Here is a 451,899-nt window from a genome sequence, read left to right on the forward strand (position 1 = left end):
CAGTGCTAGAACGGTTCCAGGGATGCCCCGGGTTCCCGGGAAGCGGCCGGCGTGACCTGAGGAGTGGGTGGTATGGATTTCCTCCGCCAGCAGCTGTTCAACATCATCGCGTTCGTTTTCCTGGGCCTCTTCGTGGCCGTGTGGGGCTCCGTGCTGCTGCGTGTGGGGTTCTGGGTGCCTGACGGCAGGACACTGGCGCCGCCCCTCAATGGAGCCTTGGTCACGGCGGCCGGCGTCCTGGCCACCTCATTGAGTTCCCTGACGGCATCGGCCCTGGGATTTACCATCGCAGAGGTCCGCCGTGACGAGTCGGAGCAGGACGCCCGCCGGCCATCAGGTCCCTCTGGGCAGGGAAGCCCCACGGTCATCAACCCGTCCGATGTCACCGCCAGGCTGTCGGGGCGGATCATCGCCGCCATCATTGTCTACCTCGCAGTGGGCCTGGCCGTGCTGCTGCTCTGGCTCGCCAAGGGAACCGCGTCCACGGACCTGATCGGGGCCTTCGCCCTGTCGCTGCTGGGTTGGCTGATCGGCGCAGCGGGAGTGGTCTTCCAGACGGAGAAGCGGAGTACCTGACAGGCACGGCGTCAGTCGAACCAGGGGTCCAGTCCGTGCAGCGGGAAGACGGACTTTCGGGTTGCCATCACCGTACGGTCCACGGCGTCGTTGGGGTCGAAACCGACCTCCCACGACCGCCACCACAGTTCCACGTCGTCACTCATCAGCGCCGGCGCCGAGGAGCCGAACTTCTCCTCGACGTAGTCGCGCCAGTCCTGCGGGACCGGCGTACGCAGCGGTACGGGCCGTCCGGCTGCAATGGCAATAAGGTGGCTCCAGGACCGCGGCACCACCTGGAGGACGTTGTAGCCGCCGCCTCCCGTGGCTATCCAGCGGTTGTCGCAGTGGCGGGCTGCAAGGTTCCCGACGGCGGAAGCGGCCTCCCGCTGCCCGTCAACGCTGAGGTTGAGGTGGGTGAGGGGATCCAGACGGTGGGAGTCGCACCCGTGCTGGCTGACAATCACTTCCGGCTGGAAGGCGGCCACTAATTGCGGGACCACCGCGTAGAAGGCGCGCAGCCAGCCGGCGTCCCCTGTTCCCGAGGGCAGCGCAACGTTCACCGCGGTCCCTTCGGCCTGCGGGCCGCCGATCTCGTTCGCGAATCCGGTGCCCGGGAACAGCGTCAGGCCGCTCTCGTGCAGCGAGACCGTGAGCACGCGGGGGTCGTCCCAGAAAATGCTTTCCGTTCCGTCACCGTGGTGCGCATCGACGTCGATATACGCCACCCTGCGGATGCCGCCGTCGAGCAGCTTCTGCACGGCAAGTGCAGCGTCGTTATAAATGCAGAATCCGCTGGCCCGCTCGCGGGAGGCGTGGTGCATGCCGCCGCCGAAGTTGATGGCGCGCAGGGCTGAACCGTCCAGAATCCGGGAAGCGGACAGCAGCGAGGCTCCGGCCAGGCGGGCCGCCGCCTCATGCATGCCTGCAAAAGCGGGGTCGTCCTCGGTACCCAGCCCCCGGGACTCATCAGGCTGGCCGGGATCGGCGCTGACCTTTTTGACTGCGGCAACAAACTCGGGCGAATGCACGGACTCAAGGGCGGCGTCGTCCGCGACGTCCGGGGCTTCCACCGCAACATGGTCCAGGCCGAACAGTCCCAGGCTGGATGCCAACCGGGCTGTGAGGTCCATCCGCTCCGGTGCCATGGGATGGCCTGGACCGAAGTTGTAGGCGGTCATGTCAGAACTCCACGCCACCACCGTTGGGGGCGCGGGCAAGCTGAGGCCCGGCAGGTATGTCATCAATCACAGGCTACCTGAGCGCGGCGCCCCTCCTGCCCGGTCATGACGCATCCATTAGTGGTTTACTACTGAGGGAAACAGTTTCTACCGAGGAAAAGCCACACATGACGCAAAGCCAGTCGAGGCCCCGTACCCCGGCCAACTGGCATCCCGCAGCGCAGGAGCGGGAAGGCCTCTGGATCCTTACGCGGCTGCGGGACTTCGTCGACGACATTGCGAACACTTCGCCGGCCCGGCTTGCCCTGACAGTGTTCGCCGCGGTGTGCCTGCTGTTTGCCCTCCTGCTGTCCCTTCCCGTTTCCTCCGCCGCCGGCACCGTCACCCCGGTCCACCAGGCGCTGTTCACCGCGGTCTCCGCCGTGTGCGTCACCGGACTTACGGTGGTGTCCACGGCAGTCCACTGGTCCTTCTTCGGGCAGCTGGTGATCCTGATAGGTATCTTCATCGGCGGACTCGGCACCCTGACCCTGGCCTCGCTGCTGGCGCTGATGGTGGGCAAGAGGCTGGGAGTGCGCGGCAAGATCATTGCCGCCGAGTCCATGAACAACGCAGGGCGCCTGGGTGAGGTCGGTACCCTGCTGCGGATCGTTATTACCACGTCAGTAGTAATTGAAAGCATCCTTGCACTGGCCCTGATCCCCCGGTTCCTGACCTTGGGTGAGCCGTTCTGGCAGGCTGTCTGGCACGGTATTTTCTACGCCATCTCCTCCTTCAACAATGCAGGCTTCACCCCGCACTCGGACGGCATCGTGCCCTACGAAACAGACCTCTGGATCCTGGTTCCCCTGATGCTCGGCGTCTTCCTGGGCAGCCTGGGATTTCCCGTGGTGATGGTCCTCCAGCAAAACGGGTTGAACTGGAAAAAGTGGAACCTGCACACCAAACTCACCATCCAGGTCTCCTTCATCCTCCTGGTGGCGGGCACCCTCCTGTGGGCTTTGATGGAGTGGGACAACCTGCGGACCATAGGAAGCATGGACCTGGGCGACAAGGTCACCCATTCCCTGTTCGCGTCCGTCATGATGCGGTCCGGCGGGTTCAACCTGGTGGACCAAAACCAGATGGAATCCACCACCATGCTGCTGACGGATGCATTGATGTTCGCCGGCGGCGGTTCCGCCTCCACCGCAGGCGGCATCAAGGTCACCACCATCGCCGTCATGTTCCTGGCTATCGTGGCCGAGGGCCGCGGCGACTCCGACGTCAAGGTATACGGCAGGACCATCCCCGAAGGCACCATGCGGGTGGCTATCTCGGTGATTGTTGCCGGAGCCACCCTCGTTTCCGTATCCGCGTTCCTCCTGCTCCACATCAGCGGCGCCTCGCTTGACCGGGTGCTGTTCGAAACGATCTCCGCGTTTGCCACCTGCGGCCTCAGCACCAACCTCAGCGCTGAAGTGCCGCCGTCGGGCGTTTACGTTCTCACGGGCCTGATGTTCGCCGGCCGCGTGGGCACCGTAACCCTCGCCGCTGCGCTGGCGCTCCGCCAGCGCAGCCAGCTGTACCACTACCCTGAAGAGAGGCCCATCATTGGCTAGTTCACCCGACGCCCCGCGGCGGCCCGCCCACAACGCGCCAGTCCTGGTGATCGGCCTGGGACGCTTTGGCTCCTCCACGGCAGAGCAGCTGGTCAAGCAGGGCCGCGAAGTCCTTGCCATCGAGCGGGACCGTACCCTGGTGCAGAAGTGGGCGCCGCTGCTGACGCACGTGGTGGAGGCCGACGCCACCAATATCGACGCCCTTCGCCAATTGGGAGCGCAGGAGTTCAGCTCCGCCGTTGTGGGCGTGGGCACGTCGATTGAGTCCTCGGTGCTGATCACCGTCAACCTGGTAGACCTTGGCATCGAGCACCTCTGGGTCAAGGCGATCACGCCCTCCCACGGCAAAATCCTCACCCGGATCGGCGCCAACCACGTGATATATCCTGAGGCCGACGCCGGAGTCCGCGCAGCGCACCTGGTCTCCGGGCGCATGCTGGACTTCATCGAGTTCGACGACGACTTCGCCATCGTGAAAATGTATCCCCCGCGTGAAACGGTGGGATTCACGCTGGACGAGTCCAAAGTCCGCTCCAAGTACGGCGTCACGATCGTCGGGGTTAAGTCCCCCGGTGAGGACTTCACCTACGCCCGGCCGGAAACCAAAGTGTCCTCCCGGGACATGCTGATCGTCTCCGGCCACGTGGACCTGCTGGAACGCTTCGCCGCCAGGCCGTAGTTCCCGAGTTTTTGTCCAGATATGCAGGCTTGAAGGGTGGTCAAGCCCCCATATCTGGACAAAACTCCCACGCTATCCGAGCTGCTTGGTGATTTCGGCTGCCCGCTCCGCAGCCGCGCGGGCTCCGGCAGCGATGATGGCGGGCATCCCGCGCTCGTCGAACGTGGCGATGGCCCTCTCGGTGGTGCCGTTCGGGCTGGTCACGGCCTTGCGCAGGGCGGTGGGATCGGCGCCGGGCTCGGCCAGCATGAAGCCGGCTCCCGCCACTGTTTCCCGGGCCAGGAGCAGGGACAGTTCTGCGTCCAGGCCCAGTTCCCGGCCTGCTGCGGCCATCGCTTCGGCCAGGTAGAACGCGTAGGCCGGTCCGGAACCGCTGATCGCCGAGAGCGCGTCCACCTGTTCCTCGGGGACCTCCACCACCGTTCCTGCGCCGTGCAGGACGTCCTTGACCCTCTGGAGCTGCTCCGGGGTGCAGTTGGTGCCCGGCGAAACGGACACCACGCCGCGGCCCAGCTTGGCAGGAGTATTGGGCATGGACCGGATGACCGGCTGGCCTGCCGGCAGTGCTGCCTCAAGCTGGGCAATGGACACCGCCGCGGCCACGCTCACCACCACCGTGGTGGGCGAGAGGGAGCTGCTGATTTCCCGCGCAAGTTCGGTAATACCAACGGGCTTGACGCCCAGGATCACGACGCCGGACCCCTTGGTTGCCTGCTTGTTGTTGTCCGGTTCCTCTTCCCCGGCGATTGCGGTAACGCCGTGGTGCCGCTCGGCCAGTTCGGCGGCGCGTTCGGCCCGCCGGACGGTTGCGACGACGTCCGCCGGATCCGTTCCGGCTTCCAGCAGCCCACTCAGAATTGCTTCGTTCATGGATCCACAGCCAAGGAATGCGATTCGGTTGCTCATGGCTCCATCATTACAGTTCGGGCTGGCCGGCGCCGAAATACATGACTTGGGGCGGAAAAGAAAAGGCGGGAACTCCCTGAAACCCATTCACAGCTGGCTCACATGTTGGGTGCAGGTCCCTCACAAGTTGCAGCCCTAACGTAGTTAGTACCTCATTGAGGGTGCGAGTGATGCGGCAGGGATGGGGATCCCTGCCAGGGTACCGGCGTCCGGCAACAGGTTTTCCCCCATTTTCCTGTTGCCGGCGCCGGTATCTCCCTTTAAGGCGGTCTAAGCGGCTTTAAGGCGTTCTAGACGGCGGCTTCGACAGCCTGCGGCGGTGCCAGGTGGGGTGCCAGCTCCAGTGGCCCGGAAAACACCAGCTGGTCCAGCCTCCGGAGGATCAGGCCTTCGCGCAGAGCCCAGGGGCAGATCCTCAGCTTCTTGAATTTGAAGAGTTCCAGCGCGGCCTCCGCCACGAGCGCCCCGGCCAGCAGCTGGTGGGCGCGGGCTTCGGAGACGCCCGGCAGGTGCAGCCGGTCCTCGGCTTTCATGGCCGAGATGCGCTGTGCCCACACCCCCAGGTCCGAAGCGTGCAGCTCGCGTTTGACGTAGGGGCCTGCCGCACTGGGAGCGGCCCCGGCGATCCGTGCCAGGGAACGGAAGGTCTTGGACGTTCCTGCCACCACGTTGGCCCGGCCCAGCCCGTCGAACTCCCGGACCGCCGGCTTGAGGGTGGCCCGGATGTATCGGCGGAGCTCCTTGACGCTTTTGGCAGATGGCGGGTCTTCTGACAGCCAGTCACGCGTCAGCCGGCTGGCACCCAGCGGTACGGAGGTGGCCACTTCAGGAAGCTCATCCTGGCCGAAGGCCATCTCGAAGGATCCGCCGCCGATGTCCAGGTTCAGGATGGGTCCGGCGCCCCAGCCATGCCAGCGCCTGACGGCGAAGAAGGTCATGGATGCTTCTTCGCTGCCCGTGAGTTCCTGGAGCGTGACGGTTGTTTCGTGCTTGACGCGGGCCAGGACCTCGGGGCCGTTGGTGGCCTCCCGGATCGCCGACGTACAGAAGGCCAGGAGGTCCTCGGCCTTGTGCCTGGCCGCAAATTCCCAGGCCTCAAGGACGAACTCGGTGAGCTCGTGCTGGCCGGCGTCGTTGATGCTGCCGTCCGGCTCCAGGTACTGGACCAGGGACAACGGCCGCTTGTGCGAGGCGAAGGGCACCGGGCGCGCGCCAGGGTGGGCATCCACCAAGAGGAGATGGACAGTATTGGACCCGATATCGAGGACGCCTAGACGCATGGTGCCATTATTCCTCGTCAGCCCGCTTGAAGTCGCGCTTGATGTTGGCCACGCCTTCCGGGTTGATCTCGAAACCGTAGGCTGCGCCCGGGTTGATGACCATTCCCAGCTCTTCGCCGATGTTGGCGATGATGGCCGCACCCTGGGTTCCCAGCACGTTGGGCGCAGCTTCAAGGTACTGCTGGTCCACCCGGCTGGGGTGCGAGAAGACGGCCAGGACGGGGTCGCCGTCGGCATTGCCGAGGACCAGGGGCTCCACCTGGGAGTCCTCGCCCTCGATGCCGTCCGAACTGATGATGTAGACCTCGCTGTTCAGGAAGGACAGGATGACGTCTACCGGGCTGGCATCGGGCTGGCCGCCCTTGGCGAGCTTCTCCTCGAGGTCGTTAAGCGGAGTGGTGTCGTCAATTCCGGGCTGTTCAGTCATCCCCCTACCCGATCACGATCCAGTGCCCCATGCAAACCCCGCAGGCACCGCTACTTCTTGGCGGTCGCCTTCTTCTTGGCCGGAGCCTTGCGGGTGGCGGTGCGCTTGACGGGACCCTTGGCGCGCTTCTCGGCCAGGAGCTCAACGGCCTGTTCGCGGGTCAGCTCCTCCAGGGAGGTTGCTCGCGGAACGGTGATGTTGGTGATCCCGTCCGTGATGTAGGGGCCGAACCGGCCTTCCTTCACCACGATGTTCTTCTCCGACACCGGGTCCGGACCGAACTCCGCCAGCGGCGGGACGGCGGCCCGGGCACCGCGCTGCTTCGGCTGGGAATAGATCTCCAGCGCCTGCTCCAGCGTGATGGTGAAGATCTCCTCTTCCGAGCCGATGGACCGGGAGTCCGTCCCCTTCTTCAGGTACGGGCCGAACCGGCCGTTCTGCACGGTGATGAGGTTGCCCTCGGCGTCCTCACCCAGTGCGCGAGGCAGGCTCATGAGCTGCAGTGCCTCGTCCAGGGTGACCGACTCAACGGTCATGGACTTGAACAGCGATCCGGTGCGGGGCTTGGCCTTAACCGGTTTTTTCGGCGGCTTTGGCTTGCCGTTCTTGTAGTACTCCACAGGCTGGGCAGCGATCTGTTCCTCGGTCATCTCGGGGATGACCTCGGTAACGTACGCGCCATAGCGGCCGTTCTTGGCAACCACCGTGTGCCCGGTGTGCGGGTCGGTGCCCAGCACCCGCTCCTCCGGAGCAGCCGTTTCCATCAGCTCAATGGCCTTGGCGGCGGTCAGCTCGTCAGGTGCCAGGTCCTCGGGCACGTTGGCGCGCGCTGACTCCACGATCTCCCCGGTCTTCGGGTCAACAGTGGCGGCCGAGCTTTCCAGGTACGGGCCGAACTTGCCCACCCGAAGCGTGATCTCATCGGTGATGGGGATGGAGTTGATCTCGCGGGCGTCGATCTCGCCCAGGTTGTTCACGATGCTCAGCAGGCCGGGATCGGACTCTTCGCCGAAGTAAAAGTGCCGCAGCCAGGAAGCGCCCACGGCCTGGCCGTTGGCAATCTTGTCCAGGTCGCCTTCCATATCGGCCGTGAACTCGTAGTCCACGTAGTCGCTGAAGTGCTGCTCCAGCAGGCGGATCACCGAGAAGGCAATCCAGCTCGGAACCAGGGCTGAACCCTGTTTACGGACATACCCGCGGTCCTGGATGGTGGAAATGGTGGAGGCGTACGTTGACGGACGACCGATGCCCCTCTTCTCCAGCTCGGCCGTCAGGGACGCTTCGGTGTAGCGCGGCGGCGGCGAGGTCTCGTGGCCCACTGCGAGGATCTCGGACGCCTTGAGCGCGTCCCCCTTGGCCACGTTCGGCAGCCGGCGGGCTTCGTCGGATTCGTCGTCCCCGCGGGTCTCGTCCTTGCCTTCCTCGTACGCGGCGAGGAAGCCAGGGAAAGTGATGACCGTGCCGGAGGCCGAGAACTCGGCATCCCGGCCGCCCGCAGCGACGGCACCCAGCCGGATGGTCGCCGTCGAGCCTTTAGCATCGGCCATCTGGGAGGCGACGGTGCGCTTCCAGATCAGCTCGTACAGGCGGAACTCGTCGCCGGAAAGCTGTTTGGCCACCTGGGCCGGGGTGCGGAACGAGTCACCGGCGGGGCGGATGGCCTCGTGCGCTTCCTGCGCGTTGGCTGCCTTGCCGGTGTACACGCGCGGTGACTGGGGAATGTACTCGGGGCCGTACAGCTCGGACGCCTGGCGCCGCGCGGCGGTGAGGGCTTCGTCGCTCAGCGCCGAGGAGTCCGTACGCATATAGGTGATGTAGCCGTTTTCGTACAGCCGCTGGGCCACCTGCATGGTGCTCTTGGAAGAGAAGCGCAGCTTGCGGCCCGCCTCCTGCTGCAGCGTGGAGGTGGTGAACGGCGCAGCCGGACGGCGCGTGTACGGCTTGGTGTCCACGGACCGGACGGTGAACGAAGCGTCCTGCAGCCCGGCCGCCAGGGACGTGGCCAGCTCTTCGTTCAGGTGGGCGACGTTCTTCGAGGTGAGGACGCCGTCGTCGTTAAAGTCACGGCCGCTGGCCACCTTGGCGCCGTCCACGGCGGCGAGCTTGGCTTTGAAGGAGCCGGCGTCGGCGCCGAACTGGCCGGTGAGGTCCCAGTACGAGGCGGCCTTGAACGCCATCCGTTCGCGTTCGCGGTCCACCACCATGCGGGTCACCACGGACTGCACGCGGCCGGCGGACAGGCCGCGGGCCACCTTGCGCCACAGCACCGGGGAGATCTCGTAGCCGTACAGGCGGTCCAGGACGCGGCGGGTCTCCTGGGCGTCCACCAAGGCTGTGTCCACATCGCGCAGGTTTCCCATGGCGCGCTGGATGGCTTCCTTGGTGATTTCGCCGAACGTCATCCGGTACACGGGGACCTTGGGCTTGAGCACTTCCAGCAGGTGCCACGCGATGGCCTCGCCCTCGCGGTCCCCATCGGTTGCGAGATAGAGTTCGTCGGCGTCCTTGAGCGCTGCCTTGAGCTCAGTCACCTTTTTCTTCTTGTCCGCGGACACCACGTAGTACGGCTTGAAGTCGTGATCGATGTCCACGGCGAACTTGCCCACCGACGTTTTCTTCAGCTCGGCAGGCAGTTCGGACGGCTGCGGCAGGTCGCGGATGTGACCAATGGAGGCCTCTACGATGAAGCCCTCGCCGAGGTACTTGGCGATGGTCTTGCTCTTGGCCGGAGACTCCACAATCACGAGTTTCTTGCCGGTTTTGGCCTTGCTTGGCACGGTGCTCCTACAGAAAAAGGTTGCTCGGGCAGATGCGCCCATACTGGCCTAGTTCACCATATTTTGCAGAAATGTGCGCATCCATGTGGAAAAGAAGGGGGTTCTGGAGGCGCCGTCCCCTCCTCAGTCCCGGCCTGGTTCCACGGCGGGGATCAGGAAGCCGTCCCGCACCAGGTTGGCCACCTCGGTGAGCAGGCCGCCCCGGAAAGAACCGGCGTCGAACCCGTCATCCTGCCCGCTTCCAGCAGAGGCCAAACCGCCGCCAAGCAGCGCCTCCAGCGCACCGGCAATTTGCCCTGCCGTCAAGTCACCGTCGCAGGCCGACACGAAGCCTGCCAGTTCGGTGCTCAGCAGGTTGGTACGGCGCAGGCCCGCCCCCTGCCGGAGCAGGATCACGCCGGGGTGCTCCGCACCCGGCCGCTGGTGGCGCTCCTCCGTGACGTCCTCCGCCACCAGCAGGTGCGCGTCCTCCACGCTGTGCGTGGCCAGCCAACCGATGCGTTCGACGGCGGAGCCCAGATGGGGGCCGATGGGCTGCTCGATGGGATAGGTGATTTCCTCGAACCGGGTGAACGCTGGCTGCCCGGGTGCCGCCGGCCGCCGGAGCCAGACCATGCCGAAGCCGATTCCCTCCACGTTCCTCGATTCGAAGTCCGCCAGGTAGGCGGCATAGGCGCCCCGGTAGTGCTGCCGGTCCCGGCCTTCGGAGGCGTCCTGCAGCCATGTTTCCGCGTACTGCTCCGGACCGACCTGCTCCCGCTGGATGAACCACGCGTCAATGTCCGAACCGGCCCAGCTTTGAGGCCGTTCCTGCCATGACATTCCCGCCATGACTTCCCAGTTGCCTAAAAGCTGGGCTGTTCCGGCAGGAGCCAGGACGGACGGCAACGCCCTGACAAGGGAAGAGACAATCTCATCGCCCGGAAGTCCGCCGTCGCGGTAGGTGAACTGGTCCGCGGCGTCCTCGCCAGCGCTCCGCGGCGTGATCACGAATGGCGGATTGGACACCACCAGCCCGAACTCCTCACCGGCCACGGGCTCCAGCAGCGACCCCAGGCGCAAGCTGACACGGTCCTCGAGCCGGTCAGGGTCAACGGAGAGGGCCCCGGCATTGAGCAGGATGTTGAACCGGGTAAAGGCAAGCGCCCGTTCGGAGATGTCCGTTGCGGTGACGTGCTCGCAATGGTGGAGCAGGTGGAAGGTCTGGATGCCGCAGCCCGTGCCGAGGTCCAGGGCGCGTTCGGTGTGGCGGCGGATGGTGGTCTGCACCAGGGTGGTGGACGCCTGCCCGATGCCGAGCACATGGTCGTGACGCAGCACCCCTGCCTGCTGGTGTGCGGCGAGGTCGCTGGCCACCCACAGTTCGGCACCCCCGCTGCCGTCCTCATTGGGTTCCCACCCGTAGGGCCGCAGATCCGCTTTCGCCGTCAATAGCCCCGAGCCGGGAACGGGTTGCACTAGCCCCAGCTCAACGAGCCCGTCGGCGCGGACGTCCGGAAGGGCGGCGTCGAGCGTTTCCTTGGGCTGCGGCTCGGCCAGGAGCCAAAGGCGGACGACGGCGGCGAGCGCCGCGTTCCCTTCGTCCTGCCGCACAGCCCGGTCCACTGCCAGCAGGGCCGGAATGATCTGGTCCCGGTTCAAGGCCGCGGAGGCGGCAGCGCCCAGGAGGCGGGCGACGCCGTCGGGCGTATAGTCCAGGCGCGTCAGGTCAGCGGCGAGGGCTGTGAGCAGCTCCGGAAGGTCGCTGCGGGGTGCGTCCGGGGTGTTGCCGGCGGTGAACTCGTATGGGGATTTAGGCACTGGCCAAGTTTAGTCCGGGCCGGCGCCGAAGCCCGGGCCCGGCTGCAACGGGTAGCGTGGAGGCATGCCTTCGCGTTCTTCCGTCCTTCTGCGCGCCCGCCTGCTGCCGTGGTCCGCTGCAGTCGCGGGCACGGCCCTTGCCCTGGCCGGTTGCTCCCCCGTTGTATCCATCGAGAACGCGGACGTCCCGCAGTGGCAGGCCACGGCGCTGCCCCCGGCTCCGGGTGCAGTGCTTGAGGACGCCGGCAAAATCCTCAACCGGGACCGCATCATCAGGGAAGCCGCTGACGTTCCGGCGGGCCGCTATATCCTCACCGCCACGTGCGAGGGCGGCGGAAAGGCGTTCTTCGCCGTATCCCTGGACGGGAAGATGCTGGCGGACGCCGGGGCAGCGTGCAACGGCAGCCGGGAAACCACAAAAATCATCCTCCCGGACGCCGGCACGCTGGACATCAGCACGTACAGCGTGGACGCCCCCCTCATTTACGCCTACCGGCTGGCGCCCGGGGAATAGCCGCCCTCCGTGCTCTGGCCCGCCGGCGCCGGCGGGCATACAGTCTGACTATGCCCAGTGTGCGGATAGCCTCCGCGCCATCCACCGTCCATACGGACCCCCGGCAGGAAGCCCGGGTGCCGCCGGCGCGGAAGCCGGCCGCCGTCGTCATCGCTGCGGTGGCCGCCGCAATGCTGCTGGGCGGGTGTGAATATACGTACGACGACGGGCGGAACCTGCCCGGGCCCGTCGAGGCGGAAGGGACGCGCCTCCCAGGGCCGGTGTTCACCCGCGATCCCCTGCAGAACGATCCCGTGGGGGCGGAAGACGTAGGAGCTTGGGCGGCCCGGACACTTCCCGACACCGGGCAGCCGGTGGCCTCCGCCGGGGCAGGACTCCTGGCCGCGGGGGACGTACGGACTGAATCCACGCCGGTACTGGGAACGGGAACCTACGCGCTGGCCCTGGCATGCCGTAGCCAGCGCCGCGTGACCTTCACGGTCCGCAGCGAATCACTGACGCTGGTGGACCTGGGGCTCCGGTGCGGGATCAACCGGGAGAACGTCATCTATCTTTCGTCGGAAACAGCCCTCACCATCAGGGTGGAGGCCAGGACGGGCGCCAACTACGCCTACCGGCTGAGGCTTCTCTGACGCGTCTGCCTGTCAGGCGGCGCAGCCCTCAGGGCAGCGCAGGGTATCCGGGCTGGAGGCGCACTCCGCGCAGTACAGGGTGAGGGTGCGGCAGCTGGGGTTGGAACAGTTCTCGAACTTGCTGGTGGGCGCGGCGCAGCGGACGCACTGCCCGATGGTCTTGGCGTCGTCGCTGAACTCGAGGTGCATGCGCTTGTCGAAGACGTAGAGCGAGCCCTCCCACAGGCCCTGGTCCTTGAAGGTTTCGCCGTAGCGGACAATGCCGCCATCGAGCTGGTACACCTCCTTGAAGCCCCGGTTCACCATCAGGCTGGAGAGCACCTCGCAGCGGATGCCGCCGGTGCAGTACGTGACCACCGGTTTGTCCTTGAGGTCGTCATACTTCCCGGATTCGAGCTCCTGGATGAAGTCATGGGTGGTGGCGACATCAGGGACGATGGCGTCCTTGAACCTGCCGATCTGCGCTTCGAAGGCGTTCCGGCCGTCGAAGAAAACCACGTCCTCCCCGCTTTGCTTCTTGGCGTCAACGAGCTGGTGCAGTTCTTCGGGCTTGAGGTGGGTTCCCCCGCCCACCACACCGTTCGCATCGACCTTGAGTTCCCCGGGAGCTCCGAAGGAGACAATCTCGTCGCGCACTTTGACGCTGAGCCGCGGGAAGTCCTCGGCACCGCCGTCGGACCACTTCACGTCGATGTCCCTGAATCCCTTGTACTCGCGCGTTGTTTTCACGTACTGCTTTACGGCGGCGATCTCACCGCCCACCGTGGCGTTGATGCCGTCCCTGGAAATCAGGATGCGGCCCCTCAGCCCGAGCTTCTCGCAGAGCGCGCGCTGCCAGAGCCGTACCGCCTCCGGGTCGGCAAGGGGGGTAAAGCCATAAAAAAGCACAATTCGGTTTAAAGCCACGTATTTAAGGGTACCGGCACGGTGCACAGCGTGTTTTCGCAGCATCACAATTGCATAAGCACTTGGCCGCCCCCTGTTGCTGGGGACCGGGCTCGAATAGTCTCATGCCATGAGCCCGGAAACCATGATTGAAGACATCACTGGCCTTCTTGAGGTGTGGGTGGCGGGCTGGGCCGGTTGTCGCGGCTACCGTACATCCACCGAGGGCCGCTTCCCCGCTGTGCTCCGCGCAGATACCAGCGGCGACTGGGAATTCTTCGCCTCGGAGCCCACGGACGACGAGTTCGCAGCCCTCGCCGCGAAGACGGCCCAGGCACCCGCGCGGGTCCTCACCATCCTTACCAATGACATCGCCCGGTACTCCACACTGGCGGCGCGGCACGGCCTGAACGTGACCTCGAGCTCGCAGGCGATGATGATCGTGGACATGGAAACCCAGGATGCCGAAGATCCCTGGCTCTCCGACGACGACCTCACGCACACAGCCTGGGAGCGGGACGGCGTGCATTACGCCGAGGTCCGCTCCGGCGACGCTTTGGCGGCCAGCGGACGCGTGTTCGTGGTGGGGGAAACCGCGGTGTTCGACAAGATCATCACCGAACCGGCTTTCCAGCGCCGCGGCCTGGGCAGTTTCATCATGCGGGCCCTGGCAGCCCAGGCCTTCGAGCACGACGTGCAGGAGGGCCTTCTCCTGGCCTCCGCTGATGGCCGGAAACTGTATTCCCATCTCGGCTGGACCACCGTTTCCAGTGTGCTGATGCTCTCCGCGTCCCATGACGGTTCGGACCTTTCCCTGAGCTGATCCCTCCTGTTTACCCCCATGGCGAACCGGGGCCGCCAAGGCCCCACCGGGTGAAACAATGTGGGGGTGAACCCCCATGACTCCCTGATTCCCCTGCTGGGCCGCGGCCCGGACCCGGAACAGCTTCGTCATGTGCGCACCATCCCGGCCCGCGAGGCCGAGCATGAGCCGTGGCCCGCGTGGGTGCATCCCGACCTGGTTGCAGCGTACGGATCACTGGGCATCCAGGAGCCCTACCGGCACCAGGTGGAAGCCGCCGGCATTGCGCACGGCGGGGAACACGTTGTGGTGGCCACCGGCACCGCGTCAGGGAAGTCCCTGGCGTATCAGCTGCCGGCTCTCGATGCCATCCACCGCTCCGAGCTGCGCGTCCTGGCTGACCCGGGGAAAATCCACGACGACGGCGCCGTCACCTTGTACCTCTCCCCCACCAAAGCCCTCGCCGCGGATCAGCTCAACGCCATCCGCGCGCTGAGGCTGCCCACCGTGCGGGCCGAAACCTACGACGGCGACACCGACCCCGCGTCCCGGCGCTGGATCAGGGACCACGCCAACTTCATCCTGGCCAACCCGGACATGCTGCACTTCGGGATCCTTCCCAACCATGCCTGGTGGGCCGGGTTCTTCCGCCGCCTGCGCTACGTGGTCATTGACGAGGCCCATAGCTACCGCGGCGTGTTCGGCTCCCACGTGGCCAACCTGATGCGCCGGCTGCGCAGGATCTGCGCCTACTATGGAGCGGGCGCGGCCCATCCGGGGCCGGTGTTCATCGCGGCTTCCGCCACAGCCTCGGAGCCTGAGATCTCCTTTGGCCGGCTCATCGGCGCCCCGGTCAGGGCGGTGTCCCGTGACGGCTCTCCCCACGGCTCCACCACCGTCGCCTTCTGGGAACCCGCGCTGACCGAGGTACGGGGCGAGAATGGTGCCAGGGAGCGGCGGACTGCGGTGGCTGAAACCGCGGACCTGCTGGCGAACCTGGTATCAGCCCGGACCCGGACCATAGCTTTCATCAAATCCCGGCGCGGGGCGGAAACCATCTCCTCGATCACCAAACGCCTCCTGGATGAGGTGGACCCCAGCCTGCCCCAGCGGGTTGCCGCCTACCGTTCCGGATACCTGCCCGAAGAACGCCGCGCGGTGGAACGGGCCCTGCGCTCCGGCGAGCTCCTGGGCGTTTCGAGCACGTCAGCGCTGGAGCTGGGAATCGATATCTCCGGCCTCGATGCGGTCCTGGTGGCAGGATGGCCCGGCACCCGGGCTTCCCTGTTCCAGCAGATCGGACGGGCCGGAAGGGCGGGCCAGGATGCGATCGCGGCTTTTGTTGCCAGCGATGACCCGCTGGACACCTTCCTGGTCAACCATCCGGAAGCGATCTTCGACGTGTCCGTGGAAGCAACAGTCTTCGACCCCTCCAATCCCTACGTGCTGGGACCCCATCTGTGTGCCGCGGCTGCGGAGCTTCCCCTCGGCCCCGCGGAACTCGGCCTGTTCGGCCCCACCGCTGAGTCCCTGCTGGACAAGCTGGTGGCGCAGGGCTACCTCCGGCGGCGGCCGGCGGGCTGGTTCTGGACACACTCCCAGAGCGCGGCGGCCATGGTGAACCTGCGGGCCGACGGAGGCGGGCCGGTGAGCATCGTGGACTCAGAGACCGGGTCCCTCCTTGGAACGATGGATTCCCCGCAGACCCACTACCAGGCCCACACCGGCGCCGTTTACATCCACCAGGGTGACAGCTATGTGGTGGAGGACCTGAACGAGGATGACCACTGCGTGATGGTGCGCCGGGCCAATCCCGACTACTACACCACTGCCCGGGACGTGACCCAGATTGAGGTACTGGAGACCCAGCGGACGGTGGAGTGGGGTGACGTATCGGTTCACTTTGGCGACGTCAAAGTGACCACCCAGGTTGTCTCCTTCCAGCGCAAGGCCCTGATCTCTAACGAGATCCTTGGGGAAGAGCCGCTGGAACTGGGCGCCCGCGAGCTCTTTACCAAGGCGGTCTGGTTCGTGGTGGACAACCGCTCCCTTACGGGCGCGGGCCTTATCGAAGCCCAGTTCCCCGGAGCCCTTCACGCGGCGGAGCATGCAGCCATTGGGCTGTTGCCCCTGGTGGCGTCCAGCGACCGGTGGGACATCGGCGGGGTGTCCACCGCCCTGCACGCTGACACCGGGGTGCCCACCATCTTTGTGTACGACGGGCACCCCGGCGGCGCGGGCTTTGCCGAGCGCGGTTTCGACAAGGCGAAGGTCTGGCTGACAGCCACCCGTGACGCCATCAAGGCCTGCGAATGTGATTCCGGATGCCCTTCCTGCGTCCAGTCACCCAAATGCGGAAACAAAAACAACCCGCTGGACAAGTCGGCCGCTGTCTCCCTCCTTGACGTCCTGCTCAAGAACGCCACCGAAGCCGGCGTCTTGGGCCTGGAAGTGCAGCACTGAACCGAACGGGCTACGGTGGAGGACCCGCCAGGGAGCGCCCGTGGGCCGCCCCGAACACCGTCCTTTCCACCAGCTCGGTCCTCACCTCGACAGTCTGGCCCGCGCCTTCCGTGCATCCCAAGACGGCGGCCCCATGCCGGGCAGCCACCTCGGCCGCGACGGTGCAGGGTTCCCCGGCAGCAAGGCCCCGAAGGGCGTCAGCCGCCGCCAGTGCTGCAAGGTCCGCAGCGGCTGCGGCCCTGCTGGCCAGGACAGCTGACTGCGCCAGCAACAGCATCAGAGCCATGGCCATCATCACCACCAGGGCCAGGCCGACCGCCAGGACGGTCCCCGAACCACGTTCCCGGTGGGTGCCAGCTGGACCTCTCCTCCGGCCCGGACCGGACCGCCTGCTGTGGAGCGTCCGAAGCCTGCCGGTTCCAGGTGCCTTGCCGTGCGTCATCCGGCAGCCTCGCTCCGGGTGGAGGCCCGCGCCGTCAGGAGCCACGGGATGGATGCACCGAGGGGACCGCCCACCCGGTCGGTAACGGTGACATGCAGCCACTCCCCGTCAGCCGAAACCGCCGCGGAGGCCGACCCTCCGGACAGGGTCCGGACGATCCTTTCCACGGTGGCGGAGTCGTCACCGCGGGCAAGTGCCCGGGCGCCGGCACGCGCTCCCTCCTCCAGCCGCAACTGCGTGACCCCGGCGGAGGCACCTGCCAGCAGCATGGCCAGCAGCAGCAGGACCGCAGGCAGGGTGACGGCAAACTCCGCCGTCACCGCGCCGCGCGAACCCGTACAGTCACGCGGACCCGCCACGGGTCCGCACGAGCCCGTCACAGCGTGACGCCGGCCCTGAGCCACACGGCCTCCAGAGCGGCTGCAGGCCCGCAGGTCCGGCCGGCGCGTGCCCGTCACGGCGGGCGGGCATGTGGCGGACGGACCCGTGCCGGAAAAACGGGTACCGGACGGACCCGTGCCGGAAAAACCCGGGTCGGAAAAACCCGCGGCCCAGAGCGCTGCCGGCGCCCCTGTCACGGCAAAGCCAACGCGGTGCGGATCAGGGTGAGCAGGAAGCCGCGGACCTCCTCGCTGCGGAGGATGAAGACCAAAAGACCGGCAAAACCCACTGCGGCGAGGGTGGCTATGGCGTATTCGGCCGTTGCCATCCCTGCCTCTGACCCGAGGAGCCGGACCCGGCTTTTACCGGTTCCTGGCGAGCCCGCGCTCGGATACAGTTCCATGGCATTGGCAGGCAACGGGCTGCGGCCTCCGGAGCTGATGCCGTGGCGGGAGAAGCTGCGGTGTTCCCGGGAGGCGGGACGGGCAGCCGCGGGCGCCGCAGCTCCCCCAGCGTAGTGGCGGCGGTAATGAGTGGACATGTGGTCTTTCCTTCCTTTGGGCCGGTGCTTTTCCCGGCTGTTCTGACTCTTCCGGGCCTGGCCTGAAGCGGTAAGCCCCGGAAGTTCGTAAGTGGAAAAGCGTTAATGGTTCTCCCTTGTGGAGGAGAAGATACGGGTGCCTAGGACCCGGAAGGCACCAGGGCCAACAGCACGGGGACCACTCCCAGGCAAATAAAGGCCGGAAGGGAACAGAGGCCCAGCGGGACCACCAGCTTCACGCCCAGTGACGCAGCGCGTTTCTCTGCTGAACGGAACCTCTCCCGGCGGAGCCGCGCCGCCTGCGCATAGAGAATCGCCGAGGACGGGGCGCCGGTCAGCGCCGCGAACCCCAGCGCGTCCCGGAGTTCCAGGACCTCGGGGAGGCGGACCGCACTGCTGCGCCATGCGGTTTCCCAGTCGGCGCCGATTGCCAGTGCCGCGACAACCGGCCGAAGGGCACCGCTGTACTTTCCGGAAGCCGAGGCGGCCACCAGTTCGAGTGACCGGCCTATGCCCGACCCGGCGTCCAGCATGGCGGCCACAAGCTCCAGCATCATGGCGCTATCCCTCAATCCTTCGGGCGCAGGTCCGGGCACGTGCCCACCGTTGCCGGCGGAGGCCTTCGCACTGCGGCCCGTTGCCCCGGAGGACAGGTTGAGGAGCCGCTTCCGTGGCCTGCCCCGCCCGCTGCCGGCAAGGGCTGCTGCCGCGGCGAGTGCAAGGAAGAGCGCGAGCGCTGCGGCGGAGGGCTGGGTCATGGCGCTCCAGCCCCTGCTGCCGCCGCCACCAGCCGTGCCGACCACACCCGTCCGGCCACTGTCAGGCCTGCGCCGGCTGCGAGCGCAGCGAGGCCCCACGGTGTTCCAAGCAGGATGGCGAGTGGGTCCACTCCCAGGGCGATTCCCAGGCCCAGGCCCATCAGCGGCAGCCAGGTGAGCAGGCTGACGGTGGCCTTGGGTCCGGCCAGGGCGGTCTGGCGGGCGGCATCGGCGTCATCCTCCACTTCAAGCTGCGCGGCGAACCTGGTCAGTACGTCTGCGAGCGGGCATCCGCTGGCTTCAGCGATATCGAAGCAGGCCGCGAGCTCCGCCCAGATGCGGGACTCCCTGTCCCTCCGGGGGAAGGCGGACGGCGAGGCCCGGCGGATGGCTTCCGAGACGGGTACGCCACGGGATGCCGCAGCGCGAGCCGCGGCCAACATGGCGCTGGATCCGGAGGACAGGCCCTGCGCCGGGGAGCCGGAAGAACCATAAACATCCCAGATCTCCTCCCAGAGCCGCGCAGGCGTGCGGCCGCCTTTGAGTAGTGCGGCGAGTTGCTGCACAACAAGGGTCATGCGTGCCGCAGGCTGTCCTGCTCCCTTCCCTGCACCCCGGCGGCGCCACGACAAGACGCTTCGCCTCGGCGTTTCTGGGCCCGGAGCCGGGCAGGCGGCACCGGTTCGGCGCAACCTGGCGGGGGCACCCAGCGGCGGTGCGGCCAGCAACACGGCAGCCAGTCCCAGGCAAACGACAAGGGGGATCATACTGGCAGTCCCGGGCGAAGCCCCAAGCGTGCCGCAAGGGCCGTCCAACCAGGGCCGGCGGAGACTTCACCGTCAACACATTCCAGGGCAGGCTCGACGGTGAGTCCGCCGGGCCCGTCCCCGATCAGGCCCACGCACGCCACAGCCCGGCCCCGGGGCGTCCTGTCAACGTGGATGACAGCGTCCAGCGCGCTCGCTGCCTGAAGCCGAACGCCGTCGGAGTTCATCCCCGCGAGCGCACCGAGCGCCGTGAGCCGGGCCGGAACGGCAGCGGCGGTATTGGCATGGATGGTTCCGCCCCCTCCGCTGTGTCCGGTGTTCATGGCAGCAAGCAGCTCCCGGACTTCGGCACCACGGCATTCACCCACCACCAGCCTGTCCGGCCGCATCCGCAACGCCTGCCGGACGAGATCCCCCAGATCCACTTCGCCGCCACCTTCCAGGTTTCCGTGGCGTGACTCGAGGGACACGGCATGCGGATGGACAGGGTTCAGTTCCGATGCATCCTCAATGAGGACCAGCCGCTCTGCGGGGCTGCACAGGCCGAGCAGCGTGGAGAGCAGGGTGGTCTTGCCGGACCCGGTGGCCCCGCTGATGAGGAAGCTCAACCTGCGCTCCACCACCTGTTCCAGGACGGTCTGCAGACCGGAGTTGAACATGCCGGCCTCCCGCAGCTCATCCATCGTGAATACACGTTCGCGCCGGATCCTGATGCTAAGCAGCGTCCCTGCCGTGGAAACGGGCGGCAGCACGGCGTGGACGCGGTAACCTCCGGCCAGCCGCACGTCCACGCAGGGTGAACCGTCATCAAGGCGCCTGCCGCCGGCTGCCACGAGCCGGCAGGCCAAGGCCCGGAGCTGGGCCTCATTGTCGAAGGCCACCGGCACACGCTCGATGCCGCGGCCCCTGTCCACCCACACGGACCCGGGAGCATTCACAAAAATGTCCGTAACGGCAGGGTCCCGGGTGAGGGCCTGCAGCGGTCCCAGGCCGTTCAACTCTGCACTGATCCGCTCCACAGCGGCCAGTGCCCCCGCCGTACCCAAGAGCTTCCCCGTGGCCTGCACCGCCGCCGCCACCCGCGAGGGCGTCACCGCCGCTGCGTCGGCCATCATGGACTCCCGCACAGACTCAAGGAGTCCCAGGTCAACAGCCTGGCGTTCACCTGTGCGGCGCTCGCGGCGGCGCCATTCACCGGGGCCGGGCTCACCCGGGCGCCCGCCCTCCTGCCGCGGACCGTCATGCCGGCGACCGTCGCGCCCAAGACCGTCATGCACAAGACCGTCGTGCAGGAGATTGTCTTGGCGCGCACTCCCGGGCCGGGGACTGTCCGGGCGCGTCTCCAGGATCCGCGCCCGCCGCCGCATCCCCGGCTCAGGTCCCGGTCCCCCGGCGCTGGCCTGGTTGCTCATTCAGGCTCTCCAGAAGCAAGCCCGTCGCCAAGGAGGTCCAGCACGGAAGCCGCAAAATGCCGGACGGCCCGCCGCTTTCCCAGCTCAAGGAGGCGGCCCGATTCCATGGCAGCAACGACTCCCCGCAGCTCAGGGATCCGCGCCTGGACCGGAATGCCGATGGCCCCGGCAATCAGGGAGCCATCCAGGGCTGCGCCTGGACGGCCACGGACCAGGAGGGACGCCTCGACCGGGGGAAATTCCTGGAGCAGCCGCACGGCGGCCACGGCAGCCTTGAGCTGGGCCGGAACCACCATGGCGATCCGATCGCAGTCCCAGGCGAACGTATGGATGGGATCGGATCCCCGGCCAATGTCCACCACCACCAACTCATATCCGCGGCGGGCAGCATCAAGGATGCCCGCGGTGGCGGCAGCGCCAACGGGCACCGGCTGCTCCCTGCTGGCAGGCCACGACAGGAACGAGAAACCGCCCGCAACAGGCAGGGAGTCCGCCAGCTGTATGGGATCGATGCTGCCCCTGGCCTCGGAGAGGTCGGGCCAGCGCAAGCCGGGGTCCTCCTCGGCCGCGAGCGCAAGTTCCAGCCCGCCGCCCCAGGGATCGCCGTCCACCAGCAGTACCCGGGCTCCAAGCCCGGCCGCCGCCTGTGCGATCCAGATCGCTGCAGTGGTGGCCCCGGCTCCGCCGCAGCCGCCGGTCACGCCCAGGATTACCCCGCCGGGACCGGGTGACCGCGAGCGGCTGAGATGGTCGGCAAGCCAGGTTGCAGCATCGGGAAGGACAGCCACCCGTTCCGCTCCGAGGACAGCCGCGAGATGCCACAGGCTGTCGCCTTCACCGTCAAGCCCCACCAGCACAGCGGGCGCCCTGCGGCGCGGCGGAAGCTCCCGGATGTCGCTTCCCACCAGCACGGCTGCCGCCCCGTCCCAATACCTGCCTCCCTCTGCTGCAGTGGCTGCAACACGCAGCTGGGCCCCTGCAGCCGCCACGATCCGCTCCACCTCTGCGCGAAGGACTGAGGAGGACGTCACGAGCAGGATGTCCTCACCGCCATCCGGCAGCCATGCGTCCCCGTCGCCGTCCGCAGCGCCCCACGGCCCGGCGACACCATGCCGGGAGCGTCCCGGCGGGCCTGCCCCGGCCGGGCTGCCGGCGGCATCCGTCGGGGACGTGCCAGGGTAAACCGGGCCAGGGTGGGACGGGCCGGGGTTGGCCGGAATCAGCTGGTGCCTGCTCATACAGCCACTCTCCGCCCCCGGAAGAGAGCGGGTAAGGGTTCCGGGCCCGTATGTGGAAAACAAGGTTGAGCCAGGCGGGCAAGCCGAGGCATCCCGGCAGGGACAACCCCGGAAACAAGGCAGAATGGGACCATGTACCTGCTGCTCGCCGCCCACCCCCACGGCGCGGCACTGCAGGAACTCACGCAGGCTGGACACCCAGTCCCGGCCACGCCGGAACCGCGGCTGATCAGCAGCGGCGAGCTGGCCGCCGTCGTGCGTGACCTCGAAAACCGCCGGCCAAACGGGCAGCCGCCCCGTTGGATCTGGCACCGCACCCAGGACTGGTATCCGGTCCTGCTGGCGGCCGGCGTCGAGCTGGAGCGGTGCTATGACCTCAGCCTCTGCGGCAACATCCTGGCCGTTTCCACGTTCACCGCCCATACGGACTATGCCAGGAACGCGGAACGGGTGGTGGTTGAGGATCCGCTCCTGCCGCCCAGGACGCTGCAGCCGCCGCCTCCCCCGGCAGACCAGGGTGCCCTGTTCGATGCCCCCGGGTCCCGGCCGGAAATCCTCCGCAGCCCGGAAGAGCTTCGTGCCGAATATGCTGCCCAGCAGGTGGCCCTGGCCTCGGTCAGTCCGGAGGAGAACCGGCGCAGCCGCCTGCAGCTGCTGTTGGCAGCCGAGTCCGCTGCTGCCATGATCGCCGCCGAGATGCAGCATGCCGGCGTCCCTTGGCGCGAAGACCTGCACGGGCAGATCCTCGCAGACCACCTCGGCCCGCGCCCGCCCATGGGCCACCGCCCCGCCAAGCTTGAAGCATTGAACCAGGAACTGCGCGGGCTCCTGAACTCACCCGCGCTGAATCCGGACTCCCCGCAGGACCTGATGCGCGCCCTGCACCGCAACGGGATCGAGGTCAAGACCACCCGAAAGTGGGAGCTGAGGGAATCCACCCACCCCGCGATCGGGCCGCTGCTCGCCTACAAGCAGCTCTCCCGCCTGCATACAGCCAACGGCTGGGCATGGCTTGACGCGTGGGTGGACGGCGGCCGTTTCCGGCCCGAGTATGTGGTGGGTGGCGTGGTTTCCGGCCGCTGGGCTTCACGCGGCGGCGGCGCCCTGCAGATTCCGCGCCAGATCCGCGGCGCAGTCCACGCCGATCCCGGCCACAAGCTCATCGTGGCGGATGCCTCCCAACTGGAACCGCGCGTCCTGGTGGCCCTCGCACGTGACCCTTCGATGGCCGAGGCTGCAAGGAACCAGGACCTGTACGCGGGCATTGCAGCGAAGGGATTCGGCGGAGACCGGGCGAAAGCGAAGATGGCCTTGCTGGGGGCCATGTACGGCGCCACCTCGGGAGAGGCCGGCCGCCTCATGCCGCAGCTAGCAAAGACTTTTCCCAGGGCTGTGGACTTCGTTGAGCAGGCGGCACGCACGGGTGAAGCCGGAGGGACGGTAACCACCCGGCTGGGACGGAGCAGCCCGCCGCCATCGGAGCGGTGGTTCCAGAGCCAGCGGTCAGCTTCTGCCGAAGAGCAGCGGAGGGCGGAATCGATCGCCCGCTCACGGGGCCGCTTCACTCGCAATTTTGTTGTCCAGGGTTCGGCTGCGGACTGGGCGGCGTGCTGGCTGGCGGAATTACGACGGCGGCTGCGCACCCTCCGCAGCGACGGCCACATCAACGCTGAGCTCGTCTTTTTCCTGCACGACGAGGTGATGGTGCATGCGCCGGCGGAGGCTGTGGTCGCCTGCGTCGCAGCCATTGAAGAGGCGGCCAGCGCAGCCAAGGAACTGCTGTTCGGGCCCATCCCGGTGGAATTTCCCGTCAGCGTGGCCGTCGTAGATTCCTACGACAACGCGAAATAGCTGCCGCGACAGCCCGCCCGCTCCGGCCGCACCCCCTGCACCGACCCGCAAGGTAACCTACCCGGGAGTAGCTCGCCAGAGGCTCGTGACGCAGGCTACAGTCTTTGTGACGACTGAGGCAGATCGGTCACCAGCTGATGCAACGAAGCATTCCAGGGGAGGTCCCGGCTTATGGCGGGCAGGTTTGAAATTCACCGAGTAGGCGACGAGTCGTACAGGTTGCGGCTCACTGACGCAGAGGGCAACACCGTTGCCGTTTCACCCAAATTCAAGTCCGTCAACACATTGCTTGAGGGTATTAAAGCCGTCCGGGAGAACGCAGCCACCGGTATTGTGGTGGATCTCCGCCAGCAGCAGGCCTGAGGCTAGACACCCATCCGGTGGAGCCGACTCCGGTCCCACGGAACGGCCCACCCAAGCTGTTCGAACAACCCGTTCAGGACAATCCCGGTAAAACCCCACACCACCACGCCGTTCACTGTGAAGGCGGGGCTGTCGAAGCTGCGCCCGGCACGGTGGACGGTTGCCATCACGCGGTTGTCCGGGTCCAGCAGGTCACGGACGGGCACCCGGAACACTTGTGCTGATTCGGCGTAGTCCACCACACGGACAGGTGACGGCGAGCGCCACCAGCCCAGCACCGGGGTGACCAGGAAGTTGCTGTGGGCGAGGCCCAGCTCCTGCAGGGTGCCAAGGACCTCCACACCCCCTGAATCGAGGCCGGTTTCCTCTTCGGCTTCGCGCAAAGCTGCCTGAACCGGCGTTTCCCGGGCGTCAATGGCGCCGCCCGGGAACGCCACCTGCCCCGGATGGGACCCCAGGGTATGGGCGCGCTCCAGCAGGAGGACATCAAGGTCGGCCGGCGCCAGCGGTTTGCCCGAGACGGCAGGGACGTCGTCAAGGGTGCCGAAGAGCATCAGCACCGCCGCCCTCCTGGCCTGTTGGGCATCCACCGTCAGGGCCGCCCAGAGGGGATCCGGTGCGGCAGCAGTCCCGGACTCCGCCCGGCGGGCCAGCTCCAGCAGGTCCTCGCGCGCGCTCACGGGGCAGTCCCCTGCTGGGAGGCCATCCGGATTTCGGCTGCCCTGTGGGTCTCGGCCAGCAGCTGCTCCAGGAGCGCTTCGCGGCCAGGCGCGAGCTCGTACTTCAGCAGCTTCACAGCCTTGGCCGGATCCGTTTCGCCCAGCCCGAAGCTGGGGCACCAGGTGGCCACGGGGCAAGCTCCGCAGGCCGGCTTCCGTGCGTGGCACACCCGCCGTCCGTGGAAAATCACCCGGTGGGACAACATGGTCCAGTCCTTGCGGTCGAAAAGCTCGGCCACGTCATGCTCGATTTGGACGGGATCGTCCGACTGCGTCCAGCCGAAGCGGTTGGCCAACCGGGCAAAGTGGGTGTCTACCGAGATGCCGGGGATGCCGAAGCCGTTGCCGAGCACCACGTTGGCGGTCTTGCGTCCCACGCCGGGCAGCGTGACCAGGTCCTCCAGCCGTCCCGGCACCACCCCGTTGTATTCGTCCACCAGGCGGGTGCAGAGGGCAATGACGTTCCTGGATTTGGCCCGGAAGAACCCGGTGGGCTTGAGGATTGTCTCAAGCTCCACGGGATCGGCCTCCGCCAGGGACCGCGCGTCCGGGTAGCGGCCGAACAACACCCTGGTGACCTGGTTGACGGTGACGTCCGTAGTCTGGGCCGAAAGGACAGTAGCCACGAGCAGTTCGAACGGATTGCGGAAATCAAGCTCCGCGTGGGCGTAGGGGTATTTCTCCGCCAGGGCTCTGTTGATCCGCCGTGCCCGCCTTTTTAGGGCGAGCACGGATTCGGAGGACACCACCGGCATGCCGGCAGACTGGCCGGCGGATGCCGTGGCTCCGCCGGCCCTGGGCGCCCGGGCCTCGGCCATGGACGTCAGCCGCGCTCGATGTTGCTGAGGTCCCGCAGGACACCCAGCCGCCCGTCAGTGTGCTGCACCAGGAACTCATGCCCCCGGTCTTCGAGGGCAAGGACCCAGCCGCCGGGTTCGATAACGAACGCCGGAGCCGCCGAGCGCGGATCGTAGGCCGTCCGGTGCTGCGCGACCGCAAACCAGAAAGCCTCATGGATGGGCTGTTCCTCCGATTCATCCGGACGGGTGGAGGGATCCACCGTGGCACCGATGGGCTCCTCCGTGCGGACCTGCTGGTGCACCGCGGTGGCAGGCGTCGGCTCCCAGCCGCTGCGCGCGCCCTGCCCTGAGGCGGCAGCGCCCTGGCCGGACGGGGCGGCCGGATGCGTGCCGCCGTCGTTGTTTGGCATGGCATTGTGATGCGCTGCGGAAGAGGCGCCAGCGGCTGCCGGAACATCCCCCAGCCGGGTTTCCTCGGCGGCGGGCGTGGAGGAGGGGCGTACGACGTCGGCCGCCTGGGTTGCGGGGCCCGCGTCGCCTGCAGGTGTCCAGTCGGATACCTCGGGAGCGGTGGAGACAGGCGCAGCAGCAGTGGGGACAGCTGCCGTGGCGGGGGCATGGGCTGCCGCGGCCCCTCCGCCGGGACGCTGTGAAGCCTGCTGCACCACCGGATCCTGATGGCGCTGTGATGCCGGCTTGTCAGCTGATCCGGGCTGGACCGCCGAGGATCCTGCGCCTGCACCGCCGAACAGCCCTGCGCCGGACAGGATCTTCGAGCCGGATTTGGAGTCTTTCGAACCCGGTGCGGCCTCTTCCTTCGGCTTCTTGGGGGCGCGGGGCTTCTGGACAGGAACAGCGGCCTCACGGGCCACTATGTGCGCAGGCACTTCGGCCCGGTCCTGGAAATCAGTGGACAGATACGGCAGGAACCGGCCCAGTACCGTCGCCGCGAAGAGGACCAGGGAGCCGATCAGGCCCACCAGGAGGCTGGGCACGTACGCCCCCGCCACGGAGACAAAGAAGAACGCAACAGCAAACGAGGCCACCACTGATCCGAACTGGTCGATGGACAGGGAGCCGATCCGGATCTTCGTGGCCGGGGACAGCCTGCGGGCTGCAAAGAGCGCACTGACGATCAGGGGCAGGATGATGCCCAGGCCCAGGAAGAACAGGTTGTTGAGGTTCCACAGGTTGTACCGTGCGCCGAAGATCGGCAGCAGGGAGGCAGCAAAAAGGATCAGCGTGCCGCCGAAGACTGTCAGGTCCCGGATGGTGAACGGACCCAGCACTGCCTCGTTGGCGGTGGAAGCCTTGCCTCCGGCGGGGGCCTTGCCCGCGGCGGCCTGGGAGCCTGGCCCTTCAGCGGTTCCGGTACCGTGGCCGGAACCTGCCGTGTCGGGGCCGGTCTTCTGGCCGAAGCTTTGCTGGTTCATTCTGCTCTCCTTAGCGTGGCGGCACCGGGCCCTGTCTGGTCCCGACATCGTGCCGTCTTGACAGCCGTTCCGGGCAGGCCGGGCCCTTGAAGCGCCCGGCCAAAACGGTCCGAAGTGAAGTCACAATTCCATCCCAGCCTAGTCAAGGGCCACGCTGATCACTAGCTGGGCACGTACTGCGGGGCCGGGACCAGGCAGCCATGGAAAACCATTCACCGCTTAATAAATGCCGTTCACGGGCTGCCATGTGACACCGCCCACATCACCGCCAGCCAAAGCATTAGTCTTGATTCCGGAACAGCTCTTTGCGGAATGTCCGTGACCAGCCGGGGCCCGTCGTCGTGCAGGCGGCGGAGCCCGGCCGGCGGTGGACATCCCGCCCAGCAAAGATCGATGAATGATGAGGTTCACATGTCCCAGGACACTACAAGCGCCGTCGTAGACGCTTCCGCAAGCGCAGGGCACGGTTTAGGCACGGGAGCTGATAAGGGCGATGCCTTTGAAAACCTGCTGCATGAGACCCGCAAGTTTGCGCCTTCGCCCGAGTTCGCTGCTGACGCCGTCGTCACTGCCGCGGAGTACCAGGAGGCCAACGCCGACCGGCCCGCGTTCTGGGCGAAGAAGGCCCGTGAGCTCCTGACCTGGAACAAGGACTTTGACCAGGCGCTGGACTGGTCCAACCCGCCGTTTGCCAAGTGGTTCGTGGGCGGGGAGGTCAACGCCGCGTACAACGCGCTGGACCGGCACGTGGAGAACGGCCTCGGCGACCGGGTGGCCATCTATTTCGAGGGTGAGCCCGGGGACACGAGCACCTACACCTATGCACAGCTGACCGAAGAGGTGAAGAAGGCCGCCAACGCCTTCGAGTCCCTGGGTGTGGCCAAGGGCGACCGCGTTGCTGTGTACCTGCCGATGATCCCCGAGGCCGTCATCACGCTCCTGGCCTGCGCCCGGATCGGGGCCGTGCATTCGGTGGTGTTCGGCGGTTTCTCCTCCGAGGCGCTCCGCTCACGGATCGACGATGCCGAAGCCAAGCTCGTGGTCACCGCGGACGGCACCTACCGGCGCGGCAAGCCCAGCGCCCTGAAGCCCGCCGTCGACGAAGCGTTGGCCCACCAGGGAGACGGAGACGGCCACACGGTCCAGAACGTGGTGGTAGTCAAGCGCAACGGCCAGGACGTGGACTGGCACGAGGGCCGGGACCACTGGTGGGCCGACACCGTGGGCGCCGCCTCCGCCGAGCACACCGCCGTGGGCCACGACTCCGAGCACCCGCTGTTCATCCTCTACACCTCCGGGACCACCGGAAAGCCCAAGGGCATCCTGCACACCACCGGCGGGTACCTCACCCAGACCGCCTACACCCACAAGGCAGTGTTCGACCTGCACCCCGAGACGGACGTGTACTGGTGCACGGCCGACGTCGGCTGGGTCACCGGCCACTCCTACGTCGCCTACGCGCCCCTCATCAACGGCGCCACCCAGGTCATGTACGAGGGCACTCCGGACTCCCCGCACCAGGGCCGCTGGTGGGAGATCATCGAGAAGTACAAGGTTTCCATCCTCTACACCGCCCCCACCGCAATCCGGACGTTCATGAAATGGGGCAGGGAGATCCCGGACAAGTACGATCTTTCCTCCCTCCGGGTCCTCGGCTCAGTGGGTGAATCCATCAATCCCGAGGCCTGGATGTGGTACCGGAAGGTCATCGGCGGGGACAAGACCCCCATCGTGGACACCTGGTGGCAGACCGAGACCGGCGCGCAGATGATCGCGCCGCTCCCCGGAGTCACCGCCACCAAGCCGGGCTCAGCCCAGGTCCCGCTGCCCGGCATCGCCGTGGACGTCGTGGACGAAATGGGCGAATCCGTGCCCAACGGCCATGGCGGCTTCCTGGTGATCCGGGAGCCCTGGCCGGCCATGCTCCGCGGCATCTGGGGCGATCCGGAACGCTTTAAGGACACCTACTGGTCCCGGTTCGAGACCATGTATTTCGCCGGCGACGGTGCAAAGAAGGACGAGGACGGCGACATCTGGCTTCTGGGCCGCGTGGATGACGTCATGAACGTCTCCGGGCACCGGCTTTCCACCACCGAAATCGAGTCCGCCCTGGTGTCCCACCCCGCCGTGGCCGAGGCCGCAGTCGTGGGTGCCGCGGACGAAACCACCGGCCAGGCCGTCGTCGCGTTCGTCATCCTTCGTGGTGACGCCGTGGATTCCGGGGACGCAATCGTCCAGGAACTCCGGAACCACGTGGGCAAGGAAATCGGGCCCATCGCCAAGCCGAAGGCCATCCTGGTGGTCCCGGAACTGCCGAAGACGCGCTCCGGCAAAATCATGCGCCGCCTGCTCAAGGACGTCGCCGAAGGCCGCGACCCCGGCGACGCCACCACCCTGTCCGATCCCACCATCATGCAGCAGATCGCCGTGTCCCTAAGGGAATAGGGGAACAGGAGGAATCGACGACGGCGGCGCCTGGCTCACAGCCGGGCGCCGCCGTCGTCGTATGCTGGGAGCAGACACGCCCCCTGCCCTAAAGGATCGCCCTGATGCTCGCCGTCGCACGCCACCAGGCCATTTTGGACGCTCTTCAACGCGAAAGGGTTGTCCGGGTCTCCGACCTGGCCCAGCAGCTGGGCGTGTCCCTGATGACTGTCCGCCGCGACATCGAGGCGCTGGAGGAAGGCGGCCGCCTGGAGCGCATCCACGGCGGCGCCAAAATCCCGGGCGATACCAGCACCCACGAGCCCGGCTTCGACCTCAAATCCACGCAGCTGACGGTGGAAAAGCGAGCCATCGCTGTGGAGGCGGCCTCGCTGGTGCAGGAAGGCATGGCCGTGGGGCTCAGCGCGGGAACCACCACCTGGGCCCTGGCCAAGGAACTGGTGAACGGCCCGCAGATCACGGTGGTCACCAACTCGGTCCGCATCGCAGACCTCTTCCATCACGCGGCAACGGCCGGCTCCGCCCGGTACGCCTCCACGGTGATCCTCATCGGCGGCGAGCGCACGCCTTCCGATGCCTTGGTGGGCCCCATTGCCACCGGCGCGCTCAAGCAACTGCACCTGGACGTGCTGTTCCTGGGGGTCCATGGCATGGACGCCGACGCCGGTTTCACCACGCCCAACCTGCTCGAGGCGGAAACGGACCGGGCCTTTGTTGCCGCCGCACGCAAGACTGTGGTTCTCGCCGACCACACGAAGTGGGGCATGCTGGGCATCAGTTCCATCGCCTCACTGGACGAGGCGGATGAGGTGATCAGCGATTCCGGACTCGGTCCCGAAGCGCAGCGCGTCCTGCAGGAACAGGTGGGCCGGTTGCGGCTCGCCGCCGTTTAGGAGGCGCCCCTAGGGGCAGCCGCAGGACTGGCGGATGTGCAGTGTGGTGGGGAAAATGCGGTGGCGTGGCGTCTCGCCGCGGCTGGCTCCCACCAGTGCCGCCACCGCAGCCTCGGCCATGGCAGCCACAGGCTGCTCGACCGTAGTCAGCGGGGGCCAGGAATATTCGGACTCGGCAGAACCGTCAAAGGATGCCACCGCCATCTCGCCTGGGACGGACAGCCCCGCCTCGTGCACGGCGCGCAGCAGGCCGATCGCCTGCATGTCGGAGGTCGCGAAAATGGCCGTGGGCCGGTTCACCGATGCCAGCAGCCGCTGGCCGGCAACATAACCCCCGGGGCGGGTGAAGGAACTGTACGCAATGGGGCCCTCCGGCAGGCCCGCGGCCTGCAGTGCCTCCCGCCAGCCCACTTCGCGGCCGTCAGTGCTGCCGGAAACGTTGGTGCCCATGGCCAAACCGATGTTTGTATGGCCATGGCCGATCAGGTGTTCGACGGCGATCCGGGCGCCGGCGGCAAGGTCCACGCCGATGCTGTTGAATCCTGGCGCATCGCGTTCCTGGTTGAGCAGGACCGACGGGATGTCTGCGGTTTCCAGGGCTTCGAGGTCGGGTTCAAAGAGGACGCTGGCCAGCAGCACGCCGTCCACCTGCCTGGCGGCGAGGTTGCGGATGTTGCGCCGTTCCTTGGCCAGGTTTCCGTCCGAGTTGCCCAGCACCAGCGCGTAGCCCAGGGCTGCGGCGGCGTCCTCGACTGCGTGGGAGAACAGCGCGAAGAAAGGGTTGGAAATATCCGGGACCACGAGGCCCAGCGTCTCGCTGGAGCCCAGCTTGAGCGCCCGGGCCGCGGCGTTGGGGCGGTAGCCCAGGACGCGGATGGCGTCCTGGACCTTCGCCTCGGTGGCCGGGGCCACCTTCTTGGGTCCGCCGTTGACAACATAGCTGACGACGGCGGTGCTGACGCCGGCATAGCGTGCAACGTCCTTGCGGGTCACGGGGCCGCCTCTTGCAACCTGCACTGCCGGAGTAGTCATGCTGTCCATGTTAAGTGTCTGTACCCGGCGCATCGCCAAAGTCACGGATGGCAAGCCTTTCGCCGTTCTGGAGGGCGGACTGGTGGGCCACGATGCCGGGAAGGGTGAAGCGGGCGGCCACCCAGGCGTTCACCGGAGGCAGGGTGCCGTTGTTTACGGCGGTCACGAAATCGTCCACCAGGAAGTGGTGGCTGCCCTCATGGCCGTTGGGCGCGCCCAGGAACTCCTCCGGAAGCCGCCCGGGATCATGGACCGGGGCCAGGCCGGACACGAAGGCGTCCCTCAGCTCCGGTGCAACGTTCGCAAGGGAGGGGTCATCGAGGGGGATGCTGGGCCGCGTCTCCATCTGTTCGGAGATGTCGTGGACGTTCTGCTTGTCCTGCCAGACGGACACCTTGGCGAGCTGCTCGAAGCTGGCCTCCGTTCCGAAAAACCGGAACCTGGACTCGCGGATATGTGAGGGGTAACCCACGCGGCGCATCTCGTTGGTGCGCATCACGCCGCCGTCGTTCAGTTCAAAAAGGGCCGTGGCGTTGGAGAAGTCGTTGCCGAACATGCTGACGTCCTTGTCAAAGACGCCGTCGTTGCGGTCATCCCTGACGCCCACGCAGCTGACGCTCACGGCGTGGGCGGGCACGGCACCGAGCACACCGCCAACGGCGTGGGTGGGGTACAGCATGGGCGGGTAGCTGGCAGTTTCCTTCCAGCGGTCGCCGCCGCTGTACTGGTAAGCCTCGTAGAAGCCCAGATCCATGTCGTGGACATAGTCGCCTTCGGCGTAGAAGATGCGGCCGAACTTCCCGTCGGCAAGCTGCTTGCGGGCATAGACGGTGGCGGGGTTGTAGTAGCTGGTCTCCCCCATCATGTACACCAGCCCGGTGTCACGGACGGCCTGGATGATCGCGGCGATCTCTTCTTCCGAAACGGCCATGGGGACGGCTGAATAGACGTGTTTGCCGGCGCGAAGGGCCCGCTCCACCAGGGGACCGTGCGTCCAGCGCTGGGTGAAAATGGCCACGGCGTCAACGTCCGAGGCCAGCAGCTCCTCGAAGCTGCCCTTCACCCCGGCAAGGCCGTAAAGGTCCGCTGCCTCTGCTGCCCGCTCCGGAAGCTCGTCGGCCACATACACGGCACTGGTGCCGGGGTGGAGGTTGAACAGGTGGGCGAACTGGCTGCCGAACTGGCCGGCTCCTACTACGCCGATTGAAAACGTCATTGTTTGCCTTCCGTTGGGGGCTGAAAAGAGGACAGCGGGCAAGCGCTGTCCCCCATGAGCTCCAGTGTTGCAGCTGCATCTACTCGAGTCAACAAGCAAGCAGGCTTAGCAATCCCTTGCGATAAGGAGCAAACGTACCCCTCTTGCCCTCTCGAATCTACTCGTGTAGATTACAGGTCAGTTGTTACCCCCTTCACAGTCAGGAAAGGGTCGAAGATGACCACCCTTGCCAAACACTCCAGGTCCGCCTCTGCGGCGTCGGCCTCCCCGAAGCCGCAGGGAAGCCACCGCCGCCTCGGGGACCTCAAGATCGCACTGCTGTTCATCGCGCCGGCAATGATCGGATTCATCGCCTTCTACGTCGTCCCCACCATCCGGGGCATCTACCTCAGCTTTACGGAATACAACATCCTGGGCGACCCGGAATGGATCGGGCTGGATAACTACACAGCAATTGCCAAGGATCCGCTGTTCTGGAACTCGCTGGCCGTCACCGGGCAGTACGTGTTCCTCAACATCCTCCTCCAGACGGCCCTTGCCCTGGGCCTGGCCCTCCTGATGCACAACGTGGCCAAGTCCACCATCATCCGGGGCACGCTGCTCCTGCCGTACCTGATGTCCAACGTCATCGCCGCACTGCTGTGGTTCTGGATGCTGGACTACCAGATCGGCGTGGTGAACCAGTTCATCGAGTGGAGCGGACTGCCCCGCGTCGCGTTCTTCGGCAGCGAGGCATGGGCCATCCCCACCCAGGCACTGATCAACACCTGGCGCCACATGGGCTACACGGCCCTGCTGATCTTCGCCGGCCTCCAGGCCATCCCCAGCCACGTCTACGAAGTGGCCAAACTGGACGGCGCCTCGGCGTTCCAGACCTTCCGGAAAATCACCATTCCGCTGCTGCGCCCGGTCCTTGTCCTGGTCCTCGTGGTAACCGTCATCGGCTCCTTCCAGGTGTTCGACACCGTTGCCGTGACCACCGCGGGCGGCCCGGTCAACGCCACCCGCGTCATCCAGTACTACATCTACCAGCGGGCGTTCACCGAGTCTGACTTCGGCTACGGATCCGCCATCGCCGTCATTCTCTTCCTCATCCTCGCCCTGGTGGCCTTCATCCAGATGAAGTTCCTCAAGGGCAACGAATCGGACCTGGACTAAGGAGTCCCGCATGAGCACCACCGCAAGCCGCGCACCGCTGCCGGCCGCAACCCGCCGCCGTCGTCCTTTCAATGCCCGCCGCGCCGGCGCCTGGGCACTCCTGGTCCTCGCCATCGCCGTCTCCGTCCTTCCCTTCCTGTGGGTGCTGCGCACGGCGCTGTCAACCAACAATGCGCTGGCCGCCAACGCCACCAGCCTGCTCCCGGCAGAGTTCACCCTGGGCGCCTTCAAACGGGTCTTCGGGCTGCAGTCCCCGGCGGAAGCCGTGGCCGAGGGCGGATCCGGCGCCGCCATCGACTTCTGGCTTTACCTGCGCAACTCGGTCATCTTCTCCTCCATCACCACCGCCGGCGCCGTGTTCTTCAGCGCCATGGCCGCCTACGCCTTCTCCCGGCTGCGCTGGAAGGGCCGCAACGCCGTGTTCAGCCTGTTCCTCGGCACCATGCTGGTCCCGCCGATCTTCACGGCCCTGCCCAACTTCCTGCTCATCAAGAACCTGGACCTGCTCAACACCATGCTCGGCCTGGTCCTGCCGTACGTGTTCATGACCCCCTTCGCCATCTTCTTCCTCCGGCAGTTCTTCCTGAACATGTCACGGGAGGTGGAGGAGGCTGCCATGCTCGACGGCGCCAAGCACCTGAGGATCTTCTTCCAGATCGTGCTGCCCAACGCCGCCGCCCCCATCGCCACGCTGGCGCTGCTCACCTTCATCGGCCAGTGGAACGAATACTTCTGGCCCCTGCTGGTGGCGTCCCAGGACGACGTCCGAGTCCTGCAGGTAGGCCTCGGCGTCTTCAAGTCCCAGTCCCCGCAGGGGGCACCGGACTGGTCCGGCCTGATGGCCGCAACCCTCATCTCGGCCCTCCCGGTCCTGATCCTCTTCGCCGCGTTCGGCAAGAAGATCGTCAACTCCATCGGTTTCTCCGGCATCAAATAAGCAATCCATCCCAGCGAACTCCACCACGAACGGAAAGTAGAACCATGAAGAAATCCCTCGGCGCCGTTGCCGTTGCCGCAGCTATGGCACTCTCCCTCTCTGCCTGCAGCGGATCCTCCTCCTCCGAAGAAAGCGCCACGGGCGAGATCAGCTACTGGCTGTGGGACGCCAACCAGCTCCCCGCCTACCAGCAGTGCGCCGACGACTTCGCAAAGGCCAACCCGGACATCACGGTCAAGATCACCCAGCGCGGCTGGGACGACTACTGGAGCACCCTCACCAACGGCTTTGTTGGCGGCACCGCGCCGGACGTCTTCACCAACCACCTGGGACGCTACGGCGAACTGGCTGAGAACAAGCAGCTCCTGGCCATCGACGAGGCCGTCGAAAAGGACAACATCGATCTCTCCGCCTACAACGAGGGCCTCGCGGACCTCTGGGTGGGCCAGGACGGCAAGCGCTACGGCCTGCCCAAGGACTGGGACACCATCGGCCTGTTCTACAACAAGGCAATGCTCAGCGCCGCCGGCATCACCGAGGACCAGATGAAGGACCTCACCTGGAACCCCGAGGACGGCGGCAGCTACGAGAAGGTCATCGCCCACCTGACCGTGGACAAGAACGGCAAGCGCGGCGACGAGCCAGGCTTCGACAAGAACAACGTGGACGTCTACGGCCTGGGCCTGAACGGCGGCGGCGACTCCTCCGGCCAGACCGAATGGAGCTACCTCACCAACACCACCGGCTGGTCCCACACGGACAAGAACCCGTGGGGCACCAAGTACAACTACGACGATCCCAAATTCCAGGAAAGCATGGACTGGTTCGCCGGGCTGGCGGACAAGGGCTACATGCCCAAGCTTGAGACCACCGTCGGCGCGAGCATGGCAGACACCTTTGCTGCCGGCAAGTCCGCCATCAACGCGCACGGCTCCTGGATGATCGGCCAGTACACCGGCTACAAGGGCATCGAGGTGGGCATCGCCCCCACCCCGGTGGGCCCCGAGGGCGAGCGCGCCTCCATGTTCAACGGCCTCGCGGATTCCATCTGGGCAGGAACCGAGAAGAAGGACGCCGCCCTCAAATGGGTTGAGTACCTTGCCTCGGCCGAGTGCCAGGACGTCGTAGCCTCCCAGGCAGTGGTGTTCCCCGCGCTCAAGGCGTCCTCGGACAAGGCAGCGGAAGCGTTCCAGGCCAAGGGTGTTGACGTCACCGCGTTCACCGAGCACGTCAAGAACAAGACCACGTTCCTGTACCCCATCACGGACAACACCGCAAAGGTCAAGGGCATCATGGAGCCCGCCATGGACGCCGTCGTCTCCGGCAAGGCACCCGCCAGCTCGCTGACCCAGGCCAACGAACAGGTCAACGCCCTCTTCAAGTAGGCCCCGGCCCCCACAACGTGGCTGCGTTTGTGGTCGCAGCCACTGGACTGGATGCCGCCGTCCCCTCCTCGCGGCGGCGGCATCCGGCCCCTCTCCCCTCCCTTGGCTTGAAGCGCCAGACGCTCCAGCGCCTTCAGACATACAGCATGATGACGAAAGAGATCCTATGGACCCCCTCCACCTCCGTTCCGCCGGTACCAGCCTGGTGATCAGCTTCGACAGCGGAGAGGCCGAGGTGGTCCATTGGGGCGCTGACCTGGGCCCGGCCCTGCCGGACCTGGCCATCCTGGCCGCCCCGGTCCCCCACTCCGCCATCGACGCACGGGTCCCCGCCGCCCTCCTCCCCCAGGCGTCATCCTCCTGGCGCGGCCGGGCCGCCCTGCGCGGTTCCCGGACGGCCGACGGCGTCTCCGGCCTTGATTTCTCGGCCCGCCTCCGCGTTGTGACAGCAGGCGCCGACGGCGGCTCCGCAGTCATCGTCCAGTCGGACCCGGACGCCGGGCTTACGGTCGAGTCCACCCTCAAACTTCACGACGGCGGGCTGCTGGAAATGCGGCACACCGTCACCAACGACGGCACCACGCCGTACCGGCTCGACGAACTGGCGACCGTCCTCCCGGTGGCGCCGGACGCCGTCGAACTCCTTGACCTCACCGGCCGCTGGTGCCGGGAACGGCACCCGCAGCGCCGTGCCATCCAGCAGGGCACCTGGGTCCGGACCGGCCGGCACGGGCGCACCGGACACGACTCCTCCCTCCTGTTCGCCGCCGGCACCGCCGGTTTCGGCAACCGGCACGGCAAAGTCTGGGCCACCCACCTGGCCTGGAGCGGCAATCACGAGCAGTTCGCGGACACCATCGGTGACGGCAGGACCATGATCGGCGGCTCGGAACTCCTGGGCCCCGCCGAGGTCACCCTCGAGCCCGGTGGCAGCTACACCACCCCGGCACTGTTTGCCGCCTACTCCGACCACGGCCTGGACGGGATCACCGACGCCTTCTACAGCTGGTTCCGGTCCCGCCAGCACCACGTGCTGCCTGCTGCCTCCACGGGCCTGCCCGCCGGGAAGCCGCGCCCCGTTGTGCTCAATACCTGGGAGGCGGTGTACTTCGACCACAACCTGGACACGCTGATCGAGCTGGCTGAGTCCGCGGCCGATCTTGGCGTGGAGCGCTTCGTGCTCGACGACGGATGGTTCCGCGGCCGCCGGGACGACCAGTCCGGCCTCGGCGACTGGTACGTCGACGAGACCCTGTGGCCCAACGGCCTGACGCCGCTGATCGAAGCCGTGACCTCCCGCGGCATGGAGTTCGGGCTCTGGGTGGAGCCGGAAATGGTCAACCTGGATTCCGATATCGCGCGGGCGCACCCGGACTGGATTGTTGGCCCGTCAGCGGTCCAGCACAAGGACGGCGGGCGCCTGCCCCTGGAATGGCGGAACCAGCACATCATCGACCTGGTCAACCCTGACGCGTGGCAGTACATCTACAGCCGGATTGACGCGCTCCTGCGCCAGAACAACATCAGCTACCTCAAGTGGGACCAGAACCGGGACCTGCTGGAGCACGGCCATGCCGGCCGCTCCTCCGTCCACGAACAAACCCTTGCCGCGTACAGGCTGTTCGACGAACTCCGCAAGGCCCATCCCGGCGTCGAGATTGAATCCTGCTCATCCGGCGGCGCGCGCGTGGACCTGGGCATCCTGGAACGCACAGACCGGATCTGGGGCTCGGACTGCAACGATGCGCTGGAACGGCAGACCATCCAGCGCTGGACCGGGGCCGTCGTCCCGCCGGAGCTGGTGGGCAGCCACATCGGGCCGACTACCTCGCACACCACCGCCCGCACCCACGACCTGTCCTTCCGTGCCATCACCGCGCTGTTCGGCCACTTCGGCATGGAGTGGGACATCCGCGGCGTCCAGGGCAAGGACAGGGACGAACTCAAGCGCTTCATCAACCTGTTCAAGGAACACCGTGGACTCCTCCACAGCGGACGCCGCGTCCACGCGGACGTGGCGGGCGATGCCCTGCTGCTGCACGGCGTCGTCACCGATGCGGCGGAAGGCACACCTGTGGCGGCAGGCACGACGGCGGGCCTGTTCGCCCTGGTCAGCACCCGCACCTCCGCAGCGGAGGAACCAGGCCGGATCGGTATTCCCGGGCTGGAGGCAGCGCGAGGATATCGGGTCGAGGCGGTCTTCCCCACCCCGGAAGACGCCGATTACGTCCATAACTACACCCAGGTGCAGCCGCCGGCGTGGCTGGCTGACGGCGCGGTGGCCACCGGGCGCTTCCTGGCCGAGGTGGGCCTGCCCATGCCCAACCTCAACCCCGAGCACGCGCTGCTGCTGAAGTTCACGGCCCTCTAGGCCCCCGGCCCGGAGTCCAGGCAGGGTGCCGCGCATTGCGTAAGAATGCGCGGCACCCTGGCGCCAGCCGATAGATTGGCATGCATGACTGAAGCCTCCACAGACTCTGCTGCCGGCCGCACCATCCTGGTGGTCAACGGGCCAAACCTTAACCTGCTGGGAACCCGTGAACCGGAGAAATACGGCACCTCAACCTTGGCCGACGTGGAGCAACTGGCCGCAGCAGCAGCTGAAGCCCACGGCTTCAGCGTCGAATGCGTGCAGTCCAACCACGAAGGCGTCCTGCTGGACGTCATCCACGCAGCCCGGAACAACGCCGCGGGCATCGTCATCAACGCCGGCGCTTTTACCCACACTTCCGTGGCCCTCCGGGACGCCCTCGCCGCCGTGCAGCTTCCCGCCGTCGAGGTTCACATCACCAACGTGCACCAGCGCGAAGAATTCCGGCACCACTCGTACCTCTCCCCCGTGTGCTCAGCCGTCATAGTGGGCGCAGGCGTTCTGGGGTACCGGCTGGCCATCGACTACCTCGCAGAGGTCCTCTAGCCGCTACTTCTGGATGCACTGGCCGGACGACACCGGCGCTGACAGGGACGCCGCCTGCGATGCCACGGGAGTGAGGTCATCCATGGTGATGGCGAATCCCATCTCCGTATCGGCCGTCGCCTTGGCGAAAATCACTCCTGCCACCTGGCCGTCCATGGTCAGCAGCGGCCCGCCCGAATTTCCGGGCTGCACGTCCCCGGCAAGCCGGTAGATCTCCTCGGGCGAGGCGTTGTTGCCGTAGATGTCCGGCACCAGCACCGTGGTGATGTCCTGCACTGTGGCGGGCTTGGACTGGAAGGGGCCGCCGTGGGGATAGCCGGCGAAGGCGGCAGGACTGCCGCCGGGAAGGTCCTGGCTCAGCGGCAGTGCGCTTGCCTGCAGGCCGTCCACAGCCAGCACGGCAAGGTCGTGTTTTGTGTCGAAGTAGACAACCCGCCCTGGCATCGCTCCGCCGTCGGGCATCTCCACCACCGGCTGCGACACGCCCGCCACAACATGCGCGTTGGTGACCACCCGGTCCTCGGACACCACAAAACCGGTACCCGTCTGGTTCTGTCCGCACTGGTACGCGGTCCCGGCGATCCTAAGCACCGATTCCGCGGCCCGGTTCAGCGCGGGAGTGTCCGTGCTCGCGTTCGGCACCGGCACTGCGGGCCCCTGTTCAAGGCCCTCCAGCAGGGTGGGGATGCCGTTTCCGATCACGGTGGAGCGCAGCTGCGCCATGGTGGCTTTGACGGGAACGGGCGTCAGTCCATCGATGAAGCGGATGACCTTGGACTCGGCCAGCTGCTGCGACACGAACGGCACACCCAGGGAGCTGACGCTGAAGGCCAGCATGGACATCACCAGCGCGGACACCACGACGTTCACGGCCCCGCCCACCAGCCGGTCCACTGCCCGGAGGGGCCGGATCCGCACGGCGCCGCGGATTTGCCGCCCTGCCATGGTCCCCAAACCGTGCCCCAGGACCACCAGCACGACGGCGGCCGCCACGATGGCGGTCAGCCTCCATCCGGAGTCCTCAACGAAGCCGCTCACCAGGGGGACCGCGAAGAAGGCTGCCACGGCACCCGCCGCAAACCCTGCGATGCCGCCCGCCGTCACCAGGAAACCGTTGCGCAGGCCGTAAACCAGGTATGACAGCAGCGCCAGGATCAGGATCAGGTCCAGGACAGTCAAGCCGACCACTAAGGCTCCTTATTAAACAGTTGAATCCCCATTCTAGTGGGGGTCACTGACAGTTCTCTGGACAGCCAGCCCCTTGCGGCAGGCCCGCCTGGGGCGGCTCCCTCCCCACCTCCCGGCCGCCCCTGCGACGTCCTGTGACGCCTCCGGTGGTGGCGTTGCGGCCCCGTATCAGGGCGTTTCGACTGCCAAGTTCGTCACAGAACCTTGAAAATTCTGAAACAATGGCACAAGCGCCACAGCCGACACTTTTATTCAGGAGATTTCATGGACATCGAGGTACTGCGCCGAGCACCCCTTTTCGCCACGCTCGACGACGACGCATTCCGTCTGCTGACGGACGAGCTCACCGAGGTGGACCTTTCCCGCGGCGCTTCGGTATTCCGCGAGGGCGACCAAGGTGACCAGCTCTACTTCATCGTCTCCGGCAAGGTGAAGCTCGGCCGGACGTCGCCTGACGGACGCGAATCCCTTCTGGCGATCCTGGGCCCGGGTGAACTCTTCGGCGAAATGGCCCTCTTCGATCCGAGCCCCCGCACCGCAACCGCAACCGCAGTGTCGGAGACCCGGCTGGCCGGCCTCAAGAACGAGAGCCTGAACACGCTGCTCCGCACCCGCCCGGAGGTTTCTGCGCAGCTCCTGCAGGCGCTGGCCCGCCGGCTCCGCCGCACCAACGATTCGCTCTCCGACCTCGTCTTCTCCGACGTTCCGGGCCGCGTAGCCAAGGCGCTCCTGGACCTTGCCGACCGTTTCGGCCGCCCGGCAACGGACGGAGTCCTGGTCGCCCACGAGCTCACCCAGGAGGAGCTGGCCCAGCTGGTTGGCGCTTCCCGCGAAACCGTCAACAAGGCCCTCGCCGAGTTCGTCCAGCGCGGCTGGCTGCGGCTGGAAGCCCGCGCCGTCGTAATCCTGGACATGCAGCGCCTCCGCCAGCGCTCCCGCTAGCAACTGACTGTCTCTGGCCCGAGGCCGACATCCTCCGCGTGCTGCTCCTTCGTCGCTTTGACGCACGCTTCCGGATGCCGGACCTCGGGCCTTTTGTTCGTTACCCCCGACGCTCTCTCGTTTGATGCGTGCTTCCCCGAAACCCTCTCTCCCTTAATGCGGGCTTCCCCGAAACCCTCTCTCGCTCGTCCTGCGGAAAGTGCGCGAGCGTCCGCCCAGAACCCACATCAAGTGGAAGAGCGTCCGCGCAGAACCCACATCAAATGCGCGAGCGTCCGCCCAGAACCACATCAAATGCGAGAGCGTCCGCCCAGAACCACATCAAATGCGAGAGCGTCGGGGACGGGAGCCGGGGCAACCGAAGCTATCGTTCGCGCTGGGGATCGTCCGCCGTGGTCTTCGCGGCCTCGACTTCAAGCATGAGCTTGCCGTCTTCTTCGACCAGGACCGGCTGGTAAACGTGGGCCTTGCGCTTGTAGCTGAGGTAGGCGATGCAGCCGTTGGCCGCGGCCATCTTCTCAAGCATGATCTCGGAGCCGGGGACCAGAAGCTCCCCCAGGGTGCGGCCGACGGTATTTTCCTGGCCAACTTCATCACCCAGGGCTGTGGTGTGGCGTTCGGCAATGACGTCGGCGGCATTAACCCACCGGCCCCACACACCTTTGCCCTCCAACAGGGTGGGCTGCTGGTTCAGGGGGACGGTGGCCGCAAAGTACCGGGTGTCGAACCGGCGGTGGGCAAAATCGGGGCTGCGCCAGTTGACCAGTGACTTGAGCAGGTCGGTCCGCACCGAGAGCCCCCGCTTGGCCAGAATCTCCGGGAACGTCTTCTCCTGCTCGGCGACGGCCACGCGGGCGCGCATCCATTCCGGGGTGGAGGTGGCTTCCACGGTGCTGGCCATGTCGAGGCCCGCCAGCAGCAGGCCGGTCTCCTCGAAGAGTTCACGGATGGCGCCCAGCACGTGCCGCCGCGCCAGCCCGACGTCGTCCGTTCCCATCTGCTCAGCCCAATGCTGCGGCGACGGGCCCAGCCACGGGACGGGGTCGTCGTCGGCCGCATCCAGCGAGCCTCCGGGAAACGCCAGGACCCCCAGCGGCGAGGAGCCCGGCCGGTAGGCCAGCCAGGTTTCCAAGCCGGTTGGGGAGTCCCGCAGCAGCACGACCGAGGAGGCAAGGCGTGCTGCCCGCGGGGTCCGTTCGCCGTGTTCGAGCCAGCTCTGAGCCGCCCCTTCAAGGTCCTGGGGAAGGGCAAAGAGCCGTCGGGCGAGGTGAGGCAAGGGAAACGACCGGTCCTAGCTGAATTCGGCTATCAGTTCGACCTCAACGGGAGAGTCGAGGGGCAGCACGGAAACGCCGACGGCGGAACGTGCGTGCTGGCCGGCGTCACCCAGGACGCGTCCCAGCAGTTCCGAGGCTCCATTGATGACGCCGGGCTGGCCGGTGAACGAAGGATCGGAGGAGACGAACCCCACAACCTTGACGATGCGGGTGATGCGGTCAAGGTCGCCGATGACGCTCTTGACGGCCGCCAGGGCGTTAACGGCGCAAATGGCCGCGAACCGCTGCGCATCCTCGGGGGAAACGGTGGGCTCGTCTGCGTAGCCCTCGGTCCCTGCCGACACCTTGCCGGTTGCCGGCAGCTTGCCATTAACAAATGGCAGCTGTCCGGACGTGTACACGCAGCTGCCGGAGACCACCGCCGGAACGTAAGCGGCCACGGGAGCGGCCACTTCCGGAAGGGTCAGCCCAAGGTCGGCGAGCCGCTGCTCAACAGCGGAAACGGGGGCGTCAGCTGCGCCGGGCTGGGCCTGTGCGGAGGTGCTCATGCTACTGCTTCTCCCTCTTGAGGTAGGCAACCAGGCCGTTGCCGTCAGGTCCGGGAACAACCTGGACCAGCTCCCAGCCGTCGTCTCCCCACTGGTCAAGAATCTGCTTTGTGGCGTGAATAATGAGCGGAATCGTCGCGTACTCCCATTTGGTCATGAGAGAAAGACTAGTCCTTGCCGGTAAAGTGGAAAACATGGCGACTCGTACGAACCCATTATTCGACACTGCCACCACCCTCGGAAAAATCCTCGTTTTCCTTGGCGTGAGTGCTATCTGCGGTGTCCTGGTAGCAGGCCTGCTGGTTCCTGCGGCGGCCGTTTCAGGCAGCGCGGCCAGCGGTTCGATCGAGTTCTTCGACACCCTCCCGGACGAGCTTAAGGTTGACCCGCCCAACCAGACCACCAGGATCCTGGCTGCGGACGGCAGTGAAATCGCCAGCGTCTACAAGGAGAACCGCACCAAGGTTGCCCTGGACCAGATTTCGCCCTTCATGAAGGAAGCCGTCATCGCCGTCGAGGACAGCCGGTTCTATGAGCATGGCGGCGTGGACACCACGGGTATCCTGCGCGCGCTGGTCAGCACCGCGCGCGGCAACAGGCAGGGCGCCTCCACCATCACCCAGCAGTACGTCAACAACGTCCTCAACTCCAACCTCGCCGCAGAGGGCAGGGACGAGGACATCAAGCTCAACGGCGTGAACAAGGGCGTGGGCGACAAGCTCCGCGAGATGAAGCTCGCCATTGCACTGGAGAAGGAGTTCAGCAAGGAGCAGATCCTTGAGGGCTACCTCAACATCGTGTTCTTCAACCGCGACGCCTACGGCATTGAAGCCGCATCCAGGTTCTTCTTCAGCACCACCGCCAAGGACCTCTCCCTTCCCCAGGCCGCGCTGCTGGCCGGCCTGGTCAACAGCCCTTCCGCCTTTGACCCCATCACCAACCCGGAAAACGCCAAGCAGCGCCGCGACCTGGTGCTGAGCCTGATGCGGGACCAGGGCAAGATCACGCAGGCAGACTACGACGCCGCCGTCGCCACTCCCGTGGAAACCAACGTCACCCCGGCCCGGCAGGGTTGCGCCTACGCTTCCACCGCCCCCTACTTCTGCGACTACGTGCTGCACCTGCTGGAAAACAACCCGGCCTACGGTGCTGACCTTGATGAGCGCAAGCGCCTCATCTACGGCGGCGGCCTGACCATCACCACCACGCTGGACCCGAACGCGCAGGCAGTAGCCCAGGAGCAGGTCAACGCCTCCGCCGGCGCCAACCCGGACAAGTGGGGAGCCGCCATGGTTTCCGTGCAGCCCAACTCCGGCAAGATCATCTCAATGGCCCAGAACACCTCCTTCCTCCCCGCCGAAGGCGCCTTCGACTCGCAGGTGAACTTCAACGTGGACAAGCTGGACAAGGACGGCAACGACCTCAACGGCCTGGGCGGCGCCCAGCCCGGCTCCACCATGAAGCCGTTTACCTTCGCCCAGTGGCTTGAGGAGGGCAAGTCCATGAACACCGTGGTCAATGCCGCCCAGCGCCGCTACCCGCTCAACTTCAAGTGGCGCAACTCCTGCGGCCAGGTGACGGGCGCCTACAACACTGCGGAAAAGTCACTCGGCGCCGCCGACGACCTCCAGAACGCAGAACCCCAGTGGTACCGTCCGCTGTCCGTCCTTGAAGGCCTGTACAACTCCATCAACACCGTCACCTTCGCTTCGGCGGCGCAGTTGGACTTCTGCGGCATCCAGAAGATCGTGGATGCGACCGGACTTCATGGCGGACTGCCCGCCGACGGCGACCCCAACCCGAAAATCAACATGTCCATGCTGGGCAACCTGCTGGGTTCCACCCAGACGGCTCCGCTGACCATGGCCAGCGCCTTCGCAACGTTCGCCAACGATGGCAAGTACTGCGAGCCCATCGCCATCACTGCCGTGACTGACCAGACCGGCGCCACACTGCCGGCGCAGTCCAGCAGCTGCCGGGATGCAGTGAAGCCGGAGGTTGCCCGCGGCGTGAACTACGCCCTCCAGGAAGTACTGAACCGCGGCTCCGGCTCACTGATCCAGCCCCGGATCTCCACCCGGACCAGCTTCCCCATCGGCGCCAAGACCGGTACCTCAAACATGAACGAATCGACGTGGGTTGTTGGCCACACCACCGGCCTGGCCACCGCGGCCTGGTTTGGTGATCCGCTGGGCGCCCAGAACCGACCGGGCCAGAACATCACCGTGAACGGAAAGTTCTACAAGGGCATCGACGGATACATGATTGCCGGGCCCATGTTCTCGAACTTCATGTCCCGGATTGCGCCCGCATACGGCACTGAGCCGTTCCCCGCCCCGCCCAGCAGCATGCTGAACGGGACAACCCGGAACACCGCTCCCGCCACTACGGCACCGCGGGCAACCCAGGCCCCGGCCACCCAAGCGCCGGCACCGGAAGCACCTGCCGCCACCGAGCCTGCCCCGCAGCCGACCAACAGCGGCAACGGTAATGGCAATGGAAACGGCAACGGCTAGCCGCCGATGACCTCGACAACTACGCTGGCCAGCCGCGCCCGCACCCTTGGGCGCGGCCTGGCCGTCACTGCCGGGGCCGGTGCCGCCGCCGGGGCGGCCGCCTTCGGATATGGCCTCTGGGAAAAGGACCAGTTCGTCCTCCGCGAGGAAACGCTGGCCATCCTGCCGCCGGGGCATGCCCCCTTCCGCATCCTGCACCTGAGCGATATCCACTTCATCACCGGCCAGAAGAAGAAGGCAGCCTGGCTTCAGTCGCTGGCCGACCTCAAGCCGGACCTGGTGGCCAACACCGGCGACAACCTCAGCCACCCCAAAGCCGTTGACCCCGTCCTGGCCGCCCTGCGCCCGCTCATGGAGTTCCCCGGGGTCTTTGTTCCGGGCTCCAACGACTACTTCGCCCCTAGCCCGAAGAACCCTGCCCTGTACCTGCTGGGGCCTTCCAAGGTAAAGCCCAAGCCCAAGATGCTTGACTGGCCGCGGCTGCGCTCAGGTTTTGGCATGGCGGGCTGGATTGACCTGACCAACCGCCACCAGTCCCTGGTGCTGAACGGCATCCGCTTTGACTTTTCCGGGGTGGACGACCCCCACCTGAAGCGCGAAAAGTACGCCGGGTGGCCCCGGGGAACCGTGAGCCAGGACGCCGCGGACCACCTCAAGGTGGCCGTCATCCATGCGCCCTACCAGCGGGTGCTGGACCACTTCACCGAGGACGGCGCCGACCTCCTGCTCGCCGGCCATACGCACGGGGGCCAGATCTGCATCCCGGGCTATGGCGCGCTGGTGGCCAACTGCGACCTTCCCACCTGGCGGGCGAAAGGGCTTAATGACTGGCAGAGCAACGGAAGGACGACGCCGGTCAACGTGTCCGGCGGCATCGGCACCTCCCGCTTCGCCCCGGTAAGGATCGCCTGCAAACCCGAGGCCGTCCTGCTGACCCTCACGTCACCCGGCTGATCGAAGCATTACAAGCCGCAATAACTGGCCAAGCTGTTTATCACGCTGAAATTCCTGTGAACCGCCTCACGTCCATGGCATAGGGTAGTTGCTACGGGAAACTACATTCGTTTTAGAGCTTGAGAAGCGGGCATGGCCAAGCAATCATCATTTTTTCGATCGATCAGTCGTCTCTATCCCCATGTCCGGCCCATCATTCCACGGCTCCTGCTGGGACTGGTGTGTGCGCTGCTGGCCAGTATCGTTGCCCTGGCGATCCCCCAGGTCCTGCGGGTGCTGGTCAACGAGTCGCTGCGGCCGGGCGGCGCCACGGAGGCCATCTGGGTGTCAGCCGGAATCATCCTGGTCCTGGGCATAGCCGAGGCGGGACTGGTGGCCCTCCGCCGCCAGTTCGTCATCAACCCGGCCACCACCGTGGAAACCCGGATGCGTGTGTCGCTCTACGACCACCTGCAGGAGCTCACGGTCTCCTTCCACGACCGCTGGGGCTCAGGCCAGCTCCTCTCCCGCGCCATGACGGACCTCAACTTCCTGCGCCGCTGGATGGCTTTTGGCGCCATCATGCTGGTGGTCACCACGCTGACCGTGATCATCGGCATTGCCGTCATGTTCGCCATGAGCTGGCAGCTCGCCCTGATCTTCCTGGCGGCAGCCGTGCCCATCATGGCGTACAGCTTCCGTTTCCGCACCCGCTTCAGCAAGGTGGCCCGCCGCAGCCAGGACCAGGCCGGTGACCTGGCCACCACGGTGGAGGAGTCAGTGCACGGCATCAGGGTGCTCAAGGCTTTCGGCCGCAGCCGGGAAGCACTGGAAAACTTCGAAGAACAAGCCGAAGAACTGCGCCAAACAGAGATCGACAAGGCGCGCCACCAGGCCTTGTTCACCATGGTGGTCACGCTCCTGCCGGAACTTGCCCTGGGCGCAGGCCTGGTGGTGGGCATCATGCTCTGCGCCAGCGGGCAACTGAGCATCGGCGCACTGGTGGCGTTCTTTGCCACGGCGGCCGTCATTGCCTCACCCGTGGAATTTTCCGGCATGCTGCTGGCCATGGCACTCACTGCCAAGACCGCCGTCGACCGCCACTACGAAGTCATGGATTCCGCCAACACCATTACCAGCCCCCCGGAACCGCGCCGGCCGGACAACCTCGCGGGCTCCCTCGAATTCCATAACGCCACTTTTGCCTACGAGGATGCCCCGGACAAGCCCATCCTGGAGAACATCAGCCTGGACGTCCGGCCCGGTGAGACCATGGCCCTGGTGGGCATCACGGGCAGCGGCAAGAGCGCACTCATCCAACTGGTGCCCCGGCTGTATGACGTCACCGGCGGCTCCATCAGCATCGACGGCGTGGACCTGCGGGACTTTGATGTGGAGGAACTGCGCCGGATCGTGGCCGTGGCCTTCGAGGACACCACCCTGTTCTCAAACTCCGTCCGTGACAATGTGCTGCTCGGCGCCCCGGACCGCAGCGAGGCCGTCCTGGAGGAAGCCCTGGATGTGGCCCAGGCACACTTCGCCTACTCCCTGCCGGAGGGCCTGGACACCCTGATCGGCGAGGAAGGCCTGAGCCTGTCCGGCGGTCAGCGCCAGCGGATCGCCCTGGCGCGGGCAATCGCGGCCCGGCCCCGCGTGCTGGTGCTGGACGACCCCCTCTCCGCCCTGGACGTCCACACGGAGGAACTGGTGGAGACGCGGCTCCGCGCCGTCCTGAAGGACACCACCACCCTGATCGTTGCCCACCGGCCGTCCACCGTGGCCCTCGCGGACAGGGTGGCGCTGCTTGAGGAAGGCCGGATCACCGCCGTCGGAACCCATACGGAACTGCTGGCGGGCAATGACCATTACCGCTACGTCATTGCGAGCCTGGACCAGGAACCGCGGGACCTGGACTCGGAACTTTCGGACCTCAAGGAAGAAGCAGCGATCCAGGAAGCGGAGGTCACCCGATGAGCACCGCCTCCTTCGGCACTGCCAATGAAGACAATGCCCACCTCAGCAAGAGTGACAGCAGGGCAGTCCGACGGCGGTCGCTGGCACTGCTGCGGTCACTGATCCGCCCGGTGCGGCTCCGGTTCTGGCTGACCATCGCCATGGTGGTCCTCTCCCAGGCCGCAAGGGTGGCGGGGCCGGCGTTGATCGCCTTTGGCATCGACCGGGCCCTCCCCGCCCTGCAGGCAGGGGACAACGCACCCCTGGTGTTCACAGGTGCCGCCTACCTCCTTGCAGCAATTGCGACGGCGGGGCTCACGGCCCTGTATGTCACCTCCACCGCGAAGCTCAGCCAGGCGATGCTGCTGGACCTGCGCCTGCGGGTCTTCCGCCAGACCCAGGGGCTGAGCCTCGAGTTCCACGAAAAATACACGTCGGGCCGGATCATCGCCCGGCAGACCTCGGACCTCGAAGCCCTCCGCGAACTCCTGGACTCCGGCGTCAGCTCGCTGGCGTCAGGGATGCTGTTCATGGTCTTCACCGCCATTACCGTGTTCGCCCTGGACTGGCGGAGCGGACTGCTGGTGCTGGCCGCCGGCGTGCCCATGTTCTTCCTGGCCCGCTGGTACCAGAAGCACTCCCAGATCGCCTTCCGCGAATCCCGCGTGGTCTCCGCCCGGCTCATTGTGCACTTCGTAGAAACCATGACCGGCATCCGCGCCGTCAAGGCCTTCCGCAAGGAGCAGGAAAACTCCGGCCGTTACGGCCAGCTCGCTGAGGACTACCGGCGGGTCACCGTCCGCTCCATCAACCTCAACGGCATCTTCCAGCCGGGGCTGGTACTGATCGGCAACGTCTGCGTGGCTGTGGTGCTGCTCTTTGGCGGCTTCCGCGTCCTGGCCGGTGACCTGGAGGTGGGTGTGCTCCTGGCACTTATCCTTTCCACCAAGCGGTTCTTCCAGCCGGTGGACCAGATGGCCATGTTCTACAACTCCTTCCAGAGCGCGCAGGCCGCGCTCGAGAAGGTGTCGGGGCTCCTGGAGGAGGTGCCGACGGTCCGCCCGCCCAAGAATCCCGTCCCCCTGAAGCAGGCCAAGGGAGCCATCGACTTCAACGGAGTGGAGTTCCGCTACGGCGAGGGCCCGCTGATCGTCCCCACCCTGGACCTCCACATCCCCGCGGGCCAGACTGTTGCCCTGGTGGGACAGACGGGCGCCGGCAAGTCCACGCTGGCAAAGCTCATTGCACGCTTCTATGACGTCTCCTCCGGTTCCCTCACGCTCGACGGCGTCGACGTCCGCAACCTGGGAACCACGGACCTGCGCCGCAACATTGTCATGGTCACCCAGGAGGCATTCCTGTTCAGCGGCTCGGTGGCGGACAACATCGCCCTGGGCCGCCCCGAGGCGTCCCGGGCAGAAATCGAGGAAGCGGCCAAAGCCGTAGGCGCCCACGACTTCATCATGGAACTTCCGGAAGGCTACGACACCGACGTCAACAAGCGCGGCGGTCGGGTCTCGTCGGGGCAGCGGCAGCTCATCAGCTTTGCGCGGGCGTTCCTGGCACGTCCGGCCGTGCTGATCCTGGACGAGGCCACGTCCTCCCTGGACATTCCCTCCGAAAGGCTGGTGCAGCAGGGCCTGGCACGGCTCCTGGCGGGCACGGAGGCAGCCCGCAGGACGGCCCTGATCATTGCCCACCGGCTGTCCACGGTGGAGACCGCAGACCGGGTGCTGGTGGTGCATGACGGCCGGATCGTGGAAGACGGCAGCCCGGCCGAGCTCATTGGCGGGGGCGGGCGGTTTGCCGACCTCCACGGAGCCTGGAAGGACTCGCTGGTCTGATTCCGTTGCAGCAGTTCGCGGGATTTCGCATCGGGCCCCGGCATCGGCTATCCTTGTAAAGTTGCTTTTGCAGCGGATCGGGATGTAGCGCAGCTTGGTAGCGCGCTTCGTTCGGGACGAAGAGGTCGCAGGTTCAAATCCTGTCATCCCGACCAAAAAGAAAGAGGGTCTCCTTATGGAGGCCCTCTTCTTGTCTTAAAGGAAACAGCCCCGAAGCTTGCGCTCCGGGGCCATCCTCGCCTCCTGGTGTGAGGAAGCTTTTTACATCGGGTCAGGCCAGTTGCCTACGTACGTGGTGTACGAGGTATCGATGCTCTTGTCCTTGGTCTTCTTGGACATCGGGTCAGGCCAGTTTCCAACGGCTACCGAAGTTCCGGCAGAGTCCCCGAGGGAACCGGCAGACAGGACAGCTGGAGCCGCCGCAGAAAAAGCAAGGGCGCCTGCCAGTACGGCCGCGGTTGCGATCTTCTTCAACATAAATGGGTTCCTCAATACGAGTCGGATTCGTTACAAAGCCAGCACTGTCCTTGTTGACATACATTGTAAAATGTTTTCCACAGGGACTGTCAAGCATTTTGTACGAAGACCGTCCGGAAAAGGAGGAAAACCCGTGGGCAACGGATTCGGGGAGAAGCTCCGCGCGGAGCGTCTCGAACGGGGGCTGACACAGGCGGAACTGGGAAAGGACCTGTACTCCCCTAGCTATATTTCACTACTTGAGACCGGCCGCAGGGAACCTACGGCGGAGGTCATCGAGGAACTGGCACGCAGGCTGGAACTGGCACCCAAGGCGCTGGAGGCTTGGAGCCAGCCCATCTCAGTAAGCGATGCCGAGTACGTCCTCGCCGGGTTGTATGCCCGGCAGGCGTGGGACCTGAGGGACTATCAGCTGGCGGCCAGCCACGCAGCCACGGCCGCCAAGATAGCCCTCGAAGGCAGGAACACCAGCGCCTGGTGGAACATGACGTACATGCAGGCGGAGTGCCTCATCAAGCAGGGCAACTGGCAGGAATGCCAGCGGATCATGCAGCACCTGCTGGAGCACCCCATGGCCACCGAATCGGCGGGCCTCGCTGTACGGGCCCGCCAGATGCTTGCAGGCATCTCCCAGGGCCAGGGCCAGCTGAGCGCGGCGGTGGAGCACGCCATGGAAGCTGTACGGCTGTGTTCGCAGCTGCCGAAGGGTTCCACGCTCATTATCGGCGCCCACCGGGCATTGATCGGTGCGCTTGCCGAAAGCGGCCGGCTCGACGAGGCGTGGAAATACTGCCAGGCCATGATCGACCACGTGGACGAGCACTCCATGTCCCAGCTCGCCGGCGAAGTGGCGTGGGTGATCGGCAACGTCGCCTTCATGCGGCACGATTACCAGGAGGGTATCAAGCACCATGAACGGGCAGCCCGGCTGCTCTCCCCCGCCAACGACATCGAACTGTGGGCCCGGTTCAACAAGGCCTCGGCGGCGGTTCGCCTGTCCTCAGGGATCGTTGAACCGGAAACACTGTCCTCGATCGAGAGGGCCGAATTGGCCCTGTCCATCGTGGGCGGCAACAAATCGGACCAGCTGGAGGTCGCCTTCATCCGCGCCCGCTGGCTGTACCTGACCGGGGACATCGTTGCCGCCGTCGAGAAGCTCCGCGAGATCCATGCGGAGCGCGCCAGCCTGGCAAAGCACACCGCCGGTGAAGTGTCGCTGCTGCTGGGCAAGTCACTCAAGGCCGCAGGCGAATCCGAGGAAGCCCTGGTGCACCTCGAGGAAGCCCAGAAGGCCTTCAGCGCGGCAGGAGCAGCTGACCGCGTCCAGCAGGCCATGGACGCGGTCCTGGAAATAAAACTGGCCCAGCAGCGCGCGGCAGCCGCTGCCAAGGCCAGCTAGTCACACCACATCCGCCGGGAGCAGCTGGGGCTCCGTCAGGCGAAGGTTTTCCCCGTAAGTTTCTCGTAGGCCTCGACGTAGCGGCCGCGGGTACGGTCCACAACCTCGTTGGGCAGCGCCGGCGGCGGCGTATCCGAGGACTTGTCCCAGCCCGACTCAGCAGACGTCAGCCAATCGCGCACATACTGTTTGTCGTAGGACGGCTGTGCCTGTCCCGGCTGGTAGGTGGCGGCATCCCAGAAGCGTGACGAATCCGGCGTCAGCACCTCATCCCCCAGGGTGATGAGCCCCGAGACCGGGTCATAGCCAAATTCGACCTTTGTGTCCGCCAGGATGATTCCGCGCTCCCGGGCAATTTTCTCAGCGGTGCTGTAGATCTTGAGCGTCAGCTCACTCAGGCGCCCGGCAATATCGTCGCCAACCATGGCCACCACGGCATCGTAGCTGATGTTCTCGTCATGCTCGCCAACCTCGGCCTTGGCCGATGGCGTGAAGAGCGGGCGGTCCAGGCGCGACCCGTCAACCAGCCCCTCCGGCAGTGGAATGCTGCACACTGTCCCGGAGGCTTTGTACTCCTGCAGGCCGGTGCCTGTGAGGTAGCCGCGGGCGATGCACTCCACCGGGAACATGTCCAGCTTCTTGCAAATCATGGCCCGGCCCTCCACCTCGGCCGGGACGCCGTCCTCCACCGTGGAGCCCAGGACGTGGTGGTCCACGTCCAGCTGGTCGAACCACCACAGGCTGAGCTGCGTCAGGATGCGTCCCTTGTCCGGGATCAGGGAGGACAGGACGTGGTCAAAGGCGCTGATCCGGTCGCTGGCCACCACCAGCACGCAGTCCTGGCCCATACGCTGCAGGATGGCCTCGTCAGCCGGCTCGTAGAGGTCCCTGACCTTGCCCGAGTAGACGTGCGTCCATCCGGGAAGTTCGAGGGTCTTGGTGTTGAAACCGCGGGGTGCTGGATCGTTGCTCATATCAGGCCTTCGTCTTGGTCCCGTGGAGGGATGCGCTGGCAGTGGAGGGGACCTTTATCTCCCCGCGGGCGGCTTTGCCGCCAATATCCGTGCGGTACTGCGAGCCTTCTAGCTGGACCAGCTCCACGCCGTCGTACGCTTTTTCGCGCGCGTCCACGAGGTCGCTGCCGAGGGCGACGACGGCGAGCACTCGCCCGCCCGCGGACACCACTTTGCCCTCCTCGTCGAAGGCGGTGCCGGCATGGATGACGTGGACGCCGTCGAGCTCCTCCACCTTCTTGAGCCCGCGGATGCGGTCCCCGGTGCGGGGAGTATCAGGATAGTTTTCGGACGCGACGACGACGGCGACGGCAGTTTCCTTGGCCCACCGCAGCTCCTCTGCCTTGTCCAGTTCGCCCTTGGCGGCCGCCAGCAGCAGGGCGCCGAGGGGGGTCTTGAGCCGTGCCAGCACGGCCTGTGTTTCCGGATCACCAAAGCGGACATTGAACTCGATGACGCGGGTGCCGCGGGAGGTGAGGGCCAGCCCCACGAACAGCACGCCCACGAACGGGGTGCCGCGGCGGGCCATCTCGTTGACGGTGGGCTGGGCCACGCGTTCAATGACTTCCTGGACCAGGCCTTCCGGTGCCCACTCGAGCGGTGTGTAGGCGCCCATGCCGCCGGTGTTGGGGCCCTCGTCCCGGTCGAAAATCCGTTTGAAGTCCTGGGCGGGTGAAAGCGCCACGGTGTTGTGGCCGTCGCAGAGGACAAAGAGCGAAACCTCGGGACCGTCCAGGAACTCCTCGATCACCACGGAGCCGCCGGCGTCGAAGCAGGACTGTGCGTGGGCCAGTGCTTCCCCGCGGTCCTTGGTGACCACCACACCCTTTCCTGCGGCGAGCCCGTCATCCTTCACCACGTAGGGTGCCCCGAAGGTATCGAGGGCCGATTCGGCTTCCTCGGCGTTGGTGGCCACCATGGCCATGGCGGTGGGCACTCCCGCTTCCGCCATGATTTCCTTGGCGAACGCCTTGGACGCCTCCAGCTGTGCTGCGGCCTTGCTGGGACCGAACACCGGGATGCCGGCCGCACGAACGGCGTCGGACACACCCGCGGCCAGCGGAGCCTCGGGGCCAACCACCACCAGGTCCACCGTCAGCCTGGTGGCCAGTGCGGCGACGGCGTCGGGATCATTGCCGTCAATCTTGTGCGTGGGGACCAGTTTGCTGATACCGGCGTTGCCGGGAGCTGCGTGGACCTCGGACACGTTGGGGTCGGCGAGCAGGGAGCGGACAATGGCGTGTTCGCGGCCTCCAGGGCCAATGACGAGTACCTTCACAGTCTCCAAGGGTACTTTGTGCACCCTGCAGGCTCCTAAGCTGTGTCACGGTGGATGCCGCGCCCGGCGAAGGAGACAATCCCGGACCCGGTCCGCTCCGAATAGCGTTCATGGAGAAGCTGAAGAACTGGTTCCGGGGACCCACTGCTATGGCGGCGCTGGCAGGCGTGGTGGCGGCCGCCGTCGTCCTTGCCGTGGCCGAACTGCTCGGGGCTTTCTTCACTGCCCGCGCAACGCCGGTGATCGCCCTGGGCTCAACCTTCATCGACTTCACGCCCTCCTGGCTGAAGGACTTCGCCATCGCCACGTTCGGCACCAATGACAAGGTTGCGCTCTTCGTGGGCATGGGCTTGACCATTGCAGCGCTGGCATGCGTGCTGGGGGTGGTGGCCCACCGGAAATGGGCGCTGGGTGTCCTTGGCGTCCTGTTCATGGGCGCCGTCATTGTGGCCAGCGTTGTGACCCGCGCCGGCGTGGGGGCATATGAAGCGCTGCCTACGGTGGTGGGAACTTTCGCCGGCCTCCTGGTGCTGCGGTTCCTGGTCAACAGGGTGCCGGCAACGAAGGCGTGGCCGGAAGCGGCGGCCGGTTCCGCCGTTGGAGACTCCCCTGATGCAGGGGCCGCGCCGGGCGCGACGCCCCGCGCCGCAACCAGCCGCCGCAGGTTTTTCGCGGCTGCTGGAATCACCGCAGCCGCCGCCGGCCTGGCCGCAACTGGCGGACGGCTGCTGGGTGCTGCACGCAGCAATATCCTCCAGGCGCGGGATGCCCTGCAGCTGCCAGTGCCTGCCAAGGCGGCGCCGCCCGTTCCTGCCGGCGTCCAGTCTCCGGTGCCCGGGGTGCAGCCCTGGGTAACGCCGAACGGCGACTTCTACCGCATCGACACCGCACTCAGCGTGCCGGAAATCGACGTGGCGGACTGGGAGCTCCGCGTCCACGGCATGGTTGAGGAGGAAGTCCGGCTCACCTTCCAGGACCTGCTCGACGCCGACCTGATCGAATCCCATGTGACGCTCACCTGCGTGTCCAACCCCGTGGGCGGCAACCTCGCCGGCAACGCCAAATGGCTGGGATTTCCCCTCCGGGAAGTGCTCAAGCGCGCCCGGCCCAAGGACGGCGCGGACATGGTCCTCTCCACCTCCATCGACGGCTTCAGCGCCTCAACGCCGCTGGAGGTACTGCAGGACGACCGGGACGCAATGCTGGCAATCGGCATGAACGGTGAGCCGCTGCCGCTGGAGCACGGCTACCCGGTGCGGATGGTGGTCCCTGGCCTGTACGGATTCGTGTCCGCCACCAAGTGGGTGGTGGACCTGGAGGTCACCCGGTTCGCCGACAGCAAGGCGTACTGGACCGAGCGGGGCTGGTCCGAACGCGGCCCCATCAAGACCATGGCCCGGGTGGACGTGCCCAAGTCCTTCGCCAAGGTACCAGCCGGGAAGGTTGCCGTGGGCGGCACCGCCTGGGCACAGACCCGGGGGATCACCAAGGTGGAGATCCAGGTGGACGACGGCGACTGGATGGAGGCCGAGCTGTCCACAGAGGCGTCCCTGGTCACCTGGCGGCAGTGGTCCTACCAGTGGAACGCCGCTCCGGGGCAGCATTACATCAAGGTCCGGGCCACCGACGGCACCGGTGAGGTCCAGACGGAGCAGCGCGCGGACCCCGTACCCGACGGCGCGTCCGGCTGGCAGTCCGTGATGGTCACCGTGGAGTAACGCGGCATTCAGTGGGGCGACCCATAGACTGGCAGCATGCCCCACAACCCCCATGCCACCTTTACCGTGGACTCCGCCGTGGAACTGGCCGTCGTCGAACGCAGCGGCTTTGTGGAATCCCGGCACATCGGCTCGGCCGTCCTCCTGGCGGCGGACGGATCGGTCGTCACCGAACTGGGCGATATCAACACGCCCATCCTTGCCAGGTCCACGCTTAAGCCGTTCCAGGCCCTTGCGTCCATGCAGTCCGGCGTGCCTTTGCGGGGCGCGCAGGTGGCTGTTGCCTGCGGAAGCCACACCGGCTCCCTGGACCACATGGACGTGGTGGCGGGAATGCTTAAAGCCGCCGGGGTCCGGGAGGACCAGCTCCAGTGTCCGGAGGCCTGGCCGCAGGACGAGACGGCCCGCACCTGGCTGGTCCGCTCTGAAAAGGGGAAGTCCAGGTTGGCGTTTAACTGCTCCGGAAAGCACGCGGCGTTCCTCTGGGCCTGCACGGAAAACGGCTGGGACACGCACAGCTACCTGGAACCGAACCACCCCCTGCAGCAGCGCGTCCGCACCGTGGTGGAGGAATACACCGGCGAGAAAATTGCGCACCTGGGCATTGACGGCTGCGGCGCACCGGTTGCCGCGGTATCCCTCAAGGGGCTTGCCCGGGGGTACTCGCAACTGGCAAAGGCGCCGGGCGACCAGAGCTTCAGCGCCCGCGCCGCCACCATCGCCACCTCCATGCTGGACTACCCCTGGGCCGTCCAGGGCGTCGGCGAGGCCAACACACTGGTCATGGATGAGCTGGAGATTATCGCCAAAATCGGCGCGGAGGGCGTGCTGGCCATGGCCACAGCGCAGGGAGTCTCCGTAGCCGTGAAGATCCTGGACGGAAACGTGCGTGCCACCTCATTGGTGGCCCTGACCCTCCTGGCCGCGGCGGGCGCGGTGGATATCCCCGCCGTTGCCGGCGTCCTGGAGAGGGTGGTTGATCCCGTACTGGGCGGCGGCCGGCCGGTGGGAAAGATCCGCCTTGGCCCGGCAGTGTCAGCACTTCTGGACTAGGTGCTTCTGGGCTGGATGCTTTTCGGTTGGGACTCCTGGACTTAACGTGTCACACGTGCTGGTCCACGATCACCGGGTTGCCGTCCGGATCAACAACAATGAAGCTCGCCGGCCCGGTTGTTCCTTCCTCCGCTTCGCTGGCGAAATTGACGCCCTTGCCCTGCAGTTCGCGCTGGAGGTCGCGCACGTCCGTGAAGGACTCCAGCGGCCGGGCGTCCTGGTCCCAGCCGGGGTTGAAGGTCAGGGCGTTCCGCTCCAACATTCCCTGGAACAGACCCACTACAGCCTGGCCATTTTTCAGGATCAACCAGTTCTGCGTGATGTCACCGGCAAAACGCGTAAATCCAAGCTTTTCGTAGAAGGCCGTTGAAGCGGCGATGTCCTTGACGTTGAGGCTTACTGAGAAAGCGCCGAGCTGCACGGTCTGTTCCTTTCCCTTGTGACGAGGTGCTACAGATCGTACTCCCCCACCCAATTCCTTCCCTGTTCAGTATCCGCGGTACTCTGATTCCCTTTGCCGCTGCATCCCTAGGAAAGGGGCCTAAACATGGCTGTAGCCCGTCGCCGGATCGACCCCCGGGAAGGCGCCGCCGCGGTGGAGGCGTGGCGCGAAGCCGCCGAACCGTCGTCGGACGTTCCTGTTCCGCGAACCGTCCTGGCAACTGCGGTGCGCTACACACTTGAGGAGCTCACCGCGCGGGCGCCGGGCAATTCGGTGGAGGTGCGGGTGCCGCCTTTCGGCGTCACCCAGTGCGTGGAAGGGCCGCGGCACACGCGCGGCACCCCGCCCAACGTCATAGAGTGCGACGCCGCCACCTGGCTTGCGATGGTCACAGGCCAGTTGGGCTGGGCAGACGCGGTGGCCGCACACAAAGTCGCCGCCTCCGGACTCCGCGCGGACCTCTCGGCACTCCTCCCGCTCTAACCCCCGAGTTTTTGTCCAGATCTGCAGGCTTCCGAGCCCTGGAACCCTGCATATCTGGGAATTCAAGGGTCAGCCGCGGCCGATGAATGGCATCCCTGCCGCGGTGACAACCACCGATCCAACACTGGCGGACGGCGGCATGTTGGCCATCATCAGGACCGCGCGGGCGGCATCCTCCACGGGGAAGGTCGGCTCCACCCGGCGGCTGCCATCTGCCTGCAGCGCCCCCGCGCCCACGCCGATGGTGTCCATGATGTCCGTGGCCGTGTTGCCGATGTCGATCTGCCCGCACGTGATCCCAAAGCCGCGCCCGTCCAGCTCGATGCTTTTGGTCAGGCCGGTCATGGCGTGCTTGGTGACGGCGTAGGCCACGGTCCGTGGACGGGGTGAGTGCGCCGAGATGGAGCCGTTGTTGATGATCCGCCCGCCCTGCGGGTCCTGCGCCTTCATGGCCCGGACCGCGGCGGCGGCGCACAGCATGGATCCTGTCAGGTTCACCGCGAGGGTGGCGTTCCAGTCCTCCAGGGAAATTTCATCCACACTGGCTGCCGGGCCAAACACGCCAGCGTTGTTGAACAGGACGTCCACCCGGCCCCACCGGCGGCGGACGGCGTCGAAAAGATGCTCGACGTCGTCCTGCCGGGTGACGTCGCAAGGCACCACCAGCGCTTCGGGGTGATCGTCTGCCGTCTCCTTTAACTGCGTTTCCCGGCGGCCCGCCAGCGCTACCCGGTATCCTGCGGCCAACATCTGCCGGGCCACCTCCCGCCCGATGCCGGAACCTGCTCCGGTAACGACGGCAACCCGTACGGCGGAAGGGGTATTGTTCACGCTGTTCTCCTTGGGATGTGGTGCTAAAGGGCGGCCGGCACGCCCGTACTGTTCAGCGGCCAGCCTATGACGGTCTTGGGCCGCGGCGCAGCGTACGTCCGCACCTTCGAGGTGGACAGGCGCATGCGGACCAGGGATTCGGCGATGGCCACGGCAGACGCAACGCCGTCCACCACCGGCACTCCGGCACGCTGCCTGATCTGTTCATCTAGCCCGGCCATTCCGCCGCAGCCAAGCACAATCACCTCAGCCTTATCCTGGCTGACAGCAAGCATCGCCTGGTTGATAATGGCTTCCACGGCGCGCTCCGGCTCCTCCTCAAGTTCAAGGACAGCCATGCCGCTGGCACGGACGGAGGCGCAGCGCGCGTCCAGTCCTGCCAGCTTCAGCCGGTCCTCGATGAGCGGAACTGTGCGGTCCAGGGTGGTGACCACCGAGTACTTGTGGCCCAGGAACATGGCGGTGCTGGCGGCGGCCTCGGTGATGTCCACCACCGGGACGTCGAGGAGTTCCTGCAGCCCCTCCCGTCCGTGTTCGCCGTAGCCGGCCTGCACCACGGCGTCGAACGGCTCGGCGTAGGAAGTGACGGCGTCCATCACGGCGATGGCGGCCAGGTAGCTTTCGAAGTTTCCTTCGCAGGAGTCCGCCCCGAACCGGGGTGTGATTCCCACGATCTCCGTGCCCGGTGCCGCGATGCTGCGTGCCGAAGCGGCGATGGAGTCCGTCATGGATTGGGTGGTGTTGACGTTCGCAACGAGTATGCGCATCAGGGGCTCCTTAGTGTTTGCTGGCGACGGCGATGGCCTCGCCGTCATGGTCTTCGAGCCGCTGCGAGCGGTCCGCAATAAAGAAGTACACAGCGGCTGCGATGCCGGCGGCGAAGAACCAGGCGAACGGTGCTGCTGCCGCCAGCGCCGGGACGAAGGCGATGAGGAGCGCCAGGACGGCGGCCGGCACCATGGCGATGATGGCCCTGGGGTTGACGCCGTTCTTGTAGTAGTAGGCACCGTCCGGCGATGCGGTGTACAGCTCGGGGACGTTGACCTTGCCGCGGCGGATCAGCCAGTAATCAGCCATGACGACGCCGAACAGGGGGCCGAGGAGGGCGCCGAGGCCGCCCAGGAAGTACACGATCACCAGCGGATTGTTGTAGAGGTTCCAGGGCAGGATGACCAGGCCGATGACGGCGCTGACGAAGGCGGCCTTGCGGAAGTCCAGGTGCTTGGGGAAAAGGTTGGTGAGGGCGTAGACCGGGGCCACGAAGTTGGCCATGAGGTTGACCGCGATGGTCAGGATCAGCAGCGCCAGGCAGGCCAAGACCAGGAAAAGCGTGTTGGGGATGGTCTGGACGATGTCCGAGGGGCTCTCGATGATGGTTCCGTTGATTTTGAACTGCCCGCCGGCCATCACCACGACGATCGCGCCGAAGACGAGCATGTTGATGGGGATGCCCCAGAAGTTTCCGCGGACCACGGCCTTCTTGGAGACGGCGGAGCGGGTGAAGTCGCAGAAGTTCAGGACGAACGTGCCGTAGATGGAGACCCAGAGGGCGCCGCCGGCGAAGATGGTAAGCCACATCTGGGGCCCTTCGAGGGCGTTGTCCGAGGACCAGGCGATGGCGCCGCCCGCTTCCATGAAGATCCAGACGGCGATGGCGGCCATGGTGACCAGGATGATGGGACCGGCAAAGGCCTCGTACTTGCGGATCATCTCCATGCCGAAGCTCACGATGACCAGCTGGACAACCCAAAGGATGACGAAGGCGATCCAGCCCAGGGTGGACAATCCCAGGATGGAGTCCTTGTCCAGTTCTCCAAGGCCCGGGAACATTGCCACGAGCATCACGCGGAAGACGACGGACGCGAGGTAGGTCTGGATGCCGAACCATGCGACGGCGACCGCGCCGCGGAGGAGGCTGGCGATCTGGGCGCCGCGGATGCCGAAACTGATCCTGCTCATCACCGGGAAGGGAACGCCGGTCTTGACGCCCATGAATCCGGAGAGATTCAGGAGGCCGAAGAGCAGGGCAGCTCCGATCCCAAGGGCCAGCAGGATCTGCCAGCCGCCGAGCCCCAGGGCGAAGAGTCCGATGGCGAAGGCGTAATTGCCGAGGCTGTGGACATCGTTGGCCCAGAGGGTGAAGATGCTGTAGCCGGACCAGCTCCGGCCGGCGCGTTTGGTGGGGGCAAGATCGACGTTGTAGAGGGTGGGGCTGATGGCCTGGCCTGATGCTGCGCTGGCTGATTCACAAAGAGCTTCGACGCCTGTGGCGGAGTGGGCGGAAGAGTCTGACGGCGCTGTCAGGTCAGGAGCCTTTTCGACGCCGACCGGTGGAGGGGTCTGCATGGGGATCTCCGGTTCTGGAAGGATTCGCAGTGGTGAGCGCTGGTCCGGGAGGATCGGTTCTGTTATTCCACATTGCGAAAAGTAGATATTGCTTAGTGGAATAAGAGTATGACCTGGATCACCTGTGGTCAAGGAAGCAAAGGAGCGGCCGGTCACAATCGGCCTGCAGACGCAAGCTGGCTCACGACGCTGCCATGGGCGACCACTTGCGTTTGACCTCTCTTCACCCTTCCTCGTAATCTCGTATAACAATAATGTTTTCTCACATTACGAAAACATTGGCCCAGCATTCAAAGATGAAAGAGGCTGACGTGGCTGCAGGAGAAGATACCTCCCATATCCTCAGCGGGTTGACTAACCAGCTGCCTGATCGTGATCCGGAAGAGACTGCCGAGTGGGTTGAGTCCCTGGATTCGTTGATCAGGGAACAGGGCACTGAGCGTGCCCAATTCATCATGCGGAGCCTGCTGCAGCGTGCGGGTGCGCAGAGCGTCGGGGTGCCGATGGTGACCACGACCGATTACGTGAACACGATCCCGGTGGACCAGGAAGCCGAGTTCCCCGGGAACGAGGAGTACGAGCGCCGGTACCGGGCGTACATGCGGTGGAACGCCGCGGTGATGGTCCACCGTGCGCAGCGGGCGAACATCGGTGTGGGCGGGCATATCTCCACCTACGCCGGCGCCGCGACCCTGTACGAGGTGGGGTTCAACCACTTCTTCCGCGGCAAGGACCACCCCGGCGGCGGGGACCAGGTCTTCTTCCAGGGCCACGCCTCCCCCGGCATGTACGCCCGCGCGTTCATGGAAGGCCGCCTTTCGGAGGAGGACCTGGACGGGTTCCGGCAGGAAAAGTCCAAGGAAGGCCACGCGCTCTCGTCCTACCCGCACCCGCGGCTGATGCCGCACTTCTGGGAATTCCCCACCGTGTCCATGGGCATCGGGCCGATGAACGCGATCTACCAGGCCCAGTCCAACCGGTACCTGCACAACCGCGGCCTGAAAGACACCTCTGACCAGCAGGTCTGGGCGTTCCTGGGCGACGGGGAAATGGACGAGCCCGAATCCCGCGGCCTGCTCCAGCTCGCCGCGAACGAGAACCTGGACAACCTGAACTTCGTCATCAACTGCAACCTCCAGCGCCTGGACGGCCCGGTCCGCGGCAACGGCAAGATCATGCAGGAACTCGAAGCGTTCTTCCGCGGCGCCGGCTGGAACGTCATCAAGGTCGTCTGGGGCCGGGAATGGGATGACCTGCTCGCCCGCGACACCGACGGGTCGCTGGTGAAGATCATGAACGAAACCCCCGACGGGGACTACCAGACCTACAAGGCCGAATCCGGCGGGTTCGTCCGCGAACACTTCTTCGGGAAAGACCCGGCCACCAAGGACCTCGTCGCGGACCTGAGCGATGACCAGATCTGGAACCTCAAACGCGGCGGCCACGACTACCGCAAGGTCTACGCCGCGTACAAGGCAGCGACCGAGTTCAAGGGCAAACCCACCGTCATCCTGGCCAAAACCGTCAAGGGCTACGGCCTCGGACCACACTTCGAGGGCCGCAACGCGACCCACCAGATGAAAAAACTCACGCTTCAGGATCTGAAGGAATTCAGGGATTATCTCCGCATTCCCATTTCCGATGCCCGCCTTGAAGAGGATCCCTACCGGCCGCCGTACTACCACCCGGGAGCGGACGCACCCGAGATCGCATACCTGCTTGACCGCCGGCGCGAACTTGGCGGCTTTACTCCCGAACGGCGTTCACACCATCAGGCTGTTGAACTGCCGGACGCCAAATCCTACGAGGTGGCCAAACGCGGCTCGGGCAAGCAGCAGGCCGCCACCACCATGGCCTTCGTCCGGCTCCTCAAAGACTTGCTCCGCGACAAGAAGTTTGGCCACCGGATTGTGCCCATCGTGCCGGACGAATCCCGGACCTTTGGCATGGATGCATTCTTCCCCACGGCGAAGATCTACAACCCCGGCGGCCAGAACTACCTCTCGGTGGACCGCGACCTCGTCCTGGCCTACAAGGAATCCGCCCAGGGCCAGCTGATCCACCCCGGCATCAACGAAGCCGGCGCCGTGGCAGCGTTCACCGCCGCCGGCACCGCGTACGCCACCCACGGCGTGCCCCTGGTCCCGGTCTACGTGTTCTACTCCATGTTCGGCTTCCAGCGCACCGGCGACGCGTTCTGGGCCGCCGCGGACCAGATGACCCGCGGGTTCATCATCGGCGCCACCGCAGGACGGACCACCCTCACCGGCGAAGGACTCCAGCACGCCGACGGCCACTCCCCGCTGCTCGCCTCCACCAACCCCGCCGTGGTCACCTACGACCCCGCCTACGGGTACGAAATGGGCCACATCATCCGCGACGGCCTCGAACGCATGTACGGGCCGGACTCGGAAGACCGGAACCTGATGTACTACCTCACGGTCTACAACGAGCCCATCACCCAGCCCGCCGAACCCGAGGAACTGGACGTCGAGGGTGTCATCAAGGGCATCTACCTGCTCGCCCCGGCGAAGATTGACGGTCCCCGCACCCAGATCCTCGCCTCCGGCGTGTCCGTTCCCTGGGCCCTCGAAGCCCAGCGGATCCTCGCCGAGGACTGGTCCGTCTCCGCCGACGTCTGGTCCGTGACCTCCTGGAACGAACTGCGCCGCGACGGCCTCGCCGCCGAAGAGGAAGCCTTCCTCAACCCCGGCGAACCCGCCCGCGTCCCCTTCATCACCCAGCAACTCGAAGGAGCCACAGGCCCCGTCGTCGCCGTGTCCGACTACATGAAAGCCGTCCCGGACCAGATCCGCCAGTTCGTCCCCAACGAATTCGCCACCCTCGGCGCAGACGGCTTCGGATTCTCCGACACCCGCGCAGCAGCCCGCCGCTTCTTCAAGAACGACACCCACTCCATCGTGGTGAAAGCGCTGCAAATGCTCGCGGCGAGGGGCGACGTTGAGGAGGGGGCGCCGTCGTACGCCATGGACCGCTACAAGCTCCTGGACGTCAACGCCGGAACCACCGGCGCGACCGGCGGCGACGCCTGATCCCATCCACCGAGTTTTTGTCCAGATATGCAGACTTCCGGGCCTCGCAACCCTGCATATCTGGACAAAAACTACACTAGGGTGCAGCTATGCGGAACACGAAGGGGGCCAGGACCACGGGAGTCGTCCTCGCGGCCGGCGCGGGCACCAGGCTGGGACGGGGGCCTAAGGCGCTGCTCCCCTACCGTGGCCGGCCCTTGGTTGAATCAGTGGCGGCAGCACTGCTCGACGGCGGCTGCCGCGAGGTTGTGGTGGTGCTCGGCGCGGGTGCCGGGGACGTCCAGGCTGCCGCCGGGCTGGACCGCTGCCGCATCGTGGTGAACCAGGACTGGCGGTCGGGAATGGGCAGCTCGCTCCTGCTCGGCAATGCCACCGCTGATGCCCGGGACCACCTGATGGTCTCGCTCGTGGACCAGCCCGGCGTGACTGCCGCAACAGTCCGGAGGCTCCTCGCGGCCCACCGTCCGGGCCGGGTCACCGCGGCGGCGTACGACGGCGGTGCTGCCGCAACAGAGGGTGGCGGCGGGCACCGGCGCGGCCACCCTCTGGTGATCGACTCCGCCCTGCGCCAGGCCGTGGCGGATACAGTGGCGGGCGATGCCGGGGCGCGCGCCTTCCTGCGGGCCCACCCGGACCTGGTGGATGAGGTGGATTGCAGCGATCTGTCCAGCGGCCTTGACGTTGACGCGCCCGAGCACCTTTACCTGCTGGACTAGGTGGTGATGCTCCCGGCGAGGAGCAACTCCTCCAGCCCGCGCTTGAAGCCCGAGCGTCCGCCGTGGGAGGGATGCCGGACCTTGGGCGCGACCACGCCGCTGGACAGCAGGCTGCGGTGCGCGATGTTTCCTACGGCCACCACTGCCTCAATGCGGAAAAGTTCAACCAACGAGTGCCAAAACGGTGCGCCCAGCCTGGCCTCGGTGATCCGCGGTGTCCGGTTGGACTGCGGCTTTCCGGGCACATGGGTATGCCACGGGCAGGCACTCCACAGCAAGGGCAGGAACTCCAGTTCCGCCAGGACCTCCCACATCACCGTTGCCGTCGGCTCGGCGGCCACTCCCTCCGCCCCGGCAGGCAGGGCATAGCCCTTGCCCGGCCCGAACAGTCCAAAACCGTTGGCCGGTCCCTGGAACATGGTGCGGTTGGTGAAGGGAACGCCGGTGATCCGCATGCCCCTGAAGCCGGGGGCCTCGCCCAGCAGCAGCACCTTCGGCGCGCGGTCCAGCATCTCGGAGAGGTAAAGCTCCAGGTTGCGCCGGCGCACGGCGTTGCCCGGGTGGCTGCGGTCAAAGAAGTTGGTGCGGCCCTCGACCGTAGGCACAGCCGCGAGCCGCTCCACAAAGGCGGCAATGGAGGCAGTCACCGGCATGTTCCTAAGCCGCGTGCGCAAGAGAGCCGCCCGGGGTCCCCGTGGCGAGCGTAGCGAGGCATGGGGCAGGCGGCGAACGTTACCAGCGCGGGTGGATGGCTTCGCGGAAGTAGTGGTCGTAGATCCAGCGGACGCCGGCGTCGAACTCTTCACTGACCTGCACGGACGCAGCCGCTGCATTGGCCGTTGCCTGGTCCACGTTGCGCGCACCGGGAATTACCGTAGTGACGCCGTCCTGGGCCGCGATCCAGGCGATGGCCGCCTGGGCTGTGGTGGCACCGGAAGGAACAAGCTGCTCGAACTCGGCCACGGCCTTCAGCCCGAGTTCGTAGTCCACGCCGGAGAAGGTCTCGCCGACGTCGAACGAATCACCGTTGCGGTTGTAGTTCCGGTGGTCGTTCTCCGCAAAGGTGGTTTCCTTCGAGTACTTGCCGGACAGCAGGCCGGAAGCGAGCGGCACGCGGGCAATGATGCCCACGTTGGCTGCCTTCGCGGCGGGAAGGACTTCGTCCAGGGGCTTGAGCCGGAAGGCGTTCAGGATGATCTGGACGGAGGCCGTGCCCGAATGGCGGATCGCTGCCAGTGCCTCGTCCGTGCGCTCCACGCTGACGCCGTAGTTGCGGATGGCGCCTTCGGACACCAAGGTATCCAGGGCGTCGTAGACCTCATTGTTGCTGTACACCGGGGTGGGCGGGCAGTGCAGCTGGACCAGGTCCAGGGTGTCGGCGCCGAGGTTCTTCCGGGACCGGTCCACCCACTGGCGGAAGTTGGCCAGGGTGTAGTTCTCCGGGCGCTGGTCCACGCGCCGGCCCATCTTGGTGGCAACCGTGATGTCCAGGCCGGGGTTGTCCGCGAGGAACTTCCCGATGGCCTGCTCGCTCTTGCCGTCGCCGTACACGTCCGCGGTGTCGAAGAAGTTCACGCCGGCCTCCGCGGACGCCGCCAGGATGGCCTGGGCCTGTGCCGGGTCAACGTTGCCCCAGTCTGCGCCAAGCTGCCAGGTGCCGAGTCCCACGACGGAGACGTTACGTCCGGTCTTGCCTAAAATCCGCTGTTCCATCCCTCGACTATATGGGGTGCCCCGTGGGAGGCCGGAATTTTACGGGTCCCTGCCGCGGCCGCGCCGCGCCGGATCCTCAGGTGGCCGAGCGTTGCAGGTTGGGAACCAGGCCCGCTTCCCTCAGTCCCAGGTACACCTTGTCCCGTGCGATGGGCAGCGAGGCGAACCGCACGCCGGTGGCGTTGCGGATGGCGTTCGCGAGCGCCGGAGCCACCGGGTTGAAAGGGCTCTCGCTCATGGACTTCGCCCCCATCGGCCCGAGTTTGTCGTTGGTGTCCGCGAAGTACACCTCACTGCGCGGCACGTCCGCGAAGGTGGGGATGTGGTACTGCCGCAGGATGTCCGTGGTGACCCGGCCGGCGTCGTCAACCACCACCTCCTCATACAGTGCCGCGCCGATCGCCTGGGCAATGCCGCCTTCGATCTGGCCGCGGCACTGGCGCGGGTTAACCACCACGCCAGCGTCCGCTGCCTGAACGCTCTGCAGGATCTTCAGCTCTCCGGTGCCGCGGTTCACCGCAACCCTGAAGCCGTGCACGTTGAAGGCCACGGACCGCGGCGTCCCGCCCCAGCGCCCCTCCGCTGCGAGTTCGACGCCGGCTTCCGCAGCTTCCCGGGCCAGTTCAGCCAGTGCCACGGGGGTACCGTCAATCACCACGGCGTCCCCGGCAAGGATGCACGCGGAGGCCTGGGTCTGGCGGATGCCGGCGGCGAAGGCGCGGATCCGGACGGCGAGTTCCTCCGCCGCCGCGAGCGTGGCCTTCCCGGCCACCACCGTTCCGGCGGAGCCGAAGGCGCCGGTATCGTGCTCCACCAGGTCGGTATCGGACTGCCGCACCACGACCTTTGCAGCCTCCGTGGACAGTGCCGTGGCAGCCAGCTGGGCATGGACGGTGGTGGTGCCGTTGCCGAACTCCGCGGTGCCGACGTCGGCCTGGTACGTTCCGTCCGGCAGGAGCCGGAGCCGGGAGTGGGCAAAATGTCCGCGCGGGGGCACGGTGTCGATCATGGACAAGGCGGTGCCCTCTCCAGTCAGCCACTCAGGGCCCAGCTCGTCCAGGCCGGCGGCGCGGTAGCGCTCCTGGCCGCGGGCCAGGGCATCGCGGACCAGGCTCAGGCACTGGTCCAGACCGTAGCTGCCGTAGTGGACGTCCTCCTCGGGATCCGGCTGCGTGGAAAGCATCAGGTCGCCCTCGCGCACCATGTTCCGGCGGCGGAACTCAAAGGGGTCCATGCCGATGCCGGCCGCGAGCTCGTCCATGGCGGACTCAATGGCGAAGATTATCTGGCTCAACCCGTACCCCCGGAACGCCCCGGCCGGGACGGTGTTGGTGTACATCGCGTGGGCGTCCACTTTTTTGTTGTCGCACTTGTAGACCGCCAGGGACTCCCCGCAGCCGTGGAACATCACGCCGGGCCCGTGGTTGCCGTACGCGCCGGTGTTGGTCAGGACGTCCAGTTCCAGGGCCGTCAGCCTGCCGTCCACGCTGGCGCCGGCCTTGAGCTTGATGGTGAAGGGATGGCGGGTGGTGGTGGCGGTGAACTGTTCCGTGCGGGTCAGTTCGAGCTGGACGGGTCGCCCCAGTTTCAGGGCCGCCAGCGCCACGATGTCCTCGGTCAGGACCTCCTGCTTGCCGCCGAAGCCGCCGCCTACCCGGCCTGCCACCACGTGCACCTGATCCTCCGGCAGCCCGAAGACCCTGCACAGAGTGCGCCGGACCAGGAACGGAACCTGGCTGGAGGTCCGGACCTGCAGGCGGCCTCCACCGTCAACTGAGGCGATGGCCGCATGGGTTTCCAGGGCCACGTGCTGCACCCGCTGGGTGCGGTAGGTCTGTTCGTGGATGAAGTCCGCCGCGGCGAACCCCTCGGCCACGCTCCCCAGTTCGGAATGGAGCTCGGCCACCACGTTCTGTCCGGGCCGGGAGATGCGGGACACCGTCCCGTCCTTGTCCCCGTGCACCAGCGGCGCGCCGGGCAGCAGCGCGTCCTGCGGGGAGAAAACAGCCGGACGTTCCTCATACTGCACCTCCAGGGCCCGCACCCCGGCCTCGGCGGCGGCCACTGTCTCGGCCACCACCGCGGCCACGCGCTGGCCCCGGAACCGCACTACGTCATCCAGCACCCGGGTATCGTCCGGGTCATCCGTGAAGAGTTCATGCTGGGCGGTGGAAAACAGCTGCTCCGGCGCGTCCCGGTGGGTGAAGACCGCCACCACTCCAGGCACCTTCAGGGCAGCCCCGGTATCAATGGCCAGCACCCTTGCATGGGCATGCGGCGAGCGCAGGAGCTTGAGGTGCAGCAGGCCCTGCAGCTGGTCTGCGGCAACGTCCAGGGTGTAGCGGGCGGTGCCCGTGACCACGGCGCGGCTGGCCGGGGCCGGAACGTCGTCACCGAGCCGTCCGGGCTCTGGGTCCGGCTGGCCTGCCCCGGCGATGCCGGAGCCCGGGCCTTGGGGATCCGGGTGTCCGGCGTGGCCGCAGACGGCGTCTGAAATGGCACGGTAGCCGGTGCAGCGGCACAGGTTTCCCTTGAGGTTCCGGGGCAGGTTCTCTTTCTGCCCGTCGTCGAAGGTGGCGGCCGTCATCACCATACCCGCCGTGCAGAAGCCGCACTGGAACCCCTGCCGCTCCATGAACTGCTGCTGCACCGGATGCAGGTCCGCAGCCCCGCCGGCAGTTGCCGCCAGCCCCTCGATGGTGGTGACCGAGTGCCCCTCCGCGCGGACCGCCGGGTAGATGCAGCTGTGCACCGGGGTTCCGTCCACGTGGACCGTGCAGGCGCCGCAATCACCGCCGTCGCAGCCCTTCTTCACGCCGAGGTTGCCCTGCTCGCGCAGGAAAGTCCGCAGGCACTGGCCGGGCCGGGGTGCGGCGTTCGCCGCGTTTCCGTTGATCTCGATGGCCATGCTCAGGCCCCTTCCTGCTGTGCTTCAAGCCCGCGGTGGTTCGGCGGCCAGAAGTCGCCCGATACCCGGAGTCCGGGTGCCCCGTCCGGCGCGGCAAGTTCCGCGCGGATCTCTTCCGCGAGGCGGTAGGTCATGTCCCGGCGCCAGGCCGGCAGTCCGTGGATGTCGTTGTGGTAGAGGTCGCCAGGGATCGCCTCGTCGAGGGCCCGGGCCAGGGAGTCGGTGTCCGGCAGGGCGTCAAAGCGCAGCTGCACGGGCCGCTTGGTGGCAGCGGTGACGGTGAGCACCAGGCGGTGTCCGTCGTCGAGCCTTCCGATCAGCAGTACCCCGGACCTGCCCAGGTTACTGAGGGACAGGCGGCGAAAGGCCACCCTGGAGGAAAGGGCCGACGCCGGGAGGAAGATGCTGCGGAGGAGCTCGCCGGGTGCCAGGCAGTTCCGGGCGTCGCCGGTGACGAAGTCTGCCACCGCCACGCTGCGGCTGGTCCCGGCGGGCGCGATCACTGTGGCCGTTCCCTCCAGGCCCGCGCAAAGCGAAATGACCGGACCGGCGGGCAGGGACGTGCACAGGTTGCCGCCCACAGTGGACATGTTCCATACCTTGAAGGAGGCCACGAAGGAATCGCAGCAGGGCCGTATGAGGTCCAGTGCCGGCCAGGCGCGGCCTGGTGCCTGCGTTGAACCGGGAAGCTTTGTTGCACCGGGAAGCTTGTACAGGTCGGCGATGGTGCAGGTAGCGGCGAGTTCGATGCCCGCGTCACTGACGGTTACGGGAGTCCAGCCTGAGCTCCCAAGGTCGAGCAGGCGCTTGAGCGGCTGCGGCCCGAACGCCAGGCTGCCGTAGGAGAACAGCACGGTGCCGCCGGCCAGCCAGGCGTCACCGTCCCGCCATTGTGCGGGGTCGGTGGTGGGGACTACCGCCTCGATGGTGTTCATGTCCATGCGATCTCCTGCTGCAAAACGTTGGTGGGTGCCGGCGCGCTGGCCGATGATGCGGCCGGCTGGTGGATGGGGCCGGAGGTCTCCCTCAGCGGCTGGTGGGTGGCCGCAGGGTTCCTGGCGGCGATGACTTCGGCGAGGACGGAAACCGCCACTTCCGCCGGGCTTGCTGCCCCAAGGTCCAGGCCGAGCGGTGAATGGAGCTGGGCGATCCGTCCGGGGAGTATCCCCCGGTCCAGGAGGGCGCCCACCCGCTGAGCGTGGCTGCGGCGTGAGCCGAGCGCCCCAATGAAGGCGACATCCAGCGCCAGCGCGGCTTCCAGCAACGGAATGTCGAACTTGGGGTCATGCGTCAGGACGCAGACCACGGTCCGGGCATCCACCCGTCCCGCAGCCGCTTCCGCTGCAAGGTACTGGTGCGGCCAGGCCGTGACCACCTGGTCCGCTGCCGCAAACCGGGCCTGCGCGGCAAAGGCCGGGCGCGCGTCCACCAGGGTGACCAGGTAGCCCAGCAGTTTGGCGGCAGGCAGCAGGGCGGCGCTGAAGTCGTTGGCGCCGAAGACCAGCAGGCGCGGCGGTGCGAGCCGGGTTTCCACCAGGACGGCGGACCCGCTGGTGCAGAGGCCGGCTCCGGCTAGGGCGAGCACACCGGTTGTGCCGGAGCGGATAAACGACCCAAGCAGCGCGGCGTTTGCCCGCACGGCGCGTTCGCCAGTGCTTTCAGTTCCACCGGTGCCGTCGCTGCTCTCGAGCAGCCTGGCCAGGCCAGGGTGTACGTCCAGGGAGATTGCACCAGGGTCCGGAAGAACGGCGGCGCCGCTGCCGCCGCCGTCAGCGCGGCCGTCCAGCCGGCGGACCAGCGCCACGGGTTCGTCCGGCCCGTACCTGGCCAACTGCCGCACTGCCGCCCCCAGCCGGCATCCGCGGCGCCTGTTGGCAGGCTCTATGTGCACCTGCAGCTCTCCACCGCAGGTGAGGCCGGCGGCGAAGGCGTCGTCCGGGCTGAAGCCGAACGTCTCAAGGCGCGTGGCGCCGTCGTCCAATGACTCCAGGGCGGCCGCCACCACGGCGCCTTCCACGCAGCCGCCGGAGAGGCTGCCCAGGACCGCGCCGTCCGCGGATACCAGCATGGAGGTGCCCACCGGCCGGGGGACGGAACCGCTGGCGCGCACGATGGTGGCCACTGCGAAGGGCTGGCCGGCCAGGGCAGGTGCCCAGGTGCCCAGTGAAGGGATCAGGTCAAGCATGGCGGCACTCCTTCTTCCGCGCTGCGGTGGTGTCCATATTGTCGTTGCTGCGGGCTGGTTCTGAAAGCATGTGGTTCTAAAAGCGCTGCCGTTCCGGACATCCGCGCCTCCGGGTCGCGGATGTCCGGACGCAGCGCGCTCAGGCGCCGAGCAGGAGGTTGATGGGGCCGCGGGCGAAGTACACCAGGAATCCGGCACTGACCACCCACATCAGCGGATGGACCTTCTTCGCTTTCCCGGACGCCGCGCCGATGATGGCCCAGCTGATGAAGCCCACGCCGATGCCATTGGCGATCGAGTAGCTCAGGGGCATGGTCACGATGGTGAGGAATGCCGGCAGGGCCACGGAGAACCTGGTGAATTTGATCTCGCGGATCTGCGCCATCATCATTGCGCCAACCACCACCAGGGCAGCGGCGGCAACCTCCAGCGGAACCACGCTGGTGAGCGGGGTGAGGAACATCGAGCCCAGGAACAGCACGCCGGTGACCACGGACGCCAGGCCCGTGCGGGCACCTTCGCCGATGCCGGCCGCGGAGTCGATGTACACCGTGTTGGAGGAACCGGACGTTGCACCGCCGGCCACGGCACCGAAGCCTTCCACGATGAAGGCGGACTTCAGCCGGGGAAACGTTCCGTCCTTATGGGCGACGCCGGCGCTCTTGGCCAGGCCGGTCATGGTGCCCATGGCATCGAAGAAGTTGGTGAACACCAGGGTGAACACCAGCATGGTGGCGGCCAGCGCCCCGATCCGGCCGAAGGCCCCAAACAGGTCGAACTGGCCTACCAGGCCCAGGTCCGGGGCGGACACCAGCTGGCCGGAGAGCACGGGGGTGTTCAGGTGCCAGCCGCCGGGGTTGGTGGCGCTGGCCGGACCGATTTTCAGGACAGCCTCCACAACGGCCGCGAGGACTGTGGTGGCGACGATGCCGATCAGCAGGCCGCCCTGGACCTTGCGGGCCACCAGGATGCCCATGGCCAGCAGGCCGACGATGAACACCAGGGTGGGAACTGAGGTGATGGAGCCGCCGTTGCCCAGCTGGACGGGCGGGCCGCCCGCCGTTGCCTTGACGAAACCGGAGTCCACGAAGCCGATGAAGGCGATGAACAGGCCGATTCCCACCGTGATGGCGGCTTTCAGTTCCTTGGGCACAGCCCGGAAGATGGCGGTACGGGCGCCGGTGATGCCGAACAGGACGATCAGGAATCCGTTGATCACCACCAGCCCCATGGCTTCTGCCCAGGTGACCTCCTGGATCACCGAGACGGCAAGGAACGAGTTGATGCCGAGACCGGCGGCCAGGCCGAACGGCAGGTTTGCCACGAAGCCGAAGAGGATGGTCATGACGCCGGCGGTCAGGCCGGTGACGGCGCCCACCTGCGCGGCGGAGAGCCAGCCCCCGGCGACGTCGGTGGGGGCGTTGTCCGCGCTGAAGCCACCCAAAATCAGGGGGTTAAGGATGACGATGTACGCCATGGTGAAGAAGGTGACCAGGCCGCCGCGGAACTCCCGGGCAAGCGTGGAGCCGCGCTGGGTGATCTGGAAAAACCGGTCAAGGAAGGAGTCCGGCGCCGGCTGCCTGGGGGTGCGCGCTGCGGGCTTCGGGTTGCGGGTGCTTGGAGCCGAATGCTCCTCGTGGGAATTATCCAGGATGGTCATCCCAGCCGCCTAGTAGTCAATCCTGGACTCGAGCGTGTTCCAGGTGGTGAACGGCTCCAGCGGGGCGGGTGCCTGCGGATCGTCCAGCTCAAGTTTCGAGACCGGCATCAGGGAGTTCCTGTCCTGGTTCTCGAAGTATTCATAGAAGACGGCGTCGTCGAATCCCACGGAGGCGGCATCATGCCGGTCCGCGGCGTACACAACGCGCTCAACCCTTGCCCACAGCGCGGAGGCCAGGCACATGGGGCACGGCTCGCAGCTGGTGTAGAGGGTGGCGCCGGTGAGGTCGAACGTGCCGAGTTCGCGGCAGGCCGTGCGGATGGCGGTGACTTCGGCGTGGGCGGTGGGATCGTTGTCCGCGGTGACGCGGTTGACGCCGTCGAACGTCTGGCCGTCGGCCGTGACGATCATGGCCCCGAAGGGTCCGCCGCTGTTAAGGACGTTGGCCGTAGCCAATGTGATGGATCTGGCCAGAAACTGTTCGGCCGTGACGGTGGTACTCATGATGCGACTTCCTTTTGCCGGGAAGCCTGATGCCGCTTGCAGGACCAGTAGAACCAGGTGCGACGGTTACCAGGCTTCAGCATGTGCTGTGAAGGTTAAGTTGCGCCTGGTAGATAGCTTCCCGGTGACCGGGTGCCCGCCTTTGGCAAGATCGAGGTTAGCACCGGATTGTGGCCGGCGCCATAGTTTTCTGGAAACTTAATTTCGCAATGTGAAATCTATGTTTCTGGCCGCTCACCCCCGCCGGCCACAATCTGCCGGGCGTTGAAGCAGCCGCGGCAACAGCCCTAGCCTGAGTCCCAGCCGCGCTGCTCCCGGTTTACAACTGGCCCCTGCAGCAGCCGCCACCTGGATCAGCAGACAGGGCCTCACTGAGCTGGAAAGACCACCGCCACGCTCAGAGAAGGACACACCATGGCGCACCCCACTGCACCAGCCACCAACCTGTGGATCAGGAACCCGCAGGCCGCCTTCACCGCCAACGGACTGGACGCCTCCGGCGGGCTGGTGGTCAGCGGCGGAGTCATTGCCGAGGTCCTGGCGGCCGGGCAAAACCCCTCGGAACCATGCCAGGAAACCTTCGACGCCGGCAGCCACGTGCTGCTCCCGGGCCTCATCAATACGCACCACCACTTCTACCAGACCCTCACCCGGGCGTGGGGTCCCGTAGCGAATGCCCCGTTGTTCCCGTGGCTGAAGAACCTGTATCCGGTCTGGGCCCGCCTGACGCCACGGGACCTCGAGCTGGCATCGACCGTAGCGCTGGCCGAGCTCCTGCTTTCGGGCTGCACCACCGCCGCGGACCACCACTACCTCTTTCCAGCCGGCCTGGAGGACGCCATCGACATCGAAGTGGCGGCGGTTCGCCGGCTGGGAATGCGCGCCACGCTGACGCGCGGGTCCATGACCCTCGGAGCGGACGACGGCGGCCTGCCGCCCCAGTCAACCGTGCAGGAACCGGAGGTGGTGCTGGCGGACAGTGAACGGCTGGTGCGGCAGTACCACGAGCGTGGTGACGACGCCGTGATCCAGATTGCCCTCGCCCCGTGTTCCCCCTTTTCAGTAACGAAGGAAATCATGGCCGAGAGCGCAGCCCTTGCGGAGCGGCTGGACGTGCGCCTCCACACGCACCTGGCGGAGACCCTGGATGAGGAGGAGTTCTGCCGGGAAATGTTCGGGCTGCGCACCGTGGACTACCTGGACAGCGTGGGCTGGCTGACGGACCGCACCTGGCTTGGCCATGGCATCCACTTCAGCGACGCCGAGATCAGCCGGCTGGGAGCCGCGCGCACCGCCGTCGCGCACTGCCCCACTTCCAACATGCGCCTGGCCTCCGGGACCGCGCGGGTCCTGGAACTGGAGGACGCAGGGGTGCCGGTGGGGCTGGGAGTGGACGGGTCGGCGTCGAATGATGCTTCGAACATGGTCCTGGAGGCACGCCAGGCGCTGTATCTCCAGCGCCTGCGGTACGGGGCGGATGTTCCCGTAGAGCGCGCGCTCGGCTGGGCAACCCGCGGATCGGCCGCCGTGCTGGGCCGCGCAGGACTGGGACAGCTGGCACCAGGGATGCAGGCGGACCTGGCCCTCTTCCGGCTGGACGGCCTGCGCTTCTCCGGCAGCCACGATCCCGTCGCCGCGCTGCTGCTGTGCGCCGCCGACCGTGCGGACCGGGTGATGGTGGGCGGCCAGTGGCGCGTGGTGGACGGCGCGATTCCGGGACTCGACATCGCCGGCCTGATCGCCGAGCACTCAGCCGCAGCCCGCCGCCTGGTGAACGGGTATTAGCGTCCTAAGGCCGCCTGCGGCCGAAGCTTGGCAGGGCATGGATCCAGCGGGAGAACCTGCCCTGTACATGCTCGCGGTCGGCCGGAAGATTGAAGTCGGGATCCGTACCGCCTCCGAGGGGAAGGTAGAACTCCGGAACGGCCTGCGCCGCCGCCTGTGTCGGTGCAACCGGCGTTGTGTCCTGCTGGTACATCTGATCCTCCTCCGAGGTAGTTTGTGCAATGGAAGTACTTCCGCTTAGTGGAAATAAAGTTTTGCTATACGGAATACAGTAAAGGCCAGTTGTTCCGCAGGTCAACAGTTCTCCGGCCCACCGGTCACAAACTGAATTTTCATCTTGTGATGTACACCACCGGTTTCCGGAGGTACGCTGAATGTCAACTCGTGGCGCAAGTCACGTAACCTGGGAGCAGCAGGCAGGGTCGTAATGAGCTGGCATCAATGGATGCCGGCTCTTTTTTGTTGGGTCGGCTCCACCGGAAACGCGCTTGAAATGCGCGCTTAATTTCAGTGATGGAGCCTAGGTTCCACTTACCGGAAGTTGGGAACAGACCATGAGCAGCAACATCATCCTCGGCGACAACCAGTACGGAAAGGCCGAGGTCCGGGTAGTCAAGATCACCCGCGACAGCGACCGCCATGAGATCGAAGACCTGAACGTCACCTCGCAGCTGCGGGGAGACTTCGCGGCGGCCCATCTCGAGGGCGACAACGCCCATGTGGTGGCCACGGACACCCAGAAGAACACCATCTACGCCTTCGCCCGCGATGGCGTAGGTTCACCCGAAGCGTTCCTCCTGCGCCTCGGCGAACACTTCACCTCCAGCTTCGACTGGGTGACCGGCGGACGCTGGGAAGCCGAGTCCTACAGCTGGAACCGCATCCAGGCCCACGGCGCCGAACACGACCACTCCTTCGTGCGCAACGGCCAGGAGGTACGCACGGCGGTCCTGGTCCGCGACGGCGCCACCACGCACCTTATCTCCGGACTCAAGGACCTGACCGTCCTCAAGTCCACCCAGTCCGGCTTCGTGGGCTACCCGAAGGACAAGTACACAACCCTTCCCGAAACCACGGACCGCATCCTGGCCACCGACGTCTCGGCCCGCTGGCGCTTCAAGACCGGAACGGACTTCAGCGCCCTGGACTTCAACAAGAATTACGACGACGTCAAGGGACTCCTGCTCGAAGGCTTCACGGAGAAGTACTCCCACGCCCTCCAGCAGACCCTCTTCGACATGGGCACCAAGGTGCTCGAAGCCCACAGCGAGATCGACGAGATCAAGTTCTCGATGCCCAACAAGCACCACTTCCTCGTGGACCTCTCCCCCTTCGGCCTCGACAACCCCAACGAGGTCTTCTTCGCCGCGGACCGTCCCTACGGCCTGATCGAGGCCACTGTCCAGCGCGAGGACGCCACCCCGGCGGCCATCGCCTGGTCCGGCATTGCCGGTTTCTGCTAGACCACAAACGCACTAACCCCGGCTCCCGGAGTTTTTGGGCAGATACAAGGACCTCAGCACCCCTGAAGTCACGATACGTGCCCAAAAACTCCGGGAAACCAACCCCCGAAATCTCTCACCCACCCACACTTTGTTAGCCAGACAACGTTAGCCAGACGATGACGTCTGCCATGAACCAGAAAGTCTGCCATGAACATCAAGAACACCCTCAAAGCCGACGCCAAAAAGCAGGGCAAGCGCCTCGCCTCAAACCGGCCGGAGGACGAACGCCTTTCCATCGGGAGCAGCTTTGCCTACGGCTTCCAGCACGTCCTCACCATGTACGGCGGCATCATCGCGGTCCCGCTGATTGTGGGCCAGGCTGCCGGCCTCTCCCCGGCCGATATCGGTATCCTGATTGCAGCCGCCCTCTTCATGGGCGGGCTGGCCACGCTGCTGCAGACCATCGGCGTACCGTTCTTCGGCTCCCAGCTTCCCCTGGTGCAGGGTGTTTCCTTCGCCAGCGTGGCCACCATGGTGGCCATCGTCAGCGGCGGCGGCGGATTGCCCGCCGTGTTTGGCGCGGTCATCGTATCGGCGGCCATCGGCCTGCTGATCGCACCCGTCTTCTTCAAGATCGTGCGTTTCTTCCCGCCGGTGGTGACCGGCACGGTCATCACCACCATCGGCCTGACGCTCATGCCCGTTGCGGCTAACTGGGCCATGGGCGGCAATCGCACCGCAGAGAACTACGGCAGCATGGCCAACATCGGCCTCGCGGCCGTAACCCTGGTCCTCGTCCTGCTCCTGAGCAAGGTGGGCAGCGCCACCATTTCCCGCCTGTCCATCCTCCTGGCCATGGTGGCCGGCACCATCATCGCCGTCGTTACCGGCATGGCGGATTTCTCCAAGGTGGGCCAGGGACCCATCGCAGCCTTCCCCACTCCCTTCCACCTCGGCGCACCCACCTTCGAAATCGCCGCCATCATCTCCATGGTGATTGTGGTACTGGTCATCCTCACCGAGACAATGGCGGACATTCTGGCAGTCGGGGAAATCGTAGGGACCAAGGTCGATTCCAAGCGGATCGCGGCCGGACTCCGTGCGGACATGGGATCCAGCCTGGTCGCCCCGATCTTCGGCTCATTCACCCAGAGCGCGTTCGCCCAGAACGTTGGCCTGGTGGCTGTCACCAAGATCAAGAGCCGTTACGTGGTGGCTGCCGGCGGCGTCATCCTGGTCATTCTCGGCCTGCTGCCCGTCATGGGCCGCGTTGTTGCAGCCGTCCCCACCGCGGTTCTGGGCGGTGCAGGAATTGTCCTGTTCGGCACGGTGGCCGCCAGCGGCATCCGGACGCTGGCCAAGGTGGAATACAAGAACAACATGAACCTGATCATCGTGGCGGCGTCCATCGGCTTCGGCATGATCCCCATCGCCGCTCCCACCTTCTATGACCAGTTCCCGTCCTGGTTCAGCACAATCTTCCACTCCGGCATCAGCTCAGCCGCCGTTATGGCCATCCTGCTGAATCTGCTGTTCAACCACCTCAAGGCCGGCAACTCGGAGAACCAGTCGGTGTTCGTGGCGGGCACGGGGCGGGTCATCAGGGAAGAAGACCTGAAGTGCCTCGAGCACGGGGACCGCTTTGAAAACGGCAAACTCATCGACTGCGAAGGCAAGGAAGTGCCTGTCCAGTCGTCCGAAAAGGCATCGGACCACTAGCTAACCAGCCAAACGACGACGGCGGCCCGCTCCAGGAAGGAGGGGCCGCCGTCGTGCTCAGCTCAGAGTTTTTGTCCAGGTATGGAGGGCAAATGAGTGGCAGATTCATATGGTGGTTGCAACGTTCTGATTGATGGAGCGTTTGATGCCGAAGTTGTTTCCTGTCCATGTTCGTGATGATTTTCTTGATTTGGTGTGCTCCGGCGCGTCCGTCAGTGAGGCTGCACGGCGTGTCGGAGCCTCGCGCGGGACCGGGAAGAAGTGGTGGGCCGAGTCTGGTCAGATGACGCTGAGCATCTCGGCCCATGGCGGCCTGGCAGATCCTGCCCCGTCCGTGGAGGTCTCCTGCGGGCGGGCACTAAGCGAAGCCGAGAGGGGGATGATCCAGATGGGCCGGCAAGCCGGGATGAGCTACGCGAAGATCGGTGCGGCCATCGGACGGGACAAGTCCGTCATCTGGCGGGAGGTCAACCGCAACTGTGACGCCGAGGGCAGGTACAACGCTAAAGTCGCGCACACCAGAGCCCATCAGGCACGCCGCCGGCCCAAGCCCTTCAAGCTCATCGAGGACGAGGATTTGTGCCGGCTGATCGCGGTGTGGATGGACGATGGGTGGAGTCCGAAGCTGATCTCGTCGATGCTGGCGTTTTACTTTGCCGGTGACCAGACTATGCAGGTGAGCCACGAGACGATCTACCAGGCCCTGTATGTCCAAACCCGCGGAAGCCTGCGGAAAGACCTGGCCGAAAACCTCAGCCTGAAACGTAAACAACGCATCCCCCACACCGCCGACCGGCTCAAGAGCAGCCCCTACAAGGAGGCGTTCAAGATCAGCGAACGCCCCGCCGAGGTCCAGGACCGGGCGGTCCCCGGGCACTGGGAAGGTGACTTGATCATCGGTTCTGACGGGACCGCGATCGGCACTCTCGTGGAGCGCTCAACCCGGTTCACGATCCTGCTGCACCTGCCCGGGGACCATACCGCCGAAACCGTCGCCGCCGCGATGATCCGGGAAATGGCGAACCTCCCGGAGCACCTGCGCCGCTCGATCACCTGGGACCGCGGCACAGAACTCGCCGGCTACGCGAAGATCCAGACCGCGCTGGAAACCACGCTCTATTTCTGCGACCCGCACTCGCCCTGGCAGCGCGGCACCAATGAAAACACCAACCGGCTCCTGCGGTTCTGGTTCGAAAAAGGCTCCGACCTCTCGGCCCATACCCCTGAGGACCTCAACCGCATCGCGGCAAAGCTCAACCGCCGCCCCCGACCGACCCTCAACCTCGATACCCCAGCCAACCGGCTAAACCAGCTGCTGCAAGCGGCCTAACCACCCCGCGTTGCTCCCACCACTTGACATTGCCAGTGTTTAAGTCGGCATATCTGGACAAAAACTCTTGGGTCAGGTGCGGTTCATCTCCAGGGAGATGGCTTCGGCCGCCTCGCGGAGGACGGGCACGGCTTTGTCCGCGAAGTGCTCGTCAACGCGGGACACGGGACCGGAAACCGAAATGGCAGTGGGGGTAGGGGCGTTGGGCACCGCCATGGCGAAGCAGCGGACACCCAGTTCCTGCTCCTCCTCGTCGATGGAGTAGCCGCGTTCCCGGATGAGCTTAAGATCGGCCAGGAGGTCATCGACGTCGCCGATGCTCTTGGGCGTGGGGGTGGGCATCCCGGCACGGGTGACGATGCCGCGGACCACGTCGTCGTCCAACTGGGCCAGGATGGCCTTGCCGACGCCGGTGGCATGGGTATGGGCACGCCGGCCCACCTCAGTGAACATGCGCATGGCATGGAGCGAGGGCACCTGCGCCACGTAGATGACCATGTCCGAGTCGAGCACCGCCATGTTGGACGTCTCCCCCAGCCGGTCCACGAGGGTTTTGAGCTGCGGCCGCGCCACGGCGCCAAGCTGCTTGTTGGCCCCCTCGCCGAGCCTGATGAGCCGCGGGCCCAGGGCGTAGCGCCGGTTGGGCAGCTGGCGGATATAGCCAAGCGATACCAGGGTGCGCAGCAGGCGGTGGATGGTGGGCAGCGGCAGGTCGGTGGACGACGACAACTCGCTGAGGGTGACGTCGCCGCCGGCGTCTGTAATCAGTTCCAGCAGTTCGAAGACGCGCTCAACGGACTGCACGCCTCCAGCGGCTTTTTCAGCCATGACCAGTCTCCTGTGGACTCGGATTCCGACAAGTCTTATCCGCATCGTGAAAAGAATTGCCCTAGAAGTCCCAAGATACAGCACAACCCGGGCAGGCGCGATGAATGGCAGCACGGGCTTGTATTTCCACAAAGTAGATAATAATATCCATAATACGAAAACATTCGGATTGGAACAGAAGCCCACTGGGCCCAACAGGAGGACATTCAATGGCGAACCCGAGCCCCGGAAATTCCATCACCCTGCGCGTGGAAGCACCCTCAAGCTTCAGCGCCACAAGCGAGCTCGCTGCGGCAGTAGGTGCAGCCGGCGCTGCCATCACTGCCCTGGACGTCACCGAGTCCCATCACGAGACCCTGGTTGTGGACGTCACCTGCAACACCACTGACGACGAGCACGCCGGCCGGGTCAAGGACGCCCTTAACGCGCTCGACGGCGTCACGGTCCAGCACGTCTCGGACCGCACCTTCCTGATGCACCTGGGCGGCAAGCTCGAAGTCGTCCCCAAGGTAGCCCTGCGCAACCGCGACGACCTCTCCCGCGCCTACACTCCCGGCGTCGCCCGTGTCTGCCTTGCCATTGCCGAAGATCCGTCGGCAGCCCGCAACCTGACGGTCAAGCGCAACACCATCGCCGTCGTCACGGACGGCTCGGCCGTGCTGGGCCTGGGCAACATCGGCCCGGCGGCCGCCCTGCCCGTCATGGAGGGCAAGGCCGCGCTGTTCAAGCAGTTCGCCAACGTGGATGCCTGGCCGGTCTGCCTGGACACCCAGGACACCGAGGAAATCATCAGCATCGTCAAGGCCCTGGCCCCCGTCTACGGCGGCGTGAACCTTGAGGACATCGCAGCCCCGCGCTGCTTCGAAATCGAGAACCGCCTCCGCGAGGAACTGGACATCCCGGTGTTCCACGACGACCAGCACGGCACCGCAATCGTCACCCTCGCCGCCCTTGTCAACGCCCTGCGTGTGGTGGGCAAGAAGCTGTCCGAGGTCCGCATTGTGGTCTCCGGCGTGGGCGCTGCCGGTTCCGCCATCATCCAGCTCCTCAAGGCCCAGGGCGCCCAGCACATCATTGCGGCCGGCCGCTCCGGCGCCATCCACTCAGGGCAGGAATATGGGGACGAACACCGCAGCTGGATCGCCGCGAACACCAACCAGGAAGGCTTCGACGGCACCCTGCACGAGGCCCTCGTGGGTGCGGACGTGTTCATCGGCGTCAGCGCCCCGCACGTGATCGGCGAGGAGCAGGTGGCGGCGATGGCTCAGGATGCCATCGTGTTTGCCATGGCCAACCCCACGCCGGAGATCGATCCGGTGGTCGCGGCACGCCATGCCGCCGTGGTGGCCACCGGGCGCAGCGACTTCCCCAACCAGATCAACAACGTGCTGGCGTTCCCCGGCTTCTTCCGCGGGCTGCTCGACGCCGGAGCCTCGGACATCACTCCGGAGATGCTGGTGGCCGCCGCGGACGCCATTGCCAACCGGGTAGCTGACGAAGAGCTCAATGCCAGCTACATTATCCCCAGCGTCTTCGACCCCCATGTTGCCGCCGATGTTGCCTCAGCTGTTGCTGCGGCCGCCCACGCAGCAAACGTGGCCACCGCGGTTGAACCGGCTGAAGCCGCGGCTCCCGAAGCCGCCCTGGCCAGCGCCTGATTCACTGCCTGACTGCAAGCCACAAGGAAAGGACCAGAAATGGCCATCACTGTCACAGATCCCCGGCCGATCGACCGCGCGGAGGAGATCCTCACCCCCAAGGCGCTGGCCTTCATTGAGGAACTTCACACCCGCTTTGCCGGCACCCGCAACGAGCTCCTGGCGGCCCGTGCCGTCAAGCGCCAGCGGGTGGCCGAGACCGGAAAGCTGGACTTCCTGCCGGAGACCCAGGACGTGCGCGACGGCGACTGGAAAGTTGCGCCCGCACCCGCACCGCTGCAGGACCGCCGGGTTGAAATGACCGGGCCCGCCTCGCCGGCGAAGATGGCCATCAATGCCCTGAATTCCGGCGCCAGTGTGTGGCTCGCGGACCTCGAGGATGCCAGCACCCCCACCTGGGGCAACGTCATCGACGCCATCCTCAACCTCCGCGACGCCGCCCAGGGCACCCTCAGCTACACCTCGGACGAGGGCAAGGAGTACAGGCTCCGCACCGACGCGCCGCTCGCCGTCGTGGTGGCCCGCCCCCGCGGCTGGCACATGCCCGAAAAGCACCTGCTCATCAATGATCAACCCGCGGTGGGCGCCCTCGTGGACTTCGGCCTGCACTTCTTCCACGTGGCCAAGCAGCTGGTCCTCAACGGCCAGGGCCCGTACTACTACCTGCCCAAAATGGAGAGCCACCTCGAGGCGCGGCTGTGGAACGACGTCTTTGTCTTCGCGCAGGACTACCTGGGCCTGGGCCAGGGGACCGTCCGCGCCACCGTCCTGATCGAGACTATCCCGGCCGCTTTCGAAATGGACGAGATCCTTTACGAACTGCGGGACCACGCCTCCGGCCTGAACGCCGGCCGCTGGGACTACCTGTTCAGCATCATCAAGTACTTCCGGGACGCCGGGGAGGAGTTTGTGCTGCCGGACCGCGCGTCGGTGGCAATGACGGCTCCGTTCATGCGCGCCTACACCGAGCTGCTGGTCAAGACCTGCCACAAGCGCGGTGCCTTCGCCATGGGCGGCATGGCCGCCGTCATCCCCAACCGCCGCCACCCTGAGGTGACCGAGGCCGCGTTCGCCAAGGTCCGCGCGGACAAGACCCGTGAGGCCAACGACGGGTTCGACGGCTCCTGGGTTGCGCACCCGGACCTGGTGCCCACCTGCCGGGAAGTATTCGACTCCGTCCTGGGCGACAAGCCCAACCAGCTGGACAAGCAGCGCCCCGAGGTTTCCGTCACGGCAGAGCAGCTGCTGGACGTCACCTCTGCCGACGGCCAGGTCACCGAGGCAGGACTCCGGCTGAACCTGGACGTCGCCGTGGCCTACACCGCGGTGTGGCTGTCCGGAAACGGCGCTGTTGCCATCCACAACCTCATGGAGGATGCCGCCACGGCGGAAATCTCCCGCTCGCAGGTATGGCAGCAGATCCGCAACAAGTCGGTCCTTGCGGACACGGGCAATACCGTGACCCGCGAGCTGGTGGAGCGGATCCTGGGCGAGGAAACCGAGCGGCTGCGCACCGAATTCGGCGACGAAGCCTTCCGCCGCTACTACCAGCCCGCCAGCGAACTGATTGCGGACATCTGCCTCTCGGAGGACTACACGGACTTCCTCACCACCCCGGCCTACGAACTGGTGGGCTGAGGCATGGCGGAAACACCCCGGCCGTCGTTGTCCGCGAGGGATCTGGCTACCATCGACGGGCAGCTCGCCGCCACGGACCGCCTGCTTGAGCGGAACTACCCGGGCGACGACGGCTCCCGCCAGCCCGTCCATACCGTGTACGTCCCCGCGGACCGCTTCACGGCGTCGTTGGCTGCTGACTGGGGCGGGCAGGCGATGGCGACGGCGGCCGCGCACGGCGGGCTGGAACGCCTCGGTACGCTGCTGGGCCAGGACAACGCGCTGGCGGAAGCCGTGGCGCCCCGTGTCGAGGCCAAGCTGGCAAACGAACCGATCGAAGACCTTCGGCTCGATTTCGAGGACGGCTTTGGGGACAGGGGCGACGACGCCGAGGACGCTGCAGCAGTTGCCGCAGCATCCGCGGTGGCCACCGCCGTCGCGGCCGGGTCCGCTCCCCCGTTTATCGGCATCCGGTTCAAGTGCTTCGAGGCACCCACCAGGGCCCGCGGGCTCCGGACGCTGGACCTCTTCGTCTCCGGACTCGCCGCGGCCGGCGAACTGCCCGAGGGCCTGGTCCTGACCCTGCCCAAGGTCACCACGGTGGCCCAGGTCCAGGCCATGGACTTCGCGGTCTCCAGGCTGGAGGAGATCCATTCCCTCCCCGCCGGCCGGCTCCGCTTCGAAGTCCAGGTGGAGACCCCCCAGCTCATCCTGGGTCCGGACGGCACGTCCCCGGTGGCGCAACTGCCGCACGCCGTGCCCGGCCGGATCAGCGGCCTGCACTACGGCACGTACGACTACTCCGCATCACTGCAGATCTCGGCCGAATACCAGTCCATGGAGCACCCGGTGGCGGACTTCGCCAAGGAAGTCATGCAGCTTGCGGTTGCCGGCACCGGCATCCGGCTCTCTGACGGGTCCACCAACATCATCCCGGTGGGCGACAACGTGGAGAACGCCTGGCAGCTGCACGGCCGGCTGGTCCGGCGGTCGCTGGAACGCGGCTTTTACCAGGGCTGGGACCTGCACCCCGCCCAGCTGCCCAGCAGGTTCGCGGCCACCTACGCCTTCTACCGGCAGGGCCTTCCGGCCGCCGCAGCCCGGCTGCGCAACTACGTGGAACAAACCGAAGGCGGCGTCATGGACGAACCCGCCACAGCCCGCGCCCTGGCAGCGTTCGTCCTGCGCGGCGTCCAGTGCGGCGCCGTCGGTGCGGATGAAGTCCAGGCGCTGGCCGGCGTCGGAATTCCGCAGCTGACTGCGCTGGCGCACCCACGGCTCGCCACCACTTCCAACTCCTAGTTAAGGATCACTTTTCATGGGCAAGTACTACTCCCCCACCGGCGGACTGCCGCCGCAGACGCACCTGACCACCGAGCGCGCCATCGTCACCGAGGCGTACACGGTGATCCCCAAGGGCGTCATGACGGACATTGTCACCTCCAACCTTCCCGGTTTCTCGAACACCCGGTCCTGGATCATCGCCCGTCCCATCTCCGGCTTCGCCACCACGTTCTCGCAGCTGATCGTGGAGATCGGCCCGGGCGGCGGCGCCCCGAAAGCTGAATTCGAAGCCGGTGTTGAAGGCGTCATTTTCGTGACCCGCGGCAAGGTGAACCTCACCCTGCACGGTGAACTGCACCAGCTTGAGGAAGGCGGCTACGCCTACCTGGCTGCCGGTTCCGAGTGGGGCCTGGAGAACGTTTCCGACGACGTCGTCTCCTTCCACTGGATCCGCAAGGCCTACGAGCGCCTTGAGGGCTACGAGGCCAAGTCCTTCGTCACCAACGAAAAGGACGTGGAGCCCACCGCGATGCCGGACACCGACGGCGCCTGGAAGACCACCCGCTTCACGGACTCCAGCGACCTGGCCCACGACATGCAGGTGAACATCGTGACGTTCCAGCCCGGCGGCGTCATCCCGTTCCCCGAAACCCACGTCATGGAACACGGCCTCTACGTCCTTGAGGGCAAGGCCATGTACCTGCTCAACAACGACTGGGTGGAGGTGGAGGCCGGCGACTTCATGTGGCTGCGCGCCTTCTGCCCGCAGGCCTGTTACGCCGGCGGACCGGGCGAGTTCCGCTACCTGCTGTACAAGGACATGAACCGCCAGGTCCGCCTCACCTAAGCACCGGGTCCCTCCCAACTGCGTCGCAGCACATGTCGTATTGGGCGCCCAAAAGGACATGTGCTGCTACCCAGTTGGGGGAAAATGGGTGGCATGGGCACAAACCGGGTCCGCGGATGGAGGGTCGCTGCGGCAGCCCTGTGCGTGGTCCTGCTGGCCGGATCCTCTGCCGGCTGCATCGGCGTACCGGACCCGCCTGAGCCGGAGCCGCCCGCAGCCTTTGCGCTGCTGGAGGCTTTCAGCGCGCGGATGCTGGCCGAAGGAGCCCCTGCCGTCCTGATCGCCGCGAGGAACGGGACCACCACCTGGACCCATGCCGCCGGCGTACGGAGCCTGGACTCGGGCGAGCCTGCCGCGGTGTCCGATCCCGTCCGCGTGGGTGGCATCACCGAATCCTTCATCGCAGCCTCGGTGATGAAGCTTGTTGCGGAGGGCACGCTTGACCTGGACAGCCAGGCAAGCCGCTACCTGCCGGAGTTTGGAAGCGTCCTCCAACCGCCCGGCCCCGTGAGCGTCCGGCAGCTCCTGACCCACGAATCAGGAATCCCCGACTTCACGGTCCCCCTGCTGGCCTCCGGAAGCTGGGCGCAGACGATGAACCGGCCGCTCAGCCTTGAACAGCAACTGGACCTGGCGGCCACCGTGCCATGGGACGGCCGGCTGGCGCGGATCTTCGACTATTCCCGCACCAACTACGCAGCCCTTGCCCTGATCGTTGAGCGGCTCCGCGGCGAAAGGATCGAGGACGTCCTGGCCGCGGACATCTCCCGCCCCCTGGGCCTGGCGGCGACCCGGATGGGCGGTCCCCCACCCACGGGCATGGTCCACGGGTACGTCATCCTCGAGGGCAGGCGTACAGATGCGAGCACGCCGGCCTGGCAGGCTGCGTCCCCCTCCACCGGCGCAGTCTCCACCGTGGAGGAAGTGAACAGGTTCTACGCCGCGCTCCTGCAGGGCCGGCTTCTCCCCCCGGACAGCGTGACGGCCATGAAGGGCGGCTACTCCCAGTACTACGGCTTTGCCCTGCGGCGCTGGAACAACACCTGCAACAACCGCTTCTATTACGGCCTTCCCGGTGACACCGACGGCTACGGAATGGTCGCCATGACCAGCGAGGACGGCAGGAGCCAGCTGGCGATAGCTGTCGCCTACCCTCCCGCGCCGCCCACCCTGGAGGCCAACCCGCTGATCCAGGAGATGCAGGACGTTGCACAGGAAGCCCTCAACAGCCTGTGCTGAAGGCTTCCTGCCGGGCTTCCCGCTTGGGAGTCCGTTTGAGGCTTAAGCCCCCGGGTTCAGGACCACCTTGATGCAGCCGTCCTCTTTCTTCTGGAACTTCTCGTACAGGGCGGGCGCGCCTTCCAGCCCCGAACGGTGGGTGACCAGGTCCATCACGCCCAGCGGATCGGCGTCGTCCTCCACCAGCGGCAGAATGTCATCAGTCCAGCGGCGAACGTTGCACTGCCCCATCCGGACCTGGATCTGCTTGTCGAACATGGTCAGCAACGGCATGGGGCTGGCCTGGCCGCCGTACACGCCGCTCAGGGACAGAGTCCCGCCGCGGCGGACGGCGTCAATCGAGGTGTGAAGTACGGCAAGGCGGTCCACGCCGGCCGTCTCCATCGCCTTCTGCGCCAGCTTGTCCGGCAGGAGTCCGAGGGCCTGGTGGGCGAAGCCGGCAACAGGGGAACCATGGGCTTCCATGCCGACGGCGTCAATCACCGCGTCCGGGCCCCTTCCGGCTGTCATGTCCCGCAGCTGGTCCGCCACGCCCTTGCCGTAGTCGAGTGTTTCGACGCCGTGCCGTTCCGCCATTGCGCGGCGTTCGGGGACTGGGTCCACCCCGATGACCCGGAGCCCCCGCTGCACACCGATCCGGGTGGCGAACTGGCCTACCGGTCCCAGCCCAAACACGGCCAGGGTGCCTCCGGCCGGGACGTCCGCGTATTCCACGCCCTGCCAGGCTGTGGGGAGGATGTCCGAGAGGAACAGGTACCGCTCGTCCGGAAGATCACTCCCCACTTTCACCGGACCGTAATCGGCGTGCGGCACGCGCAGGTACTCGGCCTGGCCGCCGGGAACAGAACCGTACAGTTCCGAGAAGCCAAAGAGGGCTGCGCCGGAACCCTTGCTCTTGACCTGGGTGGTTTCGCACTGGGACTGCAGGCCCAGCCCGCACATGAAGCAGTGGCCGCAGGAGATGTTGAAGGGAACCACCACACGGTCGCCCTTGCGGAGGTTGGTGACAGCGCTGCCCACCTCTTCAACGATGCCCATCGGTTCATGGCCGATCACATCGCCCTTGTGCATGTACGGCCCCAGGACCTCGTACAGGTGCAGGTCCGAGCCGCAGATGGCCGTGGAGGTAATGCGGACAATCGCGTCGGTGGGTTCCTGGATCACGGGATCAGGTACTTCTTCCACGCTTACCGAGCGTTTTCCTTGCCAGGTCAGTGCTTTCACGATTCGCCTTCCGGTGGTGTTGCCTTCTGTCCGGGCCGGAGCCCATAGATCGACGGTATCGGCTTCGGCAGAAAAAAGTAAGCAAGCTGACTAAAGTCTTGTCCTTGTGGCCCGGGGCTTCTAGCGTAGGAAGGGCCAGATCCCGAGAAACGCGCGAAAGAGGAACGCCATGACGCTCTACCAGCCGGAACCGGTTGAGATCTCCACCCGCATGCGGCCCGGCGAGTGGACGGAAGAGAGCCTGGAGGCGCTCGTTGGCACGTACCACGCCCGGATCATGGAGATGGGCGCCAATATGGCGGAAGTGAGCACGGACATTGAGCGGAACGACGACGGGTCCGTCAAGGTGGCCGTGGTGTGGAACAAGCCTGCCAATGCGGGCGACGAGGACGCCGTCACCGGCGGGCAAACGGTCTGAGCCGGACTCAGGGCAGTCTTTATGTACTTCCGAGCAGCCTGCCAAGGGCGCTTGAGGGCAGGTTCCGCAGGAGGTCCCGCGGTCCTTCGTAGACCTCTACCGCCCCCGCATCCCGGAGTTCGCCGGCGCTGACTCCCCCGCACGTCACGCCGATCGCCGGGATTGCCAGGGCGGCCGCAGCCTGCATGTCCCAGACGGCGTCCCCGACATAGACGGCGTCCGCGGCCTGGACGTCGATGGCCTCCAGGGCCGCCACGAGGATGTCCGGGGCCGGCTTGCTGTTCTTCGCATCATTGGCGCTGGTGGCGGCGTCGATGAAGGCTTCGGCGTCCAGGATGGACTTCATGACCTCCAGGTCCTTCCTGCGCGCCGAGGAGGCCAGTGCAACGGCCAGCCCTCCGGCGTGGCATCGGGCAAGCAGGTCCTTCACCCCGTCAAAGGCCCGGAGCGAGGGCCAGTGGGACGCATAAAGCGCCCCGTGGCTGGCCAGGATCTCCGGGTCGAGGGCGCGGTCCCGCCCTCCGGGCAGGAGGCTGTCCACCAGGCGGTCGCCGCCCATGCCCACATGGCGGTGGATGGAGGCCATCGGGACGTCATAGCCCTGCTCCCGGAAGGCGCCCCACCAGGAAACCGTGTGGATGTAGGACGAATCGATCAGGGTGCCGTCAACATCAAAAAGAACCCCCCGGCGTCGTCCGCCAGGGGGTACAAGGCTGTGGGACACCATCAGCTGACCGCTGCCCGCTTTGCCGCCGGCGCCTTCTTCTGGCGGGCGGCGTCTTCCTTTGCGGAACTCACAGGGCGGACGCGTTCCCGGAGGACCGTTCCTGCGCCACCGTGGCTTTTGTCCCGGATCAGGCCGGTCCCTGCAATTTCCCGCGCCATGGCCACACCGGCAACGGCAGCCCTTTTCGTGGGAAAGGTGACCGAGATGGCCATCAGGCTCCCGGCTCCATCCAACATCCTTACCCTGTAGCCGCCGTCAGGCGCATCCACGAGCTCAAAATATCCGGCCATTCGTATCACTCCTCCGTCAGTCACCGCGTTGTGCTTTGTCAGGAGCACTGAGGTGTTAGTAAGTATACTTATCTCTTCTGCGAAGGAGAAGCCACCCCTGGCCGCGCCGCCTCAGCACGGTCCCGCCGTCTCCGGCGGAATGGGGGTGTCACTTCGGCGAACCGTATCCTGATGCAGCTCCAGGGCGCTAGTCACAAGGGCAAAGTGGCTGAAAGCCTGCGGGGTATTGCCCAGCTGCCGGCCCGCCTTCACCGCCCATTCCTCACTCAGCAGCCCCACGTCGTTCCGCAATTCCAGCAGCCGCTCGAAAAGCTCCCGGGATTCCTCGTGCCGGCCCGCACCCAGGAGTGCCTCCACCAGCCAGAAGGAGCAGGCCAGGAAAACGCCCTCATCCCCCGGCAGGCCGTCGTCGCTCTCCGCGGGACGGTACCGCAGGACAAACCCGTCCTCGGTGAGCTCACGCTGGACCGCATCGATGGTCCCGATCACCCGGGGATCATCCGGCGGCAGGAAGCCGACGCGCGGTATCAGGAGGAGGCTGGCGTCCAGCTCCGGCCGTCCGTAGGACTGGACGAAGGTATTGCGGGCAGCGTCAAAACCGTTGGCCATGACGTCCTGGTGGATGGTGTCCCGCAGCCGCTCCCAGCGTTCCACCGGTCCTGGCAGCCCGGACTCGCGGACGCCTTTGACCATCCGGTCCGCGGCTACCCAGGCCATCACCTTTGAGTGCGTGAAATGGCGGCGGGGCCCGCGCATCTCCCACAGCCCGTTATCCGGCTGGTCCCAGATCTTCTCAAGGTGCTCCATCAGGGAAAGCTGGACGTCCCACGATTCATCCGGATGCGTCAGCAGCGAGTTCCGGGTCAGTGCCAGGCAGTCCAGCACCTCGCCCCACACATCGAGCTGCAGCTGCTCCGCAGCCCCGTTGCCGATCCGCACCGGGGACGAATTTTCGTAGCCCTTCAGCCACGGCAGCTCCATCTCGGGCAGGCGGCGCTCCCCGTGGATGCCGTACATAATCTGCAGGTCGGCGGGGTCGCCGGCCACCGCGCGGAGCAGCCAGTCCCGCCACGCCGCCGCTTCGGCCGTGTAACCGGCAGCCATGAGGGCCTGCAGCGTCATGGTGGCGTCCCGCAGCCAGCAGTACCGGTAGTCCCAGTTGCGGGGGCCGCCCAGTTGCTCGGGCAGGGACGTGGTCACGGCCGCCACGATGCCGCCGGTGGGGGCGTAGGTCAGCGCCTTCAGGGTCACCAGGGACCGCATCACCGCTTCCTGGTACTTCCCCTTCACCGTGCACTGGGAAGACCAGCCGCGCCAGAAGGCACAGGTGGTGCCAAGGACTTCTTCCGCGTCCACGCTGTGCGGCCGGCCCACGTGGCTGGGCGCCCAGGTGAGGACAAACGGGACCCGCTCCCCGGCGCTGACGGTGAAGTCGCTGACCGTGTGCATGTTTTCTCCGTGGAGCGGCGCAGGTGTCACAAGATAGACGGCGTCCGGACCGGCGATGGCGTGCAGGCCCAGCCTGTCGCTGCGGACCCAGGGAATGATGTGGCCGTAGTCAAAGCGGAGCACCAGCTCGCTGTGCATCCTGACGCTCCCGCTGACGCCCTCGACAATGCGGACGATGTCCGCCACGGAGTCGCGGGGCGGCATGAAGTCGATGACGCGAACCGTTCCTTCGGGTGTTTCCCATTCCGTCTCAAGCACCAGGGTGCCGTCCCGGTAGCCCCGCCGGGTGCATTGCCCGGCGCCTTCGGGGGCCAGCAGCCAGCGTCCCGCGTCAGGGGTGTCCAGCAGGGCATTGAAGCAGGCCGGGGAATCGAACCGGGGAAGGCACAGCCAGTCGATGGATCCTTCCTTGCTGATCAAGGCCCCGGTTTGGAGGTCGCCTACAACTGCATAATCCTCGATGCGCGCCATGTCCTTACCCTGCCACAGTCCGCCCGGCGGTGACGGGCACAATTCGATGTAGCCTGCAGTCATGGCCATCCACATCGGCACCTCCGGCTGGAGTTATGACCACTGGGAGAACGTCCTCTATCCGCCCGGGCTCCCGGCGAAGGACAGGCTCCAGCATTACGTCGGGCGGTTCAGCACTGTCGAGCTCAATGCCAGCTTCTACCGCTGGCCGCGGGACACCACCTTTGCGGGCTGGAACCGGCGCTTGCCTGACGGCTTCAGCATGTCGGTCAAGGCCCCGCGCGGCCTAACGCACGCCCGGAAGCTGTACCAGCCGGAGGTATGGGTGGAGCGCATTGAACGGTGCTGGCACGAGCTCGGCGACAAGCGGGCAGTCCTCCTGGTCCAGCTGCCGCCCGGCATGGAACGGGACGACGCCCGGCTGGACTATTTCCTGGCGAGGATTCCGGAGTGGATCCGGGTGGCTGTGGAGTTCCGGCACGCCAGCTGGGATTGCGGCGATGTCTACACCCTGCTGGAGCGGCACCAGGCCGCCTACTGCATCATGAGCGGCGCCAACCTCCCCTGCATCCTGCGTACTACGGCCCCGTTCACATACGTGCGGCTGCATGGCCCCGACCACCAGCACCTCTCGGCAGGCTCCTACTCGGACGCCGACCTGCACTGGTGGGCAGACCGGATCCGCGAATGGTCCGGCAGCGGCCTGGACGTCTATGCGTATTTCAATAACGACGGCGGCGGCCACGCCGTGCGCAACGCTGAGACCCTGCGGTGGATCCTTGGGGAGGGATGACGTCACGGAGGAGCGGCAAGGACCAGGGTAGCTACGCGTGGTTCAGCCTGTGGCAGAGTGGTTCCATGGACACGGCCCCCCAGACTCCGCCACAGAACGCAGCAACACCACCGGACCCGGACAGGAAGGACGAGCTTTCCGGCAACACGGTGTTCAAGCTTGCCCACCGGATTTCCGACGGCGTCAACGGTGTGCGCATCCAGCTGGCCAAACGCTGGAAGTTCGTGCCGCAGACCATTGCCTACCAGGGTTACGGATCCACCAGCCTGGTGCGCGTCCTGGGCCGGGTCCTGCTGACCCAGAAGCCCCTGCCGGGAAGCAAGGCAGAGCACGCAGCCAAGAACGGCAACCAGAACGTGCGCGGCTGGCGGGCCTTCACCAGCGTTCCCCTGCAGTTCACCGACGTCGAAATCACCATCGGCGATGTTGTCACCCACGTCCGGGCGGACAGGGGCGGGCTGATCGACACGGAAGTGGCTGTCCAGCTGGAGCCCGGCTGGCACACCGCGGTCCTGCGCGCCGAGGGCACCGAGCCCGTCGAAGCCAGGATCCGGGTCATCGCACCGGACGTGAAGTTCGGGATCGTGTCCGATATTGATGACACCGTCATGGTGACGGCCCTGCCCCGGCCGTTCCTGGCCCTGTGGAACACGTTCGTGTTGAGCGAGCGGGCCCGCATGGCAACACCGGGCATGGCTGTCCTGCTGGACCGGCTCACGGTGGAGCACCCGGACGCACCGGTGGTCTACCTTTCCACCGGCCCGTGGAACGCCGCCCCCACGCTGGCGCGCTTCCTGACCCGGAACATGTATCCGTCCGGGGCACTGCTGCTCACCGACTGGGGCCTTACCCAGGACCGGTGGTTCCGCAGCGGCCAGGACCACAAGCACCGCAACCTTGAGCGGCTCGCCAAGGAATTCCCGGACATGCAGTGGCTCCTGATCGGCGACAACGGCCAGCATGACGAAGCCATCTATTCCGGCTTCTCGCAGGAGCACCCGGACAAGGTGGCCGCTATCGCCATCCGCCAGCTGTCCGTCAGCGAATCGGTGTTCGCCGGCGGCCACTCCGAGGACGGGGACCATACCGCGTCCCAGGTCCCGTGGATCTACTCACCGGACGGCGCCGGCATCGCCAAACAGCTCACGGCCCTGGACCTTCTCTAGGCGCTGGCACCCACGGCGGGAACGTCGTCGTCGGGCATCTCACTGACAACTGCTCCGGCGTCCCTGGGCGCGGCGGCCATGCCGTCACCCACCATGGCCTCGGCAATCGCACTGCCCGCGGCGGCGGCGAGGTCACGCTCCTCGATGAGTTCCTGGAGCCAGAAGTAGGAGGCCTTCGGCGTCCGTTCCAGGGTTTCGAAGTCCACGTGCAGGAGTCCGAAGGGCTGTTTGTAGCCTGCGGACCATTCGAAGTTGTCCAGGAGCGACCAGACGTAGTAGCCCCGAAGGTCCACGGAGGCAGCCTCCCCGCCCGGGGCCGTTGCCCTCAGTGCGGCTTCGAGGTGGTCCGAGAGGTACTTGAGCCGCCGCTCGTCCGGGATGAACCTGGTGTTGGTGGACTTGTCCCGGACGATGATGTCCTCGAAGCTGGCCCCGCCCTCGGTGAGGATGACGGGCGGAAGGTTGGGGTACCGTTCGCCCATCTCCTTCAGCGCCACGGCCATGTACTCCGGCTTCACCGGCCAGCCGTAGGCGGTGATGTCCGCCTCAGGCCAGGTTTCAACGTGGAACGGTGTTCCGCCGTTGCCGGCGGCGCTCAGGTCGCTGCCCATGGCTTCGGCCATGCTGGCGGGCACCGCTCCCCCGCCCGGCCCTACTGCCACTTTCGTGGGCATGTAGTAGTTGAGGCCGTAGAAGTCCAGGGGCTGGGAGATGAGCTCCATGTCCTCGTCCGGGTGTTCGAAGGAGCTGAAGAACTTGGCCGCACGGATCAGGTCCGGGTATTTTCCGGTCAGCACGGGGTCCGCGTACAGCCGGTTCTGAGCCAGGTCCATCAGCCCGGCGCTGATCCTGTCCAGCGGGTTGATGGAGTTCGGCACCATGGGCGAGTAGACGTTGGTCATGCCGATCTCCCCCGGCACCTTGGCGGCGCGCAGGGCCTGGACAGCGAGGCCGTGCCCCAGCAGCTGGTGGTGCACCGTGGGGAAGGCACCCAGCAGCAGTTCTTTGCCGGGTGAATGCAGTCCAAGCGTGTAGCCGTTGGTGCTGACCGTGGCAGGTTCGTTGATGGTCACCCAGCGCGCCACCCTGTCACCGAATTCCTCTGCGAGGATGGCAGCGTACTCGCCCAGGCGGTAAGCTGTGTCCCGGTTCATCCAGCCGCCGGCTTCGTCCAGCGCCAGCGGAGTGTCCCAGTGGTAGATGGTTGCCATGGGGGAAATGCCGTTGGCCAGCAGTTCGTCCAGCAGCCTGTCGTAGAACGCCAGGCCGGCGCGGTTGGCCGGCCCGCGCCCGGTCGGCTGGATGCGCGGCCACGCAAAGGAGAACCGGTAGGAGTCCACGCCCAACTGCTTCATGAGCGCAACGTCCTGGGGCATGCGGTGGTAATGGTCGGTGGCAATCACGGGGCTGTCGTTGTCCACGATGGCACCGTCCTTGGCCGCGAAGACATCCCAGCCTGCCGGACCCCGCCCGTCCTCATCCAGCGCGCCTTCGATCTGGAAGGCTGCCGTAGCCACGCCCAACGTAAATCCGGACGGAATCAGGGCAGCGAGTTCTTTGGCGGTGATATGCATCTGCGGGCCTTTTGTAACGGAGCGTAAATAAAGTACGTCTCAGGATGGCACAGCTCCGGGCGCCTGACGAGCAAAACGGTATCCTCCGCCGGGCCTGTCCCCAATGGCGCTGCTACTGGGAGCCGAACAGGAACTCCTTGGCATGCGCCACCGCTTTGCGGAAGGCGTCGTTCCGGAGGGTCGCCAGCTGTTCCGTGTCTCCGTCGGCTGGTTCCAGGTAGCCGGTATAGCCGGGGCGCAATACCCAGATGTCGCCCGCCGGCGGCAGGTAGAACACGCCAAAGGACCGCTGCTGCATCTCATCGGCCGTCCACACCGGCACCACGGCCAGCGCGGCGCCGGTGGCAGGGTTGATCCATTGCGCGCGGGGCAGCGGCTGCTCGTGCGCTTCGGGGTCCAGGAAGGGGGCAGTGCCGGCACCCCAGCGTTGTTCAAAGCGCTCGTGGAATGCCGGGATCAGGTGTGAATCGTATCGGCGCCAGTCGCTCATCCGGTTCTCCGCCTCCTCGCGGTGTTGTTGTTGTGTTCCGGTCCCCGTGTGTTCCATTCCCCATGCGTTCCATACCCCGCGTGTTCCATTTCCTGGGGGACCGCTTAGGGTCAGGCCCAAAGTTCCAGCGTCAGGCCCAGGGCCCGCTCTCCCACCGCACCGGGGTGGCCCTGATGACGGGACCCGGTGATCCGCGGGGGCTGCGCACCTTCCGGACGGGAATCGACTGCCCGGCGGAGGCCCGCTGCTTGTCATAGGCGGCGCGCCGCTCCGGATCCCTGAGGACGTCGTAGGCCTGCATGATCTGGAGGAGCTCCCCTTCCGGGGAAGTACCGCCGTCGATGTCGGGGTGGTGGCTGCGCATCAGTGCCCGGTAGGCGCGCGAGATTTCCTGTTGGCTGGCCTCGGGCTGGACCCGCAGGGTGTCGTAGTAGTCGGGGGTGCTTGTCATGGTGCCCTTTTCCGCTCCGCGGGCGACGCCTCCGGGGGCGCCGTGCGGAAAAGAAGGCAGGGCGCGGGCAACCGTGAGAAGGTCCCCGCGCCTGCCGGTTGTGGCTAGGTTCCGATCTGGTGCTTTTCGCTTTGCTGTGTCTGGATCTCGATCCTGCGCGGCTTGGCTTTCTCGGCCACCGGGATCCGCAGGGTCAGGACGCCTTGGTCATAGCTTGCCTTGATGTTGTCAGTGTCCAGCGTGTCCCCGAGGATCAATTGCCGGCTGAAGACACCGCGGGGGCGCTCGGAGGCCACCAGTTCCACGTTGGGCTGGGTGGGGTCCTTGCGCTCCGCCCGGACCGTGAGGACGTTGCGTTCAACGTTCAGGTCCAGGGAATCCATCTTCACGCCAGGCAGGTCGAAGGCCACCACAAACTCGCCGTCCTCCTGCCAGGCGTCCATAGGCATGGCAGCCGGGCGGGCGGCGGTTCCAAAGACCTGCTGCGTGAGCCGGTCCAGCTCACGGAACGGGTCCGTGCGCATCAACATCATTTCCCACTCCTTCAGCTTCAGTAGGTGTTCCAGCTGTGCCATATCCACCGCTTAATCTATGGTGATGGATATAGATTTTTTATAGCACCCGTGGGAAACTGAGGCAAGGCCCCGGACGGATTTTGGAGAACTGATGGCAAACCAGGACGCAGGCCGGAGTTCCGGACCCAGCAGCAGCCGCGCGCTGTACGCCATCTCCGTGGCCGCGGAACTGGCCGGAACAGGGCAGCAGAACATCCGGCTCTATGAGACGAAGGGCCTGCTGACGCCATCGCGGACATCCGGGGGCACCCGCCAGTACAGTGATGACGACATCGCTGTCCTGCTGCGGATCGGCGAACTCCTGGAACAGGGCCTCAACCTCGCCGGCGTGGCCAAGGTGCTGGAACTTGAGGCGGCCAACAACAAACTGCACCGCGCCCTAAAAAAGGCCAGGTCCCGGCCGCCAGCCTGAAGGTTGCGCCGGTCCCGGGGCAGGGTCAGTCCCGGGGCAGGGTCAGTCCCGGGGCGAGTCCGCCTTGGACAGTTCACCGGTGATGCGTTCCCCGGGCACACGGGCTGTGCGCCATGTGTCCAGTGCGATAACCCCGCCCAGGATGACCAGGGAGAGGGACAACGATGCGAGGGCGTCGCTGAGCCAGTGGTAACCCAGGTACAACCTGCTGAGGGCGGCAAGCACGATGCCTATCCCCGCTCCCACGAAACCAAGAACGGCCGCCTTGGTGTTGCTGTGCCGGGAGAACACCAGGAAGGCGCCAACCAGGAGGAAGTCACAGGCACCCAGGACATGCCCCGACGGGAACGAAAACGTGTGGTCGATCCCGAAGAGCATCTGCTCCACGGGCGGACGCGAGCGCTGGACAATCCGCAGGATGATCTGGGAAATGATGACCCCCGTAACCATCGCCGACGCCAGCAGGATGGGCCGCCAGGCATGCTTCGCGGCGAAGCCCCACCACAGGATGACCACCAGGACGATGATGGGCAGGGCGACCGGACCGAAGACCACGGCGAGGAAAATCATGAAGGCTGTACCGGCGTCGGACCTTGTCCCCAGGAGCCAATCGCGCACCGGGACATCCGCGGCGGACAGGCCATCGGCCTGCAGCACACTGACCAGCGTGGCAATGAACAGCGCAACCCCCGCTACCACCAGGATGATAGCCGCCCAGTACAGCCCGCGCCGGTCGGCGGGGTCCATGTAGCGCTCCTCAACCACGAACTTGTCATGGAAGGCCCGCCACCTGCCCTGGCTCTTGCTGGTGGTTCCGGAACCTGCTGAATCCTGATGTCCCACTGTGATGCCCGTCCCTGCGCCGTTGAGATTTTTCCTACGGGAAGAGTATCGCGTTCCGCACTGGCGCTAGCCTGTCTCCATGGGTGCCATGAATGAACTGATAGACGCTGCTGCGGTTCATTCCGCCGCAGCCATCCTCACAGAGGCTGCTCCCGGCGTGGGGTGGGCCAGGACAGCCGCCGCCGCCTCCCTGCTGGGGGACCTTAACCTGCGCGCCAGGACTGATCTTGTGGCCGAGGCGCTGCAGGAGGACATCCGGAGCGTTCCCGGGGCGGGATATCCGACGGCGGCGGGCTGCTTCCGTGCCGCGCTGCGGTTTCCGGAGTTCACGGGCTGGATCCTCTGGCCGGTTTCGGAGGCTGCCGCTGCGCTCGCCGTCGAGTCCGGAGGAGCAGCGGACTTTGACGACGCGCTGGCGCTGCTGGCGGAACTGACGCCCAGGCTGACCAGCGAGTTTGCGGTCCGCCGCCTGCTGCGCCATGACCTGGACCGGGCACTGGTGGCCGCCTTGGAGTGGACGTCCCACCCGGATGAGCATGTGCGTCGCCTCGCGAGCGAGGGCACCCGCCCCTACCTGCCGTGGGCAGTGCGTGTGCCCGGCCTCGTGGAGCGGCCCGAGGCCACCCTTCCCGTCCTGAACGCACTGTACCGGGACCCCTCGGAGTACGTTCGCCGCTCCGTGGCCAACCACCTCAACGACCTTGCCCGGCACTCCCCCGGCGCCGTGCTGGCTACGGCAGCGCAGTGGCTGTCCGCCCCTGACGGCAACACCGGCTGGGTGGTCCGGCACGGCCTCCGCACCCTGGTGAAGAAGGGGCACCCGGAAGCCCTGGCACTTCTGGGCTTTACGCCGGCGCAGGTAGACGTGGCCGGGCCCCGCCTCGACCGGAATGTGGTCATTTTGCCCGGCGAACTGACGTTCTCCTTCGAGATCGCCAATACCGGCACGCAGGATGTGCGCCTGGCCGTGGACTATCTCGTCCACTACCGCAAGGCCAACGGCAGCCAGTCCGCCAAGGTGTTCAAGGTGTCAACCCTCACCCTTGCCCCCGGCGAGAGCAGGAGCCTGTCCAAAAGCCATGCCTTTCGGCAAATGACCACCAGGGTGCACCACCCCGGCCTCCACGCCCTGGAGCTGCAAATCAACGGGGCGGTCCACGGGCGCGCCGAGTTCCTGTTGCAAGGCCCCTAGCGGCTAGCTCGGCGAGCTGCCCGCAGGGTCCTGCCAGTGGTCCCGCCAGGTGTGCTCAGGCTCAAAGCCCAGCAGCCGGCGCGCCTTGTCGATGGACAGCATGGTTTCGTGTTCGCCAAGTTCCTTTACCACCTTGACGCCGGGGAACACTTCCGCGGCCAGGCCGGCACTTGACCGGCTCATGACGGTATCCGCGTTGGCAATGATGAACGCCTCGAATCCCGGCGCACCGTTCTCGAGGGCGCGGGCCACCGCCTGGGCGCCGTCCCGGCCGTCAATATAGCCCCAAAGGTTCCATTTCCGGAGGGTCGCGTCGGAGTCGAAGGAAGGGAACTTTTCGTAGTCCTCCACGTCCATGACGTTGGAAAACCGCAGCCCCACGATGCTCAGTTCCGGGTCCCATCGCGTCAGTTCCACGGCCATCTGCTCTTCCAGGTGCTTCACCAGCGAGTACGTGCTTTCCGGCCGCGCCGGGTACTCCTCGTCCACGGGGATGTAGGGCGGATCGACGTCGAACGGCAGTCCCAGCACTGTCTCGCTGGAGGCGTACACCACCTTCTTGATGCCCGCGCGGCGGGCCGCCTGGAACACGTTGTAGGTGGACAGCATGTTGTTCTCGAAGGTGGCGGCATCGGGAATGATGCCCGGGGCAGGAATGGCACCGAGGTGCACCACGGCGTCGAAACCCTCGTGCCTGTCGTCCAGCCCCAGCAGCACGTCCAGGACCTGGCCGTAGTTGCGCAGATCCACCACAACCAGGCCGGGACTGCGGGTGCCCGCACGGTCCAGGTTGAGAACCTGGTGGCCGTCCTCCACCAGCCTGCGGACCACGTGCCGCCCAAGTTTTCCGCTTCCGCCGGTGACCGCAATTCTCATCAGGTTTTCCTTTGCTGTGGTGGCTTGCGCCGGTTCTTCAGTGCTGGCGTGCGCCCGTTCAGGCGCCGGGGCGCGGGGACGCCAGGAACTTTTCGACGGCGGCGATCGCCAGTTCGGTGATGTCGCCGGGATCCCCGCTGCCGTCCACGGAGACGAGCATTCCACGGCCGGCGTAGACCGAGACTACTTCATGCGTCTCGCGGTGGTAGAGATCCAGGCGGCGCCGGAACACGTCCACCGTGTCGTCCGTGCGCCCCTGCTCCGCGGCCCGCCGCAGCATCCGGCCCTCCAGGACGGCGTCGGGGGCAGTGAGTTCAATGACCGCATCCAGCGCAAGCCCCCGGGACACAAGCATGTTGTCCAGTTCCGTGACTTGCGGGGCTGTCCGCGGATAGCCGTCCAGCAGGAAGCCTTCCTGGAGGTCGCTGTCCAGCAGGCGGTCCTTGACCATGGCGTTGGTGAGGTGGTCCGGGACAAAATCGCCGCCGTCGAGATAGCCCGCAGCCTGGTTTCCCAGCTCCGTTTCCTGGTTGACGTTGGTCCGGAAGATCTCTCCAGTGGAGACGGTGGGGACGCCGAAGTGCCGGGCCAGGTGCTCTGCCTGAGTTCCCTTGCCGGAGCCCGGCGGACCAATGATGAGCAGCCTGGTCATGTCCTGTCCCTCTTCCTACCCCCTGCGGGGCCTTCCTGCCGCCGGTTTCCCGGGGGTCTGCAGCCGGGAGCATCGGCGCCTGCCTCATTCTGCCGGTAACTCCCCTGCCGGCGCCAGGGAGCCCGTCCCCGCGTGCGCCAAAGTGACCATGTCCCCCGCCGGAGAATGTATATACTTCTGGATATCGGTTTAGCAGCAGGCCGTTGGAAAGTTCCTCGATCCAGCGACCTTCACAGCCTGCCCGCACCGCCGGGGAACGCCGGAAGCCGCCGGGTTGTCCTGAGCGAATGGCACCAAAGAACCGTGGCCAGCGAGTCAACAGCAAAAACTGATACATCCATTACCGAGCACCTTCATGAACTGGTCCTCAACAGCTCTGACGTTGAGGACTTCCTCAATGAACTGGCACAGGTGTCCGCACGCAACCTTTCCGAGCCCGGCGATGAAATCATGTGCGCCATCACCCTCCTGCGGCAGCGCAAGGCCGCAACGGTGGCGAGCAGCAGCCCGGATGCCAAAGCCATCGCGCACCTCGAGTACGAATTCAGCGAGACGCCCAGCCTGACAGCCTCCGCCGCCCTTGAGAGCGTCCACGTCCCCGACGCCCGCCACGACGGCCGCTGGCCTGAATACTCCTCGGCCGTGCTTGCCCAGGGCATCCGCTCCGTCCTCGCACTGCCCTTCCAGGTGGAGGGCGGGACAAAAGCTGCCCTGCTGCTGTACTCCCGCCGGCCGAACCGTTTCGAACCGCGGATCCTTGAATTCGCCGAGGACTTTGTGGGCCAGACCTCCCTGGCCCTGCGGCTGGCCGTGCGCTTTGCCCACTACAGCGAAACTGCCGCGAACCTCCGGGCCACGCTGGAGTCCCGCACGGTCATCGATATGGCTGTGGGCATCATCATGGCGCAGAACCGCTGCAGCCAGCAGGACGCCTTCGACATCCTGAAAACGGCGTCCAGCACCCGCAACTCCAAGCTGCATGACGTTGCCGCCGCCGTGGTGAATTCGCTGGGCCAAGGCCCGGCGCGGACGCACTACGACGGGTAGTTTTCACAGGCCCCTCATATATCGGGCATATCCCCCTGCAAGCTTGCCTCCCTACAAATGAGGCATGACTCCGCAACAGACCAAACAACGTAAACCCGGCCGCGCCCGGCGGGCCGTCATCGCCAGCGCCGTGGCCCTCACCCTTTCCGCCGGGGGTGCCACGGCCTGGGCGCTGGACCGGTTCGTGGTCCAGCACGTCGAGATCGCCGACGTCTCAGCCTACGAAGCCAGCCAGGCGGGTACCTCCACCGGAGCCTCGGCGGGCACCGCCACCGGCACGACGGCGGGCGGCACCAGCGATCCGGGCGGCACCGCCGTCGCCACGGACACCTCCTATGTCTCCGGCTCTTCCACCATCAATGTCTCCGCGGTAGCCACCGGCAGCGGCGACAATACCGTCACCTACTACGTTGCCGACGTCGTCCTCGAAGACGCCACCACCCTCCAGTCCGCTTTCGCCAACGACAGCTTCGGCGAGAACATCACCGAAACCACGTCCGCCATTGCTGAGGCCAACAACGCAATCTTCGCCATCAACGGTGACTACTACGGCTTCCGCGACACGGGCATCGTCATCCGCAACGGCGTGGTGTTCCGCGACGAGGGCGCGCGTCAGGGCCTGGCGTTCTACCGTGACGGCACCGTCAAGGTCTACGACGAAACCACCACCACCGCGGAGCAACTTGTATCCGAGGGCGTCTGGAACACCCTTTCTTTCGGCCCGTCCCTGCTGGACAACGGCGAAATCGCCGAAGGCATCGAGGACGTGGAGGTGGACACAAACTTCGGCAACCACTCCATCCAGGGCGAACAGCCCCGCACCGCAGTGGGCATTATCGACCAAAACCACCTGGTGTTCGTAGTGGTGGACGGCCGCAGCCCCGGCTACAGCGCCGGCGTCACCATGACCGGACTCGCGGAAATCATGCAGGGCCTCGGCGCCACCACCGCTTACAACATCGACGGCGGCGGCTCCTCCACCATGTACTTCAACGGCGGACTGGTGAACAACCCGCTGGGTGAAAACAAGGAACGCGGCACCTCCGACATCCTCTACATCGGGCAGTAGGGCCGGCCATGGTCATCCTGATCCCGGCCTACGAGCCGGACCAGCACTTGCCTGCCCTGATCCGGTCCATCCGCCAGGCAGAGCCGTGGCTTCCCATCGTGGTGGTGGATGACGGCAGCGGGCCGGAGTTTGAGGAAGTGTTCGACGCCGTCCGGGCCCTTGGCTGCCACGTCGTCAGTTACGGGCGGAACCGGGGAAAGGGCTTCGCGCTCAAGTCCGGCCTGGGCTTTATCGCGGACAACCTGCCCGGCCACGATGTGGTCTGTGCCGACAGCGACGGCCAGCACCGGACCGCGGACATCCTTCGGGTAGCCGGAACCCTGCAGGAAAACCAGTCTGCACAGGGCTGGTCCACGATGGTGCTGGGCAGCCGGAAGTTCACCGGCGGTGTTCCGGCGCGCAGCCGGTTCGGCAACACCGCAACCAAGATGCTCTTCACCCTGGCCACCGGCGAGCGCATCCCCGATACCCAGACCGGCCTCCGAGGGTACCCCGCCGCCATGATCCCCTGGCTCCGGTCCGTTCACGGTGACCGATACGAGTACGAGCTGAACCTGTTGCTTGAAGCCCGGAACGCCGGCTACGCCATCCATTCGGTGGAGATCGCCACGGTCTACCTCAACCACAATTCCGGGTCCCACTTCCGGCCTGTAGCGGACTCGGTGCGGATCTACGCGCCCCTGCTGAAGTTCCTGGCCTCATCCTTCGCGGCGTTCCTGGTGGACACCGCCTTTTTTGTGCTGCTTACGGTGCTCGTCGATTCCCTGCTCCTGGCTGTGCTGGGCGCCCGGGCTGTGAGTTCCGCCATGAACTTCATAGTGAACCGGCGCATCGTCTTTGAACACGGCAGGGACAGGCCGCCCGGTGCCGCCGGAGTCCGATACTTCAGCCTTGCAGCCCTGCTGCTCGCCGCCAACTTCGGCCTCATCTGGGCCCTGGAGGGCGCCGGGCTGCTGGCGCTTCCCGCCAAGATCCTGGCCGAAGCCATCCTGCTGGCCATCAGTTTCGTGGTGCAGCAGCGCTTGCTGTTCACCGCGCAAGCAAGCGGAACAGCAGCCGGCAAAAGCGCCCGCAACGGGCCCAGGGAACCGTCAGCCAGCACTCATATACCCGGCTAGGTTCCGTCACAGCACCCGCACAGTTTGCCCGGGCATCGTGAATACCAGCCCACCGAAAACATCCCGGAGAATCCCATGAACCCCCTTATTTTCATCCTCGCCGACCTGGCAGCCATCAGCATCCTCACTTTCGCCCTCTACCTTCGCCGCCACCGCCGCCGCGACCTGGTGGTGTCCTACCTGGGCATGAACGTCGGCGTCCTGGCCGTGGCCACGGCCCTCTCGGGTTCCGCCGCCGGGCTCGGCCTGGGCCTGGGCCTGTTCGGGGTCCTGTCCATCATCCGGCTCCGCTCCACCGAGCTGGCCCAGCACGAGGTTGCCTACTACTTCTCAGCCCTGGCGCTTGGCCTGATCGCCGGCCTGGGCATTGAACCACTCTGGCTGACCGGTTCCCTGATGGCCCTGATCCTGCTGGTGATGTTCGTAGGAGACCACCCGCGGGTCCTACCGGCCCACCGCCACCAGACCGTCATTTTGGACCGCGCCATTGCCGAGGACGGCGAGCTCCATGCCCGGCTTGAGGAGGTCCTCCACGGCAAGGTCCATTCCGCCACCATCCAGGAACTGGACCTGGTGAACGACAAAACCATCGTCGATGTCCGCTACGCCTACTCCCCCGCAGCCTTCCCTGCACCGGCGTACCTTTCGGACGTGACGGCAGCGGCGCCCCGCCACGCCGAACCGGCACCCGTTGAACCTGCACTCACGGAACCTGCCCGCGTTGGGCCTGTTCCCGGCGAAGCAGCCCCTGCCCGCCTGTCAGCCCCGGCAGGTGCCGCATGAACGCTCCCGCAACAGCCGTCGTCGGAAACCTCGGTTCCCTCCGGCCTGTAGGGCTGGCGGAGCTCAACTCCGAAGCCGCGCTCCAGACCCGCGTTGACCGCAAGTACGTGGTCCCGGCCCGGCTGGCAGCCCAGCTCCTCACCACCTTCCGCGCCGACGTCCGCGTCCTGGAGATGGACGGCACCCGCAGCTTCGCCTACGACTCCGTGTACTTCGACACCGCCGGCCTGGACAGCTACCTGCTGGCCGCCCACGGCCGCCGGCGCCGGTACAAGATCCGCACCCGGACCTACGTGGACAGCGCGGTGAGCTTCCTGGAAGTGAAGACTGAAGGCGCCCGGGAGGCCACGGTCAAGGAGCGCATCCCGTACCTTCCCGAGGACCGGGCCCGGCTCACTGCCGAAGGCCTGGAGTACGTCCGCGAAACACTCTCTGCCGCGGTGGGCTCGGTGCCCGCAGGTCGCCTGGAACCGGTCCTGGAAACCCGCTACCACCGGACCACCCTCTACCTGCCGGGGTCCGGGAGCCGCGCCACCACCGACACGGACGTGACCTGGCAGCTTCCCGGCCAGGCTCCTTGGGTGCTCGATGATGCGTTGATCCTGGAAACCAAGTCGGGCTCCACGGCCGGGCCACTGGACCGGCACCTTTGGGCCCACGGCGTCCGGCCGTCCCGGATCTCAAAATTCGCCACCGGCATGGCCGCCCTGTGCCCGGACCTGCCCGCAAACCGCTGGAACCGGACGCTGCGCCGCAGCCTCGCCCTCCGACCCGCAGCCTGACCCTGCCTCCCCCAACTTCACCAACTTCACCAACTTCACCAAAAGGAACACACACCGTGAAACGCTTCCGCACACACCTGTCCGTCACCGCGCTGGCCCTCGCCCTCGGCCTGGCCAGCTGCTCCGTTGCCGGCTCAACTCCCACCGGGGTCTCGGCGGTCACCGCATCGGGATCCACCGCCAGCGCCGGAACCGCCAGCTCCGCTGCCGCCACCGGCACTGCCCAGGCAGTCTCGTTGGACGCCCTCGCAGAAGACACCCACTATGACGCCGACGACCTGATCTGGGATGCGGCCGCCGAGGTAGCCGTGACGCTGGCGGACGGTGCCAGCGCTGCCGCCGGCGGGACGTCGTCGGACGCTGTAATGGTCAGCGGCGGCACCGCCACCATCACGGCGGCAGGCACCTACCGCCTCAGCGGCTCGCTGTCCGACGGGCAGGTGGTGGTGGCTGCCGGTGAGGAGGACGTGGTCCGCATCATCCTCGACGGAGCAGCCGTCACCAGCTCCACGGGCTCCCCGTTCGTGGTGCAAAGCGCGAACGAAGCCATCGTCTACCTTGAGGACGGATCCTCGAACTCCCTGGGCGACGCCTCAACCTATGCCGACCAGGGCACGGACGCCCCCAACGCGGCCTTGTACTCCATGGCCGACCTCACCGTCGCCGGCACCGGGTCCCTCACAGTGAACGGCAACTTCAACGACGGCATCTCCTCGAGGGACGGCCTGGTCCTGGCCGCCGGTGCCGTGACCGTGGACGCTGTGGACGACGGCATCGTGGGCAAGGACTACGCGGTTCTCCTGGACGGCGCGTACCAGGTGACGGCGGGCGACGACGGCTTCAAGTCGGATAACGGGGAGGACGAGGGCCGCGGCTGGGTGCTGATCAACGGCGGCACCCTCAACGTCAACGCCGGCGACGATGGGATCAAGGCCTTCAACACGCTCACCATCGCTGCCGGCACCGCCACGGTTGAGGAATCGGAGGAAGGCCTCGAAGCCCAGCACATCATCATGTCCGGGGGCACGGCCACGGTGACCGCAAACGACGACGGCGTGAACGCCTCAGGCGGCAGCACCAGTTCCGCCACCACCGCCGAAGGCGGAATGGGCGGGGGCATGGGCGGCGGAGAGATGGCCGTGGGCGACTACACCGTGGACATCAGCGGTGGCCTGCTCACCATCAACTCCGAAGGCGACGGCCTGGACTCCAACGGCAACGCCAGCATCTCCGGCGGCACCGTCGTCGTCAATGGCCCCACCAACAACGGCAACGGGGCGCTGGACGTCAACGGTGAGTTGGCCGTCACGGGCGGAACCGTTGCCGCTGCGGGCAGTGCCGGCATGGTGGTCACACCGGGTGCCTCCTCCACGCAGTCCGGAGTGCAGGTGACCCTGGGGTCCTCGGTTCCCGCCGGTACGGTAGTCCAGATTGCCGACTCCTCCGGCAACGTGGTGGCTGCCTTCGTCACCACCAAGGCCATGGCGTCACTCGTGTTCTCCTCCGCGGGCATCAGCGATGGCGAGGAATACACCGTCTACACCGGCGGGACGGCAACGGTCAGCGCGGGCGTCGGTGAAGGGTCGCTCGACGGTGCCACGGAACAGGGTACGGCCACCGCCGGCGAATACACGGCAGCGCAGGGCCCCGGCGGAGGCGGCGGCCCCCGCCGGTAGGCCCCAACGCTCTATCATTTAGCGCGGCATTTCCCCTGACGCTCCATCACTTAACGCAGCATTTCCCCCAACGCTCGCTCACGTCCGGCGGTGGCAGTCATGCCACCGCCGGACGTTTCCGTGTGCGCGGACGTACTGTACGGGCAGCTGCTACTTGGCGAGGAAGCGCAGGAGCGCTTCGTTTACTTCGGCTGCGTGCGTCCACAGCAGGCCGTGCGGGGCGCCTTCGATTTCCACATATTCGGCGCTGGGCAATGCCTTGGCGAACAGCCTGCCGGTGGAGTCGATGGGCAGGATGTTGTCCGCGGTCCCGTGGAGGATGAGCGCCGGGACGTCGATCTTGGGGATGTCGTCCCGGAAGTCCGTGAGCCACGTGGGCTGCGCTGCAACGGATGCTGTGGCGCCCGCACCGGCGGCGAGGTTCCAGCTGGCGTTCACGGCCTCCTGGCTGAGGCGGGGTGTGCCCAGGAACGTGTCCGAGTTGTAGAAGTTCTTGAAGAACTCAGTGAAGAAGGCATAGCGGTCCGCGGTGACGGCCTCCTTCAGCCCGTCGAAGACCTCCTGCGGGATGCCGTCCGGGTTGTCATCGGTCTTGAGCAGGAATGGTTCGAGGGAGCCGAGGAAGGCTGCCCGCGCCACCCGGGCTGAGCCGTAGGTGCCCAGGTAGCGGCCCACCTCGCCGGTGCCCATGGAAAAGCCCACCAGTACAACGTCGTTCAGGTCCAGGGTTGTCAGGACTGTGTTGAGATCGGCAGCGAAGGTGTCGTAGTCGTAGCCTTCGGTGGTCTTGCTTGATCTCCCGAAGCCGCGGCGGTCGTAGGTGATGACACGGTAGCCCGCGTCAAGGAGCGCAACGGTCTGCTTTTCCCAGGAGGACCCGTCCAGGGGGTAGCCGTGAATCAGGACGACGGGCTGGCCGGAGCCGTGGTCTTCGTAGTAGAGCTCGATATCAGTGCTGTTTTCGGTTCCAACGGTGATGAAGGCCATCGCGGCGGGTCCTTTCGAGACTGTGGGATCGGTGCGGCCGCAGAAGGTGCCGCGGCCGCGCAGTACCTACTCTAGGGCGGTCCCCCGTCCAGTCCAGCCCTTCCCGCGTGTGCCTTCCCTACAGACGGGTTTCCCTTCAGCCGCGTGGGTTTCCCTACAGGCCGGTCAGGCTACTGGGAGGGTTGCGGAAGTTCGCAGGAAATCCTGGGATTCGCTCCCATGTAGTTCAAGGGCCCCGCGGCGATGGTGACGGCAATGGTCCCGGCCTCCGCGCAGTTGCCGGGTGCGGCGCCGAAATAGCCCCGCTGCCAGGCGGCCACGCCGCCGATAATGAGCCAGATAACGATGAGTGCTCCGAGAATCCGCATGATTCCTCCATTGGGCGCCGCGGCGGCTGTGGGATCAATTATGCGCGCCGCCCCGGGGAGTGCGAGAGCGTTCGCCGAAAGCACGCATCAAATGCGAGAGCGTTAGCCGGAAGCACGCACCAAATGCGAGAGCGTCCGTGGGGACAAAAGCACCTCCGGTCCCGGGATGGTCCCGGAACCGGAGGTGCTTTTGGTGCTTTGGACCGGCGGTGCTGGGGTCAGGCCTTGGCCGTCTTGCCGGGCAGTGCCAGCTTGAAGATCTTGCCCCAGGTGGATCCGACCTGCTTCAGCAGCGGACCGGTGGTGTACTTCAAACCGTAGCGCTCACAGATTTCACGGACCTTGGGTGCCACCTCGGCGTACCGGTTGGAGGGCAGGTCCGGGAAGAGGTGGTGCTCGATCTGGTGCGAGAGGTTGCCGGTCATGATGTGCATGAACTTGGACCCGGAGATGTTCGCAGAGCCGATCATCTGGCGGATGTACCAGTCGCCGCGGGTTTCGCCTTCCGCCATTTCCTCCGTGAAGGTGTCCGTGCCTTCGGGGAAGTGGCCGCAGAAGATCACCGCGTGGGCCCAGACGTTGCGCACGGCGTTGGCGGTCAGGGTTCCGTAGAGGGCCTGCTTTCCGGAACCGGTCAGCATGGCGACGGCAGGGGTTGCGGCGTAGTCCTTGGTGAACTGCGTAACCACCTTCTTGCCCAGGGCCTTGAGGTCCTTGAGCAGGGCTTCCTTGGACTTCTTGCCTTCCTTGAACTCCGTCAGTTCGAGGTCGTAGATGGCGATGCCCCACTCGAAAAGGGGTGCCAGGATGGCGTTGTACAGCGGGTTGCCGAGGTTCATCGGCTTCCACGGCTGCTGTTCGTCCATCCGCAGGAGGTTGTATCCGACGTCGTTGTCCTTGCCCACCACGTTGGTCCAGCGGTGGTGAAGGTCGTTGTGGGTGTGCTGCCACGAGCGCGACGGCGTGACGAAGTCCCACTCCCAGGTGGTGGAGTGGATGTCCGGGTCCCGCATCCAGTCCCACTGGCCATGCAGGACGTTGTGCCCGATTTCCATGTTTTCCAGGATCTTGGCCAGGCTCAGCAGCGTGGTTCCGGTGACCCAGGCCGCCTTGTTCTTGCTGACCAGCAGGGCGGCACGGCCGGAAATTTCCAGGCCACGCTGGATCTTGATCACGCGGCGGATGTAGGCGGCGTCGGCTGAACCGCGCTGGGCCAGGACCTCGTCACGGATAGCGTCGAGTTCACGCCCAAGTTCCGCCACCTGCTCATCACTCAGGTGGGCGGCGGCCGGCGGCCGGACGGTGGGGCTGCCGGACTCGGCGAGCTTTCCGGGGCGCGTCCTTGACCCTCCGGTCGGCTTGCCTTCGGCGGGTGTGGTTTTGCTCGGTGTTACTACAGTCATACCGTGATGCTCCTCAGATTTCGAGGTTGACGGGTCCGGCGGCTGCCGAGACACACGTTTGGATCAGTTGGCCGGGTTCGCCGTGGATTTCCCCGGTGCGCAGGTCGCGGACCTGGCCGGACAGGAGTGGGGTCAGGCAGCTGTGGCAGATGCCCATGCGGCAACCGCTGGGCATCAGTACCCCAGCGTCCTCACCCACGTCCAGGATGGGGGTGTCGCCGTCGGCTTCCACCTCACGGTCGGAGGCCTCAAAGGTGACCAGCCCGCCGTCGTGCCCCACGCCGGCGTCGAAGGTGGTGTTGAAGCGTTCGATCATGAGGTTGCCGGCACTGCCGGCCACCGCCACGTCGGAGCCCGGAGCCGCCGTCGTCAGTGCGGCGCGCTTCCACAGCGCCTCGGCGTCGTCCAGGAAGCTGTCCGGACCGCAGGCGTAGGCGGCGCGTTCCTTCCAGTCCGGGCAGATTTCGTCCAGCTGGGAGGTGTTGGTGAGGTCCATGCGGCCCTGCTCGCCGGTGAACCAGTGGGCGAGGCGGAAATTCGGGAACTGGTCCGCCAGCTCCGCGAGTTCCTCGCGGAAGAGGCTGTCGCCAGGGGTGCGGGCCGAGTGGACCAGCACGACGTCGGCATCCGGACGCCGCGGGACAAGGGTGCGGATCATGGACATGACGGGAGTGATGCCGCTGCCCGCGGTGACCATCAGCAGGGGGCGGGGGTGCTCCGGGAGCACGAAATCGCCCTGCGGAGGAGCCAGGAAGAGGACGTCGCCCGGCTTGGTGGTCCGCACCAGGGTGCCGGACACAGCCCCGACATCAGTAACCGTGATGGCGGGGTCCTTGCCGGCGGGGGTGCTGAGGGAATAGGACCGCCAGTGGCGGACGCCGTCCAGCTCGACGCCGATGCGCGCCCACTGGCCTGCCAAGTGGGAGTGCCAGCCGCGGCCGGGCCGGAAAAAAATGGTGGCTGACTGTGCCGTCTCCTGCACCACACGGGTGACCACGCCACGGAGCTGGCGGGCAGAGTAGACGGGATTGAACAGGGCTAAGATGTCCTCCGGCGACAAGGGCGTGGTGAGGACAGTGGCCGCCTGGGCCAGCTGACGTAACCGGATCATGCGATTAAGCCTAGAGCGGCGCGAGCCATATTTCTCTCTCTCCGTCATATGACCGTTCCGCAGTCACGCTGTAGTAATGGCGCTAAGCCCCCAAGCCGCACTCTAAGAGTAACGGTTCGGCAACGCGGAAAGTTCCGTGATGGTTCAATAAGCCTGCTTAGTATATCGCGGACGGGGCCTGCAGGGGAGGATCTTTTGCCGCCCAAGGTGTATTGCGCCTGTTCAGGGGCCCGGGCTCCATCCCAGCGCCGGCGCGATGTGCCGGGTGATATTGCCCAGCAGTTTCGCATTGAAGTCCACGCCCAACTGGTTGGGGACGGTCAGCAGGACGGTGTCTGCCGCCTGGACGGCGGTGTCAGCAGCCAGCTGCTCCGCCAGGACATCCGGGGCACCCGCGTAGCTCTTCCCGAACCTGGCAGTCAGCCCGTCGATGATGCCCACCTGGTCGCGGCCGTCCCGAAGGGCGGCACCGGCAAAATAGCGGCTGTCTTCTTCATCCACGATGGGCAGGACGCTGCGGCTGACCGACACCCGCGGCGCGTGTTGGTGGCCTGCCGCCGTCCAGGCGTCATTGAACAGGTGGATCTGCTCCGCCTGCAGTTCGTGGAAGGGCACGCCGGTGTCCTCGGTCAGCAGGGTGGAGCTCATGAGGTTCATTCCGAGTTCAGCTGCCCATACCGCGGTCTTCCTGGTTCCGGCTCCCCACCAGATGCGTTTGGCGAGCCCGGGCGACTGCGGCTGGACCGGCAGGAGCCCGCTGGCCCCGCCCGCGTAGCGCGGGTCTGCTTCCGCTACTCCCGCACCGGTGATTGCCTTCCGGAAGAGGGCGGTGTGGCGCCGGGCCATATCGGCGTCGGTTTCCCCGGGCTCCGGCACGTAACCGAACGCCGCCGCGCCTTGGCGGGCCGGCTCGGGTGACCCCCGGCTGATGCCCAGCTGCAGCCGTCCCCCACTGATAAGGTCCGCAGCCGCTGCTTCTTCGGCCATATAAAGCGGGTTTTCGTAACGCATGTCTATGACGCCCGTGCCGATCTCAATCCTGGTGGTGCGGGCGGCGATGGCGGACAGAAGCGGGAACGGCGAGGCCTGCTGCCGGGCGAAGTGGTGCACGCGGAAGAACGCGCCGTCCATTCCGAGCTCCTCCGCGGCCACGGCCAGATCGATGGCCTGGAGGAGGGCATCACCCGCGGTCCTGGTGCGGGAGCCCTGACCGGGGCCCCAGTGGCCAAATGAAAGAAATCCAATACGCTCCATACCTGGCCCAACCCCGGCCCGGCGTCCAGCATTCCCATCCCTCAAACCCCCGGCTGGCATGATGGCGGCGTGGGTATCCCTGATGAAGCTGTGAGCATCGCCAAAACTGTGGTGCTGTTTGTCCTGGCCGCAGCGGCGGAAATTGGCGGCGCGTGGCTGGTGTGGCAGTCAGTGCGTGAAGGCAAGGACTGGTGGTGGGCGGGTTTGGGCGTCATCGCCCTGGGGGCCTACGGGTTTGTGGCCACCTTCCAGCCTGACGCGCACTTCGGCCGGATCCTGGCGGCATATGGCGGGGTGTTCGTGGCCGGATCGCTTGCCTGGGGAATGGTCTTTGACGGTTTCCGGCCGGACCGCTGGGACATCGCCGGCTCACTGATCTGCCTGCTGGGGGTGGCCGTGATCATGTTTGCCCCGCGCAGCGGCGCCTAGTCCAAGGAAGCGCAACGGCGCCTAGTCCAGGGAAGCGCAGCGGTGGCTAGCACAGGGAGGCACCGCAGCGCGCAGCGCAGGACAACCCGGCAAGGAGCAGCGTAGCTAAACTGGCACCGTGACCAACCGCGAGCAGCCTGCCAGCGCCCCCGTCCCGCCGTCGCGCGGGAAAATCGCCGAACGCCTGCTGCCTGGCGGCGAAGAGCCGGACCCGCGGTTCACCCTGGCCAACGAGCGCACGTTCCTTGCCTGGATCCGCACATCCCTGGCCCTGCTGGCCGGCGGAATCGCCATTGAAGCCTTCACCTCGGACCTCTTCCTGGAGCCGGTCCGCAAGGGCCTTGCGGCGGTCCTGCTTCTGCTGGGCATGCTGTTGAGCGCCGGCTCAGCTGTCCGGTGGCTCCGCGTGGAACGCAGCATGCGCAATAAGGCACCGCTGCCGCTGCCGCTTATTGTGCCGCTGCTGGCCGCCGCCGGCGCGCTGGCGGCCGCCGTCGTACTGATCTTCATCCTCTGGCGCTGACCGGTGGCACCATCCCGCGGCCCCACACCAATGCACGGCGATCCCGGCCTTCAACCCGAACGGACCACGCTCGCCTGGGGCAGGACCATGCTGGCCCTGGTGACAGTCAGCGCGATTTTCCTGCGGTGGCTGCCGCAGCATGGCCTGCCTATCCTGCTGCTGTTCACGGTGTCGGCCGGAACGGCGGCCGGCATCTACTTCACGCAGCGGCGCCGCTACCGCGTCAGCTCGCACGGCATCCGTAAGGAAAAGCACGACGCCGATATCACCGCCGTGCTGTGGACGGCTTCTGCCGCGGTGGTCCTGGGCGCCCTTGGCATTGGCGTGGTGCTCGTTGGCTAGTGCCGCCGCACTGCTCCGCCTGTGAGAACGCCGGATTAGAACATCGGCAGGAAGAAGCCGGCAAGAAATGCGGCTGCGCCAATGCCTGTCAGGTACCGGCCCAGCAGCGCTGCCGTCCTGCCCACCTCTTCCGGGGCAGCAGTTTGCCACTGGGTAGGCCGCTTGGGGTGGTAGTAGACCGGGAGGGTGTCGCCCACGGCGAGGTCCCTGATGTCGTGGGGAGACATGGGCGCGTGGTGCACCTGGAATTTGCGGTCGAACCAGCGGAATCCCACGCCTGTGCTGTCGGAGTACACTACGGCTTCAGCCACGGCCCACGGATGAACGAAGCGGCGGAGGAAGCCTGTGTAGAAGAGCAGCGCGAGCCCGGCGGGCAGGCACATCCAGGTCAGCATTTCCAGGATCGGACCTGCCATATCGAGCACGGTGGGCATGATTCAGATGGTACAGGCGTACGCTGGGGGAACCGTTCCGGAAAGTAAGGGGAAGCCATGAATGACCAGGATATTTTGACCCGCATCCAGGCCCTCGTTGAGGAGGAGCACACCTTACGGGAGGCTCCAGAGGACGGGCAGGTGCCTGATAAGGCACGGCTGAAGCAGGTGGAGGAAAGCCTGGACCAGTGCTGGGACCTGCTGCGGCAGCGCCGGGCAAAGTCCGAATCCGGTGCGGACCCCAACGACGCCGAAGCCCGGCCCGTCAGCGAAGTCGAAGGCTACAAGCAGTAGCTTTCACACAGATTGGAGCATCCATGCGGCTGGCTGTCGCCCAGATCATCAGCAGTGCAGATCCCGCCGGGAACCTGGAGCTGATCCGCGACTACGCTGGGCAGGCCAAAGCTGCCGGCGCAGAGCTGGTGGTGTTTCCCGAGGCCGCCATGCGCGCTTTCGGCCATTCCCTCCGCGATATCGCAGAACCGCTCGACGGGCCCTGGGCTGGGGAAGTCCGGGGCATCGCGCGGGAACTGGATATTGCGATCGTGGCCGGGATGTTCACTCCAGGGAAGGACGGGCGGGTCCGCAATACCTTGCTTGTCACGGGCCCCGGCGTGGAAACGTCCTACGACAAAGTGCACCTGTTCGACGCCTTCGGATTCGCGGAGTCAAAAACGGTGGACGCGGGCCAAACTCCGGTGACCTTTGAGCTCAACGGCACAGTCTTCGGCCTCGCCACGTGCTACGACGTCCGCTTCCCGGCGCTGTTCACCGCCAACGCCCGGGCCGGGGCGCAGGTCAACATCGTGTGCGCATCCTGGGGAGCCGGCGAGGGCAAGGCTGAGCAGTGGGACCTCCTGGTGCGGGCGCGCGCCCTGGACAGCACCACGTTCGTGGTGGCCTGCGGCCAGGGAGACCCGGAAACCGCCGGCGCAGGCCCGGCAGGGAGCGCCCCCACAGGCATCGGGCACAGCGCAGTGATCACCCCCCTGGGTTCGGCCGTCGTGGCCTTGGGCGGCAAGCCGGAACTCGCCGTCGTCGATATCGATCCGTCCTTTGTTGACGAGGTCCGCAGCACGCTCCCCGTGCTGGCCAACGCCCGGCAGTTCTGACCCATTCACCGCCCGCCCTCGCCGCATCTCCCACCTTTGACAGCGAGCGACGACGGCGCGAGGCATTCTTCTGCCGCGCGCCGTCGTCGCCTTGCCTTTTAAGCTGCGGAAATTCAGCGGGCCCTGGAGTGAGCTTCCGTTCACGGCCTCGAAACCTGCACGGCTTTCCGCGTTCGACGGCGGTCCTCACCTTTCCCGCCCGGACGTTCCGCGCCGTTTACGGCCTAGAGAACCCGCCGGTCCCTCCACTTCGTGGGATGGCGGAACTCCGTTAACAAGCCTGAAACATGGTCGACGCGCGAACTTCACGTAAGGGCGGATTGTGTAACGCAGCCGCAACTTTTGCGCGCCTTTCCCGAAACACCAGCGGAGAAACATAGACGCCGGGGGAAGTGCGAGGGCCGGCAATAGCGCCCCGCTGGCGCAACGCGAAGGGACCCGCAGGTGGAGATTTCTGCCCAACATGTCTGGCTGATGATTTCGGCCGCGATGGTACTGCTGATGACGCCCGGACTGGGGCTCTTCTATGGCGGCATGACCCGCGCCAAGGCCGCGCTCAACATGATCATGATGAGCTTTATCTCCGCCGGGATTGTTGGTGTGGTGTGGGTCCTGTGGGGCTACTCCATGACAACGGGCGACGGCGTGCTGGGCATCTTCGGCAATCCCTTCGCCAACTTCGGCCTGCAGAACCTGATGGGCTCCCCCGACCTGATCAAAGCCGGCTACAGCGCCACATTTGCGATCATCACCGTGGCGCTGATCAGCGGAGCCATCGCGGACCGCGCAAAATTCGGCGCATGGGCGCTGTTCGTACCGCTGTGGATCACCGTGGTTTACTGCCCCCTCGCCTACATGATCTGGGGCGGCGGGCTGATGAGCGCCGGCGGAGCAGTCACCGCCGTGTTCGGCCAGGTCATCGATTTTGCCGGCGGCGCAGTCGTGGAGATCAGCTCCGGGACGGCTGCCCTGGTCCTTGCCCTGATCGTGGGCCAGCGCCACGGTTTCGCCAAGGACCCCAACCACCGTCCGCACAACATCCCCTTCATCATGCTGGGTGCCGCCATTCTGTGGTTTGGCTGGTTCGGCTTCAATGGCGGCGCGGCAACAACAGCCGAACAGGCCGGCCTGATCTGGGTGAACACGCTGGTGACTCCCGCCGCAGCGATGCTCAGCTGGCTGGTCACCGAAAAGCTCCGCCACGGACATCCCACGTCGCTCGGTGCGGCATCGGGCGTAGTTGCCGGCCTTGTGGCCATCACCCCGTCCTGCGCCAACATCAGCCCGGTTGCCGCTATTGGCCTGGGCTTCGTGGCCGGGGCTGCCTGCGCAGTCTTCGTTGACCTCAAGTACCGGTTCGGCCTGGACGACTCACTCGATGTTGTGGGCGTGCACCTCGGCGCCGGACTCATCGGCACCCTTGCGCTTGGCTTCATCGCCCTTCCCGTGGATGGCCAGGGCGGCGGACTCCTCTACGGCGGGGGTGCGCAGCAGCTGATCGCCCAGACGGCGGCCGTGGTGATCACCCTGCTGCTCTCCGGCGCCGGGACCTTTGTCATTGGCCGCGCCATCAACAAGACCATCGGCTTCCGGGTCAGCCATGAGGCAGAGACTGCCGGAGTGGATTTGGCTGAACACGCTGAGAGCGCCTATGCCTTCGGTGAAATCGGGGCAGGCTTCAATCCGCTGCACTCCGCTTCCCACTCCCCCGCGGCCAGCGCCGCCGGGGCCGCAGAAGCACCCAGCAGGACTGCAACGCGCACTAAAGAAGACTCCTTCGCCTGAACGGGGCGGGGTCTGTGGCCGGTGGGCCCGGCCCTGACAGGAGGGTCAGTCAGCCAGGATCTTGTACAGTGCCCGCCGGGTCTCATCCATCTTTTCGATGGCGGCGGCGCGCTGTTCCTCGGTAACACCGCTGCGGAACTGGTGGATGGCTCCCATCAGCTTGCCGATGCTCTGGTGGAACTCGCGGTCGGAACTGTCCGGCCCAGCACTCCAGGCGTTCTCCATTTCCTCCCCATGCTCGGCCACATAGGCCCGGCCCCGGTCCGTGAGGGTGAACTCCGTCCCGCGCCCCTCGCTGAGTGCCGAGATCAGGTCCTCGTCAACGAGCTGCTGCAACGTGGGGTAGATGGATCCAGGGCTGGGCCGCCAGGCACCTTCGGTCCTCTCGGCGATCGTCTTAATCAGCCCGTAACCGTTGGAGGGCGCCTCGGCCAGGAGCGAGAGAACCGCTGCCCGGACGTCCCCACGGCTGGCCCGCCGCGGGCCGCGGCCGAAACCGGGACCGAACCCTGACCCAAAACCGGGTCCGAAGCCAGGCCCGAAGCCTCCACCGCGGTGCCCGTGCGGACCCCTGCGGCCCCTGCCCCGCCCGAACGGCTCCCGTCCGAATTCCGTGTGGGGAAATTTCTCTTCGTGCATGCCGTTCATGGTGGCATTGTCCTTTCATATAGTGTCGCCAACAACTTCAGCGATAGTTAACGATATGTCGTTAACTATCACTGCGTCAAGACCAGGAGCGTGACCAAATCCTGACCTTCCAGCACCGCAACGTGCCGACAGAAGGGCGTATTCTTTGGGGACCTCCAAGCTCGAGGGCTGAACGATGGCGAAGAAAACGAAGCGCAGGCGCGGTTTAGGCACCGCCCTGGGAAGGTTCCTGGGGTTCCTGGCCGCGAGCGTTATGTGCGGCGTCCTGGCAGCCAGCCTTGTAGTCCCGGCGGTGGCGGCAGCTGGATACGGTGTCAGCAGTTCCATTGGTTTCTTCGACAGCCTACCCGAGGAACTTACTGTCCAGCCGCCGTCGCAATCGACCAAAGTCCTCACCTCCGACGGCCAGCCGATTGCCACTTTCTACGCCGAAAACCGCGTGCGGATTCCGCTGGACCAGATGTCTCCGCACGTCAAGGACGCGATCATCGCCATCGAGGACAGCAGGTTCTATGAACATGCCGGCATCGATCCCCAGGGCATCGTGCGGGCAGTTGTTTCCAACCTGACCAAGGGCGGGCAGCAGGGCGCCTCAACCATCACGCAGCAGTACGTCACCAACGTGATCAATGAAGCGCGGCTGTCACAGGACAGGCCGGATGAGGTGATCCTCTCCGGACAGAAGGACGTTGGTGACAAGCTGCGGGAGATGAAGCTGGCCATCGCGCTGGAGAAGAAATTCACCAAGGAGCAGATCCTTGAGGGGTACCTGAACATCGTCTTCTTCAACAGCGACGCCTACGGCATCGAGGCAGCTTCGCGCTACTTCTTCAGCACCACCGCGAAGGACCTCACCCTTCCGCAGGCCGCACTGCTGGCCGGACTCGTCAACAGCCCAACGTTCTACAATCCGGCGATCAACCCGGACAAGTCGATCGTCCGCCGGAACCAGGTGCTGTCGGAGATGATGCTGCAGGGCAAGATCACACAGGCTCAGCACGATGAAGCCGTGGCCACGCCGATCGAGCTGAAGATCAGTCCGGAACGGCAAGGGTGCGCCTACGCGTCCATGGCACCGTACTTCTGTGACTACATTTCCCATCTCATCCTGAACAACCCCGCCTACGGGAACAGCCTGATAGAACGGCAGCGGAAGCTGTACCGCGGCGGCCTGACCATCGTCACTACCCTGGACAGCAGGCTTCAGGCGGCCGCCCAGGCACAGGTGGACGGCACGGCCGGTCCAAACCCGGACAGGTGGGGCGCCGCCCTGGTCACTGTCCAGCCCGGCACCGGCAAGATCCTGGCGATGGCCCAGAACACGGTGTTCCTCCCGGAACCGGGCAAGTTCGACACGCACCTGAACTTCAACGTGGATGCCAAGGACCCGCAGGGGAACGACCTCAACGGAGCGGGCGGTTTCCAGCCCGGGTCCACCATGAAGCCGTTCACCTTTGCCGAGTGGCTGAACGAGGGCAAGTCCCTGACCGCGGAGGTGGACGCTTCACGACGGGTCTATCCGCTGAACTTCCCGTGGCGGTCCAGTTGCGGGAAGGTGATGGGTGCCTACAGCACCGCGCAGAACAACCCCGAGCTGGGCGCCGCTGACGACCTGCAAAACGCAGAGGAGGGCTTCTACCGGAAGATGCCCATCAACTACGGGCTGTACAACTCCATCAACACGGCCACGTTCGCCTCGGCGGCACAGCTGGACTTCTGCGGTATCCAGAAGATGGTGGACGCCGTGGGGCTGCACAGCGGGCTGGATGGAACCCCGGTCAACATGCACCAGCTGGGCAACCTTCTCGGCGCTATCGGCGTCGCTCCCGTGCACCTTGCCAACGCTTTTGCCACGTTCGCCAATGACGGCCGCTACTGCACACCGATCGCCCTAGTGGGCGTCAAGGATGCGACCGGGGGCAGCCTGCCCGCCCAGCCCGTGGAATGCCGGGACGCCGTGAAGCCGGACGTGGCCCGGGGGGTCAACAATGTGCTGCAGGATGTGCTGGTCAGGGGCTCGGGTGTCTGGATCAATCCCAAGACCCACGACAAGTTCCCGGTGGCGGCCAAGACCGGCACCTCGAACAACAACGGGTCCACCTGGATTGTTGGCTACACCTCCGGTATTGCCACAGCTTCCTTCTTCGGCGACGCCCTCGAGGGACAGAAGCGGGCGGGGCAGAACGTCACCATCAACGGGACCTTCTATCCCCGCCTTGACGGCTACATGATTGCCGGACCGCAGTGGGCCAACTACATGCTGCAGGCGGCGCCGCTGTATCCCACCAATCCGTTCCCGCCTGCTCCGCCGTCGATGATGGGCCCCAGTCCGTCACCCAGCCCCCGCCCCTAGGTCCGGCTCCAGCCAGCAGGGACAACGCGGCCGAGTACCTGCACAGCGGGTTTTGCCCTGGGCCCGTGCTCGTTGTGACGCCGTTGTGTCCCCGCGGCTGATGGCTGCGGGCGGATATCACGACGGCGGGCTGGGGCTCCGGGGCCGACGGCACCGGCCGTTTTGGTCAACGGAGCCACCGCACCTGGCGGGCGTGTGGCAACTGCAGTTGGAGTACCGGCTGGTGCGCCCGCTCTGCCTGCATCGGGTGCGGTGCCGGGTGGGGGTGGTGCTGTGGAGTGGTAGGTGTGGCCGGTGGGGGTTTGGAGTTCGACTGTGTGTCTGGGGCCGGGGGCTGGGGTGGCGGAGAATCCGGGTGTTTCTTTGGTGTGGTTGCAGGCTTCGCAGAGGTCTTGGCCGTTGGTGCTGGTGATGGGCCCGTCCTGGTGCCAGGGGATGATGTGGTCGTGGTGGCGGATGGGCGCGTCGCAGTAGGGGGTGCGGCAGGTATCGTCGCGGACCTGGAGGAACCGGCGGAGCCCGGGCGGGAAGAGCCGGGCCTTCGAATCCATGGCGAGGAGTTCTCCGCTGCCGGGCGCTGTGTAAAGCCGGCGGAGCCAGACATCAATGTCGCTGCTGCCCCTGACGCCCGTCTCAGGAGCGCCGGCAGGGGCCGATTCTGCTCCCGTGCCGGGGCGTTCCTGCTGGCCAAGGACTGCTTGCCTGGCCCATTCGGCGGGGACGGTGCCGTAGCCTGCGAGGCGGGCTGGTTCGCTGTCGCCCTGGAAGAGGGTGCGGTCTGTCATGACCAGCTGGACCTCGATGCCGGAGACCCCGCCCGGGGTGCCCGTGATGTTTTCGACGAGCTGGTCGGCCATGATCTGGCCCTTGGACCGTTCGTCCCCGGAGGACCGCAACGTGTCCGCGCGCCGGGTCAGGGCCGCGTAGGCGGCCACCCCCTGGGCGACGGGCAGCAGTGCGGTCAGGCGGGCCATGGTGTCCGGCGCCGGACGAAGACTGACCGTACGCTCATTCACCGCATGGGCTGCGTGTCGTGTCACCGAATGCGGGTCACGCCGGTACGCCGCGGCCCGGACCGCGGCAATAATGGCCCGGTCCCCGGCACCCGCCAGTGCACCTGCGCCTGTCAGGGTGCCGGTGTCGGCGGCGAGTTCCTCGTCCACGGCGCACCGGTCTTCGGCGGACAGGCACGCTGTTTCCTTCACGAGGAGGGTGGCGCGCCATTCGTTCAGCTGCCCGGATTCCAGGGCGGCCAGGGTGTGGGGCATCTCGGTGCCGAGGGCCTTGGCCAGGCCCAGGAGCCGGCCGCCGCGGGCCGGGGACTCCCGGCGCGCCAACGCGACCTGCGCGGCAACGCCAGCGCCTTGTTCCTTGACCGGGACACCGGCCGCGGCCTGCTCCCGCCGCTGGGACAGATCAAAAGACACAGTAATGCGGGCCTGTTTAGCCGCGACCAACGACTTCAGATCCTCAAGCTCCCGCAACTGATCAATCATCCCCGGACCGTCAGCAGCGACCGTAAGCGAAGCCAGGGCGCGAGAGATATCAGCAACGGACAGGACACCAGGAACCGGCGGCGCACCAGAGTCAAGGTGCGCGCCGGCTGCAGGCGCAGCGGGGCTTCCCGCCGCCTGCACCCTTGCCGGTGCCCCTGCCAACCCCTGAACCGCTCCCATGAGTAAAGTCTTCCAGCAGGGTCTGACATTGACCCGCTGCCAAGAGCTGTATGTGGAAAACCAGGCACCAGCAGAAGCCGCCACCAGTCTGGCAGCATTGGCGTGGTGAAGAGCCTTGAAACCGATCGGCTATTCCTCCGGCAATGGAAGCCGGAGGACGCCGGCTTTGTACTGGACCTCTTCTCGCGCTGGGAGGTACAGCGTTTCATTGGCAACCATCCCCAGGTGATGCGGGACCGGTCCCAGGCCGACGAGCGCATCCGCGCCTGGCAGCAGATGGACAACCCCGTCCACGGTGTCTGGGCAGTGCAGTTAAAGGAACAGCTGCAAGGACAGGCCGGGCTGCGCGGCCATGGCAGCAGCGGTGGCCCGAGCCCTGGCACTGATCAAGACCTTCCTGCCCCGCTTGCCGGCACCCTGCTCCTCAAGTCCATTCCGGCCTCGGGCGATGACATGCCGTTGGAGCCTTCAGGGGACACCGAAATTGGCTGGCACTTCCACCCGGATTACTGGGGGCATGGCTATGCGACTGAAGCTGCGGCAGCGGTCCTGTCCTACGCGTTTGCGAGCGGCCTGGAAAAGGTGGTGGCAGTGACCGCCCCAGCCAATATAGCCTCGCAGAGCGTCTGTTTGCGGATCGGGATGAGGCATTGCGGGCAAACTCGCAGGTACTACAACGCGCTGTGTGAGCTCTTTGAAGCGAAAGCCCCGCACAAGCCAAGGACCACGCTGAGGCGGGGACCTGGCGAAGGCGGGGAGTACGACGCCGGGAGGCAGCGCCGTCGTCCGTCCGCCTAAGCCGTACCTTTCCACAGCCGCTGCCACCAGGGGCGCGCAGGCTGCGGTTCCGCCGGAGGCTCGGCGGGGCGGGCCGCCCGGCGCTGGCGCCACCGGCCCACTTCGTCCTCAACATCCCTGGTTTTGGTGATAACCGGCGGCCCGCCCTGCAGCTGGCGGCGGGCGTCGATGACGCGGCGGTTGAAATCCTGCAGGATGTCCCGGACCTGCTGCTCCGTGTACTGGGCGTCGAGCCTGGCATCAAGTTCGGCGTCCTCCTTCCGGAGCAGGATGGCCGCCGGACCGAGGCCGCTGATGTTTTCCCGCTGGATGAGGCCCTTGACCCACCAGTCGGGATCGTACGACTCCCCCAGCCCCGGAATTGGCTTGCCGGCGTACTTGAGGTTGTCGAACTTGCCCTGCGCCATGGCGTCCCGGACAAGGTATTCGGCCCGGGCGGCGTCGCTCACCTTCTTGCGCTTCTCACGCTCCTTCTCTTCAAGGGCGTCCAGCTCCGCTTCTTCCTCTGCGCTGATGCCTGCCCCGCGGTAGGAACGCATTTCGGCAGCACGCTCCAGGCGCTTCCGGTACTCTGCTGCACCGCTCCCCATTGCCGTCACCGCCTCACCTTTTTCCCAACGTCCCCCTTCCAGTATTCAGAAGCCTTTGGCCGGGTTCAACGCCCGCCTTCGCTTCACTTAAGCTGGGCAAGCGGGGGCCACACAAGGAGGAGGCAGTGCCATGGATGCCAACGGAGAAGCTGAGCGTTCGGCAACTTTCAGCTGGACAGATCCGCGCGTGGGCCTTGAGCACCTGTCCCGCTTGTCCGGGCTGGACTACCTCACCGGGATGCGGGACGGGACCATTCCTCGGCCGCCCATGGCGTCCTTGATGAACCTGGCCCTTGTTGGGGTTGAGCCGGGGTCAGCTATCTCCGCCCCATCACCCTCGAGCACGGAGTGCTCCGGGCCGAAGGTACCGTGATCAAACCGGGATCGAGGGTGATCTTCGCTGAGGGACGCATCTTCGGGCCGGCCGGTGAAGTCCTGGCCACCGCCACCAGTTCGCTCCTGGTTTTGGCCCCCGGCCCCGGCCCGGTAGGGCGTCCAAGCCAGCCCCGCGAGCCCGGGAAAGACTGAAGCGTACGACGGCGGGACGTCCCGCCGTCGTACGCTTTCGTTGTGCTTCTGGTGCAGTAAGCCGTTCAGGCGTGAGCGTGTTCGGCGAGGATCGCGTCAATCTGGCCTACAGCCCCGGTCATGCCCTCCTCCATGCCCATCTGAACCATCTGTTCCATCTGCTCTTCGGATTCGAAGATGGTGGCAACGGTCATGGTGGTGCGGCCGCTGCTCTCCTCAAGCGTGACCGTGACGTGGGTGCTCCCCATGGCCTCCACGGGCGCGCCGTTGTCGTCCGCGAAACCGTCGTCGAACTCCAGCCTGGCAGGCGGCTGGATGGAGGTGAAACTCCACCACCCGCCGGCTTTCTCCCCCTGGGGACCGGTCATGTAGTAACCGGCCCTCCCGCCTGGCTCGAAGTCGAACTTCTCGAAGGTGGCGGGCCAGGTGGGCGGCCCCCACCACCGCTCGAGCTGGCGCGGGTCTTCCCAGAGCTGCCAGACGCGCTCGACGCCGGCGTCGAACTCAGCGGTGAGGATGAAGCTGAGCGCCTCAAGATTCTTGGTGGTACCAGTAACGGACATTGCAGAACCCTTCCTTATCCTTCAGCCAGAATGCTGGCGATCTGGTCGACGCGCTGCCGCCAGATCGCCTCATACTCGTCGAGCAGCCGCCGGGCTTTTTGCAGGCCTTCATGGTTTCCCCGCACGATCTGCTCCCGTCCGCGCTTTTCCTTGGTCACCAGGGACGCGCGTTCCAACACCGCAACATGCTTTTGGACTGCGGCGAAGCTCATGGCATAGAGGGCAGCGAGGCCGGACACCGAATATTCGCCCACTGTCACACGGCGGACAATATCGCGGCGGGTGGAATCGGCGAACGCCTGGAAGAGGCGGTCCAATTCGGCTTCACGAAGCTGATCTACAACCATTTGGTTGTACGATAGTCCTGCCCGCCCATAGTGTCAATGGCCTGTGGAAATGGGCCTGCCGCTGTCCCGGGCAGGGCGTCCCGGGCGGTATCTTGATGGCCATGAGCATCTTCCTCGCCGGCGCCGGGCCGGACCCTGCGGCCTTTCCGGAGGTCTTTGACCGCTTCGCCGAGGCCGTCAGCCCGCGTTCCCGCCAGGAGGCGCCCGCCCGGGTGGCGGTGGTGGTCCACGACCGCCACGGGAACCCGGAAAGCCTCCTCCCGGTTTACGTGGATCCGCTGCTCGCGCGGATTGAAGTGGAGGTGGTGCCGGTCCTGCTCGATGCGGGCGCACCCTGCGATCCCTCCGTGTTCGACGGCGTCGACGGGCTGGTGGTGGGCGGCGGACTGACGCCGGGGTACTGGGAAGGGCTCGCCGCCTCGGCACGCGCCATTTCCGCGGCAGTTGCCGGCGGGGTGCCCTACCTCGGCTTTTCCGCCGGGGCCATGATCGCACCGAAGCGGGCGCTGCTGGGCGGTTACCTCAGCCGCGGCATTGAGGTCTGCGGCGAAGAATGCTCTGAGGGCTTGGCTGAGCTCGAGATCCGGGACGGCCTGGGCCTCGCCCCGTTCGCAGTTGATGTCCACGCAGCCCAGGCCGGCACGCTCAGCCGCGCGGTGGGAGCCGTGGCTGCCGGGCTGGTGGAGAGGGCTGTGGCCGTGGACGAGGACACCGCACTGGTGCTGGCAGCGGCAGGCGAGGACACCTTCGAGGTACTGGGCCATGGCAACTGCTGGGACATCCGCCGGTCCGGCACGGCCTGCATCGTCTCCGTGCTGCGGGCGGATTAAGGGCCCGGACGGAGCGGCGCCAAGACCATTCCTTTAGGCGTCGAAGTGCGTTTTGGCCCTGTCCCCGGTCAGTTGCTCAATCAGTTCCGCCGCGACGTCCCGCAGCTTCTGGTTGCGGTTGCTGGAGACCTTGGTGAGGATGTCCATTGCCTCCGCCTGGGTGCACCTGTTCTGGGCCATGATGACACCGCACGCCAGGTTGATGGCCGTCCGGCTCTGCATGGCAGCTTCAAGGTTGTCCGCCCGGCTTTGCGCCGTGTCGAGACGGACCGAGAGATGAAGCGTGTTGTGCGCGGCCGCGGCGAAACCCAGGGCCTTCTCATACACATTGGTGGTGAACATGCCAGGCTTCTGCGCAAAGAAATTCAAAGCGACGCTGGCATCACTGTTAATCTCCAGCGGCACTCCGAGGGAACTGCGGATGTTCGCCTCGGAAAGCTGCCGGGTCAGCTCCGGCCAGCGGCCATCGGTGGCGACGTCGTCAATAATCACCGGGGACATTTCCCGCAGGGCTTTGATGCAGGGGCCGTCTCCAACCACCTGCTCCACCTGGTCCAGCTCCACCGCCCGCCGGCTGCTGCCGGCTACCGTGGTGGGCTTGCGCCGGAGCTTGAGCGTGACGGCACACTCGATATGGTCACCCGCCACCTCGGAAACGGATGCAGCGGCAAGCCCGGCAAGCCCCGTGAGAAACTCAACAACGTTTTCCGCGCCGACCAGAATGCTCTGGAGCTCTTCTATTGGTTCTTTCTCCGGTGCACTCGACATGCGCCCATCTTACTGTCCCGCCTGCCGCAGGGCAGTGGAGAAGCCTCCCATGTTTGCCCGATCCACGCCGCGAACCGTCTTTGAAGGCGGACCTCCGGACTTGGCCCTATGCTGAAACCATGGCGCAGCAACTTCCCCTTGATGAGCTCAGCACTGTCATAGCTCGGATCCAGGGGCTGCTCCTCACGGAGGAAAAAGTCACCACAGCCGTCCGGCTCCTGGCCCAGGCCGCCAAGGAGTCCGTTCCAGGCACCATCGGAGCAGGCGTGTCGCTTTTGGATGCCCGCGGACGCCGCACCAGCAGCGGCTATACCGACAGCATTGTGAGACAGGCCGATTCCACCCAGTATGAGTGCGGGGAAGGACCGTGCCTGGCTGCATGGGCAGCCGAGGAGCCCGTGCTGGTCAAGGACCTGGCGAATGAGTCCCGCTGGCCGGAGTGGCGCAAGGCCGTCGCCGGGCTACCAATAACGTCAGTGGTCAGCGCTCCCCTGATGGCCGGCCGCGAAACCCTCGGTGCCCTGAAACTGTATGCCGCTACCCCTGGCGTGTACGACGAAACGAGTGTCCGACTGCTCCAGCTCTTTGCGGCCCCCGCGGCCACCCTGCTCGCGCATATCCAGGCCAGTGAGGCCCCCCAAAGGATGACCGAGGGCCTGCAGGCCTCCCTGTACAGCCGCGATGTGGTGAACAGGGCGTGCGGAGCGCTGATGGAGCGGTTCGGGATTCCCCACGAGGCAGCACTGCAGCGGCTGATAAAACTTGCCCGCGACGAGAACGCTGCACTGCAGCACGTCAGCGAACGCGTCCTGGCCGGGACGCTGCCTGCCGGATCCTAGGAACGCATGGGTTTCGATCCGAACGAACCGGAACAACGCCGCCGGCTCCGCGCTGCCATCAAGGCGGCGGATATCCCTGTGTCCGAACTGTGGCTGAAGTATTTCAGTCTCTCGGGCGACGCCGGGGAGTATGAGGTGGAAGCCTACCTGCAGGGGCTTCTTTCGCTGCCGCCGGTGCAGCGCGATCTGCTGGCCCTGGCGGCCAACGAACTCATTGACGACTTGCCCCGGCCGCGCGCACCCTACTCGGATGACTTCCCCGAGTCCGGCGATGTCCCTGGCTCCCCTACTGAGGGACAGGGCGGCCGAGCAGAGGGGCCAGGGCGGCAAGCGGACGATTAGTCCGCAACCCTCCCCGTATCAATAGGTCCGGGACCGGCGTAGTGTCGGTAGTAGGAGATTTCGGGGATGCGGGACATCCGGGGTTGAATACTCGGGCCAGCCAGCGTAGAGAGCAGCGGCCGCCAGCCAGGGGTTAGCCTTCTGGTGCATCCAGGGATCGAGGCCTCATGGCCAAGGAAAGCACGCTCACCACATCGGACAGGATGCAGGACCTGCTGCTTGAAAGTCCCGGGTTCCCCGAATTCCTCCTGGGACTGGCCACCCTGTCGGCCTCCCTGCTTGGTTCAGACGGCCAGATTACGTGCACCATCACGGTGGAGCGCGACGGCGGGCTGGCCACGGTCGCCAGCAGCAGCGAGGAGGGCCGGAGGCTGGACGAGACCCAGTATGCCTTTGGCGAAGGCCCCTGCCTGACCGCCCTGCGCCAGCAGCGCCTCGTTCGGGTTCCGGACCTGCTGGGCGACGAGCGCTGGAATGGATATACCGGAGCGGCAAGCCAGGAGGGGGTTCGTTCCGTGCTGGCCATCCCCATTCCCACGGACGCTTTCTCCCATGCGGGGCTGAACTGCTATGCACGGACCATCGATGCCTTCAACGAGGAATCCGTGGTGCTCCTGGAGCAGCACGCAGCGTCCATGTCCAGGGTCCTCCGGATCGCGCTGCGCCTGCATGGGGCGGACGTCCATCCCGAACACCTTAGGGCAGCCCTGAAATCCCGCGCCGTTGTGGATGCGGCCGTGTCCCTGATCATGCTCCAGCACAGGGGCGGTCGGGACGGCGCCCTGCAAATCCTCCGCCTGGCGGCGAAGTCCAGCAACCGTAGAATGCACGCGATCGCCCATGACATCGTGCTGGGAGCTGAGCTCCCTGCAACCCAGCAGGACGGAGCGTAGGGATGTATCCCTACGGGGCCGACGGGCCCGAACCGCCGGACTGGACAGGGGAAGAACGCAACGGAACTGCCAGGCGATTCCGGGACGCGGACCTGGCCCTGGACAAACTTTGGGTCTACTACTACGGCATCGGCGGCGATATTGATGAGGTCTCACTGGACGCGTACCTCCATGACGCCCTGGACATACCGGCAGCGCAGGTGAGCCTGATTGCCACAGCCATGACGGAAATGTCGGAAGGGGAAGCACTGTGACGGCCTACGGAAACAGCACAGGCAGCTTCGGATTCAACTCGGGTGCGCGCGACCTGCCTGACGTCGACATGCGGCTGCTGGATATGGTCCTGGACAATGGCGATATCGCAGCGTTCCTTACGGATCTGGCGGTTGTTGCCGCCTCCCAGCTCTCCGTTCCGGGGAATCCGGTCCATTGCGGGGTCACCGTGATCCGCCACAAGAGGCCGGAGGCCGTAGCCAGCAGCGATGCGGAAGCGCGCGCCCTGGACGAACTGCAAAACGGATTCGGCGACGGCCCCTGCCTCACCGCGCTGCGCAGCAAGACGTGGCTGCTGGTTCCGGACCTGGGCGTCGAACAACGCTGGCCCGCCTACACCAAGGTTGCCAGGGCCCAGGGGGTAGCCTCGATCCTTGCCATGCCGCTGGATCTTGACGGTGAGGCAGAAGCTGTCCTGAACCTCTACGCCGGCCGAAGCCACGGCTTTTCAACGGATGACATCGCCACCGTTGAAGCGTTCACAAAGCAGGCTGCCAGTGCAATTCGGCTGGTCCTCCGGATCACCCAACTCAGCGAGGCGCGCAGCGACCTCTCCTCTGCCCTAAGGTCCCGGACTGTCATTGACATGGCTGTGGGAGCGATCATGGCCGAGAACCGGTGCACCAGGGACACCGCATTCGGCATCCTCACCAAGGCTTCGAGCACCCGCAACGTCAAGCTCCGCGAAGTGGCGGCGTCCGTGATCGCCTCCATCTCCGGCGAGAAGGAGATCGACACCTACTTCGACGAGTAGTGTCCGATGGGCCGTGGAGCAAAGGTCCGTCCGGGAAGGACGTGATCAGACTCACGCGCAACATTCTTGAGGCAGCCCAGTCCTGCTGGGCACTATGGAAGGGATCGGCAGGCAACGCCTCCCCAGCGGAGCACGGGACTGCCAATGGCCGGTGTGCTTGGTCACATCGGGCTTGATCCGGTTGCCAACCCCTTCGGCAACCTGCACCATTGAAGTACGGGAACGCGCTTTCCCATGCAGTACCGCCTCATAGACGAGGCCACGGCCCGGTCAAAGAAGATTCCAGGCCGCCAACCGCAAGAAATGGAAGTTGAATAATGACGTTCGATGCCACTGACTCCGTGACCCTGAAAATCTGGGACCGCTCCGCCCTGCACCACACCCTTGACTCCGCCGTCAGCGAGCTGTCCGCGCGGCACAACACCACTACCTGCCGTGTCGCCGTTACCTGCAGCGGACCCAACACCTTCACCCTGAGCCTGCGCGGCGAAGGCAAGGCTCTGGCCTCCGCCTAGGGTGCCACCGCTGAAAGGCAAGCGGACGACGCCGGCACCTCCCGGCGTCGTCCGCTTCCGTTAAGCGGGGCGGGCTTCCTTGCCCCGCCCCGGCACGTGGCAAAGTAAAATGTGAGGAATCCAGGCAGAAGCGCCGTCCGAGCATCAAAGGTAACCATGAGGCAGCAACCACGTGCGCACGCCGAACCCGGCGCGCCGGGCACACCACAGGCAGACCCAGGACACCAGGGCACCAGCCAGCAAGGCACCAATCCGCCGGGCACCGCGTCACTTTCACTGGTTCCCGCGGCCCTTGTCTCGGCGTCGGGCTTCCTGCTGTTCGCATGGCAGGACCGCCTGTCCGGGTTCCTGCTCCTGGCCGCCGCCCTGGTTGTGGCCGGATTCATCAGCCGCAGGCTCCTGATCGACTTGGCCCTGATCGCCGTGGGCCTGACGGCCATGAGCCTGGTCCCCATCACCACGGACATCAGCACCGAGCACATGATGGTGATGGGAACCGCCATGATCCTCGCCGTCGGCATTCCCTATTCCGTCTCAAGGTTCGTCACCAAGGACCACGCCATCCGGTTCCCCATCAGGACGGGCCAGCCCTGGACGCGCGCCGAAAAGTGGTACCTTCCCGCCGTCCTGGTGATCGGGTATGCGCTGATGCCGGTCTACATGATCCGGACCGGCGTCTACACCAACTGGCCGGCTGTGAGCGACCCGGACGGCATCGCCCGGCTGTTCCTCGGCACCAACGTGCTGGGCATCTGGGACGAGCTCTTCTTTATCTGCACGGCGTTCACCCTGCTGCGCCGGCACCTGCCGGACTGGCAGGCCAACCTGCTGCAGGCGGTCCTGTTCACCTCGTTCCTCTGGGAGCTGGGCTTCCACTCCTGGGCTCCCTTCTTCATCTTCCCCTTCGCCCTGTTGCAGGCCCGGCTGTTCACGGTGACCAAGTCGCTGTCCTACATCGTCAGCGTCCACCTCTTGTTCGACTTCGTGCTGTTCCTTGTCCTGATCCACTCCCACAACCGCGAGTGGATAGATATCTTCCTGTACTGAAGTCCCCCGGCACGAAAGCGAACCACCACCTTGGATACTCCGGCCCGCGGCAACACCCGTTTTGACATCGCTTCCCTGCCGTTGCCGGTTATCCAGGCGCCCATGGCGGGTGGGCCGTCCACTCCGGAGCTGGCCGCGGCGGTGAGCTCCCGGGGAGGACTGGGCTTCCTGGCCGCCGGCTACAAGGCCGCGGCGGCGGTGAAGGCGGAGATCGAGGCAACGCGGAAGCTGACCGGTGCCCCCGTGGGCGTCAATGTCTTCGTCCCGCAACCCTCAATGGTCAGCCGCCGCGCGCTGGAAGAGTACGCCCTGTCCCTGGCTCCGGATACACAGCGTTTCGGCGTCACCCTGGGAGATCCGCGCCATGACGACGACGACTGGGACAACAAGATCGATGTCCTGATGGAGCAGGTCCCCGAGGCGGTCTCCTTCACCTTCGACCTGCCGGACCCCGCCGTCATCGCCGCGCTGCAGCAACGGGGCGTGTGCGTCATTGCGACGGTAACGTCGCGGCCCGAAGCCGTGCGCGCTCTGGAAGCAGGCGTTGATGCGCTGTGCGTCCAGGGACCGGAAGCCGGCGGCCACCGCGGCACCTTTGACACAGCGCCGCGCCCGGAGGGGGAATCCCTGCACGGCCTGCTTGAAGAGCTGGCGGACCTCGGTGTGCCGCTGATAGCTGCCGGCGGGATTGCCACCGGCGCCGATACCCGTCAGGCCCTCTCCCGCGGAGCTGCGGCGGTCCAGGCGGGCACGGCGTTCCTCCGCGCGGACGAGGCCGGCACCAAGGCGGCCCACCGGCTTGCCCTGTCCTCGGGACGCTTCACCACCACGGGGGTCACGCGGGCCTTCTCGGGACGGAACGCGCGGGGGCTCCTCAACGAATTCATGCGCCGCCATGACGGCGGGGCTCCCGACGGCTATCCGGAGGTCCACCACCTCACCACTCCCCTGCGCGCAGCAGCGGCCGCTGCGGGGGATGCGGACTGGCTGAACCTGTGGGCCGGAACCGGATTCCAGCGGACGACGGCGGGTCCCGCCTCGGCCATCCTGGCTTCCCTTACGCCGTAGTCCGGAGGAGTTTTAGGCTTGGCCTATTCCTCGCCCGTGTCCTGCGCTTCCAGGAACCTGTCCATGGCTTCGCAGGCCCGTTTCCAGCGGGCGTTCAGGGCGTGCCGGCTCAACGGTTCGGACATGCCGTTGAGCACTTTCTCGATGGCATCAGATGCGGCGTCCCGGGCCCGGTCCTGCGCCGCCGGGGTGTAGTAGTTCATGCCGGTTATTCGTTGCGCCCGCAGCAGCGGATGGTGGGACTGCCCCTCCACGCACGACGGCGGCCGGCCCCTTCACGGGACCGGCCGCCGTCGAACGCGTTGTGCTGCTAGAGGGTGGAAGTGTCGATCACGAAGCGGTAGCGGACGTCCGAGGCGAGGACGCGCTCGTAGGCCTCGTTGATCTTCTCGGCCGGGATGACCTCGATCTCGGCACCGATGCCGTGCTCGGCGCAGAAGTCCAGCATCTCCTGCGTTTCGCGGATGCCGCCGATCATGGAGCCGGCGAAGGACCGGCGGCCGCCGATCAGTGCGAACGCGTTGACGGGGAGCGGCTCAGCGGGGGCGCCAACGTTCACCAGTGCACCGTCGAGTTTCAGCAGCTGCAGGTAGGAGCTGATGTCGATCGAGGCGCTGACCGTGTTGATGATGAGATCGAACGTGCCGGCGAGGTCGCTGAAGGTGCTCTCGTCGCTGGTGGCGTAGTAGTGGTCGGCGCCCAGCTTCAGGCCGTCTTCCTGCTTCTTGAGCGACTGGGACAGCACGGTGACCTCGGCGCCCATGGCGTGGGCGATCTTGACGGCCATGTGGCCGAGTCCGCCCAGGCCGACGACGGCGACCTTCTTGCCGGGTCCGGCGCCCCAGTGGTGCAGCGGGGAGAAGGTGGTGATTCCGGCGCACAGCAGCGGAGCGGCGACGTCGAGCTCGAGTGCTTCGGGGATCCGGACCACGAAGTCTTCGGTCACCACAACGTGGGTGGAGTAGCCGCCCTGGGTGATGGTGCCGTCGCGGTCAACGGCACCGTAGGTGCCCACGTTGCCCTTGAGGCAGTACTGCTCTTCGCCCTTCAGGCAGTTCTCGCAGTCCTTGCAGGAGTTGACCATGCAGCCGACGCCGACGCGGTCGCCCACGGCGTGCCTGGTCACCTCGGAGCCCACCTGGGTGACGACGCCGGCGATCTCGTGGCCGGGAACCAGCGGGTACTGCTGCGGGCCCCAGTCGCCGCGGACCGTGTGGATGTCCGAGTGGCAGATGCCGGCGAACTTGATGTCGATCAGGACGTCGTGGGGTCCGACTTCGCGCCGTTCGATGGTGGTGGGAATGAGGTCCTCAGTGGAGGACGGGGATGCATAGGCCTTGACGGTAGTCATGGGTCTCCTGGGGTTCTGTTGGGGGTTATTAAAATGCTACAGGGGCCGGATGCCATCAAACCGGATACGGGGGTCCGTAGCGGTGGCCCTGCTGTAACTGGTTCTGGCAGTCCTACCCTTGCCGGCCCTCGTACTCAGCATCGGTGATGTGCTCCGCCCAGGCTGTGGTGGCTGCCGGGTCTTCATGATTTTCGAGGATTGCCAGGTGTTCCATGAAGGTTCCGTTGGCTGAGGCATGCCAGTGTTCTTCGCCCGGCGGAGTGTAGAGGGTCTGGCCGGGGTGGACGTCGATGATGTTTCCGTCCCGGGTGCCGAAGCGTGCCACGCCGGAAGTCACATGGAGGTACTGTCCGCGGGCGTGCGAGTGCCAGGCCGTGCGGGCTCCCGGCGCGAAGCGCACCTTGGCAACCACGGCGCGCTGCTCCGGCCCGTGGGGGACCGCGATCATGTCAACCCAGACATCGCCGGAGAACTGTTCGGGCGGGTTCTTGACGGTTTCGCGGACAGGCTCGAGGTTCATGGTGTTTCCTTTCGGACGGGGCGTGCCTCCATCAAACCGGCTGCGTGGAAAGGTAGCGAGGGCACTGCTGAACCGGGTTTTGGCAGACCCTCCTTTGGGCGCCGGGATTCGTCGTAACGTGTCCTGTATGGATAACCGGGCCGAAGTACGGCAGTTCCTCTCCACGCGCCGGGGGCGCATCACTCCGGAACAGGCGGGCATTGAACCGTATGGCGGGCGGCGGCGCGTGCCCGGGCTGCGCCGGGAGGAAGTGGCCCGGCTCGCCGGAGTCAGCGTGGATTACTACACGCGGCTGGAGCGCGGGAACCTCTCTGGCGTTTCGGAAAGCGTCCTGGACGCAATCGCCGGTGCGCTGGAGCTGGACCGCGCCGAACATGACCACCTTTACGACCTCGCCAGGACCGCCAACATGTCCGGCCGGAAGCGTGCGGCTGCCCCCGCACCGTCAGGCGTGCGGCCCGAACTGCGGTACCTGCTGGACACCATCACCGGGGCGCCGGCCTTCATCGGCAACAACCGGATGGACATCGTGGCCGCGAACACCTTGGGCTACGCCTTGTACTCGGACATGTACCGGGGGCCCGGCCGGCCGGCCAACCATTCACGGTTTATCTTCCTGGAACCGAGGGCGCACAACTTCTACACGGATTGGGAGCGGGCGGCGAGCACCAACGTGGCCATCCTGCGGCGTGAGGCAGGCCGGAATCCGCATGACAAGGGCATTGCGGAGCTCATTGGCGAGCTGTCCATGCGCAGCGACGAGTTCCGCACCCGTTGGGCCGCCCATAACGTCCGGCGGCACTACGCCGGCACGAAGTTTTTCCAGCACCCCGTGGTGGGGCTGCTGGAACTGAACTACCAGGTGCTGGGGCTGGAAGAGGACCCAGGGCACTCGCTCACGGTCTATCCAGCCACGCCGGGCAGCCCGTCCGAGGAAGCGCTGAAACTCCTCGCCTCCTGGGCGGTGACGGAGAACATCGCGGAACTGGCCCAGGCGAACGCGCGGGGCTAGGCACCATACGGGCTAGGCGGGCGTGCCCTCTTGGGCCGGTTCCGCCGGTTCCTCCGGCTCAAGCCCGGATTCATAGCCGATGAGCCAGTGGAGGCCGTGCTGGTCGATCACCTGCCCGTCCGATGCGCCCCAGGGCTTGGGACCGAGCGGGTCCACCACCCTGCCGTCCACGGCAAGCTTGTCGAACCACTCGTGGAGGACTTCCGGTTCGGCTGTCCCCAGCAGGGATAGCATGACGCCTTCAAGGCGGACGCTGTTCTGCCCTTCCGCCGCGTCCGAGCCCGCCACGGCAACCACGCCTTTGAGCACTCCGTGGGCTATAGCGTCCGGCGGCCCGTCCTTGCGCCCGAAGTCCTCATAGCTGTGCAGGAAAAGTTCCCCGCCGAAGACCTCCGCGTAGAAACTCAAGGCTTCACGGGCTGTGCCGGGAAAGCTGACATAGATCTGGGGTGCCGTCATTCGCCCAGCATACAGACGGCGCGCGGTGCACCTGGGGACGACTCCCGGCTGCAGGCCAGCCGGCTGGGTTGGCGCGCCGGTGGCGGTCAGCTGCCCTCGCGCCGCCAGCGGTAGGGAGTGGTGGTGGAGACCTTGACCAGTCCTGAGCGTTCCAGGATGGGCCGTGAGAATTCGGTCGAGTCGCTGTGGATGAGGGTCTTGCCCAAGCGGAGTGCCGACTGTGCCCGGCGCGCGGTCAGGGCCCGGTAGATCCCGCGGCCGCGCCATTCCGGGCGAGTGGCGCCGCCCCAGATCCCGGCGAAGGCGGTGCCTTCCACCGGTTCGAGGCGGCCGGCACTGACAATCCGGCCGTCCGCCTCGGCCACCCACAGCTCCATCCCGTCCTCGAGTGAGAGCCGGTGCAGCAGGGCATCGGCCATCCCGTCCGAGACCGGATCGCCAAAAACTTCATCCTGCATGGCGCTCATCGCCCGGACGTCCTGCTCATCCACCACCTGCCGCACCACCACCGCGTCGGGCACCGGTACGGGAACGCTGAGTGCCTGTGCGCTGCCGATCATGATGGATTCCGGCGGATCAGGAACAAAGCCGTGCTCCAGGAGCGCCCCATGCAGCCCGGGAGCGTGGTCGTGGCCGCGCGTTTTCCATTCCACCCTGGTGGCTCCGGGATCAGCCAGGAAGTGGTCCACCGCTTCACGGACCAGCCGGCGGATGGCGTCCGAGCCTGCATCCCCAAGGTCCCGGTACGTCACAAATCCGCGGCCGTCCCGGAATGTTCCGAGGTGCAACGGGCCATGCTTTGTCACCGAGGCGGCGCCTGGTGTCTCGGCATCCGTGCGCAACTGGTCATCGTAGGCAGCCAGGAACCGTGCGGATTCACTCATTCCGCGAGTTTACTGGTGGCCGCAGGGTTCGGGTGCTTGGCCGCGGCGGACCCATCCGGGGTCTCCACCCCGGGCGGCTGGGGTTTGTAGACCCAGGCCACCAGGACCACTGAGATGATCATCAGCAGGAACCAGGCCACGAGTTTCTCCAACCCCACGGGCTCCCAGCCGTCCACCTGGCCGGGATACAGCCACGCGCCGGACCAGGTTGCGATGTTCTCGGCCACCCAGATAAAAAGCGCCACCAGCAGGAAGGCGACCAGCAGCGGCATCCTGTGATGCTTCCGGAACACCCGGAAGTGCATCACGCATCGGCCAAAGACAATCACGACGGCGGCGAGCAGCACCCAGCGCGCGTCCCAGATGTAGTGGTGGCTGAAGAAGTTGACGTAGATGGCCGCGGCCACGGCCGCCGTAACCCAGCGCCGGGGATAGTGGGCGAACCTTAACTCGAACAGCCGGTAGACGCGGACCATGTAGGAGCCAACGGCCGCGTACATAAAGCCGCTGAAGAGCGGAACAGCGCCGACCCGCAGGAAGCCCTCGGCCTCGTAGGACCAGGAGCCGGCGTCGGTCTTGAAAAGCTCCATGACAGTCCCCACCAGGTGGAACAGGATGATGACCCGCAATTCCTTCAGGGTCTCCAGCCTGAACACGATCATGAGGATCTGGATTACGATGGCGGCGAGGGTCAGGAAGTCGTTCCTTGCCAGTCCGGCCCCGTCCGGGTACCACAGCCGCGCCGCCATAAGCACCGCGAGCAGGGCGGCACCAAAGATGCACGCCCAGGCCTGTTTCAGGCCGAACACCACGAATTCGGTGAGCTTGGGCCGGATGCGGCCGGCAGCGGCGCTGGCCAGGAAGCGGCGCGCCCGTTCGTCAAGCCGCGCCTCCAGCGGCGTGGAGCTAAGCACTCACGCGCCCTGCCCGGCGGGAGAAAGTGTCCAGCTCCGAGAGGCAGTAGTTCTTGAACCAGTGCCGGAGGCCCTGCGGCAGCTTGGGGTAGGCCACGGCGAGCGCTTTCATGGTGCGGTGGAACCGGCGCTCATGGCGTCCGCTCCACGGCAGGCCGAAGTCATCGCGCAGATGGTCCGGGAGGAGGCCGGCCGTCAGGAACCTGGCGAACGGCATGATGGCGCGGTACCAGAGTGCGGCATGCTGTGGGTACAGGAGCCCGCGGCCCACGCGGATGGCGGCGTCGCTCGCCCGGAGGCCGGCCATGCGTTCGTCATAGTACCGGTTGAACGCCGCACGGTCCTTCGGCCACATGTCGGGCGGAAGCTGCAGGGCTGTCCCAAGCTTCGCGTAGTCCCGGTACATGGCATCGGCGGACTCGTCGTCGAGCGGACCGTAGATTTTCTCGATGATGACCAGCGCGGTGTCGTAAAGCGTCGCCGTGACCCACAGCTGCAGCTGCGGGTCGTAGGCGTTGTAGCCGGGCGTTTCGTGATCAGCGTCCCGGCGGACAGGGACGTGGGCGCGGTTCACCCTGCGCCGGACCTCTTTAACCTGCTCGTCCGTCCCGTAGGTGACGGCATATACATAGGTCAGGGTGCCCTTGAGCCTGTTGATCGGGCGGTCCGTGAAGGTGCTGTGCTCCGCAACGCCGCGGCCCACGCCCGGGTCCGCAAGCTGCAGCAGAATGGCCCGTCCCGCTCCCGCGAGCAGGATGACCTCAGCGTTTAGGTCCGCAAGTTGCTGCGCCATTCCATCAGGGTACCGGAGGGTCCAAAGGATGGCGCCGGGCCGGGAAGCCTCCTTACCTGGACCGGCCAGCGAACCTGACATCGCCAGCACGAGCAACGCCCGCCGAAAATCGAGTACCCACCACTCGTGCCCTCCATCGTCGCTGCCCGTAGCGTCCTACGAAAGCCCGCGGGCATCACCGCGGGAATCTCTGCTGCGAGGGGGGTCATGGGCTGCATCGAGGCACCGACATGACCCAGCCCGACGGGAACGTCCCTCCCCTCCTGGACCCGGCAGTGCTGGAGCGGCTGCGCAACGAACTCGAGGATGACGAGGGCGTGTGGAAGGTCTTCGTGGAGGCCTTCATCGCGCAGATGCCCGAGAGGCTGCAAAAGGTACGGCTTGCCCTGACTACCGGCGATCTGCCGGGTGCCATGGATGCGGTCCTGAGCCTCAAGACTTCCAGCCAGATGGTGGGCGCGGAGAGGCTCGCCGCCCTCGCCCTGGATCTCGAAGGATCACTGCGGGAGGAAGCCAGGACCGCCGACCCGGCCGTTGTTTTGCCCCGGCTTGCGGCGGAGCACCTGCGGCGGCTCAAGCAGTGCGCCCAGCGCACCATCTATGTCCTGCAGGACCACCTGAGGAAGGGGCCCTGAACCGGCGGCACGCCACTATGTCCCGCGAACTAACGCGGCGCCCCGGAACAGCAACGGACGTCGGCGGAACCTCCCGCCGTCGTCCGTTCCAGTTGGGCCTGGCCTGCCGGTGCCGGCCCGGTCCAAGGCCGTCAGACCTGCAGTGTGGCGTAGTAGTGGCTGGTCTGGACGATGGCTGCAACCGTCTCAAGTTCGCTGTCGTCGCGGGGACCATAAACCAGGACCATGCCACTGGCGAGCCGGACGCCGGCCAGTGGATGGGCAACCGCCCAGCCCTTCGCTACCGCTTCCGCGGCCAGTACCGGGGGCAAGGCAACGTGGAGTGAGCCGTCGTGGGCGGGATGCTGATGGGCGAACTCCCCCACGGACGGCACCAGGAAGCCGTCCGGAGTTGCAGAAGGAGCGGGGCCCAGCATGAGTCCCGTGGCTCCGGGGACCGAAATGGCAGACTGCCGGGTGGAAACACCGGCCAGTGTGCTGATGCGGGACAGCAGTTTGTCCTGCAACTCCCGCGGCGCGTTGTCGCTTCGCTGTTCCTGCGGAATAGTCCATGACACCTGCGGACGATGTCCAACACGAAGCGGCAGGCTCTCGTCCCGCATCCCGGTCCACACGGCCTTTACGTCAGTGCCGCCATTGGCGCGCGACCGGGCAAGGAACGCAAGCCGTTCACGGATCCAGCCGCCGAGCTCGGCCAGCGTCTCACCCGTGATTCCGTGACCACCCGGATCGCGGCGGGCATAGGCTGGGGCGGCGGACTCCGTGAGGAGGTAATCCCACGTCCGCCGCAGCAGGTCTGCCGGGATGACCCGGTCCCGCTCGCCCTGCGCAACGAAGACGGGCACCCCGGCCAAGCGAGCCACGGAGAGTGGCACCCCTGCGTCGAAGGGCAGGCTGCCGTACAGGATCGCCGCGCCGGCAAAGCGCTGCGGGTCGGAAAGAAGCAGGCCACCGGCGAACGCCGCTCCCCCGCTGAATCCCACCAGCACCACGGGCCGGCCGGCCGGAGCAACGGCGTCAAGCCAGCTCCGGAACCAGGCCATCGCCTCGGTCAGCGACTCCTCGACAGGCCTGCCGATGCCACGGTTCCGGAACCAGGCGTAGCCGCCACCTTCAGCTATCGGAGCCCGCACAGCCGCGTAGGCCGGGCCGGTGGGCAGGTGCTCTGCAAGACCAATGATCTCGCGTTCATTTGAACCCCTGCCGTGCAGCAACACCACCAGCGGCTGCGCCGGATCCGACGATCCGGCGGTCGCCACCACGTGCGGGATGTTCATTAGTTGGTGACCTTGAGCCCGGTGTCCCAGTTGAAGTCTGCGAATTCAGGGTTGGCCTGCAGGGTCATCAGGACAAACTGGAAGCCTTCGAGCTCACGGGCGCGCTTGAGCGGCCCCACGACCAGGGGGCGCATCCCGGCGGCGCTGACAAAACCGCTGACCGCGCGGGCGGCTGCGTCGTCGTCGCCTGCGATGAAGACGTCGAGTGGCTGGCCGTCCGATTCCCCGACCATCAAGGTGCCTGCGAAGGTGGTGTTGAAGGCCTTGACCACGCTTGCACCGGCGGGTGCCAGCGCGGCGATTTCCTCTGCGGCGGACGTGCCCGGCTCCACCACCAAAGAATCGAAGGTTTCGAAGTTCACCGGGTTGGTGATGTCCACGATGGTCTTCCCCGCCAGCGCTGCACCGTAGGTGCTGACGACGGACTTGGCGGCCCCAAAGGGCACGGCGAGGACAACGATGCTGCCCCGGGGATCCTGCGCCGTGGTGCCGGAGGCGACGCCGGCACCCAGTTCGGCGGCGAGGGCCTGGGCCTTGCCTGCGTCCTGGCTGAGGATTTCGACGGTCTTGTTTGCTGCCAGGGCCCGGGTTGCGATGCCGCGGGCCATGTTGCCGTTGCCGATGATGGTGATGTCAGTCATGGGATTCTTCTTTCCAAAGATGCGGGCCAGGAGGTTTTTCATGGGGTTCTGTTCTGCCGGTTTGTGGATTACTACTTGAAGCTACAACTAAATGTACGCGCGTTTAGTTGAAGTGTCAAGTAATTATTTTGGGCCTAAAGACACCAGAAAAAAGTGTTGGGGACAGTGCATACTGGCGCCATGACTGATGCAGCGCGAAAACCGGACCGGCTCCTCCTCGTGCTGCTGGGGGTCGTCGGACTGCTGGTGGTGGTGGCCCTTGCCGTGGTGTTTTCCCGGGGAGAGCCGGAACCCCTGGACGAGGCCAGCCCGGCGGGAGTTGTCCAGCGGTACAGCACTGCGGTCATCGACGGCGACCTCGAAACGGCCGAAACCTACCTCACGGACTCTGCCCGCACCATCTGCCGCGGCTCGTACTACGGTGAGCCCCGGCCCGCCCGCGTGGTCCTGGTGTCCACGTCGGAGCGGGACCAGTCGGCCACCGTGCGGGTCTCAATCGTCAATTCGTCCCAGGACGGGCCCTTCGGACCCTCCGAGTACGAGTCGGAGGACATGTTCAGCCTGGTGAAGGCGGATGGAGACTGGAAGATCAGCCAAGCGCCGTACCAGCTGATGGCATGCACCGGAACACTGGTCAAGCCATGAGCGCCCCGGCCGGCATGACGGTTTCGACGGCGGGACTCGCCCAGGTGACACTGCGGCGGCTCATCCAGTACGCCCTGTTGTTTGCCCTGGTGGTGATTGCCGCCAGCGGCCTCAGCGGCCTGCTGGAGCGGCTGTTCACGTCGGGCGCTGTGCTGGCATCCACCGATGTGGCCGGGCTCGCCCGGTCCCTGGCCTTCACCCTGATCGGCGGCCCGCTCGCCCTGCTGCTGTGGTGGTTTGTGTGGCGGAGGCTGGACGACGAGGCCGAGCGCACATCCGCCGGGTGGGGCCTTTACATCACCGCCATGTACGGCGTTTCCCTCATTGTCTTCACCACCTCGCTGCTGGGGATGGCGGCCTCGCTCATAGGGCAGCGGGACGGTGACTGGGCGCCGGCGCTTGCCAACAGCATCGCCTGGGCCGCCATTTGGGCATGGCACCGGTGGATGTGGAAGCACCCCCGGAAGCCCACCGTCCACCTGGACGACGTGCGCGCCGTCGTCGGCTCTGTATTCGGCCTGCTGCTCGGCGCCGGTGCCGGCATCGCCGCGCTCAGCGGCCTGCTCGACGTCGCCATCCGGGGCTTCCCCCTGACGGTGACTGTTGAGCCCTGGTGGTACTCCGTGCTCCGTTCACTGGTGTGGGCGGCGGGCGGAACCGTTATCTGGTGGTGGCACTGGTTCAGGGAGGGAGGGCGCCGCTTCCAGACCAACCTGGTTGACAGCATCATGATCATCGTCGGCGTTTTCGCGGCCGGCATCACCGCCCTTGGCGGGGCCGGCGTGGTCCTTTTCGTGTTCCTGCGGCTGGCGTTCGACCGGGACGACCCCCTGAACGACCTGCTGGAGCCGCTGGCACCGGCCGTGGCCGCAACACTCGTGGGGGCGGTGGTGTGGCGCTACCACCGCACCGCGTCCATCCGCCGGTCCTCCGCCACCACGCGGGCAAGCCTCCTGGTGACGTCCGCGGTTGCCCTGGCGGCATCCGCTTCCGGGGTGGGCGTTGTGGTGAACGCGCTGCTGGCAGCCGCCGTGTCGCCGCTGGCGGGAGGGGCCACACGCACCCTGCTCCTTGGCGGCATCAGTTCCCTCCTGGTGGGCGGTCCGGTCTGGTGGCTGGCGTGGAAGCCGCGGAACCAGCCGCAGGCTGCCGACGCCATCCCGCCCGGACGCCGCGTGTACCTCATCGCGTTCTTCGGCGTCAGCGCCGTGGTGGCACTTATTACGCTCCTGGTGATCGGCTACCGCGTCTTCGAGTTCCTGCTCGGAGACGTCACGGGCGGCAGTCTCCTGGACCGCATCCGCGCCCCGTTCGGGCTCCTGGTGGCAGCCGCCCTTGTGGCCGGCTACCACTTCGCCCTGTGGCGGCACGACCGGGGCCTCCTTGCGGCCGCCGAGCCGGCCAGGAAACGGACCATCGAGCAGGTCACCCTGGTCATCGGGCAGCATCCGGACCCGGACGCGTTGGCACGAGGCGTTGCCGAGGCTACGGGTGGCGCCAGGGTTACCGTCTGGCTTCGGGCGGACGACGGCGGTCCGGGCCTTCCGGCGCCGGGCACGGCTTTGCCGGGGGCAGCTTCCCAAGCGCCGGCTGAGACGGTGAGTCAGGTGGCGGCCGCCCTGGACGGAGTCACGGCGCAGCACGCACTGGTACTCGTGGGCCACGGCAGGCTGGAAGTCATACCCCTGCACAGCCCGCCAAAATAGCGGGAGTTTTTGTCCAGATATGCAGGTTTCAGCGGCGGCAGATTCATATGGTGGTTGCAACGTTCTGATTGATGGAGCGTTTGATGCCGAAGTTGTTTCCTGTCCATGTTCGTGATGATTTTCTTGATTTGGTGTGCTCCGGCGCGTCCGTCAGTGAGGCTGCACGGCGTGTCGGAGCCTCGCGCGGGACCGGGAAGAAGTGGTGGGCCGAGTCTGGTCAGATGACGCTGAGCATCTCGGCCCATGGCGGCCTGGCAGATCCTGCCCCGTCCGTGGAGGTCTCCTGCGGGCGGGCACTAAGCGAAGCCGAGAGGGGGATGATCCAGATGGGCCGGCAAGCCGGGATGAGCTACGCGAAGATCGGTGCGGCCATCGGACGGGACAAGTCCGTCATCTGGCGGGAGGTCAACCGCAACTGTGACGCCGAGGGCAGGTACAACGCTAAAGTCGCGCACACCAGAGCCCATCAGGCACGCCGCCGGCCCAAGCCCTTCAAGCTCATCGAGGACGAGGATTTGTGCCGGCTGATCGCGGTGTGGATGGACGATGGGTGGAGTCCGAAGCTGATCTCGTCGATGCTGGCGTTTTACTTTGCCGGTGACCAGACTATGCAGGTGAGCCACGAGACGATCTACCAGGCCCTGTATGTCCAAACCCGCGGAAGCCTGCGGAAAGACCTGGCCGAAAACCTCAGCCTGAAACGTAAACAACGCATCCCCCACACCGCCGACCGGCTCAAGAGCAGCCCCTACAAGGAGGCGTTCAAGATCAGCGAACGCCCCGCCGAGGTCCAGGACCGGGCGGTCCCCGGGCACTGGGAAGGTGACTTGATCATCGGTTCTGACGGGACCGCGATCGGCACTCTCGTGGAGCGCTCAACCCGGTTCACGATCCTGCTGCACCTGCCCGGGGACCATACCGCCGAAACCGTCGCCGCCGCGATGATCCGGGAAATGGCGAACCTCCCGGAGCACCTGCGCCGCTCGATCACCTGGGACCGCGGCACAGAACTCGCCGGCTACGCGAAGATCCAGACCGCGCTGGAAACCACGCTCTATTTCTGCGACCCGCACTCGCCCTGGCAGCGCGGCACCAATGAAAACACCAACCGGCTCCTGCGGTTCTGGTTCGAAAAAGGCTCCGACCTCTCGGCCCATACCCCTGAGGACCTCAACCGCATCGCGGCAAAGCTCAACCGCCGCCCCCGACCGACCCTCAACCTCGATACCCCAGCCAACCGGCTAAACCAGCTGCTGCAAGCGGCCTAACCACCCCGCGTTGCTCCCACCACTTGACATTGCCGGCACTTATCCCTGCATATCTGGACAAAAACTCTAGGCGGAGGCTGGGCGGTTTTCGCCGAAACTCAGCAGCACCTTCCCGGACTCGGCCGAGTTGCGCGCCACGCTGAAGGCTTCCAAGGCCTCCCCTACCGGGTATTCGTGCGTGATGACGGGATCGATCTGCAGTGAGCGGTCCGCCAGGGCGGCAATAACGTCGTCGATCTCGTCATTGAAGCGGAACGAACCCTTGAGTTCCAGTTCCCGGGTGATGGCCAGGGAGATCAGCACCGGCTGCGGGCCAGTGGGCAGCAGTCCCACCATCACCACGGTGCCGCCGCGGGTTGCGCCCTGGATGGCGGAGGCGAGGCCATGATGGTTGCCGGATGATTCAATCACGACGTCGGCCTCCACGGCGGCGATCCCCTCGGCGTCACCGGCTGCGAGTACCGAGTCCGCCCCCACGGCTTTCGCGATGTCCAGCGGCTTTTCATGCATGTCGACGGCGGTGATACGGCTTGCGCCCGCCCGCTTCAGGACTGCGACGGCAAGGGCGCCGATGGGGCCGCTGCCGATCACCAGCGCGGACTTCCCGGCAACATCCCCTGCCCGCGACACTGCGTGCCAGGCCACGGCGGCGGGCTCGATCAGGGCTGCGGTGCGCAGGCCGATGCCCTCCGGCAGCGTCCGGAGCATCCGGGTGGGGAGGTTTACGTAGCGGCTGAACGCGCCGTCTTTGTGCGGGAACCGCGCGGCGCTGCCCAGGTAGGTGCAGCCTGGCGAGAGGTTGGGCCGGTCCGCCGGATACCGTGCAGCGCCGGGGCCGGGTGTTGCCGGGTGGACTGCCACCGGAGTACCGGCGGCTGGTCCGGTTCCGTCAGTTGCGGCCCTGACCACCGTCCCCGAAATCTCATGCCCGAGCACCAGAGGTGCCTTCAGGATGGATTCACCGGCGGCGCCGTGCAGCCAGTAGTGCAGGTCGGAGCCGCAGATCCCTCCGTAGTGCACCTCAATAACCGCTTCATCCGGGGCGGGAGCGGCGAGGGTGAGTTCGTCGATCCGCAGGTCTCCGGCGGCATGGGCCACCACGGCCGGGCCTGTGACGGGAAGGACCGGGGAGGAAAGGTCTTTATTGGTCAGCATCAGACCACCACCGTCATTCCGCCGTCGATAAAAATGGTCTGCCCGTTAACGAAGTCCGAACCGCTGGATGCCAGCCACACGGCGGGCCCGGCAAGATCCTGGACGGTTCCCCAACGGTTGGCCGGGGTCCGGCCCAGGATCCAGGAGTTGAATTGCTCGTCGTCCACCAGGTTCTGGGTCATTTCGGTGTGGATGTACCCCGGCGCGATCCCGTTGATCTGAAGGCCGGAGGCCGCCCACTCAGCAGTCATGGCACGGGTCAGGTTGCGCAGCCCGCCCTTCGCCGCGATGTAGGGCGCAATGGTGGGGCGGGCGAGGTCTGTCTGCACGGAACAGATGTTAATGATCTTGCCGTGGCCGCGCGGAATCATGAAGCGTGCCGCCTCGCGGCCCACCAGGAAAGCACTGGTCAGGTCCGTGGAGATCACCCGTTCCCAGTCCTTCACATCCAGGTCCAGCATGGGCACCCGGTGCTGGATGCCCGCGTTGTTCACCAGGATTTCCAGCGGGCCCACGTGCTCTTCCACCCACGCGATGCCGCGCGCCGCCTCGGCGTCGCTCGTGACGTCGAAGGCGACGCTATGGATGCGCCCGGGCGCGAAGTCGGCAGCCATTGCTGCCGCGGCATCCTTGAGCCGCTCCCCGTTGATGCCGTTCAGCACAACTGTTGCCCCGGCGTCGGCCAATGCCCTGGCCAGCGCGTTGCCAATCCCCCGGCTGGAACCGGTGACCAGGGCTACCCGGCCCGTCAGGTCAAAAAGCGAACTCATGCGAAGGGACCCGCCTGTACCAGGTTGGCCGGGGCCTTGCCCGCGGCGAGCGCCTCGAGCTGCTTCCGGAGAAGTTTCAGGATCCTGGGCTGGAACGCAGAGGCGTTGCCGCCCACGTGCGGCGTGATCAGGGCGTTGGGCGTGGACCAGAGCGGGTGGTCCTGCGGCAGCGGCTCGGGATCGACGACGTCGATGGCGCACTGCAGGCGGCCGGAGAGGACCTCCTTGGTCAGGGCGGCGGTGTCCACCACCGAGCCGCGGCCCACATTCACCACCAGGGCGCCGTCCGGCAGGGCAGCCAGGACCTCCTCGCCGATCAGCTGGTGCGTGTGATCATTCAAGGGCAGCACCGACACCAGGATGTCGTGCGTGGCGGCGAGCGCTGTCAGGTCCGAGGACGCGTGGACTTCGCCGTGTTCGTCGGTGCGGGCCGAGCTGCCCACCCGGGTGATGTTGACTTCGAACGGCTCAAGCCGGCGGGCGACCTCCTGCCCGATCCCGCCGACCCCCACCAGCAGTACCCGCCGGTCCGCCAGCGACTGGCGCCGCTCCGGCCTCCACAGCCCATACTGCTGGTCCCGGACGGCCTGGTCGATGCCGCGCAATTTGGCGAGAATGAGCCCGATGGCCAGTTCCGCCGTCGCCGCCGCGTGCACTCCCGAGGCATTCGCGACGCCGGCCGCCGGGCCCGCAGCCTCAATGACGCCGTCGAACCCGGTGGACTGCGTCTGTACAAACTTCAGCCCGGGAACCTTGGCGAGGGAACCCAGGACCGCGCCGGCGTTGATGTACGGCAGGATGACGCCGTCGATCCCGGCCAGCGTCCCGCCGTCGGGATCCTCCTGCAGGTCCCAGACGACGCCCCGCAGCCCGTCGGGCAGGGGTGAGAGATCATCGAGGAGCTGCTGGTCGGGGAAGCTGACGGTGCGGACTGTTTGCATCGGGAAACCTATCAATCTGGGACGGGAGTGCTGGGGCTAGCGGCGGTCGAAGGTGAGGCCGCCGGGGACCTGGAACGTGGGCATAAGCTCCAGCATGCCAACATTCACGTGCCGGGGCGTTTCGATGGCGTAATCCATGGCGTTGACGATGTCATCGGTGGTAAGCGACTCGTAGCCCTCGTAGTAAGTCTTCCACGCTTCCTCCATCGCCTCCGGGGTACCGCCCATGTTCCGGCCGAAGATCTCAGTCTCCACGCGTCCGGGGCAGATTTCGGTGACCCGGATGCGCTTGCCCACGGTGTCGTTGCGGAGCTGGCGGGAGACCTGGTGCACCGCGGCCTTGGTGGCGTGGTAAACCGTGTGGCCGTAGAAGTTGTAGGTGCCTGCAATGGAGCTGACGTTGATGACGTGCCCCAGATCGCGCTCCACCATGCCCGGCAGCACCAGCCGGGTCAGCTGGAGCAGTCCGCGGAGGTTGACGTCCACGAGTTCGTCAATATCGCTTTCGCTGGAGTCCAGGATGTTGCCGGGCCGGGAGACACCGGCACAGTTGACGAGGACATCCACCTGGAGGTTTCCGACGGCGGCGGTCAGCGCTGCGGTGTCCGTCAGGTCAACCACGTGGGGCACCGCGCCGGTCTTGTCCGCGAGTTCCTTCAGGCGGTCCTCGTTCCGGGCCAGGGCGTGGACGGTGAGTCCGCGCTTGGCCAGGCGTTCGGCGATCGCGGCGCCCATGCCGGTTGAGGCACCGGTGACGAGGGCCGTTGAGTAATCGGAAAAGGACAATGGAGGTCTCCTAGGAAGGTGCAGCGGTGTGCTGCGCAGGTGGTGGAAAATTCGGGAAAGTGGAAGAGTCAGGCGTCGCGGAGGGGCAGGTGCGCCCTGTCCTTGACCGTGCTGACGGCGGCCAGCGTGCCCAAGGCTGTGATGACCGCGTAGAAGGCTGGCATGTAGATGTTGCCGGTGGACGAGATCAGCCAGGTCATCAGCAGCGGCGCGGTGCCGCCAAAGAGTGCGGAGGAGATGTTGTAGCCCAGGCCGTATGCGGAGTACCGGACGCGGGTGGGGAAGAGCTCCACGATCAGGATGTGGATCACCGCGGTGTGCCCGGCGAAGACCACAGCCATGATGGAGGCGCCCAGGATAGCCAGTGCCATCTCGCCGGTGGCAATCAGCGCGTACGAAGGGATGCCCAGGACAGCCATGGCGATGGCGGAGCCGGCGATGACCTTCTTGCGGCCGATGCGGTCCGAGAGTGCGCCCATGAAGGGGATGGTGATGCAGATGACCACCAGGCTGCAGGCGGTGACCAGCAGCGCCTCGCCGATGGTGAAATTCAGCTGCTTGCCCTTGAGGAAGGTGGGCATGTAGGAGAACAGGACGTAGTAGCCGGAGCCGTTCATCAGCGGAATGAAGAGTGCCAGCAGCATGGCACGGCGGTGCTCGGCGGAGGCGAAGGCTTCCTTGAGCGGGTTGGCGGACAGCCCGCCCTCTTCCTTGAGCTTTTCGAAGTTGGGGGTGTCGCTGATGGCCTTGCGGATGTACCAGCCGATGATGCCCATGGGGATGGCCACCAGGAACGGGATACGCCACGCGAACGAGCCGAACCCGCCGCCGTCGATCGCTTCCTGCGTGAGCCAGGGGGACATGGAGTAGGCAACCAGGGTGCCGGTCAACAGTGCTGCGAAGGACGCGATCTGCGCGTAGGAGGTGATGACGCCGCGCTTGCCTTCGGGGGCGTGTTCAGCCAGGAACGTCATGGCACCCGCGGCTTCGCCGCCCACGGAGAAGCCCTGCAGCATGCGGAGCAGCACCAGCAGGATGGGGGCCGCGACGCCGATGGCGGCGTAAGGAGGCAGCAGGCCTATGCCTGCGGTGGCCACGCTGATGAGCAGGATGACGAAGACGAGCAGCTTTTGCCGCCCGATCCTGTCACCCAGGTACCCGCAGACGACGGCACCGAGCGGCCGCACGAAGAAGGAGACGGCGTAGCCGGCGAAGACGAAGAGCAGGGCGTTGTCCGGGTTCCCCGGCGCCAGGAAGACGAGAGCAAGCGTTCCGGCCATGAAGGCGAAGATGCCGTTGTCATAGAGTTCCACGAAGATGCCGACGCAGCCGGCCGTGACGACCTTGCGGGTCTGCTTGCTGCTGAGCCGCTCCTGGTGCGGCTGGGCCGCATGCGTAGAGGTGGACATGGCTTTCCTTACTTAAGGGGATGGTAACAATGCTTTTCGGGGGAAGCGAGGGTCTTCAGCTTCCGGCGGCTGGTGCGAGCCGGGGCGGGCCCGGAGGTCCGCCCACGCCGAGGAGGGAGAACACGGTGCCCACCGTGGAGCGGAGGGTTTCCAGTTCCCTCAGCGCTGCGCGGTGTTTCGCTGTAGCTTCCGGGACGGAAGTTTTTTTGAACTGGATCTTATGGCCCGGCCTGGCTTGGGCCAGGACATCGAGTGAACGGCTGGTGACCACGGCCAGGACAGGGTAGCCGGCGGTGACGCCGCGCCCGCGGTGCAGCACTAGGAGTTCCTCCCGGGAGGGCACTTCGATTGCTCCCACCGGAACGCCGCGGGAGAGCACCTCGGCGGTGGACTGGCGTTCCGGAAGCGCCCCGCCAAGCCGCAGCCCGATGTGGTTGCTCCGGCCGCTGACGGTGTACTCGCTGTTGTAGAGCAGGTCCGCGGTATCCCCGAACTCTTCCACGTCCGGACCGTCCGTTACTTCCACCACCGCGGTGCTGTGGAACTCCGGCCGGGTCAGGCCCAGACGGAACAGTGGGAGGTCGAAGTACGGCTGCCGGATGGGCGGGACACTCTTGAATGTCCTAAGCTCAGTGCCTTCCGTGAGCCGCAGCCCGAATCCAACGACGGTGTCCGGCGCGCAGCTGCCCAGAAGGACCGGTGCGTGCACTGAGCCGTGGACCGCCACGTAGGCCCGGAGGCCGCCGTCGATCCGGCGCAGTGCCACCGTCTCCCCCGCCCGCACGGATACTGGCTCCCACTGCTGGCACTCGCGCCCGCCCACTGTGAGGTGCAGTGGTGCGCCGGTGACAGCGATGAGGATGTCCGTGGTGGCGCGCATCCGGAAGTCGAGGGCAGTGATTTCCAGGAGCGGGGAGTTGTCCGCGTTGCCGGCGAGGATGTTCGCTGCACGGGCTGAGAACTGGTCCAGCGCGCCGTTCACGGGCAGCCCGAACCGGGGTCCCCGGAAGCGGCCAAGGTCCGTGACCACGGAGTTGCCGGGCTGCTGGATGACCAGGCTCATCGGGCTGCCTCCAGTTTCCGGCCGGCGTATGTGGCGAAATCCTGGGGTTGGATCCGGTGGAACCGCAGCAGGTCGCCCGGCACGTAGGGAACCAGCGGCTCGGCCGTTGCGTCGAGGATGGAGAGCGGGGTCTGGCCGATGACGCACCAGCCGCCCGGTGCGGCAGCAGGGGCGATGACAGCCTGCCGGCCGGCCACCGAGACGGCACCTGCGGGAACGGACAGCCGGGGATCCTTCAGCCGCGGGACGGGGAAGGGGAAATCAGGCCCGTCCATCATGGGCGAACCGGCCGGAGCGCCCAGGCAGCGGATCACGTACGCCTTGGTGGTGTGCAGCCGGATGATCTCCTCCACCGGGAGCTGCTGCTGTTCGGCAACACGCTCAAGGTCCGGCCCGTACTCGCCGCCGTAAACCACCGGGACGCTGAACTCGCGGGGTGCGCGGGCGGGGGCACCGGTAAATTCGAGCTGGCGCAGGCCCAGCTGCACGAAGGCACGGACCTGGCGGGCGGAGGTGGCGCCGGGGTCGAATTCCACGAGCAGGGAGTCGTATGTCGGCACCGCACCGTGGACGCCGTCGGCTCCGGCGGCGTCCAGCCACTCGGCAAGGGCATGGACGGCGGCCCAGTTGGCCTCCCGGTCCGCTGACGAGGCGACGACGCGCAGGGCAGCGTCCCCGGATTCGAAGACCTCCACCGGAGGCAGCGCTGGCGTGGAAGTGGCGGGCATGTCAAGCGGCTTCCACTTTGGCGGCCAGGACCTGGGCGAGCGGCGCGATGGTGACGCCGGCGCGCTCCACTTCCCCGCGGACCTGCCGTGCCAACTGGACCGCGCCGGGGGTGTCCCCGTGCAGCAGGATGGTGTCAGCGACGATCGGCAGGTCGGTTCCGGCGACGGTTTGAATAACGCCTTCGCAGACCATGCGGACAGTGCGGTCAACGATGGCCGAGGGGTCGTGGATGACGGCGCCCGGCTGGCTGCGCGGCACCAGGGTGCCGTCTGCTTGGTAGGCGCGGTCCGCGATGCCCACAATGCCCACGGGCAGCTGGCGCGCTTTTGCGGCGTCTGCGAGTTCGCCGTCCTGCGCAAGGACAATGAGGTCGGGGCTGATGCGTGCGGCCGCGTCAGCCACTGCCCGGGCGTAGTCCGGACGGGTGGCCACGAGGTTGCCCAGGCGTCCGTGCGGTGCGAGGTGTACGACGGCGGCGCCGTGGTAGGCGGCGAAGGCGGCCAGGGCTCCGAACTGGTACAGGACGTCATTACGGACTTCGTCAGCGGTGAGGTCCATGGCACGGCGGCCAAACCCGCGCAGATCCGGGAAGCTGGGGTGTGCCCCGATGCTGACGCCGCGGCGCACGCACTCGGCGACCGTGGCGTTCATGATGTCAGGGTCCCCCGCGTGGAAGCCGCAGGCGATGTTGGCGCTGGACACTATTTCCAGGAGGGCCGCGTCGTCGCCCATGGAGTACGTGCCGAAGCCTTCTCCAAGATCTGCAACGAGATCAACGATGGGTCCCATGAGAGCCCTCCTTGGGGGTGGTGGCGCGGCGCTGTCCAGGGAAAGCGGCAGCTGCCGGAAGTGGAAGTCTGTGGACCCGCCGGAGGTGGCTTGGGTCCCGGGGCCCGGATTACCGGGCTTGTAGAAAAAGTCTGACACCGGGACTTTGATCACACAAAGACGTAATCGGTGTCACGGGATAGGTGCCGGTTATGACCCGGCACTATGTGGACGGCGGCCTGCCCGGCCCGCTTGTGCGGACCGGGCAGGCCTGATTCGTTGTGCGGGCAGGACAGGACGGGCGAATCAGCGCAGGGCTTTGCGCAATCCCATGACCCGCTCCACGACCACCACCACGGCGAGCGAAATGAGGATGAGGATCACGGAGAGAGCGGCGACGGCGGCATCCGCAGAGTTTTCCACGTACCTCAGCACCTGGACGGGGAGGGTTGGCAGGCCTGATTCAGCGACGAACAGTGAGATGACGGCTTCGTCGAAGGAGACGATGAAGGCGATGACGCCGCCGGCGATCACGCCCGGCTGGATGATGGGAAGGGTCACGCGCCGGAACACCGTCCAGGAGTCGGCGCCCAGGATGCGTGCGGCCGCCTCGCAGGACGTGTCCGTCGTGGCCAGGCTCATCAGGGTGGTCCTGATGACAAACGGGATGGTGATGGCCACGTGCCCGATGATGATGCCGGCGTAGGTGTTGTTGAGTTCCAGCGGACCGAAGAGCAGCACCATGCCCAGAGCCAGGACGATGCTGGGGATCAGCAGCGGCGAGAGGAAGAACGACTGCACAGCGGCCTTGGCCTTGAATTCGAAGCGGTCCAGCGCCAGCGCGGCCGGCACCCCCAGGACAAGGACGATGAGCGTGACGATGACGGCCACGATCAGGCTGACCTTCATGCCCTCCATGAACGTGCTTTCCTGGGGCAGCATTTCGTACCACTTCAGGGTGAGCCCCTCCGGCGGGAAGGACAGGTACTGGTTGGATGCGAAGGACACCACAAAGACAATGAGCAGCGGTGCCAGCAGGAACAGGTACAGCAGGAACACCAGCGCGCCGAAGGCGGGTTTGGCGGGATTGAAGCGCGGCTTGAAGACTTTGGCACTGCTTACGTTGGCACTGCTCACGGTCAGCCTCCGATTTTCTTGGTGAGGCGCTGGTAGACGGCGATGATCAGGCCGAAGAGCACCAGCAGGATGACGGACAGGGCGGCGGCGAACGGCCAGTTGAGCAAGCCGGTGGTCTGGTCGTAGATCTCCGTGGCCAGGACCTGCACGCTGCCGCCGCCCAGGAGCCGCGGGGTGATGAAGGTACTAATGGAGAGGACAAAGACCAACAGGAAGGCGGTCAGGAGGCCTGGCAGGCACAGCGGCAGCGTGACTCGGGAGAAGACTTTGAACTTGCTGGCTCCCAGGGAACCGGCTGCCTCCTCCAGTTGAGGGCTAAGCCTGCCGAACCCGGAGATCATGGCCAGGATCGCGTACGGCATGAAAATCTCCACCAGGCCGATGGTCACGCCGGTCATGTTGTTAGTCAGCTTCAGGGGCGTGTCGATCAGGCCCAGGCCGTCAAGCGAGGAGTTGATCAGCCCGTTGGTTCCCAGGATGACCATCCACCCGTAGGTGCGGACCACGGCGGAGGTGAGCAGCGGGGCGATGGCGATGGCAATGAGCAGACCGCGCCATTTGCTGGTGCTCCGTGCGAGGAAGAGGGCTACCGGGTAGGACACGATGACGCAGAGGATGCCGACGGTGACGCCCATCTGGAAGGTATCCAGCGTGACCCGCCAGTAGTACGGATCGGTGAGGGGCTGGATGTAGGTGTCCAGGGTGAACGTCTCAACGATGACACCGTCCGGTGCGCCCTGGTTGAAGGACATCCGGACCATGTAGGCCAGCGGGAAGACGAAGCTGACCAGCAGACCGAGCAGGCCCGGCAGCAGCAGCGCCAGGTAGGTGCGCCGGTTGCGCCGTTCAGTGGCCCGTTCGAGCTGCCCTTCATTCCGGGCCCTGGGCCGTTCCGGCACGGCGGGGGCTTCCAGGACCGTCATGCTGCCAGCCTCTCCGGTTGGGCGGTTGCCGGGAGGAGGTAGGCGTCGCCGGCTGCCCAGGAGAGGTAGGCGGCATCTCCGATGCGGGGCAGGTCACCGCTGCTGGTCAGCATCTGCGCGTTGAGTTGCTGGTCCCCGACGCGGACTGCGACGGCCAGAGCGTCACCGGTGTAGCTCACCCTTTCGATGGTGCCTGCGAGGGGTTCTTGCGCCGCCCCGGGATGCAGGGACACGTTGAGCCGGTGCGGGCGGATGACCAGCTCGTGGCTGCTGCCTGACAGGCCGGTGGACCCGATGGCGCCGAACTGGCCCAGGCCGTCCACCTCCACCTTGTAGTGGCTTTCGCCTGCCAGGTTCGCCCGTCCCGTCTCCGCGCCGACGCGGGCGGCCAGGAAGTTGGCCTGGCCAATGAAGTTGGCGACGAAGTGCGTGCGGGGCCGCTCATACACCTCGGTGGGCGAGCCGAACTGCTCGATCAGGCCGCCGTTCATCACGGCGATCCGGTCCGCCATGTCCAGGGCCTCGTCCTGGTCATGGGTGACGAAGAGCGTGGTTGCCCGGGTGCGCTGCTGGATGGATCGGATTTCGGTGCGCATGGTTTCGCGGAGCTTGGCGTCGAGGTTGGACAGCGGTTCATCCAGAAGGAGCAGGGTGGGCTCCACCACCAGGGCACGGGCCAGGGCGATGCGCTGCTGCTGGCCGCCGGAAAGCTCTTTGGTCTGGCGCTTGCCGAGGTGGCCCAGCTGGACCATGTCCAGGGCGGCCGCAACGCGTGCCTTCTGCTCAGTCTTGGAAACCTGCCGCATTTCCAGCCCGAAGGCCACGTTCTGCTCCACGTTCATGTGCGGGAACAGGGCGTAGGACTGGAACACCATGCCCATCCCGCGCTTGTTCACCGGCGTGTGGGTGATTTCCTTGCCGTCCACCACGATGGAGCCGGCGGTTGGATCCATGAGGCCGGCAACCATCCGGAGGGTGGTGGTCTTGCCGCAGCCGGACGGACCGAGGAGTGCCACCAGGTGCCCCTCCTCAACTTCCATGTTCAGGCGGTCGACGGCGGGGTCAAGATCTGCTGCGTATCTTTTGGTCAGATCAACGATCGACAGTTTGGGTTCAGTCACGGTTTCAGTTCTCCTGAAGGGAAGTTGGGGAGGGGGCGCCGGCAGGCGCTAGTTGGTGATGATCTGGCGCTTCCAGGTGTCGGTCCACTTGTCGCGGGCCGAGGACAGGAATTCGACGTCCAGCGGGACGATGTTGAGGGAGCCGTCGGTGGGAACCACGCGGTCCTTCACATCGGCGGGCAGTTCAGCATTGGTGACGGAGGGTGCGTAGAACAGTGCCTTGGCGAAGGCCGTCTGTGCCTCTGCGGACAGTGCGTAGTCAACAAAGGTCTTGGCAGCCTCGGAGTGCGGGGCGTCCTTCACCAGGTTGATGGTGTTGATCTGGTAGACGGTGCCTTCCTTGGGGAAGGTGACGCCCATCTTCTTGTTGCTCTGGTCGCTGTAGAACTGGCCGCGGGCGTTCTGGCCAAGGCCAAGGACGGTCTGGCCGGTAATGACGTTCTGGTATTCGTCCGGATTGGGTGCGAACGTCTGGACGCCCGGCGCCATTTCCTTGAGGCGGGCCACGGCGGAGTCAATGCCCTGGGTGTAGTCCTCGCCCTCCATCTTGGAGGTGATGGCGGTCAGGGACAGTCCCAGCAGCGACGGCGGGGCGTTGACGTTGATCTTGCCGGCGTAGGCCGGGTCCCAGAGGACCTTCCAGCTGTCCGGGGCCTCGGGGAACGTGGCAGTGTCGTACACCAGGCCCACGGCGTCGAGCATGGCTACGGGGCCGTACCCTTCCTTGTCCCGGAACTTTTCCGGGACGTTGGCAAGGTTCGGGACGCTTTCCTCGTCTACCTTCTCGAACAGGCCCTGCTTGTTGCCGGTGGTGGACACGGAGTTGTCCATGATGGCGACGTCGGTGGCGGGGTTGTTCTTCTGGCCCTGGAGGGCGCTAAGCATCTCGGCGGAGGACCGCTTGGAGGCGTAGTTGATCTTGATGTCCGGGTACTTGGCCTGGAAGGGTTCAATCACTGCAGCGGTGTACTGGTCCTGCCAGACGCCTGAGTAGGCAATGAGGTTCACTTCCCCCGAGGTGGCGCTGCCGTCGCTGCCGGCTGCCTCGCTGCCGCCCCCGCAGCCGGAAAGGACCAGAACCGCTGCGGAAAGGGCGGCCACGGCCGCCATTTTGCCTTTGATAGTTGCTCGCATTTGCTGTCTCTTTCTCAAGAAGAATCCGGGATGGTGACGGATTCTTGGATGCCCTGAAGCTATTGAGTGCATATTTCGGATATGTAAAAGAAAACGCCTATCCCGGTAAACACCGCATTTATGCAGAATGCGTCTGACGTCATCGTTAAATCGCATGCCTGGCCGGGGTAGAATGTATTGCTAATGAAATAGCGTTCCGGATTCAACCTAGTGTCAGAGATGTGCATCACACAAAGACCAGTTGCATATCCCTCCATAGCATCCGGTTATGGTTCAGGACGCGGCGAAGAGAGAAGGCGCCATGGATACGCGGAAGCTTGCGTACTTCGTGCAGATTGTGGATTCCGGCAGCATCACCAAGGCCGCGGCGGCGCTGCACGTGGCCCAGCCTGCCCTGAGCCAGCAGGTTTCAGCCCTTGAGAATGACCTCAAGCAGCGACTGTTGATCCGCAGCAAGCAGGGCGTCAAGCCCACCGCCGCCGGACACACGCTGTACCGCCATGCCCAATCCATCCTGCGACTGGTGGACCAGGCCCGGCAGGACGTCGCCAAGTCAGGGGCAGCACCGTCCGGGCGCGTGTCCATTGCGATTGCGCCCTACAGCATGGCCTCAAGCCTGACGCCGCGGATCATCAGCGAGGTGGCCAGCCGGTACCCGGACATCGTCCTGCACGTGACGGAAATCTACGGCGGAGTGCTCAGTGAAGCCATCAAGAACGGCCGCCTGGACATGGCCCTCATCTACGAGCCCGGCCCCATTCGCGGCGTGCAGTTCACCACGATGATCGTGGAGGACCTGCACTTCGTGGTCAACGCAAACCGCGCCGGGGTGCAGCAGGCGGACGGCGGTATCACCCTTGAGGAGGTGGCCCGCCACGGGCTGTTCCTGCCCGAGCAGATCCACACCCTGCGCCAGGCAGTGGAGGCCGGTTTGGCGAGCAAGGGCCTGACGCTCCGGCTGGTGGGCGAGGTGGAGTCCGTCCCCTCCCTTGCCCGGCTGCTGCGCGCCGATCTCGGTGCCACCATCATGCCGAAGTCGGCTGCTGACGCCCTGTTCCACGAGGAGGACTTCCAGGTGCTGCGCATTGTGGATCCGGCACTGCAGTGCAAGATTGCGCTGTGCACCCCGGACCATGATCCGCTGTCCGAGGCGGCGTCCGCGGTCCTGCTGGTTGTGAAGGAAATGCTGCAGGAAATGCTCAGCAGCACATATTCACGGTAGCGGGTCCATAGCTTCCGCTTATCGCGTCACTCATCATTGGTCTTAGTATTCCCACTCCCCCGATCCTAGAATCTAAGAAAAGCCGGGCAATTACGGCGAATTAATTCTTATGCGGATCAATGGGAGCACGCCGTGAAAAAGATAAAAACCTTGGGCAGAAAATCGGGTAAAAGCCTGGGATTGATGGCAAAAACCGGATTCCACTGCCCCGCCAATGGTTTTTGGCGGCCCGAGGACCGCTCTGTTGAGCCTGTTTTTGTGTTCGAAGGCAGCATCATGCCAGCCGGCGGCAGGGGGTCCACCGTGTGGTACCTGGAGGATCCGTCATTCGGTCCCCCGGAGTATCCGCTGCCAGCACAGTAGGCCCCATGCTGGTTCTGCTGCGGCCAGGACTAGAGGTGCCGGAGGTACCGCTGCGGCGCATCAAGAAATGCGCGCCAACTGTCCACCAGGTTCAGCTCTTCCCAGTTTTGGGGCCGCAATCCCCATGGCCCAACCTCCAGGATCCGGGCCCCCGGAAGGGCCGCCAGAAGAGGCGAGTGCGTGGACATGATGACCTGGGATTCCCCGGACGCCAGGAGATCCTTCAGGACACCGAGGAGGCTCAGGCAACCGCTGAAGGACAACGCGGACTCCGGCTCATCGAGCACCCAAAGACCCCGCCCACGGAATCTGTTGACGGCAAGTTCCAGGAAAGACTCCCCGTGGGACATGTCGTGGAAGCGGACGTCGTCGCGGCCCGAGGTGCTGGGATTTTTCTCCAGGTACGTAAAGAATCCGTGCATTGTTTCGGCCCGCAGGAAGTACCCGCGCCTGGTGGTGCCCGCGTTCCTGACAAGCTGCAGGTGATCGGCCAGCAGCGATTCACTGGCCCGGGTGCTGTGTCGCGCGCCGGTTGAGCCGCCTTCGGGAGACAAGCCATACGCCAGGGCTATAGCTTCCACGATCGTTGATTTCCCTGACCCGTTCTCGCCCACCAGGACGGTGGCTGGCGTCAGGTCGAGCCCGTCTTCCAGTACCTGCGCCACGGGCGGCAGGACTGCCGGCCACTTCCGGCGGTCCAGGACGTTGGAAGGGTCCTCTTCCAGCCGGCGGATCGGATATCTGTCGAGGGCCATTCGTCCATTCTCGCAGCCGTCGCGGCGGAGAAGCGCGAGCCGCAGGCCGCAAATCGGGCCGGCGGCTCGCGCGTGGACTCCGCTCCAATCGGGCTGCTAGGGCTGTTCCACCAGCAGTCCCTTGGCCTTCAGAACATCCGTGAGGTTGCAGAGGTCGATGGTGGTGCCGCCGGCTTTGTACAGGCCAATGAGCTCACGCTCGGCGTCATCCCGTTCCTGCGAGAGGCGGATGACCTCCTCGATCTCGTCCCTGCGGACAACCACCACACCATCGGCGTCGCCTCGCAGGACGTCACCGGGATAGATGATCTCATCGCCAAAGACCACCGGGTGGTTGATGGGGCCGATGGTCTCTTTAACCGTGCCCTTGATGGACACGCTGCCGGAGAACACGGGCAGCCCCAGTTCAATAAGGTCCTGGGTGTCGCGGACACCGGAGTCCGTCACAAGCCCGGCCAGGCCCTTGGCCTTCATGGCGTTCCCCAGGACGTCGCCAAAGGTCCCGGCCTCTTCGTACTCCCCCGCGGAGGCCAAAATAACGTCCCCGGGCTGCGCGTAGTGGATCGCCACCTGCAGCATCAGATTGTCCCTGGGAGCGCAGCGGACGGTGGTGGCTGGACCGCAGAAGGACATGGCCCTATCGATGGGCTTGATGCGGGAGCTCAGTGCGCCCTTACGGCCCTGTGCCTCATGGATGGTTGCTGACGAGAACTTCGCGAGCCGGCTGACGGCGTCGGCGCTGGGGCGGTCGATGGTGGTTTTGACGTGGATCACGGCTTAATTTCCTTCGGTGGGGTTGGATCAGTTGAGGGCCTGGACGGCCTTGTCGATGGCGGCGATGGATTCCTCGATGATGTCCAGGCTGGTGGCGTAGGAGATCCGGAAGTACGGGCCCAGGCCGTAGGCAGAGCCCTGGATCACGGCTACGGAGGCGGCATCAAGCAGGTACAGGGTGAAGTCCTGGTCGTTGTGGATGGCCTGGCCCTCGGGCGTCGTCTTGCCGATGACCCCCGCACAGTTCACGTACGTGTAGAAGGCACCCTCCGGCGTCGTGCATGACAGGCCGTCAACGGCGTTCAGGGCAGCGACGGCGGTGTCCCGCCGCTTGCGGTAGGTCTCCACGCTGTCCCGGACGAAGTCCTGGCTGCCCGTTAGGGCAGCAGCAGCGGCGGCCTGGCTCACCGAAGACGGGCAGGAGGAAATCTGCGACTGCAGCTTGTTTATGGCGGCAATCAGCGGCGCCGGCCCGGCAGCGTAGCCCAACCGCCAGCCGGTCATGGCGTAGGCCTTGGACACGCCATTGACGGCTAGGACGCGGTCCTTGAGTTCCGGTGCCACCTCCACCAGGCTGGCGAGCTTGCCGTCGCCAAAATAGATCTGGTCGTAGATTTCATCCGCGAGGACAGCGACGTGCGGGTGGCCGACAAGGACATCGGCGAGCGCCCGCAGTTCCGGCCGGGAGTAGACGGCGCCGGTGGGGTTGGACGGTGCGTTCAGGATGACCCACTTGGTCCGCCCGGTGATGGCACCGGCCAGCGCCTCGGGTGTGAGCTTGAATCCGGAGTCCTCGCCGCAGGGAACCACGACGGGAGTGCCGTCGTTGGCAAGCACCATGTCCGGGTAGGAAACCCAGTAGGGAGCGGGGACAATCACTTCGTCACCGGCGTTGAGGGAGGCCATGAAAGCGGTGAAGATGACCTGCTTGGCTCCCCCGCCGATGGTGATTTCAGCAGGGGTGTAACGCAGGCCGCTGCGCAGTTCGAGGGTTTTGAGGATGGCCTGCTGCAGTGCAGGAGTTCCGGTGACGGACGTGTACTTGGTTTCGCCGCGGGTGATGGCCTCCACGGCGGCCGCCTTGATGTGTTCCGGGGTGTCGAAGTCCGGCTCGCCGACTGTCAGGTCAAGGATGCGGCGTCCTTCCGCCTTCAGCTCACGCACCCGGGCCGCAGCGGCCACGCTGGCCGAGGACTTGATGCGGGAAACCCGCGAGGCAGGTACAAATTCAGACATGGTCTCTTCCTAGGGAGTCAGGAGCGAGCGGCACTCGTTTCCTTCGAGACTAGGGAAATCCCGCTGCCATGGATAAGACCTAAAGTGCGTGGACGGATAAGCGTCCCTTATGGCTGGCGCACCCACAGTTTCCGGTTATGGGTCCACTCACTATTGGTATTTCCGGCGCGGACGCCTGGCTGCCTAGCCTTCTAGGTACGCCGGCCCGTTTAACGGGAAACCGAACCGAGGAGTGATCGTGAGCATTACGCACCAGGACGATTCCGGTTACTACCGCTACCGCGGAACGCCGAAACCCGACCCGGCCGCCCGGCAGGCGGACAAGCTCCGCAGGCTGCTCAAAGCGAACCGGCAGCGGATCGCCTTCAACGCCAGCAGCAGCCGCCCCCTGTCTGTGCGCCTGAACCAGCACATCGCGCAGGCCCTCCGCGACGGGATGAAGGTGACGCGCCTGGCCGAGGCAAGCGGACTTTCCCGCTGGACCATCCGCACCATCGGTCTGTCTTTTGATGACCTGCTGCCCTCCGGGACGCACCCGGAGCAGCAGTTGGCTGTCATCGCAGGGCTGAAGTCCGAGCTCGCTGAACTGGAGGAAGCGAAAGCTGCCCTGGAGGAGCGGCGGCTTAGCCTCCTGGCGGCTGCGCGCCGCCTCGGCGTCATGGATGACTTCGAGCTCGCTGCGCTCACCGCACTACAAAGTGGGGACATCCGCAAAATGACGCGGGGTCTTCAGCCCGGACTTCTCTAGACTGGCCAGTGGACGTTGAACCACGGACACAGAGCGAAGGAGCACAGTATGAGCGGAGTAGTTGTTGTGGGTGTGGACGGCAGCCCGTCGGCACGGAAGGCTGCGGAAGTGGCGCTGGGACTTGCGAAGTCGCTGGGAGGTTCCCTCCACATCGTCACCGCGTTCGACGTGGACCGGTCCGAGACCTTCGGCGTCGGCTCGGATGAAGTGAAGGTCTGGAATTCCGAAGCCGCCGAAACAGTCGCGAAGTCCCTCGGCGAGTCGCGGCCGGGAGTGGAGATCAGCTACTTCGCCGCCCGCGGGAAGCCCGCCGACGCCCTCATCAAGGAAGCCATGCGCCTCGACGCCCGGCTGATCGTCGTCGGCAACCGGCGCATGCGCGGTATCGGCCGGCTCCTCGGCAGCGTGGCCAACAGCGTGGCGCACAACGCGCCGTGCGATGTCTACATCGCCAACACGTACGAAGACTAAATACCCCTCCCCTGGCGGGGCAAAAGGACAGCGGACGACGGCGGGACCTCCCGCCGTCGTCCGCTTGCTTTATGCGCCTCTTGATCAAGATTTTCCAAGTTTATCCCGTCGATAGATAAACCCTCTTCCGTTGCCGCCCGGGCCTGCCTACCGTTGACTCCACAAGCACACCAAGGGGGATCTATGGAACGCTCGGACGACGGTACGCAGACGGCCCGCGAGGATGTTCAGCAACCTGACATTTCGGATCCGCTGGAGGGCCGGCAGCGCACAGTGGCCGAGTGGACCGGCGACCTCCTGCTCGGCATCCGGCAGCCCGTCCCGTTCAGGCTGGCCGACTGGCCGTAGGAATTTCCAAGGACCGGCCGCTGCGAAGTGCGGGCCACCTGGATCACCGGTATGACTCCCCGGCAAGGGGTTTGGGAGCCATGCGCCCAACACGGCCAGCGCACTGATCCAGGTTGTTGCCTGCCGTTTCCGGCCCGCACGCCTCCGCGCCGGGAAACCTAGGTTGAGGCGTCCTTCTCGATTTCCTCGGCGAGGTCATCCACGGCCTCGGGACGCAGCCTGATGCCCGCCTCGTCGAAGCGTTCCTCGAGCACGTGGCTTACGTCGTCCTGTACGTGGCCCAGCCGGATCTCGTCACGGATCTCGTCCGCGATGCTCTCCGCCGTCTCCACGCCAGCAACCTCCTCCGCGCCATCGTTGCCAGAAGGGGCACCTGCGGTTTCAGCTCCGGTGTCAGTCATACTTCATCGTTGCCGGTTGCGCGGGAGTGGTCAACAGCCGTGCCTAGCCCTCGATCTCCACCTTGACGAAGTCCTCCCGGTGGAACATCCGGCGCTCGCGCCAGCCGTCCAGGACCACCCAGATGATGGAGCCGTCCGGCGTGGTCCCGTCCACCACGCCGCAGCCGATGGGCTGACCGTCCTGCGAGAGGCGCACCGGCTGGCCCGCGGGCAGCGCGTTCCAGGACACCCGCCGCCAGCTGTCTGGTTCGCTCGGTTTCATGGCGCCTACCGCAGGACCACGGTCCGGTTGCCCAGCAGCAGGATCCTGCCCTCGCAGTGCCAGCGGACGGCGTTCCGGAGTGCCACGCACTCCGCGTCCCGGCCCACGGCCACCAGGTCATCGGCCGTATACGTGTGGTCCACCTCGATGACCTGCTGGGAGATGATCGGGCCCTCATCCAGCTCCGCGTTGACGTAGTGCGCCGTGGCGCCGACCGTCTTCACGCCGCGCTCGTAGGCCTGGTGGTAGGGCTTGGCACCCTTGAAGCTCGGCAGGAACGAGTGGTGGATGTTGATGGTCTTGCCCGCGAGCCTGGCGGACAGCTCGTCGCTGAGCACCTGCATGTACCGGGCCAGGACCACCAGTTCCACGTCGAACTCGTCCACCAGCTCCAGGAGCCGGGCTTCGGCGACGGCCTTGGTGTCCTTGGTGACCGGCACGTGGAAGAACGGGATGCCGTGCCACTGGACCAGGCCCTCCTGCTCACGGTGGTTGGAGACGACGGCGACGATCTCCACCGGGATATCTCCGGTGCGTGCGCGGAACAGCAGGTCGTTGAGGCAGTGGCCCATCTTGGACACCATCACCAGGACCCGGGGTTTCCGGCCGTGCGGCTCCAGCTGCCAGTTCATCTTCCACTTCTCCGCCACAGGCGTGAAGCCGCGGCGCAGGTCTTCGGTGCTCTGCCGTTCCTGCGCTGACGCAAAGTGCACGCGCATAAAGAAGTGCCCCTGCGCCTTGTCCCCGTACTGCTTGATGTCGATGATGTCGCAGCCCTGCTGCAGCAGGAATTCCGAGACCGCGTGCACAATCCCGGGCGATTCCACGCAGTCAACTGTCAGGACGTGCTCGACGGCGGCAGCCGGCTCCTGCGTCAAGGCACCAGCGGCGGGGGTTGGCAGGGTGGTTTCCACGGTTGTACTCACTTTTTGGCTCCATCAAGGTCGCGGCCAATGGCCGAAGCTTCGGAATCCAAATCCTGCGCCAGCTCGGACTTGAACGTGGCATACCGGGCCAGGTGCGCGGGGCGGCGGCGCAGCACCAGCCACGCGGCACCGAGGATGAGGAACCACACCGGCGTGACCAGCAGCGCCAGCAGGGTGTCCGGCTGCGTGGTCAGCGCCCACAGGACGAAGGCGAAGAACGCGAACACCACCCACACCATCGGCACCCCGCCCGGCATCCGGTACTTGGACGCCTGGTGCAGGTGGGAGCGCCGGCGCCGGAACGCCAGGTAGCTGGCCAGGATGATCGACCAGACGAACACGAAACAAACGGCGGAGACGGTGGTGACCATTTCGAAGGCCTTGCCGATGTCCTGGCCCGCGTACATCAGGATGACGCCGGAAAGCAGCAGGACGCAGGAGAGGAACAGCGCGTTCTGCGGCACCTTGCGGGCGGACAGGTGGCGGAAGACCGACGGCGCGTCCCCCTCCTGTGCCAGGCCGTAGACCATGCGGGAGGTGGAGTAGATGCCCGAGTTGGCCGAGGACATGGCCGAGCTGAGCACCACCAGGTTCACCACGGTGGCGGCGGCACCGAGGCCGGCCAGGGAGAACATGGCGATGAACGGGCTGTGGCCTGCCTGGAACTGGGTCCACGGGGTGACGGACATCAGGATGATAAGGGCGCCCACGTAGAAGAGCAGCACGCGGATGGGGATGGAGTTGATGGCGCGGGGCAGGTTCTTCTCCGGGTCCTTCGCCTCGGCGGCGGTGGTGCCCACGAGCTCAATGCCCACGAACGCGAACACCGCGATCTGGAAGCCGGCCACAAAACCCATGAACTCGTTCGGGAACATCCCGCCGTGGCTCCACAAATTCGTGAAGGTGGCAGGGCCGGCGTCGGACTGGAAACCCGTGAAGATCATGAACATGCCCACGATGATCAGCGCCGCGATGGCAATGATTTTGATCAGGGCAAACCAGAACTCGGTCTCGCCGAAGGCCTTCACCGTGACCAGGTTCAGGAGCAGGAGGATGGCCACGGTGGCCAGGCCCGGGATCCACAGCGGCAGGCCCGGCCAGAGTTCCTTGGAATAGCCGGCAATAGCAATCACGTCTGCGATGCCGGTGATCACCCAGCAGAACCAGTAGGTCCAGCCCGTGAAGAAGCCCGCCCAGGGCCCCAGGAGGTCCGCCGCGAAGTCGCTGAAGGACTTGTAGTTCAGGTTGCTCAGCAGCAGCTCGCCCATGGCACGCATAACGAAGAACAGCATGAAGCCGATGATCATGTAGACGAAAATGACGGACGGTCCGGCTGCGGAAATTGTCTTGCCCGAGCCCATGAACAGGCCGGTGCCGATGGCGCCGCCAATGGCGATCAGCTGGATGTGCCTGTTGGTGAGCTGCCGCTCCAGGTGCGGCTCCTGGTGGGTTTTTACAGGGTTAGTTGTCACGTGCTGCTCCTCGGATCAAAGCTGTCTGGAGTGCGGAAGGGGAAGCCTGTTCAAGCCCGGCGGGCAGGGAATCTAGGCTGTTGAAGCTGTAAAGGTGGATGCCGGCGATGGTGCCGGGCGTGTTTGCGAGCCCGGCCACCAGGGAGTCCGGGGAGTACCGGTCGCCGCTGAGGAGTTTGCGGGCCAGCGGACCTTTGCGGCTGAGGAATTTCAGGGAACTTCCGACGCCGATCTGCGTGGCGAGTGCCACCAGCTTGGTCCGCGGGACGGACCCCGCGACTCCCGCCCAGAGGGGCAGGTGGACGCCTTCGCGGCGCAGGAGCGCGGCGTAGTCTTGGATTTTTTCGGCTGAGAAGCACATCTGCGTGACCACGTGTGAGGCGAGGTGCTGCTTGGCCAGCAGCCCGTCCAGCAGGTCCAGGGGGCTGACCAAAGGGTGGCCCTCCGGGTAGCCCGCCACGCCCACGCGCATCATTCCGCCGGTGTACTGGGCAATGTCTTCAAGGACCGGAAGCGCCGAGTCGTACGTGCCGGCGGGCTGCTTCCGGTCTCCCCCAATGACGAAGACTTCACGGATTCCCGCAGCATCGCAGCCGCGGATGATCTCGGTGAGCTCCGCGCGGCTGCGGATGCCCCGGGCGGCGAGGTGCGGGATCACCTGGGAGCCGGCGTCGCTCAGTTCCACGGCGGTGCGCAGGGTCCGCTCGATGCCGTGGTGCGGCAGGCAGGTGACGCTGAGCGGCGTGGCCGCGGACACCCGGGCCCGGACCTGCTCAACGATTCCCTCGGAAGGGATGATTTCGATTCTGACGGGGAACATCATTGGTCCTGTCTTTGCTTCGGGTGTGGGGGCTTCAGCGCTGGCTGTTCCGCCTCACGCAGTGTTGGCCAGCAGGGAGCTGGCTTCTTGGCGGGTGCTGCCGGAGGACTCGATGTGGGCGAGTTCGGCGGGGATTTCCCAGCCTTTCTTCCGCATCGCGGTGGCCCAGAGCCGGCCGGCGCGGTAGGAGGAACGGACCAGCGGCCCGGACATCACGCCGAGGAACCCGATCTCGGTGGCCTCGTCCTGGAGGTCCACGAATTCCTGGGGCTTGACCCACCGGTCCACCGGCAGGTGCCGTTCACTGGGGCGCAGGTACTGGGTGATGGTGATCAGGTCGCAGCCGGCCTCGTGCAGGTCCCGCAGGGCCTCGGAGATCTCCTCTCGGGTCTCGCCCATGCCCAGGATCAGGTTGGACTTGGTCACCATGCCCAGGTTCCGGCCCTGCGTGATCACATCCAGGGACCGCTCGTACCGGAACGCCGGGCGGATCCGCTTGAAGATCCGCGGCACGGTCTCGACGTTGTGCGCGAAGACCTCGGGGTTGGAATCGCAGATCGCGGCGATGTGCTCGGGTTTGCCGGAGAAATCCGGGATCAGCAGTTCCACGCCGGTGCCGGGGTTCAGCTCGTGGATCTTCCGGACCGTCTCGGCGTACAGCCACACACCCTCGTCTTCGAGGTCGTCGCGGGCCACCCCGGTGACCGTGGCGTAGCGCAGCTGCATCGCCTGCACCGAGCGGGCCACCTTGGTGGGCTCGAACCTGTCCACCGGGGACGGCTTGCCGGTATCGATCTGGCAGAAATCACACCTACGGGTGCACTCCGAGCCGCCGATCAGGAACGTGGCTTCCTTGTCCTCCCAGCACTCGAAAATGTTGGGGCAGCCGGCCTCCTCACACACCGTGTGCAGGCCCTCTTTCTTGACCAGGTTCTTGAGCTGGACGAACTCCGGGCCCATCTGGACCTTCGCCTTGATCCACTCCGGCTTACGCTCCACCGGGACAGCAGAATTACGCTGTTCAACGCGCAAAAGCTTCCGGCCTTCAGGTGCCAATGTCATTTCTGTACTTCCTTCAGCATTCGACGACGTTGACGGCGAGGCCGCCCATGGCCGTTTCCTTGTATTTGGAGCTCATGTCCTTGCCGGTCTCGCGCATCGTCACGATGACCTCGTCCAGGGAGACCCGGTGGGACCCGTCTCCCCAGAGCGCCATCTTTGCGGCATTGATCGCCTTCGCCGCGGCAATCGCGTTCCGTTCGATGCACGGAACCTGGACCAGACCCCCGATCGGATCACACGTCAACCCCAGGTTGTGCTCCATCGCGATCTCCGCCGCGTTCTCCACCTGCGCCGGGGACCCGCCCATCACCTCAGCCAGCCCGGCGGCGGCCATCGACGACGCCGAGCCCACCTCACCCTGGCAGCCCACCTCAGCCCCCGAAATAGACGCCTGCTCCTTATAAAGCACCCCCACCGCACCGGCGGCGAGCAGGAAACTCACCACCACGTCATCCCGGTCCTCCTGGGAGGCGTTCTCCATCCCCGGCGCGAAATGCAGCGCGTAATACAGCACCGCCGGGATGATCCCTGCCGCCCCGTTCGTCGGGGCCGTGACCACCCGGCCGCCAGAGGCGTTCTCCTCATTCACCGCCAAGGCGACCAAGTTAACCCACTCCTGCCAATACTTCGGGTCATGGAACTCGGTCTCCGCGCCTTCACCGTCCTGGCTGTCACCGGCGGGCCGGGCGCTTTCCTTCCGCAGCCGGTCATACCAGTCAGGCGCCCGCCGTCGGACCTTCAACCCGCCCGGCAGCACCCCCTCACGCTTCAGGGACGTGGCCACACACCCTTCCATCACGGAGTAGATGTGCAGCAGGCCCTCCCGGATCTGCTCCGGGGTGCGGCTGTCCTCCTCGTTGACCCGCATCACGTCACTGATGCCCAAACCGGTGTCCCGGCAGTGCTCCAGCAGTTCGGCGGCAGTCCGGAACGGCAGCGGCAGTTCCTTCTTGGACTCCTCCAGCTCCTGCAGCGCCGCGTCCTCCTCACCCTCCCGGACAATGAACCCGCCACCCACCGAGAAAAACGTGGCGGTGTGCAGAACCCGGCCTTCGGCGTCGGAGACCGTGAACGTCATCCCGTTGGTGTGCCTGGGCAGGACGGTCAACGGCCGCAGCACCATATCCTTCACCCCGTACGGCAAGGCCACCGCACCGGCCAGCTGCAGCATCCCGGTCTCCGCAATCGCGGCCAGGCGTTCCTCCACCTCATCGGGCAGGATCAGCTCCGGATGGAACCCCTCCAACCCCAACAAAATGGCCGTCATCGTCCCATGCCCATGACCCGTCGCCGCCAACGACCCATACAGATCCACGCGCAACGACGCCACCCCAGCCAACACCCCCGAAGCCTTCAACTCCTCGGCGAACACAGCAGCAGCCCGCATCGGCCCCACGGTATGCGAACTCGAAGGCCCGATTCCGATGGAAAAAAGGTCAAAGACGCCAACAGCCATGCGCGTATTTCCTAACTGGATGGAGAAGGTGAGAAACGGTGCCCTTGTGGGACCGGTATCCGGAAGCGTGCGTCTAAGGGAGCGTCGCGTCCGCTCAGCGGGCGTCTTCGCGACCGAGCACGCGGAGGATGCCGGTCCCACCGGGCAAAGGTGAGCACGGCTTAGGACAGTGGTGCTACGCCCGGGTAGAGCGGGTGGGCTGCGGCGAGTGCCTCGACGCGGTGACGCAGCCCGGAAAGGTCCGTGCCGGCGTCGGCCGTCAATGCCTCGGCGATGATGTCCGCAACCTCGCGGAAGGCAGCCTCGCCGAACCCGCGGGTGGCAAGGGCGGGGGTGCCGATACGCAGGCCGGAGGTGACCATGGGCGGGCGCGGGTCGAAGGGTACGGCGTTGCGGTTGACGGTGATGTCGATTTCCGCGAGCCGGTCCTCGGCCTGCTGGCCGTCCAGCTCACAGTTGCGCAGGTCCACCAGGACCAGGTGCACGTCGGTGCCGCCGGAGACCACGCTGATCCCCTTGGCGGTGACGTCCGGCTGGACCAGGCGTTCGGCCAGGATCCTGGCACCGGCCAGGACGCGTTCCTGGCGCTCCTTGAACTCGGCGGACGCCGCGATCTTGAACGCCACGGCCTTGCCCGCAATGACATGCTCCAGCGGGCCGCCCTGCTGGCCCGGAAACACAGCCGAATTGATCTTCTTGGCGATGTCGGCGTCGTTCGTCAGGATGATGCCGCCGCGCGGACCGGCGAGGGTCTTGTGCGTGGTGGACGTGGTGACGTGGGCATGCGGCACCGGTGACGGGTGCAGCCCGGCGGCAACCAGTCCGGCGAAGTGCGCCATGTCCACCATCAGGTAGGCGCCCACGGAGTCGGCGATGCGGCGGAACTCGGCGAAGTCCAGCTGCCGGGCGTAGGCGGACCAGCCGGCCACGATCAGTGCAGGCTTGGTTTCCTGGGCAAGGCGCTCCACCTCGGCCATGTCCACGGTGTGGGTGTCCTCGCGGACGCCGTACGGCACCACGTTGTAGAGCTTGCCGGAGAAGTTGATTTTCATCCCGTGCGTGAGGTGTCCGCCGTGGGCCAGGTTCAGGCCCATGATGGTGTCGCCCGGCTTGATCAGCGCATGCATCACCGAGGCGTTGGCCTGCGCGCCGGAGTGCGGCTGCACGTTAGCGAACCCAGCGCCGAACAATGCCTTGATCCGGTCAATGGCGAGCTGTTCGATGACGTCAACGTGCTCGCAGCCGCCGTAGTAGCGCTTGCCCGGGTAGCCCTCGGCGTACTTGTTGGTGAGCACGGAACCCTGGGCCTGCATAACGGCGACGGCGGTGTGGTTCTCGGAGGCGATCATCTCCAGGCCGTCGCGCTGGCGGGTCAGCTCGTCGTCGATCTTCGCGGCGATCTCCGGGTCCAGGGCGGAGAGGTCCGCGTCCAGGGACGGGGAGACCACCTGCTCGAAGGCTGCTGTTGTAGTCATGCCCGCGCCGCTCACAGTTCGCCGCCGTTGGCTGCCGCGTACTCTTCGGCGGACAGCAGCGGGCCTTCCTCGGCCACGGCCACCTTGAAAAGCCAGCCGGCGCCGTAGGGATCGTTGTTGATCAGCGCGGGGTCGGAGACGACGTCGTCGTTGATCTCCACAACCTCGCCCGTGACGGGGGCATAGAGGTCCGAGACGGACTTGGTGGACTCTACTTCGCCGCAGGTCTCGCCCGCGGTGACCGTGGAGCCAACCTCGGGCAGGTCCACGTAGACGATGTCGCCCAGGGCTTCGGCGGCCACGGCCGAGATGCCGATGTTGGCAGGTCCGGATCCGTCAGCAGCAACCCATTCGTGCTCGGCGGAGTACTTCAGTTCAGCAACAACTTTTGCCATGGTGTGTTTCCTTCAATCTGGTGTGTGAAAAGTGAGAGAGCGTCCGGTCAAACCGCGCATCAAGTGAGAGAGCGTCCGGAGAAAACCGACATCAAGTGAGAGAGCGTCCTAGGGCCGGCGGAGCCGGGCTTTTCGAAAGCGTGCGTCAAAGGCGAGGAACGAGCCAGCACGCGTGAAAAGCCCGGTCTGCCGGCCCGAACCCGGCCCCGAAACTTACTTCTGGCGCTTGTAGAACGGGAGCTCTACTACTTCGAAGGGCTCGGGCTTGCCGCGGAGGTCGATGTCCAGGGCGGTGCCGGGTTCGGAGTGTTCGACGTCGACATAGGCCAGGGCGATCGGGTAGCCAAGGCTGGGTGAAGGCTGTCCGGAGGTCACCTCGCCCACGACGACGCCGTCCTTGAGGACCGGGTAGTGGCTGCGGCCGGCGCGGCGGCCCAGGCCCTTGAGGCCCACGAGCCTGCGGCCGGAAGTGGAGCCGGCACCCAGTTCCTTGAGTTCGGCCAGCACGGCCTTGCCAACAAAGTCGGACTCCTTCTTGAGCGAAACAACCGGGCCCAGCCCAGCGGCGTACGGGTTGCCCCCGCGGGAGAGCTCGTTGCCGTAGAGCGGCATGCCGGCTTCCAGGCGAAGCGAGTCACGGCAGGCCAGGCCGGCGGGGATGAGCCCGTGGCCGGCGCCGGCTTCCAGCAGCGCGTCCCACCAATTGGCAGCGTCCTCGTTCGGGATGTAGATCTCGAAGCCGTCCTCGCCTGTGTAGCCGGTGCGGGCCAGGAGCAGGTCCTGGACGGTACCGTTGACGGTGATACCTACCTCAACGGCCGCGTAGTACTTCAGTTCGGTCACCAGGGAGTGCTGGTCGGCGGGAACCAGCGTCAGCAGGATGGCCTCGGCGTTGGGTCCCTGGACCGCGATGAGGGAGGTCTCGGCGGAGACGTCGTCAACAACAACGTCGAAGCCCGCAGCCCGCTCGGCGAGTGCGGCGGCGACCACCGCAGCGTTGCCGGCGTTGGGGACCACCAAGTACTTGTCTTCCGCTCGCCGGTAGGAGATCAGGTCATCGATGATGCCCCCGTCTTCCTGGCAGATCAGCGAGTACTTCGCCTTGCCAACCGCGACGGCGGACAGCTTGCCGGCCAGGGCGTAGTCCAGGAACGCTGCGGCGTCCGGTCCGGTGACCCAGACTTCGCCCATGTGGGAGAGATCGAACAGGCCTGCAGCGTTACGGACGGCATGGTGTTCAGCCAGTTCGGAGCTGTACTTCAGGGGCATCTGCCAGCCGCCGAAATCGGTAAAGGAGGCGCCGGCGATTTTGTGCTGCTCGTAGAGCGCGGTGTAGTTCTCAGTCATCAGAAAATCCTTAGTTCTCAAACTCGGAAAGCGGAGGGCAGGAGCACACCAGGTTGCGGTCACCTGCTGCACCGTCGATGCGGCCGACGGGCGGGAAGTACTTGTCCTGCCGCAGCGAAGCCACCGGGAAGGCGGCCTGCTCGCGCGGGTACGTCCGGTCCCAATCGGAGGAGACGACGGCGGCGGCCGTGTGGGGTGCGTTGCGCAGCGGGCTGCTGGTCACGGTGAAATCGCCGTTGGCCACCTGGTCGATTTCCTTGCGGATGGTGATCATGGCTTCGATGAAGCGGTCGATCTCCGCGAGGTCCTCGGATTCGGTGGGCTCCACCATCAGGGTGCCCGCTACCGGGAAGGACAGCGTGGGGGCGTGGAAGCCGAAGTCGATCAGGCGCTTGGCGACGTCCTCGGCTGTGACGCCGGTCTGGGCCGTCAGGTCGCGCAGGTCCAGGATGCACTCGTGCGCCACCAGCCCGGTTTCGCCTGTGTAGAGGACCGGGAAGTGCTCGTCCAGGCGGGCGGCAACGTAGTTGGCCGCCAGCAGCGCGGACTTGGTCGCCTCGGTCAGGCCCTGGCCGCCCATCAGCTTCACGTAGGCCCAGGAAATCGGCAGCACGCCCGCGGAGCCAAAGCGGGAAGCGGAGATCGCGACACCGTGCCCGGCTTCATGGGCCGCCTTGTTGGCGTCGCCCGGCATGAACGGTGCCAGGTGCGCCTTGGCTGCAACCGGTCCGACGCCGGGTCCGCCGCCGCCGTGCGGGATGCAGAAGGTCTTGTGCAGGTTCAGGTGCGAGACGTCTCCGCCGAACTTGCCCGGCTGTGCCAGCCCGACGAGGGCGTTGAGGTTCGCGCCGTCAACGTACACCTGGCCGCCTGCCGCGTGGATGGCGTCGCACACCTCGCGGACGTCAGCGTCGTACACACCGTGCGTGGACGGGTAGGTGATCATGATCGCCGAAAGGGCGTCCTTGTGGGCTTCGATCTTCGCGGCAAGGTCGGTGTGGTCGATGGTGCCGTCCGGCGCCGTGGCCACCACAACAACCTTCATGCCGGCCAGGACAGCCGAAGCGGCGTTGGTGCCGTGCGCAGAAGCGGGGATCAGGCAGACGTTGCGCTGCTGGTCGCCACGGGAGTGGTGGTAGCCGCGGATCGCCAGCAGGCCGGCCAGTTCACCCTGGGATCCGGCATTGGGCTGGATGGACACCTGGTCGTACCCGGTGATCTCCGCGAGATCAGCTTCCAGGCTGGCAATGAGTTCGCGCCAGCCGGCCGTCTGGGAATCCGGAGCAAAGGGGTGGATGGAGGCGAACTCCGGCCAGGAGATGGCTTCCATCTCAGCCGTGGCGTTCAGCTTCATGGTGCAGGAGCCCAGCGGAATCATGGTGCGGTCCAGCGCCAGGTCCCGGTCTGAGAGCCGGCGGATGTAGCGCAGGAGCTGGGTTTCGGAGCGGTGGGTGTTGAACACCGGGTGCTGCAGGTAGGTGGAGGTGCGCAGCACCGGCTCCGGCAGCTCAAAGCCCTCACCGGACACAACCGGGCCGGCGCCAAAGGCGACCGCCACCGCGGAGAGGACCTCCGGCGTCGTGGTTTCGTCAACGGACACGCCAACTGTGTCCGCGTCGACGAGGCGCAGGTTGATGCCGCGGGCCTCTGCGGCGGTGATCACCTTGGCGGCCTTGCCGGGCACGCGGACGGTGAGGGTGTCGAAGAAGGACTCGGACACCAGTTCGCGGCCGGCATGCTTCAGCGTGGCGGCCAGGGAGCGGGCGTTGTTGTGGACGGATTCCGCGATCGCCTTCAGGCCGTCGGGGCCGTGGTAGACGGCGTAGAAGGACGAGACGATGGCCAGCAGTGCCTGCGCGGTGCAGATGTTGGAGGTGGCCTTTTCGCGGCGGATGTGCTGCTCGCGGGTCTGCAGGGCCAGGCGGTAGGCGGGGACGCCCGCGTTGTCCTTGGAGACGCCCACGATGCGGCCCGGCAAGGTGCGCTCCATGCCGTCGCGGACGGCCATGTAGGCGGCGTGCGGCCCCCCAAAGAACAGCGGCACGCCAAAGCGCTGGGTGGAGCCGACGGCGATGTCCGCGCCCTGCTCGCCCGGCGGGGTGATCAGGGTGAGGGCCAGGAGGTCGGCGGCGACGGTGACCAGTGCGCCGCGTTCCTTGGCCCCGGCGATGACGGCTGACTGGTCCCAGACCCGGCCGGAGACGCCCGGCTGCTGCAGGACTACGCCGTTGATGTCGCCCTCGGGCAGGCCCGTGGTGAGATCGGCGATTTCCACCTCAAAGCCCAGGGCTTCGGCGCGGCCCAGCACGATGGCGATGGTCTGCGGGAGGAGGTCGGCATCCAGGACGGTCTTGCCGTCTTTCGCAGCCTTGTTCTTGTTCGCGCGGCGCATCAACAGTACGGCCTCGGCCACAGCGGTGGCTTCGTCGAGGAGGGAGGCGTTGGCCACGGGGAGGGCCGTCAGGTCCTGGACCATGGTCTGGAAGTTCAGCAGCGCCTCGAGCCGGCCCTGGGAAATCTCGGGCTGGTACGGGGTGTAGGCGGTGTACCAGGCGGGGGCTTCAAGGATGTTGCGGCGGATTACCGGCGGGGTCACGGTGTCATAGTAGCCCTGGCCGATCATCTGCACGGCCATCTTGTTTTTGCCGGCCAGCTTGCGGAGCTCGGCGAGGACCTGGACTTCGCTGAGGGCGCTCTCAAGGGTGAGCGGCTTATCCTGGCGGATGGAATCCGGAACCGCGCTGTCCACGAGGCCATCTAGGGTGTCGTAGCCGACGGCCTTGAGCATGGTGTCGATATCGGACTGGCGGCGCGCGCCGATATGGCGGTCAGCGAAGGTGGTTGGGGACGATTGAACCGTCATGAGAGGAACTCCATAATTCAGGTGGCATAAGGTGCCACTTTGATTCGGGTTCCTCCCCGCTCTGTATTGGACCTGAGAGTTTTGCGTTGCCCTGCTGTTCAGCGGGGCGCCACTTGCACCGTCGGTGAGCCCGGTTGCCCGGACTGCTTTCCAGAGTTGCCTTGCCGCGGCGGTACGTGGGCCTGAGAGATTCCTGGGGAGGATTTGCTCCTACGGCGCCTGCAGAACGTACCGGCAGGACTCTCCCGCCGCAGATCATAAGCGTGTGCCACTGGTGGGTGACACGACTCACACCATACCAAGATCCGTGGCGGGATCCAAACTTCTGGCCCCTAAGGCGACTTACGACGCCGGGACGCGCCGCCGTCGCCATCCCTTTGTCACTGTTCCCGGCCGCTGGCTTTCCGGCCGATGTTGTACCCGGCCCAAAAGGCGAGCAGAAGCAGGCCCACGACGGCGATTGCCAGGCCCGCCTGCGTCCCCGGGCTGAGGAAGGCCATCCCTGTGCCGGAGAAGGGCTGGTTGCTCAGCGGCGCGTAGGCGAACCAGCCGATGTAGGTGTTCCTGTTGAGCCAGGCCACCGCGCACCCCGCAAGCAGGATGGCGAACCCGGCCAGGGGCAGGACGGCACCCGGCATCCGGGCCGGTTTCCGCGGCCCACGTTCTTCAGAGCTGTCTTCTTCAGGCGTGCTGTCTTCTTCAGGCGTGCTGTCTTCTTCAGGCGTGCTGTCTTCTTCAGGCGTGCTGTTGTCCCCCATGCAGGCGAGTCTAGCCGGGCTTCCAAGGACGGGATTAGGCTGGGCGCATGTTGACCCTCGGCAGCACCGTCCTCGGCGTCAATGACGTTGCCCGCGCCACCGCTTTCTGGCACGCAGCCCTGGGCTACGTCCCGCGTGAACCCGGTGACGAGACCTGGATCATCCTGGTTCCGGCGTCGGGCCCGGGCGCGCAACTGGCACTGATGTTGAGCGAGACGCCAGCCCAGGACCACCCGCGCATCCACCTGGATTTGTATGCGGACAACCAGGAGGCAGAGGTGGAACGGCTGATCTCGCTCGGGGCCTCCCGCGTCGACTGGGACCTGTACCCGGAAGACCCGGATTTCGTTGTCCTTGCCGACCCCGACGGGAACCGTTTCTGCGTTGTCGCCCATAACCCGCAGTAGGCCTGGTCTGCAGGTTCGGCCGGCGCCGGACGCTAGGCCGGGTGCCGCGGCGCTCCCAAGGAGGCCGGACGACGGCGGAACCTCCCGCCGTCGTCCGCTTCCGTCCGGGAACAAGCCGGCCGGGCGCGGCGTTGGGATACCTACGACAGTTCCGCCGCCACGCGGCACCCAACAGAACGGAACCCCATGGCCAGGGCTATCTGGAACGGAAAAGTCATCGCCGAATCAACGGACACGGTGGTGGAGGGCAACCACTACTTTCCCCGCGACGCCGTCAACGCCGGCTACCTGAGGGACAGCGACCTTTACTCGGTGTGCCCGTGGAAGGGCCGGGCCAGCTACCACACGCTGGAAGTTGACGGGAAGCTCAACGTGGACGCCGCCTGGTTCTACCCTGAGCCCAAGCCCCGTGCCAAGCAGATCGAGGACCGGATCGCCTTCTGGCGCGGAGTGACCATCGAGGGCTGACTGGAACTCCCCGGGCGGTAACGTGGCGATCACGCTGATAACCGTTCAAGGAGGAATCCGGCATGGAAGTCATCACCATCGAAACGCCGCAGCTGGGCGACCGCACCTACCTAGTGCATGACGGCGCGGTGGGCGTGGTCATCGATCCCCAGCGGGACACGGACAGGGTGGAAAAGGCCGTCTCGGATGCCGGCGTGAGGATCACCCACGTGGCCGAGACGCACATCCACAACGACTACGTCACCGGCGGGCTGCAGCTGGCCCAGGACCACAACGCTGCCTACCTGGTCAACGCCGCGGACGATGTCCCGTACACCCGCCAGCCGATCTCCGACGGGGAAACGGTGCAGGTGGGACGGATGGTCCTCAAGGCCGTGGCCACGCCGGGGCACACCCACCACCACCTCTCCTACATCGTGACCGACGGCGAGCGCCAGGCGGTGTTCTCGGGCGGCAGCCTGCTGTACGGCTCCGTGGGCCGCACGGACCTCGTCAGCGAGGAAGACACCGTGCCGCTGACCCACCACCAGTACAGGTCGGTCCGGCGGCTGGTGGAGGAGGCGGCTGGGGACGCCGGGCTGTACCCCACGCACGGTTTCGGTTCCTTCTGCTCCTCGGGCCCGGCGAGCGGTGCGGAGTCCTCCACCATCGGCGAGCAGCTGAACGACAACCATGCCCTGACGGACCCGGACGAGGACCACTTTGTCCGCGAACTGATCCACAACCTCACGGCCTATCCGTCCTACTACGCCCACATGGCCCCCATCAACATGGCGGGCCCCACCGCACCGGACCTGGACCTGCCCGGCTCGCTGGACCAGGACGAGCTGGCATCCCGGCTGGAGCGGGGAGAGTGTGTGGTGGACCTGCGGAACCGCGTGGCCTTTGCCAGCAACCACCTGAACGGCAGCCTCAGCTTCGAATACGGCGACGGCACCCAGTTCACCGCCTTCCTGGGCTGGGTCCTGCCCTGGGACGAACAGCTGACGCTGGTGGGTGAACGCCAGGAGGTGGAGAACGCCATCCGGGACCTGTCCCGTATCGGCATCGACAACCCGGATGCGGCCATCGGCGCCGGACCCGGGGACGTTGCGCCGCGGGTGGAAACCTCCTCCTATGACAGCGTCGGCTGGCAGGAAGTGCTGCAGAAGCCCAAGGAGGATCCCATCCTCGATGTCCGCCGCACGGACGAGTTCGAAGATTCCCACATCCAGGATGCGGTGAACATCCCGCTCCACGAGCTGCTCCGGCGCATGGACGAGGTACCCGCCGGCCGGCTCTGGGTGCACTGCGGCTCCGGCTACCGCTCCGCCGTGGCTGCGAGCCTCCTGCAGCGCACCGGCCGGGACGTGGTCCACATTGACGCGAGCTTCGGCGACGTGAAGAAGGCCGGCCTCACGCTGGCCTGAACCGGCAGTGGTGAGCGGACGACGGCGGGACTTCCCGCCGTCGTCCGCCTGCTTTTGCCCCGCCTAGAGGTTTGCGGCTTCTTCCTCCGCCAGCCTGATCATGCGGAGTTCATCCTCCACCGCCCGGGACGGCCAGTAGTCCTTGGCCAGTTCACTGGCCCGGATCCTGTCCGCCTCCGGAAAGAGCTTGCCGAGCAGCCCGGCCGCCTGCATCAGGGCGATCAGCGCTATGGTCCGGGGCTCGGGCCCCGTGGTTGCGGGCTTCGCGGTGGCTGGCGTTGCTTCGGATGTTGCGGCTTCCGGCCCTGTAGCCGCGCCCGCCTCAGCCGCTCCGGATTCCGGCGGCTGGAGGCCGGACGGGGCCGCCCTGAGTGCTGTCCGGACCTTTTCAAGCAGCGCGGCCTCCGGGGCATGGTCCTTTTCCGGATACCTCACGGCCCGGAACCGGCCCAGGTGCTTCTCGCCGACGTGCTCCACGATGCCCGCCGCCGCCATCTGCTCGTAGATGCGCTGCGTCTGGGCGCGGCCTTCCAGCATGGAGACCCACCGCCGGGGGCTGTGCGGCCGTGACTTGCCGCGAATGAGCTCCAGCTCGTGCTGGAGCTCCGTTTCAGGGGTGGCGCCGGTGGCCCGGATGTGCTTGCCCTCCAGCCCGATGGCGCCGAGGAGGTCCAGCTCGGCCAAGATTGCCCCGGCCACCGTGGTCCGAAGAGCGAACACCGGAACCTCGGGTTTGCCGTCCTTGTCATTGGTGGCCAGAAGGAGGAAAGCCTGGGGAAGGCTCAGTTCAACCGCTTGGGGTGTTTCCGCGTTCATGGCACCATGCTGCTCCCGCAATGCGGCGCCCGCTACGGCCGAAGTACCTGTTTTGCGGCGGATCTTCGGGCTTAAGCTAGTACCACAAACGTCCCTTCCAGCGCCGCGGAGGCCGCCGTGGACACCGAAACTGCCGGCGTGGTTGGCCACGACGTCACCACCATCACCTGTGTGTGCGGCAACACCGTCAGCAAGGACGGACTGATCCAGGCCAACGCGCAGGGCGTCCCCGTGTACTCGGGTGAAGCCCCTGCCCCGCCGGAGCTTGCGGAATGGCCCGCGGACGAGGACCTCTATACCCTGTGCCCCTCCTGCGGCCGCGTCTACCGTGACGCCGTCATCGAGGAAACAGGAACGGCACCTGTTGCGTTCCGGGTCGACGTCAAGGCCGCCCCCATCGCCGAGGCCATCAGCGTCCATTGGAGCCTCAGCACCTAAAGCGCCCCGGCACTTGAGCACCTCAGCACCTCGGCACCCCAGCACCCCAGCACCTCAGCCAAGGGGGAAGCGGACGACGGCGGCCGCCGCCCGCCGTCGTCCGCTTGCGTGTCGCACCCGGAGGGGCTGCCCGCCCCGCTGGATGCTGGCACACTGGGCCAATGAACGAGGTACTCTCCCCCTCCCGCCGGCCCGGCATCCGGGCAGCGATGTTTGTTGACTTCGACAACGTGTTCACAGGCCTGCAGGCCCTGGACCCCCTGGCCGCTAAGCGGTTTGCCGAGGACCCCAAGCACTGGGCGGACGCCTTGTCAGCCGGAGGATCCGGGGAGGGCGCCCGCCGCTTCCTGATCCGCAACTGCTACCTGAACCCGATGGTGTACTCGAAGTACCGGACCTACTGGACCCGCGCCGGCTTCCGTGTGATCGACTGCCCGTCCCTGACCCAGCGGGGCAAGAGCAGCACGGACATCAACCTGGTGCTTGACGCGATGGATGCCCTGTCCGGCAGCGGCGGGATCGAGGAGTTCTTCATCGCCTCGGCTGATGCCGACTTCACGTCCCTGATCCAGCGGTTCCGGGCTGCCGACCGGATGACCACCGTGATCGCGGCCGGAGCCGTGGCCTTCGCCTACCGGGAAATGGCGGACCATGTGGTGGAGTCGCACGACTTCGTGGCGATCCTCCACGGCACCACCGCCGAGCCCCTCCATGCGGGGGCAGCAGTGAAGCAGCCGCAGGCCCCTGCCGTGGCCAAGCCGAAAACCAAGGCCGGCTCCCCCGCCATCCGCGAGGTGCTGGACTTCGTCCGGTCCGCGCCTGGGCCTGTGGTGGGTGCAATGGTGGCACACCGGGCGCTCACGGCCGACCCATCGCTGAAGACGGACTGGGGCGGGTTCGGAAAGTTCGGGACGTGGGTCTCGCAGATAGGCAAGGACGTGGAATATTCGGCAGCGCAGGGCGGCTGGGTCTGGGACGCGAAGCGGTTTTCCACCGAGGATCTTCCCCTGCCTGCGGACCTCCAGCCGCGCATCGAGGAGCAGGTCACCCGGGTGACGGACGTGCCGGCACTGTCCACTGCCCAGTTCCGGCAGATTTTCCAGTCCATGGCGGCCCGGCTCCGGGAGCATCCGCCGCTCAACCGCACGGAGCTGTCCCGGCAGGTGCGTGACGACTGCGTCAGCGCGGGCCAGCCGGTCTCCCGGAATGCGGTGAGCTTTGTGCTGCAGGGCCTCGCCTACGCCAACTTCCAGCTCAGTGACAAGTCGACGGCGGCCGAGCTGGCGGCAGCCTGGACGGCGAACGTGGAGGAACTCTGCCGGGTGGCGCTGCTGGAGTTCGACGCCGGCGAGAAGCTTGCGGTGCGGCGCTGGGCAAGCGGCGGGCTGCTGGAGAACGGACAGGCTTAGGCGGACGACGGCGGGACGCGCCTCTGAATCTGGCCGCCGCTTGCGGGCGGGCCGGCTCCGGGACGTTTGGCTCTGGACCCGTCCCCGGCCGGTTGCAAGACTGGCTTGCATGAAGTTCCTTGCCGCCTCGCCCCGGTTCCTGTTCTTCACCGGCAAAGGCGGTGTGGGCAAGACGTCGGTGGCGTGCGCGTCGGCGCTCTTCCTGGCGCGGGCCGGCCGGAAGGTGCTGCTGGTCAGCACGGACCCCGCGTCCAATATCGGGCAGGTCTTCGGCCTCACTGTTGGAAACACCGTCACCGCAATTCCGGAGATGCCAGGCCTCGCTGCCCTGGAAATCGACCCGGAGCAGGCCGCCGAGGCTTACCGGGAGCGGATCCTCACCCCAGTCCGCGGAGTCCTGCCGGAAACGGAACTGGCCGGCATCGCCGAGAGCCTTTCCGGTTCCTGCACCACGGAGGTGGCCTCCTTCGACGAGTTCACCAGCCTGCTCGGAGACGATGCTTCCTATGCGGAGTATGACCACATCATCTTTGACACCGCCCCGACCGGCCACACCATCCGCCTGCTGCAGCTGCCCGGCTCGTGGACGGATTTCCTTGCCACCGGCGCAGGGGAACCGTCCTGCCTGGGTCCGCTGTCCGGGCTGGACAAGCACAAGGAGGTGTATGCCAGGGCGGTCCAGGCCCTAGCCGATCCGCTGCGTACCCGGCTTGTCCTGGTGACCCGGGCCCAGCCGTCATCCCTTAAGGAGGTTGAGCGGACCTACCTTGAGCTGAACCAGATCGGCATCAGCGGCGGTTACCTGGTGGTTAATGGTGTGCTGCCCGAGGCAGCCGGCGGGGAGGAGCTTGCGAAGGCCCTGCGTGCCCGGGAGGCTGCGGCCCTGGCGGCCGTCCCCGGGGCGGTTGCCGGGCTCCCCCGCGACGTGCTCGAGCTCAAGCCCGGCAACATGGTGGGGATTCCGGCGCTCGAATCCCTGTTTGCTCCCTCGCTGCTGACGGACGCTGCCGAGGGACCGCCGTCGTTCCTTGACGTCGAGGACGCCCCGCTTGCCGCACTGGTGGACGGCATTGAGGCCGACGGACACGGGCTGGTGATGTGCATGGGCAAGGGCGGCGTGGGAAAGACGACGGTGGCTGCGGCGATTGCGGTTGCCCTGGCCTGGCGGGGGCACGCCGTCCACCTCACCACCACCGATCCGGCGGCGCACCTGTCCGAGACGCTGCACGGGTCCGTCGCGGGGCTGACGGTGTCCCGCATTGACCCGGCGGCGGCCATCCAGGAATACCGGGCCCACGTGATGGACACCAAGGGCCGGAGCATGGACGACGAAGGCCGGGCTGCGCTGGCGGAAGACTTGATGTCGCCCTGCACGGACGAGGTTGCGGTGTTCCGGCAGTTCTCCCGGGTGGTCCAGGAGTCCAGGCGGCACTTCGTGGTGATGGACACCGCGCCCACCGGGCATACGCTCCTGCTGCTGGATGCCACGGGCTCCTACCACCGGGAGATCTCCCGGCAGGTGGGGGACTCGATGGGATTCGTGACGCCGCTGATGCGCCTCCAGGATCCGGTGGGAACGAAGGTCATCTTGGTGACGCTGGCCGAGACCACGCCCGTGCTGGAGGCGGAGGAACTCAAGGTTGACCTGGAGCGGGCCGGGATCCATCCGTGGGCCTGGGTCATCAACAACTCCATCGCCGCCGCCCGCCCGCGCTCGCCGTTCCTCCGCGCCCGCGCCGCCCAGGAGGCGGACCAGATCACAAAGGTTCGGGCCATGGCGGAGCGGGTTGCCCTGATCCCCCTGCTGCCGGAAGAGCCCATCGGAGAGGCGAAACTGACGGCGCTGACGGCTTTCACAACCCAGCGCGTTTAGCGGGAAGGTGACGCGGACGACGGCGGGACCTCCCGCCGTCGTCCGCTTGCTTGTTTTCTTGTTAGGGCGGTTACGCGCTGTTCGAGCGGTCACGCAGCCAGCGGGATGTCGAACAACTGCTCAGCGAGGCTGATGAGGTGACGGGGCGCGTCCGTCTCTTCGCCCGGGTCCACGTAGCCCAGCAGCAGGGCTGTTCCGTGGATGGGCTCGTCCAGCTCCACGCCCGCTTCCCGGATAAGGACTTCCGCGCGCAGGTTGGGGAAGGAACGGCTTCCGTCATTATTCAGGTAGACGCGCCAGCCGCGGCCGGCGATGTACCCGATTTCTCCGGCGGCCACCCGCTGGAGTGCCGTGGCGTCCAGGTCAAGGGGTTTGAGGTGCACCGGGTGGGACAGCCGCGCCGGAACCACCAGGGCGTTGCAGGAAATGTTCATGGTGTGTCCTTGGAACTGAGCACGAGGATATGCAACAGGGATGGAGCGCGGGCAGCCGGGCGGGCTAGGAGTTCCGTTCCCGGCTGCCCGCGGGCTTGTTAGCGCTGGTTCTTGCGCGGCTTTGCGAAATTCAGTTCGCTGTTCTCGTTTTTAGCCCTTTTATCGGCCCGCTTCTCGAGAATTGTCTTGCCCGCCTTTTTTATGGCGCCGCTTTTCGGGGATTTTCCGGACATCGGAATCACGCCTTTCTATGCTTGCGTTACCCAGTACCATACCCACTTTTAATTTTTAAGCCAGTCCATGGAAAGTACCGTCATTTCGGGCCTAGAGAGGGCAAGCTCGGCTGACTGGGTCGTCCAGCCTCGGATGCCTGCAGAAATTCAATTTTTCCGAATCAGGCTTTTACTGCAGTCCTTTTCATTGCAGCGAAAGGCGAACCAAAAAAGCGTCATCACATTGCAACCTTGCATCTTCCCACCTCCGGATAAGGCCCCCAAACGGAGCGCCTGGGGCATCCCATGGCGGCCCCGGGAAACAGCCATTATGCTGAGCGGACCTGTCTCAGAGGATGGGCTTGGGGGCACAAGGGGGCGCCGGTGGTACCGGATTTCGGCAAAAGGGATTTTTCAGGCATGCCTGCCGGCGAGCAAAACATTCCCGGCCTACGGCGTTCGCCGAGCGGGCGTATCCCACAGTGGGCAATTGATGAAGCCCTTGGCAAGCTGCAGGATCCCGAGCCCTGGCGTACAGTCACGGTACAAAGTTCGGGCAAGAGACGCGGCTATCGCCGAATTAGACCAGCACGCAAACGGAAATGGAAGGCGAGGTCGGCCACGGTACTGGGCCTCGCACTCGTCGTAGGGCTCTATTTCGCTCCCACCCTCTTCGACCGGTTCGTCCTGTCCGCGGCGCTGCCGCACCTGCCCGGATCAGACGTGCCTCCCCCGGGGTTCGAAGCTGCTTCGTCTCCACTCGGCGTCCCACCTGCCACGACCGGATCCACCGCGTTTGTCCTGCAGGAGTCTCCTGACCCGGGCCAGCCATTTGTGGCATATGACCCGTGCCGCCCGGTCCATTACGTTGTCCGCCCGGAGTTGGCGCCAGAAGGCACCGAGCAGCTCATCAAGGAGGCCGTGGCCGCGGCTTCCGCCGCGACCGGGCTGCAGTTCGTCTACGATGGCCCGACGGACGAAGCACCGACACAGGACCGCGAGGCATACCAGCCTGACAGGTACGGCAAGAAGTGGGCGCCTATCCTCATCTCGTGGTCAACGCCGGAGGCAGCGCCGGGGCTGGCGGGAAGCGTCGCAGGGACCGGCGGCAGTACATCCATCCAAGTGCCAGGACAGCCCTATGTGTACGTCAGCGGCCAGGTCCTCCTTGACGCACCGGCCCTCGCGGAAACGCTGGCCTATCCGGACGGGCCCGCATTGGTCCGGGCCGTCATCATGCATGAGCTGGCGCATGTGGTCGGGCTGGACCATATAAACGACCCCACCCAGCTCATGTACGAAGAGAACAGCGGGCAGCTCGACTTCGGTGCCGGGGACCGAGCCGGCCTGGCTTTGTTGGGGACCGGCGAGTGCGTGCCGCAGATATGACAGCCGGCTGATCTGCCGGTCCCCAACGGACTTCAGCGGGCTGTGCGTGCCGGTGCATCCTCAACCGCATTTTCGTCCACCAGATGGTGCAGCTGTTCGGCGTGGCCGCGCGGGGCATGTGCCTTGTCTTCACCATTTTCATAGGCGTTCTCGGCGTGGAGGCTGATATCGAGTCCCTTCGCCTCCACCGGCGCCGCAACCCGGATGCCCATGGTCAGGTCAAGGACCTTTGCGATCACCCACGTGACCGAGAAGGTGTAGGCGAAGACGGCCAGGATGGCGAGCGCCTGCCGGCCCAGGAGTTCGAAGCCGCCGCCATAGAGCAGCCCTGCCGCTCCGCTGGGCGCCTCCGGAGTGGAGAGGACACCGATCAGGAGGCCGCCAACTACGCCACCGATGAAGTGCAGCGCGGTGACGTCGAGGGCATCGTCGAAACCGAGTTTGTACTTGAGTGCGACGGCGAAGTAGCAGACGGCTCCGGCGGCACCGCCGATGGCCATTGCAGCAAGCGGGGTGACGGCACCGCAGGATGGGGTGATGGCGACGAGGGCGGCGATGGCACCCGAGGAAGCGCCCAGGGTGGTGGGATGACCGTCCCGGAGCTTCTCCACGAGGAGCCACACGACGACGCCGGCGCAAGTGGCCGCGACGGTGTTGAAAACAGCGACGGCTGCGTTATTGTCGGCAGCACCCAGGCCGCTGCCGTCGAATCCGATCCAGCCTGTGAAGAGTAGCCCGACGCCCAGCAGCGTCAGGGGGAGGCTGTGAGCTTTGGGCTGCACGGGCCACGTGCGGCGCCTGCCGAGCACAAGAGCCAGGGCGAGTGCGGCCACACCTGAGTTGACGTGGATGGCTGTGCTGCCGGCGTAGTCGACGGCACCGAGAGTGTTGGCGATCCAGCCTCCCTGGACGGAACCGTCCGCCGAGTCGAAGGCGAATACCCAGTGGGCAACCGGGAAATAGACCAGGCTGGCCCAGATGCCCGCAAAAGCAAGCCAGGCACCAAACTTCATCCGGTCAGCCGCCGCACCAGCTACGATGCCGGCCGTCAGGCCGGCGAACATCAAGTGCAGTGCCGCGAGCGCGAGTGGCGGCAGGGCGGCGTCGTCCGGGGCGGTCAGAAGCTGGCCCAGCCCCGCGAACTCCAGCGGGTTGCCCAGCAGGCCCAGCCCGCCGATGGAATTGCCGAAGACGGCGGAGTAGCCGAAAACGATCCAGAGAACACCCACAACGCAGAAGGAGCCGAACACCATGAGCATCATGTTCATGGCGGTTTTGCGGCTGACCATCCCGCCATAGAAGAGCGCCAGGCCGGGCAACATCAGCGCGACGGCAATAACGGCGGTGAGAACCCACGCCGTGTTGCCCGCGATAGTGGCAGTGTCCATTCGAATCTCCAAAGGCTAGATAACGGGCACGCCGCCCGGAAGCGGGGCACCAGCGTTTCGATACGCTATCTAAATTCTTGGAGCCGACGTTTTCGATGCCATATCGAATTCGTTTCGGGTGAGTTAACTTTCGGCGGTGGGGTTCCACGCGGCGGTAAGGGCCGCTGCATCTGCCCTAATGTCAGCCAAGTCCGCTTGCATCACCAGCAGCCGGGCAAGGGTGGTGTCTGCGCTGAGTCCGGAAACCTGCTCCGCGGTATAAGACCGCAGCCCCGGAAGCGGCTGGCGGTAGTGCCTTTGAAGGCCCTCGTTCAGACCCAAAGCAGCCGTGGCGGCATCCTCGGGATCAGCAGCCTGGAACTCACCGGCCTCGACGCCCTGCCGCACAATGGACGCGGTCAGCCGGTGCAGGGCGGCGTAGTCGTCAAAGAATGCGCCGAAATTCTGCGGCTGGGAGCGTGCCACCCGCTCAAACTCGTAGAAGTCCAAGGGCGCGGAACACAACTGCATGGCATCGGCGTGCAGGACGGCGTAAAGTCTGGCCCCGGCCGGACCGGGCCGGACCTCCAGTGCCGCCGCAAGCGCAAGCGAACCCCGGTTCTCCTCCAGAAGCGCCTGAAGGATGTGCTCCTTGCGCGCGAACCAGTAGTAGAGCGAGGACTGGCGCAGCCCGGCGCTGCGGGCGATCTCGCTCATGGTGGTTTCCGCGTACCCCTTTGCCACGAACAGTGCGGTGGCTTCACGGATGATCTCCTGCCGCGGGGAACCGGCGGGGGCGCCGCTCAGGCGCGGACGCCCCGCCGTTGATGATGCCGCATCCTTTGCCATGCCCTACCCCTGCCGCCGCGCTGTCCGGAACTTACCCACGAGCCTATCGGCGAATGATTTACGGGCACGAAACAATTTCGACACTCTATCGAAATTGCTGGCGGCGAGACTTTCCATAACTTATCGAAATGGCATCGTCCGCGTTGCCACAAGCACACCGAACAGGGAGACACCATGAGTGTGGAAACAGCACAAGCCGCAGTTGAGACAGTGCAGCGAAAGCTCCGCGAAGCGGGGGTCAAATACGCAATGTCGAGCTTCGTTGACCTGCACGGGAACATCAAAACCAAGTTTGTCCCGCTGTCCCACCTGCCGCAGATGGCCGCCGGCTCCGAACTGTTCACCGGTGCCGCCCTGGACGGGCTCCCCCAGGACATCAGCGACGAGGAACTCTCAGCAATCCCTGATCTGGACAGCGCCGTGCAGCTGCCCTGGCGCAAGGAAGTGGCCTACTTCGCCAGCGACCTCTACACCGCAGGCAAGCCCTTCGAGGCGGCCTCCCGGAACATCCTGAAACGGCAGCTTGAAGCCGCCAAGGAGCTGGGATTCACCTTCAACCTGGGCATCGAGACCGAGTTCTTCGTCCTCAAGGACACCCCTGACGGCCCTGTGGAGGTCAGCGACCGGGACAACCTCAGCAAGCCTTGCTATACCGCCCCGGCAGCCCTGGACAACTTCGACTGGCTCACCGAGATGGTCGAGGCCATGAACGACATGGGCTGGGGCGTCTACTCCTTTGACCACGAGGATGCCCAGGGCCAGTTCGAGATTGACTTCAAATACTCGGACGCCCTCACTATGGCAGACCGGGCAGTGTTCTTCCGGCTCATGGCCAACGAGATGGTCCGCAAGCACGGGTACTTCGCCACGTTCATGCCGAAGCCCTTCGCCGACCGCAGCGGCTCCGGCGCCCACTTCAACATGTCCCTCGCCGATGCGGAGACGGGCGTCAACCTCTTCGAGACCGACGACGACCCGCGCGGTTGCGGCATCTCGGAACTGGGTTACAAGTTCATCGCCGGCGTCCTGAAGCACGCACCCGCCATCTGTGCCGTCATCGCCCCCACCGTCAACAGCTACAAGCGCCTGGTCCGCAAGGGCAGCATGTCAGGCTCCACCTGGGCGCCCGTGTTCGTCAGCTACGGCAACAACAACCGAACCAACATGGTCCGCGTGCCCCTGGCGGGCGGCCGGGTGGAGTGCCGGGCAGCGGATATCAGCTGCAACCCCTACCTGGGGGCGGCCATCATCCTCGCTGCAGGGCTCGAAGGCATCCGCGAAAACCTCGATCCCGGGGCGCCGCACACCGAGAACATGTACAACTACACGGAATCCGAGATCCTGAAGAACGGCCTGGGCCTTCTCCCCCGCAGCCTGGGCGAGGCTATCGAGGAGTTCGCCGCGGACAGCCTGTCGCGCGATGTCTTCGGCGAGTCGATGTACAACGCCTACATCGACTACAAGGGACAGGAATGGGACGAGTACCAGGCCCACGTCTCCGAATGGGAGACCAAGCGCTACCTGAAGTTCTTCTAAGCGGTCCCGTGCACCAGGAATTCGTACTCGGCAGGTTCGGGCTGGTCTCCGGCCTGGACCTGCCGGACGCCAAGCTCGCCTATAAGACATACGGGGAACTCAACGAGGCCCGGGACAATTGCATCCTTCTGCCCTCCTACTACACCGGCACGCACGCCAGCTACGAACCCTGGATCGGCCCGGGCAGGATGCTGGACCCGGAGCGCTGGTTCATCGTTGCCGTGAACATGTTCGGCAACGGCCTGTCCACCTCCCCCTCTTACGCCTCTCCCGAGACCAGGGGTGCGGCTTTTCCGGACGTCGACATCGCGGACAACGTCATTGCGCAGCATCGCCTGCTCACCGCCCTCGGAGTCCGCCACATCCGCATGGTTGCCGGCTGGTCCATGGGGGCGCTGCAGGCGTACGAGTGGGCCGTCCGCTATCCGGAGATGGTTTCCGGCATCCTTCCGGTTGCCGGGGCAGCCCGGTGTTCACCGCACAATTTCGTGTTCCTGGAAAGCGTAAAAGCTGCGCTGACTACTGACCAGGCGTACGACGGCGGCCGGTACAGTTCCCCGCCTGTCAGCGGCCTGCGGGCGTTTGGGACCGTCTACGCCGGCTGGGCGTACTCCCAGGAGTTTTTCCGGGACGAGGTTTACCGGGAACTCGGTTACAGGAGCGTTGAGCATGTTCTGGACGAGTGGGCGAAGGACCATGAACAGATGGATGCCAACAACCTACTGACGGTGCTGGGCGCATGGCAGCGGGCCGATGTCGGGACGCCCACGCGCGGCGGGTTCGAGGCGGCCCTGGGCCAGATCGGCGCGCGCTGCATCGTTATGCCGGGCACCACCGACCTCTACTTCCCAGCCGCGGACAGCAGGATCGAGGCCGGCCTGGTCCCGGGCGCCCAATTCCGTCCGCTCGAATCAAATCTTGGGCACGTTGCCGGACGGCCCGGAATCCGAGCCGCGGAAACGGATCAGATCGGCGATGCCATGCGACAGCTTCTTGATGACTGACAAAACGCCACAACAACTACCCGTTGGCGAAGAACTCCAAAAGATGGGAAATCAGCGTCCGAGGTGCCCTGTCCAGCGCACCGTGATCCGCTCCCGGCACAGCCGTGCAGCGTCCGTGAAGCAACTGTGCGGAAAGCGCTTGGGCTATCACCCGGTAGAACTCATCGCTACTGGAACCGAAGAGCACAAGCACGGGAACCGGAATGCCGGCGTAGCGCTCTGCGGGAGGCCGGTTGCCGTCAAGGAATGCCAGTTCATTGACGGCACTGTGCACCGTTCCTTTCCACGCCCGGCCTTTTCGTGTGGCAATTGCCAGCAAGCGGACCACCGCTTGGAAGGCAGGTTCCGGAAGCGGGCTTGCGTTGAGCTTGGCGGATATACCCTTCCCCAGGATTGACACAGCCCGGTGCACGTCACCTCGTTGCACCGCCGATTCGAACTCGGGCAGGAAATGGGTTGGCACTGCACCGCCGATGTTGGGAACGGCATCGTAGACGGCGATCCGCCGGACGGGCAGCTGAAGCCCGGCGTCGAGAGCAACTGCACCGCCATAGCTATGACCGAAAACCATGGTGCTGCCGGTGGCGTCCAGGACGCGCCCGAGGTCGGCCACCTCGGTGTTCATGGAGTAGTCGTGCGGCTGCAGGCTGGATCCAGGCCTGCCCCGTCGGTCGTACACGTGGACGGGCAGGCCTTTGCTGAGCCGCCTCGCGGTTTTGAAGTAGGTTGGCGCAACGGTATTCGTCCCGCACACAAGCACCACACCCGGTCCGTCCCCGAAGCTGAAAACGCGAAGGTGGCCGCCGTCGGATGTTTCCACTGTGTGCTGTCGCATGACTGGCTGCGACGGCGGGAGGCACCCGCCGTCGACCGCTTTCTTTTTGTTAGGGCTGCCCGGTGGGGCCGCTGTCCTTGACTTCGCCACGCCAGCCGCCGGTTTCGGACCCGCGCGATTCGATGAAGTCCTTGAACTTCCGCATGTCGGCCCTGACCTGCATCTCGTCGATCTTCAGCGCCGCGCCTGCCTTTTCGGTGACGGTTTCCGGCGCCCACTCGAAATGGACCTTGACCTTCGTGTGGTTGGCATCCAGCGGCGTGAACCTGATGATGCCGGCATGGGACTTGCCGTCGGTGCTGCGCCAGGCAATCCGGTCGTCCGGCTCCTGGTCAACGATCTCGGTATCGAATTCCCGGTGGACGCCACCCACGTTGGTCACCCAATGGTTGGTGGTGTCAGTCAGCTGGGTTACGGATTCCACACCGGACATGAACTGCGGAAAGGATTCGAACTGGGTCCACTGGTTGTACGCGGTCCGCACCGGGACATCGACTTCAACGGTCTGTTCAACGCGTTCCATCTGCTTCCTCCTCATGACGGACGGCCGCAACGGCGGACCGGCAGAGCTTGCCATCCTGCCAGTCAGGCAGCCGCCACCTTTGCACCATAAATCCGGCGGCGGCCAGTGTCCAGAGCCTCGGGATTCCCGGCACGCCGGACGGAGATGGGAGCTTGGAAAGGCAGAAGCGGACGACGGCGGGAGGCACCCGCCGTCGTCCGCTTACCATTGGTGCCTACGAGCTGAAGGGGACCTTTTCCCAGCTCAGGACGTCGCCGCCGTCGGCACTGTTACCGGCGACAGAAAACCTGACGTAGTTGGTGGCGTTCGCGGAACCGTCCACCGTGATGCGCTGCAGGTCATCGGCTTCCGCCTGGCCGTAGATCTCCAGCCAAGGCGAGCCTGCGGCGAGCGGCTGGTTCTCGGCGAAAACGTGGCTGTCGCCATTGATGAGGTACACCGGCGCGTCGAAGCTGTTGGTCTCCTCGACGATGGCCGCCACGATCCCGCGGAAGCCGGACATGATCTCCGGGTTGGTGGTGGCCGCGGCGAGCAGCGAGGGATCGAACATGTCGGCCTGGGTCATCAGGACGACCGCGCGGTCATTGCGGCGTTCGGCGTCGGCAAAGGTCTCGCGGATCTGGGCCAGGACGGCGCCGGTTCGGTACTCCACCTCGGCCACCTGTTCCGGCGTTGCGCTGGTTTCGCCCAAACCGGTCCACGGCTGCAGTGAATTGTTGCTGCCCTGGACGTTGAGCACGGAGAAGGCCACCCGGTTCTGCGCGAACCTGACGTTCTCCGGCAGCCCAAGGTTCTCCTGGGTCTTGACCGGCATCGTGGCCCCCAAGGTCTTGCCGGGCTCGTTGAAGAACACCTCCCGGAGCCGATCCAGCCGCTCCAACGGATTGTAGGCGCCGTTGTTGGTGCGGTGGCAGTCCACCCACTCGTTGTCGCCCGGGGTGAAGACCAGCGGGTGCTCGAAGGTGTCGAACTGTGTCCGGATGTTGGCGAAGTACTCGTCTGAGCAGACCGAGGAGCCGTTTTTGATATCGCCCACGTGGGTGACGAACTTCAGGTCCTTGTCCGCGTTGATGTCCTGGATGCGGGCGGGAAACTTGGCGATCTCAGCGTCGCCGTAGGGAATATCGCCAATAACGCCGAAGGTGAAGGCCTGCTTGTGGGGGGTGTCCTCAGCGGCATTGGCGGGCTGGGACGCAAGGAGGCCGAGCGCCAGGACGGCTGCCGCCGTCGTCGTTTTTATGGTTTTTGAAGGCATGGGGAGGTACCTGTTTCTGCTGGGAGCGGCTGAGGACGTGGCTTAGGCCGTGCGGGCGGTGAGGAACTGCTGGAGGGCCTCGAGGTCATCGGTGTTGATGTGGTCCACGCCAGCGTCGGCAAGTTCGGTCCAGATGGCCTCCCGTGCTGCGCCGGGCTGGTCCGGGGTGGCCCAGAAGCGGACGCGGTAGCCGCTGGCGTGCGCCTCGGCCACGTAGGCGTGGAGCTTGGCGCGCTCGGCTTCCGGCATGGGGCCGACGCCCTGCCAGGTGAACAGCTTGGTCCAGTTGTCGCTGACCAGCGGCATCAGGCCGGCGGGCTTGCCGGTGGCGAGGTCGGCGGAGCGGCCGTCGTAGAAGCTGAACCGCTTCTCCTGTGCCTGCATCGTGGCCAAGGGGCGGTTGCCGCTGATGACAGCGGTGACCGGCCCGGTCTTGACGTTGCCGTTGGTGTAGCGGCTCATGATGTCGCGGTGTTCGGCCAGTTCCTGCTCAATGGCAGCGTAGGTGGCCTCGCCTTCGCTCTTGATGTCGATCAGGAGCTGCAGGCTGCCGTCCCAGTGCGGGTAGACGCTGTGGCCGGGCTGGCTGCGGACCAGGTCCTGGAGCGGGTCCAGGTAGAGGCTTTCGAGCGTGACGCCGGGCTGGACGTCCTCCCGGTCGTGGGCCACCAGCAGTTCGCCGTCCACCAGCCACACGTCGGCTTCGACGCTGGTGAAGCCGTGCTCGAGCGCGTCGAACAGGGGACGCTCATGCTCGTAGTCGTTGTGCGCATGGGCTTGGGCGAGTGGCTGGCCGACGACGACGGGAGCCGGCTTGGTTGCCTCGGCTTGGGCGGGTGCAGCTGCTGCGGTTCCGGCCAGGGAGGCGAGGACAGCGACGGCGGCGAGGGTGCTTTTCACGAACACGGAGTACTCCTACGTACTGCTGGGATGTCCGCCCGGCTGTCTGGTGTGCCGGGCGAAAGGGGGCGTGAAAAGACTGCTGGTTGCGGGAGAACGCTTCGGGGCCGGCGGGTTGCTGGCAAGTGAACTGCGAGGGACATGGCAGGGAGCGCGGGGCACGGCGGCACATCCGCACCTGCTTACTGCCGGGCCAGCTCCACGCTGAGGATGCGGTCACCATCGGGGCCGGGCCTGCCCCGGCCGTCGGTGTTGCTGGTAACGAACCAGAGCCTGCCGTCCGGAGCCTCCGTAACATCGCGGATGCGGCCGAATTCGCCATCGTAGTACGTGGTCGACGTCGAGGGGTCGGCGACGGGAACGGCCCGGAGGACCTGTCCGCGCAGGTTGGCGATGAACAGTGTCCCGTCAACGTGCGCCATGCCGCTGGGGCTGGCCCCGGTGGGCTCCCACTGCTGCACCGGGTCCGCGAAGTCCCCTGTCGCCGCTATTCCTTCCACGGTAGGCCAGCCGTAGTTGGCCCCCGGGCTGATGATGTTCAGCTCGTCCCACGTGTTCTGCCCGAACTCGGTGGCGAACATGGTGCCGTCCTCCGCCCAGGCCAGGCCCTGGGGGTTGCGGTGCCCGTAACTGTAGACGAGCGAATCCGGGAAGGGGTTGTCGGCGGGGACGCCGCCGTCGGGGGTCATCCTGAGGATCTTCCCGTTCAGGGAATCGAGGTCCTGGGAGCTGTCGCGCCGGCCCGCATCGCCAATCGCGACGTAGAGCATGCCGTCGGGCCCAAAGGCGATCCGGCCGCCGTCGTGGTAGCTCGCGGAGCCAATCCCGTCGAGGATTGTTTCGGCCTGTCCCAGCGCCAGCGCCCCTGGTTCTCCGGTGACGTCGAAGCGCTGGAGCCTGTTTCCGTCCGTCCCGGTGGAGTAAACGTACAGGCGGCCCTGGCTGTCCACGGCCAGGCCCAGCAGCCCGCCTTCCCCCGCAGCCGTCACACCGGGAATGTCGCCAATGGTGCGTGTGGTGCCGTCAGGGCTGAGTTCGAGGATCCGGCCGCTGTCCCGTTCGCTGACCAGCGGGGTGCCGTTGCGGAACACCACGGACCAGGGAGCTTCCAGCCCGGTGGCCACGGCCTGGGGCGCGCCGGCCGGGGTGGCGTTCCCCGCCGTCGCCGATGCCGACGCCCCGGCTGACGAGGGAGTCGGGGAGGGAGTGGGGGACGGAGCCGACGACGTAACAGGCGCAGGAACCGGCGTTGGCGTTGCTGCCGGCGTGGTGGTGCAGGAGGACAGCATCAGGCCCGCTCCGAGAGTTGCTGCCAACAGGGCTGGGGTGCGGGTGGCTTTCATGGCTTTCTCTTGATGCATTTGAGGATGATTGCTTTGCGGTGCTGCTGTTGCGGGCGCCGCTTTGCTGGCTATGTGGGAAAGGCCGTGCGGCGTCCGGCAACAGCAACAACAATCGCGACGGCGGCCAGTCCCACCAGGGCGGCTGGCAGGACCATCCCGTCAAGGCTGCTGATCACCACCGCACCCGCCACCCCCGCAGCGAAAATCGCGAGGTTGAACGCGACGCCGAGCATGGAGTTGGCAACGTCCGCGTTTTCACCGCTGGCAGCGCTGATGGCCGTTTGCAGCTGTGCTGCCGCGCCGCCGAAGGCGATGCCCCACAGGACGATCGCGGCGAGGACTGCCACCAATGACGCGTGGCCGACGATGAAGATCGCACCGGCCACCATGAAGCTCCCCAGGCTGAGCAGGACCAGGCGTCGGAGGCCCTTGTCGATCACGGCGCCGGTGATGGCGATCCCCGCAATGGCGGCCGCGCCGAACGTTGCAAGCGCTGCGTCCACCGGGAGGTCAAGGCTTGCCCCGCGGAGGTAGGAGCCAATGTAGGTGTACATGATGTTGTGGCCAAGCATCCAGCTGACGATGACGCCGAGGACAACCGCCACGCCCGGGATGGCGAAGACCCGTGCGAGGGGTACCCGCGTCCCGGCCCGTTGGCCGGGCGCGTCCGGGACCAGGAAGACCGCCAATACCAAGGTGACTGCCGTGAGGATTGCGAGGACACCGAAGGACCAGCGCCAGTCGAGCGTCGTGCCCAGCCAGGAGCCGAAGGGCGTCCCCACTGCCAGGCCCACCGGGGTTCCAACGGACGCAACGGACAGGGCGCGGCCGGCCTGGTGCGGAGCTGTGATGCGCCGGGCATAGCCGGCAGTCATTCCCCACAGCAGGCCGGAGAACGCACCGGCAATGAGCCGTGCTCCCAGGGAAAGGGCGATGTCCGTGGAGAACGCCGTGATGAGGTTGGCGGCCAGGAAGCCGAGGATCCCGACGACGAAAACGGGCTTCCGGCGCAGGCCCCGGGTCAGGGCAATGGCTGGCATTGCCGCAATGATTGTTCCCAGGGCATAGGCGCTGACAAACTGCCCCGCGGTCCCCTCGGTGACTGCCAGTCCTGAGGCGATCTGCGGCAACAGGCCGGCGGGCATGGTCTCGGTGGCAATCAGGAGGAAGCCCATGAGGGCCATGACCAGCAGGGCCGCCCAGGGAAAACGCCCGGCGGGGGCGGAATGACCGCTTGCCGGGGCCGAATCCTTTGTTTTTTCAGTGATGCTGACGTTTTCGGAGTGCAGGACGTCGATGGGCGCTTCGCGGGCGCCTTCCTCAAGGGTTGCTCGGGTCAAAACGGTTCCATTCTTTTGTGGGGAAATTGTCGGAGCAGCCGTGTCATCCCGCTCAGTTAGCGGGAGCCAGCCTGGCGGTAAAACCGCTTGTCCGGTCCCGGACCGCCTCGAGGTCATCGAAGGATCCGATCCGTACAATTCCGCGGGAATACCCCACGTGCTCGTAGTAGAGCACGAGGGCCTGATCGGGGGCGTAGTAGCCGATGGTCAGTGGTTCTGCGCTGTCACCGGCGGGAACGCCGTCGAGCGAAAGCGCCTCCGGCAGCTCAGCGATCTTTTCCTGGCCGCCGTAGTCCCTGAAGGAGAGCGTCAAGGGCAGCTGGGCGATCAGGGAGCGTGCAGTTGCGTTGCCGGAAAGGGTGCCTGTCACCGTTTCGCCATCGATGTCGATGGTGACCGAAGCGTTGTCTGCCGCCCCCGCCGAGGACGGCACCGGTGCAGCTTGCGACGCCGACCCCTCGGCCGCCGTCGAGGTTTCCGGCGCCGGCGACGGGTACGGGGAGGAGGGCGGCTCAGTGGTGGAGGCCGGGCCGTTCGAGGGGGTGCTGCACCCGGCCAGGGGCAACGCCAGCACGCAAATCAAAGCCAGGGCCAATGTCTTCAGGTGCATGGGAGCTGATCCGTTCCGGTCAGGAAAGTTCGGTCCATTCCAGCAAAGCAGCTGGAGAAGAAGTGTAGGAGCCCCTGTTGTGAGGGGTACTGGCAGGGACCCCTCGGTGCCCCCGGCGGTGATGCCCGGCGTCGCCCGTTCTTTCCCAGCTGCCGCCCGGCGTCGTCAACCGTCTGTCCGGGTCCTCTCGGGCGCAGCCTGGACGGAATTTCCATACTCGCTGGCCGCCCATGAGGCGAGCAGCTGCATGCGCTCAGCGGACGGCGACCCCGGTTCCGCGGTGTAGATCGTGAGGGTCAGTCCGGGTTCGGCGGCCATTTCCAGCCCCTCGAAAGCGAGAGTCATTTCGCCCACGACGGGGTGGTTGAAGGTTTTGAAACCCGTGCCGTGGTGGCGGACGTTGTGCGCACCCCAGCGGCGGCGGAACTCTTCGCTGCGGGTTCCCAGCTCACCGATGAGGTCGTGGAGTTCCTTGTTATGGGGGTCCCGGCCTGCCTCCGTCCGCAGGATGGACACGGTCACCTCCGCGAAGGCATCCCAGTCAGGGTAGAACTGGTGGGCACGGTCGTCGAGGAACGTAAAGCGGGCGATGTTCGGCGGCTGGCCGGGCATGTCGTAGCAGTCCTTGTAAAACGCCCGGGCCAAAGGATTGACGGCCAGCAGGTCCATCCTGCCGTTGCGAACGAATGCGGGACCGGCCGTGATCGCGTCGAGCACCCATTGCAGGCTTTGGTGCGGAATGTAGGACTTTGAGGTGCGCCGCCGCGGCGGCCGTGCAGCCGGGCTGGCAGCCTGGGCGAGGTTGAACAGGTGCGCCCGCTCGGCGTCGTCCAGGCGCAAGGCCCTGGCGATGCTCTCCAGCACCTGGCCGGAGGCACCGCTGATCGCGCCGCGTTCCAGGCGTGTGTAGTACTCCACGCTCAGGCCGGCGAGGGTGGCCACTTCGCTCCGGCGCAAACCCTTGACGCGCCTGTTGGTCCCGGCGGGCAATCCAACCTGCTCCGGGGCCACCTGGCCGCGCCGCGAGACAAGGAATTCGCGTACTTCAGCTCGGTTGTCCATGTGCTTCACGCTAGGGCAAGTCTTGCGGGGGAGGGAGTCCCTTCCAGTACCCCTCCCCCGCATCCCCCTTCCTAGAGCTGTGTACGGAAGAAGTCCGTGAGCTTGTCGAAGGGGATGAGGCCGGTGCGGTCGTAGAGGTCCACGTGGCCGGCACCGGGGACCCAGAAGAGTTCCTTGGGTCCGGTGGCGAGCCGGTAGGCCTCTTCGCTGAATTCCCTCGAGTGGGCCTGGTCACCGGCGATGAACAGCAGCGGCCGCGGGGCGATCAGGTCCAGGTCGTTGAACGGGTGGAAGTTCATGAACTTGGTGTTGGTGGCCAGGGCCGGGTGCGTGGTGGTGTTGGGGTGGTAGCCGCGGGCGGTCCGGTAGAAGTCGTAGAACTCCCTGTCCACCGCAGTGGAGTCTGCGGTGAGTTCTTCCGGTGTGCCGCCGGTGTACTGGATCGCGCCGCCGGCGAACTCGACGTCGCGCTGGGCGGCTGCCGTGGCGATGAAGGCCTTGCGCTGTTCCAGCGTCACGGACTTGTTGAGCCCGTCGCGGTTGGCGGCGCCCATGTCGTACATGCTCACCGTGGCGATCGCCTTGATTCGCGGATCGATCTTTGCCGCGCTGATCACGAAGCTGCCGCTGCCGCAGATCCCGATGGCCCCGACGCGCTCCCTATCGACGAAGGGCTGGGCGCGCAGGTAGTCGACGGTGGCGCTGAAGTCCTCGGCGTAGATGTCCGGTGAAACGGAGTTTCCGGGCTTGCCGGCACTCTCGCCCCAGAAGGAGAGGTCGAAGGAGAGCGTGACGTAGCCCTGCTCGGCCATCTTGGTGGCGTAGAGGTTGGCGCTTTGTTCCTTCACGGCGCCCATGGGGTGGCCTACCACCAGCGCCGGGTGGGTGGTCCCCCGGTCCAGGTTGTTGGGGACGAAGAGGTTGCCCACAACCTTCATCTCGTACTTGTTCTTGAACGAGATCTTCTTCACCGTGACCTGGTCGCTGGTGTAGAAGTTGTCTGCGCCGTTGGAGGTGTCGCCCGGCTCGAGGTCCTTGCGGGAGGTGGGAGCTGCGAAAGCCGGCCCGGCTCCTGCCAGCCCGGCTGCGCTGGAGAGCCCGATGGCCGCCGCGCCTGCCCCTGTCAGCTTGATGATGTTGCGGCGCGACACGCCAGCCTGGATTCCCTGGGAAGTGGTGTTGTTTGCGTTGCAGTCCGTGCTCATCGTCTTCATCCTCGTGATTCGTCGGTTACGTATGTGGTTGGACTTCGTCGTCCTTTCGAGCACACCACAGCCGAAACGGCCAGCGGGAGTCCCTGCTGAGGCTGGTTCTGCCAGAGCCCCCATAGGTACCCAAAGAAAAGGGGTCTGCAGGGAGGGGCCCTGCCGCGAACCGTACCCGGTTGGGGCGTCACGGGGCACGCCGCGTCAGCCGGTAGATTTGAGCTGATGATTTCCATTGACCGGGACGACCCCGCACGCGGCGACGTCCATCTGCTCCTCAGCGAACACCTGGCGGACATGTACGCCACCTCGCCGGCCGAAAGCGTCCATGCCCTGGACCCCTCCGCGCTTTTGTCGCCGGCAATTACGTTCTGGACCGCCCGTGAGGACGGCAAGCTGATGGGGTGCGGCGCGCTCAAGATCCTGGATTCCCCTTCCGGCCCGCCGGTGCATGGCGAGATCAAGTCCATGCGCACCACGGCAAGCGCACGGGGACGGGGCGTAGCCACCCTGATGCTCCGCCATATCGTCGACGACGTCCGCGCCCGGAACCTTCAGCGCCTCTACCTTGAGACCGGAACCGAGGACTACTTCGCTCCGGCCCGGCGCCTCTACGCCCGGAACGGCTTCACAGAGTGCCCGCCGTTTGCCGGCTACGTCCTTGATCCCAATAGCGTTTTCATGGAGCTCCGTCTGTAGGATCCGCTCCAGCGGGCACCGCGGAGACAGCCCGGAGCGTCCCGGGGGGAGATGCGTCGGGCGGCAAAGCGGTCAGGCAACCAGGTCTCAGGCAGCATGGCGCGCCAGGCGGCGAAACGGTCACGCAACCAGGCGCCGGGCCTCAATGGATTAGGCGTCCAGTCGCCTCAGGCGGCGAGACGCGCCAGGATGGCCTGTTCAAGGGGGCTGGTGGCCTGTTCCAGTGGGCGAACAGTACCCGGGAGGCATTCTGGTGGGATGAGTGGTGGTTCCCGGTTCGGGTGTTCGGCCGGATAGTGCCGTCCGGCCGGTGAAATCCAGCCTGGTGGCTCATCCTTCGTAGCCGCCGTTGGTGTCCAATCCTGCCAGTGTTTGAGCCTGTGGTGTTTGGGGCATGCCTATCCAAGGTTGCTGATCCCGGTAACTCCGCCGTGTTGCAGTGGGGTGTGACATTGTGGCTTGCGGCTGCGGGAACGCGTCCCAAGGAACCAAGCGGACGACGGCGGAACCTCCCGCCGTCGTCCGCTTGGCTTTAGGCGGTGCGCCATGTCAGCAGGTGGCCTGGCGTCACATAACGCGGCCACATCCGGATCCTGGCGGGCAACGCCCTACCCTTAACAGGTGACTTTGACTAAGATGCGCACCGCCGCCGCGAGCTCACTCGCCGCCGCCGGTCTCCTGTTTTCCCTCGCCGCCTGTTCCGCGCCGGCAACCCAGCCCGCTGCCTCTGAGCCGGCGTCCACGCCAGCAGCTTCCTCCACCGCCGCGACATCCAGCGCCGCCGACGCGCCCTGCGACGGCGTGAAGGTCATCGTCGACTCGGGCGCCCTGAAGCAGGAAGCCGCCGACACCAACGTCTGCGTGCCCGTGGACGAGCCCACCGTCGCCGCCGAGATCCTCGAAGAGGCCGACGTGGAAACCGAGGGCACCACCGAATACCCCAACGAACTCGTGTGCCGCGTCAACGGTGTGCCCGCCGCGGACTTCGACATCACCCACAAGGGCGGCACCTACCGGGAAGAATGCGGCAAGATGCCGGCTGCCTTTGCCTACTGGGCCCTCTGGGTGAAGCCGGCCTTCGGTGACTGGGCCTACGCCCAGGAAGGCCTCGCCACCCTCAAGGTGAGCCCGGGCGAGAGCCTGGAACTGCTCTTCACGGTCGACGGCGAACCGGCCGCCCCCGCGGCATGACCTTCCGACCCGCGCCGTTACGCGCCGCGGCGGCCCTCGCCGTCGTGTTCATCGCGGCGCGGGTCATCTACCGCATCCTCTTCAACGGGGCGGGCATTGGCGAACCGGTCCTGCTGGACCTGCCGGCGACGCGCCTGCCTGCCCCATACTCGCATGTGGTCCTTCTGGGCCCGGTCACTGGTCCCGGGCTGTGGGCGGCGGTCCTGTCCGCCCTGCCGATTGCCGGGATGTTCCTCGGCTTCGGCCTGCTCAATGCGTTTGTGGATGTGGCGCGCGGCTTTGTCCACCTGGCCCGACGCGGCCCCATGCAGGGTGTTGGCCGGATGCTGGTGGTGGCCTGGGCGGCGCTCCCCGCGCTGTCCGACGCCGTGACCTCCGTACGCCTGGCGTTCCGGCTGCGGGGCGAAAAGTTCGGACCCTGCGCCCTGGTGCCCATCCTCGAGCACACCCTTGAGCATGCGGGCAGGGTTGCCGCCGCCCTGGAGCTGCGCGGTTTTGGCAGCCGTGCGGAGCACCGCTTCAAGAACGACGACGACGGCCCGCTTCTGGTGCGGGACGCCCAGTTCCGCATTGGGGACGCGCAGGTGAATGTCCCCGGATTCACGCCGCCGTACGGCTCCATTACTGTGATCACCGGGCCCACGGGCTCCGGCAAGTCCACCATCCTGCGGGGTATCGCCGGCCTCCTTTCGCATCTTGACGGTGGAGAGGTTTCCGGCACCGTGAGCGTCGCCGGCATGGACCGCAGCACCACACCGCCGCGGGACACTGCCCGCAGCGTCGGTGTTGTGCTGCAGAATCCCCGCGCAGCCTTCGCCACCACCAAGGTCCGGGACGAGATCTCCCTGGCCCTTGAACTGCGCGGCGTGGCATCCGCTGTCGCCAAGGCCCGGGTGCTGGAGGTCGCCGAGCGCATCGGAGTGGCAGCGCTGCTGGACCGGAACGTCAGCACGCTCTCGGCAGGCGAGGCAACACTTGTGGCCATCGCCGCCGCGGTGGTGGAAAATCCGGCCCTGCTCCTGGTTGACGAGCCCCTGGCCGACCTCGACACCAAGGCCCGCGGGCACGTCATCGCTGTGCTCCACGCCCTCGCCCGCGACGCCGGCGTCTGCGTCATCGCGGCCGAGCACCGCGCCGAAGCGCTGACTCCGGTAGCCGACTCGTGGTGGACCATCGAGGACGGCACATTGATCCCAACTGCAGGGGTTCCGGGTGCCGCGCCGTCGCCTTCCGCCACTGTTGAGGCGCTGCAGATCCCGCTTCCGCCAGCTGACTTCGCTCCGGTGCTGACGGCCGCAAACCTCGCCGTGCACCGCAAGGGCGCACAGCTGGTGCGCGACGCATCCCTCACCCTGCACCGCGGCGAAGTGGTGGCCCTGGTGGGACCGAACGGAGCCGGGAAGTCATCCCTCTTGGTCGCGCTCGCCCTCGGTGAAGGCAGCGGCGGGAGAGGCGGCGAAAGCGGAGGCGTTGTAACAACGTTCGACGGCGGCCGCGTCGCCCTAGTGCCGGACGCCTCGGACGACCTCTTCACCCGGGATACAGTTGCGGGCGAGCTCCGCGCAGCCGAGCGGCGGCTTGCGCGCCGAAAGAACGGCGGACAGCTCGCGCCTGGCTATGCGGCGTCACACCTGGCTCGGCTGCGGGGCGACGTCACGATCCCCATCGGGCATGAGCATCCCCGGGACCTCTCCGCGGGCGAGCGCAGGATCCTTGCCATCGCGCTGCAGACCATGGAAAACCCCCAGGTCCTCCTGATCGACGAGCCCACCCGCGGGCTCGATCCGGCAGCACGCACCGCCGTCGCCTCGGCCGTAAAAGCCGCCGCGGACTCCGGCGCGGCAGTCCTCATCGCCACCCACGACCACGACTTTGCCCACGGCCTCGGCGCCCGGATCCTCCCGATGCGCGACGGCGTCGCGCCGTCTGCTTTGGAGGACAAGTCGCCGGAACCCGACCCGGCTGTTGCCACGGCGCCGCCCGCAACACCACTGCTGATCCCGGTACCAACGCCCATCGACGCGCCAACGGACATCACCAGCGCGAAGAAGCCGCACCACATCCGGCTGCCGCGCGGCGTCGAGCTCTCAATACTCGCCGCGGCGAACCTCCTGGCCCTCGGCGCCTTCTGCTGGCCGCTGCTCGCCGCAGCCCTCCCGCAGGATGCCGCGGCTGCCCTCCCCTACGCTGCGCTGGCCATCGCACCCATTGCCGCCGTCGCCGTCGTCGTGTCCCTGGACGGTTCCGTCCGCTCGGCACACACGGTGGCGCTGCTCGGCGTCCTGGCCGCGGTAGGTTCCGCGGTGCGGCTGGCGAGCACCGGCGTCGGGGGCGTGGAAGCGGTCTTTATCCTGCTGATCCTGGCCGGCCGGACGTTCGGCGCCCGGTTCGGCATGCTCCTCGGCGCCGCCACCATCGCCCTCTCAAGTGCGTTGTGGGGCGGGATCGGGCCGTGGACGCCGTTCCAGGTCTTCGCCTGCGCGTGGGTGGGCGCGGGTGCAGGCCTGCTCCCCCGCCGGGTGCGCGGGCGGGTAGAACTGTGGATGCTGTGCGGCTACGGCGCCGTGGCGTCCTACCTGTTCGGCCTGCTGACCAACCTGTGGTTCTGGCCCTTTGCGGTGGGCGCCGGCACCGGCATCTCCTACGAGCCCGGTGCGCCGCTGGCCACCAACCTGAGCAGCTTCCTGCTGTACTCGCTGGTGACGTCGACGGCGGGCTGGGACACCCTGCGTGCCGTCACCACGATCATCGGAATCGTTGTGGTGGGCCGGGCCATCCTCGCCGCGTTCCGGCGGGTGAAGCCGGTTTCCAGCGTGGGCGCGAAAGCCGTGCAGACCCACTCTGCCGAGTCCGATGACCGGCTTCAACTCAAGGTCTGAGGACGCCCGAAACCCCGATGAATCCGAGGGCTTGCCACAGCGAAGGACGCGCTCAGCGAACGGGGTGCGTCCTTTTGCTTGCCCGCAATAGCAGCGAGCAGGAGTGGCCACCCGCCGTTTCCGGCCTGTCCACCGGAAGGGCCCCGCTTCCACCGTCCTACCCCCACTGCAGGTAAATGCCTTCGCCGGATTCGGGTATCTGGTACCCGGGTGCCCATCAGCCCGCGGCCGTACCGTGGACAGCGGAGCCGGCGGCGAAGGTGTACGGCTGAGACCACGTGCATCTCCCCCAGCCGCCGCCGGCTCCATTCTCGGTGAGAGGCCGTGCTGCGCCCCTACGCGTCGGGGCGCAGTGGCAAGACAACTGAAGGAGAGCGGACACTATGACCCCTCGCGAAACACCGGCCTACGAGCGGACGCAGTACGAAGCTGGGTGGCGGTTGAAGCCGCGCCCGTGGCCTGTTGGCCCACGTGAGAGCTATGGAAAAGTGGACTTTGATGACAGTGAGGGAAAATCGGTCCTCACCCTCTACATTCAGCGCGGGCCCGAAGAAGGTTACGTCCTGCACGTCGAGCACTTAGCCGCGCCACTGCGGGTGGATGGTACGCTCCTTCGCCTGAGCCCGGCTCCTCACTTGGACAGGAGGGCTGCGGACTTCCGCCGGATCTCCGCTGCCCGTACGGTTGCTGCGAAGGCCGAAGCCGAGCTGGACGCCGCCGTCAGCGTCGCCCGCGCGAACGGAGACTCGTGGGAGGTTATCGGTGCCGCCCTCGGCACGTCCGCTCGAAATGCCCGGGAGCGGTTTGGACACCATTGAGTTGCAGAATCTGCTGGCGGCGGGGTGACGAACGTGGGTATACGACGGCGAAGCGGGCAAGCCTTAATGCTCGCTCCGGCCAGGCCAAAGACCGTTTCAGGAAAAGACGGTTCTGCCTGGCCTGGCCTTCAACGCCCGGGGATCGTTACGACGTCTGCCCGGGCCGCGTCACTTCCTCCAGCAGCTCCAGCACGTGCCGGTATTCAGCCCCGGTTGCCCGGGTCATGCCCAGCTCGCAGGTGCGGTTGCAGGACGCGTGGGCGGCGGCACCCAGTTCTGCAACCTCCTCCCCCTGCTTCCGGGTTGCGGACTCGGTGAGCTCGGGGTGGAGCATGCCGCGGTCCCCCGCGAAGGCACAGCAGCCCCAGTTCACGGGGACATCCACCTTCTCGGCCACTGCACCGGCCACAGCATCCAGGGAACCGTTGATCCCCATACGCGTGGACGAGCAGGTGGGGTGCAGTGCCAGCGAATCCAGCTTCTTGTGGTCCGGGAGCCTGGGCAGGATGCGTTCGGCCGCGAAATCCACCGCATCCACAATCCGCAGCGGACGCTGGCCCACCAGGGGAACGTCGGACTCCACCGCCTGGCGAAGGCCCTCCGTGCAGGACGACGCGTCGCAGATGATGGCCAGTTCGCCGTCCCGGGTGGCTTCCCGCAGCGCGGCCAGGGTCTTCTCCTGCATGGTCGCCTGGCCTGCCACCATGCCCTTGGAGGACCAGGGGGTGCCGCAGCACAGGCCATCGATGCCCTGAGGCACCAGCAGGGTGATCCCGGCCCGTTCGCACAACTGCTCGAAGCTGTACTGGACTCCCGGCCCGGGGTTGCCGGACTGGTCCGCACCAGCCGGCCCGAACATGGTCCCCACGCACGCGGGGAAGTAGACGGCGTCCGGTGCCCGGTCCGGCGTCTGACGTTTCCGCACGGAACCGCCGCCCGGCAGCTCCGCCGAGTAAAGCGGGACGGTGTCGGTGCCCAGGACCGCCCTGGCGGCCTTGTTGGGCGGGACCAGCGCGGCGGCCGGCAGCTTGTTGACCACGGTCAGCGCCAGCGAGGCGCCGCGGGTCACCCCTTCCCAGTGCTTGGCAGCCGCGTTCCAGGCGCCGTTGGCCACGGGGCCGGCGTCGGAACGCCTGATCCGCTTGACCAGGAGGCCCGTGTTGATCTCCACGGGACAGGCCGTCTGGCACATGCCATCGACCGCGCAGGTCTGCACCGATTCGTAGTCGTAGTCCTTTTCCAGCTGTTCCACCAGCGCATTGTCACCGGCCAGGCGCGCGGCCTCGATGGCACGCAGGGTGACGATGCGCTGCCGCGGCGTCAGCGTGAGGTCCTTGCTGGGGCACACCGGCTCGCAGTAGCCGCAGGAAACGCAGCGGTCCACCTCTTCGGCCACCGGCGGCGCCGTTTTGATGTGCCGGAGGTGCGCCTCGGGATCGTCGTCCAGGATGACGCCGGGGTTGAGGATCCCGCGCGGATCGAACAGCTCCTTGATCCTGCGCATCACGCCGTACAGCTCATCCCCGTACTGCCGCCGCACATAGGGCGCCATCACCCGTCCGGTGCCGTGCTCGGCTTTTAGTGAGCCGCCCTCCCCCAGCACCAGGTCCACCATGTCCTCGGTGAACGAGCTGTACCTGTCCAGCTCCTCGGCGGTGGTGAACCCGTCCGTGAGCATGAAGTGGACGTTCCCGTCTTTGGCGTGGCCGAAGATCACGCTGTTGCTGTAGCTGTACTTGTCGAACAGCCCGATAAGGTCCTGGCAGGTGCGGCCCAGCACGGGAACCGGGACCACGATGTCCTCCAGCAGGGCGGTGGTCCCCTGCGGCCGGGCGCCCGCCACCGAGGCGTACAGGCCCTTGCGCAGGTGCCAGAGCCCCGCACGTGCTTTGGCGTCACCCGTGAAGTGGGCTTCGGCGGAGAGGCTCAGCTCCTTGAGGATGCTTTCACCGCCCTGCTGCAGTTCCGCGAGCTGATCCTGCCCTTCGGCCGAGTATTCAACCAGCAGGGCTGCGTGGTCCCGCACCACCAGGTCGCGTACGACGGCGGGAGTCCCCTTCAGCGCCTGGCCCACCTTGAGGGACAGCGCGTCCATGAGCTCCACCGTGGCTGCGCCGGTTTCCACCAGCGCAGGCAGGGCGGCGTTGGCCGCCTGCAGGTCAGGGAACACCAGCAGTCCGGTGGCGGCGTGCTGCAGCCGCGGGATGGTGCGAAAGACTGCCTCGGCCACGAATCCTAGGGTTCCCTCGCTGCCGACGATCAGGTGGGCCATGATATCCACCGGGCTGCTGAAGTCCAGCAGCGTGTTGAGGCCGTAGCCCATGGTGTTCTTCATGGCGAACTGCTGCCGGATCCGGCGGACGGACTCACTGTTCCCGCGCACCCGGTCCGCCAGCTGCGCAAGGCCCTGGTACAGCTCCGGCTCGAGCGTGCGCAGCTTGGTGCCCGCGTCCGGGGCGCCGGTGTCAATGACGGTTCCGGAGGGGAGCACGACGGTGAGGGACTCAAGCGTCCGGTAGGCGTTGTCCACGGTGCCGCAGTTCATGCCGGACGAGTTGTTGGCCACCACCCCGCCAATAGTGCACGCGGCCTCGCTGGCCGGATCCGGGCCGAACTTCCGGCCGTAGGGTGCCAGCCGGGCATTCAGCGCCCGCACGGTGACGCCGGGCTGCACCCGGACGCGTGCGCCGCCGTCGAGCACTTCAACGTCCCGGAAGTTGCGCCGCACGTCCACCAGCACGCCGTCGGTGACGGCCTGGCCGCTGAGGCTGGTTCCGCCGGAGCGGAACGTGAGCGGGACGCCCTGGGCGGCGCTCGCGCGGAGCAGCCCGCCCACGTCGGCTGCGCTTCCGGCAGTGACCACGGCCTGCGGGATCAGCAGGAAGTGGGAGGCGTCGTGGGCGTTTGCGTGCAGGTCGATGGCCCGGGTTTTGACCTGGGCAGCGTCGGTGACGGCGGAGCGGAGGGCTGCGAGGTCCAGCGGTGCCATATCAGGGAACCATCCAGCCGAGGACGGGCGTTGACTGCAGGAAGATCAGGACCGTGATGAGGGCCAGGAGGCCCAGGCTCCAGCCGATGAGCTTGCGGAACAGGGTTCCCTCGGCACCGTCAAGACCCACCGCAGCCGAGGCCACGGCCAGGTTCTGCAGGGACAGCATCTTGCCCATCACGCCGGCGGAGGAGTTGGACGCAGCCATCAGCACGGGTGAAAGTCCGGTCTGCTCCGCTGCGGTGGCCTGCATCTGCCCGAACAGCGAGTTGGAGGAGGTGTCCGAGCCGGTGAGTGCCACGCCGATCCAGCCGATCAGCGGCGAGAGCAGGGCGAAGAAGCCGCCGGCGGAGGCCAGGGCGAAGCCCAGGGTGGTGGTCTGGCCGGACAGGTTCATCACGAAGGAGAGGCCCAGCACGGCGGTGACGGTGACGATGGTCCAGCGCAGCTGCACCACGGTGTCGCGGTAGATGCGCAGGCCCTGGGATGCACTGATTTTGTACAGCAACATGGTGAGCAGGCCGGAGAACAGCAGCAGGGTGCCGGTGGCCTTGAGGTGGTCCAGTTTGAACTTGGTGGCCGCCACGGGCTTGCCCGCCGAATCGGTGATCTCCAGGCCGGGCCAGGCGAACGTCACGCTGCCCACCTGGGTCAGCCAGGCCTTGACAGCAGGGATCTGGGCCACGGAGAACACCGCAATGATGATCAGGTAAGGCGCGATCGCCATCCAGATCTGGCGCGGCTCGGGCCGGGAGTTGTCCGTGGGGATGGCGGGGTCTGCAGGCAGGGCGCTGCCGCCGCTGCCGCGTGCCGCCGTCATACCTTCCTGTGCCGTACCTTCCTGTGCCGCGGAGCCGCCCGTTCCGCCGGCGCTGACGACGGCGGGGACTGCAGCAGCCTCCACGGCACCGCCCATGCCCACGGTTTCCTTCGGCTGCCAGACCTTCAGCATGAGCAGGACGGCGGCCACGGTGACGACGGCGGCGACGACGTCCGTGAGTTCCACGGCGAAGTAGTTGGAGGTGACGAACTGGGCCAGGCCGAAGGCGGCACCTGCCACCAGTGCCACGGGCCAGGTCTGCTTGACGCCGCGGCGGCCGTCCACGATGAACACCAGCAGCAGCGGGACGATCAGGGCGATGAACGGCGTCTGGCGTCCGGCCATGGCGGACAGCTCATTCAGCGGCAGGCCGGTGACGCCGTTGAGGGCAATGATGGGTGCGGCCATGGCGCCGAACGCCACGGGAGCGGTGTTGGCCAGCAGCGAGACAATCGCGGACTTCAGGGGTTTCATGCCGGCGGCCATCAGCATGGCTGCGGAAATTGCCACGGGTGCGCCGAAGCCGGCGAGCGACTCAAGCAGCGCACCGAAGCAGAAGGCGATGAGGATGGCCAGGATCCGGAGGTCGTTGGAGATGGAACGGATGGTGCGTCCCAGAACCTCGAACCACGGCGTGGCCACGGTGAGCCGGTAGATCCAGAGCGCGTTCACCAGGATCCACAGGATGGGGAACAGCCCGTAGAAGATGCCGGCCGCCGTGGCGCTCAGGGCCTGGTTGACCGGCATCTGCCAGCCGACGATGGCCAGCACCAGTGACAGGACCAGGCCGGCCAGGGCGGCGAAAGGTGCTTTGACCTTGAAGACGCCAAGGAGGACGAAAAGCAGGACGAGGGGAAGAGCTGCGCAAAGGGCTGAAATCACGAGGGACCCGGCGATGGGGTCGAGGATCTGCTGAAACATGTGTCTCCAGATTGTGTTAGGCGTCACAACACCGTGGCGCCCTTCGATTGTCTAACAAGTACACATGTTGGTCAAGTATTGGTGTCGTTCTGTCTGGCAAGATGAAGTAACTCGGAAAAGTACCTTGGGAGGGAACGCACGTGCCCGGTCGCATTGCAGCAGTCTCCATCGTGGAGGCGATCGCCGCAGATCTGCGGAGCCGCGTCTTCTCCGGCGAGCTGGGTTCCGGGGAGGCGCTCACCGAGACGGACGTCGCTTCCTCCTACGAGGTGGCCCGCCCCACCGCCAAAGCGTCCATTGAAAAGCTCGTGGCCGAAGGGCTGCTGGACAGGGGAACGCACAAGACGGCACGCGTGGTGGATCTGGGACCAGAGTCGGTCCGGGACATCTACCTGGCCAGGGCCTACCTGGAAAGCGAAGTGCTCCGCCGGCTTGCCTCCGGCCGGACCGTTCCGGCCGGTGCCGTGCAGGCGAACAAGGACATTGCCGCCGTCAAGAGCGGTGCGCCGCTGGACGTGGTGGAACCAGACATGAGGTTCCACACCAGCCTGATCGATGCGGTGGGCAATACGCGCATCAGCAAGATGTACCGGTCGCTCGTTGGGGAAGTCCGCCTGTGCATGTCCCGTGTACAGTCGCTGCACCTCCTCGACACCGCCCTGATCCAGGCGGAGCACCAGAGGCTGCTGGAACTGATTGAGGAAGGCCGGGGCGACGAAGCCGCCGGTCTGCTTGACGTCCATTTGGGGCGCGCCCGTGAACGGCTGGTCGCTGCAATGGGTGGCGAGGCCGGACCTGAAGCCCAGTCGCCGTCCGACTTGGTAGCCGAGTAAGGAGCCTGCCTATCTCACCACGAAGGTCATAGTGGGAGGATCCCTAGGATTCGCTATTTCCCGTGGATAGTCTGGGACAGGACGCCACCCGATGGAGGGTCAGTGAGGACGTGAGCGAAGCAGTTGCGGCGGTAATGGGCCGAAACAATGTCACCATATCGGGTCAGGATGATGGGCCTGTGATGATGTTTGCCCACGGTTTTGGCTGTGATCAGGCTATGTGGCGGAAGCTGCTGCCCTATTTCGTTGATGACTACCGGTTGGTGCTTTTTGACCATGTCGGTGCAGGACACTCCGACATCAGCGCCTATGACTGGGAGAAGTACGGGTCCCTGAAGGGGTACGCCTCGGACCTGCTGGAGATTTGCGCCGCCCTTGAACTTGAGGACGTCATCCTGGTGGGCCACAGTGTCAGCACGATGATCGCCGTGATCGCCGCAGTGCAGGACCCCAACCGTTTCTCCCAACTGGTCCTGCTTGCTCCTTCGCCCCGTCATACCGATGACCCGTACGACGGCTACGTGGGCGGGTTTTCGCGGGAAGATATCGAGGGCCTGCTGGCAGCTTTGGACAGCGACTATTTCGCCTGGGCCGCGGCCTTGGCCCCCGTGGTTATGGGCAACCCGCAGGAGCCCGAATTAGCGGAGGACCTGCGAGTCAGCTTCTGCCGGACAAATCCGACCATCGCACGGCACTTCGCCGGGGTAACCTTTTTCTCCGACACCCGCCCTGAACTGAAAAAGGTGCACACCAGCTGCCTGATCCTGCAGTGCTCCAACGATCGGCTTGCCCCGCCGGAAGTGGGCGCCTACCTGCACGAAAATCTGGAACACAGCACCCTGGTGCAGCTCCAGGCCACCGGGCACTGCCCCCACGTCAGCGCCCCGGAGGAAACAGCCCGGGCGATTCTGCACTACCTCGACACCCATTCCTGACAGGCGCCGTGCAGGGACTGGTTCAGGCGAGTTTGGTTACCTCGTAAGTGTGGCCGGCAGCGCGGAGTCGCTGGATGAGGACGTTGCCGAGCGCAGTGGCCGGTGTCAGCGACCCTGCCGCAGTCGGCAGCAGGTCACCGTCGAGGGCAAGAGCGAGGGCAGTTTCCCCTGCCATCACGGCGGTGGCGGCATAGCCGGGATCACCAGGGCCAGCAGCAATCGCCTGGTAACGCTGGCCGCCTTCGGTGCGGGCGGTGACTTGGGAGTGGAACCAGCCCGCGCGCTGCCTGCTGGTGCTCGGTCCCGCACCTGGTGGCGGAAGAAAGCGGTCGAGCACCCTCCGGGTGGGCGGGAACGCCATCGCGCCGGTGAATGTCCGGAGCCCGAATGTCATTGCCCTGGCGATGACCGCTCCTGCCGGTCCCGGGGCCACCCCCATCACCTCGCCGTACTGAAGGGAGCGGCCGTAGGCCCAGCCCTGCAATGCGTTGCTGCGGCGCACTATCCGGGTGTTGAAAGGGGCCATGATGAATGGCGCGGTCCAGGTGCCGTCAGCGGAACGGCGCACAGGACCGGCATCGGGAGGCTGTGGTGTTGTCGGTTCCCGTGCGCGGTCGGGGCTCAGAGCGTAGGGGTCAGCTACTAATGACCGCAGCGCGGTGCTCGATCGCATCGCGTCGAGCTGCCCCCGCATCGATTCGAGCGTGCCTCCGCTGATGCCGGCCTTGGCCCTGGCAACGAGTTGGACCTCGGCCAAACCGCCAGCGCCATCGGCTTCCGCCGCCTGATGAAGCAGCAGTACGGCGAGGTCGGACGGCACAGAGTCATAGCCGCAAGAGTGCACGATCCTGGCCCCGTTTGTCCTGGCTAGAGCGTCGTAGCGATCGATCGCCTCCCGGATGAAGAACACCTCACCGGCGAGGTCGGCGTAGTGGGTACCGGCCCGTGCGCATGCCTCGACCACAGGTAGTCCGTGTTTCGCGTACGGACCGACAGTTGTGAAGAGCACACGTGTGCCCGCGGCCAGGGCCGCCAGCGAGTCCGCGTCCTCCGTGTCGGCTTCGATGAGGGCCCACCCGTGCGCCGCAACCGGCAACCGGGACCGAACCGCCCCGAGCCTGGCCCTCGACCGGCCCGCGAGTCCAACCCGCATACCGGCCGGCGCATGCTCCGCAACGTAGCCGGCGATCAGCCGGCCAACGAAACCCGTCACTCCGAAGAGAACGAGGTCATGGTCCCTCGGTGAGTTGTCCATAACTGCAGCCTTTCACAACGGCAACTCCAAGCGGACGCACGGCTTCCTGCCTTGGTCCTCGAAACAACCGGAACTGATGAGCCCGCTGCACTGCGTGAGTTCGCTAAAACCCTTGAGGAGCACTTGTGGCCTGGCCCACAATGCATATAGGATTCTAGAGATTCCTATATGAAGGGCGTTCGACGATGAGTACCCAGCAACTCTTCCCACAGCCGGATCTTGTTCGCTTCGCTACAGAAGCGTTGGCTGCCCGTGGTGTTCCGCGCACGGATGCGGACCTCACGGCCCGCTCTCTTGTGCAGGCGGATCAGCGCGGCATCTACTCCCACGGACTGCTCCGCCTTCCCTTGTATTGCGAAGCGCTGCGGCTCGGAGGGATTAATCCGCGGCCCAGCCTGAAGTTCTCCAAGGATCAAGGCAGCGTGGCAGTACTCGACGCCGATGCTGCGCTGGGGCAGGTAGCAATGCAGGCTGCTGTGGAGAGGGTCATCAGCGTCGGTCGTGCGCAGGGCATCGCCGCTGTCGCCGTTCACAACAGCAGCCATTTCGGCGCCGGCGCCTTTTGGAGCGACATGCTCGCCGAGGCAGGCTTTATGTCCTTTATTACCTCGTCGACGGGACCGGTCGTCGCACCTCATGGGGGAACTGCAAAGGTCCTCGGTACAAACCCGCTGACACTTGGTGTTCCCAGCTCTTCAGGATGGCCCCTTACCGCTGACCTGGCCACCAGTAATGGCGCCTACGGCAAGGTGATCGCCGCGAAGAACGAAGGCACCCAACTTCCGGAGGGCTGGGCCGTTGACGCACACGGAAACCCAACCACTGACCCTTTCGAAGCGGAAAAAGGATCGATGATCCCCTTCGGCGGACACAAGGGCTCAGCAGTTGCCGTTCTGCTCGAAGCCTTCGCAGCGTCCCTGACGGACGCAACTTACGCTTTTGAAACCATCGATATCTGGTCCAATCCAGCATCCCGCATGAACAACGGTCATCTGGTCATCGGCCTTGATACTGCTGCTTTCGGGGGAAGCGCCCATACGGCATCGCGCGTGGCAACACTGCAGAACCGCGTGCGTTCATCGGGTCCGGGTGGCCAGCCTGTCGATGCGCCCGGAGACCCGGAGCGTCGTCGCCAAGCAGACGCCGCGGAAGCCGTCCCCCTGCCTGCATCGACCATCAGCCAATTGGACGCCCTGGCCAAGGAACTGTCCCTTTCGCCCCTCAAAACCCACTCAACAACCTAACGACCAACTCGTTTTTCGGAAGGATTCAGCAATGAAGCTTGAAACTAACCCCACCAGCAACGTGGCAGCTCCCCGTGGCAAAGGGAAGCTCGTACTAAGCGTGGCCGCCGCGGCGGCTCTGCTGCTGTCCGGTTGCAGCGTCGGTGCACCGGTGGACCGCAGCAAGGTCGAGTCCGTTGACGCTAACGCGAAAACCCTGCGCCTGGCCCACGTTTATGACGCCGGCCACCCTGTGGAAGAGTGCGGCATCGCCACCATCAAGAAGGAATTGCAGGGAAGCGGCCTGCAGGTCCAGAGTTTTCCGTCCGCGCAGCTGGGCAACGAATCCGAGCTGCTCGAACAGGTCGCCTCGGGCAGCCTCGACATGGCCGTGGCAGGCCCGTCCTTCCTGGGCGTCTGGGAGCAGAACGCAGCCGTCCTCGATGCGGCCTACCTGTTCCAGGACGTGGACCACTTCGTGGACACAGCAAACGGCGAGCAGATGAAAACCGTTTTCGACGACCTCTATGAGTCCTCGGACATCAAGGTACTTTCCAGCTGGTACTACGGCACCCGCCACGTGACGGCGAACAAAAAGATCAGCACCGCGGCGGACTTTGCCGGCCTCAAGATCCGCACCCCCAACGCTCCCCTCTATTTGGCCAACGTCGGCGCGATGGGTGGAACCGCAACTCCGATGGCGCTCGACGAGGTGTATCTCGCCCTGCAGCAGGGCGTTATCGACGCCCAGGAAAACCCCATTCCCACCATCGCCACCGCCAAATTCAACGAGGTGCAGGACTACATCAACCTCACCGGCCACATGATCCAGGGCGTTCAGCTGAACACCGGACGGGCGGTCTATGAGGGCCTCTCGGATGAAGAACGCACTGCACTCGAGGAAGCGATGCAGGCCGGTGCAGAGGCCACGCGTACCTGCGTCGAGGAGCAGGAGCAGTCCATCCTCGAGGAATGGAAGACCGGCAGCGGCATCCAAGTCAATGAGGATGTGGACCGCGAGTCCTTCGCCGCCGCTGCAGGCGAAGCCATGCGGCAGCAGCCTTGGGGTGACCTCTACGACCAGATCAAGTCCGCCCGATGACTGAAGCTGTAGGTGGGCAAACATACCGGGAAACTGAAAACAACATTGCAACGGGGCTGCGGGTCCCGCAGGAACCCGATGACCCTGATTTCGCTGAACAACGGAGCGCCCCGTACCGGTACCTGGTAGTCACGGAGAGGGTCGCAGCGTGCACATTCCTCGTGGGTACGCTCGGTCTGATCGTTCTTCAGGTGGTGAGCCGATACATCTTCAATTCGCCCTTCACCTGGACTGAGGAGCTTGCGCGGTTCGCCCTGTTGTGGTTCACGTTCGTGTCCGCCGGTTTCGTCATGGCGCGCCGCATCCACATCGCAGTGGACCTCCTCGCCAGCAAGCTGGGGCGGAAGGGGACAATCGTCCTGGATACTTTCGCTTTGGCCATGGTGATCATCGCCTCGGGGATGATGGCATTCGCGGGAGCAGAATTCGCAGCTGGCGCGGCGCGCCTCCAGGCCCCCGCGACGTCATTGCCCATGAGCCTTGTCTACAGCTCCGCCGTAGCAGGATTCGCGCTGATCTGCTTCCACGCCCTCGTGCACATGTATCTCAACATCCGCCATCCCGAACTAGTGCCGGATGCGATGGAAAACCTCGAACGGGAAGCGGTCTAGGAACCAATATGACACTCCTCATCATGGTGATCAGCCTTCTGCTGCTGCTCGCCCTTCGCGTCCCCGTCTCAATCGCACTGCTCATTCCGTCCCTCGGCTATGTCCTCATGGACCCGTCCGTGCGTCTCGGCACGGCGGTCCAGCAGACGGTGTCCGGCGTCGACAGCTTCTCAATCCTCGCCGTCCCGATGTTCATTCTGTTGGGCAACCTGGCCAACGTGTCCGGTGTTACGGACAAGCTTTACGACGCCGCGGTGGCAGCCATCGGCCACCTCCGGGGCAGCCTGGGCTACGTCAACGTCGCCACCAGCTTCGGCTTCTCGTGGATGAGCGGCGCCGCTATCGCCGACGCCGCTGCGATGGGCCGGGTTCAGGTGCCGGCCATGGTTAAGCGCGGCTACAAGCAGGAGTTCGCGCTCGGGGTCACAGGCGCCTCGAGCCTGATTGCACCCATGATCCCGCCCAGCATTCCAGCAGTCATCTACGCGGTCACGGCTGGAGTCTCCGTCGGTGCCCTCTTCATGGCAGGGATCGTCCCCGCGTTGATCCTTGTCGCCGCACTATGCGCCACCGTATGGCTGCTCATGCGGAAGAAGAACCAGCTCCGCCTGCCCAAAGCGACGTGGGCCACCCGTGGCAAGACGGCCCTCGGTGCGGTTCCGGCCCTCGGTTCTGCAGTGGTCATCCTGGGCGGCATCCTTAGCGGCATCTTTACCCCGACCGAGGCCAGCGGGATCGGCGTCGTCTACATCGCAGTCCTCGCCGTCGTCTACAAGGCACTCACGTGGCGGAAGGCGTACCGCACGCTGCTGACGACTGTCGAGACCTCCGGCTCAGTGCTCCTCATCGTTGCCGCGGCCGCACTCTTCGGCTGGGTACTGGCCAGGGAACAGGCTCCGCAGGTAGCTGCGAACCTGATTCTGGATATCACCAACCAGCCGATCGTTTTCCTGATCCTCGTCAACGTGCTGCTTCTTCTCGTTGGGTGCGTGTTGGAGCCGACGGCGGCGATCCTGATCCTCGTCCCGGTCCTCCTGCCCGTAGCAGAGACGTTCGGGATCGACCCGGTCCACTTCGGAATCATGGTCATCTTCAACCTGCTGATTGGACTGATCACCCCACCTGTGGGGCTGGTGTTGTTCGTCCTTTCCAGCGTTACCAAGGCACCGGTACCGGTCGTTATCAAGGGGATACTGCCGTTCTTCGTCCCCATGGTCACCACCCTGCTGTTCATCACCTTCGTTCCCGCCGTCACGCTTGGCCTCCCCGTGCTGCTCGGCTTCCTCTAAACCTTCCGCCGTTGACCCGCTAGGAAAACACTCATGTCAAAAATTCAATCCGTCCGCACTACGGACGTCCGCTTTCCCACCTCACTCGAACTTGACGGCTCAGATGCCGTCAACGTCGATCCGGACTATTCGGCAGCCTATGTCGAGATCACCACTGACGACGGCGAGAGTGGCAACGGTCTCGTGTTCACCTGCGGCCGCGGCAATGAGATCATCACTGCCGCGATGGACAGCTACGGTGAACTCCTCGTGGGGCGTGACACCGACGAACTCGTCAACAACCTTGGAGACTCTTCCCGGCGGCTCATCCATGACTCGCAGATGCGCTGGCTCGGCCCCGAAAAGGGAGTGTCCCACATGGCGGCCGGCGGGCTCATCAACGCGCTGTGGGACATCCGGGCACGGCGGGAGCAGAAGCCGCTGTGGCTGCTGCTGAGCGAAATGCCTGTGGAAGAAATCATTAGCGCAGTGGACTTCACCCACATCCGCAACGCCCTCACCCCCGAAGACGCCGCGGACATCCTCAAAAAGGGCCAGGTGGGCAAGGAAGCGCGGATCGCCGAACTCAAGGAACACGGTTACCCGGCCTACACCACCACTCCAGGCTGGCTCGGTTACAGCGACGAGAAGCTTGTGCGCCTGTCCAAGGAGGCGGTGGCCGACGGCTTCGGCATGATCAAGCTGAAGGTCGCCGGCAGTATCGAGGACGACCGACGGCGCCTGTCCCTGGCGCGCGAGGCGGTAGGGCCGGACGTCCGCATCGCCATCGACGCCAACCAGCGCTGGGAGGAGCAGGAGGCCATCGACTGGGTCAATCAGCTTCAGGACTTTGAGCCCTACTGGATCGAGGAACCCACCAGCACGGACGACATCCTGGCCCACGCCGCCATCCGCAAGGCTGTCCACCCCATCAAGGTGGTAACGGGCGAAGCCGTCCATAACCGCATCATCTTCAAGCAGATGCTCCAGGCGGGGGCAATCGACATCATGCAGATTGATTCGACCCGCGTGGCCGGCGTCAACGAGAACATCGCCAACCTGCTGCTGGCGGCCCGCTTCGAGACTCCCGTGTGCCCGCATGCCGGCGGCGTCGGGCTGTGCGAGCTGGTGCAGCATTTCTCCTTCTTCGACTATGCAGCCATTACCGGCACCATGGAGGACCGCGTCATCGAGTTCGTGGACCACCTCCACGAGCACTTCACCGAACCGGCAGTAGTCTCCAATGGGCGCTACCAGGCACCTAAGCTGCCCGGTGTCGGCGCCAGGATGCTGCCCGAGTCCACCTCACGCTGGTCCTACCCGGACGGTGCCGTCTGGCAGGAACTGAATGCCCGCTGAGCTTCCGGAAGGATCTCCCATGCACATGACCACCCTGACCATCGCCACCACTCCCGAACAGGTGGACCGGGCCGCGCAGGAAGCTCACGCTGCGTTCCTAACCATTGCCGATGAGTCGCCTGCAACACGCGCTGCCCGGCTCAATGCAATCGCCGATGCCCTTCGTGCCAACGCGGATGAACTGGTGGCGTTAGCGGCCGCCGATACGAATCTCGCTGAGGCCAGGCTTCAGGGAGAACTGAAACGGTCAGCTTTCCAGCTGGACCTGTTCGCCGATGAGGTGCGCACGGGCATCGCCTTCGATGCCACCGTGGACCACGCCGATCCGGACTGGGGCATGGGCCCCCGCCCGGATATCCGCAGGGCCAACGTGCCGCTGGGCGTGGTGGGCGTCTTCGGGGCCTCCAACTTCCCCTTTGCGTTCAGTGTCATGGGTGGGGACAGCGCCTCGGCTCTCGCTGCCGGGTGCGCTGTCCTGCACAAGTGCCACTCCGGGCATCAGAAACTCGCGGTCAGGACGGGGGAAATCGTGGCCGAAGCGTTGGCCGAAGCCGGTGCCCCTCCAGGGCTGTTCGCGCTGGTGGACGGCCGCTCCGCAGCGGAGGCACTGGTGGATCACCCGCTCGTCAAGGCCATCGGATTCACGGGTTCCACAGCTGGGGGCCGGGCGCTCTTCAATCGCGCCAGTGCCCGCCCCGTGCCGATCCCCTTCTACGGGGAGCTGGGCAGCATCAACCCGGTCTTCGTGATGCCCAAGGCCTGGGACGCCCGTGCTGAAGAGATCCTCACTGGCTACGCGGAATCCTTCACGGCGGGCATGGGACAGTTCTGCACGAAACCTGGCTTGCTCTTTGTCCCGGCTTCCGCCTCCGAGGAACAGCTGCTCAGCACTTTGGACGCCGCACTCAAAAAGGTTCCGCTGACCAAGCTCCTCACTCCCGGTCTCAGGGAGTCGTTCGGCAAGGCGCGCGGAGAGGTCGCTTCGATCGACGGCGTCCAGGCCCTCGTTCCGGGTTCTGATGATGAGGTGCCCGCACCCACAGTCCTGCTGGTCGATGCACGAACCGTCGCGTCAGATCCTGAAGTGCTCCACCGTGAGATGTTCGGTCCGGCAACTGTGGTGGTCCGGTACAACGACGTCGCCGACCTGCCAGCGCTTGCTGCGCAGATGGAGGGCCAGCTGACGGCCACCGTTCAAGCAGACGACGGCGATCCGTCCGGTGAGCTGCTCTCCACCCTGACGGGTATCGCCGGCAGGGTGCTCTGGAACGGCTGGCCCACCGGCGTTACGGTCTCCTACGCCCAGCATCACGGCGGGCCCTACCCGGCCACGACAGCACCGGGCACAACCTCGGTGGGCACGGCGGCGATCAGGCGTTTCATGCGCCCGGTTGCCTATCAGAACGTTCCCGATTCCGTACTTCCGCCAGCGCTCCAGGAGGCGAACCCCTGGGGCATAGCCCGCCGGGTGGACGGAAGCCTTGAACCTGCAGGAGGACCCCGATGACACGTTTAGAACCGGAAGCAATTCTTCCCCAGGACGCCTCGGCCGCCCTGCTGGTTGGCCGCCTGTGGGACCCGGAAACCCAGGGTCCACGCCCCGTCCTGTTCCACGAAGGCATGCTGCTCGATCTCTTCGACCATGCGCACACTGTGTCCGCGCTGCTCAATCATGAGGACCTTCACGGCGTCCTGGAGGATGCGCGGCATGACGGGGCCCGCAGCTGGGACCTGGAGAGCGTCCTGAACGGGGGAAGAAGCCAGGATGAACCCCATCTTCTCTCACCGGTGGACCTGCAGGCTGTGAAAGCCTGCGGGGTGACCTTCGTGGACAGCATGATCGAGCGGGTCATCGAAGAACGTTGTGCCGGTGACCTGACACTGGCAGAGCAGATGCGCGCACAGGTGTTGGAGTCCATCGGTGGAAGCCTGGCAGGTGTGCGTCCGGGCTCGGAGGAAGCCGCACGGGTGAAGGAAGTGCTGGTCCGGGCGGGGTTCTGGTCCCAGTATCTCGAGGTTGGCATCGGACCGGACCCGGAGGTGTTCACGAAAGCCCCTGTCCTCTCGACCGTAGGATGCGGCGAGGACATCGGCATTCCCTCCTTTTCCTCCTGGAACAACCCCGAACCCGAGCTGGTGCTGGTGGTGGATAGGCAGGGGCGCGTGCGTGGCTGCACGTTGGGCAACGACGTCAACCTGCGCGATGTCGAGGGGCGGAGCGCACTCCTGCTTGGCATGGCAAAGGACAACAACGGGTCAGCCGCGCTGGGCCCCTTCATCCGCCTGTTCAACCATTCCTACACCCTCGACGACGCCCGCCAGGAGACGATCCGGCTGACAGTACATGGAACCGACGGATACACCCTCACCGGCACCAACAGCGTGCAGCGGCTGAGCCGCCCCTTCGAGGAACTCGTGGGCGCGGCCTTCGGCCCGCACCACCAGTACCCGGACGGCTTCGCACTGTTCACTGGAACCCTTTTTGCCCCGAACGAGGACCGAAAGGCGCCTGGCATGGGTTTCACCCACGAATCCGGCGACACCGTGCAGATCAGCAGCAGCCGCCTCGGAACGCTCACCAACACGGTGAAACCAACCGAGAAACTCGAACCGTGGAGTTACGGCATCGGCAACCTGCTGGAGTATGTATTGAAGATGAACAATCCTGCCGCCCGACCCCACCTGCCGGTACACCATGGCTGAGCAATCCCCCGAACCCGGATCCCGGGCGCGGCCTGCCGTGGATGTCTATGCGATGTTGCGCGCCAGAATCCTTGACCTTCAACTGCCGCCCGACGAGAAGGTGAACATCGATGCCCTCGCCCGGGAGTTCGGAGTTTCCCAAACACCCGTGCGGGAAGCGCTGAGCCAGCTCGAGGGCGACAACCTCATCATCAAAACGCCCGGCAAGGGTTACCGGACAACGCAACTGCTGGACATGGCTGAGCTCCGCGAGCTGTTCGAATTTCGGCTGATGGTGGAGCCTTGGGCGGCCGGGGTGGCCGCACTGAACCGCTTAAGCAACCCCGCCCGGATGCTGCAAAAGTCACTCTCGACATTCGAAGCCGGGACGGAGAACTCAACCAGCGTCAGGCACCTCCTTGTGGCGCACGATACCCACTTCCATGACAGTATCCTCAGCGCCAGCAGCAACCAGTTTGCACTGCACGCATACCGTGCCACGCACTGCCACCTGCACCTCTTCCGCCTTCACCGGGCGGACGACAGGGGGAAGCAAACGGTGGACGAGCACCGCAGCATTGTGAATGCGATTGCAGCCTGCGACACCGATGCAGCCGAAGCCGCCATGCGCGCCCACCTGATCGGGGCTTACCACCGCTTCGCCGAGGCCTTTTCGCAGGACGGCGGCAGGGGTTTGCGGGTGCCACCACCAGCCAAGCTCTGCTGACAGTCCGCCTTCACTCATTACCTTTTAGGAGTGCTTTATGGGCTCATTTTCCGGCGTCCGCGCCATTGTCACCGGTGGGGCATCCGGCATCGGTGCCGCCGTCACCGCCGCGCTCCTGGACCAAGGCGCACGCGTCGCTGTCCTTGACCTGGAACCCGCAGGCCTTCCCGACGGCGTATTGGGCCAGCAGTGCGACGTGGGCGACCGCGGCTCCGTCGAGGCCGCCGTGGAAGCCGTAGCGCGCACGTTCGGCGGCATCGACGTCGTCATTAACAACGCTGGCATCGGGGCCACCGGCACCGTAGCCGACAACGATGATGAGGACTGGCTTCGCGTGCTGAACGTGAACGTCGTGGGCATGGTGCGGGTATCAGCGGCCGCGCTGCCGCACCTGAGACGCTCAAAAGCCGCAGCGATCGTCAATATCGGATCCATCGCGGCGACGCACGGGCTTCCGCAACGCGCCCTCTACTCGGCAAGCAAGGGAGCAGTAGATGCCCTTACGCGCGCTATGGCCGCGGACCACCTGCGGGAGGGAATCCGGGTCAACTGCGTCAATCCCGGCACGGCGGACACACCCTGGGTCAATCGGCTGCTCGGGGCAGCGGACGATCCGGAAGCAGAACGCCGGGCCTTGGAGGCCCGGCAACCGCACGGACGCCTGGTGTCCCCGGACGAAGTCGCCGCCTCCGTGCTGTTCCTGGCTGATCCCGCAAACGCGTCCACTTCCGGGGTTTCTCTTGCGGTCGACGGCGGCATGCACAGCCTCCTCCTGCGTCCGCCCACCTGAACCACCACCTGAACCCACTTGAGCTAGGAGAACGCCAATGGATTTGATGAGACTGGGCGAGGCTGGACAGGAAATACCGGCTGTCCGCGAAGGAGACGCCTACTACGATTTGCGGGGGATAACGGCGGACATCACCGGTGCCGCCATCGGGGCCGGCTTGATCGAGCAGGCGCGCGCGGCCCTGCAAGCCGGCTCACTGCCTGAGCTGGCAGACGCCAGAAGCATGCGGGTGGGGCCTCCGGTCACTGGGATCGGTGCCGTCGTCTGCGTCGGTATGAACTACGCCGCGCATGCCGCCGAAACCGGCGACACACCACCTGCCACGCCCATCATCTTCTTCAAGCACCCGAACACCGTTGTTGGCCCCAACGACAACGTCGTTCTCCCGCCCGGTGCCCAGAAGGTCGACTGGGAAGTGGAGCTTGCGGTGGTCATCGGCAAGCGTGCCTCCTACTTGCGCAGTCATGAGGAAGCGCTGGATTGCATCGCCGGGTACACCATCAGCAATGACGTGTCCGAGCGGGACTTTCAGCTCCAACACTCCGGCGGACAATGGTCAAAGGGCAAATGCGCCCCCACCTTTAACCCGCTGGGCCCGGCGCTGGTCCCAGCCGCCGATGTACCGGACCCCCAGCAATTGCGGCTGTACTCCCGCGTGAACGGCGAGGAAAGGCAAAACTCCACCACCGCGGACATGGTGTTCAGCGTCGCGGAGATCATCCGCGACCTTTCCCAGTACATGGCCCTCGATCCAGGGGACATCGTGAACACGGGCACGCCCCAGGGCGTAGCGCTCTCGGGGCGGTTCCCGTATCTCCGCCCCGGGGACACCATGACCATCGGCGTCGAAAGGCTTGGCGAGCAGCACCAACAGGTGACGGCGCAATAGCCGGCCTTCACGGCAAAGTGATCCACCCCAAGCCAGCCAGAAACCAGATCTTCCACCAGGAGCGACACCATGACAGCTGCCATGTACACCGGCGAACGAACCTTCACGACGGCGGCGCCCACCATTGGGCCCCCTGAGGCCGGGCAGGTGCAGATTGCCGTTGCCTACACAGGCTTGTGCGGCACAGACCTGCATATCTTCCACGGAGACATGGATGCGCGGGTAGCCATGCCTGCGGTAATCGGCCATGAGATGTCAGGCACCATCGCAGCAATAGGCGATGGGGTTTCAGGATGGGCAGTCGGTCAACCCGTCACGGTCATGCCCACCCTCTCCTGTGGTTCGTGCCATGCCTGCCGCAGGGGGAACAGCCATATCTGCCACAAGTTGAACTTCATCGGCATCGACTCCGAGGGCTCGATGCAGAGCACCTGGAACGTCCCGGCCGAGGTCCTTATTGCCCTGCCCGGGGGACTCGCCCTCGATGAAGCAGCGCTCATTGAACCGACGGCGGTCGCAGTGCACGACGTCCGGCGTTCAAGACTGACCGCGTCAGACTTCGTCGTTGTGATCGGCGGTGGGCCCGTGGGTCAGCTCATTGCCTCCGTAGCCCTCCGGCAGGGCGCCCGTGTGGTGCTGGCAGAGCCCGATCCAGGCAGGAGGGAAACAGCAAAGGGATTCGGCATCACCACGGTCGATCCGCGCGAAGAGAACCTCGTGGACTATGTCCTGCGGGAGACAGACGGTGCAGGAGCGGACGTGGCCTTCGAAGTCTCCGGGGCGGCGGCAGGGGTCAGCTCCGCAGTTGAGGTTCTGACCACCAGGGGACGGCTCGTCATGGTTGCAATCCACCCCAAACCGAAGGAGGTTGACCTCCACCGGTTCTTCTGGCGGGAACTGGAGATGTTCGGTGCCCGCCTCTACCAGCGGGAGGATTTCGAGGAAGCTGTTCGCCTTGTGGCTGACGGTGCCATCCCCGCCCGCCAGATGATCTCCCGGGTTGTGTCCCTTGAGGATGTTGAGCAAGGGTTCCTTGCCCTTGAAAGCGGCGGAGCCATGAAGGTCCTGGTCGACTGCCGGGCGGCGGCCTCGTGAGAACTCCGGGGATGTTTGACCTGACCGGAAAGACCGCCGTCGTTACCGGAGCCCGGAGAGGCATCGGCATGGCGATGGCCGTAGCCCTCGCCGAAGCCGGAGCCGACATCATCGGGGTCTCCGCTAACCTCGAAGCCGAAGGCAGCGCGGTCGAGCAAGGCGTCACGTCGCTTGGGCGCCAGTTCACGGCAATGAGCGCGGACTTCGCAGATCGCGCCGCGGTGCGCGAACTCGCCGCCAACCTGGTTGCTGCGGGGCCCATAGACATCCTGGTCAACAACGGAGGCACGATTGCCCGGACGCCTGCGGCCGAGCACCCGGACGACATGTGGGACCAGGTCATCCAAGTGAACCTTTCCAGCCAGTTCATCCTGAGCCGGGACGTCGGGCAGCAGATGCTCGCCAGGGGCAGCGGGAAGATCATCTTCACCGCATCTCTCCTCAGTTTCCAGGGCGGCATCAACGTCCCCGGCTACACTGCGTCAAAGTCCGGCATCGCGGGTCTGACAAAGGCCCTCGCCAACGAGTGGGCAGTGCGCGGCGTCAACGTCAATGCGATAGCACCCGGCTACATTGCCACTGACAACACGCAGGCATTGCAGGAAGACCCGGATCGTGAGCGGGCGATTCTCGGGCGCATTCCCGCCGCGAGGTGGGGGCAGCCGGAAGACCTGGGTGGTGCCACCGTCTTTCTCGCCTCCGCCGCGTCAGACTATGTCAACGGAATAATCCTCCCCGTCGACGGCGGGTGGCTGGGCCGTTGACGTCACCGCACCGTCGTTGCAGCGGTCCTCCGTCCACACCAGCGCGCCAATAGAAGGAATAGCCGTGCCTCCACCAGAACAGCCGCCAGCCGTCATCGAACGCGCGCCCGCTTCCCAAATACTGCTGGACACCGGAACCATAGCGGTCCTGCGTGCTTCCCATGCACGTGCCTATGCCCCCGTTGTGGAAGCACTGGTTCACGGTGGGGTGTCCAGCATCGAGCTGACCCTGAGCACCCCCGGGGTCTTTGAGGAACTCCCGCTGCTGCAGGACCGGTTCGGCAGCGCGGCCGAGTTCGGTGTGGGCACTGTAACCACGGTCGACGAAGCGGTTCAGGCCATCGACGCCGGAGCAACATACCTTGTCACTCCCGTGACCGATGGCGCCATTATTTCGGCAGCAGTTCAACGCGGCGTCGCGATCTACCCTGGTGGGCTGACTCCCACGGAACTGTATAAGGGGTGGACGGCAGGGGCGACGGCGGTCAAGGTTTTCCCTGCATCGGTCGTCGGTCCCGGATACGTGTCCATGCTGCGGGGACCGTTTCCGGGCATTGACGTGGTTCCCTCCGGAGGGGTAAGCATCGACGACGCCGCCGAATGGGTGGCGGCGGGAGCGTTGGCCGTCAGTTTGGGTGGCCCGCTACTCGGCGACGCCTTCAAGGGTGGAGACTTGCGCAAGCTCAGTGAGCGCGCGCGCCGCCTGCGGAACGTCGTCGACGAAGCCAGGGCAACGCTGTGAGCACGTCCATAGCGGCACCTTATCTGGTGACAGTCGGGGAGACGATGGCTCTCCTCACGGCCCAGCATCCTGGACCGCTGGCCCACGTCTCCTCGATGGGCCTCGGCATCGGCGGTTCCGAATCCAACGTGGCCATCGGCGTCCAGCGTCTCGGCGGCAACGCGGTGTGGTGTGGCCGGACAGGGGCCGATTCGCTCGGCCAGCTCGTCCGGCGCGAAATTCGTGCCGAAGGTGTCACGGTCCGAAGCATCGAGGATCCGTCAGCGCCGACAGGGCTCATGCTCAAGGAACGGCGAACGATGTCCACGCAAAAGGTGAGCTATTACCGCGGGGGCAGTGCCGGTTCAAGGCTGATGCCGGAGGACCTGGATTCGAAGCTCATTTCGGGAGCCGCGGTTCTCCACGTCAGCGGCATCACGCCCGCGTTGTCAGCCACCGCAGCTGCGACTATTCGCGAGGCCATCGACATCGCCCGGTCAGAAGGCGTGACCGTCTCGTTCGACCTTAACTACCGGGCGAACCTCTGGACCACAGCGGACGCCCGGCGCGCTTACCAGGAGCTGATTCCCCTCACCGACATCGTCTTCGCCGGCGACGAGGAGGCGGCGCTTGCCATCGGACCTGCACACGAGCCCACCGAACTGGCACAACGCCTGGCCGAGCTCGGCCCTTCACAGGCGATCATCAAACTGGGAAGCAAAGGTGCCGTGGCGTCCATTGACGGCGAGATCTACCGCCAGCCCGCTGTGGCGATCGAACCCGTGGACACCGTCGGGGCCGGCGATGCCTTTGTCGCTGGCTACTTGGCGGACCTGATGGCCGGGAAAGCCCCTTCGGACCGGCTCGAGCTCGCCGCCAAAACCGGAGCGTTCGCCTGCCTTGCCTACGGGGACTGGGAGGGACTCCCAACACGCGCAGAGCTTGCCCTGCTACACCAAACAGAGTCAGTCACTCGGTGAATGCCGCGGCCCTGAAGGGCCCGTAGGATGCTGAAGGGGCGCACGGTTCCCTTGACCTCCGCGAACAAAGGAATCCATGGAACAGCCAGGCCTCGTCCACTTCAACCCGGTGCGCAGGCCGGACCTTTTCTGGATGACTGCCTACGCCCTAATCTTGGGCACGGGTGTCCTCATCGGCGCGGGGCTTGCCGTCGCCCCGCTCGTGCTGGCGGCCATGTACCCGGGCACCTGGTTCCTCGTCACGCTGGCCGCGGTGCCCCTGGGCCTGTGGATGGTTGCCCGGCTGGTATCCGCCGGCCGCAAACTTCGGCTGCGGTACCGGCACCTGCCCGAGTACACGCTGTTTGAAGACCGGGTGGAGTCCGCGGAGTGGCCCAATCCGCTGGAGAAGGGCGTCCGTTTAGGCAAGGACACCCCACCCACCCTGCGCTCCGTGAACCTGGCCCAGGTCACGTCAGCAGTAGTGTCCTTGTGCATCGTGCGGGAAACTCTCAACCGATATGGAAGGCGTTTTACCGAGACCGCGCCCATCCTGTACATCCGCTACCGGGCCGATAACAGGGACGAATTAATGAGCATTCCCTTCCCGTCCCACTGGGATCAGGGAGTCGATACGTGGCTCAGCCACCTCAGCGACGAAGGCATCCCGCTTTTCTACACTCCCCAGGTCCTGTACCGCCACGACACGCAGGTACTGGACGACGCCGGCAGGCTCCGGCTTTTGGACGAACTCCCCAACCTCGTCCCGTACCGGTTTGCCCACGGCTGGCAGGCCGACGAGCCAGGTCTCCGGGCCCAATGGTCTGATGTTGAGCACGCAGAGCGCCAGGCTGAGGAGGCCCGGGATCCGGCGCTGAAGCGTGCCCGGGCGCGCCACCCGGTTACCACCTGGATCATCCAAATGCTGGTCTTCGTCTGGCTGGGCATGACGGTCTTCGTCCAACAGCTTGCCTGGGCCGGCCGACCCGCGGAACCGGCCAGTCTCATCATCAGCTTCGCTGTGGTTCTGCTCTTCGGCCTGCTGTTCTTCTTCCTCCTGCGCAGCTACCTTCGGTGGCCGTATATCTTCATCTACTCCGGCGGCGCGCTGCTGACGGGATTCATGACAGTTGTCGCCAGCACCAGCCTGTCCACCGCCGACCAGGACGTCGCAGTAGCGTTCTTCCTTGCCACCGTCTTCTTCCAGCCCTTGTGCTGGCTCCCCTACCTGGTGGTCAGGAAGCTTTCCGCCCGCTCGGAAAAGCGGCAGCAGGTTCCTGCCTGACAGCCCTGCCCAGCCCAGCCCTGCCCCGGCACCAACTCACACCTTGAAGTACTTCGCCTCCGGGTGGTGGAACACGAACGCGTCGGTGGACTGTTCGGGGTGCAGCATCAGCTCATCGCTGAGGACCACGCCCATCCGCTCGGGCTTCAGCAGCTCAGTCACCTTGCGGCGGTCCTCCATGTCCGGGCACGCGGGGTAGCCGAGCGAGAACCGTGCACCGCGGTAGTCGAGCTTGAAATACCCTGCCGTGTCCTTGGGCTCCTCGGATGCGAAGCCCAGCTCCTTGCGGATGCGCGCGTGCCAGAACTCCGCCAGCGCCTCGGTGAGCTGCATGACCAGGCCGTTGAGCTCGTAGTAGTCGCGGTACTGGTTGGCGGCGAACATCTTGGACGTGAACTCCTCGATCTTCGAGCCGGCGGTGACCAGCTGGACCGGCAGCACGTCGATCTGCCCGGACTCGCGCGACTTCACGAAGTCGGCCAGGCACAGGTGCCGGTCGCGGCGCTGGCGCGGGAAGTCGAAGCGCAGCCGCTCGGTGCCGATCGGACCGCCTGAACCGCCGTCGGGGGCGAGGAGGCCCGCGGCGCCCAGGACGCCGTCGTGATCCTCCCCGTGGTGCAGCACCACCACCTGCTCCCCCTCGGAAACCACCGGGAAGTAGCCGTAGGCGACGGATGCATCAAGCATTCCCTCGGCGAGGATGCGGTCCAGCCAGTAGCGCAGGCGCGGCCGGCCCTCGCGTTCCACCAGTTCCTCGTAGGAGGCGCCGTCTTCGCCGCGGCCGGGCTTGAGCCCCCACTGCCCCATGAACGTGGCGCGCTCGTCGAGCAAGGCCGCGTAGTCGTGGAGCGCCACGCCGCGCACAATGCGCGTGCCCCAGAACGGCGGCGCGGGCACCGGGTTATCGGTGACGACGTCGGACCGGCCGGGCATCGCTTCCGGCTCGGTCACCGTGAACTTCGCCCCGCCCTTGTGGATGCGCTTCTTCAAAGGCGGCAGGCCGACGTCGTCCGGGGACGCGCCGCGGGCCACCTTCACCAGCGGTTCCATGAGGGCAAGGCCCTCGAAGGCGTCCTTGGCGTACCGGACCACGCCGTCAAACTGCTCCGCCAGGTCCTGCTCCACGTAGGCGCGGGTCAGGGCGGCGCCGCCCAGGATGATGGGCCACTTCTTCGCCAGGCCGCGGGACTGCAGCTCGGCGAGGTTCTCCTTCATCACCACGGTGGACTTCACCAGCAGCCCGGACATGCCGATCACGTCGGCGTTGTGCTCCTCCGCCGCGGCCATGATCTCGGCGATGCCCTGCTTGATGCCGATGTTGATGACTTTGTAGCCGTTGTTGGTGAGGATGATGTCCACCAGGTTCTTGCCGATGTCATGCACGTCGCCGCGCACGGTGGCGATCACCATGGTGCCCTTGCCGGAGGAATCCGACTTCTCCATGTGCGGCTCGAGCAGGGCGACGGCATTCTTCATCACCTCGGCGGACTGCAGCACGAACGGCAGCTGCATTTCGCCGGCGCCGAAGCGCTCACCCACCACCTTCATGCCCTCGAGCAGGTGATCGTTGATGATGCCGAGCGGGGTCATGCCCTCACTGCGGGCCAGGTCCAGGTCCTCCTCGAGGCCCTTGCCTTCGCCGTCGATGATGCGCCGCTCCAGGCGCTGGCCGGTGGGCAACGCCGCGAGTTCGGCGGCGCGCTGGTCCTTGAGCGCTGCGGTGTCGACGCCGGCGAACATGTCGAGCATGACGGCGAGAGGATCGTAGGTGGTGTTGCCGTCGGCGTCGTATTCGCGGCGGTCCCAGACGAGGTCCAGCGCCACCTTGCGCTGCTCTTCCGGCAGGGAAGCGAGCGGCACGATCTTGGCGGCGTCGATGATGCCGCTGGTCAGGCCGGCCTGCGCGGCCTCATGCAGGAACACGGAGTTGAGGACGACGCGCGCTGCCGGGTTCAGGCCGAAGGACACGTTGGAGACGCCAAGTGTGGTGTTGATGCCGGGGTACTTCGCAGTGATCTGGCGGATGGCCTCGATGGTTTCGATGGCGTCCCGGCGGGTTTCTTCCTGGCCGGTGGCGATGGGGAATGTCAGGGCGTCCACGATGATGTCCTCGACGCGCATGCCCCATTCGCCCACCAGGGCGTCGACGAGGCGGGAGGCGATGGCCACCTTGCCTTCGGTGGTGCGGGCCTGGCCCTGTTCGTCGATGGTCAGGGCGATCACGGCCGTGCCGTGTTCCTTCACGAGCGGCATGATGCGCGCGAAGCGGCTGTTGGGGCCGTCGCCGTCCTCGTAGTTGACGGAGTTGACCACCGGGCGGCCGCCGATGAGCTCAAGCCCGGCTTGCAGCACGGGCGGTTCGGTGGAGTCGATGACGAGCGGGAGGGTGGAGGCCGAAGCGAAACGCGAGACGATCTCCTTGATGTCGGCCACGCCGTCGCGCCCCACGTAGTCGATGCAGACGTCCAGCAAGTGCGCGCCGACGCGGACCTGCTCACGGGCGATGTCCACGCAGTCGTCCCAGCGCTCCTCGAGCATCGCCTGGCGGAACGCCTTGGAACCGTTCGCGTTGGTGCGCTCACCGATGGCGAGGTACGCGGAATCCTGGTCGAACGGCACGTGGTGGTAGAGGGAAGCGATGCCTGCTTCGCGCTCGGTGGGGGTGCGGGCGGCGCCGTTGCTGGCTTTCGTGTCCGTGGTGACGGGGCCTGCGGTGCGGAAGGGGGCAAGGCGTTCGACGACGGCGGCCATGTGTTCCGGCGTCGTACCGCAGCAGCCGCCCACCAGGCCCAGTCCGAACTCGCGTACGAACTGCTCGTGTGCGGTGGCGAGTTCGGTGGGTGAGAGCGGGTAGTGCGCGCCGTTGGGGCCGAGGACGGGCAGTCCGGCGTTGGGCATGCAGGCGATGGCCACGGAGGACTGCTTGGAGAGGTGGCGGAGGTGCTCGCTCATCTCGTCCGGGCCGGTGGCGCAGTTCAGGCCGATGGCGTCGACGCCGAGGGGTTCGAGGGCGGTGAGGGCGGCGCCGATTTCGGAGCCCATCAGCATGGTTCCGGTGGTTTCGACGGTCACCTCGACGAAGATGGGGAGGCGGATGCCGCGGGTGACGATGGCCTGCTTGCAGCCGTTGACCGCGGCTTTGGTCTGCAGGAGGTCCTGGCTGGTTTCGATCAGGAAGGCGTCCGCTCCCCCGTCGATGAGGCCCTCGGCCTGCAGGGCGAACGTCTGCTTGAGGTAGTCGTAGCTGGTGTGCCCGAGGCTGGGGAGCTTGGTGCCCGGCCCCATGGAGCCCAGGACCCAGCGCATCCGGCCGTCTGTTTTTTCTGCCGCTTCTGCGCGTTCACGGGCAATTTGTGCGCCCTTGCGGGCGAGCTCTTCGATGCGGTCGTCGATGCCGTAGTCGGAGAGGTTGGACCAGTTGGCGCCGAAGGTGTTGGTTTCGACAGCGTCGATGCCCGTTGCGAAATAGGCGTCGTGGATGTCCGCGAGGACGTCCGGCCGGGTGTCGTTGAGGATCTCGTTGCAGCCTTCGAGGCCCTGGAAATCTGTTTCCAGGGACAAGTCGCGGCCCTGCAGCATGGTGCCCATCGCGCCGTCGGCGATGACGACCCGGTGGTTCACGGCGTCCAGCAGCTCCTGCGAACGGGCAGGACGGGGGACGGATTCGATGTCGAGCGCAAAACGGGGCATCTAAACAGGTTACGTGGCGGGGCTGACACGTTGCGCTGTGTGTCCGGATGCTACGGCGGGTGGGCCGCCACAGGCGCCTGCTTCCAAAGCCTTCTCCGTCGCAGCCTTTGCCCGCAAACCGAAAGCCGACGTTATGTAAAGCTGCAGCTGAGAGGGGCTCCCCAAAGGCTTCCGGGAACATCCTTCAGCTGCCCAGCCAGGACTGCGTAAACAGCCAGTGATTCATCGCCTGTCGGCTTCGGTTTCAATCATGCCCTGGCGCCTGTAATTGGCGAGGCTTCCGTCGAATAGCAGTTGACCGAAGCTTCGGTCCACTATGTGCCTCTGAACCTGAGGATTCCCTGTGAAGCTGCGTAAGTCGGCGGGCGACACCCGACGTTGCGTAACAGCGGCGTCAACTTTGACCCGTGACGACCGAAGTCGCCTCCCCAGGACTACAGGACGCCGATTGCACGGGCGTCTTCTTTCGAGACCATGAACTCGGAGTCGGCAGGTTTCCATTGACCACCAAAACCGCAACCAGACTCGGCGCTTCAGGATTTTCCAGCCCGTGGAGCTTTGGTATCAGGTCGAAAAGGTAGTTTTCTGGTGTTCCAATCGGGAGCTGCTTCGGGCTCATGTCAAGGATGGTAAGAATCGACAGACGTGCCCCATTGGCAGCTGCATACTGTGTCGGCTGACCCATGTATTTTGGCGCTCGATCTTTTGTCACGGACGATTTCCGCTCAACCTTCAGCTCAGCTGTAATGCCGTCGTGGCGGACATCAAGGAACCCGAGCGCGAGTGGACTCCCACGCTCCACCCTTCCGCCAAGCTCGACATCGGCGAGCAAACGGTTGTGGATGTCGTCATGGAACTCCTTTTCGGTCACTCTGGCTCCACGTCGATACTTCTTCTCCCAGGTGATCTCCAAGCCCACTCGGCATATAGAAGTGAACAGCCGGCAGAATGCCTGAAGTTGATCCTCATCAAAGCCGGCCCGTGCCAATCGGTCATACATCTCAAGCAGTCGTTCGTCGAAGACGGGATAGTTCGTCGCGCGGTCGCGAGTTTCGTCATATGGTCTAAGTCGAAGCTCGCGGTGTCCCGCGACGTCTAGGCTTTGAGTCCGGGTTTTTCCATCCGTCTCTCCGCGCCAAATTAGGCGCATTAGAAGTGGAGGCGCGGATGCTCCCGGCGCTAGCGAAAAGCGCAACACAATAGATCCGGCCTGCTCGTATGTCTCGCCGTCACCCACATGATCAGCACGAGACCAACTGAACGTCGGAGTCGAGATTTCCGCTGGGGTGAGATGACTCAACAGCTCACCGTCGAGACGGGTCGCCCACGTAGGCCACTCCCCGGCTTGAACGCGTGCTGACAGCTCATACACCCGGCCCCGGCGCAACACCTCAGGACCAGTTACCAGATGGTGGTCAAGTGAAAGCAGCGCAACGGCAACCGGGCGGACTTCCTCTCCTGAATTCGTACTCGTCCGCCCCCGAACATCAGAAATAGGAACGCCCGCACGCCGCGGCCCGACAACGATAGGGAGTGGTAGCGGCAACAAGCGCCACTTTTCGAATAGGGCGGCTGTCGATGACCCGGCGGGATGGGACCGAGCCGCTTCGACAACATCAAGCAGAGGACCTCCGAGAGGGTCATCCTTGCCGAGGGTTTCAATGAGGGCCGATGCAAGGAGTTCGCTGCGACGCTCGGCCGCCCCCTTGTGGGCCGACATCTGTTCGGTCTGCGCGTCGAACGCGGCCGCTTCAGCACGCAACAGGTGTGCTACCACGTCACATAGTGCCGCCACCCCCCTCAAGTACGCACCGGTCGCGGTCGCCCTTACCGACGCCTTCGCGACCGCCTCACCCGCAGACTTCAGCGCCTGGGCACGGTCCCGAAGATCTGCCGGAGGATCTGCCGGGTCGACCGGCCTGGCAGCCATCAGGAGGCGCCGCAATGTCACGGACGCTACCGCACTGTCGGCGACTTTCTTGATCACCCCTGCATCGCGCTCTTGGGTCAAGACGGCGGCGCCGCCCAGCGCTGCCTCCGCAAACCCCTTCCATTCGAGACCCTCGATGGCGCCCGCATCCATTTGGAGTACTGCAGCGACAACGTCGAAGAACAGCTTTTGATCCGCATACGCCGGTTGGTCAGGCGTCGCCGCGAGAAGTGCGTTCATGATGGTTACTGCATCCGTCAGGCGGCCAGTCCGCCAGGCGACCTCAATGAATTCCGCCGCCTCAACTGGACGGTCGGATCCCAATCTGAGTGCCGCCTCAGCCAACTCCCGCGCTTCCAGTGCCAGCAGGCCGGCACCGCAGTCGAGTAGGGCAGTGAGTTCCGGTTCGCCGCGTTGGTTAAAGCGGTCGTTGATCAGCGGATCAACGGCCTGTTTGAATCGGAGCTGCGCCATCTGCACAGATCGTGATGCCTCTTGCCCCCACCCATTCGCCCGGAGCACATCTCGAAGGTCAAACGAACTGAGAACCTCAGCGGCCGCCAGTGCACTGGCTTGCACAGCCAGTTGCAGGTCACTGTTGTTGTTTAGTCGCGTCGTTAGCATCAACACCGCATGGATGGCCTCCTTGAGCCCCTCTGGGTAGGAGCCGTTCCTCAATGCATTCAACGACGATGCGGCGTGTAACAACAGCTGAGGCAAAACTTCGGCCGGCCAAGACAAAACAACGGCTGCCCGGAGGACCGAACGCACGACAACGACGAAATTGTCCCGAGCAAGGGCAGGCAGCAGCTCGACAAGACTGGACGGCAACTCGTGGCTGCGCCCGATCTTCACCCACACGTCCAAGGAACGCGCCCGCAGACGGGCATCGGGTCCAACCAAATGCGTATACAGGACCGGCAAGATCTTGCCCAGGACTCCCGGAAGGTCACCGTGCGCCTGTCCAACTTCACCCATCGCATCCATGAGATACCACGCGACGTCGGTAGTGCGTTCAGTGTCTCGCTCGTCGGTTATCGCATCGACCAATGCAACGCAGACTGCAGCCGGGTCTTTTACGGCTGCAACCCTTACCGCTGCCAGTAGGTGCCGGATGGCACTGCGTCGCATCACGCCTGTGGTCTCGGCCTCCAGCGCACGCAATGCGGACGAGTCGCCGCCTACTATCTCTAGAGACGACGGGGGCGCCTCGTCGGACTTTTCAACCAGAGTCAAGACACCGCCGAGGATCGCCGGCAACCGGTTCAAGGCAAAATCGGGCACGTCCTCGACCAGGTTCTCTACCAAATCTCCCGCACCCGACAAGGCTGGTCCGCCCCAGTCGCCACTAAGCCGTCCCATCGCCAAAACAAACAGCTCGTCCCTCACCTGAGCCGCACGCTCACTAGACAGAACCGGATCACCCGGCTCACGCCGTTGCGGACTAGCCGTCACCAAGTTCTGGGCCAAGGCCATGACCCTCACCAACCGCTCGCCAAGCTCGTGCGACCCCGCAGCACCGGCCGAAGTCATCGCAGCCGAAACGTCACCAACACCAAGCACCATCATGACGGCAAGCGACCTTTCTATGTCGACCAGCCCGTGGCTGTCGGTGGTACCAAACACATCCGACGACAGCTGGAGGACCAAGGGTGCCACTAGCCTGGCAGCCAATTCCGGATGCGTAGCCGCCAAGACGCGAACAGCACCCGCCGCCGATGCAATTTCGAACAGCGACTCATCACCTTTGGTCGTCGCACTTGGCGGTAGCACAAGTCCGGAGGCCGCCGTCGGCCCAGGCGCCATCCGTCGAAGGACGCGCTCCAAGCGATCGGGAACCAGACCTGCAACGGAAATTAGCCCAACCGCGTCATTGGCATCCCCCGGCTGTCTGAACGTGTCATCAGACGGTGCTCCCGCAAGAATTATCAACGAACGGCAGACGGCCTCGTCTATATCCTCGTCCTGGACAAATTCAATCAGGTCCGCGATGCACCGTCCCGCTGGCACCGAGCTCGAACCCCCCAGGACCTCCAAGGCAGTATTGACGGTTCGAGCCGCGAACTCGGGCCTCGCTCCGGACACTAATCTGAATACATCCAGAAGTGCCGGGGAAGCCAGACCATCAGAAACTAATGAATTTCCGTGCGCTACGACGGCCTCAGTTAACGTCGCAGGTGCACGCTCGGCGAGAGCACGAAGGCGGGCCAAAGCCGCACTTTCCACGGCGAGGTCGCGAACACCACTCGGATCCGGGTCTAATAGGCCGATATCAAGAAGAGCCGATGCCATTACATCGTCAAGCTGGGCAGCCAACGCCTGCCGCGTCTGGCAGCGCCCTAACCACTCCCCACGCAAGGCCGCCAGGCGCGCGGCCGTCTCGGCTTCAGCCTGCGACTTAGCCAAGTCTTGTTCCTCCACGTAGCTGGCGAGGTTGGGCACCGGGACTGTCTGAATAACGGTGTGTGGGATCCGGCCTGATCCGAAAGGAGACGGCCGTGTCAGAGCCCACGACCGAGATGACAGGGGTGATGATCGATCCTGTGACCGGAGAGATCATCGATCAGAAGGAGCTCGCGGAGCGGTTGCTCGCGCAGGCAAAGGAACAGGGCGTGAGCTTGGTAGGCCCCGGTGGGCTGCTGAACCAGCTCACGAGGAATGTGCTGGAGACCGCGCTGGAAGCGGAGCTGACCGAGCACCTCGGCCACGAGCATGGCCAGACACCGATCGCAGCCAACATGCGCAACGGCACCAGGACAAAAACCGTGCTGACCGAGATCGGTCCGGTCGAAATTGAGGTGCCCCGGGATCGGGACGGCTCGTTCGAGCCGGTGATCGTGCCCAAGCGGAAACGGCGGCTGGACGGGATCGATCAGATCGTGCTCTCGCTGTCTGCCCGGGGGCTGACCACCGGGGAAATCGCCGCGCACTTCGAGGAGGTCTACGGGGCCAAGGTCTCTAAAGACACCATCAGCCGCATCACGGAGAAAGTCACCGGGGAACTGGCCGAATGGTCGGCCCGTCCTTTGGATCCGGTCTATCCGGTGCTGTTCGTTGACGCGGTCGTGGTCAAGGTCCGTGACGGGCAGGTGCGCAACACCCCGTTCTACGTCGTCATGGGAGTCACCACAAGCGGGGAGCGGGAGATTCTGGGCATCTGGGCCGGCGACGGTGGCGAGGGTGCACGTTTCTGGCTGCAAGTATTCTCCGAGCTGAAGAACCGGGGCGTAGAGGATGTGCTGATCGCCGTCTGCGACGGGCTCAAGGGCCTGCCCGAGGCAATCACCACCACGTGGGAGCGAACAGTCGTGCAGCAGTGCATCGTGCACCTGATTCGCAACAGCTTCCGCTACGCCGGACGCCAGCACCGCGACGGCATCGTCAAGGCGCTCAAGCCTGTCTACACGGCCCCGTCCGAGCATGCGGCGAAGGACCGGTTCGCCGAGTTCACGGCCGAATGGGGCCAGCGATATCCGGCCATCGTGCGGCTTTGGGAATCCTCCTGGGCCGAGTTCGTGCCGTTCCTGGAGTACGACGTGGAGATCCGCCGGGTGATCTGCACGACGAACGCGATCGAGTCGATCAACGCGCGCTACCGAAGGGCAGTAAGGGCCCGCGGGCACTTTCCAAACGAGACCGCGGCCCTGAAATGCCTATACCTCGTCACCAGATCTCTTGATCCCACCGGCGGCGGTCGGGCACGCTGGGTGATGAGGTGGAAGCCTGCACTGAACGCGTTCGCGATCACCTTCGCTGGCCGGTTCGAAAGAACCACTCAATAATGAAAACCAGCCGGACTCCACACACCGTTTATCGGACAGTCCCTGGGCACCTGCCCGGTTGGCCGACGCATGGCACATCCAACGCAATGTGCCCGGTAGAACTCCGGAATTACAAACGTTAGATTCGGTGCCATACCGCCATGGGCAACCGGGCATCTAACTTGGCGCATGTTGATGGGCAGGCCGGTAGCCATCTCAGCCATCCCTTGACCTCCCGCAGGCACGAATTGCATGTGAGTGCAATGGCGGTTGGCCAGTTCGATAAGCTCCTTGTTGCGAAGCCCCATCGCAATGGCAGACTCCCAAACGCGGTCATTCATAAAGCTATCCTTGCAGTTCCTGACGACAGCGGTTCATATGCGGGTGAGTATGTCTGTGGCGCACCACTAGGCGGGCGCTCGGCCCGGGGAACTCTCGTACGCTCCCTGATCTCGGCAATCCAAGGTCATTCAGTGCCTGCAGATCGACAGCGGGGAGGTATTCCGGCCCGGCCTTTGCTGCGCTGATCCGGCCAATAGCCATCACGCTGATGGGAAGTCTCGACCGACATTGCTCGTGCTTCGGCTTCCACGAGTCTGTGGGCATTTCCAGCACCGTTGTTTGTGTGGAGCCGCGGTCAAGCGCAGCGCTCCCCCAGCTTTACGGAATATCCGTCATTGGCTTTATTCGTTAGCGTGCATATTCGATTTCGAAATAATCGTGCTTTCTGAGGGGCGTGTCGTCCGACTAGGCACTATTGAACGAACAGGTGGAACAGAAGAGGACTGAACTAACGGCGGAAGCGTTGCGGTAGTTCCTGAGTCGTAAGAATAGATTGTAGAAGGTTTGATTGGTCCACCTCCTAAGTAGTAGGGGAGGACTCCTCTATGGCTTCTACTCTTTTCTCCTAGCACGACGCTTTGCTTCTCGCAGCTCTCGCTCATACTGAGTCATGGTGACCCTATTGACCAGGAATGCAACGACAGCAGCACCAAAGCCAACCAGAGCACCAAAGCCGCCGGTAAGAGCTACCGAGCTAAAGAAAGCTCCTACGCTTTCCCAAAGCCCGGGATTCTGTACATATCCCATAAACACGGCGAACAAGTAGCCGATAGCTACAACGAAAAAGGCCGGATGCCGTCCTGGTAGCTACGTCGCGCCAGAACTTCTCATCCTTCACCCACTCAGCCGGCCATTGCCAGGGCTTCACCTTTTCCAGCTTCTGCTCACTCAAGGTGTTGCTCCTGTCCGTACCAACATGGCGCATGCGACATAGGCAATGCCGCCAATAGACGCGAAGATCATCGACAGCTTCACGAGCATGTGTTTCCGCCAAGCAATCTTGCTCATGCCTACGAGCTGCTTAGTCAGCACCGGGAGTAGATCCGTGTCCTTTATCTTCTGCATGAGTGCAGCAGGTTCCCAGAACATGACATGGCCGAAGTAGATGAAGTTATCCGGCCATTCTTTGCCGACCTGCCACATGCGAAGCCGCGGAATAACCACCCACATTGCACAAGCCGCAGCGAGTACTAGGGCAATCCCACCGAGGTAGTAGGCAATGTTCTGCCATGGCCCAGTGAGTGTGGCAAAGATGCGATCCTTAGCAGAAAGATTGATGACTAAGCCGATGCCGGCGGACTCCAGGGCAAAGGCGAAGGCGGCCTTGGTATCTACCTTGCCGGTCCAGTCCACCATTGCAGCGTGAATCTTCCAGGCAGTCTCAAGTGCTGCTTTGTCGTCTTCTTTAGCCGGCGGAGTAGGTTCTGGCTTCTTCCACCAGCTCACGGCGTACGCATCCAGTCACTTGTGTAGACGTTCACTGAGTAAGGTCCGACAGTCATTTGCTTTGGCCCTGTAAACATGGGCTTTTTATCAGGGGCACTCAGCTTGACGGACTCGTTCAGTCGGCTATAGACATTGCTGGTTATCAGGATCGAAGCTCCGGCGTTTCTTTCCCCGCTGAGCTTGGCCGCAACAGCTGGCGCAGCACCAATCGAGATCAAGTCATTGTGGCTCGTGGTGCCCGCCTTGTTGCGAACACCGGCTCGCACGATTAGCGCATCTCCGGTGTCTATGCCAACGCCGTGCTTCACCGTCCACCAATTGCCGTCAGGACGCTTCCTGGTCTTTGCCAGCTCGTTCAGGATCTTCTCGACTGCCCAGTTGATCTTGAGCGCGGCCCCTGCAGCCTGTGTCCGCATGCTGTTACCCATGAAGATGCCCATTACCCGGTCGCCATCGAAGCTCTTGATCGAGCCGTTAGCTTCCCTGATGATGTCTGACGCTGCACCCAAATACATCCTGTGAACGCGTGCTGCAAAGTCGGAATCAAACAGCTTCTGCATCTCTGTAGAGTCCGCGAGGTCAGCGTAGAGGTAGGTGGCTTCTACCTTCACCGCCCCGTTCGAGTGAGCAACGCTGTCCGTACTCGGAACCACCTGCCCGGTCCGCTCATTCCACTCAACATTCCAGAGCTCGATTGCTTGTGCCCTGAGCTTGTCGGACTGCTCGCTCATTCTTCCCCCATAGGTTTTGTAAGTTGTGCGAAGACAATCTTAGACTGCGCCAAGGACAAAACTTGTAAGCGTCACCCCTGCTACTGCTTCTAATATTCGTTTTATGTATTGACATATAAAGTAATTTGCTAATAATAGGGACAGCTAAATAATAACTGATTCAACCGTTCCTACTGAGCAACCAATTTAGCTGAGCGTGTAATCCGCTCCACAGCTCGAAACGTAAGTGCAATTGGCATCAAGATGCCTGGTCGGAGCGGTTGAATGAGGGCCAGGACTGGCTGATCAAGTCAAACAAACACATAACGCCCAGTTCGGGCAAAGACCAAAAACATGAAAGTCAAAACAGTCGCACCTACACAAGAGGCAAAGCCAGCTAAGACGTACACGCGTACCGAGCACTACCAGGCAATTGTTATCTATCCTCGCAACTGCTATCGCCGGTGTAGTAGGCGGCTACTTCATTAGTATCAGTGTTATTGGTGATGCTCGTCAGAACGCAGTACGTGACATGCAGCTCGTGTCAAAAGAAGAAAGCCGCTGAAGACCGTCAGTAGCGAGCAAAAACCAAAGACGGTAGAACTTGCAGCTCAAACGGCAGAGACGCCTCAGAGCGTGCGAGAACAAGCCACAGCACCTATCCATGCAGCTAGGGTCTGCAAATAGTATCGAAAGCTCGTATCCAAGTACGACTGGGCCGTGCATCCTACCCACCAGCCAGCTGACTAGGCGATCACCCATCCCCAGTTTGAATGCCTGACTGACTCATAGCGTCCGCCGCCGATGTTGAGGGTTTCTGGCTGTGACCATATGGCGTCCCCTTTGCTTGAGAAGCACGAGTCATAGGAGGCTTCCTTCCATACTCGTTCACTGATGAACGTGCGGTAGCCCTTCAGGTCGCTCAGTTTCGCCGCGATGTTGGGTGCGTCGCCGATAGAAACAAGGTCATTATGGTTTCGGACGCCCGCCCGAGCGATCAGAGCCAACCCGTAGTCGATCCCCGTCCGGTGGCTCAGCTGCCATATGTTCTCGTTGTACTCGCCGCTAAGAGCAAGCCTCAGGCTCTGACGAACGACGTTCTCAACCGCCCACTTGATCTCCAGGGCGGCTCTGATAGCCCTCGTTGAGCCGTCGCCACCAATGAAGATCGCCATAACTCTGTCACCGTCATAACTTCTGATCTCACCGTCGTGGTGCCGTAGGATGCGCGAAGCCGCCGATAGGAAGGCCTTGATGATCTTGGCTGAGGTTTCTGCTGTGTGCCAGCGGGCAAGTCCTGTGGAGTCAGCCATGTCCGTGTAGAGGTACGCCGCTTCAATGTAGACGCCACCGTTACTGAGCTTCACCGTGTCTGATGTAGGGACCTTTGACCCAAAGCGTGTGTCCATCTCCGCAAAGACGATGTCATCAACGGCGCACTCAAGATCATATTTTCGACCCAAGTTATTCTCCTCATTTTCAACCGTCTCTAATTCTATCGGTGCTCACCGACATCGCCCGGCTCTTTCAATTTCAGCCTTCGTATGCATAAATAAGGGCACATATGGCAGAAACTGACACACAAGACGACAAAAGACCTGTAGGCCGACTACTCAAGATTCAGAGTGTCGAAGAGTTATCGCAAAATCGAAGAGTACTTCGGCAACTGCGATGCGCACATCATCAAGGTAAAAGTCCGGAAAGAACGCGCTGACGGCACCGGCTACTGGGCAGAAGACGAAGCCATCAGTGATCAGCGTCCCTACACGATGTCCGGCCTGGCTCAGCACTTGGGATCTCCCGTCAAAGCCTCCTTGACTATGGTGACAGGGAAGAATTCATGGACCTGCAAAGGAGAAGGTTCATCGCCTTGCCGAGGAACAATTCTTCGGCAAGTCTTCCTCCGGCGCCGCGTCTTGTCCGCGATCAGGATGACCTGCGTGCGCTGGTCCAGGGTCTCACCCGGCGCGGGGTTCGGGTGGAATTCTTCAAGGAACAGCTCGTCTTCACCGGCGAGGACTCCCCGTGTCTAGTCTCATGCTCTCGGTCATGGGCGCCTGCGCCGAATTTGAGCGTGCCCTGATCAGGTAGCGCCAGCGCGAGGGTATCGCCCTGGCCCAGCGACGCGGCATATACAAAGGGCGGAAGAAGACCCTGACACCGGAACGGGCAGTCGAGCTGGTCGAGCGGGCCGGCAGTGGCATTCCAAGGTCGTCCTCGCCCGGGATTATGGCATCAGCCGCGAAACGGTCTACCAGTATTTTCGCCAGGCGCGCCTCGGATGATCATGAACCGACCGTGTCCGTAGCCTGTAAATAGAACTCGTCATTGATCTTTATCACCAGAGCCACGAGCAGTTTAAGAGCCGTGAGGTAGGTCTGAAGGTGTTCCTCTTCGCTTGCGGTAGTCGGTTGGGACCCGTGCAGATATTTATTGCGAAGTTCTGGCCCATTGCTGAATTCAGCTTTGTTGAGAAAGTAATTGAAATAGCTGGACTCCGCCTCGGTAAGGAGCGAGGACCTGCGGGTCAGCAATCCGCGACCTTCGAGAGCGGCGACATGGGCGCGGCCATCAACCGAGAGATGGTGATACGTCGCTACTTCTTTGTGAAAGAGCCTCTGGAGAAGCAAGAACTGTTGTGGCTTCCTGATCCGAACATGCGTGCCTGTGTCTTCCAGGACCCCGAAGGCGATCAGCTCATCTACGATTGCTCGCTGATGCTCTAGAAAATCTGAGTATGAGACGTCATTTTGGACAAGGAGTCGAGCAGCGCTTGAGTCCTGAAGCGCGTCGTTGATGTAGATCAACCCAGACTGGTCGGAGAAGAGCGCGTGGAGGACACCGCGGATGTCCTCGTTGTTAGCCGGGTAGACATACTTACCGTCTAGCAAACTAGGGATTTGCTTGTAGGCCACAGGGTCGGACGTGATAGCGAGAAGTTCCCTGTCAACCTCTCCGTATTGGACGTAGTGCCTGAACTGGTTGGCCAGGCCTTCCATCTCGGCGAAAAGATGCCGCGCCTTCTCCAAGTAGGACGACGCTGGTGCCGACGGTGTAAAGGCGAAGTTGATAACTCCAAATTCCTCGGTCAGATAAGCGTCGCAGAACCAGGCGATCACAGACTCGAGATCGATGTCCTTTGAGGACAGATAATTCCGATACATGTGCGTCTGCAGCATGGAACTTATGTCTTTGGCGGTAAAAGCGGCTCCGGTCTGATAATGCTTGCGGCCCGTAGTCGTCACAAGCCTCTCAAATGTACCGAGCTCAGAGGGGTACGACGGCAGCGTTAGCAATGCATGGTCATCGGCAAATTCGAACAAGTGCTGGAAGTTATTGAGGATGCTCGGGTTATCCAGCGTCTCGTCGAGCCAGTTCTGGCTGTAGGTGTAGGTGGGTACCATGTCGTCCAGTTCCATTTTGGCTGGCTCGTCCTGTGAATCGGAGAGACTCACGCTGGCACCGGTTTTGAACTTCATCGTCGACTCTTCCTTGAAGAGTTCCGCGACCATCCGTTCAACCTGGCGTTTGGCTTCGAGCTTTAGTCTCGCATCGATCCCAGTATGGGGTTCGATGGGCGCGGTGGAGATCAGCCTGACGTAGTTCAGGTTCGCCTGCGGATCCTCAAGATAAGCGGCGAACAACTTCCGGGCGTCAGAGGCAGTAAAGCTTCTTGGGAGATGAATTTCGGTCGATGCATCTTTTTGAAGATACTTCCGGACGAGGTGCTCTGCGTGGCGGGCATCCGCAATCAGTGCCCCACGGATATGACTGTCGTAGGCAGCGGAGAGTTGCTTGTTGCCAAGCATCTCTCCGAGACTGATCCCTGCACCCATTAGTCCCGGAAGCATGACCTGGGCATCGGCGCGCTCAAAGGTCTTGTTTCGGGAGAGAAGCTCGAGAAGATTTGACCTGTAGTAGTGCGGGATCCCATTCAGCTGAGTGGCCAGGTTCGTTCCATTTATGGCGAGAAAGAATTTGAAGGCTGAAGCGCGCAGCCTTGGAGCTAGGGATTTCGCGGCCTCGCACTGCGATTCGCTGTAGTCGACAGGGAGAAGGCCGGCCTCGATGTACAGGCTAACGTTGTATAGCTCAATGGCGTCGACAACAGTTAGTGCCGCTTCGGTGGGATCGAATTGGGCAATGACTTCGGCAATGCGGTCAAACTGCCAATACGACGCAAAGTCACCAGCACCATAAAATTTCACGCGTTTTGGTTCCGCCATGCCGTCCGTCATGTTTTCGATCAGTCCCCATCCGGCCCTACTGCTAGGACCAGTGAGGCCCCTAGGGAAGAGGATATCTGGCGCACTCCCCCGCGCAGCGATAGATGGATCAACAGCACTTGAGTTGAAGGAATATCCACTATCGGCGTTTGGAACGGCCGGGAAGAAGTGGCAGCGAAACGCCCACATCCGAAGGCTAGCCGCGTCTGCGAATTTACTAACCCGCGGCAGGCGCCGGCCCACTGCCTCCTTCCCCGCGTTGTTCTGGCGGCGGGCTCTGGCGCATCCTGGGTGGTGGTCAGATCAGGCTTGGGATGGTGGCCTTGAGATGCTCCTAGGGGCTTCGCGGAGTTGGGACTGTGTGTTATTCAGACTGTAAGAACCAGACGTGACGGATCATTTGCCGATGGTGCATCGCAGGGGCGGATGCGTGACCACCTTGACTCGTGACTCCCCCGACTGACAAGGTGTCCGCAGAAAGTAAGGGATCGTTGGGCTGTCTTCTAAACTGTCCTGTCATGAGGAGTGCACCAGCAGCTGGCGAGATGGTCTGGGCGGGCATCACGCGCCCGCCAGTTCCGCTCGTGTACCTGGACCTAAACCACTACATCCAATTAGCGAAAGCGAGCCGAGCCGCGGCTGGTCACACCACCGGAAGCGGCAAAGCCATTAAGGTACTGCCCGGCTACGACGCGCTCCTCGAATCGGCACGCCGTGCAAAACTCGAGCGTCGAGCACTCTTCCCGTTGTCCTCCGTGCACTTCATGGAGGTCGCACACGCAGTCCCGAGCCCGCGCCAACGCGAACACGTCGCGGACATAATGGAAGAGCTATCGGACTTTACCTACATCCTCGGTCGTCCGTTCTTGGTGCAGTTGGAAATCACGGCTGGCCTGGACAAGCTCTACGGCACGCCTGCCAGCTATGCGTCAGCGCCACTGTTGCAGAAGACTGCGCTCTGGGCCTTCGGTTATAGCGGCGAGTTCAGATTCGTCAACGAATACACCGGCGAAGACCTCGAAAATCGGCTTCGTACGGAGTGGGGTGAGGAAACGTTCGAGGAGCGTCTCGCAGAAATGGATTACATCCGTGAGCGAAAACTCCTTGAAGGTCCACAGGATGCCGAGATCGCGGACCTTCGCAAGCGCGGATATGCTCCTGAGACGTATGAGATCGGTGCAGAGAATCGGCTGGACTTCGAGCTCGCAACCTCCACCTTCCTCGAAACCAATCCCTCTTGGCGACGCGGACGCCTGCGAGATCTTGTCTTTGGACGCGAGATCGCCCACGAATGGATGGAACCTTTCGTCCGCCACCTGCAACAGCGTAAACAAGACGGCTTTAGACACGATATCCCCGAAGATCTGGTAGCCCTCTGGGCAGCGATGCCTCAGGTCCAGGTCGCCGTCACTATGAAGACCCATTACCACCGCAATCCTGCACATCGTTGGAAAATCAACCACATAGCCGACATTGATGCCCTCTCGATTGCGTATGCCTACTGTGACGCTCTCCTGACCGACGCAGAAGCACGGGCCGCTCTCATCACCTCTCCCGACCTGCGCGGCTTCGGCGCTCACGTCTCCCGCAATGCGCAGACGATGGCAGAGTGGCTAGACCGTCTACCCCCTGTCCCTAGCCCAGAAACCCGCGTCAGCCACCCGCTCCCTCCCCAGAGTTGAAGTGTTCACCTAGAGTCGACGGCTGCCTTCAGTGATTAAGAGCCTGGCCGTTTTGAGTGCACCCAAACCTGACGTCAGGTATGCCCGCTCTCGGGAACCCCGACATCGCACAACTTCAGACCTCCGCCACCGGAGCGGCGAACTGTGCCTCATACAGCCGTGCGTAAGCCCCACCGGCGGCAAGCAGCGACGCGTGCGTGCCCTGCTCCACGATCTGGCCGGCCTCCATCACCAGAATGAGGTCGGCGTCGCGGATCGTGGACAGCCGATGGGCGATCACGAACGAGGTCCGGTCGGACCGCAACGCACTCATCGCCTTCTGCACCAGCACCTCGGTCCGGGTATCCACCGAAGAAGTCGCCTCATCCAAGATCAAAACAGACGGCCGGGCCAGGAACGCCCGCGCAATCGTCAGCAGCTGCTTCTCCCCCGCGGACACGTTGGACCCTTCGTCCTCCAGCAGAGTGTCGTACCCGTCCGGCAGCGACCGCACGAACCGGTCCACATACGTCGCCCGCGCAGCCTCAAGAATTTCGTCCTCAGTAGCACCGGGCCGCCCGTACGCAATGTTGTCCCGGATGGTCCCCGCGAACAGCCACGTATCCTGCAGCACCATCCCCATCCTTGAGCGCAGCTCGCGCCGCGGCACCGAGGTGACGTCCACGCCGTCGAGCGTTATCCGCCCCGCATCAATCTCGTAGAACCTCATCATCAGGTTCACCAGCGTGGTCTTCCCCGCCCCGGTGGGGCCCACAATCGCCACCGTCTGCCCCGGCTCAGCCACCAAAGACAAAGAAGAAATCAGCGGCTGCTCCGGCGAATACGAGAACGACACATCCGAGAACACCAGCCGCCCCCGCCCAAACACCGGCCCGGCAGAAGGGGCAGGCTCAGCAGACTCCTCCTCCTCATCCAGTAAAGAGAACACCCGCTCCGCGGACGCCACCCCAGATTGCAGCACGTTCGCCATGGACCCCAGCTGCGCCAGCGGCATGGTGAACTGCCGCGAATACTGGATGAACGCCTGCACATCGCCCAGCTGCATCGCGCCGGACGCCACCTGCAGCCCGCCCACCACGGCGATCCCCACGTACACGAGGTTTCCGATGAACGTCATGGCCGGCATGATCAGCCCGGAAATGAACTGCGCGCCAAAACTGGCCGAGTACAGCTCCGCGTTCTTCTGCCGGAACCGCTCCCCCACCTCCTGCTGCCGGCCGAACACCTTCACCAGCGCATGCCCGGTGTACGTCTCCTCGATCTGCCCGTTCAGCTCCCCCGTGTGCTTCCACTGCGCCACAAACAGCTTCTGCGAGCGCTTGGCGATCAGCGCCGTCAGCCCCAGCGTCAGCGGAATGGTCACCAGGGCGATCAGCGCCAGCGTGGGCGAAAGGATCACCATCATCACCAGCACGCCCACCACGGTCAGCACCGACGTGACTGCCTGGCTGATGGTCTGCTGCAGGCTTTGCGAAATGTTGTCCACGTCGTTGGTGACCCGGCTGAGCAGCTCGCCGCGCTGGATCGAGTCGAAATACCGCAGCGGCAGCCGGTTGATCTTCGCCTCGATCCGCTCCCGCAGCCCGAACACCGTCCGTTGCACCACCCCGTTCAGCACATACGCCTGCACCCACATAAACGCCGACGACAGCACATACAGCACCAGCGCCCACGTCAGCACACTGCCCAGCGCCGCGAAGTCGATCCCCTGCCCCGGCACCAGGTCCATCGCGCTGAGCATGTCCGCGCGCTGCCCCTCCCCGGACGCCCGCAGCTGCGCGATCACCTGCTCCTTGCTCACCCCAGCCTGCAGCTCGCGGGACACCACGCCGGCGAAGATCAGGTTGGTGCCCTCCCCCAGCAGCCGCGGCCCGATCACAGACAGCGCCACGCCGGCCACCGCCGTCACGAACACCAGCAGCAGCCACGCTCGCTCCGGCCGCAGCGTCCCCATCAGCCGCTTGGCCGACGGCCAGAAGTTCATCGCCTTCTCCGCCGGGACGTTCATCCCCGCGAACGGTCCGCCGCGCCCCGGCCCGCCTGCCGGACGGGGAATGCGGACGACGTCGGGACTTGCCTTTGTGCCGCCGGGCGCGGTTCCGGCGCTGGTTCCTGGAGCGCCGCTTCCGGAAGAAGCGGACGACGGCGGGCGGTGCGGCGCGCTCATACCGTCTCCTCCGCTGCCAGCTGCGAGGAGACGATCTCGCGGTACGTCTCCGACGTCTCCAGCAGCTCGCGGTGCGTTCCGCGCCCCACGATCCTGCCGTCGTCGAGCACTAAAATCTGGTCCGCGTCCACGATGCTGGAGACGCGCTGGGCGATGATCACCAGCGTGGCGCCGGCGGTGCTGCGCTTGAGGGCCTGCCGCAGCCGGGCGTCGGTGCCGGTGTCCAGCGAGGAGAACGAGTCGTCGAAGATGTACAGCTCGGGCCGCTTCACCAGGGCCCGGGCGATGGCCAGCCGCTGCCGCTGTCCGCCGGAGACGTTGGTGCCGCCCTGGCTGATGGGCGCGTCCAGCCCGCCGTCCATCCGCTCCACGAAGTCGCGGGCCTGGGCAATCTCCAGCGCGGTCCAGAGCTCGTCCTCGGTGGCGTCCGGCTTGCCGTACTGGAGGTTGCTGCGGACGGTGCCGCTGAACAGGTAGGGCCGCTGCGGGACCAGGCCGATGTGCCCCCAGAGCAGGTCCGGGTGCAGCTCGCGCACGTCCACGCCGTTCATCCGGACCGAGCCTTCCGTAGCGTCGAACAGCCGGGGCATGAGGTTCACCAGGGTGGTTTTGCCGGCGCCGGTGCTGCCGATGATCGCCGTCGTCTGCCCTGCCCTGGCCGTGAAGCTGATCCCGGTGAGGACGGGCTGGTCGGCACCCGGGTAGGCGAATCCGACGTCGCGCATTTCCAGCTCGCCGCGGCGGCCGTCCTGTGCCGCCGTCGTACTGATGGGATGAAGCGGCGGCCGGACGCTCGACTCCGTCCGCAGCACCTCCCCGATCCGGTCCCCGGACACCGCGGCGCGCGGGATCATCACGGCCATGAACGTGGCCATCATGACGGACATCAGGATCTGCAGCAGGTAGCTCAGGAACGCGATGAGCGTGCCCACCTGCATGGAGCCGTCCTGGATGCGGAACGAGCCGAACCAGATCACGGCCACGCTGGAGACGTTCAGCACCAGCATCACCACGGGGAACGCGAGCGCCATGAGCCGGCCGGCGCGCAGGGCGGTGTCCGTGACGTCCTCGTTGGCGCGGGCGAAGCGCTCGGTCTCGATGTCCTCGCGGACGAAGGCGCGGACCACGCGGATGCCGGTGAGCTGCTCGCGGAGGACCCGGTTCACGGTGTCGATCCGCGTCTGCATCTTGCGGAACAGCGGCACCATCCGGACGGTGATCAGGCCGACGGCGACCAGCAGCACCGGGACCGCGACGGCGATCAGCCAGGACAGCTGCGCGTCCTGCCGCACGGCCATGATCACCCCGCCGATGCTGAGCATGGGCGCGGTGACCAGCATGGTGGCGGACATCAGCACCAGCTGCTGGACCTGCTGGACGTCATTGGTGGACCTGGTGATGAGGCTGGGTGCGCCGAACCTGGTGACCTCCTGCTCGGAGAACTCCCCCACCCTTGTGAAGATGGCGTCCCGCAGGTCCCGGCCCACGCCCATCGCCGCCTTCGCCGCGAAATACACCGCGATCACCGCGCACACGATCTGCAGCAGGGTGATCCCCAGCATCACCCCGCCCAGGCTGAGGATGTAGCCGACGTTGCCCTTGGCCACGCCCTCGTCGATGATGTCCGCGTTCAGGGTGGGCAGGTACAGGGACGCGATGGACTGCGCCAGCTGGAAAATTACGACGGCGGCCAGCAGCTTGCGGTGCGGCCGCAGGTATTCAACAAGCAGCTTCCAGAGCATGGGCGGCTCCTGACACAGTGTCCACAAGGTGTGGTGCGAAGGTCAGTTTACGTCTGCCGGCTGCGAACGGTCCCTGCCTGTGGAGGAGAAGTTGGGCTGGTTCTCGGAGGGCGTAGCCGGCCGCAAACCGAAGGTGCTGGGCCAATGCGGAACCCTTGCGGGCTCCCATACAGCACGCGTACCGTATAGAGAACCAGCAGTTCTCTATATGAGGGATAGCACGCCCCTCCGGCCCCAGGGAGCCTTCGATGGCTGAGAAATTTACGGGTACGCTCGCCGACTTCGGCGCCGGTGACCTGGCGTCGGCTGGCGGAAAGGGCGCCAATCTTGGCGAACTCGTTCGCCTCGGCCTTATGGTTCCGGCAGGCTTTGTGGTCACAACCGCCGCCTACGCCGCCCTGATGGCGGAAACCGGCCTGGGCGCCGAACTGGAAAGGCTGCTGAAGGCCGGAGACGCCGGAGCAGAAATCCGGGCGCTGTTCACCCGGGCGCAGATTCCGGCGGACGTCACCGCTGAGATCGTGGCAGCTTATGCCGCCCTGGGCGGCGGTCCGGTGGCGGTGCGTTCCAGCGCCACCGCCGAAGACCTGCCAGGCGCCACGTTTGCCGGGCAACAGGACACCTTCCTGAACGTTGTCGGCGAGCAGGCGGTGATCCGCGCCGTGGTGGACTGCTGGGCTTCGTTGTGGACGGAGCGAGCCATCGCCTATCGGCGGCGTCAAGGGATCGACCCCCGGGAGGTGTCGATTGCCGTCGTCGTCCATGACATGGTGCCGGCAGATATCGCGGGGGTCCTGTTCAGCGCGAACCCGGTGACCGGCGAACGGGGTGAAATCGTGGTGGATGCCAGCCCCGGCCTCGGTGAGGCTGTGGTGTCCGGACGGGTCACGCCGGAGCACTATGTGCTGGACAGTACCGGCCGGACACGGTCGTTCAGCCCGGGCGCCCACGAGGTTGTTATCCGGGCCCTTGCCGGAGGGGGCACGCAGGAGATCGCCGGGACAGGCAGCCCGCGGGCTGGCCTCGCCACAGAGCAGCTGGCGGAACTGGCGGGGCTGGCAGTACGTGCCCAGGAGCATTTCGGCCGGCCGCAGGACATGGAGTGGGCCATCGCCGGCGGGCGCCTCTACGTGCTCCAGGCGCGGCCAATGACGGCGCTGCCGCCGCAGCCGCTGCGCCTCAATCCGTTCCAGCGGTTGATGGGTCCGTTCTTTGCAGAGATGTTCCATGTCCGTCCCTATCCCCTGGACGTGTCGGGCTGGATGCAGCGCGGCATCCTGGCCATGCTCCACCGCATGGCCGGAAGCGTCGGCGTGGTTTTCCCCGCGGTGAAGGAGTTGCTGCCGGAAGAGGACGGCGTGGTGATCAGGCTGGTTCCGCCGGTGCCACACCCTACGGTCCGCACGCTCGGCGCACCCGTTTCCGTGGCACGCCGTGTCCGCCGGTTCAATCCAACCCGATGGACTGAGGACAGCAGGTTCACCACGTACCTGACGGACGTCCGGCGGCTGAACGCGCAGGACCCCCGGGCCTTGACCTGGAAGGGGGTTGTGGGTCTCGCGGAGGACGCCTTCGCCACGATGGGCGGGATCACCGAGCTGCGGATCTCGTACCTGCCGGGGGCCTTTGTCCCCCAGCTAAAGCTGCGCCTGATGCTCCGGCTGCTAGGCAAGGCGCACCTTGGCGCGTCACTCATTGCCGGTGCGGAAACCCGCACCAGCCAGGCCAACCGTGCACTGGAAGTGCTGGCCGACCAAGTCCGGTCCCAGGGCAAGCTGGCCCGGGCCTTCAACGAACTGGCACCGCGCGATCTACTCTCCCGGGTGGAGAACGACCCGGATTTCCAGGAGTTCCGCACACGCTTCCAGGCCTTTCTGGCGGAATACGGGCACCGCGAAACCGTCAGCGTGGTGTTGAGCAGTTCACCAACCTGGTCCGATGCCCCCGAGGTGGTTCTCGGGCTGATCACGTCCATGATGGGTGAGCGGCGGCCGGCTGCAGACCAGACCGGCCAGGCACTCGAGGAGCTGGAACGTCATCCCGCCCTGCGGATCGCGGCCCTGCGGCGGCAGCTGCTGTCCGCCGTCGACGCCGCAAAGTCCGGGACCGCCTTCCGCGAGGACAGCCACTTCTACGCCACCATGGTGCTGCCGCCGCTTCGGCGCGCCCTGTCGGAACTGGGCCGGCGGCTGTCCGACGGCGGGGTGCTGGCTGATGCGGCCGAGGTCCACCACCTGCGCTTTGAGGAACTGGTGGGAATGGACGACGGCGGCGCGCTGCCTGCCGGCGAGAGGGAACGCTACCGCCGGCTGGTTCTGGCCAGGGCCGCGAAGCGCCGGGAACTGGAGGGGATTCAGCTGCTGGATCCGGCGCTGTTCGCGCATAAACGCCGGGCACCCGGGACCCTGGTGTCCGGCATGCCCGCCAGCCGCGGCCAGGCCACCGGGAGGGTAAGGATCATCCGGGGGCCGGACGAATTCGGCCTGCTCCGCAGCGGCGAAGTCCTGGTCTGCCCCTACACCAACCCATCCTGGACTCCACTGTTCCAGCGTGCGGCCGCCGTCGTGGTTGACGCCGGCGGGATCGCGTCGCATGCAGCCATCGTCGCCCGGGAATACGGGATTCCCGCCGTCATGGCCACAGGGTCGGGGACCAGTGACCTGCAGGACGGCCAACTGGTACTTGTGGACGGAACCCGCGGGCAGGTCACGGCGGCCGTCGCGGAGCCATCGCCGTGACAGCCGGGGCGCGCCCGGACCATCGAAAACTGCCGCGCCGGCGCGGGGCGGTCCTGAACAGCGCGATCTTCGATGCCGTCCTGGCCGAGATCGCCGAATCCGGCTACTTTGCGCTGACCATGGACCGCGTAGCCGAACGCGCACGCGCAGGCAAAGCCTCGCTCTACCGCCGCTGGCCTGGCCGCGCCGCCCTGGTATTGGACGCAGCCTACGCGTCGATGCATGGCCCGGACTCGGTCCCGGATACCGGCAGCCTTCGCCTGGACACCTTGACCGTCATGCGGCAGGCTGCCCGGCTGCTGGAAGGGACAGTTGGACAGGCCGTTCGCGGGGTGTTGGGTGAGGCCTTGCAGAACCCCGACGTTGCCGCCGAAGTCCGTGAGTTCACGCATGGAAACGCCAGCAGGATGATGCAGGAAATCCTTGCCAACGCCATCAAACGGGGCGAGTGCGATCCGGCCCTTGTGACTGACTTGAAGATCGAGGCCGGCCCCGCCCTGCTGCGGCACCGGTTTATCTTCGGCTCCGGACCCATCGAAGATGACTTCCTGGTGGGGATCGTGGACCAGGTGGTGCTGCCGCTGTTCGGAGTTGACCCGGGGAACACTTCCGCGGGCACCTGAGACTGTTGCGCGGGAGGCAGCTCGACGGCATCATCCAGCTCGTGCTCCCGATCGTCTTGAGTGGCATCCAGTCCTGCGGTAGCGGAAATTTCCGGGATAGGGAGTTCGGCAGGGCGTCGTTGCACGCCGCGTTTCTGGAGTAGCTACCGCGGGTGTCTTCACACTACGGGCCAGTGATATGCAAGCTCAATGACGGAATCGCCTTCTTTTTCAGCAGGAAAAGCGCATATTGCTGAACCCGGTTATACATTATGTCCATGATCACCCTCACCGATCTGGACCGCCAGCTTCTTTCTGCCCTCCGGGAGGATGGCCGCGCCTCCGTTGCCAGCCTCGCGCGCCAGCTCGGTGTTGCCAGGGCAACTGTGAACACCGGCTGGACCGGCTTCTCACCTCCGGAACCATCGTGGGATTCACCGCGAGGGTCCGGGATGAAGTGGATCCGCTCACCATCCGCGCTGTCACCCTCATCGAGGTGGAGGGCCGGTCCGCCAACAAAGTAATCCGCGAACTCCGGGGTTTCCCTGAAATCACGGCACTCCACACCACCAACGGAGGCTGGGACCTCGTGGCCGAACTGGCCACCGAAGACCTCGGCGGCTTCGACAACGTCCTTGGCAGGATCCGCAACGTAGACGGGATCGTGAATAGCGAAACAAGCCTGCTGCTCAGCTCCGTCCTGAGGTAGCACCCGCCCCGGCAGAACCCGCTGCGGCGTCTGTTCTTGCAAAGTGCAAAAACTGCCCCGACAAAGTGGGCAACTTCTTAGCAAAAGGCAGGCGTATCGCTCATTGCGGTTGCATATTGGCGACCAATACCGTGAGGACATCAGACTGTTCACACGGAAAAAGGAGCGCAATGACGCGTTTTGTCGATGTTCGCAACATGGTGCGGTGGGCCGCCCGCACGGGAACGGAAACCATCATCTCGGAGTTGATGGACTACCTGGAGGACGACTTCCGCCGTTGGGAATCCTTCGATAAGGCTCCCCGGGTGGCCAGCCACACTCCGTTCGGCGTCATCGAACTCATGCCCACCAGCGACCACGAAACCTATGGCTTCAAATACGTCAACGGCCACCCCTCCAACCCTTCCCGCGGCTTCCAGACCGTGACCGCCTTCGGAGTGCTGGCGGACGTCCACAACGGCTACCCCACCTTCCTGACCGAGATGACACTGCTGACAGCCCTGCGGACGGCAGCTACTTCCGGCATGGTGGCCAGAAAGCTTGCGCGCCCCGGCTCCGCTGTCATGGCAATGATCGGCACGGGAAGCCAGTCGGAGTTCCAGGCACTGGCGTTCAAGGCAGCCCTCAGAATCACCACCGTCAGGGTCTGGGACACTGACAAGGCCGCCATGGAGAAACTCGTCCGCAACGTGGCACCGCTGGGTTTTGACGTCTACACCGCGTCCTCGGCAGCCGACGCCGTCCAGGGTGCGGACGTCATCACCACCTGCACCGCGGACAAGGCCAACGCCACCATCCTCAGCGCCGACCTGATCCGTCCAGGGGTCCACATCAACGCCATCGGCGGGGACTGCCCGGGAAAGACCGAACTGGACGCCGCCATCCTGGAACTCGGTGAGGTGTTCGTTGAGTTCACCCCGCAGACCCGGATCGAAGGCGAGATTCAGCAGATGCCGGCGGACTTTCCCGTGACTGAGTTCTGGCAGGTCCTGGCCGGGAAAGCTGATGGCCGGACAGCGCCTGATCAGGTCACCATCTTCGACTCTGTCGGCTTCGCCATTGAGGACTTCTCCGCCCTCCGCTATGCGCGGGATGCCGTGCAGGGGTCCGACTTCTTCGAGGAGATCGACCTCGTGGCCAGCCCGGAGGACCCTAAAGACCTTTTCGGCCTAGTGGGCGCGCTCTCGCCGGTTGGCTAGCCCGGCTAGTTCAGCTCGAGCACGTGCAGGCCCAGCCACAGCACCAGCGTGTCCTCAGGCTGGTCCAGATCCACGCCGAAAAGGTCTCGCAGGCGCTTGAGGCGGTACCGGAGTGTGTTCTGGTGCAGGGACAACGCTGCCGCCGTCCTTGCGGAATCGCGGGAGCAGTCCAGGTAGGTCCGCAGCGTCAGCGCGTATCCGGTGCCGTACTCGGCGTCGTACTCTTTGATCCTCCGTGCGGCAGCGGACAGAAGGTGCGGCGACTTCCGGAACGTCGCAGCCAACTCCAGGAGGGTGAGGCGGCTGCGGACCTCCCCTGCACTGGCGTAGGTGCCCGGGGAGCCGTCCGAGGCGAGCATCAGCAGGACAAGGTCAGCGTCATGCCGTGAACGGCTGATTTCCGAGACGGTGCCGACGGCGGGACCCGCCGCCGCCCGCATCTCCACTCCCAGCGATGCGCGGGCACGATCGTTGAGCCGCCGGGCGAGGGCTTCGATCGAGCCCAGGGAAGGCCCGGCCGCCGCCGGAAATATCGCGTAGATGGTGGGACCCACCTGCACACACTGGGCGCCCTGGCCGTGGGCTTCACACTGCGTGGTCACCAGGTCCGCAATCCGGACCAGTGTGGTCTCGGCTGCCTGCCCAGCTTCCGGCTGGAATGCGACGACGGCGAAGGGGCCCGAGTGCCGCAGCCCCAGCTGTTCTGAAACCAGGACGGCGTCGTCCCCTCCTTCGAGGAGCCTGCGCAGCAACTCCGCCCGCTGCTGGCGCGCAAGATCATGGCTGCTGCGGGCGCGGAGCATATGGAGCGCCGCGATGTCCGCGGCACGTTCCAGGGCCTGTTCGGCGTCACTGTCCAGGTCTCCATCCACATCGACAACCCAGATTGACCCCAGGGGCTCCTTCCCGGCCCGGACCGCTATCGCCAGCCTGTCCATGGCCGGGCGGACGCCCTCGATCCGGACTGCGCCGGAGGACCGGAACACCGCGGCATACTGGCCGGCGTTCTCCGGCAGGTAGGGAACCTGCCGGCCAAGGATTCCCCTGCGGCGGTCCTCATCGATCGGCTGGTCCTCAAGCGTGGAGTACGCCAGCACCTGTTCCTGCAGGTTCTCAATGGTGGTGGCGCCTCCGACCATCGCCGCGATGGCGTTTGCCAGCGCGAAAAGATCCCCCACTCCCAGCGGCGAGACCGTGCTGCCGGCATCCGCCGAGGCGTTGAGCGCGGAGTCCAGGAGCGCGTTCAGATGCCGCCACCGCACGTCGTCGTCCACCACCAGGAGGGCAATGCCGGCATCGTCCGCCACGCCTGCGAGGTGTCCGACGTCCTGCTGGAGCTTCTTGACCACCACGGCAGCAAAGCCGGCTGCCGCTGCATCCCGGATCACGCCGGCGGTATCCGGTTCCGCGGGGTGCAGCCCAATCCCGAGCAAAATGCCGCCGGGCAGCCCTTCAAGCGGCCCGAAGGGGTCATAGAGGGAAGGGCTCATCAGGGACACCCTGGGCGGCGCCGCCCTTGAGCCAAGGACCAGCCCGGTGTCCTGGAGCATCTCCAGCAGGTGGGGCAGGTGGATGCTGCTGTTGAGCTGCGTGGCCTCGGTCATAACGCCAAAGCTTTCCACTCGTAGTGCTGGAACACAACAAAGGCATGGAACCTTCGTTGGCTGCACTGAAGCCCCTGCCCGCTGGCACAACAGATAGTTGACGCATGTCACTTACTCTTGATGCTGGCCCGGCCGCCCTTCAGGCCGCAGAATCAGCAACCGCAGCAGCCTCCAGGGCCGGTGTCCTGGTGGTGGACGAACACGACCGCGACCGGCTGCGGGACGTGGAAGCACTGCTCATTGCCATCTGGGGCATGTCGCCGCACGGGGCACCTATCCCCTTCGACCTCCTGCGCAGCATCTCCCATGCCGGCTGCAACGTGTCCGCCGCCTACAACCAGGCAGGCCAGCTGTGCGGGGCCGCGGTGGGCATCGTCTCGCCGGGGGGACGGTCCACATACTCGCTGATTGCCGGCGTGCTTCCCGGCACCGGGGACAAGGGCGTCGGCTTCGCCCTCAAGCAACACCAGCGGGCCTGGTCGCTGGCCCGGGGCATTGAGACCATGACCTGGACCTTTGACCCGCTGGTCAGCCGGAACGCCCGCTTCAACCTCACCAAGCTGGGAGCGCACGCATCGGAGTACGCCCGCAACTTCTACGGCGAGATGCAGGACGACATCAACGCCAACGATGAAAGCGACCGGCTGGTGGCCGTCTGGCCGCTGTCCTCCCAGCGGAGCACGGATGCCGGGCTGGGGATCCAGGCCGAGATCGAACTTCCGCCTGCCCACCTGGCCGACGTTCTCCAATACGGCCCCGACTCGCTGCCCGTCCTCCTGCAATCCGACGGAACCCTCTGGTGCCGCGCCCCCAAGGACATCGTGGCGCTCCGCAGCTCCAACCCCGACGCCGCCGCCCAGTGGCGCGTGCTGCTGAGGGAGATTTTCGAATCCGCTTTCGCCTCGGGACGCCAGGCATCCGGCGTCACCCGCGGCGGCTGGTACCGGCTCGCCCCGGCCGGCCAGGCCTAACCCCACCCCAAGAGGAGTACCAATGCGCATCACACCCCGTTCAGTAACGGCCCGCACCGCCGTCATGGCCGCCGGCCTCGCCCTGGCGACAGGCCTGGCAGCCTGCTCGGCAGAGACAACACCTGCCAGCAACTCCAACCCCTTCTCCGAAGGCGCCGTGGATCCCGCGGCCGCCGCCGCCCTGCCCGAGCGCTACAAGAGCGCCGGCGTCATCAACGTCGCCTCCGACATTCCCTATCCGCCCATGGAGATGTTCGACGAGAACCAGCAGCTCACGGGCCTGGACTACGATCTTGCCCAGGCCCTCGGAGCCAAGCTCGGCGTGCGGCTGGAACTCCAGACCCAGGCGTTCGACAGCATCATCCCCTCGCTGCAGTCAGGGAAGAACGACATCATCATGTCCGGGATGAACGATACGCCCGAGCGCCAGGAAACCCTGGACTTCGTGGACTACTTCCACGCGGGATTCTCCATCCTGGTTCCCGAAGGAAACCCTGGGAACATCACCACCGTCCTGGACCTCTGCGACAAAGACGTCGCCGTGCAGAAGGCCACCGTCCAGGCAGAAATCCTCCGCACGTACGAGCAGCAGTGCCTGGACAAAGGATCCAAGCCCATCAGGGTTTCCGAACTCCCGCTGGAGACGGATGTCCAGACAGCCGTCCGGTCCGGAAAGGCCGCGGCCGACGTCGTCGATTCCGCCGTGGCAGCCTATGCCGCCACGACCGCAGGCGACGGGAAGATCTTTGACCTCGTCAAGGACCCCGCCAACCCGGCCGGATACAACCCCGTCTACACCGGCATCGGCGTGCTCAAGAAGGACGCGGAGCTCTCGAAAGCGTTGCTCGCCGCCCTCCAGTCGCTTATCGCCGACGGCACCTACGACCAGATCCTGGCCAAATACAACCTCTCCGACTACACGGTCAAGGAAACAGGGCTGAACCTGGGCGGTACCAAGCCATGACCCCCGCCGTCACAACACCTCGACAGCCTGCTGCCCCCGGTACCGCGCCTGCCGGCGGCGGCGGCCAGGACGACGTCGTAGCCGTTCCCCTCCGGCACCCCTGGCGCTGGGTGGGAGCAGCGCTGCTCGCCCTGAGCGCCGCCGCGCTGGCGTCTTCGCTGTGGACCAACCCGAACATCGACCACGGCACCATTGGCACTTACCTGTTCCATCCCCGGATCCTCGGGGGCGTGGGCCTGACCATTGTCCTCACAGTTGTCTCCATGGTGGTGTCCACAGTCCTGGGCGTATTCCTCGCGGTGATGCGGCTGTCCAGGAATCCCGTCATGAACGCCTTCGCCTGGTTCTACGTCTGGGTTTTCCGGGGCACTCCGCTGCTGATCCAGGTGGTGTTCTGGGGCTACCTCGGGCTGCTCTATTCACAGATCTCGCTGGGCATCCCTTTTACGGATTTCACGGTCTTCTCCGTGGACACCAACACCCTGGTTCCGGCCTTCACGGCCGGACTGCTGGCCATGACCCTGAACCAGGCCGCCTATTCCGCGGAAATCATCCGCGGGGGAATGCTGTCCGTCGACTCCGGCCAGCACGAAGCCGCCTCCTCCCTGGGAATGTCTCCTACGTTCACCCTGTTCCGGGTGGTCCTGCCGCAGGCCATGCGGGTCATCATCCCGCCGATGGGCAACGAGACCATCTCGATGCTCAAGAACACGTCACTGCTCTCCGTCATCGCGGTGCTGGAGCTCTACACCGTGGCCACCCAGATCTCTTCCCAGAACCTGCGCCAGGTGGAACTCCTCATCGTGGTCAGCTGCTGGTACCTCTTCCTCACCTCCGCATTGTCTGTCCCCCAGTACTACCTGGAGCGCCACTACGGCCGCGGCAACGCCCGGCAGCAGGCGCCCACTCCCCTGGCCAGGATCAGGGCCATGCTCGGAAAACAGCCGGCCCCGGATACGGCAACGGCCCCCGGTTCGGCCCCCACAGCATCGAAAGGACACCAGTCATGACCGAGGCACTGGTTTCTCCCAAGCCTGGCCACCGCCCGGCAGCGCAGCCGCTCCTCGTGGCCAGCAACGTCCGGAAGCACTACGGCGGCGTCGAGGTCCTCAAAGGCATCTCCCTGACCGTCAACAGCGGCGAAGTCATGTGCCTCCTGGGCCCCTCCGGTTCAGGCAAGTCCACCTTCCTCCGGTGCATCAACCACCTGGAAAGGATCGACGGCGGCCGGATCTCCGTTGCGGGGGATCTGATCGGCTATGCGCAGCGCCAGGACAAAATCTTCGAGATGAGCCCCCGCGAGGTGGCCAGGCAGCGCCGCGGCATCGGAATGGTGTTCCAGCGCTTCAACCTCTTCCCCCACATGACGGCCCTGGAGAACATCTGGGCCGCCCCGGTGGGCGTCAAAAGGGTCCCCAAGGCAGAGGCAGTCAAGCGCGGGATGGAACTGCTGGACCGGGTGGGGCTGGCCCACCTGGCCAAGGCCTATCCGGCGCAGCTTTCGGGCGGTCAGCAGCAGCGCGTCGCCATAGCCCGCGCCCTTGCCATGGACCCCCAGCTGCTCCTGTTCGATGAGCCAACCAGCGCCCTTGACCCCGAACTGGTGGGAGATGTCCTGGACGTGATGCGCACCCTGGCAGCGGACGGAATGACCATGATCGTTGTCACCCACGAGATCGGCTTCGCACGCGGGGCCGGCGACAGCGTGGTGTTCATGGACGGCGGCGTGGTGGTGGAGTCCGGCGCCCCCGAAGACGTGCTGGACAACCCGCAAAACCCCCGGACCATCTCCTTCCTCGAAAGCGTGATGTAGTCCCCGCTTCGCCTGTCCCCTCAACCGCCCTTCCCTACGAACCGTCCGCCTTCTGTGAACTGTGAGCCTTGCCGTGAAGATATCCCGCGCCACCATCACCCTTATCGACCTTCCACTACTGGAACCGTTCGTGGTTTCCTATGACAGCTACGCCTCCATGCCCAGCATCATCCTCACGTTGGAGACCGACGACGGCCTGACCGGTTACGGCGAAAGCGTTCCGGACGGGCACATCACCGGAGAGACGCCCACCGGGACGGTTGAAGCACTGCGGACGGAGCTGATTCCGGCGGTGATGGGGCTGGACCCCCGCGACATCACTGCCGTCCACCAGCACCTCAACAAGGCGCTTAAAGGCTGCGGAGCCGCGAAGGCCGCCGTCGACATTGCCTGCTGGGACCTGGCCGGGAAGGCGGCCAACCGCCCCATCTACAGCCTGCTGGGCGGGCGCCGTCCGGAACACCCCACCATCGCCCGCGTGATGAGTATCCTCGCCCCGGAGGCCCTGGCCGAACAGGCAGTGCAGGCCCGGAGCCAGGGTTTTCGCCACCTCAAGATGAAGCTCGGCGGCGGTGACGGCCTGGATGTTGAACGTGTGCGGGCCGTCCGGGCAGCAATCGGCACGGACCTGGCCATCCGGGTGGACGCCAACCAGGGGTGGTCCGATCCCGCCACCGCTAGGGAAATGATCCGGGCTTTGGAACCGTACGGGATCGACTGGGTGGAACAGCCGCTCCACGCCGACGACATCGACGGTTTCAGGCTGCTGCGCCAGGCCACCGGTGCCCGGCTCATGGCCGATGAATCAGTGGTGGACGCCGCCGACCTGGTCCGGTTTGTCCGGGACCGTTCAGTGGACATGGTGAACCTCAAACTGATGAAGAGCGGGGGAATCACGCCCTGCCACCGCCTGGCCACGCAGGCCGAACTCGGCGGCCTGAAGGTCCAGATCGGTTCCATGCTGGAGACCAGCATCGCCTCGTCCGCCGGGTTCCACCTGGCCCTGTCCCACCCCAACATTGTGTCCACTGAACTCTCAGGCCCGGTGAAGTTCGCCCGGGAACCCGGCAACTTGGCCTACGTCCTGCCCGAAGTCCACGTGGGCGAGGGCCCGGGGCTGGGCGTTGACGTGGACCTCGATGTCCTGGCCGACCTGACAGTAAGCGAGTGCGAGGTAACTGCCTGATGGATATGGGAGGGCAGCGCTATCCTCCCGGCGGCACGTTCCGGCCGCCGGGGTCAGCGCTGGATCAGGCGTTTTGCTTGATGAGGTCTTGGGTTTTGGCCTTGCGGGTACGCTCCGCCCGGTCATCGTTGCCCCACCAGGTGTAGTTAATGGTGACCGGGTCCTCCGCGGAGCGCGTCTCTCCAGCGCTGGTGCTGGATCCCGTGCCGCACGCGGCCAAAGCTGCGGCAAATGCGGTGCCGACAGCCACGGTGGTGAGGAAATGCCTTCGGTTGATCATGGGAGCCTCCTTGCTCAATGTGTTGCCTGATGGTCGGACATTCCTCTGTGAGGTGACGTGGGTTACACGTTGTGAAACGTATCAGTCGTTGCCGGAAATATCCAGAAACATTTCCGTTGACAGGAAAATTGCAGCAACATAGGCTTGGTTCGCGATTACATCCCTTCATTTCAGGAGCACCGTGAGCTTTCCTTCCCGCCGGGTTACCTTGGCCGACGTCGCCAACGCCTCGGGCGTGTCAGTTGGCACGGTCTCCAAGGCGCTGAACAACCGGGGCCAACTCCGGGAAGATACCCGGGACAGGGTCCTGGCTGCAGCACACAAGCTCGGCTTCGAAACCCTGCCCACCGAAAGCAGCAGCGGCGGGGTGATCACCATAGGCCTGGTTACCTCGGATGACATCGGGCGCTTCAGCATTCCGGTGATGTACGGTCTCGAGGATTCATTCGGCCCTGACCAGGCCTCGGTGCTCATCAGCAATTCGCGGGGTGACCTGGTCCGCGAGCGCCACTGTGTTGAAACGCTCGCCTCGCGGAATGTCGACGGCATCGTCGTCATGACCAACCACACGGGCCCGCGCGCCCCCCTGCCCAAGACATCGGTACCAATCGTCTATGTCATGGGACAGTCTTCAGACCCCGAAGACATGTCAGTGGTGGTGGACCAGGTCCAGGGCATGCTCCTGGCCCTGGAGCATGCAGCCAACCTGGGGCACCAGAACATCGCCTACGTGGCGGGCCCCCGCCAGGACTACTCTGCCCGGATCCGCGCCCAGGCCGTACAGGAACACGCCCCGACCTTCGGGCTCACCCTCGTGGGCGACCGTGCACTGTACGGAAACTGGTCCGAGGCGTGGGGCAGGCAGGCAGCCCAGATGCTCCGCCAGCGGGTGGAGCCCGTGGACATGGTGCTCTGCGGCAGCGACGAAATCGCCCGCGGCGTAGCCGATGGCTTGCGCGAGGCAAACATCGTTGTGCCCCATGACGTCTCAATCATCGGCTTTGACAACTGGGCAGCAGCGGCCCTGAACAGCCGCCCAGCCCTGACCACCATCGACATGAACCTCGAAGAACTGGGCCGCGCGGCAGGAGCACGCGTCCTCGAAGCCATCACCGGAAATTCCAGGCCCGGAATAGACGCGCTGCCCTGCCAGCTCATCGTGCGCGACTCCACCTAGCCCCTTCCACTCACCCCCTACAGAACACGAGGGAACAATGATGTACCCACCACCCTCCCTTCAGCGCGCCCAAAAACGCCGCGCCGACGGCATCAGCGGCCCCAGCCGGCGTTCCGTTCTTACCCTTGGAGCCGCGGCCGCGGCCCTTGGCCTGACGGGATGTTCGGCCGTGCTGCCGGAAGCCAACGTCACCGCCGCCGGCTTCGGAAGAAACCCCTCCGGCACCATCCGGTTCTGGTGCCGAAGCACGGCGTTCAAACCGGCGCAGCTCATCGTGGACAAATACCACCAGGCCCAGCAGGCAGTGCGGATCCAGCTCACGGTGCTGCCTGAGGGGCAGATGACAACAAAGCTCGCCACCTCCATCCGGAGCGGCGCCGTTCCGGACGTTGTGGCCCCCGATTCCGTCACAAGTCCGGTATTCACCACCAGGGAAGCCTTCACGGACCTCACCTCCCTGGTGACGGAACTCCCCTACGCCGCCCACCTCAACAAGCCACTCCTTGACGTGGCCTCCTACGAGGGAAAGATCTACGGGCTCCCGGCCCTTTCCAACGTCTCCCAGCTTTTCTGGAACAAAGAGCTCTACGCCAAAGCCGGACTGGACCCTGAGCAAGGGCCCGGTAATTTCGCGGAGTACCTGCAGCATGCCGCGGCCCTGCAGGGGATCGACGGCGTCTCCGGAGTGACCTTCACCGGCAACTCCGCCGGCATCCTGGGCTACGTCATCCAGCCGCACTTCTGGGCAGACCAAAGCCCTTTCTACGACGGGCCATTGGGCCGGCAACAAGCTGCCGTGCTGGGCAATGATCCGCTCCGCCGGACCCTGGAACTTTACCGGGAATTCCACAGGAAGGGCCTCTCGCAACCAGGGGCAGCAGCAGATTCCGGAGCGGCCTGGGGCCAGGACTTCCTGGCCGGAACCGTGGGACTGTTTCCCGGGTCCTACGACCTGGTAGTGGGCAGCGCCAAGCCGGAGTTCCTGGACAAGCTCGGCGTCAGTGCCTTTCCCGGGCCGGACGGAAACTTTTCCCAGTTTTCCGGCGGGGCGGTGCTGTCCATCCCCCGGGGTGCCCCCAATCCTGGGGCGGCGTGGGACTTCATCCGCTTCGTGGGTGAACTTGAACAGCAGTCGGAGCTGGCGGCGCTGGGCTGGTACCCAGTCCGCAGCGACATCCTGGAGACGGATTTCAGCGAGAAATTCCCGCTGATGGTCCCGGGCATGGAACGGATGAACGACGGGTTCGCCGCTCCCACAACGCTCTATACACAGCTCACCAACACCGTACAGTCACCGTGGCTTGCGATGTTCCGCGAAGCAGTCTTCGGCCAGGAGGCGATGGAGGACATCCTCTACCGCGGGCATCAGGAAACCGCCCGAGTTTTGAAGGTGAACCAGGCATGACCACCACAACCCCCTCCCTCAGCCGGAACAAGCGCACGCGCGCCCCGAGGCCTGCCTCGCGCCGCGATTCCTATACCGGGATGCTCATGATCGCGCCGGCGATGCTCCTCGTCGTCGCCTTTGTCATCTTTCCGCTGCTGTTCGCGGTGGTCATCTCAATGACCAACTGGCCGCTCGTTGGCGACGTTGAATTCACCGGCGTCGAAAACTACCTCACTGCCTTCACTGACACCACCTTCTGGGGATCCATCCTCTACACGCTCCTTTTTGCGGTGGTCTCCACCGTGCTGGGGGTGGTGGTCGGCTACCTGCTCGCCGTGCTGGTCCGCTCCAACCGGAGAGGTGCCGGACTCATCCGTACCGCCGTATTCCTTCCCTACGTCATCGGCATCACGTCATTCAGCTTCGTTGCCCTGCTGGAGTTCCGGCCGGACAGCGGCGTGCTGGACCAGGTCCTGCTGGGTCTCGGCATCACCTCTGCGCCTACTCCCTGGCTTCTGGACGCAACCAGCGCCACGGTCCTGATAGTCCTGCTGGGTGCCTACGTTGGGTCCGGGTTCGCCATGATCATCCTCATGTCCGGCATGCAGGGCATCCCGGACGAACTGTACGAATCAGCGCAGATCGACGGCGCGGGACGGTGGCAACAGGAATTCCAGGTCACGGTCCCGCTGGTCAAGCGCTACCTGGGGCTCCTGACTGTCATGGGATTCATCGGGGCCATCCTGGCCTTCACGCAGTTCTTCATCATCACCGGCGGCGGCCCGGGAACCGGCACGCTGACCGTGATGCTCTACGTCTACAACAAAGCCTTCGGCGACCTGCAGGTGGGTTACGCAACCGCCCTGTCCTTCGTGGTGGTCATCATCGCGGCGATCCTCACGCTCATCCAGTTCCGCGTCATGCGCGAGGACTGACCCACCCACTTCTTTGGCCCAGCCCCGAACAGGAGATGCCATGACAACGTCCGTCGAAGCGCCGCCGCAGGTGACGCAGCACAAGCCCCGCCCCACCACACCCCCCGCTGCCTCCCGGGCACGGACAGCTGCCCGGTTGAGGACCGCCATCTACGCGGTCATCGGCACCGCAGTGTCCATCGCTTTTGTCATCCCCGTGGCGTGGTCCTTCCTCCGGTCCCTGCAGCCAGGATCCCAGATCGCGGCCCCGTCATCGGAGCAGTCATTCGACAACCTGACCTTCGAAAACTACACGGGGCTCATTGCCAACATCGGGGCAGGGTCCTACATCTGGAACAGCCTGGCCATTGCCCTGGGCGCCGCCGCGTTCAGCGTCATCACCACCACCCTGGCCGCCTACGCGCTGGTGAACTTCCCGTTCAAGGGGTCCAACATTGCGTTCGCGCTCATCCTGCTGACCATGATGGTCCCGTTCCAGGCCATCCTGACGCCGCTCTTCCTGGAGATGAACGCGCTTGGCCTCACGGACTCACTGGCCGGGATCATCGTTTTCCACATCACCTTCAACCTGCCCTTCGGTGTCTTCCTGATGCGGAACTCCTTCGCCCAGATCCCCAAGGAAGTTGTTGAGGCAGCACGGATCGACGGTGCTGGTCCGCTCAGGATCCTGCTTTCCGTGCTGCGGCCCATGATTGTCCCGGGCGCCGTCACGGTGTTCCTTTTCGCCTTCCTCGGCGGATGGGGGGACTTCCTGGGTGCGTTGACGTTCCTCACCAGACAGGAACTGTTCACCCTGCCCGTCGCCGTTCAGAACCTCGCCTCCGGCGCGTTCGGCGTGGTGAACCACGGCTACGTCATCGCAGGGGCCGTCCTGCTCATGCTCCCCTGCATCATCCTGTACGCCGCGGTCCAGCGCTACTACGTGCGCGGCCTCGTAGCCGGCGCCGTCAAAGGCTAAGCGCAGACATCCTCCTGCGCCGCCGAAGCAACCCAAGAAAGCAACCATGCACCTCACCAGTCCCCTGGCAATCACGCAACTGCCGCCGTCGTCCTTTCCTCTGGACCGGATCCGGCTGCTGCCCGGCCGCTTCAAGACCGCGCAGGACGTGGACGTCCGGTATGTCCTCGAACTCGACGCCGACCGTCTCTGCGCGCCGTACCTGAAAGAAGCGGGACTTGGGACGGAGGCGGCACCCTACGGCGGCTGGGAATCCGACGGCATGGGCGGACACATTGGCGGGCACTACCTGACGGCGTGCGCCCGGCTCTTCGCCGCCACAGGCGACCTCCGGTTGCTGGAACGGGTGCAGTACGTTGTGGAGGTCCTGGGGCGATGCCAGGCTGCAGCCGGAAACGGCTACCTTGGCGGCGTTCCCGGTGGACGCCGGCTCGGCGAAGAGCTGGCGGCCGGGAACATCGACGCTGATCTCTTTACGCTCAACGGCCGATGGGTCCCGCTCTACAACCTGCACAAGACCTTTGCCGGCCTCCTGGACGCCTACAACCATGCCCGTTCCGAAAAAGCCCTGACCGTACTCACCCGGCTGGCGGACTGGTGGCTCACGGTCTCGCGCCACCTGGACGACGAATCCTTCGAGGAGGTACTCAGCACGGAGTTCGGCGGCATGAACGACACCTGGACGTCCCTTGCCCGGCTGACCGGCCGGGAAGACTACCTGCGCGAGGCCCGCCGTTTCTCGCACCGGGCACTCCTCGACCCGCTGGCTGCGGGTGACGACCGGCTGGACGGCCTCCACGCCAACACGCAGATTCCCAAAGTTGTGGGTTACGAACGGTTTGCCCAAGCTACCGGCGACGCGCGCTACTTCGAGGCATCAGACTTCTTCTGGGACGTCGTCACCAGGCAACGGACCGTGTCGATCGGCGGCAACAGCGTCCGGGAGCATTTCCATCCGTCGCGGAATTTCACTCCCATGGTCCTGGACGTCCAGGGCCCGGAAACCTGCAACACGTACAACATGCTGAAGCTCGCCAAGCTTCGCTTCGAGCGCACGGGTGATCCGGCAGCGGTGGAGTTCTACGAGCGCGCCACCTTCAACCACATCCTTTCCTCCCAGCACCCCGAGCGGGGAGGTTTTGTGTACTTCACGCCCATGCGGCCGTCCCACTACCGCGTGTACTCCACAGTCCACGAATCAATGTGGTGCTGCGTGGGCTCCGGAATGGAGAACCACGCGGCCTACGGAGAACTCATCTACAGCCACAGCGGCGACACTTTGGCGGTCAACCTTTACATTCCATCCACCCTGGACTGGACCGAGCGCGGGATACACGTTCAACTGGAGACGGATTTCCCGCACTCGGACGTCGCCACACTGACCGTCACCGCGGACACACCCACAGAGTTCGCCCTGCGGCTTCGGCGCCCCGCATGGGCCACCGATGTGGAAGTCCGCCTGCCGCAGAGCGACGCGGGCGTCTCCCCACAGACTGGAACTGCCGACGACGGCCATCCCGTGCTCATCCAGCGCGTCTGGGAGGGCACCACCACGGTTTCCGTCCGGCTCCGCGCAGAAGTCCGGGCCGAATCGCTTCCCGACGGCTCGCCCTGGGTGTCATTCCTCTACGGACCCGTGGTCCTCGCCGCCAGGGAAGGGAACGCAGGCATAGAAAACTTCGAAGCACCCGACGAACGCATGGGCCATGTTGCCAGCGGCCGCCAACTGGCCCTGGCAACCACCCCGGTGATCTCCGCGCAAGAGCCGGCGGACGCCGTCGTCCTAGTCAACCGCGAAGCGCTTTCCGCGGAACTCGCCGCCACCCAGGATGGTTCGCCCATCCGGATCCGGCTTGAACCGTTCGCAGGGATCCACGACGAGCGCTATACGGTCTACTGGCCAACCGGCCCCGTTCCCTCCGCGCGGACTGCCGAACTCGCCGCGATGGACGCAGACGCAGCGGAACTGGACGCCGTCGTCGATGCCGTCACGGCAGGCGAGCAGCAACCGGAAGCTGACCACTTCTTCGCCGGCGAAGGCACGAAGGCCGGAGGGCGGGACGGGCTGCATTGGCGAACCGCCACAGGCTGGTTCTCCTATACCCTCAAGGATCCCAACTCTGTAGCAGCCGTCCTCAGGGTCAGGGTCCGGCAAAGTCCGGGACGCCGCCAGCGGCTCGCCCTGAACGGCTCACCGCTGACGAAGATACTGCGCTCCGGAACAGACCACGACTGCGAAGTAACCGAGTACGCCATCCCGGCGGAAGCACGGATCAAGGACGCGCACACCCTCGTGTTCGCAGTGCACGCAGAGCCCGGCTCCACCACCGAGGACTTGCTGTCGGTGGAACTGCGAAAAGGACCCTAGCGCCACTGGTACAGGCAGATGCTGTCAGCCAGCCCGCGTATCAAAACGCCGCCGGTACTCCGTGGGCGTCGTCGAAAAGGCGGCGGCGAAGTTCTGCCGGAGGGTGACGGCGTTGCCGAAGCCGCAATCGGTAGCCACCTGTTCGATGGACAGGTCCGTGGTTTCGAGCAGCCGCCGGGCTGCGTCAAGGCGGCGGGCACGGATCCAGGCGGCCGGCGTCGTTCCTGTTGCGGCCCGGAAGGCGCGGACAAAGGTGCGGCGGCTCAGGTGCGCCTGCGTCGCCAGCAGGTCGACGGTGAGCGGTTCACCCAGGCGGCCCAGGACCCATTCAAGCAGGCGCGAGATCGGGTCATCCGCGGCGCGTTCAGGCACCGGGCGCTCGATGTACTGCGCCTGCCCGCCCTCCCGGTGCGGTGCAATGACCAGGCTGCGTGCCACCTGGTTCGCCGCCTCCGCTCCGAGCCGGGCGCGGACCAGGTGCAGGCAGGCGTCCAAGGCAGAGGCGGTGCCGGCCGAGGTCAAGACGTCGCCGTGGTCGATATAAAGCACTGACTGATCAAGGGCGATATCGGGATGCCGCGCCGTCAGGGAATCAAACGCCTGCCAGTGCGTGACCGCCCGGCGCCCGGCGAGCAAGCCGGCGTCGGCAACGGGAATCGCACCAAGGCACAAGCCCAGGATGGGCACCTTTCGTCCATGCGCCCTTTGGAGCACCTGCCGCAGCGAATCACTCGGCAGCCGCCCGTCGTCGAACCATGAAGGCACCACCACCACGTCCGCCGCCTCCGCGGCTTCCGGCCCTTCCACCTCGCCCAGCCGGTAGCCCTCAGCGGTGGTTACCTCGCCTGCCTGGTCGGAAAAGAGAACGGTCTTCCACCCGGCGAGGCCTTGGCGGGCAACCTCGTCAAAAACCATCTGTGGAACGGCCAGGTGGAACATCGTCGCCCCGTCGAACGCATAGACCGCAATCTTCATCATGCCCCTTCCCAACAGCTTGGCCCGAATCCATCGTATATCTGCCTTCGTGCCACTGTTGGCCCGCGTCGACAGCGGGAAAACTGGAACAGTTGCCACATGGCACCCCAAAATAACCACCAGGGAGAAACCCGAATATGAGCACCCCCCGCCGCGCCCTCATCCTCATCGACGTGCAGCAGCAGTACTTCAGTGGCCCGCTCGAAATCCAGTACCCGCCGCACCAGGAGTCGCTGCCCACGATTGCCAGGGCAATTGACGCGGCCACCGCCGCCGGGATTCCGGTTGCCGTCATCCAGCACTCTGCAGGCGAAGGCGCACCCGTGTTTGCACCCGGCACGCCCGGATTCGAACTGCACCCCGAGATTGAACGCCGCAAGACCGGTGAATGGAAGTCGCTGGTCAAGCAGTACGGCTCTGTCTACGCCGGCACGGACCTCGCCGAATGGCTGCGGAAGCACGACGTCGACACGGTCACCCTGGTGGGCTATATGACCAACAACTGCGTGCTCGCCTCGGCCGTGGAGGCAGAGTTCCTTGGCTTCACCACAGAAGTCCTCTCCGACGCCACCGGCGCCATCAACATCGCCAACGCCGCAGGCTCCGCCGACGCGAAGGCCGTGCACACCACCCTGCTCGCGCTGCTGAACTCGAACTGGGCAGCGGTGGCGGATACTGACACCTGGACCAATGCCCTGGCTGCGGATCAGGCCCTGCCGGGGAGCGACCTCGGCAGTTCTGCCGTCGCCGGTTTGGAGCTGGTCCCGCAGGCGTGACCGGCGGCCCGGGCTTCCCGCCGGTCACGCCGGCGGGAAGCCCGGGAACACCAGCAGCACGCACGCTGTTGCACCCACGGGGACAAGCCCCAACGAATTACAAGGACTCAACACATGAAGTGGTTTCTTCTCGCCGGCGCGATCCTGAGCGAGGTGACAGCATCCCTCTCGCTGAAAGCGGCCCTTGATAATCCTGCCTTCTTCATTTTGGTGGTCCTCGGATATTCCGCTTCCTTCGCTTTCCTCGCAGGAGTCCTCCGGAAGGGCCTTGGCCTCGGCGTTGCCTACGGCATCTGGGCTGCGCTGGGTGTGACCCTCACCGTGCTGCTGGCCGCCGTCCTTTTCGGCGAAGCCCTGACGCCGGTGATGATGGCCGGCGTCGCCATGGTGATCGGCGGAGTCCTCTGCGTGGAACTCGGGTCGCACAAGGAGCGGGCAGATGAACCCGCGGAAGACATGGTCCTCTCGTGATGTGGCTGCTGCTGTCGGCAGCCATCCTCACCGAGGTGACCGCCACCCTGCTCCTGCGGGTCGCCTCCACCGGAAAGCGGCGCTGGTACGTTCCTGTCGCCGTCGGATACTTCCTTGCCTTCACCCTCCTCACGCTGACCCTGGAACAGGGCATGAACCTCGGCGTTGCCTACGGGATCTGGGCCGCCGCCGGCGTCGCACTGACAGCCCTGGCCAGCCGCGTCTTCTTCAAGGAGACAATCACCCCGGTCATGATGCTGGGGCTCGGCCTCATCATAGGCGGTGTCCTGCTGATCGAGCTGGGCGCGGCGCACTAGGCAGGACGCTCACCGTGGGCTGGCACGGCCGGACGCCGTGGCAAATCGGGCCTGTTCTCTCATCGCGGACGGCCCCTCCCCCATGCGCTCCGTCCATGTTCAAATGGGAAGGTTGAACCGGCCGCCCGAGTCCGCTCCACGGCCTCGGACCGATGGAAGGAAGCACATGACCGATCGCCCGGAACACCCTCCAATCCCCACTCCCGGAAGTGCCCAAGGCCTGGACTCCAAGGTCGGGGGCGGATGCCCGGTGGACCACGGCAGCGTGACCTCGCACGGCAGCGAGAGCGAAAACCCGGCCATCGATTCACCCGAGCCGAAGGGGCACCGGCCACGCACTGTGGCGGACTGGTGGCCCAACCAGCTGGACCTCTCGGTGCTTCACGCCAACCACCCCAAGGGCAATCCGCTCGGCCCGGACTTCAGCTACCGCGACGAGTTCCAGAAGCTCGACGTCGAGGCACTGAAGCAGGACATCACCGAGGTCCTCACCACCTCCCAGGACTGGTGGCCCGCGGACTTCGGCCACTATGGCGGCCTGATGATCCGCTTGAGCTGGCATGCCGCCGGCACCTACCGCGTCCACGACGGGCGTGGCGGCGCCGGGGACGGCAGCCAGCGGTTCGCGCCGCTCAACAGTTGGCCGGACAACGCCAACCTGGACAAGGCCCGGCGCCTGCTGTGGCCGGTCAAGCAGAAGTACGGCCAGAAGCTCTCCTGGGCAGACCTGCTGGTCCTCGCCGGCAACGTAGCGCTTGAGTCCATGGGCTTCAAGACCTTCGGTTTCGCCTTCGGCCGTGAGGATGTGTGGGAGCCCGAAGAGATCTTCTGGGGCCCTGAGGACACGTGGCTGGGCGACGAACGCTATATCGGCGAAGGCCAGATGTCCGAGGAGGTCGGTTCCACGGAAATGGGGCTGATCTACGTCAACCCCGAGGGACCCATGGGCAACCCGGATCCCAAGCTCGCGGCAGCGTTCATCCGCGAGACGTTCAAGCGGATGGCCATGAACGATGAAGAGACGTTTGCGCTGATCGCTGGCGGCCACACCTTCGGCAAGACCCACGGGGCGGGCGACGCCGATGCGCACGTCGGCCCGGAGCCGGAAGGCGCCGACCTTGAAGCGCAGGGCCTCGGCTGGCTCAGCACCTACGGCAGCGGCAAGGGTGCGGACACGATCACCTCCGGCCTCGAGGTCACCTGGACCGACAAGCCCACCCAGTGGAGCAACCGCTTCCTGGAGATCCTGTTCGAGTACGAGTGGGAGCTGGTCAAGAGCCCCGCCGGCGCCCACCAGTGGGTGGCCAAGGACGCCCCGGAGATCATCCCGGACGCGCACGATCCCAACAAAAAGCACCGGCCCACCATGCTGACCACGGACCTGTCGCTGCGCTTCGACCCTATCTACGAAGAAATCGGGCAGCGCTTCCTGAAGAACCCGGACGAGTTCCAGCTCGCCTTCGCCAAGGCCTGGTACAAACTGCTGCACCGCGACATGGGCCCGGTCGGCCCGCACATGCTCGGGCCGTGGGTTCCGGAAGCCCAGCTGTGGCAGGATCCCGTTCCCGTCGTCGACCATGAACTGATCGGCGAGCAGGACATCGCGTCCCTGAAGGCCCGGCTCCTGGACTCCGGCCTGTCCGTCTCCCAGCTGGCCACGACGGCATGGGCTGCCGCCTCCACCTTCCGCAAGACCGACAGGCGGGGCGGCGCCAACGGTGCCCGGATCCGGCTGGAGCCGCAGCGTGGCTGGGAGGTCAACGAACCTGAGCAGCTTTCGACGGCGTTGCAGGCCATCGAGCGCGTGCAGCAGGAGTTCAACTCGTCCCAGGCGGGAGGCAAGAAGGTCTCGCTGGCGGACCTGATCGTCCTCGGCGGCTGCGCGGCGGTGGAGAAGGCAGCGGGCGACGCCGGCTTCCCCGTCACCGTGCCGTTCCGTCCAGGACGCACCGATGCCGCCCAGGAACAGACCGACGTCGAACAGTTCCAGTACCTGAAGCCGCGGGCTGACGGATTCCGCAACTACGTGCGCCCCGGCGAGAAGCTCCAGCCGGAGACCCTCCTGCTGGACAAGGCGTACCTGCTGGACCTTTCCGCTCCGGAGATGACGGCGCTGGTGGGTGGCATGCGCGCCCTTGGCACCAACGTTGGCGGCTCCAAGCACGGCGTCCTCACCAACCAGCCGGGGGTCCTGACCAACGACTTCTTCGTCAACCTGCTCTCCCCCGGCACCAAGTGGAAGGCGTCCGAGAACGAGGAGAACGTTTACGAGATCACGGACGTCGCCACCGGTGAGCTGAAGTGGACCGCGACCCCGGTGGACCTGGTGTTCGGCTCCAACTCGCAGCTCCGGGCACTGTCCGAGGTCTACGCGAGCGGGGACGGCAAGGAGAGGTTCGTCAACGACTTCGTGGCGGCCTGGGTGAAGGTCATGGAACTCGACCGCTTCGACCTCAAGTGATGCACGTGAGCTGAAGACCGTTTATTGGTTCAGGCGTCCGGGCCGGTTGCGTTTGCAGCCGGCCCGGATGTTTGCCCATCATCAACAGCAGCTCAGGGAATCAGGTTCTCGGCCTTGTAACGGTCGAAGAGCGCAATAAAGGCGTCGAGCGTCCGCCGGTACCCGGTGAATCCCGCGTCCCGGCTCTTGCCCATGTCCGTCACAACCTCAATGCCGCGCCCCAGGTCGCCGTCCGTGTGCCACCAGGATGCCAGGCGGTTCAGGTCGGGTTCGCTGAGGTTGTGGCGCGCGGCGATGTCCCGCCACTGGTCCTCCCGGCCCGCCATTGACTGCTCGAGGGGGCGGGGCGTTCCCTTGTACCCCTCCCAGTCCACACCGAAGTAGGCCGCGAGCTTCGGCCACATCCAGCGCCAGCGGAACACGTCGCCGTTGACGATGTTGAAGGCTTCGTTCGCGGCGGCGGGTGTGGTGGAGGCCCACAGCATGTGCTCGGCGAGCAGGCCCGCGTCCGTCATGTCTGTCAGTCCGTTCCACTGCGTTTCGGAGCCCGGGAAGACGAATGGCTCCCCGCTCTCGCGGCACAGGGTGGCCTGGGCGGCGAGCGTGAGGCCCATGTTCATGGCGTTCCCGACGGCGTGCCCGATCACCGTGTGCGCGCGGTGCACGGACCAGGTGAACCCCTGCCTGGCCGCGGCGGCCCAGAGTTCGTCCTCCTGGGCGTAGTAGAAGTTCCGCACGGGAAGGCGCGGTTCCTCCTCGTGGAAGGGAGTGTCCGGCATTTCACCGGCGGCATACGCTTCGAAGGGTCCGAGGTAGTGCTTGAGGCCGGTCATCAGTGCAACGTGGGCCACGTCCTTGCCGCGAAGCGCAGCGAGGAGGTCCCGCACCATGCCGGCATTGACCGCGATGTTCTCCTCCTCCGTGTCCCGCCGCGACCACGCCGTGAAGAAGACATGCGAGGGGTTCTCCGGACCGAGCACGGCGGCCAGCGATGCAGCAGAGGTCAGGTCTGCTGAAAGCCACCGGACCCCGGGCCTTTCTTCCCCGGGCTTCCGGGAGAGGGCGAGCACTGTCCACCCCTGACCTGCCAGGGTGTCGACGAGGGCGGACCCAGCGATGCCGGTCGCCCCCACTACAAGAGCTGTACGCCCGGTGCCCGCTGTTGTTCCTGCCTCAATCGTCATGCTTTCTCCTTTTCGCGCCTGCTGCACACGTCCGCGCACGGTCGCGCGCCAAGTCCTCTAGCGACAAGCCGCCGGCCGAGTGAGATATTCCGCGGCCCGTCGTCGTCCGCTCAGCCTTTGGCTGCCGGGCTTCACCCGTTAGCCTGCTGGAATGGTCCCGGAAGAGCAGGAACTGACAGGCGGCAACGCGTCCGGCAGGGTTGTGCGCATCGGCAACACCGTACGGAAACCCTGGCTGGAGAACTCCGCCGCGGTGCAGGACTACCTCACCGCGCTCCGCTCGTCGGGCGTCGACGTTCCCCGGCCCCTGGGAAGGGACGACGGCGGCCGGAATGTTTTCGAGTATGTGGACGGGGTCCTGGCGTTGGAGGAGTTACCGCTCACCGAGGACGATCTGCTGCGGGTTGGGCGGATGATCCGCGAGATCCATGACGCGAGCGAAGCTTTTGTGATCCCTGATCCAGGCGGCTGGAACATGCTCCTGCCTGCTGAGGCTCCAGACCTGATGTGCCATAACGACCTCGCGCCGTGGAACCTCGTCAGGGGTGATCGGTGGGTCTTCATCGATTGGGACGGTGCCGGTCCCAGCACCCGGCTGTGGGACCTTGCCTATGCAGCGCAGTCCTTTGCCATGCTGGTCGCCGGACAGCCGGCGGCGGAAGCGGCCGCAAGACTGGGTGCCATCGTTGACGGTTACCAGGCCGATGACACTCTCCGCGCGCAGTTGCCTGCGGCCATGGCCCGGCGGACGGAAGCGATGCTCAACCTCCTGGAGTTTGCCCACGGAACCGGATTCCAGCCGTGGGCGGACATGTACATCAACGGCCATGGCGAACACTGGCGCGGCGCGGCCCAGTATGTCCGGCAGCACCAGTCGGCGTGGGAGCAGGCCCTCATCCGGCGATAACCGGCCGGAATCACAGGGATGCAGCAAGCCCTCGGCTACGCTCGTCTGATGGCCCGACTCATCGCCCCCGACGCAAGTTACCACTCCTCCTGGCTGGAAGGAGCGGCGGAATTCGACGGCGCCCGGCAGGACGGCGCCGGCACAGAGGGCTGGCAGCTGGAAGAGCTCAAGGATGCGCAGGGGTTCAGCCGCTTTGTCGACTGGCTCGTCAAGGACGCACTGCCGGAGACCCCGCGGAAACCGGAGCACGTGCCCTGCACCTACCTGTGGATCGTGGAAGATGACACGTTCCTTGGGTCTTTGGCCATCAGGCATGAACTGACCGAGTTCCTCCTCAACGAGGGTGGCCACATCGGCTACAGCGTCAGGCCCTCCGCCCGGCGCCGCGGCCACGCTGCCCAGGCACTGGCTGACGCCCTGCCCATTGCCAGGGAACTGGGAATCCGCCGGGTGCTCCTGACCTGCGATGAGGACAACTTCGCCTCCCGGGGCACCATCGAAAAGAATGGCGGCCTCTATGAGGACAGCCGCAACGGCAAACGCCGCTACTGGATCGATAACGCCTAACGAAGACCTATCGCCTACCCCGCCGACCGCAGCGACGTGATCATCCGCTTGATGTCCGCATACTCCGGCGTCCCCGCGTACAGCTTCGCCTTCTCCAGGTACGGCAGCGACGGGTCGCCCGGCGTCAGGTTCAGCTCCGGGTTGTAGAACGCCCCGAACGTGGCGGCGTTGGGCGGCCAGTTGAAGAAGTGGAACATGTAGCAGGCCGAGTCACCTTCGGGCAGCGGCGCGGTGGTGATGCCGTAGGCCGCCGCCGGGGTGTCCGGCGGACCGGCAGCGGCGTCGTTGCCGCGGGTCTCGAACGTGTATCGGGGCACGGTGCCGTACTGGGCCAGCTGCGGCAGGTCCTGCGACTCCAACACGGAGTAGGGGTACTTCTCCGTGCACGTGGAACCGGTGGCCATGTTGGTGCGGAGCGTCGCAAGCAGCCGCCCATCCTCGCTGGTCACCTCGGCAAACGCTCCGCCGCCTTCCGCCAACTCCCCAGCCGGATCCTTGATGTTCCAGGACGACGGGAGGTCGAAGGACAAGTCGCCCGCCGCCGTCGTGTACGTGGTCCAGGAGGCCGACGCCGGGGCGCTGGTTGTCGGGTTGGGCGTCGCTGATGCACCGGCTGTTTTCGTCGTGCTTGCCGTCGCTGAGGCGAAAGCGCCCGACGGCGTCCCTTGCGGCTCCGCGGCCGGCCCGCCGCACGCGGTGAGCAGCGAAAGTGAAAGAAGTAGTGCCGCGCCGGGCCACGCTGACCGCCGCATGTCCGCCTCCTCGGAAGCCGTTGTGATCCCTCAATTGTGGCGCCGATGCGCCTGCCGGAATCCATTAGTCAACCGATTGGAGCCAAACCGTTGCAGCCCATAACGAAAGCCATCTCAAGACCCCGGCGCCCGCCGTCGGACGTCTACGTCCCCCTCAACGCACTTTGCGGTGCGGGCTGCTTGGGCGAGCGGATCGCAACCAGCGTGAACACGAAGGCGGCCGTGGCCGTAACCACCAGCAGCATCAGGCCGATGAAGTAGCTGTTGTCCTCGGCGTTGTACGTGGCCCCCATGACCAGCGGCGGGAAGTAGCCGCCCATCCCGCCGGCCGCGCTGACAATGCCGCTGATGCTGCCCACCTTCCCCTGCGGCGAGAGCCGGCCCACCCACGCGAACACGCCGCCGGTACCCAAACCGAGCGCGGCAGCCATCGCCACAAAGGTCAGGCCGGCCGGGATCTCGCCGTCGGGCCGCAGGTTCACAACAAACGCCAGCACCGCGATGCCCGCCAGGGACGAGAGGACCACCGGCTTGGACCCGATCCGGTCCGCCAGCACTCCCCCGACAGGCCTGAACAGCACCGCCGCCAGAGCGAACCCGGCCGTGCGGGTGCCGGCCGCGGTCGGATCGAACTGGTAGATGTCCCGGAGGTACGTGGGCAGGTAGGTGGCAAAGGAGACGAACCCGCCGAAGACAATCGCGTAGAGGAAGCACAGTTTCCAGGTGACGGCGAGCCCGGCCGCGTCCTTCAGCTTGGGAATCACCGGCGCGGTGTTCCGGTGCCAGTCCGGCGACTCCTTCAGGTTGAACCAGATTACGGCCCCCATCACCACCAGGAGCCCGGCAATCAGCAGGTGCGTGGACAAGTAGCCGATCCAGGTGACCAGGCGCGGGGTCAGGAAAGCCGCCAGCGCGGTGCCGCCCATCCCGGCGCCGAACACGCCGGTGGCAAAGCCGCGGCGGGACGGCTCGTACCAGGCAGACACAAAGGGAATTCCGACGGCGAAAACGGTGCCTGCGATGCCCAGCAGGAGGCCCGCGCCCAGCACCACCGCGTAGGAACCGAGCGCGCCGCCGAGGGCCACCAGCAAGACAGGAGGCACGCTGCCGAGCAGCACGAACGTGAACATCACCCGCCCACCGAACCGGTCCGTCATGGCTCCGACGACGATCCGGCCCAGCGATCCCACGAAGATGGGCATGGCCACCAGGACGGCGGTGGCGGTGGAGTCCAGCCCCATCTCCTGCGTATAGCGGGCGCCGAGGGGCGCCACGATGTTCCACGCCCAGAAGGCCATCACCGATGCGCTGGTGGCCAGCGCCAGGTTCAGGCCCTTGCCGGGATGGGAGGTTTCCGTGGGCGGTACGGGATTGGCGGGACGTGCGGCTTCAGTCATGGTGTGCTCCCCTCACCGGTTCCGGGTGTCCCGGTCCTCGGTCCCCACAGCCGACCAGCCGCGCTTGCCGCCGGGGGCATTCGGGTTGTGGACGGAACTGGCGCCGGACTTGTTCCCGGCCCTGCCCCCGGGCCGTGCGCCTCCGGACCGTGCACCCGCGCGCCGTCCTGCCCTGCCGCCGTCGCGGTCCCGCGAGCGGTACACGATGTACGGGCGGAACAGGTAGTGGAAGGGTGCGGTGAAAGCGTGGACCAGCCGGGTGAAGGGCCAGATGATAAACAACGCCATCCCCACCAGCGTGTGCAGGTGGAAGGAGAACGGTGCCGCAGCCATGGCGGCAATGTCCGGCTGGAAGATGAACAGGGACCGGAACCACGGCGCCACGGTTTCGCGGTAGTTGTGCCCGTGCTCGCCCTCGAACACGCTGGCCAGGGTGGTCCACAAACCGAACACGATGGCCGCCGTGAGCACCACGTACATGGCCTTGTCGTTCTTGGTGGTGGCCATGAACACCGGCCCGGTGGTGCGGCGCCGGTAGATCAGCAGCACGATCCCGCCCAGTGTGCCGATGCCCGCGATCCCGCCCACGAACAGGGCGTTGAAGTGGTAGAAGTCCTGGCTCATCCCTACCGCCTCGGTCCAGGACTTCGGAATGACCAGCCCGAAGAAGTGCCCCGCAACCACGGCGAGCAGCCCGAAGTGGAACAGCGGAGAGGCGATCCGCAGCAGCCTGGACTCGTACAGCTGCGAGGACCTGGTGGTCCAGCCGAACTGGTCGTACTTGTACCGCCAGACCAGCCCGCCCACCAGGACCACCACCATGACGTAGGGCAGGACGCCCCACAGCACAATGTCCAGGGCGGAAAGTTCGACGGCGGCAGCAGGCTCAGTCTCAAAGTTCGGGCTTGCGAAAGCCAGCATGGTCACGCCCCCTTCACGGGCAGCAGGCGCGGATCGTACGGGTCAAGGCCCACGGCTTCGCTGGGCGGCCCGTAGCCTGCCATCCGCATCACGGCCTGCTCGTCCGCCGGCGATTTTCCAGGGAGCGTGGCGCAGATCGCCTGCAGGATCCGGGCATGCGGCAGCTTGTCCTTAAGCAGCCCGAACTTCAGCATCTCCAGGCTGGGGCGGTACTGCATGAGCAGCTCCCGCCCGGCCGCGAAGTCCACCAGGGCCGTGTACTCGAGCACCATGGGGAGGTAGTCCGGCAGCTCCCCCTGGGTGTCCACCAGGATGTCGCTTTGCCGGTAGGCCTTCTTGAAGCTGCCCAGGACCTCGCCCCGGCGCCGGGTGTCCCCGTCCGTCCAGTAGCTCAGGTGCAGGGCATGGCGCCGGCTGAGGTCGAACTCCCGCACGTAATGCGCCTGGCTTTCCATCAGCGGTGTTGCCTCCAGCGCATCCAGCACCTCCTGGAAAGGTTCGACGGCGCCGGCGAACTCCGCCAGCGCGGCGCGCATGAGCGGTGCCTTGGCCAGGAGGTCCTCATCCGGGTAGGACAGGCACCATGCACCGGCCATGTACAGCACCTGGTCGCGGCGGCTCACGGCTGGTCCTCCGCCGCGGCCAGGGTGCCGGGCTCGGGCCCCTTGTCCGGGAAGAGTCCGGGCGGCGCCCCGCGGCCGTCCCAGTTCAGCAGGTTTACTCGGCCTTTGAGGCTGGTGCCCGCCGCGATTTCGTCGGTGGTCTGCCGGTCCTTGAGGGCGTTGAAGGTGTCCACGGCTACCGGGACAGGCCTGCCGCTCGCCTCACCGAAGGGCGAGGAATCCTGCATGCCCGGGCCGCCGTCGAAATCCAGCGAGCAGCCCATCTCCTCCAGGTCGTGGGCCTGCTCCACATGCGCCTTGGGGATGACGTACCGTTCGTCGTACTTGGCGATGGCCATCAGCCGGTACATCTCGTACATGGTCTGCCCGTCCATGCCCACGGATTCGGGGATGGACTCGTCCGGATCGTTGCCCAGGCTGATGCCGCGCATAAAGGAACGCATGGCAGCGAGCTTCCTCAGCACCGCGGTGACCCGGTCCGCGTCCCCGGCTGTGAACAGCTCCGCCAGGTATTCCACCGGGATGCGCAGCGCGTCGATTGCGCCGAACAGGTTTCCGTGGTCCTCGCCGTCGTGCCCCTGGTCCCGCAGCAGGTCCACCACCGGGGACAGCGGCGGCACGTACCAGACCATCGGCATGGTCCGGTACTCCGGGTGCAGCGGCAGCGCCACCTTGTAAACCTTCGCCAGGGCATACACCGGCGAGCGCCGGGCGGCATCGATCCAATCTTCCGGAATATCCTGCGCCCTCGCCTCGGCCTGGACTACGGGATCGTTGGGATCCAGCAGCACGTCCATCTGGGCGTCGTAGAGTTCCTTTGGATCGGTGACGGACGCCGCCGCGGTGACCGCATCGGCGTCGTACAAAAACAGCCCCAGGTACCGCAGCCGGCCCACGCAGGTCTCCGAGCACACGGTGGGAATCCCCACCTCCACCCGGGGGTAGCAGAAGGTGCACTTCTCCGCCTTGCCGGTCTTGTGGTTGAAGTAGATCTTCTTGTACGGGCAGCCCGTGACGCACTGCCGCCAGCCGCGGCATTTGTCCTGGTCCACCAGCACAATCCCGTCCTCCACCCGCTTGTAGATGGCACCGGAGGGGCAGGATGCCATGCAGGACGGGTTCAGGCAGTGCTCGCAGATCCGGGGCAGGTAGAACATAAACGTCTGCTCGTAGGCGAACTTGATCTTGTCCTCGGACTCCCGCCGGACCTTCTCCACCAGCGGGTCCAGGTGGCCGTTTTCGGCGGACCCGCCCAGGTTGTCGTCCCAGTTGGCGGACCAGGTGACCTTGGTGTCCTCGCCGGTGATCAGGGATTTGGGCCGGGCCACCGGAAAATCGTCGCCCAGGGGTGCGTCCACCAGGGTTTTGTAGTCGTAGGTCCAGGGCTCGTAGTAGTCCTTGAGCTCGGGCTGGACCGGGCTGGCGAACAGCCCGAACATCTTCTTCACCCGCCCGCCGGCCTTCAGCACCAGCTTGCCCCGCTTGTTCAGGTCCCAGCCGCCGCGCCACTTGTCCTGGTCCTCGTACCGGCGGGGATACCCCTGCCCGGGGCGGGTCTCCACGTTGTTGAACCAGACGTACTCGGTGCCCGCCCGGTTGGTCCACGCCTGCTTGCAGGTGACCGAACACGTGTGGCAGCCGATGCACTTGTCCAGGTTCATCACCATGCCCATTTGCGCCATGACTCGCATCAGTACTGCACCTCCTGTGAGCGGCGGCGGACCGTGGCCACCATGTCGCGCTGGTTTCCGGTGGGGCCGAGGTAGTTGAACGCATATGCCAGCTGGGCGTAGCCGCCGATCAGGTGCGAGGGTTTCACCAGCAGCCTGGTGACCGAGTTGTGGATGCCGCCGCGCCGCCCGGTGGCCTCCGACTTCGGCACGTCGATGGTGCGTTCCTGCGCGTGGTGGACGTAGACCACGCCAGCGGGCATCCGGTGGCTGACGATGGCCCGCGCCACCAGGACGCCGTTAATGTTCAGGCACTCCACCCAGTCGTTGTCCCTGACCTCGATGGAGTCGGCGTCCGCCGGGCTCATCCAGACCGTCGGCCCGCCGCGGGAGAGGGAAAGCATCAGCAGGTTGTCCTGGTATTCGGAGTGGATGGACCACTTGGAGTGCGGCGTCAGGTACCGGACCACCACCTCCAGCTGCCCGTTCCGGCCGAGTTTGGGTTCGCCGAACAGCCGGTGCATGTCCAGCGGCGGCCGGCAGATGGGGAGCCCCTCGCCGATGTCCGTGATCCAGTCGTGGTCCAGGAAGAAGTGCATGCGCCCGGTGAGGGTGTGGAAGGGCTTGAGCCGTTCGATGTTGATGGTGAACGGGGCGTAGCGGCGGCCGCCCGTTTCCGAGCCCGACCATTCCGGCGAGGTGATCACCGGGACCGGAGCCGCCTGGGTCTGGGCGAAGGTGATGAACTTTTCCTCGGACCCCTCGGAGAGGTCCGCCAGTTTCCGGCCCGTACGGACTTCGAGGTCCTTGAAGCCCTGAACGGACAGCACGCCGTTGGTGGTGCCGGAGAACGCCAGGATGGCTTCCGCCATTTTGGCGTCCGTGTCCATGGCCGGGCGGCCGTCCGCGGCGCCGCCGAGCATCACGCCGTTCGAGTGGCTGAGCCGCTTCAGCGGCTCCTCCAGTTTGTAGGTGATGTTCTTGACGGTGAAGCCCAGCCTGTCCGCAAGGGGTCCGACGGCGGCGAGCTTGTCCGCGATGGTTGTGTAGTCCCGCTCCACCACGGAGAAAACGGGCATGTTTTGCCCCGGAACGGCGGGGATGTCCGGCGCCCGCCAGTCGCGAACGATTCCGCCGGGCTGGGCGAGCTGGCCCGGGGTGTCGTGCTGCAGCGGCACGCTGACCAGGTCGCGGCGGACTCCCAGGTGGGTCTTGGCCAGCCTGGAGAACTCCCGGGCCAGCAGGTGGAAGGTGTCAAAGTCCGTCTTGGTTTCCCACGGCGGGTCGATGGCCGGAGTGAACGCGTGGACGAACGGGTGCATGTCCGTGGAGGAGAGATCGTGCTTCTCGTACCAGGTGGCGGCGGGGAACACGACGTCGGACAGCAGCGTGGTGGAGGTCATCCGGAAGTCGGCGGAGACCAGGAGGTCCAGCTTCCCTTCCGGCGCCTTCTCGTGCCACTTCACGGAGGTGGGCTTGAGCCCTTCGGCATCCTTGCCCAGGACGTTGTTGTGGGTGCCCAGCAGGTTCCGCAGGAAGTACTCATTGCCTTTTGCGGAGGAACCGAACAGGTTGGAGCGCCACAGGACCAGCGTGCGCGGCCAGTTCTCCGGGGCGTCCACATCCTCGATGGCCGGGTTCAGGGTGCGGTTCTTGAGTGCGTCCGCGATGTAGGTGGGGGTGTCCTTCGCGGTCCCGGCGGCGACGGCGGCCTCGGCCTCATCCGCGAGGTCCAGCGGGTTGCGGTCGAACTGGGGGTAGAACGGCATCCACCCGAGCCGGGCGGACTGGGCGATGGCGTCCGCGGTGTGCAGGCCGTCCAGGGCTCCGGTGGACAGCGGGGACTTCAGCGCATCGGCGGAGTACCCGTCCTGACGCCACTGGTCCGTGTGCATGTACCAGTACCCGGTGCCGATCATGGTGCGCGGCGGCCGGGACCAGTCCAGGGCGTTGGCCAGCGACACCCACCCGGTGATGGGGCGCGTCTTCTCCTGCCCCACGTAATGGGCCCAGCCGCCGCCGTTCCGGCCCATGCAGCCGGTCAGCATCACCAGCGCCAGGATGGCCCGGTAGGTGGTGTCGCCGTGGAACCACTGGCAGATGCCGGCGCCCATGATGATCATGGACCGGCCCTTGGACTGCTCGGCATTGCGGGCAAACTCGCGGGCCACACGGATGCAGGCCTGGGCGGGAACGGACGTGATCTCCTCCTGCCAGGCCGGCGTGTAGGGGGTGGTGGCGTCGTCGTACCCCGCTGCCCAGTCCCCCGGCAGCCCTTCGCGGCCCACACCGTACTGGGCCAGCATGAGGTCGAACACCGTGGTGACCAGCTGGCCCTCCACTTCCATCACGGGCACCCCGCGCCGGAGCACGCTGCCGGTGCCGTCCGCCTGCTCGAAGCACGGAAGCAGGATCTCGGCGCTCTCCCCCGAGACCTCCCGCAGGGACAGCGCCGGTTCCATCCCCTCCAGGTCCAGATTCCACTTGCCCTCGCCGCTGCCGGAGTAGCGGAAGCCCATGGACCCGTTCGGGACGGCGGGACGGCCCGCTTTTTTGTCGAACAGGACGGTGCGGAAAGCAGCGTCCTCAGCCCCGGACTCCGCCGGGATGTCACGGGCGGTGAGGAATTTCGACGGCGTCAACGCGCCGTCGTCGCGCTTCTCCAGCCGGACCAGGAACGGCAGGTCCGTGTACTGCTTCACGTAGTCAGTGAAGAAGGGGACCTGCCGGTCCACGAAGAATTCCTTGAGCATCACGTGGCCCATGGCCATGGCCAGCGCGGCATCGGTGCCGGCCTGGGCGGGGAGCCACTCGTCCGCGAACTTGGTGTTGTCCGCATAGTCCGGGCTGACGGTGACCACCTTGGTGCCGCGGTACCGCACCTCGGCCATCCAGTGCGCGTCCGGGGTGCGGGTGACGGGGACGTTGGAGCCCCACATCATGAGGTAGCGGGCGTCCCACCAGTCGCCGGATTCAGGGACGTCCGTCTGGTCGCCGAACACCTGCGGGCTGGCCACGGGAAGGTCCGCGTACCAGTCGTAGAAGGAGGTCATCACGCCGCCGATGAGCTGGATGAAGCGTGTGCCCACGGCATGCGAGACCATGGACATCGCCGGGATGGGCGAGAAGCCCGCACAGCGGTCCGGGCCGTAGGTCTTGATGGTGTTCACGTGCGCGGCCGCCGCGATCTCGATCGCCTCCTGCCAGGAGACGCGCACCAGTCCGCCCTTGCCGCGTGCCTGCTGGTAGCGGCGCCGCTTGTCCGGGTCCGCGGCGATCTCCGCGAAGGCGAGGACCGGATCGCCCAGCCGGGCTTTCGCCTCACGGTACATCTCAACCAGGACACCGCGGGCGTAGGGGAAGCGGACCCGCGTGGGCGAGTAGGTGTACCAGGAAAAGGCCGCCCCGCGCGGGCAGCCCCTTGGTTCGTATTCAGGACTGTCAGGCCCCACCGAAGGATAGTCCGTCTGCTGCGACTCCCAGGTGATGATGCCGTCCTTGACGTACACCTTCCAGGAGCAGGAGCCGGTGCAGTTCACGCCGTGGGTGGAGCGGACCACCTTGTCGTGGCTCCACCGGTCGCGGTAGAAGATGTCCCCCTTGCGGCCGCCTTCCCGAAAGACTGCCCTGCCGTCGTCGGTCTGGTCCCACTTCGTGAAGAACCTGCCCACCTTCAGCATTGCATCCGATGCTGCTCCGTCTACCCCCGGGACAAAACGCTCCTCTGCCATGCTGCCACGGTAGGCACGGCCTTTCCGGACGAGTAGGGTCTTTCGACTCGTTGCGTTTTGGGAGGGGCAGGACTAGGTTTCGGGGCTGCCGTAGGCTGAAATCCGCAGGCGACGGACAGGAGACAGACGGTGGCCGAGACGAAGGCGACGGAAACTGCAATGACGGGGACAACAGTGGCGGGAACGGCAGCGACCAGCACGGAGGTGGCGGGGCTGATGGCCGAACTGGCTGCGCTCGAGGACCCGCGGGCACGCGAGGTGAACGAGCGGCACGGGGACGACCACGGCGTGAACCTCGGCAAGCTGCGTAGCATCGCCAAGCGGCTGAAGACCCAGCAGGACCTTGCCCGGGAGCTCTGGGGCACCGGGGACACCGCGGCCAGGCTGCTGGCGCTCCTGGTCTGCCGGCCCAAGGCGTTCGGGCGGGATGAACTGGATACGATGCTGCGGGAGTCGCAGGCGCCCAAGGTGCAGGACTGGCTGGTGAACTACGTGGTGAAGAAGGGCCCGCATGCCGAAGAGCTGCGGGTAGCCTGGCTGGCCGATCCTGATCCAGCGGTGGCCAGTGCCGGCTGGGCCCTGACTAGCGAACGCGTGGCGAAATCGCCCGAAGGCCTGGACCTCCCGGGGCTGCTGGATGTGATCGAGGCAGAGATGAAGGATGCTCCGGACCGGCTGCAGTGGGCCATGAACACCTGCCTTGCCCACATCGGCATCGAACATGCCGCGTACCGGGCGCGGGCGCTGGAGATCGGCGAGCGGCTGCAGGTGCTCAAGGACTATCCCACGCCCCCGGGCTGCACGTCGCCGTTCGCCCCGGCGTGGATCAATGAGATGGTCCGCAGGCAGGACGGCGCGTAGGAACGGCGAAGCCCCCGCGCGAGTCTGGCTCCAGCGCGGGGGCTCCTTGGTGCTTCCGTGTTGGGGAATAACGTGGAAACAGATAGCAACTTACCGGCTGGTAACCGGCCCGAAAGTCCATTTCGCAGGGTCGCCGCAAATCTTGATTAAACATTGAGGGACACAGCGGGACCCTGGTTTCGGCCCTAGTCCGTCTCCGGCGCGTCCGTGGCGTCCGGATCCTCCTCGGGCTCAAAGGTGTTGGGTTCAGCATCCGTACCGATTCCGACGCCATCCTCCTGGCCGGGAACACCGCCGTCGCCCTTTCCCTGGGGACTGGCTGCACCCTCCTGCGGATCGTCTTCAGGCAGTGAATCTGGTGAGTTGAGAGTCATCGCTCCTCCTTCATTGGCCGGTCCTTCACGCTAACAGCCCCCGGCAGGAAAGGCGCGGATACAGCCAAAGATTTTACGGCCGACGGCGGGCGGGCGCCGCTGCGCGGAGGATGACTTCCAGCCCGGCAGGTGTGCCCGGCCAGTGCCGCCCAAGCGCCCCGGGACCCGCCCGTTTGAGGACAGAGCGCAGTACCAGCGCTACGATGACGGCGTCATCCGCGTAGCCGATCACCGGAATAAAGTCCGGCACCAGGTCGATGGGCAGGAGCAGGTAGCCGAGCAACAGGACCAGCCGCACCCGCACACCAGCGGGGAGGGTCCGGTCCGCGGCAAGCCTCCGGACCAGCCGGAGCAGGTCCGGGAGCAGGCGCAGCGCGTCCTTCATAGTGACGGTTTCGGGGTGGCGCCGGGCGTAGATCCACAGGAGCAAGAGGAGCACGGCGTATGCCAGCAGCAGGCCGGCCACAACTCCGGCAACGGTTTCCCAGGTCATCCTCCGCCTCCTCCGCAGGGCCGGTGGTGGACGCCGGCTACTGACTGAGGGTACGCCAAGGGGCGGTGCTGCTACGGCGTCATCCGGTAGCCCACGCCCCGGACGGTCTCCACCCAGCGGGGATTCTGGGAGCTGTCACCCAGGCGCTTGCGCAGGTTGCCCACGTGGACCTCGACGGCGCGTTCCTCGCCCGCCGTGACAAAGGATCCTGTGTTGTACGGCTCGTTGCGAAGCCGCCGCACCAGGTCCGCCTTGGTCTGGACGGTCCGTCCGTTCTCCATGAGCACCAGGAGGATGTCGAACTGGGTGCGGGTCAGGTCCACGGGCTCGCCGTTGATGGATGCCTGGCGGGACGCCTCGTGGAGGGACAGGCCGCGGTGGGCGAAATCGCAGCAGCCCGGGGCCGCAGGTGAACCCGCCTCACCCTCCGGGCTTTCGTGGGGCTGCTGCCCCACAGTGGCACCCTGCCGGGTTTGCCTTGGCGGTTGCCGTTCGCCTCTTCGTGGCGGAAGCGCCCGTTCTGCCGGAGCCTCCCGCAGGGTCCGCGGGCGCCGGAGCATGGCGGCAATCCGCGCCCGCAGCTCGCGGGGGCGGAAGGGCTTGGTGAGGTAGTCATCCGCGCCAGCCTCAAACCCCATCAGGGTGTCGGCTTCGTCCACCCTTCCGCTGACGATGATGAGGTAGGCGTCGCTGAAGGTCCGGATACGCCGGGACGCCTCGATGCCATCAAAGTCCGGAAGGCCAACGTCCATGGTGACGATGTCCGGGTTATGCTCGCGGACGGCATCCACGCCCGCAACGCCTGAGGCTGTTGAATGGACGGCGAACCCCGACTGCTGCAGCACTTCCGTCAGGGTTGTCCTGATGTCGTCGTCGTCCTCCACCACCACGGCAACACCGCGCTCCACCATTCACTCCCCCAAGCTCTCTTCACTTTTGCGCCCAGGTTTTCCTCAAGCACATTCAAGGAATATTCGGAGAAACGGGCAATATGGATTGCTTTTGTTATTCCGCACCTGGGCCGCGTAAAAGCCTAACCCAATGGATTGAAAGGTTACTTATCTCCTTCGTCTAAATTGAGCATTTCTTGAGCTTTGGCAAATATTGCGTATTTCCTGAGATATGCCTCACGAAAAATTAAGTTCGTTGAGCTATTGCCTTCGGCGGAGTTCCTGGCTGAAGATCAAGCTGTGCGCTCCACAGGGGCGCAATTGCTCGCTGGGAGCAACCGAAAAGGGGCGTTTCATGGCTGATTTTCGCTTTTTTGTCTCACATCCCAAGCGCCGGACGAAACCGCTGGCAATGCTGGCAGCGGCCGCCGTCGCAATGCTTGCCTGCGTGCCGTCCGCCCAGGCAGCGGACACCACGCCGCTGGACCCCAACCCGGGGCCCGCAGGAAACTTCGCCTGGAAGGGGTTCAACTGGGAGAAGCGCTTCTGGGGTGGTGCACCGCAGTACAACAAGGCTTTCGCGGCCGCGAACGTCAGCAATCCGGATGCCAACGGCCACATCACCATGAACCTGACCAACCCCACCGGCGAAGCCCCCGTGGGAGCGGAGTTCCAGTCAACGCGGAAAGGGTTCGGTTTCGGGACCTACACCACCACCGTGGAAAAGAACCTGGAAACGCTGCAGAAAGAAGTGGTGTGGGGCTGCCTGTTCACATACGACCCCCTAGCCGAACCGGGCTACAACGAAATCGATCTCTGCGAGGCCTCGGCGTGGGGCGGCGGAGCCGCATACGGGGAGTCCTGGCCGGTGACCCAAGGCCACGGCTATTGGTTTGATGCCACCAAGCCTCCCGGTGAAGGAAACAACACCACGGTCTTCGGCGTCACGCCGGACCCGGTCACCACCCACCGGATGGTGTGGGAGCCGGGGAAGATGACTTTCGAAACCTTCGCCGGGGAAGGGTTTGCGGGCAGCCTCCTGAAGCGCACGGTTCTGGAAGGGGCCACTGTCCCGGTGCCGGCCCAGGAACAGATCCACTTCAACCTGTGGGTAACCGGGGGCGGCGGCGGGGATCCTGCCCATGTGCAACCGGAAAGCGTGGTGATCAGGGATTTTTCCTTCACCGCAGCTTCCGGCCCAGTGCAGGCGCAACCCGTCTCCGCCATCAAGCTGGCTGCCGCCACCACCAAGGCGAAGTCCGTCAGCACCACCACCCTGACGTGGACAGGGGCCACGGGCACCAACGTGACGCTGTGGATCAACGGGGCACAGAAGTCCGTGGCCAATACAGGCTCCTACGTCAACAAAATCAAGGGTGGAAAAACCACTTCCTATAAAGTCTGCGATGCCGCCGGGTGTTCGAACGTGGTCAGCGTGGTGACTTGACCCGCCGTCGTAATAGCCACAAGCAGAACGCAGGGCACCATCAACGATGCCCTGCGTTCCTGCTGACCGCGCAGTTGTGGTCCGGGGACTACTTGGCCCGGAACTACTTGGTGCCGCGGACGGGGATGATCCTCTTGATGGCGAGGCCCAGTGCCAGGAGCGCAAAGGCTGCGAGGGCGAACCAGAACACGTCCCCCGCGCCGGTCATGGCGAGGGTTCCGGAACCGGCCCCGGCTGCTGCGGGAACTGCTGGATTGTTATACATGGTTCTTACCAGGCTTTCTTTCTGTTAAAGGCTGCGTCTGTGTACGCCTTCGCGTGAACCAACTGGAGGAAAAGGTCGATCACCAGCTCGTACATGGTGGCGGCCGCGAGCATGTATCTCCATCCCCGGAGCCGCACCGTCACCACTCGTTCGATCACGAAGACACCGGTCACGGCAAGCCAGAACGGCTGGATGTGCAGCCCCGCCCCCGTGCCCAGTGCAACCGCCACCGTGCTGAGGTAGCCAAGCGTCACCAGGACGCCCGCCACCGAAAGAACCTGCCTCCCCCAATACGGCCTGGTGACCCGCGTCCAGCCGTACTGGACACAGTTCTCCACCGCGCCGCGCTTCCACCGCAGGCGCTGCGCCCAGAGTTCCCGCCAGGTGGGCATGACCTCGGTGACCAGGGTGCAATCGGCGGGGGATTTGATCCGGTACTTCAGCGTCAGCAGGGCAAAGGACAGCTCGTTGTCCTCCGTCAGGACCGAGGTATCGTAGACGCCGCCCCTGCCATTTCCGGGAGGCAGCGTGCCATCCAGCCTGGCCGCGGACACGTCGCGGAGCGTCCGGACCCGGAACAATGCGGCGGTGCCGGTGACCACCAGGCATTTACCGTGCAGCCGCCGCACGTCCCTGGCGTACCGGGCGTATTCATTCCTTTGCAGGTGGCCGACGAATCCGCCGCCCTCGCCGCCCCGGAACACTCCACCCACGGCACCGAGCCGCGAATCAGCCTGAAGGTGCCCCACCGAGCGTTCAATGAAATCCCGTGAAAGCTGCGAATCGGCATCCTGCACCAGGACCATGTCCTCAGGCTCAGCCTCCGGCAGCAGGCCAGCGAGCACGAAGTTGAGGGCGCCGGCCTTCTTGTCGGTGTTGCCCACTGTTGGCACCACCTCGGCGCCCGCCGCCAGGGAAATAGCTTCCGTTTTGTCCGTGCAATTATCTGCGACCACAATTATCCGGTCCGGGATAATTGTCTGGTTTTGCAGAGACAAGAGGGTTTCACCGATTCCCGCGGCCTCGTTGTGGGCCGGGATGATGACCGTGATCACAGGGTTGCCCCTGCCATAAGCCCGGGCCTGAATATTGCCCATAATTGCGACGCCGCGCACATTTTTCCCCGCTGAAACCATTTGAAGTTCTATTGACTTTGAGTGTTTCAACGCGAACTCAAATCGTTTGCACAGAAGCGGCAACAAAACTACAAGCTTCAATCAAGACGGCCGCACGTACCTCAAGCTCAGGAAGCAGCGGCGCTGAGCTCAAGGGCAGGCGCTGGCCCTCCCGATGCCGGCCTGCGCCCCCGTCCATGGGTGAACAAGTAGAAGCAGAAGCGCACAGAAAGCGCACAAAATCTATTGACTCGTTACAGCGAGCGCTGTTACACATGGTGTAAAGCGTTTTCTGAAACGATACAAACTCTTGTCCTCATCAAAGGAGATGACTGTGCCTGCTGCTGCCCAACCCTCCAACCGCCCGGTTTCTGTATCCCGCTGCCGCGGACGGGCAAGGACATACCTGGCCGCTGGCCTCGCTGCGGCAGCCCTGCTGTCCGGGGCGGGCGTGGCCGTTACCGCGCCGGCCGCCAATGCCGAGCCGAGCAACTACCGCTTCGACTTCGGCAACGGGCCCGTGGAACACGGGCACACCGGCGTCAGCGCCACCGACGCCTACAGCCCCGAAACCCGCTACGGCTTCAACACCCCGGAGCATATGGCCAACGTTTCGGCCAAAGGCACAGGAGCCGGGAGCGATGCCGTTCGCTTCCTCCAGTTCGGGACCAAGAGCGCCAACACGTTCAACGTGGACCTGAAGGAAGGCCTTTACAAGGTCACAGTCACCCTTGGCGACACCTCCCGGGCCAGCATCGCGGCTGAAGGCGTCTTCCAGGAAATGAACCTGACCGGAAACGGCGCCACGGCCTCCTTTGAAATTCCCGTCACCGATGGCCAGCTGAACCTCCTGGTCACGGAGGGCAAAGTTGGCACGGCCTTCACACTGAGCTCGCTGGCCATCGACAAGGTCTCGCGCCATCCGGAGATGGACCCCACCATCTGGGTGGGCGGCGACTCCACAGTGGCCAGCTACTACCCCCTGGAGAACAGCGTCCAGGGCGGCTGGGGCCAGATGCTGCCGCAGTATGTCGACCCCGAGGCGTTCGATGTCCGGAACATGGCCACCGGCGGACAGATTGCCCGCGGCTTCCGCAATGACGGCCAGCTCGAAGCCATCCTCCAGTACATCAAGCCGGGCGACCTGTTCCTGCTGGAGATGGGCATAAACGACACTGCAGCCAAGAACGCCACCACCGAGGCAGAGTTCAAGGAGATCATGCGTGACATGGTCCGCCAGGTGGCAGCTACCGGCGCCACACCGGTGCTCGTCACCCCGCAGGGCCGCGCCACGGACTTCGTGGACGGCGTGCACACCTCGGTCAACCGCTGGTACCGCAACTCAACCGTTGCCCTTGCACAGGAGGAGGGCGTGCACCTGGTTGATTTGAACGTCCTGGCATCCGCCTACTTCACGGAGATTGGCCCGGAAGCCACCCTGGCCCTGTACATGACCGGCGACACGCTGCACCCCAACCGCGCCGGCGCCTCCGAACTGGCGCGCCTGGTGGCCGGGGACCTTGCCCGCCAGGGTCTCTAGGCAGGGTTGCTGGGCACGGTCTCTGGGCAGGGTTTCTAGCTAGGGTTCTAGGCCAGCGGCCCTAGATCCAGTCAGCGGAGAAATCCTGCGGCGGCCACCACCGGGTGCGGGCCTGGACGTAGAACCTGCGGCCGGTAACCTCCGTGGGATTGATCCGGATCAGGTGCTCCTTGAGGCCGGACTCCCACGGTTCACGGTCCGGATCGGACAGTTCCAGGGGCACATTGCCGTCGGCCACGGGCTCGGGTATCCCCTTGACCACCACGCTCCACACTTCGGTGCTGTACGCATTCAAACCGTCGGTCTCCAGGGCCACCAGGGTTCCGGCAAGCAGGGAGTACAGCTTGGTGCCGGGGGCAGTCCTGAAGTACAGGGCACCTTCCGCCGGCACAAAGTTAACGGGGAAGATTTCCGGTGTGGTTCCGTTGATGACTGCCAGCCTGCCGATGTAGGAGGAGCGCAAGTACTTCCAGCACTCCGCTTCTGGAAGTACTTCAGTCTTGGGTCCCGAGGGTGAGTTCTCCATGGCCCGAAGTCTAGGCCTCCGGCTGCCGGAGGGAGTAGGGCCTTCCTTCCCGTGAGCTAAATCCCGCTTAGCCCGCCTGCCCGGGCGGACGGATGATCCGCCGCTGCGTGGCGGCGGCGATGGCTGCCGTCCTGTTGTCCACCCCGAGCTTGCCGTAGATGTGGACCAGGTGCGTCTTAACCGTTGCCTCAGAGATGAAGACCTGCTTGGCGATGGCGCGGTTGGACAGCCCGGTGGCGAGCAGCTCCAGCAGCTGGACCTCCCGCGGGGTGAGCGAGGTGCCAGGGTTGGTGATGCGGTTCATGAGCAGGGCGGCGGCCTTGGGTGCCAGGACCGTCTCCCCGGCTGCTGCGGCAAAAACGGCCTGGCGGATCTGTTCCGGAGGCGCGTCCTTGAGCATGTAGCCGCTGGCGCCTGCTTCTACGGCTGCGAGGATATCGGCGTCGGTGTCGTAGGTGGTCAAAATCAGGACTGGCGGCGGCGCAGCCAGCTTCCTGATCGCGGCGGTGGCCGCCACCCCGTCCATGCCCGCGCCCATCTGCAGGTCCATCAGCACCACGTCCACCGCGTCACCCAGGACCGCCAGCCGCGAGAGTTCCTTCAGGGCGGCTTTCCCGTCCGCAGCTTCAGCGGTGATGGAAATGCCCTCGAACTCGGTGAGCATGGCCCTCAGGCCGGCGCGGACCACCGGATGGTCGTCCACCAGCAGGACGCGCACGTCAGCCAAGGGTGTCTCCCCCGAAACCATCGAGCGGCAGCCGGATTGCCACCACGGTCCCTTCGCCCGGGGCGGTCTCCAACTCCAGGGAGCCGTTGAGGGCCCTTACCCTTTCCTCCAGTGAGCGGAGGCCGAATCCGCTGCCGTCCGCGCCGCCGTCGTGCCCAGTACCGCGGACGCCCGTCCCTGAGACGCACGTCCCGGCGGCGGGCGGCGCGCCAAAGCCCACCCCGTCGTCGTAAATGTCCATGGTGACTTCCGTGCCCAGGAAGGTGAGCGTCACCACGGCATTGCCGGCATGGGCGTGATCGCGGACGTTGGCAAGGCTCGCCTGTGCCGCGCGGAGCAGAGCCACCTGGTGCGGTTGCGGCAGCTCGGCAGGTTCGCCGTCCACCTCCAGCCGGCAGCGGAGCTCAGCTCCCGCAGCCGCGGCGCCCGATTCGGTCTCCCCGCAGAGCCGGCGGAGGGCCTCCACCAATGTGGTGTCATGCAGCTGCGGAGAGGACAGGCCGCGGACAAAGCTCCGCGCCTCGGCCAGGTTGTCCGCCGCAGTCTGCTGCATCAGCGCCACCCGCGACGCTGCGGTGGCTGAATCACCGTGGGCCAGCGACTGTTCCGCGGCCCGGGCCAGCAGCACAATGCTGGACAGGCCCTGGGCCAGGGTGTCGTGGATTTCCCGGGCCAGCCGCTCGCGCTCGGCCAGCACCCCGGCGCCGTGCTGGGACGCCGCCAGTTCCTGGCGGGTGCGCCGCAGTTCATCCGCGGCCCGCCGCTGGTTCTCCGCCTCCCGGTAGAGCGCACCATAGGCAAGGCCGGTGATGACGGCGAAGGCGGCGCCAAACAGCGGCCCGACGACGGCGGCCGCGTGCGGGACCGGGTCACCGCTGGCAGACCACTGGGAGGCGATGACCGCGGCCGTCATGAGTGCAATGGTCAGCAGCGCGGCACGTCTGGGCAGCAGGTGCAGGTGCAGGAAGAACAGGGGGAAGGCCAGCCAGGCAAAATCGGCACTGCCCGCCAGCAGGAGGACCCAGAGCGCTGTCACCGCGGCCAGCCAGGGGAGGCCGTAGCGGCGGGGATTGAACCGGATCCGGCCCGCGGCATGGCGGTGTTCCAGGATTGTCCCGGTGAGGTAGACCGCGGCCAGGACAAAGGCCAGGCCCGTCCAGAGGAACGGGAAGGATCCCCGGGAGCCTGATGCCAGCAGCCGGACCACGCCCACCACCAGCAGGGCGGCGAAGCCGGTGTGCAGCGTCACCCGCAGCACCCGCAGGATCGCTTCGGAGGACGCCGTCTCCACAGCGCTCAGGGGGTTCTTTGGTTCGTGGGTGCCGGGTCCGCCGGAAGGGTGCAGGGCAGGGGTGGCGGACATTCCACCAGCTTATGCGCGCCCGCCCGGCGGCGGGTCAATCAAAAGGTTGACTCTGCATTCAACCTTTCATCCCTGGCGTATCAACTCCCTGCCCGATGGACCGGGGTCCGGCAGCCGGGACAGTGGATGGAGACCTTATCCAGTGGGACCAACCGAGAGAAGAACAACGTGTTCCTCGCAATCCGCGACATCCGTTTCGCCAAGGGCCGGTTCGCCATGATGGGCGGCGTGGTGGCCCTGATTACCCTGCTCCTGGTCATGCTGTCCGGCCTCACCGCCGGGCTGGCTGAACAGTCAACCTCCGCGATCGGCAAGCTGGGGGCTGCCGCCGCTGCACCGGTGGACACCGTGGTGTTCGGCGCCCCCGGCTCCGGTACGCCCAAGGCCTCCTATACGGAAAGCTCCGTGACGGCAGCCCAGGCGGAGAGCTGGCGGAGCCGGCCGGGCGTCCGCGCTGCCGAGCCGGTGGGGATCACCCAGACCCGTGCCCAGGGTGCGGCTGCGGGCTCGGGCACCAACAATGTGGCCGTGTTCGGGGTGGCCCCCGGCAGCGGGCTGGCGCCTGTTGACGTTTCTGCCGGCACCGCGGTGGTGGGCGCCTCCGTGGCCGAGGCCCTGTCCCTCCAGCAGGGGGACGCGTTGGCCATCAGCGGGGTGGAACTCATCGTGGCCGCGGTTGTTGAGGACCAGTGGTACGCCCACACCAGCGTTGTGTGGACGGCCCTTCCGGCCTGGTCCAGGCTTGTCCACGTGTCCGACGGCGGCCAGCTGGCTACCGTCATTGCCGTCACCTACCAAGACCGCGCGGCAGTTGATGAAGCCGCCGCGGATGCCGCGGCGAATACTGTGAGCGTCTCACGGACAGAATCCTTCCAGGCACTGGGCTCGTTCAAGAGCGAGAACGGCTCGCTGACGCTGATGCAGGCTTTCCTCTACGGCATCTCGTCCCTGGTGATTGTGGCGTTCCTGACCGTGTGGACCATCCAGCGGACCCGCGACATCGCCGTCCTGAAGGCCATGGGGGCGCCGGGGTCCTACATCCTGCGGGATGCCATCACGCAGGCAGCAATTGTCCTGGCAGCGGGGGCCGGGCTGGGCGGGCTTGCCGGTGTCCTTGCCGGACTGGTGGCCGCCCAGGCAGCCCCCTTCCTCCTCAGCCCTGCCACCACGCTGCTTCCCGTCGTCGGGATTGTTGCCCTGGGGCTGGCCGGGGCAGCGCTGGCCGTCCGCCGCGTCACCAAAATCGACGCCCTGCTGGCCCTCGGCGGGAACTGACACCCCGCTCCCCCACACTTCCCCCTTCATCCCCGAGTTTTTGTCCAGATACGCAGGCCTAATGTGCGGCAGATTCATATGGTGGTTGCAACGTTCTGATTGATGGAGCGTTTGATGCCGAAGTTGTTTCCTGTCCATGTTCGTGATGATTTTCTTGATTTGGTGTGCTCCGGCGCGTCCGTCAGTGAGGCTGCACGGCGTGTCGGAGCCTCGCGCGGGACCGGGAAGAAGTGGTGGGCCGAGTCTGGTCAGATGACGCTGAGCATCTCGGCCCATGGCGGCCTGGCAGATCCTGCCCCGTCCGTGGAGGTCTCCTGCGGGCGGGCACTAAGCGAAGCCGAGAGGGGGATGATCCAGATGGGCCGGCAAGCCGGGATGAGCTACGCGAAGATCGGTGCGGCCATCGGACGGGACAAGTCCGTCATCTGGCGGGAGGTCAACCGCAACTGTGACGCCGAGGGCAGGTACAACGCTAAAGTCGCGCACACCAGAGCCCATCAGGCACGCCGCCGGCCCAAGCCCTTCAAGCTCATCGAGGACGAGGATTTGTGCCGGCTGATCGCGGTGTGGATGGACGATGGGTGGAGTCCGAAGCTGATCTCGTCGATGCTGGCGTTTTACTTTGCCGGTGACCAGACTATGCAGGTGAGCCACGAGACGATCTACCAGGCCCTGTATGTCCAAACCCGCGGAAGCCTGCGGAAAGACCTGGCCGAAAACCTCAGCCTGAAACGTAAACAACGCATCCCCCACACCGCCGACCGGCTCAAGAGCAGCCCCTACAAGGAGGCGTTCAAGATCAGCGAACGCCCCGCCGAGGTCCAGGACCGGGCGGTCCCCGGGCACTGGGAAGGTGACTTGATCATCGGTTCTGACGGGACCGCGATCGGCACTCTCGTGGAGCGCTCAACCCGGTTCACGATCCTGCTGCACCTGCCCGGGGACCATACCGCCGAAACCGTCGCCGCCGCGATGATCCGGGAAATGGCGAACCTCCCGGAGCACCTGCGCCGCTCGATCACCTGGGACCGCGGCACAGAACTCGCCGGCTACGCGAAGATCCAGACCGCGCTGGAAACCACGCTCTATTTCTGCGACCCGCACTCGCCCTGGCAGCGCGGCACCAATGAAAACACCAACCGGCTCCTGCGGTTCTGGTTCGAAAAAGGCTCCGACCTCTCGGCCCATACCCCTGAGGACCTCAACCGCATCGCGGCAAAGCTCAACCGCCGCCCCCGACCGACCCTCAACCTCGATACCCCAGCCAACCGGCTAAACCAGCTGCTGCAAGCGGCCTAACCACCCCGCGTTGCTCCCACCACTTGACATTGCCTGCCCTGAACCCTGCATATCTCGCCAAAAACTCCAATCCTTTGAAAGGAAACATGATGTCTGCCTACTCCACCCCGGTTCCGTTGGAACTGCTCAACGTCACCCTGGAATACCCTGACGGAGGCGGCACCACCACCGCCCTGGACCGCGTCAGCCTGGCAGTCCCGGCCGGGCACGTGGTGTCGCTCGTCGGACCGTCCGGCTCGGGAAAATCGAGCCTCCTTGCCGCAGCCGCCACCCTGGTCCGCCCCACCAGCGGCCAAGTCATCATCGACGGCACCGACACAACCGGCCTTCCGGACAAGGCGCTCACGGCACTGCGCGGCAGCAAAGTGGGCATCATCTTCCAGCAGCCCAACCTCCTCCCCTCACTCACGGCCGCCGAACAGCTCATCATCGGCGACCACCTACGCGGCAAGCCCGTGAAGGCCGCCCGGAAGAAGGCCGCCGGACTCCTTGACGTCGTTGGCCTGTCCGCGAGCGCCGGGAAGCTCCCCCACCAGCTCTCCGGCGGCCAGCGCCAGCGGGTCAACATCGCCAGGGCCCTGATGGGAAACCCGAAAGTCCTGCTGGTGGATGAGCCGACGGCCGCCCTTGACCACGAGCGCAGCGCCTCGATCATCCGGCTGCTGTGCCAGGTGACCTCCGAGTTCAACGTGGGCACGGTGTTGGTCACGCATGACATGGAGTTTGTTCCGTTGACCGCTGCGGTGGCCAGCATGCGGGACGGGGCCCTCGCCGCCCCGGTGCTGACCGGCGCGTGAGCACGGGTGGCCCGGGGGCTTTGCGCGCAGTAATTGCAGGGCAACCCCCGCCACGGAGAATTGACCGGATCTTGCGGCAAACCTTGCCGTGCCCTGAAGTTGCGGGTCCACGCTGAAGTCATGGACCAACCAGCTTGTGGGGAGCAGGAAGCAATGGGAAATAGGACAGTTTTAGACGGGGAAGTCACCGCCGTGGATGGCGTGCTCACGGATCAGCATCCGCTCGACTTCTACGCACTGGGCCTGGCGGGCTGCATCGACCGGCTCACGGCGCCCCTCCGCCACCGGGGAACCGCCGTCCGCTGGGACACCCCGCACTGGGGCATCGAGATCCCGAAGGACTGCGCGTCCCTCCTTTACCAGTCGGCACGCGAGGCGCTCAGCAACGTCTACAAGCACTCCGGGGCGTCGCACCTGGCCGTCCAGCTCGCCGCCGTGGACCATGGCATCCGCCTGGTGGTGGCCGACGACGGCACGGGCTTTGACAGTGAAGCTGCCACCTGCGGGCGCCACCACGGCTACGGCCTCCGGCTCATGTCCGTTGCCGTCCATGAGGCCGGCGGCACCGTGGACATCCGCTCCGCCCCCGGGCAGGGCACCAGCGTGACGGTTACGCTGCCGCTGGATTAAGGCTCGGATGCCCGCCGTTGCTGGGACGGCGGGCATCCGGAAAACCCTAACGGGTCAGTTTGGCTGAATCGGGCTCAAGGTCGCCGATGTGGCCTGGTGCGTTGGCCGCCAGGACCCGCTGGACGAAGGCGCAGTACTCCTCCATGTAGTGGCGCAGGAACTTGGCAGTGCCCTCATTCTTGACCTCGCCGTCGTCGCCAAATACGGCGGCGTCGAAGTGGATGTAGGCCTCCGGCGCGTTGAGCTGCGGCGCGTCAAGGAAGCTCAGGACGCTGCGCATGGACGATTGCATCACCGCAGTACCAATGCTTCCCACGGAAGCCCCGATAATTCCGGTGGGCTTGCGGGCAAAGGAGTTGCTTCCCCAGGGCCGGGAGCCCCAGTCGATGGCATTCTTGAGCGCCCCGGGAATGGAGCGGTTGTATTCCGGGGACACGAACAGGAGCCCGTCGGCCGCCTCGATGGCTTCCTTGAGGGCGCGCCCTTCCGGCGGGAAGTCGGCGTCGTAGTCGTAGCTGTAGAGGGGGAGGTCCTTGATGGGGATCTCCGTGAACTCCAGGTCCTCGGGAGCGAGTTTGATCAACGCCTTGGCCAGGACCCTGTTGATGGAGCCGGTTGCCAGGCTCCCCACGAAGTAGCCGATTTTGTACGGTGCCATGAGTGTTCCTTCCAATAGCCGGTCCGCGCCGGCAGGCCATATTTCCGGAAATGAGTGCCGCCCCAGCGGGGGCGGCGTGTAGTGCCCGTTGCACCCAACAGTCCAGCACAGAAGCCGGGGTGCGGCCAGAGGGGGCGGCGTGTTGAAGAGCTCCGGGAGACTTTCCGAATCCCGGCCACCCCTTGCGGTCCTGCCTTGGCTCGCATATTTTGAAACGAATCAGAAACCGCTTTCCCGCCGATCTTGTCCCAGCTTGGGCGGGGGCGCGGCCAAGCCGGCGGACGCGAAACAACAGAATTGGACGATATGACGGACAGCACCCTCATCAGGTGGATCGACGGCCAGGCACCTTCGGAATCCAGCGGCGGGACCACGTGGGGCATGCCCTTCGCCCGCGGCGCGGTGCCCTCGGCGGAGGCCCTCTCCGTCACCGACGCCGGCGGCAACGCCGTTACTACCCAGGCCTGGCCCCTGGCCACCTGGCCGGACGGCTCCCTCAAGTGGGCCGGCATCGCACTCCCCGCCACCAGCTCGCCGTCGGACTTTTACCACGTGGCGTCCGACGGCGGCGCGTCGCGAGGGGAAGCCGGCCAGCCGCCGTCGGGCCTTGCCGGAGTTACTGCCACCGAAACCGGCGATGCCCTGACAGTGGACACCGGAACGCTGCGGATGGTGATCAAGCGCGGGGGCTCCACCCTCTTCAGCAGCCTTACCCGCGGCGGCGTGGAGGTGGCGCGGGACGCCCGCCTGGTCAGCCTCCTGCAGGACGGCCTTGCTGATGACCAGGGAGGCGACGGCGCCGGAACCTTCAGCCGGGAGGCCTTCACCGGCGTGGTCAGCGCCGCGGTGCTTGAACAGAGCGGACCCGTGCGCGCCGTGGTGCGGCTGGAAGGCCAGCACCGGCCGGACGCGCCGGGCAGCGGCCGGGAAAGCTGGCTACCCTTCGTGGTCAGGTTCTACTTCCACGCCAACGCCCGCAGCGTCCGCATGGTGCACTCCTTCATCTGGGACGGCGACGCGGACCGCGACTTCCTAGCCGGGCTCGGCGTGCGCTTCACGGTCCCGCTGCAGGCAGAGCTGCACAACAGGCACGTCCGGATAGCAGGGGCCGACGGCGGCTTCCTCACCGAAGCGGTCCGCGGCCTGACCGGCCTGCGCCGGGACCCCGGCGAGGACGTCCGGCGCGCCCAGGTGGAAGGCCGCGCCACTTCGCCCGCGGCCGGCTGGAACCCCGAGGTGTCCGAACGGCTGCGCCTGATTCCGGCGTGGAACGACTACACGCTCAGCCAGCTCAGCGCCGACGGCTTCGAGCTGCGCAAGCGGACTGCTCCCGGCCGCGCCTGGGTGGGGATTTCCGGCGGCACCAGGTCGGCCGGCTTCTGCTCGCTGACTGACACCCGTGGAGGCTTCGGCGTGGGCGTCAAGGACTTCTGGCAGTCCCACCCCGGCCAGCTGGACATCCGCAACGCCGCCACGGACCAGGCCTCCCTGACTGCGTGGCTGTACTCCCCCGAAGCCCAGCCCATGGACCTGCGTTTCTACCATGACGGCCTGGGCCAGGACTCGTTCGAGGAACAGCTTGAGGGCCTCGAAATCACGTATGAGGACTACGAGCCGGGCTTCGGAAACGCGCGCGGCATTTCCCGCACACATGAGTTAACTCTGTTCGCCTACGACGGCACACCGGCAACCGAAAGCCTGGCGGCAGACGCCGCTGCCGCCTCAGCCCCTGCGCTGCTGCAGGCCACCCCGGAGTACTTGCACTCGGTGGGCGTGTTCGGCGATTGGGACCCGGTGGACCGCAGCACCCCCGCCCGGGCCGAGCTGGAGGACCACCTGGACTTCCTCTTCGATTTTTATGCCGGCCAGGTGGAGCAGCGGCGCTGGTACGGGTTCTGGAACTACGGCGACGTGATGCATACTTACGACCATGACCGGCATGTGTGGCGGTACGACGTAGGCGGTTACGCATGGGACAACTCCGAGCTCTCCCCCGACCTCTGGCTCTGGTACTCCTACCTGCGCTCCGGCCGGGCGGACATCTTCCGGTTCGCGGAGGCCATGACGCGGCACACCGGCGAGGTGGACGTCTACCACCTGGGCCCGTGGCGCGGCCTGGGTTCGCGGCACAACGTCCAGCACTGGGGCTGCAGCGCCAAGCAGCTCCGCATCAGCACACCCGCTTACCGCCGCTTCTACTACTACCTGACGGCGGATGAACGGACCGGGGACCTGCTGACCGAGCTGGTGGACAGCGACCAGAACTTCCTGGGGCTGGACCCCGTGCGCAAGGTCCGCCCCGACGCCGACACCTATCGGCCCAACCGGGGCGCCCTGGGCGTTGGCCTCGGAACGGACTGGGGCTCGCTCGCCGCCACCTGGCTCACCGACTGGGAGCGTACGGGCAACCCCCGCTCACGCGACCGGCTCCTGGGCACCATGGCGGACATCGGCGCCCTCAAATACGGCTTCCTCACCGGCGAAGCGCTTTATGACCTGGACAAAGGGCGGTTCGATACCGGCCGGGAGCTGATCCAGGTGTCCCACCTGAGCGCCGTGTTCGGCCTGGTGGAGATCTGCAGCGAACTGGTGGACCTGGTTCCGGATCCGGAGTTCGAGCGTGCCTGGCTGCAGTACTGCCGGCTCTTCCTGGGCACGAAGGAGGAACAGGTGGCAGCGGTTGGACAGCCGCTGGAAGGCATCTACCTCACCCAGGCGCACAGCCGGCTTACGGCCTACGCGGCTGCCCGGCTGAACGATCCGGACCTGGCCGCCCGCGCCTGGACGAGCTTCGCCGAAGGAGGCGAACACCTCAACCACGAGTCGGCCTTCACGCTGCGGAAGATCGAGCCGCCGCACGTGCTGCTGCCGGTGGATGAGGCACCCACCGTGTCCACCAATGACGCCTCCCAGTTCGGGCTCGCCGTCATCCAGAACCTGGCGCTGGTCGGTAACCACCTGCGGTAGCTGCGCCCTTGTGACGGCGGCACCCGGCCTTGATTCCCTGAGCCGGGTGCCGCCGTCGCCCGTTCCCCGGCCCTTTGGCGGGCAGCTGCCTGGGCCGGCTGATTCCCCACCGCCCGGCGAGACGTTTGAAACCACGCTCTGGAAACCGGCGCGCCTAGCAGGTACATTGATAAGCATGCTGATGATTTACCGAATCGTCAGCTTCCGGTAACACAGCGAAGGAGACGTTATGAGCACGAAGGTGGAAAAACGCATTCTGGTGAACGTACCGGTAAGCACCGCTTACAACCAGTGGACCCAGTTCGAGGAATTCCCCCACTTCATGGGCGGGGTCAAGAGCGTGACCCAGCTCAGCGACGACAGGCTTGAGTGGGTGGCCGAGATCGGCGGCATCCGCCGGCAGTGGGAAGCGAAGATCCTGGAGCAGGTTCCGGACCGGAAGGTCGCCTGGGCGGCTACGGAGGGCGCCACGAACGCCGGCGCGGTCGAGTTCGAGGACGTGGGCGGCGGGCAGACTTCCCTCCGGCTGACGCTCGAGTACGAGCCCGAAGGCATCATCGAAAAGGTTGGCGACAAGCTCAACGTGGTTGACCGCCAGGCCGAGGCAGACCTGCAGCGGTTCAAGGAATTCATCGAGGACGAGGGGTACGCCAGCGGTGCCTGGCGCGGACGCGTCAGCACAGGCGCACCGGCTGGCACCCCGGGCGTTGAGCACGCTGCCGCATCCCGCGGTGACTCCGGCAAGGCAGGCGTTTCAGGCAAGGTTGCCGCAGGGCTGGGCGTTGCGGCGGCAGCGGGCGCAGCAGCGGCCATGGCAGCAGGCGGCAACAAGGAGACAACTGCCGTTGCCGACGAAACGGTGACTCCAGTGACTCCCGGAGAGCCGGTCACCGTCACCCCGATTCCCACCGATACGACCACCACGGGTGCCACGACGGGCACGACGGAGGCAGCGGGCTCCACTGGGTCGGTCGCCGATCTGGGCAATGACAGGATCGGCCACGCCTTCGACCAGACCAACGGCCTGGTGGACACCACCGGCGAGTCCGACGAGACGGCCGAAGGTGAGAACCTGAGCGCCGCTGAGCGCGAAGGCGACGACCGCCGCCGCGACGGTGGCCTGCCGCCTGTCGGCGGGAACCTCGGCACGCACTAACCGGGTCCAGCCGCAGCACAAAGCGCCGCCCGCCTCTCCCCCGAGGCGGGCGGCGCTTTTGCCTGTGCTTGTGCTACTTGTCGGCGACCGTGTAAACCACCGACGGTGCGGCCGGGGTTTCCATGCCTTCGCCGATGAAGAAGCCCGGGTGCGGCGGCTGGTTGTAGGCCACGTTTTCGCGGGCCACGGCGGTCCGGTAGACGGTGTCGTGCATCAGGGTGCGGAGCCGGACCTCGGTGGGCGAGGTGCTGGTGTAGATCCGCAGCTCGGTGCTGTCCGACGACGGGAAGGCCAGTTCCTCGCGCCAGTCACCCAGCAGGTCCGCCTGCAGGGACGGGTTGCCCTTGGTGTGGTTGTTGGTCCGGGCGCCGGTGACAGTCAGGAGCCTGTCGCTCGATTCCGTTTCCCAGTTCCACTTTGAAATGGTGGGCACGCCCACGCCGGCGGCAGCGTCGAAGTCGTGGTCAACGATCTCCCGCAGCAGGTCGCCGTCCCACCAGGCCATGAAGTTGGCGGCCGGGATCTTCTCGGCGATCAGCTCGCCCTTGGCGGACATCAGCTGGCCCCGCGGGGAGTTCCAGGAGGCATCTCCGCCCACGGCCCAGCCCTCAGCGCCGGCGTAGCGGGGATCGATGTCCCCGGCGGCACCGCGGCCGGTGTCCCGGATGGCGGGGATGCTCCAGAGCACCTCGCCGGTGGCGGCGTCGCGGAAGGTTGCGCCGCGGTTGCCGCTCTGGCTCATGCTCTCGTGGACGGCGAAGACCTCCAGGCCCGGGCGGGAAGGATCAAAATCGCTGGTGTGCATCGCATCGCCGTGGCCCAGCCTGGTGTTGTAGAGGACCGAGCCGTCGTCGTCGATGGTCATGGAGCCGAAGACGAACTCGTCCTTGCCATCCTGGTCCACGTCAGCTACGGACAGGTTGTGGTTGCCCTGGCCTTTGTATTCGGCGCCGGCGATGTCCGAGTCGAAGGTCCAGCGCTTCACCAGCTTGCCGTCCACCAGGTCATAGGTGACCAGGACGGTGCGGGTGTAGTAGCCGCGGCTGAACATCATGGATGGCTTTTCGCCGTCGAGGTAGGCGACGCCGGCCAGGAAGCGGTCCACGCGGTTGCCGTACCCGTCGCCCCATGCGGAGACGTTGCCGCGCGGCGGATCGTAGGCGACTGTGTCCATGATGGTGCCGGTGGCGCCGTTGAACACGGTGAGGAACTCCGGGCCGGACAGGACATAACCGGCGCTGTTCCGGTAGTCCGCCGCAGCGTCCCCGATCACGGTTCCTACCCCGTCGGTGGTGCCGTCCGCCGTCTTCATGGACACTTCGGCCTTGCCGTCGCCGTCGAAATCGTACGCCAGGAGCTGGGTGTAGTGGGCGCCGGCGCGGATGTTGTGGCCCAGGTCGATGCGCCACAGCCTGGTGCCGTCCATCTTGTAGGCGTCCACGTAGACGTTCCCCGTAAACCCGGGCCTGGAGTTGTCCTGTGCATTGGAAGGGTTCCAGAGCTGGATGATTTCGTAGCTGCCGTCCCCGTCGAGGTCCGCGACACTGGAATCGTTGGCCGAGTAGGTGTACGGCTTCCCGTCCTTGCTGATGCCGTCGGCGGGCTTGTCCAGCTTGATGGGCAGGTAGTCCTGTGCCAGCGGCGTGAATTCTGCGCTGAGCTTGTCCTGCCCGTTGCCGTTGCCCACGGTCTTGATGACGTAGGTGGAGGCCGCGTTTCCGGACGGGTCAACGTAGGTGGTGGTGTTGCGGATGGGCTCTTCGGTGAGCTGGACGCCGTCGCGGATCACGTGGAAGCCCACGCTGTCCTGGTCCAGGCCCAGCATGCGCCAGCCCAGCGTGACGCCCTGGTCCGTGAGCACGGCGACGGGCGCCCGGTCCAGGTTCTCCACCTGGCGCTTCAGTTCTGCCTTGCCGGACTGCCCGGGCGCGGTGCTTGGGCTGGCCTGCGCCAGGGGTACGCCGGTGAACGCCAGTGCAGCGGCCGTGAGTGATGCTGCCGCGGCCATCGGGGCGGCCTTCCAGGCGCGGTCTAACCGCAGACCGGGACGGGGCGTGGGGGAACATTTCGAGGGATAAGGCAAAAGAACATCTCCTTTGATGCGGCGGCAGCTGAGTCTGCCGCGCGACAGTTTGGAACGTTTCACTTCCAGTGGCAGCACTGCCCGAATGTTGTGGAGGGGAGGTCGGCGCCAGGAAGGAAAGCGTTTTCTGCCCTTAACTTTTATCAGCGCTTTACAAGTCTGGTCAAGGGTTTGACGGAACTAAATGGGAGATATTGTTCCCTTGCGTTCAATTCGTGCGTGGCTGTGCTGGTACATACGACGCCGGCAATTGCCAGCATGCTGCGGGTCACCGTCCAACGCCGTCCGTATCGAGCCCGTCTACGGTGTGCCCACGCTGCTGAACTTCGTCCTGGCCCTGAACCACCGCCCGGGCCGCTACCCTCCGGGAGCTGAAGGCGGCACCCCGGGCAGCAACAACGGGCATCCACTCCTAGTCCCAGGCCGGGACCAGGACTACTTCATACTGGGTTGGCGGCGGCTGCTGCCCGAACTTTGCATTAACCGCGGCGAGCGTATCCCCGAACCTGGCCACCGTCGTCGGGATGTCGAAGTGCTTGCTGGTGATGACGTCCCTGACCTTGAAGGACGTCAGGTCACTGGACAGTTTCAGGCGGCTGACCTGGTTGGCCATGTTCTGGACCGCCCATACGGTGTGGTCTTTCACCAGGATGCCGTCGATGAATTCCAGGTCCGGCCCCTTGATCCTCTTGCTCTTTCCCGTGCCCGGATCCACGGTGTAGAGGGCCTGGTTCTGGGTGTGGGCCACAATCAGGACGTCGCCGTCACCTGCTGCGATGCCGTTGAACCCGAACTGGCCGGGTTGCAGCGGCCTGCCCGCCTCACCGCCCACTTCCAGTGTCTCCACGTCCTCCGCTTTTCCGAGCTCGCCCCGTCCGTTCATGGGGAGGAAATAGAGCTCGGGAGTGGCCGAATTGGTGAACCAGGCGCCGTCACGGGTGAGGGTGACGTCATTGATGAAGCCGGGGCCAAGGTCATATTCCTTGAGGGCCTTGCGGGTGTCGGTGTCGTACACGTAAGCCTTGCCGGAAGTGCCGCCTGCCACGAACAGCAGGTCGTTGCGGGTGTCCGCCTTCATGCCGACGGCCATCCGGCCCTCGGGTGCATCGATGAAACGCCTGGCCTTTCCGTCACGGATGTCGCCGCGGAAGATATCGCCGGTAAACAGTTCTCCGGCATAGAAGGTTGTTCCCCCACCCGCCGCGATGCCTTCTGCCGAGCCGGCCCCGCGGAGGACGATGACATCGTCCCCGGAAGACGTGGATGCGGCTGCCGGGACTGCTGTTGACAACAGCAAGGCCAAAATCGCGATAAATCCACCAACGGCACGGCGTCGTACTGTTTTGCGCATGATATTTCCTGGATTGGGCTGGTGCGCGGGGCCCAATCTGCGGCAGCTCCGCACGATGGTGATCCCATTTTAAGCTCCACCATGGAGGCCCCGCCATAGCTTGGTGCCCCCTTCACAGTCGAGGGGGCAGGGCCTGGGACCGGCGTGTGGTTCGGGATTCTGCTTACAATCGAAGCCTCAATCAACTACTGAGGGATCCATGAAGAAATTCGCCACAGCCCTGATCGCCGCCGGACTCGTTGTCACCGCAACCGCCTGCACCACCTCGAACCAGCTCACCACCGCGGAAACCTGCGAGCGCATTCAGTCCGTTGTGTCGAACCCGGCCAACAACGCCGGCAAGACCGGCATGAACCGCCTGGCAAACCAGATCCGCCCCATCCACGCCGTCGCCTCGGACGACCTCAAGGGTGCGCTTGAGTCGATCATCGAGTACACCGATGAGCAGGCGAAGGAGACTCCGGACGAGGACAAGCTCGCCGAGCTCACGGAAGGCTACGAGGAAGCCGGCAGCACGTACAGCCAGTTCTGCAGCTGATTCCTGCTGACGGCGCACTGCCGCCTGACCCGGCTACGTGAGTGTGGCCGGGTCCGTGTTCGCACCGCACAGTATGACCGCAACCCGGTCGCCCAGGCCCGGCGCGTAGGCGCCGGACGTGAGCGCTGCATAAGCTGCGGCCGCGCCGTGTTCCACGATGATCCGGTAGCCATCCCACAGTTTCAGGCGCGCTTCGATGATTGCGGCGTCGGACACCAGGACGCTTTCGACGCCGGCGCGGACCGCCACGGAGAAGCCGACATCACCGATGCTGCGTGCACCCAGGGAGTCCGCAGCAACTCCCGAGACTGGCACGTCGACAGGTTTTCCGGCCGCCAGCGCAGCGTTCAAGGTAGGGGCTGATTCCGGCTCCACGGCCACCACTTTGGCCCGGCCCTCCACAGCCGCGGCGATTCCCGCCATCAGCCCGCCTCCACCGACCGCTACCAGGACGGTGTCAACCCCGCCCACCTGGTCGAGAAGTTCCAGCCCCACGGTTCCGGCACCGGCGGCAATTTCGGGCTGGTCGTACGCATGGCAATAGAGGGCGCCGGTTTCCCGGGCATGCTCGATGGCTGCCTGGTATGCGTCCGCGTACTCGGCGCCGCCCTGCACCACCGCCGCTCCGATGGCTTTGAGCTTGCGGACCTTCACTGCAGGGGCGGCGGCCGGGACAAACACCGTTGCGGGTACGCCAAGCTGTGCAGCCGCGTAGGCGTTGGCCAGGCCGGCGTTGCCGCCGGAGGCAACCACCACGCCGACGTCCGGCTTCAGCTCACCGCGTTCCTTGGCGGCCAGGACCCGGTTGAGGGCGCCGCGGGCCTTGAAGGTTCCGGTGTGCTGCATGAACTCGCATTTGAACCACACCGGACCGGGGAAATCCCCGGGGTCAGCTTCCAGGACAGGCGTCAGCCGGGTCAGGCCTGCCGTCCGTCGCGTTGCCTGTTCCACGTCGGCGCGGGTAATCATAAATGCGTCAGACCTCGTCGTCCCAGGTTCCCGGTTCCTGCAGGGCGTCCTCGGGCTTGTCCTCCTGGGACGGTTGGCCGCTGCCCGCGTAGGACGCGGGGACGGTCCCGGCAGCGTGGGCCTGCTGCTCCTCGCGGATATTGCCGGCACCGGGCAATTCCGGGTGCTGGCCTGCCTGCGGTGCCTGGGTGCCCTCCTTGGCCGCGTCCGGGTCACCTGGGCCCCGAAGGTCTGCGGTGTTCTGCGGCTCGTCATTGCTAGAAGTCATGGTTCTGCCTTTCGCTCGGGAACTACGGCGTTCGGCCGGGCCTATCCCCGCACCATCCTCCAGCCTACGGGCTGGCCCTGCCCGGCAGCAGGAAGAGGCGGCCTGTGGTCTGGCCGGCTCCCCCAGCCGGGACTGCGAAAAGACTCCCCGAACCTGTGAAATGGGCCGTGAACCTGTGAATTGGGACTCAGCCGGGACTTCCACGGCACACCCTGCGTTAAACCCCATGGCGGAAGGAGGCCACTTGCTTATTGTCCTGACCGGAATCGACGGTTCCGGGAAGTCCACGGCCGCCCAGGCCCTGGTGTCAGCCGTCAGGGCCGACGGCTGCATGGCAACGCTGTTGAACAACCACGCGGGCAGGCGCAGCATGTCAGTCCTGGGCGCCAGGCTGGGCTTCCGGCTGCCCCACCGCCTTTCCGACGCCCTGGAGACCACATTCCGGGTGTGGAACGTGCTGGTAAACCATCTGCGCGCCGCCCGTACTGACGGCTTGGTGGTGATGGACCGGCACCTCTACTGCCAGCTGGCATTGCGTGCCACGAAGGGGCTGCCGCGGGGCCGCCTGCTTCCGTGGCTGCTGGGCAAACTTCCTGCCCCTGATGCCGTGGTGCACCTGGAAGTTGACCCCGGCGTTGCGCATCAGCGCATCGCCGCACGCGGTACGGACGCGGAGACGTTGGAGGATTTGGCGGCTTTCGCCCACGCCTACCGGCAACTGCCCGAGTACTGGAGCTTCGAAAAAGTGGACGCTTCGGTCCCCGTTCCGGAGTTGACGCGGCGCCTTGCCGGAGTGGTGCACGGACTGGAACGGATCCCCGACAAAGGACAACCTCCGGTCACCATATGACCGTGTCCAGGCATTAACGCACAGGAAGGCGGGTGGACCCAGGGGTCCATCCGCCTTCCCGTTGCAGGAAAGTTCCTAGCTCGACGCAGTCGGCGAAGGCGAGGTCATCTCTGTTTCCTCGGGTTCGCTCTCGGTGACAGAAGGCGAGGGTGAGCTGTCCGGTGAGGACGTGCTGGTGGACCCGGATGTGCTGGTGGACGTCGGGCTGGACGTGGCGCTGCCGCCGTCGGCCTTCTCCAGCACCTCGTTGATGAGGTCCTCAAGTTCCTTTTGGTCCGGATCGCCGAGGTCGGCGCCGCTCTTGGTGGCAACCACCAGCAGCCGGCCCTCGGCAGCGGAGACCTGCATCAGCTTCTGCTGGTTTTCGCCGCTGCGGGAGCTGAGGGTGGCGAAGGTCTTTTCAGCGTCCGTGTCCGCCTGGACTTCCTCGCTGGTCACCTCGTAGGTCTGTCCCAGCGCTTCCACGGAGAAAGTGGCGCACTGGTCCATTTTGCCGCTGATCTCATCCAGGACCTCGACGGCGTCCGGCCCCTCGCTGCCCGACTGCGCGGACAGCGTGCGCGGCTGGTCTCCTTCGGAGAGCGCGACGGCGATCTCGCCGCTTTCGACGGTATCCAGCAGTCCCGCCGTGGCAATGTCCTTGCAGTCTTCAGGATCCACCGTGGCCGTGCTCAGGAGGAGGTTGGCGATGTTGCCGCCCTGGTCCACCTGTTCCTTGGAGTACAGCTTGAGTTCGTTGCCGTCCTCGTCCGTCATGCCGGAGATCAGTTCGCGGAGCTCATCCTCGGTGTAAACCTTGGCCTCGGCCGTAGGGGAGGGCGTTTCCGAGGCGGACGGGCTCGCAGCTTCGCCGCCGCCGCCCGTGCAGCCCGCGAGGGCCATCATTGCTGCCGTCATCAATCCAAGCGCAGGTACTTTTCGCATTGGTACAACCCCTTTGAAGATAGGAAGCATACTTAGTGTTTATCAGCTTAGGGGTTTGGGCCCGGTGGAACAATAACGGCCCTGCAACTTTCCAGCGGAACTTCCGGCGGAATGAAAAGCCCGCACCTCCGCCGTCCTGGCTGTGGAATAATCCGAGGAAGTGGTCCTTACCGGACCGCTCCAGGAGCAGGAGGAGCCGGATTGTCCGCCACACCAAGGAGCACCGCCGAGGCGGCGGGCACGGCCATCAACAACTCCCAGATCCCCAAGCACGAGCAACTGCGGACCATCATCCTCAAGCTCGCCAGGGAAGAACTGGAACCGGGCGCCAGGCTTCCCAGCGAGCGGACCCTCATGGATTCCTATGGCGTCAGCCGGATCACGGTGCGTGCCGCGATCGGACGCCTGGTCAACGAGGGGCACCTGGTCCGGGTTCCCGCCAAGGGCACCTTCGTGGCAGATTCCCCCGTGCAGTCCACGCTGCACCTCGCCTCCTTCACCCAGGAAATGGAGGCGATGGGCCACGTCCCCAGCACCGTGGTACTGGTGGCGGAAGCTGCCACCGCCCCTGAGGACACCGCCGAAGCGCTGGGCCTTGCCCCTGGATCCGAAGTGGTCCACCTCAAGCGGCTCCGCCTGGCGGACGGGCGGCCGGTCAGCGTGGATGACGCCTGGTACAACCCGGAGCACGCCCCCGGACTTCTGGAGATCGACCTGACCGGATCGGTGTACAAGGCGCTGGCGGCGCAGTTTGGCCACCAGATTGACCGGGCACGGCAAAGCGTACGGTCCGAGGGCGCCCCCGCCGACGTGGGGGCGCTCCTCGGAACCGGAACGGGTGCGCCGGTGCTGGCCTTCGACCGGGTGTCCTATTCAGGTCCCCTGGCCATCGAGCATTCGCGCTCCTGGTACCGCTCGGACCGCTACTCGCTCACCATGGAAGTCCGGCTCTAAGCGGACCCGGGCGAGCGCCTAGTCCAGTGAAAACAGGCTGGCGCCGGCAGTCACGGCACCGGCTGCCAAGAGCGTTGCGGCGTCCGGCTTGGTATCGAGCACGACGACGGGACTCACCATCGAGTAGCCGGCCGCCAGGGCGGCGGCCGGGTCCACATGCATCACCGGCTCACCCGCGCCCACGGTGTCGCCCTGGGCAATCAGCAGCTTGAAGCCTTCGCCCTTGAGCTTGACGGTATCGATGCCCACATGGGTGAGCACTCCCTTCCCGCCTGACTCCACCACCACGAAGGCGTGCGGCAGGAGCTTGACCACTTTCCCGGCGACGGGGGACACGACGTCGAACGCCTCCCCTGCGGGCGGCTCAACGGCCGCGCCTGAACCCACCATCTGGCCTGCAAAGACCGGATCCGGGACGTCGGACAACGGAACCACGCTGCCGCTGAGGGGCGCGTTGACAACCAGCGCTTCCGGCATCAGAGCAGGTCCTCGATGTCTTCGGCCAGGTTGTCCGCCTCCGGGCCAACAATCACCTGGACTGCGGTGCCGGCGGCAAGGACACCGTGGGCTCCGGCTGCTTTCAGGGCGGCCTCGTTAACCAGCGACCCATCCTTTACCTCGGTGCGCAGGCGAGTGATGCATGCCTCGACCTCAACGATGTTGGCGGCGCCGCCCAGGCCCTCAATGATCTTTTCTGCTTTGGACATGGCTGCCCTTTCTGACGGTGCCCCGCGGAGCACTGCTTCAGCACCAGGACCGGCGGCCCAAGTGCGACCAATTATGTTCCGGTTCATCGGAACTGTCAGCGCCTGCTGGAAGATCTTCTACCTTGACAGGCACTCGTGGGATGAATCACACTGAACTGGTCATAACCAGACAGTACCGGCTGGAACCGTTTCTTCACAAGCCCCCACCCGATCCCCGCAGAGGTGTAAACCATGTCAACATCCGAGACCGCCGCCCTGGCTCCAGAGAAGAAGCCGAACAGGGCCTTCGCCACCCTCCAGCGGCTGGGCCGCTGCCTGATGCTGCCCATAGCCGTCCTCCCCGCAGCCGGCATCCTGCTGCGCATTGGCCAGGCCGACCTGCTGGGCGCCATCCCCGGGTTCGAGGGCGGCGCAGCAGTCATCTCCGCAGCAGGCAATGCCGTGTTCACCTGGCTGCCCCTCATCTTCGCGGTCGGCATCGCAATCGGCTGGGCCAAGAAATCCGACGGTTCCACCGCACTGGCAGCGGTAGTGGGATACATGGTGATCGACGGCGTCTTCAAGGCCATGTCCCCGCTGGTCCTGGCCGGGCAGGTTGACCCCGCCGGCAAGCCAGCGATGATCAACTACGGCGTCCTGGCCGGCATCGTGGTGGGCCTGCTGTCCGCCATGCTTTGGCAGCGGTTCTACCGCACCAAACTGCCGGACTTCCTGGGCTTCTTCAGCGGCCGCCGCCTGGTGCCCATCCTGACGTCCGTCACCAGCCTGGCAGCCGGCGTCGTCCTTGCCCTGTTCTACCCGCTGTTCAACGCCGGCCTCTCTGCAGTGGGTGAAGCCGTGGCGGGCAACGCAGTGGCCGGTGGCGGCGTCTACGGTTTCGCCAACCGCATGCTCATCCCCGCAGGCCTGCACCACATCCTCAACTCCGCCGTGTGGTTCCTCATCGGCGACTACACCGATGCTTCCGGCCAGCTGGTCCGCGGCGACCTCAACCGCTTCTTTGCCGGTGATCCCAGCGCAGGCATCTTCATGACCGGATTCTTCCCCATCATGATGTTCGGCCTGCCGGCGGCAGCCCTTGCCATCTGGCGCCACGCCAAGCCCTCGCAGAAGAAGATCGTGGGCGGCATCATGCTCTCCACCGCCCTTACCGCGTTCTTCACCGGCATCACCGAACCGCTTGAATACTCCTTCATGTTCGTTGCCTTCCCGCTGTACATCGTCCACGCAGTCCTCACCGGCACCTCCATGGCATTGGTCAACGCGTTGGACATCCACCATGGCTTCACGTTCTCCGCCGGGCTGATCGACTTCGTCCTCAACTTCGGCAAATCGGAGAATGGCTGGCTGCTGATCCCCATCGGCCTGGGCTACGCGGTGATCTACTACTTCCTCTTCTCCATCGTCATCAAGCGCTGGAACCTGCGGACGCCGGGCCGTGAGGATGACGAGGTCACGGTGGAGACGGACGCCGCCAAGTAAACGGCGTCTCCTTTCTCCACCAAGCACAGCACCAGCACCAGCTACCGAAAGCAGCTTCACCGCATGGAAATCATCATCCTTCCCACCCCGGCCGACGTAGCCCGCACGGCTGCAGACGCTATCGAGGAACAGGTCCGCCGCGGCCCGTGCGTCCTGGGACTGGCCACCGGGTCCACCCCTTTGGGCACTTACCAGGAGCTCATTGAACGGCACCGGACCAGCGGACTGAGCTTCGCCCAGGCCCAGGCGTTCCTCCTCGACGAATATGTGGGCCTGCCCAGCGCGCACCCGCAGTCCTACCATTCCGTGATCCGGGACGAGTTCACCGCCAGCGTGGATTTCGGTGCGGGCGCAGTGCACGGCCTGGACGGCATGTCGGAGGATCTGCAGGCCGAGGCTGAGCAGTACGAGGCGCGGATTGCCGCCGCGGGAGGGGTGGACATCCAGATCCTGGGCATCGGCACGGACGGGCATGTGGGCTTCAATGAACCCATGTCCTCGCTGGGCTCCCGCACCCGGATCAAGACGCTCACCCGGCAGACGCGGCAGGACAACGCCCGCTTCTTCGACTCCGCGGACGATGTCCCGGACCACGTCCTGACCCAGGGGCTGGGCACCATCCGCGAGGCCCGGCACCTGCTGCTGCTCGCCATGGGCGAGGCCAAGGCGCAGGCCATCGCAGCCGCCGTCGAGGGCCCTGTCGCCGCCATCTGCCCGGCGTCCGCGCTCCAGCTGCACCCGCACGTCTCGGTCCTGGTGGATGAGGCAGCGGCCTCGCGGCTGGGCCACCGGGACTACTACACGGACACGTTTGGACGGAAGCCGGCGTGGCAGGGGCTCTGAGCACGGGCCAGGGCTCGCCGGTAGCTGCTGTCAGCCGGCCGCAGCTGGAGCTTGCCGTGGAGAATGCCGACGGCGTCAGGCTGGCTGCCGCCGTCGGCGCGGCCCGCGTTGAACTTTGCGCAGCCCTCGCCCAGACCGAGGGCATCACGCCCAGCATCGGCATGGTTGAACATGCCTGCCGTATTGGGCTCCCCGTCCACGTCCTGGTGCGGCCGCGCCCTGGCAACTTCACCTACTCCAGTGGCGAACTCGACGTCATTGAGCGCGACGTGGCCGCTGCCCTGGCCGCCGGTGCGGCCGGCGTGGTGATAGGCGTGCTCGGGTCCGACGGCGGGCCGGATGTACCTGCACTCCGCCTCATCGTTGCAGCGGCACGCCGCTCCAACCCGTCAGCGGAAATCACGTTCCACCGGGCATTCGATGCTGCCCTGGCGGCCGGCACCGACCCTGCTGACGCGCTGTCCCGGCTCCAGCAGGCAGGCGTGGACCGCGTCCTGACCAGCGGCGGCAGTCCCGACTGCTCTGCCGGCCTCAGCATGCTGGGCCGTTTGGTTGAGTTGGGACGCACGCACGCGCCGTCGGTACAGATCATGGCGGGCGGAGGAGTGACGCTGGAGCTGGTACCGTCGCTGCTCGGCGCCGGCGTCCATGCCGTGCACGCCTCGGCGCGGCCGCGCCGGGCGGGGAGCTCGGGCATGGACCGCGCAGATGCTGCCGATCCTGGGCTGGCAGCCCGGCTGGCGGCAGCAATGACTATCGGAGGCCTGGAACCATGAGTACTGATGCGATACTTCGTGGCCGCATCGTCACGGGAAGCATGGACGTCCCCGACGGCATCGTGGCGTTCGACGGCGGCGTGATCACCTATGCCGGACCGGCGTCGGGATTTGCTGGGCTTGGCTTGGACGTTGGTAAGGGCGCCGGGACGGACCGTACCTTGGCCGGGGCGGCCGGGCGCATCCTGATGCCCGGGCTGGTGGACCTGCATTGCCATGGGGCGCTGGGGTCGGACTTCTCCGAAGGATCCGCCGAAGGTGCCCGGTCAGCGGCCCGGTATCTGCACAGCCGCGGAACCACCACGCTGCTGGCCAGCCTGGTCACGGGATCGCCGGAAAACCTGGTCCGGAACCTCACAGTCCTGCGCGATGTGGCCGATGACGGGCTGATCGCCGGTTCCCATCTGGAGGGCCCCTTCCTCGCTTCGGGGCAGTGCGGCGCCCATGATCCGGCGCTGCTGCGTGAACCCGACTCCGGGCTGGTGGCCCGCCTGTTTGAGGCTGCCGGGTCCTCGCTGGCGTCCATGACGCTGGCAGCTGAGCTTCCTGGCGCTGCGAGCCTGGTGGACATGCTCACTGCGCGGGGAACCATTCCATCCCTGGGCCACACTGCGGCGGACCACGGCACCGCGGTTTCCTTCCTGGAACAGTCAGCCGCAGGACTGGCCGGGCCAGGGAATTCCACCGGGCGGGCCCGCCCCACTGTCACGCACCTGTTTAACGCGATGCCCAGCCTGCATCACCGCTCCCCCGGCCCGGTAGCGGCCAGCATCAGTGCGGCCCATGCCGGGAAGGCGGTGGTAGAGCTGATTGCAGACGGAGTTCATCTGGCGCCCGAAACCGTCAAGATGGTGTTCGAGCTGGTGGGAGCGGAAAACATCGCACTGGTGACCGACGCGATGGCCGCCACAGGCCTGCAGGATGGCCAATACCGTCTGGGCACGCTGGCTGTCACAGTGGACCAGGGCGTGGCCAGGGTGGACAACACGGGGGCAATTGCCGGCGGAACCGCTACCCTGCTGGACGTTGTCCGGTCCACGGTGGCAGCAGGTGTCCCCCTGCAGGATGCGGTCCGCGCGGCGACGGCCGTGCCTGCCTCCGTACTGGGACTGTCGCAGCAAGTGGGCGATTTCCACGCCGGCATGCGGGCGGACGTCGTCATTGTTGACCGGGACCTGGATCTTGCCGGAGTCCTGCGCGGTGGTAAGTGGGTCACACCGCTGGATCACTGAGTCACACCGCTGGAGTAGCGCCGCCTTGTTGCCTGAACCCTAAATGTCAGACCCTCCCATGAGGATGGATTCATGGAAGGCAATTCGGCGGTGGTGGAGGCTGAGGCGGCGGTTGACGCTTCTGTGGCTGCTTTTGCGGCGGTGCTCGCGGGCGGCGGTACTGCTGCTTCCGGCACGGCTGTTTCCGGTCATGGCGCCGCTGGGCCTGATGCCAGCGCTGGCGGGGCTGATGATGATCCGTTGCAGCGGGTTGCTGATGGGGCGTTGGATGTTCTTGCCGGGGTGGCCCGGTCGGAGGCGAAGCTGGCGGCATTGAAGGCGCAGGCGGTTCAGGTGCTCGCTGCCGCCACGGGCCTGCTGAACGGACCACCGTCCTCACCACATGAGGCCACGGCCCAGCAGCGGAGCCTGGTGGCGGAGGTCGGGTGCGCACTGGTGATCAGTGACCGGGCCGCCGGTGCCCTGTTGGCCGAGTCCCACGCCCTGACCACGTCCCTGCCCCGGACCCTCGCAGCGTTGCAGGGCGGCTCGATTTCCTGGGCGCATGCCCGGGGGATGGCAGAGGAGGCTGCCACGCTTGACCCGGCCGGCGCCGCGGCCCTGGAGGCCCACTTCCTGGATCCGGACACGCCCAGGCCCGTCAATGTGGCCGCGATGGGGGAGATGCCGGCCTACCGGTTCAAGGCCAAGGCCAGGACCTGGCGCGAACGCCACCACCCGGAATCGATCGAGAAGCGCCACGCCAAGGGTGTGGCGGACCGGCGGGTGGAGTGCAGGCCGGACCAGGACGGCATGGCCTGGCTTTCGGCCTACCTCCCCGCGGACCAGGCGATGGCGGGCTGGAACCGGCTCAACGCCCTCGCCCGGGCCGCACAAGGACCCGACGAGCCCCGGACCCTCACCCAGATCCGGGCAGACGATTTCGCCGAAGCGATCCTCACCAGCGGCACCGGTCGCGGTAATGGAGACAGCTCCCGCCTTCATACAGGCAACAGCGAATGGGTGAGTACAGGCAACGGCGACGGGTTGGGTACCAACGACGGGGCGGGTGCCGGGATGGATCCCGCCGGGCTGTCGTCGCCGGTCCGGGCGCAGGTCCTCGTCATGGTGCCGGTATTCGCGCTGATGGGCCTGACGGATGAGCCGGCCATGCTGGACGGCTTCGGGCCCATCCCGGCGTCCATGGCCCGGGAGCTCGTTGCGAACGGTGCTGATTCGTTCCACCGCGTCCTCGTCGACCCGCGGGACGGGGCGCCGCTGGAGATCGGGCGGACCAGCTACCGGGTCACCAAAGCCATGCGGAACTGGCTCCGAATGCGGGACGGCAAATGCCCCTTCCCCGGCTGCAACAACAACTCGTTGGACAACGAGGCAGACCACCTCCTGGCTTGGCATAAAGGCGGCAGCACAAACCTGGGCCAACCCTGCCCGAAACACCACAAACTCCGACACACCAGCGGCTGGACACCAACACCAGCCACCAAAACCGAACCACCGGGCTGGACCTCACCGTCCGGGCGCCACTACAAAAGCGAACACCAGGACTGGGAACCACCCCACTGGCCGGAAACTGTCATATCGGCCCTGCCGGCGGGGTTGAATCCGGGGGAGCATCACACCGGGCAAGCCCCCGGCGTACTGCCCTACCCGCCCATGCCCGGCGCGTGTGCCTGCCCTGCCGCAGACCTCCCATACCCGGAACCACCACCGGAGGAACCTGAAGATGACAACCTCATAGACCTGGACGACATACCCGCGGACGACCCCCTATGGGAGGACTTCTACGCCCTGCCGCCCGTCCTGCCCCAATACCCCCTGAGTGACTGGGACCCTCAGAGTAACTGGGACCCCATCAGGGACCGGGACCCGGCACTGACCTAGCCGGCAAATGCCCACAGACACGGGCAGCCGGGGACGGGGGTCAACAGCCCCAAGCCGGGAAGACGGCCCAAGCACCGCCCCAAACCCCAGGAACCCGAGCCAGCAGACGCGAACCAGGAAACGCGTGTCAGGAGCGCAGGGCTGACCTACACCCGGGAGGGACACAGACCCTGCCCAGCGGCCCAAGCACATGCCGGACGAGCGCCTCAGACGAGCGTCTACTCAGCCCCGGGCAGGCAAACTTCCACCATGCCGCCGCTCGTGCGCGTCTCAAAGAGTGGCTGTTTCGCGGTGGCAGGGCCAGCCTGCACTTCCCCCGTCCGCAGCGAGAAGGTGCTTCCGTGCCAGGGGCACACAACGCACGGATCGCCACCGTCACCAGGGCCGCCATTCTGGCTGACCCTGTCCTGGAGCCTGCCGCCCTTGATCTTGCCTTCGTGCAGCGGCCCGGAGAGGTGGCTGCAGACATCGGACAATACGCTGACGGCATCCCGCTCCCGATAGGCAAGCAGCGGAATCTCGGCCACAACAATCTTGTGGAGCTTCCCATCGGGCAGTTCAGCCAGCGGCGCCAGCGGATGCCATCCGCTCGGGAAGCGGTGCGGGATGTCCTCGCTGTGGTTCACGCCCGCGGCCTGCCGGTACGTGAGATGGCCGCCCAGGAAACCGCCTGCACCCACAACGGCAAGGCCAAGGTAAGCAAGCATCTTGCCTCCTCCCCGGCTGCCCCGGGCTCGGGCAACCAAGGAGGCAGCATAGAGGCCCGTGGCCGTGATGTTGGCGGCAGCATGAACCAGCCCCACCCGCTGCTGTTGAGGGTGCAGTTGCGTCCAGTCGGTAAAGCCGGCCACCGCGGAAGGCACAGCGGCGCCGGTGCCCACGCCGATCAGGAGCGCGGACGCCCTGTCGTTACCTGGCAAGGCGTCCAGCACGGCAGCGGATATCCATGCGCCCATTGGCACCTGGACCGCAAGCGGATGGACGGGATGTCCAATGGGAACTCCATGCAGGACGTCGCGCGCCCACTTTGGACGGATGGCCCGTTTCACCACTTTCCGGATCTTTTTGGAAACGGGGTCCAGCCACTCGGCGTCTTCCAGGCGGGTAACAAGTTCCAGTGCAGGCAGCGGCTTCATGTGTCTCCCTTACCCCTTTGCTCCATGTCCAGTCGATGCCGGGAAGCTTACTTGCCGGGGCAGGCGCAGCACAGTGCCTCAAGTTAAGAACCCTGCAAGCGCAGACAGCTACCGGAGCGAGAGCTAACGGAGCGGGGAACCCAGCACCGTGAACTGGTTGCCGCCCATTTCACCGGTGAGCAGGGGCATGGCTTCTTCAATCGCCGCCTGCACGCTCTCCAGCTCCAGGGAAGCCCGGTGCGCCTCCGGCGATTCCCACAGCTCACAAACAAACACGGTGTCCGGCACGGCGTCATTCACGCCCACTTCGTAGAGCAGGCAGCCTGCTTCCTTCAGCCCGGCCATGGGCCGGACCAGGATTGAGAGCACGGCATCGCGCTGGCCCGGCTTGGTTTCGAGGCTTCCCACATTCGCAAAGGTCATAGGGACAGTGTGCAGCACCGGGGCGGCAAACCCGGAGGCTATCTCACGGCCGGCGCTGACGCCCCCAGAGGTGAGGCTTCGACGGCGGTCCCCTCGGCCAAGCCGCCCGGCACCGGGGCTCCTGCTGGCGCCAAGGCCGCATCCGTCGTCGTGGTTTCACCGGCAAAGGCGCGGAGCATGGCCGCACGGTCAAACTGGCCTTCCCACTTGGCCACGACGAAGGTGGCGACGCAGTTGCCCAACAGGTTCACCACCACGCGCATGGAGTCCATCAGCCGGTCTGCGCCCAGGAGGAGCGCGACGCCGGCCACGGGGAAGATTCCCAACGCACCCGCCGTGGCGGATAGGGCCAGGAACGCCGATCCGGGGACGCCGGCCATGCCCTTGGACGTCAGTATGAGGACGCCCAGAGCGGCCAACTGTTGGCCGAGGTCCAGGTTGTATCCGAAGGCCTGAGCCAGGAACAGCAGCGAGATGGACAGGTACAGCGCGGCCATCGAGGTTGAGGGAGTACCCGGTGGGGAAATGCCGGTGCCTGTTCGTTGGAGACGGCGGCACAAAGGATGCCGCAGGGTCACGAGCAACATTAGGACGGCATGTTTCCGGGAAGATAAATCCCTAGTGCGGAACTATTAATCCTCCTGGTCCAAGAGCCGGGAAGTATGCCGGCTGTTCGTAATCCGGCGGCCCAGCCGCGAACAACGGCGGTTCAGTCCGCAGCCTGCAGCGCCGCGCGCTGGACCACGACCGTTCCGCTGGACGTGGTGTCCTCGTTCAGCATCCAGCCCACCCGCTTGACCGTCCGCAGCATCACCACGCTTTCCACCAGGTGTATGCCCGGAACCTTTTGCTGGAGGGCAAGTTCGGCAGTCATGACGTCCGCAAGGGACTGCAGCCACATGATGATCACGAAGTTGGTGTGCCCGGTGGTGGACGCGCTCAGCCGCACGTTTTTTATGGTCCGGATGGCGGCGGCCGCTTCCTCGTGCTGCCCTGCCGGAACGTTGGCGAACCACTGGCACGTCACCGGATAGGAGGAGTACGCCTGGGCGATTTCGCACCGGAACAACAGGATCCCGCTGGCCAGCACCCGGTTGAGCTGCCGCTGCACCGTTGCCGGACGCCGCCCCAACTCCCGCGCTATCTGGGCCGCGGTTGCCCTGCCGTCGCGGGCCAGGAACGGCAGCAGGTCCAGGTGGCTTTGCGGGAGCTGCCCCGCCTCCACCTGCTGCGCATCCGGGCCGCCCTGGTGCCCGAGCGTCCTGAGCAGTGCCAGCTGCGGCTTGCTCAGGATGTTCAGCCGCCACTCGTCGGCGCTGGTGTGAAGCCGGGTGCACAGGGCAGCCTGGTACTTGATGAGCCCCTCGATGTTCTTCAGCTGGGCGACCACCGTTGTGCTGAACTCCTCCAGCGACCTGGTGATCACAGTCAGCATAAGGTCCCGGTTGCTTGCAGCCTCCTCCACGGTCACGATCCCCGGGATACCCGCCAACTGGCCCGTCACACTGTCCCTCAGGTTCATGTCACAGTCCACCGCCACAAAGGCGAGGAGCATCTGTTTCGGATCCCCCGCCAGGTGCGCCGTCACCCACGCGGCACCGCTTGAGGTCAGCCGTTCCCAGCGGGCGGCCAAGGTGGTGGCGTGCACCCCCAGCACCTTGGAGGCGTCCGCCCAGCCAAGCCTCGGGTACGTCTGCAGCACCTGGATAAGGGCCAGGTCTTCCTCACTGAGTTCCATCGCTTCCCCCTAACAAACGTATGAATCCTGCGAAACGTAGCTTCCAGGAGGATATTTCGAGCGCTTTCTCTTGATGTGAGTTGCGCCACTCCAGAATAGTCCACAGACCCGGAAAGCTGAGCCCAGGAGTAACAAGTGCCCGCAATTGAAGACGCCAAGGAACTGCAGGGGGACCTCACCCGCCTCCGCCACGACCTTCACCGGCACCCCGAAATCGGGCTGCACCTGCCGCGGACCCAGGAGAAAGTCCTCCAGGCCCTCGACGGGCTTCCGTTCGAGATCACCCTGGGCAGGGAAACCACCTCCGTCACCGCGGTGCTTCGCGGAGGCAAGGCCGCCGCAGGAACCACCGGCACCCATCGGCCTGCGGTGCTCCTCCGCGCGGACATGGACGGACTTCCCGTGCAGGAGAAGACGGGCGTGGAGTTCTCTTCACAGGCGGACGGCGCCATGCACGCCTGCGGCCACGATCTGCACACCTCGATGCTCGCCGGAGCCGCCAACCTCCTCGCCGAGAAGCAGCACCAGCTGCAGGGCGACGTCGTCCTCATGTTCCAGCCCGGCGAAGAAGGCTGCGACGGCGCCAGCTACATGATCCGCGAAGGCGTCCTGGATGCCGCCGGAACCCGCGTGCAGGCGGCCTACGGGATGCATGTGTTTTCCTCCCTCGAGCCCCACGGCACCTTCTGCACCAAGCCCGGCGTGATGCTGAGCGCCTCGGACGGACTGGAAATCACCATCCTTGGCGCAGGCGGCCACGGTTCCGCTCCGCATGCTGCAAAGGATCCCGTCACAGTGGCTGCCGAAATGGTCACCGCCCTGCAGGTCATGGTGACCCGGCAGTTCAACATGTTCGATCCCGTGGTGCTCTCAGTGGGGGTGCTGCATGCCGGCACCAAGCGGAACATCATCCCAGAGACCGCCCGCATCGAGGCGACGGTCCGCACGTTCTCCGAAGCTTCCCGGCTGAGGATGATGGAGGCCGTGCCGCGCCTTCTCAAGGGAATAGCGGCAGCCCATGGCGTGGAGGTCCACGTGGACTACCAGGAGGAATACCCGCTCACCATCACCAATGAGGACGAAACGCACACGGCCGAGAAGGTCATTTCGGGATTGTTCGGCGAGCGCCGTCTTTCGCGCTGGGCCACTCCCCTGAGCGGTTCCGAAGACTTCTCCCGGGTACTGGCTGAAGTGCCGGGCACCTTCGTCGGCCTCAGCGCCGTCGCCCCTGGCGGCGATCCGGCCACCTCACCGTTCAACCACTCCCCGTACGCAACGTTCGACGACGGCGTGCTGGCTGATGGAGCCGCGCTCTACACCGAACTGGCCACCTCGCGCCTTGCCGCGCTGGCGGCGGCGGCCTGACCCGCCGTCGTCCTTCCCATCCCCATCCTCTTCACCACGAACCCGAGGAAGTAAGCATGTCCATTGCAGTAACCAAGCAGCAGACTGGACGCGTGTCCACTACCAAGACCATCGTCGGAACCGGCATCGGCAACGCTGTCGAATGGTACGACTGGGCCATCTACGCCACCTTCACGCCCTTCATCGCCAGCCAGCTCTTCAGCAAGGCCGACCCCGCGTCGGCCGTGCTGTCCACCCTGGCGATTTTCGCCGTCGGCTTCGTAGCACGGCCTTTCGGCGGCTTCCTTTTCGGCTGGATTGGCGACAGGGTGGGCCGCAAGACGTCGATGACCCTCGCCGTCGGACTCGCGTCGCTGGGCAGCCTGATGATCGGCATCGCGCCGACCTTCGCCAGCATTGGCGCCTGGGCGTCCCTCATGCTGCTCGTGGCACGGCTCATCCAGGGCCTGGCGCACGGCGGTGAACTGCCGTCGTCGCAGACCTACCTGTCCGAGATGGCCCCCAAGGAACACCGCGGATTCTGGGCCACACTGATCTACACCTCCGGAACCGTGGGCATCCTGTTCGGCACCCTGCTGGGCGCCGTCCTCAACATGGCCCTGACTGCTGATGCCATGAACGCCTGGGGCTGGCGCATCCCCTTCCTGCTGGGCGCGGCCATGGGGCTGTATGCACTGATCATGCGGTCACGGCTGCACGAAACCGACGCGTTCGAGGGCGAATCGCTGGCCGAAAAGCGGGCTCCGCTCTGGCCGCAGATTGTCCGCCACCGCAAGCAGGCGCTCCAGGTCATCGGCCTCACGGTTGGACTTACCGTCATCTACTACGTCTGGGGAGTCGTGGCTCCCAGCTATGCCACCACCGCCCTGAAGATCGACCGCGGCGAGGCACTCTGGGCCGCCGTCATCGCCAACATCGTCTTCATCGCAGCGCTTCCTTTCTGGGGGAAGCTGTCCGACCGCATCGGGCGCAAAAAGGTCCTGTGGTCCGGGGCCATCGGCTCCGCGCTGATGCACTTCCCCATGACCTGGCTGCTCAAGGATTCAGCCTGGCAGCTGGCAGTAGGCATGTCCGTGATGCTGATTTTCATCGCTGCGAGCGCCGCGATTGTCCCGGCTGTTTACGCCGAACTGTTCCCGACGTCCATCCGCACCGTTGGCGTGGGGGTGCCGTACTCCATCTGCGTGGCAGTGTTCGGTGGCACCGCCCCCTACCTGCAGCAGTGGCTCGGAACCACCATGGGCATGCCACAGCTGTTCAATATTTACGCGGTTGTGCTGCTGGTGGTCAGTGCGGCCTTCGTGTTCACCATTCCCGAGACGAAGGGCAAGGACCTGACGCACTAGGCGCGGGTGGGAGCGCAACCAAAAAGGGTAGACACCACCCTAGCGCGGGCCGAAATGCAGGAGCAGGATTGAACTACCGGATCACGACATTCAATGAGGCCGGACATACGCCCCCACTAGCAGGGCGCACTTTGAAATTGGGGCGGGCAGGCTGCGGCCGCCACGCTGATCGCGATGCTCAGCCGGCGCGTGCCTGCTCGCCCCACATGGGGAATCGCACCCTTACAAAATTGTGAACCGCATCCTTATCAGGAGCACAAATGTCCATCACTCCATCAACAGGAATCCGCTCAACCCGGGCCAGGATCGCCCTGGTCCCGCTTCTCTCACTGGGCCTGCTCGGGAGCTCCGTGGCGTTCGCCGGCCCGGCCTTGGGGCATGACGACCGGCGTGACGACCGGCACGGCTGTAAGGTCAAGCCGCTGGATCCCAAGGACCTCCGCGGCAACAGGGTCGACTTCAAGATCGAAGTCAAATGCGACGACAAGGACGGCAAGAAGGACAGCAAGAAGACTGTCCATATCCGCCAACTCCGCTACGAGGACGAGAAAGGTCCGCGGCGCACGGACGACTTCCTGGGCCGTTCACACTTCTACGAGGAATTCAATAAGAACCACGACGATGCCAGGATCATCCACAGCGTTGACAAGGTGCGCAACCTGGACCGCCGTGGCGCCGAAGAGGTCTACCACATGGTCTCCTTCCGTGTGCAGAAGGGCAACGGGGACTGGTCTGACTGGACCAAGTGGGAGATGAGCGAAATAGTGAAAGTTGAGGTGCGGCACTAAACGCACCAAGACCGTTCCAGACAAAATGACGCAGAAGAGCCAGGGGCCGCCACCCCTGGCTCTTCTGCGTGCAGCTCCGCCAGCTCAGCGCACCCGGGCAGGCTGCGCCCCTTGACGCACCACCCCCTCCTTCCCTACACTTTTCATAAAGCAGAATCTAAATTCCACAGAGCGGAAAGTTTGAAAGACTGGAAGCAGGGGAAGATGGATCAAAGCCCTCCTTGGAAGGACCTACGATGACGTACACAGTGAACTGCTCCATCCTCCTCACGGAGCTGCCCCTGCTCGAGCGCCCTGCCGCAGCCAAGGCAGCCGGCTTTGACGCTGTCGAGTTCTGGTGGCCGTTTGAGAGCTCCGTCCCGTCCGACGCCCAGGTCACCGAATTCGAGAACGCCATCCAGGACGCCGGCGTTCAGCTCACCGGCCTGAACTTCAACGCGGGCAACATGCCCGGCGGCGACCGCGGACTGGTCTCCTGGAAGGGACGCTGCTCCGAGTTCAAGGACAACATCGACGTCGTGGCCGGCATCGGCCAACGCCTGGGCTGCAAAGCCTTCAACGCCCTCTACGGCAACCGGCAGGACGAGTTCACTCCCGAGGAGCAGGACGAACTGGCGGTCAAGAACCTCGCCGCAGCGGCCGAAGGCGTCGCCCGAATCGGCGGGACAGTCCTCCTGGAGCCGGTCAGCGGTGCACCCAAGTACCCGCTCCTCACCGCTGCCGACGCCCTCAAGGTCATCGCCCGCGTGAAGGCCGAGGCCGGCGTCGGCAACATCAAGCTCCTCGCCGACTTCTACCACCTCGCAGTCAACGGCGACGATGTGGCAGCTGTCATCGAAAACCACGCCAGGGACTTCGGCCACATCCAGATCGCGGACAACCCCGGCCGTGGCGCCCCCGGCACCGGCACCCTCCCCCTCGGCGAGTGGATCGCCCGCAGCCGCGAACTCGGCTACGAGGGCTACATCGGCCTCGAGTACAAGGAACCGCAGGAAACGGCCTTCAGCTGGGCCATCCGCCAGCGCGTCAGCCAGTAATCCCCACCCGCCCAACTAAGTAGCAGCAGATGTCGCTTAGACCCTCTATTACGACATCTACTGCGACCCAGTTGGGCAGCCCCCCACAGACTTCAGGAAAGAGAACCACCATGAGCAACGTTGCAGTTATCGGACTCGGAATCATGGGCCTGCCCATGGCCATCAACCTGGTCAAGGCCGGCCACACCGTCACCGGCTTCAACCGCAGCCAGGACAAGATCGACAAGCTCGTCTCCGAAGGCGGCAAGGGTGCAACCAGCATCGCGGACGCCGTCAAGGATGCCGACGTCGTCATCACCATGGTGCCGGACTCCCCCGACGTCGAAGGCGTGGTCAGCGGCAAGGACGGCGTGTTCGCCAACGCCAAGCAGGGCGCCTTGTGGATCGACGCCTCCAGCATCCGCCCCGACGTCGCCAAGCGCCTCTCCGACGACGCCCGCGAAGCCGGCATCCGGCCGCTGGATGCCCCGGTCTCCGGCGGCGAGCAGGGCGCCATCGACGCCGTCCTGTCCATCATGGTCGGCGGTGACAAGGAAGACTTCGACGCCGCCTCGGACGTCCTCAACGCCGTCGGCAAAACCATCGTCCACGTCGGCCCCTCCGGCTCCGGCCAGACCGTCAAGGCAGCCAACCAGCTGATCGTCGCCGTCAACATCGAGGTCCTCGGCGAAGCCATCGCCTTCCTCGAAGCCTACGGCGTGGACACCGACGCCGCCCTCAAGGTCCTCGGCGGCGGCCTTGCCGGCTCCAAGGTCCTGGACCAGAAGGGCCAGAAGATGCTGGACCGCAACTTCGACCCCGGCTTCCGCCTGGCCCTCCACCACAAGGACCTGGGTATCGTCACCTCCGCCGCCCGCGAAGCCAACGTCGCCGTCCCCCTCGGCGCCGTCGTGGCCCAGCTCGTCGCCGCCACCGTCAACCAGGGCGACGGCGCACTGGACCACTCCGGACTCTTCAAGCAGGTCCTCCAGCTCTCCGGCCGCAAGTAACCCTCACGCGGCGAAGCCGGCCGCCCCGAAACGGGGCACCTCGACACGGACACGCCGGCCGCCGTCGTCCATTACGACGGCGGCCACCCCCAAAGTGCCCCACGACGGTTCGTGGGGGTACTTCAGCACACCCAAAAACAGACTTAAGTAGGAGCACACCATGAGCAAGATGCGTACCGTTGATGCAGCGGTTGCCATCCTGGAAAAGGAAGGCGCCATCGAGGCGTTCGGCCTGCCAGGCGCCGCGATCAACCCCTTCTATTCCGCAATGCGCGCCCACGGCGGCATCCGCCACACGCTGGCCCGCCACGTTGAAGGCGCCAGCCACATGGCCGACGGCTTCAGCCGCGCCAAGGACGGCAACATCGGCATCTGCATTGGCACGTCCGGTCCCGCCGGTACGGACATGATCACCGGCCTGTACGCAGCCTGGGCAGACTCCATCCCCATGCTCTGCATCACCGGTCAGGCACCTGTCGCCAAGCTGCACAAGGAAGACTTCCAGGCCGTGGACATCGAGTCCATCGCCAAGCCCGTCACTAAGATGGCCATGACCATCCTGGAACCGGGCCAGGTTCCCGGCGCCTTCCAGAAGGCTTTCCAGCTGATGCGCTCCGGCCGACCGGGACCGGTCCTGCTGGACCTGCCCATCGACGTTCAGCTGGCCGAGATCGAGTTCGACATCGACACCTACGAGCCCCTCCCCGTTGAAAAGCCCAAGGCCTCCCGCAAGCAGCTGGAAAAGGCCCTGGACATGCTGACGGCCTCCAAGCACCCGCTGATCGTGGCCGGCGGCGGCATCATCAACGCCGGCGCCTCCGCGCAGCTGGTGGAACTGGCCGAGCTCCTCAACGTTCCGGTGATCCCCACCCTGATGGGCTGGGGTACCATCCCGGACGACCACCAGCTGATGGCCGGCATGGTGGGCCTGCAGACCTCCCACCGCTACGGCAACGAGAACTACCTGCAGAGCGACTTCGTGATCGGCATCGGCAACCGCTGGGCCAACCGCCATACCGGCGGCCTGGAGACCTACACCGCCGGCCGCAAGTTTGTGCACATCGACATCGAGCCCACCCAGATCGGCCGCGTGTTCTCGCCGGACCTGGGCATCGCGTCCGACGCCGGTGCGGCGCTGGCAGGGCTGGTTGAGCTTGCCAGGGAGCGCAAGGCGGCAGGGTCCCTGCCGGACTACAGCGCCTGGGTTGCCGAGTGCCAGGAACGCAAGGCGTCCCTGCACCGCAAGACGCACTTCGAGAACATCCCCATCAAGCCGCAGCGCGTGTACGAGGAGATGAACAAGTCCTTCGGCCGCGACACCATCTACGTGTCCACCATCGGCCTGTCCCAGATCGCCGGCGCCCAGATGCTCCACGTGTTCGGCCCGCGCAAGTGGATCAACGCCGGCCAGGCAGGCCCCCTCGGCTGGACTGCCCCGGCCGCGCTCGGCGTGGTCCGCGGCAAGCCGGATGAGACCGTGGTTGCCCTGTCCGGCGACTACGACTTCCAGTTCATGATCGAGGAACTGGCCGTGGGTGCGCAGTTCAACCTGCCGTACATCCACGTGGTGGTGAACAACTCCTACCTGGGCCTGATCCGCCAGTCCCAGCGCGGGTTCAACATGGAACAGAACGTGTCCCTGGCGTTCGACAACATCAACTCGCCTGAGACCAACGGCTACGGCGTTGACCACCTGAAGGTGGCCGAAGGCCTGGGCTGCAAGGCCGTGCGCGTGGAGGACCCCAACGACCTCGCCGCCGCCTTCGACAAGGCCAAGGCCCTGATGGGCGAATTCCGGGTTCCCGTGGTGGTGGAAGTGATCCTGGAAAAGGTCACCAACATCTCCATGGGCGTGGAAATCAACGCCGTGAACGAGTTCGAGGAACTGGCCGAGTCAGCCGCGGACGCCCCCACCGCCATCCTGGCGCTGCAGCCCTAGAACCTGCAGGCCTGACAAGAAAGACACACTGCTATGCGCATCGTCATTGCCCCGGACAAGTTCAAAGGATCACTGTCCGCCCCCGAAGTCTGTGCGCACCTGGAAAAGGGCCTGCAGCGCGGCGCGGGCGGGAACCTTGACGTCGTCCGCATCCCGGTAGCCGACGGCGGCGAGGGCACCCTCGACGCCGCCGTCGGCTCCGGCTTCACCCGCCGCAGCGCTGTGGTGGCCGGACCAACAGGAGAACCGGTCACGGCCGAGTTCGCCGTCCGGGGCAATGAGGCGGTTATTGAGATGGCGGCGGCCTCGGGTTTGGCCTTGCTCCCCGCGGGAGCGTTGGTTGACGGACGTCCGGGCCCGACGGCGGCACGCACCGCCACGAGCCTGGGCACCGGCCAGCTCATCCGCGCCGCCCTGGATGCCGGCTGCAACCGGATCATCCTCGGCGTGGGCGGCAGCGCCAACACCGACGGTGGCGCCGGGGTCCTGCAGGGGCTCGGCGCCAGGTTCCTCGACATCGGGGGCAACGATCTTCCGGCCGGCGGCGCCGCTTTGGCCCGCCTGGACCGGATCGACTTCAGCGGCTTCGAACCCCGGCTGAAGGACACACGCTTTGTGCTGGCATCCGACGTCGACAATCCCCTGCTGGGCGCCCAGGGCGCCGCAGCGATTTTCGGCCCGCAGAAGGGTGCAGCACAACAGGACGTCGACATGCTCGACGCCGCCCTGGCCAGGTTTGTCGAAGTCCTGGCCAGGGAAATCGGTCCCGAGGGCCCCAGCAACAGGGCCTTCAAAGCGGCGGAAGCCCCGGGCTCCGGAGCGGCAGGAGGCGTTGGCTATGCGGCCATCGCTGTCCTGGCCGCGACCCGGCGCCCGGGCATCGACGTGGTGCTCGAATTCACCGGGCTGGCCGAGCGGCTGGCCGGCGCCGACCTGGTCATCACCGGCGAAGGCAGCCTGGACGAGCAGAGCCTGCTGGGCAAGACCCCCATGGGTGTTGCCCGGGCAGCCGCCGCGCAGGGCGTCCCGGTGATTGCCGTCTGCGGGCGGACCACCCTGGCGCAGGGGCAGGCGGCCGCCGCAGGATTAGAAGACGTTTACGCTTTGACCGAGCTTGAAAGCAATGTAGACAGGTGCATAGCAGAGGCAGCGCCGCTTCTGGAGCAGCTGGGCACACAGATCAGCGGAAGGCTGGCAGCCACCACGCTGTCCCGTTCCGCCACCACCAAGGAGGACCTTCATGTCTGAAGAACGTTTTGACCTGGTCATCCGCGGCCAGCGCATCCTCACCACCGCCGGCCTGGCTCCACGTGAAGTGGGCGTCCGCGGCGGCAAGATCGTGGCCCTCGAGCCGCTGGGCAACGACCTGGCCGGCACCGAGGTCATCGAACTGGCCGACGACGAAACACTGATCCCCGGCCTGGTGGACACCCACGTCCATGTCAATGAGCCCGGCCGCACCGAGTGGGAAGGCTTCGCCTCCGCCACCCGTGCAGCGGCGGCCGGCGGCGTGACCACCATCATTGACATGCCGCTGAACTCCGTCCCGCCCACCACCACCGTGGAGAACCTCAAGCTCAAGCGCGAGGTGGCCGAGGACCAGGCGTTCGTCGACGTCGGATTCTGGGGCGGGGCGATCCCCGGCAACAAGGGCGACCTGCGCGCCCTGCATGACGAGGGCGTGTTCGGCTTCAAGTGCTTCCTGCTGCACTCCGGCGTGGACGAGTTCCCGCACCTGGACGCGGACGAGATGGAGGAGGACATGGCCGAGCTCAAGTCCTTCGATTCCCTCATGATCGTCCACGCCGAGGACTCCCACGCGATCGACCGCGCCCCGCACCCCGGCGGCGACCACTACCAGACCTTCCTGGCCTCCCGCCCCCGCGGCGCGGAGAACAAGGCCATTGCCGAAGTCATTGAACGGGCCCGCTGGACCGGTGCGCGTGCGCACATCCTGCACCTCTCGTCGTCGGACGCGCTGCCCATGATTGCCAGCGCAAAGCGCGACGGCGTGAAGCTGACCGTGGAAACGTGCCCGCACTACCTGACGCTGATGGCCGAGGAAATCCCGGACGGCGCCACCGCGTACAAGTGCTGCCCGCCCATCCGTGAGGCCTCCAACCGGGAGCTGCTGTGGCAGGGCCTGCTGGACGGCACCATCGACTGCATCGTCTCGGACCACTCCCCCTCCACCCTGGACCTGAAGGACCTGGAGAACGGCGACTTCGCCGTGGCCTGGGGCGGCGTCTCGTCCCTGCAGCTGGGGCTCTCACTGATCTGGACCGAGGCCCGCCACCGCGGCATCCCGCTGGAGCAGGTGGTGTCCTGGATGGGCGAGAAGCCCGCTGCCCTGGCCCGCCTCTCCAACAAGGGACAGCTGGCGCTGGGCTACGACGCCGACTTCGCCGTCTTCGCCCCGGACGAGGCGTTCGTGGTGGACGTTTCCAAGCTCAAGCACAAGAACCCCATCACCCCGTACGACGGCAAGGCCCTCTCCGGGGTGGTCCGCAAGACCTTCCTGCGCGGGTCCGTAGTGGATGGGCAGACCCCCACGGGCAAGCTGATCCGCCGCGGCGGAGTGTAAGGACGCGCCATGGCAGTGGAAGCCCACCATCCGAGGACGGGGGCACGTCCCGGAACCATCGCCAGGCCCGCCTTCACCGGGGCAGCTGCCCGCGGCCTCGCCGTGTGGGTGGTCCCGGAGGAAGGCACCAGCCCGGAACTCCTGGCCCGCGCCGCCCAACTGGTCCTGGCCAGGGCCCTTCAGACTGCTCCGGAGGCGGAAGTCCACTGGCCCGCCGCCGGAGCTCCCACAACTGGGTCCTCCGCTTGCGCGGGGGGAGGCACAGCAGACGACTCCTCTCAGCCTCCCTCCGCGGCGGAGGCCCCTTCCGGCGCCCCATCCGGGGCACCAGGGGAGGACGACGGCGGCACGCGGCTGCCGCCGTCGGCCGGCCCCGTCAGCCGCATGGCCGTAGACCTCGCAGCTGACCAGGTCCTGCTGGACGGTCGGCGCGTGCCGCTGACCGGCGTCGAATTCAAGGTCCTCCGGTACCTGGTCACGCACCTGTCCCGCACTGTGGGCAGGGAGGAACTGCAGGAGTTTTTGGACTCGTTCGAAACCCCCGGAGCCTCGGCACGGTCCATCGACGTATATGTGGGCAGGATCCGCCGCAAGCTGGGGAATGCGCGCCATGCCGTGGCCACCGTAAGGGGCGGCGGCTACCAGTTTGTGCACGGTTCCTGCGCCACCGTCCGCGGGCCGGCGGAATACTGCATATGACGCCGGAGTTGTATCACTGAGCGGGAAGCCGCTTCACTTGATGTTTTGCCAGTAATGACAAAGTCTTCCAAAGGAACACCATGAGCCCCACCCTGACCACCAAGCTCCAGCCCGGAACCCCGGCCCCTGACTTCACCCTTCAGGATGCCCAGGGCCGCGAGACTGCCTTGGCCGACTACCGTGGCAAGAATGTCATCGTGTACTTCTACCCGAAGGCCGCCACCCCCGGCTGCACCACCGAGGCCTGCGACTTCCGCGACAGCCTGGCCTCCCTGCAGGGCAAGGGCTACGAGGTCATCGGCGTCTCCCCCGACGAGCCCGAGGCCCTGGCCGGCTTCACGGGCGACTTCTCCCTGACCTTCCCCCTGCTCTCCGACCCCGACCACCAAGTCGCCCTGGCCTACGGCGCCTGGGGCGAGAAGCTAGTCAACGGCGAAATCACCGAGGGCCTGGTCCGCTCCACCGTTGTGGTGGATCCCGAAGGCAAGGTTGTCCTGGCCCAGTACCAGGTCAAGGCCGACGGCCACGTGGCAGCCCTGAAGGAAGCCCTGGGGCTCTGACGCCCCCGCACTTAAAGTCGGGTATCCCCAAACGCTCTTTCACTTAACGCCGCTTTTCCCCGGACGCTCCTGCAGTTTGAACTGCAGGAGCGTCCGGCGTTAAGGGCCGCCGGCCGCCGCTTTCGCCTCTGCCGCCGCGGCGGCATACTCTTCCGAGACCCGGCGGTAGACCGGTGTGAGGAAAGCCAGCAGCGCGGCGAGGACCATAATGACTCCGGCCACGAGGAACACCAGGGCGATGCCGCGGGAGGTGCCCTCGCCCAGCAGCGGGGCCAACCGGGCGGCTCCTTCGGCGGACCGTGCATAGGGAATGATCCAGAACTGGGCGATCGGGGCGATCAGGAACGCCGTGACGGGCGAAGCTGCCGACTCGAACGCCATGGCAAACCCGAACACCCGGCCCTGCCGCTGCAAAGGCACCACCTGCTGGATCACTGTCTGCTCCGCGGCTTCAACAAAGGGCACCAGGACCAGGTAGGCCCAGATACCCGCGATATACAGCCACGCCCACTCCCGCACGGTGAACACGGCTCCCAGGACGCCCATCAACGCGACCGCAAGGAGCAGGGTGCGCAACGGGTTGGAACCCAGCCCGAACTTGCCAATCAGCGCGCCGCCCAGAAGGATCCCCGTGAACCCGACCGCCGAAAAAATTCCCCAGAGCTCCACGGGGAACATCTCCAGGCCGTACGGGTCCATCAAGGCCATGTACACGCCGCCAATGAAGTTGTTGAACGTGGAAAACAGGATCAGGGCGAAAAGCCCGGAAATGGCCAGCACGGCCGCGAGGGAACCGCGCAGGTCAAAGCTGCCATGGGCGTCCGTGGCTGCCGCCCGCACTTCCTCGGGCATGCGCAGGGTCAGCAGGTGCAGGAACGCGAGCGCGGTGAGGGCCAGGGCGACGGCGATGGTCCAGCCCATGCCGAGCAGCCCCACCGAGAGTCCGGAAAGCACGGACGTGACGATGAACATCAGTCCCTGCACCATGCCCACCATCCCGTTGGCGTTGGCGCGGCGATCCGGCTCGATGAGGATGGTCACCGTGGTGGAGAGGGCGATGTTGCGCATATTTTCCACCACCGCACCGATCAGGATGACCAAGGTGAAAACCCAGAACCACGGCCGGGCCAGGTCCAGCAGCCACGCGGTGGGCGTCAGCAGGAACATGGCCCCGGACAGCGCGAACATCACCAGGGTGAAAGCGGCGGCAAAGCGCATCACAGCCAGCTTGCGGTAGCGGTCCACGAACGTGCCGAAGCTGATGCTGGAAACGGCGATAAGAAGCATGTAAGCCCCGCCCACCACCCCGGTGGCGATCACGTTGCGCGTCTCCAGGTATACCCAGAACGTCAGGGCGAACCATAGATAGCTGGTGGTGACGTTGGCGGCGGCGGTGTTCACCAGGATCCCGGCAAAGGTGCGGGACCGCTGTGCCGGGGTGCGCAAAGAGGTGTCGACGGCGTCCGGATCCGTGAGGCCCTCAACGTCACCGTCCGCAAGCGCGGCAGAGGTAACAGCTGCGTCTTCGCTAAATCTTTTCCCGCCGTCGGAAGCCGCCGCGGCGTGCGGCGGGACCGGTTCCTGGTCGGTCATGCGTCCCAGTGTAATGACACCCCGGGAGCATGGACACGGTCAGGACCGGGCTTTCGTCAGCGCTTGTCGCGGTCGTTGAACTCCTGGTCCAGCTCGTAGTGGCGGAACTCGGTTTCACGGTCCGATTCGCCGTCCACCACCATCTCGTGGTCGAGCTGGCGCTGGACACGGCTGTCCAGGACCTGCAGTTCGTTATCGGATACGTTTTCCAGGTCCTCCGGGAACTGGTCATCCGGAGTGAGGTGCAGCTTGTCGTTCATTGTGCCCGCCATGTCTATCCGCAGTTGCCGTGTCGGTACAGTGTAGCGGTGCTGTCGCCAGGCGTTGCAGGTGCAGATCCAGGTGCCGATGCAGGTGCCGCCGCGGGCGCAGTTGCGAGTTCCGTTGCGAGCCGCACTGCCCGGTGACAGGATGGCCGCATGGCGATCGAGGTCCGTCCCGCAACCAGCTTCGAGGACGTCAAAACCATGGTGGGCCCCAAGCGGCCGGACGCCAACGTCTGCTGGTGCCTGAGCTACCGCATCCCGTCGAAACAAAACCAGGCACTGCATGGGACAGAGCGCGGGGACCTGGTGAAGCAGTTGGTGGCCCAGAGTCCTCCCCCGGGGGTTTTGGCGTACGACGGCGGCGAGGTAGTTGGGTGGGCAGCGGTGCACCCCCGTGCGGACACCAGTTTCGCGGGTAACCGCAAGATCCCGCACGTGGACGATGCGGAGGTGTGGTCCGTGTGGTGCATCAGGGTGCGGCCCGGCTACCGGAGCAAGGGCATATCGCACCATCTGCTGGCGGGTGCGGTGGCCATGGCCAGGAGCTTCGGGGCGCCCGCCGTTGAGGGGTACCCGGTGGACAACGGCGGCAGGAAGGTGGACCTCACCATGGCCTACGTGGGCACGCGCAAGCTATTCGAGAATGCGGGTTTCACCAAAGTTGCGGACACCGGGTCGGTGCTCAACGGATTCCCGCGGGTGCTGATGCGGCTGGAGCTGGGCGGGACGTCCCCGGGCATGGCCTGAGCAGCAGAACAAACCTCGATCCGGGGGCGCTGCAGCACGCCTTTTCACGCACCCGCACTCAGGCCTGCCGTCTTCATCCTCTTGTCATATCAAGTCGAGGAGTTGACTAATCAGCATACTTACTATTAGTTTCGTAGTAACGGTGATGCCAATCACGCAAAGCCGTTGGGGTGCTTGTAAACACCTCATCCAGCAAATCAAGAGTTCCGCCGGCAGTTCCGCATGGGGGCTGGGACGCCGGGGGTTCAAGCGCCGTAAACCGGCACTGAAAGGAACATTAGATATGCGCACACGAGTCCTTGCACCTATGGCAGCAGTAGCCCTTTCCGGAGCCATGATCTTCGGAGCGGGCGCCCCGGCCTCCGCTGCCCCGCCCGCACCGGCGCCCGCCGCCTCGGCGAACACGGCAGATGCGGCCAACGTGACCTCAACGGTCACCGGCATCGCAACCGATGGATCTGCTTTCGCAGGTACGTTCACGCCCACCAGCTTCCAGGTCCAGGATGGCGTCCTGACCGCAACGGGCCTGGTGGAAGGCACCCTGACCTCAGCCACGGGCGCTGCGACTGCCATCCCGGCAACCGAGGTCACAACAGCCGTTACAAGCGGCGTTGAGAAGACCCTTGCAGGCGGCGCCGCCTGCGATGTGGTCAACCTCGACTTGGGACCACTGAACCTCAACGTCCTGGGTCTTGTCATCGACCTCAACCAGATCCAGCTGGACATCACTGCCGTCCCTGGAGCCGGCAACCTGGTGGGCAACCTCCTGTGCGCCGTCACCGGCCTGCTGGACGGCAGCGGCACCAGCGGACTGGCGAACCTGCTCAACCGCCTGCTTGGCCTCTAAGCTCCAAGCCAGCAACTAAAACTGTGGGCGGTCCTCCGGGACTGCCCACAGTCATTTATCTGTCGGGGGCGGACAGGAAAACACAACAGTCAGGGTTTCTTCCACCATTTGCCGGGCCAGTCCTCGTCAATGGCCCACAATGCCAGGAGCAGTGCATCCACTGTCATGAGTCCCGCAATGAGGTACGCCCAACCTGTCCACCAACCCATAACAATCTCCTGACCCGGTAACCCCAGCCACTCGATTGCTCATAAGTGTGGCACCTAAAGCGCCAGGACGGAACGCCCTCCACCCGCAGTCTTAAAAAGTGCCTCCAGCCTCACGTGGGCCTCCGTCTCCAGCTTGAGGCGCCGGGTCAGCCTCTCCACCTGCTGGGACATCTCGTCCCCCACTGGAAGCCGGTCTCCCGGCCAGCTCCACACCTCCCGGGACTCAGCCAAAGCTGCCGCCAGCGCCGTGGCGGCAGCGCGCACCTTCCGCCTGTGGAAATACACACGCAGCAGCGCCCGGCCTTTGTCCAAGGCCGCAAAGGCGGCCGCGTGGACCGCCGCCTGGTCTATGATCCTTTTTTGCCCCATGACCTGCACCTTTTCCGAGCCGTGCAGCCGTCCGGCCGGCCGTCCTTGGCCCGGTTCCGATGAAAGCTGCTCCGTGCCTTCGAGTGTCCCGGGCGGACCTCAATGTCCGGGCAAGCAGGTCCAAGGATTTCCACAAGATCCTGAACCGGCGGCCGAGGCCTGGCACCCCATGTAAAGTGCTGCGACATGCCCCGCGGGGGTTAATACGGTAGAAGTAGACCTATGGCCTCTCCCACCGAATCCCGTCGCGCCGTTGTCATCGAAGATGACCCGGACATCCGCGGGCTGCTGGTCCGCGTCCTTGCCAAGCAGGGATTCGATGTCACCCAGGCGGAAGCTGGCCTGGCAGGGGTGGAGGAAGTGCGCCGCGTCCAGCCGGACCTCGTCACGCTGGACCTGAACCTGCCGGACCTTGACGGCCTTGAAGTCTGCAAACTGCTCCGTGAATTTTCCGACGCCTTTATTGTGATGCTGACCGCCCGGGCCGATGAGCTGGACAAGCTGACCGGCCTGGACAACGGCGCGGACGAGTATCTCAGCAAACCGTTCAGCCCGCGCGAGCTCCAGTCCAGGATCAATGCCCTGTTCCGCCGCCGGCCGTCCGCAGCCGCGGATTCTGCCGCGCGCAGCGACCTGGAGCGGGCCACGGAGGTCCAGCAAAGCCTCCTGCCCCAGGAGAACATCCAGGTGGAGGGCTACGATGTCGCCGGGATGTTCAGGCCCTCGCAGAACGTAGGCGGGGACTTCTATGACTGGTACCTGACCCCGGACGGGCTCCACTTGACCTTCGCCGACGCCATGGGCAAGGGAATGGGTGCCGCACTAATCGCCGCAACGGTCCGCGCGGTGATGCGCTCCACTGGCCTGCGGCATGACCTGGACACGGCCTTCGGCTCGGCCAGCAGGGCGATCGCCGCGGACCTGGACTCCTCAAACTCCTTTGTCACCCTCTTCCATGCCCGCCTGGACGCCGCTTCCGGAAGGGTCAGCTACGTCGACGCCGGCCACGGGCTTGCGCTGCACGTGCAGTCCGGCGGCACGGTGCACCGGCTTCCTTCGGGCGGTCCCCCGGTGGGCGCGTGGGCAGGAACGGAATGGCCGCAGTCTGCCCTGGACCTGCAGCCGGGTGATTCCCTGGTGGTTGTGAGCGACGGCGTGCTGGACGTTTTCGACTCCGTGGAGGCCTTTACCGACGCCGTACTCCATGCAACGCACAACCAGGAGTCAGCGCAGGCCGCCAGCACTGCCATCCTCGCCCTGGCCCCCGCCGCCACGGCCGAGGATGATGTCACGGTGGTTGTGGTCCGCCGGCTGCCGCAGGAACCCGCGGCATGACCCGCTTCTGGACCCGGCTTGTTGTTGTCCTGACCGTCATCACGGGCGTCAACTACATCGCCTGGCGCTGGGCCGCCTCGCTGAACTGGGACGCCTGGTGGATTGCGCTGCCGCTGGTGATCGCCGAGACCTACAGCCTGATCGACGTCATGCTCTTCGGCATGACCGTGTGGAAGCTGAAGATCCGCAAGGGCGCCCCGCCGCCCCCGTCCGATGCCACCGTGGACGTCTTCATCACCACGTACAACGAAGACCTGGACATGGTGATGACCACCGCTCTGGCCGCGCAGAAAATCAGGCACCCGCACAGCACCTGGATCCTGGACGACGGCGCCCGCCCCGAGCTGAAGGCCCTCGCCGAACAGCACGGCCTGGGGTACGTCACCCGGAGCGAGGACTGGACCTCCAACTTGCCCCGGCATGCCAAGGCCGGCAACCTCAACAACGCGCTGATGCAGACGCACGGCGAGTTCCTCCTGATCCTGGACGCGGACCAGATCCCCGAACCGGACATTTTGGAAAAGACCCTCGGCTACTTCAACAACCGCCGGGTGGCGCTGGTCCAGACGCCGCAGTACTTCAGCAACGTCCCGGCGGACGATCCGCTGGGCAGCCAGGCTCCCCTGTTCTACGGCCCCATCCAGCAGGGCAAAGACGGCTGGAACGCGGCCTTCTTCTGCGGCTCCAACGCCATCCTGCGCCGCGAGGCCCTGATGCAGCTGGGCCTGGTGGGCTATGTCAAGGAAACCGAGAAGAGCATCCGCCGGGCGCTGGCCGCCTCGCGCTCCGCCATCAAGCAGGCCCGGAAGTCAGCGGACACGGAAACACCGCTGGTGGCCCAGGTGCTGGACGAGGTTGAAGCCGCCACCCGCGAGGCCCAGCAGGAACTCGACGCCGGTCAGCCCCTGGGCGAGATCACCTATCGGGTCCGCCGCCGCGTGGACGCTGCCGTGCAGACCCTGGTGATGGCCGACGTCGAAGCCCTCCAGGCGGACCTTGAAGAGATCGCGGCCATGGAACTGGCCCATGTGGGCGAGTCCGGTGTTCCGGTGGTGGCGGACGACGCCGTGCAGCGGATGTCCGCCCGCGACTGGTCGCCGCTGGGCGCCCTCGAATCCGTGCAGGCCGTCCTGGACGCGCTGTCCGTGGAACGCAACGACGAAGCCCAGCCGGTCATGCCGCTGGCCACCATCTCCGTTACCGAGGACATGGCCACCGCCATGCGCATGCACGCCATGGGTTGGGAGAGCGTCTACCACCACGAGGTCCTGGCCTACGGCCTGGCTCCGGAGGACCTGAAGACCATGCTCACCCAGCGGCTCCGCTGGGCGCAGGGCACCATCCAGGTGCTGCTGCGGGAAAACCCGCTGGTCCAGAAGGGCCTCAAGCTCGGCCAGCGGCTCATGTACTTCGCCACCATGTGGACCTACCTGAGCGGCTACGCAGCGGTCATCTATTTCGCCGCGCCCATCATCTACCTGCTGCTGGGCATCCTGCCAGTCACCAGCCTGAGCTGGGACTTCTTCATTCGGTTCATCCCCTTCATGGTGGTCAACCAGCTGCTGTTCGCGGTCGCCGGCCGCGGCATCCCCACCTGGCGCGGGCAGCAGTACAGCCTGGCGCTGTTCCCCACCTGGATCAAGGCGTGTTCGACGGCGGCACGCAACGTGTGGTTCGGCCGTCCCCTTGGGTTTGCCGTCACCCCCAAGGCGCGCCAGAGCGGCGGACCCAGCTGGAGCCTGATCCAGCCGCAGATCGTGGTGTCCGTGCTGCTGGCGGTGGCCGCCGTCGTCGGAATCATCCGCCTGGCCACCGGACTCGCGGAACCCCTGGGCACGCTGGTGAACGTTGCCTGGGTCATTTTCGACCTGGTGGTCATGAGCATCCTGGTCCGCGCAGTGCTTTACAAAGGTTACGAACCGGCCGCCGCGCCGTCAGCCGGTCAACACGAAAGGAACGCCGATGGAGTTTAGTTATGAGGTCAAGGACTCGTACGCCGAGGTGAGGGCGGACGGGCGGCTCAACATGGTCTCCGCACCGAAGCTGCGGGAATTTGTCACCGATGTGATTGCCGGCGGTTCCAACCGGATCGTGGTCAACCTGGAAAACACGGCGTTCATGGACTCCTCAGGCCTCGGGGCGCTCATTGGCTGCCTCAAGGCTGCGCGCCAGGCCGGCGGGGACCTCCGGATCGCCGCCGTGCAGCCGCAGGTGAAGATGGTCCTGCAGCTGACCAGCATGGACAAGGTGTTGACGTCCTACGGTTCAGCCGAAGAGGCGTTCAGCAATGACTGACGTCCTGGCGTCGCGCAGCTTCCGGGGACCGGCTGCCGAAGAGGCCATCGAATCCGTCCACAACGACCTGGACAGCCTTTGGCTCGATGTCCCCTTCGTGGGGGACATGGACCAGATGACGTTTACGACGGCGGTGATCGAGTCGGCGTCGAACATCGTCCAGCACGCGGAGCCTGTGGGGCAGGACCCGGTGGAGCTCGGTGTGGACATCGAGGTGCAGCCCGCACTGCTGCGGGCCCGCGTCAGCGCCTATCACGCCGCGCCGCCGTTTGGACCGATGGTTCCGGGGTCGCCGGATGAAGACGCTGAGTCGGGCCGCGGCCTGGCGCTAATCGAGGCGCTGGTCACCACCGTCACGTTCGAGCGCCAGGACGGCACCAACACCTGGGTGCTCACCCGCACCTCACAACACGGCTAACCCAATAAGAGTTTTTGTCCAGATATGCAGGGTTTCGGGCGCCGGAACCCTGCATATCTGGACAAAAACTCCTTGGTAACCGGCACGCTAGGAGATCGGCCCACTAGAGGGGAACAGCACTGAGACGGTAGCTCCGCCGCCGGGGGTGTCCGTGATGGACAGCTCTCCCCCGTGCGCTTGGGCGATGCGCTGGCAGGTGGACAATCCAAGCCCTGTTCCGGGGCCGTCCCCGGGCCGGTTCAGCCTGGCCAGCGGTTCCACGGCCCGCTGCCGCTCTGACGGCAGCATGCCCTTGCCGTTGTCTGCCACGTGAACGGTGACGCCCAGTGGCCCGGGGTCGGCGCTGACGGCCACCCGGACCTGGCGGGAGCCGCTCCGGTAGTTAAGGGAGTTCGCCAGGAGGTTTTGCACCAGGGTCCGCAGCTGGGACCGGTCCGCGAACAGTTCCGCGTCCTCGCAGGAAATTCCGCTGCCGGCCCCCAAACCCACCCCCAGGTCCCGCGCAGCCTCCGCCGTGACTGACAGCAGGGACACGCGCTCCCGGTTCAGCGCTCCGTCCGCCTTGGCATAGTCCAGCACGTCCTCCAGCATTCCCAGCATGCGGCGCCCGCTGCTGCCGACGTACCCCAGATATTCCACGGAAGGGTGGTCCGCCGCAATGTCCGGATCGTCCTCCGCCAGCTCCACATACCCGAGGATGGCGGTGAGCGGGGCACGGAGGTCGTGGCTGACGCGGCCGGCAAACTCGGAGAGAAGTGCATTGCTGCGCTTCAGCTCGGACAGGGCGTCGGAGAGCTGCAGGGTGCGGTGCTGCAGTTCCAGGAGCTCCACCACCTGCTGGGCCAGCATTTCCAGCATCGTTACCTGCCCGGGGCCGGGGCGTCCGGGCTCATTGGAGAAGACGCACAACGAACCGAGCACAAGCCCGGACGGGGTCTCCAGTGGCACGGAGGCGTAGAAGCGGACGTCGGCGATCTCCCCGGTCACGAACGGGTTGGCGGCGAAGCGGGAATCCTGCGAGGCGTCGTCAACCACTGTTGTGCTGCGGCTCAGGAAGACGCTGGCGCACATCGAGTCCTCGCGGAAGCAGATGCCGGGGTCAATGCCGAAAGCCGCAATCTGCAGCTGGTGCTCCGCGGTGATGATATTGACCACGCTGTAGGGGACGCCGCACAGGGAAGCTGCGAGCTGGACCAGGTTGTCCAGGGCACTCCGGGTCCAGGCGTCCACCAGTACCGGCAGCTCATCCGCAGCGGAAGGGACCAGCCCATACTCCCGTAGTCCAGCCTCGCGTACAGCGTCCTGATCGGTCAGCATTTGCATAGCCGTCCCGTCCATATTCTTTTGAGCCCCCCAGCATCATCCACTTGAGCCTCCGGCTCTCCCGTGATGATACCGGCTTGCCCTGAGCGCTGTTGTAGTCTTCTTGACACCACTCGCGTCCTGCTTTTGAATATTACGTATGCTGAAATAACAGTTCCATGATGCGGAAGCCTTGGTGGCGGAAAGTTGCGCCGCCCGGGTGCCGGGAAGTCCGGCCTCCGCATAGCCGTCACCATGGATGCCAGCAGAACCTCACCAAGGGACCAGCCAGCATGAAGCTCGCCGAATTCAACTCCGCGGAACCCATCAGGGCCGCCGAGACCCTCCGCCCCTGCATCGACGTCGCCCGCTGGGTGGAGGCCGTCGCCGCCGCCCGCCCGTTCGCCAGCAAGGACTCGCTCCTGGCCTTTGCATCCCAGGCTGCGAGCCCTTTTACGTCCGCCGAGGTGGAGTCAGCCATGGCACACCATCCGCGCATCGGGGAACGCCCGACGGCGGCCACCACCGAGGCGTCCATGTCGCGTTCCGAGCAGGCCGGGGTGGATCCCACGGACAGCGCCCTCACCGAGGCCCTGGCCCGGGGCAACCGGGACTACGAGGACAAGTTCGGCAGGGTCTTCCTGATCCGCGCCGCCGGCCGCACCGCCCCCGAAATCCTCCGGGTCCTGAATGAACGGCTCACCAACACGCCGGCCGAGGAAGACACCATCGTGGCGCAGCAGCTGCGCGAAATCGCCGTACTGCGGCTGGAAGGACTGATCACCGAATGAGCGTCTCCCACGTCACCACCCACATCCTCGACACAGGTGCCGGACGCCCGGCGGCGGGGGTCGCCGTCGTGCTTTACCAAAACGACGGCGGCACCTGGCGCCACCTTGCCGACTCCACCACCGACGCCGACGGCCGCGCCAAGGACCTTGGCCCGGAGCAGCTGGAACCCGGGCACTACAAGCTCAACTTCGCCACCGGGGACTATTACGCAGGCCTGCAGACGGCCACGTTCTTCCCCGAGGTGGACCTGGTGTTCGAGGTGACCGGCCCCGAGCACTACCACGTGCCCCTCCTGCTCAGCCCGTTTGCCTACTCCACCTACCGCGGCAGCTGAACTGGCACTGGAGTTTTTGTCCGTTTATCGAGCCGAAGCCCGCTCTGCAACGGCCGTTACGTGGACAAAAACTCCGGCAGTAGGCTTAACGCATGCCTTCTGAACAACCCCCCGCCGAGCGCCGCGAAGTCAACGTCCGCCGCGCGCCCAAGTATGTGCCGTTCCTCATCCTCGGCGCGCTGGTGGGCATCGCGGCGGCGGCTGTGGTGGCCTACGCGGTTCCCGCCAATCCCAGTTTCGACGCCGGCGCCGTCTTTGGCTTCTTCCTTGTGCTGTTCGCCGGCGGCGGTGCGATCCTCGGCGCGGTGCTGGCCCTGGTCCTGGACCGCCGGAGCATCAGGCGGCAGCAGCGGGCCACAGTGGAAGCGGTGCCGGATTCCGAGCCGGACACCGACCTCCAGCCCTAGCACGGTCACAAACCGGCGGCCGGAAAAGTCATACCCCATGTCGTGAGATAATCGACCAGTGGCACGCGGCGATGGAAAACTTTCCCATGATCTTCTCCCTGGCGAAAAAGGCCCGCAGGACGCTTGTGGCGTCTTCGGCGTCTGGGCACCAGGTGAAGAAGTAGCAAAACTTACCTATTACGGGCTGTATGCACTGCAGCACCGCGGTCAGGAGTCGGCTGGTATTGCCACCAGCGACGGCAAGCGGATCAATGTCTACAAGGACATGGGGCTCGTTTCCCAGGTCTTCGACGAGACCACGCTGAACACCCTGACCGGGCACCTGGCGGTGGGACACTGCCGCTACTCCACCACCGGAGCCAGCCACTGGGCCAACGCCCAGCCCACCCTCGGCGCAACAAGCACCGGAACCGTGGCCCTGGCGCACAACGGCAACCTCACCAACACCGCCGAGCTGAACGCCATGATCCAGGAACGGAACGGCGGCCAGCTCACCGGCGAAATGAAGCAGGGCAACACCTCCGACACCGCCCTGGTCACCGCCCTCCTGGAAGGCGAACCGGGCAAGAGCCTCGAGGAAACCGCCACCGAGCTGCTGCCCAAGATCAAGGGCGGCTTCTGCTTCGTGTTCATGGATGAAGGCACCCTCTACGCGGCGCGCGACACCTACGGCATCCGCCCGCTGGTGCTGGGCCGCCTGGAGCGTGGCTGGGTTGTGGCCTCCGAGCAGTCCGCCCTGGCCACTGTGGGCGCAAGCTTCATCCGCGAAATCGAACCCGGCGAGTTCATCGCCATCGACGAGCAGGGTGTGCGTTCCCAGAAGTTTGCAGAGCCGACGCCGGCCGGTTGCGTTTTCGAGTACGTCTACCTTGCCCGCCCGGACGCCGCTATCGCCGGCCGTTCCGTGTACGAGTCCCGCGTGGAGATGGGCCGCCAGCTGGCCCGCGAAAACACCCAGGTGGCGGACATCGTCATCCCCGTTCCGGAATCGGGAACACCCGCAGCCGTGGGCTACGCCGAGGAATCCGGCATTCCGTTCGCGCACGGCTTCGTCAAGAACTCCTACGTGGGCCGCACCTTCATCCAGCCCTCGCAGACCCTCCGCCAGCTCGGCATCCGGCTCAAGCTCAACGCCCTCGAATCCGTCATCCGCGGCAAGCGCGTGGTGGTGGTGGATGATTCGATCGTCCGTGGCAACACCCAGCGCGCCATTGTCCGGATGCTCCGGGAGGCCGGCGCCGCCGCCGTCCACGTCAAGATTTCCTCCCCGCCCGTGAAGTGGCCCTGCTTCTACGGCATCGACTTCGCCTCCCGCGCCGAGCTGATTGCCAACGGCGCCACCATCGAGGAAATTTCCCAGGCCATCGGCGCCGACTCGCTGGCCTACATCTCCGAAGACGGCATGATCGGTGCAACCCGCCAGCCGCGTGAGCGCCTCTGCACCGCCTGCTTCACGGGCAAGTACCCCATCGAGCTTCCGGGCTCGGACAAGCTGGGCAAGAACCTGCTGGAACGCAAGGACCTCGGCGGACTGAAGCCCTCGCCGTCGGCCCTTCCCGGCTCCACCGCCGCCCTCTCCGTCGACTCCCACGAAGACCCGGCAGAGAAGGCCGGCGCCACCGGCTGCGATCCCGGGCCGGACTCCGAGTTTGAAAACCTGCTCACCGAAGCCGACCTCGTGCCAGAGACCCACCACGTAGCCACCACCCCCGGCGCCGACAAGAAAGAGTCCGTATGACTTCCGCTGCCCCCGCCTCCGGCAACACCTCCGGGAACACTGCCGGCATCACCTACGCGTCCGCGGGCGTCGATGTTGAAGCCGGCGACCGCGCCGTCGAGCTTATGAAGGGTGCCATCAAGGCCACCCATAACTCCTCGGTGATCGGCGGGGTGGGCGGCTTCGCCGGCCTCTACGACGTCTCCAGGCTGCTTACCTTCAAGAAGCCGCTGCTGGCTACCTCCACGGACGGCGTGGGCACCAAGGTAGCCATCGCGCAGGCCATGGACATCCACGACACCATCGGGTTCGACCTTGTGGGCATGGTGGTGGACGACATCGTGGTTGTGGGCGCAGAGCCGCTGTTCATGACGGACTACATCGCCTGCGGCAAGGTGGTGCCCGAGCGCATCGCCGACATTGTCCGTGGCATTGCCGCCGCCTGCTCCGTGGCCGGAACCGCCCTGGTGGGCGGCGAAACTGCTGAGCACCCCGGCCTGCTGGGCGAGCACGAGTATGACGTCGCGGGAGCTGCCACCGGCGTTATCGAGGCAGACCACCTGCTGGGACCGGACCGCGTCCGTGCCGGCGACGTCGTGATCGGCATGGCCTCGTCGGGCCTCCACTCCAACGGCTACTCCCTGGTCCGCCGTGTCATCAACCACGCCGGCTGGGCACTGGACCGCCAGGTCTCGGAGCTGGGCCGCACGCTGGGCGAGGAACTCCTTGAACCCACCCGCGTTTACGCAGCGGACTGCCTGGACCTTGCACGCACGTTCCCCGTTACGGGCTCGTCCGCGGTGCATGGCTTCAGCCACGTCACCGGCGGCGGCCTCGCCGCCAACCTGGCCCGCGTTCTCCCCCAGAGCCTCGTGGCCACCGTGGACCGCTCCACCTGGGAACTGCCGGCCATCTTCAAACTGGTGTCCGAACTGGGCAACGTTCCGCTGGCCGACCTTGAGCGCACGCTGAACCTGGGCGTGGGCATGGTGGCCATCGTCTCCCCCGAAGCGGCAGATGCGGCAGTTGCCCGCCTCAACGATCGCGGCCTGCCGTCCTGGGTTATGGGCACGGTCACCCATGATTCGGATTCGATCCTGAAGTCCGGCCCCGATTACGTCCAGGGGGCCAAGGGCGTGGACGGCGGCGCAGTCAGCCTGGTTAACGCCTACGCCTAGATTTTTTTCGAGTGCTCCGTATCAGCCGTTTTGACGCTTCAGAACGGCAGATACGGAGCACTCGATGCGTTTAACAGGGGCCGCTCTAGGCACCCTTCCCTTGACTACTAAGCATACTTAGTTTTAGGTTTGAATCTGGAAGTGCATGAGAGACAGTCAGCCGGGCCATTCCAAGGCCTGATGCCCCGCCGGAAACCACCGGCGCCTGGGCGCCCACCCGGCCGAACCGCCTTCCCCGCCGAACCGGCGGAAGCCAGAAGAAGCAACCACAGAGAAGCCCGCCCCTGCACCGTGCATCAGCGCGGCAGCCAGGTGGTCCAGGAGCACGTACGGACCACTGAACAGGGGCACGCGGGCAGATATCAAGGGAGCGAAAACTATGTCAGTTCTTAAGAAGACCACCGCCGCAGCCGCTGGAAGCCTGTTCCTGCTGGGCGCCGTTGCCGGACCCTCGCAGGCGGCAGATAACACCACACTGAATGATGGCCTCGTGAGCGTCACGGTGGGAGATATCACCATCGAGGATGCGGTGGACGTCAACGTGGCCGCCAGCGTCGCGGCAACGCTTTGCGACGTCGCTGACATCGGATCAATCGCCGTTCTCGGCGAAGCAGTAGACGCCACCGGCACCGAGCGGACCGTCTGCGACACCGTGACCGGACCGGTCACTATCGTCAACAACAAGTAGCGCAAGGTTCTCCAGGGAACAGGAGGCAACGCAGCAGCCGCCTCCCCTGCAGAGTTCCGAGCGAAAGAGCCCCGGCCACGGCCGGGGCTCTTTTTGCGCCCGCGTGAACCGCAATGGTCACGGTGCCCCGCCCACAAACATTCGGCGTTTCGACCCCGGTTCTTTAATGCGAATGATTATTGATAGCATGTGAGTCGACCCACCCGTCCTCACATGAAACGACGTTGCCATGCCTGCACCCGCCCTCTCCGTGACGGATCTCGCGCTCTCTATCGGCGGCCGGCAGCTTGTGCATCCCCTGACGTTCTCTGTAGGGGCTGGTGAGCGCGTTGCCCTGCTGGGAGCCTCGGGATCGGGCAAGTCGCTCACGGCCGCAGCCGTGGCCGGCTCACTTCCCGACGGAATCAGCGCCAGTGGCAGTATCAACTTCGCGGCAGGATCCGGCAGAGGCCACGCCGCACTCATCCGCCAGGACCCGGCAACCGCCCTCAATCCCCTGGTGCCGGTGGGGAAGCAGATCGCCATCCCCCTGCGCACGGCTGGACTCGGCCGGGCGGAAGCGAGGGCTGAAGCCGGCCGGCTGCTGGCGCGGGCGGGCATCGCCGAACCCGCCCTGATCCTTTCGCGGTGTACGGGCCAGCTGTCCGGCGGACAGCTGCAGCGGATCTGCATCGCCCTCGCGCTGGCGTGCGGCAGTTCCGTCCTGCTAGCGGACGAGCCCACCACTGCCCTGGACGCCGTTACCCAGCTGAAAGTACTTGCAACCCTCCGGGCATGGGGGGCGGAGGGCCGCGGCCTCCTTTTCATCACCCATGACCTCACCGCAGCCGCCTCACTCTGCACGCGCGCCCTGGTGATGGAGGCCGGGCGGATCGTGGAGCAGGCTCCACTGGCGGAACTGCTGCGGAACCCCCAGCATCCGTACACCGTGCGCCTGGTGCAGGCCGCCTTACAGCCAACGGAGCTGCCGCCGGCGGCAACCACGGCGACACGTTCAGCAACAGGAACGGCAGTGGCAGCGTGACCGGGGCACTCGCGGCGGACGGCATTTCCTTCGCCTATCCTGCCGCCCGCTTCCGCAACACCACGCCCCTGAACTTACTCCACAACGTCAGCGTCCACCTGGCACCGGGCACCGGAACTGCACTGGTGGGAAGCTCGGGCTCCGGCAAATCCACCCTGGTCCGCATCCTCCTGGCTCTGGCAAGGCCGAGCGCCGGGACCGTGGCCTTGGGCGGGCGCGAGGTAAAGTCCGGCAATGCGCGGTCCCTGCGCTGGTACCGGCAGGCCGTGCAGTACATCCCGCAAAACCCGGCCGGCAGCCTTGACCCGCGCATGACTGTTTCCCAGCTGCTGGGGGAACCGCTGCGCCAGCTCCGGGTGGAAGGAAACCATCGGGCCCTTCTGCGCGAGGCGCTGGAACGCGTCCAGCTGCCGGCAGGGCTGCTGGACCGCCGGCCCGGCGAGCTGTCCGGCGGACAGAACCAGCGGGTGGCCATCGCCAGGGCGCTGGCAGTGCGGCCCGACTACCTGCTGGCGGACGAGCCCGTCAGCGGCCTGGACCTTCCCCTGCGGGACACCGTCCTGTCACTGCTCAGCGGCCTGGTGCGCGAGGACGGGCTGGGCCTGCTCCTGGTCACCCACGATCTCGCCACCGCCGCCCGGATCTGCGGCACAACCGCCGTCCTCTCGCAGGGCCGCATCGTGGAGCACGGGCCCACCCGCCGGGTACTGGACAGCCCGGAAAGCCCGGAGGGGGCTGAGCTGGTGCAGGCCTCAGAAGCGATCCAGATTTCCCGCGACGTCCCGGCCGGGACCCCATGATGGCGGTAGGGATGGCAGGGCGTACGGCTGCGGCGCAGCATCCCGCCCCCGCCTTGCTCCTGGCCAGCCAACTGGTCTTCAACATCGGCTTCTATGCCGTGGTGCCGTTCCTGGCCCTGGTGATGACCCGCGACTTCGGCCTGGCGGCAACAGCCGTGGGAATCGTCCTGGGCGCGCGCGTCTTCAGCCAGCAGGGCCTATTTTTGGTGGGCGGCATGATCACGGACCGGTGGGGACCGCGGAGGGCCATGCTGACGGGTTGCCTGGTCCGGGTTTCGGGCTACCTCACGCTGGCCATGGCGGGCAGCTTTCCGCTGTTCCTCCTCGGTGCCGTCCTCACCGGCATGGGTGGCGCCCTGTTCTCCCCGGCGCTGGAATCGCTGGTTGGGAAGGCGGAAGAACGACGGCGGGGCACCAGCGGGAAGGCACCGGCGCTTTTTGCGCTGCTCGCCATCTGCGGCGAAATCGGAGCCGTGGCGGGGCCCCTGCTGGGTGCGCTGCTGCTGGGCATTTCCTTCAGCTGGGCAGCCCTGGCCGGGGCGGCGGTCTTCGCCGTCATGACCGGCGTGTTGTGGCACGGCGTGCCTGCGGAACCTCCACGGCACACGCCGGCCATGGGGGAACCCGCCGTCCCGCCAAAGCCAGCCGCCCGGCGGACCGAAGGAATCGCTGCCATGCTGCAGGACAGGCGCTTCGTCGCGTTCGCCGCCCTCTACAGCGTGAACCTCCTTGCCTACAACCAGCTCTACTTCGGCCTTCCCATTGAGCTGGGCAGAACCGGCGCGGGCCCCGGGGCGCTGGCCGGGCTGTTCGCCGTCGCCTCCCTCATGACCGTTGCACTGCAATGGCCCATCTCCCGGCTGACAACAAGGTTGGGCGCAGGGCGGGCCCTCACGGCCGGATTCGTCCTCAAGGGCCTTTCCTTCGGCACGATGGCCGTGCTCGCCCAGTTCCAGGCCACGGGCACCCTGCAGCTCCTGCCGCCACTGCTGCTCGTGGTGGGGCTATGCCTGGCCCACATGTGCATCGGCCCTGTGGCCATGCCCCTGGTCCTGGACTTTGCCCGCGGCCGCCGGACCGGAATCTACTACGGCCTCCTCGCAAGCATGGGCGGCTGTGCCGTGCTGCTGGGCAACGTTGCCCTGGGACCGCTGTACGCGGGAGCCGCCCAGCCGGGACCTGCCGCCGCCTGGCCCTGGGTGCTGCTGGCGGCACTCACGGCGCTTCCCGCCGTCGGACTTTCCAGGCTGCTTCCCGCCAAACCCTAAGCAGGGCACTGCGCCCCACCGAGCTAACCAAACAACAAGAGAACAGGTATCTTCCGTGCCACTTTCACGACCCCAATCAGGCATCGTCGCGCTCTCCGCCGTGCTGCTGGCAACAAGCCTGACCGGATGTTTCGCGGCCGGAACAGGCCAGGCGGCCGGGTCCGGCGCAGCGTCTGCCCGGATCCAGCTGGCCATGATGCAGCCGCCCCGGTCCGGGCTGACGCCGCTGAGCGATGATGCCTTTAAGCACGCGCGCTGGAAGACCGCCGAGACGCTGGTGGTCCTGGATGAGCTGGGTGAGGCCCAGCCGGCGCTGGCTACCGGGTGGGAACAAGTGGACGGGACAGCCTGGAGGTTCGCCGTCCGGGAGGGCGTCGTGTTCCACGACGGCACGAACCTGACCCCGGCGGAGGTGGCCGCGTCCATCAGGGCCGCAACCCAGGCCAGCCCCAAACCGAGGATCCTCGACGGCGTGGAACTCACCGTCGAGACCGATGGAAAGGACGCCGTGATCGTCAGGACCGCAACGCCCGATCCACTGCTCCCCCAGCGGCTCTCCAGCCCGCAGCTGGCAGTCTTTGCGGCCGCGGCGTACAAGGAGGGCGGCGTCATTGACCCGGTGAATGCCGGAACCGGCCCCTACCGCCTGGTGTCGGTGAACGGGACCTCCTCGGCCCGGCTGGACCGCTTCGAGGACTACTGGGGCGAAAAGGCGGAGGCGCCGGGCGTGGATGTCCAGTTCGTCCCGGACGGCACCGCGAGGGCTGCGGCGCTCCGGACCGGAAGCGCCGACGTGGTGGAAGCTATTCCGGTAGGCCAGGTGGCCCGGATTGATCCTGCCCTGGTGCATGAGGTCCCTATGCCACGTACCAACACCCTGTACCTCAACACCAAGTCCGGACCCTTCGCCGACCCCGCCGTCCGCGCCGCGGCACGCAGCGCTATCGACGCCGGCACAATCGTGGACAGGGTTTATGAGGGGCGTGCGGACCAGGCGGCCGGGCTCCTGGGGCCTGCCCTGCCCTGGGCTGCCGGGGAACGCACCAGCGACTCCTACGTGGAGGCGCTGGCCGGCAGGGTTGCCGCCACCGCAGTGAAGGGGACTCCCATCCGGCTGGGCACCTTCACGGACCGCGCCGAACTCCCGGAAGTAGCCGTCCAGCTGGAGCAGCAGCTGGAGGCTGCCGGCTTCACCGTGGAACAGGATGTCCGGGAGTACCAGCACATCGAGTCGGATGCCCTGGCGGGCGCATTCGACGCGTTTATCCTCTCGCGCGCCACCGTCCTTGATTCCGGTGATCCCGTGGCCTACCTGTACAGCGACTTCTCCTGCTCCGGTTCGTTCAACATCTCGCAGTTCTGCGATCCGGCGGTGGACGATGCACTGGCAAAGGCTGCTGGCATTCCCGCAGGACCGGAACGCCGCTCAGCCATTGCAGCGGCAGAGAGCCTTATCCTGGCCCGCGATGCCGCCATCCCGCTGCTCCACGAGCGTGTCATCCAAGGCGAGTCCAGCCGGATCCGCGGAGTGGAGCGGGATCCGCGCGAACGTGCGCTGCTCTCCAGCCGAACAGGCCTCACCGGCGAATCCCCGAAGTAATGCCCGCCGCCGCCTTCATCAAAGTCACCGCGTCCCGGATGGCCGCCCTGGTGGGGCTGGTGGGCCTGGTCGGCCTGCTGCCGTGGCTCTCCGGACGCGGGGCTGAATACACCATCCTCCGCGCCCGGTACTCGGACCGGGAACCCACCCCTGAGGCGCTGGCTGCCATCCGCGCCGAACTGGGCCTGGACCAGGGCCCGGTGGCGATCCTGTCTGCGTGGGCCCGCGGCGTATTCTCCGGTGACCTGGGGACGTCCTGGATCAGCAACACCGCGGTGGGCCCCGGTATTGCGGCTGCCTTGGCCGTTTCAGTCACGCTGATGGGTTTTGCCATCGCCGTTGCAGTGCTGATTACCCTGTTGACGTGCCTCCCCGCCGTCACGGACGGTATACGCCAGCGGCGCAGACCGGCATCCGGAGCTTTCTCTGCTGCCCTCACCTCGCTTCCCGAGTTCCTGCTCGCAGCCGTGCTGCTGGTGGCGGGGAGCATCTGGCTCCAGTGGTTCCCGCCCTTCGGGTGGAAGGGCCCGGAATATGCCGTGCTGCCGGCACTCGCGCTCGGCATTCCCGCCGGAGGCCTGACAGGCCTGCTGCTCTCCGATGCCCTTCGCGCAGGGTTCAGCGAAAGCTGGGTGGCAACCTGGCGGCTCGCCGGTGCCGGTCCTGCCCGCCTCACTGCCGCCGTCCTCCGGCGTTCGCTGCCCGCAGTCCTGCCGCAGATCGGGCTGGTCCTGATCGGCCTGACCGGCGGTGCGGTGGCCGTGGAAAAGGTCTATGCCATACCCGGGCTGGGACGCGCCCTGCTTGGTGCTGCCAGCGCCCAGGACATTCCCACCCTGCAGGCAGGCATGCTGGCACTGATGGGCCTGGCGCTCGCGGTGGGGACACTGTCCACAGCATTGCGTTACCTGCTGCTGGGACCCGCCGTCCGCTTTGGCACGCTCCCCCTGCCTGCGCCCTCCCGCGCACGGAACCGGAGAGCGCTGGTTGTGCCGGCCGCAGCCGCCAGCGCCCTGCTGCTGATCATCGGGGCGGGACTGCTGCGTGATCCCTACACCTCCGCCCACAGCAGGCTGGCAGTACCCGGGTGGTCGCTTCCCTTTGGAGCCGATGCAAGCGGACGCGATTTGCTGGCACGGGTGGGGCACGGTGCGGTGGGAACCCTGGGTACCGCGCTCCTGGTGGTCCTGGTGTGCCTGGCAGTGGGGATCGCCGTCGGGCTGTTCCCGCTTGCTGCCGCCGGCCCCCTGGAGGTCACCAATGCCGCGCCGCCCATCCTGGCCGGCCTGGTGGTGGCGGCGCTCATGGGCCCTTCAGCACACGGGGCTGCCCTTGCCGTCGCGGCAGTCAGCTGGGCTCCGCTGGCGGCCCATACGGCAGCGCTGGCGCAGGAGGCCAGGGCACAGCCTTATGTGCAGATCCTGCCGGTGCTTGGGGTGGGACGTGCCCGGATTATGCTGCGCTACATCCTGCCTGCCGTTGCGCAACCACTGCTCCGCCACGCAATGCTCCGCCTGCCGGGCATCGCGCTCGCCCTGGCCGCGCTGGGTTTCCTGGGCCTGGGTCCCCAGCAGCCGTCACCGGAGTGGGGACTGATCCTGGCCGAAGGCATCAATTACGTCGAGCGGGCACCGTGGGCTGTGCTGGCCCCGGCGTCAGCGCTGGTCCTCGCCTCGGTGCTCGCCGTCAGCCTGGCCGGTACCGGCCGGGATGTCAGGCCTGCCCGGCCGCGTGCGGCCCCGGCGCGAGAGGTCCCAGCCGGCGTTTCCGGGAACGGGCTACGCCGTGCGGATACCCCTGATGCCAAATAGCAGCAGAAAGCCCGCTGCCTGCTCCGTTTCCGGTGCGGGCAGCGGGCCCAATAACTGAAGTCAACCCCTGCGGTCCAACGGGACCGGGGAGCCGAAAAGAAGCGCTGCACTGGTCCAAAGACAAGGATCCATGTACTGGGTCCACTGGTGCTGCGGCGTCACCAGGGCTGCCCCGTTACGGCAACAGCACCTTGCGACAACTAGCCGATCCGACGGGTGTCCACCTCGTCGTCGTCTTCTTCCAAATCATCCGCGTACTTATCCACATAAGCCGAATAGTCAGGTTCGACTGGCTCATTCGCATAATGGCTCGTCGCACGACTGCCCGGGCCCGTCAGCTCACGCTGAAGTGCCGAGTAGTCAGTGTTCGGGGAGTAGTACTTGATGTCCCGAGCCTGCTTGGTAGCTTTTGCCTTTTGACGGCCGCGCCCCATGGCGTGACCCCCTTTTGTACTTGGACCGGAGGTGGTCACCTTGGCGTAGGTGAGGCCCCGGAATGTTTGGTCAATTTGTCGTACACCTAGATTACATGCTTTCGACTGCCCCCGCTTGCCACGCGCGGCCCCCAAAGGTGGCGTGGGTTACCATCAGGGCGCCAAACCGCGGGTTTCCCGCTTTTTTCTTCGGTAGAGTCGCTAAAACATCTGTTGATATCCGGGCAGCGGGCTGTCCGGCCGCTGCGCAGAGAACCAGGAGGATGCACTACGTGAACCACCAGGACGTCCCGCCCAAGCCGGCCTCGCCGCCCACGGCTGGCCTGCCGCGCGTGCCTGCACCCGCAGCCGAACCGGTCCTGCACCCGCGCATGGAACCGCAGGCCGGACCTGCAGGGCGCCCCGGGAGGGTCAACGGGCGGATGCTGTGGATAGCAGTGTTCGTCGTTGTGCTGCTGGCGGTCATCGGCTCCCTGGTGTGGCTTGCCCTGTGGCTGAACTCCAACCAGGATCCGGAAACTTCCGGGAGCGGCGCCACGGGCGTGCTGGAAAATGCAGTGACGCCTCCCGCCACAGCGCTGCCCCTGCCCCGCGAGGGAGTTCCGCCCGCAGAATTCGCGCTGGGCGACTGCTTCAAGGATTTCGATCCAGAGGCGCTGGCATCCACCGTGGTGGCCTGCGACACCGGCCACTCGGCCCAGCTCGTGGCGCTGTTCCGGTACCCGGAGGATGATTCGTATCCCGGCGCCGAGGCACTGAAGGCCAAGGCGCTCGAAGCGTGCCAGGCTGCCCGGCTGGGACCGGCCGCGAACGACTACGACCTCAACTACGAGCGCAGCTTCCCGAGCACCACCAGCTGGGAATCCGGGGACCGCAGGGTGGACTGCTACGTGACGGCGCCCGGCGGCAACGTGATCAACGCAAGCGTGCTGCCCTAGCGGCCACACCGCCAGGGCAGCACGCCTGCCTTCTTGTCCTTCCGGCCGGCCTAGTCCTTGCGGCGGACGGAGAGGCCGCTGCTGCGCCCTTCCGCGGCCGGGAGGTCGGTTCCGGCTGCGGTGAGTTCCCCGACGTCCGCTGCCGTGTCCACCAGCACCGTGTCGCCGTCGCTGATGTCGCCGGCCAGGATGGCCTTCGCCAGGCGGTCGCCGATCTCGCGCTGCACCAGGCGGCGCAGCGGGCGGGCACCGTAGGCGGGATCGAACCCGGAGAGGGCGAGCCAGGCCCGCGCGCCCTCCGTCACCTCGAGCGTCAGGCGGCGGTCGTGGAGGCGGCGGCCCAGTTCGTCCACGTGCAGCTCCACAATGTGCGCCAACTCTTCGACAGTGAGGGCATCGAACAGCACCACCTCGTCCAGCCGGTTCAGGAACTCCGGCTTGAAGGATGCGTTGACGGTGGCCATGACGGCGTTGCGCTTGGCGTCCGCTTCGAGGGTCTGGTCCACCAGGAACTGGCTGCCCAGGTTGGAGGTCAGCACCAGGATCACGTTGCGGAAGTCCACTGTGCGGCCCTGCCCGTCGGTGAGCCGGCCGTCGTCGAGCACCTGCAGGAGGATGTCGAAGACTTCCGGGTGGGCCTTCTCCACCTCGTCCAGCAGCACCACCGAGTAGGGTCGACGGCGGACGGCTTCGGTGAGCTGGCCGCCTTCCTCGTACCCTACGTACCCCGGAGGCGCACCCACCAGCCGGGCCACGGAGTGCTTCTCGCCGTACTCGGACATGTCGATGCGCACCATGGCGCGTTCGTCGTCGAACAGGAAGTCCGCCAGCGCCTTGGCCAGCTCGGTCTTACCGACGCCGGTGGGCCCCAGGAAGAGGAATGATCCGGTGGGGCGGTTGGGGTCGCTGATGCCGGCCCGTGCGCGCCGGACGGCGTCCGAGACTGCCGTGACGGCCTTCGCCTGGCCGATCAGCCGCCTGCCCAGTTCCTCCTCCATGTGGAGCAGCTTCTGACTCTCGCCCTGCAGCATGCGCCCGGCCGGAATGCCGGTCCAGGCGGAGATGACCTCGGCGATGTCGTCAGCGGTCACCTGTTCGGCAACCATCTGCGTGGATTTGTCCACGACGGCGGCCTCGGCCTCCGCGGCAGCGTTCAGCTCGCGCTCCAGGGCGGGAATCTCGCCGTAGAGGATGCGGGAGGCTGTTTCCAGGTCGCCTTCGCGGGCGGCCTTGTCGTAGGCGCTGCGCAGTTCATCCAGCTTTGCCTTGAGGTCGCCCACGCGGTTCAGTCCCGCCTTTTCGGCTTCCCAGCGGGCCTTGAGGGCGTTCAGCTCCTCTTCCTTGTCCGCTTTGTCCGCCCGGAGCGCCGCCAGCCGTTCAACAGACGCGGCGTCCTTTTCGTCCTGGAGGGCCAGCTCCTCCATGGTGAGCCGGTCCACCAGCCGCTGCAGCTGGTCGATTTCCTCGGGCGCCGAGTCGATTTCCATGCGGAGCCGGGACGCTGCCTCATCCACCAGGTCGATGGCCTTGTCCGGCAGCTGGCGGCCGGAAATGTAGCGGTTGGAGAGCGTCGCGGCTGCCACCAGGGCGGCGTCCGCGATGGTCACCTTGTGGTGTGCCTCGTACCGCTCCTTCAGGCCGCGGAGGATGCCGATGGTGTCCTCCACGCTCGGCTCGCCCACGTACACCTGCTGGAACCTGCGCTCCAGGGCGGGGTCCTTTTCAATGTTTTCCCGGTACTCGTCCAGGGTGGTTGCACCGATCAGCCGCAGCTCGCCGCGGGCCAGCATGGGCTTGAGCATGTTGCCGGCGTCCATGGATGAGTCGCCGGTGGCGCCGGCGCCCACCACGGTGTGGATCTCGTCGATGAACGTCACGATCTGGCCCTCGGAGTTCTTGATCTCCTCCAGGACTGCCTTGAGCCGCTCCTCGAACTCGCCGCGGTACTTGGCGCCCGCCACCATGGATGCCAGGTCCAGGGCAATGAGGGTCTTGCCGCGCAGGCTCTCCGGCACGTCCCCGGCGACGATCCGCTGGGCCAGGCCCTCCACCACGGCGGTTTTGCCGACGCCGGGCTCGCCGATGATCACGGGGTTGTTCTTGGTGCGGCGGCTCAGGACCTGGACGATCCTTCGGATTTCCGCGTCCCGGCCGATCACGGGATCAAGCTTGCCGGAGCGGGCCATGGCGGTCAGGTCCGTACCGAACTTTTCCAGTGACTGGAAGGTGTTTTCCGGATCCGGGCTGGTGACCTTGCCGTCGCCGCGGACACCCGGCAGGGCGGCGAGCAGCGCCTCGTGGGAGGCGCCGGCGTCGCGCAGCAGGCGGGCCGCGGCATCGTTGCCGGCCGAGATCCCCAGGAGGAGGACCTCGGTGGAGACGAAGGTATCGCCCAGCCGGTCCGCTTCCTCCTTGGCATTCTGGATTGCCTGCAGTGCCGGGCGCGAGAGCTGCGCCTGCTGGCTGGACCCGCCCGAAGTGGCCGGAAGCGCCTTGATGGCGCTGCTCGCCTGCACGCTGACGGAGTCCGGGTCCGCGCCCGTGGCGCGGAGCAGCGCCACGGCGACGCCTTCACGCTGGTCCATCAGCGCCTTGAGCAGGTGGGCCGGCTCAACCTGCGGGTTTCCGGCCGTGGAGGCGTTCATGGCCGCAGCCGAGAGAGCCTCCTGGCTCTTGGTGGTGAATTTGACGTCCAAAGAGAGCTCCTTCCGGGGGCAGTTTTTATTAACTTGAGTCTACTACGCTCAACTTTGGTTTTGTGCCGTTCCTGACGACTGTTTGCCTACAGCGAAACAGCTCCACGCGGCGGCCGACAGAGGCGACAGACCCTAGTCCTGTATGGCGGCGGTTTGGCCCTAGGCTCGGCCCTTACAACGGGTAGACGGACACTGCCGCGGCCTTGACCACCAGGTGCACCGTCATTCCCGGCAGCAGCCCCAGGTCCGTCAAGGCGGCCGGCGTGATGTCAGCCGCCAGCCCGCCGGCCCGCACGCGGACCTGGTCCCCATGCGGCTCCAGGTCCGTGATGCACACCGGGAAGGAGTTCCGGGGGCTGCCGTGGGCGGCGGTGAGGAACACCGAAACGGCCGACGGCGGGAACACGGCCACGGCGGGCCGGCCGGCGGGGACCGGGTCCTCGCTGTGCCCGGCAATGTGCAGGCCCTGGCCGGTCAGGATGCCGTCCCCTGCAGCCGTTCCGATGACGAAATTGAGGCCGGCCAGCCCGGCCGCGAACGCGCTGCGCGGCTTCTGCAGGACCTGCCGGGTGGGGCCTTCCTCTGCAATCCGGCCGTTTTCCAGGATGACCACCCGGTCGGCGAGCATCAGGGCGTCCAGGACATCGTGGGTGATGATGATGGCCGGCCGGTCCGCCAGGATGCGCTTGAGCAGGCGCCGGAGCAGCGGGGCCGAATGGATGTCCAGCGCGGCCATCGGTTCGTCCAGGAGGAGAAGCCCGGGATCCGCCGCGAGCGCACGGGCCACCGCCACGCGCTGCGCCTGTCCGCCGGAGAGTTCGGCGGGACGGCGGTCCGCAAGGTCCCCGGCTTCAACGTCGGCGAGCCACCGCACCGCCTGCTGCATTGCCTGGCGTTTCGGCGTCCCCGCGCTCCGCGGGCCGAAGGCCACGTTCTCGGCGGCGGTAAGGTGCGGGAACAGCAGCGGCTCCTGGGCCAGCAGCGCCGTCCCGCGGCGATGGGGAGCGGTCCACCGCGGCTGCCCTTCGCCCAGGCGGAACAAGGTCCGGCCGTCCAGCTGGGCCTCACCCCTGTCCGGCCGCACCAGCCCGGCGATGACCGAGAGCAGGGTGGACTTGCCGGCGCCGTTGGGACCCATCACTGCCACGGTCTCCGCGGGGCCGAGCGAAAGGGCGGCGTCGAAACCGCGCGTTTCCACGGCTGCCTTGAACGAGAACGTCACTGGACGCCACCGCCTGCGCCGGCAGCCGTCGTCGGCCGCTCCCCCGAAGCCTGCTGGTTTCGCACCTTCCCGCCCGGGCGCCGGTAGGCCAGGGCCACCACCGCGATGGCTACGGCCACCAGCACCAGGGAAAGCGCGACGGCGGCGTCCGGGTCTGTTTCGCGCTGCAGGTAGATTTCGAGGGGCAGGGTCCGGGTCACCCCCTGCAGGCTGCCCGCGAACGTCAGCGTGGCACCGAATTCCCCGAGGCTCCGGGCGAAGGAGAGGACCGCCCCGGAGGCTAGCCCCGGCAGGACCAGCGGGAGCGTGACGCGCCGGAACACGGTCCCGGGCGATGCCCCGAGCGTCGCTGCCACCGCCTCATAGCGCTGACCGCCGGTCCGGAGGGCGCCTTCGAGGCTGACCACCAGGAACGGCAGGGCCACGAATGTCTGGGCCAGCACCACGGCAGTGGTTGAAAACGCGATCTGCAGTCCCAGCACCTCGATCGCCCCGCCCAGGAGCCCCTGCCGGCCGAACGTGTACAGGAGTGCGATGCCGCCCACCACCGGCGGCAGGACCAAAGGGAGCAGCACCAGCGCGCGCAGGATCCCCAGCAGGGGAAACCTGCCGCGGGCCAGGACCACCGCAAGCGGAACCCCAAGCACGATGCAAAGGGCGGTGCTGGCCGCTGCCGTGCGGAGGCTCAGGCCCAGCGCTGCCAGGGCTGGACCGGAGGTGACCAGCTGGATGAAGTTGGCCCAGTTGACCCGTGCCACGATGGCCACGAGCGGGAGGACCACCACCAGTGCCGCCAGGACTGCAAGGGCATACAGCCAGCGGGGAACGCCGGTATACCCGTTGCGGGCCGGCTGCCAGCCATTCATCTGCCGCCCCTTGGTGCAGTACGCATTATGTGGTCCCCGGTCCGAAGCCGGCCGCCGCCAGGACCTCCTGGCCTTCGGGTCCGGCTACAAATTCCAGGAACTTAGTGGCCGCGGCTTTGTTGCCGCTGCCGGCCAGCACGGCCGCCGGATAGGGGTTCACGGCAGCGGCAGCCTCGGGGAACGGGACGCTCTCCACCCTGCCGCCGGCTGACCGGACGTCCGTGACGTAAACCAGCCCTGCATCCGCTTCCCCGGAGATGACCTTGCCCAGGACGTCCGTCACCGAATTTTCCTCGCTGACCGGGCTGAGCGCAGTCCCGGTGCTGGCTGCCACCCGGGCCGCAGCTGCCCCGCACGGCACCTGCCTGGCGCAGGCCACAAGCTTGGTTCCGGTCCTGGCCAGGTCCGCGAAGGAGCTGATGCCGGCCGGGTTTCCTGCCGGGACGGCGATGGCCAGGGTGTTGGTGGCCAAAACGCGGGGTTCGCCGTGCACCAGGCCAGCGTCCTGCACCATTTCCATGGTGCCGGCATCCGCCGCTGCGAAAACATCCGCGGGCGCCCCCTGGCTGACCTGGGCGGCCAGGTCCGCTGACCCCGCGAAGCTGAGGGTGACGGTGGTGCCCGGGTTCTCCCCTTCGAAGCGTTCGGCGATCTCGGTGAAGCTGCCCTTGAGCGAGGCCGCCGCGAACACAGTGAGCGTACTGCCGCCACTGCCGGTGCACCCGGCCAGCGTGCCGGCCATGAGTACCGCCAGCAGCAGCGCCGTCAGTTGTTGTTTCCCCGTCACAGCGCCTTGCCCCGCGGCGTTTCGATGATGACCGTGGTGGCCTTGACCACCGCGGTGGCCACGGAGCCGGGCTCCAGCCCCATCTCCCGCACGGCCTCGCTGCTCATCAGCGACACCACCCGGAAAGGCCCGCACTGCAGTTCCACCTGGGCCATGACCTTGTCTGCGGTGATGCTGGTGACCAGGCCCACGAACCGGTTGCGGGCGGAGCTGCCCGTGCGGTGGGGATCGTCCGGAAGCTGCGCGAGCTTCTGCGCGTGCCGGGCCAGCTCCAGGCCGTCAACCGCCAGCCGGCCGGCGTCGTCCCTGCGTGGTGTCAGGCTCCCGTTCTCCGTCCAGCGGCGGACGGTATCGTCACTGACGCCCAGGAACCGGGCGGCCTCGGCCACGCGAATAATAGTCATGGGGCAACTCTAGTCCGCAGTTGCGGAAGATGCAGGAGTTTATTGCCGCAGCTCCGGATGCACGTTCTTCGTACTGGTGACCTCCACGGACTGTTGGGCCGCTGCCCTTCCTCGGCCGGTGCGCTTCCTGACCCGGCGTGCGTTCCCGCCCAGTTGCCTGCCCCGACACGCCGGATCAGACGGCGGGCCGGTGCGTAAACCGGCTGTCGCCAACACGTAACCGGGCAGGAGCGCACCGCCGCCGCACGGCATAGCCCCACTAGACTTCCCCCATGGCCATCTTCATCGACCCGCCGTTGTGGCCTGCGCACGGAACCCACTTCTCCCACCTCGTTTCGGATGAGTCCCTGGAGGAGCTGCACGTGTTTGCAGCTGCGGCCGGCATCCCGGAGCGGGCGTTCGACGGCGACCACTACGACGTCCCGGAGCGCCGCTTCGAGGATCTGGTGGCGGCCGGTGCTGTTCCCGTCGAAGCCCGGATCCTGGTCCGCAAGCTGATCGCCAGCGGCCTCCGCATCCCCGCCCGCCGGCGCAACAAATCGTTGAAGGTTCCGCTGCTGAACCGCTGGAACACGGTCATGCCCGGCCACGACGCCCTTTTCCTGGACCTCCTGGACCGCTGGAGCGAACCGCACCGCCGCTATCACGGCTGCACCCACCTGCTCTCGGTCCTCGAATCCCTCGACCTGCTCACCGATCCCGCCGACCCGCCGCGCACGGTCCTGCTGGCGGCCTGGTTCCACGACGCCGTCTACCGCGGGGTGGCCGGCCAGGATGAGGAGGAGTCCGCCCGCCTCGCCGAAGAGCGCCTGCTGGCGGCAGGGCTTCCGGAGGAGGAGGCGTATGAGGTGGGTCGGCTTGTCCGGCTGACCTCGGACCACCGGCCGGAACAAGGGGACGACGACGGCGCCCTCCTCTGCGACGCCGACCTTTCCGTCCTGGGCGGGGAACCTGCGGAGTACGCGCGCTACGTTGCCGCCGTCCGCCAGGATTACGCGCACATCGGCGACGCCGACTTCGCAGCCGGACGCGCCGCCGCCGTGCGCCGCCTGCTGGAACTGGATCCGCTGTTCCACAGCGGCAGGGCAAAGGAGCTGTGGCTGGACGCCGCGCACCGCAACTTGAAAGGCGAACTGGCGTGAACGCGTCCCCCTCCAACCCCCGCCACACAGTGACAGCAAGCGCAGCGCACCGGCAACTGCCCTTCACGGTCCGGATGGAGTGGGGGCTCGACGGCGCCAGGACAGTAGCGCCCGGCGCCGACCTTGCCGTAGTGGTGGACGTCCTGTCCTTCAGCACGTGCGTCAGCGTTGCCCTGGACCGGGGCGCGGAGGTATTCCCTTTTCCCTGGAAGGACACCAGTGCCGAGGACTTCGCCGCACACCACGGCGCCCAGCTGGCCGGTCCCCGCGACGGGGGCGGCCTCAGCCTCTCCCCCGCGAGCTTCCGGGCCGCGGAATCACTGGAGCGGGTGGTCCTGCCGTCACCGAACGGTTCCGCACTGTGCCACGACCTGGCCGGCGACGTCCCGCTGGTCGCCGCCGTGAGCCTCCGCAACGCCGCTGCCACCGCGGAGTGGGTGGCCGCGAACCTCCCCGCGGATGCCGTCATCGCGGTGGTCGCCGCCGGGGAGCGCTGGCCCGGCGGCTGCCTCCGCCCCGCCGTGGAAGACCAGATCGGCGCAGGCGCGTTCATCGCCGGCCTGGTGGCCGCGGGCAAGGGCGGGTATGAACCCGAAGACGGCCGGCACGGCTATTCCCCGGAGGCGGTGGCTGCCATGGCCGCCTTTGAAGCAGCGGAGCCGCGCCTGCGCGAGATGCTCCACGGCTGTTCCAGCGGCCGTGAACTCGCCGGCGGGGGTTACGGGGCCGACGTCGATATCGCCGCCGAACTGGACTGCAGCGACGCCGTGGCCCTGCTGGTCAACGGGGTCTTCAGTCCCCGCTGACGCTGTACATATTTCGCAGCTCCTGCCTACCGGTAGGTGGAGACGAACGGCTGGCTGGTGGGCACGATCTGCTTGCCCAGCGGCATCAGGGACACCGGAATGAGCTTCAGGTTGGCGATGGCCAGCGGGATGCCGATGATGGTCACCGCCATGGCGAAAGCGGTGACCACATGCCCGATCGCGATCCAGATGCCTGCCACCAGCAACCAGATCACGTTGCCCAGCAGCGGGAAGACGCCGGTACCGCCCGGCTTGTCCACCACCGTCCGGCCGAAGGGCCAGAGCGTGTATGCGGCGATCCGGAACGAGGCAATGCCCCAGGGAATGGTGATGATCAGCAGGCAGCAGATGACACCGGCCGCGAAATAACCCAGCGCGAGCCAGAACCCGCCAAAAACAAGCCAGATGATGTTGAGCAGTGTCTTCATCTATCCATTGTGACCCGGAGTCTCCGGCAGGCAGCTCAGGGGCTTCCCTGAGCTGCCCCTGAACTCTGCACCGTCGGGGCGACGCGCACATTCAGTTTCGAGCCGCATATTCGTTGGCGCACCCGGAATACGGGCCGCGCTTGTGAACATGCGCGTCGAAAACGAAAACATGAGTCGCAGGAAGGCAGGCTGGAGGAGTGCTGGGCTAGACCCGGGACTCGGCTTTCGCTGCCTGCACGAAAGCTCGGACCTGGGCCAGGTCCTTGACGCCGCGGGAAACCTCAACACCGGAAGAAACGTCCACTCCCCAGGCGTGGGCCGCAGTTGACGCTGTCCCAACGTTTTCCGGGTTTAGGCCGCCGGCCAGCAGCCAGCTGCGGCCCTGGAGGACGGGCAGTTCGGCCACGGAGGCGTAGTCCCACGCCTCACCCGAGCCGGGAACGGCGGCGTCGATCAGGAGCAGGTCCTCACCCCAGTCCGCCAGCTCCTCGGGCGTGGCACCCAAGGTGACGGCCCTGACCAGCTTCATGCCGGCGTCGTGCACGGTGGCAACATCCCCGGGGGTGCGCGTGCCGTGCAGCTGGATCCATTCCAGCCCGGCGGCGCGGGCGATGGCCACGGCGTCAACAACGGGCTCGTCGCGGAACACTCCGATCGGCAAAACCTGTTCCGGCACCTCAGCCAGCAGGGCCGATGCCTGCGAGGGCGAGACGACGCGGGGGCTGGCGGTGAGGACGAAACCCACCGCATCCGCTCCGGCGTCCACAGCTTCGCGAACAGTTTCTGGCGTGCTGAGACCACACACTTTGACGAACATTCCCGGCTCCTTCAGGCTGTTTTCGTGTTGTCCCCCCGGAGGAGAGTAGCAGGGAAGGATGTGAGCTGCCGACAGCGGCTGCCTGCTCCTTCCCCCGGGCCGGGCAACTAGGCTGGGCGAATGGAGATCATCCGCTTTGCCGACCTCAAACCCGAACCCTGGCGCAACGGTGGCGGGGTGACCCGTGAGATTGCCGGCAACTCCGGTGCCGGGTCCGGACCCGGCACCGGACACAACGGCGGTTGGGACTGGCGGGTCAGCATCGCCGAGGTGAGCAAAGCCGGGGACTTCTCGCCATTCCCCGGCATGGAACGGGTGCTCACCGTGGTTGAGGGCGAGCTCCTGCTGCTCACCGTGGACGGTGCTGAACATCCCCTCGAAAAGTACCGTGCGTTCCGGTTTTCCGGCGAAGCCAGCACCACCTGCGCTCTTCCCACAGGAGACGTGCGGAACCTGAACGTCATCACCCGGGCGGGGAAGTTCAAGGGTTTTACGTCCATCATCGAACTCTCGAAGAAACGGGCCCATCCCCTTTTCGCCGGCCAGCTGGGTGTCCTGCTGCAGGGCCAGGCCACAGCCACCGACGGGGCTGAGGCAGGGACCGCAACAGGGACCGAAGGACCAGGGCCGGTGGCCCTGGACCGCTATGACACCGTGGTGGGCTCGGACAGCGGCTCCCCCGAGATCCTGGGCCGCGGCTTCCTGGCCGTCGTGTCCATCGATGAGGTCACTGGCTAAGGCTGAAGCGCCCGACGTCCACAACGGCACTGTTACGGCGTGCTTCCTCGGCGGCGAACACGGCGGCGTGGCTGACCAGGGACTCGTCCAGCCCGGACACCACCCCGGACCAGTCGCCGCCGGCGAGCGCGGCAACCCAGGCGGCGATGAGGCCGCGGTCGCCGCCCTCGTGTTTTTCGCCCCGGACCTGCGCAATAGCGGCCGGAACAGGGTGGACCGTGGTTGTTCCCGTCAGGAAGTCGTAGACGGAGATGGCTCCGGCCTCGATGGTGATCTCGCCGTGGCTCCCGAAAATGCGGGTCCGCCGGGGGCCCGCGGCTGTGAACGCGGTGGCGGTGAACGCGGCGGTTGTGCCGTCCTCGTATTCGATGTTCACCACCTGGTGGTCAACGGCGTCGTTGTCCGAGAAGTAGACGCAGCGGCCGTAGGGGCCGGTGGCCAGGGCCTGCAGCAGTGATTCCGGGGTGCCTCCGGGATCCACGACGTCGGCGAAGTACGCCCGTGCGGGGTCCGGCCTGCCGCCGTTCGCCGGCCGCCCGGCGCCGTAGATCTTCAGCGCGGAGTACGGGCAGCGCGGCTCAGCCGGGCAGTCGGTGCAGCGGCGGCCTGCTCCCTCCGGCGCCCCCTCGGGACGGAAGTGTGCCAGCCGCCCGAAGGAGGACACCCGCATGGGCCTGCTGCCGATGATGAAGGAGAGCCAGTCGACGTCGTGCGTGCACTTGGCCAGCAGGAATGGACTGGAGTTTTCCTCGCGGCGCCAGTTCCCGCGGACGTAGGAATGCGCGAAGTGCCAGAAGCCAACTGGTTCCAGGTGCTGGACGGAGATGATCCGGCCCACTGCACCGCCGGCCAGGAGCCGCTTGAGCAGGACCGTCAGCGGGGTGTATCGAAGCACATGGCAGACCGTTGCCCGGGTGCCGGTTTCCCGGCTGATGCGGTCAAGGTCCGCACAGCCGGAGGGGTCGACGGCGACCGGCTTTTCCAGGAGGATCGGGTAGCCGTGGGCTGCGGCCGCCGCAAAGGGACCTGCGTGGTCACGGTCCGGCGTGGCGATGATGATGCCGTCGGCCGGCAGCCTGGATTCCAGCATTGCCTGCCAGGTATCGAACACCCCGCCGTCCGGTACCCCGAGCTCGTTTGCGAGCCGGCCGCGCAGCTCAGCGCGGGGTTCGGCAACGCCCACCACGGTGGCCAGGCCGGTGGCAGCAGCAAGCCGGGCGTAGGCCGCACCCCTGGCCCCGGCGCCGGCAATGAGCAGGCGCACCGGGCGCGTGTGCCGGCGCGCGCCGTCGTCGTCTGTGGGAAAGGCCGGCGGCAGGGCACCCACGGGTCAGCCGTTCTCAGGATCGGCGAGCCACTCCAGCGCTACGGCCGCTGTCCACGACTGGTCCATGCTGCCCAGCGGCTCACCGGTGAACGGCTCATAGTACTCACCGAAATGGCCTTCCATCAGCTGGGCGAGGGAAGCCTCGCGCAGCTGCCGGTAGCGCTTGCCGTCGCCCCGCCTGCGCAGGCAGTGGGCCAGGTACCAGTTCATCACCGGCCACACCGGTCCACGCCAGTACTGACGCGGCTTCAACCCCTCAGACGTGGTGGACGTGGAGGCGGGCAGCGGGAAGGCCAGCCGCGGATCACCGGTCCAGTCCGGCCCCTCGAAAATCTCCAGCTGCCGGTCCAGGAGGGCCTGGTCCGCGGTGGAAACCAGGGGCGCGAAACCGGCGATGGTGGGCGGCCCGATCCATTCGCCCGTCAGTACGTCCCGGTCCCGCGCAAGGCCTGTCTGCGCATCCACGGTGGCGTCCACGCCGTCGCGGAATTCCTGCGCCCACTGCCGCAGCTGGGGAGCTTCCTCCGGCAGGCCGAACTGTTCGGCCAGCACCGCGAGGTCCTCGCTGGCCGCGGCAAAGATCGCAGACATAAAAACATCCTTGACCTGGAAGGACATCACCCCCGGCAGCCGGGCGTCGTCGAACCCAACGCCGGCCATCTGCTGCACCAGCCACAGGTAGCGGCTGTACTCCTCGTCGCTGGGGCGCTGGCTGTGGTCCGTGACCTTCAGGGTGTCGGTCCGGACGAACGGCTCCATCTGCCCCGGCTGGACCCGGGAGTACGGGCCGTCGAAGCGCGGCGAGTTGTCCATCCCGGATTCCCAGCCGTGGTAAATGGTGAGCAGGCCCGTGCCGTCCCCGCCGCGTGCGCTCCGCAGCCAGCCGTGCCAGTCGATCCATTGCGGCAGCGTCCGCCGCGTGAATTCCTCCGCGAGCCTGGCATCCTCGCCGCCGGCCGCCGTCGCCCTTTCCACGATGCGGCGCAGCATGGTGGCGTGGACCGGCGGCTGGCAGATGCCGCTGGACTGCACGCCCTCCGGCGAAACGCCGCGGGTCCCCCACCGGTCCACGTCGGGGAAGTAGCCCGGGACGTCGGAGAAGACGATGTGCGGGATCATCCCGCTTTTCCACTGTGCGGCCACCAGGTAGTCCAGCTCCTGGAGTGCACGGGCCACACTCACGGTGGAAAGGCCGGTGGCCACGAAAGCGGCATCCCAGCTCCACATGTGCGGGTACAGGTTCGGCGCCGCCGTCACCATGGTGCCGATGTCGTTCGCTGCCAGGACGTCCTTCGCCCGGCTCCCCAGCTCCTCAAGGGTTCGTATCGGAAACGTGCCCCAGTCCGGCGCCGGGCTCATGCCGTGAGTCCCAGCTGGGTTTCCGTGTCGAAGAACCGGATGGCGGCCTGGTCAAAGCGCAGGCCAACCTTCTCTCCCGAGGAGACCCGCACCGTGGAAGCGACCTGCACTTTGATGGTCTGCCCGCCCAGGTCCACGGTCAGCAGCGTGGCGTGGCCCAGCGGTTCCACCACTTCCACGGTGGCGTCCAGGGTCCCCGGAGTTCCCCGCTGTTCGAGGTAGATGTTCTCCGCCCGGATTCCGACCATCACGGGGAGGCCTCCGGACCGGGCCGCTGAGTGGGCCAGGAATTCGGGGGCCTCAGTGCTTTGCCCGGCCACTTCCAGGGCACCCTGCTGGGTGACGCGCCCCTCCAGGAAGTTCATGGGCGGCGAGCCGATAAAACCTCCCACGAACCGGTCAGCGGGTTCCTCGTAGACGGTGATGGGGTGGCCAAGCTGGGCGATCTGCCCCTTCTTCATCACGGCCACCCGGTCTGAGAGGCTCATGGCCTCCACCTGGTCGTGGGTCACGTACAGCGTGGTAGAGCCCAGCTGCTGGACGATCTTCTTCAGCTCCGCCCGGAAGTCCAGCCGCAGCAGCGCATCGAGGTTGGACAGCGGCTCGTCCATGAGCAGCACGTCGGCGTCCATGACGATGGCGCGTGCGACGGCGACGCGCTGCCGCTGCCCGCCCGACAGCTGGGCGGGGTACCGGTCCAGGTAGGGGGTGAGCTGGAGCAGGTCCGCGGCCCACGCGACCTTCTTTTCCACCTCGTCCCGCGGCATCTTCTTCATCACCAGCCCGAACCCGATATTGGTGCGGACTTTCCGGTGCGGGAAGACGGCGTAGGACTGGAACACCATGGACAGGTTCCGGTCCTGCGGCGGCAGGTAGGTCACGTCCCTGCCCCCAATGGAGATGCTTCCCTCGTCCGGGAAGTCCAGCCCCGCCACCATGCGCAGCAGGGTGGTCTTTCCGCAGCCCGAAGGCCCCAGGAGCACCATGAACTCGCCCTCGGCAACATCGAGGGAAACGTTGTTGGTGGCCAGCTCGGTGCTGCCGGGGTAGGTCTTTTTGAGACCCTTGATCGAGATGTCAGCCATGGAACAGCCTCTCTGGAAACACGCTCAGCGGATGGTGGAGCCCCACATGTTGGTGAGGTAGCGGCGCATGAAGAAGATGAAGATCAGTGCCGGGATCACCAGCAGGAAGCCGCCGGCGAACCGGTAGGCCAGCGGTGACTCGGCGAGGGAACTGAGGACCTGGGCCGGCAGGGTGCGCTGGTTCAGGGTAAGGATCGACGCGCCCAGCACCTCGTTCCAGGACATCACGAAGGTGAAGATCGAGGCCGCGGCAATGCCGGGGATGGCCATGGGCATGACCACCTTGAGGAAGGCCTGCACGGGGCTGCAGCCGAAGATCCGGGCAGCTTCCTCAACGTCCCGCGGCACGCCCAGGAACACCGAGGAGGTGATGAGGATGGTGGTGGGCAGTGCCAGCGCGGTGTGGAGCAGGACGACGGCCAGGACACTGTCGTACAGCCCGGTCTGCAGGAAGAGCTGGGCCAGCGGCACGGACAGCACCACGATCGGCAGTGCCCGGGTGAACAGCAGGAAAAGCTGGTACGGGTCCCTCCCGGGGAAGGCGAAACGCGCCACGGCGTAACCCGCCGGGACGCCGATGATCAGGGACAGCAGGAGGGTGAAGATGCCCACCTGGACGGAGTTGATGAGCCCGCCCAGGATGCCCGTGGACTGCAGGAACGTCTGCATGGTCTCAAGGGAGAAATTGTTCGGGATGAAGCTCAGCGGGAATTCCTGCAGGGCCGCCCTGCTGGAGGTGGCGGACAGCGCGATCAGGTAGATGGGCAGTGCCATGAAGAGCGTGATCAGGATGCAGCCAAGCTGCAACAGAATCCGGTTCCGGCGCCGCTTCGCCAGCGGCCTGCGGTCAACCTCCGGCTCCGGGCGCCCCGCCGGGGCGGCTGCCTTGTTGGTGGTGGCGTGGCTCATCGCGGTGCCTCCGACTGGTCTTTCAGGAGCTTGAGGTAGCCGACGGCGGTGACCATGGACACCGCCATGACCACCAGGGCCAGGGCCGACGCCACGTTGGCGTCCTGGAGCCCGGTGTACCAGCGGTAGGTCTCGCCGACCACCAGCGGGAAGTTCTGCCCGGTGAGGGCCAGGGCCACGGCGAAGGTCTGGAAGGCCAGGATGGTCCGCAGGATCAGGGCGGTCTGGAGGCTGGGCCGCAGCAGCGGCAGGGTCACGTGCCACAGCCTGTCCCAGAAGCCGGCCCCGAAAACGCCGGCCGCTTCCTCATAGTCCTTGGGGATGGACTGCAGCCCGGCGACGACGATCACGAACACCAGCGACGTTGCCCGCCAGACTTCCGCGATCAGCACGGCCATGAACATTGAGGCGTAGTTGTCATAGGCCAGCCAGGAGACCGGTTCAAGGCCCACCGAGGCCAGGACGGAATTGAGGTAGCCGCGGTCCGTGAACACCGTCAGCCAGACCAGGCCGGCGGCGAGATCGCTGACCGCCAGGGGGATGGCCCAGATATAGAAGTACACCGAGGATCCGCGCGGTTTGGCCCGGATCAGCAGGGCCATGGCCAGCGCCAGGACAAACTGGATGGGAATCATCACCACGATCAGCAGCAGGGTGTTGCCCACGGAAGACCAGAAGTAGGGGTCCTGCGCCATCCGGGTGAAGTTCGCGGTGGTCAGCCCCTCCGGGCCGCCGAACGCCTGGAGGATGCCGCTGACCATGGGCCAGCCGAACAGCAGGGTCATGAAGACAATCGACGGGGCAATCAGCAGCATCGCCGCCGAGGTTCCACTCCTCCGCGGCGGCCGGCCGCGGGGCCTGGCGGGCCGTGGCCGCGGCCTGGCGGCAGCGGGTGCGTCGGGGGAAGCCATCACGCAACCCTGCACTGGTCAGCGTCGGGATCCGGGGCCCAGCAGGGAACATTCAGCGTGTCCATGATGCCGGCCAGCTCCGCGCCCTGGCGGTCCAGCGTCGCCTTGACGTCCGCGTTGTTCAGGCAGATCTCCTGGAAGCAGTTCTTGAACAGCTGCGAGACCTGCGGGTCCTTGTCGCCCAGGCCCACCGGCGGGAGCGCAAGGATGGCGTCCGGGGCTTCCTGCTGCGCCTTGACCGCCTTGGCCTCCAGTGCGATGCCGCCCGGGAGGTCGCTTCCGATATCCGCCTTCACCACCGGGAAGAAGGCGTTGGACTTCAGCGTCTCGAGTTGCGCCTCCGGCTTTGACAGTGCCTTGATCAGCTCGAAGGCCTTGTCCTTTTCCGGTGAACCCTGGGGCACGGCCATGCCGCCGACGACCAGCAGGTAGCCCTTGCCCTTCGGGCCTGACGGGGCGGGCACCATCAGCCAGTCGTCAGGCTTGTCCTGGACCGCGTTGATAAGGCGTGCCACGTGGTCCCACGCCACCAGGACTTCCCCGTTGCCCAGCGGTTCCTGCATGAAGTCGTAATTCGCCGAGGCCGGGTTCATGTTGGCCCAGAGGTCGCGCATGTAGGTCCAGGCGGTGACGGCATCGGCATTGCGGAACGTGGTGATCTGCCCGCCCGTGAAGCTGGGGAACAGGAAACCCTGGTAGAAGCGGTGGTGGAGGCCCTTCGGCCCGGCAGGAATACCGAACACCGGGCGCCCCCCGTTCGCCGCCTTGGCCGCCTGCGCCCACGCCAGGAAGTCCTCATAGGTGAGGTTGTTGACGTCGGCACCTGACGGCAGCCAGTCCAGCGCCTTCTTGTTGACCGCCACCACGTACGTCGCCTGGATCCAGGGGATGTACCGGGGAGTATCGGTGCCGAGCTTCGCCAGCTCCAGCAGGTCTTCGGAGTAGCCGGCAGATGAAAGGTCGCTGGTGAGCGAGCTGAGGTCCTCGAACTGCGACGCGAAGGGAATGAGGTCGCTGTGCAGGCCCGCCGCGATGCCTATCTCAACCTTCCCGGCGGCAAGCTGGGACTTCAGCGTGGTGTTGAAGACGCCGGTGTCAACGGGGTTGTAGGCCACTTGGATGTCCCCGGAGAACTTCTTCAGCGTGGCTTCATACCGCTGCCGCTCTTCCACCGGGGAGAACTGGGTGGAAAGGAAGTTGACGGAGCCTTCGCCTCCGCTCCCGCTGGTGTTCACGCCGCAGGCTGCAAGCAGGGGGCCGGTGGCCAGAGCCATCAGCCCTCCCTTCAGCAAGGCCCGCCGGCTGACGTCATGGGCAAGATCCGACATTGGAACCTCCTGCTGCAAGGGCAGATAGTATTTTTGTCTGATGATCGATCATAATTGTGTGATCCAGACCACGTCAATGATCACACCGCGGCACAGGTGCGCCGCGCACGGCAAAGGGAGCGGACAGCATGACCCAGCAGAGGACCCTCATCGGAGGCTCGGGCCAGCCTCCGGCAGGGCCTGCCACGAGCGCCGGCCATGTCCTCCAGCTCTTGCGTTCAAGCCCTGCCGGATACAGCCGCGCGGACCTGCTGGACATTACGGGCATGGCCCGGTCCACCCTTTATGAGCGGCTGGATGCGCTCTTTACTGCCGGCCTGGTCTATGAATCCACAGCACTGCGCTCACAGCGAGGCAGGCCGCCCCGGGCCCTGCGCTTCGATGACCGCGGCAAGCTGGTCCTCGCGATCGAGATCGGGCACACCCACGCCAGCATCCATCTCCTCTCCCTAGGCCGGGACATCCTGGCCTCCGCACGGCTGCCCATCGAGATCAGCCAGTCCCAGGAAGGCGTGGCCGGCAGCGTCATCGAGGAGTCCCTCCGGCTCCTTGACGGGCGCCAGCCTGTGGGAGCCGGGGTGGGACTGCCGGCCCCGGTGGACCCTCTCCACCGGCTCGGCCTGGAACGCACAGTCCTTGCCCACTGGGACCTGCAAAGCCTGCAGGACGTCATGGAGGCGAAGCTCGACTGCCCGGTCCTGCTGGAAAATGACGCCCGGTCGATGGCCGTGGGCGAGGTCCGGGAGCCGCTTGAGTCCCTTGTGGCAGTAAAGGTCAGTACCGGCGTCGGCTCCGGCATCATCGTGCGGGGAGCCCTGGTCCGCGGTGCCCACGGAGCCGCCGGGGACATCGGGCACGTGCGGATTCCCGAAGCCGCGGGCCGCCGCTGCCGGTGCGGCAGGGACGGCTGCCTTGCGGCGGCGGCGTCGGGCCGCGCGCTCCTCGCGGAACCGGAACTGACCGGCTACCGCACCCTGCGGCAGCTCGTTGATGCATGCGGCAGCGATCCCGCCGTGCGCTCCGCCGTCACCGAAGCCGGGCGGGTACTGGGACGGGCGCTCGCAGCCACCGTGGGGACGCTGAACCCCGGCCGGATTGCCGTGGGCGGGCTCGTGGGCGTACTACCGGACTTCCTGCGGGCCTGCCGGCAGCAGATCCTCGAGGACGCTTTTGAACCCTCCCTGGTGGACCTTGAGGTGGTCTCCGCTGACAGCCGGACGGCCACGGCTGTTGGACTGTGCAAGCTCGTGGAGGAGAGCCTCTACGCCCCGGAAAGGGTGGAACAGCTGCTGGCGCAGCGGGCCGGCTGACCCGGGTGCCAGAGGGCAGCCTTGCCTTGGCCAGAGGGCAGCCTTGCCTTGGAGAAGCAGAGCCTTTCCACACTGGTGGCGCCCCCGGGCCGTCCCTAGACTCGGGCTATGACCACTTCATCCTTTAATGCGCTCCTGTCCACCCAGATCGGCAACGAGTTCACCGCATCGCAGCAGTACATTGCCGTGGCCACCTGGTTCGCCAACCAGGACCTCCCCCAGCTGGCACGCTACTTCTACCGCCAGTCCGTGGAGGAACGGAACCACGCCATGATGATGGTGCAGTACATGCTTGACCGGGACATTGCCTTCACCATCCCCGGCGTTCCGGCCGTCCGCAACGACTTCAATTCCGTCACCGAGCCGCTGGCCCTGGCGCTGCAGCAGGAGAAGGAAGTCACCCGCAACATCGAGGACCTGTTCCGGGCTGCCCGCGGCGAAAACGATGCCCTGGGCGAGCAGTTCATGCTGTGGTTCCTCAAGGAGCAGGTGGAGGAGGTGGCCTCCATGACCACCCTGCTGAACATCGCAGAGCGCGCGGACAACCTGTTCGACATCGAAAACTTCATTGCCCGGGAAACCATCGGCGACGGCGGCCGTGACGCCTCTGCCCCCGAGGCAGCCGGCGGCACCCTCTAGCCCCGCCCGGCAGGCACCCCTGGTGAGGTTGGGCACCAAAAGTGCCCGCCGCCGTCGGGCGTTGCTACGCTGGAAACCAAGGCTCCGCACCTGAGCCTCCGGACGACGGTTCAGTACCCGGAACGCGACAAGACTGGCCAAAGGATCTGCCATGTCGTGGCTAATACTTCTTCTCTCCGGAGCGCTCGAGGCCGTCTGGGCCGCCTCCCTGCACCGCGCCTTCCAGGCCTCCGGACGGCAGCGCCTGGCCCCCGCGGCCCTCTTCCTGGTCTCCGTCGCCGCGAGCACGGGCGGCCTTGCCATCGCGATGCAGTCCATCCCCACCGGCACCGCCTACGCGGTCTGGGTTGGGGTAGGCGTAGTGCTGACCTCCGCTTATGCCATGGTCACCAGGGTGGAACGTCCGACGGCGGCGCGGCTCCTTTTGCTCTCCGGCATCGCCGTGTGCGTGGTTGGCCTGAAGGTGGTGGCGTAATGCTGCGGCGTTCACTTCCCTGGCTGGTGCTCCTGGCCTCCGCTGTCCTCGAAGCCGTATGGGCCACGGCCCTCGGACTGTCCGACGGCTTCAGCCGGCCCGGCCCAACCCTTGTTTTCGCCGTGACAGCCACCCTGAGCATGCTGGGCCTGGGCTGGGCTATCCGCACCATTCCGCTGGGCAGCGCCTACGCGGTATGGGTGGGCCTGGGCGCCGCGCTGACTGTGGGCTGGGCGATGGCCACCGGCGTGGAGCCATTCAGCGTGCTGAAGGTTGTGTTCATTGCGGGGATCGTCGGCTGCGCAGCCGGCCTCAAGGCTCTGCCGGCCGAACACGCACCCCGCAGCTCCACGCCGGAGCCAACGGCCCGCCGCTGAGCTTCGGCAGTCTAGGCTTTTGCCATGGACTCCCCCGAGATCGCCGAGGCCGTCGCTGCGCTGCGCGGCGCCTTGAACGGCGCCCCGCACGGCGGGCGGCGGATGCTGCTGGGCATCGCGGGCGCGCCGGGCGCCGGCAAGTCCACCTTCGCTGCCTGGCTGCAGCAGCAGTTCGGGCCCGGGCAGGCTGTGGTGGTGCCGATGGACGGCTTCCACCTGGGCAACGCCATCATTGAGGGCACGCCGCTGCGGCAGCGCAAGGGGGCCATCGACACGTTCGACGCCGGCGGGTACCTGTCGCTGCTGCGCCGCCTGGTTCGGCGGGACGAGGCAGTGGTGTACGCCCCGGAGTTCAACCGCACCCTTGATGAACCGGTGGCGGCCTCCATCGCCATCCCTGCGGAGGTGCCCCTGGTGATCACGGAAGGCAACTACCTGTTGTTTGAACAGGAACCCTGGAAGGACATCCGGTCGCAGCTGGACGAGGTCTGGTTTGTTGATGTACCCCCGGCACTGCGGCTGAACCGCTTGGTGGAGCGGCACATCTCGTTCGGGATGGAGCGGGCCGCGGCAGAAGCGTGGGCAGCCGGCCCGGACCAGGCCAACGCCGTGCTGATCGAGGCCACCCGTCCGGCGGCCAGCAGGATTATTCCCTGGCACTAGGGGGTTACCACTACCAGCAGCATCCGAAAACAGCGCTGGCAATGGCAAAGAAACAGGAGAACTCATGGCACACGCGGTAACCCTCGGCGACGGACTCGACGTCAGCCGGCTCGGCTTCGGCGGCATGGCCCTGACGCCCGTCTACGGGGAGGTGGACCAGGAGGACGCGCTCCGCACGCTGCACCACGCCGTGGACTCCGGTGTCAGCTTCATCGACACCGCGGACATCTACGGCGGCGGCAGCAACGAGGAACTGATCGCTCAGCTGCTGAAGGCGCGGCGGAACGAGGTCCAGCTGGCCACCAAGTTCGGGCTGGTGGGCACGCCGGCGGACGGCTACACGGACATCCGCGGCGATACTGCCTACATCCGCAAGGCCGTGGACCGCAGCCTGCGCCGGCTGGGCACCGACGTGATCGACCTTTACTACATGCACCGCCGCGACCTCCGCGTTCCCATGGCGGAAACCGTGGGAGCCATGGCGGAGCTTGTGCAGCGGGGCAAGGTCCGGCACCTGGGGCTGTCCGAGGTGACGGCCCAGGAACTGGAGGAAGCCAGTGCCGTGCATCCCATAGCCGCTGTCCAGAGCGAATGGTCCATCTGGAGCCGCGACGTCGAACGCAACGTTGTCCCCGCCGCTGCCGCCCTGGGGGTGGGCTTCGTGCCGTACTCGCCGCTGGGCCGGGGATTCCTCACCGGCACCGTCGACGCCTCAAGCCTGGGGGACAACGACTTCCGGCGCCGGATCCCCCGTTTCGCCCCGGATGCCGCCGGCGCCAACCAGGCGGTGGTGGACACGGTGCAGTCCGTCGCGGACCAGCTGGACGCGACGCCGGCACAGGTCGCCCTCGCCTGGCTGCTCGCCCAGGGCAGAAGGCTGGGGCTGCCGGTCGTCCCCATCCCGGGCACCCGCAAAGCGCACCGGATCGACGAGAACCTGGGCGCCCTGGACCGGGAACTGACCCCGGCGCACCTCGACGCGCTTGGCGAAGCCTCGGAGGCCGTCGTCGGCTCCCGTTCCGCCGATCCCGCCTGGGTCTCGGAGGGGCGCGAATAAACTCAAGCCCATGGACTCACTCATTCATGACCTGCGTGACATCACCATCCGCCGGATTTCGGTCAGCGGGATGGACAACAACGTGTACCTGCTGACTGCCAAAGCCAGCGGCGAACAGGTGCTGATCGACGCCGCGGATGATGCGCCGGCCATCCGGCAGCTGCTGCGGGACGCCGCCGCGGACACATCCGCGACGCCGAAGCTCGCTGCCATTGCCACCACCCACCAGCACTGGGACCACGTCCGGGCACTGAAGGAGATGGTGGGGGCAACCGGCGCCCCCACTGCCGCAGGAACTGACGACGCCGATGCGCTGCCGGTTGCGCCGGACCGGAACCTGGAGCACGGGGACACGGTGGCCGTGGACGGCTTTACGCTTACGGCGGTCCACCTGCGCGGGCACACGCCCGGCTCGATTGCCTTTGTTTATGAGGACCCCGAAGGACCCGCGCATATTTTCTCCGGCGATTCGTTGTTCCCCGGCGGCGTGGGCAACACCCAGAACGATCCCGAGCGTTTCACACAGCTTTTGGACGATGTAGCCCAGCGGCTGTTCGGGGCCTACTCGGATGACACCGTGGTCCACCCGGGCCACGGCAAGCCGACAACCCTGGGGGCCGAGCGGCCCCACCTGGAGGAGTGGCGCGCACGCGGCTGGTGACCGGGCGCGACTGACAGCTCCGCGTCAACCGCCGGAATACTCCAGTTAAAAGGCGAAGGGCCCAACCATCCCTGGTTGGGCCCTTCGGACGTTGCTGGTGCCTAGCGGCTGCGCCGTTCGTTGGACGCCGGAGCCGAGGCGCGGCGGGGGCCGCTGCGCGCGGGACGGCCGGAACCGCCGCCGTTGCCGGCGTAGGACCCGCCAGAGGTGCCACCGGTGTTGGAGGACCATACGGCCTTGTTGCCGCCGCTGGCTGCGCCGGCCCCTGCCGAGCGCTGTCCGCCGGTCCGGGCACCCGTTCCCGCGCCGGCTGCGGCACGCTGGCCGGTTGCCGGGCGGCCGCTGCGCTGGCCGCCTGAGGAAGCCGGACGGCCCGAGCTGGCCGGACGTCCGGTGCCGCCACGCGGGGCGTCAGTGCGGGTGACGCGTGATTCTGCACGCCCGTCCGAACCGCGGCCAGCCGATGCACGGCCACCTGCCGCGGGGACGTCGTTGCGGTGCGTGGAGGCCGTGCCGCGTCCGCGGTTGTTGCGGCGGGCGGCTGCTGCCGCTACCGCGCGGTCCTCGTTCTGCTCAGCCACGCGGTCGAAGGCTGCCCGGGCTTCGGTCCGGCCTTCGAAAGCGACGGCACGGCGCTCGGCGCGCGGGATGTCGGTGCGGGTGGGCTCAGCCGAAACCCGGCCGCGTCCACCGCGGCCGCCACGCCCGCCTGCAGTGGGTGCAGCCTGGCGGCGGGCCCGCTTGCGCTCGGCGTTGGCACCGGTGGAGGTGCCGCCGCCCTGCTGTGCGGCCTTCTTGGCCAGCAGCGCAGCGCGGGTGCGGGGATCGATCTTCTCGGCCATTTCGCCCACCAGCTCCGCAACCAGCGGGGAGTTGGCGGTGACGCGCTCGAAGTTGACCTCCACGCCGGCAGCCTTCATCAGCTTCTTGACGTCGGTCTGCTGCTCGGGGAGGGTCAGCGTGACCACGGTGCCGTCGGAACCGGCGCGGGCGGTACGGCCTGAACGGTGCAGGTACGCCTTGTGCTCGGTGGGCGGGTCAACGTGGATGACCAGTTCGACGTCGTCCACGTGCACGCCGCGGGCTGCGACGTCGGTGGCCACCAGGACGCGGACGTCACCGGAGGAGAACTCGGCCAGGTTGCGGTCGCGGGCATTCTGCGACAGGTTGCCGTGCAGGTCCACGGCGGGGATCCCGGCGTCGGTCAGGGTCTTGGCGAGCTTGCGGGCGTGGTGCTTGGTCCGCATGAAAAGTACGCGGCGGCCGGCACCGGAGGCAAGCTCAACGATCAGCTGCTTCTTGACGGTCTGGTCGTTGACCACCAGCACGTGGTGCTCCATGGTGGTCACCGCTGCCTGCGGATCGTCCACGGAGTGGGTCAGCGGGTTGGACAGGTAGCGCTGGACGATCTTGTCCACGCCGTTGTCCAGCGTTGCAGAGAAGAGCAGGCGCTGGCCCTGGCTGGGGGTCATGTCCATGAGCTTCTTCACCACGGGCAGGAAGCCGAGGTCGGCCATGTGGTCCGCCTCGTCCAGCACGGTGATTTCCACGGCCTCAAGGGTGAGGACGCGCTGGCGGATGAGGTCCTCCAGGCGGCCGGGGCAGGCGATCACAATGTCGACGCCGGCACGCAGCGCCTTTTCCTGGCGCGCCTGGGAGATGCCGCCGTAGATCACGGTGGTGTTCAGGCCGGCAGCCTTGGCCAGCGGCTCGATGGTGGCGTTGATCTGGGTGGCCAGTTCACGGGTGGGTGCCAGGACCAGGCCCATGGGGCGTCCGGGCTTGCGGAAGTGCTTGGCTTCCCGCTCAGCGAGTCTTGCTACAAGCGGGATGGCGAAAGCGATGGTTTTACCGGATCCTGTCCGGCCGCGGCCCAGGACGTCACGCCCGGACAGCGTGTCCGGGAGGGTCTTGACCTGGATGGGGAACGGTTCAACAATTCCCTGTGCGGTGAGGGTGTCTGCAAGGGCCTTGGGTGTACCGAGGGCAGAAAAAGTAGTCATGTATTTATACGGTCTTTCAGGCGGTATCCAGGCGGATATCGGCCCCCGGTGCCGGTTGGACCAGGGGTTCGCCGAAGAAAAGTCAGGTGATCAACCGGGCCGCTGCAAATTGTGGCAGTCAGACGGGACCAAATGGAACGCGTTCATCGACGCAGGATGTGCCTCTCACATGAAAAAAGCCCAGTCCCTGGCTGGAGGGGTACCTCCGAACAGGAAAACCTGGGCATCACTGCACATCAAGTTCCACCAGTCTAGCATCCCGCCGCAGCCGGCCCGTTCCCCGGCTGCGTCCGACCCCCAAGTAGGTAGCAGCATATGTCGCTTCGAGCACCCATAACGACATGTGCTGCTACCTGGTTGGGGGCGTTGCCTTCGTTGGCGCTGCGGGGCAGGCTTGTGGCATGAGCGAACACGCGGCCCACCAGCACGAGACGCAGCATGACAAGAACGACGGCGGCCCGGGCCTTCCGCACGGAACGCCAGCGGACGCCGCGGTCACCTGGGATGAGCGGTACCGGAGCAAACCCCAGATGTGGAGCGGCAAGCCCAACCCGCAGCTGGTCCGGGAAGCCGGGGGCCTGCGGCCGGGAAAGGCGCTGGACCTGGGCTGCGGTGAAGGCGCGGACGCCATCTGGCTCGCCCAGCAGGGCTGGACCGTCACCGCCGTCGACGTTTCCGCGGTGGCCCTGGACCGTGCCCGCTCGCACGAGAAGGCGGCCCTGGCCCGGGAAAGCGTCCACGCCGCGGAAGGCGCCATCGCCAGCCGGATCACCTGGCAGCAGGCGGACCTGGAGCAGTGGCAGCCGGGGAACTCGTTCGATCTGGTGACCACGCAGTTCCTGCACTCCCAGGAGCTCGCCTGGCAGGGCCCGCTGCGCACGGCTGCGGCCGCGGTCAAGCCCGGCGGCACACTGCTGGTGGTGGGCCACCACCCGGACCGGCTGCCGCCGTGGGGCGGCGCCAGCCACCACCACCGCGGGATGTTCTACACGGGCGATGAGCTGGTCCAGGAACTGGGACTGGACGGACCGGAGTGGCAGCTGGAGGTCCAGACCAGCCGGGAGCGTCCGGTGACCGGCCCGGAGGGCCAGCACGCAACAATCGCCGACGTCGTGGTGCGGGCAACCCGGCTCCCCTGACTCACTGAGAGTTTTTGTCCAGGTATGGAGCCTTCGGAGCCGGCAATGTCAAGTGGTGGGAGCAACGCGGGGTGGTTAGGCCGCTTGCAGCAGCTGGTTTAGCCGGTTGGCTGGGGTATCGAGGTTGAGGGTCGGTCGGGGGCGGCGGTTGAGCTTTGCCGCGATGCGGTTGAGGTCCTCAGGGGTATGGGCCGAGAGGTCGGAGCCTTTTTCGAACCAGAACCGCAGGAGCCGGTTGGTGTTTTCATTGGTGCCGCGCTGCCAGGGCGAGTGCGGGTCGCAGAAATAGAGCGTGGTTTCCAGCGCGGTCTGGATCTTCGCGTAGCCGGCGAGTTCTGTGCCGCGGTCCCAGGTGATCGAGCGGCGCAGGTGCTCCGGGAGGTTCGCCATTTCCCGGATCATCGCGGCGGCGACGGTTTCGGCGGTATGGTCCCCGGGCAGGTGCAGCAGGATCGTGAACCGGGTTGAGCGCTCCACGAGAGTGCCGATCGCGGTCCCGTCAGAACCGATGATCAAGTCACCTTCCCAGTGCCCGGGGACCGCCCGGTCCTGGACCTCGGCGGGGCGTTCGCTGATCTTGAACGCCTCCTTGTAGGGGCTGCTCTTGAGCCGGTCGGCGGTGTGGGGGATGCGTTGTTTACGTTTCAGGCTGAGGTTTTCGGCCAGGTCTTTCCGCAGGCTTCCGCGGGTTTGGACATACAGGGCCTGGTAGATCGTCTCGTGGCTCACCTGCATAGTCTGGTCACCGGCAAAGTAAAACGCCAGCATCGACGAGATCAGCTTCGGACTCCACCCATCGTCCATCCACACCGCGATCAGCCGGCACAAATCCTCGTCCTCGATGAGCTTGAAGGGCTTGGGCCGGCGGCGTGCCTGATGGGCTCTGGTGTGCGCGACTTTAGCGTTGTACCTGCCCTCGGCGTCACAGTTGCGGTTGACCTCCCGCCAGATGACGGACTTGTCCCGTCCGATGGCCGCACCGATCTTCGCGTAGCTCATCCCGGCTTGCCGGCCCATCTGGATCATCCCCCTCTCGGCTTCGCTTAGTGCCCGCCCGCAGGAGACCTCCACGGACGGGGCAGGATCTGCCAGGCCGCCATGGGCCGAGATGCTCAGCGTCATCTGACCAGACTCGGCCCACCACTTCTTCCCGGTCCCGCGCGAGGCTCCGACACGCCGTGCAGCCTCACTGACGGACGCGCCGGAGCACACCAAATCAAGAAAATCATCACGAACATGGACAGGAAACAACTTCGGCATCAAACGCTCCATCAATCAGAACGTTGCAACCACCATATGAATCTGCCGCCCGGGAACTCGCCATATCTGGACAAAAACTCTGTACGTTAAGGGGTTATGGCGGCGGTGACCCGGGGTGCCACGGCGGCCGCGGCTGCGGCGAGCACGGCGGCAAGGCCGAAGACCCCGGCGAGAGAACCCGTCGTCGTCGTAAAGGCCGCGAACACGATGCCCGTGGTGGCGAGCGCCAGCGCCCCGCCCAGGGAGTCCGCAATGGACATGGCGGAACTGTTGAAGCCCTCGTTCTCCTTGGTGGACAGCGCCAGGGTGAGCACGCTGAGCCGCGGATACAGCAGTCCCATGCCTCCGCCCGCAGAGATCCAGCCTGCAATAACGACGGCGGCGGGCCAGTGAAGTGCGGTGGTGGCCAGTGCGAGGATCACCGCTGCAAGGACCATCAGCGCCCCGATGCTCACGGCGCGGCGGTGCGGCAGGCTGGCACCCAGCCGGCCCTGGACGGCAGCCGCACCGGCCCAGGACAGTGCTCCGGCGGTGAGGGTCAGCCCCGCGAAGGTGGGTGAAAAGGCGTACTGCTCGATCAGCAGGTAGGGCAGGTAAACCTCGGCGCCGAAGAACCCGGCCGAGGCGAGCCCCCGGGTAAGGATGACGCTGGGTAACCCGGGGCGGGCCGCGAGGGTGCCCCGGGGAACCAGGGGCCGGACGGCCAGCAGCGCCACACCCACGGCCGCGACGGCGAGGGCGGCTGAAGCTGCGGGGATGCCGGGGACGCGCACCCCGGCGGAGAGGTTCAGCCCGAGCACCGCGGCGGCGGCCAGCGCCGCCCAGCCCAGCCGGCCTGCCGCCCACGGTGTGGCGGGCTGCGCGGGTGTGGCGAGCTGCGCGGGTTTTCTGTCCAGCCCCCGAAGGACCGGTGCGATCATCAGCAGCGCAGGGATGACCAGGCCCACCACGCCCAGGAACACCCAGTGCCAGCTGAAGACCTGCGCCACGATCCCGGCAGCGAACGGCCCTACCAGCGAAGGGACCACCCACGCGGCTGAGAACGCCGCGAAGATTTTGGGGTGCAGCGCGCCGGGATAAATACGTGCCACCAGCACATACAGCGAGACGGTCAGGGCGCCCCCGCCGAGGCCCTGCACCAGGCGTCCCGCCACGAGCACCGGCATGGATACGGATGTTCCCGCAATGAGAAGACCCAGCACAAACAACGCCACGGAGGTGTACAGCGGGGCGGTGGGTCCGCGCCGGTCGGACCAGTTTCCCGCTGCAACCATGCCGATCACCCCGGTTGCCAGCGGACCGGCGAAAGCGAGGGCGTAGAGGGCAGCGCCGTCGAGTTCGCGGCTGACGAGGGGCATGATGGTGGTCACGGCGAGGGATTCGAACGCGGCCAGGAACACCAGGGCGCACGTCCCAACCGTCACCCAGAGGTACGGTCCCCGGAGGATGCCCGCCGCCGGACGGGTGGCTGGAACAACGGAGTCCTGCACCTTATCCCCTCAGCTGACGTACCGGTTGCGGCCTGCGCGGTACCCGAAGATCCCCGCCAGCAGGCCGACCACCAGGAACAGGACTCCTGCGGCGGCGAAGGACCCGGTGGCCTGGTGCAGCTGGCCCACCATCAGCGTCCCCGTGGAGCCCAGGCCGTAGCCGACGCCCTGCATCATGCCAGACAGGTGCGCCGCAGTGTGCCCGTCACGGGTCCGGAGCATGATCATGGTGAGCGCGACGGCCGTGAGGCTTCCCTGCCCAAGGCCCAGCAGCCCCGCCCACACCCAGACCAGGTCAAGGGGACCGAAGATACTGAGAGCGAAGCCGCCGCCGGTCATCAGGGCCACCACAGTGTTAACGGCACGCTGGTCGCGGAGCCTGGCTGCGAGCGCGGGCGCGAACAGCGAACCGAGCATCTGCAGGACGATGCACATGGAGACGATCAGCCCGGCGGTTGCCCCGTCCACGCCCCGTTCCCGCAGGATGGGCGCCAGCCAGGCGAACACGCTGAAGGACATCATGGCCTGCAGCACCATGAAGATGGTCACCTGCCAGGCAACCGGGGAGCGCCACACGTTGACGCCGTCCCTGACGGCCTGGTGCCGGATGCGGGGCTGGCGGAGTGCCACCGGCAGGAACAGCAGAAGTACGACGGCGGCAGGCACCGCCCAGGACCACAGCGCCAGGGTCCACTCCCCCGAGGCCGCGTACACCGGATAGGTGAAGCCTGCCCCGAGTGCCGCCGAGGCGCAGATGGCTGTGGTGTAAAGCCCTCCCATCAGGCCCAGCCGGTGCGGGAAGTCCCGCTTGACCAGACCGGGCAGCAGGACGTTGCACAGGGCGATCGCGGCTCCACAGGCTGCCGTCCCGGCAAGCAGCGCGGGCAGGTGGCTGGCTCCCGGCAGCTCAACCGGGCGGAGCAGCAGTCCGGCTGTGAGTACCGCCATGGCAAACAGGAGCACGCGTTCAGCACCGAACCGCCTTGCAAGGACCGGGGCAAGCGGCGCGAACACGCCCAGCAGGGTAACGGGCACCGTGGTCAACACCACCACGGCCCAGCCGGGAAGGGCGGCCTGGGCCGTCACCTCGGGCAGGACCGCCGAGAAGCTGGAGAAAACTGTACGCAGGTTGAGCCCGATCAGGACCAGGCACAGGCCCAGGTAGGCGAGCTGCCGCCGGCTCCCCACGTGGGTGGGCCCGGGTGCGGGCGCCTCATCAACCTCGGCGTCAACCAAAGTGCCCGGCTGCTCCTTCGCCGCAGGTTCAAGTGCCCGCTGCTTCCTTGCCCCGGCGTTCGTCGCTTCCCTCACCCGCCCATTCTTGCAGGACTTGTTTCCCGGGTTATCCACATAGGGGCACTTGGTCCTGCTGCTTCCCATGCCGCTTGCCTACGGTGAAGGAAGGAAGCAGTCCAGCCATACGAACTGATTGAGCCTTCCTGTTCAACCCTGAGGGAAGACGGGGAGAAGTAGGACAACCGGGAGAAAATTGAGCACACCACAGCCATTCATGACAGCCGCGGCTGGAAATCCGCGCCCCCAACCGAGCGTCGACCCTGGGGTCGCCGTCGTTGCTGGACCGGCGGTTGACCATGCCATGGTCGCCCGCGCGGACATCGGTGCCGGACGGGCGACTGATCCCGGACCGGTTTCCAACCGCGGACCGGAACGGGGCCGCGGCTCCACCGGCAACCGGTGTTTTGATCCGGAATGCCCTTCCGGCCTTCCCCATCAGGGCCAGGGGCCTCCCCCCGGGCTCGCGGCAAGAGCTGTTGCCAGCCTGGTGCTTGCAATCGTGGCGCCATTCAGCCTTGCACTAAGTGCTCCTTTTGCCAGTTTTGCCATGTTGCTGACCTTTCCGTATGAGGGACCTTCGGCAGCCCCATGGCTGGCCCCACTGGTTTTCTGGAGCATGCCATTCATTTTCGGTTCAATATCAACCGCTTTGGCTCTGGCGGCTTTGCGGAAGTGGGGCACCTCTTTCGAGCGGTCGGGCCTGGCGATAGCTGCCCTCTGGATATCCGGCGTGATCTTCGTGCTTGGTCTGATTTTCACGTTGCGGTTCATGTACCTGATGCAGCTCGGCTGACGTGCACTCATCCGTTTCCACGGCCGGAAGGCCATTTCGCTCCGGCGTCCCGCGTTCCAGCGCATCGCCCTGCGCCGCTATTCTGGAAGGGATGAGCGAATCCCCAGAAAACCCCCAGCAGCCGCATGTCCCGAGGCCCGTCACGCCCGGCACGCAGGCTTCCTTCGGCACGTATGGCGGACGGCCGGTGAGCTTTGTCCGCCGCGGCACGCGCCTGCAGGGCCGGCGGCAGGCGGCGTGGGAGGAGCATGCGGAACGGTGGGCCGTAGAGGTTCCGCGGCACGTTGCCAACACCTCCGTCCACCCGGATTACACCTTCGATGCCGAAGCCGAGTTTGGCCGCACGGCTCCCCTCATCGTGGAGATCGGCTCCGGCCTGGGCGATGCCGTGTGCCACGCAGCCGAGCAGAACCCGGACACCGATTTCCTAGCAGTGGAGGTTTATACCCCGGGCCTGGCCAACACCATCATCAAGATCAACAGCCGCGGCCTCCGCAACGTCCGCGTGGTTGAGGCCAATGCGCCCGAAGTTCTGGCCACCATGCTTCCGCCCGGCTCAGTCAGTGAGCTCTGGGTCTTTTTTCCCGATCCGTGGCACAAGTCCCGGCACCACAAGCGCCGCCTCATCCAGCCCGAGTTCGCCGACCTGGCGGCGAGGGCGCTGAAGCCGGGGGGGTTGTGGCGCATTGCCACCGACTGGTCGAACTATGCCGTCCACGTCCGCGATGTCCTGGCGGACTCCAAGGATTTCGAAAACCTCCACACCGGCGAGCGCCGCGGGCCGGAAAGTCCGCTGACGCAGGTGTGGCAGTCGGGCGTCGAGTCCGTGGTTGGCGGGGCACCGGTCAGGGAGGGCCGCGCCCCGGTCAGCACTGCGCACACAGGACCAAATGAGGGCATCGACGAAACGGGAGGCTGGGCGCCCCGTTTCGACGGAAGGATCCGGACCAGTTTCGAGGCGAAGGCCCATGAAGCCGGGCGGCTGATCTTCGACCTCTGCTACCGCCGGCGCTAACCAGCGCAGGACAGGCAGCAGGCAGGGGCAGGGGCAGGGGCCAGACAGCAGCCAAGGGAAGGCCCAGCGCAGGTCAGGTGATGCTGATGGCGGCCACAATCTCCTTCAGCATGCCAAGCCTCGGTTCAATGGACGGGTCCGTGTAAGGCCAGAGGACCACCACGCCGATGAACCGCCCGTTCTCCCAGACACCCACTGTGGCTGCAACCTTCGCCAAGCCCCCGGCGTCGTTGTAACCCACCACGACGGCGTACGCGGCTTTCCCCGGAAGGTCCAGTTCGCCTTCGGCCAGGAGGGTTCCGCCCCGCTCGTCCCGGTAGAACTCGGACATCAGGTGCGCCCACCCGTTCGCCTGCGGGGCCCCCTGCACGGAGGCGTCGTCCTTGATGATGGTCACCAGGACATCGCCCAGGAGTCCGTACTGTTCGGTGTTCGGCCCGGCGGTGGAATCGTCCAGGACTTGGGTGTGCTCGGGAAATTCTGCGTTGAAGCCCAGCGGGGATTCGATGTGCACTGACATGGGTCACAGCCTCTCGAGCTTGGTGTCGTTGGGCACCTTATAGTACGTGGACACGTTGGTGGTGGACTGGTTTTCGGTCTTGACCTCCACCTCGCCCACCTTCACGTCAAGTCCCGCCTCATGCGAGGCGGTGACAACACTGTTGACCTGGACGGTGGCAGACCCTGCCTCGTAAAGCTTCGCAGCGTCCCGGGCCGCGCCATAGTCGTTGCCCAGTGCCACGTTCCGCAGGTAGCTGTCGATCACGCCCCTGTTTTCCGGGGTGTAGTCGACGTTGATCTTCACGGTGCCCTGGGTGCCCACGCTGACGGATGATTCCACTTTGGCCGCCTTGACATCCGTTCCTGCCGTCGCGCCCTGGGCCACCGTTCCGTCCATCGACACCGTCACGGAATCGATGTTGCTGTCTTTGTCCAGGCTGACCTGCAGACCGCCCTTGCCGGAGGCTTCGAACACCCGGCCGTCCAGGTTGAGCTTGCCCTGGGCAGAAACCTCGCCGCCCGCCGTCGCGGTCCCGTCCGTCAGGTTCCGTTCGTAGGCCAGGTCCAGCTTCGCCGAGCCGGACGCGGCGCCTGCCTCCCCTGTCGCCTCCAGGGACAGGGTTCCCTTGGCCTTGTCCGTCTGGCCCGTGGAGCCGTTGTCGCCGGCGGCCTCGTTGATGGTGTCCAGGATGTACCCCGGCGGGTTGCCGGCCACGTCCTTGATTTCGCCCACGCTGTCCGGCGGCAGGTCCCGGTACATCTGCTCCCGGGCCTCCATGGCCTCCTCCACGCTCCCGAACGTGTACTCGCGCGAAACCTCGCCGCTGAGCGTGACCCCGGCAGCGCCCGTGGTGTCGTTCACGCCCAGGCCCATGTTTCCGTACACCTTCATGGTGGCGGAGCCGTCAGCGTTCTCCACCACTTCCGTCCCCACTTCGGCTCCGCCGTGCACCCACGCGACCCGCGCCTCGATGGAAGCCTTGCCGGTCTCGGAGTAGACGGGGATGTCCGCCTTGGCGAGATCCTGGAGGTGTTCCCTGGCCTGCTCCTGCACGGAGGCGGGGACCCCGCCGTCCATGCGCATGAGGTCCCGGGCGAACGGGCCGTCGTCGTTGCCGCCTTCGATCAGGTACTGCCGGTCCGCCGCGGAAAGGCTCTCCCACCAGGCGGCCTGCTCTTCCGGGCCCGCCTCAAGCATGCGCTCCAGGTCCGACTGCAGTTCGCGGCGGTGCTCAGCAGCTGCTGCGGCTGCGGCGGCCTGTTCCCTCAGCCATTCCCGGGCCTGGTCGGCCAGTGATGTGATCCGGTCCCAGGCGCTGTTTCCGCCGCTGCCGGCCGGGGAGGACGTCGATGATTTTTCCTGTTCCTCAGCGTGCTGCAACAGGATCCTGGAGTTCTCCCGCAAGCTGTTCACCACTTTGTCCAGGCCCGGGCGGTGGTTTCCGCTCCACTCCTGCCGGAACCGGTCGCCGTCGCTGCCCTTCCACGGTGCCGACTGGATCTGGCTGTGCAGTGAGCTTGCCTGGGTACTCAGCGATGCCGCTGCCCGGTCGGCGGCTTTGGCCAGGGCCCGCAGCTGGCTGACGTCAGCGCCGTAAAAAGTCATGGTGTTCCCCCGGGAGAAGTTCGCGGTGCGTGTTCAATCGCTGGTCCATATCGTTGCACAGCGTCCGCGGCCGGGCGATGGGGATCCCTCCCCATCCCTGTTGTGTCTTGGGCAGCCGGGCACCGGCCGGCCCCGGCCCAAACCCCGCGGCAAGGCCACGAAAGGCCCCCACTGTTCCAGGACTGCCAGGGCGTGGCACGATTGCCCTAGTGTGCAGGGGCGCACACCGGAAGAGCACTTGCACAAAGGACCCGCCATCAAAAGAGAACTGAAGCAGGCCGCCGACGCGGCGGAGAATGTCACCAACTCCCGGACGCTGGAACTGCTGGCGAGGGCGGGGTTCGCGGCGAGCGGGATCCTCCACCTGCTGGTGGGGGCAATCGCCATCCGGCTGGCATTCGGGGGTACGGGGAACGCGGACTTCAGCGGCGCGGTGTCCGAGCTTGCCACCCAGCCGGCAGGGCCGTTCCTTCTTTGGGCAAGTTTCGCAGCCTGCGCTGCGCTTGCGCTCTGGCAGGCCAGCGATGCCATTTTCGACTACAACCACCTGCCCACCAAGGAAAAAGCCGGCAAAAAGGCCAAGGCGGGGGCCCAGGCTCTGGTGTTCACCGGGCTCGCCCTGACCCTGATGTCCTTCGCCACGGGAACGGGCTCGGGCGGGGACAACCAACGGACCGCCAGCGACCTGACCATATCGCTCATGAAGGCCCCCGGCGGCGTGGCCCTGCTGGTCCTGCTGGGTGTGGGCATCGCGGTGACCGGGGTGGTGTACGGCATCCGCGGGCTGAGGAAATCGTTCGAAAAGCACCTGGTCATGCCCGCATCACCCTCGGCGCGGACCGCGGTGACCGTCCTGGGCGTTACCGGGTACGTGGCCAAGGGAATAGTCCTGCTGCTGACGGGCCTGCTGATCGCCATCGCAACCCTTCAGGCGCATCCGGAGGACTCCACCGGGCTCGACGGCGGTCTGCGGGCCCTGCGCGACCAGCCCTTCGGCGTCTACCTCCTGGCCGCGGTGGGTGCCGGGCTCATCTGTTACGGCGTGTTCATGATGGTGCGGGCCAAACTGTCCAAAATGAACCGGTAATCCAGGGCAGGGAAGACTGTCCGCACAGCACTTCAGGGCACGGAGACCACTGCCACGGCGCGCTGGGTGCCGTCCCGCAGTTCCACGCTTGAAATGCTTCCCAGCTGGACGGGCGTGGCCCCCGTGATCCTGACCCTGCCGCTGGGGGTGGCGGTCCAGGCGCAGGCACGGTCCTCGCCGCCGGCACGGTCCCGGACCCACAGGGACAGCGTCCCGTCCTGCGGCAGGCTGCTTCCGTTCACGGCCAGCTCCGTTCCCCACGTCTTCCGGGCGAGGTCGATGCTGAACTGGAGGCCGTTCGCGGCCTGCACCGAGTAGGTGGCGTCCGGCTGCGGCGGCCGGGCCAGCAGTGGCCCCGCGGCCAGGCCCAAGGCAAGGCAAGCGGCGGCTGCCGTGCCCGCCAGCGCCGCCCACCGCCGTCGTAATGTCCGACGGCGGCGGGCAAGCTTACGCAGCAGCGGCGCGGGATCGGCGGCAGGCAGGCGGTCCGGCCCTCCCGGAGCGACCGTCAGTGCAACGGCGTCCGGCACCGGAAGGGTATCCAGCACCACGGGCACCTTCTCCAGGACGGAAAGCTCCCTCCGGCACTGCCCGCACTCCTGCAGATGGGCCTCGAAGGCCTGCAGGTCCCCTGCGTCCAGCCCGCCCAGGAGGTAGGCGCCCAGCAGGTGGTGCGCTTCGGTGTTCACCGCTCCACCCCCATCTCGTCCAGAATGGTACGCAACGCCCGCACGGCATAATAGGCGCGCGATTTGACGGTCCCGCTGGGGATGTTGAGCTGGACGGCGGCCTCGTTCACCGTGAACCTGCGGTAATGCAGCGCCACCAGGACGTCCCGGTGTTCCTTGCTCAGCCGCAGCAGGGCCTCCTCCACCAGCACCCGGTTGAGCAGTTCGTCCACCCTCTCCGGAACAGCGGCCGCCGGCTCTGCCAGGCCGCTTTCCAGGGTCTCCGCGGGACGGCGCCTTGCCCTGCGGTAGTTGTCGATCATGATGTTCCTGGCCGTCCGGTACAGGTAGCTGCGGAGACTGCCGGTGATCTCAGGGGTGCGCTGCCAGACGCGCAGCACGGTTTCCTGGACCACGTCCTCGGCAAGCTGGGGGTCGTGGGAGGCGCTGAGCACGAAGCGGCGCAGGGCGGCGCCGTGGTCGCGGTAGATGGACGCCACCACGTCCTCATCCAGCGGCATGCGTTCCTCCTGCCCGGGCCCCGTCCCCCATTCCTGCTTACTCCGTAAAGACGCCGCGAACGGACAGAAGGTTCAACCACCGGCGGCCGCCCATATGAACCATTGTTCACCCCGGTACGTCGTAAGGGTTAGCGTCCGGTGGTCCGACGCCGGGCCAGTCAACAAGGAGCAACACCATGAAACTCAACGTGGGCGCAGGACTCGCCATCCTTGCCCTTTCCGCAGCACTGTCTGCCTGCGGCGGCGGCACCGGAACGGCGCCGGCCACCAGTCCCGCCGTCACGGAGGGGTCACCTCCGGCCTCCGCAACAGCCCCCGCCGCGTCTGTCACCCCGCCGTCCGCAACGTCGGCCCCGCCAGCAAGTGCCGCCGTCGACCTTAAGACCGCTGCCTCGAGCGCCGGGGAGATCGTGGTGGATGCCGAGGGGATGAGCGTCTACTTCTTCACGAAGGACGTGAAGGACTCCGGGACCAGTGCCTGCACGGACGCCTGCCTGGCAGCGTGGCCGCCGGTCACCACTGCCGCTGAGACGCCCCAGGTGGAAGGGGTCACCGGGACTGTGGGCACCATTGCGACGCCGGACGGCGCGAAGCAGGTGACGCTCAACGGCCTGCCGCTGTACTACTTCGCCAAGGACACCAAGGCGGGCGACATCCTGGGCCAGGGCGTGAACGGCGTCTGGTACCTGGCGGATCCGTCTGGCGAAATGATCAGGATGGGTGCGTCCGGCTAGTACGCGGCATTCCTGCGCTGAGCCCTACTGCAGTGCGCGGGCGTCACGGGAGCGGGACGGACGGAAGGTTCCCGGGCAGCGGAAGCTCTGAGGGGACCGGGACTTCAGGCGGCTTGCCCAGCCCATCGGCAACGTGACCGGGGACAGCGTCGGGCAAGGTCCCGGGAGCGGGGACTTCCGCTGGCTTTCCCGGGGACGTTGGCTGCCCGGCGGGCGTCTCCCCTGCAACTGCACTGTCCGACGGCGGGACGGCGGCCGGTTGCGTCGCCTCGGCGGGGTCCGCGGGGACCGGGGCTGGTCCGCCTGGTGCAGTGCGAGCCGGCACAGTTCCGGCGGGTGCGGTTCCGGCAGGTGCCGTGGGCAGCGGCGCGCCGGGCTGTCCGGTCTGGTGCCCGGCCGGGGATGGGGCGGCACCCGTCACGAAGGCGGTGATGGTGTGGTTCAGCTGTTTGAAGGAGTCGCGGATTCCCTGGTCCGATGCTGCGGCGACAGCCCCGCCGGCACTCAGCGAAACAGCCACGGAGAGCGTGGTGAGGGCGATCCGGCGCTTAACTTTGCGGCGGGCGGCCAGCTCGTCCACCCGCGGGGCCTCTTCGGCGGCGGCGGGTGCAGCATCGGATGCGGCAGGACCAGCCGCTCCGGCGGGAGCCATCAGCGCCGCGGTCGCGGCGGAGGGCTCGGGCGCCGTGTCCGCGAGGGCACGAAGTTCCACCAGCGCGGGGCGGAGGCGGCCGTCGTCGTCCATGCCTGCCTCGAGCAGAAGCTGATCGACGAAGGCGTCGCTGCGGGTTCCTGCCGTGTCACTCATGATTCGCCTGGTTTCTCTGGAGCGTTTGTGCCTTGAGGTGCTGAAGGGCCCTGCGCTGGAGCTGCTTGATGGCTCCGGGGCTTTTGCCCATAATCCGGGCAACCTGCTCGATGGACAGATCGGCCACCACGCGAAGGGCCAGCACTTCCTGGTGTTCCTCGCTGAGCCCGTCCAGCAGGGCTGCCGCCCCGCCGTTGAGTTCAATGGCGTGGTCCTCTGCTGACGGTGCGGTCCTGTAATCCTGTTGTGGATCGTAGGGGCCGAGCTGGGGCCTACGATCCACCCGGCGGTAGTAATCCACCATCCGTGCGTGGGCAATGGAGAAGATCAGGGACTTGGCGCCCTGGAGTCCGCCGGTAAGTTCACCGATCTTCGGGTAGAAGGCCAGGAACACGTCCTGGGTGACTGCTTCCGGATCATCCACGCCCCGGGCCTTGAGGTATCCCTGCACCGGCCCGGCGAAGGACCGGTAGGCAGCACCGAAGAGCACGGCCGGGTCTGTTCCGGCCGCACTCTCGAATATGTCCGTCTCTTCTTGGGCCAAAGTGCTGAGCACCAGCGGCTCCTCCATCCCAGGATGCGGGGTGCAGCTGTCCCGGTCTCCGGAGCGGACAGCCAGTCCCCTGTGTTTCCTGCTGCCTCTCGGCAGGCGCTCCCGGCGCGTTCCGAACGGCGGTGCGTCCGGGCAGCCGGGGCTGTCTGTACTGCGGGAACAGACCTTCTGGCCGGTTCCCGCAGTACAGACTAGCGATCAGTCCTTAGCGGACCGAAACGGCGGGGGTGTCCACTACGTTGCCGCCCTGGGCGGGAACAGCGGGGACGGCAGGAACGGCGGGTTCGCCGTCAACGCCGGGAACGGCGGGCACTGCCGGAACGGCCGGCATTTCAGGGCGCTCAACCTCAACAGCTGCAGAACCGTTGGCTGCAGCGCCGGCCTCGGCGGCGGCGCCAGCTTCGGTCACGACGTCGGCGCAGTAGCTTTCGACGTTTGCTTCGCCTTCCGCGGCGATTACCAGGGAGGAGAAAGCTTCGGAGGAAGCGTTCAGGCCGCCGTTGGTGAAGGCGGTGCACAGGCCGAACGCTGCGGCTCCGGCTGCGTCAACGGCGGTGTCCGCGGCAGCGGAGGCAGAAGCCTTGGCGGAGGCGTTCTCGTTGGTGACCTTGGCGTCGGCTGCCGCTGTTGCCTCTGCGTCGGCAGCAATGTCGGCGTCGGCGTCGGCGTCAGTCTTTGCAGCGTCAGCAGCAGTCTCGACAGCGGCTGCGGCGGTTGCCTGGCCTTCAGCGGCTGCTTCCGCGGCGAACTCCGGGGCGGGTGCGCCGAAGAGGTTGTGGGCGGTCTGCTGCGCCTGGGCGGGGAGGACGCCGGAAACGGCTGCGGCGCCAGTTCCGCCGACGGCGATGGTGCCGGCGGCCAGGACTCCGGCAGCGACTTTGCTGGTGGCGAGGACGGTGAACAACGACATAAAGACACTCCAAAACCTAGACAACACTTTTTGCTTCGGGCCCGCCGGGCGAGCCCATCACCTCCTACATCGCAGGGGACGGCGGAAAGGTTACGGGTGTGCAGAAACTTTCTTGCGCGCCTTAGGCCTGGCCCGTCCGCACTACGATCGATACATGTCCAGCGAGATCGGTATGGAGGACTACGCGGGTTTCCTGCCGCCGGCCCGAAGGGAGGCAGTAATGCCCGCGGCCTCTGGGTGGTGGCCCTGGAGGAAGCATCGCATCCACCTCCTTCGGTTGCGGGATGCCAGCGCCCCGGTTCGGCTACTCGTCGTCCACGGCGCCGGAGCCCATGCGTCGGCGCTCTGGCCTGTTGCGTCCCTCCTGGCAGGGCGCGGCTTCGATCTGGCTGCCGTGGACTTGCCCCTCTACGGCCGAACGGTAACAGCCTCGCGCGGAACAGTGACCTACCAGGACTGGGTCGACCTACTGGTCGACCTCATTGCGGCTGAGGACGACGGCCGCCCCGTTATCCTCCTCGGTGCCAGCATCGGTGGTCTGCTAACCGTGGAATCCGGAGCCCGCTCACACCGCGTCGCGGCCGTGGTCGCTACCTGCCTGCTCGACCCGCGGAAGAGGTCCGCCCGCTCAGCGATGACCCGGTTCCATTCTCTGGCGCTGGTTTCATGCCTCTGCTCAAGCTGGTCCGCGGGCCGATCGCCAGGATCCCCGTCAAGGTCTCCTGGATTGCCGATCTCAGGAACATGGGGCGCGACCCCAGACTGGGGCGGCTCTGCGCCAAAGATTCGCGCGGAGGTGGCGCGTGTGTCCCTTTGGGGTTCCTCGCCAGCTACATGCAGCATTCACATTGCGAGGCCCGCACGGCCCACTTCCCAGTGCACCTGATGCATCCCGAACTCGACGAGTGGACTCCGGTGTCGCTCAGTGAGGACACTCTCCAAACCCTGCACGGCCCCACCACCAGCCAACTTCTCCGTGGCTGCGGCCACTTTCCCCTCGAAGAACCCGGTTTGGCAGATCTCCTGGGCGGCCTCGAAAAGGTGGCGGCCGATGCAGTGTCAGGCATGGGTTACGGAAGTTCGGCCGGCTCAAAATGATTGCACCTCGCGGGCGTGGAGATTCCGGACAGCTACGGGGCCGCTGACTGAGGACCGTTCGGACGTTGCAGGGCAGTCCGGGTTATCAGTGGTGGCACTATGAAGGCGCCGACAGCAAGTAGTGCGAATCCGACGACCGCGGGGTTCATCCAGAAGGGAACCATGTCGTAGTCGGCGTTGCACTTATTGCTCAACGGGAAGATGGTCCTGCCCGCATGTTCAGGGTGCGTCATCCTGTACTCCCGGTCATAGGCTTGATGACGAGATATCTCGCAGGACTCCTCGTCGTCGAGGCCTCCGGCAAAGATCCCGATGAACAAAAGGATCGGAACCATGAACGCGGAAAAGATTCCGAGCAGGATCCATCCGGGCCTGAGTCCATGCCGCAAAGTCCTCATGTTTGTTCCCCCATTGCGACCATTTGGTCGCGAAACCTCCCGCTATTTCGATGCCTCCTGGTAGGCATCGACAATCGTCTGGTCGAGCGTACCCCGGGGGTTGGGCTTTTTGTTGGTGAGCTGGTGACCACCGGCTGACGGGGCGGCTCGAGCTGCCTAACCCAGAATTGAGTGGGGCGGTGCTCTGGTAACGTCGGGCAACGAGCACTTTGGGGGAATATTGAACAACGGTTTTGCCGGGTTAACCGCTGATCGACCACGTTTAGCCGTGGTCTTGGCTACGACTTTCTGCTCACTAGCAGTTCTGCCTGCCCGCGATTCCAGCCGCTCTTATCGCTAGGGCCACCATCCTGTCCATACTCACCGGGACCGGGGCTACGTCGAACCAGGCCCTGCAAGTCAGCGTCGTGCTGGCAACCTCTATAGCCGGCTTAGTGGCATTCGTGATGATGCGACGTAGTGTCACCGCCCGTAGGACCTGGGTATGGGCAGGCCTGGCCATCATCCTCGTTGTAGCAGCATCCGCCCCTATTGTTTGGGTAGCCGCCCAGATCTTCACCGAGGAGTAGTGCGAATATCAACCCGGCGGCAGAGGCAACGCCGACATTCGCCCGCCTGATGAAATTCCGGCTGTGTGCCGTTAGGCCTCTGGTTCAAGTCATACTTGAGTCCGCCGTCCGGTGAAGGATGGTTCTGCCACCCAACAATTTAACGATGCCAGGAGTGACGCCCCAAGAATGACCGTCGATGAGGAAGCCATGTTGCCCGTGGCACGAGATCGTCCGCGAACATCCATATGGCTGGGAATCGCATGGCTTCTGGTGGCGGCCTGTCTAGGGCTGATGTCATGGACGCTGCTTCAGCTAGATTCGGCAGACATCTATATTCTTCTCGCTCCGGACATTAACACCATAACTGTGGGAACCCTCCTTTCCCTCCTGGCGATGGTGCCCGCCATCACTGGGATCTACCTATTAACCCGATATGCAGTTGCCAGTACTCGAAGTCGTTGGGTAGCTCGCCTCGTGAAAGCATCCGGTTGGGTAGCAGGAATCTGCGTCGGCTTAGTTTCCGCATACTCGGCATTAGCGATGTTTCTGCTCACCCCGGTTACTGCGTACACGTTGCAATCTCCGAATGATGGACGAAGCGTGCTGATCGTCAACAGGACTGTCCTCCTCGCGGGCGGCTTCACGGTCTACGAACCCCGAAACTGGCCCACTTATGTGGAGGTAGGGTCGCTGACTACCAATAACGCGCACGATCCGTTCGGCGACGGGGCATACCGTGCGGTGTGGACCGACGAAGGGCTGGAGCTGGAATTTGTGTCCGATTACATGAAACCCGACAGATACGAACACAAATTTATTGAGTTCCGGCTGTAGCCAAGCAATCCCACTGTCCGTTAGCCGGTGGCTCGCCGGACGTTTTAGGCGCCCGACTGGGGATCCTCACCCGACGCTGTCGTTCAAGTGCTGGAACATAAGGTGGTCCTGCCATGTGCCTGCGATCTTCAAATACTTCGGGGCGAGTCCGTACTGCTGAAAGCCTGTCTTGGCTAGGACGTTTTGAGAAGCGACATTGGCAATCAAAGTTTCGGCTTGCACTCGATGAAGTTCCAGCTCGGTGTAGGCGGAGACGAGTGCTGCTTGGACGGCCTCCGTCGCCAGACCCATGCCTGTTCGGTCCTCCGACAGCCAGTACCCCATGTTGCAGGATTGGAAGGGGCCGCGGGTGATGCCGCTGAGCGTCAAGCGCCCAGCTACCGCACCGTCGTCGTCCAAGATGACCCAGGGCATTGCATCACCGCGCCCGTGACGTGCCAGTGCTGCCTCAACGTCGGCGCGCTGACCTTCCACCGTGAAATAGTCCTCAGCCCGCGTGGGACCCCACGGTGACAGGAAATCGCGGTTGCGTACTTGCAGTTCAGCCAGGGTTTCACAGTCACCGGGGTTGATGAGCCGGATGCGTAAGGTCATGGTTCTACCTTTCCAGATCCTGTCCCGCCCCTGTTGTCATAGGAGTGTTGCGCGTTGCAGTCGCCGTCCGAGCTGATCCTGATGTGCCTGCTTGGACTAAGAACATCCGCCCGTAAGCCGGGTGGCCTAACGGGCGCTCCTGCGTCAATAGGGGATCCCCCTACGGGCGCTGCTGTGACGCGTAGCAACCAAAAACGCCGCCACTAGCATTCGCCAACCACCACCCCCTAGTGAAAGAGAACGTAGAAGACGATTGCCAGCGCCGGGAAGAGCGCCTGGCCGATTGCGCTGACCAAAAGGCGCTTCTCTGTGACCCACAGCCAGAAACCAAGGAAGACGTGGCACGAGCAGCAGAAGATAACTATGGCCGACCCGCTGGCGGGATTGCCTGAGAAGTTCACCAGCCACAGGCCCACTGCGATGCCCAAGCCGAAGGTGATGTTGTAGGCGCCAACATTCATCGCCCACATCCGCACTGCGCGCACGTCTTCCGGCCTAATCAGGAAGATCCGGTGGAACCGTTGATCGCCATGGAAGAAGATCTCCAGGATGCCAACGCTTATCAGCGCCAGGCCGGTGGATCCGGCGAGTATCTGGCTCAGCACATTCATGCCGCTCCTAGGCCAATCTTGCAATCTCCGCTTCTTGCGTGCAGGTTACGCTTCAGGCGCGGAGACCTTCAAGGGGCGGCTTGCAAACGCAGTCCACTACCCATGCCCGCCCGCCTCCAGCCCGGCCCCAACAGCCCGCCTTAAACGCATCCGTCTCCGCTGACCTACGGCTCTTCAACCACAGCGCCGACATCCGCCAAGCCAACGGATCGCTGACCAGCGGCCGCCACACGATCCCTCACCGGACATCGCTCACTCGTCCTTCTCAGCCTCCGCATGACTCTTAAGTGAGGGGGTCGGCCCGCCTGTCTGCTCCGGCACGTCGCTTCGGGCTTGACCGTCCTGAACGAAAGTAATCCTAATTTGGCTCCCGCGCTCAAGGACCGACCCGGCGGACGGATCTTGGGAGGTCACCCAGAACAGCCCTGGCCATGTACGCGAACGGAGCCCCGGCCCGTCAGGGTCCCCGGCGGCGAGACCAAACCCAATGTTCGCCGCCATCTCTTGGGCAATGTGCACAGGCTGCCCAACCAGGTCGGGAACAGTCAGCTTCTGACGTTCATCCATCTATGCAACTCCTTTGAGCCTGACCAGCTAGAACGGTGAAACCAACCTTCTTCCGTCACCAAAATACCGCCGGTGGGTCAGCCGGGCCTGGCCGACCCGAATTCTTGGTTCCAAAGGCGCGCTTTAGTTAGGCCAGCTGGGTGTCCTTTGGAGGGTCCCCAGGCGGGTCAGTGCGACAGACAGATCATTTCCATTGAGGAGCGCGGCATCCCGGTGCCCGATGATTCCCATAAGACCCGCCCGCAAGACTGCCCGGAGAAGGTGCCCTAAACGCTACACATCAAATCGTCTCGAAACCCTTGGGATGCGGTCACGTCTCGGGGACCAGGTGAGGACCGTGGCGGCACCTTATAAACCGTCAACTCCAGCTCGATTCGGTGGACCGACTCTTTAGTTATGACGGACCTCGGAACCCCTAACCCAAATCCGCGTTCCCGGCCGAAGCCAGAGGCAGCATGCGTTCCCAGAAGTCCTCCGGGATGCTCCACTGGGCCAGGCGGGCGGCTTCGGCTACCCGCCCGGGCTCCGCCATCCCCACGATGGTGGACGTGATGCGGGGATCGCGGGTGGAGAACTGCAGCGCCGCGGCGGCAAGCGGCACCGAGTACTCGCGGCAGAGCTCCTGCATTTCCCGGACACGGCCCAGCAGTTCCGCGCTGGCCGGCCGGTAGCAGTAGTTGGCGGTGGCATCGGGTCCCTTCACCAGCAGGCCGCCGCCAAAAGGCGCGGCATTGATGAAGGCGACGCCCCGCCGTCGTGCGTCCTCGATGAGCGGCTCCGCCGTCTGGTCCACCAGGGTGTACCGGTTGTGGCTGATGACAACATCGAACACGTCCAGGGCCAGGTACTTCAGCTCCAGGTCAATGGGTCCGCCGGCCACGCCGAGGTGACCAATCACCCCCTGGTCCCGCAGGTCAACGAGCGCCTCCAGCGGCCCGCCAGCGGCCACCCCCTCCCCAAAGCTGATCTTCTCCGGATCGTGGAGATGGACCAGCGGAAGCCTGTCCAGCCCCAGCCGCTCAAGGCTTTCCTCCACGCTGCGCCGGACGCGGTCGCCGGAGTAGTCCGCCGTCCCCACGATGGGATCCACCTTCGTGGACAGGACAAAGCCCTCCGGCAGCCCGCCCGCTTCCCGGATGGCCTGCCCGATCCAGCGCTCGCTGCCGCCGTCGTGCCCGTATTCGTTGGAGGTGTCCAGGAAGTTGAAAGGCCCGGCCAGGGCGGCGCGGACGGCGGCCACTGCCGTTGCCGTCCGCTCCGCGTAGCTGCCGTTCCGCGGGTGGTTTCCCAGCGAACTCGTGCCGACGCACACATCGGTGACAGGGAGGCCGGTGCGGCCCAGGGTCTTCATGGCTGTGGGTATCCTCGCCTCGGTGACAGGTTCCATCAGACTACGACGGCGGAGACGTCGCCGCCGCTGACCGTCACCTCGAAGGCCGTGGCGGAACCGTCCGGCGAGGGCACCCCGATACGCCGTGTCCCGTCCGCCGCGGCGAACGCCCGGAACTCCACCTCCCGGGCCCAGTCGTAGTCCGGCCGGTCCGACACTGTGCCGATGGGCAGCACGGCGCCTTCCCGTACCCAGGTGGCAGCCTGCATCACCGAATACTCCTTGCGGTGCCAGCGCGGGCCCGCCAGCTGCTCCCCCGTTTCCAGGTGCGTCCAGGTGCCCTCGGGCAGGTAGAAGGACACGCTCCCGGACGGGTCCATGACCGGCGCCACCAGGATGTCCGGCCCCAGCATGTACTGCCGGTCCAGGTGCGCGCAGCCCGGATCCTCCGGGAACTCCATGAACAGCGGGCGCATCAGGGGAATACCCTCCGCGTAAGCCTGCTCGGCTGCCATCTGCAGGTACGGCATGAGCCGCATCTTCTGCTCCGTAAAGTGCCGGAGCACATCCACGGACTCCTCGTCCACCAGCCACGGCACACGGTAGGAGTTGGACCCATGCAGCCTCGAGTGCGAGGACAGCAGGCCGAACGCAATCCACCGCTTGAAGATCTCCGGCTCGGGCGTGCCCTCAAAACCGCCGATGTCGTGGCTCCAGAAGGAGAAGCCGGATGCCGCCAGGGACAGCCCGCCGCGCAGCGATTCAGCCATGGCAGCGAACGTGGACTCACAGTCGCCGCCCCAGTGCACCGGCATGGTCTGGCCGCCGGCCGTGGCTGAGCGGGCAAACACCACCGCTTCGCCTTCACCCAGCTCCTTGGACAGCAGGTCGAAAACCGTCCTGTTGTACAGCTGCGCGTAGTAGTTGTGCATCCTGTCCGGATCGGACCCGTCGTGCCACACCACATCCGTGGGGATGCGCTCGCCGAAGTCCGTCTTGAACGAGTCGACGCCCTGGCCCAGCAGGCCGCGGAGCTTGTCCTGGTACCAGAGCACGGCCTCGGGGTTGGTGAAGTCCACCAGCCCCATGCCCGCCTGCCACATGTCCCACTGCCACACGGACCCGTCCGCCCGCTTGACCAGGAAGCCCCGCTCCAGCCCCTCACGGAACAGGTGCGAGCGCTGGGCGATGTACGGGTTGATCCACACGCAGACCTTGAGCCCGCGGTCGTGAAGCCGGGCCAGCATGCCCTCAGGGTCCGGGAAAGTGGCGGGGTCCCAGACGAAGTCGCTCCAGTGGAAGGACCGCATCCAGTGGCAGTCGAAGTGGAAGACGGACAGGGGCAGGCTGCGCTCCTCCATCCCGTCAATGAACGAGTTCACGGTCTTTTCGTCGTAGTCCGTGGTGAAGGAGGTGGAGAGCCACAGGCCGTAGGACCAGGCCGGAATCCGTGATGGCCGTCCGGTCAGCTCGGTATACCGCCGGATGATGTCCTTCGGTGAGGGCCCGTGGATGACGAAGTACTGGAGCTTCTGGCCTTCCACGCTGAACTGGGTGCGGGACACCACCTCGGACCCCACCTCGAAGGACACCTTCTCCGGGTGGTTCACGAACACCCCGTAGCCGTCGTTGGTGATGAAGAACGGCACGTTCTTGTACGCGAGGTCGCTGGAGGTGCCGCCGTCCTCGTTCCAGATGTCCACCGACTGGCCGTTCTTGACGAACGCGCCGAACCGTTCGCCCAGGCCGTACACATTGGTGCCCACGCCCAGGCTGAGCTGTTCGTGCACAAACGTCCGCCCGCCGTCGTCCGTGATCACGCCGACGCTCCGCGGCGTTGAGGTGGTCAGCAGCCTGCCGTTCCCCAGGAAATCAACCCCCCAGTCCCCGGCCGTGCTGATCCGTGCCGTGAGCCCGCCGGAGGTGATGCTGGCCGTGTCCCCGTCCCGGCTGAACTGCGGCGCCGGTCCTGTCCGGTTCACGTCAAAGTGGGGGCCGTTGTCCAGCCCGCCCTGGAAGTGCTCGATGGTCACGCCGATGACGTCCTGCAGGGGCGCATCAAAGGTGACCGTCAGCTGCGGAAGGTTGAGGGCATCGCCGCGGGAGTTGATGCGCTTGGTGGGTGCGTAAACCGTCAGGCTCCGCTCGTCCTCCACCACGTCCGAGACGTCGCGCGGGTGCAGCGCCGAGAAGCCTTTACGGTACAGCCAGTAGCCGTCGGTGAATTTCATGGGATGTCAGTTTCCGTTCTCAAGAGGTGCAGTGCTGTCTTTGAGGACCAGGGCGCCATACGGTTCCAGGGTCAGGTGGGGCCCGCAGGCGTTCCCTGTGAGCAGGTCCACAGACTGCCCGGTGAGCGTCACGGTGCGCGGTTCCGGGCTGTGGTTCAGCAGGAAATGGTGGCCGCCGCGGGTGGCGAGTTCGACGTCGTCCGGCAGCATTCCTGCCACCGGCGAGGAAATGCGGGCTGCCGCCAGGGCCTCCCCCACGATGTGGCCCAGGGCTGCCTCGGGCAGGTCGCACCCGGCGTACCAAGCGGTGCCGCGGCCGTGGCTGTTGCGGACTACCGCCGGCTTTCCGGCCAGGGCGCCGGAGGCAAACGTGGCCGCCGCCGAGGCTCCCGCACCGTCCAGGCGCAGGTCCTCGGACCAGACGGTTGCCTCGAGGCCGGCGGGTGCGTCTGCAGAGACGCTGCCCGGTCCGGGCTCCGCGAAATCGAGTCCAATGCCTTCCGCCAGGGGTCGCCATTCCTCGCCGCTGGCGCCGAGCAGGTCCACCAGGACCGCCGGGAAGCGTCCCTGCCGGAGGTGGCCGTTGCTGTCCGCCACCCCGGTGAAGGGCCCCACAACGGCGGTCCCGCCCCGGTGCACCCATTCCGTCAGGGCCGCGGCATGGTCCTCCGCCAGGAGGAAGAGGCTGGGAACGATTACCAGGTCGAACCGGCCCAGCGCCGTGGAGGGGTACACCACTTCCACGGACAGGCCACGGCGCAGCAGCGGCCGGTAGTAGGCCTGGAGCTGGTCCAGGACGCCGAGCCGGTCCGTGGGGCAGTCCGGGGACTCCGCCGCCCACCAGCTGTCCCAGTCGAAGAGGATGGCTATCCGGGACTGCGCCGGGGTGCCGGCGAGGAGCCGCAGGTCTTGAAGCTGGGAGCCGAGCTGGGCGACTTCGCGGAAAACGCGGGTGTCCTCTCCTGCCAGCGGCACCACGGCGGAGTGGAAGCGTTCGGCGCCGAAGGCCGACTGCCGGAACTGGAAGAAGCAGATGCCGTCGGAACCGCGGGCCAGGGCGGAAAACGAGTCCGCGCGGAGGGCGCCGGGTTCCTTGGCGCTGTTGTGGGGCCGCCAGTTCACGGCGGAGGCTGCGGATTCCATCAGGAGCCAGGGTGTGCCGCCGGCCAGTCCGCGGCAGAGGTCGTGGGTGAGGGCGCCCAGTTCCCAGGTCTGCGGCTGCCCGGGATCGGTGTACCAGTTGTTGCCCACCAGGTCCGTCTCCCCGGCGAAGCTGAAGTAGTCCGCGCCGCGGAAGAACCCCATGAGGTTGGTGGTGACCGGGACATCCGGTGAGTACTGGCGGATGATGTCCCGTTCAGCGGTGAAGAGTTTGAGCAGCGATTCCGAGGTGAAGCGCTTGAAGTCCAGGACCTGCGTGGGGTTGTGCAGGTACGGGGCCGTGCGCGGGGGCAGGATTTCCTCCCAGGTGCTGTAGCCCTGGCTCCAGAAGGTGGTGCCCCACGCGGAGTTCAGGTGTTCCAGGGAGCCGTAGCGGCGCAGCAGCCAGGTGCGGAACGCGGCTGCGGTCTCGTCGTCGTAACTGATCTGTCCCAGCTCGTTCCCCACGTGCCACATCACCACGGCGGGGTGCTTGCCGTACCGCTCGGCGAGTGCCGCGGTGACCTGCCGTGCGGCGCTGCGGTACACGGCCGACGACGGCGAGAACTGGTTGCGGGATCCGTACCAGAGCGTCGTCCCGGCTGCGTCCGTGGGCAGTGTGCTGGGGTAGCGGTGTCCCAGCCAGGGCGGCGGCGATGCGGTGGGCGTGGCCAGGCAGACCTGGATGTTTGCCTCCTCCAGCAGGGCAAGGATCCGGTCCAGCCAGCCGAAGTCCCAGGTGCCCTCGGTGGGCTGCAGGCGTGCCCAGCTGAAGACGCCCAGGGTGACCAGGTTGATGCCGGCCTCCTGCATCAGCCGGATGTCCTCCGGCCAGCTTTCCTCCGGCCACTGCTCGGGGTTGTAGTCGGCGCCGAAGAGCAGCCCGGCCCGCTCTGTCACGGCGCTCAGGCCGTGGCTTCGAGGATGCATGGAATTCCTTGGTTAAATGATGGATATGAGTAATCGAAAGGCTTCAACGGCGGCGACCATCAGTGACGTGGCCAAAGAAGCGGGGGTTTCCACGAGTACCGTGTCCTACGTGATGAGCGGGAACCGTCCCATATCGAAAGAAACCCGCGAAATCGTCGAAGCGGCGATGCGCCGGCTGAAGTACAGCCCCCGGTCCAGTGCCCGGGCCCTGGCCTCCAGCCGCTCCAATGTGCTGGGCCTGGTGGTGCCCCTGCGCGCGGACGTCAACGTGGGTGTGGTGATGCAGTTCGTCACCGCCGTGGTGACCACTGCCCGGACGTTCAACCAGGACGTCCTGCTCCTGACCCAGGACGATGCCGGCAGCATAGAGCGGGTGACGTCCCAGTCCATGGTGGACGGCCTGGTGATGATGGACATCGAGGCCCGGGATCCGCGCATCCCCGTGCTGGCCAAGCTGGACAAGCCTGCTGTGCTGATCGGCATGCCGGACGATCCGCGCGGCCTCAGCTGCGTTGACTTCGACTTCGCCGGAGCCTCCCGCACCGCCGTCCGTCACCTGGCCGAGCTGGGCCACCGCGGCATCGCCTTCATCGGCTCCCCGCCCGCCTCGCTGCGCCGGCACGCAACCTACGCGGACCGGGCCCTGCGCGGTTTCGAGGAGGCGTGCCGGGAACTCGAGGTCACCAATGTTTCGGTGGCCTGCGAGGCAAACTCCAAGGACCTGGCCCGGGCGCTGGAGAAGGTCTTCGCCGGCCCGGAGGCCATCACTGCCCTCCTGGTGCACAACGAGGGGTTGCTGCCCATCCTGCGGGAGAACCTTGCCGCGCACGGCCGGTCCGTCCCGGAAAACATCTCCGTCGTCGTCATTGCCCCGGCCGATGTGGCCACGGCTGCCTTCCTGCCCTGGACGGCGGTGTCCATCCCGGCGATGGACATCGGCCGCGCCGCCGTGGAGATGGTCATGGACCGGCTGAGCCTGGCCAAGCCCGCCGAGCTGCGGCTCATTGCCCCCTCCCTTTCCGAGGGGGCAAGCACCGCGGCGGTCCGTTGAGGGCAACATGAAGGACCCCGAAGCCGGGCCGGTCATCCCTTGACCGCGCCGATCATCACGCCTTTGGTGAAGTGCTTCTGCACGAAGGGGTAGACGATCAGGATCGGGATCATGGCGAGCACGATCACGGCCATCTGCAGCGCCGGACCCGCCGCCGCTCCCGTGCCAACATCCACCTGGCCGGGCACCGAAACGCCCTGGAGGACGTAGGACCGGAGCACCACCTGCAGCGGGTTCATGGAGCTGTCATTGATGTAGAGGATGGCGTTGAAGAACGCATTCCAGTAGCCCACCCCGTAGAACAGCGCGATGACGGCGGTGACGGCCTTGGACATCGGCAGCACGATCTGCGTCAGGGTGCGCCATTCGCTGGCGCCGTCAATCCGGGCGCTGTCCAGGATCCCCCGGTCAATGCCCATGAAGAAGCCGCGCAGGATGATGATGTTGAACACCGAGATGCTGCTGGGCAGGATCAGCGCCCAGTAGGTGTTGATCAGGCCCAGGCCGGACACCAGCAGGTAGGCCGGGATGATGCCTGCACTGAAGAACATGGTGATCAGCAGGGTGAACAGGATGGGCGTGTGGGCGAAGGACCCCGGCCGGGACAGTCCGTACGCGCAGAGGATGGACACCACCATGCTCAGCGCCGTTCCGGTGGCCGTGACGCCCACGCTGACCAGCACCGCCCTGGTGACCACCCCGCCGCTGAGGATCTGCTGGTAGGCGGCGAAGGAGATTTCCCCGGGGACCAGGACCAGCCCGCCGGCCTGGGTGATGGTGGCCTGGGAGGAGATGCTGGTGAGGACGATCGTGTACAGCGGCCCCAGGACCGCAAGGACGACGACGGCGAGCACCACAACCTTGCCGGCCTTCGCCGCCGCTCCGGGTTCTTCATCCCAGATGGGGCGTTCCGGTTTGGTGCGCGGCTGCCTGGGTGGCTTGGCGGCTCCGGTTGGAATGGGCGCCTTATTGGTTAGTGTGCTCATTTGGAATAGACACCGCTCTCACCGAAGATGTGGGCAACTTTGTTGGCAGTCAGGATCAGGGCCAGGCTCACCAGGCCCTTGATGAGGCCGGCGGCGGCCGCGTAGCTCCAGTCGCCGTTCTGCACGCCGGTGTAGTACACGAAGGTGTCCAGGACCTCGGAGGCTTCGGCGCCCACGGCGTCCCGCTGCAGGATCATCTGCTCGAAGCCAACGGTCAGCGAGTCCCCCAGCCGCAGGATCAGCAGCAGCACAATGACGCTGCGGAGTCCGGGAAGGGTGACATGCCACATCCGCTTCCACCGGCCGGCCCCGTCCACCGCCGCTGCCTCGTACTGGGCGGGATCGATGGCGCTGAGGGCTGCGAGGAACACGATGATGCCCCAGCCGGCGTCCTTCCAGACGGCCTGGGAGGTGAGCAGGAACAGGAACGTGTCCGGGTTGGTCATGATGTCCACGGCCTGCCAGCCGTTGGCGCGCAGCGACTGGTTCAGCAGCCCTGCCCCGCCGAAGATCTGCTGGAAGACGGAGACCACCAGGACCCAGGAAAAGAAGTGCGGCAGGTACACCACGGCCTGGATGGCCGCCCTGAGCCGCGGGTTGACCAGGGAGTTGAGCAGCATGGCCAGGGCGATGGGGATGGGGAAGAAGAACACCAGCTGGAACGCCGTGATCACCAGGGTGTTCTTGACGGCGTGCCAGAAGTCGGGGTCTGCCAGCACCCGCGCGAAGTTGTCCATCCCCACCCAGGGGCTGGCCGGAATCCCCACATACGGGGAGTAGTCCTGGAAGGCCACCACGTTGCCCAGCATGGGAAGGTAGGCGAAGATCGCCAACAGGATCACGGCGGGCAGTGCCATGAACACCAGGGAACGGTCCCTGTTAAACCGCAGTTTGAGGTTGGCCTTAGGCCTCAGCGCAGGCGCGGCCGTGCTGCCGCCACCTGAGCCGCCGTCACCCCGCGGCCCGGCATCCTGCGCCGCAGCACCCAACCCGCCAGCCGCCGTCGTACTTCCTGCCGAGTGCCCACCGTCCTGCGCCGCGGCGACCTCCTGCCGCGGCGCTGCTGTGCGCTCTGTTCCGGTGCTCATCCGTGCCATCGCCTAGGCCAGGAATCCGGCGTAGAAGTCCCGGAGTTCGTCGCCGCCCTTGCTCTTCCAGGTGGCGAGTTCTGCGTCGAGGTCCTTCATGCTCTTGCGTCCGCGGATGATGTCCTTGGCAAGGTCGTCGAACGGCTTGGACAGCGAGCCGAACTTGGCCGGTTCCTGGATCTGCATGCCGAAGAAGGCGTCCTCCACAACGTTGGGTGCCTGGCGTGCTTCCCACTCGGACTGGGACTGCACCAGCCCCGGGTACTGGACCATGGAGTTCACGATCGGGGCGTTCACCAGGAACGCGTAGGTGCTGGTGACCTCCTCTGTGCCCTTGGCCGTGGCCTTCGGGATGCCCTGTGCGTCCCTGGTGAAGTGCACGCCCTCCACGCCGTTGTTGATCAGCACGTTCTCCTCGGTGCCGAACGGGGCTGCCATGAAGTTGGCCAGGGCCAGCATCTCCTCCACCTTGGCGGGGTCCGTCTTCTTGATGAAGCTGAAGATCGCTGCCGGCTGGGCCCGGAACAGGGTGGGTTTGCCGCCGTCCGGTGCGAAGTAGTCCATGGGCTGCATGTTGAACTTCGGGTTGGAGGGAAGGACGCGGGCCAGGGCCTCGTGCCAGGAGCCCATGCCGTCCGAGGCCATCAGGGAGGCGCCGGATTCGAAGCGCTGCTTGGACTGCTGCGCGTTGCCGGCCACGGCGTCCGGGTGGACCGAGCCGTCGGCGAACAGTTTCGCCGTCCACTCAAGCGCAGCGCGGTACTCGTCCGTTTCCACCTTGTTCTGCAGCTTGCCGTCCATCTGCTTCCACTTGGGGACAACGCCGTGCATGATCTGCGCGCCGGTCCAGACGTCCTCGGAACCCCAGCGGTTCTTGGATTCGTCCGTGAGTTCCTTGGCCAGCGTGCGGTATTCGTCGGCGGATGTGGGCGGCTTAACTCCCAGTTCCTCGAAGAGGTCCGCGCGGTAGAAGATGGCATCCGAGATCAGGGCGCCGGGATAAGGCAATCCGTACAGTCCGCCTTCGAAGCAGCCCATCTTCCACGCCGCCGTCGGAATGTTCGCCAGGTTGGGGTACTTATTGACCTTGTCCCCGGCGATGAACTCGGAGAGGTCCTGGAAGACGCCCGCGGCCGCCTGCCCGAAACGCGGCGGCAGGTTCCATCCCGGGATGACCATCCAGTCCGGCACGTCCTTGGGCGAGGCCAGGACTGTCTGCACCTTGTCCGCGTAGGCGTTGCCGTCGTTGACCTGGAAGTTGATGGTGGCGCCGAGCTTTTCGTTGACCGCCTGGTAGTAGCTGTTTTGCGGCAGCGCGGGCGGGACAGCCCACCAGGCGGGCGTCATGGCGGTATAGGTTCCGCCGCTCCCGGGAGGGGTGGGGACGGACTTGACCGGGGACGAGGGGATGCTGGTGAAGCCCGGCGTGGAGCCGTTCACGGAAGGGATATCCGGTTTGACCAGCTCCAGCGGCTTGTATGCGGGGACCAGTTTGGCCACCGTTTCCGACAGGCTGCCGGAGGTTGTTGCCTGCGGCGCGGCACCGCTGGAGCAGGCCGTCAACGCAGCCGGCGCAGCGGCGAGGAATACTGCGCCGCTGAGGATGCCGAGGAAGGAGCGGCGGTTGACGCTGGCGGAGGCCTCGTTGAGCAGGCGGCTGGCGGATTTATGGGGGCGTCCCCTTGACGGGTCTACCTGGGAACCGAGCATGACAGCACTCCTTTGTGTGAGCCAATGAGGGAAGGATTCAACGATTCATCGAACCGATTCGACTTGGATCAGGGTATGACACCAGTCATGGATCCGGCAAGGGTGAAATGTGTTGCGACTCACAAGCGGGAGTGCAACACTGGGTGTCGCCCGAATTTGTATAAGCGATTCGATACCCCGCTGATTGGACTGCCGTGCGCAATCAACCCGCCACCCTCGCCTCCCCGGCCGCTGACCCCGGGACTGGAAACGCTGCAGAACTGGCCCACCAGATCCTCAACACGCTGTCCCTCGAGCAGAAGGTGGCCATGCTGCACCAGCACGCTCCGGCTGTTCCGGAGCTGGGGCTGGCGCCTTTCCACACGGGCGCGGAGGCAGCGCACGGTGTTGCCTGGCTCGGACCGGCCACCGTCTTTCCGCAGCCGGTGGGCATGGCCGCCACCTGGGATGTCGGCCTGATCGAACGGCTCGGCGAGGCCACGGGCCGTGAGCTCCGCGGGAAGAAGGCGGAGGATCCGTCCGTGGGCCTGAACGCCTGGGCGCCGGTGGTGAACCCGCTCAGGCACCCCTTGTGGGGGCGGAACGAGGAAGGCTTCTCCGAGGACCCGCACCTCACGGCGGAGCTGGCCGGCGCCTACTGCCGCGGCCTCAAAGGCAAAACTCACACACGTGGCTGACGGTTCCCACCCTCAAGCATTTCCTCGGCTACAACAACGAGCTGGACAGGAACGTCACCTCCAGCAACCTCAGCCCCCGGGTCCTGCACGAGTACGAGCTCCCCGCCTACCGCTCCCCCATCGAGGAGGGCGTGGCAGGGGCGGTGATGCTCTCCTACAACCTGGTGAACGGCAGGCCCGCGCACGTCTCGGACCTGGTGAAGTCCGAGCTGCGGCAGTGGCACAACGGGGAGTCGGTCACCATCGTGACGGACGCCGGCGCGCCCGGCTCCCTCTTCCGGGCGGAGAAGTATTTCGACGACGGCCCGGCAGCCTATGCGGCCGCCCTCCACGCAGGAGTGGACAGCTTCACGGACGACGGCGACAACCCGGCGCCGTCCATCGCCTACCTCAATGAGGCGCTTGAGAAGGGCCTCATCAGCGAGGCGGACGTTGACCGGGCGGTGCTGCGGCTCCTCACGCTGCGTGCCAGGACTGGCGAGTTCACGCCGGAAAGTGATCCCTATGCCGCCATCGGGACGGACGCCATCGGCGCGCCCGCGCACGTGCAGCTGGCACGGGAAGCAGCCGCAAAGTCCGTGGTGGTGCTGCGCAACGATGCCGGGACCGGGGACGCCTCCGACGCCGGCACCGGCCTGCTCCCGCTGGGCAGCCACCCCGGAACCATCTCCGTCATCGGGACGCTGGGGTCACGGGTGCTGAGCGACTGGTACAGCGGAGCCCTGCAGGACGAGGTCAGCATCATTGACGGGCTGGCCCGCCGCTACGGCGGAAGCACGGGAGCCAGCGTCGTTGCCGAGGAGGGTGCCGACGTCGTGGCCCTTCGGAGCGTCCGGACCGGCGGCTACCTGGGCGGGGACGGCACTGCTGTCCTGACCGCAAAGGCCGCTGTTCCGGGCGCGGCGGAGCGTTTTATCGTCAAGGACTGGGGCAAGGGAGAGCTGACCCTCCAGTCCGAACTGACCGGAAAGTTCGTGACCGACACCGGGGACGGGTACCTGCGCGCCACGGCCGAGCGTGTGGGCGGCTGGGTGGTGCAGGAGACGTTCCGGCTGGACCGCGGCACGGACGGCACTGCCGCGCTGCAGCATGTGGGGACCGGGAAATGGCTGCGGATTGAAGCCGGCACCGCGAGCGCAGCCCTTGTTCCCGGCGCCGGCACAGCCGACCGCTTTGTTCTCCGTACGCTCAAGTCCGGCCACGAGGCCGCCCGGCAGGCCGCCTCCGCTGCCCGCACCGCCGTCGTGGTGGTGGGAAACGACCCCCACCTCGGGGGCCGGGAGACGCTGGACCGCACCACGCTGGACCTTCCGCTGGCAGAGCAGGAACTGGTCCGCATAGTGCGCGAGGCCAACCCGCGCACGGTGCTGGTGATTGTGTCCTCCTACCCTTATGCGCTCGGGGCGCTCGCGGATACGCCGGCCATTGTCTGGACGTCCCACGGCGGGCAGGAGCTGGGCAACGGCGTGGCGGATGTCCTGAGCGGCGATACCGAGCCGTCCGGACGGCTGCCGCAGACCTGGTTCCGCCGGGACGGTGACCTGGCCGACATCCTGGACTACGACATCATCACCTCGCGCTCCACCTACCTGTACAGCCGCGCGGAACCCTTGTACGCGCTGGGGCATGGCCTGACGTACGGCGAGGTGCACTACGAATCTGTGGCCCTGCGCGAACTGCCGGGCGAAAGCCCCCAGGGCGCGGACCAGGCGGAACTGGCGGTGGAGCTGCGCAACACCGGCACGCGCCCGGTGTCGGAACTGGTGCAGGTTTACGCGTCGGCTCCCGGCCACCGCTTCGAGTTCCCCCGCCGCCTGCTGGTGGGCCACCAGCGCGTGGAGGTTCCGGCGGGAGGCGCGGCCATGGCAAGGATCCGGGTTCCGCTCGGGAGGCTGGCAACCTACAGCGTGGTGGAGGAGCGGATGCTGGTGGAACCCGGTACGTACCAGCTTCTGGTGGGTGCGTCCGCGGAGGACCTTCCGCTGGCAGTGCCGCTCAACGTAGCCGCACATGCCGGCCCCGGGCGCCGCTCCGGGCGGTGGTTTCGGGCGGCGAACTTCGACTCCTGCCACAACCTGGCTCTGGTGCCCGAGACACCACTGGCCGGCACGGCGGTAGCTCCGGCGGACACCACCCGGCCCGGCTGGGCGCTCTACCGCGGCTGGGAGCCGGCCCCTGCCGACGGCAGCAAGGTGCTGCTTGATGTAGTTTCCAGCGAACCCGCAGGCTCTGCCGGCCTGGCGCGCATCCAAGTACCCGGACCAGCGGACACCTGGAACACCGTGGGGAGCGCCAAGGTTGCCCCGGGCTGCAGCGGAGAGCTTGTGGTTCAGCTTCGTTCCGGCACAGCATTCGGCCACGGCAGCGGCGCCTTCCGGCTGGTGCTGGAAGGCGCCGTTACGGTGGCCCGGGTGCAGCTGGCGTAGGCCTGGCCGGGACGGCCGTCTTAGGCGTCGGCCATCTCAGCGTCTGCTTCTTCGAACTCCACGGCTGCCACGATTTCCTGTGTTTCGGGGTTGATCATGAAGGCCTCGTCCTCCTCCTCGACCATCAGGAACCCGCCGTGGTCGGTTGAGAAGTGCCAAGCCAGGGCACGTTCGCCGTTGTGGACGTAGTTGGGATCGCCCATGGTGATCTTCAGGAGTTCATACCCGGCAATGCTGCACAGTTCACGGATGATGATTTCGAAGTCGGGCGCGTGCTCCAGGGCCTCGGCGTCCGCCTGTGCCTGGCGCTCCGGCAGATCGGGAATCATTGACGCAAGCCGCTCGATGTACGCGCCGACCTCTTCGTCGTCCAGCACCAGTAGCTCGGCCTGGCCGCGGAGCCAGGCGGCGTTGAGTGCCGTAATGTTCTCCCGTTCCAGCAGCTCCTCGAACTCGCCGTCGAGCTCCTCCATCCGGAGGACGCCGTCGGGAACTTCCTCGGAGTCCTCATCCAGGCCGCCGTCCAGGTAGCGCTCCTCGTCCTCCTCGGACAAGTCATCAAATGCCTCCACTGCCCGGTTGAACAGGTCAAGATGGGCAGGGGCGCCCATGCCTGCCATGCCTTCCCGGACCAGGGTGTCCGTTTCGGAGCGGTCGACGGCGGTGAACACGTACTGCGCGAAGCCTCCCTCCAGTGCCTGGGCCAGATAGAAATCCACGTAGTAGCTGCGGACGGCGACAGGCGACATCTCCTCGGTCCGGAGCAGGGCGGCGTGCATGGCATCCACGATGCCGACGTTGGCCTCCACCACGTCCTCGTCACTCGAGTCGATGCTGCTGCTGGTCAGGACGACGGGCTGCTGGCTGGTGATCATGGCAATCCTCACGGCTTTGGCGGATGGTTCTCGGAACGTTTTTCACGCTACGCGGACCGGGCATGCTCACCGTTGAGGGGGAAATGAACGTCCGGCGAAGTTTTGCCGCCCCTGTCCCTCGGGTCACTCCCCCTGCACAGAAGATGGCTGCTCTCCTGGACTACCTGCAGCAGCCTATTGACCGCCCGCCAGTGCCATGACAACATATTGCTCAGTTGTTGATACCGGTATCAAGATGTACCAACAGCAACAATCCATAAGACGAAAGGACAGCCCGTGCTCGGCTTCAAAGAAGAGGAATTCCTCGCCCAGACCCGCAGTGCACTCGCGCTGCAGGGACAGATCGAACAGTTCGTGGACTCCATCCAGGAGCGGGGTTTCGACAATCTCTTCCTCATCGGCGCGGGCGGCACGTACGCCGCCATGCTGCCCTACGAACACTTCATCCGCTCGCGCTCCACCCTGCCCGTGCGGGCAGCCATCGGCAAGGAGTTGATGCTGACCGGCGACCCGGCGTTCGGGCCAGGTTCCATCGCGGTTTTTGCTTCTGTTTCCGGAACAACGGAGGACATCATCGAGGCGATCGAATTCGCCAAAGCCAAAGGTGCTTACACTGTCGGCTTCACCGGCTTCGGCGACAGTCCTTTCGCCAAAGCCCTGGACGTCGCCCTGATCACCGAGCCGAAAACCTGGCCGTTCGACATCCCGATGTTGCTCCTGTCCACCCGCCTGATGACTGCACGGGGAGAGTTCGAGGGGTACGCAGAGTTTGCGCGTGAACTCCAGACCGTCCCCGAGGTCCTCCTTGAGGTGGCCCGCCAGGCAGAGCCGTTGGCGGAAGCGTTCGCGGAACGAAACAAGGATGCGGATTACCACTTCCTCGTAGGGGCCGGCAACCTCTGGGGCTTCACGTACTTGTACTCCATGTGCATCCTCGAGGAAATGCAGTGGCTGCGCACCACGCGTGTCCACGGCGCCGAGTTCTTCCACGGCTCCCTCGAACTTATCGAGGAGGACACCAGCCTGGTACTTTTCCTCGGCGAAGACGAAAGCCGGCCGCTGATGGAAAGGGTGGTCAAATTCGCGGAGAACTACAACAAGAACACCACCATTCTGGACACCAAGGACTACGAGCTCGCCGGGATCAGTGCACGGTTCCGGGGGCTGTTGGCGCCGTTGGTCCTGGACACCGTGGCGGACCGGATCAGCAAGCACCTGGAACGGGTCCGCAACCACTCGCTGGACCTGCGCCGGTACTACCGGGTCGTTGAGTACTGACATATCCGTTGGCCGCGCCCCGCCTGGGGCGCGGCGCCTTCACCCGGCGGCAAGCCGGGGACACCGCCGCCAAGACAGGATGAGCATGAAAGTCATAGGGTTCGGGGACAACATCGTGGACCGCTTCCTGGACCGGGGAGTGATGTACCCGGGTGGAAACTGCGTTAACTTTGCTGTCCTGGCACGCCGCCTCGGCCTGGAGTCCGCCTACATGGGCGTCTTCGGTTCCGATCCGTTGGGCGACTTTGTCCGCTCGGCGATAGAAGCGGAAGGAGTAGACGCCAGCAGGTGCCAGACCCGGCAGGGCGCCAACGGCGTCACTGAGATCAAGGTTATGGACGGTGACCGCATCTTCCTGGGCTGGAATCAAGGAGGTGTCACCATCAGCCAACCGTTCTTGCTGGGACCTGAGGACCGGAGCTACCTGGCCACCGCAGCCCTTGTCCACTCGAGCGTCTACTCGGCATCCGAAGACCAGCTCCCGTCAGTCCGCGCGGCCGGCCCCCTTGTGAGCTTCGACTATTCCTGGGAACCGGAACGCCGGACTGACAGCTATCTGCAGCAAACGGCCCCGTATGTTGATTTAGCCCTGCTGTCGCTGGGAGACGCGCCTGTGGAAACCGTCAAGCATGAGCTTGCCCTGGTAACGGGGGCGGGCGCCTCCCTCGCAGTTGCCACCAGGGGGGCCGCCGGAGCAATACTGTACGACGGCGCGCGGTTCCTTATTCAACAAGCGGCGCCTACCGACGCGCAAAGGTTCGCCGACACCATGGGCTGCGGAGACGCGTTCCTCACCGGACTGGTCGTGAGCCTCCTGCGATCAGGGTGGGCGCGGGACGTCCCGCCAACTCCGGCATCCCTATCCCCTGCCCTTGCTTTTGCCGCGCAAATGGCCGCGGAGCAGTGCTACGTTGAAGCTGCGTTCGGGTACGGCCGTCCCGTCGCTGCAGCAACTAGGATCTGAAGCAGGGCTTGTCCTCATCGGAACCGCACCAGGACGATTCCAAGACCAAAGAAGGGAACCGGATGTCGCCGGATCATCAGCACGGGGGCGCTCCGACCATTTCGGAAGTTGCCGCTGCAGCTGGGGTTGGCAGGGCCACCGTCGCCCGTACCCTGGGAAATTATGGGTCCGTCAGTGATGCCACGCGGGCAAAGGTCCTGTTGGCTGCCGAACGGTTGGGCTACCAAGCCAACACCCTGGCACGCAGCATGAGTACCGGCATCACCAAAACGCTGGGAATTGTTCTTGCGGACGTCGCCAATCCCTTCTTTTCGGGGGTCCTTAGGGGCATCTCCGAAACGGCCAAGCAAGCCGGTTACGATGCCGTCATTTTGAGCACGGACGAGAAGCTCGAACTGGAGCGGGACGCCATACGGGTCCTGCTGGCCAAACAGGTTGATGGTCTTGTGGTCGCTTCGGCAGCCGGAAGGAACGACGACGTCTCCCATATATCCACCGCGATGGAACGTGGAATACCGGTGGTCCTTATTGACCGCCTGGTGGACGGCCTGGATACGGACTCGGTGGTCATCGACAACCGGGAAGCCGCCCGCTCCGCCGTCGCGTCCTTAATTGCACACGGTCATCAGCGGATTGCCTTCGCCTGGGGCCCGGTGACCCTCAGCCCCGCAACCGACCTTCAGCAGATGCACAGCATCCTCGATGACGCACTCTGGAGTGACGGCGAACGCCTTCGCGGATATCTGGACGCCCTTGAAGAAGCCGGGATACCGTTCGATACCGCCCTGGTAACCCACGTCCTGAAAAATCAAAGACAGGCGGCCAGGGCCATCGGAGGGATGCTCGCCCTGGCGGATCCCCCCACTGCCGTTTTCACGACGGAAACCGAGGCAACAGTGGGCGCCCTCCATGCACTGCGGGCGCACAACCGCCGGATCCTCAAGGACGTGTCCCTGATCGGCTTCGATGACAGCCCCTGGGCCGCAGTCATGGAACCACCCCTGACCATGATCGAGCAACCTATGCGCGAACTGGGCGTCGCTGCAGCACAACAGCTCCTGGATCGTATCGGGGGAGATACCTCCGCACCCAGGCAGCACGTCCTCCCCTCCACCCTCATTGCGCGCTCTTCCGATGGCCCAGCGCCTTCACGCGCAGCCAAATAAGACGCCGGCAACTATTTCTTTCTGAAACCCTTCCCCCGGGACCGCCAATCGTGATTCACTGTGGTACCGGTATCACAATTCCCAAAACTCCCACTTTGCGCAGGTGCTATCCAACGGAGGGCAGCACCCTTCGTCCTGTGGACCTCGGCTATTCAGCCATCCGAGCGAAAGTAGAAATCGATGCGGAAAAGCACTCACCTCTTGACAGCCCTGCTGGCGGGCACAGCCCTTGCCCTGACCGGCTGCGCCGGCGGCAGCAGGCCTGTTGCCCAGTTGGATCTGCAGAAAGAGCCCCAATACTCCGGGACCCTGAGTATCCTCACCAAGTTCGGCGGCGATCCCCTTGAGCCCTACTTCGAGGATCTGGCCGAGGAGTACACAAAACTCCACCCGGATGTCTCCTTCGAGCTCATTCAGGAGACCGACCAAAGCATCAAGGATAAAACCAAGACCCTCACCGCATCCCAAGCCCTGCCGGACATCTATTTCACCTGGGCGGGCAACTGGGCAAACAATTTCATCGACGGCGGCCTCGCCGCGGACCTGACGGCGGTTATCGCCCCTGGCACTGACTGGGGAAGCACTTTTGGCGAATCTTCACTCAAAGCCTTCGAAAGAGACGGCAAGTTCTTTGCCGTTCCCCTTTACAACAACGGAAAATTCATGGGCTACAACCAGAAGGTGTTCAAGGAGTTGGGCCTCACTCCGCCCTCCACCTTCGAGGAGCTCATTTCCTCCTGCTCGGTGCTCAAGAATGCTGGCTACGAGCCAATTGCCTTTGGCAATAAAGACGGCTGGCCGGGCCTGCACTACCTGCAGCAGTTGTTCGCCTACGAGGTGCCTGCTGAAGAACTGGAAGCCGACTTCGACCCCCGTACGGCGAAGCTCGAGAATCCGGGTTACGTCCGGGCCATGGAACAGTTCACTGAGCTGATCAACACATGCACCGGCAGCGGCAAAGACTCAAACGGGGTCCTCTACACCACGGCACAGCAGGCACTGGCCACGGGTAGCGCAGGAATGTACTACCAGGAGGTCCTCGAATTCGACACGACGGCGTCAGAGGGATCCCAGCTCAAGAACGATGGCCTGGGCATCTTCAAGCTGCCCGCCTCAGCCGCGGCGAAGGGCGACACCAAGGCAATCGAAGGTTCTCCGGAGGGATACCTGATCAATCCGAATTCGGAGAATGCAGCACTGGCGGTTGACTTCATGAAGTTCGCCACGAGCAAGGAGAATGCCACGAAGCTGTCATCGCCGCCGTACGGTCAGCCCAGCGCAGTCAGGGGCGTGGTCTCGGAACAGAACTCAAGCGGACCTGTTGTTGAAGGCATCAAGCAGGTGAATGAAGCGTCCGCGGCCATCATCTGGCTGGATTCAGTTACCGTTCCGGATGTGGCCGACGCTTGGCTGGCAGGCGGCGAAGCCCTTGTTTCCGGGACCCGTTCCCCGCAGCAGGTCCTTGACGCTGTGCGCTCCGCTTCCAACGCAGCCAAGTAGCAGATCTGCCATGACTGTTTCAAACGCGATCCGGAGGCCCGCGCCTTCGGCCTCCGGATCCGACGCCAAAGGTCTCCCCAACGGCCGGCAAGCGGCCAGGAGTACGCCCCGCCGGTGGCGCAACATAATCTGGGTCCTGCCCGCGGTGCTGTTGCTGTGTGCCTTCTGCTACCTGCCCCTCGTGCAGAATCTGGGCTTCAGCCTTCTGAAGTGGGATATCTACAGCGGCAGGCAGACCTTCATTGGTGCCGACAACTACCTCAAGATGGTCAATGACCCAATCTTCTGGAAGTCACTCCTCAACAACACCCTCTATGCCGCAATCTCAATCGTCTTCCAGGTGTTCGGAGCCCTCGTTTTGGCCGCCCTCGTTGAGGGACTTCCCAGTCCGCGCTGGCGGGGTGCCCTCCGTGCCATCTACTTCGTGCCCTCCGCGATATCCCTCACGGTGGCCGGACTCCTGTTCTATTTCATCTATGAACCGCGTATGGGCATCCTCAACGCAGCACTTGAAACCCTGGGGCTAGGGGACTTCACACAAGCCTGGCTCGGCCAGGAAAACACCGCAATTTTCGGCATCATCGCTATGAGCCAGTGGCAGGGTTTCGGCTACTGCACCCTGCTCTTCGCGGTAGCACTGCAACGGATTCCCTCCGAACTTTTCGAAGCGGCATCAATCGACGGCGTCGGCCCCGTCCGCCGTTTCTTTTCTATTTCCCTGCCCCTTGTCCGCGAAATGAGCAGCCTGATGATGATCGTCACGGTTTCAGGGGCGTTCCAGGTTTTCAATGAGGTGATGGTTATGACCACAGGTGGCCCCAACAACTCCAGCCAAGTGCTGGGAACGTGGCTCTACCGCAGTGGATTTGTCCGCAACGACTTCGGTTACGCTGCGGCCATTGCCACCGCTGTTTTTGTCATCACGCTGGTCCTCGCGGTGCTCCAGCTCCGTCTGGCCAAGCGCAGGAGGGTGGAATGGTGACGCGCACTTCAGTACTGATTCTCCTGGGACGGGTTTTTGTCCAGGCCTTCCTGGCGGCCTTGGCCATCGTTGTGATCTATCCCCTGCTGTGGATGTTGCTGAACGGTGTGAAGTCGAATGCGGAACTGTTCGCCAACCCGTTTGCGCTCCCGGAAACCTGGCGGTGGGAAAACTACGCGACCGCCTGGAACCGGGGTGTTGGCGACTACCTCACCGCGAGCGTCCTCGTCACAGTGGCTTCCACCGTCGCCACGGTGATGATCAGTGCCTGGGCAGCCTACGGTCTGACCAGGGTCAAGATTCCGTTCAACCGAACTATCCTGATTCTGATCCTGGCCGGCTTGATGCTGGCGCCGACCGTGGCCCTGATCCCCCTGGTGAAGATGTTCCAGGCCCTGGGTCTCTACAACAGCTTTTGGGCGCTGCTGATTCTTTACACAGCCTTCCGCGTTCCCTTCACTACCTTCCTGATTCGCGCCTACATGATGGATTTGCCCCACGAGGTGGACGAAGCCGCTGCAGTGGACGGGGCCTCGAAAGCACGGGCATTCTGGCAGGTCATCCTTCCGATGTGCCGCCCAATCATCATCTCCACCATCCTGCTGAACGTTCTCTTCACATGGAACGAATACTTGTTCGCCATGATTTTCACGAGCGGCGGGGCGCTGCAGACGCTGCCGGTGGGGCTCACGAACCTCATGGCCAAACATGGCACGGACTACCCCGTGGTCTTCGCGGGGATGGCCATCGCCGCCGTCCCCGTGATCGTGCTCTTCTTCGCGGGCCAGCGGTACTTCATCCGCGGCCTGGCAGACGGCATGGGGAAGTGACGATGGCCGTCCCCGGTCTGGACCAGGTATGCGGCTCCAACTTCGCCTACCAGCACCACACTCTCGAGCGGTGCCTTGACGACATGGTGGAACTGGGACGCACGACGATGGAGCTGTGGGGCATAGCTCCCCACCTGCACATTCCGGACATAGACGGGCACGGGGTCAAGAATGTCCGGAAGCTGCTGCGTGAACGTGAGCTCACAGTGGCCTGCCTGACGCCTGAACAGGTTGCCTACCCGATCAACATCGCGTCGGGTGAGACGTGGCTGCGGGAAGGCAGCGTACAGCTTTTCCTTCGCGCAGCCGAGATCTGCAGCGACCTGGAATCCTCCCTGCTGTTCCTGACCTCCGGCCGCGGCTATGAGGACGAGACGTTGGAGCCAGCCTGGGAACGAAGCGTCCTCGCCCTGCGTGCGATCACGGAACGGGCCTCGGAACTGGGCGTTTCCTGCGTCTTGGAACCCCTTCAACGGGTGGAGTCGAACCTGGTTACGGGCCTGTCATCGCTTGAACGCATGGTCGAGGACGTCGGTCACCCTGACCTTGGAGTGGTAATCGACACCGTAGCGTTGGCAGTGGCAGGAGACGCGATCAGTGAATACGGCAAGTCCTTTGGCGGGAAGGTCCGCCACGTACACCTGGTAGACGGCTCACCCGCCGGCCATCTGGCGTGGGGAGATGGATATCTGGACCTAACGGCAATCCTGCGTGACTTTGGGCAGTTGGACTACTTGAAATCATTCTCTTTTGAACTCTTCGGAGACGGCTCATACTCGCTGGACCCGCGCAGCTCGTACCAGAAGTGCATCGATGCATTCCGGGACAGCGCCTCGCAGCTTCAGCAACTGCACAACGGCTAACCGTTCGGCCTGCCGCCGGACGGCCCACCCACCGAGCCGCGCTTGACGAGGGTCGCGGCGAATTCGGGTTTGGCCGCTGGCGCCTTCCTGCCTTGGATCTGCCGGATGAGGGCCTCGGCGGCTGCGACGCCCATCTCGTACACAGGCTGCGCGATCACCGTCAATGGCGGCCTGGTGAGTCGGGTCCACGCGAAATCGTCGTACATGAGGAACGAGACGTCATCCGGGATAGTGAGGCCGAGGTCCTGGATGGCCTCAACAACACTGAGTCCGATCAGGCCGTCGGAGGCGATGATGGCCGTTGCAGGGTCCGGCTGCTGCAAGAGTTCACGCGTGATCTTCTTGATGGTTTCCGGCCCGTCGGCGTTGAAGCGCACCAGATCGTCGGGTTCCTTGAGTCCCGCTTCCCGGAATGCCCGCATGATTCCGTCCCGCCGGTCCGAGATCTGGGAAGAGCCCAGGGACAGGCCCGTGGCGTAGAAGTCATCCGTTCGAAGCGTGGAAATGAAGGCGATCCGGCTGTGTCCCGACTCAATCAAATAGCGGGTTGATTCATGGGAAATGCTTTCCATGTCCACGGCCACCGTGTCCACGTCCAGGCCCCTGGCCGTGCGGTCCAGCAGGACCAGCGGCCTTCCCGAGTGGTGGACGTCCTGCAGGTGCCGGGTCTCAACGGAGGAAGCGGGGGCGACGATCAGGCCGTCAACACGCTTGTCCAGCAGCACCCTGACGGCGTCCACTTCCGCCGCCCAGTCTTCATCCGTATTGACCAGGATGACGTTGAAACCGCTCTTCTTTGCGGTGTCCGTGATTCCCCGGGTGGCCAACCCGAAATGCGGGTTTTCGATATCGCCCACCACCACGCCGATGGTGTTTGATTTTCCCGTGTTCATGCTGCGGGCAAGCTCGTTGGGCCGGTAGTTCAGTTCTTCCGCGGCAGCCAGCACACGCTCCCGCACATCGTCGCTCACAGCCCCGTAGTTGCCCAGGGCTCGGGCGGCCTGGGCTTTGGACACCTGCGCGGCTTTGGCGACGTCCGCAACAGTGACGTCGCGTCGACGTGAAGCATCAGTACTCATGTCGGCCTTTCGTAATGGACCCTTGACGCCCTTAGTGGCGTCGATTACATTTCTATCCATCGATGTGAGTCCGGTCTCAATCGTAGGCATTGAGACCGGACTCAGCAAGGGTTTCCGGCAAACCCGCCACGGCGGATCTCGATCCTCCATCTCCCCGCATCCTCACGATTGGAAAACTCGCTGTGATTACTCGAACCACTGTGCGCCCCATGGCGCTCATTGCCGCGGCTGTTGCCGCCGTCCTGGCACTCTCCGGTTGCGGAGGCTCCTCTTCGGCCTCTTCCTCACCGGCCGAAAACCCTTACGGCCTGATTGAGCCCGGGTCCATCCGCGTTGCGAGCCTCGGCGATTCGAAGCCCTACACCTTCACGGACGCCCAGGGTAAGTTCACCGGCTTCGACGTGGAGCTCTTCACGGACGTTGCCGCCCGCGCCGGCGTGGATAATGTGGTCTTCACCGGACAGGACTTCTCGGGCCTGCTGGCCGCCGTCGCAAACGGTCAGTTCGACGCCGGCGTGGCCGCCATCGGCATCACGGACAAGCGCAAGGAAACGGTCGACTTCTCTGACGGCTACCTGGCCGGATACCTGACCGTCATCACCACCAAGACCTCCGGCATCAGCAACGCCGACGGACTGTCCGGCAAACGCCTTGGCGTGGTGCAGGGAACGCTGCAGGAAGCCTACGCGGTGAAGAATTTCACCTCCGCCAGCCTGGTGCGGTTCCCGGACAACAACACGGCCGTCTCCGCCGTCAACAGCGGTTCAGTTGATGCCCACTTCCTGGACTACGAGGCCGCAAAGTCCTACCAGGAACAGTTCGGCCTTGTCAGTGCCGCGGACATCCCGTCCTTCGACGCGCCGGCCGGGTTCGCCGTTGCCAAGGGCAAGACCGCCCTCAAGGAAGCGCTGAACAAGGGCCTGGCCGAGGCCATGGAGGACGGCACCTGGAAGAAGCTCTACGAGAAGTGGTTCCCGGGTTCCCCAATGCCCGAGCAGTACCTCCCGAAGGCAGAACAGACCGCAACCCCGGCCCCGACAGCAAGCAAGTAGACCACGGGTATGCCCGGGCGGGCCGAACGTTTCCACACCAAGGCCCGCCCGGCTGCCACCGACACAACTAACACCTGAGAGCATTCAATGGACTGGCTCAACACCATCATCCGCACCTTCTTCGACTTCGGCGCCATGGCTGAAGTCCTGCCCCAGCTTCTGGCGGTAGGCCTCCTTAACACCCTCATCATCTCCGTCGCCGCCACCGTTATTGGCGTGGTCCTGGGCATGGTGGTGGCCGTCATGGGCATCTCACCGTCCAGGTGGCTGCGCATCCCGGCCCGCATCTACACGGACCTCTTCCGCGGCCTGCCGGCCATCCTGACCATCCTCCTGATCGGCCAGGGCTTTGCCCGGCTCAGCCAGTCGATCTTTGGCCCCTCTCCCTACCCCCTGGGCATCATCGCCCTCAGCCTGATTGCCAGCGCCTACATCGGCGAAATCTTCCGCGCCGGCATCCAGAGCGTGGACAAGGGCCAGGGCGAAGCATGCCGCGCGCTGGGAATGAGCTACGGCAAATCCATGGCACTGGTGGTCATCCCCCAGGGCATCCGCCGCGTACTGCCGGCGCTGGTAAACCAGTTCATCGCCATCGTCAAGGACTCCTCGCTGGTCTACTTTCTGGGGCTGCTGGTCAGCGAACGCGAACTCTTCCGTGTTGGCCAGGATGCCGCGGTACTCTCCGGGAACCTCTCCCCCCTGGTGATGGCGGGCGTCTTCTACCTCATCATCACCGTGCCGCTCACCCACCTTGTCAACTACTTCGACAGCCGCTTCCGCGCAGGAAAACGCCGCCCCTCGGCCCCCACCAGCGGCCTCAACGAAGTCAAGGAACTCGACGCGGCATCGCCGCTCACTACCGGGAGCAACACATGATCACCACCACCAGCGCCAACCCCACCGCTGACATCGACACCTTCCACGGCTCCAGCCTGGAGCTGAAGAACCTGACCATGGCCTACGGGGACATCGAGGTCCTCCGCAACGTCAGCCTTACCGTGGCACCCGGCACCACCACCTGCATCATCGGCCCGTCCGGTTCCGGCAAGTCCACCCTCCTCCGTGGCGTCAACAGGCTGCATGAACCCAAAAGCGGGGATGTTGTCCTGGCCGGGGACAGCGCACTGAAGGTCAACCCGGACATCCTGCGCAGCCGGATCGGGATGGTGTTCCAGCACTTCAACCTCTTCCCGGACCACACCGCCCTGGAGAACGTGGCCCTCGCACTCTGGAGCGTCAAGAAGATGTCCAAGGCGGAGGCAAGGGAACGTGCACGCCGCCGGCTGGCCGAAGTGGGACTCGCCGAACGCGCCGACCACCGCCCCCGGGACCTTTCGGGCGGGCAGCAGCAGCGCGTCGCCATTGCCCGCGCCCTCGCCATGGAACCGGAAGTGATGCTCTTCGACGAAGCCACCAGCGCCCTGGACCCCGAGCTCGTCAAAGGAGTCCTGACCCTCATGGCCTCGCTCGCCAAACGGGGAATGACCATGGTGGTGGTGACGCATGAGATGGGCTTCGCCCGGAAGGTTGCCGACCAGGTGGTCTTCATGGATGAAGGCGAAGTGGTGGAATCGGGCACGCCCGCGGAGATCTTCGACAACCCGCGCAGCGAACGCCTGCAGCGCTTCCTCTCCGAGGTCCTCTGATGGGCACCGCAGGACAGGAACCTATCCGTACCGCCGTCGTCGGCTTTGGCATCTCGGGACGGGTCTTCCATGCACCCCTCATTGAGGCAGACCCGTCCTTTTCGCTCGATGTCATTGTCACCGCGGACCCGGACCGCGCCGCCGCAGCGGCCGCCCGCTACCCGAAGGCGCGCATCGTGCCCACGGCGGAGGCCATGTTCGCGCTGGCGGCAGACCTGGACCTGGTGGTCCTGGGAACCCCTCCGGCCACACATTTTGGGATGGCTTCGACGGCGATCGCCCACAGGCTGCATGTGGTGGTGGACAAGCCGTTCGTCACCACCTCGGCCCATGGGGAGGAACTCATGGCCCAGGCGGCCGAGGCCGGCGTGCAGCTGACGGTTTTCCAGAACCGCCGCTGGGACGCTGATTTCCTCACCCTCAGGAAGCTCCTGGATGCAGGCGCGCTGGGCGAGGTCCGGACCTTCGAATCCCGCTTCGAGTGGTGGCGCCCCGAAGGCTTCGGGAACTGGCGCGACTCCGCCACCACAGCCGAAGGCGGCGGGATCCTCCACGACCTTGGCGCCCACCTCCTTGACCAGGCGGTCCAGCTCTTCGGACCCGTGGCGCACAGCTACGGCGAAACAGCACACCGGGGGCTGGCCCCGGACGCGGCCGACACGGAAGCCTTCGTGTCCCTGCTGCACGATTCGGGGGTGCGCTCCCGGCTGTGGATGAACGGCATGGCTGCCCAGGCAGGCCCGCGCTTCCACGTCCTGGGCTCACACGCCGGCTACACAAAGTGGGGACTGGACGGCCAGGAGCCCGCGCTCGACGCCGGACTGCCGCCGTCGGACCCGGCATACGGCGTTGAACCCCAGGAGTCTTGGGGGCTCCTGGGAGTCGACGGCGCAACGCGCGCCGTGCCCGCCGAGCGGGGCGCGTATCCCCAGTTCTACCGGCTCCTCGCCGGAGCCCTCCTGCACGGCGGGCCGGTCCCTGTTGACCCGGCGGACGCCGTCGCGGTCCTCAAAGTCATCGAAGAAGTCCATGCCCTCGCCTGACGTACGTCGCCACGGCACATCTTCACACCACCAATCTTCCACACCAGGAAAGCGAGCCACCATGTCCTTCACGAGCCCCGCCAGGAAAGTCGCCGTCATCGGCGGCGGAATCCTGGGCGTTTCCACCGCCGTCCATCTGGCAAAGGGAGGCGCCCAGGTAACGCTTGCCACGTCCGGCCCGCTGGCGAGCGGAGCCTCCGGCCGCTCGATTGCATGGCTCAACTCCTCCGGTGCCCGCTCCGCCGAGTACCACTACCTGCGGATGCTTGCGATCGACCGCTACCGCACCTGGAGCGCACACCATCCCGAAAGCCGCGGCTACCTGAAGTTCGATGGTGCACTGAAATGGGCCGGCCCGGACGAAACCTTCCGCGAAACCTTCGCCTTCGAGCGTTCGGGCGGATACCACTCCGTCTGGGTGGACAGCAGTGACGTGGCCCGTGTCGCCCCGGATGTGGACGCCGCTGCCGTGGCCAGCGAGGGTGCCATCTACAACCCAGGTGAAGGCTGGGTCAACATGCCCGACTTCATCGCGGCATTGGCTTCCGAGGCGGCGGACAACGGGGCGGTCATCATCCAGAATGCCGGGGATGTCCGGGTGGATGTGCGGGACGGCGCCGCGGCCGGCGTCATCCTCGGTGACGGGACGCGGCTGGAAGCCGACCAGGTGGTGCTGGCAACCGGCGGTGAGGTCCCGGCCCAGCTCGCAGCCCTTGGTGTAACGGTTCCAGATGCCACGCCGGCCGCCTTCGTGGTGTTCACCGAACCGCTCGACGTAAAGGTGCAGACCGTGCTGAACACCCCGCGCGTCGCCGTGCGGCCCATGCCTGACGGCAGGCTGGTACTTGATGCGGACTGGGCAGAGCAATCTGTGATCATCGAAGATGACGGATCCTTCACGGTTCCCGAGGAGTCCGTCCAGGGCCTGCTTGAGGAGGCCTCGAAGGTACTCGCGGGGAATCCCCGGCTGACCGCCCAGCGGGTGGCTGCCGGCCTGAAACCCATTCCCGGCGACGGTGAACCGGTGGTGGGTCCGGTGCCTTCGATACCGGGACTGCACACGGTGTTCACACATTCGGGCGCGACGCTGGGGCTGATCCTCGGTGAGCTCCTCGCGGGGGAAATCCTGACCGGAACCCCCTCTCCCGTGCTCGCCGCCTTCCGGCTTGACCGGTTCGACGGCAGCGCCCCGGACCGGGACGCCGTAGGGACGGGTGCCTGGGCGCCGGTGCACCAGAGCTAGAAGCCGGGAGGTGGTGCGGGCCTGTGCCCCACCCCTCCCCGGCCGGTTGCGGCACTCCGGCTTGCAGTTGCATCCCTGGTTGTCTGTCTGATCCCATCCTGCGCCCTCAAAGAGCCGGCGGCGCTCCCCGCCCCGCCGGCGAACTAAGATGGATCAGATGACCAACCACCGGCCCGGCCCCGCCGTGGCCTGCTGAAAGTAGCGCGCACCATGCCATCCCAACCGGACGAGAGTGCGGCACTGGCAATACAGACTCCCGCCATCAACGACCGCTCCCTGGCGGCCGGGCTGGCGTATGCCATGGGAAGCCGCGTCTCGGGCATCTCGTTCGACGCCGCCACCGGGCTCATGCTGGGCAAGGTCCGCGGCGGCGCGGACCTGCCCTACTCCACCACGGCCAAGCTGGTCCGCAAGGGCGGTGGCTGGAGCTGCACCGTGGGCGTGTGCAGCTGCCCGGTCCGCAAGGACTGCAAGCACGTGGCGGCGCTGCTCTTCGCCGCCGAGGACAACCCGGCCATCCGGGTCCAGCTGCTCACGCCGTCAACATCCACCCAGGTGTCCCGCAACCCCTCCGTTTCTGCGCTGTCCGACTGGGAGCAGGCCCTCAGCCCGCTGATCTCCCAGCCGGGAGCCACCCCGTCCAACGCCGGGGTTCCGCTGGCGCTCCAGTTCGAGGTGGAAGAACCGGCGCCGCACTTTTCCTACACCGGCCGGCGTGATCCGCAGCGCAGCGTCCGCCAGCTCAAGGCCCGGCCCGTCATCATGGGCGCCAAGGGCAAGTGGATCCGCGGCGATGTCTCCTGGACCACGCTGAACTACCTGAACTTCCGGCGCGAGTGCAACCCCGCGCACGTGGAATGGCTGCAGGAGTTCCTGGCTGCCCATTCCGCCGCGGCCAACCGGACGTACAACTCCTCCGGCTTCTGGCTGGGGCTGAACTCCTTCGCAGGGAAGAACCTGTGGAGCCTGCTGGAAGACGCCGGCAAAATCGGCCTCGCACTGGTCCACTCGCGCGGCACTGAGCCGGTGCGCCTCGCAGCGTCGCCCGCCGCCGTCGGCCTTAATCTGAGCCGTTACGGCTCGCCGTTGGCCGCCCCTTCCGCAGCGGACGAGACGGCACCCGCTGCAGCGGCCAAGGACCAGTCGTCCGACGGCGGGCTGGAACTTTCGCCCACTATCGCCGTTGAGGGCGTGGAGATTGATCCGGCGTCAGTGGGAACCATCGGCCGCCCCGCCCACGGGATTTTCTTCACCACCGATGCCCTGGCCACCGACGGCGGTGCGCTGCCCGGCGTTGGCGAGGCCACTGCGGGCGAAAACGTGATTACGCTGGCTGCCCTGGAAGGTGGCCTGAGCGAGGAACTTCTGACGTTCGTGACCGCGGGCAGCACGCTGCATATTCCGGCCAAGGACGAGTCCCGCTTCCTGACGGGCTTCTACCCGAAGCTGAAGCAGACGGCCCGGGTCACCGCCCGGGACGAGTCCGTGGAGCTCCCGGCGCTGGCCGTCCCCACCCTGTCCCTGCTGGCCAACTACGGCGCGGACCACCGGGTGCGGCTGCACTGGGAGTGGCACTACAAGAGCGGAAACCTGGTCACGGCGCAGCCCCTCTGGCGGCACCCCGGCGACCACGGCTACCGCGACGACACCGCCGAGGCCCGGATCCTCGAAGGCCTGGGCCAGCCGTGGGACGTGGTCCATGCCCTGGGTGAGTCCGCCACCGGCGGCTGGGGCACGCCACGGCTGGCGGCGTCCGCGGAACTGAAGGGCCTGGACACCCTGGCGTTCACCGAGGAAGTCCTGCCCCGGCTGCGCGAAGCCCCGGACGTCGAGGTGGATACCGTCGGCGAGATTGCTGAGTACCGTGAGGCCGAGGAAGCGCCGGTGGTATCCATTTCCACCAAGGCCACCGAGCAGCGCGACTGGTTCGACCTCGGCATCCAGATCACCCTGGAGGGGCAGCCGGTCTCCTTCGCGGCAGTCTTCTCCGCGCTGGCGTCCGGCCAGACCAAGATGCTGCTGCCCAGCGGCGCCTACTTCTCCCTGGACCTGCCCGAGCTGCACCAGCTGCGCGCACTGATCGAGGAGGCGCGCTCCCTGCAGGACAACAAGGACGCACCCCTGCAGATCAGCCGGTTCCAGGCCGGGCTGTGGGACGAGCTTGCCCAGTTGGGAATCGTGGATGAGCAGGCGGCCGCGTGGCGTTCAGCGGTGGGCGGCCTGCTTGAAGGCGGCGTGGACGGCCTGCCGTTGCCCGCCACCCTTAATGCAGAGCTCCGGCCGTACCAGCTGGAGGGCTTCAACTGGCTCACGTTCCTGTACCGGCACAGCCTGGGTGGAATCCTCGCCGACGACATGGGCCTGGGCAAGACGGTGCAGGCGCTCGCCCTGATGTGCGCGGCAAAGGAGCTCTCGCTGGCGGCAGCCGGGCAGAATGCGGCGTCCGACGCCGGTGCTCCCTTTTTGGTGGTTGCCCCCACCAGCGTGGTGGGCAACTGGGCAGCGGAAGCGGCGCGTTTCGCCCCGGGCCTGAAAGTCCACGCCGTCAGCGAGACGTTCGCCAAGAGCAACCAGGCCCCGGCTGAGGCACTGGCCGGCGCCGATATTGTGATCACCTCCTACGCCCTGTTCCGGATCGACTACGAGGCCTACGCCTCCCGCACCTGGTCCGGCCTGGTGCTGGACGAGGCGCAGTTCGTGAAGAACCACCAGTCCAAGGCGTACCAGTGCGCCCGCAAACTCCCGGCGGCTTTCAAGCTGGCCATCACGGGCACGCCGCTGGAGAACAACCTGATGGAGTTCTGGGCGCTTACCTCGATCGTTGCGCCCGGACTGTTCTCCAGCCCCAAGCGCTTTGCCGAGTACTACCAGAAGCCCGTGGAGAAGAACGGTGACAAGGGGCAGCTGGACAAGCTCCGCCGTCGGGTCCGTCCGCTGATGATGCGCCGCACCAAGGACCAGGTGATCAAGGACCTGCCGCCCAAGCAGGAGCAGATCCTGGAAGTGGTGCTCAACCCGCGCCACCAGAAGGTGTACCAGACGCACCTGCAGCGCGAACGGCAGAAGATCCTGGGGCTGATCGAGGACGTGAACAAGAACCGGTTCACAATCTTCCAGTCACTGACCCTGCTGCGGCAGCTCAGCCTGGACGCGTCCCTGGTGGACCCGGCGCTTTCTGCGGTGCGGTCAAGCAAGCTGGACGTGCTGTTCGAGCAGCTGGAGGACCTCGTGGCAGAGGGGCACCGGGCACTGATCTTCAGCCAGTTCACCGGGTTCCTGGGGAAGGTCCGGGAGCGGCTGGACGAGGAAAAAATCGAGTACTGCTACCTCGACGGCGGCACCCGCAACCGTGCGGACGTGGTCAACGAGTTCAAGAACGGCAGCGCTCCGGTGTTCCTGATTTCGCTGAAGGCCGGCGGGTTTGGGCTGAACCTCACGGAGGCCGACTACGTGTTCCTGCTGGACCCGTGGTGGAACCCGGCTTCCGAAGCGCAGGCCGTGGACCGGACCCACCGCATTGGCCAGGCACGGAACGTGATGGTCTACCGGCTGGTGGCCAAGGACACCATCGAGGAAAAGGTCATGGCGCTCAAGGCCCGGAAGTCGCAGCTGTTTTCCGATGTCATGGAAGGCGATGCCCTGGCCGGCGGCGCCATCACGGCGGAGGACCTGGCGGGGCTGTTCAAGGAGTAGCGGTGAAGGCGGGGCTTTGGGCCCTACATCCGTATCCGAGCGGACCGTAGTGTGGGACCAGCAGAGCGACTGGCGGGCGCCTGCCGAATCCCGGGAGGCAAACCGTGAAATCGGCCAACGCGAGCATCATCGCCGGCATCGTCCTGATCTCGGCGGGCGTACTGCTGCTGCTGGACCTGCTCAATGTCATCGAGAGCGCCGCCTATGTGCCGATGCTGATCTTCGCCGCCATAGGGGCCGTGTTCCTGTCCGTTTTCATCCGAAGCCCGGAGAACTGGTGGGCCGCGATCCCCGGCTCGGTGTTCCTCGGCCTGGCAGCCGTGATCGCCGCCTCCCAGTTCACGGACGGCGGCGCCGGCGCGAGTTTCCTGTTCCTCTTCATGGCCGCCGGGTTCGCCGCGGTCTACCTGCGCCAGCGGGGCAACTGGTGGGCTGTGATCCCCACCGGCGTGATGCTGACGCTGGCCGTCATTGTTACCCTTCCGCAGGATCTGCAGGGCATGCCCGTGGCGGCCGTCCTGTTCCTGGGCCTGGCGGCCACCTTCGGTGTGCTGTCCCTGGTTCCCGTTCCCGACGCCGGTCCCGCCGGGCGGATGAAGTGGCCCCTGATCCCGGCGGCCGTCCTGGGCGTGCTGGGCGTGATCTTCGCCCTGCAGTCTACGGCACTGCTCATCGCCGCGGACATCCTGGTCCTGACCCTCATGATCATGGCGGGCATAGCTTTGTTGGTCTACGCTTACCGCGCCCTTCATGGCGGCCACGGCAAGGCGCACGGCTAAGCTGAAGGCTCCAAGGAACTACAACGTTGGAGAACCAGTGCAAGAGCCCCTCACTCCCCTGCGCCCGGACGCCTTCGGGACGCCCTATGCTGACCCCGTTTGGGACGGCCCAACGGATCCCATCCTGGTTCCCGACCACCTCACCGGCGACTGGGTGCTTTTCTACACCCAGCGCCGGGCCACGGCGCCGGGGTTGTCAGGCGTGGAGTGGGTGCACGGCACGGCCATCGGCGCGGCCCGCTCATCCGACGGCGGCGCAACCTGGGAGTACCAGGGCACCGTGGGCGGACTGGTGCCGCCGGAAACTGAACTTCCGGCAACCCTCTGGGCGCCCGAAGTCGTACGCATCGGCGACGAGTGGCTGATGTACATCAGCGTCCTGGGCGGGGTGCGGAAGGACTGGACCGGCAAGGCAGAAATCGTGCAGTTCGCCAGCAGGGACCTGGTGCACTGGGAGCATCTCGGCCCCATCAACCTCGATTCGCCACGAGTGATTGACGCCGCCGTCGCACGCTGCGGGGATGGCCGCTACCGGCTCTGGTACAAGGACGAGGCACGCGGCTCCAACACCTACAGCGCGGTGAGCGATACGCCGCGCGACCCCTCGTCCTGGACGCTGGAAGGCCTCACCATTCCCGGCCGTCCGCACGAAGGGCCCAAGGTCTTTGCGCTTGAGGGAACGTACTGGATGATCGTGGACGAGTGGCGGGGCCAGGGCATTTACCGTTCGGCGGACGGCACGGGCAGCTGGGTCCGGCAGGAGCACCTCGACGGCCTGATCCTCACCCAGCCGGAGCACGTGGACGGGCGGCCCGTCGTCGGACGCCACGCGGACGTGGTGCCCCTCGAACCGGGTGATGACGGTAAAGAGCGGGCCCTTCTGGCCTACTTCACCCATTCGCATTGGGGCGGCGAGGACATCGACACCATGGCCCCGGACCCCAAGACCCGCCTGAGCCACGTCCGCGGTGCCGTTTTGGAGGTCCGGGACGGGAACGTCGTCTGCAGCGAGCACTGAACACTGAGTTCTGGACTAACCAGGCGCTTCACAACATGACAAAGGGCCAGCCCTGGAACTATAAGCCGGCTGCTGCCGGCACCGGTCCAGGGGTGGCCCTCTGCCTGACTCGTGCTCCGGATAACGCCCATCCGGAATCTTTGGGAAACCTAAGCGCGCTGCGGAGAGCCCAGCTCCACCGGATCCTCGTCCGTAAGGTAAGCGAGCTCGGAGTGTGCCGCCAGGTCGATGCCGCGCATCTCGTCCTCCGGGTTGATCCGCAGGCCGATCGTCTTGTCCAGGATCTTGGCGAGCACCCAGGTGATGCCGAAGGAGTAGACCAGCACGGTCACCGTTGCCAGGGACTGGACGCCGAGCAGTTCCACGCCGCCGCCATAGAAGAGTCCGCTGACTCCGTTCGGCGCCGCGTCGGTGGCAAAGAAGCCGATCAGCAGCGTGCCCAGGATGCCGCCTACCAGGTGGACACCCACGACGTCGAGCGAGTCGTCATAGCCCAGGCGGTACTTCAGTTCAATGGCCAGCGAGCAGACGGCCCCGGCGATCGCGCCGATGGCCACCGCGCCCAGCGGGCTTACCGCACCGCAGGCGGGGGTAATGGCCACGAGCGCTGAGATCAGGCCGGAGGCTGCACCCATGCTGGTGGCTGCGCCGCGGCGGAGCCGTTCCACGAGGGCCCAGGCCAGGAGGCCGGCCGAGGCAGCCACAGCAGTGTTGAGGAACACCACCGACGCCGAGTGGCCGGCAGACAGCGCTGAGCCGGCGTTGAAGCCGAACCAGCCGACCCACAGGAGGCCTGCACCCACCAGCACCAGCGGCCGGCTGTGCGGCTTCGCGTGCTCCACCTTGGGCCAGCCCGAGCTCTTGCCCAGGACCAGTGCCAGGGCCAGGGCGGCCGCGCCGGCGTTCATGTGCACCGCGGTGCCGCCGGCAAAGTCGATGGCCTCGATGCCGCTGGCAATCCAGCCGCCGGTCACGCTGCCGTCCTCGGAGGAGAAGGCGAACACCCAGTGCGCCACCGGGAAGTAGACGATGGTGGCCCAGATGCCGGCGAACAGCATCCACGCGCCGAACTTCATGCGTCCGGCAGCCGCGCCGGCCACCAGCGCGGTGGTGACGCAGGCGAAGAACAGCTGGAAGGCCGCGAACAGGGCCACCGGAATGGACGCCTCTGCGTCCTCAGCCATCAGCTGCCCCAGGCCGGGGAACTCTGTGACGTCACCGATCAGGCCCAGGCCGCCCACTGAATTGCCAAAGGCCAGCGAGTATCCGAACAGTGCCCAGAGGACGGCCACCAGGCTGGCGCCGCCGAAGCACATCATCATCATGTTGAGAATGCGGCGCGAGCCCACCATGCCCCCGTAGAACAGGGCAAGGGCGGGGATCATCATGCAGACCAGCGCTGCGCTGGCCAAAATCCAAGCGACATTTCCCGAATCCATGGGAAACCCCTTTCGTGATGCGAGGAGAGAACGCCAAATCGCCCGTTGGAGCCACTCCGGAGGAGGGACGCGGAGTCAGTACCACGTTCATCGGAGGGCAGCTATTGCCGTCTGGTTCCAACTGTATGGCGGCAGGAATGGGCTGGGTTTCCGGTGTGTTAAATGATCGTTTCGGTCATCCACACGCGAGTTTCAGCCGTCCCGCTGACCGCAGGAGTGCTGGCCAGCAGTGCTGAAGCCGGAGTGCTGGGCCTGAAGGACCCTACTTGGCGGAGATGGCCAGGAACGTGATGGGAAGGTCCAGCAGCTTGAGCGGCCCGTGCGGCCCTTCGCCGTCCAGCAGCAGGGAATCGCCGGGCTCCATGGCGTACTCGTAGGAGCCGTGGCCGTACACCATCCTGCCGGCGAGCATGTAGATGAACTCCGTGCCGGGGTGCTGGAACAGCGGGAACACGTCGGAGGCGTCCGTGAGCGTCACCAGCGTGGGTTCCAGGGCATCGGTCCGGCCCTTGATCGTGCCCAGGACGCGGTATTCGTGGCCGTGCTGGGTGCCGCTGCGGACGGTGAGGCTCCCCTGGCCGCTCTTGGTGAAGGTGGCGTCGCGGTCCGTGTCCGCGCCACGGAACAATGCGGTGACCGGCACTTTCAGTCCGTCAGCAAGGCGCTGCAGCGTGGTCAGGGAACATGAGGTGGTGGCGGTTTCCACGCGCGAAATCATTGCCTTGGAGAGGCCTGTCCGGGCGGCCAGTTCCGCCGAGGACAGCCCGGCCGCCGTGCGGTAGTGGCGCACCTGGGCTGCGATGACCTGCTCCAGCCGGCCTGCGGCCTGCCCGTCAGCCTGCGCCTCTTCGTGCGCCGCTTCCGGCTCCTCTTCCTGCCCGCTGGCGGAATCGGCTGCCTGTTCGGCTGCGTGGTCGGTCATAGCAGCCATCTTAGGCACGGAACCGGGAGGGAGGACGACGACGGCGGCGCTACCTGGGTGCGCGGGTGTCGCCTGCCAGCCCCGCGAGGGAGTCCGCCAGCGCATGTGCGCCGGCCTCGGCATCCCGGTCCTCCACCAGCTCTTCGGGGGAATGCGAGATGCCCGTGGGATTGCGGACGAAGATCATGGCCGTCGGCAGGTGTGAGCTGAGGACGCCGGCGTCGTGCCCTGCACCAGTGGCCAGAATTGGCGCAGCCGGAAGCAGTTCCCGCAGCCGGTCGCGCAGCCCGCCGTCGAAATGCACGGTGGGGCTGAGCGATTCCATGGTCAGGTCCGCGGTGCAGCCCTCCTCCGCGGCGAACACCTGCGCAGTCAGCCCGATGGCTTCCACCAGTGCCGCGGTGACGGAGTCGTCAGGGTGCCGGGCATCGATCCACAGGTCCACGCGGGAGGCGATCACATTGGTGCCACAGGGCACCGGCTGGACCCTGCCCACGGTGGCCCTGGCGTCGCGGTACTTCCGGGCGGTATCTCGGATGCCGACCACCACTTTGGCTGCCGCAATCATCGGATCCCTGCGGTCCTTCATCAGGGTGGTGCCGGCGTGGTTGCCCTGGCCGCTGATGCTCAGCTTCCAGCGGCCGTGGCCCAGGATGGAGGAGCCGATTGCCACGGGCTGGTCCAGGTCAATCAGTCCCCTGCCCTGTTCCACGTGCAGTTCCACAAAAACGCCCAACTGCTGGAGCGTCCCGTAGTCCGCTCCGACCAGGCGCGGGTCCTGGCTGTTCGCAGCGGCGACGTCAGCATAGGTGTTGCCGTCGGGGTCCTTAAGCCGGCGCGCCTTGTCCGGGTCCAGGGCTCCGGTGAGGAGTCGGGAACCCAGGCAGGCAACGCCAAACCGGGAGCCTTCCTCTTCCGGGAAGACCGCGATGGCCAGCGGGCGCCGGGGCCGGAGTCCGCGGGTTTTGAGGATGTCGACGGCGACCAGCGCCGATGTGACGCCGAGCGGGCCGTCGTACTCGCCGCCGCCGGGAACGGAATCCAAGTGGCTTCCGGTGACGACGGCGTCCTTCCGGGTGCGTGCTGCGGTATCCCACCAGGCCCAGATGATGCCGTTGTGGTCCGTGTGGACATCCAGGCCGCGCCGTTCTGCCTGCTCAACGAACCAGCCGCGGAGGTCCGTCTCGGCGGTGGAGAACACCGGACGCGAGTACCCGCCCCGTGAGGCGTCCCTGCCGATGGTGGAGATGTCACGAAGGAGGCCGGCAACAGTGGGGGTGCTTGTCCGGCCCGAAGGCAGGGCATCCGCCGTGGGGTCCGCCGTGGGTATTGTCTGTGGAAGGCTCACTGGTATCCGTTCTAGGTGGTCACAGCTGCTGGGGACGCGGTCCGGAACCGGTCCGGAACACCGCCGGAGCCGTCGGCCAGGTCCGCCGCCCACTGCCCGATCAGCGGTGCGAATTTGGCGCCGTGGCCGGAACAGGGGGAGATGATTGTCAGGTTGTCCACGCGGTCGATGAGGAAATCCTCGTTGGGTGTGTTGGTGAACAGGCAGGTTGTTTCGGCGTAGGGCTTCGGGTCCAGGCCGGGCAGGTAGCGCTGCACGTACTCCACCACCCGGCGGCGGTTGGCGGGGTCCACTTCGCCGGTCTGCCGTGCCGCGGAAGGAATCAGCTTGCCGCCGTTGTACTCCGCCACTTTCTGCCCGGCGAAGCCGGCATCCCGCCCGCCGGGAAGGCCATAGGCCTGGATGTCCGCAGCCTTGTGGATGAAGGTAGGCCAGCCGCCGGCACCCGGAGCAGCGCCGCCGTCGTAATCCGCAGGGGCGTAATCCTTGGAGGCGTGGTCCGCAGGGGCGTGGTCCCGGTACTTGAAGTGGAAGGCCTGCTCCTGCCGGACGGTGACCTCCGGGAGCCCGGCCAGGAAACCTGCTGGAAGGGACAGACGCCCCAGCAGCGCCGGGAGCCACCCGCCGGCGCTGATCACCACGTTGCCGGCGTCGTGCGTTTGCCCGGTGGTGGAGTGCAGCCGGTAACCGGCACCCGTCCGCTCCACGCTTTGCAGCTCCCAGCCGGCCAGCAGCCGGGCGCCGTGCTCGACGGCGAGGCTTACCATCGCGGTGACGGCGCCTTCCGCGTCGATCACCCCCGCGCCGGGGTGCCAGAGGACGTCGGTGTCGAAGGCGATCTGCGGCCAGCGTGCGCGGGCGTCGGCCGCGGACAGGAGTTCGTGCTCGATCCCTTCCCCAGCCAGCACCGAGGCCAGCAGCCGGGGATTGCGCTCCGGCCCGTAGTCCACGGCGCCGAAAGGGGTGATCAGGGGCGTGCCGCATGCGGCAGAGAGTCCGTCCCACAGGCCCTTCGATTCCACCACCGCGCGGGTGTAGAAGGGGTCGGAGTAGGCGTAGCGGAAGATCCTGGCGGAGCCGTGGGAACTGCCGTCGTGGCTGGCCGGGACGTTGCGCTCCAGGATGGTCACCTGGTGCCCGCGGGCGGCCAGCTGCCAGGCGGTGGCGGCACCGGCCAGCCCGGCGCCCACCACCACAAAATCTGACCCGCCGGAAAAAGCCTCAGGCATCAGAAGCTTCCCTGCACTCCGGGGATCCACGAGGTGCCGGCCAGCGGCACGCGGGCCATGGCGGACGCCTCGATGGTGAGCGCCACCAGGTCCTCGGGCTCCAGGTTGTGCAGGTGCGACTTCCCGCAGGCCCGGGCAATGGTCTGGGCCTCCATGGTGAGGACGCGCAGGTAGTTTGCCAGCCGCTTGCCGGCAGCCACCGGGTCCAGCCGGGAGGACAGCTCCGGGTCCTGGGTGGTGATGCCGGCGGGGTCGCGGCCGTCCTGGAAGTCATCGTAGAAACCGGCGGCGGAGCCGAGCGCGGAGTACTCGGCGGCAAAACGGGGATCGTTGTCGCCGAGGGCGATCAGCGCAGCCGTGCCAATGGCCACGGCGTCAGCGCCGAGGGCCATGGCCTTGGCGACGTCCGCCCCGGTACGGATGCCGCCGGAGACGATGAGCTGGACTTTCCGGTGCACACCGAGCTCCTGCAGTGCCTGGACGGCCTGCGGGATGGCGGCAAGGGTGGGGATCCCGACGTTTTCGATAAACACCTGCTGCGTCGCCGCCGTCCCGCCCTGCATGCCATCCACCACAACAACGTCGGCGCCGGACTTCACCGCGAGGGCGGTGTCGTAGTACGGCCGGGAAGCGCCGATCTTGACGTAGATGGGGGTCTTCCAGTCGGTGATTTCGCGCAGTTCGCCGATCTTGATTTCAAGGTCGTCCGGGCCGGTCCAGTCCGGGTGGCGGCTGGCCGACCGCTGGTCGATCCCGACCGGCAGGGTGCGCATCCCGGCGACGCGTTCGGTAATCTTCTGGCCCAGCAGCATGCCGCCGCCGCCGGGCTTGGCGCCCTGGCCAAGCACGATCTCGATGGCGTCGGCCTTGCGGAGGTCGTCCGGGTTCATGCCGTAACGGGACGGGAGGTACTGGTACACCAGGTGCTTGGACTGGCCTCGCTCCTCAGGCGTCATGCCGCCGTCGCCCGTTGTTGTGGAGGTTCCCACCTCCGAAGCGCCGCGGCCCAGCGCCTCCTTGGCGTTGGCGGAGAGGGCGCCGAAGCTCATGCCGGCTATGGTCACCGGGGTCTGCAGGTGCAGCGGGCGGGTGGCGTGCCGGTCGCCGAGGACGACGTCGGTATCGCACTTTTCGCGGTAGCCCTCCAGCGGATAGCGGGACATGGAGGCGCCGAGGAACAGCAGGTCATCAAAGTGCGGGACCTTGCGCTTGGCGCCCCAGCCGCGGATGTCGTAGACGCCGGTGGCCGCAGCGCGCTGGATGTCCGCGATGGTGGCGCGGTCGAACGTGGCGGATTCGCGGAGGCCCAGTTCAGCAATGTTCTGGGTGGGCGCCTGCTGCGGAACGGAGGTGATGGTCATGGTGGGCTCCTAGTACTGCGTCGAGTTGTCGACGTGGAAGTGGTAGAGGTTCCGGGCTGAGCCGTAGCGCTTGAAGTCGGCAGGGTTGTCCGTGCGGCCGGCGGCGGCGAGCAGCTCCGCGAGCTCGGCGAGGTGCTCTGGCATCACCGGTTTTTCGACGCAGTCCGCGCCGAGGGAGGCCACCGTGCCTTTGACGTAGATCCGTGCCTCGTAGATGGAGTCGCCCAGGGCGTCCCCGGCGTCGCCGCAGACCACCAGCCGCCCGGCCTGCGCCATGAACGCGGACATGTGGCCGATGTTGCCGCCCACCACGATGTCCACGCCCTTCATGGAGATCCCGCAGCGGGCGCCGGCGTTACCGTCGATGACCACCAGACCACCGTGGCCGGTGGCGGCTGCTGACTGGGAAGCATCTCCCTTGACGTGGACGCGGCCGGACATGATGTTCTCCGCAAGGCCGACGCCGGCGTTGCCGTTGATGGTGACGTCGCCTTTTTGGTGCATCCCGGCTGCGTAGTAGCCGGCGTGGCCGTCGATGGTCACCTGAATGTCCGCGTCGATGCCGACGGCGAGGCTGTGCTTGCCGCCGGGGCTGGCCACGGCCCAGGATTGACCGTCAACCGCGTTGTGGACGGCCTGGTTCAGTTCCCGGACGCTGGTGGCGGCCAGGTCCACGGTGGCGGCCTCCGGCTCCCGGGCTTCCGGGGCGGCGGTTGCCGTGCTTTCGGGGGCTGTCAGAGTGACCATGTGTAGACCTTTCCGGGTTCCGGTTCAAAGATGAGGGCGTTGCTGATGCCGGGAAGGCCGGCCAGGGCGCGGTATTCGGAGGCCATGGCCACGTAGTCGTCCGTTTCGGCGATGATGGCCGGTTTACAGGCGATGGGGTCGCGGACCACGGCCATGCTGTCCGCGGTGGTGACCACCAGGGTGTAGAAACCGTCCAGGACCTTGCCGAGGTTCACCAGGGCTTCCTCCAGGGTGTCGCCCTGCTTCAGCCGGGAGGCGACGTAGCGGGCGCCCACTTCGGTGTCGTTTTCGGAGTCGAACACCACGCCTTCGCGCCTGAGCTCGCGGCGGACAGTGGCGTGGTTGGAGAAGGAGCCGTTGTGGACCAGGCAGAGGTCGTCGGCAACCGAGAACGGGTGGGAGCCGCCGGCGGTAACAGCGGACTCGGTGGCCATCCGGGTGTGGGACAGTCCCTGGCTTCCCGCCATCGCCTCCAGTCCGTGCTCGGCGGCGATTTCCATGGGGTGGCCCACGCTTTTCATGACCGCTACATGCTCGCCGCGGCCAATGATGGTGGCGCCGGGCAGGGTTTCGCTGACCGCTTTCACCAGCAGATCAGTCCCGACGGCGGCGCTCACCAGGGTGGTATCGCCCACCACTTGGACGGCTGCTGCCGCACCGGCCGGAAGCGCGCCGGCAAGGAGAGCCGCGACGCCGGCGGTGATGTCCGCCGTCGTCATTCCCTGGTCCTTGCCCAGCAGGCTGAGGGTGGACGTACCCGGGGAAACCAGGCCGGGGGTGTTGTAGACGGCCAGGCCGGCGGAGTCCGGTCCGCGGTCCACGATCTGGCACAGCATGGAGGACAGCAGGCTGCCCATTTGGGGGTGCAGCGAGGGGTTGCGCAGCTGCAGCGCGGCGATTCCGCACATGGTGGGGTCCTTACTCAATAGCGTCTGGTGGTGTGACTGGATGGAGGACTGGTCAGATCGACGTCAAATACGTGCGTATTTCCCAGTCGCTGACCTGGTTGTGCCAGCTCAGGAATTCCTCTTCCTTGGCGTCCGCGTAGTACCTGCCGATCTCCGGGTTGCCGCTGAGGCTGGCCAGGATGACGGGGTCCTGCCGCAGGGCTTCCACGGCGTGGAGAAGGGTGGCCGGCAGCTGGTGCGCGTCCGGCCTGGACTCGCCGGGACCGGACGGGGCACCCGGATCGGAGGCTTTCTCCACGCCGTCCAGCCCGGCGGAAATCGCGGTGGCAATGGCCAGGTACGGGTTGGCTGAGCCGTCCCCGGAGCGCAGCTCGATCCGCTTGTTGTCCGGGACACGGATCATGTGGGTGCGGTCGTTGCCGCCGAAGGATGCCTTGCGGGGTGACCACGTGGCACCCGAGGAACTGGTGGTGGCGCCTGTCCTTTTGTAGGAATTCACTGTCGGGGCGAGGAACGCCTGAAGTGCCGGAGCGTGCTCCAGGATGCCGGCGATGAAGGAGTAGGCGAGGCTGGAAATCCCAAGGCCCCTGCCGTCGTCGTTACTTCCCCCGCCGGTTGCGCCGCCGTCGCCTGCACCGCTGCCCGCTGCCGGAAACAGCGCCTCCGCGCCGGACCACAGGGACAGGTGGAAGTGCAGGCCGGTGCCGGTGCGGTCGGTGAAGGGCTTGGGCATGAAGGTGGCCGTCATGCCGCGCTGTTCGGCCAGGATGTTCAGGATGTAGCGGAGGGTGACCACCCGGTCCGCCGTGGTGAGGGCATCGGCGTAGTTGAAGTTCTGCTCGAACTGGCCGGCGGCGTCCTCGTGGTCATTGGCATAGTTGCCCCAGCCCAGGCCGTTCATCGCCTCGGAAATGCCGGTGAGGTGGTCATACATGCGGGTGACGCCGCGGGCGTCGTAGCAGGGGCGGGGCGAATCGTCCCGGCCATCGGCGGTACTCAGCGTCCCGTCGTCGTTCTTCTTCACCAGGAAGTACTCCACCTCGGCTCCCACCTTTGCCTGCATGCCCTTCTCCGCCAGGCGGGCAAGGGTGTTCTTCAGGATCACCCGCGGGGCGTAGGGCCAGGGCTTGCCGTTGACGTGCGGGTCGCAGTGGATGATGGCCAGGCCCTCCTTGATGAAGGGGACCGGGGTGAAGGAGGCGAGATCCGGCACGGCGATCAGGTCCGGGTCCTGCGGCTTCTGGCCCATCAGGCCCGCAGCGTAGCCGGCGAAGCCCATGGCACCGTCTTCGAGTTCGTCGGCGGCTTCAACGGGGACCAGCTTGGCGCAGGGCTTGCCGGTCATGTCCACGAAGGTGGCCAGCAGGAAGCGGACGCCGTGGGCCTGGGCGATGTCCGCCAGGGAAATCGTGGGCGCCCCGGATACTTCGCGTTCTTCGGCGAAGGGCGGAGCGGTTACAGCAGGGGTTGCGACACTGGTCATCGAAACGTTCCTGTTCATTGGGTTAGCTATCAGTAAACCTTGTTGCACCAGAGTATCCAAAGTGGTGTTTCGCCGGATCGCCGGCAATGTTAATTCGATGTTTCGCAGCGGGCTCGCGGTCACTGGACGGATCCCGGAGGGCCGCAGCACCTCCCGCCCATGCCAACCGGCCAGCACCGGACAGCTAAGCTGGGAAAACCCGGCAGCACGGCGAGTGCACGGCACGGGTTAAGCGGGTCCGGCAGTGAGGATCCTTGCCACTGGCCGCGGAAGGAATGCGTAATGGCGCGAGCGACAGTCCAGGACGTCGCCAGGACGGCTGGCGTCTCCGTGGGGACCGTCTCCCGCGTCCTCAATGGCAGCCCGGCCGTCAGTGAGTCGAGCAAGGCAAAGGTGGCCGCAGCCATCCGCCAGCTCAACTACCGGCCCCTCGCCTCCGCCCGCGACCTGCGCCGCGACCGCACCATGCGGATCCTCGCCCTGGCCAAGAACTTGTACTCGCCGGTCATCAGCGAAGTCTTCCGCGGCGCCGGGGATGCTGCCGCCCTGTCCGGCTACGTCACCCTCATCGCACCGACAGCCGGGGACAGGGAACGCGAACAGCAGCTGGTGGACATGCTGCGCAACGGCTCGGTGGACGGACTGATCATGTTTTCGCCAACAATGCCGGACGAAGACGTCGAGGAGATGGCTGAGCAGCTGAGTGTGGTCCAGGTCTGCGAGATCGCTGACGCCGAGGCGGCATTCGGCGTATCCATCGACGACCGGCAGGCGGCCTTCGATATCACAAGGCACCTCATCAGGACCGGCGGCCGGCGGATGGCGATGATCGGCACCAGGGTGGCCCGGTCCGGCCGGCTCCGCGAGGAAGGCTTCCGCAGGGCTGTTGCCGAAGCGGGGCTGTCTCCCGACCACATGCTTTTCACGGACGGGGACTTCGATTTCCATGCCGGCCGGCGCCTCGCCCGGGAGCTTCTCGGCTTGCGCCCCCTGCCCGACGCCGTGTTCTGCGGCAGCGACACAGTGGCTGCCGGATGCGTCCGCGAAATTACCGACGCGGGGTTGCGGGTACCCGGCGACATTGCCGTCGCAGGGTTTGACGACTCCATCCAGGCGGAGATGTGCGTCCCGGAGCTCACCACCATCAGGCAGCCGGCCTACGCCATGGGACAGCTGGCCTTTGAAGCACTCCTGGCGCGGATGACCGAGCCGGAAGGGTACCGCCGCGGGCGGACCTTCCTCCCCCACGAGCTGGTGGTCCGGGACTCCACCAACGGCTGAGGCCAAGGGTTGACAGTCCAACGTGGCTCCTGTCACACTTCTTTGGAATCGATTCCAAACACGGCGGACATTACTTTTCCTCCTTTGTGGAATCGATTCCAAAACGACCCGGAAAAAGAAGCCAGCCAGGCAAAGGAGCCACTCGTGGACTTGATTCGACCTACCTCTCTGTCGCCGGAGGACACCACCGCATCCGTGCCCAACACGCGCAAGAGCGGAACGGGCGGCGCGTCCCGGCGGCGCACGCGCATCACCGCGGCCGCGGCTGCGGCCATGGCTGCCGGCCTGCTGCTGACCGCGTGCGGTGGCGGAGCTGCAACCCAGGCAACGGAGGCACCCGCAGCGGATCCGGCGTCGGCCGCCAATGCCACCGGCAGCCTCAATGTCTGCGGCGGCAAGGACGCCTCCGGCATCTACAAGGGCACGGTTGAGGCTTTCACCAAGGCCAATGGCAAGGTCACCGCCAAATACACCGAAATCGGGGCCACCACCGATGAGGCCCGCACACAGGCTGTGCAGCGGCTCGAAGGCAAGTCCTCGGAGTGCGACATCTTCGTCACGGACGTCATCTGGACCTCCGAGTTCGCATCCCAGGGCTGGATCCTTGACCAAACCGAGCTCGTGGAGGCCAGCAAGGACCGCTTTATCCCCTCCACGGTGGAGACCGCCAAATACGAGGACAAGTACTGGGCTTCCCCGTTCTTCACCAACGCCGGACTGGTCTACTACCAAAAGGACAAGGTAGCCAAACCCGAAACCTGGCAGCAGCTCTATGCTGAAGCGGCCGGGGCTGAGGGGAACAGCTTCGTCTACCAGGGCAAGCAGTACGAGGGCCTCACGGTGAACTTCCTTGAAATGCTCTACAGCGCCGGCGGAGAGGTGCTGGACGAAAACGGCGACGTCAAGATCGATTCACCGGAAACACGTGAAGTCCTGGACTTCATGGTGCAGGGCCTCAAGGACGGCGCGGCGGACCGCGCTGTGCTGACCTACAACGAGGACCCGGCACGCCTGGCCTACGAGTCCGGCAACTTTGGCTACCAGCGCAACTGGCCGCACGTCTACCGCCTGCTCAACGCCACCCCACTGGCGGGCACCTTCGGCGTTGCCCCGCTTCCGGCCTGGGAAGGCGGCAAGGCCTCCGGCGTCCTGGGCGGCTGGAACCTGGCCATCTCGGCCCACTCGGCAAACCAGGCCGGCGCTGTGGCCTTCATTGATTTCGCCACCACCCCGGACTGGCAGAAGCACGTGGCGATGGACTTCTCGCAGGCCCCCGTCAACGAGGCAGCGTACGCAGACCCCGAAGTCCTGGCCAAGATGCCGTTTGCCACCGAACTGCTCGCCTCGGTGAAGGGTGCCAAGCCGCGCCCGATCTCCCCGGTCTACCCGCAGATCTCCCAGGCGATCTACAAGAACGTCTACGCCGTGCTGTCCGGCACCGCCACAACCGAGGATGCGGTGAAGACCATGGCCGACGAGCTTACGGCCGCAAAGGCGAGCTTCTGAGCATGGCAACCAAGTCCCTGTCCCCCGCCCGCCGGGGATCCAGCCGCGGCGTCAGCGGCCGTGACCGGGAGGAGCGGCGCCTGGCGTTCCGGATGACCGCTCCGTCCCTGGTCCTCATGGCCCTGGTGGCGGCTGTCCCCATCGGCTATGCCCTCTGGCTGTCCCTCAACCAGTACAGCGTCCGTACCGCCGGACTGTCACGCTTCGTCGGGCTGGACAACTACATCGCAGCCCTCACCGGGCCGCACTGGTGGGCTGCGTTCGGCCAGACGTTCCTGTTCGCGGGGCTCTCGGTCTCGCTCGAGCTGGTGCTCGGGACAGGCATGGCGCTGCTGCTCAACCTTGCCTTCAAGGGCCGCGCCCTCCTGCGCACCGTGGTGCTGCTGCCCTATGCGGTGGTAACGGTGGTCAGTGCCATCACCTGGGAAACGATGTTCCAGCCCAACCTGGGCCTGGTCACGAATGTCCTGTCAACGCTGGGCCTTCCTGGCGGGGACGTCGTCTGGCTCGGCGAGCACGGCTACGCGATGGCGGTGATTGTCCTTGCCGATGTCTGGAAGACGACGCCGTTCGCGGCCCTCATCATCCTGGCCGGGCTGCAGGTCATTTCGTCCGAGACCTACGAGGCCGCGGAACTGGACGGCGCCAGCAAGTGGCAGGCCTTCCTTTACGTCACCCTGCCCCTGCTCCGTCCGGCGATTGTGCTGGCGGCGATCTTCCGCACCATGGATGCCCTGCGCGTCTTCGACCTGCCGTTCGTGCTGACCCGCGGCGCGAACGGCACCGAGTCGATGTCCATGCTGGCCTACACCGAGTTGCGCGAAAACCGTTTGGTGGGTGAAGGATCGGCCCTGTCCATCCTCACCTTCCTCACGGTCATGGTGGTCTCAGTGGTGTACATCCGCTTCGCAGGGGGCAACATCCGTGAAGTTGCCAAGGAGGAACAATGAGCACGCTGACCCCACAGCGCACGGCGGCGGAACCCGCGGCCCCGGGCGCACGGACAACCAGGCGCAGGACGCGCGGCAGGGCACAGCTTCATCCGGTGGTGTGGGTATTCGTCATCGCAGTGATGGGCTTCTCACTCATACCGTTCTACTGGCTGGTCAATACCTCGCTCAAGAAAGGCGTGAGCCTGTCCCAGGGGGAACTCTTCCCAAGCCAGCCGACCTTCGAGAACTATGCGGCCGTGTTCCAGAACGCGGAGTTCCTCCTGGCCCTGCGCAACTCGGTGATCATCGCCGTCGTCACCACCACGGTGGCCCTGGTGCTGGCATCCTTCGCCGCCTATGCCCTGGCCAGGCTCAAAATGCGCCGCAAGGCGCTGATCCTTACCCTCATCCTGTCTGTCACCACCTTCCCGGCCATTGCCATCGCGGCCCCGTTGTTCTCCATCTGGCGGGAAATAGGTTTGTACGACACGCTCCTGGGCCTGATCATCCCGAAACTGACTTTCGCGTTGCCCCTGGCTATTTACACGCTGACCTCCTTCTTCCGGGAGATCCCGCGCGAACTGGAGGAATCGGCCTACATGGACGGGGCCACGCCGTTCACCGCCTTCCGCAAAGTCATCCTGCCCCTGGCCGTCCCGGGCCTTGCCACGACGGCGATCCTCGTGTTCATCTCGGTATGGAACGAATTCCTGCTTGCCGTCACCCTGACCACGTCCCCGGAAGCCCGTCCGGTCCCGGTGGCCATAGCGTTCTTCAGCGGGACCAGCGAGTTTGACCAGCCGCTGGGCACCATCAGTGCAGCGTCGGTGATCATCACGGTCCCGCTGGTGGTCCTGGTGCTCCTGTGCCAGAAGCGCATTGTCTCCGGCATGACCGCCGGTGCCGTCAAGGGCTAGCCCCCCCTAAGTTCACACCCACAAGAAAAAGGAAAACCCCGTGAGTAACGAGCAGTCCCCCAGCCTGCAGGCTTCTGCCCTGCAAGAACCACACTCCAAGGAACTGAGGGTAGGCGTTGTCGGCATCGGCTGGGCCGGACAGCAGCACCTCATGGCCTACAACGCCCTGGAAGGTGTCCGAATCGTGGCGCTGGCGGGAATGGAGGAGGAACTCCGCAACTCGCTGCAGGCCGAATACTCCATTCCCAACGCGTTCGCCGACTGGAAAGACATGCTGGAGCACGGCGGGCTGGACGCGATCAGCGTGGCAGTGCCCACCTTCCTGCACGCGCCCATCGCCATTGCCGCCCTGGAACGGGGAATCCACGTGCTGAGCGAGAAGCCAATCGCGCGCAACGCCGTCGAAGGCCAGGCCATGGTGGATGCCGCGCGCAAGGCGGGGCGCGTCCTGGACGTCGCCTTCAACCACCGCCGCCGCGGCGACATCAAGGCGCTCAAAGGTGTCATTGAAGACGGCGGGCTGGGCCGGCCGTATTATGCCAAGGCCTCCTGGCTCCGCCGCTCCGGCATCCCCACGCTGGGCAGCTGGTTCACCAACCCGGAGCTCGCCGGCGGCGGACCGCTGGCGGACATCGGCGTCCACGCGCTGGACTACGCCCTGCACCTTCTCGGTGAGCCAAAGGTGGTGGCGGTCTCCGCCGCCACGCACTCGGAGCTGGGCCCCCAGGGGCGGGGCGGTGGAAGCAGGTACTCAGCGCAGGCCACCAGCCACGCATTCGAGGTTGAGGACTTCGCGTCGGCGTTCCTCCGGCTGGAGGGCGGCGGAACACTGGTGATCGAGGCCAGCTGGGCAACGTACCGGGAAACGGATGACCTCCTGGACTTCACCGTCTACGGCACCGACGGCGGAGCCGAGCTCAAGGTGCAGGGCGCACCCTTCCCGCCCGTGGGCCAGCTCCGGGTCTTCACCGACAAGGAGGGCGAATCCGCCGACTATGTGCCGCCGGTGCTTCCGGGCCGCGCCCATGACGCAGTGGTGGAAGACTTCGTAACGGCAGTGCGCGGCGGCGAGCAGGCCTGGGGCGAGCACGACGGCTCCCTGGCGCTGTACCGGGCACAGATCATCGATGCGTGCTACCAGTCGGCACGCGAACAGAGGGAGGTTCGTCTCTAATGACCGACAAGCTGAGAATCCGCGTCTGGAACGAGGGCGTCCACGAGGCCATCAACGAGCCCTCGCACATCGGGGAGATCTACCCCGACGGTATCCACGGCGCCATCGCCGCAGGGCTCCGCTCCCACTACCCCGAGGCGGAAATCACGACGGCGGTGCTGGCCACCGACGACGAGCACGGCCTGGACGAGGAGGTGCTCGCCGAGACGGACGTCCTGCTCTGGTGGGGACACATGGCCCACCACGAGGTGAGCGACGCCGTCGTCGAACGCGTCCACCGGCATGTGCTGGGCGGGATGGGACTCATCGTGCTCCACTCCGGGCACTTCGCCAAGGTCTTCACCAAGCTGCTGGGCACCACCTGCTCGCTGGCATGGCGGAACGACGGCGAGCGCGAGCTCGTGTGGACCGTAAAGCCGTCACACCCCATTGCCGAAGGCGTGGACAGCCCCATTGTCATCCCCGAGCAGGAGATGTACGGGGAACTGTTCGACATCCCTGACCCGGACGACCTGATCTTCATCAGCTCGTTCGCCGGCGGCGAGGTGTTCCGTTCCGGCGTGACCTTCACCCGCGGCAAGGGACGCATCTTCTACTTCAGCCCGGGCGACCAGGAGTACCCGGTGTACCACCACCCGCAGATCCAGCGGGTCCTGGCCAACGGCGTGAAGTGGGCGGCCCAGCCGGAGCTGCACCGTGCCGTTCCGGAGGTCACCAACCCCGCGCGGAACTGGTTCGGCGACGCCTAGGAGTTTTTGTCCAGGTATGCAGGCTTCCAAGGCCTTTAAGTCGTCTTATCTGGACAAAAACTCCATTGCCGCGGCGAATGGAATGACGGTGCCGTCAGGGAAGCCGAATCCTTCGCCGGGGACAAGGCGGACGGCATAAGCTTCCACAGCGTCCTCCCCGGCGAGGACGACGACGGCGGCGTAGTCGCCGTCGCCAACGGCATCTGAGGTGCCAATCCAGGGGATAACAAGGCTCTCCCCCATGGGGTGCGGTGCGTCCCGTCGCCAGGTGCCGGCGTCGTCAAGGCGAGTGCCGAAACCGGGCACGGGACGTACCGCACTGGCCATGCCGGACGCCGCGTCCACCGGCCAGCCGCCGATCCGGAGCTTCGCCTCCTGGTCCTGGTCCGTGCCCCGCACCCGGACCAGCCGCAGCTCAGCGGCGCCCTGCGTCAGGGACACTACCGTCACCTCCGGTCCCGGAGTGGCCGTGCCGCGGGCACCGCTGCCATGGTCCGGCCCGGCATCGGGATCCACGGCAATCCAGTTGACGGTGCTCCGCGAGGCGCCCGCCAGCACCCCGCCCAGGTCCTGCTGCCCGAGGTATTCAAAGCCGGTCCTGTGGGTGGTCCGCCCTGCGCTGTCCACCAGGACGACGGCGTTGTCCAGGGACTCCGGCTCAAGGTCCGGAAACGTGTGCGTGGAGTAGCCAAGCCGGGCATAAAGTGGCGAATCCGCCACCTTCACACCGGCGTTGGCGTGGTCCGTGCCGTGGTTCCGGATCCGCACCACGCCGTCGGCCACCGTCCCGTCCACCTGCCAGCCCGGGGCCTGGATGAGGCGCCGGGTGTCTCCGGTTTCCACGGGCAGCGGTTCCTCAACGGCTGTCCAGACGCGGTGGTCCGCCGGCAACGCAAGGCCCAGCATGCCCTTGGCCGCCCAGTACGGTGAACCGGCGCCGGAGTAGGACTGCTTCATCCCCGGGAACTCGCCGTGCCAGCCGATGGAGAGCAGCCCGTCCCCGGTGATGGCGCCCCGGCGGACAAAGTAGTCCAGGATTCCCGACGCCGCCCGCCGCGTGACACCCGGACTCAGCCGCGTGTGACCGGACAGCTCACCGGTCCAGAACGGCGCGGCCGCGGCGAACCGGTAGATCAGGCTGCGGCCCTGGATCAGCGGGGCGCCGTTGGCCCCCACCAGATGGACGGCGTCGTCCAGGAAATCGGCCAGCCGCCCGCCGTCGAGCTTTGCCCGGGCCTTGACCCGCGGATCGCCGGGCGCCATCAGCTCCCACAGTTGCGGGTAGACCTGGAAGGCCCAGCCAACGTAATGGTCATAGGCCCGCTCGGTCCCGTCCGCGAACCAGCCGTGGCCCCGGTACAGGGAGTCGTGGATGGCCAGGCCGGCGTCGATGTCCTGGTCCGAGTACCTGCCGCCCACCGAGGCCAGGAAAGTCTCGACGACGATCTGGAACCACACCCAGTTGATGGGCGGGTATTCCTCCCCGATCACGGTCTCGAACCACGCGATGAGCTGTTCCTGGACGCGCTGCGGCAGCTTGTCCCAGAGCATGTCCCGCGTGAGGGCCAGGCCAACGGCCAGCGAGGCCGCCTCCACTTTCGCCTGGCCGAGCTCCCCCGGCGTAGGCCAGCGGTCCGGGTTGGCCGGGTTGGTGCCGGCGTCGAGCCCCTTGGCATACCAGTCGGCGATCCAGCCGGTGCCGCCTGGGTCGCCCGCCATCCGGAAAGAAGCCAGCAGGAACGTCCGTGCAAACGCTTCCAGGGAATCGCTGCGCGGGCCATAGGCGCTGTTGGCGCCAGGGAGGTGGAGGTTCGCGTGGTCCTCAGTGGCGTGCCGGTGTGCCGAGCGCAGCAAATAGTCCGCGTAGGCGCACCAGTGCTCGCGGGTCAGGCCGGTGAACGGCGAGAGCTGCCGGTCCAGCGGGGGCAGGGTCAAGGAAACGGGAGGAGCTGTGGCGGGCATGGATTCCCCAAAGGTCAGGTGGTGGCGGGTCGGGCAAACAAGCGGGTCTGGCGGGCGAAGCAGGTCAACGGGTCAGCGGCTCAGCCAGGAAATGGCCCGCCCCAGCAGTTCCCGGTGTTCGGGCGATTCATAGGAGGCGGCGTCGTGGCCCAGGGCGTCATAAAACGTGCGGCCGGCGGGGCGTCCGTCCGATGGCTGGCGGAGCAGGGACCACATCAGCGGGTGCTCAGTGCCTTCGTGGGTGTGGGTGGCATGGACGGTGATGCGGGGCGAGGTTCGGAGAAAGCTGTAGCGCTCATCGGGCAGCGTAAAGTCCTGCATCCCCTCAACAACGGGGCCGGACGCGGGCCGGATCCGGACGGTGGCCGGTCCGTAGTCGGGGTGCATGGAAGTTCCGCGTACCCAGCGTCCCCCGAGTCCGCCTTCCCATTCCGGGCAGTCCACAAAACTTGTGGCGCTGGAGTGGCTCACCAGCATGGGGCGCCCCGAGCCAAGCCACCGCACCAGCCCGGAGGAGGCGGCAGGAGTTCCGGGCGACTGCTGCCCGTCGCGGGGCAGCCCGACATTGACCACCAGCAGATCCGGCAGGTCAGCGTCCGCGGTCCCGGCGAGTTGCTCCAGCGCGCCGTCCACGTCAGCGGGAATTTCGACGGCGAACCCCGCCTCCCGCAGCAGGCCGGCCAGGGCGTCGGACGTCTCGGCGAACGGATGCCACGGGTCCGCATAACGGCCCACGCCGCTGAGCAGCAGGGCCTTCGGGGCCGCTGCAGTGTCCCCGCTGACTGGCGCGGCGGTCACTGCGGGACCTCCACCATGCCGGTTGCCGGGGCTTGGGGGGCGCCCACCGAGGACTCGCGCAGGATCAGTTCCGGGTTCAGTTCGATCCGGTGCACCGGACGCATCCGCCCTTCCGCCAGCCGTGCCGCCATAAGCTGCACCGCCACCTTGCCCACGTACTGCTTGGGTGGCCGCACCGCGGAGATGGCCGGCTCGGCGAGGTAGGCCACTTCGTCGTCGTACCCCACGATGGCGATATCCCCGGGCACCTTGAGCCCCTTGTCCACGCAGTGCTGCACGAACGCCACTGCCTGGGTATCGGAGTGGACCAGCATCGCGGTGGTCCCGGCGTTCCGGCACAGCTCCAGGACGTGGTCAAAATGCGTGGCGCGCTCTCCGTTCTCCTGTTTCGCTGAATCCTCGTACACGGAGCCTTCCAGGGGAATCTTCAGTGCCGCCAGAGCCTGCTGCCAGCCCCGCACCACGTGCGGGCTTGTGGGGCTGGAGGAATCGGTGAGGCAGCCGATCCTGCGGTGCCCCTCCTGCCACAGGTGCCGGACGGCCATCCCCGCGCCGAAGGCATGGTCCGTGGCCACCCACTCCAGCCGGTGGGCGGGAATCTCGATCGGCGAGCGCCGCTCCGCGAGCACCACGGGGATGGGGAGGGCGTTGAGCCAGCGCAGCAGTTCCTGGCCCTGGTCCCCGGTCATGTCCGGCGCCACGATCAGCCCGTCGATGTTCTGCGTGTCCAGCAGGGCCTGCACCTGGCGGCGGTTGTCCGCGGCATCGTAGGCGGATCCCCGCACCAGGATGCGCAGGTTCTGCTCTTCGGCTTCCGCCCGCGCTCCGCTGATGACCTGCGGCCAGTAGTAGTCCAGCGACGGCACCACCATGCCGATGGAGTAGCTGTGCTGCGCCAGCCGGCCCGCCGCCGCCGAACGGTCCAACTTGCTGGGCAGCGTGGCCCCGCCGTGCACCCGGGACACCAGCCCTTCATCCGCAAGGATGTTGACGTCCCGGCGGATGGTCAACTCGCTGACCCCCAGTTTCGCCGCAATGCCGCGGACAGTAATGGCTCCGTGGGCGCGGAGTTCCTCCATCAGCCGTTCCCGGCGCTGAAGGGAAAACAGGGATTTCCCTGCAGCGTCAGCGGGTTGTTCCGGGCTCATGGCGTTACCTCCGCGGTGAGGGTGAATGCGCCGGCGGCGCGGGACTCTTCCGTCAAAGGCAGGCGGAACCGCAGCCGGGTCAGCTTGCCGCCCCAGACACCGGCGAGGAGGGGGTCGTCCAGCGGCCAGTCGTCTACCAGCACGACGGCGGAGGCCGGCTCCCAGCGCAGGGCAAGTCCCCTGCTGCCTCCTGCGCCGGGGATCCCCTCTGGAACCACTGAGGCGTAGCCGTGCCCGGCGCTGACGGTGCCTGCCGCCAGGTAGGTGATGTCGACGTCGGACGTTCCGTTTCCTGCCGCCCCGTCAAGGTCCCAGCGGTCGGCCACGACGATCCTTGAGGCCCTGCGGTCCAGGGATGAGGAGCGGATCCACGCATCCGGCTGCAGCCCGTACGCCGCGCCGAGGGCCAGCGCCAGGGAGGGCTCGTCGGCCGTGGGTTCCGCAAGCACTCCGGCCGCGTACTCCGCGCCGGTGCCTTGCTCCAGTCCGAAGGGGGCGGGGACGCTGTGCCAGGCGCTCTGCATGGCGCGGATACCGTAG

419 protein-coding genes, 1 tRNA gene, 4 pseudogenes and 2 riboswitches (1 of these 426 only partly in view) are annotated in these 451,899 nt (G+C 65.9%); of the genes and pseudogenes, 218 read left to right on the plus strand and 206 right to left on the minus strand.

Annotated features, from left to right (window positions below):
• The first annotated feature begins 72 nt into the window (after positions 1-72).
• The gene (locus ABRP28_RS11560; protein WP_350002938.1) at positions 73-576 is read left to right on the plus strand and encodes a hypothetical protein; all 504 of its coding nucleotides are present in this window, start codon (positions 73-75) and stop codon (positions 574-576) included.
• Between the two features lie 11 nt (positions 577-587).
• Here ABRP28_RS11560 and ABRP28_RS11565 read toward each other — a convergent pair whose 3' ends face one another.
• Positions 588-1,799, minus strand: coding sequence for an acetoin utilization protein AcuC (locus tag ABRP28_RS11565; RefSeq protein WP_350002940.1), 1,212 nt, complete (start codon positions 1,797-1,799; stop codon positions 588-590).
• 104 nt (positions 1,800-1,903) lie between these two features.
• Between ABRP28_RS11565 and ABRP28_RS11570 the strand changes: the two genes are divergently transcribed.
• Together ABRP28_RS11570 and ABRP28_RS11575 are read left to right on the plus strand one after the other, a co-directional pair.
• Entirely contained in the window at positions 1,904-3,337 is a 1,434-nt protein-coding gene (locus tag ABRP28_RS11570; protein ID WP_350002942.1) for a potassium transporter TrkG, read from the plus strand.
• Entirely contained in the window at positions 3,330-4,016 is a 687-nt protein-coding gene (locus tag ABRP28_RS11575; protein ID WP_066278878.1) for a TrkA family potassium uptake protein, read from the plus strand. Before ABRP28_RS11570 ends, ABRP28_RS11575 begins: the two co-directional genes overlap by 8 nt.
• A 72-nt stretch (positions 4,017-4,088) precedes the next feature.
• Here the strand turns inward: ABRP28_RS11575 and proC are convergent, their stop codons facing one another.
• The 5 genes from proC to ABRP28_RS11600 form a co-directional block, all read right to left on the minus strand.
• Positions 4,089-4,922 carry a pyrroline-5-carboxylate reductase gene (gene proC / locus ABRP28_RS11580; protein ID WP_350002943.1) on the minus strand — a complete coding sequence of 278 codons (834 nt, stop codon included), beginning with the start codon at positions 4,920-4,922 and terminating at the stop codon, positions 4,089-4,091.
• A gap of 290 nt (positions 4,923-5,212) precedes the next feature.
• Positions 5,213-6,202: a Ppx/GppA family phosphatase gene (locus ABRP28_RS11585; RefSeq protein ID WP_350002945.1), complete on the minus strand. Its 990-nt coding sequence runs from the start codon at positions 6,200-6,202 to the stop codon at positions 5,213-5,215.
• Between the two features lie 7 nt (positions 6,203-6,209).
• Complete coding sequence (locus ABRP28_RS11590) at positions 6,210-6,629, minus strand: SseB family protein (RefSeq protein WP_231453976.1); 420 nt, start codon at positions 6,627-6,629, stop codon at positions 6,210-6,212.
• Positions 6,630-6,679: 50 nt separating this feature from the next.
• Positions 6,680-9,406 carry a type I DNA topoisomerase gene (gene topA, locus ABRP28_RS11595; protein ID WP_350002947.1) on the minus strand — a complete coding sequence of 909 codons (2,727 nt, stop codon included), beginning with the start codon at positions 9,404-9,406 and terminating at the stop codon, positions 6,680-6,682.
• A gap of 123 nt (positions 9,407-9,529) precedes the next feature.
• Positions 9,530-11,206, minus strand: coding sequence for a methyltransferase (locus ABRP28_RS11600; protein ID WP_350002948.1), 1,677 nt, complete (start codon positions 11,204-11,206; stop codon positions 9,530-9,532).
• 64 nt (positions 11,207-11,270) lie between these two features.
• On the opposite strand from ABRP28_RS11600, the gene ABRP28_RS11605 reads away from it, so the two are divergent.
• Together ABRP28_RS11605 and ABRP28_RS11610 are read left to right on the plus strand one after the other, a co-directional pair.
• A complete protein-coding gene (locus ABRP28_RS11605; RefSeq protein WP_350002950.1) occupies positions 11,271-11,720 on the plus strand; it encodes a hypothetical protein in 450 nt (149 codons plus the stop codon).
• A 50-nt stretch (positions 11,721-11,770) separates the two neighbouring features.
• Positions 11,771-12,352 carry a hypothetical protein gene (locus tag ABRP28_RS11610; protein WP_350002952.1) on the plus strand — a complete coding sequence of 194 codons (582 nt, stop codon included), beginning with the start codon at positions 11,771-11,773 and terminating at the stop codon, positions 12,350-12,352.
• A gap of 12 nt (positions 12,353-12,364) precedes the next feature.
• On the opposite strand, the gene ABRP28_RS11615 is transcribed toward ABRP28_RS11610, so the two are convergent.
• Entirely contained in the window at positions 12,365-13,258 is an 894-nt protein-coding gene (locus tag ABRP28_RS11615) for a rhodanese-related sulfurtransferase (RefSeq protein WP_350002954.1), read from the minus strand.
• Between the two features lie 109 nt (positions 13,259-13,367).
• Between ABRP28_RS11615 and ABRP28_RS11620 the strand changes: the two genes are divergently transcribed.
• Together ABRP28_RS11620 and ABRP28_RS11625 are read left to right on the plus strand one after the other, a co-directional pair.
• The gene (locus ABRP28_RS11620; protein WP_350002955.1) at positions 13,368-14,060 is read left to right on the plus strand and encodes a GNAT family N-acetyltransferase; all 693 of its coding nucleotides are present in this window, start codon (positions 13,368-13,370) and stop codon (positions 14,058-14,060) included.
• Between the two features lie 66 nt (positions 14,061-14,126).
• A complete protein-coding gene (locus ABRP28_RS11625) occupies positions 14,127-16,502 on the plus strand; it encodes a DEAD/DEAH box helicase (protein WP_350002956.1) in 2,376 nt (791 codons plus the stop codon).
• Between the two features lie 10 nt (positions 16,503-16,512).
• On the opposite strand, the gene ABRP28_RS11630 is transcribed toward ABRP28_RS11625, so the two are convergent.
• The 7 genes from ABRP28_RS11630 to ssd all read right to left on the minus strand — a co-directional run bounded on the left by ABRP28_RS11630 (position 16,513) and on the right by ssd (position 21,864).
• The gene (locus tag ABRP28_RS11630) at positions 16,513-16,944 is read right to left on the minus strand and encodes an Rv3654c family TadE-like protein (protein WP_350002958.1); all 432 of its coding nucleotides are present in this window, start codon (positions 16,942-16,944) and stop codon (positions 16,513-16,515) included.
• Entirely contained in the window at positions 16,941-17,264 is a 324-nt protein-coding gene (locus ABRP28_RS11635; protein ID WP_350002960.1) for a TadE family type IV pilus minor pilin, read from the minus strand. Before ABRP28_RS11635 ends, ABRP28_RS11630 begins: the two co-directional genes overlap by 4 nt.
• Positions 17,265-17,518: 254 nt before the next feature.
• Positions 17,519-17,866, minus strand: a complete 348-nt coding sequence (locus ABRP28_RS11640) for a DUF4244 domain-containing protein (protein ID WP_350002962.1) — start codon at positions 17,864-17,866, stop codon at positions 17,519-17,521.
• A gap of 140 nt (positions 17,867-18,006) precedes the next feature.
• Positions 18,007-18,624 carry a type II secretion system F family protein gene (locus ABRP28_RS11645; protein WP_350002964.1) on the minus strand — a complete coding sequence of 206 codons (618 nt, stop codon included), beginning with the start codon at positions 18,622-18,624 and terminating at the stop codon, positions 18,007-18,009.
• Positions 18,621-19,391: a hypothetical protein gene (locus tag ABRP28_RS11650; RefSeq protein ID WP_350002966.1), complete on the minus strand. Its 771-nt coding sequence runs from the start codon at positions 19,389-19,391 to the stop codon at positions 18,621-18,623. The genes ABRP28_RS11645 and ABRP28_RS11650 overlap by 4 nt, the downstream gene beginning before the upstream one ends.
• Positions 19,388-20,803 carry a TadA family conjugal transfer-associated ATPase gene (locus ABRP28_RS11655; RefSeq protein ID WP_350002968.1) on the minus strand — a complete coding sequence of 472 codons (1,416 nt, stop codon included), beginning with the start codon at positions 20,801-20,803 and terminating at the stop codon, positions 19,388-19,390. Before ABRP28_RS11655 ends, ABRP28_RS11650 begins: the two co-directional genes overlap by 4 nt.
• The gene (ssd, locus tag ABRP28_RS11660; RefSeq protein ID WP_350003056.1) at positions 20,800-21,864 is read right to left on the minus strand and encodes a septum site-determining protein Ssd; all 1,065 of its coding nucleotides are present in this window, start codon (positions 21,862-21,864) and stop codon (positions 20,800-20,802) included. Before ssd ends, ABRP28_RS11655 begins: the two co-directional genes overlap by 4 nt.
• Positions 21,865-22,173: 309 nt before the next feature.
• Here ssd and ABRP28_RS11665 point away from each other — a divergent pair, with 309 nt between their 5' ends.
• Together ABRP28_RS11665 and ABRP28_RS11670 are read left to right on the plus strand one after the other, a co-directional pair.
• The gene (locus ABRP28_RS11665) at positions 22,174-23,892 is read left to right on the plus strand and encodes a bifunctional 3'-5' exonuclease/DNA polymerase (RefSeq protein ID WP_350002970.1); all 1,719 of its coding nucleotides are present in this window, start codon (positions 22,174-22,176) and stop codon (positions 23,890-23,892) included.
• Positions 23,893-24,063: 171 nt separating this feature from the next.
• The gene (locus ABRP28_RS11670; RefSeq protein ID WP_350002971.1) at positions 24,064-24,255 is read left to right on the plus strand and encodes a DUF1508 domain-containing protein; all 192 of its coding nucleotides are present in this window, start codon (positions 24,064-24,066) and stop codon (positions 24,253-24,255) included.
• 2 nt (positions 24,256-24,257) lie between these two features.
• Here the strand turns inward: ABRP28_RS11670 and ABRP28_RS11675 are convergent, their stop codons facing one another.
• From ABRP28_RS11675 to ABRP28_RS11685, 3 genes are all read right to left on the minus strand, one after another.
• The gene (locus tag ABRP28_RS11675; RefSeq protein WP_350002973.1) at positions 24,258-24,935 is read right to left on the minus strand and encodes a CoA pyrophosphatase; all 678 of its coding nucleotides are present in this window, start codon (positions 24,933-24,935) and stop codon (positions 24,258-24,260) included.
• On the minus strand, positions 24,932-25,729 hold the full coding sequence (gene nth, locus ABRP28_RS11680; protein ID WP_350003058.1) for an endonuclease III: 798 nt from the start codon (positions 25,727-25,729) through the stop codon (positions 24,932-24,934). Before nth ends, ABRP28_RS11675 begins: the two co-directional genes overlap by 4 nt.
• 68 nt (positions 25,730-25,797) lie before the next feature.
• Positions 25,798-27,207 (minus strand): NADH-quinone oxidoreductase subunit J, encoded by a 1,410-nt coding sequence (locus ABRP28_RS11685; RefSeq protein WP_350002974.1) that lies wholly within the window; start codon positions 27,205-27,207, stop codon positions 25,798-25,800.
• 411 nt (positions 27,208-27,618) lie between these two features.
• On the opposite strand from ABRP28_RS11685, the gene acs reads away from it, so the two are divergent.
• Both acs and ABRP28_RS11695 read left to right on the plus strand, forming a co-directional pair.
• Positions 27,619-29,652, plus strand: a complete 2,034-nt coding sequence (gene acs, locus ABRP28_RS11690) for an acetate--CoA ligase (protein ID WP_350003060.1) — start codon at positions 27,619-27,621, stop codon at positions 29,650-29,652.
• Positions 29,653-29,756: 104 nt separating this feature from the next.
• Positions 29,757-30,545, plus strand: coding sequence for a DeoR/GlpR family DNA-binding transcription regulator (locus ABRP28_RS11695; RefSeq protein WP_350002976.1), 789 nt, complete (start codon positions 29,757-29,759; stop codon positions 30,543-30,545).
• A gap of 9 nt (positions 30,546-30,554) precedes the next feature.
• Here ABRP28_RS11695 and ABRP28_RS11700 read toward each other — a convergent pair whose 3' ends face one another.
• Both ABRP28_RS11700 and ABRP28_RS11705 read right to left on the minus strand, forming a co-directional pair.
• Entirely contained in the window at positions 30,555-31,577 is a 1,023-nt protein-coding gene (locus ABRP28_RS11700; RefSeq protein WP_350002980.1) for a LacI family DNA-binding transcriptional regulator, read from the minus strand.
• A 10-nt stretch (positions 31,578-31,587) separates the two neighbouring features.
• Positions 31,588-32,793 (minus strand): Gfo/Idh/MocA family oxidoreductase, encoded by a 1,206-nt coding sequence (locus ABRP28_RS11705; protein ID WP_350002982.1) that lies wholly within the window; start codon positions 32,791-32,793, stop codon positions 31,588-31,590.
• Positions 32,794-33,009: 216 nt separating this feature from the next.
• On the opposite strand from ABRP28_RS11705, the gene ABRP28_RS11710 reads away from it, so the two are divergent.
• The 5 genes from ABRP28_RS11710 to aroQ all read left to right on the plus strand — a co-directional run bounded on the left by ABRP28_RS11710 (position 33,010) and on the right by aroQ (position 39,190).
• Positions 33,010-33,951, plus strand: coding sequence for a sugar ABC transporter permease (locus tag ABRP28_RS11710; protein ID WP_350002983.1), 942 nt, complete (start codon positions 33,010-33,012; stop codon positions 33,949-33,951).
• A 10-nt stretch (positions 33,952-33,961) separates the two neighbouring features.
• Positions 33,962-34,888 carry a carbohydrate ABC transporter permease gene (locus ABRP28_RS11715; protein ID WP_350002985.1) on the plus strand — a complete coding sequence of 309 codons (927 nt, stop codon included), beginning with the start codon at positions 33,962-33,964 and terminating at the stop codon, positions 34,886-34,888.
• A 44-nt stretch (positions 34,889-34,932) separates the two neighbouring features.
• Positions 34,933-36,273, plus strand: coding sequence for a sugar ABC transporter substrate-binding protein (locus ABRP28_RS11720; protein WP_350002987.1), 1,341 nt, complete (start codon positions 34,933-34,935; stop codon positions 36,271-36,273).
• 166 nt (positions 36,274-36,439) lie between these two features.
• On the plus strand, positions 36,440-38,644 hold the full coding sequence (locus ABRP28_RS11725; RefSeq protein ID WP_350002989.1) for an alpha-galactosidase: 2,205 nt from the start codon (positions 36,440-36,442) through the stop codon (positions 38,642-38,644).
• Positions 38,645-38,728: 84 nt separating this feature from the next.
• On the plus strand, positions 38,729-39,190 hold the full coding sequence (aroQ, locus tag ABRP28_RS11730; protein ID WP_350002991.1) for a type II 3-dehydroquinate dehydratase: 462 nt from the start codon (positions 38,729-38,731) through the stop codon (positions 39,188-39,190).
• Between the two features lie 3 nt (positions 39,191-39,193).
• Here the strand turns inward: aroQ and ABRP28_RS11735 are convergent, their stop codons facing one another.
• The gene (locus ABRP28_RS11735) at positions 39,194-40,378 is read right to left on the minus strand and encodes a MarP family serine protease (RefSeq protein ID WP_350002993.1); all 1,185 of its coding nucleotides are present in this window, start codon (positions 40,376-40,378) and stop codon (positions 39,194-39,196) included.
• Positions 40,379-40,642: 264 nt separating this feature from the next.
• On the opposite strand from ABRP28_RS11735, the gene ABRP28_RS11740 reads away from it, so the two are divergent.
• Positions 40,643-41,320 (plus strand): Crp/Fnr family transcriptional regulator, encoded by a 678-nt coding sequence (locus ABRP28_RS11740; protein ID WP_013602309.1) that lies wholly within the window; start codon positions 40,643-40,645, stop codon positions 41,318-41,320.
• A 364-nt stretch (positions 41,321-41,684) separates the two neighbouring features.
• On the opposite strand, the gene ABRP28_RS11745 is transcribed toward ABRP28_RS11740, so the two are convergent.
• From ABRP28_RS11745 to ABRP28_RS11755, 3 genes are read right to left on the minus strand one after another with little or no spacing between them, the layout of a single operon-like run.
• Positions 41,685-42,596 (minus strand): NUDIX hydrolase, encoded by a 912-nt coding sequence (locus ABRP28_RS11745; RefSeq protein ID WP_231454003.1) that lies wholly within the window; start codon positions 42,594-42,596, stop codon positions 41,685-41,687.
• Positions 42,597-42,611: 15 nt separating this feature from the next.
• Positions 42,612-43,145 carry a RidA family protein gene (locus ABRP28_RS11750; protein WP_350002996.1) on the minus strand — a complete coding sequence of 178 codons (534 nt, stop codon included), beginning with the start codon at positions 43,143-43,145 and terminating at the stop codon, positions 42,612-42,614.
• Position 43,146: 1 nt separating this feature from the next.
• Positions 43,147-43,302, minus strand: coding sequence for a DUF4177 domain-containing protein (locus ABRP28_RS11755; RefSeq protein WP_003797879.1), 156 nt, complete (start codon positions 43,300-43,302; stop codon positions 43,147-43,149).
• A 37-nt stretch (positions 43,303-43,339) separates the two neighbouring features.
• Between ABRP28_RS11755 and ABRP28_RS11760 the strand changes: the two genes are divergently transcribed.
• The 5 genes from ABRP28_RS11760 (at position 43,340) to ABRP28_RS11780 (ending at position 50,546) form a co-directional block, all read left to right on the plus strand.
• Positions 43,340-45,661 carry a transglycosylase domain-containing protein gene (locus ABRP28_RS11760; protein WP_350002998.1) on the plus strand — a complete coding sequence of 774 codons (2,322 nt, stop codon included), beginning with the start codon at positions 43,340-43,342 and terminating at the stop codon, positions 45,659-45,661.
• Between the two features lie 6 nt (positions 45,662-45,667).
• On the plus strand, positions 45,668-46,615 hold the full coding sequence (locus ABRP28_RS11765) for a metallophosphoesterase (RefSeq protein ID WP_350003000.1): 948 nt from the start codon (positions 45,668-45,670) through the stop codon (positions 46,613-46,615).
• A gap of 132 nt (positions 46,616-46,747) precedes the next feature.
• Complete coding sequence (locus tag ABRP28_RS11770) at positions 46,748-48,568, plus strand: ABC transporter ATP-binding protein (protein WP_350003002.1); 1,821 nt, start codon at positions 46,748-46,750, stop codon at positions 48,566-48,568.
• Positions 48,565-50,391 (plus strand): ABC transporter ATP-binding protein, encoded by a 1,827-nt coding sequence (locus ABRP28_RS11775; RefSeq protein WP_350003004.1) that lies wholly within the window; start codon positions 48,565-48,567, stop codon positions 50,389-50,391. The genes ABRP28_RS11770 and ABRP28_RS11775 overlap by 4 nt, the downstream gene beginning before the upstream one ends.
• Positions 50,392-50,469: 78 nt before the next feature.
• Positions 50,470-50,546 (plus strand) — tRNA-Pro (locus ABRP28_RS11780).
• Between the two features lie 106 nt (positions 50,547-50,652).
• On the opposite strand, the gene ABRP28_RS11785 is transcribed toward ABRP28_RS11780, so the two are convergent.
• Complete coding sequence (locus ABRP28_RS11785) at positions 50,653-50,868, minus strand: hypothetical protein (protein WP_231454009.1); 216 nt, start codon at positions 50,866-50,868, stop codon at positions 50,653-50,655.
• Positions 50,869-51,001: 133 nt separating this feature from the next.
• Between ABRP28_RS11785 and ABRP28_RS11790 the strand changes: the two genes are divergently transcribed.
• On the plus strand, positions 51,002-52,267 hold the full coding sequence (locus ABRP28_RS11790) for a helix-turn-helix transcriptional regulator (protein ID WP_350003007.1): 1,266 nt from the start codon (positions 51,002-51,004) through the stop codon (positions 52,265-52,267).
• 35 nt (positions 52,268-52,302) lie between these two features.
• Here ABRP28_RS11790 and ABRP28_RS11795 read toward each other — a convergent pair whose 3' ends face one another.
• Both ABRP28_RS11795 and purD read right to left on the minus strand, forming a co-directional pair.
• Positions 52,303-53,241, minus strand: coding sequence for a phosphoribosylaminoimidazolesuccinocarboxamide synthase (locus ABRP28_RS11795; RefSeq protein WP_350003009.1), 939 nt, complete (start codon positions 53,239-53,241; stop codon positions 52,303-52,305).
• Position 53,242: 1 nt separating this feature from the next.
• Positions 53,243-54,559: a phosphoribosylamine--glycine ligase gene (purD, locus tag ABRP28_RS11800; RefSeq protein ID WP_350003062.1), complete on the minus strand. Its 1,317-nt coding sequence runs from the start codon at positions 54,557-54,559 to the stop codon at positions 53,243-53,245.
• 110 nt (positions 54,560-54,669) lie between these two features.
• Here purD and ABRP28_RS11805 point away from each other — a divergent pair, with 110 nt between their 5' ends.
• Together ABRP28_RS11805 and ABRP28_RS11810 are read left to right on the plus strand one after the other, a co-directional pair.
• The gene (locus ABRP28_RS11805; protein WP_350003011.1) at positions 54,670-56,277 is read left to right on the plus strand and encodes a molybdopterin-dependent oxidoreductase; all 1,608 of its coding nucleotides are present in this window, start codon (positions 54,670-54,672) and stop codon (positions 56,275-56,277) included.
• Positions 56,278-56,313: 36 nt separating this feature from the next.
• Complete coding sequence (locus ABRP28_RS11810) at positions 56,314-57,330, plus strand: asparaginase (RefSeq protein ID WP_350003012.1); 1,017 nt, start codon at positions 56,314-56,316, stop codon at positions 57,328-57,330.
• A 49-nt stretch (positions 57,331-57,379) separates the two neighbouring features.
• Here the strand turns inward: ABRP28_RS11810 and ABRP28_RS11815 are convergent, their stop codons facing one another.
• The gene (locus ABRP28_RS11815; RefSeq protein ID WP_350003013.1) at positions 57,380-57,751 is read right to left on the minus strand and encodes a VOC family protein; all 372 of its coding nucleotides are present in this window, start codon (positions 57,749-57,751) and stop codon (positions 57,380-57,382) included.
• A gap of 126 nt (positions 57,752-57,877) precedes the next feature.
• Here ABRP28_RS11815 and ABRP28_RS11820 point away from each other — a divergent pair, with 126 nt between their 5' ends.
• Positions 57,878-58,255, plus strand: a complete 378-nt coding sequence (locus ABRP28_RS11820; RefSeq protein WP_350003015.1) for a sterol carrier family protein — start codon at positions 57,878-57,880, stop codon at positions 58,253-58,255.
• A gap of 69 nt (positions 58,256-58,324) precedes the next feature.
• On the opposite strand, the gene ABRP28_RS11825 is transcribed toward ABRP28_RS11820, so the two are convergent.
• Genes ABRP28_RS11825 through ABRP28_RS11835 form a run of 3 tightly spaced genes read right to left on the minus strand, consistent with a single transcriptional unit; the run spans position 58,325 to position 61,432 of the window.
• The gene (locus ABRP28_RS11825; protein WP_231454017.1) at positions 58,325-59,086 is read right to left on the minus strand and encodes an SDR family oxidoreductase; all 762 of its coding nucleotides are present in this window, start codon (positions 59,084-59,086) and stop codon (positions 58,325-58,327) included.
• 23 nt (positions 59,087-59,109) lie between these two features.
• On the minus strand, positions 59,110-59,853 hold the full coding sequence (locus tag ABRP28_RS11830) for an aspartate/glutamate racemase family protein (protein WP_350003018.1): 744 nt from the start codon (positions 59,851-59,853) through the stop codon (positions 59,110-59,112).
• 10 nt (positions 59,854-59,863) lie between these two features.
• Positions 59,864-61,432, minus strand: coding sequence for an NCS1 family nucleobase:cation symporter-1 (locus ABRP28_RS11835; protein ID WP_350003020.1), 1,569 nt, complete (start codon positions 61,430-61,432; stop codon positions 59,864-59,866).
• A 311-nt stretch (positions 61,433-61,743) separates the two neighbouring features.
• On the opposite strand from ABRP28_RS11835, the gene aceE reads away from it, so the two are divergent.
• Both aceE and nboR read left to right on the plus strand, forming a co-directional pair.
• Complete coding sequence (gene aceE, locus ABRP28_RS11840) at positions 61,744-64,485, plus strand: pyruvate dehydrogenase (acetyl-transferring), homodimeric type (protein ID WP_374152845.1); 2,742 nt, start codon at positions 61,744-61,746, stop codon at positions 64,483-64,485.
• An 89-nt stretch (positions 64,486-64,574) separates the two neighbouring features.
• Complete coding sequence (gene nboR / locus ABRP28_RS11845) at positions 64,575-65,201, plus strand: nicotine blue oxidoreductase (protein WP_350003024.1); 627 nt, start codon at positions 64,575-64,577, stop codon at positions 65,199-65,201.
• Here the strand turns inward: nboR and ABRP28_RS11850 are convergent.
• From ABRP28_RS11850 to ABRP28_RS11880, 7 genes are all read right to left on the minus strand, one after another.
• Complete coding sequence (locus tag ABRP28_RS11850) at positions 65,198-65,854, minus strand: uracil-DNA glycosylase (protein ID WP_350003025.1); 657 nt, start codon at positions 65,852-65,854, stop codon at positions 65,198-65,200. The two genes, nboR and ABRP28_RS11850, sit on opposite strands and share 4 nt — an antisense overlap.
• Positions 65,855-65,933: 79 nt before the next feature.
• Entirely contained in the window at positions 65,934-66,914 is a 981-nt protein-coding gene (locus ABRP28_RS11855) for an aldo/keto reductase (protein WP_350003027.1), read from the minus strand.
• Positions 66,915-66,990: 76 nt separating this feature from the next.
• Entirely contained in the window at positions 66,991-69,822 is a 2,832-nt protein-coding gene (locus ABRP28_RS11860; RefSeq protein ID WP_350003029.1) for a molybdopterin cofactor-binding domain-containing protein, read from the minus strand.
• A gap of 2 nt (positions 69,823-69,824) precedes the next feature.
• On the minus strand, positions 69,825-70,763 hold the full coding sequence (locus tag ABRP28_RS11865) for an FAD binding domain-containing protein (RefSeq protein WP_350003031.1): 939 nt from the start codon (positions 70,761-70,763) through the stop codon (positions 69,825-69,827).
• On the minus strand, positions 70,754-72,007 hold the full coding sequence (locus ABRP28_RS11870) for an XdhC family protein (RefSeq protein WP_350003032.1): 1,254 nt from the start codon (positions 72,005-72,007) through the stop codon (positions 70,754-70,756). Before ABRP28_RS11870 ends, ABRP28_RS11865 begins: the two co-directional genes overlap by 10 nt.
• Before the next feature lie 139 nt (positions 72,008-72,146).
• Complete coding sequence (locus tag ABRP28_RS11875) at positions 72,147-73,667, minus strand: NCS2 family permease (RefSeq protein ID WP_350003033.1); 1,521 nt, start codon at positions 73,665-73,667, stop codon at positions 72,147-72,149.
• Positions 73,668-73,676: 9 nt separating this feature from the next.
• Positions 73,677-74,171, minus strand: a complete 495-nt coding sequence (locus tag ABRP28_RS11880) for a nucleoside deaminase (RefSeq protein ID WP_350003035.1) — start codon at positions 74,169-74,171, stop codon at positions 73,677-73,679.
• A 414-nt stretch (positions 74,172-74,585) separates the two neighbouring features.
• Here ABRP28_RS11880 and ABRP28_RS11885 point away from each other — a divergent pair, with 414 nt between their 5' ends.
• Positions 74,586-75,956, plus strand: a complete 1,371-nt coding sequence (locus ABRP28_RS11885) for an 8-oxoguanine deaminase (RefSeq protein ID WP_350003037.1) — start codon at positions 74,586-74,588, stop codon at positions 75,954-75,956.
• A 4-nt stretch (positions 75,957-75,960) separates the two neighbouring features.
• Here the strand turns inward: ABRP28_RS11885 and ABRP28_RS11890 are convergent, their stop codons facing one another.
• The gene (locus tag ABRP28_RS11890) at positions 75,961-76,149 is read right to left on the minus strand and encodes a hypothetical protein (RefSeq protein ID WP_350003038.1); all 189 of its coding nucleotides are present in this window, start codon (positions 76,147-76,149) and stop codon (positions 75,961-75,963) included.
• A 361-nt stretch (positions 76,150-76,510) separates the two neighbouring features.
• On the opposite strand from ABRP28_RS11890, the gene pucL reads away from it, so the two are divergent.
• The 3 genes from pucL to ABRP28_RS11905 all read left to right on the plus strand — a co-directional run bounded on the left by pucL (position 76,511) and on the right by ABRP28_RS11905 (position 80,450).
• Positions 76,511-77,419 carry a factor-independent urate hydroxylase gene (pucL, locus tag ABRP28_RS11895; RefSeq protein WP_350003040.1) on the plus strand — a complete coding sequence of 303 codons (909 nt, stop codon included), beginning with the start codon at positions 76,511-76,513 and terminating at the stop codon, positions 77,417-77,419.
• A 189-nt stretch (positions 77,420-77,608) separates the two neighbouring features.
• Complete coding sequence (locus ABRP28_RS11900; RefSeq protein ID WP_350003042.1) at positions 77,609-79,120, plus strand: nucleobase:cation symporter-2 family protein; 1,512 nt, start codon at positions 77,609-77,611, stop codon at positions 79,118-79,120.
• 145 nt (positions 79,121-79,265) lie between these two features.
• Positions 79,266-80,450: an IS30 family transposase gene (locus ABRP28_RS11905; RefSeq protein WP_374152828.1), complete on the plus strand. Its 1,185-nt coding sequence runs from the start codon at positions 79,266-79,268 to the stop codon at positions 80,448-80,450.
• A gap of 72 nt (positions 80,451-80,522) precedes the next feature.
• Here ABRP28_RS11905 and ABRP28_RS11910 read toward each other — a convergent pair whose 3' ends face one another.
• A complete protein-coding gene (locus ABRP28_RS11910) occupies positions 80,523-81,278 on the minus strand; it encodes an IclR family transcriptional regulator (protein WP_066279009.1) in 756 nt (251 codons plus the stop codon).
• A 209-nt stretch (positions 81,279-81,487) separates the two neighbouring features.
• Between ABRP28_RS11910 and ABRP28_RS11915 the strand changes: the two genes are divergently transcribed.
• From ABRP28_RS11915 to ABRP28_RS11935, 5 genes are all read left to right on the plus strand, one after another.
• On the plus strand, positions 81,488-82,936 hold the full coding sequence (locus ABRP28_RS11915) for an NAD-dependent malic enzyme (RefSeq protein ID WP_350005519.1): 1,449 nt from the start codon (positions 81,488-81,490) through the stop codon (positions 82,934-82,936).
• Between the two features lie 39 nt (positions 82,937-82,975).
• Positions 82,976-84,574: a malate synthase A gene (gene aceB / locus ABRP28_RS11920; protein ID WP_350005521.1), complete on the plus strand. Its 1,599-nt coding sequence runs from the start codon at positions 82,976-82,978 to the stop codon at positions 84,572-84,574.
• Positions 84,575-84,577: 3 nt separating this feature from the next.
• Positions 84,578-85,855 carry an aldolase gene (locus ABRP28_RS11925; RefSeq protein WP_350005523.1) on the plus strand — a complete coding sequence of 426 codons (1,278 nt, stop codon included), beginning with the start codon at positions 84,578-84,580 and terminating at the stop codon, positions 85,853-85,855.
• 16 nt (positions 85,856-85,871) lie between these two features.
• Positions 85,872-86,684: a bifunctional allantoicase/(S)-ureidoglycine aminohydrolase gene (locus tag ABRP28_RS11930; RefSeq protein ID WP_350005525.1), complete on the plus strand. Its 813-nt coding sequence runs from the start codon at positions 85,872-85,874 to the stop codon at positions 86,682-86,684.
• Positions 86,685-86,777: 93 nt separating this feature from the next.
• On the plus strand, positions 86,778-87,923 hold the full coding sequence (locus ABRP28_RS11935; protein ID WP_350005527.1) for a serine hydrolase domain-containing protein: 1,146 nt from the start codon (positions 86,778-86,780) through the stop codon (positions 87,921-87,923).
• A 42-nt stretch (positions 87,924-87,965) separates the two neighbouring features.
• Here ABRP28_RS11935 and ABRP28_RS11940 read toward each other — a convergent pair whose 3' ends face one another.
• Positions 87,966-89,147 carry a zinc-dependent alcohol dehydrogenase gene (locus ABRP28_RS11940; protein ID WP_350005531.1) on the minus strand — a complete coding sequence of 394 codons (1,182 nt, stop codon included), beginning with the start codon at positions 89,145-89,147 and terminating at the stop codon, positions 87,966-87,968.
• Positions 89,148-89,316: 169 nt separating this feature from the next.
• Between ABRP28_RS11940 and ABRP28_RS11945 the strand changes: the two genes are divergently transcribed.
• Positions 89,317-89,565: a hypothetical protein gene (locus ABRP28_RS11945; protein ID WP_350005533.1), complete on the plus strand. Its 249-nt coding sequence runs from the start codon at positions 89,317-89,319 to the stop codon at positions 89,563-89,565.
• Positions 89,566-89,584: 19 nt separating this feature from the next.
• Here ABRP28_RS11945 and ABRP28_RS11950 read toward each other — a convergent pair whose 3' ends face one another.
• From ABRP28_RS11950 to ABRP28_RS11960, 3 genes are all read right to left on the minus strand, one after another.
• Positions 89,585-90,292, minus strand: a complete 708-nt coding sequence (locus ABRP28_RS11950; protein ID WP_350005535.1) for an HAD family hydrolase — start codon at positions 90,290-90,292, stop codon at positions 89,585-89,587.
• Complete coding sequence (locus tag ABRP28_RS11955) at positions 90,292-90,582, minus strand: hypothetical protein (RefSeq protein WP_350005539.1); 291 nt, start codon at positions 90,580-90,582, stop codon at positions 90,292-90,294. The genes ABRP28_RS11950 and ABRP28_RS11955 overlap by 1 nt, the downstream gene beginning before the upstream one ends.
• 111 nt (positions 90,583-90,693) lie before the next feature.
• On the minus strand, positions 90,694-92,502 hold the full coding sequence (locus ABRP28_RS11960; protein WP_350005649.1) for a glycoside hydrolase family 15 protein: 1,809 nt from the start codon (positions 92,500-92,502) through the stop codon (positions 90,694-90,696).
• Positions 92,503-92,563: 61 nt separating this feature from the next.
• Between ABRP28_RS11960 and ABRP28_RS11965 the strand changes: the two genes are divergently transcribed.
• The gene (locus ABRP28_RS11965; RefSeq protein ID WP_350005541.1) at positions 92,564-93,295 is read left to right on the plus strand and encodes a DUF72 domain-containing protein; all 732 of its coding nucleotides are present in this window, start codon (positions 92,564-92,566) and stop codon (positions 93,293-93,295) included.
• Positions 93,296-93,360: 65 nt separating this feature from the next.
• Positions 93,361-94,461: a phosphatase domain-containing protein gene (locus ABRP28_RS11970; protein WP_350005543.1), complete on the plus strand. Its 1,101-nt coding sequence runs from the start codon at positions 93,361-93,363 to the stop codon at positions 94,459-94,461.
• Here ABRP28_RS11970 and ABRP28_RS11975 read toward each other — a convergent pair.
• The 4 genes from ABRP28_RS11975 to ABRP28_RS11990 all read right to left on the minus strand — a co-directional run bounded on the left by ABRP28_RS11975 (position 94,458) and on the right by ABRP28_RS11990 (position 97,506).
• Positions 94,458-96,035, minus strand: coding sequence for a family 1 glycosylhydrolase (locus ABRP28_RS11975; protein ID WP_350005545.1), 1,578 nt, complete (start codon positions 96,033-96,035; stop codon positions 94,458-94,460). The two genes, ABRP28_RS11970 and ABRP28_RS11975, sit on opposite strands and share 4 nt — an antisense overlap.
• Positions 96,036-96,147: 112 nt before the next feature.
• Complete coding sequence (locus ABRP28_RS11980) at positions 96,148-96,525, minus strand: hypothetical protein (RefSeq protein WP_350005651.1); 378 nt, start codon at positions 96,523-96,525, stop codon at positions 96,148-96,150.
• A gap of 130 nt (positions 96,526-96,655) precedes the next feature.
• Positions 96,656-96,976 carry a J domain-containing protein gene (locus tag ABRP28_RS11985; protein WP_350005547.1) on the minus strand — a complete coding sequence of 107 codons (321 nt, stop codon included), beginning with the start codon at positions 96,974-96,976 and terminating at the stop codon, positions 96,656-96,658.
• A 104-nt stretch (positions 96,977-97,080) separates the two neighbouring features.
• Positions 97,081-97,506 carry an Hsp20/alpha crystallin family protein gene (locus ABRP28_RS11990; RefSeq protein ID WP_251422810.1) on the minus strand — a complete coding sequence of 142 codons (426 nt, stop codon included), beginning with the start codon at positions 97,504-97,506 and terminating at the stop codon, positions 97,081-97,083.
• Between the two features lie 136 nt (positions 97,507-97,642).
• On the opposite strand from ABRP28_RS11990, the gene ABRP28_RS11995 reads away from it, so the two are divergent.
• Positions 97,643-97,963, plus strand: coding sequence for a MerR family transcriptional regulator (locus ABRP28_RS11995; RefSeq protein ID WP_350005549.1), 321 nt, complete (start codon positions 97,643-97,645; stop codon positions 97,961-97,963).
• Between the two features lie 42 nt (positions 97,964-98,005).
• Here ABRP28_RS11995 and ABRP28_RS12000 read toward each other — a convergent pair whose 3' ends face one another.
• On the minus strand, positions 98,006-98,806 hold the full coding sequence (locus ABRP28_RS12000) for a phosphatase PAP2 family protein (RefSeq protein ID WP_350005551.1): 801 nt from the start codon (positions 98,804-98,806) through the stop codon (positions 98,006-98,008).
• A 79-nt stretch (positions 98,807-98,885) separates the two neighbouring features.
• On the opposite strand from ABRP28_RS12000, the gene ABRP28_RS12005 reads away from it, so the two are divergent.
• Complete coding sequence (locus tag ABRP28_RS12005) at positions 98,886-99,998, plus strand: DNA alkylation repair protein (RefSeq protein ID WP_350005553.1); 1,113 nt, start codon at positions 98,886-98,888, stop codon at positions 99,996-99,998.
• A 3-nt stretch (positions 99,999-100,001) separates the two neighbouring features.
• Here ABRP28_RS12005 and ABRP28_RS12010 read toward each other — a convergent pair whose 3' ends face one another.
• Positions 100,002-100,874, minus strand: a complete 873-nt coding sequence (locus ABRP28_RS12010) for an NAD(P)-dependent oxidoreductase (RefSeq protein ID WP_350005555.1) — start codon at positions 100,872-100,874, stop codon at positions 100,002-100,004.
• Between the two features lie 58 nt (positions 100,875-100,932).
• Complete coding sequence (locus ABRP28_RS12015) at positions 100,933-101,526, minus strand: adenylate kinase (RefSeq protein ID WP_350005557.1); 594 nt, start codon at positions 101,524-101,526, stop codon at positions 100,933-100,935.
• A gap of 303 nt (positions 101,527-101,829) precedes the next feature.
• Here ABRP28_RS12015 and ABRP28_RS12020 point away from each other — a divergent pair, with 303 nt between their 5' ends.
• From ABRP28_RS12020 to ABRP28_RS12045, 6 genes are all read left to right on the plus strand, one after another.
• The gene (locus ABRP28_RS12020) at positions 101,830-102,573 is read left to right on the plus strand and encodes a GAF and ANTAR domain-containing protein (protein WP_350005559.1); all 744 of its coding nucleotides are present in this window, start codon (positions 101,830-101,832) and stop codon (positions 102,571-102,573) included.
• Positions 102,574-102,637: 64 nt separating this feature from the next.
• A complete protein-coding gene (locus ABRP28_RS12025; protein WP_350005561.1) occupies positions 102,638-103,642 on the plus strand; it encodes a phosphodiester glycosidase family protein in 1,005 nt (334 codons plus the stop codon).
• A gap of 8 nt (positions 103,643-103,650) precedes the next feature.
• On the plus strand, positions 103,651-104,760 hold the full coding sequence (locus ABRP28_RS12030; RefSeq protein WP_350005563.1) for a bifunctional glycosyltransferase family 2/GtrA family protein: 1,110 nt from the start codon (positions 103,651-103,653) through the stop codon (positions 104,758-104,760).
• A 75-nt stretch (positions 104,761-104,835) separates the two neighbouring features.
• The gene (locus ABRP28_RS12035) at positions 104,836-105,543 is read left to right on the plus strand and encodes a DUF4956 domain-containing protein (RefSeq protein ID WP_350005565.1); all 708 of its coding nucleotides are present in this window, start codon (positions 104,836-104,838) and stop codon (positions 105,541-105,543) included.
• Entirely contained in the window at positions 105,540-106,325 is a 786-nt protein-coding gene (locus ABRP28_RS12040) for a polyphosphate polymerase domain-containing protein (protein ID WP_350005567.1), read from the plus strand. The genes ABRP28_RS12035 and ABRP28_RS12040 overlap by 4 nt, the downstream gene beginning before the upstream one ends.
• 56 nt (positions 106,326-106,381) lie before the next feature.
• Positions 106,382-108,001 carry a carbohydrate-binding domain-containing protein gene (locus ABRP28_RS12045; RefSeq protein WP_350005569.1) on the plus strand — a complete coding sequence of 540 codons (1,620 nt, stop codon included), beginning with the start codon at positions 106,382-106,384 and terminating at the stop codon, positions 107,999-108,001.
• Positions 108,002-108,151: 150 nt separating this feature from the next.
• Here ABRP28_RS12045 and ABRP28_RS12050 read toward each other — a convergent pair whose 3' ends face one another.
• The 5 genes from ABRP28_RS12050 to ABRP28_RS12070 form a co-directional block, all read right to left on the minus strand.
• Entirely contained in the window at positions 108,152-108,988 is an 837-nt protein-coding gene (locus tag ABRP28_RS12050) for an alpha/beta hydrolase (RefSeq protein ID WP_350005571.1), read from the minus strand.
• Positions 108,989-109,158: 170 nt separating this feature from the next.
• Positions 109,159-109,356 carry a hypothetical protein gene (locus tag ABRP28_RS12055; protein ID WP_350005573.1) on the minus strand — a complete coding sequence of 66 codons (198 nt, stop codon included), beginning with the start codon at positions 109,354-109,356 and terminating at the stop codon, positions 109,159-109,161.
• Between the two features lie 218 nt (positions 109,357-109,574).
• Positions 109,575-110,759, minus strand: coding sequence for an acyl-CoA desaturase (locus ABRP28_RS12060; protein ID WP_350005575.1), 1,185 nt, complete (start codon positions 110,757-110,759; stop codon positions 109,575-109,577).
• Positions 110,760-110,772: 13 nt separating this feature from the next.
• The gene (locus ABRP28_RS12065; RefSeq protein ID WP_350005577.1) at positions 110,773-111,870 is read right to left on the minus strand and encodes a ferredoxin reductase; all 1,098 of its coding nucleotides are present in this window, start codon (positions 111,868-111,870) and stop codon (positions 110,773-110,775) included.
• Positions 111,871-112,092: 222 nt separating this feature from the next.
• Entirely contained in the window at positions 112,093-113,124 is a 1,032-nt protein-coding gene (locus ABRP28_RS12070; RefSeq protein ID WP_350005579.1) for an LLM class flavin-dependent oxidoreductase, read from the minus strand.
• Between the two features lie 90 nt (positions 113,125-113,214).
• On the opposite strand from ABRP28_RS12070, the gene ABRP28_RS12075 reads away from it, so the two are divergent.
• The 3 genes from ABRP28_RS12075 to ABRP28_RS12085 all read left to right on the plus strand — a co-directional run bounded on the left by ABRP28_RS12075 (position 113,215) and on the right by ABRP28_RS12085 (position 114,418).
• Positions 113,215-113,553, plus strand: coding sequence for a YnfA family protein (locus ABRP28_RS12075; RefSeq protein ID WP_350005655.1), 339 nt, complete (start codon positions 113,215-113,217; stop codon positions 113,551-113,553).
• 118 nt (positions 113,554-113,671) lie between these two features.
• Entirely contained in the window at positions 113,672-114,076 is a 405-nt protein-coding gene (locus ABRP28_RS12080; RefSeq protein WP_350005581.1) for a DUF202 domain-containing protein, read from the plus strand.
• A gap of 30 nt (positions 114,077-114,106) precedes the next feature.
• Entirely contained in the window at positions 114,107-114,418 is a 312-nt protein-coding gene (locus ABRP28_RS12085) for a DUF202 domain-containing protein (RefSeq protein ID WP_350005657.1), read from the plus strand.
• 35 nt (positions 114,419-114,453) lie between these two features.
• Here the strand turns inward: ABRP28_RS12085 and ABRP28_RS12090 are convergent, their stop codons facing one another.
• Positions 114,454-114,852, minus strand: coding sequence for a hypothetical protein (locus ABRP28_RS12090; protein ID WP_350005583.1), 399 nt, complete (start codon positions 114,850-114,852; stop codon positions 114,454-114,456).
• A gap of 57 nt (positions 114,853-114,909) precedes the next feature.
• On the opposite strand from ABRP28_RS12090, the gene ABRP28_RS12095 reads away from it, so the two are divergent.
• From ABRP28_RS12095 to ABRP28_RS12105, 3 genes are all read left to right on the plus strand, one after another.
• Positions 114,910-115,146 (plus strand): DUF2630 family protein, encoded by a 237-nt coding sequence (locus ABRP28_RS12095; protein ID WP_350005585.1) that lies wholly within the window; start codon positions 114,910-114,912, stop codon positions 115,144-115,146.
• 23 nt (positions 115,147-115,169) lie between these two features.
• Positions 115,170-115,964 carry a carbon-nitrogen hydrolase family protein gene (locus ABRP28_RS12100; RefSeq protein ID WP_350005587.1) on the plus strand — a complete coding sequence of 265 codons (795 nt, stop codon included), beginning with the start codon at positions 115,170-115,172 and terminating at the stop codon, positions 115,962-115,964.
• 444 nt (positions 115,965-116,408) lie between these two features.
• Positions 116,409-117,749 carry an ammonium transporter gene (locus ABRP28_RS12105; protein ID WP_350005589.1) on the plus strand — a complete coding sequence of 447 codons (1,341 nt, stop codon included), beginning with the start codon at positions 116,409-116,411 and terminating at the stop codon, positions 117,747-117,749.
• Between the two features lie 45 nt (positions 117,750-117,794).
• Here ABRP28_RS12105 and ABRP28_RS12110 read toward each other — a convergent pair whose 3' ends face one another.
• Positions 117,795-118,397, minus strand: coding sequence for a PadR family transcriptional regulator (locus ABRP28_RS12110; protein ID WP_350005591.1), 603 nt, complete (start codon positions 118,395-118,397; stop codon positions 117,795-117,797).
• A gap of 175 nt (positions 118,398-118,572) precedes the next feature.
• Here ABRP28_RS12110 and ABRP28_RS12115 point away from each other — a divergent pair, with 175 nt between their 5' ends.
• A complete protein-coding gene (locus ABRP28_RS12115) occupies positions 118,573-120,750 on the plus strand; it encodes a transglycosylase domain-containing protein (protein WP_350005593.1) in 2,178 nt (725 codons plus the stop codon).
• Here ABRP28_RS12115 and ABRP28_RS12120 read toward each other — a convergent pair.
• Positions 120,747-122,246, minus strand: a complete 1,500-nt coding sequence (locus ABRP28_RS12120) for a DUF222 domain-containing protein (RefSeq protein WP_350005595.1) — start codon at positions 122,244-122,246, stop codon at positions 120,747-120,749. The genes ABRP28_RS12115 and ABRP28_RS12120 overlap by 4 nt on opposite strands.
• Positions 122,247-122,531: 285 nt before the next feature.
• Between ABRP28_RS12120 and ABRP28_RS12125 the strand changes: the two genes are divergently transcribed.
• Positions 122,532-123,224: a GNAT family N-acetyltransferase gene (locus ABRP28_RS12125; RefSeq protein ID WP_350005597.1), complete on the plus strand. Its 693-nt coding sequence runs from the start codon at positions 122,532-122,534 to the stop codon at positions 123,222-123,224.
• Here the strand turns inward: ABRP28_RS12125 and ABRP28_RS12130 are convergent.
• Positions 123,221-123,814, minus strand: a complete 594-nt coding sequence (locus ABRP28_RS12130) for a DUF1992 domain-containing protein (protein WP_350005659.1) — start codon at positions 123,812-123,814, stop codon at positions 123,221-123,223. The two genes, ABRP28_RS12125 and ABRP28_RS12130, sit on opposite strands and share 4 nt — an antisense overlap.
• A 130-nt stretch (positions 123,815-123,944) precedes the next feature.
• On the opposite strand from ABRP28_RS12130, the gene ABRP28_RS12135 reads away from it, so the two are divergent.
• A complete protein-coding gene (locus ABRP28_RS12135; protein ID WP_350005599.1) occupies positions 123,945-124,187 on the plus strand; it encodes a hypothetical protein in 243 nt (80 codons plus the stop codon).
• 220 nt (positions 124,188-124,407) lie between these two features.
• Here ABRP28_RS12135 and ABRP28_RS12140 read toward each other — a convergent pair whose 3' ends face one another.
• Both ABRP28_RS12140 and ABRP28_RS12145 read right to left on the minus strand, forming a co-directional pair.
• Positions 124,408-124,905 (minus strand): SRPBCC domain-containing protein, encoded by a 498-nt coding sequence (locus tag ABRP28_RS12140; protein ID WP_350005603.1) that lies wholly within the window; start codon positions 124,903-124,905, stop codon positions 124,408-124,410.
• Between the two features lie 14 nt (positions 124,906-124,919).
• Complete coding sequence (locus tag ABRP28_RS12145; protein ID WP_350005605.1) at positions 124,920-125,252, minus strand: metalloregulator ArsR/SmtB family transcription factor; 333 nt, start codon at positions 125,250-125,252, stop codon at positions 124,920-124,922.
• Between the two features lie 101 nt (positions 125,253-125,353).
• Between ABRP28_RS12145 and ABRP28_RS12150 the strand changes: the two genes are divergently transcribed.
• Complete coding sequence (locus ABRP28_RS12150) at positions 125,354-126,082, plus strand: hypothetical protein (RefSeq protein WP_350005607.1); 729 nt, start codon at positions 125,354-125,356, stop codon at positions 126,080-126,082.
• Between the two features lie 33 nt (positions 126,083-126,115).
• Here ABRP28_RS12150 and ABRP28_RS12155 read toward each other — a convergent pair whose 3' ends face one another.
• Positions 126,116-126,850 (minus strand): GAF and ANTAR domain-containing protein, encoded by a 735-nt coding sequence (locus ABRP28_RS12155; protein ID WP_350005609.1) that lies wholly within the window; start codon positions 126,848-126,850, stop codon positions 126,116-126,118.
• A gap of 119 nt (positions 126,851-126,969) precedes the next feature.
• On the opposite strand from ABRP28_RS12155, the gene ABRP28_RS12160 reads away from it, so the two are divergent.
• The 8 genes from ABRP28_RS12160 to ABRP28_RS12195 all read left to right on the plus strand — a co-directional run bounded on the left by ABRP28_RS12160 (position 126,970) and on the right by ABRP28_RS12195 (position 132,581).
• On the plus strand, positions 126,970-127,689 hold the full coding sequence (locus ABRP28_RS12160) for a GAF and ANTAR domain-containing protein (RefSeq protein WP_350005611.1): 720 nt from the start codon (positions 126,970-126,972) through the stop codon (positions 127,687-127,689).
• A 6-nt stretch (positions 127,690-127,695) separates the two neighbouring features.
• Positions 127,696-128,031 carry a hypothetical protein gene (locus tag ABRP28_RS12165; protein WP_350005613.1) on the plus strand — a complete coding sequence of 112 codons (336 nt, stop codon included), beginning with the start codon at positions 127,696-127,698 and terminating at the stop codon, positions 128,029-128,031.
• 167 nt (positions 128,032-128,198) lie between these two features.
• Positions 128,199-128,924, plus strand: a complete 726-nt coding sequence (locus ABRP28_RS12170) for a GAF and ANTAR domain-containing protein (protein WP_350005615.1) — start codon at positions 128,199-128,201, stop codon at positions 128,922-128,924.
• A 2-nt stretch (positions 128,925-128,926) separates the two neighbouring features.
• Positions 128,927-129,178, plus strand: a complete 252-nt coding sequence (locus ABRP28_RS12175; RefSeq protein WP_350005617.1) for a hypothetical protein — start codon at positions 128,927-128,929, stop codon at positions 129,176-129,178.
• Entirely contained in the window at positions 129,175-129,951 is a 777-nt protein-coding gene (locus ABRP28_RS12180; RefSeq protein ID WP_350005619.1) for a GAF and ANTAR domain-containing protein, read from the plus strand. The genes ABRP28_RS12175 and ABRP28_RS12180 overlap by 4 nt, the downstream gene beginning before the upstream one ends.
• A 317-nt stretch (positions 129,952-130,268) precedes the next feature.
• Positions 130,269-130,466 carry a hypothetical protein gene (locus ABRP28_RS12185; RefSeq protein WP_066279129.1) on the plus strand — a complete coding sequence of 66 codons (198 nt, stop codon included), beginning with the start codon at positions 130,269-130,271 and terminating at the stop codon, positions 130,464-130,466.
• A gap of 276 nt (positions 130,467-130,742) precedes the next feature.
• A complete protein-coding gene (locus ABRP28_RS12190) occupies positions 130,743-131,513 on the plus strand; it encodes a type II CAAX prenyl endopeptidase Rce1 family protein (RefSeq protein ID WP_350005661.1) in 771 nt (256 codons plus the stop codon).
• Positions 131,514-131,543: 30 nt separating this feature from the next.
• Positions 131,544-132,581 carry a nitronate monooxygenase gene (locus ABRP28_RS12195; RefSeq protein ID WP_350005621.1) on the plus strand — a complete coding sequence of 346 codons (1,038 nt, stop codon included), beginning with the start codon at positions 131,544-131,546 and terminating at the stop codon, positions 132,579-132,581.
• A gap of 23 nt (positions 132,582-132,604) precedes the next feature.
• On the opposite strand, the gene ABRP28_RS12200 is transcribed toward ABRP28_RS12195, so the two are convergent.
• The 3 genes from ABRP28_RS12200 to ABRP28_RS12210 all read right to left on the minus strand — a co-directional run bounded on the left by ABRP28_RS12200 (position 132,605) and on the right by ABRP28_RS12210 (position 134,452).
• Positions 132,605-132,784, minus strand: coding sequence for a hypothetical protein (locus ABRP28_RS12200; protein WP_188731601.1), 180 nt, complete (start codon positions 132,782-132,784; stop codon positions 132,605-132,607).
• A gap of 107 nt (positions 132,785-132,891) precedes the next feature.
• On the minus strand, positions 132,892-133,932 hold the full coding sequence (locus tag ABRP28_RS12205) for an NAD(P)-dependent alcohol dehydrogenase (protein ID WP_350005623.1): 1,041 nt from the start codon (positions 133,930-133,932) through the stop codon (positions 132,892-132,894).
• A 112-nt stretch (positions 133,933-134,044) separates the two neighbouring features.
• Positions 134,045-134,452 carry a cupin domain-containing protein gene (locus ABRP28_RS12210; RefSeq protein ID WP_350005625.1) on the minus strand — a complete coding sequence of 136 codons (408 nt, stop codon included), beginning with the start codon at positions 134,450-134,452 and terminating at the stop codon, positions 134,045-134,047.
• 127 nt (positions 134,453-134,579) lie between these two features.
• Here ABRP28_RS12210 and ABRP28_RS12215 point away from each other — a divergent pair, with 127 nt between their 5' ends.
• On the plus strand, positions 134,580-135,464 hold the full coding sequence (locus tag ABRP28_RS12215; protein ID WP_350005627.1) for a helix-turn-helix transcriptional regulator: 885 nt from the start codon (positions 134,580-134,582) through the stop codon (positions 135,462-135,464).
• Positions 135,465-135,476: 12 nt separating this feature from the next.
• Here the strand turns inward: ABRP28_RS12215 and ABRP28_RS12220 are convergent, their stop codons facing one another.
• The 4 genes from ABRP28_RS12220 to ABRP28_RS12235 all read right to left on the minus strand — a co-directional run bounded on the left by ABRP28_RS12220 (position 135,477) and on the right by ABRP28_RS12235 (position 138,514).
• On the minus strand, positions 135,477-135,923 hold the full coding sequence (locus tag ABRP28_RS12220) for a VOC family protein (protein ID WP_350005629.1): 447 nt from the start codon (positions 135,921-135,923) through the stop codon (positions 135,477-135,479).
• A gap of 86 nt (positions 135,924-136,009) precedes the next feature.
• Complete coding sequence (locus tag ABRP28_RS12225; RefSeq protein ID WP_350005631.1) at positions 136,010-136,807, minus strand: GNAT family N-acetyltransferase; 798 nt, start codon at positions 136,805-136,807, stop codon at positions 136,010-136,012.
• Positions 136,804-137,721: a DUF817 domain-containing protein gene (locus ABRP28_RS12230; protein ID WP_350005633.1), complete on the minus strand. Its 918-nt coding sequence runs from the start codon at positions 137,719-137,721 to the stop codon at positions 136,804-136,806. The genes ABRP28_RS12225 and ABRP28_RS12230 overlap by 4 nt, the downstream gene beginning before the upstream one ends.
• On the minus strand, positions 137,714-138,514 hold the full coding sequence (locus tag ABRP28_RS12235; protein ID WP_350005637.1) for an oxygenase MpaB family protein: 801 nt from the start codon (positions 138,512-138,514) through the stop codon (positions 137,714-137,716). The genes ABRP28_RS12230 and ABRP28_RS12235 overlap by 8 nt, the downstream gene beginning before the upstream one ends.
• A gap of 230 nt (positions 138,515-138,744) precedes the next feature.
• Between ABRP28_RS12235 and ABRP28_RS12240 the strand changes: the two genes are divergently transcribed.
• Positions 138,745-139,149: an Hpt domain-containing protein gene (locus ABRP28_RS12240; protein WP_350005639.1), complete on the plus strand. Its 405-nt coding sequence runs from the start codon at positions 138,745-138,747 to the stop codon at positions 139,147-139,149.
• Between the two features lie 131 nt (positions 139,150-139,280).
• Here the strand turns inward: ABRP28_RS12240 and ABRP28_RS12245 are convergent, their stop codons facing one another.
• A complete protein-coding gene (locus ABRP28_RS12245; protein WP_350005641.1) occupies positions 139,281-140,426 on the minus strand; it encodes a phospholipase in 1,146 nt (381 codons plus the stop codon).
• On the minus strand, positions 140,426-141,067 hold the full coding sequence (locus tag ABRP28_RS12250) for an NAD(P)-binding domain-containing protein (RefSeq protein WP_350005643.1): 642 nt from the start codon (positions 141,065-141,067) through the stop codon (positions 140,426-140,428). The genes ABRP28_RS12245 and ABRP28_RS12250 overlap by 1 nt, the downstream gene beginning before the upstream one ends.
• A gap of 180 nt (positions 141,068-141,247) precedes the next feature.
• Here ABRP28_RS12250 and ABRP28_RS12255 point away from each other — a divergent pair, with 180 nt between their 5' ends.
• The 3 genes from ABRP28_RS12255 (at position 141,248) to ABRP28_RS12265 (ending at position 144,686) form a co-directional block, all read left to right on the plus strand.
• Entirely contained in the window at positions 141,248-141,712 is a 465-nt protein-coding gene (locus tag ABRP28_RS12255; RefSeq protein WP_350005645.1) for a hypothetical protein, read from the plus strand.
• Positions 141,709-143,418: a DUF5671 domain-containing protein gene (locus ABRP28_RS12260; protein WP_350005647.1), complete on the plus strand. Its 1,710-nt coding sequence runs from the start codon at positions 141,709-141,711 to the stop codon at positions 143,416-143,418. The genes ABRP28_RS12255 and ABRP28_RS12260 overlap by 4 nt, the downstream gene beginning before the upstream one ends.
• 83 nt (positions 143,419-143,501) lie before the next feature.
• On the plus strand, positions 143,502-144,686 hold the full coding sequence (locus ABRP28_RS12265) for an IS30 family transposase (protein ID WP_374152828.1): 1,185 nt from the start codon (positions 143,502-143,504) through the stop codon (positions 144,684-144,686).
• 66 nt (positions 144,687-144,752) lie between these two features.
• Here the strand turns inward: ABRP28_RS12265 and ABRP28_RS12270 are convergent, their stop codons facing one another.
• The 12 genes from ABRP28_RS12270 to ABRP28_RS12325 all read right to left on the minus strand — a co-directional run bounded on the left by ABRP28_RS12270 (position 144,753) and on the right by ABRP28_RS12325 (position 156,622).
• The gene (locus ABRP28_RS12270; RefSeq protein ID WP_350005103.1) at positions 144,753-145,841 is read right to left on the minus strand and encodes an L-idonate 5-dehydrogenase; all 1,089 of its coding nucleotides are present in this window, start codon (positions 145,839-145,841) and stop codon (positions 144,753-144,755) included.
• Positions 145,841-146,611: an SDR family oxidoreductase gene (locus ABRP28_RS12275; protein ID WP_231457145.1), complete on the minus strand. Its 771-nt coding sequence runs from the start codon at positions 146,609-146,611 to the stop codon at positions 145,841-145,843. Before ABRP28_RS12275 ends, ABRP28_RS12270 begins: the two co-directional genes overlap by 1 nt.
• Positions 146,608-147,552, minus strand: a complete 945-nt coding sequence (locus ABRP28_RS12280; RefSeq protein WP_350005101.1) for a 2-hydroxyacid dehydrogenase — start codon at positions 147,550-147,552, stop codon at positions 146,608-146,610. Before ABRP28_RS12280 ends, ABRP28_RS12275 begins: the two co-directional genes overlap by 4 nt.
• A 36-nt stretch (positions 147,553-147,588) precedes the next feature.
• Entirely contained in the window at positions 147,589-148,338 is a 750-nt protein-coding gene (locus ABRP28_RS12285; protein WP_231457143.1) for an SDR family oxidoreductase, read from the minus strand.
• A gap of 68 nt (positions 148,339-148,406) precedes the next feature.
• Positions 148,407-149,747 carry an MFS transporter gene (locus ABRP28_RS12290; RefSeq protein ID WP_350005099.1) on the minus strand — a complete coding sequence of 447 codons (1,341 nt, stop codon included), beginning with the start codon at positions 149,745-149,747 and terminating at the stop codon, positions 148,407-148,409.
• Positions 149,748-149,802: 55 nt separating this feature from the next.
• Positions 149,803-150,810, minus strand: coding sequence for a biotin-dependent carboxyltransferase family protein (locus tag ABRP28_RS12295; protein WP_350005097.1), 1,008 nt, complete (start codon positions 150,808-150,810; stop codon positions 149,803-149,805).
• A complete protein-coding gene (locus ABRP28_RS12300; protein ID WP_350005095.1) occupies positions 150,807-151,538 on the minus strand; it encodes a carboxyltransferase domain-containing protein in 732 nt (243 codons plus the stop codon). The genes ABRP28_RS12295 and ABRP28_RS12300 overlap by 4 nt, the downstream gene beginning before the upstream one ends.
• Before the next feature lies 1 nt (position 151,539).
• Positions 151,540-152,328: a 5-oxoprolinase subunit PxpA gene (locus ABRP28_RS12305; RefSeq protein ID WP_350005090.1), complete on the minus strand. Its 789-nt coding sequence runs from the start codon at positions 152,326-152,328 to the stop codon at positions 151,540-151,542.
• Between the two features lie 285 nt (positions 152,329-152,613).
• Complete coding sequence (locus ABRP28_RS12310; protein ID WP_350005088.1) at positions 152,614-153,444, minus strand: ABC transporter permease; 831 nt, start codon at positions 153,442-153,444, stop codon at positions 152,614-152,616.
• 2 nt (positions 153,445-153,446) lie between these two features.
• Positions 153,447-154,367: an ABC transporter permease gene (locus ABRP28_RS12315; RefSeq protein WP_350005086.1), complete on the minus strand. Its 921-nt coding sequence runs from the start codon at positions 154,365-154,367 to the stop codon at positions 153,447-153,449.
• Positions 154,364-155,488 carry an ABC transporter ATP-binding protein gene (locus ABRP28_RS12320; protein ID WP_350005084.1) on the minus strand — a complete coding sequence of 375 codons (1,125 nt, stop codon included), beginning with the start codon at positions 155,486-155,488 and terminating at the stop codon, positions 154,364-154,366. The genes ABRP28_RS12315 and ABRP28_RS12320 overlap by 4 nt, the downstream gene beginning before the upstream one ends.
• 48 nt (positions 155,489-155,536) lie before the next feature.
• Positions 155,537-156,622 carry an ABC transporter substrate-binding protein gene (locus tag ABRP28_RS12325; protein WP_350005082.1) on the minus strand — a complete coding sequence of 362 codons (1,086 nt, stop codon included), beginning with the start codon at positions 156,620-156,622 and terminating at the stop codon, positions 155,537-155,539.
• 301 nt (positions 156,623-156,923) lie between these two features.
• On the opposite strand from ABRP28_RS12325, the gene ABRP28_RS12330 reads away from it, so the two are divergent.
• Together ABRP28_RS12330 and ABRP28_RS12335 are read left to right on the plus strand one after the other, a co-directional pair.
• Positions 156,924-157,844: a LysR substrate-binding domain-containing protein gene (locus tag ABRP28_RS12330; RefSeq protein WP_231457134.1), complete on the plus strand. Its 921-nt coding sequence runs from the start codon at positions 156,924-156,926 to the stop codon at positions 157,842-157,844.
• A 132-nt stretch (positions 157,845-157,976) separates the two neighbouring features.
• Positions 157,977-158,207: a hypothetical protein gene (locus ABRP28_RS12335; RefSeq protein WP_374152846.1), complete on the plus strand. Its 231-nt coding sequence runs from the start codon at positions 157,977-157,979 to the stop codon at positions 158,205-158,207.
• Positions 158,208-158,236: 29 nt separating this feature from the next.
• On the opposite strand, the gene ABRP28_RS12340 is transcribed toward ABRP28_RS12335, so the two are convergent.
• The 3 genes from ABRP28_RS12340 to ABRP28_RS12350 all read right to left on the minus strand — a co-directional run bounded on the left by ABRP28_RS12340 (position 158,237) and on the right by ABRP28_RS12350 (position 160,972).
• Positions 158,237-158,962, minus strand: coding sequence for an AAA family ATPase (locus ABRP28_RS12340; RefSeq protein WP_350005078.1), 726 nt, complete (start codon positions 158,960-158,962; stop codon positions 158,237-158,239).
• 96 nt (positions 158,963-159,058) lie between these two features.
• Positions 159,059-159,736, minus strand: a complete 678-nt coding sequence (locus ABRP28_RS12345) for a 4-carboxy-4-hydroxy-2-oxoadipate aldolase/oxaloacetate decarboxylase (RefSeq protein ID WP_350005076.1) — start codon at positions 159,734-159,736, stop codon at positions 159,059-159,061.
• 27 nt (positions 159,737-159,763) lie between these two features.
• Positions 159,764-160,972, minus strand: a complete 1,209-nt coding sequence (locus ABRP28_RS12350; protein ID WP_350005074.1) for an aspartate transaminase — start codon at positions 160,970-160,972, stop codon at positions 159,764-159,766.
• A gap of 238 nt (positions 160,973-161,210) precedes the next feature.
• Here ABRP28_RS12350 and ABRP28_RS12355 point away from each other — a divergent pair, with 238 nt between their 5' ends.
• From ABRP28_RS12355 to ABRP28_RS12365, 3 genes are all read left to right on the plus strand, one after another.
• Positions 161,211-161,720, plus strand: coding sequence for a hypothetical protein (locus ABRP28_RS12355; protein ID WP_350005073.1), 510 nt, complete (start codon positions 161,211-161,213; stop codon positions 161,718-161,720).
• A 48-nt stretch (positions 161,721-161,768) separates the two neighbouring features.
• Positions 161,769-162,191, plus strand: coding sequence for a universal stress protein (locus ABRP28_RS12360; RefSeq protein WP_350005071.1), 423 nt, complete (start codon positions 161,769-161,771; stop codon positions 162,189-162,191).
• Positions 162,192-162,374: 183 nt separating this feature from the next.
• Positions 162,375-162,539, plus strand: coding sequence for a hypothetical protein (locus ABRP28_RS12365; protein ID WP_350005069.1), 165 nt, complete (start codon positions 162,375-162,377; stop codon positions 162,537-162,539).
• Positions 162,540-162,697: 158 nt separating this feature from the next.
• Here ABRP28_RS12365 and ABRP28_RS12370 read toward each other — a convergent pair whose 3' ends face one another.
• From ABRP28_RS12370 to ABRP28_RS12425, 12 genes are all read right to left on the minus strand, one after another.
• Positions 162,698-162,940, minus strand: coding sequence for a hypothetical protein (locus ABRP28_RS12370; protein WP_350005067.1), 243 nt, complete (start codon positions 162,938-162,940; stop codon positions 162,698-162,700).
• Between the two features lie 43 nt (positions 162,941-162,983).
• Positions 162,984-163,202: a hypothetical protein gene (locus tag ABRP28_RS12375; RefSeq protein ID WP_350005065.1), complete on the minus strand. Its 219-nt coding sequence runs from the start codon at positions 163,200-163,202 to the stop codon at positions 162,984-162,986.
• A gap of 5 nt (positions 163,203-163,207) precedes the next feature.
• Positions 163,208-164,104, minus strand: coding sequence for a formyltetrahydrofolate deformylase (purU, locus tag ABRP28_RS12380; protein WP_350005105.1), 897 nt, complete (start codon positions 164,102-164,104; stop codon positions 163,208-163,210).
• Between the two features lie 20 nt (positions 164,105-164,124).
• Positions 164,125-165,600 (minus strand): D-serine/D-alanine/glycine transporter, encoded by a 1,476-nt coding sequence (cycA, locus tag ABRP28_RS12385; protein WP_350005060.1) that lies wholly within the window; start codon positions 165,598-165,600, stop codon positions 164,125-164,127.
• The gene (locus ABRP28_RS12390) at positions 165,590-166,423 is read right to left on the minus strand and encodes a methylenetetrahydrofolate reductase (RefSeq protein WP_350005058.1); all 834 of its coding nucleotides are present in this window, start codon (positions 166,421-166,423) and stop codon (positions 165,590-165,592) included. Before ABRP28_RS12390 ends, cycA begins: the two co-directional genes overlap by 11 nt.
• A 51-nt stretch (positions 166,424-166,474) precedes the next feature.
• Entirely contained in the window at positions 166,475-167,482 is a 1,008-nt protein-coding gene (gene lipA, locus ABRP28_RS12395; RefSeq protein WP_350005056.1) for a lipoyl synthase, read from the minus strand.
• A 13-nt stretch (positions 167,483-167,495) separates the two neighbouring features.
• On the minus strand, positions 167,496-168,938 hold the full coding sequence (locus ABRP28_RS12400; protein WP_350005054.1) for an L-serine ammonia-lyase: 1,443 nt from the start codon (positions 168,936-168,938) through the stop codon (positions 167,496-167,498).
• Between the two features lie 161 nt (positions 168,939-169,099).
• Entirely contained in the window at positions 169,100-170,413 is a 1,314-nt protein-coding gene (gene glyA, locus ABRP28_RS12405) for a serine hydroxymethyltransferase (RefSeq protein WP_350005052.1), read from the minus strand.
• 11 nt (positions 170,414-170,424) lie between these two features.
• Positions 170,425-170,808: a glycine cleavage system protein GcvH gene (gene gcvH, locus ABRP28_RS12410; RefSeq protein WP_350005050.1), complete on the minus strand. Its 384-nt coding sequence runs from the start codon at positions 170,806-170,808 to the stop codon at positions 170,425-170,427.
• A gap of 213 nt (positions 170,809-171,021) precedes the next feature.
• A complete protein-coding gene (gcvT, locus tag ABRP28_RS12415) occupies positions 171,022-172,155 on the minus strand; it encodes a glycine cleavage system aminomethyltransferase GcvT (protein WP_350005048.1) in 1,134 nt (377 codons plus the stop codon).
• Between the two features lie 10 nt (positions 172,156-172,165).
• Positions 172,166-175,018 (minus strand): aminomethyl-transferring glycine dehydrogenase, encoded by a 2,853-nt coding sequence (gene gcvP, locus ABRP28_RS12420; protein ID WP_350005046.1) that lies wholly within the window; start codon positions 175,016-175,018, stop codon positions 172,166-172,168.
• A 160-nt stretch (positions 175,019-175,178) separates the two neighbouring features.
• A riboswitch (glycine riboswitch) is annotated at positions 175,179-175,276 on the minus strand.
• A 122-nt stretch (positions 175,277-175,398) separates the two neighbouring features.
• A complete protein-coding gene (locus ABRP28_RS12425; protein WP_350005044.1) occupies positions 175,399-175,776 on the minus strand; it encodes a hypothetical protein in 378 nt (125 codons plus the stop codon).
• A 47-nt stretch (positions 175,777-175,823) separates the two neighbouring features.
• Between ABRP28_RS12425 and ABRP28_RS12430 the strand changes: the two genes are divergently transcribed.
• From ABRP28_RS12430 to ABRP28_RS12440, 3 genes are all read left to right on the plus strand, one after another.
• On the plus strand, positions 175,824-176,183 hold the full coding sequence (locus ABRP28_RS12430; protein WP_350005042.1) for a VOC family protein: 360 nt from the start codon (positions 175,824-175,826) through the stop codon (positions 176,181-176,183).
• 186 nt (positions 176,184-176,369) lie between these two features.
• Positions 176,370-176,651: a DUF427 domain-containing protein gene (locus tag ABRP28_RS12435; RefSeq protein WP_350005040.1), complete on the plus strand. Its 282-nt coding sequence runs from the start codon at positions 176,370-176,372 to the stop codon at positions 176,649-176,651.
• 62 nt (positions 176,652-176,713) lie between these two features.
• Positions 176,714-178,060, plus strand: a complete 1,347-nt coding sequence (locus tag ABRP28_RS12440; protein WP_350005038.1) for an MBL fold metallo-hydrolase — start codon at positions 176,714-176,716, stop codon at positions 178,058-178,060.
• Between the two features lie 63 nt (positions 178,061-178,123).
• Here the strand turns inward: ABRP28_RS12440 and ABRP28_RS12445 are convergent, their stop codons facing one another.
• Positions 178,124-178,876 carry a GPP34 family phosphoprotein gene (locus ABRP28_RS12445; RefSeq protein ID WP_350005036.1) on the minus strand — a complete coding sequence of 251 codons (753 nt, stop codon included), beginning with the start codon at positions 178,874-178,876 and terminating at the stop codon, positions 178,124-178,126.
• Positions 178,877-178,993: 117 nt separating this feature from the next.
• On the opposite strand from ABRP28_RS12445, the gene ABRP28_RS12450 reads away from it, so the two are divergent.
• From ABRP28_RS12450 to arsA, 3 genes are all read left to right on the plus strand, one after another.
• Positions 178,994-179,314, plus strand: coding sequence for a hypothetical protein (locus ABRP28_RS12450; RefSeq protein ID WP_350005034.1), 321 nt, complete (start codon positions 178,994-178,996; stop codon positions 179,312-179,314).
• A gap of 161 nt (positions 179,315-179,475) precedes the next feature.
• Entirely contained in the window at positions 179,476-180,723 is a 1,248-nt protein-coding gene (locus tag ABRP28_RS12455) for an NYN domain-containing protein (RefSeq protein WP_350005032.1), read from the plus strand.
• Between the two features lie 109 nt (positions 180,724-180,832).
• Positions 180,833-182,596: an arsenical pump-driving ATPase gene (arsA, locus tag ABRP28_RS12460; protein WP_350005030.1), complete on the plus strand. Its 1,764-nt coding sequence runs from the start codon at positions 180,833-180,835 to the stop codon at positions 182,594-182,596.
• A gap of 89 nt (positions 182,597-182,685) precedes the next feature.
• On the opposite strand, the gene ABRP28_RS12465 is transcribed toward arsA, so the two are convergent.
• Positions 182,686-183,030, minus strand: coding sequence for a hypothetical protein (locus ABRP28_RS12465; RefSeq protein ID WP_350005028.1), 345 nt, complete (start codon positions 183,028-183,030; stop codon positions 182,686-182,688).
• A gap of 1,046 nt (positions 183,031-184,076) precedes the next feature.
• Here ABRP28_RS12465 and ABRP28_RS12470 point away from each other — a divergent pair.
• Positions 184,077-184,631, plus strand: a complete 555-nt coding sequence (locus ABRP28_RS12470; protein ID WP_350005024.1) for a hypothetical protein — start codon at positions 184,077-184,079, stop codon at positions 184,629-184,631.
• 32 nt (positions 184,632-184,663) lie between these two features.
• On the opposite strand, the gene ABRP28_RS12475 is transcribed toward ABRP28_RS12470, so the two are convergent.
• Positions 184,664-186,019, minus strand: coding sequence for an ammonium transporter (locus ABRP28_RS12475; protein WP_350005022.1), 1,356 nt, complete (start codon positions 186,017-186,019; stop codon positions 184,664-184,666).
• Between the two features lie 123 nt (positions 186,020-186,142).
• Entirely contained in the window at positions 186,143-186,847 is a 705-nt protein-coding gene (locus tag ABRP28_RS12480) for a TetR/AcrR family transcriptional regulator (protein WP_350005020.1), read from the minus strand.
• 174 nt (positions 186,848-187,021) lie between these two features.
• Between ABRP28_RS12480 and glnT (ABRP28_RS12485) the strand changes: the two genes are divergently transcribed.
• The gene (gene glnT, locus ABRP28_RS12485; RefSeq protein ID WP_350005019.1) at positions 187,022-188,383 is read left to right on the plus strand and encodes a type III glutamate--ammonia ligase; all 1,362 of its coding nucleotides are present in this window, start codon (positions 187,022-187,024) and stop codon (positions 188,381-188,383) included.
• 8 nt (positions 188,384-188,391) lie between these two features.
• Positions 188,392-189,387, plus strand: coding sequence for an alpha/beta fold hydrolase (locus ABRP28_RS12490; protein ID WP_350005017.1), 996 nt, complete (start codon positions 188,392-188,394; stop codon positions 189,385-189,387).
• Between the two features lie 16 nt (positions 189,388-189,403).
• On the opposite strand, the gene ABRP28_RS12495 is transcribed toward ABRP28_RS12490, so the two are convergent.
• The 9 genes from ABRP28_RS12495 to ABRP28_RS12535 all read right to left on the minus strand — a co-directional run bounded on the left by ABRP28_RS12495 (position 189,404) and on the right by ABRP28_RS12535 (position 198,460).
• Positions 189,404-190,222, minus strand: coding sequence for an alpha/beta hydrolase (locus ABRP28_RS12495; protein ID WP_350005015.1), 819 nt, complete (start codon positions 190,220-190,222; stop codon positions 189,404-189,406).
• A gap of 49 nt (positions 190,223-190,271) precedes the next feature.
• Complete coding sequence (locus tag ABRP28_RS12500; RefSeq protein WP_350005013.1) at positions 190,272-190,745, minus strand: SRPBCC family protein; 474 nt, start codon at positions 190,743-190,745, stop codon at positions 190,272-190,274.
• Between the two features lie 214 nt (positions 190,746-190,959).
• Entirely contained in the window at positions 190,960-192,000 is a 1,041-nt protein-coding gene (locus ABRP28_RS12505) for a metallophosphoesterase (protein WP_350005011.1), read from the minus strand.
• Positions 192,001-192,042: 42 nt separating this feature from the next.
• A complete protein-coding gene (locus ABRP28_RS12510) occupies positions 192,043-192,906 on the minus strand; it encodes a phosphatidylinositol-specific phospholipase C/glycerophosphodiester phosphodiesterase family protein (RefSeq protein WP_350005009.1) in 864 nt (287 codons plus the stop codon).
• Between the two features lie 176 nt (positions 192,907-193,082).
• The gene (locus ABRP28_RS12515; protein WP_374152847.1) at positions 193,083-194,243 is read right to left on the minus strand and encodes a sorbosone dehydrogenase family protein; all 1,161 of its coding nucleotides are present in this window, start codon (positions 194,241-194,243) and stop codon (positions 193,083-193,085) included.
• 68 nt (positions 194,244-194,311) lie between these two features.
• Positions 194,312-195,583: an MFS transporter gene (locus tag ABRP28_RS12520; RefSeq protein WP_350005005.1), complete on the minus strand. Its 1,272-nt coding sequence runs from the start codon at positions 195,581-195,583 to the stop codon at positions 194,312-194,314.
• 52 nt (positions 195,584-195,635) lie between these two features.
• On the minus strand, positions 195,636-196,193 hold the full coding sequence (locus tag ABRP28_RS12525) for a cyclophilin-like fold protein (protein ID WP_350005003.1): 558 nt from the start codon (positions 196,191-196,193) through the stop codon (positions 195,636-195,638).
• 165 nt (positions 196,194-196,358) lie between these two features.
• A complete protein-coding gene (locus tag ABRP28_RS12530; RefSeq protein WP_350005000.1) occupies positions 196,359-197,255 on the minus strand; it encodes a helix-turn-helix transcriptional regulator in 897 nt (298 codons plus the stop codon).
• A gap of 71 nt (positions 197,256-197,326) precedes the next feature.
• The gene (locus ABRP28_RS12535) at positions 197,327-198,460 is read right to left on the minus strand and encodes an alpha/beta hydrolase (protein ID WP_350004998.1); all 1,134 of its coding nucleotides are present in this window, start codon (positions 198,458-198,460) and stop codon (positions 197,327-197,329) included.
• 225 nt (positions 198,461-198,685) lie between these two features.
• On the opposite strand from ABRP28_RS12535, the gene ABRP28_RS12540 reads away from it, so the two are divergent.
• From ABRP28_RS12540 to ABRP28_RS12555, 4 genes are all read left to right on the plus strand, one after another.
• Positions 198,686-199,159: a GNAT family N-acetyltransferase gene (locus tag ABRP28_RS12540; RefSeq protein WP_350004996.1), complete on the plus strand. Its 474-nt coding sequence runs from the start codon at positions 198,686-198,688 to the stop codon at positions 199,157-199,159.
• A gap of 636 nt (positions 199,160-199,795) precedes the next feature.
• On the plus strand, positions 199,796-200,350 hold the full coding sequence (locus ABRP28_RS12545; protein ID WP_374152978.1) for a hypothetical protein: 555 nt from the start codon (positions 199,796-199,798) through the stop codon (positions 200,348-200,350).
• Positions 200,347-203,229 carry an ATP-binding cassette domain-containing protein gene (locus ABRP28_RS12550; RefSeq protein WP_350004992.1) on the plus strand — a complete coding sequence of 961 codons (2,883 nt, stop codon included), beginning with the start codon at positions 200,347-200,349 and terminating at the stop codon, positions 203,227-203,229. The genes ABRP28_RS12545 and ABRP28_RS12550 overlap by 4 nt, the downstream gene beginning before the upstream one ends.
• A gap of 383 nt (positions 203,230-203,612) precedes the next feature.
• Positions 203,613-204,047, plus strand: a complete 435-nt coding sequence (locus tag ABRP28_RS12555) for a hypothetical protein (protein WP_350004990.1) — start codon at positions 203,613-203,615, stop codon at positions 204,045-204,047.
• Between the two features lie 145 nt (positions 204,048-204,192).
• Here ABRP28_RS12555 and ABRP28_RS12560 read toward each other — a convergent pair whose 3' ends face one another.
• Together ABRP28_RS12560 and ABRP28_RS12565 are read right to left on the minus strand one after the other, a co-directional pair.
• Entirely contained in the window at positions 204,193-207,036 is a 2,844-nt protein-coding gene (locus ABRP28_RS12560; protein ID WP_350004988.1) for an FAD-binding and (Fe-S)-binding domain-containing protein, read from the minus strand.
• A 1-nt stretch (position 207,037) separates the two neighbouring features.
• Positions 207,038-208,777 carry an L-lactate permease gene (locus ABRP28_RS12565; protein ID WP_350004986.1) on the minus strand — a complete coding sequence of 580 codons (1,740 nt, stop codon included), beginning with the start codon at positions 208,775-208,777 and terminating at the stop codon, positions 207,038-207,040.
• A gap of 140 nt (positions 208,778-208,917) precedes the next feature.
• Between ABRP28_RS12565 and ABRP28_RS12570 the strand changes: the two genes are divergently transcribed.
• Both ABRP28_RS12570 and ABRP28_RS12575 read left to right on the plus strand, forming a co-directional pair.
• Positions 208,918-209,610, plus strand: coding sequence for a GntR family transcriptional regulator (locus ABRP28_RS12570; protein WP_256247130.1), 693 nt, complete (start codon positions 208,918-208,920; stop codon positions 209,608-209,610).
• Positions 209,611-209,720: 110 nt separating this feature from the next.
• The gene (locus ABRP28_RS12575; protein ID WP_350004984.1) at positions 209,721-210,545 is read left to right on the plus strand and encodes an alpha/beta hydrolase; all 825 of its coding nucleotides are present in this window, start codon (positions 209,721-209,723) and stop codon (positions 210,543-210,545) included.
• A gap of 22 nt (positions 210,546-210,567) precedes the next feature.
• Here ABRP28_RS12575 and ABRP28_RS12580 read toward each other — a convergent pair whose 3' ends face one another.
• Positions 210,568-211,800 (minus strand): saccharopine dehydrogenase NADP-binding domain-containing protein, encoded by a 1,233-nt coding sequence (locus ABRP28_RS12580; protein ID WP_350004982.1) that lies wholly within the window; start codon positions 211,798-211,800, stop codon positions 210,568-210,570.
• 185 nt (positions 211,801-211,985) lie between these two features.
• On the opposite strand from ABRP28_RS12580, the gene ABRP28_RS12585 reads away from it, so the two are divergent.
• The 15 genes from ABRP28_RS12585 to ABRP28_RS12655 all read left to right on the plus strand — a co-directional run bounded on the left by ABRP28_RS12585 (position 211,986) and on the right by ABRP28_RS12655 (position 227,275).
• Positions 211,986-213,044 (plus strand): Ldh family oxidoreductase, encoded by a 1,059-nt coding sequence (locus tag ABRP28_RS12585; RefSeq protein ID WP_350004980.1) that lies wholly within the window; start codon positions 211,986-211,988, stop codon positions 213,042-213,044.
• Positions 213,045-213,075: 31 nt separating this feature from the next.
• Positions 213,076-214,125: a sialic acid TRAP transporter substrate-binding protein SiaP gene (locus ABRP28_RS12590; protein WP_350004978.1), complete on the plus strand. Its 1,050-nt coding sequence runs from the start codon at positions 213,076-213,078 to the stop codon at positions 214,123-214,125.
• Complete coding sequence (locus tag ABRP28_RS12595) at positions 214,122-214,736, plus strand: TRAP transporter small permease (protein WP_350004976.1); 615 nt, start codon at positions 214,122-214,124, stop codon at positions 214,734-214,736. The genes ABRP28_RS12590 and ABRP28_RS12595 overlap by 4 nt, the downstream gene beginning before the upstream one ends.
• Positions 214,737-214,744: 8 nt before the next feature.
• Complete coding sequence (locus tag ABRP28_RS12600; RefSeq protein ID WP_350004974.1) at positions 214,745-216,025, plus strand: TRAP transporter large permease; 1,281 nt, start codon at positions 214,745-214,747, stop codon at positions 216,023-216,025.
• Between the two features lie 33 nt (positions 216,026-216,058).
• Positions 216,059-217,363, plus strand: a complete 1,305-nt coding sequence (locus ABRP28_RS12605; RefSeq protein WP_188813528.1) for an enolase C-terminal domain-like protein — start codon at positions 216,059-216,061, stop codon at positions 217,361-217,363.
• Between the two features lie 19 nt (positions 217,364-217,382).
• A complete protein-coding gene (locus ABRP28_RS12610; RefSeq protein WP_374152848.1) occupies positions 217,383-218,870 on the plus strand; it encodes an aldehyde dehydrogenase (NADP(+)) in 1,488 nt (495 codons plus the stop codon).
• On the plus strand, positions 218,867-220,066 hold the full coding sequence (locus tag ABRP28_RS12615; protein ID WP_350004970.1) for a fumarylacetoacetate hydrolase family protein: 1,200 nt from the start codon (positions 218,867-218,869) through the stop codon (positions 220,064-220,066). The genes ABRP28_RS12610 and ABRP28_RS12615 overlap by 4 nt, the downstream gene beginning before the upstream one ends.
• Positions 220,059-220,772, plus strand: a complete 714-nt coding sequence (locus ABRP28_RS12620) for a GntR family transcriptional regulator (RefSeq protein WP_350004968.1) — start codon at positions 220,059-220,061, stop codon at positions 220,770-220,772. The genes ABRP28_RS12615 and ABRP28_RS12620 overlap by 8 nt, the downstream gene beginning before the upstream one ends.
• Positions 220,773-220,809: 37 nt before the next feature.
• Positions 220,810-221,562: an SDR family oxidoreductase gene (locus tag ABRP28_RS12625; RefSeq protein WP_350004966.1), complete on the plus strand. Its 753-nt coding sequence runs from the start codon at positions 220,810-220,812 to the stop codon at positions 221,560-221,562.
• Positions 221,563-221,599: 37 nt separating this feature from the next.
• Entirely contained in the window at positions 221,600-222,451 is an 852-nt protein-coding gene (locus ABRP28_RS12630) for a fumarylacetoacetate hydrolase family protein (protein ID WP_350004964.1), read from the plus strand.
• 69 nt (positions 222,452-222,520) lie between these two features.
• Entirely contained in the window at positions 222,521-223,546 is a 1,026-nt protein-coding gene (locus ABRP28_RS12635; RefSeq protein WP_350004962.1) for an alcohol dehydrogenase catalytic domain-containing protein, read from the plus strand.
• 11 nt (positions 223,547-223,557) lie between these two features.
• Complete coding sequence (locus ABRP28_RS12640; protein WP_350004960.1) at positions 223,558-224,310, plus strand: SDR family oxidoreductase; 753 nt, start codon at positions 223,558-223,560, stop codon at positions 224,308-224,310.
• 64 nt (positions 224,311-224,374) lie between these two features.
• Positions 224,375-225,052, plus strand: coding sequence for a bifunctional 4-hydroxy-2-oxoglutarate aldolase/2-dehydro-3-deoxy-phosphogluconate aldolase (locus ABRP28_RS12645; protein WP_350004958.1), 678 nt, complete (start codon positions 224,375-224,377; stop codon positions 225,050-225,052).
• Positions 225,049-226,011 carry a sugar kinase gene (locus tag ABRP28_RS12650; protein WP_350004957.1) on the plus strand — a complete coding sequence of 321 codons (963 nt, stop codon included), beginning with the start codon at positions 225,049-225,051 and terminating at the stop codon, positions 226,009-226,011. Before ABRP28_RS12645 ends, ABRP28_RS12650 begins: the two co-directional genes overlap by 4 nt.
• A gap of 76 nt (positions 226,012-226,087) precedes the next feature.
• The gene (locus ABRP28_RS12655; protein WP_350004955.1) at positions 226,088-227,275 is read left to right on the plus strand and encodes a hypothetical protein; all 1,188 of its coding nucleotides are present in this window, start codon (positions 226,088-226,090) and stop codon (positions 227,273-227,275) included.
• A 36-nt stretch (positions 227,276-227,311) separates the two neighbouring features.
• Here ABRP28_RS12655 and metH read toward each other — a convergent pair whose 3' ends face one another.
• Together metH and ABRP28_RS12665 are read right to left on the minus strand one after the other, a co-directional pair.
• The gene (gene metH / locus ABRP28_RS12660; RefSeq protein ID WP_350004952.1) at positions 227,312-230,965 is read right to left on the minus strand and encodes a methionine synthase; all 3,654 of its coding nucleotides are present in this window, start codon (positions 230,963-230,965) and stop codon (positions 227,312-227,314) included.
• A 394-nt stretch (positions 230,966-231,359) separates the two neighbouring features.
• A complete protein-coding gene (locus tag ABRP28_RS12665; RefSeq protein ID WP_374152849.1) occupies positions 231,360-234,545 on the minus strand; it encodes a hypothetical protein in 3,186 nt (1,061 codons plus the stop codon).
• An 881-nt stretch (positions 234,546-235,426) separates the two neighbouring features.
• On the opposite strand from ABRP28_RS12665, the gene ABRP28_RS12670 reads away from it, so the two are divergent.
• Positions 235,427-236,677, plus strand: a complete 1,251-nt coding sequence (locus ABRP28_RS12670) for an IS256 family transposase (protein ID WP_374152979.1) — start codon at positions 235,427-235,429, stop codon at positions 236,675-236,677.
• A 1,209-nt stretch (positions 236,678-237,886) separates the two neighbouring features.
• Here the strand turns inward: ABRP28_RS12670 and ABRP28_RS12675 are convergent.
• From ABRP28_RS12675 to ABRP28_RS12685, 3 genes are all read right to left on the minus strand, one after another.
• A complete protein-coding gene (locus ABRP28_RS12675; protein ID WP_350005760.1) occupies positions 237,887-238,444 on the minus strand; it encodes a Pycsar system effector family protein in 558 nt (185 codons plus the stop codon).
• Complete coding sequence (locus ABRP28_RS12680; protein WP_350005757.1) at positions 238,441-239,175, minus strand: hypothetical protein; 735 nt, start codon at positions 239,173-239,175, stop codon at positions 238,441-238,443. Before ABRP28_RS12680 ends, ABRP28_RS12675 begins: the two co-directional genes overlap by 4 nt.
• A 725-nt stretch (positions 239,176-239,900) precedes the next feature.
• Positions 239,901-240,617: an adenylate/guanylate cyclase domain-containing protein gene (locus tag ABRP28_RS12685; RefSeq protein WP_350005755.1), complete on the minus strand. Its 717-nt coding sequence runs from the start codon at positions 240,615-240,617 to the stop codon at positions 239,901-239,903.
• 449 nt (positions 240,618-241,066) lie between these two features.
• Here ABRP28_RS12685 and ABRP28_RS12690 point away from each other — a divergent pair.
• A pseudogene (locus ABRP28_RS12690) lies at positions 241,067-241,439 on the plus strand (recombinase family protein); the annotation flags it as partial.
• Here ABRP28_RS12690 and ABRP28_RS12695 read toward each other — a convergent pair.
• Positions 241,440-243,392, minus strand: coding sequence for a hypothetical protein (locus ABRP28_RS12695; RefSeq protein ID WP_350005753.1), 1,953 nt, complete (start codon positions 243,390-243,392; stop codon positions 241,440-241,442). It lies immediately after the preceding pseudogene.
• Between the two features lie 506 nt (positions 243,393-243,898).
• Between ABRP28_RS12695 and ABRP28_RS12700 the strand changes: the two genes are divergently transcribed.
• Positions 243,899-245,062 (plus strand): hypothetical protein, encoded by a 1,164-nt coding sequence (locus tag ABRP28_RS12700; protein ID WP_350005751.1) that lies wholly within the window; start codon positions 243,899-243,901, stop codon positions 245,060-245,062.
• A gap of 115 nt (positions 245,063-245,177) precedes the next feature.
• Here the strand turns inward: ABRP28_RS12700 and ABRP28_RS12705 are convergent, their stop codons facing one another.
• Together ABRP28_RS12705 and ABRP28_RS12710 are read right to left on the minus strand one after the other, a co-directional pair.
• Positions 245,178-247,229, minus strand: a complete 2,052-nt coding sequence (locus ABRP28_RS12705) for an ABC transporter ATP-binding protein (RefSeq protein WP_350005749.1) — start codon at positions 247,227-247,229, stop codon at positions 245,178-245,180.
• Positions 247,226-248,971 carry an ABC transporter ATP-binding protein gene (locus ABRP28_RS12710; protein ID WP_350005747.1) on the minus strand — a complete coding sequence of 582 codons (1,746 nt, stop codon included), beginning with the start codon at positions 248,969-248,971 and terminating at the stop codon, positions 247,226-247,228. Before ABRP28_RS12710 ends, ABRP28_RS12705 begins: the two co-directional genes overlap by 4 nt.
• A gap of 248 nt (positions 248,972-249,219) precedes the next feature.
• Between ABRP28_RS12710 and ABRP28_RS12715 the strand changes: the two genes are divergently transcribed.
• The 5 genes from ABRP28_RS12715 to ABRP28_RS12735 all read left to right on the plus strand — a co-directional run bounded on the left by ABRP28_RS12715 (position 249,220) and on the right by ABRP28_RS12735 (position 254,219).
• Positions 249,220-251,709 carry a PEP/pyruvate-binding domain-containing protein gene (locus ABRP28_RS12715; protein WP_350005745.1) on the plus strand — a complete coding sequence of 830 codons (2,490 nt, stop codon included), beginning with the start codon at positions 249,220-249,222 and terminating at the stop codon, positions 251,707-251,709.
• Positions 251,706-252,332 (plus strand): TetR/AcrR family transcriptional regulator, encoded by a 627-nt coding sequence (locus tag ABRP28_RS12720; protein ID WP_350005742.1) that lies wholly within the window; start codon positions 251,706-251,708, stop codon positions 252,330-252,332. Before ABRP28_RS12715 ends, ABRP28_RS12720 begins: the two co-directional genes overlap by 4 nt.
• Positions 252,333-252,589: 257 nt before the next feature.
• A complete protein-coding gene (locus ABRP28_RS12725) occupies positions 252,590-252,835 on the plus strand; it encodes an Lrp/AsnC family transcriptional regulator (protein ID WP_374152850.1) in 246 nt (81 codons plus the stop codon).
• Positions 252,739-253,020 carry an Lrp/AsnC ligand binding domain-containing protein gene (locus ABRP28_RS12730; protein WP_350005738.1) on the plus strand — a complete coding sequence of 94 codons (282 nt, stop codon included), beginning with the start codon at positions 252,739-252,741 and terminating at the stop codon, positions 253,018-253,020. Before ABRP28_RS12725 ends, ABRP28_RS12730 begins: the two co-directional genes overlap by 97 nt.
• A 170-nt stretch (positions 253,021-253,190) precedes the next feature.
• Entirely contained in the window at positions 253,191-254,219 is a 1,029-nt protein-coding gene (locus ABRP28_RS12735) for an ornithine cyclodeaminase (protein ID WP_350005736.1), read from the plus strand.
• A gap of 5 nt (positions 254,220-254,224) precedes the next feature.
• Here the strand turns inward: ABRP28_RS12735 and ABRP28_RS12740 are convergent, their stop codons facing one another.
• Positions 254,225-255,823: a helix-turn-helix domain-containing protein gene (locus ABRP28_RS12740; protein WP_350005734.1), complete on the minus strand. Its 1,599-nt coding sequence runs from the start codon at positions 255,821-255,823 to the stop codon at positions 254,225-254,227.
• 104 nt (positions 255,824-255,927) lie between these two features.
• On the opposite strand from ABRP28_RS12740, the gene ABRP28_RS12745 reads away from it, so the two are divergent.
• The 5 genes from ABRP28_RS12745 to ABRP28_RS12765 all read left to right on the plus strand — a co-directional run bounded on the left by ABRP28_RS12745 (position 255,928) and on the right by ABRP28_RS12765 (position 260,757).
• The gene (locus ABRP28_RS12745) at positions 255,928-256,794 is read left to right on the plus strand and encodes a hypothetical protein (RefSeq protein ID WP_350005732.1); all 867 of its coding nucleotides are present in this window, start codon (positions 255,928-255,930) and stop codon (positions 256,792-256,794) included.
• 22 nt (positions 256,795-256,816) lie between these two features.
• Positions 256,817-257,758, plus strand: coding sequence for an ABC transporter substrate-binding protein (locus ABRP28_RS12750; RefSeq protein ID WP_350005730.1), 942 nt, complete (start codon positions 256,817-256,819; stop codon positions 257,756-257,758).
• Complete coding sequence (locus ABRP28_RS12755) at positions 257,755-258,768, plus strand: amino acid ABC transporter permease (RefSeq protein WP_350005728.1); 1,014 nt, start codon at positions 257,755-257,757, stop codon at positions 258,766-258,768. Before ABRP28_RS12750 ends, ABRP28_RS12755 begins: the two co-directional genes overlap by 4 nt.
• The gene (locus tag ABRP28_RS12760; protein ID WP_350005726.1) at positions 258,765-259,571 is read left to right on the plus strand and encodes an amino acid ABC transporter ATP-binding protein; all 807 of its coding nucleotides are present in this window, start codon (positions 258,765-258,767) and stop codon (positions 259,569-259,571) included. Before ABRP28_RS12755 ends, ABRP28_RS12760 begins: the two co-directional genes overlap by 4 nt.
• Before the next feature lie 73 nt (positions 259,572-259,644).
• The gene (locus ABRP28_RS12765) at positions 259,645-260,757 is read left to right on the plus strand and encodes a dipeptide epimerase (RefSeq protein WP_350005724.1); all 1,113 of its coding nucleotides are present in this window, start codon (positions 259,645-259,647) and stop codon (positions 260,755-260,757) included.
• 97 nt (positions 260,758-260,854) lie between these two features.
• Here ABRP28_RS12765 and ABRP28_RS12770 read toward each other — a convergent pair.
• A pseudogene (locus ABRP28_RS12770) lies at positions 260,855-261,037 on the minus strand (carbohydrate ABC transporter substrate-binding protein); the annotation flags it as partial.
• A 181-nt stretch (positions 261,038-261,218) separates the two neighbouring features.
• Between ABRP28_RS12770 and ABRP28_RS12775 the strand changes: the two are divergent.
• The 5 genes from ABRP28_RS12775 to ABRP28_RS12795 are packed head-to-tail and all read left to right on the plus strand — an operon-like array spanning position 261,219 to position 267,862.
• Positions 261,219-262,214 (plus strand): LacI family DNA-binding transcriptional regulator, encoded by a 996-nt coding sequence (locus tag ABRP28_RS12775; RefSeq protein ID WP_350005722.1) that lies wholly within the window; start codon positions 261,219-261,221, stop codon positions 262,212-262,214.
• A 37-nt stretch (positions 262,215-262,251) separates the two neighbouring features.
• On the plus strand, positions 262,252-263,619 hold the full coding sequence (locus ABRP28_RS12780; protein WP_374152851.1) for a sugar ABC transporter substrate-binding protein: 1,368 nt from the start codon (positions 262,252-262,254) through the stop codon (positions 263,617-263,619).
• Positions 263,616-264,536: a sugar ABC transporter permease gene (locus tag ABRP28_RS12785; protein WP_350005718.1), complete on the plus strand. Its 921-nt coding sequence runs from the start codon at positions 263,616-263,618 to the stop codon at positions 264,534-264,536. The genes ABRP28_RS12780 and ABRP28_RS12785 overlap by 4 nt, the downstream gene beginning before the upstream one ends.
• A 40-nt stretch (positions 264,537-264,576) precedes the next feature.
• The gene (locus ABRP28_RS12790; RefSeq protein WP_350005716.1) at positions 264,577-265,494 is read left to right on the plus strand and encodes a carbohydrate ABC transporter permease; all 918 of its coding nucleotides are present in this window, start codon (positions 264,577-264,579) and stop codon (positions 265,492-265,494) included.
• A gap of 46 nt (positions 265,495-265,540) precedes the next feature.
• Entirely contained in the window at positions 265,541-267,862 is a 2,322-nt protein-coding gene (locus tag ABRP28_RS12795) for a beta-L-arabinofuranosidase domain-containing protein (RefSeq protein ID WP_350005714.1), read from the plus strand.
• A 24-nt stretch (positions 267,863-267,886) separates the two neighbouring features.
• Here the strand turns inward: ABRP28_RS12795 and ABRP28_RS12800 are convergent, their stop codons facing one another.
• The gene (locus ABRP28_RS12800) at positions 267,887-268,840 is read right to left on the minus strand and encodes a helix-turn-helix domain-containing protein (protein ID WP_350005712.1); all 954 of its coding nucleotides are present in this window, start codon (positions 268,838-268,840) and stop codon (positions 267,887-267,889) included.
• Between the two features lie 134 nt (positions 268,841-268,974).
• Between ABRP28_RS12800 and ABRP28_RS12805 the strand changes: the two genes are divergently transcribed.
• The 4 genes from ABRP28_RS12805 (at position 268,975) to katG (ending at position 272,862) form a co-directional block, all read left to right on the plus strand.
• Positions 268,975-269,613, plus strand: coding sequence for an isochorismatase family protein (locus ABRP28_RS12805; protein WP_350005710.1), 639 nt, complete (start codon positions 268,975-268,977; stop codon positions 269,611-269,613).
• 114 nt (positions 269,614-269,727) lie between these two features.
• Complete coding sequence (locus ABRP28_RS12810) at positions 269,728-270,084, plus strand: SMR family transporter (RefSeq protein WP_350005708.1); 357 nt, start codon at positions 269,728-269,730, stop codon at positions 270,082-270,084.
• Positions 270,081-270,401: an SMR family transporter gene (locus ABRP28_RS12815; protein ID WP_350005706.1), complete on the plus strand. Its 321-nt coding sequence runs from the start codon at positions 270,081-270,083 to the stop codon at positions 270,399-270,401. Before ABRP28_RS12810 ends, ABRP28_RS12815 begins: the two co-directional genes overlap by 4 nt.
• Before the next feature lie 166 nt (positions 270,402-270,567).
• Positions 270,568-272,862, plus strand: coding sequence for a catalase/peroxidase HPI (gene katG / locus ABRP28_RS12820; protein ID WP_350005704.1), 2,295 nt, complete (start codon positions 270,568-270,570; stop codon positions 272,860-272,862).
• A 92-nt stretch (positions 272,863-272,954) separates the two neighbouring features.
• Here the strand turns inward: katG and ABRP28_RS12825 are convergent, their stop codons facing one another.
• Positions 272,955-274,046, minus strand: coding sequence for an SDR family oxidoreductase (locus ABRP28_RS12825; protein ID WP_350005702.1), 1,092 nt, complete (start codon positions 274,044-274,046; stop codon positions 272,955-272,957).
• Positions 274,047-274,197: 151 nt separating this feature from the next.
• Here ABRP28_RS12825 and ABRP28_RS12830 point away from each other — a divergent pair, with 151 nt between their 5' ends.
• Both ABRP28_RS12830 and ABRP28_RS12835 read left to right on the plus strand, forming a co-directional pair.
• Positions 274,198-274,953: a phosphotransferase gene (locus ABRP28_RS12830; RefSeq protein ID WP_350005700.1), complete on the plus strand. Its 756-nt coding sequence runs from the start codon at positions 274,198-274,200 to the stop codon at positions 274,951-274,953.
• A 48-nt stretch (positions 274,954-275,001) separates the two neighbouring features.
• Positions 275,002-275,520 (plus strand): GNAT family N-acetyltransferase, encoded by a 519-nt coding sequence (locus tag ABRP28_RS12835; RefSeq protein WP_350005698.1) that lies wholly within the window; start codon positions 275,002-275,004, stop codon positions 275,518-275,520.
• Positions 275,521-275,534: 14 nt separating this feature from the next.
• On the opposite strand, the gene ABRP28_RS12840 is transcribed toward ABRP28_RS12835, so the two are convergent.
• The 6 genes from ABRP28_RS12840 to ABRP28_RS12865 form a co-directional block, all read right to left on the minus strand.
• Positions 275,535-276,272 (minus strand): hypothetical protein, encoded by a 738-nt coding sequence (locus ABRP28_RS12840; protein ID WP_350005696.1) that lies wholly within the window; start codon positions 276,270-276,272, stop codon positions 275,535-275,537.
• Between the two features lie 143 nt (positions 276,273-276,415).
• Positions 276,416-277,669, minus strand: coding sequence for an MFS transporter (locus ABRP28_RS12845; RefSeq protein ID WP_350005694.1), 1,254 nt, complete (start codon positions 277,667-277,669; stop codon positions 276,416-276,418).
• A 12-nt stretch (positions 277,670-277,681) separates the two neighbouring features.
• Entirely contained in the window at positions 277,682-278,590 is a 909-nt protein-coding gene (gene narI / locus ABRP28_RS12850; RefSeq protein WP_350005692.1) for a respiratory nitrate reductase subunit gamma, read from the minus strand.
• Positions 278,591-278,592: 2 nt separating this feature from the next.
• Positions 278,593-279,213 carry a nitrate reductase molybdenum cofactor assembly chaperone gene (narJ, locus tag ABRP28_RS12855; protein WP_350005690.1) on the minus strand — a complete coding sequence of 207 codons (621 nt, stop codon included), beginning with the start codon at positions 279,211-279,213 and terminating at the stop codon, positions 278,593-278,595.
• Positions 279,210-280,904: a nitrate reductase subunit beta gene (gene narH, locus ABRP28_RS12860; protein WP_350005688.1), complete on the minus strand. Its 1,695-nt coding sequence runs from the start codon at positions 280,902-280,904 to the stop codon at positions 279,210-279,212. The genes narJ and narH overlap by 4 nt, the downstream gene beginning before the upstream one ends.
• A complete protein-coding gene (locus ABRP28_RS12865) occupies positions 280,904-284,614 on the minus strand; it encodes a nitrate reductase subunit alpha (protein ID WP_350005686.1) in 3,711 nt (1,236 codons plus the stop codon). The genes narH and ABRP28_RS12865 overlap by 1 nt, the downstream gene beginning before the upstream one ends.
• A 159-nt stretch (positions 284,615-284,773) precedes the next feature.
• On the opposite strand from ABRP28_RS12865, the gene ABRP28_RS12870 reads away from it, so the two are divergent.
• Positions 284,774-285,475 (plus strand): DNA alkylation repair protein, encoded by a 702-nt coding sequence (locus ABRP28_RS12870; protein ID WP_350005684.1) that lies wholly within the window; start codon positions 284,774-284,776, stop codon positions 285,473-285,475.
• Positions 285,476-285,660: 185 nt separating this feature from the next.
• Here ABRP28_RS12870 and ABRP28_RS12875 read toward each other — a convergent pair whose 3' ends face one another.
• The 3 genes from ABRP28_RS12875 to ABRP28_RS12885 form a co-directional block, all read right to left on the minus strand.
• Positions 285,661-285,849: a hypothetical protein gene (locus tag ABRP28_RS12875; protein WP_350005682.1), complete on the minus strand. Its 189-nt coding sequence runs from the start codon at positions 285,847-285,849 to the stop codon at positions 285,661-285,663.
• A gap of 73 nt (positions 285,850-285,922) precedes the next feature.
• Complete coding sequence (locus ABRP28_RS12880; protein ID WP_350005680.1) at positions 285,923-286,342, minus strand: YkvA family protein; 420 nt, start codon at positions 286,340-286,342, stop codon at positions 285,923-285,925.
• A 71-nt stretch (positions 286,343-286,413) separates the two neighbouring features.
• On the minus strand, positions 286,414-287,253 hold the full coding sequence (locus ABRP28_RS12885) for a response regulator transcription factor (protein WP_350005678.1): 840 nt from the start codon (positions 287,251-287,253) through the stop codon (positions 286,414-286,416).
• Between the two features lie 334 nt (positions 287,254-287,587).
• On the opposite strand from ABRP28_RS12885, the gene ABRP28_RS12890 reads away from it, so the two are divergent.
• Complete coding sequence (locus tag ABRP28_RS12890) at positions 287,588-288,679, plus strand: hypothetical protein (protein ID WP_350005676.1); 1,092 nt, start codon at positions 287,588-287,590, stop codon at positions 288,677-288,679.
• A 103-nt stretch (positions 288,680-288,782) separates the two neighbouring features.
• Here the strand turns inward: ABRP28_RS12890 and ABRP28_RS12895 are convergent, their stop codons facing one another.
• Positions 288,783-288,944: a hypothetical protein gene (locus ABRP28_RS12895; RefSeq protein ID WP_231453749.1), complete on the minus strand. Its 162-nt coding sequence runs from the start codon at positions 288,942-288,944 to the stop codon at positions 288,783-288,785.
• Positions 288,945-288,949: 5 nt separating this feature from the next.
• Positions 288,950-289,999 (minus strand): glycosyltransferase family 2 protein, encoded by a 1,050-nt coding sequence (locus ABRP28_RS12900; protein ID WP_374152852.1) that lies wholly within the window; start codon positions 289,997-289,999, stop codon positions 288,950-288,952.
• A gap of 394 nt (positions 290,000-290,393) precedes the next feature.
• On the opposite strand from ABRP28_RS12900, the gene ABRP28_RS12905 reads away from it, so the two are divergent.
• Positions 290,394-291,599: a GDSL-type esterase/lipase family protein gene (locus ABRP28_RS12905; RefSeq protein ID WP_350005671.1), complete on the plus strand. Its 1,206-nt coding sequence runs from the start codon at positions 290,394-290,396 to the stop codon at positions 291,597-291,599.
• A gap of 61 nt (positions 291,600-291,660) precedes the next feature.
• Here ABRP28_RS12905 and ABRP28_RS12910 read toward each other — a convergent pair whose 3' ends face one another.
• The 3 genes from ABRP28_RS12910 to ABRP28_RS12920 all read right to left on the minus strand — a co-directional run bounded on the left by ABRP28_RS12910 (position 291,661) and on the right by ABRP28_RS12920 (position 294,215).
• Positions 291,661-292,125 carry a pyridoxamine 5'-phosphate oxidase family protein gene (locus tag ABRP28_RS12910; RefSeq protein ID WP_350005669.1) on the minus strand — a complete coding sequence of 155 codons (465 nt, stop codon included), beginning with the start codon at positions 292,123-292,125 and terminating at the stop codon, positions 291,661-291,663.
• Between the two features lie 67 nt (positions 292,126-292,192).
• Positions 292,193-292,852 (minus strand): response regulator transcription factor, encoded by a 660-nt coding sequence (locus tag ABRP28_RS12915; protein WP_350005667.1) that lies wholly within the window; start codon positions 292,850-292,852, stop codon positions 292,193-292,195.
• Complete coding sequence (locus tag ABRP28_RS12920) at positions 292,845-294,215, minus strand: sensor histidine kinase (RefSeq protein ID WP_350005666.1); 1,371 nt, start codon at positions 294,213-294,215, stop codon at positions 292,845-292,847. Before ABRP28_RS12920 ends, ABRP28_RS12915 begins: the two co-directional genes overlap by 8 nt.
• A gap of 168 nt (positions 294,216-294,383) precedes the next feature.
• Here ABRP28_RS12920 and ABRP28_RS12925 point away from each other — a divergent pair, with 168 nt between their 5' ends.
• The 4 genes from ABRP28_RS12925 (at position 294,384) to ABRP28_RS12940 (ending at position 298,216) form a co-directional block, all read left to right on the plus strand.
• Positions 294,384-295,490 carry an FtsX-like permease family protein gene (locus ABRP28_RS12925; RefSeq protein ID WP_350005664.1) on the plus strand — a complete coding sequence of 369 codons (1,107 nt, stop codon included), beginning with the start codon at positions 294,384-294,386 and terminating at the stop codon, positions 295,488-295,490.
• 114 nt (positions 295,491-295,604) lie between these two features.
• A complete protein-coding gene (locus ABRP28_RS12930) occupies positions 295,605-296,789 on the plus strand; it encodes an IS30 family transposase (protein WP_374152828.1) in 1,185 nt (394 codons plus the stop codon).
• Between the two features lie 89 nt (positions 296,790-296,878).
• Positions 296,879-297,586 carry an ABC transporter ATP-binding protein gene (locus ABRP28_RS12935; RefSeq protein WP_350005396.1) on the plus strand — a complete coding sequence of 236 codons (708 nt, stop codon included), beginning with the start codon at positions 296,879-296,881 and terminating at the stop codon, positions 297,584-297,586.
• 153 nt (positions 297,587-297,739) lie between these two features.
• The gene (locus ABRP28_RS12940) at positions 297,740-298,216 is read left to right on the plus strand and encodes a sensor histidine kinase (RefSeq protein WP_231453767.1); all 477 of its coding nucleotides are present in this window, start codon (positions 297,740-297,742) and stop codon (positions 298,214-298,216) included.
• Between the two features lie 46 nt (positions 298,217-298,262).
• Here ABRP28_RS12940 and ABRP28_RS12945 read toward each other — a convergent pair whose 3' ends face one another.
• Positions 298,263-298,874 carry an NADPH-dependent FMN reductase gene (locus ABRP28_RS12945; RefSeq protein WP_350005394.1) on the minus strand — a complete coding sequence of 204 codons (612 nt, stop codon included), beginning with the start codon at positions 298,872-298,874 and terminating at the stop codon, positions 298,263-298,265.
• Positions 298,875-299,180: 306 nt separating this feature from the next.
• On the opposite strand from ABRP28_RS12945, the gene ABRP28_RS12950 reads away from it, so the two are divergent.
• Both ABRP28_RS12950 and ABRP28_RS12955 read left to right on the plus strand, forming a co-directional pair.
• Positions 299,181-301,841 (plus strand): Tat pathway signal sequence domain protein, encoded by a 2,661-nt coding sequence (locus tag ABRP28_RS12950; RefSeq protein WP_350005392.1) that lies wholly within the window; start codon positions 299,181-299,183, stop codon positions 301,839-301,841.
• A 229-nt stretch (positions 301,842-302,070) separates the two neighbouring features.
• On the plus strand, positions 302,071-302,997 hold the full coding sequence (locus ABRP28_RS12955; RefSeq protein WP_350005390.1) for an SRPBCC family protein: 927 nt from the start codon (positions 302,071-302,073) through the stop codon (positions 302,995-302,997).
• Positions 302,998-303,070: 73 nt separating this feature from the next.
• Here ABRP28_RS12955 and ABRP28_RS12960 read toward each other — a convergent pair whose 3' ends face one another.
• Both ABRP28_RS12960 and ABRP28_RS12965 read right to left on the minus strand, forming a co-directional pair.
• On the minus strand, positions 303,071-305,080 hold the full coding sequence (locus tag ABRP28_RS12960) for a rhamnogalacturonan lyase (RefSeq protein WP_374152853.1): 2,010 nt from the start codon (positions 305,078-305,080) through the stop codon (positions 303,071-303,073).
• A 412-nt stretch (positions 305,081-305,492) separates the two neighbouring features.
• Entirely contained in the window at positions 305,493-306,431 is a 939-nt protein-coding gene (locus tag ABRP28_RS12965; RefSeq protein WP_350005386.1) for a hypothetical protein, read from the minus strand.
• Positions 306,432-306,630: 199 nt separating this feature from the next.
• Here ABRP28_RS12965 and ABRP28_RS12970 point away from each other — a divergent pair, with 199 nt between their 5' ends.
• Positions 306,631-306,969 (plus strand): hypothetical protein, encoded by a 339-nt coding sequence (locus ABRP28_RS12970; RefSeq protein WP_350005384.1) that lies wholly within the window; start codon positions 306,631-306,633, stop codon positions 306,967-306,969.
• Between the two features lie 33 nt (positions 306,970-307,002).
• On the opposite strand, the gene ABRP28_RS12975 is transcribed toward ABRP28_RS12970, so the two are convergent.
• Together ABRP28_RS12975 and ABRP28_RS12980 are read right to left on the minus strand one after the other, a co-directional pair.
• Entirely contained in the window at positions 307,003-307,938 is a 936-nt protein-coding gene (locus ABRP28_RS12975; RefSeq protein WP_350005382.1) for a threonine/serine dehydratase, read from the minus strand.
• Between the two features lie 7 nt (positions 307,939-307,945).
• Positions 307,946-308,206, minus strand: a complete 261-nt coding sequence (locus ABRP28_RS12980) for a hypothetical protein (protein ID WP_350005377.1) — start codon at positions 308,204-308,206, stop codon at positions 307,946-307,948.
• A gap of 244 nt (positions 308,207-308,450) precedes the next feature.
• Between ABRP28_RS12980 and ABRP28_RS12985 the strand changes: the two genes are divergently transcribed.
• Positions 308,451-309,056: an AAA family ATPase gene (locus tag ABRP28_RS12985; protein WP_350005371.1), complete on the plus strand. Its 606-nt coding sequence runs from the start codon at positions 308,451-308,453 to the stop codon at positions 309,054-309,056.
• A gap of 75 nt (positions 309,057-309,131) precedes the next feature.
• Here ABRP28_RS12985 and ABRP28_RS12990 read toward each other — a convergent pair whose 3' ends face one another.
• Positions 309,132-309,980: a hypothetical protein gene (locus ABRP28_RS12990; RefSeq protein ID WP_350005369.1), complete on the minus strand. Its 849-nt coding sequence runs from the start codon at positions 309,978-309,980 to the stop codon at positions 309,132-309,134.
• 201 nt (positions 309,981-310,181) lie between these two features.
• On the opposite strand from ABRP28_RS12990, the gene ABRP28_RS12995 reads away from it, so the two are divergent.
• A complete protein-coding gene (locus tag ABRP28_RS12995) occupies positions 310,182-310,934 on the plus strand; it encodes a GntR family transcriptional regulator (protein ID WP_350005367.1) in 753 nt (250 codons plus the stop codon).
• An 18-nt stretch (positions 310,935-310,952) separates the two neighbouring features.
• Here the strand turns inward: ABRP28_RS12995 and ABRP28_RS13000 are convergent, their stop codons facing one another.
• A complete protein-coding gene (locus ABRP28_RS13000) occupies positions 310,953-311,411 on the minus strand; it encodes a PTS glucose transporter subunit IIA (protein ID WP_350005365.1) in 459 nt (152 codons plus the stop codon).
• Positions 311,411-311,641: a glucose PTS transporter subunit EIIB gene (locus ABRP28_RS13005; RefSeq protein WP_013602544.1), complete on the minus strand. Its 231-nt coding sequence runs from the start codon at positions 311,639-311,641 to the stop codon at positions 311,411-311,413. The genes ABRP28_RS13000 and ABRP28_RS13005 overlap by 1 nt, the downstream gene beginning before the upstream one ends.
• A 231-nt stretch (positions 311,642-311,872) precedes the next feature.
• Between ABRP28_RS13005 and ABRP28_RS13010 the strand changes: the two genes are divergently transcribed.
• From ABRP28_RS13010 to ABRP28_RS13030, 5 genes are all read left to right on the plus strand, one after another.
• Positions 311,873-313,123, plus strand: a complete 1,251-nt coding sequence (locus ABRP28_RS13010; protein ID WP_231453782.1) for a PTS transporter subunit EIIC — start codon at positions 311,873-311,875, stop codon at positions 313,121-313,123.
• Positions 313,124-313,186: 63 nt separating this feature from the next.
• On the plus strand, positions 313,187-313,966 hold the full coding sequence (nagB, locus tag ABRP28_RS13015) for a glucosamine-6-phosphate deaminase (RefSeq protein ID WP_350005362.1): 780 nt from the start codon (positions 313,187-313,189) through the stop codon (positions 313,964-313,966).
• Complete coding sequence (locus ABRP28_RS13020) at positions 313,951-314,742, plus strand: copper homeostasis protein CutC (RefSeq protein WP_350005359.1); 792 nt, start codon at positions 313,951-313,953, stop codon at positions 314,740-314,742. Before nagB ends, ABRP28_RS13020 begins: the two co-directional genes overlap by 16 nt.
• A complete protein-coding gene (locus ABRP28_RS13025; protein ID WP_350005357.1) occupies positions 314,739-315,974 on the plus strand; it encodes an amidohydrolase family protein in 1,236 nt (411 codons plus the stop codon). Before ABRP28_RS13020 ends, ABRP28_RS13025 begins: the two co-directional genes overlap by 4 nt.
• Positions 315,975-316,046: 72 nt before the next feature.
• On the plus strand, positions 316,047-317,855 hold the full coding sequence (locus ABRP28_RS13030) for a DUF222 domain-containing protein (RefSeq protein ID WP_350005355.1): 1,809 nt from the start codon (positions 316,047-316,049) through the stop codon (positions 317,853-317,855).
• Positions 317,856-318,073: 218 nt separating this feature from the next.
• On the opposite strand, the gene ABRP28_RS13035 is transcribed toward ABRP28_RS13030, so the two are convergent.
• The 4 genes and pseudogenes from ABRP28_RS13035 to ABRP28_RS13050 all read right to left on the minus strand — a co-directional run bounded on the left by ABRP28_RS13035 (position 318,074) and on the right by ABRP28_RS13050 (position 321,152).
• Positions 318,074-318,991, minus strand: coding sequence for a Rieske 2Fe-2S domain-containing protein (locus ABRP28_RS13035; RefSeq protein ID WP_350005353.1), 918 nt, complete (start codon positions 318,989-318,991; stop codon positions 318,074-318,076).
• A 123-nt stretch (positions 318,992-319,114) separates the two neighbouring features.
• Complete coding sequence (locus tag ABRP28_RS13040; protein ID WP_231453788.1) at positions 319,115-319,414, minus strand: putative quinol monooxygenase; 300 nt, start codon at positions 319,412-319,414, stop codon at positions 319,115-319,117.
• A gap of 38 nt (positions 319,415-319,452) precedes the next feature.
• Positions 319,453-319,936, minus strand: a pseudogene (locus ABRP28_RS13045) (cation:dicarboxylate symporter family transporter); the annotation flags it as partial.
• Positions 319,937-320,123: 187 nt separating this feature from the next.
• Entirely contained in the window at positions 320,124-321,152 is a 1,029-nt protein-coding gene (locus ABRP28_RS13050) for an Lrp/AsnC family transcriptional regulator (RefSeq protein WP_350005349.1), read from the minus strand.
• Between the two features lie 135 nt (positions 321,153-321,287).
• Here ABRP28_RS13050 and ABRP28_RS13055 point away from each other — a divergent pair, with 135 nt between their 5' ends.
• The 5 genes from ABRP28_RS13055 to ABRP28_RS13075 all read left to right on the plus strand — a co-directional run bounded on the left by ABRP28_RS13055 (position 321,288) and on the right by ABRP28_RS13075 (position 326,677).
• Entirely contained in the window at positions 321,288-322,517 is a 1,230-nt protein-coding gene (locus ABRP28_RS13055) for a M20 family metallopeptidase (protein ID WP_350005347.1), read from the plus strand.
• A 56-nt stretch (positions 322,518-322,573) separates the two neighbouring features.
• A complete protein-coding gene (locus tag ABRP28_RS13060; protein WP_350005345.1) occupies positions 322,574-323,863 on the plus strand; it encodes an MFS transporter in 1,290 nt (429 codons plus the stop codon).
• A gap of 260 nt (positions 323,864-324,123) precedes the next feature.
• On the plus strand, positions 324,124-324,651 hold the full coding sequence (locus tag ABRP28_RS13065) for a hypothetical protein (RefSeq protein WP_350005343.1): 528 nt from the start codon (positions 324,124-324,126) through the stop codon (positions 324,649-324,651).
• A gap of 236 nt (positions 324,652-324,887) precedes the next feature.
• A complete protein-coding gene (locus ABRP28_RS13070) occupies positions 324,888-325,688 on the plus strand; it encodes a TIM barrel protein (protein ID WP_350005342.1) in 801 nt (266 codons plus the stop codon).
• 29 nt (positions 325,689-325,717) lie between these two features.
• Entirely contained in the window at positions 325,718-326,677 is a 960-nt protein-coding gene (locus tag ABRP28_RS13075; protein ID WP_350005340.1) for a 2-hydroxy-3-oxopropionate reductase, read from the plus strand.
• A gap of 3 nt (positions 326,678-326,680) precedes the next feature.
• Here the strand turns inward: ABRP28_RS13075 and ABRP28_RS13080 are convergent, their stop codons facing one another.
• Positions 326,681-326,806: a hypothetical protein gene (locus ABRP28_RS13080; protein ID WP_350005338.1), complete on the minus strand. Its 126-nt coding sequence runs from the start codon at positions 326,804-326,806 to the stop codon at positions 326,681-326,683.
• 31 nt (positions 326,807-326,837) lie between these two features.
• Between ABRP28_RS13080 and gcl the strand changes: the two genes are divergently transcribed.
• The 5 genes from gcl to bcp all read left to right on the plus strand — a co-directional run bounded on the left by gcl (position 326,838) and on the right by bcp (position 332,459).
• On the plus strand, positions 326,838-328,616 hold the full coding sequence (gene gcl, locus ABRP28_RS13085; protein WP_350005336.1) for a glyoxylate carboligase: 1,779 nt from the start codon (positions 326,838-326,840) through the stop codon (positions 328,614-328,616).
• Between the two features lie 33 nt (positions 328,617-328,649).
• The gene (locus tag ABRP28_RS13090) at positions 328,650-329,864 is read left to right on the plus strand and encodes a glycerate kinase (protein ID WP_350005334.1); all 1,215 of its coding nucleotides are present in this window, start codon (positions 328,650-328,652) and stop codon (positions 329,862-329,864) included.
• A complete protein-coding gene (gene allB, locus ABRP28_RS13095; protein WP_350005332.1) occupies positions 329,857-331,200 on the plus strand; it encodes an allantoinase AllB in 1,344 nt (447 codons plus the stop codon). Before ABRP28_RS13090 ends, allB begins: the two co-directional genes overlap by 8 nt.
• Before the next feature lie 9 nt (positions 331,201-331,209).
• Positions 331,210-331,899 carry a winged helix-turn-helix domain-containing protein gene (locus ABRP28_RS13100; RefSeq protein ID WP_350005330.1) on the plus strand — a complete coding sequence of 230 codons (690 nt, stop codon included), beginning with the start codon at positions 331,210-331,212 and terminating at the stop codon, positions 331,897-331,899.
• Positions 331,900-331,979: 80 nt separating this feature from the next.
• Positions 331,980-332,459: a thioredoxin-dependent thiol peroxidase gene (gene bcp, locus ABRP28_RS13105; RefSeq protein ID WP_350005329.1), complete on the plus strand. Its 480-nt coding sequence runs from the start codon at positions 331,980-331,982 to the stop codon at positions 332,457-332,459.
• A 99-nt stretch (positions 332,460-332,558) separates the two neighbouring features.
• Here bcp and ABRP28_RS13110 read toward each other — a convergent pair whose 3' ends face one another.
• Positions 332,559-334,052 (minus strand): MFS transporter, encoded by a 1,494-nt coding sequence (locus tag ABRP28_RS13110; RefSeq protein WP_350005327.1) that lies wholly within the window; start codon positions 334,050-334,052, stop codon positions 332,559-332,561.
• 56 nt (positions 334,053-334,108) lie between these two features.
• Positions 334,109-334,312, minus strand: coding sequence for a hypothetical protein (locus tag ABRP28_RS13115; RefSeq protein ID WP_350005325.1), 204 nt, complete (start codon positions 334,310-334,312; stop codon positions 334,109-334,111).
• 159 nt (positions 334,313-334,471) lie between these two features.
• Between ABRP28_RS13115 and ABRP28_RS13120 the strand changes: the two genes are divergently transcribed.
• Positions 334,472-335,065 (plus strand): GNAT family N-acetyltransferase, encoded by a 594-nt coding sequence (locus tag ABRP28_RS13120; protein ID WP_350005323.1) that lies wholly within the window; start codon positions 334,472-334,474, stop codon positions 335,063-335,065.
• A 283-nt stretch (positions 335,066-335,348) separates the two neighbouring features.
• A complete protein-coding gene (locus ABRP28_RS13125; RefSeq protein ID WP_350005321.1) occupies positions 335,349-335,912 on the plus strand; it encodes an ABC transporter substrate-binding protein in 564 nt (187 codons plus the stop codon).
• A gap of 263 nt (positions 335,913-336,175) precedes the next feature.
• On the opposite strand, the gene ABRP28_RS13130 is transcribed toward ABRP28_RS13125, so the two are convergent.
• Entirely contained in the window at positions 336,176-336,490 is a 315-nt protein-coding gene (locus ABRP28_RS13130) for a hypothetical protein (RefSeq protein ID WP_350005319.1), read from the minus strand.
• Between the two features lie 222 nt (positions 336,491-336,712).
• Between ABRP28_RS13130 and ABRP28_RS13135 the strand changes: the two genes are divergently transcribed.
• The 4 genes from ABRP28_RS13135 to ABRP28_RS13150 are packed head-to-tail and all read left to right on the plus strand — an operon-like array spanning position 336,713 to position 340,538.
• Entirely contained in the window at positions 336,713-337,825 is a 1,113-nt protein-coding gene (locus ABRP28_RS13135; protein ID WP_350005317.1) for a SpoIIE family protein phosphatase, read from the plus strand.
• Entirely contained in the window at positions 337,822-339,798 is a 1,977-nt protein-coding gene (locus tag ABRP28_RS13140; RefSeq protein ID WP_350005315.1) for a glycosyltransferase family 2 protein, read from the plus strand. Before ABRP28_RS13135 ends, ABRP28_RS13140 begins: the two co-directional genes overlap by 4 nt.
• A complete protein-coding gene (locus ABRP28_RS13145; RefSeq protein WP_350005313.1) occupies positions 339,788-340,120 on the plus strand; it encodes an STAS domain-containing protein in 333 nt (110 codons plus the stop codon). Before ABRP28_RS13140 ends, ABRP28_RS13145 begins: the two co-directional genes overlap by 11 nt.
• Complete coding sequence (locus tag ABRP28_RS13150) at positions 340,113-340,538, plus strand: ATP-binding protein (protein ID WP_350005311.1); 426 nt, start codon at positions 340,113-340,115, stop codon at positions 340,536-340,538. Before ABRP28_RS13145 ends, ABRP28_RS13150 begins: the two co-directional genes overlap by 8 nt.
• An 87-nt stretch (positions 340,539-340,625) precedes the next feature.
• On the opposite strand, the gene ABRP28_RS13155 is transcribed toward ABRP28_RS13150, so the two are convergent.
• The gene (locus ABRP28_RS13155; RefSeq protein ID WP_350005309.1) at positions 340,626-341,861 is read right to left on the minus strand and encodes a GAF domain-containing sensor histidine kinase; all 1,236 of its coding nucleotides are present in this window, start codon (positions 341,859-341,861) and stop codon (positions 340,626-340,628) included.
• A 272-nt stretch (positions 341,862-342,133) separates the two neighbouring features.
• On the opposite strand from ABRP28_RS13155, the gene uraD reads away from it, so the two are divergent.
• The 11 genes from uraD (at position 342,134) to ABRP28_RS13210 (ending at position 353,459) form a co-directional block, all read left to right on the plus strand.
• Positions 342,134-342,631: a 2-oxo-4-hydroxy-4-carboxy-5-ureidoimidazoline decarboxylase gene (gene uraD, locus ABRP28_RS13160; RefSeq protein ID WP_350005307.1), complete on the plus strand. Its 498-nt coding sequence runs from the start codon at positions 342,134-342,136 to the stop codon at positions 342,629-342,631.
• Positions 342,628-342,966, plus strand: coding sequence for a hydroxyisourate hydrolase (gene uraH, locus ABRP28_RS13165; RefSeq protein ID WP_350005305.1), 339 nt, complete (start codon positions 342,628-342,630; stop codon positions 342,964-342,966). Before uraD ends, uraH begins: the two co-directional genes overlap by 4 nt.
• Positions 342,967-343,058: 92 nt before the next feature.
• On the plus strand, positions 343,059-343,373 hold the full coding sequence (locus ABRP28_RS13170; protein WP_350005303.1) for a hypothetical protein: 315 nt from the start codon (positions 343,059-343,061) through the stop codon (positions 343,371-343,373).
• Between the two features lie 58 nt (positions 343,374-343,431).
• Positions 343,432-345,111 (plus strand): amidophosphoribosyltransferase, encoded by a 1,680-nt coding sequence (purF, locus tag ABRP28_RS13175; protein WP_231453811.1) that lies wholly within the window; start codon positions 343,432-343,434, stop codon positions 345,109-345,111.
• Entirely contained in the window at positions 345,108-346,268 is a 1,161-nt protein-coding gene (gene purM, locus ABRP28_RS13180; protein WP_350005301.1) for a phosphoribosylformylglycinamidine cyclo-ligase, read from the plus strand. The genes purF and purM overlap by 4 nt, the downstream gene beginning before the upstream one ends.
• Positions 346,269-346,647: 379 nt before the next feature.
• A complete protein-coding gene (locus ABRP28_RS13185) occupies positions 346,648-346,956 on the plus strand; it encodes a hypothetical protein (RefSeq protein ID WP_350005299.1) in 309 nt (102 codons plus the stop codon).
• 229 nt (positions 346,957-347,185) lie between these two features.
• A complete protein-coding gene (locus tag ABRP28_RS13190) occupies positions 347,186-347,980 on the plus strand; it encodes an ATP-binding cassette domain-containing protein (RefSeq protein ID WP_350005297.1) in 795 nt (264 codons plus the stop codon).
• Positions 347,977-348,780: a dipeptide/oligopeptide/nickel ABC transporter ATP-binding protein gene (locus ABRP28_RS13195; RefSeq protein ID WP_350005295.1), complete on the plus strand. Its 804-nt coding sequence runs from the start codon at positions 347,977-347,979 to the stop codon at positions 348,778-348,780. The genes ABRP28_RS13190 and ABRP28_RS13195 overlap by 4 nt, the downstream gene beginning before the upstream one ends.
• Positions 348,781-348,791: 11 nt before the next feature.
• Positions 348,792-350,048, plus strand: a complete 1,257-nt coding sequence (locus ABRP28_RS13200) for an MFS transporter (protein ID WP_350005294.1) — start codon at positions 348,792-348,794, stop codon at positions 350,046-350,048.
• Between the two features lie 55 nt (positions 350,049-350,103).
• Positions 350,104-351,648 carry an ABC transporter substrate-binding protein gene (locus ABRP28_RS13205; RefSeq protein ID WP_350005292.1) on the plus strand — a complete coding sequence of 515 codons (1,545 nt, stop codon included), beginning with the start codon at positions 350,104-350,106 and terminating at the stop codon, positions 351,646-351,648.
• Positions 351,648-353,459 (plus strand): ABC transporter permease subunit, encoded by a 1,812-nt coding sequence (locus ABRP28_RS13210; protein WP_350005290.1) that lies wholly within the window; start codon positions 351,648-351,650, stop codon positions 353,457-353,459. The genes ABRP28_RS13205 and ABRP28_RS13210 overlap by 1 nt, the downstream gene beginning before the upstream one ends.
• A gap of 200 nt (positions 353,460-353,659) precedes the next feature.
• Here the strand turns inward: ABRP28_RS13210 and ABRP28_RS13215 are convergent, their stop codons facing one another.
• Positions 353,660-353,893 carry a DUF3073 domain-containing protein gene (locus tag ABRP28_RS13215; protein ID WP_050053419.1) on the minus strand — a complete coding sequence of 78 codons (234 nt, stop codon included), beginning with the start codon at positions 353,891-353,893 and terminating at the stop codon, positions 353,660-353,662.
• 263 nt (positions 353,894-354,156) lie between these two features.
• Here ABRP28_RS13215 and ABRP28_RS13220 point away from each other — a divergent pair, with 263 nt between their 5' ends.
• Positions 354,157-354,831: a septum formation family protein gene (locus ABRP28_RS13220; RefSeq protein WP_350005288.1), complete on the plus strand. Its 675-nt coding sequence runs from the start codon at positions 354,157-354,159 to the stop codon at positions 354,829-354,831.
• Positions 354,832-354,881: 50 nt separating this feature from the next.
• Here ABRP28_RS13220 and clpB read toward each other — a convergent pair whose 3' ends face one another.
• From clpB to ABRP28_RS13245, 5 genes are all read right to left on the minus strand, one after another.
• On the minus strand, positions 354,882-357,527 hold the full coding sequence (gene clpB / locus ABRP28_RS13225) for an ATP-dependent chaperone ClpB (RefSeq protein WP_350005286.1): 2,646 nt from the start codon (positions 357,525-357,527) through the stop codon (positions 354,882-354,884).
• A 172-nt stretch (positions 357,528-357,699) separates the two neighbouring features.
• Positions 357,700-358,749, minus strand: a complete 1,050-nt coding sequence (locus ABRP28_RS13230) for an ABC transporter ATP-binding protein (protein ID WP_350005284.1) — start codon at positions 358,747-358,749, stop codon at positions 357,700-357,702.
• Positions 358,746-359,615: an ABC transporter permease gene (locus ABRP28_RS13235; protein ID WP_350005282.1), complete on the minus strand. Its 870-nt coding sequence runs from the start codon at positions 359,613-359,615 to the stop codon at positions 358,746-358,748. Before ABRP28_RS13235 ends, ABRP28_RS13230 begins: the two co-directional genes overlap by 4 nt.
• Positions 359,616-359,640: 25 nt before the next feature.
• Positions 359,641-360,357, minus strand: coding sequence for a molybdate ABC transporter substrate-binding protein (gene modA / locus ABRP28_RS13240; RefSeq protein ID WP_350005398.1), 717 nt, complete (start codon positions 360,355-360,357; stop codon positions 359,641-359,643).
• A gap of 41 nt (positions 360,358-360,398) precedes the next feature.
• Positions 360,399-360,806 carry a molybdopterin-binding protein gene (locus ABRP28_RS13245; RefSeq protein ID WP_231453825.1) on the minus strand — a complete coding sequence of 136 codons (408 nt, stop codon included), beginning with the start codon at positions 360,804-360,806 and terminating at the stop codon, positions 360,399-360,401.
• 272 nt (positions 360,807-361,078) lie between these two features.
• Between ABRP28_RS13245 and ABRP28_RS13250 the strand changes: the two genes are divergently transcribed.
• Entirely contained in the window at positions 361,079-361,948 is an 870-nt protein-coding gene (locus tag ABRP28_RS13250) for a DUF4031 domain-containing protein (RefSeq protein WP_350005279.1), read from the plus strand.
• Entirely contained in the window at positions 361,945-362,754 is an 810-nt protein-coding gene (locus ABRP28_RS13255; RefSeq protein WP_350005272.1) for a 2-phosphosulfolactate phosphatase, read from the plus strand. Before ABRP28_RS13250 ends, ABRP28_RS13255 begins: the two co-directional genes overlap by 4 nt.
• A gap of 26 nt (positions 362,755-362,780) precedes the next feature.
• Here ABRP28_RS13255 and ABRP28_RS13260 read toward each other — a convergent pair whose 3' ends face one another.
• Complete coding sequence (locus ABRP28_RS13260; RefSeq protein WP_231453828.1) at positions 362,781-363,182, minus strand: YccF domain-containing protein; 402 nt, start codon at positions 363,180-363,182, stop codon at positions 362,781-362,783.
• A gap of 205 nt (positions 363,183-363,387) precedes the next feature.
• Positions 363,388-363,999, minus strand: a complete 612-nt coding sequence (locus ABRP28_RS13265; protein WP_350005270.1) for a phosphoribosylanthranilate isomerase — start codon at positions 363,997-363,999, stop codon at positions 363,388-363,390.
• Positions 364,000-364,119: 120 nt separating this feature from the next.
• Here ABRP28_RS13265 and ABRP28_RS13270 point away from each other — a divergent pair, with 120 nt between their 5' ends.
• Complete coding sequence (locus ABRP28_RS13270; RefSeq protein WP_350005268.1) at positions 364,120-364,737, plus strand: HutD family protein; 618 nt, start codon at positions 364,120-364,122, stop codon at positions 364,735-364,737.
• Here ABRP28_RS13270 and ABRP28_RS13275 read toward each other — a convergent pair.
• The 6 genes from ABRP28_RS13275 to ABRP28_RS13300 are packed head-to-tail and all read right to left on the minus strand — an operon-like array spanning position 364,727 to position 371,656.
• A complete protein-coding gene (locus ABRP28_RS13275) occupies positions 364,727-366,064 on the minus strand; it encodes a Gfo/Idh/MocA family oxidoreductase (RefSeq protein ID WP_350005266.1) in 1,338 nt (445 codons plus the stop codon). The genes ABRP28_RS13270 and ABRP28_RS13275 overlap by 11 nt on opposite strands.
• A 3-nt stretch (positions 366,065-366,067) precedes the next feature.
• Positions 366,068-367,423 (minus strand): glycogen debranching protein, encoded by a 1,356-nt coding sequence (locus tag ABRP28_RS13280; protein WP_350005264.1) that lies wholly within the window; start codon positions 367,421-367,423, stop codon positions 366,068-366,070.
• Positions 367,420-368,508 (minus strand): ABC transporter ATP-binding protein, encoded by a 1,089-nt coding sequence (locus tag ABRP28_RS13285; RefSeq protein WP_350005262.1) that lies wholly within the window; start codon positions 368,506-368,508, stop codon positions 367,420-367,422. Before ABRP28_RS13285 ends, ABRP28_RS13280 begins: the two co-directional genes overlap by 4 nt.
• A 24-nt stretch (positions 368,509-368,532) precedes the next feature.
• Positions 368,533-369,417 (minus strand): carbohydrate ABC transporter permease, encoded by an 885-nt coding sequence (locus tag ABRP28_RS13290; protein WP_350005260.1) that lies wholly within the window; start codon positions 369,415-369,417, stop codon positions 368,533-368,535.
• Positions 369,414-370,328 carry a carbohydrate ABC transporter permease gene (locus ABRP28_RS13295; RefSeq protein WP_219816813.1) on the minus strand — a complete coding sequence of 305 codons (915 nt, stop codon included), beginning with the start codon at positions 370,326-370,328 and terminating at the stop codon, positions 369,414-369,416. The genes ABRP28_RS13290 and ABRP28_RS13295 overlap by 4 nt, the downstream gene beginning before the upstream one ends.
• Entirely contained in the window at positions 370,328-371,656 is a 1,329-nt protein-coding gene (locus ABRP28_RS13300; protein WP_350005258.1) for an ABC transporter substrate-binding protein, read from the minus strand. Before ABRP28_RS13300 ends, ABRP28_RS13295 begins: the two co-directional genes overlap by 1 nt.
• Before the next feature lie 128 nt (positions 371,657-371,784).
• Here ABRP28_RS13300 and ABRP28_RS13305 point away from each other — a divergent pair, with 128 nt between their 5' ends.
• The 7 genes from ABRP28_RS13305 to ABRP28_RS13335 all read left to right on the plus strand — a co-directional run bounded on the left by ABRP28_RS13305 (position 371,785) and on the right by ABRP28_RS13335 (position 376,838).
• Positions 371,785-372,966, plus strand: coding sequence for an ROK family protein (locus ABRP28_RS13305; protein WP_350005256.1), 1,182 nt, complete (start codon positions 371,785-371,787; stop codon positions 372,964-372,966).
• A 108-nt stretch (positions 372,967-373,074) separates the two neighbouring features.
• Positions 373,075-373,605, plus strand: coding sequence for a ferritin (locus ABRP28_RS13310; RefSeq protein ID WP_350005254.1), 531 nt, complete (start codon positions 373,075-373,077; stop codon positions 373,603-373,605).
• Positions 373,606-373,681: 76 nt separating this feature from the next.
• Positions 373,682-373,747: riboswitch (guanidine-III (ykkC-III) riboswitch) on the plus strand.
• Between the two features lie 9 nt (positions 373,748-373,756).
• Positions 373,757-374,080: a multidrug efflux SMR transporter gene (locus ABRP28_RS13315; protein WP_231453838.1), complete on the plus strand. Its 324-nt coding sequence runs from the start codon at positions 373,757-373,759 to the stop codon at positions 374,078-374,080.
• Positions 374,080-374,457, plus strand: a complete 378-nt coding sequence (locus tag ABRP28_RS13320) for a multidrug efflux SMR transporter (RefSeq protein WP_350005252.1) — start codon at positions 374,080-374,082, stop codon at positions 374,455-374,457. The genes ABRP28_RS13315 and ABRP28_RS13320 overlap by 1 nt, the downstream gene beginning before the upstream one ends.
• Positions 374,458-374,481: 24 nt before the next feature.
• Positions 374,482-375,120 (plus strand): nucleoside/nucleotide kinase family protein, encoded by a 639-nt coding sequence (locus ABRP28_RS13325; RefSeq protein ID WP_350005250.1) that lies wholly within the window; start codon positions 374,482-374,484, stop codon positions 375,118-375,120.
• Between the two features lie 64 nt (positions 375,121-375,184).
• Entirely contained in the window at positions 375,185-376,177 is a 993-nt protein-coding gene (locus ABRP28_RS13330; protein ID WP_350005248.1) for an aldo/keto reductase, read from the plus strand.
• A 10-nt stretch (positions 376,178-376,187) separates the two neighbouring features.
• Positions 376,188-376,838 (plus strand): MBL fold metallo-hydrolase, encoded by a 651-nt coding sequence (locus ABRP28_RS13335; protein ID WP_350005246.1) that lies wholly within the window; start codon positions 376,188-376,190, stop codon positions 376,836-376,838.
• A gap of 101 nt (positions 376,839-376,939) precedes the next feature.
• Here ABRP28_RS13335 and ABRP28_RS13340 read toward each other — a convergent pair whose 3' ends face one another.
• Positions 376,940-378,841 carry a DEAD/DEAH box helicase gene (locus ABRP28_RS13340; RefSeq protein ID WP_350005244.1) on the minus strand — a complete coding sequence of 634 codons (1,902 nt, stop codon included), beginning with the start codon at positions 378,839-378,841 and terminating at the stop codon, positions 376,940-376,942.
• A 401-nt stretch (positions 378,842-379,242) separates the two neighbouring features.
• Here ABRP28_RS13340 and ABRP28_RS13345 point away from each other — a divergent pair, with 401 nt between their 5' ends.
• On the plus strand, positions 379,243-379,980 hold the full coding sequence (locus ABRP28_RS13345; RefSeq protein WP_350005242.1) for a class I SAM-dependent methyltransferase: 738 nt from the start codon (positions 379,243-379,245) through the stop codon (positions 379,978-379,980).
• Positions 379,981-380,055: 75 nt separating this feature from the next.
• On the opposite strand, the gene ABRP28_RS13350 is transcribed toward ABRP28_RS13345, so the two are convergent.
• From ABRP28_RS13350 to ABRP28_RS13360, 3 genes are all read right to left on the minus strand, one after another.
• Positions 380,056-381,240, minus strand: a complete 1,185-nt coding sequence (locus ABRP28_RS13350; protein WP_374152828.1) for an IS30 family transposase — start codon at positions 381,238-381,240, stop codon at positions 380,056-380,058.
• Positions 381,241-381,326: 86 nt separating this feature from the next.
• The gene (locus ABRP28_RS13355) at positions 381,327-382,730 is read right to left on the minus strand and encodes an MFS transporter (RefSeq protein ID WP_350003980.1); all 1,404 of its coding nucleotides are present in this window, start codon (positions 382,728-382,730) and stop codon (positions 381,327-381,329) included.
• Positions 382,731-382,739: 9 nt separating this feature from the next.
• Positions 382,740-384,041, minus strand: coding sequence for an MFS transporter (locus ABRP28_RS13360; RefSeq protein ID WP_350003981.1), 1,302 nt, complete (start codon positions 384,039-384,041; stop codon positions 382,740-382,742).
• Between the two features lie 286 nt (positions 384,042-384,327).
• Between ABRP28_RS13360 and ABRP28_RS13365 the strand changes: the two genes are divergently transcribed.
• Positions 384,328-384,819, plus strand: a complete 492-nt coding sequence (locus tag ABRP28_RS13365) for a hypothetical protein (RefSeq protein WP_350003982.1) — start codon at positions 384,328-384,330, stop codon at positions 384,817-384,819.
• A 91-nt stretch (positions 384,820-384,910) separates the two neighbouring features.
• The gene (trmB, locus tag ABRP28_RS13370) at positions 384,911-385,834 is read left to right on the plus strand and encodes a tRNA (guanosine(46)-N7)-methyltransferase TrmB (RefSeq protein ID WP_350003983.1); all 924 of its coding nucleotides are present in this window, start codon (positions 384,911-384,913) and stop codon (positions 385,832-385,834) included.
• 73 nt (positions 385,835-385,907) lie between these two features.
• Here trmB and ABRP28_RS13375 read toward each other — a convergent pair whose 3' ends face one another.
• Together ABRP28_RS13375 and ABRP28_RS13380 are read right to left on the minus strand one after the other, a co-directional pair.
• Complete coding sequence (locus tag ABRP28_RS13375) at positions 385,908-386,354, minus strand: hypothetical protein (protein ID WP_350003984.1); 447 nt, start codon at positions 386,352-386,354, stop codon at positions 385,908-385,910.
• 3 nt (positions 386,355-386,357) lie between these two features.
• Complete coding sequence (locus ABRP28_RS13380; RefSeq protein ID WP_350003985.1) at positions 386,358-387,941, minus strand: hypothetical protein; 1,584 nt, start codon at positions 387,939-387,941, stop codon at positions 386,358-386,360.
• 238 nt (positions 387,942-388,179) lie between these two features.
• Here ABRP28_RS13380 and ABRP28_RS13385 point away from each other — a divergent pair, with 238 nt between their 5' ends.
• Positions 388,180-389,028: a DUF1206 domain-containing protein gene (locus tag ABRP28_RS13385; RefSeq protein WP_350003986.1), complete on the plus strand. Its 849-nt coding sequence runs from the start codon at positions 388,180-388,182 to the stop codon at positions 389,026-389,028.
• Positions 389,029-389,060: 32 nt separating this feature from the next.
• On the opposite strand, the gene ABRP28_RS13390 is transcribed toward ABRP28_RS13385, so the two are convergent.
• Together ABRP28_RS13390 and ABRP28_RS13395 are read right to left on the minus strand one after the other, a co-directional pair.
• Positions 389,061-389,717: a zf-HC2 domain-containing protein gene (locus ABRP28_RS13390; protein ID WP_350003987.1), complete on the minus strand. Its 657-nt coding sequence runs from the start codon at positions 389,715-389,717 to the stop codon at positions 389,061-389,063.
• Positions 389,714-390,217 carry a sigma-70 family RNA polymerase sigma factor gene (locus tag ABRP28_RS13395; RefSeq protein WP_350003988.1) on the minus strand — a complete coding sequence of 168 codons (504 nt, stop codon included), beginning with the start codon at positions 390,215-390,217 and terminating at the stop codon, positions 389,714-389,716. The genes ABRP28_RS13390 and ABRP28_RS13395 overlap by 4 nt, the downstream gene beginning before the upstream one ends.
• Positions 390,218-390,393: 176 nt before the next feature.
• On the opposite strand from ABRP28_RS13395, the gene ABRP28_RS13400 reads away from it, so the two are divergent.
• Positions 390,394-390,951: a hypothetical protein gene (locus ABRP28_RS13400; RefSeq protein ID WP_350003989.1), complete on the plus strand. Its 558-nt coding sequence runs from the start codon at positions 390,394-390,396 to the stop codon at positions 390,949-390,951.
• Positions 390,952-390,994: 43 nt separating this feature from the next.
• Here ABRP28_RS13400 and ABRP28_RS13405 read toward each other — a convergent pair whose 3' ends face one another.
• From ABRP28_RS13405 to ABRP28_RS13415, 3 genes are all read right to left on the minus strand, one after another.
• Positions 390,995-391,759, minus strand: coding sequence for a hypothetical protein (locus ABRP28_RS13405; protein WP_350003990.1), 765 nt, complete (start codon positions 391,757-391,759; stop codon positions 390,995-390,997).
• Positions 391,752-392,330 (minus strand): sigma-70 family RNA polymerase sigma factor, encoded by a 579-nt coding sequence (locus ABRP28_RS13410; protein WP_350003991.1) that lies wholly within the window; start codon positions 392,328-392,330, stop codon positions 391,752-391,754. The genes ABRP28_RS13405 and ABRP28_RS13410 overlap by 8 nt, the downstream gene beginning before the upstream one ends.
• Positions 392,331-392,517: 187 nt before the next feature.
• Positions 392,518-393,222, minus strand: a complete 705-nt coding sequence (locus ABRP28_RS13415; RefSeq protein ID WP_350003992.1) for a protein tyrosine phosphatase — start codon at positions 393,220-393,222, stop codon at positions 392,518-392,520.
• 220 nt (positions 393,223-393,442) lie between these two features.
• Here ABRP28_RS13415 and ABRP28_RS13420 point away from each other — a divergent pair.
• Both ABRP28_RS13420 and ABRP28_RS13425 read left to right on the plus strand, forming a co-directional pair.
• A pseudogene (locus tag ABRP28_RS13420) lies at positions 393,443-393,799 on the plus strand (alpha/beta hydrolase); the annotation flags it as partial.
• An 89-nt stretch (positions 393,800-393,888) separates the two neighbouring features.
• A complete protein-coding gene (locus tag ABRP28_RS13425) occupies positions 393,889-394,320 on the plus strand; it encodes a hypothetical protein (RefSeq protein WP_350004118.1) in 432 nt (143 codons plus the stop codon).
• 32 nt (positions 394,321-394,352) lie between these two features.
• On the opposite strand, the gene ABRP28_RS13430 is transcribed toward ABRP28_RS13425, so the two are convergent.
• Positions 394,353-394,718 (minus strand): hypothetical protein, encoded by a 366-nt coding sequence (locus tag ABRP28_RS13430; protein ID WP_350003993.1) that lies wholly within the window; start codon positions 394,716-394,718, stop codon positions 394,353-394,355.
• A 446-nt stretch (positions 394,719-395,164) separates the two neighbouring features.
• Here ABRP28_RS13430 and ABRP28_RS13435 point away from each other — a divergent pair, with 446 nt between their 5' ends.
• Together ABRP28_RS13435 and ABRP28_RS13440 are read left to right on the plus strand one after the other, a co-directional pair.
• Complete coding sequence (locus ABRP28_RS13435) at positions 395,165-395,287, plus strand: hypothetical protein (RefSeq protein ID WP_350003994.1); 123 nt, start codon at positions 395,165-395,167, stop codon at positions 395,285-395,287.
• A 168-nt stretch (positions 395,288-395,455) separates the two neighbouring features.
• Complete coding sequence (locus ABRP28_RS13440; protein WP_350003995.1) at positions 395,456-396,103, plus strand: hypothetical protein; 648 nt, start codon at positions 395,456-395,458, stop codon at positions 396,101-396,103.
• 66 nt (positions 396,104-396,169) lie between these two features.
• Here the strand turns inward: ABRP28_RS13440 and ABRP28_RS13445 are convergent, their stop codons facing one another.
• The 6 genes from ABRP28_RS13445 to ABRP28_RS13470 all read right to left on the minus strand — a co-directional run bounded on the left by ABRP28_RS13445 (position 396,170) and on the right by ABRP28_RS13470 (position 403,506).
• Complete coding sequence (locus ABRP28_RS13445) at positions 396,170-396,697, minus strand: GNAT family N-acetyltransferase (protein ID WP_350003996.1); 528 nt, start codon at positions 396,695-396,697, stop codon at positions 396,170-396,172.
• A gap of 227 nt (positions 396,698-396,924) precedes the next feature.
• A complete protein-coding gene (locus ABRP28_RS13450) occupies positions 396,925-397,308 on the minus strand; it encodes a DUF1304 family protein (RefSeq protein WP_299169048.1) in 384 nt (127 codons plus the stop codon).
• A 252-nt stretch (positions 397,309-397,560) separates the two neighbouring features.
• Positions 397,561-397,875, minus strand: coding sequence for a PASTA domain-containing protein (locus tag ABRP28_RS13455; protein ID WP_374152854.1), 315 nt, complete (start codon positions 397,873-397,875; stop codon positions 397,561-397,563).
• Between the two features lie 415 nt (positions 397,876-398,290).
• Positions 398,291-399,226, minus strand: a complete 936-nt coding sequence (locus ABRP28_RS13460) for an aldo/keto reductase (protein ID WP_374152855.1) — start codon at positions 399,224-399,226, stop codon at positions 398,291-398,293.
• 35 nt (positions 399,227-399,261) lie between these two features.
• Positions 399,262-401,436 carry an alpha-xylosidase gene (yicI, locus tag ABRP28_RS13465; RefSeq protein ID WP_350003998.1) on the minus strand — a complete coding sequence of 725 codons (2,175 nt, stop codon included), beginning with the start codon at positions 401,434-401,436 and terminating at the stop codon, positions 399,262-399,264.
• Between the two features lie 6 nt (positions 401,437-401,442).
• Positions 401,443-403,506, minus strand: coding sequence for a beta-galactosidase (locus tag ABRP28_RS13470; RefSeq protein ID WP_350003999.1), 2,064 nt, complete (start codon positions 403,504-403,506; stop codon positions 401,443-401,445).
• Positions 403,507-403,531: 25 nt separating this feature from the next.
• Here ABRP28_RS13470 and ABRP28_RS13475 point away from each other — a divergent pair, with 25 nt between their 5' ends.
• Complete coding sequence (locus tag ABRP28_RS13475; RefSeq protein WP_350004000.1) at positions 403,532-404,557, plus strand: LacI family DNA-binding transcriptional regulator; 1,026 nt, start codon at positions 403,532-403,534, stop codon at positions 404,555-404,557.
• Between the two features lie 32 nt (positions 404,558-404,589).
• Here ABRP28_RS13475 and ABRP28_RS13480 read toward each other — a convergent pair whose 3' ends face one another.
• From ABRP28_RS13480 to ABRP28_RS13490, 3 genes are read right to left on the minus strand one after another with little or no spacing between them, the layout of a single operon-like run.
• Positions 404,590-405,543, minus strand: a complete 954-nt coding sequence (locus ABRP28_RS13480; protein ID WP_350004001.1) for a carbohydrate ABC transporter permease — start codon at positions 405,541-405,543, stop codon at positions 404,590-404,592.
• On the minus strand, positions 405,540-406,631 hold the full coding sequence (locus ABRP28_RS13485; RefSeq protein WP_350004002.1) for an ABC transporter permease subunit: 1,092 nt from the start codon (positions 406,629-406,631) through the stop codon (positions 405,540-405,542). Before ABRP28_RS13485 ends, ABRP28_RS13480 begins: the two co-directional genes overlap by 4 nt.
• Positions 406,632-406,643: 12 nt before the next feature.
• Positions 406,644-408,341 carry an extracellular solute-binding protein gene (locus ABRP28_RS13490; RefSeq protein ID WP_350004003.1) on the minus strand — a complete coding sequence of 566 codons (1,698 nt, stop codon included), beginning with the start codon at positions 408,339-408,341 and terminating at the stop codon, positions 406,644-406,646.
• Positions 408,342-408,535: 194 nt separating this feature from the next.
• Between ABRP28_RS13490 and ABRP28_RS13495 the strand changes: the two genes are divergently transcribed.
• Both ABRP28_RS13495 and ABRP28_RS13500 read left to right on the plus strand, forming a co-directional pair.
• Positions 408,536-409,018, plus strand: a complete 483-nt coding sequence (locus tag ABRP28_RS13495; protein ID WP_350004004.1) for a glycoside hydrolase family 3 N-terminal domain-containing protein — start codon at positions 408,536-408,538, stop codon at positions 409,016-409,018.
• On the plus strand, positions 408,913-411,444 hold the full coding sequence (locus ABRP28_RS13500) for a glycoside hydrolase family 3 C-terminal domain-containing protein (protein ID WP_350004005.1): 2,532 nt from the start codon (positions 408,913-408,915) through the stop codon (positions 411,442-411,444). The genes ABRP28_RS13495 and ABRP28_RS13500 overlap by 106 nt, the downstream gene beginning before the upstream one ends.
• 20 nt (positions 411,445-411,464) lie before the next feature.
• Here the strand turns inward: ABRP28_RS13500 and ABRP28_RS13505 are convergent, their stop codons facing one another.
• The gene (locus ABRP28_RS13505) at positions 411,465-412,319 is read right to left on the minus strand and encodes a hypothetical protein (RefSeq protein WP_350004006.1); all 855 of its coding nucleotides are present in this window, start codon (positions 412,317-412,319) and stop codon (positions 411,465-411,467) included.
• 276 nt (positions 412,320-412,595) lie between these two features.
• On the opposite strand from ABRP28_RS13505, the gene ABRP28_RS13510 reads away from it, so the two are divergent.
• The 7 genes from ABRP28_RS13510 (at position 412,596) to ABRP28_RS13540 (ending at position 419,902) form a co-directional block, all read left to right on the plus strand.
• A complete protein-coding gene (locus tag ABRP28_RS13510; protein ID WP_190612676.1) occupies positions 412,596-413,597 on the plus strand; it encodes an SIS domain-containing protein in 1,002 nt (333 codons plus the stop codon).
• An 85-nt stretch (positions 413,598-413,682) separates the two neighbouring features.
• On the plus strand, positions 413,683-414,561 hold the full coding sequence (locus ABRP28_RS13515) for a PfkB family carbohydrate kinase (RefSeq protein ID WP_350004007.1): 879 nt from the start codon (positions 413,683-413,685) through the stop codon (positions 414,559-414,561).
• A 62-nt stretch (positions 414,562-414,623) separates the two neighbouring features.
• Positions 414,624-415,727 carry a LacI family DNA-binding transcriptional regulator gene (locus ABRP28_RS13520; protein ID WP_350004008.1) on the plus strand — a complete coding sequence of 368 codons (1,104 nt, stop codon included), beginning with the start codon at positions 414,624-414,626 and terminating at the stop codon, positions 415,725-415,727.
• 180 nt (positions 415,728-415,907) lie between these two features.
• A complete protein-coding gene (locus ABRP28_RS13525; protein WP_350004009.1) occupies positions 415,908-417,227 on the plus strand; it encodes an extracellular solute-binding protein in 1,320 nt (439 codons plus the stop codon).
• A gap of 10 nt (positions 417,228-417,237) precedes the next feature.
• Positions 417,238-418,209 (plus strand): sugar ABC transporter permease, encoded by a 972-nt coding sequence (locus ABRP28_RS13530; RefSeq protein WP_350004010.1) that lies wholly within the window; start codon positions 417,238-417,240, stop codon positions 418,207-418,209.
• The gene (locus tag ABRP28_RS13535; RefSeq protein WP_350004011.1) at positions 418,203-419,039 is read left to right on the plus strand and encodes a carbohydrate ABC transporter permease; all 837 of its coding nucleotides are present in this window, start codon (positions 418,203-418,205) and stop codon (positions 419,037-419,039) included. Before ABRP28_RS13530 ends, ABRP28_RS13535 begins: the two co-directional genes overlap by 7 nt.
• A gap of 2 nt (positions 419,040-419,041) precedes the next feature.
• Complete coding sequence (locus ABRP28_RS13540; protein ID WP_350004012.1) at positions 419,042-419,902, plus strand: TIM barrel protein; 861 nt, start codon at positions 419,042-419,044, stop codon at positions 419,900-419,902.
• On the opposite strand, the gene ABRP28_RS13545 is transcribed toward ABRP28_RS13540, so the two are convergent.
• Complete coding sequence (locus ABRP28_RS13545; RefSeq protein ID WP_350004013.1) at positions 419,899-420,981, minus strand: LacI family DNA-binding transcriptional regulator; 1,083 nt, start codon at positions 420,979-420,981, stop codon at positions 419,899-419,901. The genes ABRP28_RS13540 and ABRP28_RS13545 overlap by 4 nt on opposite strands.
• A gap of 209 nt (positions 420,982-421,190) precedes the next feature.
• Between ABRP28_RS13545 and ABRP28_RS13550 the strand changes: the two genes are divergently transcribed.
• The 8 genes from ABRP28_RS13550 to ABRP28_RS13585 all read left to right on the plus strand — a co-directional run bounded on the left by ABRP28_RS13550 (position 421,191) and on the right by ABRP28_RS13585 (position 431,455).
• Positions 421,191-422,033, plus strand: a complete 843-nt coding sequence (locus tag ABRP28_RS13550; protein WP_350004111.1) for an ABC transporter substrate-binding protein — start codon at positions 421,191-421,193, stop codon at positions 422,031-422,033.
• Positions 422,034-422,120: 87 nt separating this feature from the next.
• Positions 422,121-422,909, plus strand: coding sequence for an amino acid ABC transporter permease (locus ABRP28_RS13555; protein ID WP_066279665.1), 789 nt, complete (start codon positions 422,121-422,123; stop codon positions 422,907-422,909).
• Positions 422,906-423,679 carry an amino acid ABC transporter ATP-binding protein gene (locus tag ABRP28_RS13560; protein ID WP_202986609.1) on the plus strand — a complete coding sequence of 258 codons (774 nt, stop codon included), beginning with the start codon at positions 422,906-422,908 and terminating at the stop codon, positions 423,677-423,679. Before ABRP28_RS13555 ends, ABRP28_RS13560 begins: the two co-directional genes overlap by 4 nt.
• Positions 423,679-424,722, plus strand: coding sequence for a Gfo/Idh/MocA family oxidoreductase (locus ABRP28_RS13565; protein WP_350004014.1), 1,044 nt, complete (start codon positions 423,679-423,681; stop codon positions 424,720-424,722). The genes ABRP28_RS13560 and ABRP28_RS13565 overlap by 1 nt, the downstream gene beginning before the upstream one ends.
• Positions 424,723-424,783: 61 nt before the next feature.
• A complete protein-coding gene (locus ABRP28_RS13570) occupies positions 424,784-425,965 on the plus strand; it encodes an FAD-binding oxidoreductase (protein ID WP_350004015.1) in 1,182 nt (393 codons plus the stop codon).
• 210 nt (positions 425,966-426,175) lie between these two features.
• Positions 426,176-429,658 (plus strand): DEAD/DEAH box helicase, encoded by a 3,483-nt coding sequence (locus ABRP28_RS13575; RefSeq protein WP_350004016.1) that lies wholly within the window; start codon positions 426,176-426,178, stop codon positions 429,656-429,658.
• Between the two features lie 104 nt (positions 429,659-429,762).
• On the plus strand, positions 429,763-430,437 hold the full coding sequence (locus ABRP28_RS13580) for a hypothetical protein (RefSeq protein WP_350004017.1): 675 nt from the start codon (positions 429,763-429,765) through the stop codon (positions 430,435-430,437).
• Positions 430,438-430,474: 37 nt separating this feature from the next.
• Positions 430,475-431,455, plus strand: coding sequence for a glycoside hydrolase (locus tag ABRP28_RS13585; RefSeq protein WP_350004018.1), 981 nt, complete (start codon positions 430,475-430,477; stop codon positions 431,453-431,455).
• A 149-nt stretch (positions 431,456-431,604) separates the two neighbouring features.
• On the opposite strand, the gene ABRP28_RS13590 is transcribed toward ABRP28_RS13585, so the two are convergent.
• The 8 genes from ABRP28_RS13590 to glnT (ABRP28_RS13625) all read right to left on the minus strand — a co-directional run bounded on the left by ABRP28_RS13590 (position 431,605) and on the right by glnT (ABRP28_RS13625) (position 440,892).
• On the minus strand, positions 431,605-432,894 hold the full coding sequence (locus ABRP28_RS13590; protein WP_104186513.1) for an ammonium transporter: 1,290 nt from the start codon (positions 432,892-432,894) through the stop codon (positions 431,605-431,607).
• 262 nt (positions 432,895-433,156) lie between these two features.
• Positions 433,157-433,816 (minus strand): XRE family transcriptional regulator, encoded by a 660-nt coding sequence (locus ABRP28_RS13595; RefSeq protein ID WP_350004019.1) that lies wholly within the window; start codon positions 433,814-433,816, stop codon positions 433,157-433,159.
• A 49-nt stretch (positions 433,817-433,865) separates the two neighbouring features.
• Positions 433,866-435,116 (minus strand): allantoate amidohydrolase, encoded by a 1,251-nt coding sequence (locus tag ABRP28_RS13600; RefSeq protein WP_350004112.1) that lies wholly within the window; start codon positions 435,114-435,116, stop codon positions 433,866-433,868.
• 59 nt (positions 435,117-435,175) lie between these two features.
• Positions 435,176-436,393 (minus strand): FAD-dependent oxidoreductase, encoded by a 1,218-nt coding sequence (locus tag ABRP28_RS13605; RefSeq protein ID WP_350004020.1) that lies wholly within the window; start codon positions 436,391-436,393, stop codon positions 435,176-435,178.
• Positions 436,393-437,754 (minus strand): FMN-binding glutamate synthase family protein, encoded by a 1,362-nt coding sequence (locus ABRP28_RS13610; protein ID WP_231455263.1) that lies wholly within the window; start codon positions 437,752-437,754, stop codon positions 436,393-436,395. The genes ABRP28_RS13605 and ABRP28_RS13610 overlap by 1 nt, the downstream gene beginning before the upstream one ends.
• Positions 437,755-437,763: 9 nt before the next feature.
• On the minus strand, positions 437,764-438,501 hold the full coding sequence (locus tag ABRP28_RS13615) for a protein glxC (protein WP_350004021.1): 738 nt from the start codon (positions 438,499-438,501) through the stop codon (positions 437,764-437,766).
• Positions 438,489-439,427, minus strand: coding sequence for a glutamine amidotransferase (locus ABRP28_RS13620; protein WP_374152856.1), 939 nt, complete (start codon positions 439,425-439,427; stop codon positions 438,489-438,491). The genes ABRP28_RS13615 and ABRP28_RS13620 overlap by 13 nt, the downstream gene beginning before the upstream one ends.
• A 34-nt stretch (positions 439,428-439,461) precedes the next feature.
• Positions 439,462-440,892 carry a type III glutamate--ammonia ligase gene (gene glnT / locus ABRP28_RS13625; protein ID WP_350004023.1) on the minus strand — a complete coding sequence of 477 codons (1,431 nt, stop codon included), beginning with the start codon at positions 440,890-440,892 and terminating at the stop codon, positions 439,462-439,464.
• A 282-nt stretch (positions 440,893-441,174) separates the two neighbouring features.
• Here glnT (ABRP28_RS13625) and ABRP28_RS13630 point away from each other — a divergent pair, with 282 nt between their 5' ends.
• The 6 genes from ABRP28_RS13630 (at position 441,175) to ABRP28_RS13655 (ending at position 447,451) form a co-directional block, all read left to right on the plus strand.
• Entirely contained in the window at positions 441,175-442,173 is a 999-nt protein-coding gene (locus ABRP28_RS13630; protein ID WP_350004024.1) for a LacI family DNA-binding transcriptional regulator, read from the plus strand.
• Between the two features lie 144 nt (positions 442,174-442,317).
• Entirely contained in the window at positions 442,318-443,679 is a 1,362-nt protein-coding gene (locus tag ABRP28_RS13635) for an ABC transporter substrate-binding protein (RefSeq protein WP_350004025.1), read from the plus strand.
• A 2-nt stretch (positions 443,680-443,681) separates the two neighbouring features.
• Positions 443,682-444,629, plus strand: a complete 948-nt coding sequence (locus ABRP28_RS13640) for a sugar ABC transporter permease (RefSeq protein ID WP_350004026.1) — start codon at positions 443,682-443,684, stop codon at positions 444,627-444,629.
• Entirely contained in the window at positions 444,626-445,528 is a 903-nt protein-coding gene (locus ABRP28_RS13645) for a carbohydrate ABC transporter permease (protein ID WP_350004027.1), read from the plus strand. The genes ABRP28_RS13640 and ABRP28_RS13645 overlap by 4 nt, the downstream gene beginning before the upstream one ends.
• 40 nt (positions 445,529-445,568) lie before the next feature.
• Entirely contained in the window at positions 445,569-446,702 is a 1,134-nt protein-coding gene (locus ABRP28_RS13650) for a Gfo/Idh/MocA family protein (RefSeq protein WP_374152857.1), read from the plus strand.
• Positions 446,702-447,451: a ThuA domain-containing protein gene (locus ABRP28_RS13655; RefSeq protein ID WP_350004028.1), complete on the plus strand. Its 750-nt coding sequence runs from the start codon at positions 446,702-446,704 to the stop codon at positions 447,449-447,451. Before ABRP28_RS13650 ends, ABRP28_RS13655 begins: the two co-directional genes overlap by 1 nt.
• A gap of 45 nt (positions 447,452-447,496) precedes the next feature.
• Here ABRP28_RS13655 and ABRP28_RS13660 read toward each other — a convergent pair whose 3' ends face one another.
• From ABRP28_RS13660 to ABRP28_RS13675, 4 genes are all read right to left on the minus strand, one after another.
• Positions 447,497-449,413, minus strand: coding sequence for a DUF2264 domain-containing protein (locus tag ABRP28_RS13660; RefSeq protein ID WP_350004029.1), 1,917 nt, complete (start codon positions 449,411-449,413; stop codon positions 447,497-447,499).
• Positions 449,414-449,485: 72 nt separating this feature from the next.
• A complete protein-coding gene (locus ABRP28_RS13665) occupies positions 449,486-450,211 on the minus strand; it encodes a ThuA domain-containing protein (RefSeq protein ID WP_350004030.1) in 726 nt (241 codons plus the stop codon).
• A complete protein-coding gene (locus ABRP28_RS13670; protein ID WP_350004031.1) occupies positions 450,208-451,359 on the minus strand; it encodes a substrate-binding domain-containing protein in 1,152 nt (383 codons plus the stop codon). The genes ABRP28_RS13665 and ABRP28_RS13670 overlap by 4 nt, the downstream gene beginning before the upstream one ends.
• Positions 451,356-451,899, minus strand: the end of a protein-coding gene (locus tag ABRP28_RS13675; RefSeq protein WP_350004032.1) for a heparinase II/III family protein. It continues 1,475 nt past the right edge of the window; the window shows 544 of its 2,019 coding nt (coding positions 1,476-2,019); its start codon lies off the right edge, out of view; the stop codon is at positions 451,356-451,358. Before ABRP28_RS13675 ends, ABRP28_RS13670 begins: the two co-directional genes overlap by 4 nt.

Source organism: Pseudarthrobacter sp. WHRI 8279 (assembly GCF_040224115.2).
In the GTDB taxonomy this organism is placed as follows: Bacteria; Actinomycetota; Actinomycetes; order Actinomycetales; family Micrococcaceae; genus Arthrobacter.

What these genes read in the sequence shown, in the direction of transcription:
- narI (WP_350005692.1), bottom strand. Translation starts at nt 278,590, where the DNA reads ATGCTGGCTTTCGCAAGCCCGAACTTTGAGACTGAGCCTGCTGCCGCC.
- ABRP28_RS12710 (WP_350005747.1), bottom strand. Translation starts at nt 248,971, where the DNA reads ATGCTCTGGAAGCTGCTTGTTGAATACCTGCGGCCGCACCGCAAGCTG.
- ABRP28_RS12655 (WP_350004955.1), top strand. Translation starts at nt 226,088, where the DNA reads ATGGAACAGCCAGGCCTCGTCCACTTCAACCCGGTGCGCAGGCCGGAC.
- ABRP28_RS11605 (WP_350002950.1), top strand. Translation starts at nt 11,271, where the DNA reads ATGCCTTCGCGTTCTTCCGTCCTTCTGCGCGCCCGCCTGCTGCCGTGG.
- ABRP28_RS12990 (WP_350005369.1), bottom strand. Translation starts at nt 309,980, where the DNA reads ATGCGAAAAGTACCTGCGCTTGGATTGATGACGGCAGCAATGATGGCC.
- ABRP28_RS13185 (WP_350005299.1), top strand. Translation starts at nt 346,648, where the DNA reads ATGTCAGTTCTTAAGAAGACCACCGCCGCAGCCGCTGGAAGCCTGTTC.
- ABRP28_RS12705 (WP_350005749.1), bottom strand. Translation starts at nt 247,229, where the DNA reads ATGAGCGCGCCGCACCGCCCGCCGTCGTCCGCTTCTTCCGGAAGCGGC.
- ABRP28_RS12270 (WP_350005103.1), bottom strand. Translation starts at nt 145,841, where the DNA reads ATGCTGACCAATAAAGACCTTTCCTCCCCGGTCCTTCCCGTCACAGGC.
- ABRP28_RS13540 (WP_350004012.1), top strand. Translation starts at nt 419,042, where the DNA reads ATGGCCGTCCCCGGTCTGGACCAGGTATGCGGCTCCAACTTCGCCTAC.
- ABRP28_RS12800 (WP_350005712.1), bottom strand. Translation starts at nt 268,840, where the DNA reads ATGATGAAGATTGCGGTCTATGCGTTCGACGGGGCGACGATGTTCCAC.
- ABRP28_RS11810 (WP_350003012.1), top strand. Translation starts at nt 56,314, where the DNA reads ATGCCCCACAACCCCCATGCCACCTTTACCGTGGACTCCGCCGTGGAA.
- uraD (WP_350005307.1), top strand. Translation starts at nt 342,134, where the DNA reads ATGAAGCTCGCCGAATTCAACTCCGCGGAACCCATCAGGGCCGCCGAG.
- ABRP28_RS11590 (WP_231453976.1), bottom strand. Translation starts at nt 6,629, where the DNA reads ATGACTGAACAGCCCGGAATTGACGACACCACTCCGCTTAACGACCTC.
- ABRP28_RS13235 (WP_350005282.1), bottom strand. Translation starts at nt 359,615, where the DNA reads ATGAATGGCTGGCAGCCGGCCCGCAACGGGTATACCGGCGTTCCCCGC.
- ABRP28_RS12965 (WP_350005386.1), bottom strand. Translation starts at nt 306,431, where the DNA reads ATGCGCAAAACAGTACGACGCCGTGCCGTTGGTGGATTTATCGCGATT.
- ABRP28_RS11975 (WP_350005545.1), bottom strand. Translation starts at nt 96,035, where the DNA reads ATGCATATCACCGCCAAAGAACTCGCTGCCCTGATTCCGTCCGGATTT.
- ABRP28_RS12115 (WP_350005593.1), top strand. Translation starts at nt 118,573, where the DNA reads ATGGCGAAGAAAACGAAGCGCAGGCGCGGTTTAGGCACCGCCCTGGGA.
- arsA (WP_350005030.1), top strand. Translation starts at nt 180,833, where the DNA reads ATGAAGTTCCTTGCCGCCTCGCCCCGGTTCCTGTTCTTCACCGGCAAA.
- lipA (WP_350005056.1), bottom strand. Translation starts at nt 167,482, where the DNA reads ATGACATTGGCACCTGAAGGCCGGAAGCTTTTGCGCGTTGAACAGCGT.
- ABRP28_RS13280 (WP_350005264.1), bottom strand. Translation starts at nt 367,423, where the DNA reads ATGAGCCCGGCGCCGGACTGGGGCACGTTTCCGATACGAACCCTTGAG.
- ABRP28_RS12500 (WP_350005013.1), bottom strand. Translation starts at nt 190,745, where the DNA reads ATGGAACGCGTTGAACAGACCGTTGAAGTCGATGTCCCGGTGCGGACC.
- ABRP28_RS12160 (WP_350005611.1), top strand. Translation starts at nt 126,970, where the DNA reads ATGGCGCAGCAACTTCCCCTTGATGAGCTCAGCACTGTCATAGCTCGG.
- ABRP28_RS13485 (WP_350004002.1), bottom strand. Translation starts at nt 406,631, where the DNA reads ATGAGCACCGGAACAGAGCGCACAGCAGCGCCGCGGCAGGAGGTCGCC.
- glnT (WP_350004023.1), bottom strand. Translation starts at nt 440,892, where the DNA reads ATGACCAGTGTCGCAACCCCTGCTGTAACCGCTCCGCCCTTCGCCGAA.
- ABRP28_RS11720 (WP_350002987.1), top strand. Translation starts at nt 34,933, where the DNA reads ATGAAGAAATCCCTCGGCGCCGTTGCCGTTGCCGCAGCTATGGCACTC.
- ABRP28_RS13030 (WP_350005355.1), top strand. Translation starts at nt 316,047, where the DNA reads ATGGAAGGCAATTCGGCGGTGGTGGAGGCTGAGGCGGCGGTTGACGCT.
- ABRP28_RS12120 (WP_350005595.1), bottom strand. Translation starts at nt 122,246, where the DNA reads ATGATTGATCAGTTGCGGGAGCTTGAGGATCTGAAGTCGTTGGTCGCG.
- ABRP28_RS13215 (WP_050053419.1), bottom strand. Translation starts at nt 353,893, where the DNA reads ATGGGGCGCGGCCGTCAAAAGGCAAAAGCTACCAAGCAGGCTCGGGAC.
- ABRP28_RS12740 (WP_350005734.1), bottom strand. Translation starts at nt 255,823, where the DNA reads ATGACCGAGGCCACGCAGCTCAACAGCAGCATCCACCTGCCCCACCTG.
- ABRP28_RS13170 (WP_350005303.1), top strand. Translation starts at nt 343,059, where the DNA reads ATGCCTTCTGAACAACCCCCCGCCGAGCGCCGCGAAGTCAACGTCCGC.
- ABRP28_RS11760 (WP_350002998.1), top strand. Translation starts at nt 43,340, where the DNA reads ATGGCGACTCGTACGAACCCATTATTCGACACTGCCACCACCCTCGGA.
- ABRP28_RS12785 (WP_350005718.1), top strand. Translation starts at nt 263,616, where the DNA reads ATGACCACCACAACCCCCTCCCTCAGCCGGAACAAGCGCACGCGCGCC.
- ABRP28_RS12265 (WP_374152828.1), top strand. Translation starts at nt 143,502, where the DNA reads ATGCCGAAGTTGTTTCCTGTCCATGTTCGTGATGATTTTCTTGATTTG.
- ABRP28_RS12005 (WP_350005553.1), top strand. Translation starts at nt 98,886, where the DNA reads ATGGGTGCCATGAATGAACTGATAGACGCTGCTGCGGTTCATTCCGCC.
- ABRP28_RS12615 (WP_350004970.1), top strand. Translation starts at nt 218,867, where the DNA reads ATGACACGTTTAGAACCGGAAGCAATTCTTCCCCAGGACGCCTCGGCC.
- ABRP28_RS12340 (WP_350005078.1), bottom strand. Translation starts at nt 158,962, where the DNA reads ATGGCCCTCGACAGATATCCGATCCGCCGGCTGGAAGAGGACCCTTCC.
- narH (WP_350005688.1), bottom strand. Translation starts at nt 280,904, where the DNA reads ATGCGAGTCATGGCGCAAATGGGCATGGTGATGAACCTGGACAAGTGC.
- ABRP28_RS11655 (WP_350002968.1), bottom strand. Translation starts at nt 20,803, where the DNA reads ATGAGCAACCAGGCCAGCGCCGGGGGACCGGGACCTGAGCCGGGGATG.
- ABRP28_RS11905 (WP_374152828.1), top strand. Translation starts at nt 79,266, where the DNA reads ATGCCGAAGTTGTTTCCTGTCCATGTTCGTGATGATTTTCTTGATTTG.
- ABRP28_RS12760 (WP_350005726.1), top strand. Translation starts at nt 258,765, where the DNA reads ATGACCGAGGCACTGGTTTCTCCCAAGCCTGGCCACCGCCCGGCAGCG.
- metH (WP_350004952.1), bottom strand. Translation starts at nt 230,965, where the DNA reads ATGCCCCGTTTTGCGCTCGACATCGAATCCGTCCCCCGTCCTGCCCGT.
- ABRP28_RS11670 (WP_350002971.1), top strand. Translation starts at nt 24,064, where the DNA reads ATGGCGGGCAGGTTTGAAATTCACCGAGTAGGCGACGAGTCGTACAGG.
- ABRP28_RS11850 (WP_350003025.1), bottom strand. Translation starts at nt 65,854, where the DNA reads ATGCCGGTGACTGCCTCCATTGCCGCCTTTGTGGAGCGGCTCGCGGCT.
- ABRP28_RS13590 (WP_104186513.1), bottom strand. Translation starts at nt 432,894, where the DNA reads ATGGATTCGGGAAATGTCGCTTGGATTTTGGCCAGCGCAGCGCTGGTC.
- ABRP28_RS12955 (WP_350005390.1), top strand. Translation starts at nt 302,071, where the DNA reads ATGAGCACGAAGGTGGAAAAACGCATTCTGGTGAACGTACCGGTAAGC.
- ABRP28_RS11945 (WP_350005533.1), top strand. Translation starts at nt 89,317, where the DNA reads ATGACGCTCTACCAGCCGGAACCGGTTGAGATCTCCACCCGCATGCGG.
- ABRP28_RS13520 (WP_350004008.1), top strand. Translation starts at nt 414,624, where the DNA reads ATGTCGCCGGATCATCAGCACGGGGGCGCTCCGACCATTTCGGAAGTT.
- ABRP28_RS12835 (WP_350005698.1), top strand. Translation starts at nt 275,002, where the DNA reads ATGGCCCGACTCATCGCCCCCGACGCAAGTTACCACTCCTCCTGGCTG.
- ABRP28_RS11830 (WP_350003018.1), bottom strand. Translation starts at nt 59,853, where the DNA reads ATGCGCATACTCGTTGCGAACGTCAACACCACCCAATCCATGACGGAC.
- ABRP28_RS12530 (WP_350005000.1), bottom strand. Translation starts at nt 197,255, where the DNA reads ATGGACAACCGAGCTGAAGTACGCGAATTCCTTGTCTCGCGGCGCGGC.
- ABRP28_RS13375 (WP_350003984.1), bottom strand. Translation starts at nt 386,354, where the DNA reads ATGTCAGTGCACATCGAATCCCCGCTGGGCTTCAACGCAGAATTTCCC.
- ABRP28_RS11855 (WP_350003027.1), bottom strand. Translation starts at nt 66,914, where the DNA reads ATGGAACAGCGGATTTTAGGCAAGACCGGACGTAACGTCTCCGTCGTG.
- ABRP28_RS13125 (WP_350005321.1), top strand. Translation starts at nt 335,349, where the DNA reads ATGCGCACACGAGTCCTTGCACCTATGGCAGCAGTAGCCCTTTCCGGA.
- ABRP28_RS13560 (WP_202986609.1), top strand. Translation starts at nt 422,906, where the DNA reads ATGATCACCACCACCAGCGCCAACCCCACCGCTGACATCGACACCTTC.
- ABRP28_RS12910 (WP_350005669.1), bottom strand. Translation starts at nt 292,125, where the DNA reads ATGGAGAACTCACCCTCGGGACCCAAGACTGAAGTACTTCCAGAAGCG.
- ABRP28_RS13565 (WP_350004014.1), top strand. Translation starts at nt 423,679, where the DNA reads ATGGGCACCGCAGGACAGGAACCTATCCGTACCGCCGTCGTCGGCTTT.
- ABRP28_RS12330 (WP_231457134.1), top strand. Translation starts at nt 156,924, where the DNA reads ATGGATACGCGGAAGCTTGCGTACTTCGTGCAGATTGTGGATTCCGGC.
- ABRP28_RS11610 (WP_350002952.1), top strand. Translation starts at nt 11,771, where the DNA reads ATGCCCAGTGTGCGGATAGCCTCCGCGCCATCCACCGTCCATACGGAC.
- ABRP28_RS13065 (WP_350005343.1), top strand. Translation starts at nt 324,124, where the DNA reads ATGTCCATCACTCCATCAACAGGAATCCGCTCAACCCGGGCCAGGATC.
- ABRP28_RS11820 (WP_350003015.1), top strand. Translation starts at nt 57,878, where the DNA reads ATGGCTGTAGCCCGTCGCCGGATCGACCCCCGGGAAGGCGCCGCCGCG.
- ABRP28_RS11900 (WP_350003042.1), top strand. Translation starts at nt 77,609, where the DNA reads ATGAACATCAAGAACACCCTCAAAGCCGACGCCAAAAAGCAGGGCAAG.
- ABRP28_RS11630 (WP_350002958.1), bottom strand. Translation starts at nt 16,944, where the DNA reads ATGACGCACGGCAAGGCACCTGGAACCGGCAGGCTTCGGACGCTCCAC.
- ABRP28_RS13595 (WP_350004019.1), bottom strand. Translation starts at nt 433,816, where the DNA reads ATGACCGACCACGCAGCCGAACAGGCAGCCGATTCCGCCAGCGGGCAG.
- ABRP28_RS13315 (WP_231453838.1), top strand. Translation starts at nt 373,757, where the DNA reads ATGTCGTGGCTAATACTTCTTCTCTCCGGAGCGCTCGAGGCCGTCTGG.
- ABRP28_RS13415 (WP_350003992.1), bottom strand. Translation starts at nt 393,222, where the DNA reads ATGTCGTTGTTCACCGTCCTCGCCACCAGCAAAGTCGCTGCCGGAGTC.
- ABRP28_RS12880 (WP_350005680.1), bottom strand. Translation starts at nt 286,342, where the DNA reads ATGACCTGGGAAACCGTTGCCGGAGTTGTGGCCGGCCTGCTGCTGGCA.
- ABRP28_RS12375 (WP_350005065.1), bottom strand. Translation starts at nt 163,202, where the DNA reads ATGAAACCGAGCGAACCAGACAGCTGGCGGCGGGTGTCCTGGAACGCG.
- ABRP28_RS13605 (WP_350004020.1), bottom strand. Translation starts at nt 436,393, where the DNA reads ATGCCTGAGGCTTTTTCCGGCGGGTCAGATTTTGTGGTGGTGGGCGCC.
- ABRP28_RS12875 (WP_350005682.1), bottom strand. Translation starts at nt 285,849, where the DNA reads ATGACTCTCAACTCACCAGATTCACTGCCTGAAGACGATCCGCAGGAG.
- nagB (WP_350005362.1), top strand. Translation starts at nt 313,187, where the DNA reads ATGGAAATCATCATCCTTCCCACCCCGGCCGACGTAGCCCGCACGGCT.
- ABRP28_RS12050 (WP_350005571.1), bottom strand. Translation starts at nt 108,988, where the DNA reads ATGGCCTTCATCACCGTTGGAACCGAAAACAGCACTGATATCGAGCTC.
- ABRP28_RS12185 (WP_066279129.1), top strand. Translation starts at nt 130,269, where the DNA reads ATGACGTTCGATGCCACTGACTCCGTGACCCTGAAAATCTGGGACCGC.
- ABRP28_RS13000 (WP_350005365.1), bottom strand. Translation starts at nt 311,411, where the DNA reads ATGCCGGAAGCGCTGGTTGTCAACGCGCCCCTCAGCGGCAGCGTGGTT.
- ABRP28_RS11995 (WP_350005549.1), top strand. Translation starts at nt 97,643, where the DNA reads ATGGCAAACCAGGACGCAGGCCGGAGTTCCGGACCCAGCAGCAGCCGC.
- ABRP28_RS13200 (WP_350005294.1), top strand. Translation starts at nt 348,792, where the DNA reads ATGGCAGGGCGTACGGCTGCGGCGCAGCATCCCGCCCCCGCCTTGCTC.
- ABRP28_RS12845 (WP_350005694.1), bottom strand. Translation starts at nt 277,669, where the DNA reads ATGACTGAAGCCGCACGTCCCGCCAATCCCGTACCGCCCACGGAAACC.
- ABRP28_RS11865 (WP_350003031.1), bottom strand. Translation starts at nt 70,763, where the DNA reads ATGGACATGAACACCATCGAGGCGGTAGTCCCCACCACCGACCCCGCA.
- ABRP28_RS13155 (WP_350005309.1), bottom strand. Translation starts at nt 341,861, where the DNA reads ATGCAAATGCTGACCGATCAGGACGCTGTACGCGAGGCTGGACTACGG.
- ABRP28_RS12505 (WP_350005011.1), bottom strand. Translation starts at nt 192,000, where the DNA reads ATGCCTTCAAAAACCATAAAAACGACGACGGCGGCAGCCGTCCTGGCG.
- ABRP28_RS12365 (WP_350005069.1), top strand. Translation starts at nt 162,375, where the DNA reads ATGGAACGCTCGGACGACGGTACGCAGACGGCCCGCGAGGATGTTCAG.
- ABRP28_RS12870 (WP_350005684.1), top strand. Translation starts at nt 284,774, where the DNA reads ATGACGGGGACAACAGTGGCGGGAACGGCAGCGACCAGCACGGAGGTG.
- ABRP28_RS11620 (WP_350002955.1), top strand. Translation starts at nt 13,368, where the DNA reads ATGAGCCCGGAAACCATGATTGAAGACATCACTGGCCTTCTTGAGGTG.
- ABRP28_RS12700 (WP_350005751.1), top strand. Translation starts at nt 243,899, where the DNA reads ATGAGGAGTGCACCAGCAGCTGGCGAGATGGTCTGGGCGGGCATCACG.
- ABRP28_RS13130 (WP_350005319.1), bottom strand. Translation starts at nt 336,490, where the DNA reads ATGGGGCAAAAAAGGATCATAGACCAGGCGGCGGTCCACGCGGCCGCC.
- ABRP28_RS12210 (WP_350005625.1), bottom strand. Translation starts at nt 134,452, where the DNA reads ATGAACCTCGAGCCTGTCCGCGAAACCGTCAAGAACCCGCCCGAACAG.
- ABRP28_RS12605 (WP_188813528.1), top strand. Translation starts at nt 216,059, where the DNA reads ATGTCAAAAATTCAATCCGTCCGCACTACGGACGTCCGCTTTCCCACC.
- ABRP28_RS12545 (WP_374152978.1), top strand. Translation starts at nt 199,796, where the DNA reads ATGCGCACCGCCGCCGCGAGCTCACTCGCCGCCGCCGGTCTCCTGTTT.
- ABRP28_RS11935 (WP_350005527.1), top strand. Translation starts at nt 86,778, where the DNA reads ATGGGCACAAACCGGGTCCGCGGATGGAGGGTCGCTGCGGCAGCCCTG.
- ABRP28_RS13210 (WP_350005290.1), top strand. Translation starts at nt 351,648, where the DNA reads ATGCCCGCCGCCGCCTTCATCAAAGTCACCGCGTCCCGGATGGCCGCC.
- ABRP28_RS11965 (WP_350005541.1), top strand. Translation starts at nt 92,564, where the DNA reads ATGGCCATCCACATCGGCACCTCCGGCTGGAGTTATGACCACTGGGAG.
- ABRP28_RS13120 (WP_350005323.1), top strand. Translation starts at nt 334,472, where the DNA reads ATGGCGATCGAGGTCCGTCCCGCAACCAGCTTCGAGGACGTCAAAACC.
- ABRP28_RS12670 (WP_374152979.1), top strand. Translation starts at nt 235,427, where the DNA reads ATGATCGATCCTGTGACCGGAGAGATCATCGATCAGAAGGAGCTCGCG.
- ABRP28_RS11665 (WP_350002970.1), top strand. Translation starts at nt 22,174, where the DNA reads ATGTACCTGCTGCTCGCCGCCCACCCCCACGGCGCGGCACTGCAGGAA.
- ABRP28_RS11570 (WP_350002942.1), top strand. Translation starts at nt 1,904, where the DNA reads ATGACGCAAAGCCAGTCGAGGCCCCGTACCCCGGCCAACTGGCATCCC.
- aceB (WP_350005521.1), top strand. Translation starts at nt 82,976, where the DNA reads ATGGCCATCACTGTCACAGATCCCCGGCCGATCGACCGCGCGGAGGAG.
- ABRP28_RS13640 (WP_350004026.1), top strand. Translation starts at nt 443,682, where the DNA reads ATGGCAACCAAGTCCCTGTCCCCCGCCCGCCGGGGATCCAGCCGCGGC.
- ABRP28_RS11715 (WP_350002985.1), top strand. Translation starts at nt 33,962, where the DNA reads ATGAGCACCACCGCAAGCCGCGCACCGCTGCCGGCCGCAACCCGCCGC.
- ABRP28_RS12175 (WP_350005617.1), top strand. Translation starts at nt 128,927, where the DNA reads ATGTATCCCTACGGGGCCGACGGGCCCGAACCGCCGGACTGGACAGGG.
- ABRP28_RS11765 (WP_350003000.1), top strand. Translation starts at nt 45,668, where the DNA reads ATGACCTCGACAACTACGCTGGCCAGCCGCGCCCGCACCCTTGGGCGC.
- nboR (WP_350003024.1), top strand. Translation starts at nt 64,575, where the DNA reads ATGCGGAACACGAAGGGGGCCAGGACCACGGGAGTCGTCCTCGCGGCC.
- ABRP28_RS13345 (WP_350005242.1), top strand. Translation starts at nt 379,243, where the DNA reads ATGAGCGAACACGCGGCCCACCAGCACGAGACGCAGCATGACAAGAAC.
- ABRP28_RS12635 (WP_350004962.1), top strand. Translation starts at nt 222,521, where the DNA reads ATGACAGCTGCCATGTACACCGGCGAACGAACCTTCACGACGGCGGCG.
- ABRP28_RS13655 (WP_350004028.1), top strand. Translation starts at nt 446,702, where the DNA reads ATGACCGACAAGCTGAGAATCCGCGTCTGGAACGAGGGCGTCCACGAG.
- ABRP28_RS13245 (WP_231453825.1), bottom strand. Translation starts at nt 360,806, where the DNA reads ATGACTATTATTCGCGTGGCCGAGGCCGCCCGGTTCCTGGGCGTCAGT.
- ABRP28_RS13480 (WP_350004001.1), bottom strand. Translation starts at nt 405,543, where the DNA reads ATGAGCACACTAACCAATAAGGCGCCCATTCCAACCGGAGCCGCCAAG.
- ABRP28_RS12610 (WP_374152848.1), top strand. Translation starts at nt 217,383, where the DNA reads ATGCACATGACCACCCTGACCATCGCCACCACTCCCGAACAGGTGGAC.
- ABRP28_RS13435 (WP_350003994.1), top strand. Translation starts at nt 395,165, where the DNA reads ATGATGCGACGTAGTGTCACCGCCCGTAGGACCTGGGTATGGGCAGGC.
- proC (WP_350002943.1), bottom strand. Translation starts at nt 4,922, where the DNA reads ATGAGCAACCGAATCGCATTCCTTGGCTGTGGATCCATGAACGAAGCA.
- ABRP28_RS12200 (WP_188731601.1), bottom strand. Translation starts at nt 132,784, where the DNA reads ATGAACTACTACACCCCGGCGGCGCAGGACCGGGCCCGGGACGCCGCA.
- ABRP28_RS11960 (WP_350005649.1), bottom strand. Translation starts at nt 92,502, where the DNA reads ATGGCGCGCATCGAGGATTATGCAGTTGTAGGCGACCTCCAAACCGGG.
- ABRP28_RS12950 (WP_350005392.1), top strand. Translation starts at nt 299,181, where the DNA reads ATGACGGACAGCACCCTCATCAGGTGGATCGACGGCCAGGCACCTTCG.
- ABRP28_RS12790 (WP_350005716.1), top strand. Translation starts at nt 264,577, where the DNA reads ATGACAACGTCCGTCGAAGCGCCGCCGCAGGTGACGCAGCACAAGCCC.
- ABRP28_RS13290 (WP_350005260.1), bottom strand. Translation starts at nt 369,417, where the DNA reads ATGAGCCACGCCACCACCAACAAGGCAGCCGCCCCGGCGGGGCGCCCG.
- ABRP28_RS12475 (WP_350005022.1), bottom strand. Translation starts at nt 186,019, where the DNA reads ATGGACACTGCCACTATCGCGGGCAACACGGCGTGGGTTCTCACCGCC.
- ABRP28_RS13425 (WP_350004118.1), top strand. Translation starts at nt 393,889, where the DNA reads ATGCCTCTGCTCAAGCTGGTCCGCGGGCCGATCGCCAGGATCCCCGTC.
- ABRP28_RS12280 (WP_350005101.1), bottom strand. Translation starts at nt 147,552, where the DNA reads ATGCAAACAGTCCGCACCGTCAGCTTCCCCGACCAGCAGCTCCTCGAT.
- katG (WP_350005704.1), top strand. Translation starts at nt 270,568, where the DNA reads ATGACCGATCGCCCGGAACACCCTCCAATCCCCACTCCCGGAAGTGCC.
- ABRP28_RS13550 (WP_350004111.1), top strand. Translation starts at nt 421,191, where the DNA reads ATGGCGCTCATTGCCGCGGCTGTTGCCGCCGTCCTGGCACTCTCCGGT.
- ABRP28_RS12205 (WP_350005623.1), bottom strand. Translation starts at nt 133,932, where the DNA reads ATGACTACCGTCAAGGCCTATGCATCCCCGTCCTCCACTGAGGACCTC.
- ABRP28_RS12920 (WP_350005666.1), bottom strand. Translation starts at nt 294,215, where the DNA reads ATGTCCGCCACCCCTGCCCTGCACCCTTCCGGCGGACCCGGCACCCAC.
- ABRP28_RS12585 (WP_350004980.1), top strand. Translation starts at nt 211,986, where the DNA reads ATGAGTACCCAGCAACTCTTCCCACAGCCGGATCTTGTTCGCTTCGCT.
- ABRP28_RS13470 (WP_350003999.1), bottom strand. Translation starts at nt 403,506, where the DNA reads ATGCATCCTCGAAGCCACGGCCTGAGCGCCGTGACAGAGCGGGCCGGG.
- ABRP28_RS13575 (WP_350004016.1), top strand. Translation starts at nt 426,176, where the DNA reads ATGCCATCCCAACCGGACGAGAGTGCGGCACTGGCAATACAGACTCCC.
- bcp (WP_350005329.1), top strand. Translation starts at nt 331,980, where the DNA reads ATGAGCCCCACCCTGACCACCAAGCTCCAGCCCGGAACCCCGGCCCCT.
- ABRP28_RS12745 (WP_350005732.1), top strand. Translation starts at nt 255,928, where the DNA reads ATGTCACTTACTCTTGATGCTGGCCCGGCCGCCCTTCAGGCCGCAGAA.
- ABRP28_RS13150 (WP_350005311.1), top strand. Translation starts at nt 340,113, where the DNA reads ATGACTGACGTCCTGGCGTCGCGCAGCTTCCGGGGACCGGCTGCCGAA.
- uraH (WP_350005305.1), top strand. Translation starts at nt 342,628, where the DNA reads ATGAGCGTCTCCCACGTCACCACCCACATCCTCGACACAGGTGCCGGA.
- ABRP28_RS13050 (WP_350005349.1), bottom strand. Translation starts at nt 321,152, where the DNA reads ATGGAACTCAGTGAGGAAGACCTGGCCCTTATCCAGGTGCTGCAGACG.
- ABRP28_RS13525 (WP_350004009.1), top strand. Translation starts at nt 415,908, where the DNA reads ATGCGGAAAAGCACTCACCTCTTGACAGCCCTGCTGGCGGGCACAGCC.
- ABRP28_RS12360 (WP_350005071.1), top strand. Translation starts at nt 161,769, where the DNA reads ATGAGCGGAGTAGTTGTTGTGGGTGTGGACGGCAGCCCGTCGGCACGG.
- ABRP28_RS11645 (WP_350002964.1), bottom strand. Translation starts at nt 18,624, where the DNA reads ATGACCCAGCCCTCCGCCGCAGCGCTCGCGCTCTTCCTTGCACTCGCC.
- ABRP28_RS12975 (WP_350005382.1), bottom strand. Translation starts at nt 307,938, where the DNA reads ATGATTACCCGCGCCGACGTGGAACAGGCAACGCGACGGACGGCAGGC.
- ABRP28_RS12065 (WP_350005577.1), bottom strand. Translation starts at nt 111,870, where the DNA reads ATGATCCGGTTACGTCAGCTGGCCCAGGCGGCCACTGTCCTCACCACG.
- ABRP28_RS12290 (WP_350005099.1), bottom strand. Translation starts at nt 149,747, where the DNA reads ATGTCCACCTCTACGCATGCGGCCCAGCCGCACCAGGAGCGGCTCAGC.
- ABRP28_RS12715 (WP_350005745.1), top strand. Translation starts at nt 249,220, where the DNA reads ATGGCTGAGAAATTTACGGGTACGCTCGCCGACTTCGGCGCCGGTGAC.
- ABRP28_RS12455 (WP_350005032.1), top strand. Translation starts at nt 179,476, where the DNA reads ATGAACGAGGTACTCTCCCCCTCCCGCCGGCCCGGCATCCGGGCAGCG.
- ABRP28_RS12250 (WP_350005643.1), bottom strand. Translation starts at nt 141,067, where the DNA reads ATGACTGACATCACCATCATCGGCAACGGCAACATGGCCCGCGGCATC.
- ABRP28_RS12140 (WP_350005603.1), bottom strand. Translation starts at nt 124,905, where the DNA reads ATGTCCGTTACTGGTACCACCAAGAATCTTGAGGCGCTCAGCTTCATC.
- ABRP28_RS13190 (WP_350005297.1), top strand. Translation starts at nt 347,186, where the DNA reads ATGCCTGCACCCGCCCTCTCCGTGACGGATCTCGCGCTCTCTATCGGC.
- ABRP28_RS12735 (WP_350005736.1), top strand. Translation starts at nt 253,191, where the DNA reads ATGACGCGTTTTGTCGATGTTCGCAACATGGTGCGGTGGGCCGCCCGC.
- ABRP28_RS12325 (WP_350005082.1), bottom strand. Translation starts at nt 156,622, where the DNA reads ATGCGAGCAACTATCAAAGGCAAAATGGCGGCCGTGGCCGCCCTTTCC.
- gcvP (WP_350005046.1), bottom strand. Translation starts at nt 175,018, where the DNA reads ATGACGGTTCAATCGTCCCCAACCACCTTCGCTGACCGCCATATCGGC.
- ABRP28_RS12090 (WP_350005583.1), bottom strand. Translation starts at nt 114,852, where the DNA reads ATGCCCACCGTGCTCGATATGGCAGGTCCGATCCTGGAAATGCTGACC.
- ABRP28_RS13340 (WP_350005244.1), bottom strand. Translation starts at nt 378,841, where the DNA reads ATGACTACTTTTTCTGCCCTCGGTACACCCAAGGCCCTTGCAGACACC.
- ABRP28_RS12390 (WP_350005058.1), bottom strand. Translation starts at nt 166,423, where the DNA reads ATGATGTTCCCCGTCAGAATCGAAATCATCCCTTCCGAGGGAATCGTT.
- ABRP28_RS12445 (WP_350005036.1), bottom strand. Translation starts at nt 178,876, where the DNA reads ATGAACGCGGAAACACCCCAAGCGGTTGAACTGAGCCTTCCCCAGGCT.
- ABRP28_RS11885 (WP_350003037.1), top strand. Translation starts at nt 74,586, where the DNA reads ATGGCGCACCCCACTGCACCAGCCACCAACCTGTGGATCAGGAACCCG.
- ABRP28_RS13110 (WP_350005327.1), bottom strand. Translation starts at nt 334,052, where the DNA reads ATGACCGACCAGGAACCGGTCCCGCCGCACGCCGCGGCGGCTTCCGAC.
- ABRP28_RS13505 (WP_350004006.1), bottom strand. Translation starts at nt 412,319, where the DNA reads ATGATCACCAGCCAGCAGCCCGTCGTCCTGACCAGCAGCAGCATCGAC.
- ABRP28_RS13310 (WP_350005254.1), top strand. Translation starts at nt 373,075, where the DNA reads ATGACCACTTCATCCTTTAATGCGCTCCTGTCCACCCAGATCGGCAAC.
- ABRP28_RS12885 (WP_350005678.1), bottom strand. Translation starts at nt 287,253, where the DNA reads ATGGTGGAGCGCGGTGTTGCCGTGGTGGTGGAGGACGACGACGACATC.
- ABRP28_RS12495 (WP_350005015.1), bottom strand. Translation starts at nt 190,222, where the DNA reads ATGCGACAGCACACAGTGGAAACATCCGACGGCGGCCACCTTCGCGTT.
- ABRP28_RS11705 (WP_350002982.1), bottom strand. Translation starts at nt 32,793, where the DNA reads ATGACGTTTTCAATCGGCGTAGTAGGAGCCGGCCAGTTCGGCAGCCAG.
- ABRP28_RS13075 (WP_350005340.1), top strand. Translation starts at nt 325,718, where the DNA reads ATGTCGCTTAGACCCTCTATTACGACATCTACTGCGACCCAGTTGGGC.
- ABRP28_RS12035 (WP_350005565.1), top strand. Translation starts at nt 104,836, where the DNA reads ATGAACCCCCTTATTTTCATCCTCGCCGACCTGGCAGCCATCAGCATC.
- ABRP28_RS11725 (WP_350002989.1), top strand. Translation starts at nt 36,440, where the DNA reads ATGGACCCCCTCCACCTCCGTTCCGCCGGTACCAGCCTGGTGATCAGC.
- ABRP28_RS11805 (WP_350003011.1), top strand. Translation starts at nt 54,670, where the DNA reads ATGGAGAAGCTGAAGAACTGGTTCCGGGGACCCACTGCTATGGCGGCG.
- ABRP28_RS11925 (WP_350005523.1), top strand. Translation starts at nt 84,578, where the DNA reads ATGGCGGAAACACCCCGGCCGTCGTTGTCCGCGAGGGATCTGGCTACC.
- ABRP28_RS12580 (WP_350004982.1), bottom strand. Translation starts at nt 211,800, where the DNA reads ATGGACAACTCACCGAGGGACCATGACCTCGTTCTCTTCGGAGTGACG.
- ABRP28_RS13220 (WP_350005288.1), top strand. Translation starts at nt 354,157, where the DNA reads ATGCACTACGTGAACCACCAGGACGTCCCGCCCAAGCCGGCCTCGCCG.
- ABRP28_RS12170 (WP_350005615.1), top strand. Translation starts at nt 128,199, where the DNA reads ATGGCCAAGGAAAGCACGCTCACCACATCGGACAGGATGCAGGACCTG.
- gcl (WP_350005336.1), top strand. Translation starts at nt 326,838, where the DNA reads ATGAGCAAGATGCGTACCGTTGATGCAGCGGTTGCCATCCTGGAAAAG.
- ABRP28_RS12560 (WP_350004988.1), bottom strand. Translation starts at nt 207,036, where the DNA reads ATGGCACCGCTGGACCTCGCAGCCCTCCGCTCCGCCGTCACCGACGCT.
- trmB (WP_350003983.1), top strand. Translation starts at nt 384,911, where the DNA reads ATGAGCGAATCCCCAGAAAACCCCCAGCAGCCGCATGTCCCGAGGCCC.
- ABRP28_RS12945 (WP_350005394.1), bottom strand. Translation starts at nt 298,874, where the DNA reads ATGGCACCGTACAAAATCGGCTACTTCGTGGGGAGCCTGGCAACCGGC.
- ABRP28_RS12695 (WP_350005753.1), bottom strand. Translation starts at nt 243,392, where the DNA reads ATGACGGACGGCATGGCGGAACCAAAACGCGTGAAATTTTATGGTGCT.
- ABRP28_RS11710 (WP_350002983.1), top strand. Translation starts at nt 33,010, where the DNA reads ATGACCACCCTTGCCAAACACTCCAGGTCCGCCTCTGCGGCGTCGGCC.
- ABRP28_RS12245 (WP_350005641.1), bottom strand. Translation starts at nt 140,426, where the DNA reads ATGAACATCCCGCACGTGGTGGCGACCGCCGGATCGTCGGATCCGGCG.
- ABRP28_RS11955 (WP_350005539.1), bottom strand. Translation starts at nt 90,582, where the DNA reads ATGGCCGGATATTTTGAGCTCGTGGATGCGCCTGACGGCGGCTACAGG.
- ABRP28_RS11700 (WP_350002980.1), bottom strand. Translation starts at nt 31,577, where the DNA reads ATGACTACTCCGGCAGTGCAGGTTGCAAGAGGCGGCCCCGTGACCCGC.
- ABRP28_RS11875 (WP_350003033.1), bottom strand. Translation starts at nt 73,667, where the DNA reads ATGACCATCCTGGATAATTCCCACGAGGAGCATTCGGCTCCAAGCACC.
- ABRP28_RS12350 (WP_350005074.1), bottom strand. Translation starts at nt 160,972, where the DNA reads ATGTCTGAATTTGTACCTGCCTCGCGGGTTTCCCGCATCAAGTCCTCG.
- ABRP28_RS11795 (WP_350003009.1), bottom strand. Translation starts at nt 53,241, where the DNA reads ATGAGCAACGATCCAGCACCCCGCGGTTTCAACACCAAGACCCTCGAA.
- ABRP28_RS12040 (WP_350005567.1), top strand. Translation starts at nt 105,540, where the DNA reads ATGAACGCTCCCGCAACAGCCGTCGTCGGAAACCTCGGTTCCCTCCGG.
- ABRP28_RS12525 (WP_350005003.1), bottom strand. Translation starts at nt 196,193, where the DNA reads ATGCACCTGAAGACATTGGCCCTGGCTTTGATTTGCGTGCTGGCGTTG.
- ABRP28_RS11560 (WP_350002938.1), top strand. Translation starts at nt 73, where the DNA reads ATGGATTTCCTCCGCCAGCAGCTGTTCAACATCATCGCGTTCGTTTTC.
- ABRP28_RS12440 (WP_350005038.1), top strand. Translation starts at nt 176,714, where the DNA reads ATGGAAGTCATCACCATCGAAACGCCGCAGCTGGGCGACCGCACCTAC.
- ABRP28_RS13395 (WP_350003988.1), bottom strand. Translation starts at nt 390,217, where the DNA reads ATGCCGCTGGATGAGGACGTGGTGGCGTCCATCTACCGCGACCACGGC.
- ABRP28_RS13515 (WP_350004007.1), top strand. Translation starts at nt 413,683, where the DNA reads ATGAAAGTCATAGGGTTCGGGGACAACATCGTGGACCGCTTCCTGGAC.
- ABRP28_RS13645 (WP_350004027.1), top strand. Translation starts at nt 444,626, where the DNA reads ATGAGCACGCTGACCCCACAGCGCACGGCGGCGGAACCCGCGGCCCCG.
- ABRP28_RS12865 (WP_350005686.1), bottom strand. Translation starts at nt 284,614, where the DNA reads ATGGCAGAGGAGCGTTTTGTCCCGGGGGTAGACGGAGCAGCATCGGAT.
- ABRP28_RS12565 (WP_350004986.1), bottom strand. Translation starts at nt 208,777, where the DNA reads ATGTTTCAGCAGATCCTCGACCCCATCGCCGGGTCCCTCGTGATTTCA.
- ABRP28_RS12275 (WP_231457145.1), bottom strand. Translation starts at nt 146,611, where the DNA reads ATGAGTTCGCTTTTTGACCTGACGGGCCGGGTAGCCCTGGTCACCGGT.
- acs (WP_350003060.1), top strand. Translation starts at nt 27,619, where the DNA reads ATGTCCCAGGACACTACAAGCGCCGTCGTAGACGCTTCCGCAAGCGCA.
- ABRP28_RS12805 (WP_350005710.1), top strand. Translation starts at nt 268,975, where the DNA reads ATGAGCACCCCCCGCCGCGCCCTCATCCTCATCGACGTGCAGCAGCAG.
- ABRP28_RS12425 (WP_350005044.1), bottom strand. Translation starts at nt 175,776, where the DNA reads ATGGGGGACAACAGCACGCCTGAAGAAGACAGCACGCCTGAAGAAGAC.
- ABRP28_RS13475 (WP_350004000.1), top strand. Translation starts at nt 403,532, where the DNA reads ATGAGTAATCGAAAGGCTTCAACGGCGGCGACCATCAGTGACGTGGCC.
- ABRP28_RS12555 (WP_350004990.1), top strand. Translation starts at nt 203,613, where the DNA reads ATGACCCCTCGCGAAACACCGGCCTACGAGCGGACGCAGTACGAAGCT.
- ABRP28_RS13490 (WP_350004003.1), bottom strand. Translation starts at nt 408,341, where the DNA reads ATGCTCGGTTCCCAGGTAGACCCGTCAAGGGGACGCCCCCATAAATCC.
- nth (WP_350003058.1), bottom strand. Translation starts at nt 25,729, where the DNA reads ATGCCGGTGGTGTCCTCCGAATCCGTGCTCGCCCTAAAAAGGCGGGCA.
- ABRP28_RS11915 (WP_350005519.1), top strand. Translation starts at nt 81,488, where the DNA reads ATGGCGAACCCGAGCCCCGGAAATTCCATCACCCTGCGCGTGGAAGCA.
- ABRP28_RS11860 (WP_350003029.1), bottom strand. Translation starts at nt 69,822, where the DNA reads ATGGCCATCGAGATCAACGGAAACGCGGCGAACGCCGCACCCCGGCCC.
- ABRP28_RS11685 (WP_350002974.1), bottom strand. Translation starts at nt 27,207, where the DNA reads ATGAACCAGCAAAGCTTCGGCCAGAAGACCGGCCCCGACACGGCAGGT.
- ABRP28_RS13555 (WP_066279665.1), top strand. Translation starts at nt 422,121, where the DNA reads ATGGACTGGCTCAACACCATCATCCGCACCTTCTTCGACTTCGGCGCC.
- ABRP28_RS12255 (WP_350005645.1), top strand. Translation starts at nt 141,248, where the DNA reads ATGACTGATGCAGCGCGAAAACCGGACCGGCTCCTCCTCGTGCTGCTG.
- ABRP28_RS12550 (WP_350004992.1), top strand. Translation starts at nt 200,347, where the DNA reads ATGACCTTCCGACCCGCGCCGTTACGCGCCGCGGCGGCCCTCGCCGTC.
- ABRP28_RS12515 (WP_374152847.1), bottom strand. Translation starts at nt 194,243, where the DNA reads ATGAAAGCCACCCGCACCCCAGCCCTGTTGGCAGCAACTCTCGGAGCG.
- ABRP28_RS13455 (WP_374152854.1), bottom strand. Translation starts at nt 397,875, where the DNA reads ATGGATGAACGTCAGAAGCTGACTGTTCCCGACCTGGTTGGGCAGCCT.
- ABRP28_RS13440 (WP_350003995.1), top strand. Translation starts at nt 395,456, where the DNA reads ATGACCGTCGATGAGGAAGCCATGTTGCCCGTGGCACGAGATCGTCCG.
- ABRP28_RS12535 (WP_350004998.1), bottom strand. Translation starts at nt 198,460, where the DNA reads ATGAGCACGGACTGCAACGCAAACAACACCACTTCCCAGGGAATCCAG.
- ABRP28_RS12220 (WP_350005629.1), bottom strand. Translation starts at nt 135,923, where the DNA reads ATGACGGCACCCCAGATCTATGTCAGCTTTCCCGGCACAGCCCGTGAA.
- ABRP28_RS12315 (WP_350005086.1), bottom strand. Translation starts at nt 154,367, where the DNA reads ATGACGGTCCTGGAAGCCCCCGCCGTGCCGGAACGGCCCAGGGCCCGG.
- ABRP28_RS12600 (WP_350004974.1), top strand. Translation starts at nt 214,745, where the DNA reads ATGACACTCCTCATCATGGTGATCAGCCTTCTGCTGCTGCTCGCCCTT.
- ABRP28_RS11565 (WP_350002940.1), bottom strand. Translation starts at nt 1,799, where the DNA reads ATGACATACCTGCCGGGCCTCAGCTTGCCCGCGCCCCCAACGGTGGTG.
- ABRP28_RS12595 (WP_350004976.1), top strand. Translation starts at nt 214,122, where the DNA reads ATGACTGAAGCTGTAGGTGGGCAAACATACCGGGAAACTGAAAACAAC.
- ABRP28_RS12370 (WP_350005067.1), bottom strand. Translation starts at nt 162,940, where the DNA reads ATGACTGACACCGGAGCTGAAACCGCAGGTGCCCCTTCTGGCAACGAT.
- ABRP28_RS11985 (WP_350005547.1), bottom strand. Translation starts at nt 96,976, where the DNA reads ATGACAAGCACCCCCGACTACTACGACACCCTGCGGGTCCAGCCCGAG.
- ABRP28_RS12030 (WP_350005563.1), top strand. Translation starts at nt 103,651, where the DNA reads ATGGTCATCCTGATCCCGGCCTACGAGCCGGACCAGCACTTGCCTGCC.
- modA (WP_350005398.1), bottom strand. Translation starts at nt 360,357, where the DNA reads ATGGCCGGCACGCTGGCCGGGTGCACCGGCAGTGGCGGCAGTACGCTC.
- yicI (WP_350003998.1), bottom strand. Translation starts at nt 401,436, where the DNA reads ATGAAATTCACCGACGGCTACTGGCTGTACCGTAAAGGCTTCTCGGCG.
- ABRP28_RS13405 (WP_350003990.1), bottom strand. Translation starts at nt 391,759, where the DNA reads ATGAGTGACACGGCAGGAACCCGCAGCGACGCCTTCGTCGATCAGCTT.
- ABRP28_RS13320 (WP_350005252.1), top strand. Translation starts at nt 374,080, where the DNA reads ATGCTGCGGCGTTCACTTCCCTGGCTGGTGCTCCTGGCCTCCGCTGTC.
- ABRP28_RS12070 (WP_350005579.1), bottom strand. Translation starts at nt 113,124, where the DNA reads ATGGAGCGTATTGGATTTCTTTCATTTGGCCACTGGGGCCCCGGTCAG.
- ABRP28_RS12240 (WP_350005639.1), top strand. Translation starts at nt 138,745, where the DNA reads ATGACCCAGCCCGACGGGAACGTCCCTCCCCTCCTGGACCCGGCAGTG.
- ABRP28_RS12435 (WP_350005040.1), top strand. Translation starts at nt 176,370, where the DNA reads ATGGCCAGGGCTATCTGGAACGGAAAAGTCATCGCCGAATCAACGGAC.
- allB (WP_350005332.1), top strand. Translation starts at nt 329,857, where the DNA reads ATGTCTGAAGAACGTTTTGACCTGGTCATCCGCGGCCAGCGCATCCTC.
- ABRP28_RS13660 (WP_350004029.1), bottom strand. Translation starts at nt 449,413, where the DNA reads ATGCCCGCCACAGCTCCTCCCGTTTCCTTGACCCTGCCCCCGCTGGAC.
- ABRP28_RS12085 (WP_350005657.1), top strand. Translation starts at nt 114,107, where the DNA reads ATGCACGGCGATCCCGGCCTTCAACCCGAACGGACCACGCTCGCCTGG.
- ABRP28_RS12130 (WP_350005659.1), bottom strand. Translation starts at nt 123,814, where the DNA reads ATGGGGAGCGGTGCAGCAGAGTACCGGAAGCGCCTGGAGCGTGCTGCC.
- gcvT (WP_350005048.1), bottom strand. Translation starts at nt 172,155, where the DNA reads ATGACTGAGAACTACACCGCGCTCTACGAGCAGCACAAAATCGCCGGC.
- ABRP28_RS12795 (WP_350005714.1), top strand. Translation starts at nt 265,541, where the DNA reads ATGCACCTCACCAGTCCCCTGGCAATCACGCAACTGCCGCCGTCGTCC.
- ABRP28_RS11775 (WP_350003004.1), top strand. Translation starts at nt 48,565, where the DNA reads ATGAGCACCGCCTCCTTCGGCACTGCCAATGAAGACAATGCCCACCTC.
- ABRP28_RS12640 (WP_350004960.1), top strand. Translation starts at nt 223,558, where the DNA reads ATGTTTGACCTGACCGGAAAGACCGCCGTCGTTACCGGAGCCCGGAGA.
- ABRP28_RS12215 (WP_350005627.1), top strand. Translation starts at nt 134,580, where the DNA reads ATGGATAACCGGGCCGAAGTACGGCAGTTCCTCTCCACGCGCCGGGGG.
- ABRP28_RS11585 (WP_350002945.1), bottom strand. Translation starts at nt 6,202, where the DNA reads ATGCGTCTAGGCGTCCTCGATATCGGGTCCAATACTGTCCATCTCCTC.
- ABRP28_RS13285 (WP_350005262.1), bottom strand. Translation starts at nt 368,508, where the DNA reads ATGGCTGACATCTCGATCAAGGGTCTCAAAAAGACCTACCCCGGCAGC.
- ABRP28_RS13305 (WP_350005256.1), top strand. Translation starts at nt 371,785, where the DNA reads ATGACCCAGCAGAGGACCCTCATCGGAGGCTCGGGCCAGCCTCCGGCA.
- ABRP28_RS11980 (WP_350005651.1), bottom strand. Translation starts at nt 96,525, where the DNA reads ATGAGCGACTGGCGCCGATACGATTCACACCTGATCCCGGCATTCCAC.
- ABRP28_RS12165 (WP_350005613.1), top strand. Translation starts at nt 127,696, where the DNA reads ATGGGTTTCGATCCGAACGAACCGGAACAACGCCGCCGGCTCCGCGCT.
- ABRP28_RS12300 (WP_350005095.1), bottom strand. Translation starts at nt 151,538, where the DNA reads ATGCCCGCCACTTCCACGCCAGCGCTGCCTCCGGTGGAGGTCTTCGAA.
- ABRP28_RS12590 (WP_350004978.1), top strand. Translation starts at nt 213,076, where the DNA reads ATGAAGCTTGAAACTAACCCCACCAGCAACGTGGCAGCTCCCCGTGGC.
- ABRP28_RS12225 (WP_350005631.1), bottom strand. Translation starts at nt 136,807, where the DNA reads ATGAGTGAATCCGCACGGTTCCTGGCTGCCTACGATGACCAGTTGCGC.
- ABRP28_RS12825 (WP_350005702.1), bottom strand. Translation starts at nt 274,046, where the DNA reads ATGACGATTGAGGCAGGAACAACAGCGGGCACCGGGCGTACAGCTCTT.
- ABRP28_RS12015 (WP_350005557.1), bottom strand. Translation starts at nt 101,526, where the DNA reads ATGACCAGGCTGCTCATCATTGGTCCGCCGGGCTCCGGCAAGGGAACT.
- ABRP28_RS12890 (WP_350005676.1), top strand. Translation starts at nt 287,588, where the DNA reads ATGGCTGATTTTCGCTTTTTTGTCTCACATCCCAAGCGCCGGACGAAA.
- ABRP28_RS11910 (WP_066279009.1), bottom strand. Translation starts at nt 81,278, where the DNA reads ATGGCTGAAAAAGCCGCTGGAGGCGTGCAGTCCGTTGAGCGCGTCTTC.
- ABRP28_RS12060 (WP_350005575.1), bottom strand. Translation starts at nt 110,759, where the DNA reads ATGACTGTAGTAACACCGAGCAAAACCACACCCGCCGAAGGCAAGCCG.
- ABRP28_RS13400 (WP_350003989.1), top strand. Translation starts at nt 390,394, where the DNA reads ATGAAACTCAACGTGGGCGCAGGACTCGCCATCCTTGCCCTTTCCGCA.
- ABRP28_RS13670 (WP_350004031.1), bottom strand. Translation starts at nt 451,359, where the DNA reads ATGAGCCCGGAACAACCCGCTGACGCTGCAGGGAAATCCCTGTTTTCC.
- ABRP28_RS13260 (WP_231453828.1), bottom strand. Translation starts at nt 363,182, where the DNA reads ATGAAGACACTGCTCAACATCATCTGGCTTGTTTTTGGCGGGTTCTGG.
- ABRP28_RS13445 (WP_350003996.1), bottom strand. Translation starts at nt 396,697, where the DNA reads ATGACCTTACGCATCCGGCTCATCAACCCCGGTGACTGTGAAACCCTG.
- ABRP28_RS13610 (WP_231455263.1), bottom strand. Translation starts at nt 437,754, where the DNA reads ATGACCATCACCTCCGTTCCGCAGCAGGCGCCCACCCAGAACATTGCT.
- ABRP28_RS13145 (WP_350005313.1), top strand. Translation starts at nt 339,788, where the DNA reads ATGGAGTTTAGTTATGAGGTCAAGGACTCGTACGCCGAGGTGAGGGCG.
- ABRP28_RS12025 (WP_350005561.1), top strand. Translation starts at nt 102,638, where the DNA reads ATGACTCCGCAACAGACCAAACAACGTAAACCCGGCCGCGCCCGGCGG.
- ABRP28_RS12940 (WP_231453767.1), top strand. Translation starts at nt 297,740, where the DNA reads ATGGGAAATAGGACAGTTTTAGACGGGGAAGTCACCGCCGTGGATGGC.
- ABRP28_RS13115 (WP_350005325.1), bottom strand. Translation starts at nt 334,312, where the DNA reads ATGAACGACAAGCTGCACCTCACTCCGGATGACCAGTTCCCGGAGGAC.
- ABRP28_RS13430 (WP_350003993.1), bottom strand. Translation starts at nt 394,718, where the DNA reads ATGAGGACTTTGCGGCATGGACTCAGGCCCGGATGGATCCTGCTCGGA.
- ABRP28_RS11870 (WP_350003032.1), bottom strand. Translation starts at nt 72,007, where the DNA reads ATGCTTGACCTGATCCCTTCACTGGGCACCTGGGCACCTGCCCTGGCC.
- ABRP28_RS13570 (WP_350004015.1), top strand. Translation starts at nt 424,784, where the DNA reads ATGTCCTTCACGAGCCCCGCCAGGAAAGTCGCCGTCATCGGCGGCGGA.
- ABRP28_RS11650 (WP_350002966.1), bottom strand. Translation starts at nt 19,391, where the DNA reads ATGATCCCCCTTGTCGTTTGCCTGGGACTGGCTGCCGTGTTGCTGGCC.
- ABRP28_RS12150 (WP_350005607.1), top strand. Translation starts at nt 125,354, where the DNA reads ATGAGCATCTTCCTCGCCGGCGCCGGGCCGGACCCTGCGGCCTTTCCG.
- ABRP28_RS13325 (WP_350005250.1), top strand. Translation starts at nt 374,482, where the DNA reads ATGGACTCCCCCGAGATCGCCGAGGCCGTCGCTGCGCTGCGCGGCGCC.
- ABRP28_RS13135 (WP_350005317.1), top strand. Translation starts at nt 336,713, where the DNA reads ATGGCCTCTCCCACCGAATCCCGTCGCGCCGTTGTCATCGAAGATGAC.
- ABRP28_RS11740 (WP_013602309.1), top strand. Translation starts at nt 40,643, where the DNA reads ATGGACATCGAGGTACTGCGCCGAGCACCCCTTTTCGCCACGCTCGAC.
- ABRP28_RS12930 (WP_374152828.1), top strand. Translation starts at nt 295,605, where the DNA reads ATGCCGAAGTTGTTTCCTGTCCATGTTCGTGATGATTTTCTTGATTTG.
- ABRP28_RS13250 (WP_350005279.1), top strand. Translation starts at nt 361,079, where the DNA reads ATGGCCATCTTCATCGACCCGCCGTTGTGGCCTGCGCACGGAACCCAC.
- ABRP28_RS12305 (WP_350005090.1), bottom strand. Translation starts at nt 152,328, where the DNA reads ATGGGACCCATCGTTGATCTCGTTGCAGATCTTGGAGAAGGCTTCGGC.
- ABRP28_RS13005 (WP_013602544.1), bottom strand. Translation starts at nt 311,641, where the DNA reads ATGTCCAAAGCAGAAAAGATCATTGAGGGCCTGGGCGGCGCCGCCAAC.
- ABRP28_RS12830 (WP_350005700.1), top strand. Translation starts at nt 274,198, where the DNA reads ATGGTCCCGGAAGAGCAGGAACTGACAGGCGGCAACGCGTCCGGCAGG.
- ABRP28_RS13300 (WP_350005258.1), bottom strand. Translation starts at nt 371,656, where the DNA reads ATGTCGGATCTTGCCCATGACGTCAGCCGGCGGGCCTTGCTGAAGGGA.
- ABRP28_RS12155 (WP_350005609.1), bottom strand. Translation starts at nt 126,850, where the DNA reads ATGTCGAGTGCACCGGAGAAAGAACCAATAGAAGAGCTCCAGAGCATT.
- ABRP28_RS12625 (WP_350004966.1), top strand. Translation starts at nt 220,810, where the DNA reads ATGGGCTCATTTTCCGGCGTCCGCGCCATTGTCACCGGTGGGGCATCC.
- ABRP28_RS12935 (WP_350005396.1), top strand. Translation starts at nt 296,879, where the DNA reads ATGTCTGCCTACTCCACCCCGGTTCCGTTGGAACTGCTCAACGTCACC.
- ABRP28_RS12725 (WP_374152850.1), top strand. Translation starts at nt 252,590, where the DNA reads ATGATCACCCTCACCGATCTGGACCGCCAGCTTCTTTCTGCCCTCCGG.
- glyA (WP_350005052.1), bottom strand. Translation starts at nt 170,413, where the DNA reads ATGACTACAACAGCAGCCTTCGAGCAGGTGGTCTCCCCGTCCCTGGAC.
- ABRP28_RS12400 (WP_350005054.1), bottom strand. Translation starts at nt 168,938, where the DNA reads ATGGCTGTTGGCGTCTTTGACCTTTTTTCCATCGGAATCGGGCCTTCG.
- ABRP28_RS13025 (WP_350005357.1), top strand. Translation starts at nt 314,739, where the DNA reads ATGAGTACTGATGCGATACTTCGTGGCCGCATCGTCACGGGAAGCATG.
- ABRP28_RS13090 (WP_350005334.1), top strand. Translation starts at nt 328,650, where the DNA reads ATGCGCATCGTCATTGCCCCGGACAAGTTCAAAGGATCACTGTCCGCC.
- ABRP28_RS12980 (WP_350005377.1), bottom strand. Translation starts at nt 308,206, where the DNA reads ATGACTTCTAGCAATGACGAGCCGCAGAACACCGCAGACCTTCGGGGC.
- ABRP28_RS12295 (WP_350005097.1), bottom strand. Translation starts at nt 150,810, where the DNA reads ATGAGCCTGGTCATCCAGCAGCCCGGCAACTCCGTGGTCACGGACCTT.
- ABRP28_RS12145 (WP_350005605.1), bottom strand. Translation starts at nt 125,252, where the DNA reads ATGGTTGTAGATCAGCTTCGTGAAGCCGAATTGGACCGCCTCTTCCAG.
- ABRP28_RS12260 (WP_350005647.1), top strand. Translation starts at nt 141,709, where the DNA reads ATGAGCGCCCCGGCCGGCATGACGGTTTCGACGGCGGGACTCGCCCAG.
- ABRP28_RS12750 (WP_350005730.1), top strand. Translation starts at nt 256,817, where the DNA reads ATGCGCATCACACCCCGTTCAGTAACGGCCCGCACCGCCGTCATGGCC.
- ABRP28_RS12970 (WP_350005384.1), top strand. Translation starts at nt 306,631, where the DNA reads ATGAAGAAATTCGCCACAGCCCTGATCGCCGCCGGACTCGTTGTCACC.
- ABRP28_RS12110 (WP_350005591.1), bottom strand. Translation starts at nt 118,397, where the DNA reads ATGAACGGCATGCACGAAGAGAAATTTCCCCACACGGAATTCGGACGG.
- ABRP28_RS12620 (WP_350004968.1), top strand. Translation starts at nt 220,059, where the DNA reads ATGGCTGAGCAATCCCCCGAACCCGGATCCCGGGCGCGGCCTGCCGTG.
- ABRP28_RS11755 (WP_003797879.1), bottom strand. Translation starts at nt 43,302, where the DNA reads ATGACCAAATGGGAGTACGCGACGATTCCGCTCATTATTCACGCCACA.
- ABRP28_RS13350 (WP_374152828.1), bottom strand. Translation starts at nt 381,240, where the DNA reads ATGCCGAAGTTGTTTCCTGTCCATGTTCGTGATGATTTTCTTGATTTG.
- ABRP28_RS13265 (WP_350005270.1), bottom strand. Translation starts at nt 363,999, where the DNA reads ATGTTCGTCAAAGTGTGTGGTCTCAGCACGCCAGAAACTGTTCGCGAA.
- ABRP28_RS13040 (WP_231453788.1), bottom strand. Translation starts at nt 319,414, where the DNA reads ATGACCTTTGCGAATGTGGGAAGCCTCGAAACCAAGCCGGGCCAGCGC.
- ABRP28_RS13630 (WP_350004024.1), top strand. Translation starts at nt 441,175, where the DNA reads ATGGCGCGAGCGACAGTCCAGGACGTCGCCAGGACGGCTGGCGTCTCC.
- ABRP28_RS13615 (WP_350004021.1), bottom strand. Translation starts at nt 438,501, where the DNA reads ATGGTCACTCTGACAGCCCCCGAAAGCACGGCAACCGCCGCCCCGGAA.
- ABRP28_RS13070 (WP_350005342.1), top strand. Translation starts at nt 324,888, where the DNA reads ATGACGTACACAGTGAACTGCTCCATCCTCCTCACGGAGCTGCCCCTG.
- ABRP28_RS11640 (WP_350002962.1), bottom strand. Translation starts at nt 17,866, where the DNA reads ATGTCCACTCATTACCGCCGCCACTACGCTGGGGGAGCTGCGGCGCCC.
- ABRP28_RS11950 (WP_350005535.1), bottom strand. Translation starts at nt 90,292, where the DNA reads ATGGTGTCCCACAGCCTTGTACCCCCTGGCGGACGACGCCGGGGGGTT.
- ABRP28_RS13460 (WP_374152855.1), bottom strand. Translation starts at nt 399,226, where the DNA reads ATGAAGACCCTGGGCCGCACCGGCCTCCCTGTCACCGATGTGTGCGTC.
- ABRP28_RS13100 (WP_350005330.1), top strand. Translation starts at nt 331,210, where the DNA reads ATGGCAGTGGAAGCCCACCATCCGAGGACGGGGGCACGTCCCGGAACC.
- purM (WP_350005301.1), top strand. Translation starts at nt 345,108, where the DNA reads ATGACTTCCGCTGCCCCCGCCTCCGGCAACACCTCCGGGAACACTGCC.
- ABRP28_RS12055 (WP_350005573.1), bottom strand. Translation starts at nt 109,356, where the DNA reads ATGCGGATTCTCGGAGCACTCATCGTTATCTGGCTCATTATCGGCGGC.
- ABRP28_RS13450 (WP_299169048.1), bottom strand. Translation starts at nt 397,308, where the DNA reads ATGAATGTGCTGAGCCAGATACTCGCCGGATCCACCGGCCTGGCGCTG.
- ABRP28_RS12680 (WP_350005757.1), bottom strand. Translation starts at nt 239,175, where the DNA reads ATGAGCGAGCAGTCCGACAAGCTCAGGGCACAAGCAATCGAGCTCTGG.
- ABRP28_RS11770 (WP_350003002.1), top strand. Translation starts at nt 46,748, where the DNA reads ATGGCCAAGCAATCATCATTTTTTCGATCGATCAGTCGTCTCTATCCC.
- ABRP28_RS13035 (WP_350005353.1), bottom strand. Translation starts at nt 318,991, where the DNA reads ATGAAGCCGCTGCCTGCACTGGAACTTGTTACCCGCCTGGAAGACGCC.
- ABRP28_RS13270 (WP_350005268.1), top strand. Translation starts at nt 364,120, where the DNA reads ATGGAGATCATCCGCTTTGCCGACCTCAAACCCGAACCCTGGCGCAAC.
- ABRP28_RS12100 (WP_350005587.1), top strand. Translation starts at nt 115,170, where the DNA reads ATGCGGCTGGCTGTCGCCCAGATCATCAGCAGTGCAGATCCCGCCGGG.
- ABRP28_RS12010 (WP_350005555.1), bottom strand. Translation starts at nt 100,874, where the DNA reads ATGAGAATTGCGGTCACCGGCGGAAGCGGAAAACTTGGGCGGCACGTG.
- pucL (WP_350003040.1), top strand. Translation starts at nt 76,511, where the DNA reads ATGAGCAGCAACATCATCCTCGGCGACAACCAGTACGGAAAGGCCGAG.
- ABRP28_RS11970 (WP_350005543.1), top strand. Translation starts at nt 93,361, where the DNA reads ATGGACACGGCCCCCCAGACTCCGCCACAGAACGCAGCAACACCACCG.
- ABRP28_RS12840 (WP_350005696.1), bottom strand. Translation starts at nt 276,272, where the DNA reads ATGCGGCGGTCAGCGTGGCCCGGCGCGGCACTACTTCTTTCACTTTCG.
- ABRP28_RS12235 (WP_350005637.1), bottom strand. Translation starts at nt 138,514, where the DNA reads ATGGCGCAGCAACTTGCGGACCTAAACGCTGAGGTCATCCTGCTCGCG.
- ABRP28_RS12095 (WP_350005585.1), top strand. Translation starts at nt 114,910, where the DNA reads ATGAATGACCAGGATATTTTGACCCGCATCCAGGCCCTCGTTGAGGAG.
- ABRP28_RS11785 (WP_231454009.1), bottom strand. Translation starts at nt 50,868, where the DNA reads ATGTTGAAGAAGATCGCAACCGCGGCCGTACTGGCAGGCGCCCTTGCT.
- ABRP28_RS13335 (WP_350005246.1), top strand. Translation starts at nt 376,188, where the DNA reads ATGGACTCACTCATTCATGACCTGCGTGACATCACCATCCGCCGGATT.
- ABRP28_RS11880 (WP_350003035.1), bottom strand. Translation starts at nt 74,171, where the DNA reads ATGAGTACCACCGTCACGGCCGAACAGTTTCTGGCCAGATCCATCACA.
- ABRP28_RS11930 (WP_350005525.1), top strand. Translation starts at nt 85,872, where the DNA reads ATGGGCAAGTACTACTCCCCCACCGGCGGACTGCCGCCGCAGACGCAC.
- ABRP28_RS12480 (WP_350005020.1), bottom strand. Translation starts at nt 186,847, where the DNA reads ATGGCAAAGGATGCGGCATCATCAACGGCGGGGCGTCCGCGCCTGAGC.
- ABRP28_RS13060 (WP_350005345.1), top strand. Translation starts at nt 322,574, where the DNA reads ATGTCCATTGCAGTAACCAAGCAGCAGACTGGACGCGTGTCCACTACC.
- ABRP28_RS12810 (WP_350005708.1), top strand. Translation starts at nt 269,728, where the DNA reads ATGAAGTGGTTTCTTCTCGCCGGCGCGATCCTGAGCGAGGTGACAGCA.
- glnT (WP_350005019.1), top strand. Translation starts at nt 187,022, where the DNA reads ATGAGTGTGGAAACAGCACAAGCCGCAGTTGAGACAGTGCAGCGAAAG.
- ABRP28_RS11695 (WP_350002976.1), top strand. Translation starts at nt 29,757, where the DNA reads ATGCTCGCCGTCGCACGCCACCAGGCCATTTTGGACGCTCTTCAACGC.
- ABRP28_RS11835 (WP_350003020.1), bottom strand. Translation starts at nt 61,432, where the DNA reads ATGCAGACCCCTCCACCGGTCGGCGTCGAAAAGGCTCCTGACCTGACA.
- ABRP28_RS13410 (WP_350003991.1), bottom strand. Translation starts at nt 392,330, where the DNA reads ATGGAGGAGCCGCTGGTGCTCAGCACTTTGGCCCAAGAAGAGACGGAC.
- ABRP28_RS12135 (WP_350005599.1), top strand. Translation starts at nt 123,945, where the DNA reads ATGGATGCCAACGGAGAAGCTGAGCGTTCGGCAACTTTCAGCTGGACA.
- ABRP28_RS12630 (WP_350004964.1), top strand. Translation starts at nt 221,600, where the DNA reads ATGGATTTGATGAGACTGGGCGAGGCTGGACAGGAAATACCGGCTGTC.
- ABRP28_RS12895 (WP_231453749.1), bottom strand. Translation starts at nt 288,944, where the DNA reads ATGTATAACAATCCAGCAGTTCCCGCAGCAGCCGGGGCCGGTTCCGGA.
- aroQ (WP_350002991.1), top strand. Translation starts at nt 38,729, where the DNA reads ATGACTGAAGCCTCCACAGACTCTGCTGCCGGCCGCACCATCCTGGTG.
- ABRP28_RS12430 (WP_350005042.1), top strand. Translation starts at nt 175,824, where the DNA reads ATGTTGACCCTCGGCAGCACCGTCCTCGGCGTCAATGACGTTGCCCGC.
- ABRP28_RS13380 (WP_350003985.1), bottom strand. Translation starts at nt 387,941, where the DNA reads ATGACTTTTTACGGCGCTGACGTCAGCCAGCTGCGGGCCCTGGCCAAA.
- ABRP28_RS13545 (WP_350004013.1), bottom strand. Translation starts at nt 420,981, where the DNA reads ATGAGTACTGATGCTTCACGTCGACGCGACGTCACTGTTGCGGACGTC.
- ABRP28_RS11890 (WP_350003038.1), bottom strand. Translation starts at nt 76,149, where the DNA reads ATGTACCAGCAGGACACAACGCCGGTTGCACCGACACAGGCGGCGGCG.
- ABRP28_RS11750 (WP_350002996.1), bottom strand. Translation starts at nt 43,145, where the DNA reads ATGAGCACCTCCGCACAGGCCCAGCCCGGCGCAGCTGACGCCCCCGTT.
- ABRP28_RS12780 (WP_374152851.1), top strand. Translation starts at nt 262,252, where the DNA reads ATGATGTACCCACCACCCTCCCTTCAGCGCGCCCAAAAACGCCGCGCC.
- ABRP28_RS13140 (WP_350005315.1), top strand. Translation starts at nt 337,822, where the DNA reads ATGACCCGCTTCTGGACCCGGCTTGTTGTTGTCCTGACCGTCATCACG.
- ABRP28_RS13295 (WP_219816813.1), bottom strand. Translation starts at nt 370,328, where the DNA reads ATGGCTTCCCCCGACGCACCCGCTGCCGCCAGGCCGCGGCCACGGCCC.
- ABRP28_RS12755 (WP_350005728.1), top strand. Translation starts at nt 257,755, where the DNA reads ATGACCCCCGCCGTCACAACACCTCGACAGCCTGCTGCCCCCGGTACC.
- ABRP28_RS12540 (WP_350004996.1), top strand. Translation starts at nt 198,686, where the DNA reads ATGATTTCCATTGACCGGGACGACCCCGCACGCGGCGACGTCCATCTG.
- ABRP28_RS13330 (WP_350005248.1), top strand. Translation starts at nt 375,185, where the DNA reads ATGGCACACGCGGTAACCCTCGGCGACGGACTCGACGTCAGCCGGCTC.
- ABRP28_RS13365 (WP_350003982.1), top strand. Translation starts at nt 384,328, where the DNA reads ATGGTCGCCCGCGCGGACATCGGTGCCGGACGGGCGACTGATCCCGGA.
- ABRP28_RS13535 (WP_350004011.1), top strand. Translation starts at nt 418,203, where the DNA reads ATGGTGACGCGCACTTCAGTACTGATTCTCCTGGGACGGGTTTTTGTC.
- ABRP28_RS11990 (WP_251422810.1), bottom strand. Translation starts at nt 97,506, where the DNA reads ATGTTGATGCGCACGGACCCGTTCCGTGAGCTGGACCGGCTCACGCAG.
- ABRP28_RS13010 (WP_231453782.1), top strand. Translation starts at nt 311,873, where the DNA reads ATGTCAACATCCGAGACCGCCGCCCTGGCTCCAGAGAAGAAGCCGAAC.
- gcvH (WP_350005050.1), bottom strand. Translation starts at nt 170,808, where the DNA reads ATGGCAAAAGTTGTTGCTGAACTGAAGTACTCCGCCGAGCACGAATGG.
- ABRP28_RS12465 (WP_350005028.1), bottom strand. Translation starts at nt 183,030, where the DNA reads ATGAACATTTCCTGCAACGCCCTGGTGGTTCCGGCGCGGCTGTCCCAC.
- ABRP28_RS13530 (WP_350004010.1), top strand. Translation starts at nt 417,238, where the DNA reads ATGACTGTTTCAAACGCGATCCGGAGGCCCGCGCCTTCGGCCTCCGGA.